The organism is Microbacterium timonense, assembly GCF_900292075.1.
GTDB classification, from domain to species: Bacteria; Actinomycetota; Actinomycetes; order Actinomycetales; family Microbacteriaceae; genus Microbacterium; species Microbacterium timonense.
This window is the reverse complement of record NZ_OLMV01000003.1, coordinates 344,137-681,516: the sequence shown is the minus strand read 5'-3', so window position 1 is coordinate 681,516 and position 337,380 is coordinate 344,137. Positions and strand designations below refer to the sequence as shown.

304 protein-coding genes, 3 tRNA genes and 2 pseudogenes are annotated in these 337,380 nt (G+C 69.9%); 151 read left to right on the top strand and 158 right to left on the bottom strand.

Annotated features, from left to right (window positions below; genetic code table 11):
- Positions 1–92 precede the first annotated feature (92 nt).
- The 5 genes from C9992_RS12375 to C9992_RS12355 form a co-directional block, all read right to left on the bottom strand.
- The gene (locus C9992_RS12375; RefSeq protein WP_106815865.1) at positions 93–2,624 is read right to left on the bottom strand and encodes a transglutaminase-like domain-containing protein; all 2,532 of its coding nucleotides are present in this window, start codon (positions 2,622–2,624) and stop codon (positions 93–95) included.
- Positions 2,621–3,883 carry a DUF58 domain-containing protein gene (locus C9992_RS12370; RefSeq protein WP_106815864.1) on the bottom strand — a complete coding sequence of 421 codons (1,263 nt, stop codon included), beginning with the start codon at positions 3,881–3,883 and terminating at the stop codon, positions 2,621–2,623. The genes C9992_RS12375 and C9992_RS12370 overlap by 4 nt, the downstream gene beginning before the upstream one ends.
- Positions 3,883–4,854, bottom strand: coding sequence for an AAA family ATPase (locus C9992_RS12365; protein ID WP_106815863.1), 972 nt, complete (start codon positions 4,852–4,854; stop codon positions 3,883–3,885). The genes C9992_RS12370 and C9992_RS12365 overlap by 1 nt, the downstream gene beginning before the upstream one ends.
- A 46-nt stretch (positions 4,855–4,900) precedes the next feature.
- Positions 4,901–10,957 carry an Ig-like domain-containing protein gene (locus C9992_RS12360; RefSeq protein ID WP_106815862.1) on the bottom strand — a complete coding sequence of 2,019 codons (6,057 nt, stop codon included), beginning with the start codon at positions 10,955–10,957 and terminating at the stop codon, positions 4,901–4,903.
- A 213-nt stretch (positions 10,958–11,170) separates the two neighbouring features.
- A complete protein-coding gene (locus C9992_RS12355; RefSeq protein ID WP_146145326.1) occupies positions 11,171–14,932 on the bottom strand; it encodes a DUF7507 domain-containing protein in 3,762 nt (1,253 codons plus the stop codon).
- Between the two features lie 263 nt (positions 14,933–15,195).
- Here C9992_RS12355 and C9992_RS12350 point away from each other — a divergent pair, with 263 nt between their 5' ends.
- Positions 15,196–15,453 (top strand): hypothetical protein, encoded by a 258-nt coding sequence (locus C9992_RS12350; RefSeq protein ID WP_146145325.1) that lies wholly within the window; start codon positions 15,196–15,198, stop codon positions 15,451–15,453.
- A 10-nt stretch (positions 15,454–15,463) separates the two neighbouring features.
- On the opposite strand, the gene C9992_RS12345 is transcribed toward C9992_RS12350, so the two are convergent.
- From C9992_RS12345 to C9992_RS12315, 7 genes are all read right to left on the bottom strand, one after another.
- Positions 15,464–18,763 (bottom strand): DUF7507 domain-containing protein, encoded by a 3,300-nt coding sequence (locus C9992_RS12345; protein ID WP_106815859.1) that lies wholly within the window; start codon positions 18,761–18,763, stop codon positions 15,464–15,466.
- Positions 18,764–18,950: 187 nt separating this feature from the next.
- The gene (locus tag C9992_RS12340; RefSeq protein ID WP_106815858.1) at positions 18,951–21,353 is read right to left on the bottom strand and encodes an ATP-binding cassette domain-containing protein; all 2,403 of its coding nucleotides are present in this window, start codon (positions 21,351–21,353) and stop codon (positions 18,951–18,953) included.
- A gap of 297 nt (positions 21,354–21,650) precedes the next feature.
- Positions 21,651–23,894: an LLM class flavin-dependent oxidoreductase gene (locus tag C9992_RS12335; protein ID WP_106815857.1), complete on the bottom strand. Its 2,244-nt coding sequence runs from the start codon at positions 23,892–23,894 to the stop codon at positions 21,651–21,653.
- Between the two features lie 9 nt (positions 23,895–23,903).
- On the bottom strand, positions 23,904–24,500 hold the full coding sequence (locus C9992_RS12330; protein WP_106815856.1) for a TetR/AcrR family transcriptional regulator: 597 nt from the start codon (positions 24,498–24,500) through the stop codon (positions 23,904–23,906).
- A gap of 505 nt (positions 24,501–25,005) precedes the next feature.
- Positions 25,006–25,434 carry a TA system VapC family ribonuclease toxin gene (locus C9992_RS12325; protein ID WP_106815855.1) on the bottom strand — a complete coding sequence of 143 codons (429 nt, stop codon included), beginning with the start codon at positions 25,432–25,434 and terminating at the stop codon, positions 25,006–25,008.
- Positions 25,431–25,661, bottom strand: a complete 231-nt coding sequence (locus tag C9992_RS12320; protein WP_106815854.1) for a CopG family transcriptional regulator — start codon at positions 25,659–25,661, stop codon at positions 25,431–25,433. The genes C9992_RS12325 and C9992_RS12320 overlap by 4 nt, the downstream gene beginning before the upstream one ends.
- A 78-nt stretch (positions 25,662–25,739) precedes the next feature.
- Positions 25,740–26,312: a DNA-3-methyladenine glycosylase I gene (locus C9992_RS12315; RefSeq protein ID WP_106815853.1), complete on the bottom strand. Its 573-nt coding sequence runs from the start codon at positions 26,310–26,312 to the stop codon at positions 25,740–25,742.
- A gap of 94 nt (positions 26,313–26,406) precedes the next feature.
- Between C9992_RS12315 and C9992_RS12310 the strand changes: the two genes are divergently transcribed.
- Together C9992_RS12310 and C9992_RS12305 are read left to right on the top strand one after the other, a co-directional pair.
- Positions 26,407–26,955, top strand: coding sequence for a type 1 glutamine amidotransferase domain-containing protein (locus tag C9992_RS12310; protein ID WP_106815852.1), 549 nt, complete (start codon positions 26,407–26,409; stop codon positions 26,953–26,955).
- 229 nt (positions 26,956–27,184) lie between these two features.
- Positions 27,185–27,577 (top strand): glucose-6-phosphate dehydrogenase, encoded by a 393-nt coding sequence (locus C9992_RS12305; RefSeq protein ID WP_106815851.1) that lies wholly within the window; start codon positions 27,185–27,187, stop codon positions 27,575–27,577.
- Positions 27,578–27,787: 210 nt separating this feature from the next.
- On the opposite strand, the gene C9992_RS12300 is transcribed toward C9992_RS12305, so the two are convergent.
- Positions 27,788–29,893, bottom strand: a complete 2,106-nt coding sequence (locus C9992_RS12300) for an acyl-CoA dehydrogenase family protein (RefSeq protein ID WP_106815939.1) — start codon at positions 29,891–29,893, stop codon at positions 27,788–27,790.
- Positions 29,894–30,062: 169 nt separating this feature from the next.
- On the opposite strand from C9992_RS12300, the gene C9992_RS17970 reads away from it, so the two are divergent.
- A complete protein-coding gene (locus C9992_RS17970) occupies positions 30,063–31,337 on the top strand; it encodes a GNAT family N-acetyltransferase (RefSeq protein WP_160150881.1) in 1,275 nt (424 codons plus the stop codon).
- A gap of 61 nt (positions 31,338–31,398) precedes the next feature.
- Here the strand turns inward: C9992_RS17970 and C9992_RS12285 are convergent, their stop codons facing one another.
- From C9992_RS12285 to C9992_RS12240, 10 genes are all read right to left on the bottom strand, one after another.
- Positions 31,399–33,105, bottom strand: a complete 1,707-nt coding sequence (locus C9992_RS12285) for a formate--tetrahydrofolate ligase (protein WP_106815849.1) — start codon at positions 33,103–33,105, stop codon at positions 31,399–31,401.
- Between the two features lie 299 nt (positions 33,106–33,404).
- Positions 33,405–34,439 (bottom strand): hypothetical protein, encoded by a 1,035-nt coding sequence (locus C9992_RS12280; RefSeq protein ID WP_106815848.1) that lies wholly within the window; start codon positions 34,437–34,439, stop codon positions 33,405–33,407.
- Positions 34,440–34,588: 149 nt separating this feature from the next.
- On the bottom strand, positions 34,589–35,629 hold the full coding sequence (locus C9992_RS12275) for an NAD(P)-dependent alcohol dehydrogenase (RefSeq protein WP_106815847.1): 1,041 nt from the start codon (positions 35,627–35,629) through the stop codon (positions 34,589–34,591).
- Between the two features lie 24 nt (positions 35,630–35,653).
- On the bottom strand, positions 35,654–37,645 hold the full coding sequence (gene recQ, locus C9992_RS12270; RefSeq protein ID WP_200826323.1) for a DNA helicase RecQ: 1,992 nt from the start codon (positions 37,643–37,645) through the stop codon (positions 35,654–35,656).
- A gap of 131 nt (positions 37,646–37,776) precedes the next feature.
- Positions 37,777–38,799: a class I mannose-6-phosphate isomerase gene (locus tag C9992_RS12265; RefSeq protein ID WP_106815845.1), complete on the bottom strand. Its 1,023-nt coding sequence runs from the start codon at positions 38,797–38,799 to the stop codon at positions 37,777–37,779.
- Entirely contained in the window at positions 38,796–40,037 is a 1,242-nt protein-coding gene (locus C9992_RS12260) for an ADP-dependent glucokinase/phosphofructokinase (protein WP_106815844.1), read from the bottom strand. Before C9992_RS12260 ends, C9992_RS12265 begins: the two co-directional genes overlap by 4 nt.
- A 28-nt stretch (positions 40,038–40,065) precedes the next feature.
- Positions 40,066–40,929 carry a ketose-bisphosphate aldolase gene (locus tag C9992_RS12255; RefSeq protein WP_106815843.1) on the bottom strand — a complete coding sequence of 288 codons (864 nt, stop codon included), beginning with the start codon at positions 40,927–40,929 and terminating at the stop codon, positions 40,066–40,068.
- A gap of 36 nt (positions 40,930–40,965) precedes the next feature.
- Positions 40,966–41,811 (bottom strand): carbohydrate ABC transporter permease, encoded by an 846-nt coding sequence (locus C9992_RS12250; protein ID WP_106815842.1) that lies wholly within the window; start codon positions 41,809–41,811, stop codon positions 40,966–40,968.
- Between the two features lies 1 nt (position 41,812).
- Entirely contained in the window at positions 41,813–42,736 is a 924-nt protein-coding gene (locus tag C9992_RS12245) for a carbohydrate ABC transporter permease (protein ID WP_106815841.1), read from the bottom strand.
- Between the two features lie 74 nt (positions 42,737–42,810).
- The gene (locus C9992_RS12240; RefSeq protein ID WP_106815840.1) at positions 42,811–44,103 is read right to left on the bottom strand and encodes an ABC transporter substrate-binding protein; all 1,293 of its coding nucleotides are present in this window, start codon (positions 44,101–44,103) and stop codon (positions 42,811–42,813) included.
- A 225-nt stretch (positions 44,104–44,328) separates the two neighbouring features.
- Between C9992_RS12240 and C9992_RS12235 the strand changes: the two genes are divergently transcribed.
- Entirely contained in the window at positions 44,329–45,141 is an 813-nt protein-coding gene (locus C9992_RS12235; protein WP_106815839.1) for a DeoR/GlpR family DNA-binding transcription regulator, read from the top strand.
- A 7-nt stretch (positions 45,142–45,148) separates the two neighbouring features.
- Here C9992_RS12235 and C9992_RS12230 read toward each other — a convergent pair whose 3' ends face one another.
- Positions 45,149–45,685 carry a DUF1697 domain-containing protein gene (locus C9992_RS12230; protein WP_106815838.1) on the bottom strand — a complete coding sequence of 179 codons (537 nt, stop codon included), beginning with the start codon at positions 45,683–45,685 and terminating at the stop codon, positions 45,149–45,151.
- 135 nt (positions 45,686–45,820) lie between these two features.
- Complete coding sequence (locus tag C9992_RS12225) at positions 45,821–48,502, bottom strand: DEAD/DEAH box helicase (RefSeq protein ID WP_407662242.1); 2,682 nt, start codon at positions 48,500–48,502, stop codon at positions 45,821–45,823.
- Between the two features lie 159 nt (positions 48,503–48,661).
- Here C9992_RS12225 and C9992_RS12220 point away from each other — a divergent pair, with 159 nt between their 5' ends.
- Entirely contained in the window at positions 48,662–49,009 is a 348-nt protein-coding gene (locus C9992_RS12220; protein ID WP_106815837.1) for a GNAT family N-acetyltransferase, read from the top strand.
- A gap of 7 nt (positions 49,010–49,016) precedes the next feature.
- Positions 49,017–50,045 (top strand): pirin family protein, encoded by a 1,029-nt coding sequence (locus C9992_RS12215; RefSeq protein ID WP_106815836.1) that lies wholly within the window; start codon positions 49,017–49,019, stop codon positions 50,043–50,045.
- Positions 50,046–50,161: 116 nt separating this feature from the next.
- Here C9992_RS12215 and C9992_RS12210 read toward each other — a convergent pair whose 3' ends face one another.
- On the bottom strand, positions 50,162–53,734 hold the full coding sequence (locus tag C9992_RS12210) for a S8 family serine peptidase (protein WP_106815835.1): 3,573 nt from the start codon (positions 53,732–53,734) through the stop codon (positions 50,162–50,164).
- Between the two features lie 141 nt (positions 53,735–53,875).
- Here C9992_RS12210 and C9992_RS12205 point away from each other — a divergent pair, with 141 nt between their 5' ends.
- The 4 genes from C9992_RS12205 to C9992_RS12190 all read left to right on the top strand — a co-directional run bounded on the left by C9992_RS12205 (position 53,876) and on the right by C9992_RS12190 (position 58,149).
- Complete coding sequence (locus C9992_RS12205) at positions 53,876–54,427, top strand: ECF transporter S component (RefSeq protein ID WP_106815834.1); 552 nt, start codon at positions 53,876–53,878, stop codon at positions 54,425–54,427.
- A 78-nt stretch (positions 54,428–54,505) separates the two neighbouring features.
- Positions 54,506–56,401 (top strand): ABC transporter ATP-binding protein, encoded by a 1,896-nt coding sequence (locus C9992_RS12200; RefSeq protein WP_106815833.1) that lies wholly within the window; start codon positions 54,506–54,508, stop codon positions 56,399–56,401.
- Between the two features lie 44 nt (positions 56,402–56,445).
- Positions 56,446–57,249 carry an energy-coupling factor transporter transmembrane component T gene (locus C9992_RS12195; protein ID WP_106815937.1) on the top strand — a complete coding sequence of 268 codons (804 nt, stop codon included), beginning with the start codon at positions 56,446–56,448 and terminating at the stop codon, positions 57,247–57,249.
- A gap of 24 nt (positions 57,250–57,273) precedes the next feature.
- Positions 57,274–58,149: a siderophore-interacting protein gene (locus tag C9992_RS12190; protein ID WP_106815832.1), complete on the top strand. Its 876-nt coding sequence runs from the start codon at positions 57,274–57,276 to the stop codon at positions 58,147–58,149.
- A 90-nt stretch (positions 58,150–58,239) separates the two neighbouring features.
- Here the strand turns inward: C9992_RS12190 and C9992_RS12185 are convergent, their stop codons facing one another.
- The gene (locus tag C9992_RS12185; RefSeq protein ID WP_106815831.1) at positions 58,240–59,403 is read right to left on the bottom strand and encodes an acyl-CoA dehydrogenase family protein; all 1,164 of its coding nucleotides are present in this window, start codon (positions 59,401–59,403) and stop codon (positions 58,240–58,242) included.
- A gap of 127 nt (positions 59,404–59,530) precedes the next feature.
- The gene (locus C9992_RS12180; RefSeq protein ID WP_235008212.1) at positions 59,531–60,739 is read right to left on the bottom strand and encodes a M15 family metallopeptidase; all 1,209 of its coding nucleotides are present in this window, start codon (positions 60,737–60,739) and stop codon (positions 59,531–59,533) included.
- A gap of 120 nt (positions 60,740–60,859) precedes the next feature.
- Between C9992_RS12180 and C9992_RS12175 the strand changes: the two genes are divergently transcribed.
- Positions 60,860–61,987, top strand: coding sequence for an Rv2578c family radical SAM protein (locus C9992_RS12175; RefSeq protein ID WP_200826308.1), 1,128 nt, complete (start codon positions 60,860–60,862; stop codon positions 61,985–61,987).
- A gap of 47 nt (positions 61,988–62,034) precedes the next feature.
- Here C9992_RS12175 and C9992_RS12170 read toward each other — a convergent pair whose 3' ends face one another.
- A complete protein-coding gene (locus C9992_RS12170; protein WP_160150880.1) occupies positions 62,035–62,967 on the bottom strand; it encodes an alpha/beta hydrolase in 933 nt (310 codons plus the stop codon).
- A gap of 79 nt (positions 62,968–63,046) precedes the next feature.
- On the opposite strand from C9992_RS12170, the gene C9992_RS12165 reads away from it, so the two are divergent.
- Positions 63,047–63,709: a TetR/AcrR family transcriptional regulator gene (locus C9992_RS12165; protein WP_106815830.1), complete on the top strand. Its 663-nt coding sequence runs from the start codon at positions 63,047–63,049 to the stop codon at positions 63,707–63,709.
- 26 nt (positions 63,710–63,735) lie between these two features.
- On the opposite strand, the gene C9992_RS12160 is transcribed toward C9992_RS12165, so the two are convergent.
- Positions 63,736–65,322, bottom strand: coding sequence for a DEAD/DEAH box helicase (locus C9992_RS12160; protein ID WP_106815829.1), 1,587 nt, complete (start codon positions 65,320–65,322; stop codon positions 63,736–63,738).
- A gap of 266 nt (positions 65,323–65,588) precedes the next feature.
- Here C9992_RS12160 and C9992_RS18575 point away from each other — a divergent pair.
- Together C9992_RS18575 and C9992_RS12150 are read left to right on the top strand one after the other, a co-directional pair.
- A pseudogene (locus C9992_RS18575) lies at positions 65,589–66,233 on the top strand (DUF998 domain-containing protein); the annotation flags it as partial.
- Positions 66,234–66,367: 134 nt separating this feature from the next.
- Positions 66,368–66,988, top strand: a complete 621-nt coding sequence (locus tag C9992_RS12150) for an antibiotic biosynthesis monooxygenase (protein ID WP_235008210.1) — start codon at positions 66,368–66,370, stop codon at positions 66,986–66,988.
- A gap of 17 nt (positions 66,989–67,005) precedes the next feature.
- On the opposite strand, the gene C9992_RS12145 is transcribed toward C9992_RS12150, so the two are convergent.
- Positions 67,006–67,863 (bottom strand): hypothetical protein, encoded by an 858-nt coding sequence (locus tag C9992_RS12145; protein WP_106815827.1) that lies wholly within the window; start codon positions 67,861–67,863, stop codon positions 67,006–67,008.
- A 67-nt stretch (positions 67,864–67,930) separates the two neighbouring features.
- Between C9992_RS12145 and C9992_RS12140 the strand changes: the two genes are divergently transcribed.
- From C9992_RS12140 to C9992_RS12120, 5 genes are all read left to right on the top strand, one after another.
- Positions 67,931–68,269, top strand: a complete 339-nt coding sequence (locus C9992_RS12140) for an ArsR/SmtB family transcription factor (protein ID WP_106815826.1) — start codon at positions 67,931–67,933, stop codon at positions 68,267–68,269.
- 1 nt (position 68,270) lies between these two features.
- The gene (locus C9992_RS12135; RefSeq protein ID WP_106815825.1) at positions 68,271–68,918 is read left to right on the top strand and encodes a dihydrofolate reductase family protein; all 648 of its coding nucleotides are present in this window, start codon (positions 68,271–68,273) and stop codon (positions 68,916–68,918) included.
- A gap of 10 nt (positions 68,919–68,928) precedes the next feature.
- Complete coding sequence (locus C9992_RS12130) at positions 68,929–69,402, top strand: SRPBCC domain-containing protein (RefSeq protein WP_106815824.1); 474 nt, start codon at positions 68,929–68,931, stop codon at positions 69,400–69,402.
- A gap of 9 nt (positions 69,403–69,411) precedes the next feature.
- Positions 69,412–69,651, top strand: a complete 240-nt coding sequence (locus C9992_RS12125; RefSeq protein WP_106815823.1) for a PLDc N-terminal domain-containing protein — start codon at positions 69,412–69,414, stop codon at positions 69,649–69,651.
- Between the two features lie 89 nt (positions 69,652–69,740).
- Entirely contained in the window at positions 69,741–70,205 is a 465-nt protein-coding gene (locus tag C9992_RS12120; RefSeq protein ID WP_200826307.1) for a GNAT family N-acetyltransferase, read from the top strand.
- A 672-nt stretch (positions 70,206–70,877) separates the two neighbouring features.
- On the opposite strand, the pseudogene C9992_RS12115 reads toward C9992_RS12120, so the two are convergent.
- From C9992_RS12115 to C9992_RS12090, 6 genes and pseudogenes are all read right to left on the bottom strand, one after another.
- Positions 70,878–74,042 (bottom strand): annotated as a pseudogene (locus tag C9992_RS12115) (efflux RND transporter permease subunit); the annotation flags it as partial.
- 155 nt (positions 74,043–74,197) lie between these two features.
- Positions 74,198–74,572, bottom strand: a complete 375-nt coding sequence (crcB, locus tag C9992_RS12110) for a fluoride efflux transporter CrcB (protein ID WP_106815821.1) — start codon at positions 74,570–74,572, stop codon at positions 74,198–74,200.
- Complete coding sequence (locus C9992_RS12105; protein ID WP_106815820.1) at positions 74,569–74,982, bottom strand: fluoride efflux transporter FluC; 414 nt, start codon at positions 74,980–74,982, stop codon at positions 74,569–74,571. Before C9992_RS12105 ends, crcB begins: the two co-directional genes overlap by 4 nt.
- Positions 74,983–75,038: 56 nt before the next feature.
- Positions 75,039–76,007, bottom strand: coding sequence for a DNA topoisomerase IB (locus C9992_RS12100; protein ID WP_106815819.1), 969 nt, complete (start codon positions 76,005–76,007; stop codon positions 75,039–75,041).
- Positions 76,008–76,062: 55 nt separating this feature from the next.
- On the bottom strand, positions 76,063–76,329 hold the full coding sequence (locus tag C9992_RS12095; RefSeq protein WP_106815818.1) for a DUF7218 family protein: 267 nt from the start codon (positions 76,327–76,329) through the stop codon (positions 76,063–76,065).
- A 42-nt stretch (positions 76,330–76,371) separates the two neighbouring features.
- The gene (locus C9992_RS12090; protein ID WP_106815933.1) at positions 76,372–77,259 is read right to left on the bottom strand and encodes an SDR family oxidoreductase; all 888 of its coding nucleotides are present in this window, start codon (positions 77,257–77,259) and stop codon (positions 76,372–76,374) included.
- A 232-nt stretch (positions 77,260–77,491) separates the two neighbouring features.
- Here C9992_RS12090 and C9992_RS18245 point away from each other — a divergent pair, with 232 nt between their 5' ends.
- Positions 77,492–77,656 (top strand): hypothetical protein, encoded by a 165-nt coding sequence (locus C9992_RS18245; protein ID WP_200826306.1) that lies wholly within the window; start codon positions 77,492–77,494, stop codon positions 77,654–77,656.
- A gap of 82 nt (positions 77,657–77,738) precedes the next feature.
- Here C9992_RS18245 and C9992_RS12085 read toward each other — a convergent pair whose 3' ends face one another.
- Positions 77,739–78,515: a MerR family transcriptional regulator gene (locus C9992_RS12085; RefSeq protein ID WP_106815817.1), complete on the bottom strand. Its 777-nt coding sequence runs from the start codon at positions 78,513–78,515 to the stop codon at positions 77,739–77,741.
- A 173-nt stretch (positions 78,516–78,688) separates the two neighbouring features.
- On the opposite strand from C9992_RS12085, the gene C9992_RS12080 reads away from it, so the two are divergent.
- Together C9992_RS12080 and C9992_RS12075 are read left to right on the top strand one after the other, a co-directional pair.
- Complete coding sequence (locus tag C9992_RS12080) at positions 78,689–79,618, top strand: DUF4097 family beta strand repeat-containing protein (protein WP_106815816.1); 930 nt, start codon at positions 78,689–78,691, stop codon at positions 79,616–79,618.
- A complete protein-coding gene (locus C9992_RS12075; RefSeq protein ID WP_106815815.1) occupies positions 79,618–80,226 on the top strand; it encodes a PadR family transcriptional regulator in 609 nt (202 codons plus the stop codon). The genes C9992_RS12080 and C9992_RS12075 overlap by 1 nt, the downstream gene beginning before the upstream one ends.
- Before the next feature lie 94 nt (positions 80,227–80,320).
- Here C9992_RS12075 and C9992_RS12070 read toward each other — a convergent pair whose 3' ends face one another.
- The gene (locus tag C9992_RS12070) at positions 80,321–80,860 is read right to left on the bottom strand and encodes a universal stress protein (protein ID WP_106815814.1); all 540 of its coding nucleotides are present in this window, start codon (positions 80,858–80,860) and stop codon (positions 80,321–80,323) included.
- A 169-nt stretch (positions 80,861–81,029) separates the two neighbouring features.
- Here C9992_RS12070 and C9992_RS12065 point away from each other — a divergent pair, with 169 nt between their 5' ends.
- Entirely contained in the window at positions 81,030–81,227 is a 198-nt protein-coding gene (locus C9992_RS12065; protein WP_106815813.1) for a DUF3073 domain-containing protein, read from the top strand.
- Positions 81,228–81,333: 106 nt separating this feature from the next.
- On the opposite strand, the gene C9992_RS12060 is transcribed toward C9992_RS12065, so the two are convergent.
- The 3 genes from C9992_RS12060 to purM all read right to left on the bottom strand — a co-directional run bounded on the left by C9992_RS12060 (position 81,334) and on the right by purM (position 85,408).
- Positions 81,334–82,599, bottom strand: a complete 1,266-nt coding sequence (locus C9992_RS12060) for an MFS transporter (RefSeq protein WP_106815812.1) — start codon at positions 82,597–82,599, stop codon at positions 81,334–81,336.
- A gap of 165 nt (positions 82,600–82,764) precedes the next feature.
- Positions 82,765–84,225 (bottom strand): amidophosphoribosyltransferase, encoded by a 1,461-nt coding sequence (purF, locus tag C9992_RS12055; protein ID WP_106815811.1) that lies wholly within the window; start codon positions 84,223–84,225, stop codon positions 82,765–82,767.
- Between the two features lie 34 nt (positions 84,226–84,259).
- On the bottom strand, positions 84,260–85,408 hold the full coding sequence (purM, locus tag C9992_RS12050) for a phosphoribosylformylglycinamidine cyclo-ligase (RefSeq protein ID WP_268807190.1): 1,149 nt from the start codon (positions 85,406–85,408) through the stop codon (positions 84,260–84,262).
- A gap of 164 nt (positions 85,409–85,572) precedes the next feature.
- On the opposite strand from purM, the gene C9992_RS12045 reads away from it, so the two are divergent.
- Complete coding sequence (locus C9992_RS12045; RefSeq protein WP_106815809.1) at positions 85,573–86,184, top strand: zinc-binding alcohol dehydrogenase; 612 nt, start codon at positions 85,573–85,575, stop codon at positions 86,182–86,184.
- A 62-nt stretch (positions 86,185–86,246) separates the two neighbouring features.
- On the opposite strand, the gene C9992_RS12040 is transcribed toward C9992_RS12045, so the two are convergent.
- Together C9992_RS12040 and C9992_RS12035 are read right to left on the bottom strand one after the other, a co-directional pair.
- Positions 86,247–86,600: an Asp23/Gls24 family envelope stress response protein gene (locus C9992_RS12040; protein WP_106815808.1), complete on the bottom strand. Its 354-nt coding sequence runs from the start codon at positions 86,598–86,600 to the stop codon at positions 86,247–86,249.
- A gap of 41 nt (positions 86,601–86,641) precedes the next feature.
- Positions 86,642–87,010 carry a sterol carrier family protein gene (locus C9992_RS12035; RefSeq protein WP_106815807.1) on the bottom strand — a complete coding sequence of 123 codons (369 nt, stop codon included), beginning with the start codon at positions 87,008–87,010 and terminating at the stop codon, positions 86,642–86,644.
- Between the two features lie 138 nt (positions 87,011–87,148).
- Here C9992_RS12035 and purD point away from each other — a divergent pair, with 138 nt between their 5' ends.
- The 3 genes from purD (at position 87,149) to lhgO (ending at position 90,520) form a co-directional block, all read left to right on the top strand.
- Positions 87,149–88,423: a phosphoribosylamine--glycine ligase gene (gene purD / locus C9992_RS12030; RefSeq protein WP_106815806.1), complete on the top strand. Its 1,275-nt coding sequence runs from the start codon at positions 87,149–87,151 to the stop codon at positions 88,421–88,423.
- Between the two features lie 152 nt (positions 88,424–88,575).
- Positions 88,576–89,097, top strand: coding sequence for a hypothetical protein (locus C9992_RS12025; protein ID WP_106815805.1), 522 nt, complete (start codon positions 88,576–88,578; stop codon positions 89,095–89,097).
- A gap of 103 nt (positions 89,098–89,200) precedes the next feature.
- On the top strand, positions 89,201–90,520 hold the full coding sequence (lhgO, locus tag C9992_RS12020) for an L-2-hydroxyglutarate oxidase (protein WP_106815804.1): 1,320 nt from the start codon (positions 89,201–89,203) through the stop codon (positions 90,518–90,520).
- Positions 90,521–90,538: 18 nt separating this feature from the next.
- Here lhgO and C9992_RS18240 read toward each other — a convergent pair whose 3' ends face one another.
- The 3 genes from C9992_RS18240 to C9992_RS12010 form a co-directional block, all read right to left on the bottom strand.
- Positions 90,539–90,697 carry a hypothetical protein gene (locus C9992_RS18240; protein WP_200826305.1) on the bottom strand — a complete coding sequence of 53 codons (159 nt, stop codon included), beginning with the start codon at positions 90,695–90,697 and terminating at the stop codon, positions 90,539–90,541.
- A 90-nt stretch (positions 90,698–90,787) separates the two neighbouring features.
- Positions 90,788–92,434 (bottom strand): DHA2 family efflux MFS transporter permease subunit, encoded by a 1,647-nt coding sequence (locus C9992_RS12015; protein ID WP_106815803.1) that lies wholly within the window; start codon positions 92,432–92,434, stop codon positions 90,788–90,790.
- Positions 92,431–93,051, bottom strand: a complete 621-nt coding sequence (locus C9992_RS12010; protein WP_106815802.1) for a PadR family transcriptional regulator — start codon at positions 93,049–93,051, stop codon at positions 92,431–92,433. The genes C9992_RS12015 and C9992_RS12010 overlap by 4 nt, the downstream gene beginning before the upstream one ends.
- 134 nt (positions 93,052–93,185) lie before the next feature.
- Between C9992_RS12010 and C9992_RS12005 the strand changes: the two genes are divergently transcribed.
- The 4 genes from C9992_RS12005 to C9992_RS11990 all read left to right on the top strand — a co-directional run bounded on the left by C9992_RS12005 (position 93,186) and on the right by C9992_RS11990 (position 97,101).
- Positions 93,186–93,524 (top strand): MmcQ/YjbR family DNA-binding protein, encoded by a 339-nt coding sequence (locus C9992_RS12005; RefSeq protein ID WP_106815932.1) that lies wholly within the window; start codon positions 93,186–93,188, stop codon positions 93,522–93,524.
- Positions 93,525–93,600: 76 nt separating this feature from the next.
- Positions 93,601–94,572 (top strand): phosphoribosylaminoimidazolesuccinocarboxamide synthase, encoded by a 972-nt coding sequence (locus C9992_RS12000; protein ID WP_106815801.1) that lies wholly within the window; start codon positions 93,601–93,603, stop codon positions 94,570–94,572.
- A 115-nt stretch (positions 94,573–94,687) separates the two neighbouring features.
- The gene (locus C9992_RS11995) at positions 94,688–96,034 is read left to right on the top strand and encodes a uracil-xanthine permease family protein (protein ID WP_106815800.1); all 1,347 of its coding nucleotides are present in this window, start codon (positions 94,688–94,690) and stop codon (positions 96,032–96,034) included.
- A 179-nt stretch (positions 96,035–96,213) separates the two neighbouring features.
- Positions 96,214–97,101, top strand: a complete 888-nt coding sequence (locus tag C9992_RS11990; RefSeq protein ID WP_106815799.1) for a VOC family protein — start codon at positions 96,214–96,216, stop codon at positions 97,099–97,101.
- Between the two features lie 238 nt (positions 97,102–97,339).
- Here the strand turns inward: C9992_RS11990 and C9992_RS11985 are convergent, their stop codons facing one another.
- From C9992_RS11985 to C9992_RS11965, 5 genes are all read right to left on the bottom strand, one after another.
- Positions 97,340–98,353, bottom strand: coding sequence for a LacI family DNA-binding transcriptional regulator (locus C9992_RS11985; RefSeq protein WP_106815798.1), 1,014 nt, complete (start codon positions 98,351–98,353; stop codon positions 97,340–97,342).
- Positions 98,354–98,431: 78 nt separating this feature from the next.
- On the bottom strand, positions 98,432–99,904 hold the full coding sequence (locus C9992_RS11980; protein WP_106815797.1) for a glycoside hydrolase family 1 protein: 1,473 nt from the start codon (positions 99,902–99,904) through the stop codon (positions 98,432–98,434).
- A gap of 65 nt (positions 99,905–99,969) precedes the next feature.
- Complete coding sequence (locus tag C9992_RS11975) at positions 99,970–100,884, bottom strand: carbohydrate ABC transporter permease (protein WP_106815796.1); 915 nt, start codon at positions 100,882–100,884, stop codon at positions 99,970–99,972.
- Positions 100,881–101,909: a carbohydrate ABC transporter permease gene (locus C9992_RS11970; protein ID WP_106815795.1), complete on the bottom strand. Its 1,029-nt coding sequence runs from the start codon at positions 101,907–101,909 to the stop codon at positions 100,881–100,883. Before C9992_RS11970 ends, C9992_RS11975 begins: the two co-directional genes overlap by 4 nt.
- Positions 101,910–102,045: 136 nt before the next feature.
- Complete coding sequence (locus tag C9992_RS11965) at positions 102,046–103,317, bottom strand: ABC transporter substrate-binding protein (RefSeq protein ID WP_106815794.1); 1,272 nt, start codon at positions 103,315–103,317, stop codon at positions 102,046–102,048.
- A 317-nt stretch (positions 103,318–103,634) separates the two neighbouring features.
- Here C9992_RS11965 and purS point away from each other — a divergent pair, with 317 nt between their 5' ends.
- Both purS and purQ read left to right on the top strand, forming a co-directional pair.
- Positions 103,635–103,883, top strand: a complete 249-nt coding sequence (purS, locus tag C9992_RS11960; RefSeq protein WP_106815793.1) for a phosphoribosylformylglycinamidine synthase subunit PurS — start codon at positions 103,635–103,637, stop codon at positions 103,881–103,883.
- On the top strand, positions 103,880–104,587 hold the full coding sequence (gene purQ, locus C9992_RS11955) for a phosphoribosylformylglycinamidine synthase subunit PurQ (protein ID WP_106815792.1): 708 nt from the start codon (positions 103,880–103,882) through the stop codon (positions 104,585–104,587). The genes purS and purQ overlap by 4 nt, the downstream gene beginning before the upstream one ends.
- Before the next feature lie 153 nt (positions 104,588–104,740).
- On the opposite strand, the gene C9992_RS11950 is transcribed toward purQ, so the two are convergent.
- Entirely contained in the window at positions 104,741–105,172 is a 432-nt protein-coding gene (locus C9992_RS11950) for a DUF1761 domain-containing protein (protein WP_106815791.1), read from the bottom strand.
- Between the two features lie 106 nt (positions 105,173–105,278).
- Here C9992_RS11950 and C9992_RS11945 point away from each other — a divergent pair, with 106 nt between their 5' ends.
- The gene (locus tag C9992_RS11945; RefSeq protein ID WP_200826304.1) at positions 105,279–106,211 is read left to right on the top strand and encodes a 2-hydroxyacid dehydrogenase; all 933 of its coding nucleotides are present in this window, start codon (positions 105,279–105,281) and stop codon (positions 106,209–106,211) included.
- A 150-nt stretch (positions 106,212–106,361) separates the two neighbouring features.
- Positions 106,362–107,024 (top strand): organomercurial lyase, encoded by a 663-nt coding sequence (merB, locus tag C9992_RS11940; protein ID WP_106815790.1) that lies wholly within the window; start codon positions 106,362–106,364, stop codon positions 107,022–107,024.
- A 30-nt stretch (positions 107,025–107,054) separates the two neighbouring features.
- On the opposite strand, the gene C9992_RS11935 is transcribed toward merB, so the two are convergent.
- The gene (locus C9992_RS11935; protein WP_106815789.1) at positions 107,055–107,573 is read right to left on the bottom strand and encodes an adenine phosphoribosyltransferase; all 519 of its coding nucleotides are present in this window, start codon (positions 107,571–107,573) and stop codon (positions 107,055–107,057) included.
- Between the two features lie 174 nt (positions 107,574–107,747).
- On the opposite strand from C9992_RS11935, the gene C9992_RS11930 reads away from it, so the two are divergent.
- The 5 genes from C9992_RS11930 (at position 107,748) to gap (ending at position 113,954) form a co-directional block, all read left to right on the top strand.
- Positions 107,748–109,430: a glycoside hydrolase family 13 protein gene (locus C9992_RS11930; protein WP_106815788.1), complete on the top strand. Its 1,683-nt coding sequence runs from the start codon at positions 107,748–107,750 to the stop codon at positions 109,428–109,430.
- 48 nt (positions 109,431–109,478) lie between these two features.
- The gene (locus C9992_RS11925) at positions 109,479–110,498 is read left to right on the top strand and encodes a LacI family DNA-binding transcriptional regulator (RefSeq protein ID WP_106815787.1); all 1,020 of its coding nucleotides are present in this window, start codon (positions 109,479–109,481) and stop codon (positions 110,496–110,498) included.
- A gap of 97 nt (positions 110,499–110,595) precedes the next feature.
- Complete coding sequence (locus C9992_RS11920; protein WP_106815786.1) at positions 110,596–111,846, top strand: amidohydrolase; 1,251 nt, start codon at positions 110,596–110,598, stop codon at positions 111,844–111,846.
- 51 nt (positions 111,847–111,897) lie between these two features.
- Positions 111,898–112,851: a GlxA family transcriptional regulator gene (locus C9992_RS11915; RefSeq protein ID WP_106815785.1), complete on the top strand. Its 954-nt coding sequence runs from the start codon at positions 111,898–111,900 to the stop codon at positions 112,849–112,851.
- 104 nt (positions 112,852–112,955) lie between these two features.
- Complete coding sequence (gene gap, locus C9992_RS11910) at positions 112,956–113,954, top strand: type I glyceraldehyde-3-phosphate dehydrogenase (RefSeq protein ID WP_106815784.1); 999 nt, start codon at positions 112,956–112,958, stop codon at positions 113,952–113,954.
- 47 nt (positions 113,955–114,001) lie between these two features.
- Here gap and C9992_RS11905 read toward each other — a convergent pair whose 3' ends face one another.
- The gene (locus tag C9992_RS11905; protein ID WP_106815783.1) at positions 114,002–115,099 is read right to left on the bottom strand and encodes a VanZ family protein; all 1,098 of its coding nucleotides are present in this window, start codon (positions 115,097–115,099) and stop codon (positions 114,002–114,004) included.
- 224 nt (positions 115,100–115,323) lie between these two features.
- Here C9992_RS11905 and C9992_RS11900 point away from each other — a divergent pair, with 224 nt between their 5' ends.
- The 9 genes from C9992_RS11900 (at position 115,324) to C9992_RS11855 (ending at position 127,536) form a co-directional block, all read left to right on the top strand.
- Positions 115,324–117,450 carry an APC family permease gene (locus C9992_RS11900; protein WP_235008208.1) on the top strand — a complete coding sequence of 709 codons (2,127 nt, stop codon included), beginning with the start codon at positions 115,324–115,326 and terminating at the stop codon, positions 117,448–117,450.
- Positions 117,451–117,514: 64 nt separating this feature from the next.
- Complete coding sequence (locus tag C9992_RS11895; RefSeq protein WP_106815781.1) at positions 117,515–118,813, top strand: SufS family cysteine desulfurase; 1,299 nt, start codon at positions 117,515–117,517, stop codon at positions 118,811–118,813.
- Positions 118,810–119,268, top strand: a complete 459-nt coding sequence (sufU, locus tag C9992_RS11890) for a Fe-S cluster assembly sulfur transfer protein SufU (RefSeq protein WP_106815780.1) — start codon at positions 118,810–118,812, stop codon at positions 119,266–119,268. The genes C9992_RS11895 and sufU overlap by 4 nt, the downstream gene beginning before the upstream one ends.
- Before the next feature lie 431 nt (positions 119,269–119,699).
- A complete protein-coding gene (locus C9992_RS11880; RefSeq protein ID WP_106815778.1) occupies positions 119,700–119,789 on the top strand; it encodes a potassium-transporting ATPase subunit F in 90 nt (29 codons plus the stop codon).
- Positions 119,789–121,471, top strand: a complete 1,683-nt coding sequence (gene kdpA / locus C9992_RS11875) for a potassium-transporting ATPase subunit KdpA (RefSeq protein ID WP_106815777.1) — start codon at positions 119,789–119,791, stop codon at positions 121,469–121,471. Before C9992_RS11880 ends, kdpA begins: the two co-directional genes overlap by 1 nt.
- Positions 121,472–121,474: 3 nt before the next feature.
- On the top strand, positions 121,475–123,685 hold the full coding sequence (kdpB, locus tag C9992_RS11870) for a potassium-transporting ATPase subunit KdpB (protein WP_235008207.1): 2,211 nt from the start codon (positions 121,475–121,477) through the stop codon (positions 123,683–123,685).
- A gap of 14 nt (positions 123,686–123,699) precedes the next feature.
- Positions 123,700–124,341 carry a potassium-transporting ATPase subunit KdpC gene (kdpC, locus tag C9992_RS11865; protein WP_106815930.1) on the top strand — a complete coding sequence of 214 codons (642 nt, stop codon included), beginning with the start codon at positions 123,700–123,702 and terminating at the stop codon, positions 124,339–124,341.
- A 4-nt stretch (positions 124,342–124,345) separates the two neighbouring features.
- Positions 124,346–126,856, top strand: a complete 2,511-nt coding sequence (locus C9992_RS11860; RefSeq protein ID WP_106815776.1) for a DUF4118 domain-containing protein — start codon at positions 124,346–124,348, stop codon at positions 126,854–126,856.
- A complete protein-coding gene (locus C9992_RS11855; RefSeq protein ID WP_106815775.1) occupies positions 126,853–127,536 on the top strand; it encodes a response regulator in 684 nt (227 codons plus the stop codon). The genes C9992_RS11860 and C9992_RS11855 overlap by 4 nt, the downstream gene beginning before the upstream one ends.
- Before the next feature lie 37 nt (positions 127,537–127,573).
- Here C9992_RS11855 and C9992_RS11850 read toward each other — a convergent pair whose 3' ends face one another.
- The 3 genes from C9992_RS11850 to C9992_RS11840 form a co-directional block, all read right to left on the bottom strand.
- On the bottom strand, positions 127,574–128,476 hold the full coding sequence (locus C9992_RS11850; RefSeq protein WP_106815774.1) for a TerC family protein: 903 nt from the start codon (positions 128,474–128,476) through the stop codon (positions 127,574–127,576).
- A 136-nt stretch (positions 128,477–128,612) separates the two neighbouring features.
- Positions 128,613–129,593 carry an SRPBCC family protein gene (locus tag C9992_RS11845; RefSeq protein ID WP_106815773.1) on the bottom strand — a complete coding sequence of 327 codons (981 nt, stop codon included), beginning with the start codon at positions 129,591–129,593 and terminating at the stop codon, positions 128,613–128,615.
- A 1-nt stretch (position 129,594) separates the two neighbouring features.
- Complete coding sequence (locus C9992_RS11840; protein WP_106815772.1) at positions 129,595–130,011, bottom strand: ArsR/SmtB family transcription factor; 417 nt, start codon at positions 130,009–130,011, stop codon at positions 129,595–129,597.
- Between the two features lie 248 nt (positions 130,012–130,259).
- On the opposite strand from C9992_RS11840, the gene purL reads away from it, so the two are divergent.
- From purL to C9992_RS11825, 4 genes are all read left to right on the top strand, one after another.
- Complete coding sequence (purL, locus tag C9992_RS11835; RefSeq protein ID WP_106815771.1) at positions 130,260–132,596, top strand: phosphoribosylformylglycinamidine synthase subunit PurL; 2,337 nt, start codon at positions 130,260–130,262, stop codon at positions 132,594–132,596.
- 217 nt (positions 132,597–132,813) lie between these two features.
- Entirely contained in the window at positions 132,814–132,951 is a 138-nt protein-coding gene (locus tag C9992_RS18235) for a hypothetical protein (RefSeq protein WP_200826303.1), read from the top strand.
- Positions 132,952–133,040: 89 nt separating this feature from the next.
- Positions 133,041–133,838: a hypothetical protein gene (locus C9992_RS11830; RefSeq protein ID WP_106815770.1), complete on the top strand. Its 798-nt coding sequence runs from the start codon at positions 133,041–133,043 to the stop codon at positions 133,836–133,838.
- A gap of 39 nt (positions 133,839–133,877) precedes the next feature.
- Positions 133,878–134,870 carry a hypothetical protein gene (locus tag C9992_RS11825; RefSeq protein ID WP_235008206.1) on the top strand — a complete coding sequence of 331 codons (993 nt, stop codon included), beginning with the start codon at positions 133,878–133,880 and terminating at the stop codon, positions 134,868–134,870.
- A gap of 34 nt (positions 134,871–134,904) precedes the next feature.
- Here the strand turns inward: C9992_RS11825 and C9992_RS11820 are convergent, their stop codons facing one another.
- The 3 genes from C9992_RS11820 to C9992_RS11810 are packed head-to-tail and all read right to left on the bottom strand — an operon-like array spanning position 134,905 to position 138,164.
- Positions 134,905–135,810: a glycine betaine ABC transporter substrate-binding protein gene (locus tag C9992_RS11820; protein WP_106815769.1), complete on the bottom strand. Its 906-nt coding sequence runs from the start codon at positions 135,808–135,810 to the stop codon at positions 134,905–134,907.
- An 18-nt stretch (positions 135,811–135,828) separates the two neighbouring features.
- A complete protein-coding gene (locus C9992_RS11815) occupies positions 135,829–136,806 on the bottom strand; it encodes an ABC transporter permease (RefSeq protein WP_106815768.1) in 978 nt (325 codons plus the stop codon).
- Positions 136,803–138,164, bottom strand: a complete 1,362-nt coding sequence (locus C9992_RS11810) for a quaternary amine ABC transporter ATP-binding protein (protein ID WP_235008205.1) — start codon at positions 138,162–138,164, stop codon at positions 136,803–136,805. Before C9992_RS11810 ends, C9992_RS11815 begins: the two co-directional genes overlap by 4 nt.
- Positions 138,165–138,506: 342 nt before the next feature.
- Between C9992_RS11810 and C9992_RS11805 the strand changes: the two genes are divergently transcribed.
- From C9992_RS11805 to C9992_RS11795, 3 genes are read left to right on the top strand one after another with little or no spacing between them, the layout of a single operon-like run.
- Complete coding sequence (locus C9992_RS11805; RefSeq protein ID WP_106815928.1) at positions 138,507–138,899, top strand: GntR family transcriptional regulator; 393 nt, start codon at positions 138,507–138,509, stop codon at positions 138,897–138,899.
- Entirely contained in the window at positions 138,896–139,843 is a 948-nt protein-coding gene (locus C9992_RS11800; protein ID WP_106815767.1) for an ABC transporter ATP-binding protein, read from the top strand. Before C9992_RS11805 ends, C9992_RS11800 begins: the two co-directional genes overlap by 4 nt.
- On the top strand, positions 139,840–140,535 hold the full coding sequence (locus tag C9992_RS11795; protein ID WP_106815766.1) for a hypothetical protein: 696 nt from the start codon (positions 139,840–139,842) through the stop codon (positions 140,533–140,535). Before C9992_RS11800 ends, C9992_RS11795 begins: the two co-directional genes overlap by 4 nt.
- A gap of 102 nt (positions 140,536–140,637) precedes the next feature.
- On the opposite strand, the gene C9992_RS11790 is transcribed toward C9992_RS11795, so the two are convergent.
- A complete protein-coding gene (locus tag C9992_RS11790) occupies positions 140,638–140,931 on the bottom strand; it encodes a chorismate mutase (RefSeq protein WP_106815765.1) in 294 nt (97 codons plus the stop codon).
- Positions 140,932–141,065: 134 nt separating this feature from the next.
- On the opposite strand from C9992_RS11790, the gene C9992_RS11785 reads away from it, so the two are divergent.
- The 3 genes from C9992_RS11785 to C9992_RS11775 all read left to right on the top strand — a co-directional run bounded on the left by C9992_RS11785 (position 141,066) and on the right by C9992_RS11775 (position 145,145).
- Positions 141,066–142,271, top strand: a complete 1,206-nt coding sequence (locus C9992_RS11785; protein ID WP_106815764.1) for an AI-2E family transporter — start codon at positions 141,066–141,068, stop codon at positions 142,269–142,271.
- Positions 142,272–142,340: 69 nt separating this feature from the next.
- Entirely contained in the window at positions 142,341–143,948 is a 1,608-nt protein-coding gene (locus tag C9992_RS18540; RefSeq protein ID WP_106815763.1) for a LuxR C-terminal-related transcriptional regulator, read from the top strand.
- Positions 143,949–144,044: 96 nt separating this feature from the next.
- Positions 144,045–145,145 (top strand): flavin-containing monooxygenase, encoded by a 1,101-nt coding sequence (locus C9992_RS11775; protein ID WP_160150879.1) that lies wholly within the window; start codon positions 144,045–144,047, stop codon positions 145,143–145,145.
- A gap of 25 nt (positions 145,146–145,170) precedes the next feature.
- On the opposite strand, the gene C9992_RS11770 is transcribed toward C9992_RS11775, so the two are convergent.
- The 9 genes from C9992_RS11770 to C9992_RS11730 form a co-directional block, all read right to left on the bottom strand.
- Entirely contained in the window at positions 145,171–146,037 is an 867-nt protein-coding gene (locus C9992_RS11770; protein ID WP_106815761.1) for a ComEA family DNA-binding protein, read from the bottom strand.
- A complete protein-coding gene (locus tag C9992_RS11765) occupies positions 146,034–146,561 on the bottom strand; it encodes a hypothetical protein (protein ID WP_106815760.1) in 528 nt (175 codons plus the stop codon). The genes C9992_RS11770 and C9992_RS11765 overlap by 4 nt, the downstream gene beginning before the upstream one ends.
- Positions 146,558–147,328, bottom strand: a complete 771-nt coding sequence (locus tag C9992_RS11760) for a 4Fe-4S single cluster domain-containing protein (protein WP_235008204.1) — start codon at positions 147,326–147,328, stop codon at positions 146,558–146,560. The genes C9992_RS11765 and C9992_RS11760 overlap by 4 nt, the downstream gene beginning before the upstream one ends.
- Positions 147,325–147,540 (bottom strand): DUF2997 domain-containing protein, encoded by a 216-nt coding sequence (locus C9992_RS11755; RefSeq protein WP_106815759.1) that lies wholly within the window; start codon positions 147,538–147,540, stop codon positions 147,325–147,327. The genes C9992_RS11760 and C9992_RS11755 overlap by 4 nt, the downstream gene beginning before the upstream one ends.
- Positions 147,541–147,551: 11 nt before the next feature.
- Positions 147,552–149,174 (bottom strand): AAA family ATPase, encoded by a 1,623-nt coding sequence (locus tag C9992_RS11750; RefSeq protein ID WP_106815758.1) that lies wholly within the window; start codon positions 149,172–149,174, stop codon positions 147,552–147,554.
- Positions 149,175–149,202: 28 nt separating this feature from the next.
- On the bottom strand, positions 149,203–150,003 hold the full coding sequence (locus C9992_RS11745) for a hypothetical protein (RefSeq protein WP_106815757.1): 801 nt from the start codon (positions 150,001–150,003) through the stop codon (positions 149,203–149,205).
- Positions 150,003–150,830, bottom strand: a complete 828-nt coding sequence (locus tag C9992_RS11740) for a hypothetical protein (RefSeq protein WP_106815756.1) — start codon at positions 150,828–150,830, stop codon at positions 150,003–150,005. Before C9992_RS11740 ends, C9992_RS11745 begins: the two co-directional genes overlap by 1 nt.
- Before the next feature lie 120 nt (positions 150,831–150,950).
- A complete protein-coding gene (locus C9992_RS11735; RefSeq protein ID WP_106815755.1) occupies positions 150,951–152,183 on the bottom strand; it encodes a lactonase family protein in 1,233 nt (410 codons plus the stop codon).
- A gap of 286 nt (positions 152,184–152,469) precedes the next feature.
- Positions 152,470–153,756, bottom strand: coding sequence for an adenylosuccinate synthase (locus C9992_RS11730; RefSeq protein WP_106815754.1), 1,287 nt, complete (start codon positions 153,754–153,756; stop codon positions 152,470–152,472).
- Positions 153,757–154,044: 288 nt separating this feature from the next.
- Here C9992_RS11730 and C9992_RS11725 point away from each other — a divergent pair, with 288 nt between their 5' ends.
- Positions 154,045–154,665: a M23 family metallopeptidase gene (locus tag C9992_RS11725; protein ID WP_106815753.1), complete on the top strand. Its 621-nt coding sequence runs from the start codon at positions 154,045–154,047 to the stop codon at positions 154,663–154,665.
- A gap of 145 nt (positions 154,666–154,810) precedes the next feature.
- Here the strand turns inward: C9992_RS11725 and C9992_RS11720 are convergent, their stop codons facing one another.
- Positions 154,811–155,278 (bottom strand): DUF6194 family protein, encoded by a 468-nt coding sequence (locus C9992_RS11720; protein ID WP_106815752.1) that lies wholly within the window; start codon positions 155,276–155,278, stop codon positions 154,811–154,813.
- A 44-nt stretch (positions 155,279–155,322) separates the two neighbouring features.
- Here C9992_RS11720 and C9992_RS11715 point away from each other — a divergent pair, with 44 nt between their 5' ends.
- The 4 genes from C9992_RS11715 to C9992_RS11700 all read left to right on the top strand — a co-directional run bounded on the left by C9992_RS11715 (position 155,323) and on the right by C9992_RS11700 (position 158,937).
- Complete coding sequence (locus tag C9992_RS11715; RefSeq protein ID WP_106815751.1) at positions 155,323–156,060, top strand: MerR family transcriptional regulator; 738 nt, start codon at positions 155,323–155,325, stop codon at positions 156,058–156,060.
- A 184-nt stretch (positions 156,061–156,244) separates the two neighbouring features.
- A complete protein-coding gene (locus C9992_RS11710; protein WP_106815750.1) occupies positions 156,245–156,985 on the top strand; it encodes a Pr6Pr family membrane protein in 741 nt (246 codons plus the stop codon).
- An 87-nt stretch (positions 156,986–157,072) separates the two neighbouring features.
- Positions 157,073–158,515 carry an argininosuccinate synthase gene (argG, locus tag C9992_RS11705; RefSeq protein WP_106815749.1) on the top strand — a complete coding sequence of 481 codons (1,443 nt, stop codon included), beginning with the start codon at positions 157,073–157,075 and terminating at the stop codon, positions 158,513–158,515.
- Between the two features lie 131 nt (positions 158,516–158,646).
- Positions 158,647–158,937, top strand: a complete 291-nt coding sequence (locus C9992_RS11700) for a hypothetical protein (protein ID WP_200826302.1) — start codon at positions 158,647–158,649, stop codon at positions 158,935–158,937.
- A 62-nt stretch (positions 158,938–158,999) separates the two neighbouring features.
- On the opposite strand, the gene C9992_RS11695 is transcribed toward C9992_RS11700, so the two are convergent.
- Both C9992_RS11695 and C9992_RS11690 read right to left on the bottom strand, forming a co-directional pair.
- Positions 159,000–159,641, bottom strand: a complete 642-nt coding sequence (locus tag C9992_RS11695) for a class I SAM-dependent methyltransferase (RefSeq protein WP_106815748.1) — start codon at positions 159,639–159,641, stop codon at positions 159,000–159,002.
- Positions 159,641–160,279, bottom strand: a complete 639-nt coding sequence (locus tag C9992_RS11690; RefSeq protein WP_200826301.1) for a TetR/AcrR family transcriptional regulator — start codon at positions 160,277–160,279, stop codon at positions 159,641–159,643. The genes C9992_RS11695 and C9992_RS11690 overlap by 1 nt, the downstream gene beginning before the upstream one ends.
- A 70-nt stretch (positions 160,280–160,349) precedes the next feature.
- On the opposite strand from C9992_RS11690, the gene C9992_RS11685 reads away from it, so the two are divergent.
- The 5 genes from C9992_RS11685 to C9992_RS11665 all read left to right on the top strand — a co-directional run bounded on the left by C9992_RS11685 (position 160,350) and on the right by C9992_RS11665 (position 167,941).
- Positions 160,350–161,846, top strand: coding sequence for a DHA2 family efflux MFS transporter permease subunit (locus C9992_RS11685; protein ID WP_106815747.1), 1,497 nt, complete (start codon positions 160,350–160,352; stop codon positions 161,844–161,846).
- Between the two features lie 40 nt (positions 161,847–161,886).
- Positions 161,887–162,531 (top strand): TetR/AcrR family transcriptional regulator, encoded by a 645-nt coding sequence (locus C9992_RS11680; RefSeq protein ID WP_106815746.1) that lies wholly within the window; start codon positions 161,887–161,889, stop codon positions 162,529–162,531.
- The gene (locus C9992_RS11675) at positions 162,528–163,352 is read left to right on the top strand and encodes a hypothetical protein (protein WP_200826300.1); all 825 of its coding nucleotides are present in this window, start codon (positions 162,528–162,530) and stop codon (positions 163,350–163,352) included. The genes C9992_RS11680 and C9992_RS11675 overlap by 4 nt, the downstream gene beginning before the upstream one ends.
- Positions 163,349–165,160, top strand: coding sequence for a YhgE/Pip domain-containing protein (locus C9992_RS11670; RefSeq protein WP_106815745.1), 1,812 nt, complete (start codon positions 163,349–163,351; stop codon positions 165,158–165,160). Before C9992_RS11675 ends, C9992_RS11670 begins: the two co-directional genes overlap by 4 nt.
- Positions 165,161–165,310: 150 nt before the next feature.
- A complete protein-coding gene (locus C9992_RS11665; protein ID WP_106815744.1) occupies positions 165,311–167,941 on the top strand; it encodes a penicillin acylase family protein in 2,631 nt (876 codons plus the stop codon).
- A 25-nt stretch (positions 167,942–167,966) separates the two neighbouring features.
- Here C9992_RS11665 and C9992_RS11660 read toward each other — a convergent pair whose 3' ends face one another.
- On the bottom strand, positions 167,967–168,494 hold the full coding sequence (locus tag C9992_RS11660; RefSeq protein ID WP_106815743.1) for a cytochrome C5: 528 nt from the start codon (positions 168,492–168,494) through the stop codon (positions 167,967–167,969).
- 102 nt (positions 168,495–168,596) lie between these two features.
- Here C9992_RS11660 and C9992_RS11655 point away from each other — a divergent pair, with 102 nt between their 5' ends.
- Positions 168,597–169,064: an SRPBCC family protein gene (locus tag C9992_RS11655; RefSeq protein ID WP_106815742.1), complete on the top strand. Its 468-nt coding sequence runs from the start codon at positions 168,597–168,599 to the stop codon at positions 169,062–169,064.
- Entirely contained in the window at positions 169,061–169,852 is a 792-nt protein-coding gene (locus tag C9992_RS11650; protein WP_106815741.1) for an SRPBCC domain-containing protein, read from the top strand. Before C9992_RS11655 ends, C9992_RS11650 begins: the two co-directional genes overlap by 4 nt.
- A 31-nt stretch (positions 169,853–169,883) precedes the next feature.
- On the opposite strand, the gene C9992_RS11645 is transcribed toward C9992_RS11650, so the two are convergent.
- Together C9992_RS11645 and C9992_RS11640 are read right to left on the bottom strand one after the other, a co-directional pair.
- Complete coding sequence (locus C9992_RS11645) at positions 169,884–170,078, bottom strand: hypothetical protein (protein ID WP_106815740.1); 195 nt, start codon at positions 170,076–170,078, stop codon at positions 169,884–169,886.
- 17 nt (positions 170,079–170,095) lie between these two features.
- A complete protein-coding gene (locus C9992_RS11640) occupies positions 170,096–170,539 on the bottom strand; it encodes a VOC family protein (RefSeq protein WP_106815739.1) in 444 nt (147 codons plus the stop codon).
- 92 nt (positions 170,540–170,631) lie between these two features.
- Here C9992_RS11640 and C9992_RS11635 point away from each other — a divergent pair, with 92 nt between their 5' ends.
- Entirely contained in the window at positions 170,632–171,222 is a 591-nt protein-coding gene (locus tag C9992_RS11635) for a CGNR zinc finger domain-containing protein (RefSeq protein ID WP_235008202.1), read from the top strand.
- Between the two features lie 4 nt (positions 171,223–171,226).
- On the opposite strand, the gene C9992_RS11630 is transcribed toward C9992_RS11635, so the two are convergent.
- The gene (locus C9992_RS11630; protein WP_106815738.1) at positions 171,227–171,913 is read right to left on the bottom strand and encodes a TetR/AcrR family transcriptional regulator; all 687 of its coding nucleotides are present in this window, start codon (positions 171,911–171,913) and stop codon (positions 171,227–171,229) included.
- Between the two features lie 58 nt (positions 171,914–171,971).
- On the opposite strand from C9992_RS11630, the gene C9992_RS11625 reads away from it, so the two are divergent.
- Positions 171,972–172,829 carry an SDR family NAD(P)-dependent oxidoreductase gene (locus C9992_RS11625; RefSeq protein WP_106815737.1) on the top strand — a complete coding sequence of 286 codons (858 nt, stop codon included), beginning with the start codon at positions 171,972–171,974 and terminating at the stop codon, positions 172,827–172,829.
- A 531-nt stretch (positions 172,830–173,360) separates the two neighbouring features.
- Here the strand turns inward: C9992_RS11625 and C9992_RS11620 are convergent.
- On the bottom strand, positions 173,361–175,094 hold the full coding sequence (locus C9992_RS11620) for an L-aspartate oxidase (protein ID WP_106815736.1): 1,734 nt from the start codon (positions 175,092–175,094) through the stop codon (positions 173,361–173,363).
- A gap of 76 nt (positions 175,095–175,170) precedes the next feature.
- Here C9992_RS11620 and C9992_RS11615 point away from each other — a divergent pair, with 76 nt between their 5' ends.
- Entirely contained in the window at positions 175,171–176,103 is a 933-nt protein-coding gene (locus C9992_RS11615; RefSeq protein WP_200826299.1) for a LysR family transcriptional regulator, read from the top strand.
- A 176-nt stretch (positions 176,104–176,279) separates the two neighbouring features.
- Positions 176,280–177,230 (top strand): patatin-like phospholipase family protein, encoded by a 951-nt coding sequence (locus C9992_RS11610; RefSeq protein WP_106815734.1) that lies wholly within the window; start codon positions 176,280–176,282, stop codon positions 177,228–177,230.
- Between the two features lie 13 nt (positions 177,231–177,243).
- On the opposite strand, the gene C9992_RS11605 is transcribed toward C9992_RS11610, so the two are convergent.
- Together C9992_RS11605 and C9992_RS11600 are read right to left on the bottom strand one after the other, a co-directional pair.
- Positions 177,244–178,161, bottom strand: a complete 918-nt coding sequence (locus C9992_RS11605; RefSeq protein WP_235008201.1) for an ROK family protein — start codon at positions 178,159–178,161, stop codon at positions 177,244–177,246.
- Between the two features lie 111 nt (positions 178,162–178,272).
- Positions 178,273–178,926, bottom strand: a complete 654-nt coding sequence (locus tag C9992_RS11600; protein ID WP_106815732.1) for a DedA family protein — start codon at positions 178,924–178,926, stop codon at positions 178,273–178,275.
- Between the two features lie 108 nt (positions 178,927–179,034).
- Between C9992_RS11600 and C9992_RS11595 the strand changes: the two genes are divergently transcribed.
- The gene (locus C9992_RS11595) at positions 179,035–180,435 is read left to right on the top strand and encodes a sensor histidine kinase (protein WP_106815731.1); all 1,401 of its coding nucleotides are present in this window, start codon (positions 179,035–179,037) and stop codon (positions 180,433–180,435) included.
- Positions 180,432–181,088, top strand: coding sequence for a response regulator transcription factor (locus tag C9992_RS11590; protein WP_106815730.1), 657 nt, complete (start codon positions 180,432–180,434; stop codon positions 181,086–181,088). Before C9992_RS11595 ends, C9992_RS11590 begins: the two co-directional genes overlap by 4 nt.
- 28 nt (positions 181,089–181,116) lie before the next feature.
- Here C9992_RS11590 and C9992_RS11585 read toward each other — a convergent pair whose 3' ends face one another.
- Complete coding sequence (locus tag C9992_RS11585; protein ID WP_106815729.1) at positions 181,117–181,974, bottom strand: sigma-70 family RNA polymerase sigma factor; 858 nt, start codon at positions 181,972–181,974, stop codon at positions 181,117–181,119.
- Between the two features lie 90 nt (positions 181,975–182,064).
- Between C9992_RS11585 and C9992_RS11580 the strand changes: the two genes are divergently transcribed.
- Together C9992_RS11580 and C9992_RS18090 are read left to right on the top strand one after the other, a co-directional pair.
- Positions 182,065–182,886 (top strand): SDR family oxidoreductase, encoded by an 822-nt coding sequence (locus tag C9992_RS11580; protein ID WP_106815728.1) that lies wholly within the window; start codon positions 182,065–182,067, stop codon positions 182,884–182,886.
- A gap of 88 nt (positions 182,887–182,974) precedes the next feature.
- Complete coding sequence (locus C9992_RS18090; RefSeq protein ID WP_160150878.1) at positions 182,975–183,139, top strand: hypothetical protein; 165 nt, start codon at positions 182,975–182,977, stop codon at positions 183,137–183,139.
- Between the two features lie 11 nt (positions 183,140–183,150).
- Here the strand turns inward: C9992_RS18090 and C9992_RS11575 are convergent, their stop codons facing one another.
- The gene (locus C9992_RS11575; protein ID WP_106815727.1) at positions 183,151–183,546 is read right to left on the bottom strand and encodes a ChaB family protein; all 396 of its coding nucleotides are present in this window, start codon (positions 183,544–183,546) and stop codon (positions 183,151–183,153) included.
- A 117-nt stretch (positions 183,547–183,663) separates the two neighbouring features.
- Here C9992_RS11575 and C9992_RS18230 point away from each other — a divergent pair, with 117 nt between their 5' ends.
- From C9992_RS18230 to C9992_RS11565, 3 genes are all read left to right on the top strand, one after another.
- Complete coding sequence (locus C9992_RS18230) at positions 183,664–183,804, top strand: hypothetical protein (RefSeq protein WP_200826297.1); 141 nt, start codon at positions 183,664–183,666, stop codon at positions 183,802–183,804.
- A gap of 61 nt (positions 183,805–183,865) precedes the next feature.
- The gene (locus C9992_RS11570) at positions 183,866–184,678 is read left to right on the top strand and encodes an alpha/beta fold hydrolase (RefSeq protein ID WP_106815726.1); all 813 of its coding nucleotides are present in this window, start codon (positions 183,866–183,868) and stop codon (positions 184,676–184,678) included.
- Positions 184,668–185,126, top strand: coding sequence for a GbsR/MarR family transcriptional regulator (locus C9992_RS11565; protein WP_106815725.1), 459 nt, complete (start codon positions 184,668–184,670; stop codon positions 185,124–185,126). The genes C9992_RS11570 and C9992_RS11565 overlap by 11 nt, the downstream gene beginning before the upstream one ends.
- A gap of 52 nt (positions 185,127–185,178) precedes the next feature.
- Here C9992_RS11565 and C9992_RS11560 read toward each other — a convergent pair whose 3' ends face one another.
- Entirely contained in the window at positions 185,179–185,766 is a 588-nt protein-coding gene (locus tag C9992_RS11560) for a GNAT family N-acetyltransferase (protein ID WP_106815724.1), read from the bottom strand.
- Positions 185,767–185,981: 215 nt separating this feature from the next.
- Between C9992_RS11560 and C9992_RS11555 the strand changes: the two genes are divergently transcribed.
- Positions 185,982–186,467, top strand: a complete 486-nt coding sequence (locus C9992_RS11555; RefSeq protein WP_106815723.1) for a hypothetical protein — start codon at positions 185,982–185,984, stop codon at positions 186,465–186,467.
- Between the two features lie 27 nt (positions 186,468–186,494).
- Here the strand turns inward: C9992_RS11555 and C9992_RS11550 are convergent, their stop codons facing one another.
- A complete protein-coding gene (locus tag C9992_RS11550) occupies positions 186,495–186,881 on the bottom strand; it encodes a MerR family transcriptional regulator (protein WP_106815722.1) in 387 nt (128 codons plus the stop codon).
- Positions 186,882–186,935: 54 nt separating this feature from the next.
- Between C9992_RS11550 and C9992_RS11545 the strand changes: the two genes are divergently transcribed.
- Positions 186,936–188,153 (top strand): MFS transporter, encoded by a 1,218-nt coding sequence (locus tag C9992_RS11545; protein WP_106815721.1) that lies wholly within the window; start codon positions 186,936–186,938, stop codon positions 188,151–188,153.
- 72 nt (positions 188,154–188,225) lie between these two features.
- Here the strand turns inward: C9992_RS11545 and C9992_RS11540 are convergent, their stop codons facing one another.
- Both C9992_RS11540 and C9992_RS11535 read right to left on the bottom strand, forming a co-directional pair.
- Positions 188,226–188,432 (bottom strand): hypothetical protein, encoded by a 207-nt coding sequence (locus tag C9992_RS11540; RefSeq protein WP_106815923.1) that lies wholly within the window; start codon positions 188,430–188,432, stop codon positions 188,226–188,228.
- 166 nt (positions 188,433–188,598) lie between these two features.
- Entirely contained in the window at positions 188,599–189,033 is a 435-nt protein-coding gene (locus C9992_RS11535) for a hypothetical protein (protein WP_106815720.1), read from the bottom strand.
- A 202-nt stretch (positions 189,034–189,235) separates the two neighbouring features.
- Here C9992_RS11535 and C9992_RS11530 point away from each other — a divergent pair, with 202 nt between their 5' ends.
- Both C9992_RS11530 and C9992_RS11525 read left to right on the top strand, forming a co-directional pair.
- Entirely contained in the window at positions 189,236–189,598 is a 363-nt protein-coding gene (locus C9992_RS11530; RefSeq protein WP_106815719.1) for a hypothetical protein, read from the top strand.
- Positions 189,599–189,655: 57 nt separating this feature from the next.
- Positions 189,656–190,165: a methyltransferase family protein gene (locus C9992_RS11525; protein ID WP_106815718.1), complete on the top strand. Its 510-nt coding sequence runs from the start codon at positions 189,656–189,658 to the stop codon at positions 190,163–190,165.
- A gap of 33 nt (positions 190,166–190,198) precedes the next feature.
- On the opposite strand, the gene C9992_RS11520 is transcribed toward C9992_RS11525, so the two are convergent.
- The 4 genes from C9992_RS11520 to C9992_RS11510 all read right to left on the bottom strand — a co-directional run bounded on the left by C9992_RS11520 (position 190,199) and on the right by C9992_RS11510 (position 192,953).
- Positions 190,199–191,737, bottom strand: coding sequence for a glycosyltransferase (locus tag C9992_RS11520; protein ID WP_146145323.1), 1,539 nt, complete (start codon positions 191,735–191,737; stop codon positions 190,199–190,201).
- 93 nt (positions 191,738–191,830) lie between these two features.
- Complete coding sequence (locus C9992_RS11515) at positions 191,831–192,058, bottom strand: nucleotide-binding protein (protein WP_106815716.1); 228 nt, start codon at positions 192,056–192,058, stop codon at positions 191,831–191,833.
- Positions 192,059–192,112: 54 nt separating this feature from the next.
- On the bottom strand, positions 192,113–192,283 hold the full coding sequence (locus C9992_RS18225) for a hypothetical protein (RefSeq protein WP_200826296.1): 171 nt from the start codon (positions 192,281–192,283) through the stop codon (positions 192,113–192,115).
- Positions 192,284–192,383: 100 nt separating this feature from the next.
- On the bottom strand, positions 192,384–192,953 hold the full coding sequence (locus tag C9992_RS11510) for a TetR/AcrR family transcriptional regulator (protein WP_106815715.1): 570 nt from the start codon (positions 192,951–192,953) through the stop codon (positions 192,384–192,386).
- Between the two features lie 51 nt (positions 192,954–193,004).
- Between C9992_RS11510 and C9992_RS11505 the strand changes: the two genes are divergently transcribed.
- Positions 193,005–193,589, top strand: coding sequence for a dihydrofolate reductase family protein (locus C9992_RS11505; RefSeq protein ID WP_106815714.1), 585 nt, complete (start codon positions 193,005–193,007; stop codon positions 193,587–193,589).
- Between the two features lie 151 nt (positions 193,590–193,740).
- Entirely contained in the window at positions 193,741–194,238 is a 498-nt protein-coding gene (locus C9992_RS11500; protein WP_106815922.1) for a nucleoside deaminase, read from the top strand.
- Between the two features lie 17 nt (positions 194,239–194,255).
- Here the strand turns inward: C9992_RS11500 and C9992_RS11495 are convergent, their stop codons facing one another.
- From C9992_RS11495 to C9992_RS11485, 3 genes are all read right to left on the bottom strand, one after another.
- A complete protein-coding gene (locus tag C9992_RS11495) occupies positions 194,256–194,837 on the bottom strand; it encodes a dihydrofolate reductase family protein (protein ID WP_106815713.1) in 582 nt (193 codons plus the stop codon).
- 61 nt (positions 194,838–194,898) lie between these two features.
- Positions 194,899–195,738 carry a helix-turn-helix domain-containing protein gene (locus C9992_RS11490; RefSeq protein ID WP_200826294.1) on the bottom strand — a complete coding sequence of 280 codons (840 nt, stop codon included), beginning with the start codon at positions 195,736–195,738 and terminating at the stop codon, positions 194,899–194,901.
- Between the two features lie 37 nt (positions 195,739–195,775).
- Positions 195,776–196,399 (bottom strand): TetR/AcrR family transcriptional regulator, encoded by a 624-nt coding sequence (locus tag C9992_RS11485; RefSeq protein WP_106815712.1) that lies wholly within the window; start codon positions 196,397–196,399, stop codon positions 195,776–195,778.
- 123 nt (positions 196,400–196,522) lie between these two features.
- Between C9992_RS11485 and C9992_RS11480 the strand changes: the two genes are divergently transcribed.
- On the top strand, positions 196,523–197,173 hold the full coding sequence (locus tag C9992_RS11480; RefSeq protein ID WP_235008200.1) for a DUF998 domain-containing protein: 651 nt from the start codon (positions 196,523–196,525) through the stop codon (positions 197,171–197,173).
- A gap of 187 nt (positions 197,174–197,360) precedes the next feature.
- Complete coding sequence (locus C9992_RS11475) at positions 197,361–199,367, top strand: ATP-dependent helicase (protein WP_160150877.1); 2,007 nt, start codon at positions 197,361–197,363, stop codon at positions 199,365–199,367.
- 116 nt (positions 199,368–199,483) lie between these two features.
- Here the strand turns inward: C9992_RS11475 and C9992_RS11470 are convergent, their stop codons facing one another.
- Positions 199,484–200,503, bottom strand: coding sequence for an aldo/keto reductase (locus tag C9992_RS11470; protein ID WP_106815709.1), 1,020 nt, complete (start codon positions 200,501–200,503; stop codon positions 199,484–199,486).
- A 163-nt stretch (positions 200,504–200,666) separates the two neighbouring features.
- Here C9992_RS11470 and C9992_RS11465 point away from each other — a divergent pair, with 163 nt between their 5' ends.
- Positions 200,667–201,206 (top strand): TetR/AcrR family transcriptional regulator, encoded by a 540-nt coding sequence (locus C9992_RS11465; protein WP_235008199.1) that lies wholly within the window; start codon positions 200,667–200,669, stop codon positions 201,204–201,206.
- 85 nt (positions 201,207–201,291) lie between these two features.
- On the opposite strand, the gene C9992_RS11460 is transcribed toward C9992_RS11465, so the two are convergent.
- Positions 201,292–201,777, bottom strand: a complete 486-nt coding sequence (locus C9992_RS11460) for a LysM peptidoglycan-binding domain-containing protein (RefSeq protein WP_106815707.1) — start codon at positions 201,775–201,777, stop codon at positions 201,292–201,294.
- A gap of 1,539 nt (positions 201,778–203,316) precedes the next feature.
- On the opposite strand from C9992_RS11460, the gene C9992_RS11455 reads away from it, so the two are divergent.
- A complete protein-coding gene (locus C9992_RS11455; protein ID WP_146145322.1) occupies positions 203,317–203,787 on the top strand; it encodes a hypothetical protein in 471 nt (156 codons plus the stop codon).
- An 81-nt stretch (positions 203,788–203,868) separates the two neighbouring features.
- Here the strand turns inward: C9992_RS11455 and C9992_RS11450 are convergent, their stop codons facing one another.
- Entirely contained in the window at positions 203,869–204,438 is a 570-nt protein-coding gene (locus C9992_RS11450; RefSeq protein WP_106815705.1) for a dihydrofolate reductase family protein, read from the bottom strand.
- Positions 204,439–204,830: 392 nt separating this feature from the next.
- Here C9992_RS11450 and C9992_RS11445 point away from each other — a divergent pair, with 392 nt between their 5' ends.
- Positions 204,831–205,037 (top strand): PLDc N-terminal domain-containing protein, encoded by a 207-nt coding sequence (locus C9992_RS11445; protein ID WP_160150876.1) that lies wholly within the window; start codon positions 204,831–204,833, stop codon positions 205,035–205,037.
- A 183-nt stretch (positions 205,038–205,220) separates the two neighbouring features.
- Here C9992_RS11445 and C9992_RS11440 read toward each other — a convergent pair whose 3' ends face one another.
- Together C9992_RS11440 and C9992_RS11435 are read right to left on the bottom strand one after the other, a co-directional pair.
- Complete coding sequence (locus tag C9992_RS11440) at positions 205,221–205,823, bottom strand: nucleoside/nucleotide kinase family protein (protein WP_106815703.1); 603 nt, start codon at positions 205,821–205,823, stop codon at positions 205,221–205,223.
- Positions 205,820–208,264, bottom strand: coding sequence for a glycoside hydrolase family 2 protein (locus C9992_RS11435; RefSeq protein WP_106815702.1), 2,445 nt, complete (start codon positions 208,262–208,264; stop codon positions 205,820–205,822). The genes C9992_RS11440 and C9992_RS11435 overlap by 4 nt, the downstream gene beginning before the upstream one ends.
- 242 nt (positions 208,265–208,506) lie before the next feature.
- Between C9992_RS11435 and C9992_RS11430 the strand changes: the two genes are divergently transcribed.
- The 4 genes from C9992_RS11430 (at position 208,507) to C9992_RS11415 (ending at position 212,264) form a co-directional block, all read left to right on the top strand.
- Positions 208,507–209,103 (top strand): dihydrofolate reductase family protein, encoded by a 597-nt coding sequence (locus tag C9992_RS11430; RefSeq protein WP_106815701.1) that lies wholly within the window; start codon positions 208,507–208,509, stop codon positions 209,101–209,103.
- 39 nt (positions 209,104–209,142) lie between these two features.
- Positions 209,143–209,472: a YciI family protein gene (locus C9992_RS11425; RefSeq protein ID WP_106815700.1), complete on the top strand. Its 330-nt coding sequence runs from the start codon at positions 209,143–209,145 to the stop codon at positions 209,470–209,472.
- A gap of 53 nt (positions 209,473–209,525) precedes the next feature.
- Positions 209,526–210,698 (top strand): RNA polymerase sigma factor, encoded by a 1,173-nt coding sequence (locus C9992_RS11420; protein WP_235008198.1) that lies wholly within the window; start codon positions 209,526–209,528, stop codon positions 210,696–210,698.
- A gap of 114 nt (positions 210,699–210,812) precedes the next feature.
- Complete coding sequence (locus tag C9992_RS11415) at positions 210,813–212,264, top strand: lipase family protein (protein ID WP_160150875.1); 1,452 nt, start codon at positions 210,813–210,815, stop codon at positions 212,262–212,264.
- A gap of 3 nt (positions 212,265–212,267) precedes the next feature.
- On the opposite strand, the gene C9992_RS11410 is transcribed toward C9992_RS11415, so the two are convergent.
- The 4 genes from C9992_RS11410 to C9992_RS11395 are packed head-to-tail and all read right to left on the bottom strand — an operon-like array spanning position 212,268 to position 217,209.
- Positions 212,268–214,064, bottom strand: a complete 1,797-nt coding sequence (locus C9992_RS11410) for a DUF5605 domain-containing protein (protein WP_200826293.1) — start codon at positions 214,062–214,064, stop codon at positions 212,268–212,270.
- 6 nt (positions 214,065–214,070) lie between these two features.
- Complete coding sequence (locus tag C9992_RS11405; protein ID WP_106815697.1) at positions 214,071–214,964, bottom strand: carbohydrate ABC transporter permease; 894 nt, start codon at positions 214,962–214,964, stop codon at positions 214,071–214,073.
- Positions 214,961–215,881, bottom strand: a complete 921-nt coding sequence (locus tag C9992_RS11400; protein ID WP_106815696.1) for a carbohydrate ABC transporter permease — start codon at positions 215,879–215,881, stop codon at positions 214,961–214,963. The genes C9992_RS11405 and C9992_RS11400 overlap by 4 nt, the downstream gene beginning before the upstream one ends.
- A 59-nt stretch (positions 215,882–215,940) precedes the next feature.
- On the bottom strand, positions 215,941–217,209 hold the full coding sequence (locus C9992_RS11395) for an ABC transporter substrate-binding protein (RefSeq protein ID WP_160150874.1): 1,269 nt from the start codon (positions 217,207–217,209) through the stop codon (positions 215,941–215,943).
- Between the two features lie 222 nt (positions 217,210–217,431).
- Here C9992_RS11395 and C9992_RS11390 point away from each other — a divergent pair, with 222 nt between their 5' ends.
- Positions 217,432–218,487 carry a LacI family DNA-binding transcriptional regulator gene (locus C9992_RS11390; protein WP_106815694.1) on the top strand — a complete coding sequence of 352 codons (1,056 nt, stop codon included), beginning with the start codon at positions 217,432–217,434 and terminating at the stop codon, positions 218,485–218,487.
- Positions 218,488–218,493: 6 nt separating this feature from the next.
- Here the strand turns inward: C9992_RS11390 and C9992_RS11385 are convergent, their stop codons facing one another.
- The 3 genes from C9992_RS11385 to C9992_RS11375 all read right to left on the bottom strand — a co-directional run bounded on the left by C9992_RS11385 (position 218,494) and on the right by C9992_RS11375 (position 220,926).
- Positions 218,494–218,799: an EthD family reductase gene (locus C9992_RS11385; RefSeq protein ID WP_106815693.1), complete on the bottom strand. Its 306-nt coding sequence runs from the start codon at positions 218,797–218,799 to the stop codon at positions 218,494–218,496.
- 103 nt (positions 218,800–218,902) lie between these two features.
- A complete protein-coding gene (locus C9992_RS11380; protein WP_106815692.1) occupies positions 218,903–220,369 on the bottom strand; it encodes a dihydrolipoyl dehydrogenase family protein in 1,467 nt (488 codons plus the stop codon).
- Positions 220,366–220,926: a DUF308 domain-containing protein gene (locus tag C9992_RS11375; RefSeq protein ID WP_106815691.1), complete on the bottom strand. Its 561-nt coding sequence runs from the start codon at positions 220,924–220,926 to the stop codon at positions 220,366–220,368. The genes C9992_RS11380 and C9992_RS11375 overlap by 4 nt, the downstream gene beginning before the upstream one ends.
- A 112-nt stretch (positions 220,927–221,038) precedes the next feature.
- Between C9992_RS11375 and C9992_RS11370 the strand changes: the two genes are divergently transcribed.
- The 4 genes from C9992_RS11370 to C9992_RS11355 are packed head-to-tail and all read left to right on the top strand — an operon-like array spanning position 221,039 to position 223,999.
- Positions 221,039–221,659 (top strand): TetR/AcrR family transcriptional regulator, encoded by a 621-nt coding sequence (locus C9992_RS11370; RefSeq protein WP_106815690.1) that lies wholly within the window; start codon positions 221,039–221,041, stop codon positions 221,657–221,659.
- Between the two features lie 43 nt (positions 221,660–221,702).
- A complete protein-coding gene (locus tag C9992_RS11365; RefSeq protein WP_235008197.1) occupies positions 221,703–222,275 on the top strand; it encodes a TetR/AcrR family transcriptional regulator in 573 nt (190 codons plus the stop codon).
- Between the two features lie 26 nt (positions 222,276–222,301).
- On the top strand, positions 222,302–223,660 hold the full coding sequence (locus C9992_RS11360; RefSeq protein WP_106815688.1) for an MFS transporter: 1,359 nt from the start codon (positions 222,302–222,304) through the stop codon (positions 223,658–223,660).
- A 36-nt stretch (positions 223,661–223,696) separates the two neighbouring features.
- The gene (locus C9992_RS11355) at positions 223,697–223,999 is read left to right on the top strand and encodes a hypothetical protein (protein ID WP_146145321.1); all 303 of its coding nucleotides are present in this window, start codon (positions 223,697–223,699) and stop codon (positions 223,997–223,999) included.
- 30 nt (positions 224,000–224,029) lie between these two features.
- Here the strand turns inward: C9992_RS11355 and C9992_RS11350 are convergent, their stop codons facing one another.
- From C9992_RS11350 to C9992_RS11320, 7 genes are all read right to left on the bottom strand, one after another.
- A complete protein-coding gene (locus tag C9992_RS11350; RefSeq protein ID WP_106815686.1) occupies positions 224,030–224,755 on the bottom strand; it encodes an alpha/beta fold hydrolase in 726 nt (241 codons plus the stop codon).
- 347 nt (positions 224,756–225,102) lie between these two features.
- On the bottom strand, positions 225,103–225,459 hold the full coding sequence (gene mnhG, locus C9992_RS11345) for a monovalent cation/H(+) antiporter subunit G (protein WP_106815685.1): 357 nt from the start codon (positions 225,457–225,459) through the stop codon (positions 225,103–225,105).
- On the bottom strand, positions 225,456–225,722 hold the full coding sequence (locus tag C9992_RS11340; protein ID WP_106815684.1) for a monovalent cation/H+ antiporter complex subunit F: 267 nt from the start codon (positions 225,720–225,722) through the stop codon (positions 225,456–225,458). The genes mnhG and C9992_RS11340 overlap by 4 nt, the downstream gene beginning before the upstream one ends.
- Positions 225,719–226,447 (bottom strand): Na+/H+ antiporter subunit E, encoded by a 729-nt coding sequence (locus C9992_RS11335; RefSeq protein ID WP_106815683.1) that lies wholly within the window; start codon positions 226,445–226,447, stop codon positions 225,719–225,721. Before C9992_RS11335 ends, C9992_RS11340 begins: the two co-directional genes overlap by 4 nt.
- Positions 226,444–228,027: a Na+/H+ antiporter subunit D gene (locus C9992_RS11330; RefSeq protein ID WP_106815682.1), complete on the bottom strand. Its 1,584-nt coding sequence runs from the start codon at positions 228,025–228,027 to the stop codon at positions 226,444–226,446. The genes C9992_RS11335 and C9992_RS11330 overlap by 4 nt, the downstream gene beginning before the upstream one ends.
- Positions 228,024–228,641 carry a Na(+)/H(+) antiporter subunit C gene (locus C9992_RS11325; RefSeq protein ID WP_106815681.1) on the bottom strand — a complete coding sequence of 206 codons (618 nt, stop codon included), beginning with the start codon at positions 228,639–228,641 and terminating at the stop codon, positions 228,024–228,026. The genes C9992_RS11330 and C9992_RS11325 overlap by 4 nt, the downstream gene beginning before the upstream one ends.
- Positions 228,638–231,592: a Na+/H+ antiporter subunit A gene (locus C9992_RS11320; RefSeq protein WP_106815680.1), complete on the bottom strand. Its 2,955-nt coding sequence runs from the start codon at positions 231,590–231,592 to the stop codon at positions 228,638–228,640. The genes C9992_RS11325 and C9992_RS11320 overlap by 4 nt, the downstream gene beginning before the upstream one ends.
- A 140-nt stretch (positions 231,593–231,732) precedes the next feature.
- On the opposite strand from C9992_RS11320, the gene C9992_RS11315 reads away from it, so the two are divergent.
- Positions 231,733–233,379, top strand: a complete 1,647-nt coding sequence (locus C9992_RS11315; protein ID WP_200826317.1) for a hypothetical protein — start codon at positions 231,733–231,735, stop codon at positions 233,377–233,379.
- 87 nt (positions 233,380–233,466) lie between these two features.
- Here the strand turns inward: C9992_RS11315 and C9992_RS11310 are convergent, their stop codons facing one another.
- Positions 233,467–233,961, bottom strand: a complete 495-nt coding sequence (locus tag C9992_RS11310) for a Fur family transcriptional regulator (RefSeq protein ID WP_160150873.1) — start codon at positions 233,959–233,961, stop codon at positions 233,467–233,469.
- Between the two features lie 138 nt (positions 233,962–234,099).
- Between C9992_RS11310 and C9992_RS11305 the strand changes: the two genes are divergently transcribed.
- From C9992_RS11305 to C9992_RS11295, 3 genes are read left to right on the top strand one after another with little or no spacing between them, the layout of a single operon-like run.
- Positions 234,100–235,209, top strand: a complete 1,110-nt coding sequence (locus C9992_RS11305) for a FecCD family ABC transporter permease (protein ID WP_235008196.1) — start codon at positions 234,100–234,102, stop codon at positions 235,207–235,209.
- A 19-nt stretch (positions 235,210–235,228) separates the two neighbouring features.
- Positions 235,229–236,260 (top strand): ABC transporter substrate-binding protein, encoded by a 1,032-nt coding sequence (locus C9992_RS11300; RefSeq protein WP_106815677.1) that lies wholly within the window; start codon positions 235,229–235,231, stop codon positions 236,258–236,260.
- The gene (locus tag C9992_RS11295; protein WP_106815676.1) at positions 236,257–237,150 is read left to right on the top strand and encodes an ABC transporter ATP-binding protein; all 894 of its coding nucleotides are present in this window, start codon (positions 236,257–236,259) and stop codon (positions 237,148–237,150) included. The genes C9992_RS11300 and C9992_RS11295 overlap by 4 nt, the downstream gene beginning before the upstream one ends.
- On the opposite strand, the gene C9992_RS11290 is transcribed toward C9992_RS11295, so the two are convergent.
- The 9 genes from C9992_RS11290 to C9992_RS11250 all read right to left on the bottom strand — a co-directional run bounded on the left by C9992_RS11290 (position 237,080) and on the right by C9992_RS11250 (position 247,485).
- On the bottom strand, positions 237,080–237,988 hold the full coding sequence (locus tag C9992_RS11290) for an urea transporter (RefSeq protein WP_106815675.1): 909 nt from the start codon (positions 237,986–237,988) through the stop codon (positions 237,080–237,082). The genes C9992_RS11295 and C9992_RS11290 overlap by 71 nt on opposite strands.
- Positions 237,989–238,018: 30 nt before the next feature.
- Positions 238,019–239,050: an urease accessory protein UreD gene (locus C9992_RS11285; RefSeq protein ID WP_200826292.1), complete on the bottom strand. Its 1,032-nt coding sequence runs from the start codon at positions 239,048–239,050 to the stop codon at positions 238,019–238,021.
- Entirely contained in the window at positions 239,047–239,682 is a 636-nt protein-coding gene (ureG, locus tag C9992_RS11280; RefSeq protein ID WP_106815674.1) for an urease accessory protein UreG, read from the bottom strand. Before ureG ends, C9992_RS11285 begins: the two co-directional genes overlap by 4 nt.
- A 43-nt stretch (positions 239,683–239,725) precedes the next feature.
- Positions 239,726–240,445, bottom strand: coding sequence for an urease accessory protein UreF (locus C9992_RS11275; protein ID WP_106815673.1), 720 nt, complete (start codon positions 240,443–240,445; stop codon positions 239,726–239,728).
- 3 nt (positions 240,446–240,448) lie between these two features.
- Entirely contained in the window at positions 240,449–242,173 is a 1,725-nt protein-coding gene (ureC, locus tag C9992_RS11270) for an urease subunit alpha (RefSeq protein ID WP_106815672.1), read from the bottom strand.
- Position 242,174: 1 nt separating this feature from the next.
- The gene (locus C9992_RS18495) at positions 242,175–242,645 is read right to left on the bottom strand and encodes an urease subunit beta (protein WP_106815671.1); all 471 of its coding nucleotides are present in this window, start codon (positions 242,643–242,645) and stop codon (positions 242,175–242,177) included.
- A gap of 25 nt (positions 242,646–242,670) precedes the next feature.
- Positions 242,671–243,570 (bottom strand): PLP-dependent aminotransferase family protein, encoded by a 900-nt coding sequence (locus tag C9992_RS11260; RefSeq protein ID WP_106815670.1) that lies wholly within the window; start codon positions 243,568–243,570, stop codon positions 242,671–242,673.
- A 4-nt stretch (positions 243,571–243,574) separates the two neighbouring features.
- Positions 243,575–243,880 carry an urease subunit gamma gene (locus C9992_RS11255; RefSeq protein WP_106815669.1) on the bottom strand — a complete coding sequence of 102 codons (306 nt, stop codon included), beginning with the start codon at positions 243,878–243,880 and terminating at the stop codon, positions 243,575–243,577.
- A 116-nt stretch (positions 243,881–243,996) separates the two neighbouring features.
- Positions 243,997–247,485, bottom strand: coding sequence for an FUSC family protein (locus C9992_RS11250; RefSeq protein WP_106815668.1), 3,489 nt, complete (start codon positions 247,483–247,485; stop codon positions 243,997–243,999).
- A gap of 88 nt (positions 247,486–247,573) precedes the next feature.
- Here C9992_RS11250 and C9992_RS11245 point away from each other — a divergent pair, with 88 nt between their 5' ends.
- Complete coding sequence (locus C9992_RS11245; RefSeq protein ID WP_106815667.1) at positions 247,574–248,287, top strand: Pr6Pr family membrane protein; 714 nt, start codon at positions 247,574–247,576, stop codon at positions 248,285–248,287.
- A gap of 41 nt (positions 248,288–248,328) precedes the next feature.
- Here the strand turns inward: C9992_RS11245 and C9992_RS11240 are convergent, their stop codons facing one another.
- On the bottom strand, positions 248,329–249,390 hold the full coding sequence (locus C9992_RS11240; RefSeq protein ID WP_106815666.1) for a LacI family DNA-binding transcriptional regulator: 1,062 nt from the start codon (positions 249,388–249,390) through the stop codon (positions 248,329–248,331).
- A 95-nt stretch (positions 249,391–249,485) separates the two neighbouring features.
- Here C9992_RS11240 and C9992_RS11235 point away from each other — a divergent pair, with 95 nt between their 5' ends.
- Entirely contained in the window at positions 249,486–250,718 is a 1,233-nt protein-coding gene (locus C9992_RS11235; RefSeq protein ID WP_106815665.1) for an MFS transporter, read from the top strand.
- A gap of 12 nt (positions 250,719–250,730) precedes the next feature.
- Here the strand turns inward: C9992_RS11235 and C9992_RS11230 are convergent, their stop codons facing one another.
- Together C9992_RS11230 and C9992_RS11225 are read right to left on the bottom strand one after the other, a co-directional pair.
- A complete protein-coding gene (locus tag C9992_RS11230) occupies positions 250,731–251,369 on the bottom strand; it encodes a response regulator (protein ID WP_106815664.1) in 639 nt (212 codons plus the stop codon).
- Positions 251,366–252,568: a sensor histidine kinase gene (locus C9992_RS11225; protein WP_106815663.1), complete on the bottom strand. Its 1,203-nt coding sequence runs from the start codon at positions 252,566–252,568 to the stop codon at positions 251,366–251,368. Before C9992_RS11225 ends, C9992_RS11230 begins: the two co-directional genes overlap by 4 nt.
- Positions 252,569–252,686: 118 nt before the next feature.
- Between C9992_RS11225 and C9992_RS11220 the strand changes: the two genes are divergently transcribed.
- From C9992_RS11220 to C9992_RS11210, 3 genes are all read left to right on the top strand, one after another.
- A complete protein-coding gene (locus tag C9992_RS11220) occupies positions 252,687–253,595 on the top strand; it encodes a GAP family protein (protein WP_106815662.1) in 909 nt (302 codons plus the stop codon).
- Between the two features lie 112 nt (positions 253,596–253,707).
- A complete protein-coding gene (sigJ, locus tag C9992_RS11215) occupies positions 253,708–254,643 on the top strand; it encodes an RNA polymerase sigma factor SigJ (protein WP_106815661.1) in 936 nt (311 codons plus the stop codon).
- Between the two features lie 119 nt (positions 254,644–254,762).
- Positions 254,763–255,233, top strand: a complete 471-nt coding sequence (locus C9992_RS11210) for a hypothetical protein (RefSeq protein WP_235008195.1) — start codon at positions 254,763–254,765, stop codon at positions 255,231–255,233.
- A gap of 113 nt (positions 255,234–255,346) precedes the next feature.
- On the opposite strand, the gene C9992_RS11205 is transcribed toward C9992_RS11210, so the two are convergent.
- Complete coding sequence (locus C9992_RS11205; RefSeq protein ID WP_106815660.1) at positions 255,347–256,084, bottom strand: SDR family oxidoreductase; 738 nt, start codon at positions 256,082–256,084, stop codon at positions 255,347–255,349.
- Between the two features lie 135 nt (positions 256,085–256,219).
- On the opposite strand from C9992_RS11205, the gene C9992_RS11200 reads away from it, so the two are divergent.
- Positions 256,220–256,531 carry a DUF7882 family protein gene (locus tag C9992_RS11200; RefSeq protein WP_106815916.1) on the top strand — a complete coding sequence of 104 codons (312 nt, stop codon included), beginning with the start codon at positions 256,220–256,222 and terminating at the stop codon, positions 256,529–256,531.
- Between the two features lie 410 nt (positions 256,532–256,941).
- On the opposite strand, the gene C9992_RS11195 is transcribed toward C9992_RS11200, so the two are convergent.
- Positions 256,942–258,555, bottom strand: a complete 1,614-nt coding sequence (locus tag C9992_RS11195; RefSeq protein ID WP_235008194.1) for a MinD/ParA family ATP-binding protein — start codon at positions 258,553–258,555, stop codon at positions 256,942–256,944.
- Positions 258,556–258,766: 211 nt separating this feature from the next.
- On the opposite strand from C9992_RS11195, the gene nucS reads away from it, so the two are divergent.
- Positions 258,767–259,462, top strand: coding sequence for an endonuclease NucS (nucS, locus tag C9992_RS11190; RefSeq protein WP_106815659.1), 696 nt, complete (start codon positions 258,767–258,769; stop codon positions 259,460–259,462).
- Between the two features lie 426 nt (positions 259,463–259,888).
- Here nucS and C9992_RS11185 read toward each other — a convergent pair whose 3' ends face one another.
- Entirely contained in the window at positions 259,889–262,252 is a 2,364-nt protein-coding gene (locus tag C9992_RS11185) for an LbetaH domain-containing protein (RefSeq protein WP_146145320.1), read from the bottom strand.
- A 118-nt stretch (positions 262,253–262,370) separates the two neighbouring features.
- Between C9992_RS11185 and C9992_RS11180 the strand changes: the two genes are divergently transcribed.
- The 6 genes from C9992_RS11180 (at position 262,371) to C9992_RS11155 (ending at position 272,451) form a co-directional block, all read left to right on the top strand.
- On the top strand, positions 262,371–264,155 hold the full coding sequence (locus C9992_RS11180) for a LuxR C-terminal-related transcriptional regulator (protein ID WP_106815657.1): 1,785 nt from the start codon (positions 262,371–262,373) through the stop codon (positions 264,153–264,155).
- Positions 264,156–264,651: 496 nt separating this feature from the next.
- Entirely contained in the window at positions 264,652–267,579 is a 2,928-nt protein-coding gene (locus C9992_RS11175) for a glycosyl hydrolase (protein ID WP_106815656.1), read from the top strand.
- A gap of 72 nt (positions 267,580–267,651) precedes the next feature.
- A complete protein-coding gene (locus tag C9992_RS11170) occupies positions 267,652–268,170 on the top strand; it encodes a MarR family winged helix-turn-helix transcriptional regulator (RefSeq protein ID WP_106815655.1) in 519 nt (172 codons plus the stop codon).
- 9 nt (positions 268,171–268,179) lie between these two features.
- Positions 268,180–268,953, top strand: a complete 774-nt coding sequence (locus tag C9992_RS11165) for an HAD hydrolase-like protein (protein WP_106815654.1) — start codon at positions 268,180–268,182, stop codon at positions 268,951–268,953.
- Positions 268,946–270,277, top strand: a complete 1,332-nt coding sequence (locus tag C9992_RS11160; protein ID WP_235008193.1) for a hypothetical protein — start codon at positions 268,946–268,948, stop codon at positions 270,275–270,277. Before C9992_RS11165 ends, C9992_RS11160 begins: the two co-directional genes overlap by 8 nt.
- Positions 270,278–270,375: 98 nt before the next feature.
- The gene (locus tag C9992_RS11155; RefSeq protein WP_235008192.1) at positions 270,376–272,451 is read left to right on the top strand and encodes a bifunctional lysylphosphatidylglycerol flippase/synthetase MprF; all 2,076 of its coding nucleotides are present in this window, start codon (positions 270,376–270,378) and stop codon (positions 272,449–272,451) included.
- Between the two features lie 87 nt (positions 272,452–272,538).
- Here the strand turns inward: C9992_RS11155 and C9992_RS11150 are convergent, their stop codons facing one another.
- On the bottom strand, positions 272,539–272,745 hold the full coding sequence (locus C9992_RS11150; RefSeq protein WP_106815653.1) for a cold-shock protein: 207 nt from the start codon (positions 272,743–272,745) through the stop codon (positions 272,539–272,541).
- A 370-nt stretch (positions 272,746–273,115) separates the two neighbouring features.
- Here C9992_RS11150 and C9992_RS11145 point away from each other — a divergent pair, with 370 nt between their 5' ends.
- Positions 273,116–273,754: a GntR family transcriptional regulator gene (locus tag C9992_RS11145; RefSeq protein ID WP_106815652.1), complete on the top strand. Its 639-nt coding sequence runs from the start codon at positions 273,116–273,118 to the stop codon at positions 273,752–273,754.
- A gap of 52 nt (positions 273,755–273,806) precedes the next feature.
- Positions 273,807–274,307 carry a GNAT family N-acetyltransferase gene (locus C9992_RS11140; RefSeq protein ID WP_106815913.1) on the top strand — a complete coding sequence of 167 codons (501 nt, stop codon included), beginning with the start codon at positions 273,807–273,809 and terminating at the stop codon, positions 274,305–274,307.
- Between the two features lie 53 nt (positions 274,308–274,360).
- Here C9992_RS11140 and C9992_RS11135 read toward each other — a convergent pair whose 3' ends face one another.
- The 6 genes from C9992_RS11135 to C9992_RS11110 all read right to left on the bottom strand — a co-directional run bounded on the left by C9992_RS11135 (position 274,361) and on the right by C9992_RS11110 (position 282,662).
- Positions 274,361–274,843 carry a winged helix-turn-helix transcriptional regulator gene (locus tag C9992_RS11135; RefSeq protein ID WP_106815651.1) on the bottom strand — a complete coding sequence of 161 codons (483 nt, stop codon included), beginning with the start codon at positions 274,841–274,843 and terminating at the stop codon, positions 274,361–274,363.
- Entirely contained in the window at positions 274,840–276,096 is a 1,257-nt protein-coding gene (locus C9992_RS11130) for an MFS transporter (RefSeq protein WP_106815650.1), read from the bottom strand. The genes C9992_RS11135 and C9992_RS11130 overlap by 4 nt, the downstream gene beginning before the upstream one ends.
- A 123-nt stretch (positions 276,097–276,219) precedes the next feature.
- The gene (locus tag C9992_RS11125) at positions 276,220–276,648 is read right to left on the bottom strand and encodes a pyridoxamine 5'-phosphate oxidase family protein (RefSeq protein WP_235008191.1); all 429 of its coding nucleotides are present in this window, start codon (positions 276,646–276,648) and stop codon (positions 276,220–276,222) included.
- A gap of 134 nt (positions 276,649–276,782) precedes the next feature.
- Entirely contained in the window at positions 276,783–281,219 is a 4,437-nt protein-coding gene (locus C9992_RS11120; protein ID WP_160150872.1) for a S8 family serine peptidase, read from the bottom strand.
- Between the two features lie 142 nt (positions 281,220–281,361).
- On the bottom strand, positions 281,362–282,387 hold the full coding sequence (locus C9992_RS11115) for a helix-turn-helix domain-containing protein (RefSeq protein ID WP_106815648.1): 1,026 nt from the start codon (positions 282,385–282,387) through the stop codon (positions 281,362–281,364).
- 191 nt (positions 282,388–282,578) lie between these two features.
- Positions 282,579–282,662 (bottom strand) — tRNA-Leu (locus C9992_RS11110).
- 120 nt (positions 282,663–282,782) lie between these two features.
- Between C9992_RS11110 and C9992_RS11105 the strand changes: the two genes are divergently transcribed.
- From C9992_RS11105 to pknB, 8 genes are all read left to right on the top strand, one after another.
- The gene (locus C9992_RS11105) at positions 282,783–284,006 is read left to right on the top strand and encodes an alpha/beta hydrolase (RefSeq protein WP_235008190.1); all 1,224 of its coding nucleotides are present in this window, start codon (positions 282,783–282,785) and stop codon (positions 284,004–284,006) included.
- 166 nt (positions 284,007–284,172) lie between these two features.
- Positions 284,173–284,928, top strand: coding sequence for an FhaA domain-containing protein (locus C9992_RS11100; protein WP_106815646.1), 756 nt, complete (start codon positions 284,173–284,175; stop codon positions 284,926–284,928).
- Positions 284,925–285,467: an FHA domain-containing protein FhaB/FipA gene (locus tag C9992_RS11095; protein ID WP_106815645.1), complete on the top strand. Its 543-nt coding sequence runs from the start codon at positions 284,925–284,927 to the stop codon at positions 285,465–285,467. Before C9992_RS11100 ends, C9992_RS11095 begins: the two co-directional genes overlap by 4 nt.
- A gap of 18 nt (positions 285,468–285,485) precedes the next feature.
- Complete coding sequence (locus tag C9992_RS11090) at positions 285,486–286,724, top strand: PP2C family protein-serine/threonine phosphatase (RefSeq protein WP_106815644.1); 1,239 nt, start codon at positions 285,486–285,488, stop codon at positions 286,722–286,724.
- A complete protein-coding gene (locus C9992_RS11085; RefSeq protein ID WP_106815643.1) occupies positions 286,721–288,115 on the top strand; it encodes an FtsW/RodA/SpoVE family cell cycle protein in 1,395 nt (464 codons plus the stop codon). Before C9992_RS11090 ends, C9992_RS11085 begins: the two co-directional genes overlap by 4 nt.
- Before the next feature lie 115 nt (positions 288,116–288,230).
- Positions 288,231–289,691: a peptidoglycan D,D-transpeptidase FtsI family protein gene (locus C9992_RS11080; protein ID WP_106815911.1), complete on the top strand. Its 1,461-nt coding sequence runs from the start codon at positions 288,231–288,233 to the stop codon at positions 289,689–289,691.
- Positions 289,688–291,400, top strand: coding sequence for a serine/threonine protein kinase (locus C9992_RS11075; protein WP_106815642.1), 1,713 nt, complete (start codon positions 289,688–289,690; stop codon positions 291,398–291,400). The genes C9992_RS11080 and C9992_RS11075 overlap by 4 nt, the downstream gene beginning before the upstream one ends.
- A 99-nt stretch (positions 291,401–291,499) precedes the next feature.
- Positions 291,500–293,194, top strand: a complete 1,695-nt coding sequence (gene pknB / locus C9992_RS11070) for a Stk1 family PASTA domain-containing Ser/Thr kinase (RefSeq protein ID WP_106815910.1) — start codon at positions 291,500–291,502, stop codon at positions 293,192–293,194.
- 60 nt (positions 293,195–293,254) lie between these two features.
- Here pknB and C9992_RS11065 read toward each other — a convergent pair whose 3' ends face one another.
- Genes C9992_RS11065 through C9992_RS11055 form a run of 3 tightly spaced genes read right to left on the bottom strand, consistent with a single transcriptional unit; the run spans position 293,255 to position 294,863 of the window.
- Entirely contained in the window at positions 293,255–293,896 is a 642-nt protein-coding gene (locus C9992_RS11065; RefSeq protein ID WP_106815641.1) for an anthranilate synthase component II, read from the bottom strand.
- Positions 293,893–294,078: a hypothetical protein gene (locus tag C9992_RS11060; protein WP_106815640.1), complete on the bottom strand. Its 186-nt coding sequence runs from the start codon at positions 294,076–294,078 to the stop codon at positions 293,893–293,895. The genes C9992_RS11065 and C9992_RS11060 overlap by 4 nt, the downstream gene beginning before the upstream one ends.
- Entirely contained in the window at positions 294,078–294,863 is a 786-nt protein-coding gene (locus C9992_RS11055) for a class E sortase (protein ID WP_106815639.1), read from the bottom strand. Before C9992_RS11055 ends, C9992_RS11060 begins: the two co-directional genes overlap by 1 nt.
- A gap of 55 nt (positions 294,864–294,918) precedes the next feature.
- On the opposite strand from C9992_RS11055, the gene C9992_RS11050 reads away from it, so the two are divergent.
- Positions 294,919–295,158, top strand: a complete 240-nt coding sequence (locus C9992_RS11050) for a cell division protein CrgA (RefSeq protein WP_106815638.1) — start codon at positions 294,919–294,921, stop codon at positions 295,156–295,158.
- A gap of 184 nt (positions 295,159–295,342) precedes the next feature.
- On the opposite strand, the gene C9992_RS11045 is transcribed toward C9992_RS11050, so the two are convergent.
- A complete protein-coding gene (locus C9992_RS11045; protein ID WP_106815637.1) occupies positions 295,343–296,239 on the bottom strand; it encodes a rhomboid family intramembrane serine protease in 897 nt (298 codons plus the stop codon).
- A 21-nt stretch (positions 296,240–296,260) separates the two neighbouring features.
- Entirely contained in the window at positions 296,261–296,833 is a 573-nt protein-coding gene (locus C9992_RS11040) for a peptidylprolyl isomerase (RefSeq protein WP_106815636.1), read from the bottom strand.
- A 95-nt stretch (positions 296,834–296,928) separates the two neighbouring features.
- Between C9992_RS11040 and C9992_RS11035 the strand changes: the two genes are divergently transcribed.
- Together C9992_RS11035 and C9992_RS11030 are read left to right on the top strand one after the other, a co-directional pair.
- The gene (locus tag C9992_RS11035; RefSeq protein ID WP_106815635.1) at positions 296,929–297,444 is read left to right on the top strand and encodes a DNA helicase; all 516 of its coding nucleotides are present in this window, start codon (positions 296,929–296,931) and stop codon (positions 297,442–297,444) included.
- The gene (locus tag C9992_RS11030; RefSeq protein WP_106815634.1) at positions 297,437–297,934 is read left to right on the top strand and encodes an aminoacyl-tRNA deacylase; all 498 of its coding nucleotides are present in this window, start codon (positions 297,437–297,439) and stop codon (positions 297,932–297,934) included. The genes C9992_RS11035 and C9992_RS11030 overlap by 8 nt, the downstream gene beginning before the upstream one ends.
- A gap of 14 nt (positions 297,935–297,948) precedes the next feature.
- Here C9992_RS11030 and C9992_RS11025 read toward each other — a convergent pair whose 3' ends face one another.
- Entirely contained in the window at positions 297,949–298,383 is a 435-nt protein-coding gene (locus C9992_RS11025) for an NUDIX hydrolase (RefSeq protein ID WP_106815633.1), read from the bottom strand.
- Positions 298,384–298,461: 78 nt separating this feature from the next.
- Between C9992_RS11025 and C9992_RS11020 the strand changes: the two genes are divergently transcribed.
- Positions 298,462–299,346 carry a helix-turn-helix domain-containing protein gene (locus C9992_RS11020; protein ID WP_106815632.1) on the top strand — a complete coding sequence of 295 codons (885 nt, stop codon included), beginning with the start codon at positions 298,462–298,464 and terminating at the stop codon, positions 299,344–299,346.
- Positions 299,347–299,391: 45 nt separating this feature from the next.
- Here C9992_RS11020 and C9992_RS11015 read toward each other — a convergent pair whose 3' ends face one another.
- The 3 genes from C9992_RS11015 to C9992_RS11005 all read right to left on the bottom strand — a co-directional run bounded on the left by C9992_RS11015 (position 299,392) and on the right by C9992_RS11005 (position 300,888).
- On the bottom strand, positions 299,392–300,597 hold the full coding sequence (locus C9992_RS11015; protein WP_160150871.1) for an MFS transporter: 1,206 nt from the start codon (positions 300,595–300,597) through the stop codon (positions 299,392–299,394).
- A 133-nt stretch (positions 300,598–300,730) separates the two neighbouring features.
- Positions 300,731–300,803 (bottom strand) — tRNA-Ala (locus C9992_RS11010).
- An 11-nt stretch (positions 300,804–300,814) separates the two neighbouring features.
- Positions 300,815–300,888, bottom strand: a tRNA-Ile gene (locus C9992_RS11005).
- A 74-nt stretch (positions 300,889–300,962) separates the two neighbouring features.
- Between C9992_RS11005 and C9992_RS11000 the strand changes: the two genes are divergently transcribed.
- Entirely contained in the window at positions 300,963–301,688 is a 726-nt protein-coding gene (locus C9992_RS11000) for a VIT1/CCC1 transporter family protein (RefSeq protein ID WP_407662238.1), read from the top strand.
- 65 nt (positions 301,689–301,753) lie between these two features.
- On the opposite strand, the gene C9992_RS10995 is transcribed toward C9992_RS11000, so the two are convergent.
- From C9992_RS10995 to dnaA, 7 genes are all read right to left on the bottom strand, one after another.
- The gene (locus C9992_RS10995) at positions 301,754–302,158 is read right to left on the bottom strand and encodes a DUF3566 domain-containing protein (RefSeq protein WP_106815629.1); all 405 of its coding nucleotides are present in this window, start codon (positions 302,156–302,158) and stop codon (positions 301,754–301,756) included.
- Positions 302,155–304,785, bottom strand: coding sequence for a DNA gyrase subunit A (gene gyrA / locus C9992_RS10990; protein ID WP_106815628.1), 2,631 nt, complete (start codon positions 304,783–304,785; stop codon positions 302,155–302,157). The genes C9992_RS10995 and gyrA overlap by 4 nt, the downstream gene beginning before the upstream one ends.
- A 99-nt stretch (positions 304,786–304,884) precedes the next feature.
- A complete protein-coding gene (gene gyrB / locus C9992_RS10985; RefSeq protein ID WP_106815627.1) occupies positions 304,885–306,915 on the bottom strand; it encodes a DNA topoisomerase (ATP-hydrolyzing) subunit B in 2,031 nt (676 codons plus the stop codon).
- Positions 306,916–307,038: 123 nt separating this feature from the next.
- Positions 307,039–307,563, bottom strand: a complete 525-nt coding sequence (locus C9992_RS10980) for a DUF721 domain-containing protein (RefSeq protein ID WP_106815626.1) — start codon at positions 307,561–307,563, stop codon at positions 307,039–307,041.
- The gene (recF, locus tag C9992_RS10975; protein WP_106815625.1) at positions 307,556–308,770 is read right to left on the bottom strand and encodes a DNA replication/repair protein RecF; all 1,215 of its coding nucleotides are present in this window, start codon (positions 308,768–308,770) and stop codon (positions 307,556–307,558) included. Before recF ends, C9992_RS10980 begins: the two co-directional genes overlap by 8 nt.
- Positions 308,771–308,883: 113 nt before the next feature.
- Positions 308,884–310,038, bottom strand: a complete 1,155-nt coding sequence (gene dnaN / locus C9992_RS10970) for a DNA polymerase III subunit beta (RefSeq protein WP_106815624.1) — start codon at positions 310,036–310,038, stop codon at positions 308,884–308,886.
- Positions 310,039–310,529: 491 nt separating this feature from the next.
- On the bottom strand, positions 310,530–311,966 hold the full coding sequence (gene dnaA, locus C9992_RS10965) for a chromosomal replication initiator protein DnaA (RefSeq protein WP_106815623.1): 1,437 nt from the start codon (positions 311,964–311,966) through the stop codon (positions 310,530–310,532).
- Between the two features lie 307 nt (positions 311,967–312,273).
- Here dnaA and rpmH point away from each other — a divergent pair, with 307 nt between their 5' ends.
- The 8 genes from rpmH to C9992_RS10920 all read left to right on the top strand — a co-directional run bounded on the left by rpmH (position 312,274) and on the right by C9992_RS10920 (position 319,244).
- Positions 312,274–312,411, top strand: coding sequence for a 50S ribosomal protein L34 (rpmH, locus tag C9992_RS10960; RefSeq protein ID WP_022879826.1), 138 nt, complete (start codon positions 312,274–312,276; stop codon positions 312,409–312,411).
- 8 nt (positions 312,412–312,419) lie between these two features.
- A complete protein-coding gene (gene rnpA / locus C9992_RS10955) occupies positions 312,420–312,755 on the top strand; it encodes a ribonuclease P protein component (RefSeq protein ID WP_106815622.1) in 336 nt (111 codons plus the stop codon).
- A complete protein-coding gene (gene yidD / locus C9992_RS10950; protein WP_106815621.1) occupies positions 312,752–313,108 on the top strand; it encodes a membrane protein insertion efficiency factor YidD in 357 nt (118 codons plus the stop codon). The genes rnpA and yidD overlap by 4 nt, the downstream gene beginning before the upstream one ends.
- 8 nt (positions 313,109–313,116) lie before the next feature.
- Entirely contained in the window at positions 313,117–314,259 is a 1,143-nt protein-coding gene (gene yidC, locus C9992_RS10945) for a membrane protein insertase YidC (protein ID WP_106815620.1), read from the top strand.
- Between the two features lie 31 nt (positions 314,260–314,290).
- A complete protein-coding gene (locus C9992_RS10940; RefSeq protein WP_106815619.1) occupies positions 314,291–314,812 on the top strand; it encodes a Jag family protein in 522 nt (173 codons plus the stop codon).
- Positions 314,813–314,839: 27 nt separating this feature from the next.
- Positions 314,840–315,481, top strand: coding sequence for a 16S rRNA (guanine(527)-N(7))-methyltransferase RsmG (gene rsmG / locus C9992_RS10935; protein WP_106815618.1), 642 nt, complete (start codon positions 314,840–314,842; stop codon positions 315,479–315,481).
- A gap of 1,886 nt (positions 315,482–317,367) precedes the next feature.
- A complete protein-coding gene (locus tag C9992_RS10925) occupies positions 317,368–318,297 on the top strand; it encodes a ParA family protein (RefSeq protein ID WP_106815909.1) in 930 nt (309 codons plus the stop codon).
- Complete coding sequence (locus C9992_RS10920; RefSeq protein WP_106815616.1) at positions 318,297–319,244, top strand: ParB/RepB/Spo0J family partition protein; 948 nt, start codon at positions 318,297–318,299, stop codon at positions 319,242–319,244. The genes C9992_RS10925 and C9992_RS10920 overlap by 1 nt, the downstream gene beginning before the upstream one ends.
- Positions 319,245–319,300: 56 nt before the next feature.
- Here the strand turns inward: C9992_RS10920 and C9992_RS10915 are convergent, their stop codons facing one another.
- Complete coding sequence (locus C9992_RS10915; RefSeq protein WP_106815615.1) at positions 319,301–320,572, bottom strand: RNA polymerase sigma factor; 1,272 nt, start codon at positions 320,570–320,572, stop codon at positions 319,301–319,303.
- A gap of 57 nt (positions 320,573–320,629) precedes the next feature.
- On the opposite strand from C9992_RS10915, the gene C9992_RS10910 reads away from it, so the two are divergent.
- Positions 320,630–320,977, top strand: a complete 348-nt coding sequence (locus C9992_RS10910) for a tryptophan synthase subunit alpha (RefSeq protein ID WP_106815614.1) — start codon at positions 320,630–320,632, stop codon at positions 320,975–320,977.
- Positions 320,978–320,986: 9 nt separating this feature from the next.
- On the opposite strand, the gene C9992_RS10905 is transcribed toward C9992_RS10910, so the two are convergent.
- The 5 genes from C9992_RS10905 to C9992_RS10885 form a co-directional block, all read right to left on the bottom strand.
- Entirely contained in the window at positions 320,987–321,403 is a 417-nt protein-coding gene (locus C9992_RS10905; protein WP_106815613.1) for a YciI family protein, read from the bottom strand.
- Between the two features lie 208 nt (positions 321,404–321,611).
- Entirely contained in the window at positions 321,612–321,935 is a 324-nt protein-coding gene (trxA, locus tag C9992_RS10900) for a thioredoxin (protein WP_045301944.1), read from the bottom strand.
- 98 nt (positions 321,936–322,033) lie between these two features.
- Positions 322,034–323,020 carry a thioredoxin-disulfide reductase gene (trxB, locus tag C9992_RS10895; RefSeq protein WP_106815612.1) on the bottom strand — a complete coding sequence of 329 codons (987 nt, stop codon included), beginning with the start codon at positions 323,018–323,020 and terminating at the stop codon, positions 322,034–322,036.
- Between the two features lie 151 nt (positions 323,021–323,171).
- Positions 323,172–324,785: a murein biosynthesis integral membrane protein MurJ gene (murJ, locus tag C9992_RS10890; protein ID WP_106815611.1), complete on the bottom strand. Its 1,614-nt coding sequence runs from the start codon at positions 324,783–324,785 to the stop codon at positions 323,172–323,174.
- Entirely contained in the window at positions 324,782–326,992 is a 2,211-nt protein-coding gene (locus C9992_RS10885) for a DUF6049 family protein (RefSeq protein ID WP_160150870.1), read from the bottom strand. Before C9992_RS10885 ends, murJ begins: the two co-directional genes overlap by 4 nt.
- 116 nt (positions 326,993–327,108) lie before the next feature.
- Here C9992_RS10885 and C9992_RS10880 point away from each other — a divergent pair, with 116 nt between their 5' ends.
- The 7 genes from C9992_RS10880 (at position 327,109) to C9992_RS10850 (ending at position 337,332) form a co-directional block, all read left to right on the top strand.
- Positions 327,109–328,629, top strand: a complete 1,521-nt coding sequence (locus tag C9992_RS10880; RefSeq protein WP_106815609.1) for a DUF7059 domain-containing protein — start codon at positions 327,109–327,111, stop codon at positions 328,627–328,629.
- Positions 328,630–328,802: 173 nt separating this feature from the next.
- Positions 328,803–330,269, top strand: coding sequence for a CCA tRNA nucleotidyltransferase (locus C9992_RS10875; RefSeq protein ID WP_106815608.1), 1,467 nt, complete (start codon positions 328,803–328,805; stop codon positions 330,267–330,269).
- A gap of 182 nt (positions 330,270–330,451) precedes the next feature.
- On the top strand, positions 330,452–332,083 hold the full coding sequence (locus C9992_RS10870; protein ID WP_106815607.1) for an ABC transporter substrate-binding protein: 1,632 nt from the start codon (positions 330,452–330,454) through the stop codon (positions 332,081–332,083).
- Positions 332,084–332,169: 86 nt separating this feature from the next.
- Positions 332,170–333,258, top strand: a complete 1,089-nt coding sequence (locus C9992_RS10865; protein ID WP_106815606.1) for an ABC transporter permease — start codon at positions 332,170–332,172, stop codon at positions 333,256–333,258.
- Position 333,259: 1 nt separating this feature from the next.
- The gene (locus C9992_RS10860) at positions 333,260–334,252 is read left to right on the top strand and encodes an ABC transporter permease (RefSeq protein WP_106815605.1); all 993 of its coding nucleotides are present in this window, start codon (positions 333,260–333,262) and stop codon (positions 334,250–334,252) included.
- Positions 334,252–335,922, top strand: coding sequence for an ABC transporter ATP-binding protein (locus C9992_RS10855; RefSeq protein ID WP_106815604.1), 1,671 nt, complete (start codon positions 334,252–334,254; stop codon positions 335,920–335,922). The genes C9992_RS10860 and C9992_RS10855 overlap by 1 nt, the downstream gene beginning before the upstream one ends.
- 57 nt (positions 335,923–335,979) lie before the next feature.
- Positions 335,980–337,332: a sigma-54-dependent transcriptional regulator family protein gene (locus C9992_RS10850; RefSeq protein WP_106815603.1), complete on the top strand. Its 1,353-nt coding sequence runs from the start codon at positions 335,980–335,982 to the stop codon at positions 337,330–337,332.
- Positions 337,333–337,380: the final 48 nt, after the last annotated feature.

Here is a 337,380-nt window from a genome sequence, read left to right as displayed (position 1 = left end):
CTCTCTTATCGTGCTGGCTCACTCTTCTTTGTTATTTTTTTATGTTGCTCCGCCCCCCCCGCAGATCCCGCCTCTGCATATCGTCTGCAGCGTCAGATGTGTATAAGGGACCGCTCCTGTGCGGGGGGTGCGGGGGGTTCACCGGAGGTACGACGGCTGCGACGCGATGCTGGTGCGGCCGGAGCCGACTCGGCCGAGTCTGCGCCCGGCCGAGGCGTCGCCGGCGCACGACGGGGTGATCGGGCGTTGCGCGGCGGCCGAGGGGGGCGCGCGACCCGGGGCGGCAGCGCGAAACGGGTGCCGTCGAGGAGGGAGCGGATGCTCAGGCGGGCACCGAGCCGCTGCCAGAACGACCGGTCGCGGCCCAGACCGCCGACGATCTCGTCGACCTCGGCCCAGAAACTCTCGATGTCGTGCGGCGTGGGTTCGGTCGGGCCGAAGACCTCCAGATCGGCACGGGATGCGAGCGTCGCGACTCGCGGCTCGGCGAACGCCGCCGTGAGGATGCCGGCATCCTCCTGTCGCGTGGCACCCGGCCGCACCGGCGCGCCGAAGTCGGACGCGCGGTCGACGAGCTCATCCCATCCGCCGCTGATGCGGTCGGCGGCACGCTCGGCCTCGCGCCGCTTACGCCGGCGCGCGGCCTTGAGAGCGCCGATGACGACGAACGGAGCGAGCAGCACCGCCAGCACGCCCAGCGCTCCGGCGCCGATGGAGACGATCGTCCACAGCAGTCCCGCGCCGAAACCGTCCTCATCGTCCGAGCCACGGTCGTCGGCCACCGTCGGCGGCAGGTCGACCGGCTCCTGGGGCGGAGGCGGCGGCTGCAGCACCTGCGGCTTGGGATCGGCCTTGGGCTTGGTGGTCTGGTCGCTGGGAACCTGGTCCTCGGGCGGCGTCGGGTCGAACGGCACCCAGCCGGCGTCGTCGAACGCCACCTCGACCCACGCGTGCAGCGTGTCGCCGGTCGCGGTGAAGACGGGCGCTGCGGCCTCGTCCTCGTCGGGGTAGAAGCCCATCACCACGCGCGCCGGGATGCCGATCTCGCGAGCCAGGAGCGCCATGGCGGTCGCGTACTGCTCGTCATCGCCCACCATCTGCTCGGAGCCGAGGAGGGTCGAGATGCGCTCGGCACCGTGTCCGGCGCGGGAGAGCGGCTGACCGGCCAGGCCGTGGCTGAAGTATCCGCCCTCCGAGAGCATCTGCTGCAGCGCACGGACCTGCTCGATCGGCGTCTCGGCTTCGGCGACGGTCTTCGACGCGATGTCGGCCAAGGTCTCGGGCACCCCGTGCTGCTTGGGGAGCTTCAGCGGCGCGAACGCGGAATCGGCGAGCTGCTCGTCGCTGGGCACGTCGGGGATCACGGCCTCCAGCGTGTACGCGTCGCCCTTCTCGAGGCCGGCCGTCACGACGCCGGTCTCGGTCGCCTCGTTGTAGTGCGCGGTGCGCCGCAGGTCGTCGGCGCGGTCTCCGTCGAAGGTGACGCTGCGGACGGCGCCGGCATCCGGCATCCACACGCCCTCCAGCGCGTCGATCTCGACGTGCACGGTCGCCGGCGTGCCGTCCGCATCGGTCGACATGATGGCGCGCGCGGGGGCGAAGGCGCTGGAAGACCCGGCTCCGTCGTCCGAGACGTTGTAGACCGTGCCGTTGTAGGCGTCCATGGTGGCCAGACGGATCCGCGCCCCCTCGGGAAGGCCGCTCGCGGTGAACAGGGCGTCGTCGGGGTGGTCGCGCACGAGGGCGCGGAAGGACTGCAGAGGGCTGGGGAACTCGCGGATGTCGAACGGCGGGATCACCACGTCACGCAGCACGTAGCGGGGCGAAGACGGTGCGGCGAAGCCGCTCGTCAGCACGCCCACGATGGCCGCGACCGCGATCACGCCGGCGCCCATGAGCACTCGCCGGGTACCTGCGCCGCGGCGGGCGGTGCCCTCGCCGACCGAGATCGCCGCCGCCTGCGGCTCCCACGCCTGGCGCACCGCGAGCCACACCACCGCGACCAGCCCGAAGACGATGCCCTGCATCACCGGAACGGCAGGCTGGGAGGTGCCGAGGGCGATCTCGACCGCCAGGAACCCGGCGGCCGGCAGCAGCGCCCAGGCGGCGCTGCGCAGTCGCAGCGCGAGCGACGTCGTCAGCACGGCGGCGACCAGGGTGAGCAGGAACGGGACGATGAGGTGCCCGTCGTCGGTCGCGACCGGCGCGATCGTGGTGAGCAGCTGCTTCCACGAGAGCACCGCGCCCAGGGCCAGCTGCCGAAGCGTCTCGAGCGTCGGCACGAACCCCAGCACGGCCGTGTGCGGCAACGCGAGCGCACCGCCGAACAGGAAGTAGGTCACAACGGTGGCGGCGGTCAGCAACAGGATGCCCCAGCCCAGCAGGCGCCCGAGCACACCGAGTGCCATGCCGAGGGCGAGCGCTCCCAGCCCGGCGACGAGATACCGGGGACCGTCGAACGTGGGCCAGAAGCCGATGATCGCGATGAGCAGCAGGACGGCGACAGCGGTGAGGTCCAGGATCCAGCGGCGGGTCGGCAGCGAGCCCCCGCGCGCGACACGGGATGGCGCTGCCGAGGGCGCTGACGATGCACGCCGGCGCGCGGAGCCGGTGGGCGCGGTCATGCGAGCACCTTGCGCAGCGCGTTCGGCAGCTGTTCGAGCGCGCCGAGGGTCACCACATCTGCGTCACCGATGCGCCGGAGCGACGGCGGCGTGTCGGCGGATGCCGCAACCACCGCGAGGGCCCGAGCGCCGAACGGCAGGCGGCTGCACGCCGTGCGCAGCTCGTTCGCGTCGACGCGGCTGCCGCAGACCAGCACGACGACGCTCGCGGCGGGGAGCGTCGCGGCGACGGCTCCGGCCAGCTCGACCACGGAGCCGGCACGCGGCTTGGAGTGACCGAGCGCCGACAGGGCGTCGAGGTACTGCTTGCCCGTCGCCGAGGGCAGGGCACGGCCCTGCACGCGCACCTCGACGCGGTGCGAGTCGCGCAGCGCCCGCAGGCCGAGTGAGCCCGCGGCCGAGATGGCCAGCTCGAACTCGTCGTCGTCGCGGTAGTCCGAGGGGCTCGTGGACAGCCCGATGACGAAGTGCGACCGGCGCGTCTCTTCGTACTGCCGGACCATCATGTGGCCGGTGCGGGCGGTCGACTTCCAGTGCACGTGGCGCAGGTCGTCTCCCGGCTGGTACTCGCGCAGGGCGTGGAACGACACGTCGTCGGGCGAGAGATCGGTGGCCGGAAGCCCTTCCAGATCGCGCAGGAACCCCAGCGACTGCCCGCTGAAGAGCACGGTGCGGGGGTGGACGAACAGGTCGACCGGCTCGTCGCGACGGTGCACCCGCTCGAACAGTCCCAGCGGGTCGCCGCGCACCACGCTGACCGGTCCCACTTTGACCACCGCGCGGCGCGAGGTGGGGATCGCGAAGAGCTCCTCCGCCGCCTCGCCGGCGGCCAGACGCTGCACGTCGAAGACACCGCGGCCGGCCCCGACGGGAAGCACGACACGCGAGGGCAGGATGGCGCGGGTGCCGGTGTTGGCGAGGGTGAGGGCGCCGACGGCCCGCTCGCCCACGACCACACGGGTGCGGTTGAGATCCAGCGACACGTCGTACGCGGTGCGGCCGATGAGGAACAGCAGGCAGAGCGCGAGCACCGCCGCCACGACGACCGCGGCGACCGTCAGCTCCCACCAGCCGAGCGAGCGGCCCGCGATCCACAGCACGATCGCCACCGCGATGAGCACCCAGGCCATCGGACGCACGACACCGAAGACGCGTCCGAGCACCTCGCCGGCACGGCGCAGCACGGCCACTGCCAGCTGTCCGTACCAGGCGCGGCGGTCTTCGGCCGCCGCCGGCTGCCCGAGCGTCTCGGCGGTCATCAGGCGGCGGACCTCGCCTGCGGGGCGGCGACGGACTCGAGCACGCGCGCGATGACGGTCTCGGGAGTGGTGCCGGCGAACTCCGCCTCGGGGTCGAGCACGATGCGGTGCGTCCACACCGGTGCAGCGAGCGCCTTGACGTCGTCGGGGAGCACGAAGTGCCGGCCCTGCGCCGCGGCGTAGACCTTGGCGACGCGGATCATCGCGAGAGATCCGCGGACCGAGACCCCCAGGCGGGTCGCCGAGTCTTCACGGGTCGCCTCGGCCAGCTGCGCGGTGAAGCGCAGCACGGCGGGGTCGACGTGCACGGTGGCGGCGAGGTCGGCCATGTCGGCCACCGCGCCCGTCGTGATGATCGCCGGGAGATGCGCCGACGGGTTGCGGTCGGCGGCACCGGCGAGGATCCGCTCGGCCACCGCGAGGTCGGGGTAGCCGATCGAGGTCTTCACGAGGAAGCGGTCGAGCTGGGCCTCGGGCAGCTTGTACGTTCCCGCCTGCTCGATCGGGTTCTGCGTCGCGATGACCAGGAACGGACGACCGACCTCGTGCGCGACGCCATCGACCGTCACACGCGACTCCTCCATGACCTCCAGAAGCGCGGACTGGGTCTTCGGCGAAGCGCGGTTGATCTCGTCGGCCAGCACGATCGAGGCGAAGACCGGACCGCGGTGGAACTCGAATCGGTGCGAGGTCTGGTCGTAGATCGTGACACCCGTGACGTCGGACGGGAGCAGATCGGGCGTGAACTGGATGCGGCTGCTCGTGCCCTGCACCGTGGCCGCGAGAGCCTTGGCGAGGCTCGTCTTGCCCGTGCCCGGGGCGTCCTCCAGCAGCACATGGCCCTCGGCGAGCATGGCCGACAGCACCAGCGCCACGACCTCGCGCTTGCCCATCAGCGCCTGATCGACGTTGTCGACCAACCGGGCGAAGGTGCCCTGGAACCACGCCGCCTGTTCGGGGCTCATCGTCATATTCGTCTCGTTCTCTCGTTGCGATTCGTGTGCGGAAGCGTCGCTGCTATGGCCAGACGTACGACTCGGACATCCCCCAGCCGTGGATCTCGGCCGCCACGGTGTGCCCGGGGAAGCCGTACCAGCACGACAGGTCGATGAAGCCGTTGCTCGGGACGTCGTAGCTGTTCGGCGACGTGCCGGGCATGAGGCGGCCGTCCTCGATGCAGCCGATCGTGTACCTGCCGCCCGGGAAGTTCTCGACGTTCAGGCGGAACTTGTAGCACTGCGTGTTGCAGCCGCTGACCGGGGCACCACGGCTGACCCATGCCCGCGCCTTCGGCTTGTCCACCGTCGTCGCCGCATCCGACACGATCGGGCTCCATTGACCGGCGGCATCCTGAGCGCGCGCCTCGATCGTGTGCCGCTCGCTGTACCCGTAGCTGTTGGTGCGCGAACCGTTGTTCGCCACGTTCTGCCAGCCACCGCCGTCGATACGGATCTGCATCTGGGTGATGTCGCGTCCGTTGGCGCTCGGGGCGCTCCACGAGAAGGTGATGTCGGTGCCACTGCGCGACGCCGAGACGCTGGGATTACGCACAGGACCATAGGGGACCGCGTCGTTCGATGGTGCCGATTCCGGACCGGTGTACCGCACCCCGTCCATCGCGGTGTACGCCCGCAGGCGCACCGTGTAGTGGGTGCCGTTGCTGAGGCCGCCGATCGTGCTGCCGTTGAAGGCCTGCCAGTTTGCGCCGTTGACCGAGTACTCGTACTTCAGCTCGCCCGCCGTGGCGCCGTTGCCCGCTGCCGGGGTGTACGTCACGTGGATCATGTTGTCGCCGCTGGGGGTGGACGCGACGACGTTCTGCGGCGCACCCGGGACACCGAACGCGCGCCGTGGCGCCGAGGGCGCTCCCCACGCACTCCAGCCGGCCTTGTTGGTGGCGCGGACGCGGAACGTGTAGTCGCTCGTCGAGGTCCTCACGTTGATGGCCTGGGTCGTCTGAGTCCCCGGGATGCCGGTGATCGTGTTCACCACCGATGAGCCCTGCAGCACCTGCACCTCGTAGCCCGAGACGGCGTCGCCGTTGTTCGCCGGCGCACTCCACACCACTTGCAGCTGCGCCTGGTCGCCCACCGGGTCCAGACGGTTCACCGCGGGCGCGGCGGGCGCCTCCGGCGCGCGGGCGGGGATCTCGCTCACCGACCACGGGCTCCAGCTCGACGGCTCGGGCGCACGGTTGAGCGCCTGCACCCGGACCTGGTACGCGACGCCGTTCTGCAGCCCTTCCCACACCATCGAGTTGCCCGTGACGTCGGTCATCTGACCGATACCCGACGACGGGGCCGGCGAGATCTCGAGGTTGTACCTGTCGACCGGCGACCCCGGGGTCGACGGCGTCACCCATGAGACAGTGAGACTCTGGTCGCCGAAGGCCAGCGTGGGGGCGGCAGGGGTGTCGGGCCGCGCGTCGGGACGTGCGGTCTCGGACGGCGCCGACGGGTCCGACGCACCCACCCGGTTCTCGGCGACGACGGTGAAGTTGTACTCGACGTTGTTCGTCAGCCCGTCGAGCGTGCAGGTCGTGGCGAGGCACTCCTTCTCGTAGTTGCCCGCTGTCGACGACACCACATACCGCTCGATCTCGGCGCCGTTGTTCGCCGGCGGCGTCCACGACAGCACGACGGTGCGGTCCTGCACGCTGGAGACGATCGGGGTTCCCGGGGCGTCCGGCTTGCCCTGCACGGTCAGGCGTATGCGGCCCTCCACCTCGCGATCGGGGTCGCCGGTGGCATCCTGCACGCGATAGCGAACCACCATGGTGCCGAAGAACTTCGCGTTCGGGGTGACCTTGACCTGGTCGCCTGACACGGCGGCGTCGCCTTCACCGGTCTCGAGCACCGCCGTGGTGACCTTCAGCGGCTTACCGGGGAACGGGTTCACGTCGTTGCTGAGAACGGGCACCGAGATGGTCTTGCCCTGGTGGGCCTCGGGCACGACGTCGTCGTTGGCGGTCGCGAGCTCACGGGTGGAAGCGATCACGCGGATGTTGACGGTACCCTCGATCGGCTCGGTCGTGCCGTCGGTGATGCGCAGTCGGAGTGTGGCGGCGGTGCCCTTCTTCGTCTCGGCGGCCGCGCTCACCCGCAGCTGGTCGCCCTCCACGTCTGCCGTCATGCCGTCGGGTGACCCGCCCACGATCTCGTAGCGGATGCGGTCGGCGTCCTCGGGGTCGGGGTCGGTGGTGAGCCCGCCGAGGTCGAGGGTCGTCGGATCCTCGCCGGGCGCGACATCCACCTGTCCGTTCACGAACGTCGGCTGCTGGTTCTCAGGCGGCAGCACCGTGATCGGGAGGGTGAGAGTCGCCTTGCGTCCTTCCGGATCGTCGGGGCCGGTGCCGTCGGTGACCTCGAAGGTGAGGGCGTCGGGGCCGAAGTAGCCCTGCGCCGACGTGTAGACGAGCGTCGTCTGATCCTTGATCAGCGACGCCCCGTCGCTGTGGGCGGCCGTGACCTTCGCGGCCTCCGTGACGACGACCTTTCCGCCGCCCGCCGCGCGCACGTACTTCGAGAGCGGGAGTTCGACGGTCTCACCGCTCTTGACCTCGACCGGCTTGGTCGAGATGAGGGTCGGCGGCAGCGAAGAGAGCGCGGGGACGTGGATGAACGCGGATGCCGTGTATCCGTCGCGGTCGGTGATCGTGTAGGTCACGAGCCGATCGGTGTCGCCCAGGGTCACGCGCACCTTGCCGTCGGCGAGCACGCGGGAGGCGGAGTCGGCGACCTTCAGCTCCAGGTCGTCCACCGTGCCGTCGGGGTCCTCGTCGTTGGCGAGGACCTCGAGATCGACGACGCCGTTGTCGACATCGGCGGCACGGACGAAGTCGTCGCGCGCGATCGGACGCTGCAGCGGCACATCGTCGGCGACGGTGATCTGCAGCACGGCCTTCGCCTCGGCGCCCCGGGCGTCGCGGATCGTGTACTGCAGCGAGGTCTCCACCGGCCCCGACGGCGAGGTCACGACCACCCGGTTGCCGTCCACCTTGGCCTTGAGACCGGCCACGTCGGGCAGGATGAGCCCGTTCTTGACGATCCCGAACTCGTCCCCGTCGGGGTCGGAGTCGTTGGCGAGCACCGGCACAGCGACCGAGCGGTTCGGTCGCATGACGACGGAGTCCTTGACGGCGTACGGGGCCTGGTTCACGCCCTCGGGCGGCGCGATGCCGACGCGGATCGTCGCCGTCGCCTCGGCGCCGAGGCGGTCGCGCACGCGATACGTGAAGGTGTCGACGCCGGCCGTGTCGTCGAACGCCTCGTAGACGAGGTAGTCGGAGCCGGTCTCGGTGATGCGCCCCTTGCCCGGCGACGAGGCGAGACCGACCAGCTGAACGGAGTCGCCGTCGGCGTCGATGCCGTCCAGCGGCACGGCGATACGCACCCGGCTGCCGCCGAGGACGCGCGCGGTCAGATCGCGAGGGCGCGGCGCGGCGTTCGTCTCGGGGTTCGCCGGAAGCACCTGGATCGTGATGTAGCCGGCATCCTTCTGACCCGTGCTGTCGACGACCTCGTACGTCGCGTACACCGTGCCCGGTTCGTCCGACGCCTTGAAGCGCACGGTGTCCTGCGAGACGAAGATTTCGCCCTTTTCGGGGTCGATGAGAGGCGGCACCAGGTCGGGCGCGACGTGGATCGTGTCGCCGTTGGGGTGGTAGTCGTTGTCGAGCACCGGGATCGTGACGACGTCGCCCGCGCGCACGACCACCTGATCGTCGTTGGCGACCGGCGGACGGAGCTGCGGCGGCGCCGGAATCGGGATGACGATGACGTCGCCCTCGGCCGATTGGGATCCGTTGGAGATCCGGTAACTGATGCGCACCTGCTCCGACAGGGCCGCCTGGTCGCTGATGCGCAGGGTCTCGTGGTTGAGCACCGCGACGGCGATGCCTGAGTTCGGCTCGACCGTCACCGACTGCACGACGAGGATGCCGCCGGACGGGTCCGAGTCGTTCGTCAGCACGTTGACGAGCACTTCGCCGCCGCTGGGCAGCAGCGCCACATCGCGCACGGCCACGGGCGGAAGATCCGTCTCACCCTCGGGGATCACGTCGACGCGGACGATCCCCGGGATGCCGGCGGTGCCGGCGGCGACCATGTACTGCACGTAGTAGGTGCCCGGAGAGGCGGAACGGAAGGTGAAGGTCTTGTTGGCGTAGTCGGGGACGATGTCGGCGCCGTCGACCGGGTCGACCCGCGCCAGGCGCAGCGGCTCGCGCCCCGCACCCACGTCGTTCGCCAGCGGGGCGACGGTGGCGGTCTGTCCCGTGCGCACCGCGATGTAGTCGGCGTTGGTGATGGGGTCGATCGATCCCACGGGGCGCACGTCGAAGCGCACCGTTCCGACGGCGACGTCGGAACCGTCCGAGACCGTGATCTCGACATCCTTGCGGCCTTGCGTGCCGCCGACGGCGCGATACGTGATGCGGCCGTCCGATGTGAAGTCCGCCTCGTCACCCTCGGCGGGAGTGACCGACCCCAGGAACACGTCGTCGCCGTCGGGGTCGATCCAGTCGGGCAGCACGCTGTAGGTGATGGTGCCGCCCGCCTCGACGGCGATCGTCGTGACGCGCTTCTGCGTGGGCGCCGCGTTGACGTCCCAGCCGTGCACGGCCAGCGAGACGCGCGCGGTGTCGGTCCCGCCTCGGCCATCGGAGACTTCGTAAGTGAAGGATGCCGCGCCTTCGGCATCCTCGGGCACGGCGATCTGCAGCGACCGGCCGTTGTCGATGGACTGCACCTCGCCGATCGAGGGGCCGCCGTCGAGCACGCGCGTGGTCAGCACGTCGCCGTCGGGATCGCTGTCGTTGTCGAGGATGGGGAGGATCGTGGTGCGACCGGGGCGGACGCCGAGGTCGTCGTCGTTGGCGTCGGGCGGCGTGTTGATCTCGGATCGCTCGGGCAGGACCGTCTCGGTGGTCTCCTCCGTCGTCTCCTCGTCCTCCTGGGTCTCACCCTCTGGCGGCGTGAGCTCGTCCCAGTTGTCGACGCGCTGAAGGTCTTCCGCGGCCATCCACGTTCCGCCGCCCACCACGTCGTTGAGCACCACGACATCGCGGTTGACGCGGAACTTCAGCAGAGACGTGGGGTCGATGCCGTCGATGTCGGTGGTCAGGTCGTCGCGGTCGCCCGCACAGTCCCGCACGAACCGTCCCGAACCGCTCCAGGCTCCGTACGCGCACCCGTCGAGCCACACCGGCTCCGCCGGGGATCCCTCGCCGCCGGCCTTGACGGAACTCGGCTGGGATCCGTCGAACGGCACGCGCACGAGGGCGCCGGGCGTCGACACCGACACGGCGTCGGCGGCCGCGGAGGGCTGCTGCAGCACCGCGCTGCGCCCACCGTCGACCTTCGTCTCGTGACCGTCGACGATGACGGTGCCGTCGGAGGCGTCCAGAACGGCGGCCCTGTCACCGACCGCGGTCACCGTCAGCTCCGCGGCATCGTCGATCCCGGGCAGACCGCTGCGGGCCGGGTCCTCGGGTGTGCCGTCCTCGCCGAGGCGGACGGTGACGAGCTCGCCGGTCTCGGCGGAGACCGCATGCACCACGCCGTCGACCCCGACGGCGACATCCGCGTCCTTGCCGACGTTGACCGTGGGATCGGTCCCCTCGATCTGGAAGGAGCCGACCGCGGCGGCGGGCACGACCCACAGGTCGCCTGCCGTACGGTCGAGGATCGCGACGGTCGAGCCGCCCAGCGCGACCTTCCCGTCGGCGGGAACGCTAGCGGCGCCCGACAGCGCGACCATCGCGGGGTCGACGACGCTCACCGATGACGTGGTGTCGTCGACGACGAGGATCGTGCTGCCGGACTGCAGGATGTCGTAGTCGTCGCTGGTCGTGCGAAGCGCGCCGTCCAGCACCTGCGACTCGTGGTTGAAGTGCCCGACGAGGAGGTTGGACTGCTTGGTCACCCACACGCCGCCGTCGTGCAGGTCGACCTCCGTGGTGGGAAGCCCCTGGTAGACGAAAGCCAGCGTCGTGATGGTGACGGCGGCGGCGGTCACGGCACCGGCCGACGCGAGCGCACGCGGACGCGAGCGAAGCCACGCGAACGACCTCATGGTACCTGGGGCCTCCTCCGGGTCTCTGCGGCATCGTGGGTCTGCGCCGGACGCGAAGAACGCCGGGCGCGCGCGGGGGGTCGTTTCAGCCTAACCCGACGATCCGAAGTCCCCGGCATGCGATTTCCCTCGGCGAGACTATCCGCGCGCACCGCCGACGGCCCATGGGGAGATTCCCCCATGGGCCGTCGAATCGGGTCGGATGCCGTCACGCTACGAGACGCGCCGCCTCCTCAGGCGCAGGAGCACCAGCGCAAGCCCGCCGGCGAGGAGCGTCGCGCCTGCCGCGACCACGCCCCACGCGATCCCACCGCCGGTGGCGGCCATCTCGCCGGCGGGGAGGTCGAAGACATCGTCGACGCGCGCCGTCGACGGGCCGGACTCGACTGCGCTTCCGTCCCCGGAGGTGGCCCGCGCCGTGGCGGTGTTGACCAGCGGCTCGCCCGTCAGATCCCCCTCCACCACGGTGTAGGCCGCGGTGCACACCGTGACCTCACCCGGCAGCAGCGTGCTGCTCGGGCACACAGGGGCTGTCAGCATCCCCACTCCGGTGAACGAGCCCTCCACGACCGTGAGATCGGTCAGGGTCGCGTTGCCGGTGTTCGTCACCCTGAAGGTGTAGTCCACCACCTGGCCGATCGCGGTGATGCTCCCGGTCTCGGTCGCTTTCACCAGGGCGAGAGCGGGGTCGGCGATCTGCGGGATCGTGACCTCCGAACTCGGCGACCGCGGCGGTGGGGTGGGACCAGGAGGATCGGCCGTGGCGGTGGCGGCGTTGGTCACCGAACCGGCGTCGATGTCTTCCTGGGTGAGCGTGTACTGCGTCTCGCAGACGACCTGCGCATCTGGTGCCAGCGATGCGGCTCCCGCCTCGCACGTCGGCGCCGGCAGCGTCCCGGTGCCGGAGAACTCGCCCTCATCGACCGTCACATCCTCCAGCGTCACATTGCCCGTGTTCGTCACGACGAAGGAGTACGTGATCACCTGTCCGGCGGCGAAGTCGACCTCACCGCTCGGTGACGCGGACTTCACCAGGCTGAGGGCGGGCGCCGGCTCGATGGTCACCGTCGCCGAGGAGGGATCCGAGATCGGGGCGGCGATCCCGGTCGGCGCAGTGGCGGACGCGGTCGCCGTGTTGCCGATGGATCCGGCGTCCACGTCCGCCTGTGTCACCGTGTACGTGGCGTTGCAGGTCACCGTCTCCTGCGGCGCGAGCACCGCCGGGGGACAGGTCACGACCGGCGCCGTGCCGGATCCCGTGAACGCGGTCTCCGTGACCGTCGGGTTCGCGAGGTCCACCGTGCCGGTGTTCGTGATCAGGAAGGCGTAGGTCACCACGTCGCCGGCCGAGGTGACGGTGCCCGAGATCACCGACTTCTGCAGCGAGATGTCGGCGGCCGAAAGGGTCTGCACCTCTGCGGCGTCGGGCAGTGAGACCACCTCGGTCGCCGTGCCGCTGCGGATGCCGGTGGCGACAGCGGTGTTCGTGACCGCGCCGACGTTCACGTCCGCCTGCGTGAGCGTATAGGTCGCCTCACACGTCGTCGAGGCGCCCGCGCCGAGCGCGGCATCGTCGCAAACGATCGCGCTGAGCGAGCCGGTGCCCGAGAACGCCGTCTCATCGATCCCGATCTGGCCGACCGTGACGTTGCCCGTGTTCGTCACCTCGAACGAGTAGGTGACGACATCGCCGGCCACCCCCTCACCGGCGACCTCGGCGGTCTTGTCGATCGAGAGCGACGGCCCGGCCGGGATCGTCACCGTGGCCGACGAGACCTGCGAGACGGGATTCGGGCCGCTGGGCGCGGCGGCGGAGGCCGTGGCGGTGTTCGTCACCGTCCCGGCATCCACATCCGCCTGGGTGAGCGGGTAGGTCGCCGTGCATGTCACGGTCGCACCCGGGATGAAGGCGCCGGAGGGGCACACCGGCGCGGGTCGCGCTCCCGTCCCCGAGAACGCGGTCTCGGTGACGCTCGGAGCACTGAGGGAGACGTTGCCGGTGTTGGTGATGTCGAACTCGTAGCTGATCACGTCGCCGGGACGGGTGGCGACGGTCGGCGTCGCTCGCTTGGTCAGGGTGATCGACGCCTCCGGGTCGACCGGGATCCGGATCTCGGACCGGCTCGTGACCGGGTCGGGGTCGCCGACCGGTTCGCCCGTCGCGACGGCGGCGTTCTCGAGGCCGCCGGCGTCGGCATCCGCCAGCGTCAGCGTGTACGTCGCGGTGCAGGTCGCCTCCGTGTTGGGCGCGAGGGTGCCGAACCCGGGCGGGCAGCTGATCGCGCTCAGCGTGCCGGTGCCCGAGAACTCGGTGTCGGTGATCGTGATGTTCTCGATCGGCACGTTGCCGGTGTTGCGCACGACAAAGCTGTAGGTGATGACCTGGCCTTCGCGATAGGCCGCGGCGTCCGACGGCGACGCCGACTTCGTGAGCGTCAGGGCGGGGGCCGGGGCCACCGTCGGCGTGCTCGTGGAAGAACTGTTGGAGGTGACCGTCGCGGGCGACCCGAGCGGGTGCGCCGTCGCGGTCGCGGTGTTGTTCACCGCACCCGTCGTCACGTCGGCGGCCGTGATGACATACGGGGCATCCGCGGTGCACGTCGTGCTCGCGGTGGGTGCGACGGTGACGGCGGGACAGGTCACCGAGCCGGCTTTCGGGTCGCTGACGGCGACCGACTCGACCGTCGTCTGCCCCGTGTTCGTGACGGTGAAGGAGTAGTCGACCGTGTCGCCGGCATCCGTGATGCCGTTGCCGTTGACGTCCACCGGCGTGCCGGCGGTCTTCTGGAGGGCGATGGCGCTCACCTTCGCGGCGTTTGTCACCGTGCACGTGATGTCGTCGCCCGCCGACGGCACCACCGTCTGGGTGAGACCTGGCCCAGAGGGGAGCACCGTCGTGCTCCCGGTGGCGGCGTTCAGGCACGACCACGTGGGGTTGTAGTTCGCCAGGTTCGTCGGCGAACCGGCCGCTGCGGTCTCGGCGACGGTGTAGGTGCCGCCGGGAGCGACGACGAGCGCGCCGGTCGACGCGGTGGCGGAGGTGCCGGTGGTTCCCTGCCCGACGACGACCCCCGAGAAGTTCGTCGCCGTCACCTGGAACGCGTCGGCCGGCGCGATGCGGCTGCTCACCTGCTTCACGACGGTGAGCTTGGCGGTCTGCACGCCGATCGCGATCGCCGAACGAGCCGACGTGACCCAGGTGGTCGCGAACGTCGTCGGCGAATCAGCAGCCACGAGCAGCGCGGTGGACTTGCCTCCGGCCTCCGTGGTTCCTCCAAATCCTGTGCCCGCGCAAGAGACGGATGTCGTGCCGAGGCCGACAGGCGACTTGCAACCCCACCCGCCGTTGGGTGCAAGTCGTTCGATCTCGTTCAGCGGCTTGTCAGAGCTCCAGCGGAAGCTCTCATTGATGACGTTGTCTTCGGCGTCGGCGGCGACGAACGAGTATCCACCGACGGGATTGCCTTGGGCATCCCTCACCTGGATGTTCTCGAACGTGATCGTCGCGGCCTTGTTGCCGGCAGGCGAGCCGAGGCTGTACAGCGCGTGCAACCCGGGGATCCCGCGGTACGCGTCCGTTCCGAAGGCGAACCGTGTCTCGAGCGGCGCAGCGCGCTTTTCGAAGCTCATCGGGGCGTAGCTCGCGACGTCCGTGACCCTCACCGTGAAGTCGGCGACGAGGCCACCGTCAAGCGCGATCTGCATCTCTTGACCCGCGGGCGTGCGCGCCTCAGCCGCATCGAACGCAGTGAAGTCGAACCAGCAGATCGTCGATGCGAACTTGCCGTTGTTGGGTTGGTTGGCCGCGTAACCGCAACCCTCAGAAGCCGCGGAGGCCGGCTCCGACGGCGCGACGCTCAGACCGAGAGTCAGGCCCGCTGCGGTGAGGGTTGCCGCCAGGAGCCCGGCCAACGTCCGCCGGACCTTCCCCGTCGCTCCCGATGTCGGCACGCCGCCGTGATCGCGCTGCCTCATGCGCACCCCTCTCCCGCCGCCGATCAGCGGCATCCCCCATTCCCGCAGGACGACTCCCGCCGGATTTCGGGCACCAGATCGAGGTATACCGCCTTTCGCGCCGTTCGAACGCTTTTTCACCCGGTGGATCACCCGGCGTGTCGGGAGCCCGGCTTCTGCGCCACGCCGACCGGCGCTAGCACCTTTCCTGCCGTGAGGGCAAGGGTCCGCCCGTTGTCGGTGGGGCGATGTTCACTGGTGTCACGCTCATCGAGGAGGCAACGATGCACATCACCATCCCCCAGGCAATGCAGACAGACCGCCTGGAGCTGGTGCCGGTGCCGGAAGACGGCCTGGTGATCACCGACACCGCCTTCGCGCACGACGACCCGCGGTGTCTCATCGGGTACGTCGAGGAGAGCGGGGGGCTTCTCGAGGTCGTCTGGGTGCAGGCGCCCATCGCGACCGAGTTCTACTCGACCACAGCCGACGTCATGGCCGCCGCGGCGGCGCGGTGCATCGATGTGACCCGCGCCGCCTGATCCGCCGCCGTCACACGGTGCCGCGTGCTCCCCGCGTCCGCCGGCGGTTCCACAGGAGTGCCGCCGCTCCGATCAGCAATGCAGCGAGCGCGCCACCCGCGAGAGCCCACGGAACCTGTCCGCCGGTGCTGGGGAGCTGGCCGCCCGCCGGGGCTCCCCCCGGTGCAGGCGGCTGCACGGGTTCGTCGACCTCCGCCGGCACCGTAACGGTGTCCTCGGGTGACTGGACGCCGGTCGTCCCGTCGGCGAGCGTGCCGCGTGCGAGGGCGGTGTTCACGATCTCGCCGGCGGCGACATCCTCGGCCGTGACGGTGTACGGCTGGGCGCTGACGGTGGCGGGCACGGCGGGAGGCAGGAGGTCCAGCGCCTCAGGCACGAGACCGCCGAGCATCGGGTCGTCCACCGCCACGTCGAACAGCGTGACGTTTCCGGTGTTGAGCAGCGTGAACGAGTAGACGATCGTCTCGCCGGCATCCGCGGCGCCGTTCGCATTCGCGTCGTCGAGCGCCGCGGCCTTTTCGAGCGTGATACCAGGCGCGAACGGGGGACCCTCGATGAACTCCTCATCGGGAACGGAGACCACCTCGGGGCCGCCGGGCACGTTGCCTCGCGCGACGGCCACGTTGGTCACACCGCCGGCGTCCACATCGGCCTGCGTCACCGTGTACGGCGCCGACGTGATCGTGGTGTCGGTGCCCGGTGCGAGGGTCACGCCGCTGCTCGCCAGCTCGGGGAAGCGCTCATCGATGACCACCACGTTGGTCAGGGTGGTGTTGCCGGTATTCATCACGTCGAAGCCGTAGGTGATCGTCTCGCCGGCGTCGGCGAACCCGTTGCCGTTCGCGTCGTCGAGCGACCCGGTCTTGAGGATTTCGAGCCCCGGTGCGGGGTCGGCCGTCGGGAGCGTCACGGAGTCCGGAGCGGATCGGACGGGCACGTCACCGCCCGGAGACGCGTAGATTCCCGCCGCGGTGGCGGTGTTGCGAATCTCGCCGGCATCCAGATCGGACTGCACGACCGTGTAGTCCCCGGTGAACGTGGCGGTCCCGTCGGCAGCGATGTCGGCGGAAGCCGGCGAAAGCGGTCCGGTGAGGTGCGGATCCTCGATGGCGACGTCGACGAGGTCGACGGTCCCGACGTTGCGAACCTCGAAGGTGTAACGCACGGTGTCGCCGGGGGTGATCTCGCCGTCATTGTCCGCGTCGGTCAGCAGGGCGCCGGTCTTGTCGAGCGTGAGCCGCGGGTCGGGGTCGGGCGTCAGCACGACCTCGGTGTCGGGCGGGGACTGCACCGGCCCGGTCGGACTCGTGCCGTTGGCCACAGCGGTGTTCGTGATGGCGCCCACGTTGACGTCGGCCTGGACGACGGTGTACGGCGCCGCCGTGAAGGTCTGCGTCGCTCCCGGGGCGAGCGTGACCGATGCCGGCGTGATGCCCGTGACCACCGGGTCGTCGACGCTCACGCCGCTGATCGTGACGTTGCCGGTGTTGGTCACGACGAAGGTGTAGTCGATCGTCTCGCCGACATCCGCGCGACCGTTGGAGTTCGCGTCATCGAGCTGCGACTGCTTGTCGATCGTGAGGGCGGGCGCCCGGTCCGGGCCGAGCAGGATCTCGGAATCGGGGGGCGTCTGAACCTGCTCCCCCAGCGGCGAGACACCGGTCGCGGATGCCGTGTTGACGATCTGGCCGGCGTCGACGTCGGCCTGCGTCACCGCGTAGGGCGCGGCCGTGAACTGCACCTGCTGGCCGACCCCGAGGTCGGCCGAGGCCGGGGCGATGCCCGACACGCGCGGGTCGGTAACGGTGACACCCGACAGCGCCGAGTTGCCGGTGTTGCGCACGAGGAAGCTGTAGTCGACGGTCTCGCCGGCATCCGCACGGCCGTTCCCGTTCGCGTCGATGAGCTGCGCCTGCTTGTCGAGCGTCATCGCGGGGCTGCAGGGAGGCTCGATCGCCACCTCCGCGCCCGCCGTCGCCTGGTAATACGACCAGTTCTCGATGGAACGTATGTCTCCCCAACTGAAACGCCACCCGTGGGCGCCATCACCATCAGGCAGATCGGTCGTGTCGAACCCGGCGCGTCCGTCGACCCCGTCGAACGGCTCGTTCGCCTGCCGGTTGACGTAGTCCAGGTTGCGGTCGTCCCAGTACAGCAGGGGCGCCGGCGCGCTGATGCCCGTCGTGCGCCCGGTGAGGCGGATGCCGGCCGCGGTCGCGGCGGCGTTGCCCAGCTGCTCGACGTCCTCCAGCACGAGGTGCATCTCGCCCACGCGGTCGACCACGACGCGCGCGTTCATGGGCTGGCAGACGCCGATCGGAGCGCCCTGCCCGTCGAGGCCGTCGAACGGCACGGTGACGGCGCCAGGCGGGCTCCCCCACGGGATGACGCGGTCGACGTCGTCGCTGTAGTCGCCGTCGCCGTTCGTGTCGATCTGGACGGTGTATCCGCCGTTGACACCGGCGAGATCGAAGGTGATGTCGCCCGCGCGGGTCAGCGGGGAGGCGGTCGCGAACTGCAGGTTCGTCGCCGCCGGGGCGACGACCTGCGGGCGGACCCACATCTCGCCCGTTGCGGAGGGCGCGGTGGCGGGAAGATCGGCCGCCGGCTCCTCGAGGAAGAGAAGGAAGTCGTCGCCACAGGCGGTGCTGTAATCGACGCCCGCTTCGAGAGGCACTCCGTTGGCGTTTGTCGTCGTGCCTTCGGCCGAACGATAGATCGGCGTGCAGGTACCCGCCTCGACCAGGCCGAAGCCGTTCGAGCGCAGGGCGGAGCCGATGCCGCCGTAGTTGATGAGCGAGACCTCGTAGAGGTAGCCCTCGCGAGTGGCGATCCAGTACCACTGCGTGCCGGCGCCTGCCTGGTACTGCTCGAACTTCGTGACCCAGGTGCGGCCCGTCACCTCCTGGGCGCCGGCGTCACGAACCCGGATGTCGTAGCTGTACCGGGCGGAGGAACCGCCGGGCAGGAACTCGGTCGTCCAGACTCCGGCAGTGAGCGAAGAGAGACCGGTGTCGGTGCACGCCGTCTGGGATGGAGCACCCGCCGCGACGGTGCACGAGAAGGCCTCGTTTCCGGCAGGGTCGACCACTGAGACCGTGGCGGCCGCGCCGCTCCCCTTGGTTATGGCGACATCCAACGTGTCACCTGCGCCCACGTAGGTGTAGAAGACCTGGCGGGCATACAGCTCGCTCCCACCAGCCGGGTTCGTGACCGCGGTCGCGGTCGCTCCCCCCGCACTCACGAGCCCGACGGCGAGCGCCGCCGCGAGCAGACCAGACAGGACGCGATGACGCGACTTCAGACTCACAGAAGGCTCCCCCGATAATCGGCAGGTACGGCTCGACGCCATCCCCGCCCACGCCCGCCGGCGAGACCGATTCCAGCCGCCAGAGCGCACCATCATCGTTTCTAGCGGAGAAACGTGCCCGGTGACCGGAATTCACCCCACGCATCACCCGGTCCGGAGCGGGCCGCTGAGGCGTAGCGCGCTGGGGTCAGGAGCTCACCGGCGACAATGCGGGCGCCCCGACATAGGCGCGCAGGTGCTGCGCGGTGAGCGTATCCGCTCCCGCCACGAGATCCGCCGGGGTGCCCTCGAACACGATCCGGCCGCCGTCGTGCCCGGCGCCGGGGCCGATGTCGATGATCCAGTCCGCGTGCGCCATGACGGCCTGGTGGTGCTCGATCACGATGACGCTGTTGCCCGCTTCGACCAGGCGATCCAGCATCCCGAGCATGTGGTCGACATCGGCGAGATGGAGGCCCGTCGTGGGCTCATCGAGCACGTAGATCGCGCCCTTCTTCGCCATCGAGATCGCCAGCTTGAGCCGCTGACGCTCACCGCCCGACAGCGTGTTCAGCGCCTGGCCGAGGGTGAGGTAGCCGAGACCGACGTCGATCATGCGCGCCAGCGTGGTGTGCGCCGGTCCCTTCGTGAAGAACGACGCCGCCTCGGCGGCCGACATCGCGAGCACCTCGGCGATGTTCTTCCCGTCGAGCCGGTACTCCAGCACCTCGTCGCTGAAGCCGGTGCCCTCGCAGAGCTCGCACAGCGTCTCGACGGTCTGCGTGAATCCGAGATTCGTGATGATCACCCCGAGCCCCCGGCAGGCCGGGCACGCGCCCTCGGAGTTCGCGCTGAACAGTGCGGGCTTGACGCCGTTGGCCTTGGCGAACGCCGAGCGGACGGTGTCGAGGATGCCGGTGTACGTGGCGGGACTCGAGCGCCGGTTGCCCTTGATCGGCGACTGGTCGACCACCACGACGTCGTCGAAGGCGGGCACGTTGCCATGGATGAGCGACGACTTGCCCGAACCTGCCACGCCGGTGACGACGGTGAGCACACCGAGCGGGATGTCGACGTCGACGTCCTTCAGGTTGTGCTGCCTCGCGCCACGGATCTGGAGGGCGCCCTGCGGCGAGCGCGTCGACTCCTTGAGCCGCGCGCGGTCGTCGAGGTGGCGACCAGTGATCGTCCCGGAGCTGCGCAGGCCTGCCACGTCTCCTTCGTACTGCACCTGGCCGCCGGCCCGGCCGGCATCCGGGCCGAGGTCGACGATGTGGTCGGCGATCTCGATCACCTCGGGCTTGTGCTCCACGACGAGCACGGTGTTGCCCTTGTCTCGCAGCTGCCGCAGGAGCCGGTTCATCCGCTCGATGTCGTGCGGGTGCAGGCCGGCGGTCGGCTCGTCGAACACGTATGTGATGTCGGTGAGCGGCGAGCCGAGGTGCCGGATCATCTTGGTGCGCTGGGCTTCACCGCCCGAGAGCGTGCCGGAGGCGCGATCCAGCGAGAGGTAGCCGAGACCGATGTCGATGAACGACGCGATCGTCTGCCGCAGGCCCGCCATGAGCGGTGCGACCTCCGGGTCGTCGACCGTGTCGAGCCACACGGCGAGATCCGTGATCTGCATGGCTGCGGCATCCGCGATGCTGATGCCCTTGATCTTCGACGACCGCGCACCCTCGTTCAGCCGCGTGCCGCCGCAATCGGGGCAGGGCAGGAACTTCACGGCGCGGTCCACGAACGCCCGGATGTGGGGCTGCAGCGAGTCGCGGTCCTTCTGGAGCATGGACTTGGTGATCTTTGGCACCAGGCCCTCATAGGTCATGTTGATGCCCGCGATCTTGACCTTCGTCTGCTCCTTGTAGAGGAAGTCCGCGAGCTCCTGCTCGGTGTAGTCCTGGATCGGCTTGGCGGGGTCGACGAAGCCGGACTCGGTGAACCCCTTCACCATCCATCCGTCGGGGTTGTAGCCGGGAATCGTGATGGCGCCGTCCTGCAACGACTTCGTCCTGTCGAACAGCTCGTCGAGGTCGACGTCGCTGACCTCGCCGAGGCCCTCGCAGCGCGGGCACATGCCGCCGGTGATCTCGAACGACCGGCGCTCCTTGACCTTCTGGCCGCCCTTCTCGAACGTGACGGCGCCCGCACCCGAGACGGACGGGATGTTGAAGGAGAAGGCCTGCGGCGAGCCGACGTGCGGCTGGCCGATGCGGCTGAACAGCAGCCGCAGCATCGCGTGGGCGTCGGTCGCGGTGCCGACCGTCGAACGCGCGTTGGAGCCCATGCGCTCCTGGTCGACGATGATCGCCGGGCTGATGTTCTCGAGCGCGTCGACCTCGGGCCGGCTCAGCTGACCCATGAACTGCTGCACGAACGTCGGATACGTCTCGTTGATGAGGCGCTGCGACTCGTTCGCGATGGTGCCGAACACCAGCGACGACTTGCCCGAGCCGCTGACCCCGGTGAACACCGTCAGCCGGCGCTTGGGGATCTCGACGGAGACGTTCTTGAGGTTGTTCTCGCGCGCTCCGACGACACGGATCATCTCGTGCGAGTCGGCGATGTGGGCGCCGGATGAAGGGGTGCTTGACGTCTCGGATGCCTCGGCCATGGGGTCCTCTCGATCGAAGGCGACGCTACATTGTGCCGACGATCGCGGACACCCAGCTTCCTGAATCCTGCTCGATCTCCGACCCTGCGCTGTTCCTCCACCCAGTCCCCCCGCCCCCGGCAATGCATGTCCCACTTTCGTGCGTATACCGGTCGTCGTGCGCGCGAAAGTGGGACATGAACGCTGGAGATCGGGACACGCGGCGGGGACCTTCCCCGGAGGACGCGGCGGGGGACCTTCCCGCGGGAGGAGGCGGGGAAGACCACCCCCGGGAGGAGAGAGGACGGATGCCGCGGCTCAGGCCGCGTCGGATTGCACCGGCTCGACCGCGAAGTTGTCGCGGAACACGCACGTCGGGTCGTACGCCGCCTTGATCGCACGCAGGCGCGCGAGCGTCGCGGGCGGGAAGGCCTCGGCGATGCGCTCAGGGCGCTCCGACGAGTCGAAGCTCAGGTACATGCCGGCGACGTGGTCGGCGAGAGTGCGCCACTGCTCGTCAAGGCGATCGGCGCGTGAGCCGAGAGCCACGACGGAGAAGGCCGCCGAGCGGTGGGAGTACGCCGTGGCGTCTTCGGCCACGTCGGCGACGGCGCCGCCGACCGCGCGCAGCTGGAAGAACGGCACCGCGCCGGACTCCAGCATCCGGGCCGCCGCGGCAGCGAATGCGGGGGTGACGTGTGCGAGCAGTCCCGAGCGCGAGTGCGGTTCGCCGGCACCGTGCTGCGGGCCGAGGTCGGCGTTGGCCATGACCTGCGCGTACGTGGTCAGCTGCACCGACTGCTGTACGAGCGGAGCGAGCTCGGCGAAGGGCTGCAGGCGGGCGATGATCGTGTCGGGGTCGTCCGAATCGACGATGCCGTACAGCTGCACGATCTGCGGCTGGCCCGGTCGAGGAGCGCCGGTCAGCAGGAACATGGTCATGTCGCGCGGCGACGACTCCATGACGCGGCCGTAACCCTCCAGGAACTCCGCGACGTCGTCGACCTGGAAGGCCAGCTGCGCATGACCCACCTGCCCCACCTCGTCGACCTCGAACTCGAACGCCGTGACGATGCCGACATTGGCGCCGGCTCCGCGGACCGCCCAGAACAGGTCGGGGTGGTTCGCAGCATCCGTCCGCACGATCGAGCCGTCGGCGAGCACCACCTCGGCGGCGCGCAGGTGGTCGATGGTCAGGCCGTGCTCCCGCGCGAGGAACCCGATGCCGCCCGCGGTCGCCAGGCCGCCCACGCCCACGCCGCCGTAGTCGCCGGACGTCAGCGCCCACCCGTGCTCGCCGAGCGTCGCCGCGACGTGCGCCCACCGGGCACCGGGTCCGATGCGCACGAGGCGGCGCTCGGTGTCGAGCACTTCGATCTCGTTCAGCCGCCGCAGGTCGATGACGATGCCGCCGTCGTTCGTACTGCGGCCGCTGATGCCGTGGCCGCCGCTGCGGACCGAAAGCGGAAGCTCAGGATGCCGCCGCGCGAAGCCGATCGCCGCGGCGACCTGCTCGGCCGACGCCGGCTGCAGCACGAGGCCGGGAGACCCTCCTCGCATGTAGGTGGCGCGCACGTCGCCGTACTCGAAGTCGCCCGGCTCGATCGCATGCAGTCCCGCGGGCACATCGTCGTAGGCGATGCCGTCGCGGCGCGCCGCCAGCGCGGCCGCCGACCTCACCGGACCTTCGCTGACACCCCGCGCGGCGCGCTCGGCGGTGACGAGCTCTCGCACCGCAGGCGCGATGTCCTCACCGAAGCGCTGCAGCAGGTTGGGGTCATCGCCGGCGAGGATGAACGTGCCGATGCCGTCTTCCAGTGCGAGGCGCGCCAGGCGCTCGGCGAACTCCCGGGGATCGGCCGCGAGCTGACCGACATTCAGCAGCCGGCGGATCTCACGCGGATCGCGTCCGACGGACTGTGCCGCCTCGTCGATCGTGGCGTTGCCCTTGGCGAGATCTCCCGGCTGGAGGTAGGCCAGTGACGGCAGCCAGCCGTCGCCCTTGCGGCCGGTGAGGGCCAGCATGCGCGGCTTGTAGGCCCCGATGTGGAGCGGGATCTCGTGCGCCGGTCGGGGGCCCCGCTTGGCGCCGTGCACGCGGTGGTAGCGACCGTCGGTGAAGACGCCTCCGCGCTGGTCGGTGCGCCAGAGCTCGCGCATGAGGTCGATCGCCTCTTCGAGCGCCGTCACCGCCTGGCCGGGTGTCAGCCGGGTGCCGCCCATCGCCTCGATCGCGTCCCAGAATCCGCCCGCGCCGAGACCCAGCTCGAAACGACCGCCCGAGAGCAGGTCGATGCTCGCGGCGGCGCGCGCGACGACGGCCGGCGGCCGCAGCGGGACGTTGAGCACGTTCGGCGAGATGCGGATCGTGTCAGTACGCGCGGCGACGAACGTCATGAGCGTCCAGGTGTCGAGGAACGCCGGCTGATACGGGTGGTCCTGGAAGGTCACGAGATCCAGCCCGGATGCCTCGGCGACCTGCGACAGGATCACCGGCGCCTCGGGGCTCGCGGCGGTGGGTGTGATGAACGCGCCGAACTCGAGCGCGTGTCCGTAGTCCATGGTTTCCTTTCAGCCGCGCGCCGACATCATGCCGGCGCCGGTGGGCGGTTCAGAGGGTTCGTCGGGGCGCATGCCCGCGAGAAGGATGTCCAACAGCAGGTCGCGATCGGCGGGGCTCCCCAGTCGCACGGCGTGCTCGATTCCGCAGATCAGCCGCTGCAGCTGACCCGGTGTGACGTCGTCGCGCACCACGCCGTCACGCTGCGCGCGAGAGAGCACGGCGGCGTAGCCGGCGAAGACCTTTCCGCGCGCCGCGGCACATTCGTTGTGCAGCCCGGGGTCGGACTGCGCCATGTCGGTGAGGACGGCTTCCAACCCGCCGTCCTCGAGCTGGAGCGCGAGGGCGTCGCCCAGGAACCGGCGGAACGCCTGGCGCGCATCGGGCTCGGCGACCGCCCGATCGGCGGCGTCGCCCAGTCGCACCAGCGTGTCGACGCTGAGCGCCTCGACGAGTGCCCTGACGGTCGGGAAGTGGCGATACACCGTGCCGATCCCGACGCCCGCGTCCCGCGCGATGTCGTTCAGGCGGAGTGCGCGCACATCATGCCGTCGCGCGGTCTCGAGGATGCGCTCACGACTGCGCACGGCATCGGCCCGCGGTGACATGCCCTCAGCCTACACCCGAAACGGATGAACTATCCGTTTTCAGCTGCGCCCCGGCATCCGTCGCAGTCGTTTCTCGTGTGTTAGAGGCCCGTGCCCGCCTGCCCCGTCATCCCTCGCAGTCGTTTCTCGTGGGTTTGGGCGCTGTGCGTCTGCCTGGGTTCGGGGCGGTGCCGTTGACCTGGGTTTGGGGCGCAGTCCGTCCGGTCGGGGCGCGACTCGTGCGCCCCAATCGCACGCCGCGCGCCCCAAACCCGAGATGCCAGCCCGCTGACCGGGGTTTGGGGCGCAGTGCGTCTGCCTGGGATTGGGGCGCGGTCCGTTGACTGGCGCTTGGGGCGCAGTCCGTCCGGTCGGGGCGCGACTCGTGCGCCCCAATCGCACGCCGCGCGCCCCAAACCCGAGATGCCGACCTGCGGGATCGGGGCGACCTCCCGGCCCCGTACCCGCCCCGGCTGGCGAGGTTCGGGGCATGTGGGCTGGGGGTCCCGGGGCGGGGGTCGGTGCGTCAGGGAATCTGGAACACGACGGTCGCGCCCGAAGGAACGACCGAGGTGACGATGCGGGTGTCGAACGTAGCCAGCTGCGCGTCGTTCGAAGCGGCCAGATGAAGCAGGTAGGTGTCGGTGACCTGCGAACTGGCCAGCAGGCGCTCGGTGTGCACCGAGCTGTCGAGAAGGCTCACCGTGTCGGGCAGGAACACGTGATCGGGTCGCGCTGCGAGGCTCGCGAGACTCGCCATCACGACGGGCGCCGGCTGGGTGTTCGGGTACTTCGGGTGGCTGACGACGCGCACAACGCCGTTCTGCACGAGGGGGCAGGTGTGCCAGGCCTCGCCGCCGCGAGCGGCGAACCACCGGTGCGCCCGATCGTGGTGGACGTGCAGCGGATCGATCAGCGCGACGATCGCGTTGACGTCGAGCAGGTGCCGGGTCACGGTGCGTCGTCCCGCAGCTCATCGACGTCGTCGAGGCTCGCACGGCCCGCGTCGGGCGGCGACGGCAGCAGCACGATGCCGTTCCGGGTGCCGCCGTGTCGCTGCCGCTCGGTGAGCGTCGCCCGGGCGAGCTGCGACAGCGCCTCCCCCAGGGTGAGTCCGCGCGCGTCGGCGAACTGCTTCGCCGCCGCGAGCACGTCGTCGTCGATCGTCACCGTGGTGCGCATGCATCGATCATCACGCATCACGCATCAGGCGTCAACGGCTGCCGCCCGCGTCGCGCGAGCCAGGAGGTGAAGGCTCGATCAACCGGCGCGCCAGCAGCCGTCGACGTGGTCATCCACCATGCCGGCCGACTGCATGAGCGCGTACATGGTCGTCGGGCCGACGAAGCGGAATCCCCGCTTGCGCAGCGCCTTGCTCAGCGCATCCGACGCGGGGCTCGTGGCCGGAACCTCCGCGAACGAGCCTGGACGACGGTGGGATGCCGGGGCGAACGACCACATGAAGGTGTCGAGTTCACCGGGCTCCATGTCGAGGACGAGCCGGGCGTTGGAGATGGTGGCCTCGATCTTCGCGCGATTGCGGATGATCCCGGCATCTGTCATCAGGCGCGCCACGTCGTCCTCACCGAAGGCGGCCACCGCCTCGGGCTCGAACCCGGCGAAGACCTCGCGAAAGCGCGGGCGCTTGCGCAGGATCGTGATCCAGGAAAGCCCCGCCTGGAACCCCTCCAGACTCATCTTCTCGAAGAGGGCCCGGTCGCCGTGCAGCGCGACGCCCCATTCCTCGTCGTGATAGCGGGTGTACTCGGGGTCGTCGCCGACCCACGCGCAACGCGCGCGGCCGTCGGCGCCGAGGCGGACGTCGTGACTCACCGCGCCAGCCTAGAGCGGGGGACCGACGCGGCGGCACGGCGGTCGAGCTGTCAAACCCCTGCGGGGCGCGCGGCGCCGCACGTACCGTGGCGGCATGACTGATCTCAGCGGCAAGAAGATCGCGTTCCTCGCGACCGATGGATACGAAGACAGCGAGCTGACCTCACCGTGGGAGGCCGTCACCTCGGCAGGCGCCACCGCGGTGATGGTCGCTCCCTCCGACGACGAGATCGAGGGCAAGAACGGCCATCGCCAGACCGTGGACGTCGCGGTGTCGGAGGCGGATGCCGCGCAGTTCGACGCTCTCGTCCTGCCGGGCGGCGTGGTCAACGCCGACCATCTGCGCATGGATGCCGACGCCGTCGCGTTCGGCCGCAGCTTCTTCGAGCAGCACAAGCCCGTCGGCGTCATCTGCCACGGTGGCTGGCTGCTGGTCGAGGCCGGTGTCGTGAACGGTCGGACGCTCACGAGCTACCCGAGCCTGAAGACCGACCTGCGCAACGCCGGGGCGAACTGGGTGGACGAGGAGGTCGTGGTCGACCACGGGCTGGTGTCGAGCCGCACCCCCGACGATCTCCCTGCCTTCAACGCCAAGGTGCTCGAAGAGGTGGCCGAGGGCGCACACGCGGCCCAGACGGCCTGACCCACGACCCCCGACCCCGACCCACGACCCCGACCCGCGACCTGCCGACTCGCGCGGCCGGCCTGCCGAGGACGCGCGGCCGGCCTGCCCAGGACCGGCGGCCGGCCGCGACTCGATGGTCGCGGCATCCGTCCCTTCACGACGCCGTCGCCGGCTCGATTCCCCGACGCCGCTCGCGTCGCTTACCGTGGAATGTCGGGCTGTGCACCGGCACCTGGGAGGGAACAGCATGAGGATCGTCGCGTCGTCGGATTGGCGGGACGCCGTCCCGTTCGAGAGCCCGGTGCTGGTGGCCGACGTCGTGCCCGGTGAGCCGACGCGCTGCTTCGCGTGCGGCCCGGACGCCGAGCCGCTTCCCCGCACCGAGCTGTGGGCGTTCAAGCACCGGCATCCGAAGAACCATGACGGGTACGTGCGCTTCTACTGCGCGGCGCACGTGCCGAAGGTGGAGCGACGGATGCCGGCGGCACCCGCGACCGCAGCGCGCAGCGCCTCACGACCCGCCGCCGAGCGCAGAGCACCGAAGCCCGTCGTCCCCGAGCGCCAGCGCGCGACGTGCCCGAACTGCTTCGTCGAGGTCTCGGCCACCGGGGAATGCGGCATGTGCGGCTGGAGCGCCTGAGGCGGCTCGACGAATGAGGGAGGGGACCGCGTACCCGATCCGCGGTCCCCTGAGAAGACGCCGCTTCGCCGCGCACGAAGCCCGATGGCGCAGCGACGCGGAAGCTGCCTTCATATGGGTCATGTCCGGCAGCGTCGGATTCCTGACACCAATCGCATCATCGTTACCGTTTCGTGACCTGGATGCCGCGGCCGCCGCGGCACCGACCGCTCACCGCTTCTTGAGGGACTTCTCCGACACCGGCGCCTCCCCCGACGCAGCGAGGGCTCGGTAGTACTCGCGGGCCTCGTCCTGTCGCGTGCGCTCGGCGCCCGAGGCGATCGGGGCTCGCACGTGCTCCGGCGCGAAGCCGTACGCGTCGACGAGATCCTGGGCGTGCGGCCGCAGCCGTGCCGCGAGGCGGTCGATGTAGCGGGTGACGGATGCCGCCCTCTGCGTCGACAGGCGTCCGTTGATGAGGTACCACGCGAGGTGCTTCTCGATGAGGTGCATCCCGAAGAGGTCGCGCAGCCAGGTCAGCACCTGCTTCGTCCCCTCGTCCGAGATGCGGTTCACGCCATCGGTGAACGCCTCCCACTGCAGCAGTTCGCCGTGCGCACGGGCGGCCTCGATCAGCTCCGCCTGATGGCTGTTGAACAGCGCCGCGGCCTCCGCCGGCGAGAGCTTGGACGCCGGACGCAGCGCGGCGGCCACATCGGCCACCATCTGCTGCACGCGACCGCCGAGCAACTCGTGCTGCTGGTCCTCGCGAAGGCCCAGCTCGACCGAGCGGGCCGTGGAGCCGAAGTCGGCGACGGCCTGGCCGAGCTGACGCAGTCCCGCGCCGTGGAAGAGCTTGCCCGCCGTCTGCCCGACCGCGAAGCGCGCCAGCTTCGCGGCATCCGCTCCCTTGAACTGCTTGGCGTAGTCGGCGAGCAGCCGTTTGCCGACCAGCTGCAGCAGGACGTTGTTGTCACCCTCGAAGGTGACGTAGACGTCGAGGTCCTGGTGCAGGCCCACCATGCGGTTCTCGGCGAGGAAGCCCGAGCCGCCGCAGGCCTCACGGGCCTCCTGGATCGTCTGGAGCGCGTTCCACGTCGACAGCGGCTTGAGCGCCGCGGCGAGGGTCTCGAGGTCTTCGCGTTCGTCGGGGGTGTCGTTGCGACCCGAGAAGACGCCGTCGAACTTCTTCAGCAGCTCGTCGTGACTGAAGAACTGCGCGTAGTTCTGGGCCAGCAGCGGCAGGAGGCGCCGCTGGTGCTTGCCGTAGTCCAGCAGCACGACCTCCTCGGTGCCCGCGCCCGAGTCGAACTGGCGGCGCTGGTTCGCGTAGGTGAGGGCGATGTGCAGGGCCAGAGCGGTGCCCGTCGTCGCGGCGCCGTCCAACGACACGCGGCCCTGCACGAGCGCGCCCAGCATCGTGAAGAACCGGCGTCCGGGCGACGGGATGTCAGAGGTGTACGAGCCGTCGGCCGCCACCTGGCCGTAGCGGTCGAGCAGATTGAAGCGCGGCACGCGCACGTGGTCGAAGGCGAGTCGGCCGTTGTCGATGCCGTTGAGGCCGCCCTTGACACCGTCGTCCTCGCTCGTGACGCCCGGCAGCATGTTGCCCTCGTCGTCGCGGATCGGCACGAAGAAGCAGTGCACGCCGTAGTTGACGCCGCCGGTGATCAGCTGGGCGAACACGGTCGCGGCCTTGCCGTGCAGGGCGGCGTTGCCGAGGTAGTCCTTGTAGGCGCCGCGGAACGGCGTGTGGATCACGAACTCCTCGGCCTCGGGGTCGTACGTGGCGGTCGTGCCGATCGCGGCGACGTCGGATCCGTGGCCGGTCTCGGTCATCGCGAAAGCGCCCGGCAGGCTCATGTCGATCACGCCCGGCAGCCACGCGTCGTGGTGCTTCTCGGTGCCGAGCTGGAAGATGGCGGATCCGAACAGGCCCCACTGCACGCCCGACTTGATCTGCAGACTCGGGTCGGCCAGCACGAGCTCTTGGAAGCCGGCCAGGTTCGCGCCGTTGTCGTTCAGGCCGCCGAACTTCTCGGGGACCCCGCGCCGCGACCCGCCGTGCTCGACCAGCAGGTGCAGCTGGGTGAGCACGCGCTCACGGTGCTCCGGCATCGACTGCCCGTCGATGCGCCAGAAGGCGGGATCCTTGATCATCTCGCGGGCCTCGCGGCGGGTGTCGCCCCAGGTTCCCAGCAGCAGATCGGTCACCGCCGCGACGTCGATGCGGGGTTCGGATGCCTCCGCCGCAGTGTGCGGAGCGGTCGGCGCCCCTCCGGCGGGTGTGCGCTTGTGGACGGCAGGCTTCTTCGTGCGGACGGCGGCGTCGGCCATGTGCATCACCTCTCGGTGCGATGGACAGCGGGAGAATTCGCTTTCGACCGTAGAACTCCCACAAGCGCGACTCAAAGCGGCTGGCGGAATCCCACAAGCCGAGTGCCCGACAGGGGCAGCCCGCGTTGTGCAGCGCGCACAGCCGAACCCCACGGCCGAGAATGGGCGCATGACCGATCCAGTCGTGGCCCTCGGGGAGTGGGGGCCGGACGACCTTCCGCTGCTCGAGCGCGCCAACACGCCGGAGATGACCAGACACCTGGGTGGCCCCGAGACCCCCGCCGAACTCGAGGAGCGCCATCGCCGCTACCTGCGGCTGATGGGCAGCGGGGAGGCGGCGATGTACCGGATCGAGGTCGACGGCGCTCCGGTGGGCGGCATCGGGTACTGGCAGGTCGACCACGAGGGCACCCCGGCATGGGAGACCGGCTGGCATGTCTATCCGGAGTGGCAGGGCCGCGGGCTGGCCGGGCAGGCGCTGCGCCTGATCACGCACATGGTTGCTTCGCGAGGCGACCGGGACCTGCTGGTCGCGTACCCGGGTGTCGACAACCCGGCCTCCAACGCGCTGTGCCGCCGCACCGGGTTCGCGCACCAGCGGACGGGGTCGGCGCCGTGGCGGGGCGGCGAGCTCGCCTTCAACGTGTGGGTGCTCGACGTGTCGCCCCTGGACCTGGGCGGCCGTGCGCCCGACCTCGACGAGCGTTTCGGGGAGGGCGTGCTCGACGAGACCGTGTGGTGGCCGTACTACCTGCCGCACTGGTCGTCGCGCGATCGCACGGCCGCCCGCTATTCCATCGCGCCCGACGCGCTCGAGTTGACGATCGGCGCGGAGACGGCACCCTGGTCGCTCGAGTTCGACGGCGACGTGCGCGTCTCACACCTGCAGACCGGTCAGTACTCCGGCGAGCGCGGCAGCACAGTCGGCCAGCACCGGTTCCGCGACGGCCTGGTGGTGCGCGAGATGCAGCCGGAGCGTCGGCTGCATCTGCCGAGGTTCGGCGTCATCGAGGTCCGAATGGCCGCGATCCGCCACCCGGATGCGATGGTGGCGTTCTGGCCCATCGGCTTCGAGGACACCCCCGAACACAGCGGCGAACTGTGCATCGCCGAGATCTTCGGCAGCGAGATGGACGACGGCGGCGGCTGGGTGGGTGTCGGCATCAAGCGGCAACACGACCCGCGGCTGAGCGACGACTTCGAGAAGATCCGCGTCGACGGCGATCTGACGGACATGCACGACTACGCAGTGGAGTGGACCGCGGACGCGGTGTCGTTCTTCATCGACCACCGCTGGGTCAAGACGGTCCGTCAGAGCCTCGAGTACCAGGTGCAGCTCATGCTCGACGTCTTCGAGCTGCCCCGCGCCGACGGCACGCGCGATGTCGACGCGCTTCCGCACACGCTGCGCGTCGAGCGGGTCCGCACGTTCCCGCCCGCCTGAGGGCGGCGTTCGCCGCCTGGCAGCGCCGGCGCGGCGGGCATGGCGAGGAAGGGCATCGCGCTCAGAAGAGTCCGACGATGCGACCGTCCTCGTCGACGTCGATGCTGTTCGCCGCCGGAACCGCCGGAAGCCCGGGCATCGTCATGATGTCGCCGCAGATCATCACGATGAACCGTGCGCCGGCGGCCAGCCGAACTTCCCGGATGTCGACGACGTGCCCGGTCGGCGCGCCGCGCAGCTTGGGGTCGGTGGAGAACGAGTACTGCGTCTTGGCGACGCACACCGGATAGGTGCCGTACCCCTCGTCCTGAAGCCGGCGGATCTGCGCGCGCACGACGGTCGACGCGGTGACCTCCGACGCACCGTAGATGCGGGTGGCGATCGCGGTGATCTTCTCCCAGAGTGTCGCGTCGTCCGGGTACGTGAACCGCAGTCCTCCCCCGGGTTCCTGACCCTGCCGGAGGGTGGCCGGTGGCTCCGTGCACAGCCGGACGACCTCGCGCGCGAGGTCTTCCGCGCCGGCGCCGCCCTCGGCGAAGTGCCGGGCGACGACTGCGGGGACCCCGGCGGCCTCCGACGCGGCCACAAGCGCCGCGACCTCGGCATCCGTGTCCTCCGCGCGGTGGTTGATGGCGACGACGGCCGGGAGTCCCCACGTCTCCCGCAGGGTCGTGAGGTGACGCACGAGGTTCGCGGTGCCGCGCTGCAAAGCGCCCACGTCTTCGCGGGGGAGGTCGGCCACCGCGACGCCGCCGTGGTACTTCATCGCCCGCACCGTGGCGACGACCACCGCGACGTCCGGCCGCAGCCCTGTGGTGCGGCAGAGGATGTCGATGAACTTCTCGGCGCCGAGGTCTGCACCGAAGCCCGCCTCGGTGACGACGTAGTCCGCCAGACGCAGGGCCGAATCCGTCGCCAGATACGAGTTGCACCCGTGCGCGATGTTGGCGAAGGGGCCGCCGTGGACGAAAGCCGGCGTGTGCTCGAGCGTCTGCACGAGATTGGGAGCGAGCGCGTCGCGCAGAACGGCGGCCATCGCACCGTGCGCGTGCAGGTCGCGGGCGCGAATGGGCATGCGGTCCCGCGTGTACGCGACGACGATCTCACCCAGTCGCTCCTTCAGATCCGCAAGGCTCGTCGCGAGGCAGAAGATCGCCATCACCTCGCTCGCGACGACGATGTCGAAGCCACCCTCGCGGGGGTAGCCGTTGGCCGGGCCGCCGAGGCCGATGACGGTGTCGCGCAGGGCGCGGTCATTAACGTCGAGCACGCGACGCCAGGTCACCCGTCGCACGTCGATGCCGAGCTCGTTGCCGTGATGGATGTGGTTGTCGATGAGCGCTGCGAGAAGGTTGGTGGCGACCGCGATCGCGGCGAAGTCGCCCGTGAAGTGCAGGTTGATGTCTTCCATCGGCACCACCTGCGCGTATCCGCCGCCGGCGGCACCGCCCTTCATTCCGAACACCGGTCCGAGCGCCGGTTCACGCAGGCAGATCATCGCGCGCTTACCGATGCGACTGAGCGCGTCACCCAGGCCCACCGTGGTCGTCGTCTTGCCCTCGCCGGCGGGGGTCGGCGACACCGCCGTCATGAGCACGAGGCGTCCGCGGGGGCGACCCTGCAGCGCGCGCAGGTACGACAGCGACACCTTCGCCTTGTGCCGGCCGTACGGCACGAGCTCTTCGTCGGGGATGCCGAGGCCCTCGGCGATCCGGGTGATCGGCCACAGGTCGGCCCGCTGTGCGATCTCGATGTTGCTCGTGGCCACGCTCGCTCCCTGTCGCGGGCCTCGTCGCCCGCTGGCGTCAGCCTATGCGGGACGACCGTTCCCGTCTCGGACCCTCACCGGCCGCCGGCAGACGGATAGGCGGATGCCGAATGCACGACCTCCCGTCTCGGACCCCCACCGGCCGCCGGCAGACGGAGGGGCGGATGCCGAATGCACGACCTCCCGTCGAGCGCACGACCTCTTCGCGCTCTTTCCTCGTGCGTTCGGCGACATCCCGTGCACTCGGTGCGGCCGGCTCACCGTCCGAGGACGGCCGGTACCGCGGCGACGGCCCGTGATCACAGGACGGCCAGGACTGCGGCGGCGACGGCCTCCGGTCCGTACCCGCCGACGAGAAGACGGTTCGGACCGTCGACGACGAGGATCTCGACACCGCGCGCACCACCTGAGTACTCGTAGACCAGACGGTACGCGGCGTCCGCGCCGGCGATGCTGATCGTCTCCACGTTGTGCGCCTCCAACTGAGCGGCCGAGGGAGCGCCGACGCCCGACTGCAGCTGCAGCTCGGTGATGCGACTGCTGTTCTCCGTCAGGTCGTACCAGGGGCACCACTGCGCAACGCCGGCAGCCGTCAGCACCTCCCATACGGGGCCGTCGGGCACGTTGTCACCCGGAAAGCCCGGTTGGGGCGCGGTGATCCCGGCACCGGAGGCGGCAGCGGATGCGATCTTCTCGCACGCGGGCAGCGTCCACCAATCCGCTGCAGGACTCACCGGCACCCCCGAGTAGACAGACGGGGCATGGCCGAGCACCGATTGGATCAGACCGTCCACGGCGGCGGTCATCACGGATGCCTCCTCAGCCGACGGGTCCAGATCGTTCTCGTTGACCCGCGCCGTCTCGGCGAGAACCCACATGTCTGAGCGGACCTCGCCGCGACCGCAGTATCCCCACCCGTAGCAGCCGAACTGGGCGCGTTCGGCAGCCACGTCGTCGGGCACATGCATACGCGGAATCACTGCGACGCTGAGGTACTCGACGGGTGCGCCTTCGGCCCACCAGGTGCAGGCCAGCCCGCCGAGCCGCGCAAGCGAGCCTGCGACGTCGGGCATGAGTCCGCCGATGTTGTCGGGCGAGCTGGTCACCGGCTGTACGCCATGGAAGATTTGAGCCGCAAGATCGGCGGTGAGAACGCCCGAGCAGTCGCCGTCGAAGGGAACCCGCGCTTGCGGCGGTTCGGGGGTCGGTGTCGCCTCTGACGCCGGCGCGGCGACTCCCTCGCTGGCTGTCGGGGTCGGGACGGATGTCGCGGCGCATCCGGCCAGAACGAGAGCGGCCGCGATGAGCGCGGGGGCGAGGCGACGCAGCGTCATGACGACACCGTACTGAACGCAGCGGGGCCCGTCCCGTCGGCTGCATAACGGATAGAGAACAGATTCATGCCGTTGTCGGCATGAATCTGGCGGGCTCCTCTGGCCGATGGCGGCCCAACCAGTCACCGTCGGTTCTCAGAAAGCAGAACTCACGCTGCGGGTTCGCCGACGGGGACCCCCTGCGGGTAGACCACCGCCTTCAAGGAGTCGGGGACCCGGGAAGCCAGCGTGAGGGCGTCGACTGTCTCCTCCAGCGCGAAACGGTGCGTGACCAACGACGCGACGTCCACGCGCCCTGAGGAGACGAGGGAGATGGCGGTGGGCCAGGTGTGCGCGTAGCGGTTGACGAGCGCGAGAGAGATCTCCTTGACGTTCAGGCGCGACAGCGGGAGCGAGACGTCCTGCTTCGGCATGCCGACCATCGCCGCGCGGCCCCCGTTGCGGAGCCGCCACAGCCCCTGCGCCAGCACGCCTGGGGCACCGGAGCATTCGAGCAGGACGTCGGCATCCTCGTGACCGGGCCCCTCGTCGACGGTGCCGCTCCGCTCGACCTCGAAGCCGAGCTCGCGGGCCTTCGCGAGACGGAACTCCGACACGTCGCTCACGACCACCGACGAAGCGCCGAGCGCCCGTGCGACCTGGGCCGCCAGCATCCCGACCGGACCGGCTCCCGAAACGAGCACACGATCTCCGGGCCGCAGGTCGGCGCGGCGGCAGGCCCAGATCCCGACGGAGAGCGGCTCGCACAGCGCCGCCTCTTCGTACGACATGCCCGACGGCACCACGAACAGGTTCCGCTCGTCGAACGCGACGCGCTGCACGAGCGCGCCGTCGTACGGCGGGGTGGCGAGGAACGCCAGACGCGAGCACAGGTGATAGCGCCCTGCCAGGCAGTCCTCGCAGTCGCGACACGGCGTGCCCGGCTCGATAGCCACCCGGTCGCCCACGCTCACCCTGGTCACCGCGTCGCCGACAGCGACCACCCGTCCTGAGACTTCATGGCCGAGGATAAGGGGCCCGTCGACGACCCAGTCCCCGATGCGGCCGCGGGTGAAGTACGCCGTATCAGACCCGCACACCCCCACCGCCTCGATGGCGACGACCGCCTCGCGCGGCCCCGGCGACGGCTCGGGCACGTCCCGGATCTCTATACGCCCGAGTTCCGGCATGACAGCTGCGAGATTGCTCATCGGTTCCCTCCTGCAGCCATGGTGTCAGGCCGCGCGGCGGATGACGTCGAGCACGGCCTCGCCGTACGCCTCGCGTTTCTTCGCTCCGATGCCCGAGACGCCGTCGAGGTCTGCGAGGCTCTCCGGCCGCCGCTCGGCGAGGGCGCGCAAGGTTGCGTCGCCGAAGACGATGTATGCCGGCACGCCGAGTTCCTTTGCGACACTCGCACGCCAGGCGCGCAGCGCCTCGAACAGTCCGACATCTCCCGGGGCCAGGGTCTCGGGCGCGTTGCCCTTGCGCACGCGCGCGACACCACCCGATCGCCCCATGACGTCACGGCGCAGCGGCACAGGCGTCTGCCCGCGCAGAACCCCCGTCGCCGGTTCACCGAGCGACAGTGTGCCGTACTCGCCGCGGGCAACGAGGATGCCGCGCGCCAGCAGCTGCCGGATCACGCTGCGCCAGTCCTGCTCGCTGAGGTCGGCGCCGAGCCCGTAGGTCGACAGCTGGTCGTGCCCCTGCTGTCGGATGCGGTCGGTCGAGGCACCCCGGAGGATGTCGATGAGGTGACCCGCGCCGAAAGCCTGGCCGCGTTCGCGTTGCAGACGCACGATCGTGGAGAGCAGCTTCTGTGCCGGGATGAGCCCGTCCCACGTGTCGGGCGCCTCCAGGCAGGTGTCGCAGTTGCCACACGGACCGGAGTCCTCGCCGAAGTACGCCAGCAGGTTCTGCCGCCGGCATCCGACCGTCTCGCACAGGGCCAGCATGGCGTCGAGGTGCTGACCGAGCCGCATCTTGAACGCCCGATCACCGGGCGACTGGTCGATCAGCCGGCGCTGCTGCACGACGTCGCCGAGTCCGTACGCCATCCAGGCGACGGATGCCTCGCCGTCACGTCCTGCCCGGCCCGTCTCCTGGTAGTAGCCCTCGACCGACTTCGGCAGGTCGATGTGGGCGACGAAACGCACGTCGGGTTTGTCGATTCCCATTCCGAAGGCGATCGTCGCGACCATCACGACGCCGTCTTCCCGCAGGAACCTCGACTGGTTCGCCGCGCGCGTCTCGGCGGGCAGCCCCGCGTGATACGGCAGCGCATCGATGCCCTGCGCCGACAGGAACTCCGCCGTCTGCTCGACCGACTTGCGACTGAGCGCGTAGACGATGCCGGATGCCGGACCGGTCGTCGAGCGAGCTTGCGCGTCGACATGGCGGATGAAGGCCACCAACTGCCGGCGGGGGTCGGACTTGACCTCGATCCGGTACTGGATGTTGGGGCGGTCGAAGCTGGAGACGAAGTGACGGGCGTTCGGAAGGTGCAGCCGCTCGGTCATCTCGCGGTGCGTGGCCGGCGTTGCCGTCGCCGTGAGCGCCAGGCGAGGAACCCCCGGGAACCTCTCGGCGAGCGCGCCGAGGGCGAGGTAGTCGGGCCGGAAGTCGTGACCCCACTGGGAGACGCAGTGGGCCTCGTCTATCGCGATGACGCTGAGCGTGCCTCGCGCGAGGAACCGCAGCGTCGCCTGCGTGTTCAGGCGTTCGGGAGCGACGTACAGCAGGTCGAGCTCGCCCGCGAGATACGCGCGCTCCACGGCCGCCCGCTCGGCCGGCGCCTGGGTCGAATTGAGGTACGCGGCACGCACGCCGTTGGCCACGAGCGCGTCGACCTGATCGTGCATGAGGGCGATGAGAGGGCTCACGACGAGCCCCGTGCCGGGCCGCACGAGTGCCGGCACCTGGTAGCAGACGCTCTTGCCCCCGCCGGTCGGCATCAGCACGACGGCGTCACCGCCGCCGATGACGTGCTCGACGATCGCGGCCTGCTCCCCCCGGAACGCGTCGTAGCCGTACACCTCGCGCAGCACGGTGCGGGCCTCGAGTCCTGTGAAGTCGCGGCGCGGCCCAGCGTTCGTCAACGCGCCGGCCGCACTCGGAGCCGGGTCGAAGGCCGATGACCCTTCGCCGTGCGCGGGGGCCGAGAAGTATGGATCGGGGAAGGGCGGGTCATCGTCGGGCGGCGGGGCGTCCGCGTCGGCCCACATGAGGTCGGCGTAGGGGTCGCCCTGCGGATCGGTCACCCGCCCCAGGGTAGCCCGGGCATCCGACGGCATGTCCGCCAGGGACCGAAGTCGTGGGATCACGCCTGCTGGCGGGTGGTGTGGAGGAGGCGCCGTCAGCGAGGCAGAGGTGGGCGGCACACGAGCAGCTCACCGGCGCCGGTGACGCGCACCACGCCTGCCGCGTGGGGCAGCACGACCGTCGAGCCGCGGACGAGCCGGCTCACCCCGACGCCCCCGCCTGCGTCGGGGACGCTGTTTCCGTGCGCTGCCGCGTCCACTTCACCGTCGAGCACGACCCCGATCGCGAAGCCCGGGTCGAGCTCGGCCGAACCGTCCACCCTCACGTGCTCGAGACGGAAGAACGCCTCGGCCGCCGACGGCAGCAGCGGCCCGTCCCCACCGGCCCGATGAACGAGCCCCGCGATCTCCGCCGCCGAACGCGCGCGGTGCTCGACCGCCCCGAGGGCGGTATCGAAGCCGACGCCGAGATGTCCCTTCGCCGGGCCGTCGATGGCGAACCCGTGCCATTCGGCGAGGATCGAGAGGTCCTCCGGCTCCTGTAGTTCGACGAGAAGAATCCCCTCGCCGATGGCGTGGAGCACGCCCGCGGGTACGTACACGACGTCACCCGGACCGACCTCGAGACGGTGCATGGCACCGAGCAGCGACGCGACGTCCTGGCGCGCGACGATGTCGTCGAGTTCGGCGCGTTCCAGATCGCGGGCGAGCCCCAGATGCACCTCGCCCGGGGTGAGGACGTACCAGGCCTCGGTCTTGCCGTGCGCGGTGCCGAGGTGAGCGGCCGCCCATGCCCCGTCGGGATGGGCGTGCACGGGAAGCCGCTGGCCCGCATCGAGGAGCTTCACCAGGAGCATCGGGTCGGCGCCGAACGAAGCGACGTGCGCGGGTCCGAGCCACCACCGCGGTTCGGCGGCGATCGCATCGGCGAGGAGTGTTCCGTCGGGGAGCGTCGTCTGGCCAGCGGGCGCCTCTCCGTTCACCGGCGTGACCGAGCCGACCCAGTCCTCAGGCTCGTACTCGGCGGCGGGCGGCTCACCACGGAAGTCGGTGATGCGCCGGCCGCCGCGGTAGAAGCGGGCGGCCGGCCGGTTCGACGGCAGGACCAGCACAGTCATCGGGAGTTCCCTTTCGCCAGAACGGATGCCCCGGCATCCGTCCGACGCTCATCCGGTGTCGCGAGCGCCGCGATGAATCCGCCCACGAACGTGTCGCCCAGGCCGATGGTCGTCGGTGAGGCGACATTCAGATCGTAGGCCGGCACGCACGACGCACCACCTGCGAACCGGCTCTCGATCTCGTTCGCGAACACGACGGCCGCCGCTTGCCGGGCAATCCGACGGGTCGCCGCGTACTCGTCCCGCGTCAGTCCGTCACCGACGCGGAATCGCGTGCCGGCCATGGTCACCGCGCCTTCCAGCGCGGCCCGCCACCGCCCGGAGTCGCGTCCCACCGCGACCGCCCAGTGCTTGGTGTGCACCACGAGGGTGGGGGCCGGGATCAACTCCGTCGCTCGGCGCAGCGCCCGCTCGGCGGCATCCGGGTCCAGCAGGTCGAACGCTCCACCGAGATAGCCGAACAGCTCATCTTCGTTGAGGCCATACACATCGACCACGGCCGCCATCGCGTCCCGAACGCGAAGTCCATGGGCGACATCATGGGAACCGGCGTCCTCGAAGACCGCCACCGCGCCGGCGGACCGTCCCCGGATGGCCTCCACGACGGTCGCGAGCCGGTCATCGAGGATCTCGGCATCCTGAATGGTGTTGAACCCGGACGCGAGGAACACCCGCGCCTTCGCGACCATCCGGGGCAGCTCAGGAGCGATGACGAGCTCCCGGTTCGGCAGGTCGTTGACGAAGATGAGCCGGTTGGGGTGCGGCGCGACGAGCTGTGCATCGGGGAGACGGACGACCGCACCCGCCGGGTACTGCACGATCACGTGAGGCTCGGTGGAGTCCGCCTTCGCGCTCGACACCCACGAAACCTCGGGCGGCAGCAGGGTCCGAACCGTATCGTCGATGCTCACCAGGTGCACGGTGCTGCCCACCCCGAGCCGTGCCATCGCCAGAGCCGCGCGCACGCACGTTCCACCGAGGGTCTTCGCGTACCGGAACCGCGAGGCGAAGCGCTCGAGCACGGGGACGGAAGACACGAACCGCTCTCCGCCGCGGCCATCGCGCAGGAGGGCCAGCACGGTGATCACCAGGCTCCGCTCGTCGTCGACCGGGATCGACGCGTCAAGATCGCCGGAGCGGATGCCGTGCTCGAGAGCGAGCGCTTCGAGCACGGCCGGATCCCACGCGATCTCGTAGTCGACGGTGCCGCCGAGGCCGAGCACCAGTTGCGAGGTCACACTCCGAATCCTTCCGTTGCGATGCGAGTCAGTACAGGGACGCCTTGCCGGCGGCTCCGAACAGGTTGATCTTCTCGGCCGCGGTCACCTTCATCGCCGCGATCGGCTCCGGCTGGATGGCGTTGGGCTCCCGCAGCCGCTCGTCGGTGCCGAGCACCTCGCGCATGCGATTGTGGTACGAGACCTTGATATCGCTGGAGATGTTGATCTTGTTGATGCCGAGATCGACGGCGCGACGGAGCTCGCTGTCGGGGTTGGCCGAGCCCCCGTGCAGCACGAGCGGGATGCCGACAGCGGCCTTGATCTCCTGCAGCAGGTCGTGGCGCAGCTCGGGGTTCTTGTCAGCGGGATACAGGCCGTGCGAGGTGCCGATGGCGATGGCGAGGCTGTCGACACCCGTCTCCCGGACGAAACGCACGGCGTCGTCGACGTTGGTGTAGATGATCTCCTCGGCTCCCGACTCGCCGTAGCTGTCGTTGGCTCCGATGGTGCCGAGTTCACCCTCGACCTGCACCCCGACGACGTGGGCGGCCTCGACCACCTTGCGCGTCAGAGCGACGTTCTCGTCGAAAGGCTTGAGCGACGCGTCGATCATGACGGAGGTGAATCCCGCCTGGATGGCCGTGATGATCTGCTCGTACGTGCCGCCGTGATCCCAGTGGATCGCGACGGGAACGTTCGAGCGATGAGCGCGGGCATGCATCGCGGGGATGAGGTCGGTGGTGATGTGCCGCACCTCGTCGGGATGGATGGCGATGATCACCGGGGCGTTCAGCTCTTCGCTGATGTCCATCACCCCGTTGAACATCGCCCAGTCGCTGATGTTGAAGGCCGGGATCGCGAAGTTGTTGTCGTTCGCGACGTCGAGGATGGACTTGCCGGTGTAGAGCACGGGTTTTTCCCTTTCGATGGTGGTGTGGGGCGCGCGTCAGCTCTTGACAGACCCGGAGGTCAGCCCGCTGATGAAGTAGCGCTGGAAGAAGAGGAACAGGACGAGGACTGGAATCGACCCGAGGATGCTCATCGCCATGATCTCGTTCCACTCGTAGGAGTGCTGACCCATGAGCAGCTGGATGCCGATCGGCACCGTGCGCATGTCAACGGTGCGCGTGAGGGTGAGCGCGAAGAGATACTCGTTCCACGCGATCATGAACGTGTAGACGCCGACCGAGACGATTCCAGGGACCGAGATCGGCACGAGCACGCGCCAGAGGGCTGTGAAGGAACCCGCGCCGTCCACGCGCACGGCCTCATCGAGCTCACGCGGGAGCGTGTTGAAGTAGCCGGTCATCATGATGATCGCGTACGGCAGCGTGAACACCATGTAGGTGAAGATCAGCCCGGGATAGGTGTTGTACAGCCCCAGCAGCACGACGAGCCCGAAGTACGGGATGAGCAGCGTGATGGGCGGCACGGCCTGCACGCTGACGATGACGACGTTGAGGATCCGCTTGCCTCGGAATTCGAACCGACTGAAGGCGTACGCCGCCTGGACGGCGACGAACAGAGTCAGCAGCGTTACCGAGCCCGCGACGATGTAGCTGTTGAGGAAGAAGCGCAGCTTCTCGGGGTCGGTGAAGATCGCCAGGTAGGCGTCGAACGAGAAGCTGTCGGTGAGCAGGCGCGGGGGTAGCTCGAAGATCTCGGTGTTCGACTTGAACGAGCTCGCCAGCATCCACAGCACCGGGGCAGCCGCGAAGATGGCGCCGAGCACCAGCCCGACGATCACGCCCGCGCGCATCGTGCGGCGGCGCGCTCTCACTGTCATCGCCATGTCAGTCCCTCGCCTTCTGGTGGCGCACATAGAAGAAGGCCATGACCATCGACATGAGCAGCACGAGCACCGCACTGGTCGATGCGAGAGCGAAGTCGTACTTGCTGAACGCGAGCTTGTACGTGTAGGTGCTGAGCATCTCGGTGACGTTGATCGGGCCGCCTCCGGTCGTCATCCAGATGAGCGCGAACTGTTGCGAGGTCCAGATGAGATCGAGCAGCACCAGGCTCACGATGATCGGACGCAGCTGCGGGATGGTGACGTTGAAGAAGCGCTGAATGCCGCTGGCTCCGTCGACGCGCGCCGCCTCGTGCAGTTCGGCTGGGATGCCTTGCAGGCCCGCCAGCAGGCTCACCATGAAGAAGGGGTACCCGGCCCAGATGTTGATGAACGTCACCGAGCCGAGAGCGAGCTCAGGTGAGGCGAGCCACTCGACGTCCGTGTTCAGCAGATAGTTGATGACGCCGTTCGGCGCGAGAAGCATGCGCCACAGCACCGCGATGACCGCGGCGGTGAACAGCCAGGGCAGGATGTACAGCGCGCGGAAGATGGCCCTCGGCACGCGTCCGATCAGTTCGCTGTTGAGCAGCATCGCGAAGGTCAGCCCGAGGACGAGGTGGGCGACGACGCTCGTGATCGTGAAGATGAGCGTGTTCGAGATCGCACCCAGGAAGCCGCTGTCGGTGAGGATCGTCAGATAGTTCTGGATCCCGACGAACTCGGGGCTCTTGTTCAGGATGACGTTGTCCATGAACGAGTAGCCCACGACCATGACGATCGGGACGATCATCAGGACGAGCAGGAGGATGAGTGTCGGGGCGAGGAATCCGTAGGACTCCAGCGTCTTGGTCCGGTGCCGTCGCCGTCGGCCCTGCTCCGGACCGGCCACGATCGTCACCGTGTCGGGTGCGATCACTGGTTGCATGGGTGAGCTCTTTCTGGTCGGGTGCCACGCCGCGGCCGTTGACGGCGTGGCACCCGGTCTGATGGGGCGGGTTCTCAGAACTCCGCTTCCCAGGCCGCCTGCGTGTTCTCGAGCATGTCGTCGACGTTCTGCTTGCCGTCCAGGAGTGCCTGGAACTGCTCGCCGAACTGACGCATGAGCTCTTCCGCGACTGGAAGACCGGTGAACTCGTTGGCCGGGTAGCCCGCCTGGTAGATCTCGAACGCCGTCGTGAACAGCTCGTCCTTGCCCTCGAGGTCGGGTGCAGAATTCACGTTCCCGGGGAACGCGTTCGCGATGGTCGACAGCTCCGAGTTCACGTCGGCGCTCATGAGGTACTCGATGAGCTTGAACGCTGCGTCCTTATGGTCGGAGTTCTCGGCGACGCCGATGCCCCACGAGGCGTACGGGATGCCTCGCTCGCCGTCATAGCCGTCTTCGGCGGGGATCGCCGAGATCGAGAACTGCAGGTCGGGGTTGGTCTCGCGGATGAGGTTGATGTGCGAGAGCGAGTCGATCATCATGCCGACGCGGCCGTTCGTGAACTCCTCCACCTTGTCCTGCTCCTTCATCGTGAAGGAGCCGGATGCGATGACACCGTCATCCCACAAGCCCTGGATGTACTCGACGACTCCCCGGACGTCGTCGTTCGTGACGTCGGGTTGTCCATCGGCGAGCATCGTGCCGCCGGACGCCCATGCCCACGACATCACGTCGTTCTGCACTCCGTTGGGCGCCTCGAGTGACAGGGGCAGTGCCCACCCGGCGGCGGTACCGCCCGCGGTGATCGCCTTGGCAGCCTCCTCGAACTCAGTGCGCGTGCTCGGCGGCGCGTCGATGCCGGCATCGGCCAGAAGTGCGTCGTTCGTGAAGAGCGGGTAGACGAAGTTGACGACGGGGATCATGTATGTCGCGCCGTCGACTTGGATCTGGCTGGCCAGTTCGCTGTCGTCGTAGTCCGCCTCGGCCATGAGGGCCGTGAGGTCGGCGATGACACCCTGGCTCGCGAAGTCGTTGACCCACGCGCCGTCGAGACCGACGACGTCGGGCATGGTCCCGGAGGCAGCACCCGCGAACAGCTGCTCCTTGGTGGATGCATACGGGCCGCTCACAAGCTCGACGGTGATGCCCGGATTCTCTTCCTCGAAACCGTCGATCAGCTCGCGGAACGCCCCGTCGGGGAGCTCGGGTTCCCACCACTGGGCGAACTCGATGGTGACATCGCCCGTATCGGCCGCGTCATCGCCGCCGGATGCCGAACAGCCGGCGACCGCCAGCACGCCAACCGTAGCCAACGCCGTCGCGGCGAGCTTCGCCCCGCGGCGACGTCCGAGAGCATCGTTGCTCATGATTCTCCTCTTCCGATATCTGCCGCTTTACGCGTTTCTTTGCAGTTTGATGCGACATCGTGATGGTAGACCGATTGCCGTCAGTCGGTCAAGCAGACGAGATCGTTTCGTGATCTTGCAGCTCAGCGCCGGGTTGCGCGCCCGCGTGAGCCATGATTGCGGGTTTCCGCTGTTTTATGCGGTGCATGAGGTGATCCGGACGCAGGTGTGTGCTAGGAATTCATCATGGCCAACGATGTGTCGACTTCGGAGCGGTCGCGACGCCTCCCCGCCGGCCGCCGGGCTGCGCTGCTCGAGCACCTCAGCTCGAAGGGGCAGCTGACGGTCGGTGAGATCGCGGAGCAGTTCAGTGTGTCGATCGACACGATCCGACGAGACCTCGATCAGCTGGACGCGGAGGGACTTCTCATCCGCACCCACGGCGGCGCGGTGAGTGTCGCCTCTGTCCCTCGCAGCGACCGTGGGCTGGACGTCCGCCTACGGATGCAGACCGCGGAGAAGGAGGCGATCGCACAGCTCGCCGCCGGTCTCGTGGTCGACGGTTCGGTGCTCATGCTCAACGGCGGTACGACGACGCTCGCCGTCGCTCGCGCGCTGCGCGACCACCGCCAGCTCACAGTGGCCACCAACAACCTCCGCATTCCTGCGGAAGTGCCGGTGAAGGCGCTGCGCGATCTCTACGTTTTCGGCGGCTCCGTGCGTACCGTCGGTCAGACGACCACCGGGCCGGTGAGCTTCCAGCTGACGCCTGGCGGTGAACAGCTCGCGGTGCAGGCGGACCTCGCGATCATCGCCGTCGGGGCCGTCTCGACGACGGGCTACTCTACGAGCAACCTGGGCGACGCCGCGATGATGGCCGAGATGATGGCGCACGCCTCGAAGGTCGCGATCCTCGCGGACTCGAGCAAGTTCGGGCGTCGCTTGTTCGCGCAGATCGCGGAACTTGGGCGCGCCGACTGGTTCGTCACGGACGCCCCTCCGCCCGCCGACCTCGCGGCGGCCCTCGCGTCCGCCGAAGTCGAGGTGCTGACACCCTGACGCGTCGTCATGCCCATTTCCTGGCGAGGGTCGTCACGACGTTGGCGTTCCGGTTGGTGGCGACACCGAGGAGCTTCGCGGCGCCGAGCGGATCGACGGTGCCCGTCTGGTATCCCGGCCCGAGCAGTGCATGCGCCGCCCGCCCGCGCACCACCATGCCGCCCGCCTCCGTGGTGAGCGCCTCGATGCGGGCGATCGTGTCGGCAGGCAGCTCGTCCTTCAGCAGGTAGACATAGTGCCGCTCGAGATCCGGGCGGTCGGCGCTCAGCCGCTCGGCATCCCGTGCGATCTCGACCAGCTCCGCCGGCGTGAACACGATGGTGGGCACGTCGAATCCGCGATCGGCGGCGAACGCCGTCTCGAGGGCCGCGTCGATCTTCGCGCGCGAACGCATCGGCGTGGAGAACCGCACGTTGCCGGTGTTGATGTGCGTCTCGACGTCCGTGAACCCGATGGCCTCGACGGCCCGGCGGATGTCGTCCTTGGGGAACTTGCGGCTGGGGCCGAGGTTGATCGCCCGCAGGAACGCGACGTACGTGGGCATATTGCCATCATCGCGGATGCAGCGCGCCGCTGCCCGTCTCATCCGGTCCGCGTCAAACGGGCGGGCTCGATCGGGTGATTCTGTGCGCTCCGGCGCCGAAAAGCGCGATCCGGCCCGGCGCTTTGACGCGGCGACCTAGAGCCGGACGACTTGCGTGACGCGCACGACGGCGGCGCCGGCCTCCTCGGACGCGGCCAGGTCGACCTCACCCCGGATGCGCCAGTCGTGGTGGCCGGCCGGGTCGTCGATGGTCTGCTCGACACGCCAGACGCCGGTCGCGGCATCCTGCTCGTCGATGCTCACCAATCTCGGCGAGCGCGCCGGTCCGCCGGTGAGGATCTCGTCGTGCTCGTCGAAGTAGGCGTCCAGCGCGGCGGGCCAGTCGACGTCGGGATCGAGCTCGACGAGCTCGTCGTCGCGCTGGAGGGCCGCCAGCTGCACCCGGCGGAACAGCTCGTTGCGCACCAGGACGCCGAACGCCCGGCGGTTCGTGAGCACCGACGGCGGTGCCGGGGGAACGACGGGGGCGGCCGGGTCTTCGGCCGGATTGACGAGGGCCTCCCACTCGTCGACCAGGCTCGAGTCCACCTGACGCACGACCTCGCCGAGCCAGGCCACAAGGTCGTGGAGATCCTCGGTCTGCGCTTCGGGCGGGACCGTCTGCCGGATGGCGCGGTACGCGTCCGAGAGGTACCGCAGCACAAGGCCCTCGCTGCGGGCCAGTTGGTAGAACGAGATCAGCTCCGAGAACGACAGCGCGCGCTCGAACATGTCGCGCACGACCGACTTCGGTGACAGCTCGAAGTCGCGCACCCACGGCTGGCTCGACGCGAACACTTCGTAGGCCTGGCTCAGCAGCTCCTCGAGCGGCTTCGGGTACGTCACCTCTTCGAGCAGCGCCATGCGCTCGTCGTAGTCCAGCCCGTCCTGCTTCATCGCCGCGACCGCCTCGCCGCGGGCCTTGAACTCCTGCTGCGCCAGGATCGGCCGCGGGTCGTCGAGGGTCGCCTCGATGACACTGACGACGTCGAGCGCGTAGTGGCCCGTCCCGACGCGGGTGGCAGAACTCCTCACATCCGGCCCCATTCCGCCTGCTTCGGGCCGGTCTGAGCCGAACTCGCGCGTACCTGAGGAGTTCTGGTCGCCGGTTCGCCCGCCGTCGACGGGCGTCGAGCCCGTCGCAGGGTCCAGCAGCTCGATGGCGGCCAGCGCGAAGGGCGAGAGCGGCTGGTTGAGCGCGAAGTTCGGCTGCAGATCGACCGTCAGGCGGATGCGGTTCGGGATGCCGGCGGCCGCGGCATCCGCGGAATCGCCGCGGTCGACCTCTACGACACCCGCGGTGACGAGCGTGCGGAAGATCGCGAGGGCACGGCGGGCCAGGTCGTAGCGCCGGGCCGGCGGCTCGTGGTTGTCGAACACGAGCGAGCGGATGTTCCCGAACACGTCTCCGCCGCGGGCGATGACGTTGATGAGCATCGCGGCGGTGAGCTTCAGCTGGGGCACGAGGGGCTCGGGCTGCGCGTCGACGAGCCGCTCGAACGAGCCGAGTCCCCAGTTGACGACCCCGGTGGGCGCCTTCTTGCGCACGATCTTCTTGCGCTTGGCGGGATCGTCGCCCGCCTTGCGCAGCGCCGCCTCGTTCTCGATCTCCCATTCGGGCGCCATCACCACGACCGTGCCCGACGTGTCGTACCCTGCGCGGCCGGCACGACCCGAGATCTGGTGGAACTCGCGTGCGGTCAGCTGCCGCATCTTCGTGCCGTCGAACTTCGACAGCGCCGTGATGAGCACGGTGCGGATCGGAACGTTGATGCCGACGCCGAGGGTGTCGGTGCCGCAGATCACGCGAAGCAGCCCCCGTTGGGCGAGCGTCTCCACGAGGCGCCGATAGCGCGGCAGCATGCCGGCATGATGCACGCCGATCCCGGCACGCACGTAGCGCGACAACGTGCGACCGAAGGCCGTCGTGAACCGGAATCCGCCGATCGCATCCGCGATCGCGTCCCGCTGCTCCCTGCTGACGATCCGCACGGATGACAGCGCCTGTGCCCGCTCCATCGCGGCCGCCTGCGAGAAGTGCACGATGTACACCGGCGCTTCGCCGGTCTGCAGCAGCTCTTCGACCGTCTCGTGCACGGGCGTGCGGGCGTAGGAGAAGTGCAGCGGCACGGGCCGCTCGACGCCGGTGATCCGCGCCACCGTGCGCCCGGTGCGCCGCTCCAGGTCCTCGGCGATGGATGTGACGTCGCCGAGGGTCGCCGACATGAGCACGAACTGCGCGCGCGGCAGCTGCAGCAGCGGCACCTGCCAGGCCCACCCGCGTTCGGGGTCGCCGTAGTAGTGGAACTCGTCCATGACGACCTGATCGACGGCTGCATCCGCGCCCTGACGGAGTGCGAGGTTCGCGAGGATCTCGGCGGTGCAGCACACGATGGGAGCGTCGGGGTTCACCGAGGAATCGCCGGTCACCATGCCCACGTTCGCGGCGCCGAAGATGTCGACCAGGGCGAAGAACTTCTCGCTCACGAGTGCTTTGATCGGCGCGGTGTAGTAGCTGCGCCCGCCCCGGGCGACGCAGGCGGCGTGCGCGGCGACCGCGACGAGCGACTTGCCGGTTCCGGTGGGGGTGGACAGGATCACGTTCGAGCCCGAGACGATCTCGATGACGGCCTCGTCCTGCGCTGCGTACAGCGAGAAGCCCTGATCGGCTGCCCACTCGACGAACGCGTCGTAGAGGGCGTCGGCGTCGGGAGCGCCGGCTGCGCCCTGCGGCTGCCGCGCGGCGCCGGCCGCGGCGATCGTGTCGAGGAGCGTCACCGTCCGAGTCTGCCAGGTCGCAGGCACCAGGACGGCTGCGCCGGCGGGAGCCGACGCAGCCCGCGCCGCGGCATCCGTCGGGTACCGGTGCGGGTGCGTGGCTGGTGGCGGAACACGCGTGGACGCGCCTACGTTGGAGACGACATCGAAAGGATGCCGATGCCTGACACCACGAACGACAGCACGGCCGCGCAGCCCACCGCCGAGGAGATCACTGTCCGCCGCAATGACGACGACGGCCGGTACGAGGTGTGGGTGGGCGACGTGCTGGCTGGATTCACCGAGTTCTCCGCCGACGCACGTGGGCGGCTCCGCTTCCCCCACACGGTCGTGGACCCGGCATTCCGGGGACGCGGCCTCGCGCAGAAGGTGGTCTCCGAGGCGATGGCCGACGAGGCGCGCCGGGGCGACACGATCGTTCCACTGTGCCCCGTGGTCAGCAAGTACCTGCGCGAGAACGAGGTCCCCGGCCTGCAGGTCGCGTGGCCCTCCCGCGCCACAGCGTGAGCTTGTCATGACCCGCCTGGACGCCGACGAAGCCGTCGCCACCGAGTCCGCCGTCGAGTGCCCGGGACCCCGGGCGCTGCTGCTGGAGACACGCGAAGTGCCGCTGGGCGGCGTGCGCGCGATGTCGGTGCACCGCTCACTCCCGCAGCGGGATCTGCCGCTCGTAGGCGCCTGGTGCTTCCTGGATCGGTTCGGCCCCCAGAGCACGCGCATGCGCGTCGAGCCGCACCCGCACATCGGGCTGCAGACCGTCACGTGGCCGTACCTCGGCGATGTGCGTCACCGCGATTCCGTCGGCAGCGACGTGGTCGTGCGCCGCGGCGCACTGAACCTCATGACCAGTGGCGCGGGCATCTCGCACTCGGAGTACTCGGTGGGAGAGGATGCCGCACCCCTGGACGCCCTGCAGCTCTGGATCGCCCTGCCCGAGTCCCGCCGGCACGGCGGTCCGGCGTTCGAGCAGCACGCGGAGCTTCCGCAGCTCGAGCTCACCGCGATCAGCGGACCGTCCGGGTCTGCGACGGTGGTGCTGGGTGAGCTCGACGGGATCGCGTCCCCGGCGACGGTGCACACCCCGATCGTGGGCGCCGAGCTGCGGCTGCCGCCCGGTTCGACCGTGCGCGTGCCGCTCGCCCCGGCCTGGGAGCACGCCCTCGTCGCCGTCCAGGGCGAGGTCGAGGTCGCCGGGGTACCCGACGAGCGGGAGGCCGCAGCATCCGCGCGCAAGGGCGAGGCCGAGGCGGTCGTCATGCTCGACACCTCGCACCTTCTCTACCTGGGCACGCACCGCGACGAGGTCGTCATCTCGAGCGCCGGCGGTGCGACCCTGTTCCTCCTCGGCGGCGAGCCCTTCGAGGATGACGTCGTGATGTGGTGGAACTTCGTCGGCCGTACCCACGAGGAGATCGTCGAGGCGCGAGAGGCCTGGGAGGCCGGCTCCGACCGATTCGGTCACGTCGTCGACCACGGCGCCGAGCGCATCCCCGCCCCGCCGCTCCCGGCGGTCCGCCTGACCCGCCGCCGGCGCCGCCTGTAGCGGCGAGGGCTGGGCCGGCGCCATCGCGTCGACGGCCAGCCGACCACGGCTGCACCGAGAGAGCATGCAAGAGGCGCCCGGGCCGGAGCCCGGGCGCCTCTCGATCCGTCAGCCGATCACTTGAGCACGATGAACGCCGACGCGCCGAACGACGACTCGACGGTGTCGCTGCCCGGGTAGACGACGGTCACGATGTGAAGCCCGCGCTGCTGCTTGGGCAGCTGGATCGTGACGGCGCCATCCACGAGGGTGCCCTTGTACGGCTTGGTGCCGACGCGCACCGTGACATCACCGGTCGCCGCCGGCCCCCCGGAGGGAGTGACGGCGACGGTCACCGCGAAGTCGGTCGACCGCGTCCCGGTGTAGTGGTTGAGCGAGACCGACGTCTTCGACGTCGCCTTGACGAAGACGGCAGCACTGTCGGCGACGCCGGTGTTGACGTTGCCCTCCTGTGTGGCCGTCACCCGCACCGACAACGACGTGCCGGCGTCAGCCGCCGCGACCTTGTAGGTCTTCGCCGTCGCGCCCTCGATCGGCGTGCCGTCGCGCAGCCACTGGTACGCGAGGGTCACCGTCTTGGGCTCCCACTTCCCGGGGTTCGCCGTGAGGGTCTTGCCGACCTTCGGAGATCCCGTCACCGTCGGAGCCGCCTTCGCGACCGGAGCCGCGGGACCGGCGTCGACGCTGAGCACCGTGCGCACGTCGGAGTCGCCGTAGCGCACGACGCCGAAGTAGCGGGTGCCTGCGGTCAGGCCCGACCACGACAGGGCGAAGCTCGTCGGAGTGCTCTCGGTCACCGGCAGCGGGTTGGGTGCCGCCGTGAACGCCCCCTCGCCGCCGGCTCCCACGACCGCGGTCGTGAGGTCCCACGTCATGGGGTTCGGGGTCGAGTACAGGTGCGCCTCGATCATGTAGGTACCCGGGGTCGGGTCGTCGAGGGACACGGATTCGTCCGCCGCGCCGCTGGCCGACTGGAACTTCTCGTAGTACCGCAGGTCGGTGGGGCTCACCACGCGGTAGACGAAGAGGTCGAGGTCGCTGCCGGCGTCGTCCGAGGAGTCCAGGTCGAAGCGCGCCAGCGTCGACCCCTCCGGAACGTCCACGAGGTAGTACGAGTACCCGTCCTCATCGCCCGAGGTCTCGTTGCCGGAGTGTCCGGGCACCTCCACCGCGTTGCCGTAGATCTCCTCCGTCTGCAGCACGGCCGGGGCCAGTCCGCTGAGGTTCAGCGGCAGCTCGCCGGTGACGCCCGGCGTGATCTCGACCGTCGTGCTGCCGGTGATGCCGGCGCCCGACACGTCGGCCGGGGCATCCGCCGTCACGGGATAGATCGCGATCGGCGAGCGCACCGTGGTCGGGCCGTTCCAGGTGAGGAAGCCGGTCGCCCACTGCTCGGGGGCGGCGGTGGTCTTGGTGAAGGTCACCGTGAAGGTGCCCTTCTCCCCCGCCGCCAGCGTCAGCGACGCCGGGGAGACCGTCACGTCGACGCCCGGCACGGAGGCCTGCGCCGTGTACGTGCCTGCCGTCGTGGCTCGAACCGTGCGGGTGACCGTCTGCGGACCCGACAGGGAGCCGATGGCAATGGACGCGAGGTTCAGGTCGCTGCCGTCGATCGGGTCCACGCCGAAGTCGTAGAGGTTCTTGCCCTGCAGGTACTGCGCCCACTGCAGCGCGCCGTTGTCGTAGATCAGGCCCGGCTCGAAGAACCGGGTCGGGTCGACGTGCCCGGCGCCCTGGGCGAACGGGTCGGTGTTGGGCGAGCCGTCCTCGTTGACCGTGTCGTAGGCGGTGGTCATCATCGCCGACTTGATCTCACCGGGGGTCGCCAGCGGGCGCTCACCCAGGTAGAGCGCGGCAAGGCCCGCGATGTGGGGCGACGACATCGACGTGCCCGACTTGAAGCCGAAGGTCGGATCCTCTCCGGCCGCGTTGTGCGTGGCGGCGAGGATCGCGACGCCGGGCGCCGAGATGTCGGGCTTGAGGATGTCGCTGCCGTCGGCGAGCATCGGTCCGCGGCTGGAGAACCCTGCGACGACGGGGGTGGGCGTCTCCACGCCGGTGATGTTCTCGCTGTGCAGCGTCGCGGTCGCGCCCGGCGTCTTGACGTACGCCAGCAGCTCGTCCCGGTGGTCGCTCTGGATGTGCACGGTCGGGACGGAGTGGAAGTCGTTGTCGAGCGAGCCCGGAGTGACGTTCACCAGGATCATGCCGACACCGCCGGCCTCGTCCACCGCCTGCGACTTCTCGACCCGCGCGTTGGTGCCGCGATCGCACACCACGATCTTGTCGGTGACGACGGCCGGGTCCAGCGTGCCGAGGAAGCACAGCGCCGCCTCATCGGGCGACTTGCCCGCCAGCACCGCGTCGCGCGCGTACACGACCGGCGCGGTCACGGTCTCGCCGAACGGCACGCTCACCGACGCGCCGGCAGCCAGCCAGCCGTCGCCCAGCTCGACCGTTCCCTCATAGGTGGGGATCGTGGATGCCGCGACCGTGGTGTACCACGGCGAGGCGTGGTCGGCGGTCGAAGCACCCGGGCCGTCGTTGCCCGCGCTGACCGAGACGAAGATGCCGGCCGCGGCGGCGTTGAAGAACGCGGCATCCTCGGTCGCGAACGTGCTCGTCGCGGCGCCGCCGCCGATCGAGTAGTTGATGACGTCCACGCCGTCGGCGGCGGCCGCGTCGATCGCCGACATCAGGTCGCTGAGGGCGCAGATGTCGTCGTCGGTGACGAGCGGATCAGGACCGACGAAGCACGCCTTGTACATCGCGACCTTGGCGGCGGGAGCCACACCAGAGATCGATCCGAAGTCGACCCCTTCGACCGTCGCGGGCACCGCGTGGTTGCCGGCCGCGGTGCTCGCGGTGTGCGAGCCGTGACCGTCGGCGTCACGCGGCGAGAGGAAGTCCGGCTCGAAATCGAAGCCCGCTGCCGCTGCGCCCTCGCTGAAGTACTTGGCGCCGACGAGCTTGGTGGAGTACGCCGACGCGTCCCACTCCTCACCGGTCACGCGGTCGCTCTTGAAGAGGTTGCCGTCGGCCTTCTGGAACACGACGGTGTTGCCCTGGAGGTAGGGCTCGGCTCCCGGTGTCGTACCCAGCGGGTCGCCTGCGAACGAGGGGTTCTCCGGGGCGATCCCGGTGTCGACGACACCGACGACGACACCGGCACCGGCCTGTCCGACTCCGCCGACCGCGTTCCAGACGCCGTTGTCGCCCTCGAGCCCGAGGTACTGGGTGGACGGCACCGCGTCGGGGTGCAGCACCTCGTCGGGGACGACCGCCTTGACCCCCTTGGACCCCGCGAGCTTCTGCGCCTGGGCCGCCGTGAGGTTGGCGGTGAACGCGTTCAGCGTGACGGTGAGATTGCCGTCCGGCTCGACGCCGGCCTGGGCCGCGACATCCTGCTGTCGATCCTCGAGGAAGCTGGAGTAGCGCTGGACCTCGCGGGAGGAGGCGTCGAGCTTCTTACCTTCTTGCGGCTGCGTGGGCGCGAGGCCGGCCTCGCCGCCGTCGTAGGTCGCCGCGGGCGCCTCGTCCAGGAGGACGATGTAGCGCCCAGCGGAGAGGTCTATCGGGATGGGGGTTGTCACCTCCTCCGGCGTCGCGCCGAAACTGGCGGTTGCGGTGCCGGTGAACAGTGCGGCGAGTGTGACGACCGCGGCTGCTCTGACGGAGGGTCTACCCATAACCTGCCTCCAGGGGTGTTGTGAGGAGAGTGCCGCGCCACATCGTTGGGGCGCAGCAAGCTCCAACGTAACTCTCAGGTGAATCTCAGAAAATGAGAGGTCTGTGAGAAACGTGAGATCGCACCCCAGTACGCTGGGCAGGTGGCTGAACGATCCCGACTGTCCACGAGCGTTCTGCTCACGTGCGCTGCGATCGGCGTCGCGACGGGTGTTCTGCAAGCCGGCGCCGGGGCGGTCAGCGGCGTCGTCTCGGCGTTCGTGCCCATCATCTACGGGCTCGTGCTCGGAGTCCATGTGCTTCCGGGCGTCATCGCGCAGGAGCTGCTGCGCCGGCCGTGGGTGGCGATCATCACGCACCTCATCGCTGCGCTGGTGGCCAGCGCCATCGTGCCGCTGTGGATCGGCCGTTATGTCTGCACCGCCTTGCTCATCGGCGGTCTGCAGGAGCTGATCGCCGCCGTCTCGCGGTACCGCCGCTGGGACGCGTGGCGCTTCTACCTCTCGGCGGTCATCGTCGGCGTCGTCATCGCCGCCGCGATCTGGTTCGCCGCCGACCTCGAGAAGTTCGCACTGTGGGCACGGATCGTCTACATCGCCCTGTTCGTCCTCGGCCCGGTCGCGTGGACAGCGGTGGGACTCGGAATCGGCACCGCCCTCCGCCGGGCCGGCGTGGCACGTCGCAGCCGGCGCTGAGGCATCCCCCGCCGCTCTGTTGGTGAGGAGGGGGAGGAAGGCTAAGTTAGGGAAGGCTAAGTTTCCCTCGACGATCGGATGCCTGTGTCCTCTGCGGTGCCGCTGCTGCGGGTGCGTGGGCTCGGTGTCTCGTACGAGGGCGAGCCGCCCGCCGCGACGGCGCCGCCGGGGCCGGCCGGGAGCGCGGAGAGCCCTTCCGGGAGCGTCGGGCCGGTCTCGTTCGAGGTCGCGCGGGGCGAGGTCGTGCTGCTGCTGGGCCCGAGCGGATCAGGCAAGTCGACGCTGACGCTGACCCTCAACGGCCTGATCCCCCACGCGGTTCCCGCAGCGATCACCGGGGTCGTCGAGGTCGATGGGCTCGATACGCGGGCCACCACCGTCGCCGAGCTCAGCACGCGGGTGGGCATGGTCTTCCAGGACCCCGACGCGCAGCTGGTGACGGGAACGGTCTTCGATGAGGTCGCGTTCGGGCCCGAGAATCTGCGGATGCCGGTGGCCGAGGTGCTCGAGCGCACCGAGCGCGCCCTGCGGCGCGTGGGCCTGTGGGAACGGCGCGCGGAGAACCCCGACCGGCTGTCCGGCGGCGGGAGGCAGCGATTGGCGATCGCCTGCGCACTCGCGATGGGCTCGCCGCTGCTGGTGCTCGACGAGCCGACCGCGAACCTCGATCCCGCGGGCATCGAGGAGGTCTACGAGGCGCTGGCCGACATCGTGCGCGCCGGCGACCGCGCCATCCTGCTCGTCGAACACAACCTCGACGCGGCCGTCGGCTTCGTCGACCGCGTCGTGGTGCTCGACCAGCACGGCCGGCTCGCCGCTGACGGCACCGTCGACGACGTGCTGCGCGGCCGTGCGCAGGAGCTCCACGACATGGGAGTGTGGCTGCCGGTGTCGTCGATCGCCGCGCTGCGGCTTCGCCGTGCCGGCTTCGCGCTGGATCCGCTGCCGCTGACTCCCCCCGAACTGCGCGACGCGCTGGATGCCGAGCCCGGTCCGTCGACGACCTCGGTGACCGGGCCGACCGCGGCGGACGACCCTGCGACGAGCTCAGCCACCCGGCCGGGCACGACGGGCGCCTCAGGCTCCGCGCGGCGGATCGCGGCCGGTGTCGAAGCGTCCCGGGATCCGCTCATCTCGGTGCGAGGCCTGACCCTTCGCCGCGGACGGACGGAGGTGCTGCACGGGATCGATCTCGACGTTCCCCGCGGCGCCTTCGTGGCGGTGGTGGGCGCGAACGGTGCAGGGAAGACGACCCTCATCCAGGCGATGGCGGGTGTCATCACGCCCCCGAAGCGCACCGTGCGGGTCGACGGCGTCGACGTCGCACGCACCGATTCGCGGACCCTGAGCTCGCGGATCGGGTTCGTGTTCCAGAACCCCGAGCACCAGTTCATCGCGCACAGCGTCTACGACGAGATCGCGCATGGCCTGCGTCGCCAGCACCTGCCCGAGGAGGAGGTGCGATCACGCGTGGACGCTCTCCTGCAGCGGTTCGAACTGGCGGGCAAGGCCGACAGTCACCCCTTCCTGTTGTCGGGCGGACAGAAGCGTCGGCTCTCGGTGGGCACAGCGCTCGTCGCGGGCGCGCCCGTCCTGGTCCTCGACGAGCCGACGTTCGGCCAGGACCGCGCCCGTGCCGACGAGCTGCTCGCACTCCTGTCGGAGTTGAACGCCGAAGGCGTGACCATCGTGGTGGTCACGCACGACATGCAGCTGGTGACCGACTACGCCGACCGCACCGTCGTGATGGCCGACGGGGGCGTGCTCGCCGACGGGCCCACATCGACCGTGTTCGCCGACGACGGGCTGATCGCGCGCGCCGGCCTGCGCCCGCCTCCCCTCCGGCGCGCCCTTCATGGGGTGCGGCGGCATCCGGAGCTCTCCCGCATCGCCCGCCTGGCCGACCTCCCGGGCGGCACGGCGCCCGCACCTCAGGCGGCGAGCGAACCGCCGACGGCGGGAGCACGATCGTGACCGACACCGGGCCGCTCACCGCCGCCACGGCGGTGCATACGCCGATGGACCCGTACGCACAGCGGGCGGCCACATCGCCTGTCCGCTTCCTGTACGGCCTCAACCCGCTCGCCAAGCTCGCGGCACCGCTGCCGGTGATGGCGCTGCTCATCTTCGTTCGGGATGCCGCGACCCCCGCGGCCTTCCTGCTGCTGGCGTACGCCGTGCTTCTGGTGGGCGTCGGCTTCACGCGGAGACTGGTCGCGGTGCTGTTCCTGGCGCTCCCGATCGGGGCTGTCGCGATCGGCTTCGGCTTCGCGCTCTGGACCGATGCGGCCCGGGTCGACCAGTCGGTGATCGTGTGGCAGGTCGGCGGGTGGACGATGTACGGCGGCGCCATCGAGGTGGGCGTCGCCACGGGGCTCCGGCTGTCGGCCATCGTCGCACTCACCCTGATCGCGGGCCTGTCCACCACGGGACCGGACCTCGTGCGCGCCGGCGTGCAGCAGCTGCGTGTGCCGTACCGCATCGGCTACACCGCCCTGGCCGCCTTCCGCTTCGTGCCGCGTTTCGGATACGAGCTCGATGTCATCCGGCAGGCGCATCGCGTGCGGGGGGCGCACGGCGGACGCGGCCCGCTCGCCGCCGTGGCGCGGTGGTTCGGCTACATCGTCCCCCTGATGGCGGGGGCCATTCGTCATGCGGAACGCGTCGCCCTCGCGATGGATGCCCGTGCGTTCGGGGCGTACGCGGACCGCACGGAACGCCATCTGGTGCCCTGGCGGGTGCGCGACAGCGTGTTCGTCGTGGCCTTCTGGGCGGTCTCGGCAGCCCTCTTCGCCGCACTCTTCCCCTGGGGCCTCGCATAGGCTCCCCGACCATCCGGAGGACGCATGGCCCAGGCCAGTCGACTCGTCAAGCCCGAGACGCAGCAACTCGTCCATCTCACGGTGCTACGCACCGAACGCCTCTCACCACACTGGATGCGTGTCACGCTCGGTGGTGGTGAGGTCGAACGATTCCGGCCCATGGGCTATGACCAGTGGTTCCGGATCTTCCTTCCGCTCGGCGGCGACGAAGGCCTCGAGCGGCTGCCCGCGAAGGCCAACAAGCTGTTCGGCTACCTGAAGTACCTCCGCATCCCCGACGGCGTCCGCCCCGTGATGCGCAACTACACGCTGCGCGCCTTCCGGCCCGCGACCGCGAACACCGGTGCCGAGATCGACGTCGACTTCGTGCTCCACGGCTCCGTCGCCGACGGCACGGCCGGACCGGCGTCGCGCTGGGCCGAGACGTGCACGCCGGGTGAGAGCGTCGTGATCATCGACGAGGGGCTCGCGTTCAATCCCGAGCGCGGCGTGGACCGCGTGGTCCTGGTCGCGGATGAGACGGGCCTTCCCGCGGTCGCCGGCATCTGCGCCGCCCTTCCCGCCGGCGCGTCCGGTCTGGCCATCGTCGAGGTGCCTTCGGCCGGCGACGCCCTCGAGTTCCCCCACCCCGCTGGGGTCACGGTGAGGTGGATCGTCCGCGAGCACGGCGTGAAGCCCGGAACGCCCGCGCTGCAGGCGCTGAAGGACGCAGCCCTGCCGGATGCCCCGTTCCATGCGTACCTCGTGGGTGAGCAGGCCCTGCCCACCGACGGACGACGGCACCTCGTCGGCGAGCGCGGTCTTGCGAAGGACCTCGTGAGCTTCTGCGGCTACTGGCGAACCGGTGCGGCATCCCCCGCGCCGAAATCTCAGCGCCTCGCCGCGGAGGCCCGCTCGTAACCCTCAGTAGTGCAGGGGCCTTTCCCGCCGGCACTCGATGCGGCGACCCATCGCGTCAGAGTGCGCGCGGGTCGCGGCATCCGTCGGGAGTCAGCGCTTGCCGACGATCTGACGCGAGACGATGTCGCGCATGATCTCGTTCGTGCCGCCGTAGATGCGGTGCACACGCGCGTCGAGGAAGGCGCGCGCGATGGGGTACTCGGTGATGTAGCCGTAGCCGCCGTGCAGCTGCACGCCGGTGTCGAGCAGCTCCCACTCCCGCTCGGTCGCCCAGAACTTGACCTTCGCAGCCTCTTCGGCGGTGAGCTTCTCGTCCTTGTAGAGCATCATCGCGCGGTCGATGTACGCCCACATGACGTCGACGGTCGTCGCCATGTCGGCGAGCTTGAATCGGGTGTTCTGGAAGTCGGCGATGGACTGGCCGAAGGCCTCGCGGCTCAGCGTGTAGTCGCGCGTCCAGACGAATGCGGCCTCGCCGGCGGCGGCCGCGGCCACGCCGATCGAGAGTCGCTCGAGCGGCAGGTTCATCATGAGCTGGATGAAGCCGAGGCCCTCCTTGCCGCCGATGAGGTTCTCTTCGGGGACGAAGACGTCGCTGAAGGAGAGCTCGGCGGTGTCCCAGCCGTGGAAGCCCATCTTCTCGAGCTTCTTGCCGTGGTCAAAGCCGGCCATGCCGTTCTCGAGGATGAGAAGGCTGAAGGCATCCGGGCGGTTGCCTTCGCCGGTCTTGACGAACGTGACGACCATGTCGGCGGTCTTGCCCGACGAGATGAACGTCTTGGCGCCGTTGACGACGTAGCCGCCCTCCACCCGCTTCGCGGTGGTCTTGATGCCGCGCAGGTCGCTGCCCGCGCCCGGCTCGGTCATCGCGAGGGCGCCGAGGATCTCGCCGCTGGCCATGCCGGGCAGCCACTTCTCCTTCTGCTCCTGCGTGCCCATGTGCACGATGTAGGGCACGGCCAGATCATCCTGGATGCCGAGAGCGCCGGCCAGCGACCCGAGACCGGCGCCGATGGTCTCTTCGAGCACGACGGAGCGGAACCGGTAGTCCTGCAGCATGCCTGCACCGCCGAACTCCTCCGGCACCGACAGACCGATGATGCCCGCCTCGCCCGCCGCGCGCATCGTGGCCCGGTCGATCTCGCCGTCCTGGTCCCACTGCTTGCGCTTCTCGTCGGAGGCGTAGCGCTTGATGAACTCCTTGACGACGTCGCGGAACGCTTCGTGGTCCTCGTCGTAGATATCCCGCTCCATGGCAGGCGAAACCTCTCTCTTCGTCGAGCTGCGTCGAGCCTGCGGTCCGTGCGGCCGCGGCATGGATCGATCCTACGCCTCGTCGGCGACATCCAGTCTCACGATCGCTGGGATTCAGTTCCGCGGGTCAGCCGACGTAGGCGGGCGCCGGCGGCAGGGCGAAGAACTCCTCCAACGAGGTCCACCCGCCGTCGTGATAGGCCTTGGCCAGCTCCGGTCCGACATAGCGGAGGTGCCAGGGCTCCGGCAGGTAGCCGGTGACCGGAGTGGCGCCCTCGACGTAGCGGACGATCCAGCCGTGCTCCCAGGCGTGCGCGGCGATCCACTGCCCCTGAGGTGAGCCGGCCAGCTCGTCGAGGGTGCCGCATGCGCCGGCACACGCCACCACGTCGGCACTCAGCCCCAGCTGGTGCTCGCTGTATCCCGGCCGCGCGCTCACCTGGTCGGCCCCCTCACCGCGTTCGGAGTGGTGCCGTCCGTACGTCTCCTGCTGCGTCTCGTACGAGCGGAACCCGCTCTCGAGGGCGATCTCACCCGCCCCCGCGCTCTGCGCCGCGGCAGCCAGCGAGGCGAGGGCGGATGCGGCGTCCGTGCGCAACGCGCCGCCCTCGAGGTTGCGCACTCCCGGCGGAGAGAGCAGGCCGGCGGGTCGATAGTCGATCGGGTTCGCGGGCCGAACCTTGTCGATGACGGTCCAGGTGCGGGCCGAGTCGCCGAGGTCGATGCACGGGGCCCGTCCGTCCACGACGGCAGCCCGGAAGGCCTCTCCGCCGCCCGCGGCGATGATCACCGCCTCGTCGTCGCCGGCCTGCAGTGCCGCGCTGATCTCCGGGATGGTGCAGATGTCGGCCGACGGCGGGGACTGCTCCATCTGCGGAACGGGGAGCTGCTCGATCGTGGGCGGCTGCGCGCGCAGTGAGAGCGCGGCGTCGGCGCCGCCGTCCGACGCAGCCGGAAGCATCATGGCGGTCATCGCCGCCGATCCCATGAGCAGCACCGCCCCCACTCCGAGTCCCGCGATCACCGCGATCCGCCGGGTCACCCGTCGCGGACCGGCATGGTGCGGCGCCGGAGTCTGCTCGTCCGCATCCAGCAGCTGGGCGGCGCGCGCTGCCCGTCGCGTGGCTGCGGACGGACGAGCCGTCCCGGTGACCGGTGGCGGCGTCGGCGAAAGCACCGGCGAAAGCGGCGCGGTGGAGAGCGGACCCGACGGGGTCACGGCGGGGACGGATGCCGTTGCGCGCGCACGCCTCTCGGCCTCTTCGCGCATCGCTCGGGCGGCACGACGAGTCTCGGGGGCGGCTCGGGGGGTCGCGAGCCCGCCAGGCTCGGTCACGCAAGCCATTGTGACCCGCGCCGAGGGCATTCCGCCAGGCGAACGGCATCCATCAGGCGATGTTCTATACCCGCCGTCCGTTGTCTTGACTTAAGTTCGAAGCTTTGTTCTCATGGAGTCATGCGATGGCAGGGTCAGGAGCTGGGAGTGGCGGATGCCGGGGCCCTGCCGGGACTCGAGCAGCTGAACGGACTGGTGCGCTCGGTCACCACGCCCGAGTTCGCCGGCGTGACGTTCCACGAGGTGCTCTGCAAGTCCGCCCTCAACCACGTCCCGAGCGCGTCCGCCATGCCGTTCGACTGGACCGTGAACCCCTATCGGGGCTGCAGTCATGCATGCGTGTACTGTTTCGCCCGGGGCACGCACGAGTACCTCGAGCTCGACGCGGGGCGCGATTTCGACACCCAGGTGGTGGTGAAGGTCAACGTGGCCGAGGTGCTCCAGAAGGAGCTGCGCCGCGGCACCTGGCAGCACCAGCCGGTCATGCTCGGCACGAACACCGACCCTTATCAGCGCGCCGAGGGCCGCTATAAGCTCATGCCCGGCATCGTCTCGGCTCTGACCGAGTCGGGTACACCCTTCTCCATCCTCACCAAGGGGACTCTGCTGCGGCGTGACCTGCCCCTGCTGACGGATGCCGCGGCGCAGGTGCACGTGACCCTCGCGATGTCGATCGCCGTGTTCGACGACGAGCTCCAGCACCTCGTCGAGCCCGGGACGCCGACCGCCAGCGCCCGTCTCGAGACGGTTCGAGCCGCGACGGAGGCCGGCTTCCGCGTGACGGTGTTCCTCATGCCCATCGTTCCGCACCTCACCGACTCGATCTCCGCCATCGACCACGCGCTCACCCGCATCAAGCAGGCGGGTGCCGTACGGGTCGTCTACGGCGCGCTCCACCTGCGCCCGGGCGCCAAACAGTGGTTCATGCAATGGCTCGCGGAGCGCCACCCGGAACTGGTCTCGTCGTACTGCGGGCTGTACCCGGGGGTGACGGCGAACGCACCCAAGGCGTACCGGGCGTGGCTGGCCAAGCGGGTGCGGCCGCTGCTGCGCGTGCACGGACTCGACGGCAGCGCCGAGGACGAGAACCCGCGTGGCGCCCCCGTATCGGGACTGGCCGATCGGGCGGATGCGCGCAGCGCGCCGATCGTGGTGACCTCGCGCGGTCGGGCGGCAGCGGCGTGGCGAGAGGGTCTCGCCGGCCGCACCGGGGTCGCCGCACCCGAGGCGGTCGACCGGCTCTTCTGATTCCCCCGTCGGCACGAGTCGGAGGCGGGACGCAGACCGGCTGCGCCTCAACGCGGAGCGGCGACCGGCTCGCCTCGGGACACCGGTACATCCGCGGCCTCGAGAGCAGGCGGGCGAGGCCCCGACCCGATCTCCGCGGGGCTCACATGGTCGAGCACGGCATCAAGCACCTCGTCCGCTCCTAGGATGCGGTTGTGGCCCAGGCCGTTGGTCGACAGCAGCCGCCCGCCGGGGTTCGCGTGCGCGATCCGGGCCGCTTCTGAGAACGGCACGACACGGTCACCGACATCGTGGGCCACGAGGAGCGGGGTCCCCGCCGGAAGTGGCCTGCGAACGCTCGACAGCCAGGCGAACGGGTCGGCCTCGCCGGGGAAGTAGCGCCGCGCGAATCGCTCGCGCACCTGTGCTGCCACGGTGTCGGAGTAGCCGAGCATCCCCTGGAACTGCGTGAGCAGAAGATCCGCGTCGGCGGGAGCGGCGATGGTCACGACGCGACGCGCTGCGGTGCCTCCGGCGACACCGACGAGGGCGGCCAGGCCCCCGAAGGAGTGCCCGACGATGGCGTGGAAGTCGCCGTGGCGCTCCTGCAGACGGCCGAACACCGAGAGCCAGTCCACCAGGTATGTCCGGTGGCCTGCCGACCCGCCATGGGCGGGCGCATCGAACGCGACGACGCGGTGACCCTCCGACACCAGCTCCCGGACCAGGCGGGAGAACTGGCTCGCCCTGCCGTCCCAGCCGTGAGCGAGGACGACGACGCGCGACCCGCGCCCCCACTCGTACGTATCGACGTCCACGCCGCGGCCGTCGACGCCTGGGATGTGCACGTTCCCGCGCCGCGCACGCGACATGGTCGGCTCATCATCCGCGTGGACGGGCCGAGGTCGCGCGACATGCGCGAACAGCGGCAGGGCGAGCGCCGCCGCCCGTCGCGGCGAGACCACCGCTGCGGCGTTGACGGCGGACCGAGCAGTAACCATCACAGCATCCATGACTTCTCCATCGATGTACGAACGATCGTACGTATGAATACGAACGATCGTACGGTAACCTGTCTGTGTGGCACAAGCACCAACTGACGGCCGGCGCGTGCGGGGCGATGAATCCCGTCGCATCGTGCTGGCGCACGCCGTCGACACCGCGACCGTCGACGGCTTGGACGGTCTCACGATCGGCCGGCTGGCGGATGCCTCGGGCTACAGCAAGAGCGGCATCGCGACGCTCTTCGGCTCCAAGGAGCAGCTGCAGCTGGCGGTCGTGTCGGCAGCACGAGACGTCTTCATCGAGCGTGTCGTCGCGCCGGCCCGCGCTGGCACGCCACGCGGCCTCGAGCGCGTGTGCGCCCTTCTCGAGCACTGGCTGGCCTACTCCCGCGACCGTGTCTTCCGCGGCGGCTGCTTCTTCGCCGCCACCTCGGTGGAGTTCGATGCCAAACCAGGCGTCGTGCGCGACGCGATCACGGCCGCATCGAGCGAATGGGAGGACTACCTCACCGTCAGCCTCGAGCACGCGATGGCCGCCGGAGAGCTTCCGCTGCTCGACGAGGCACGACAGTTGACGTTCGAGATGGTCTCGTTCCTGGAGGCCGCGAACACCCGCTCCCTCCTGCACGGGAGCGCCGAACCGTACCGCCGGGCGGAGGTCGCGCTGCGCTCGCGGCTGCTGGCGCTCGGCGCCGACCCCGAACGAGTGGCGACGATCGGACGCGGTCCGGAGGACTGACCGGTCGCTGCCGGTGACGCCCTGCGCTACTGACGCGCGAGCTCGTCGAGCACAGCGTCTCCGGGACGAGCCTCGACGAACGGCGCCTCGATGTCAGCGCGCTCGAGCAGCTCGGCGAGGCGCTCGCGACGAGCGCGTGTCACGAGGGTCACGACCGTACCGGGCCGGCCGGCGCGGCCGGTCCGGCCCGCCCGATGCAGGTACGCCTTGAACTCGTCGGGAGGGTCGGCCTGGATCACGAGGTCGATGTCGTCGACGTGAATGCCTCGCGCCGCGACATCCGTCGCGACGAGGACGTCGATGCGGCCCGACGTCAGCCGTTCCAGATTGCGGGAACGGCGCGCCTGATCCAGGTCGCCGTGAAGCGCCAGCGCGCGGATGCCTGCCTCATCGAACTGCTCGGCGAGCATCTCGGCATACGCTCTCGTGCGAGTGAACACGAGCGCCTTGGCGCCGCCGCCCGCGAGCGTCCGCAGGATCTCGCGCTTGTCACGGTGGTCCACGACGAGCACCCGGTGGTCGATCGTCCCCGAGCGCTGGGTCTCACCGGCCACCTCGAACACGACGGGCTCCGAGAGGAACTCGCGCACGAGCGCGGTCACCTGCGCATCGAGCGTCGCCGAGAACAGCAGGCGCTGCGCGTCCCGCGGCGTGCGGCGCATGATCCGCTGCACGGGTTCCAGGAAGCCGAGCTCGCACATGTGGTCGGCCTCGTCGAGCACCACGACGCGCACGTGCGACAGATCGAGTGCGCGCGACTCGGTGAGGTCTTCGATCCGCCCGGGGGTGCCGATGACGATGTCGACGCCTTTCTTGAGTGCACCCAACTGGCGCGCGTGCGGGACGCCGCCGTAGATCTGCGTGGTGAACAGGCCGACGCTGCGGGCGAGGGGCTGGATGGTGGCGTCGATCTGCAGGGCGAGTTCGCGTGTCGGGGCGAGGATCAGCGCCCGCGGCGGGCGGCCGATCTGCCGCTTCTGCCCCGCCTGCGACCGCAGCACGCTCTCGACGAGCGGGGCGCCGAAGGCGATCGTCTTGCCCGAGCCGGTGCGTCCTCGTGCCAGGACATCGCGGCCCTCGATGATCGCCGGGATCGTGGCGGCCTGAATGGGGAACGGATGCCGCGCGCCGAGTTCGCCGAGAGTCTTGACGATGTTCTGACCGAGCCCGAGGGTCGCGAACGTCGTGTCGGCCGCGACGGATGTCGCGACCGGCTCGGCGGCGAGCCGGTCAGGCACGTCATCCGGCCGCGACCGCGGCCGGATGTCGCGAGTGTGCGTCCGGATCGCGCGCGCTTCGTCACGGCCCGCTCGCTCCTGCTCCGTCCACCGGCGCTTGGGTCCGCCGGCATCGACCGCGCCGCGAGGTGCGGCCGAGCGCGCCCCGCCGCGCCCCGCAGAGACGTCGGCGTCCGAGGCCGTCGGGCTCGGACGATGACCGCGATGGCCGGGACTGCGACTGCCCGCCTTGCCCGCAGAGGACTCGCCTGGTCGCCGCTTGCGATCCCCGTCCTCGGTGTCGCGCGAGCTGCCGGAAGCCCGGTATCTGGGGTTGTAGCGAGGGTCGAAGTTCTTCGGGGCGCGACCGCCGCCGGGCTTCTTGTTCTTGGGCATCCGGCTCCTCCCGCGCGCCGGTGCCGTGGCGCGAGGCGACACGGCGCGAATCGCCGGCACGACCAGCGTAACGCCGTGGCCGAGACGGTTCGGTGAACCGAAAAAAACCTGGGCGAGCGTTCTCCAGGTTTGGCACGATACTGTTACGCTATGCGGCTTGCCGCTGAACTGGGGATTATGTCGTAAATATTTGCCGACGATCCCGGGGCTGGGATCTGGGGGATGTCGGCACCGGCGTACGTCGAACAAGACCGAACGTGAGCCGAATGACTCCCGCGACCCTCGCCGACGTAACCACCCGTCCTGCCACACCGGTGCCCGCCGACCCGGTGACTTCGACCGCGCCCGGGGCGCCTCGCACCCTCATCGTCCCCGCCACGCGCACGGTCGCGACGCTTGCCGAGACCGAGCCGGCGCGCCCCGCATCGGTGCCCGCCATCGCCCACGGCATCGGCCGTCTGGCGGTGCTCTCGCTGCCCGTCGGCGTGCTGCTGGCCGTGCTCACCACGCAGGACGGCACCTGGTGGCAACACCATTTCTCACAGCTGGGCACCTACTCCGACTTCTCCGGTCGCACGTTCAACACCATCGTGATGTTCTCGGGCTTCTTCCTGGCGGCATACGGTGTGCTCATCGCGGTGGCGCTGCCCTCCGGCATCCATCGTCGCGCCTCGCGCGCGTTCCGCGGGTCTCTCACGTCCGCAGGTCTGCACTTGACCGCGGTGGGTCTCGTCCCCATCCCGGTGAGCGCGGTCATGCACGACATCATCGCCAGCGGCCTGGGGCTGTCGTTCCTGGCGACGGTCGCGACCGGCCTCGCGATCCCCGGCCGCAGTCGGCGGTTCCGCCGGGCGACCGCGTTCTGCGTCGCCCTGCTGGCGGTGGGCATGGTCGTGTTGACCGCGGGTCTCATCACCCTCGCGCTCTTCGAGTTCGTCGCGTTCGTGACGATGGGCATCTGGCTGCTCTCGCTCCCTCGCGTCCTGGCGCACGCGCCTGCGGCCCGGCACGAAGAGGCACCGGTGCGGACCGGAGAATGGATGCCATGGCAGAACCCGTGGCCCACCCCATCACCGTCGCGATCGAGCGTCGCATCGATCCTTCCCGCACCGTCGAAGCCACGAGCTGGATGCAGGCGGGCACTGATCTCGCGACGGGCTGCGACGGCTTCCTGGGATCGGGGTGGGTCCGCGCGGGCGAAGGCAGCGACCTCTGGTACATGCTCTACCGCTTCCGTGACATCCCTACGCTCGAGGCGTGGGAGGACTCACCGCAGCGGGCCTGGTGGCTCGATTCCGGACGCGCCTTCGCGCGCGAGGTCCGCGTCGAGCGCCGCACCGGCATCGAGGGCTGGTTCGACGCTCCGTTCGCCGTCCGCATCGAATCGAGGCACGCGGATCATCCCGCGGCACCGGCCACCGGTCCGGTCCAGCAGCCCATCCCGTCGGCCCCGCCCCGCTGGAAGCAGGCGGTCACGATCTGGCTCGGGTTCTTCCCGACGAACCTCCTCGCGTCGTGGCTCCTCGGCTTCGTCCCCGGGTTCGCGGAGTGGCCACTGGTAGCGCGGGTCCTGCTGTCAACGGTGCTGCTCACTCCCGTCATGACCTACGCCGTACTGCCGTGGGTCACCCGGATGCTGCGACCCTGGCTTCAGCGGTCCGCGTGAGCGACGGAGGCGGCCGTTCAGGACCGCGCTGACCGCGTGTCGAGGTACACGCCGATCCGCTCGCCGTCGTAGACGAACTGGAGCGCGTTGCCGTCGCCGAAGCGCGAGCTCAGCGCTTCCGGCGCGTCGCTGCCGATCTCGAACTGCACGACGGCGGGAAATCCGCCGGCGCGACATCCCCCGTAGAGGTTTCCCTGGTACGACCACGTGTTCGAGTCGGAGTCCTCCTCGGGAAGCTGCTCGGTGGCCATGACGGCGAGGCAATCGCGGCCGTAGCCGGCGAAGCCGCTGGCGGTCTGGAAGAGCGTCAAGCCGTAGAACTCGAACACGTCGGAGCTGGGACCCGCGCCCATCCAGCCGGCCGGGACGGTGGCCAGGGGATCGGGCTCGAGGGTCGCGATCTGCGGCGCGCCACTGGAGACCGGGACCGGGGGCATGCGCATCACGGCGTAGGTGCCTCCGGCAGCCAGCGCTGCCGCGGCGAGCACAGACAGAGCCCAGAGAACCCCGGTGGGTGAAACCCGTCGCGTTCGGCGACGCCGTGCGGCATCCGCGGGGGCCGTCCCCTCGTCACCGCCCTGCGGCTCCGTCTCCGAGCCCGTGGTCCCCTGGTTGCTCTCAGCGCCGCCCTTCGCAAACCCTGGCAGCCGCGCGGAATCGCCGTCCTGCGACGAGGGCGGCTCGGCGTCCGGCGCCGGTTCCCACTCTGGCCCGCTGGCGTCGTCAGGCTGCGGCCGGCTCGGCACCGGCCCTGCGTGCAGCGTCTCCAGCTCATGGAGCCGGCGCAATGCGACCGGGTCCTGGTCGATGTCGGCATCGGGGCCGTACGCGCGAGCCCGCAGTTCGCGCAGTTCGTCGAGGGCGGCGGTGTCCATCTCGAGCATCGTCTCATGGACGCGGCCGCGGTTGACGCCTGGCGGCTTAAGCGGAATAGTTAGGCACGTGCCTAACTATTCCGCCGAGGTCGACGCGGTGCTCCGCGCCCTCGCGGATCCCACTCGCCGGGCGGTCATCGAGCGCTTGGCGAAGTCCCCGGCCGTCGTCTCCGAGCTCGCGGCGCCGTTCGCGATGGCGCTGCCCTCGTTCCTCCAGCACCTCCGCGTGCTCGAGGATGCCCGGCTGATCACGTCGAGCAAGCACGGCCGTGTGCGCACGGTGACGCTGCGGCCGGGCGGTCTGGACGTGCTTCATCTCTGGCTCGGGGAGCAGCGAACCCCGGCCGAACGGCAGGCCGACCGCCTCGGCATCCATCTGTCCCGCGCAACATCCAAGGAGTCCTAGCATGACCCGCGTCCGCGTCGACCTGTTCTCGTCCCTCGACGGATACACCGCCGCCCCCGACCCGTCGGCCGACAACCCCATGGGCGAGGACTGGGGTCCGCTCACCGCGGCGTACGCCGCCACCCGGACGTTCCGGGAGAAGGTTCTCGGCGACACGAGCGGCGCGGGAACGACCGGCATCGACGACGCGTACGCCTCGAGGTTCTTCTCGGGCACCGGGGCCGAGATCCTCGGGGCCGCCATGTTCGGTCTGCACGCGTTCCCCGACGACCCCGACTGGAAGGGCTGGTGGGGCGACCGGCCTCCCTTCGGCTACCCCGTCTACGTGCTCACGCACTCGGCTCCGCGGCCCTCCATCGAGATGGCGGGCGGCACGATCTTCCATTTCCGCAGCGGCGCGATCGAGGACGTCCTCGCCGAGGCGACCACCGCTGCGGCCGGGCTCGACGTCCGTGTCGGCGGCGGCGTGCGCACCGCCCAGGAGTTCCTGCACGCCGGACTCGTCGACGACCTGCACGTCGCCGTCGCGCCGATCATCCTCACCCGCGGCAACCGCGTGTGGGACGGACTTCGGGGTCTGGAGCACACCCACGATGTGACGACGGAAGTCGCCGAGAGCGGCACCATCCACGTCACCTTCACCCGTTAGGAGCTGCGCCATGACGATCGAGCATCGCATCGCCCACGCCGGCTTCACCCTGACGCGCGACTATCCCGTGCCCGTCGAGAAGGTGTGGCGCGCGTTCGCCGACGAGAACGAGAAGCGCAGCTGGTTCGGCGACGGTGACGCGTTCGAGCCCCGCGAGTGGGTGTTCGACTTCCGCGTCGGAGGCCGCGACATCGACGAGGCGCAGTTCCACGGCGGTCCGCTGTCGCGATACGAGGCGGTGTATACCGACATCGTCGAGAACGTCCGCATCGTCACGACGTACGACATGTGGCTCGACGGAATCCACATGTCGACATCGCTGGCGTCGTTCGAGTTCGAACCGATCCCCGAGGGGACGCGGCTGACGCACACCGAGCACGGCGCCTTCTTCGACCGCTTCTGGACCGACGCGCCCCGGCGCGAAGAGGGCTCGCGTGGCCTGCTCGAGGCACTGGGCCGCCATCTCGGCTCAGCACCGTCGTAGGTTGGAACCATGACCGACGTGCACAACCCACTGCTGCCCACCGGCTACGACGTCACGTGGTCGATGCTCACCGCGGTCGCGATCGCTTTGACCGTACTGGCGCTCATCCTTCTCGCCCGTTCGGCGCGGAGGCTGACGCCGTCCCAGGGGTTGCTGTGGACCCTGGTCGTGCTGCTGGTTCCCGTGCTCGGCCCCATCGCCTGGCTGACGATCGGCCGCCGCACAGCCCCCGCCGACGAGAACGGCTGACACCGCCCGGCCCCGCACCATGCCCACGTGCCGGCGCCGTGCAGTGGACCGCGTGCCCCCGCGCGTACCCGCGGGGGCAGAATGGCCATGTGACGAGCGGGGACCAGCTATCTGTCCGCGAGATTCAGCCGGGTGATGCGTCACTGCTCACGGATGCGTCCCCCTCGTGGGGGAGCATCGTACGACCGCTCCTGGCGGCGCGCGAGGCAACCACCGGGACCACGCTCATCGGGTTCGCGGGTGCTCTCCCGGTCGGTCTGGTCGAGCTCGTGTGGACGGATCCGGTCGAACTGCGGAACCTCCACGTCCTGCCGCCATACCGCGGCCGCGGCTACGGAACCCAGCTCCTTCTCGCGGCTGAGCGGACAGTCTCGCGGGCTCGGGTCTTGCGCCTCGCCGTCGGTCTCGACAACCTGGAAGCCCGCCGCCTTTATGAACGACTGGGATACCGCGCGACCGGCGAACAACAGACGGTGACCTACACGTATGTCGACAGCGCCGGCGTGGAACGACGGGCTACCGAGACGAGCGAATTCCTCATCAAACTTCTCTGACATCGGGGAGGATCAGCCCGCCCTCCGACCTGCCCTCGAGGGTGGGTCGCACTACGCCTCGAGGCGACCGTCGGGCGTGTCGGGTTCGGCCTCGGCGGCCCCGGCCGGCGCCTCGGGTTCAGCCGCGGCCGTCTCGGCGGGCACGTTCGCTTCCTGACCCGGTTCAGCCACGACTGCCGCATCCGGTTCGGCGGGATTCTGCGTCTCCCCGCCGTGCTCACGCTCGGAGCGAGCTTCGCCCTCACCATGTCCTGGTCGAGAGCTGCCATCGCCCACGACCTCGTCGGGCGCGCTCACGTCTGGCGACTCTGCCTCCCTCGATGCCACGTCCTCTGATCCCACAGACGCCACCTCCTCGGAAGCGGTCGCTTCCGAAGCGACCGCCTGGGCGTCCGCGGCGACATCGGTGCTCGCGTCGGTGACAGCACCAGGCGCCGCGTCGGGCGCGGCTTCGGCGACAGCCGGCTCAGCGACGGCCCCCGCCGGAGCGGGCTCGGAGGCGGAGACCTCGACGTCGGGGCCCTCCTCGATCGCGGGGACGGCGACGTCGGCGCTCGCGACGGCGATGGAACCGGTGGCGGCCTCCCGCTGCCGCCGCGCACGCCGCGTCTCGAACACCGGGACCGACCCGCCCGCCGCGACGCCGGCACCGGCGCCCGCACCGACGAGCACGCCCGCGGCCTCGGCATCCGTCCCGCCGCGCGGACCATCGGCGCCAGCGCCGCCGGAACCGCCGGGTCCGTCGTTGTCGTCACCCCCGTGGCGACGTGCGGTGCGGCGCTCCTTCGCCCCCTCCACGAGGTTGTAGAGGGTCGGGAGCACCAGCAGCGTCAGCACCGTCGACGACACCAGACCGCCGATGACGACGATGGCCAGCGGCTGCGAGATGAATCCGCCCTGTCCGGTGATGCCGAGCGCCATGGGCGTCAGCGCGAAGATCGTCGCCAGTGCCGTCATGAGAATCGGACGGAGTCGGCGCGAGCCGCCCGCGACCGTGGCGTCGTGCGCCGACAGGCCCTTCTCGCGGTACTGGTTCACGAGGTCCACGAGCACGATCGCGTTTGTCACCACGATGCCGATGAGCATCAGCACGCCGATGAGCGACGCGACACCGAGCGGCACGCCCGTGACGATCTGCAGCAGGATCGCGCCGGTCGCGGCGAACGGCACCGAGACCAGCAGCAGCAGCGGCTGACGCAGCGACTTGAAGGTGGCCACCATCACGATGTAGACGATGAGGATCGCGGCCAGCAGCGCCAGGCCCAGCTGCGAGAACGCGTCCTGCTGCTGTGTGACGACCCCGCCGAGGGCGGCGTCGGCTGCCGCGGGCAGGTCGGCGTCGGCGAGCGCCGTCGTGACCGAAGCCGTGGCGGTCTGCAGATCGTCGGTCGACGGGGTCACCGTGACCGTGGACGTGCGCTGCCCGCCCTCCGTGGTGATCGAGGTCGGGCCTTCACTCTCCTCGACGGTCGCGACCTGCTCGAGCGGGATCGGGCCGGTGGCGCTCGGCACCTGCAGCCGGCGCAGGTCGTCGATCGACGCCGGCGTCTCGGACGCCGCGAGGTAGACGGTGAGGGCCGTGTCGTCGATCTCGACCGTGCCGATCGACTGCGGCTGCATCGTGTTCGACACCAGCGCGCCGACCGCGACCTCCGAGAGGCCGAGCTCCGCGGCCTTGTCACGGTCCACGGTCACGGCGATGTACGGCAGCGAGGCCGACAGATTGCTCGTCACCTGGCCCACGCCGTCGGCTCCCTCGACGGCCGAGATGACAGCATCCGTCGCGTCCTGCAGTGTCGACGAGTCCGGTGCCGTGACGTCGATGGCGATGTCGGTCGAGCCGAACCCGCCGCCACCCGCAGCCACCGAGATCTCGCCCGCGTCGTCGAGGTCGGCGACCGCCTTCTGCACCTCTTCCCGGAGGGCCACCTGGTCGGCCCCGGGGTCGGTGGTGATCGAGTAAGTGATGCCGCTGCCGCCGCCCGAGAAGGCGTCGCGCAGAGCCGAGCCGCTCGAGCCGATCGAGACCTGCACGGTCTCGATGCCGTCGATACCGAGGAGCACCTCCTCGACCTGCTCCGCCGCGGCGCTCTCGGCCTCGAGGGAAGGCGCCGGGCCGATGTCCTGGGTCATCGTGAACGTGTTCTGGCCGGAGTCGCCGAGGAAGTTCGTCTTCATGAACGGCGCCGCGGCGATCGTGCCGACGAGCACGAGCACGGCGAGCACCAGGGTGATCCACGAGTGCTTGAGCGTCCAGCGGAGGATCGGCAGATACGACCTCTGCAGGCGGCTCGGCGGCGCGGCTGCGTCCTCCGGATCGACCGCGACGCCCTCGGCATCCAGGATCGGCTTGCCGGGCTTGAGGAACCAGTACGCGAGCACCGGCACGATCGTGAGCGCCACGAACAGCGATGCGGTCATGGCGATGGTCACGGTCATCGCGAACGGGCGGAACAGCTCGCCCGTGACGTCGCCGACGAACGCGATCGGCAGGAACACCGCGACGGTCACGATCGTCGACGCGGTGATGGCCGAGGCCACCTCGCGCACCGCCCGGCGGATGGAGGCGCCCTTGTCGGCGTCGCCGACGTAATGCCTCTTGATGTTCTCGATCACGACGATGGAGTCGTCGACCACGCGCCCGATCGCGATCGTGATCGCGCCGAGGGTCAGGATGTTCAGCGAGTAGCCGAACGCCTGCAGTCCGATGAACGTGATGAGGATGCTGGTCGGGATCGAGATCGCCGCGACCAGGGTCGAGCGGACCGACAGCAGGAAGATGAAGATCACGATCACCGCGAAGACGAGGCCGAGCAGCCCCTCCTTCGCGAGGGTGTCGATCGACTCCTGGATGTAGGGCGCCTGGTCGAACACGACCTTGAACTCGGCGCCGTCGAGCTTCTTCTCCAGCTCCGGCAGCACCTCGAGCACCCCGCGCGACACGTCGACCGTGTTGGCCGCGGGCAGCTTCGTCACCGCGATCGTGAGCGCCGGCTCTCCGTTGACGCGCGAGATCGTCGTGACGGGGTCGGCCTCTTCGACGACGGTGGCGACATCCCCGATGCTCTTCGGACCGGTGATGAACTGGTCGGCGGTCGACGGCACCAGGGGCAGCGCCGCGATCTCGTCGACCGACGAGATCTTCGCGCCGGTCTGCACCGTGAGCGTCTCGTCGCCCTCGGTGATCTCACCGCCCGGGAACAGCACGCCGTTCTGGTCGAGTGCGTCACGGATCGCCTGCTGGGTGTATCCCGCCTCGGCCAGCGCCGCCTGGTCCGGGGTGATCGTGACCCGTTGGCCCACTCCGCCGACGATCTCCGCGGCGTTGACGCCCGCGACATCCTCGAGATCCGGGATGACCGATGCCTCGAGCTGCGCCTGGATCGTCGCCTCGTCGTCGTAGCCGGTGACCGCCAGCTGGATCACCGGGAAGTCATCGATGCTCGCGGAGATGACGTTCGGGTCGACGCCGTCGGGCAACTGACTCTTGATGCGGTTGATGGCCTGCGTCATCTTCTGCTCGGCCGTCGCGAGATCGGTGCCGTAGGTGAAGGACGCCTGCACGATCGAGGCGTTCGTCGTGCTCGTCGCGGTCGTCGACTCGAGCCCCGGAATGCCCTGGACCGCGGTCTCGATCGGCACCGACACGTCGTTGCTGACCACCTCGGGCGAGGCGCCCGGATACGTCGAGACGACGATCAGCGCCGGGAACTCGATCGAGGGGATGAGCTCCTGTTTGAGGTTGGTCAGCGCAAGCCCGCCGAAGATGGCGGCGACGATCGTGATGAGCGCGATGAGCGCGCGGTTCTTGAGACTCAGGACGGCGAGGTTGGACACGGATGCCTTCGCTGGGTGAAGTGTGGCAAGGGGCGGTCTCGGTCCCCCGCTTCGCGCGGAGAGGCGCGACCCGGCGGTGAACCCGCACGATACGGAGATGTATCGATGTCAGTATTTCATGCGGTTCTCATGTGAACCGCCTGAGCGCGGGCACCTCACCCGGCCGTGAGCGCGCCACCCAGCAGCAGCCCGACACCGGCCGCGGCGGCGGCGGCCACGAGCGTTCCGAACAGGTTGAGCACGGCATCCCGCCGGCGACGGCGCTGAGCGAGGAGCACGGTCTCGACGGAGACGGTGCTGAAGGTCGTATACCCGCCCAAGAGGCCGAGCCCGAGCGTCATCGACCACTCCGGCGCCACCGCCGCGCCCAGGCCCGTCAGCAGGCCCAGCGCGAAGGAGCCCGACACGTTGACGACGAAGATGCCCCAGGGAAAGCGCGCCCCGCGCGGCGTGACGAGGCGATCCACGAGGTAGCGCAGCCCCGCCCCGGCGCCGCCGGCGAGCGCGGCCGCCAGCAGCCACCGGGTCACTGGGCGTCCTCCACTGCCTCGACCTCGCCGGGCACGTCGGCGATGCGGCGTCCGAGGAAGAGGCCGGCGATGGCTCCGGCGACGCCCGCGAGGACGGATGCCGCCGCCAGCCCGGCGGCGAGCCACGGCGTTGCCGCCCACCCGGCGAGCGCCACCGCGAATGCGCTGTATGTCGTGAAGCCGCCCATCACTCCGGTGCCGAGGAACGACCGGGTGAGCGGGTGCCGGTCGGCGAGCCAGCCCACGATGACGCCGAGCAGGAGCGACCCGACCGCGTTGATCGCGAGCGTGACCCACGGCACGACGGCCGGATCGGTGATCGGCATCACGATCAGCCCGCGAGCGAGCACGCCCACCGCACCCCCGGCGATCGTGAGCCCCAGCACGCGCGGATCGACGGGCTGGGCCATGCGTTCACGCTACTCCGGGCTGCGATTCGCCGAGGAAGCGGCGCCGCCTGCGGCCTTCAGCGGCCGGGCAGCAGCAGGGCGCGAATGGCGGACTCGGGGGTCTTCGACAGGTCGAGCAGATGGCCGTCGCGGTAGCGCGCGAACACGCGCGGGTCGATGTACGAGCCGCGGGCGACCGAGGGGGTGTTGCCGAGCGCTTCGGCGGTCGCCCGGACGGCCAGGACCTCGGCGCGCTTGAGATCGGTCTTGGTGTCGACGGTGCCGATGCGTGCCAGCGCGTCGGCGGCCAGGATGGTGCCGCGCAGGGTGCGGAAGTCCTTCGCGGTGAACCGGCCACCCGTCAGGGCCCGGACGTAGGCGTTGACCTCGGCGGGCGTGAGCGGAACACGTCGGCGGCCGCGGTCCCACGCGAGCAGCGGCGATCGCGGGCGGCCCGCTGCCAGCAGCTCGATCGCGGCGGCGAGCTCGGCGTCGTCGATCTGCAGCAGCTGACGCTTGCCGCTCTTGCCGGGAAAGGCGAAGGTGATGACGGATGCCTCGACCGCGGCATCCCGTCGCTGCAGGGTGGTCAGGCCGCGACTGCCGTGCGCGGCGAGGTAACGTTCGGACCCGATGCGCGGGGCGGCGTCGTCGAGCAGCCGGAAAGCGACGGCGAGCACCCGTTCGCGGTCGAGGGCCTCTCGTCGCAACGACGTCGTGACACGCGCTCGCGCGCGCGGGAGCGCTTCGGCGAGCGCGAGGGCGCGGGCGAACTTGCCGCGGTCGCGTCCGGCCGTCCAATCGGGGTGATAGATGTACTGGCGCCGCCCGGCGTCGTCGGTACCCACCGCCTGGATGTGCCCGTCCGCGCGCTCGCTGATCCAGACGTCCTGCCATGCCGGCGGGATCACCAGCTTGTGGATGCGCTCCAGGTGCCGCTGCGCCGGCGTGCGGCCCCTCGCATCGAGATAGCGGAACCCGGATCCCGACCTCACCCGGCGGATGCCGGGATCGACGAAAGGCCGCACGCGCGCGAGTCTCGGCATCCCCCACTCCCTTCGAGAAGCCCGGATGCCGGGTCCGCGGTCGCCGACGGCGGCGTCAGTGGTTGCGGATCATCGAGATGAGCTCGGACTTCTTCTTGCCCGAGTATCCCGTGATGCCGAGCTCCTTCGCACGTTTGCGCAGCTCGGGCACGGTGCGGTCGTCGTAGTCCTTGGCCTGGCCACCCTGCTTGCCGACGTTCTTGCGGCCGCGGCTGGCTGCCGCGTTCGAGATGCGCGCGGCCTTCTCCTTGGAGGCTCCGTCCTCGCGGAGCTCCTCGTACATCTCGCGGTCCTTCAGGTTCGACCCGCGTCGCCCTGGCATGGCATCCTCCTTCTCTCCTGTCGCGCCGGGAAGGCGCAGACGTCACAGTCCCTTCCCGCCGGTGACCGGCAGGATCGCACCCGACGTGTACGACGCGTGCTCACTCGCCAGGTACACGTAGGCGCCGGCGAGCTCCGCCGGCTGCCCCGCGCGCCCCAGCGGCGTGTCCTTGCCGAACGATGCGAGGCGCTCGGCGTCCCAGCCCGTCGCGGGGATGAGGGGCGTCCAGATCGGCCCGGGGGCGACCCCGTTCACCCGGATGCCCTTCGGGCCCAGCTCCTGCGCGAGCGCCTTGACGAACGCCACATGGGCGGCCTTGGTCATCGCGTAGTCGATGAGGCCCGGCGAGGGGTTGAAGGCCTGGACCGACGTGGTGACGATGATCGAGGAACCTGGCTTCAGGTGGGGGATGGCCGCTCGCGCCGTGAACATCGGCGCGTACAGATTGGTGCGGAAGACGCGGTCGAGCTCCTCGGTTTCGAGGTTCTCCAGACCGTTGCGGTCCTTCTGATAGGCCGCGTTCAGCACGAGGACGTCGAGGCCCCCGAGCTCGCTCACGGTGCGCTCGACGATCTCGGCGCAGAACGCCTCGTCTCGCAGGTCGCCGGCCAGCGGAAGCGCTCGAGTGCCCGCCTCGCTCACCCAGCGCGCCGTCTCGTCCGCGTCCTCCTGCTCCTCCGGCAGGTAGCTCAGAGCGACGTCGGCGCCTTCCCGCGCGAACGCGATCGCGACCGCTCTTCCGATGCCCGAGTCGGCGCCCGTGATGAGGGCGCGTCGCTCCGTGAGGCGGGACGCCCCGCGATAGCTGCGCTCACCGTGGTCGGGTTCCGGACGCGTCTCGTCGGTGAGTCCGGGCTGCTCCTGGTCCTGATCGGGAAAGCCCTCCGTGCGGTGCGCGGTCGTCGGGTCCTGGGGCTCGGATGTGCTCATGACGCGACCGTATGACGGAGCCCCGGCCGAGACATGGGGGTTGACCATCACGGTGAGTTGCCCTAGATCGGCCGGGCGCGCCCTCCGTCTTTCGCCCGTGCCCGCGGCGCTATCACCGCCGAAGGACGGTCGTCAACCCCCTGGGACGGCGGCACCACGGGTGCCACTGTCGATGCATGCCCCCGGGCATCCGATGCATCCCGTGCATCGGCGACGCAGAAGGAGATGCTCCATGAACCTCGCCCTGATCATCATCATCGTCGTCGCGATCATCCTTGCGATCGTCGGCGGCCTCAATTCGGCGCTGAGTTGGCTGCTGTGGGTCGCGATCATCGTCGGCGTCATCGCGCTGATCGCGTTCCTGTTCAGGGTGATCAGCGGAAACCGCAACACCTGATCGCCGACAGCCGGATCAGACGACGGATGCCGCGTCCCGTGTGGGACGCGGCATCCTCGCTGTCGGGGATCACCCGGACGCGCTAGAGATTGGCCTCCGCGTAGATGCGGAGCGTGTCGCGGACGAACTCGGCGCCCTGCGTGCCGCCCTGGCTGGTCGCGTAGTTCGCACCGAAGCGCGGATCAGCCACGTACATCTCACCGAGACCGAGGACGTACGCCTTCACGTCGCCACCGGGCACGGCCGCGGGCGTTCCCGGGATGCCGGTGAGCCACTCCACGTGACGCTCGGCCAGCGCCTGCGCTTCGTCGGACTCGGGCGCGATCCCGGACTCCGCCGCGGCGATCCAGTCGCGGCCCAGGTCCGAGACGCGTTGCTGCCACGCCGCCTTCTCCTCGGCGGTCATGGACCGCCACCAGCGGTCGCTGTCGGCGTACGCCTTCTTGCCCCAGCGCTGCTCGACCTCGTCCTTGTACTTCGTGTGGTCGAAGCCGTCGAACATGTTCTCTGCCATCAGTCGTTCACCTCCTCTCATCGCACTGATCGTGGACTCGACCGACGCGATCTGCCGCTCCAGACGGTCCTGCTCCTGCCGCAGCCACGCCAGATGCGCCTCGAGCGCCGGCACCTCCTCGCTCTCGCGCTCGATGACCTCGGCGATCTGCGGCAGCCTCAGCCCGAGCTCGCGCAGCAGCAGAATGCGCTGCAGGCGCACGAGCGCGGCCTGGTCGTAGTACCGGTACCCGTTGTGACCGGTGCTCGACGGCGGCAGCAGTCCGATGTCGTCGTAATGGCGCAGCGTCCGGCTCGTGGTGCCCGCAAGCTTCGAGATCTGCTGGATGGACCATTGCTCGGCCATGACGACCTCCTTCCTGTGTTCGTCGTCGCTGACCACGCTATAGGTTGACGCAACGTAAAGGTCAAGCGATCTTTCGAAGAAGTTCTTGACGAAGTCGCGATATATCGTGTTACCCTTCCATTACGCGATATATCGCGATGAAGACCACCCCGAGAAATACAGGAGAAGCAGTCATGACCCTGGAGAAGTGGATCATCCACCCGGGCGAGACACGCGTCATCGACATCGAGACCGTGCGCACCCTCAAGATCGGCCTCGTGGGCGGTCAGGTCGATGTGATCGCCCACGACGAGCCCGGCATCCGGATCGAAGTGCACGAGGTGACCATCAAGGACCTGCGCATCGAGGTCACCGACGATCACGTCGAGATCGACCATCCGCAGTTGCGGTGGGACAACTTCCTCGAGGTGTTCCGCAACTTCACCGCCACCGGCCCCAAGGCCGAGATCAGCGTCGCCGTACCGCGCGAGGTCGCCCTCACCCTGGGTGTCGTGAGCGCCAATGCGCTGGTGGCCGGTCTGAACGCCGGCGCCTCGCTCAACACCGTCTCGGGCGACATCATCGTCGACGGGCTCAACGGCGACCTGTCGGTCAACGCCGTCTCCGGAGACGTCCAGGTGCGCGGTCTCGTCGGTGGGCTGAACGCCAACAGCGTGTCGGGCGACGTCGCGGCGACCGGCACGCTCCGCAAGGCGACCATCGACACCGTCTCGGGCGCGATGCTCGTGGACTCGGCCGGCGACATCCTCTCGGTCGGCCTCAACACCGTCAGCGGCAACGCCACGGTGCGTCTGGACGAGGGCTACCCCGCCAACTTCGTCATCCGCAGCGTCAGCGGCCGCGTCCAGGTGGACGGCGTCGTGCGCTCGGGCACCGGCACCGGCCCCACGACGAACTACTCCGGGTCGGTGGGCGAACTGAGCGGCAGCTTCGCCGACGTGCGGGCGCACAGCGTCTCGGGCGATGTCACCGTGCTGCGACGTGCCGCCGAGACCGTGCCGGATGCCGCATCCTCGGTCAGCGGCGCCCCGGCCGATGCTCCCGGCATCGATCAGACGCCAGCCGGTGAGGCGGCGTCCGGCTTCGACGGAGGCGAGCTGTGATGGCTCCGGTCTTCTCGCACGGCGACCTGCGCCTGTACCTGCTGAACCTGCTCGATGAGGGGCCGCGTCACGGCTACGACATCATGCAGGCCCTGTCCGATCGCACCGGGGGCACCTACACCCCGAGCGCCGGCACCATCTATCCCCGGCTGGCCAAGCTTGAAGAGGAGGGTCTCGTGACCAAGACTGTCGAGGGCCGCAAGACGGTCTACGAGATCACCGAGGCCGGCCACGCCGAGGTGCAGTCGCGAGCCGGTGAGCTCGAGGGCATCGAGGCGGGTCTCGCCGACTCGGTGCGACTGATCGCCGAAGAGGTGCGTGGAAGTGTGCGCGAAGCGATGAAGAGTCTGCGCGCCGACCTGGCCGCGGCGTCCCGCGAAGAGCGCGAGTCGACGCGCCAGCAGGCACGCGAGGACGACCCCCGCGTGCGCAGCCGCGAGCAGCTGCAGCGGCTGGACGTGCTCGTCAACACGTTCCGCGCGAACCTGCGCAGCGACGCCCGCACCCACGTCGCCCGCGGCGGCGAACTGGCGGCGGCGGTCGTCGACCAGGTGGCCACGGAGCTCGACCGGGTCGCGCGCGACGTGACGCGCGCCCTCCGCGGCTGACGCTCCCCGGCCCGTTCCGCCTCCCGGCGGGGCGGGCCGGGTCGTCGGTCGGCGAGTGTGCGGGCTGTGGCCCCAGGTCTCTGCGTCTGCTCGCTCAGGCCGGCCAGATCTCCTCGTCGTCCGGGACCGGCTCACCCAACGGCACGACGAGGATCGGGCGGTGCTGACGATGAGCCAGCCGCACGCCGACGGAGCCGGTGAAGAACTCGCGCACCGACTCACCGAAGCCCCGTTTGCGCGTCCCCACCACCAGCAGCCGGGCATCGACCTGCTCGGCGAAGTGCTTGATCGCCATCGCGGGGTCGCCGACGAGCTGACGCACCGTCCAGTCGACGCCTGCTTCGGCGAGGACGGATGCCGCGGCATCCTGCACCTTCGTGAGCTCTCCCTCGCCCGCTGCGATGTTGAGATCGATGGGCGCTGAGTGCACATACCCGTCGGGGTCTTCGTAGGTGACGAAGCGCGTGACGTCGACGTGCACGACCGCCAGGGGAGCGCCGAGAAGCTTCGCGTAGCGAGCAGCCTCCTTCAGCACACGCGGCGACTGGTCGGGGATGACGCCGGCCACGACCGCGCCGCGCAGGCTCTCGTCGCTCGCCGCGCCGCTGTCCGGCTCGGATGCCTCATCGGTCATATGCCCGCACTCCTTGCGCACCGGTGGGGTCGGAGCCGCCGGGGTGCGGGGGCTCCGTGTTATCCTGAATGCTACTCTTACCGGTTCGAAGCCGGATTCGTGAATGCCCGGGTTTGCGCGGCTCAGAGCCCGCAGAAATAGCCCGCGACTCTAAATGAGGGGGTCTCGCATGGGGCGTGGCCGTCAGAAGGCGAAGCACACCAAGATCGCTCGCGAGCTGAAGTACGACACGTACAACGTGAACTACTCCGCACTCGAGCGCGAGCTCGGCCACCCGTCGAACGACGACGAGTACGTCGACAAGTGGGCGGATCAGTACAACGACGAAGACGAGGACGAGACCTCGCCCGTCTCGTCACAGGCCTAGGCCTCGACCCGTCGCGCCGGCCCGGCTCAGCCGGGATTTCGGCGACCGCCGGTTGCGCGCGGGCTCTGCCGGGCGCGAGGCCGGGTGGACGCCGCTCGACGGGGCGTCACCACGCGCCGTGGCGACGCTCCCAGTCGTCCTCGATCGTGTGCGGTCGGGCCGCCACGACGCCGGCGGGAATCGCCGCGGCGACGACGATCGCCAGGATGATCAGCGGCGCCGTCCACGAGTCGGTCGCGTCGTGCAGCAGCCCGATGCCCACCGGGAACAGCGCGGCGATCGCATAGCCGCCGCTCTGCACGAATCCGCTGAGCGCCACGGCGCCCTCGTGCGTCCGGGTGCGCAGGCCCAGCAGCACCAGCACCAGGGGGAACAGCAGCGGCGCGAGCCCCACCAATCCCACCCAGAGCCACGGCGCCACCGTGGGGACGAACAGCAGACCGGCCAGTCCGACGAGCCCGGTCGTCACCGCGATGCCGAACAGCAGGCGCGTCGCGTTCCGGCGCGTCACGAGCAGCGGCACGACGAGGGATGCCGGAAGCCCCATGAACCCGAACAGCGACAGCAGGGCCCCGGCCGTCACCGGCGCGACGCCGGCGATGTCGACCAGCATCTTCGGCATCCACGCGAACGACGTGTAGGCGACGGTGCTCGACACCGCGAACGAGATGAGGAGCGCCCAGGCGAGCGGCAGACGCCACATCCGCCCGAAGGCGCGGGGGCTGGCCTGCTCGACCTCGTCGTCGGCTCCGGGCGAGGTGCGCGCGGCTCGGTCCGCGCGGGCGTCGGCGGCACGGCGGACCGCCAATCCGATCCACGGCACCATGGCCACCAGGGCGAAGACGGCCCACAGGCCGAGAGAGAAGTGCCAGTCCGCGGCATCCGCCACGGGCACCGCGATGAGCGGCGGTACGAACGTCGCGACGGACATGGTCGTCGAGAACACCGTGGTCATGAGCCCGATGCGATCGGGGAAGTAGCGCTTCACCAGCGGCGGCAGCAGGATGTTGCCGGTGCCGACGGCGGCGAACACCAGCGCTGTTCCGGCGAGCAGCAGTCCTGAGTTGGGCGCCAGGCTGCGCGCGACGAGGCCGACCGTCACGACCGTCATCGCGGCGACGGCGAGCCTCTCGAGGCCGAACCGGCGCTCGAGGGCGGGCGTGAGCAGGCCGAAGATCGCGAAGCACACCGGCGGCGCGGTGCCGATGAGGCCGACCACCGCTGCGGGAAGCTCGAAGTCGGCGGCGATGTGGTCGAACAGCGGCGACAACGAGGCGACGGCCGACCGCAGCGAGAACGCGAACAGCACGATGCCGAGAAGGGCGAGGGTGCGTCCCTGCCAGAGCGGACGGGCAGGGGGCGACGACTTCACTCGTACCACCCTATGGCCGCCGAGCGACGCCCCGGCGCATGCGACCCGGTCCCCGCCCACCGCGCTCTGGCGCCGGGCTTCAGGTGGCGCAACACGCCGCAACGCCCGCCGCGACACCGCGTGTCGTGACACCCGAACGGGCACGCGTCGTCGTCGGGGCGCGCGTCAGCTCTCCTGGGAGCCCTCCACCCATGCGAGGTACTCCTCGGTGACGGTGCCGGTGATGTAGCGTCCGTCGAAGCAGCTCATGTCGAGGTCCTCGATGTCGGATCCCTCGAGGATCGCGGCCTTCAGGTCCTCGACCTCCTGGTACACGACGAAGTCGGCGCCGAGCTCCTCGGCGATCTCGGGGATCGTGCGACCGTGCGCGACCAGCTCGTGACGCGACGGCATGTTGATGCCGTACACGTGCGGGTAGCGCACCGGCGGCGCGGCGGAGGCGAACGTCACGCTCTTGGCCCCGGCATCCCGGGCCATCTGGATGATCTCCTTCGACGTCGTGCCGCGCACGATGGAGTCGTCGATGAGCAGCACGTTCTTGCCCTTGAACTCGCTCGACATGGCGTTGAGCTTCTGTCGCACGCTCTTCTTGCGCACCGCCTGGCCCGGCATGATGAAGGTGCGACCGACGTAGCGGTTCTTGTAGAAGCCCTCGCGGTACTCGATGCCCAGCTTGCGGGCCACCTGCATCGCAGCGGGGCGCGAAGAGTCCGGGATCGGCATCACGACGTCGATGGCCTCACGCGGCGTGTGCTTGGCGATGGTCTCGGCCAGTCGGTCGCCCATGCGCAGCCGCGCCTCGTACACCGAGATGCCGTTCATGACGGAGTCGGGGCGCGCCAGGTACACGTACTCGAACGAGCACGGCACGAGCTTCGCATCGGCCGCGCACTGGCGGGTGTGCAGGTTGCCCTCGAGGTCGATGAAGACCGCTTCGCCCGGATCGACGTCGCGCACGATCTCGAACTCGCCGTTCTCGAGCACGAGCGACTCGCTCGTCACGACCCACTCGTAGTGCCCGTCTTCGTGCTTGCGCGTGCCGAGGATGAGGGGACGGATGCCGAACGGGTCGCGGAACGCCAGCAGACCGTACCCGGCGATCAGGGCGATGGCGGCGTACGACCCCTCGACCCGCTCATGCACCCGGCTGACCGCCTGGAAGACCTGGTCGGGATCGAGCTCGAGTCCCGAGATCGACGCCTGCAGCTCGTTGGCGAGCACGTTGACGAGCAGCTCGGTGTCGGAGCTCGTGTTGAGGTGACGGCGATCCTTGTGGAAGAGCTCCTGCGTCAGCTCGCGCGTGTTGGTGAGGTTGCCGTTGTGCACGAGGACGATGCCGTACGGGGCGTTCACGTAGAACGGCTGCGCTTCCTCCTCGTTGGATGCCGTCCCCTTCGTGGCGTAGCGCACGTGGCCGAGGCCGATCTCGCCGAGGAGCGCGCGCATGTCGCGCGTGCGGAACGACTCCCGCACCTGGCCCTTGACCTTGTGCATGTGCACGACGCCGTTGCGCTCGGCGGTCGAGATGCCGGTGGAGTCCTGACCGCGATGCTGCAGGAGGAGGAGCGAGTCGTAGATCTCCTGGTTGACCGACCCGCGGCCCACCATCCCGACGATTCCGCACATGGGTGTTGCTTGCCTTCGTTCGTCCGTGCCGGGCTCAGCGAGCCGTCTGGTCTGCGTACGCGCCGACGAGACGCACCGCGCCGCCGTCGACGCCCTTGGCGCCCTGCTCCCAGTCGCCGTCGGGGCGCGCTCCTTCGCGCACCACTCCGACCTGCCAGGTGTCGATGCCGCCGCGGGAGAGAGCGGATGCCGCGGCCGCCGCCTTCTCGGGAGCCATGACCACCAGGAAGCCGACGCCGAGGTTCCAGGTGCCCTCCGTGGACGGCAGGTCGAGGTCGCCGAGCTCGGCGAGGACGCGGAACACCGGCGGCGGCGACCACGTCGACCGGTCGACCTCCGCCCAGGTGCCCTGCGGCAGCACGCGCGCGAGGTTCGCCGCGATGCCGCCACCGGTGACATGGCTGAGCGCGTGGATGCGGTCGCCCTGGTCGGCGATGAGCTGCAGGAGGGGCTTGGTGTACAGCCGGGTGGGCTCGAGGAGGGCCTCGCCCCAGGTCGTTCCCAGATCTGCCGCATTGTCGCCGTACTGCACTCCGGCGCCCGCGACGATGTGCCGCACGAGCGAGTAGCCGTTGGAGTGCAGGCCCGAGCTGGCGAGGGCGAGCACCACGTCGCCGTCGCGGACGCGGTCCGCGCCCAGCACGCGGTCGGCCTCCACGACGCCGGTGGCGGCGCCGGCCACGTCGTAGTCGTTGACGCCGAGCAGGCCGGGGTGCTCCGCCGTTTCGCCGCCGATGAGGGCGGTCCCGGTCTCGGCGCACCCGGCGGCGATCCCACGGACGATGTCGGCGATGCGTTCGGGGAACACCTTGCCGCATGCGATGTAGTCCGTCATGAAGAGCGGCTTGGCACCCACCACGACGATGTCGTCGACGACCATGCCGACGAGGTCCTGACCGATGGTGTCATGCTTGTCGATGGCCTGCGCGATGGCGACCTTCGTGCCCACGCCGTCGGTGCTGGTCGCGAGCAGGGGCTTGTCGTAGGCCTTGAGCGCCCCGGCGTCGAAGAGCCCGGCGAACCCGCCCACACCGCCCAGCACCTCGGGCCCGTGCGTGCGGCGGACGGCCGACTTCATCAGCTCCACGGCGAGGTCGCCCGCAGCGGTGTCGACGCCGGCAGCGGTGTACGGGTTCACGGGGTTTCCGGTACGGGAAGGGGCATCGCGTTCGGATGAGGCCACGACGACCAGCCTACCGGCGGCCCACCTGGGCGGATGCCCGATGTCCCGCCCCTGCGAAGGGCGTTGCGGTCGCAGGAGGGGCGGGTGCGGCATCCAGCCCAATCGCGCGCATCGGCCGCCGTGTGCCGGGCGCGACGTCGACGGCCGGAACTAGAATGACGGGTATGGGCGGCGCCGGTGCTCCGGAGTGGCTGATCCGCGAAGACGCTGGTCAGCCGGTGCTTCTCGCCCTCTATCTGCGCCAGGTGCTCGGCATCCGCTCTCCGGAGGAGCTTCCGCACTTGCGCGGCATCGCGCCCCGGGCGAACGACCGCTCCGAGGAGGCGCAGGCGGCCCTGGAGCGACAGTGGCGCGAGTACTGGGCCATGACGGTCGAGCCGCAGGCGCACCCGTCGCCGGTCCCACTGGAGCTGGTGGACGGCTTCGACATGATGCTCGCGCTGCCCGTGGAGGGGTGCGATGAGCTGCGCCACGCGTTCGTCCCGCACGCGCGTGAGGCCATGGCGTTCGCCCAGTCGGCCGCGGAGCGTTACCGCCGCGAGGCGTCGCACAGCACCGGCACGGTGTATCGGGCGTACGCGGGCGCCATCGCCGAGCACGAGCGCCAGGTCGGCCGGCGGGCGCATTCGTTCGAGCTCAATGTGCAGGTGCTGCCCTTGACGCAGCGGGGCGTGTGGTGGATCGGGTCGCTCACCATCGCGGTCACCGACGGTCTGCGCGGGGATGTCGCGGCCTTCGACGCGGCGATCCACCCGATCATCGCCGAACTGGCGTAAGCCGCCGCGCGGGATCGCGTGGATGTGCCGTCACACGCGTGCGGCGTACCGGGGCGCGCTGCTCAGTGACCGGGTCCGTGCCCGTTCGTGCCCGGCTCGGGGTCGACGTGGACCGACGAGTGGTCGACGGTCACCTCGTGGGTGCGACGGCGCGACCGCCGATCCAGGATGAGCGCGAGGATGCCGCCCAACGCGATGCCGATCGGCGCGCACAGCAGCAGCAGGAATCCGAACACCTGACCCTGCGAATACTCCAGGCCCGTGTTGGGGCTGGGCTCGGCGGTGCCGTTGAACGCGAAGGTGAGGATCATCGCGACGAGGATGCCGAGAGCGGCCCCCGCGATCAGGAACACCGAGATCTTCGGTGCACGGCGCATCCGCACGTTCTCGATCCGGTCCTGGCTGTGCTCGGGCATGCGTCCATTGTCCCACTCGCCCGGGACCCGTGGTGGGTTGCTCAGGGGCGCAGGGGCAGCAGGTGCGAGATGTCGGCACGCGTACCCGAGGCGCTGATGCGGCCCGCGGTGGCGGCATCCGTCCACTTCTGCGCACCGGTCGCCAGTGCGATCCATGTCGCAGGGTCCGTCTCGACGACGTTGGGCGGCGTGCCTCTGGTGTGCCGCGGCCCCTCGACGACCTGCACCGCACCGAACGGCGGTACCCGCACCTCGACCGAGTTTCCGGGCGCCTTCTCGGCGAGGAGCTGCAACAGGTACCGCACGGCGGTCGCGTTGGCGGTGCGGGAGGGCGGGATGGAGGCCGCAGCCGCCGCTGCGACCGCGTCCAGCGCGGCGCGGCCATCCTCGGTCGAGATCTTGCGAGCCACTCCTCCACGCTACGCGTCAAAGCGTCGGGCTCGATCCGCAATATCGGCACCGGCAGAGGCCGCAGACGACGATCGAGCCCGACGCTTTCACGCCGGAAGCGCCCGAAGCCGCCGAAAGGCCGCCGGTAGGCTGGGCCCGTGAAGATCCTGGTCCTCGGCTCGGGCGCGCGAGAGCACGCCATCATCCTCGCGCTGCGGTCGGAGGAGGCCGAGCACGAGATCTTCGCGGCCCCCGGGAACGCGGGCATCGGGCAGGACGCTCAGCTGGTCGCCCTGGATGCCAACGACCCGGTCGCCGTCACGGACTTCGCGATCGAGAACGACATCGCACTCGTCGTCATCGGCCCGGAGGCGCCGCTCGTCGCGGGGGTCGCCGACGCCGTGCGGGAGCGCGGCATCCCGACCTTCGGACCCGGCAAGGCGGCCGCGCAGCTCGAGGGGTCCAAGACGTTCGCCAAGCGGATCATGGATGCCGCGGGCGTGCCCACCGGACGCGCAGTCCGGGCGCACACGCGAGCCGAGGTCGAGGCGGCGTTCGACGAGCTCGGTGCTCCGCACGTGGTCAAGGCGGACGGGCTCGCCGCCGGGAAGGGCGTCATCGTGACGTCCGATCGCGAAGCGGCCCTCGCCCACGCCGACGAGTACCTGCCCTCGGGCGCGGTGCTCATCGAGGAGTTCCTCGCGGGACCCGAGGTGTCGCTCTTCTTCCTCAGCGACGGCGACCACGTGCTTCCCCTCAGCCCGGCTCAGGACTACAAGCGTCTGCTCGACGGCGACGCCGGCCCCAACACGGGCGGCATGGGCGCATACTCGCCGCTCCCGTGGCTGGACGGCAGGTTCGGCAGCGAGCAGGAGTTCGTCGATCTGGTCACGCGTGACATCGCCGAGCCGGTCATCCGCCAGCTGGATGCCGAGGGCACGCCGTTCATCGGGCTGCTCTACGCGGGGCTGATCCTGACCGACTCGGGGGTGAAGGTCATCGAGTTCAACGCTCGCTTCGGCGATCCCGAGACGCAGGTGGTGCTTCCTCGCCTGGTCGACCCGCTGTCGGAGCTGCTGCTGGCCGCGGCATCCGGCCACCTCGAAGACCACCCTCGGCCGGCGTTCGCCGATGATGTCGCGGTGACCGTGGTGCTCGCGAGCGAGGGGTATCCGGCGGCGCCCGTGACCGGCCGGCCGCTGACGGGGCTGCGCGAAGCCGCGTCGGTGCCAGGGGTGCACCTCGCCCACGCCGCGACCGCCGAGTCCGACGGCGGCCTGGTCGCCACGGGTGGGCGCGTGCTCAATGTCGTCGGCGTCGCCACGACCTTCGCCGACGCCCGCGGCCGGGTCTACCGCGCGCTCGGAGAGATCGGGCTCGAGGGTTCCCAACACCGCACGGATATCGCCGCCCGCGTCGCCGAAGGACTCTGACGGCGCCGACCGCCCGAGGTCCTGGCACTCGCCGCGAGGACGGGATGCCGCGACCCGACGTCACCCGAAAAGGGGACAGCGCACGCCCCGCCGCGTCGGTTAGGTTCTGAGGACGCAGCGACGGCGCTCTCGCGCCGGAAGGGGACGGAATCGTGAACCGCCGTACCTCTCTCGTCACCGTCATCCTCGCGATGGCCATCGCCACGCTCAGCGCGTGCGGGACAACCGCGCCGGGCACGAGTCGCACGTCCGGCATGACGCCGACCCCGACGCCCACCGCCGCCTGCCCCGAGCAGCCGGGTGTCGAGTTGCCGCCGGAGTGCGCACCCTACGACCCCGACGCCGCGATGGCGCAGAACGACCTCTACCGCCAGCGCATCGAGATGGACGAGGCGTCCAAGGCGGCCGGCGCCGCCCTCTTGGCCGATGCGACGGCGGCACTGCAGTCGCTGCAGGCCGGCGGCGGATCCGTCACCGGTGAGAGCGTGCGCGCCGCCCTCGAGCAGGCCGGAGCGGCGGACGTGCAGATCCGTGAGGGGGCGGGCGACGTGCTGTTCGGCGCCGCCGCGCCGGGAGGCGGCTGCGTGTACGGCGACATCGACGGCCCGACCGGCGTCCTCACGATCGACCTCGGCGGGATCATCATGGACGGCGGCTGCCTGCCGGCGCAGTGAGCCGCGCCGGCGACCCCGCGCCCGGGGTCGTCGCGCGCACGTTGCCGGCTCTCCCGACGGCGCTTCTACACTCGGGTGAGGACAGCGGCGGTGAGGACGCAGTATGGGGAAGACCGGAATCGTCGGCGGGGGGATCGTCGGGGTGGCGCTGGCGCGTGCGCTGAGCGCGCGCGGCGATGAGGTGACGGTGCTGGAGAAGGAGTCGCGGCTCGCGCAGCACCAGACGGGCCACAACTCGGGTGTGGTGCACGCCGGCCTGTACTACAAGCCGGGGTCGCTGAAGGCGACGCTGTGCGCGGCGGGGCGGGTGTCGATCCGGGAGTTCTGTGAGGAGAAGGGGCTGCCCTACCGGGAGGTGGGCAAGCTCGTCGTCGCGGTGGACGAGACCGAGCTGCCGGCGCTTGCCGAGATCGAGCGGCGGTCGCTGGAGAACGGGGTGCCGGATCTGGCGCGCGTCGACGATCCGGCGCGGATGCGGGAGATCGAGCCGCACGTCGCCGGGGTCGCGGCGGTGCATTCCCCGCACACCGCCGTCGTCGACTACGCGTCGATCACCGAGGCGATGGCGCAGGACGTGCGTGCCGCGGGCGGGCACATCCGGCTGGGTCACGAGGTGACCGCGATGGCGGTGGAGAACGGCCGGGTGCGGGTGGTCACGCCGGTGTCGGAGGACGTGTTCGACCGGGTGATCGTGTGCGCCGGGCTGCAATCTGACGTGGTGGCGCGGTTGGTGGGAGCTGACCCGTCGCCGAAGATCCTGCCGTTCCGGGGCGAGTACTGGGAGCTCGCGCCCGAGCGCACCGGCCTGGTGAAGGGGATGATCTACCCGGTGCCCGACCCCCGGTTCCCGTTCCTGGGTGTGCACTTCACCCGTGGCGTGTACGACAACGTGCACGTCGGTCCCAACGCCGTACCGGCGCTCGCGCGGCAGGGGTACACGTGGCTGCAGTGGTCGGCGAAGGACACGATCGAGTCGCTGCGGTGGCCGGGCGCCTGGCCGCTGGCCAAGCAGCACTGGCGGATGGGCGTGGACGAGATCTCGGGGTCGCTGATCAAGCCGCTGTACTACCGCAAGGCCCGCCGCTTCATCCCGGAGCTGCGCTCCTCCGACCTGACCCACAAGTCCGCTGCCGGCGTGCGCGCCCAGGCGTGGGGCCGCGCCGGCGAGCTCCTCGACGACTTCGCCGTCGACCAGGTCGGACCCGTCACGCTTCTGCGCAACGCCCCCTCACCGGCCGCGACAAGTTCCCTCGCGATCGCCGATTACGTCATCGAGCACTACCTCACAGCGCCGCGCGACCTCAGCGCGCCGCGCACCACGGCGCCGAGCCCAGACAGCAACGTCGGCGCCGCGGCTGGGGCCACGCGCGGCGCCGACGTCCAGAGGTCGACCCGGGAGGATGAGGTCTCGGAGCGCCTCTGAGACCCGAGCTTGGGGGACTCAGGTCTGGCGTCGAATGAATCGCATCAGCCAGGCGATCACGGCGATGATGATGATCACCAGGCCGATCCACAGCAGGAACTTCGCCGCCTCGATGAAGACACCGAACAGCAGCAGCACGATTCCGATGATGAGCAGGATCACTGCGAGGGCTGTCATGGAGGCTATATTCGAGGCGTCGCCCGCCGATGGCCAACCGCTTGACACGGCTCGCGCCGACCGCTAGTCATCTCCCGAAGTGGCGGACCTTCAGTCCCCGGCGGCCGCCGCGTGGGCGGCATGCCAGTCCTCGGTCGACGAGGCCTGGGGGCGCCGCAGGAACAGCACAGCGACGACGCCGATGATCAGCACCGCGGCGGACAGCAGCACCGACTGCGCCATGGCCGTGGCGAACGGCGCGGCGACGACCTCAGGCAGTGCGCCCGCACCGAAGCTGCCACCCGAGGCATCCGCCGCCCCGGGGATGTTCGCCTCGATGCGGCTCTGCATGAACACGGCGATGGCGGCCGAGCCGAGCACGGAGCCGATCGTGCGCGTGGTGTTGTAGATGCCGGCCCCGGCGCCCGCCTGCCTCGGCGGCAGGTTGCGCGTCGCGGTGGTGGCCAGCGGTCCCCACATGCCGGCGTTTCCGACGCCCATGATGAAGGACGGAATGAGGTACACCCAGATCGGTGTGTCGAGGTTCATCAATACCGAGTACAGGACCAGCGATCCGGCGACGAGGAGCAGCCCAGGGACGAGGAGCACCCGCGGATCGGTGCGGTCCAGCCAGCGACCGGCGAGCGGCGAGAGCACGCCGGCGGCGACGGCCATCGGCACCAGCAGCAGGGCGGACTCGGTGGGCGTCAGCCCGCGCGCCAGCTGCAGGAAGAACATCAGCGGCAGCGACATGCTGGTGACGGTGAATCCCACCGTCGCTATCCCGATGTTGGCGATGGAGAAGTTGCGGTCTCGGAACAGCGCGAGCGGCACCAGGGCCTCGCTCTTCGTCTTCGCCTGCTGCCAGATGAACAGCCCCATCACCACGACACCGGCGATGATCAGCCCCCACACGCTGATCGGCCCCCAGATGACGCCCCAGTCGTAGGTCTCTCCCTCTTGCAGACCGAACACGATGAGGAAGAGGCCGGCGGCGCTGAGGAACACCCCGACGAGGTCGAACCGGTGCGGATGCGTCTCGAGCCGCGGCACCAGGATCCACGCGAGCACGAAGCCCACGATCCCGACCGGGATGTTGACGAAGAAAATCCACTCCCACCCGAGGCCGTCCACGAGCAGGCCGCCCGCGAGCGGACCGACCAGCATCGCGACACCCGAGGTGGCACCCCACAGCCCCATCGCCGCCCCACGCTGGTTCGGCGGGAAGGTGCGCGTGATGATCGCCATCGTCTGCGGTGTCATGAGGGCTGCGCCGAGTCCCTGCACGGCCCGGAAGGCGATGAGCGCGCCGAGCGTCGGCGACAGACCGCACCCGAGCGAGGCGAGCGTGAAGACCGCCAGCCCACCGAGGTACATGTATTTGGGCCCGAATCGGTCGCCCAGGCGACCGGTGATGAGAAGCGGCACCGCGTACGCGAGCAGATACGCCGACGTGACCCACACCACGTTGTCGAGGTTGTTCGTGTCGGGGTCCAGCGCCGCCTTGATGGCGGGGTTGGCCACCGAGACGATCGTCGTGTCGACGAGGATCATGAAGAACCCGATGACGAGCGCCCACAGCGCCGGCCACGGGCTGCGGGGCTTGTGCCCGGAGGCGTATGCGCCGGTCGGCGGCTGCGCGGCCGTGGCGCGAGCGCTGCCACCGATCGCTGGGCTCCCACTCCCGGTCGCTGAGCTCCCACTCCCGGTCGCTAAGCTCCCACTCCCGGTCGCTGAGCTTGTCGAAGCGTCGGTCATTGCCGTGCTGCCTTTCTCTGGGCGAGGTAACGTTCGGACGGGGCCTCGTGCGGACCCCACGCGAGTTCCGGATGCTCGATGCGAGGCAGCGTCGCGTCCATCCACGCGACCTCGGCCTCCACGAGCGCACCTTCGCGCCCGAGTTCGATGAGGTACTGCTCGGGCACGCCCTCCGCGAGCGCGTGGCGTCGGCCGTCGATGAGCGATCGACGCATGTCGGCGAGAGCCGCACGGCGGGCGCGAAGCAGCTCCAGCGCCTCGGCACGCTCGAGGTTGTGCACTTCGGCGAGCGCGACACGGAACTCGGCGGGGCGATCGACGCGCGGCAGCTCCCGCCGCACCCATTCGACGACCGCGGCGGCCCCGGCATCCGTCACGGTGTAGGTGGTGCGCTCCGGGCGGTTGCCCTCGCGATCGACGCCCACCTCGGCGACCAGCCCCGAACGCTCCAGCCGCGCGACCGTGTGGTAGACCGTGCCGTTCGTGATCGTGACGAGCCGGTCGTCGCGGCGCAGATGCATGAGCCGGATCATCTCGTACGGGTGCATGTCGCCTTCGCTGAGCAGCGCGAGCACCATCACCCCGAGTGGGGTGAGGCGGGCGACGGCGTCGGTCACGACGATCCCTCCATGTCGATTAGTCCAGATGGACTATACGCTGTTCCGGCTCGCACCGCGAGGAGGAAGTGCACGCGATGGATCCGATCGCGCCGACCTCGCGCGATGTCGGCGGCGCCCCGTACCCTGTGGCCATGACGGATGCTGCGGCCCAGGAGCGCGCGCACGCGATCTTCGACCCGATCGCGGCCGAGTATCTGGCGCGCCCCGGCGTCGACATCGGCCCGATGTTCGGCAGCGAGGGCCTGCGCATCCGTGGCAAGGTGTTCGCCTTCGTGGGCTATCGCGGCTCCTTGGTCGTCAAGGTCCCGGCGGATCGTGCGGACGAGCTGGCCTCGGCGGGTACAGGTGAGCGCATGCAGACGCGCGGGCGCACGATGCGCGAATGGGTCCTCGTCGGTCCCGACCGCGCCGATGCATGGGCGCCCCTGATCGCCGACGCCTTCGCGTTCGTCGACGAGATCACGCCCTGACGCGAGTCCGCGCACGTCAGCCCGCAGCGCGCGCCCGCGGCCCGAGCCCACCCGCCCTGGCGGCGATAATGAACGGGTGACGGCTTCCCCCACTCCCCCGCTCGAGCTCCCCGGCTGGCGCCACGTCTACTCGGGCAAGGTACGCGACCTCTACGTCCCCGAGCACGCCACCGAGGGTTCGGCACCCGAGCGCATGCTCGTCGTGGCGAGCGATCGCGTCAGCGCCTTCGACCACGTGCTGTCTCCCGGCATCCCCGGCAAGGGCGAGCTGCTGACGACCCTCAGCCTGTGGTGGTTCGACCAGCTGGCCGGCGCCGACGGCGGTCGCAGCATCCCGAACCACCTCGCGGCGTCGCACACGCTCACCCTCGGGGCCGACGGCGAGCCGAATACCCGCGACGATCTGCAGGACCTCATTCCGAATGCCGTCGTCGGGCGCGCGATGGTGGTCAAGAGCCTCGACATGCAGCCCATCGAATGCGTCGTGCGTGGCTACCTCACCGGGTCCGGCTGGGAGGAGTATCGCGCCAGCGGCACGGTGTGCGGCATCCCGCTTCCGGAGGGACTGTCCAACGGCGACCGGCTGCCGGAGCCGATCTACACGCCCGCCTACAAGGCGCCGCTCGGCGAGCACGACGAGAACATCTCGTTCGAGCGCACCGTCGAGCTGGTCGGCGCCGAGCGCGCGGCCGCGCTGCGCGACCTGTCGCTGGAGATCTACCGCCGCGCGGCGGCGACGGCCGAGTCTCACGGCGTCATCCTGGCCGACACCAAGTTCGAGTTCGGGCTCGACGAGAACGGCGTGCTGACGCTGGCCGACGAGGTGCTGACCAGCGACTCGTCGCGGTACTGGGATGCCGAGGCCTGGGCGTCGGGAACCAGTCCCGAACAGCGCATGGCGAGCTTCGACAAGCAGATCGTGCGCGACTGGCTGGCCGCCAACTGGCCCGCTCCGCGCGAGGGCGAGCCCCCGGCCCTCCCCGCCGACGTGATCGAACGGACCACCGCCCGCTACCGTGAGCTGTTGGAGCGGCTGACCGCCGCCTGACCCGCGCAGCGGCATCCCGCGTGCTCCTCCGGACGAGGCCGTCGTCGTGCGCACGGCGCCGCCCGCAGCGCCGCTAATGTGAGCGCAGCAGATCTCCCGAGCGCAAGGAGCGCCCATGCCACTGTGGACCCTTCACGGCAACGGCCGGACCGTCGAGCCCGGGAAGGTGGTGAAGCCCGACGAGCGCCTGAACTGGCCCGCGACGGTCGCGGTGGGGGCGCAGCACGTCGTCGCGATGTTCGGCGCGACGTTCCTGGTGCCGGCGATCACCGGCTTCCCCGTCTCGACCACTCTCCTCTTCTCGGGCATCGGCACGCTGCTGTTCCTGCTCATCACCAAGAACCGGCTCCCCAGCTACCTCGGCTCTTCGTTCGCGTTCATCGCGCCGGTCACCGCCGCCACCGCCTCGCAGGGCATGGGATCGGCCCTGGCCGGCATCGTGGCGGTGGGCGTGCTGCTTGCGATCGTCGGCTTCATCGTGCAGTTCGCGGGCCTCGGCTGGATCGAGAAGCTGATGCCGCCGGTCGTCGCCGGCGCCATCGTCGCGCTCATCGGCTTCAACCTGGCGCCGGTGGCCTGGACGAACTACCAGCAGGCCCCCATCACCGCGACGATCACCCTCGTCGCGGTCGTGCTGTTCAGCGTGCTGTTCCGCGGCTTCCTCGGGCGCATCTCGATCTTCCTCGGCGTCATCGTCGGTTACATCATCGCGCTGATCCGCGGTGAGGTGGACTTCACGGCAGTGAACGAGCTCGCCGCCGACGGCCAGTGGGTCGGCCTTCCGACCTTCCAGTTCCCGACGTTCGGGCACGCGGGCACGTGGAGCGTGATCGCGATGTTCCTGCCGGTCGTGCTCGTGCTGATCGCCGAGAACGTCGGACACGTGCGCGGCGTCGCGACGATGACCGAGGCATCCGTCAACAAGTACACCGGCCGTGCGCTGATCGCCGACGGCGCGGCGACCGTCCTGGCGGGAACGTTCGGCGGATCGGGCACGACGACCTACGGCGAGAACATCGGTGTGATGGCGGCGACCCGCGTGTACTCGACGGCGGCGTACTGGGTCGCCGGGCTCTTCGCGATCCTGCTCTCGCTCTCACCCGTGGTCGGCGCGGTCTTCAACTCGATCCCGGCCGGCGTGCTCGGCGGGGTGACCACCGCGCTGTACGGTCTCATCGGCATCATCGGCATCAAGATCTGGGTCGACAACCGCGTGGACTTCTCCCGCCCGGTGAACCAGTACACCGCCGCGGTGTCGCTCGTGATCGCGATCGCGGGCTTCACGATGGTATGGGGCGACTTCCAGCTGGGCGCGATCGTGATCGGCGCTGCCGCGGCGCTGCTGATCTACCACCTCGGCAACCTCATCGCCCGCTGGCGCAAGACCGGTGCCGACGACGGCGGTCCGATCCCCGCAGTGGGTCAGCTCGGCGGCGACCCGCAGGACGTCGAAGCGCGCTGACCCGCCCCCTGCTGCGGCGATCCTCGCGTTTGGGGCGCGCTGCGTGCGTTCGGGGCGCGCGGGTTGCGCCCCAAACGGACGGAGTGCGCCCCAAACCCGGGTCGACCTCGGACCCGGTCGGGAGAGGGGGGCGGATGCGGAGTGGAATGCGGGCGGGATGCCGGGGGTTGAACATTCACATGAATGAAGCTGTCGCGACGGCGGACCGCCTCGCCGCCGACACCTCGATGGGCGCGGTGACCCTGCTGGTCGGAGATCTGGACGCCATGTCGGCGTTCTACCGCGACGTCATCACCTTGCAGGTGCTCTCGGTCGGCGTCGACGAGGTCGTGCTCGGCCGCGCCGGCCGCCCCATCGTCGTGCTGACGCACGAGCCCACACTGCGGCATGCGGTGCCCGGCGCCGCCGGACTCTTCCACACCGCGATCCTGTTCGAGACGCAGGAGGCGCTCGCGGCGGCGCTGTACAGCGTGGCCCGCCATGCCCCGCAGACGTTCACCGGATCCGCCGATCACCTGGTGAGCCAGGCGTTCTACCTCACCGACCCCGAGGGCAACGGCGTCGAGCTGTACTGGGACCGTGCGCGCTCGGAGTGGTCATGGACCCATGGGTCCGTAGAGATGGCGACGCTGTACCTCGATCCGAACGCGTTCCTCGCCGAGCACCTGACCGAGCGGGCCGCGGGCGGGGGCACCGCCCAGGAGGCGGCATCCGTCGGTCATGTGCATCTGTCGGTGGGCGACGTCGCCACGGCGCGCGCCTTCTACGTCGACGCGCTCGGCTTCGACCAGACGGCGGCGCTCGGCGATCAGGCGCTGTTCGTCAGCGCGGGCGGCTACCACCACCACATGGCGATGAACGTCTGGAACTCCCGCGGCGCGGGGCCGCGCATGCCCGCGCTGGGCCTCGGCCGCGTCGATCTCGCGCTGCCCGACGCCGACGCACTGGGAGAGCTCGGCGAGCGTCTGCGGCATCACGGTTTCGAGGTGCGCGACGACGGGCGCACCGTGTCGTTCGACGACCCCTGGCGCAACCTGCTGCACGCCACCGTTCCGGGACGCGGCTGACACGGGAGGATGCCGCCCGCCGGCGCCCGCGCGGCGGGCTAGCCCGACGCCGACGCGGCGGCCCCACCGACGCCCGGCGGGCTCACCGGCGTCCGCGCGGCGGGGCTCAGCGACGCCGCGGGTTTACCGACGCGGCGGCCCCACCGGCGCCCCGGCGAGCTCGCCGGCGCCCGCCCGGCGGGCTCACCCGAGCGCCCGCCCGGCGGGCTCACCCGAGCGTCCGCCCGTCGGGGCCCGCTCACACGGAGTCGCGGATGACCAGCTCGGTCTCGAGGATCGTGACGTGACGCGGATGCCGGCCCGCGAGCAGGTCGAGCAGCACGGTCGCCATGCGCTCCCCCTGCGCGAACGACGGCTGGCGCACCGTCGTGAGCTGCGGCGTGACCGAGGTCGCCACCGGTGAATCGTCGAAGCCGATCACCGCGATGTCTTCGGGCACCCGGATGCCGGCGGCCGCGAGCTCGGTCAGGGCGCCGCGGGCCATGAGGTCGCTCGCCACGAAGATCGCGTCGGGGTTCGCGCCCGAGGCGAGCATCCGGCGCATGGCGTCGGCGCCGCCGTCGGCGGTGAAGTTGCCGTCCTCGACAGCGATCTCGTCGAGGTTCCACGCCGACAGCGCGTCGCGGTACCCGCGGAGGCGGTCGATGCCGGCGGGCATGTCGCGCGGGCCGGTGATCGTGGCGATGCGGCGGCGGTCGTTCTCGATGAGGTACACCGTCGCGTCGTACGCCCCCCTCACGTTGTCGACGTCGACGTAGTAGTCCCGCTCCCGCTCGCGCACCGGACGGCCGCCGTAGACGACCGGCACGACGCTCGCGATGCGGTCGATGAATGTGTCGCTCGTGTGGTGCGAGACGACGATCGCACCGTCGACGGCCCCGCTGCGCACGTAGCTCGTCGTTTTGTCACCGGGATCGTCGCTGGCGATGAAGAGGTTGAGCACGTAGTCGGAGCGACTCAGCCGTGAGTTGATGCCCGACACGATCGCCGCGAAGAACGGGTCGCCGAAGAACCTCGTGGTGTCCTCGGGGACGATGAGGGCCACCGCGTGCGTCTTCTGACTGGCCAGCGAGCGTGCCGCGCGGTTCGGGACGTAGTTGAGCTCGGCGATCGCGCGCGTCACGGATTCGAGCGCTTCGGGGCTGACCGCCGTCGAGCCGTTGACCACGCGCGACACCGTCGATCGCGAGACCCCCGCCGCGGCGGCGACCTCTTCGATCGTGACGGCGTGTCGCGTGACGTCGGTGCTCATTCTGTCCCTCCTCCCGGATGCTATGGCACGCAGCCGACCTCGAGGCGCTTCCGGCCGCTGCTGTTACGGGAGTCCCACTCAGGGCGTGGCGACCGCCGCGCGGGCAGGCGCGAGGTCGAGGGCACGCGCCTGGGTGATGCGCCGGTACTCCAGCGCGCTGTCCTTCGGGGTGCGCTCCTGCGTTTCGTAGTCCACCCGCACGATGCCGAACCGCTTCTCGTAGCCCCAAGCCCACTCGAAGTTGTCCAGCAGCGACCAGTAGAAGTAGCCGCGGACGTCCACACCCGCGTCGGCGGCATCCAGGATCGCGCCGAGATGCCCGCGCAGGAACTCCACGCGATCGGCGTCGTGCACGCGCTTCGCCCCGTCCTCGATCACGAGCTCGTCATCGTAGGCCGCGCCGTTCTCAGTCACGTACAGGACGGTGCCGGCCGGACGGGCGTACTCGTCCCAAACCCGCTGCAGCAGCGTCGTGAGCGCCTCGGGCTGCACCTCCCACTGCATCGGGGTGCGGGGAAGCCCGCGCTCGTGCCAGTAGATCCCCTCGTGGGAGGGGAACGGCGACCGGCCCGGCCGATCCGTCGGCGCGTCTCCGCCGATGGGAGGGACGACGGGCTCGTGACCGCCCACGTACTCGCCGTGGTAGTAGTTCACACCGAGCGTGTCGATCGGGGTCGAGATGGCATCGAGGTCGCCCGGACGGACGGCGGCCTCCCATGCCGCAGTGGCCGCGGCATCCACCTTCCGGATGTCTTCGACGATGTCGGCCGGGTACTGACCGCGGAAGATCGGGGCGAGGAACCACCTGTTGAACTGGCCGTCGATGCGGCGCGCAGCGTCGGCGTCGGCGGGGTCGGCGGCGTCGACCGGGTCGGCGACGGTGAGGTTGAGCGTGATGCCCAGCTGCAGCGACTCGTCCCGCGCGCGCAGCTCGCGCACGGTCTGGCCATGGCCGAGCAGCAGGTGGTGCGAGGCGAGCATCCCTTCCTCGACGCTGTAATGCCCGGGGGCGTGAAGGCCCGCGGTGTAGCTGAGGAACGACGAGCACCACGGTTCGTTGAGGGTCGTCCAGACGTTCACGCGGTCGCCGAGGGCGTCGTGCATCGTCAGCGCGTACTCGGTGAACCGGTCGGCGGTGTCGCGATTTGCCCAGCCGCCCTGCTCTTGCAGCGCCTGGGGCAGGTCCCAGTGGTAGAGCGTGAGCCACGGAAGGATGCCGGCGCCCAGCAGTTCGTCGACCAGCCGCCGGTAGAAGTCGAGCCCGAGCGGGTTGACGGTGCGGCCGTCCGGCTGCACCCGCGCCCATGACGTCGAGAAGCGGTAGGTCTGCAGGCCGAGGTCCTTCATGAGGGCGACGTCGTCGCGGTACCGGTGGTAGTGGTCGCACGCGACATCGCCGTTGTCGCCGTTGATGACGGCGCCGGGCACCCGGCAGAACGCATCCCAGATCGAGTCGCGGCGGCCGTCCTCGTGGGCGGCCCCCTCGATCTGGAAGGCGGCGGTCGCCGCACCGAACAGGAAGCCCTGAGGGAAGGCGCGCGGGGTCGTCATGAGGGGAGGTTCCTCTCTGGAAGCGTTGATTTCAGGATGTCGGGAGCCGGTCGAGGGCGGAAGGGCTAGCCCTTGACGGCGCCGGCCATGATGCCGCTCACGAGCTGCCGGCCGGTGAAGGCGAACAGGATCAGCAGCGGGATCGTGGCCAGCAGCACGCCGGCCAGCACGACCGAGTAGTCGACGAAGTAGTTGGACTGCAGCAGCGACAGCGCGACGGGGAGCGTCGGATTCTGCCGGTCGAGGACGATGAACGGCCAGAAGAACTGGTTCCAGGCGCCCACGAACGTGAACAGGAACAGCATCGCCGCGGCGGGGCGCGCCGCCGTGACGCCGATCGTCCAGAACGTGCGGATCATGGACGCACCATCCACGCGCGCTGCCTCGATCAGCTCATCCGGGACCGTCTGCTGTAGGTACTGCGTCATCCAGAACACGCCGAACGCGCTGGTCAGGGCGGGGATGATGATCGCGCCGATCTGGCCGGTCCAGCCGAGGTCGGAGAACAGCAGGTACAGCGGCACGACGCCGAGCTGCATCGGCACGGCCATGGTCGCGACGACGAACGCCAGCAGCCACTTCCCGCCCGGGAAACGGAGCTTGGCGAACGCCCATCCGGCGAGCGTCGAGAAGAAGACGACGGATGCCGCGATCACGGTCGAGCTCCAGATCGAGTTCCACAGTGCCGGCCAGAAGTTCACGGCCGGGTCGTTCATGACCGCGAGCGCGTTGCTGATGAAGTTGCCGCCGGGCAGCCACGACATGTTCGGATCGTTGATCGTCGAGGAGTCGCCCGAGCCGATGAGGAACGACCAGTAGAAGGGGAAGATCGCCGAGATCACGACCACGGCAAGGCCCGCGTACACCCAGAAGCCGGCGCGCACGCCGCGGATCTTGGTGGTGCGGCGGTTACGGCGATTCGCGTCGTTCGGGATGTTCTCCTCGACGACGGCGAGCGGCGGAGTGCTGATGGCGCTCACTTCTGGACTCCCTTCCGGCGGCGGCGAGGTGTGAGGACGCCGCGACCGCCCTCGTCGCGCACGAGGCGACGCGTGATGGCGAGGTTGATGAGGCCGATCGCGAGGATGATGATGAACAGGATCCACGCCAGCGCCGCGGCCCGGCCGAAGTTGAACTCGCCCCAGCCGATGTTGTAGAGGTACAGCGTGATCGTGAGCCACTGGTTGGCCGCGCCGCCACGACCGAAAGTGTCGAACATGCGCGGCTCGTCGAAGATCTGGAGCCCGCCGATCGTCGAGGTGATGATGACGAAGATCAGCGTCGGCTTGAGCGACGGGAGCGTGATGCTCCAGAACTGGCGGAACGGTCCGGCGCCGTCGACGGTCGCCGCCTCGTAGTAGTCACGCGGCACCGCCTGCATGGCGGCGAGCAGGATGAGGGCGTTGTAACCGGTCCAGCGGAAGTTGACCATCGTGGCGATGGCGACGTGGCTCCAGAACGGGTCCTTGTGCCACGCGATCGGGTTGAGCCCGATGCTCGTCAGGAAGTTGTTCACGAGACCGTGGTTGTCGCCGAACATGTTGCTGAAGATGAGGGCGACGGCCACCGGTGCCATCACGTACGGGAGCAGCACGCTCATCCGCCAGAACGTCTTGGCGCGGATGTTGCGGTCGAGCATGGCGGCGATGAACATCGCCAGGATGATCTGCGGCACCGACGACAGCAGGAAGATGCTGAACGTGTTGCGCAGCGCGGTCCAGAAGTCCGGCTGGGACAGGATCCAGATGTACTGGTCGAGCCCGACGAAGGTGCCGGAGTTGCGGATCAGGTCCCATTCCTGGAACGAGATCACCGCGGTGTACACGATCGGGAAGAGGCCGGTGATCGCGAACAGGATGAAGAACGGCGAGATGTAGAGGTAGGGCGAGACCTTCAGGTCCCACCGGCTGAGTTTCTGGGAGAAGGACAGGACGCGCGGCTGGCGTTCGGTGCCCGGCCGGTCGGCCGGCCCGGATGCCGTGGGGCGGGTTGCGGTCGAGGTCACCGGTCGCTCCGATTCGGGTGTGCGGGAGGGGCAAGGACGGCGGAGCACGCGCGGGCCCGGGGGGCGAACCCGCGCGCACTCCGCTCCTGTTGCGGGGCCGGGTCCCGGCGAGGAGACCCGGCCCCGGATCAGCCGATCAGAACGACTCGACCTCGGCGACGTACGTGTTCCACGACGTCTCGGCATCCTCGACACCGTCGAAGACGCGGGTGATGGCGTCCTGGAGCGCGGTGTTGTACTTGAAGTAGTCCGCGCTCTTGTACGGAGTGACATCGATCGCCTCGGATCGCTCGGCGAAGATCTGACCGGTCGGGGCGTTGTTGAAGTACTCGTTCGTCGAGTCGACGATCGACGACGCGCTCTGGGCATCGACAGCACTGGGGAAGGCGCCCACGTTGACGAACGTCTTCTCCTGCTGCTCGGGGGCGGTCAGCCAGTCGGCCAGCTTGAGAGCCTCTTCGACGTTCTTGCCGTTCGCCGGCACGGTCAGGTAAGAACCGCCCCAGTTGCCGCCGCCGTTCGGGAACGCGTTCGCGATCTCCCAGCCGGTGACGTCGGGCGCGTTGCCCGAGATGATGCCGAGCATCCACGGCGGGCACAGCATCGCCGCGAACTCGCCGTTGGCCATCGACGCGTTCCAGTCGTCAGACCACTGTCCCGAGTAGGCGGAGTTCGGGATGCCGCGCTCGACGACGAGCTTGTAGGCCGCCTCGAGCTCGGGGTTGGTCGTCGCGACCACGGTGCCGTCGGGCTCGTCGTAGGGGAACTCGATCTGGTTGACGATGCCCTGGAACGCGGAGTTCGCGGCGTCGATCATCGGCTTGCCGGTCGCAGCCTTGTACTGGTCGGCCAGGTCGAAGAAGGCGTTCCAGTCGCCGTCGATCGCCGCGGCGACCTCGTCGGGGGTCGCCGGCAGGCCGGCGGCGGCGAACAGGTCGGCGCGGTAGCAGACGGCCTGCGGGCCGATGTCGGTGCCGAAGCCGACGAGGCGTCCGTCACCGTCGGTCGCCGCCTCCTCCTTCCAGTCCACCCAGCGGCCCTTGGCGCTGTCGGGAACCTCGGCGAGCAGGTCGGAGTACTGCATGGCCTCGGCGAACCAGTCGACCTCGACCGCCTCGATGTCGGCGAGGCCTTCCTTGCCGAGCTTCGAGAAGAAGTTCGCGCGGGCGTCGTCGGTGATCGCGGCCTTGTTGTGCACGATCTTGATGTTCGGGTTCTCGTCCATGTACTCCTGCAGGAGCTCATCGTCGTACCCGAAGTCGTTGAACGTGGCCAGGGTCAGCGTGATCTCGCCGTCCTCGCCACTGGCGTTGTCGTTGCCGCCGCCGGCGCAGCCGGCGAGGACGATGGCCGAAGCCGAGAATGCGGCGACTGCCACCGCGCTTCTGCGGAAGGCGCGTGCGTTCACTGTCACTCCTTTGTGTTGTCAGGGTGGTGTTGCAGGACCGGCCGGGACGAGTGCCGTGGCCGTGGAGGGTGTCCGTGGGAGCGGTCCCATCGGACGAGACGTCACGCTACGGGAGCGCTCCCACGAAGTCAAGGGAGCGCTCCCACGGTTTGGTCACGGTTGCGTCACGGCCGATTCCGGGCAGCGTCGTTACGCAGGATGCCGCGGCCCGTAGACTGGATGCGACCCCTGCTCGCGACATCCGGCGCTCCGACTCCCCGCTGCGCTCGTCGCCCCACGACCGACAGTCGCGGCCTCCGGCCGCCAGGAGGATCCAGATGCCCACCATCGTCGTCGACGTCATGCCCAAGGCCGAACTGCTCGACCCGCAGGGGAAGGCCGTCTCGGGCGCCTTCGCGCGGCTGGGCGTGAGCGACTTCAGCGGCGTGCGCATCGGCAAGCGCTTCGAGCTGACCGTCGACGGCGACGTCACCGACGAGGTGCTCGCCGAGGCGCGGCGCGTCGCCGACGAGATCCTGTCGAACTCGGTCATCGAGGACGTCGTCGGCGTCGAGGTGGTGGAATGACCGCCCGCGTCGGAGTCATCACCTTTCCCGGGTCGCTCGACGACCGCGACGCGCAGCGCGCGATCCGCGTCGCCGGCGCAGAGCCGGTCGCCCTCTGGCACGGCTCGCACGACCTGGAGGGCGTCGACGCGCTCGTGCTGCCGGGCGGCTTCAGCTACGGCGACTATCTGCGCGCCGGAGCGATCGCCGCGCTCGCCCCGATCATGGCGGAGGTGAAGGATGCCGCAGCTCACGGCATGCCGATCCTCGGCATCTGCAACGGTTTCCAGATGCTGGTCGAGGCGCACCTGCTGCCCGGCGGCCTGATCCGCAACGCGCACCAGCAGTTCATCCGCCGCGACCAGCGCCTGCGCGTGGAGAACAACGACACCGCCTGGACGAGCGACTTCGCCGCCGGCCAGGAGATCGTCATCCCGCTGAAGAACGCGGACGGCGGCTACATCGCGTCGGAGGCGGAGCTCGACCGCCTCGAGGGCGAGGGTCTCGTCGCCTTCCGCTACATCGGCGTGAACCCCAACGGGTCGCTCCGCGACATCGCCGGCATCACCAACGAGCGCGGCAACGTCGTGGGGCTCATGCCGCACCCCGAGCACGCGGTCGAGCCGGGCTTCGGCCCCGACACGAGCGCCGCGATGCGCTCGGGGGTCGACGGCCTGTCGTTCTTCACGTCGGCCGTCGCCGCCGTGGTCGCCCAAGCCGCCTGACGCCCGATCCCCGCCGCGCCCGTCCCGGGCGCTGAGCTTGCCGCCTGGCGGTCTGCCCGAACTCCTCTGAAATGTCGCGGCTGCCGCTCGAACCCGTGCTCCGGCCCCGCAGATCGGCGAATCTTGAGGAGTTCGGGTCGCTCGAAGGGTCCGTCAGACCGTGCCGGCGGGCGGCCAGACGCCGATGATGAGCGCCATGATGACGATGGTCACCAGCTCGTGCGCGATGTTGAGCACCGTCAGTGATGTGGGCCGCCCTTCGAAGGCGTCGTGCGTGATGAACCGGGCGGCGGTGAATCCCGCCCACAGGATCACGCCGGTGCCCAGCGCCGCCCACAGGTAGCTGCCGCCGTAGAAGTGCCAGGCGATCGACGTCGCACCGGCGAGCACCCACGCCGTCACGAAGCTCACGATGACGGTGGTGATGATCGGCAGCACCGCGCTTGCTCCGGGCCGGTCCATGTCGACCTTCGCCAGGCTCGCCCACCGCGTGCCGAACACCTTGCGCGCGTACCAGATGGAGCCGACGATCATGCTCGAGGCCGTCGCCAGCAGCACCGCCCAATAGTTGATCTCGGGAACCATGGCCGCCTCCTTGCTCGCCGCACCGCAGGGCTGCGGTGCCCTCTGGACGCGAGCGTAGCGCCGGCCCGTCACGCCGACCACGCACCCCGCCGGTAGCGTGGACCACGTGAGCAGTGGCATCCGCAATCTCGTCATCAGTGTCCCGACCGAGCAACTCGCCGCCGACCTCGGCGACCTCCCCGAGGGCGTCGAGCTCGTGGTGTGGCCGATGGATGCCGACGCCCCGCGCGACCGGTTCGACATGGTGGTGCCGCCCTACATGTCGATGGCGCGCGTGCTGGAGCGGCTGAACGGCATCGACGTCGGCCTCGTGCAGGGCCAGTCGATCGGCTACGACGGCGTCGCCGACATCCTGCCCGACGGTCTTCCGTTCGCCAACGCCGCGTCGGTGCACGAGACCTCGACCGCAGAGCTCGCCGTCGCCCTGACCCTCACGGCACAGCGCCACCTCGACGCATTCGCCGTCGACACCGCGGCCGGGCAATGGGCCCCGGTCTTCGCCGAGAGCCTCGCCGACCGGCGGGTGCTGCTGCTCGGCTACGGCGGCGTCGGGAAGGCGGTGGCCGCGCGGTTGGAGCCCTTCGAGGTCGAGCTGACCGCCGTAGCCTCGCGAGCTCGCGAGGAAGACGGCGTAGCCGTGCACGGCATCGACGAGCTGCCGGAGCTTCTTCCGCGTGCCGAGATCGTGATCCTCACCCTTCCGGGCGGCGAAGCGACCCGGGGCATGGTGGACGACGCGTTCCTGTCAGCCCTGCCGGACGGCGCTCTCGTGGTGAACGTGGGCCGCGGCACACTCGTCGACACCGATGCGCTCGTCGGCCACGTGCGCCGTGGTCGCATCCGGGCAGCCCTCGACGTGACCGACCCCGAGCCGCTGCCCGAGGGGCACCCGCTGTGGGGTCTTCCCGGCGTGCTGATCTCGCCGCATGTCGGCGGGGCATCCACGGCGATGCGGCCTCGCATCGCGAAGCTCGTGCGCACCCAGATCCAACGCCTCGCCGCCGGCGAGCCCCCGCTGAACGTTGTGCTGGGCGGCTGACGCGGCAGAGAGGAGACGCGCTCGGCCCGGGCGGCTGGCGGCAGCCTTCTCTTCGTCGCCGGACTGCGGTATGACCGAGGAAGAACCGTGACGTCACGGCGGATTGCGACTCCGGTTTCCTCGACGACGTCACCAGGATGGGGAGACGCGATGGCCGACGCTGAGACGTTACGCCTTCGGATCTACCGGCAGCTGGCCGACGAGGGTCGCGTAGACCGCCTCGGCATCCTTGCCGCGGACATCGGGGAGGACGAGCGCACGACAGCCGCGTTGCTCGGAGAGCTCGAGCGCAATCGCCACGTGGTGCTGGACGAGCGGGGAGAGATCGAGCTGGCGCACCCGTTCGCGACCCGGGACTTCGGGTTCTCGGTCAAGAGCGACCGGACGCTGTGGTGGGGCGGGTGCGCGTGGGACTCCTTCGCGATTCCACACCTCGTCCCCGGCGCATCGCCCTCGCTTATCGCCACGACGTGTCCCTCGTGCGGGACCGCCCACGCCTGGGTGGTCGACAGCGGGAACCCGCCCGCGGGTGAACAGGTCGCGCACTTCCTCGTGCCGATGGCGCACGTGTGGGACGACGTGGTCCACACGTGCGAGAACCAGCGGATCTTCTGCAGCGAGGCCTGCGTGGACGAGTGGCTGGAGCGGTCAACGTCGCCCCGTGGCGACGTCTTCGACCTCGCCACCCTGTGGCGGCTCGCGTCGCACTGGTATTCCGGTCGTCTCGAACCGGGCTATCGGCGGCGGGAGCCGACGGCGGCCGCGGCGTACTTCCGGGATGCCGGCCTCACGGGTCCGTTCTGGGGGCTGTGATCGGCACGCTCACGACTTTCTGATGGCGCGTCAGGCGGTGAATACCGTGTGGACGTCGCCGACGAGTTCCCGTCCCCCCAACGCCGACAGCTCCATCAGCACCGCGGTACCGACCACCGTGCCGCCGAGGGTGCCGACGAGCTCGTGGGCGGCGACGAGTGTCCCGCCCGTGGCGAGCACGTCGTCGACGAGCAGGACGCGGGTGCCGTCGACGATGTCGTCGTGCGCCTCGATCGTCGCGGTGCCGTATTCCAGGGCGTACGTGACGGATGCCGCTGGCCGCGGCAGCTTGCCCGCCTTCCGGATCGGCACCAGCCCCGCGCCGCCCTCCAGGGCCGCCGCGCCCGCCAGCAGGAACCCGCGCGCCTCCACACCGGCGACGACATCGAACGACCCCTTGAACGGGGCGATCATCGCGTGGACGACCGTGCGGAGCGCACGGGCATCCGCCAGCAGCGGCGTGATGTCGCGGAACAGCACGCCCGGTTCGGGGTAGTCGGGGATGGTGCGGATGAGGGACTCGGCGCGCCGCAGGGCTTCGGAAAGCACCCGCCCACCCTACGCCGCTCGCCGCGCCCCCGCCCGGACCGTCGAACGGATGCCAACATGCGGGGGTCTGCCGAGATGAGGACGCTTCCTCGGCATCTGCCCCTCATTTCGGCGCATGTCCTCATTTCGGTCCGGCCGAGCGGAAAGTGTAAGCGCTTGCAGTACACTGGCCCGATGACTTCCGCACAGACTGCTGAGCGCACGGACGCGTTCCTCGCCCCGATCGGAGGCGAGTGGTGGCGCACCGCCGTGATCTATCAGATCTACCCCCGGTCGTTCGCCGACGCATCCGGCGACGGCATCGGCGATCTTCCCGGCATCACCGCGCACCTCGACGACCTGCAGCAGCTGGGCATCGACGCCATCTGGCTGAGCCCCTTCCAGCGGTCGCCGCAGAAGGACGCCGGCTACGACGTCAGCGACTACTGCGACGTCGACCCGCTCTTCGGCACGCTGGCCGACTTCGACTCGATGCTCGCCGCCGCCCATGACCGCGGCATCCGGGTCATCGTCGACCTCGTACCGAACCACTCGTCGGACCAGCACGAGTGGTTCCGGCAGGCGCTCGCCTCCGCTCCGGGCAGCCGTGAACGTGCGCGCTACATGTTCCGGGACGGCAACGGCGCCCACGGCGAGCTGCCGCCGAACAACTGGGAGTCCGTCTTCGGCGGTCCCGCCTGGACGCGGGTGATCGAGGCCGACGGCCGACCGGGCCAGTGGTACCTGCACCTGTTCGACTCGTCGCAGCCGGACTTCGACTGGTCGAATGAGGAGGTGCGCGAGGAGTTCCGCCGCATCCTCCGCTTCTGGCTGGACCGCGGTGTCGACGGCTTCCGCGTGGACGTGGCGCACGGCCTGATCAAGGCCGAGGGCCTGCCCGACTACATCCCCGACCCCGAAGCCGGGTCGATGGGCGGCGAAGAGGAGAACGTCCCCTACTGGGGACAGGATGCCGTGCACGAGGTCTACCGGGACTGGCGCAAGATCCTCGAGGCTTACGACGGCGACCGTGCGCTGGCCGCCGAGGCGTGGCTTCCCACCGCGGAGCGGACAGCCCAGTGGGTGCGCTCGGACGAGATGCACCAGGCGTTCAACTTCCCCTACCTGCAGACCGAGTGGAATGCCGCGGACCTCCGTGAGGTCATCGACGTCTCGCTGCGGGCGTTCCCGGGTGTGGGCGCACCGAGCACCTGGGTGCTGTCGAACCACGACGTGGTGCGCCACGCGTCTCGCCTCGCGCTGACGGCCGAGAACCCGCAGGGCCACGGCATCGGTCCGGACTCGCCCGGGCAGCCGATCCCCGAGGTGGGGCTGGCGCGTGCGCGGGCCGCCACGACGCTCATGCTCGCGCTGCCCGGCTCGGCGTACCTCTACCAGGGCGAGGAGCTGGGTCTGCCGGAGGTCATCGACATCCCCGGCGACGCGCGGCAGGATCCGACATGGTTCCGCACCCACGGCGAGCGCTACGGCCGCGACGGGTGCCGGGTGCCGATCCCGTGGAACGCGGATGCCCCGGCTTATGGCTTCAACGCCACGGGCGCCTCCTGGCTGCCGCAGCCGGCCGAGTGGGCGGCGCTCGCGCGGGACCGCCAGGTCGGCGTCGAAGGGTCGACGCTGGAGCTGTACCGCACCCTGCTCGCAGAACGCCGCGCGCGCGGGCTGGGCGCCGGATCGCTGGAGTGGGTCGACGGGTACCCCGATGAGGTCGTCGCATTCCGCAACGGGAATGTGACCGTGGTCGCCAACACGGGCTCCACGGCGGTCTCGGTTCCGGACGGTATCGTGATCGCGGCGAGCGGCCCGCTCGTGGACGGCCGCCTCCCCGCCGACACGACCGTGTGGGTCGCCGGCGACTGAGCCCCGGCCGGCGGCGGGAGCCGCCCCGACGAAAGCACAGGTGACGACGTGGTCAGCATCGACGAGGTCGCCCGCGCTGCGGGCGTGTCGACCGCGACCGTGTCGCGCGCGCTGAGCGGCCGCGGCCACGTGTCGGCGGCGGCGAAGGCGAAGGTGGAGGCTGCCGCGAAGAGCCTGGGGTATGTCGTCTCGGCGTCGGCGTCGAGTCTCGCGTCGGGCCGCACCCGCAACATCGGCGTGCTCGTGCCGTTCCTCGACCGGTGGTTCTTCTCCACGGTGCTCAGCGGCATCGCATCGGCGCTCATGCGGCGCGGCTACGACATCACGCTGTACAGCCTGACGGCCGACCGCGCCGAACGCCACGACATCTTCGACACCTTCCTGCGCCGTCAGCGCGTGGACGGCGTCATCGCGATCTCGCTCGAACTGGGAGAAGAGGAGACCGAGCGCCTCGTCGAACTCGACCTGCCGGTCATCGCCATCGGCGGGCCGAACCCTCGGCTCACGACCCTCACCGTCGACGACATCGCCGTGGCACGACTCGCGACCGAGCATCTGCTGGCGCTCGGTCACCGGGAGATCGCCCACATCGGCGCGAGTCCCGAGTTCGACATCGACTTCCACATCCCGACACAGCGGCGGCAGGGATTCGAGCAGGCTCTCGCGGATGCCGGCATCCCGGTCCGACCCGCGCTCTACGAGCCCGCCGACTTCACGATCGAGGGCGGTTTCCGCGCCGCGAAGCAGCTGCTGGGCAAGCCCGGGGGACGGCCGACGGCGATCTTCGCGGCATCCGATGAGATGGCGATCGGCGCTTTGCTGGCCGCGCGGGACCTGGGCTACCGCGTGCCGGAGGACCTCTCGGTCATCGGGATCGACGGTCACGAGCTGGGCGAGTTCTTCCGGCTCACGACCGTCGACCAGTTCCCGCTGGGGCAGGGCGAGCGAGCCGCCGACGCGATCCTGCAGGCGCTGGAGTCCGTGGATGCCGACGCCCCCGCGCACCGGCCGGGTGAGCTGCCGTTCGAGCTCATCGTGCGCGGTTCGACCGCCCGCCTTCCCGGCTGACCGCCGAGGTGTGCGGGAACCTCCGGGATCTCGATACGGTTCGTACCTCCGCCACTCGATCGGCGGGGACCTGGGGGTCATGGATAGGCTCGTGCGCATGACGATCGACCTCGAAGCCCTCTACAGGGATCTGCACCGGCATCCGGAGCTGTCGTTCCAGGAGACGCGGACGGCGGGCGTCATCACGCGGCACCTGAGCGAGCTGGGCATCGAGTTCGAAGAGGGGATCGGGCGCACCGGCGTCGTCGCGGTCATCCGCAACCCTTCGACACACTCAGGAGAGTCTGGTCAGGGTCCTGTCGTGTGGCTGCGCGCCGACATGGACGCGCTGCCGGTTCCCGAGCAGACCGGGCTGGACTACGCCAGCACCGCACGAGGCATCGATCCCGCCGGCAACGATGTGCCCGTCATGCACGCGTGCGGACACGACATGCACGTGACGGCGCTGCTGGGAGCCCTCGAGCGCCTCGTCGCCACGACCGACGAGTGGTCCGGCACCGTGGTCGCCGTGTTCCAGCCGGCGGAGGAGTACGGCGCCGGATCGCAGGCAATGATCGCCGACGGGGTGCTCGACCGGTTCCCGAAGCCCGAGATCGTGCTCGGCCAGCACGTCACCCCGCTCCCGGCCGGCACGATCGGCGTGCGCAGCGGCACGCAGATGGCCGCCTCCGACGGGCTCACGGTCACCCTCCTCGGTCGCGGCGGCCACGGCTCGCGGCCTCACTCCACCATCGACCCGGTCGTGATGGCCGCCGCGACGGTGATGCGCCTGCAGACGATCGTCTCGCGCGAGGTCGACCCGCGCGATGTCGCCGTGGTGACGGTCGGCTCGATCCACGCCGGGCTCAAGAACAACATCATCCCCGCCGAGGCGAAGCTCGAACTGAGCCTGCGCTACCCCGACGACGAGGCGCGAGCGCGCGTGCTCGACAAGGTCGAGCGGATCGTGCGGGCCGAGGCGCAGGCGTCTGGTGCCGAGGAGGCGCCCGTCATCGTCACCGACCACACGCTGCCGCCGACCATCAACGACGTGCACGCGACCGCGCGACTGGTCCTCGCCTTCGACGCCGCGTTCGGCGACGGCACCGTGATCGACCCCGGCATGTTCACCGGCAGCGAGGACGTGTCGTGGTTCGCTCGGGAGGCCGGCGTGCCGCTCGTGTTCTGGTTCTGGGGCGGCGTGGATCCCGTCGCGTTCGCCGAGGCGACGGCCGCGGGCACGGTGGAGCGCGACATCCCCACCAACCACTCGCCGTTCTTCGCGCCGGTCATCCAGCCCACCCTCGGTCGTGGCGTCGACGCGCTCGTCGTGGCCGCTCGCGAGTTCCTCGGCGCACGGGCGGCGTAGGACGCGGCGGCGGCGACCGGCCCAGGTCACCGCGCGGATACCCTGAGTGCCGTGTCACAGTCCAGCGGGCGGGTCGCGGTCCTCGTTCTCGACGGCGCGAAGCCGCTGGACGTCGGCATCCCGGCCCAAGTGTTCACGACCCGTCCGAGCATGCCCTATGAGGTGCGCGTGTGCAGTGTCGCCCCCGGTCCGGTCGCGGGCGGCGACGGCCTCTCGTATGTCGTCGCCCACGGGCTGGAAGCGCTCGAATGGGCGGACCTCGTGTTCATCCCCGGTTACCGCCTGCCCGACAAGCGGGACCCGCCGCGGGAGGTGATCGCACCGCTCATCGCCGCGCATGAGCGCGGCGCGCGGCTTGCGGCGATCTCGACCGGCGCGTTCGCCCTCGCCCAGACGGGTCTGCTCGACGGCAGGCGAGCCACGACGCACTGGCACTACACCCGCGCACTGGCGGAGAAGCACCCGCTCGTCCGCGTCGACGAGAACGTGCTGTTCGTGGACGAGGGCAGCGTGCTGACATCGGCCGGCGCCGCGTCGGGCATCGACCTCTGCCTGCACATCCTGCGCCGCGACCTCGGCGTTGCGGCGTCCAACTACGCGGCGCGGCGACTGGTCGCGGCGCCGTACCGCAGCGGGGGCCAGGCGCAGTACGTGCCGAGGAGCGTGCCGGAGCCGCTCGGCGAGCGATTCGCCGCCACGCGCGAGTGGGCTCTGCACCGCCTGGGCGATCCGCTCACGCTCGAGGCGCTCGCGCGGCACGCCGCGGTGTCGCCCCGGACGTTCTCACGCCGATTCGTCGACGACACCGGGTACACCCCCATGCAATGGGTGATGCGCGCCCGCATCGACGTCGCGCGCGAGCTCCTGGAGCGATCCGAGCGCAGCGTCGAGCAGATCGCCGCGGATGTCGGGCTCGGGACCGGCGCGAACCTGCGCCTTCACTTCCAGCGGATCCTCGGAACGACGCCCAGCGAGTATCGCCGCACGTTCGGCCACAGCCGGTAGCGGTGGCGCCGGTCGATGGCGTGATCCTTGCGAACCATGGCGCTCTCGCCGCTGTCGTGGGCGACCCGCGCGAACGAGTCTGGTGAGGACCCGAAAGGACAACCATGACCCGCATCGCCATCAACGGATTCGGACGCATCGGGCGCAATGTGCTGCGCGCGCTGCTCGAACGCGACTCCTCACTGGAGGTGGTCGCCGTCAACGACCTGGCCGAGCCCCTCGCGCTCGCACGCCTCCTCGCGTGCGACTCGACGGCCGGCCGACTCGGCCGGCCCGTGTCTGCGGAAGGCGACGACCTCGTCGTGGACGGCCGGCGCATCCGCGTCCTGGCCGAGCGCGTTCCGGCACAGCTCCCCTGGGCCGAGCTCGGGGTGGACGTCGTGCTCGAGGCCACCGGCCGCTTCACCGCGGCCACCGACGCCCGTGCCCACCTCGAGGCCGGGGCCCGCAAGGTGCTCGTGTCGGCGCCCTCCGACGGCGCCGATGTGACCCTCGCCTACGGCGTCAACACGGACGCGTACGACCCGGCCCGCCACACGATCGTCTCCAACGCGTCGTGCACGACGAACGCGCTCGCGCCGCTCGCGGCCGTGCTCGACGACCTCGCCGGCATCGAGCACGGATTCATGACGACGGTGCACGCGTACACGCAGGAGCAGAACCTGCAGGACGGCCCTCATCGCGACGCCCGGCGCGCGCGGGCGGCCGCGGTGAACATCGTGCCCACGACCACGGGGGCCGCGAAGGCCATCGGCCTGGTGCTCCCGCGCCTGGACGGCCGGCTCGCCGGCGACTCGATCCGCGTGCCGGTGCCGGTCGGCTCGATCGTCGAGCTCAACACGACGGTGGAGCGCGAGGTCACCCGCGACGAGGTTCTCGCAGCGTATCGCCAAGCCGCCGCAGGGCCGCTCGCCGGCATCCTCGAGTACTCCGACGACCCGCTGGTCTCGTCGGACATCGTGGGCGTTCCGGCCTCCTCGATCTTCGACTCCGCACTCACCCGCGTCGACGGCCGTCACGTCAAGGTCGTCGCCTGGTACGACAACGAGTGGGGCTTCTCGAACCGCGTGGTCGACACCCTGGAGCTGCTGGCGCGGAGCTGATGCTGCGGAAGGGACGGATGCCGTGGGCCGCGGCATCCGTCCCCTCCTCATGTCCCGGCGGCGGGCGCGGAGCCGGGTGACGAGGCACCCGGCTGCTCCATCTCTCGGGCGTCGACGAGCCGCTGACCTGAGACGAGGCCGGGAAGCCCCCGATGCCCGCCTGTGGTGAACACGAGCACGAGTGACACGGCCGCGAACACGGCGGCGACGAAGGCCCACGCCCCCGGCAGGACGCTCAGCACGAGGTAGCCGCCGATGCCCCCGACGAAACGGAGCACGCGAGCAAGCCCCACCGGGAGCTGGCCGCCCGTGAAACGCAGCTGCACGGCGTGGTCGCCGACCGTGGCACCGGAGGCGGTCGTGACGACGAGCCACACGACGACGGGGACGGCGGCGCCGACGACTTCGGCGGCGGACCCGTCACGCACCGCCGCATCGGCTCCGAGCAGCGAGAGCGACAGCTGCACCGCCACGATGACCGACAGGCCCAGCACCCACGCGGCGAGCGCGTCACAGAACATGCCGAGCAGTCGGCGCCCGCGGGTCACCGGCTGCGGGCGGTCGGCGTCGGGCAGCTTCGGCGAGCCCCGATGCCGACGCGGAACCACCAGCCCCAGCAGGGACCCCAGCACGGCCCCGAGCGCATTGGTGAGCATGTCGACCACGTCGAACACCCGGTACCCACACGGATAGAGCCCCCACACGCCGGTGAGCTGGGTGAGCTCCACGAAGCCGGACAGGGCGACTCCCACCACGGCAGCGACCGCCACGCCGCGCCCGCCCAGGACGCGCAGGAAGAACCCCAGCGGCACGAACAGCAGCACGTTGAGCAGCAGCTGCAGCACCGCCGGGTCGACGGCCGGGTTTCCGCCCCGCGAGACGGCCACGCGCACGTCGTCGGCAAGGGTGGTGACATCGAGGTTGACGCCCGCGCAGCGGATCGCGTCGGGGTCGGGCAGCGGCAGCAGCGTGTACGTCCAGATCGCCATCGCCGAGACGAGTGCCGCACCCCACAGGAGGAATCGCCCGATGCCGAAGCCGCCGCGGCGGCGATAGCTCAGTGCCACGAACGGCACGAACAGCAGCACCCCGACCACCAGCCCGAGGGTGATGGCGACCACGGCGAGGATGAGCTGGTCCTCCACGGTCCGAGTCTCGCAGAGCCCGAGGCTCACGGAGTGGGCGCGGCATCCGCGAGGCCTCAGCGCCGGGTTGCCGAGAGGGCGCAGAGATTCCGTGAGGCTCGGATGCCGCGATTCCGCGCGGCCCGCGGGCGCGCGGGCCCGTGAACGCGGGAACCGTATGGATTCCGTGAGGATGCCCGTTCGGACGGAGCCCGGCGCCCCGCACGCGGGTAGCCTTGCCCGCCGTGACGAACGAAAGCCGCGAGCAGTCGGTGGACGAGCCGCCGATCGCCAAGCGCCTCATCCTGGGCGACCCACTGGCGTCGACGGACTCCGACGAGCACCTGCTGCCGAAGAAGCGGGCGCTGCCGATCTTCGCGTCCGACGCGCTGTCGTCGGTGGCCTACGCGCCGCAGGAGCTGCTGCTCATCCTCCTCACCGGAGGCCTGGCCTTCCTCGCCTTCGCGCCGTGGGTGGCGGTCGCGGTGGTCGTGCTGCTCATCGTCGTTGTCATCAGCTACCGGCAGCTCATCAAGGCCTACCCGTCGGGGGGCGGCGATTACGAGGTGGCCCGCAAGAACCTCGGCGAGGTGCCCGGCGTGATCGTCGCCGCCGCACTGCTCGTGGACTACGTGCTGACGGTGTCGGTCTCGGTCGCGTCCGGCGTCGACAACATCATCTCGGCGCTGCCCGGCCTGAACCCGTTCCGCGTCGAACTCGCGGTCGGCTTCGTCATCCTCATCGTCATCGTGAACCTTCGGGGCGTCCGCGAGGCTTCGACGGCCTTCGCGATCCCGACGTACATCTTCATCGGCTCGGTCGCCGTCATGATCGTCGTCGGCCTCTTCGAGACGGTCACGGGGAACGCCCCGGTGGCCTCGAGCGCGCAGTACGCCGTCGAGGCGCAGAACATCACGCAGGCGGCGGTGATTCTGCTGATCCTGCGTGCGTTCTCGAGCGGCTGTTCGGCGTTGACGGGGGTCGAGGCGGTCTCCAACGGTGTGCAGGCGTTCCGCCAGCCGAAGGTGCGCAACGCCCAGACGACGCTCGCGCTGATGGGCGGCATCGCGATCCTGCTGTTCTCGGGCCTGACCGCCCTCGCCCTCGTCTCAGGCGTGCACTACGCCGAGAACCCGTGCGACCTCATCGGCTTCGACTGTGCGAACAACCCGCAGCCGAGCCTCATGGCGCAGGTCTCGTCGGCGGTGTTCGGCATGAACTCGATCCCGTTCTTCATCATCCAGGCGGCGACGGCGGTGGTGCTGCTGCTGGCGGCCAACACGGCCTTCAACGGCTTCCCGCTGCTGGGCGCCGTGCTGGCACGCGACGGCTACGCGCCGAAGGCGCTCAACACGCGCGGCGACCGCCTCGTGTACTCGAACGGCATGATCATCCTGGGCCTGGTCGCGATCGGCGTGCTGGTGATCTATCAGGCGAACCTGACGAACCTGATCCAGCTGTACATCATCGGCGTCTTCGTCTCGTTCACGCTGGGACAGATCGGCATGATCCGCCACTGGACCCGCGGACTGCGTGCCCTGCGCGACCTTCCGGTCGACCACCGCAACAGCAGGTCGGCGCGCGTGGAGGCCTTCGGGCTTCGCAAGGGACTCGTCATCAACTCGCTCGGAGCCACGATGACGGCATCCGTCCTGGTCATCGTGACGATCACGAAGTTCACGCACGGCGCATGGCTGGTCTTCCTCGCCATTCCGGTGCTGTCGTTCCTCATGGTCGGCGTGAACCGGTACTACCGCGACGTGGAGCACGAGATCGCCATGGATGACCGCATCCACTTCGGCTCGTCGGGCGACGTGGCGCTGATCCTCGTGAACAAGCTGCAGAAGCCCGTCGTGAAGGCGGTCGACTACGCTCTGGCCGCCAAGCACGACAAGACGTTCGCGGTGCACATCGCCGTGACGAAGGAGGATGCCGCCGCCCTCGAGGCGGAGTGGCGCGCGCACCGCATGCCGATCCCGCTGAAGATCATCGAGTCGCCGTACCGCATGTACGCCAGCCCGATCGCGGAGTTCATCAAGCGGTACCGCCAGCAGCACGGCCCGGCCGTCGTCACGGTCTACCTGCCGCAGTACATCGTGGGTCACTGGTGGGAGTCGCTTCTGCACAACCGTCGCGCCCGCCGCATCGCGCAGCAGCTCATGCTCGTTCACGGTGTCTCGATCACGCTCGTGCCGTGGCTGCTCGATTCGTCCGAGCTCATCTACGGCCGCCGTTCGCGCGCCCTCCCCGGCGATGACCGAGCCGGACGCGGGGCGGCGCCCGAGGTGCACCGTGTCGGTCGCCGTGCGATCCGCCCGGCCGGCCCGCCGGCCCCGGCCGACGCGTCGTCGGAACAGCCCCGCGTGGGCTGAGGATCCCTCAGCCGGTGGCGCATGCACCGGCGCCGGGGCGCGGCATCCCGCGTAGCCTTGAAGGGTGAGCTCACCCGCACCTGCCCTCTCGCCGGCCCCGCTGGATGCCGCAGCGATCCGCACGGACTTCCCGCTCCTCGGCGAGCGCGTGAACGGCCAGCGCCTGGTGTATCTGGACTCCGGCGCGACCAGCCAGAAGCCGCAGGCGGTGATCGACGCCGAGGTCGACTTCCTCACCCGCACGAACTCTGCAGTGCACCGGGGTGCCCACACGCTCGCCGCCGAAGCCACCGAGCTCTTCGAGGACGCCCGCGCCACCGTCGCCGGCTTCGTCGGCGCGCAGCCGGAGCAACTGGTGTGGACCAGCGGTGCCACGGCGGGCCTCAACCTCGTCGCCTACGCCATCGGCAACGCCTCACTCGGCCGGGGAGCGCCCGACAGCGCGCGCTTCGCCCTGCGGCCGGGTGACGAGATCGTCGTGACCGAGGCCGAGCACCACGCCAACCTCATCCCCTGGCAGGAGCTGGCGGCGCGCACCGGCGCCGTGCTGCGTCACATCCCCGTGCATGATGACGGCTCGGTGGACCTGAATGCCGCGGCCGCCGTCATCGGCGAGCGCACCCGCATCGTCGCCTTCACGCACGTCTCGAACGTGCTGGGCATCGTCAACCCCGTAGACCAGCTGGTGGATCTCGCCCGGTCGGCCGGGGCCGTCACCGTGCTGGATGCCTGTCAGTCGGCGCCGCACCTTCCACTGGACCTCCCCGCGCTCGGCGTCGACCTCGCCGTGTTCTCAGGCCATAAAATGCTCGGGCCGTACGGCGTCGGCGGGCTCTACGGGCGCTCCGACGTGCTCGAGGCGCTGCCGCCGTTCCTCACCGGCGGATCGATGATCACGACCGTGACCCTCGATGAGGCGTCGTACCTTCCCCCGCCGCAGCGGTTCGAAGCAGGCACCCAGCCGGTGTCGCAGGCGATCGGTCTCGCTGCCGCGGTGCGCTATCTCGACGGCCTCGGCATGCCGGCGGTGCACGCGCACGAGAAGGCGCTGGAGGCGCGGATGGCCGAGGGCCTGCGCGCCATCCCGGGTGTGCGGCTGCTCGGGGACGCCGCGGGCGCGGAGCGCGTGGGGCTGTGGGCGTTCGACGTCGAGGGGGTGCACGCGCACGACGTGGGCCAGTTCCTCGACGCCCGCGGAGTCGCCGTGCGCGTGGGTCATCACTGCGCGCAGCCGCTGCACCGCCGATTCGGTCTCACCGCCTCGGTGCGGGCGTCGACGTCGGTCTACAACACCACCGACGACGTCGACGTGTTCCTCGACGCCCTGTCCGGCGTGCGCGCGTTCTTCGGGGCGGGCGCATGAGCGGGCTCGAGTCCCTGTACCAGGAGCTGATCCTCGACCACTCGAAGCGCCCGCACGGCAAGGGCCTCGCCGAGGCGCATCCCGGTGCGCGCACCGCCACCTCGCACCAGCGCAACCCGATCTGCGGCGACGAGATCACCCTCGAGGTCCGCGTCTCGGACGACGGCGCGACGGTCGAGGCCGTGACGTGGGACGGCGCGGGCTGCTCGATCTCGCAGGCGTCGGCCTCCATGCTCTCGGCGCTCATCGAGGAGGAGGACGGGATGCCGCGGGCTGAGGCATCCACCCTCATCGAGGGATTCCGTGAAGCGCTCCGCTCCCGCGGCGAGATCCCCCTCGACGAGGAGGTCTTCGGCGACGCCGCGGCTCTGTCGGGCGTCTCGAAGTTCACCGCGCGGGTGAAGTGCGCCATGCTCGCGTGGGTCGCCTTCGAGGACGGGCTCGCCCGGGCCTGATTCCCAGGCCGGCGGCATCCGTTCCCCACCCCCACCCCCCACTCCCGGGTTTTGGGGCGCACCGCGTACGTTCGGGGCGCGCAAGAAGCGCCCCAAACGTAAGAAACGCGCCCCAAACCCGAGCCGAAGACACCCACGACCCGGTCGTTGAGCGAGCGCAGCGAGACGAAACGCCCGACCACCGGGCACGGCTCGGCGGCGTCAGCGCTTCGTGAGCATGCGCGCCGGGGCGCGTTCGGATTCCGTGAGGACCGCTGATGCAGCATCCGTGCCCGTGTTGCATCGGATGCGCGCCCGCCGAGCGGCGGGCGACCGGGCGACGGGCCCGGCTCGCACACACCGGGAGTCCTCGTGCTCGATGTCATCTACCTCGCCCTGACGCTCGCGCTCTTCGCGCTCGTCGGACTCGTCGCGAAGGGAGTCGAGAAGCTGTGATCGTCTTCTCACTCCTCGCCGCTGCCCTCGGCCTCGCCGCGATCGGCTATCTCGTCGTCGCTCTCGTGAAGCCGGAGAAGTTCTGATGGATGCCGCAACGATCTGGACCGGCATCCTCCAGATCGCCACCGTTGTGCTGATCCTGGCGCTCCTCTACCGACCTCTCGGCGACTGGATCGCGCGCATCTACACCGCCGGCAAGGACTGGCGCGTCGAACGCGGCATGTACCGTCTCGTCGGCGTCGACCCGAAGTCCGAGCAGACGTGGCAGGCGTACCTGCGAGGCGTGCTGGTGTTCTCGGCCGTCGGTGTGCTGTTCGTCTACGCTCTGCAGCGATTCCAGGCGGTCCTCCCCTACTCGCTCGGACTACCCGCCGTGCCGGAGGGTCTCGCCTTCAACACCGCCGCGTCGTTCGTCACCAACACCAACTGGCAGTCCTACTCGCCTGAGCTCACGATGGGCTACACCGTGCAACTCGCCGGACTCGCCGTGCAGAACTTCGTCTCGGCCGCGGTGGGCATCGCCGTCGCCGTCGCGCTGGTGCGCGGCTTCGCCCTGCGCGGGTCGGCGACGATCGGCAACTTCTGGGTGGACCTCACCCGCGGCATCACACGGCTGCTCCTGCCTCTTGCCGTCGTGTCGGCGATCGCGCTGATCGTCGCCGGTGTCGTGCAGAACTTCAACGGGTTCACGGAGGTCGGCACCCTCACCGGGGGCACGCAGATCCTCCCCGGCGGCCCGGTCGCCTCCCAGGAGGCCATCAAGGAGCTCGGCACGAACGGCGGCGGGTTCTTCAACGCCAACTCCGCGCACCCGTTCGAGAACCCCACTGCCTGGTCGAACGTGCTCGAGATCCTGCTGCTTCTCGCGATCCCGGTCGCATTGCCGCGCGCCTTCGGCCGGATGGTCGGCGACAACCGGCAGGGCTACGCGATCCTCGCCGTCATGGGCACGATCGCCGTGCTGTCGATCACCGCCGTCACGTGGCTCGAGTCCCTCGGATTGGGCACTGCCCCCCAGCTCGCCGGCGCGGCGATGGAAGGCAAGGAACAGCGCTTCGGCATCTGGGGATCCACACTGTTCGCCGGCGCGACGACGCTCACCAGCACCGGCGCCGTGAACTCGATGCACGAGTCGTATACCGCGCTGGGCGGCATGATCCCCATGATCAACATGATGCTCGGCGAGATCGCGCCGGGCGGCGTCGGCTCCGGCCTGTACGGCATGCTCGTGCTCGCCGTCATCGCGGTGTTCGTGGGCGGGCTCCTCGTCGGTCGCACCCCGGAGTACCTCGGCAAGAAGATCGGGCCGACGCAGATCAAGCTCGCGAGCCTCTACATCCTCGTGACGCCGGCCCTGGTGCTTGCGGGCGTGGCGCTGAGCTTCGGCATCCCGCCGATCCGCGCCGACATGGAGTCCACGTCGATCTGGAACCCGGGCGTCCACGGCCTCAGCGAAGTCCTGTACGCCTTCACGTCGGCCGCGAACAACAACGGCTCCGCGTTCGCCGGCCTCACCGCGAACACCCCGTGGCTCAACACGGCGCTCGGCGTCGCGATGCTGCTCGGCCGGTTCATCCCGATCGTCCTGGTGCTCGCACTGGCCGGCTCGCTCGCCGCCCAGACGCCCGTCCCCTCGACGGCCGGCACCCTGCCTACCTACCGCCCGCAGTTCGTCGGCCTGCTCGCCGTCGTCGCCGTCGTCATCACGGCACTCACCTATTTCCCCGTTCTCACGCTGGGTCCCCTGGCGGAAGGGCTCGTCTGAATCATGAACAACATCACCCAAGACGTTTCGTCTCGCTCCGCTCGCTCAACGACCGAGGGGGTACCGGTCGTCGAGCGAGGCGGCGGAGCGACCGAGACGAAACGACCGAACCCTTCGTCCCGCGCCTTCAGCGGCGCCCAGCTCGCCCAGGCGCTCCCCGGCGCGCTGCGCAAGCTCAACCCTGCCGCGCTGTGGCGCAACCCCGTCATGTTCCTGGTGTGGGTGGGAGCAGCACTCACCACCGTGATCGCGATCGCCGAGCCGTTCCTCGGCGGCGCCGAGGAGTCCGGCGGCACCCCTGTGCCGTTCGGCTTCACGTGGGGCATCGCCCTGTGGCTGTGGCTCACCGTGCTGTTCGCGAACCTCGCCGAGTCGGTGGCCGAGGGCCGCGGCAAGGCGCAGGCCGCGTCGCTGCGCAAGACCCGCACCTCGACCATGGCGCGTCGTGCCACCGCGTACGACGGAGTCACGGATGCTGCGGCCGAGCGGGCCGAGACGGTCGAGGTCGCCTCGTCCGAGCTGAAGCTCGGAGATGTCGTCATCGTGACAGCCGGCGACCTCATCCCCGGCGACGGCGACATCGTGTCGGGCATCGCTACGGTCGACGAGTCCGCGATCACCGGCGAGTCCGCCCCCGTGGTGCGGGAGTCCGGCGGCGACCGCTCCGCCGTCACCGGCGGCACCCGCGTGCTGTCGGACCGCATCGTGGTGCGCATCACCTCCAAGCCGGGCGAGACGTTCGTCGACCGCATGATCGCCCTCGTCGAGGGCGCCGCGCGCCAGAAGACGCCCAACGAGATCGCGCTGAACATCCTGCTCGCCAGCCTGTCGATCGTCTTCGTCATCGTCGTGCTGACGCTCAACCCGATCGCGTCGTACGCGGCGTCGCCGGTGAGCGTCCCGGTGCTGATCGCGCTCCTCGTCTGCCTCATCCCGACGACGATCGGGGCGCTGCTGTCGGCGATCGGCATCGCGGGCATGGACCGCCTCGTACAGCGCAACGTGCTCGCGATGTCGGGCCGTGCCGTCGAGGCTGCGGGCGATGTCACGACTCTGCTGCTCGACAAGACAGGCACGATCACGTACGGCAACCGCCGCGCCTCGGACTTCGTCACGATGCCCGGCGTCGGCGACGACGAGCTCGCGCGGGCGGCCGCGCTGTCCTCGCTCGCCGACCCGACCCCCGAGGGCGTCTCGGTCGTCGAACTGGCCGCCGTCCGCGGCATCCGCGTCACCGAACCCGGGGGTTCCACCGTCGTACCGTTCACTGCGCAGACCCGCATGAGCGGCGTCGACCTCGCGGACGGCACGCAGGTGCGAAAGGGCGCCGGGTCTGCCGTGCTGGCATGGCTGGAGGCATCCGGATCCCCGGTCTCGACGTCGACGCGCGCTCAGCTGACGAGCGAGACCGACGCCATCGCGCAGTCCGGCGGCACGCCGCTCGTCGTCGCGGCGCTCGACCCCGCCGGCGAGGGCCGGGTGCTGGGAGTGATCCACCTGAAGGACATCGTCAAGGACGGGCTGCGCGACCGATTCGACGAGTTGCGCTCGATGGGCATCCGCACGGTCATGATCACCGGCGACAACCCCCTCACGGCCGCGGCGATCGCGAAGGAGGCGGGGGTGGACGACTACCTCGCCGAGGCCACCCCCGAAGACAAGCTCGCGCTGATCCGCAAGGAGCAGGGAGGCGGCAACCTCGTCGCGATGACCGGCGACGGGACCAACGACGCGCCCGCACTCGCGCAGGCCGACGTCGGCGTGGCGATGAACACGGGAACGTCGGCCGCGAAGGAGGCCGGCAACATGGTCGACCTGGACAGCGACCCGACGAAGCTCATCGACATCGTGCGCATCGGCAAGCAGCTGCTCATCACGCGCGGCGCGCTCACCACCTTCTCCCTGGCCAACGACATCGCCAAGTACTTCGCAATCATCCCGGCGATGTTCATGGGCGTGTTCCCGGGCCTCGCGGCCCTGAACGTCATGCAGCTGTCGTCGCCCGCGTCCGCGGTCACGAGCGCGATCATCTTCAACGCGATCATCATCGTGATCCTCATCCCGCTCGCCCTGCGCGGCGTGGAGTACCGCCCGGCGAGCGCCTCACAGATCCTCAGCCGCAACCTGCTCGTCTACGGGCTCGGCGGCGTGATCGCCCCCTTCATCGGCATCAAGCTCATCGACCTCGTCGTGAGCCTCATCCCGGGCTTCTGAGCCCGACAAGGAGAATCCCCGTGTCCACTCGCACCACCCTCCGCACGACGGGCGTCGCTCTGCGCGCCATGCTGGTGTTCACCCTCGTCCTCGGTGTCGGCTACACGCTGCTGGTCACCGGCATCGGCCAGCTCGCTGTGCCGTGGCAGGCGAACGGGTCTGTCGTGCACAACGCCGAGGGAGAAACCGTGGGGTCGGCTCTCATCGGGCAGTCCTTCACTTCGACGGGGCTCAGTACAAGCACAGATGCCGACGGCAATGCGCTTCCCGAGTACTTTCAGTCACGGCCCTCGGCCGCCGGCGACGGCTATGACGGCGGTGCGTCGAGCGGCTCGAACTGGGGTCCCGAGAACCCCGACCTCATCTCGGCGATCCAGGAGCGCAAGACCGCGATCGCCGAGCTCGAGGACGTGGACCCCTCACAGGTGCCCGCCGATGCCGTGACGGCGTCGGGCTCGGGCCTGGACCCGCACATCAGCCCGGCCTACGCGCTGCTTCAGGTTCCTCGTGTGGCCGCGGCGCGCGGACTCGACGAGTCCGCGGTGCGCGACCTCGTCGAGGCGCACATCCAGCAGCGCGACCTCGGCTACCTCGGCGAGCCCCGCGTGAACGTCGTCGAGCTCAATCTCGCCCTCGACGAGGGAGTCGTAGGGTGAGCACGTGAAGCGCGGCAAGCTGCGGGTGCTGCTCGGGGCGGCGCCCGGCGTCGGCAAGACGTACGAGATGCTCGAAGAGGGCCGCCGTCTGTCGGCCGAAGGGCGAGACGTCGTCATCGCGGTCGTCGAGACGCACGGGCGGGCCGCGACGGCGGCTCTCACCGATGGGCTGCCCGTGGTGCCGCGCACCGTGGTGTCACACCGCGGCGTCGAGCTCACCGACATGGATCTGGAAGGCGTGCTGGAGCGGCATCCCGATATCGCGCTCGTCGACGAGCTCGCCCACACCAACGCCCCCGGTCTCCGTCACGCCAAGCGCTGGCAGGACGTCGCCGACCTGCTCGATGCCGGCATCGACGTCATCACGACGGTGAACGTGCAGCACATCGAGTCGCTCGGTGGGGTGGTCGAGAAGATCACCGGGGTCGCGCAGCGCGAGACCGTTCCGGATGCCGTGGTGCGCGCCGCCGACCAGGTCGAGGTCGTCGACCTGTCGCCGCAGTCGCTGCGTGATCGCCTGTCGGCCGGCCTCGTCTACCCCGCCGAGCGGATCGACGCGGCGCTGTCGAACTACTTCCGCCTCGGCAACCTCACCGCGCTGCGTGAACTCGCGCTGCTGTGGCTCGCCGACGAGGTCGACAGCGCACTCAAGTCGTACCGCGCCGAGCACGGCATCGAGGGCGCCTGGCAGGCGCGGGAGCGCGTGGTCATCGCCCTCACCGGCGGACCGGAGGGCGAGACGCTGCTGCGCCGGGGCGCGCGCATCGCCGCCCGCTCTGCCGGCGGCGAGCTGCTCGCGGTGCACGTGTCGAGCCAGGACGGCCTGCGCTCCGGCGATCCGGGCGCACTCGCATCGCAGCGGGCGCTGGTCGAGTCGCTCGGGGGCACCTACCACCAGGTCGTCGGCGACGACATCCCGCGCGCCCTGGTGGAGTTCGCCCGGTCGGTGAACGCGACGCAGCTCGTGATCGGCGTCAGCCGGCGCGGCCGTCTCGCCGCTGCCGTCACCGGCCCGGGCATCGGCGCGACGGTGATCCGCGAGTCCGGCGACATCGACGTGCACATCGTGACGCACGCGGCGGCCGGTGGCCGCCTTCCGCTGCCGCGTCTGACAGGGGGCGCACTGAGCCTCAAGCGTCGCCTCCTCGGCTTCGTGCTGGCCCTGGTGGGCGGACCGCTGCTGACGTGGCTGCTCGTGTCGATCCGGACGGACGAGACCATCACGAGCGATGTGCTGGCGTATCAGCTCCTAGTCGTGCTGGTCGCGCTCGTCGGCGGCATCTGGCCGGCCGTCTTCGCGGCCGTCATGTCGGGGCTCACGCTCAACTTCTTCTTCGTGCCGCCCTTCTACACCGTGACCGTCGCGGACGCGCGGAACGTGTGGGCCCTCGTGCTGTACGTCGTCATCGCCGTGCTGGTGAGCTTCATCGTCGACCGCGCCGCACGGGCGGCTCGTGCCGCACGTCGTGCGGAGTCCGAGGCGGAGCTTCTCGCCAATGTCGCCGGCAGCGTGCTGCGGGGGGACTCCGCCGTTCCCGCCCTGATCAGCCGCACCCGCGAGTCCCTGGGCCTCGCGGGCGTGCGGCTGGTCGACGCCGACGGCTCCGTCCTCGCCACCGACGGCGAGCCGGTGCGCGATGGCAGGCACGACGTCGTGACGGTCGCCCGTCGGAACGGCGGGCCACCGGCGATGCTCGAACTGCACGGGCACGTGCTCGACGCGTCCGCCCGACGGCTGGTCGACGCGGTCGCGGCCCAGTTGTCGGCGGCGCTCGAGCACACCGATCTCGCCGCCACGGCGCGCGAGGCGGGCGTGCTCGCCGAGACCGACCAAGTGCGCAGCGCGCTCCTGTCAGCGGTGAGCCACGACCTGCGGCGACCGCTGGCCGCCGCCGTCGCTGCGGTCGGCGGCCTGCGCGCCGCCGGACCGAACCTGTCCGCCGAGGACCGGCAGGAGCTCGTGGCGACGGCCGACGAGTCCCTCGCGACGCTGTCGGCGCTCGTCACCGACCTGCTGGACGTCAGCCGCGTGCAGGCGGGCGTGCTCGCCGTCTCGTTGCGGCCCACCGACAGCGCGGGCACCGTGCTCGCGGCGCTCGATGAACTCGGCGCCGGACCCGACCGTTTCGAGCTGGCACTGGATCCCGACCTGCCTCCTGTGCAGGCGGACCCCGTGCTGCTGCAGCGCGTCCTGGTGAACGTGCTGGCCAACGCCGCCCGCCATTCACCGCCGGACGCGCGCGTGCGGGTCTCGACGAGCCGGCTGGGGCGGACCGCCGAGATCCGTGTCGTCGACCACGGCAGCGGCATCTCGCCCGAGCGCCGGGACGAGATGTTCGTCCCCTTCCAGAGGCTGGGCGACACCGACAACACGACCGGTCTCGGCCTCGGCCTCGCGCTGTCGAAGGGGTTCACCGAGGGCATGGGCGGTACGCTCGCCCCCGAGGACACCCCTGGCGGCGGCCTCACGATGGTCATCGCGCTGCCGGTGGCCGAGGAGGAGGCATCCCGGTGAAGGTGCTCATCGCCGACGACGATCCGCAACTGGTCCGCGCCCTGCGCATCACCCTCGCTGCGCACGGGTATGAGGTCATCGCCGCACCCGACGGCGCCGCGGCCATCGCCCTGGCCGCGAAGCAGCATCCCGATATCGTCATGGTGGATCTCGGGATGCCGCGCCTGGACGGCGTTCAGGTCATCCAGGCGCTGCGAGGCTGGAGCACCGCGCCCATCATCGTGGTGTCGGGCCGCACCGGCTCGGCCGACAAGGTGGAGGCTCTGGATGCCGGCGCTGACGACTACGTCACCAAGCCGTTCCAGATCGACGAGCTGCTGGCACGGCTTCGCGCTCTCTCACGGCGGGCTGGTGCAGCGCCCGGCACACCGGTCGTCTCCTTCGGAGACGTCGTCGTCGACCTGTCGACCAAGACGGTGACCCGATCGGGCGAGCGCGTGCACCTCACGCCGACGGAGTGGCGCATCCTCGAGTTCCTCGCGCGCAACGCGGGCGCCCTGGTCACCCGCCAGGCGCTGCTGAAAGACATCTGGGGCACCGAGCAGGTGGCCGACACCGGCTACCTGCGCCTCTACATGTCGCAGCTGCGCAAGAAGCTGGAGGCCGATCCCGGGCACCCGACGCACCTGCTCACCGAGTCGGGGATGGGCTACCGCCTGGTCACCGACCCGCCATCCTGAACCGCCCCGCGGGCGGGCGCCGCGTCGGCCGCCGGGCTCAGCCCAGTCCCTGGCGTTCGTCGTCCGCACCGGGCTCGGCATCCCCCGCCACCGGCTTGGACGAGAGCCGCACCGAGCCCGCGTGCGGGTCCTTCGACAGGGCGGCGGCCACGGCGACCGACTCGTCGACATCCGGATACTGCGGGCGCAGCACGACGGGCCTGCGGTTGCGTGCTTCGCGCTTGGCCTTGCGCGAGGCGGCGAGGAGGTTCAGCGCCTCGACGAAGATCGCGAACGCCATCGGACCGTAGATGAACGCCTTGTCGATGTGGAAGCCGAAACCCTCGGCCACCAGGAACACCCCGATCAGCAGGAGGAACGACAGCGCGAGCATCTTGACTGTCGGGTGCTGGTTGACGAACGCGAAGATGAAGCGCGACGCGAAGAGCATGATGCCGAACGACAGCACGACGACCGTGATGATCACCACGAGGTTCTCGGTCATGCCGACGGCCGTGATGACCGAGTCGAGCGAGAACACCAGGTCCAGCAGCAGGATCTGCACGATGACCGATCCGAAGGTCACGCTCTTGCGACCGCCGGGGCCGTGGCCTTCCTCTGCGCCCTCGAGCTTGTGGTGGATCTCGGTGACCGCCTTGTAGACGAGGAACAGGCCGCCGGCGATGAGGATGAGGTCCTTCCACGAGAAGCCCATCTCGCCGATGAAGAAGACGTCCTCCTTGAGCGTGATGATCCAGCCGGCGAAGAGGACCAGCAGGACGCGCATCAGCATGGCGAGAGTGAGGCCGAGGTTGCGGGCCTTGGCCTGCTGCTCCTTCGGGAGCTTGGACGCGAGGATCGAGATGAAGATGACGTTGTCGACCCCGAGAACGATCTCCAGGACGAACAGCGTCAGGAACACGGCGATCAGATCGGGCGTGAAGGCGAAGGAGAAGTCCACGCGACCACCCTACGGTGACGGATGCCGCACCCCAGAGCCCGGTCGTTGAGCGAGCGAAGCGAGACGAAACGCCCCCGATCGGCCAGGGACGTTTCGTCTCGCTCGTTCCTCGCTCGCTCAACGAGCGGGGAGTGGTTCAGACGCCGGCGAGCACGCCCTCGAGCCGGGCGTAGCTGGTCTCCATGCCCTCGGTCATGCCGGTGGCGAGCACCATGTCTCGCGTCTGCATGTCGGGGTACTCGATGAGGAGCGTGATGAGGGTGGCGCCGTCCTCCTCGTAGAGGTTGAGATCGTTGAGCGTCGACGGGTAGTCGGTGTCGGTCATGTGCTCGGTCGTGACGGCCCGGCGCGGCGCCTCCGACAGCAACGTCTCGCCGTCGAAGCCGAACGGCTCGCCCGGGGTGCCGTCGACCGGCTCCCACGCATAGCGGTAGCGACCCCCGACCGTCGGGTCCACCTCGCACACCGTCATCCGCCACCCGTCGGGGCCGAGCATCCATCGCTTCAGCAGCTCGGGCTCCTGGTGTGCGCGCCAGACGAGGTCGATCGGCCCGTCGATGAGACGCGTGATGCGCACGTGCGTGTCGTCGAGGATCTCGGTCCGCGTGCCTTTGCCGGCCGCGTAGTCGCGAAGGCTCTGCAGCACGGCGTCGAGCTGGTTCACGGCCATCGTCGCACCCTCCACGGCGCCCATCGCCACGACCTGCTCCAGGGCTTCGGCCGACGAGAAGTGCGTGACGTTGCGCAGCCGCGATCCGTCTTCGGTCTGCTCGAAGCTGAAGACCATGCGCGACTCGGGCATCTCGGCGATCGGCGTGCCCGTCTCGTCGGCGAACGCGTCGATGAGCTCGAAACCTCGCTGCGGGTCGATGCTCAGGAACTCCCACGACCCGTAAGACTTCTCACCACGCGGACTGGTCATGCCGTAGACGGCACGACCGCCGGGCGCGAAGTCGAAGGTCGTGAACGTGGCGGGCCACCCGGGAGGGCCCCAGAAGCGCTCGAGCTGCCGCGGATTGGTGAAGGCATCCCACAGCCGCTCGACCGGCGCCGCGAACTCGGCGGTGAGCGTCATGGTGAGGGCTTCGGGGTCGGTGGTGACATCGGTGACGGGCATCTCATGCTCCTTGGGTATCGGTTCTGTCGGTATCGGTTCGGTGGGTGGTGTCTCCGGAGGCTCCCGAGGCGGGGGTTCCGGGGGCGGGCTCGGCGAGCAGCGCGTCGAGCCGATCGATGCGGGAGCGCCAGAGCTCCTCGTACCGGGCGAGCAGCGCGCGGGCTCGGGCGATCATCGCCGGGTCCGCTCGAACGAGCCGCTCACGGCCCTCGGCGCGCTTGACGATGAGGTGCGCTGCCTCGAGGACAGCGACGTGCTTCTGCACCGCCGCGAACGACATGTCGTACTCGCGGGCGAGAGCCGACACCGACTGCTCCCGCTCGATCGTGCGACGCAGGATGTCGCGCCTCGTGGCCGTCGCCAGCGCGTGGAACACGCGGTCGATCTCGTCATCGCTGAGCTCAATTCCTACAACCATTTGGTTGTACGTTAGCCCTGGCGGCGGCATCCGTCAACCCTTTTCTCGGGTCTCAGCTCGCGAGTCGATACATCCCGACCGAGTCGACGCATTAGGTCCGCCCGAAACATGTCGACTCGCGCCGAACATGTCGACTCGCGGGGCGGCAGCGACTCGCGTCGGGCGGGATGCGGCGGCGACGAGGGGATGCCGCGGCCGAACTAGACTGGTCGGGTCCGGCATCCCCCGAATTCCTGGAGTTGAGCCGCGTGACCACGCCTGCTTCGACCGCTGTCGCCGACACCGTCGAGAACGCCACCGCCACTCCCGAGAAGGAGCAGCCGTATGCGGCGCTCGGTCTCAAGGACGACGAGTACGCGCGCATCCGCGAGATCCTCGGTCGCCGCCCCACCTCGGGCGAGCTGGCGATGTATTCGGTGATGTGGTCGGAGCACTGCTCGTACAAGTCGTCGAAGATCTACCTGCGCAAGTTCGGCGAGAAGGTCTCGGACGAGATGCGCGAGCGGCTCATGGTCGGCATGGGTCAGAACGCCGGCGTCGTCGACATCGGCGAGGGGTGGGCGGTCACCTTCAAGGTCGAGTCGCACAACCACCCGAGCTACATCGAGCCGTTCCAGGGCGCCGCGACCGGCGTCGGCGGCATCGTGCGCGACATCATCTCGATGGGCGCACGCCCCGTCGCGGTCATGGACCAGCTGCGCTTCGGCGCCATCGACAACCCCGACACTGCCCGGGTCGTACACGGCGTCGTCTCGGGCATCAGCTTCTACGGCAACTGCCTGGGTCTGCCCAACATCGGCGGCGAGACCGTGTTCGACGCGGTCTACCAGGGCAACCCGCTCGTCAACGCGCTCGCGGTCGGCGTCCTCCGCCACGAAGACCTCAAACTCGCCAACGCGTCGGGCGCCGGCAACAAGGTCGTGCTCTTCGGCGCCCGCACCGGCGGCGACGGCATCGGCGGGGCATCCATCCTCGCCTCCGACACGTTCGCCGACGGCGGCCCGACCAAGCGGCCCGCCGTGCAGGTGGGCGACCCGTTCGCCGAGAAGGTGCTCATCGAGTGCTGCCTCGAGCTGTACCAGGGCGAGCTCGTCGAGGCCATCCAGGACCTCGGCGCCGCCGGCATCTCGTGCGCGACGTCGGAGCTCGCTGCCAACGGCGGCTCGGGTATGCGCGTCGACCTCGAGAAGGTGCTGCTGCGCGACCCCACGCTCACGCCGGAGGAGATCCTCATGAGCGAGAGCCAGGAGCGGATGATGGCGATCGTCGCCCCCGAGAAGCTCGACGCGTTCCTCGAGGTCACCTCGAAGTGGGAGGTCGAGACGTCGGTGCTCGGCGAGGTCACCGGCGACGGTCGCTTGCAGATCTTCTGGCACGGCGAGCAGATCGTCGACGTCGACCCTTCGACGGTCGCCGTCGACGGCCCCGTGTACGAACGGCCGGTGGCCTATCCCACGTGGATCGACGCGCTGCGCGAGGACTCGGCATCGGCTCTGCCCCGGTCGAACGACGCGGACACCCTGCGCTCGCAGTTCACACAGCTGGTCGCGAGCCCGAACCTCGCCGACACGTCGTGGGTGACCAACCAGTACGACTACTACGTCATGGGCAACACCGCGCTGTCGTTCCCCGACGACGCCGGCATGATCCGGGTGGACGAGCACTCCGGCCTCGGCTTCGCGATCGCCACCGACTGCAACGGCCGCTACTGCCAGCTCGACCCCTACCAGGGTGCGAAGCTCGCGCTGGCCGAGGCGTACCGCAACGTCGCCGTCACCGGCGCGGAGCCGACCGCCGTGACCGACTGCCTCAACTTCGGTTCTCCGGAGAACCCCGAGGTCATGTGGCAGTTCTCGCAGGCGGTGGACGGCTTGTCGGACGGATGCCTCGAGCTCGGCGTTCCCGTCACCGGAGGCAACGTCTCGTTCTACAACCAGACCGGCGACCAGCCGATCTTCCCGACGCCCGTGGTCGGCGTGCTGGGAATCATCGACGACGTCGCCCGCCGCATCCCGTCGGGTTGGCAGGACGCGGGCGAGAACATCTACCTGCTCGGCGTCACCGCGACCGAGCTCTCGGGCTCGCAGTGGGCCGGGACGATCCATGGCCACCTCGGCGGACGCCCGCCGGCGGTCGACCTCGCGAACGAGAAGAAGCTCGCCGAGCTGCTGCACGCGGCCGGCCAGCAGTCGCTGGTGTCGTCGGCGCACGACCTGTCGTCCGGGGGCCTCGCGCAGGCGCTCGCCGAGGCGGTCATGCGATTCGGTGTCGGCGCGCGGGTGTGGCTCGACGAGATCATCGAGCGCGACGGAGTGGATGCCGCCACCGCCCTCTTCTCGGAATCCACGGGCCGCGTCATCGTGTCGGTGCCGCGCGAGGACGACGTGAAGTTCCGCGGTCTCTGCGAGGGGCGCGGGTACCCGGTGCTGCGCATCGGTGTCACGGATGTGGCGGCTGACGGCGACGACCCGGCGCTCGAGGTGCAGGGTCTGTTCACGGTGCCGCTCGCGGAGCTGCGCGACCTCTCGACGTCGACCCTGCCGGCCGCCTTCGGCCCGACGGTGTCGGAGCCCGCCGCGTACTGAGCGCCGCAGCATCCCGTCGTCGCCGCTGCCCTGGGTCTTGCCTCGGATTTGGGGCGCGCCCCGTGCGTTCGGGTTTGGGGCGCGCCCCAGCATCCCGTCGTCACCGCTGCCCTGGGTCTTGCCTCGGGTTTGGGGCGCGCCGCGTGCGTTCGGGGCGCGCTTCTCACGCCCCGAACGGAGCTGATGCGCCCCGAATGCCCGCAAGTAGGATGGGTCCATGGCGGCGGACGAGGACGAGTACAGCGGTTTCAACGACAGCCGGCAGCGGCGCGTCAAGATCATCGCCTGGGTGACGATCGTCGCCCTCATCCTCGTCGGCGGGGGCGCCACGGTCTTCGCGCTGCTGTTCGGCTGACGCACGGCGCAGCGCCGAAGCTGCGGTTGCGACGGGTATCAGCAGACTCCCGGCGACAACCGCGCTATATCGCGATTACCATGTCAAGGGTGGAGCCCATCCTCCTCATCGTGTCGAGCTGGTGGTGGCTGGCTCCGGCCGCCGCGGGCGCCGGAGCGGCAACCTATGCCGGCCTCACCACTCGCAGCCGGCGAGCCCGTCGGCTGGAGCTCGACGCTGCGCGCCACGAGGAGTCGCAAACATATCGCGCGCTCGTCGCGGCGAAGGCACGCGTGCGCTCGGCGCAGGCGGACGTCCTCACCGCCAAGTCCCGGCCGACGCTTCCCGGCGCCGTCGACGCGCGACGGGAGCTGCAAGCCGCACGGCAGGCGGAGAAGGTCGCGTCGCTGGCGCTGCGGGCCAGCCGCTCCCGCGTCAAGGCCGGGTACGCGCAGTACCGGGCGACCTCCTCGCGCGACCCGCTGCCGATCGACCGGCTGTACGCCTCCCACGACGCCGTCAACGCACGGTGGCTCGCGTACGAGACGGATGTCGAGAAGGCGCTGGCGTACCCGCAGATGACCGATCCGCGGCATCCGGCCACGGTCGCGTTCTTCCAGGCCCAGCGCGAAGCGCTCATCAAGCGCCCGACACTGCGGGACCGCGTCACCCCGCAGCAGTACGTGGAGTACCGCGTCGCCGTCCGCGACCTCGAGATGGCCTTCGACGAAGCTGAGCGGCGCGCCGGCGTACCGCGCGCCCCTCAATCCGCACCCGGCGCGACCGCCGCCGCGGGGTTGACCGCCGCGGCCGCCGTCATCTCTGAACTGGCCGACCGGCTGCCGTCGCTGATCGCGCGGCTTCCACAGCCCCGCAACGGCCAGCCGCCCGCTGGCAGGGTGCCCTGAGCCCCACACGGGGTCCGGCCCGACGGTTAGCATGACAGGGTGGACCAGTTCTGGACCGTCGTCGGCAGCTACTGGTGGGTCGTCTTCCCACTCATGGGCGTGCTCGGCGCGGCCGGCAACGCCTGGGAGCGAGGTGCGCGCCGCCGGCATCAGCGGCGCCTCGAGGTCATGCATGCGAAGGCCGAACTGAAGGCCGCCCAGGCTGCCGCTCGCGGGAAAGCGGTGCCGGCGGCATCCCTTCCCGCCTTCACCGGTCAGACCGCGGTCCCGGAACAGGCCACGACCCCGCGCGAGACGCAGGCCACCCAGCTCGAGCGGCTGTTCGCGACCCATGACTCCGTCACCTCGCGGTGGTTGGAGTACGAGCTCGACGTCGCCAAGATCATCGCGTTCCCGGCCATGAGCGACGGCCGTCAGCCGCTGACCGCCGCCTTCCTGCGCGCCAAGCGCATCGCGGACGGGCTTCGGCCGGCCTCATCCAAGGCACGGCTGACCAAGGAGCAGCTCGCCGAGTACCGCAACGCCGTCGCGGACTTCGAGGTCGCGTTCGACGTGGCCGAGCGGGATGCCCGGCGGCTGCGCGACTCCAGCTTCACCGAGGTGGAGCGCAAACGGCTCGACACGGCGAAGAAGCTTCTGACGGTCGCGATCGACGAGGCGGCGACTCCCGCCGAGCGACAGCTCGCCTACCGCCGCGTGCGCGAGGAGCTCGACGGGCTCATCTCGATCTCGGACGAGGCCATCGAAGTGCTCGAGAAGAAGGTGATGCTCGAGCTCGGACCGACCTCGGCTGCCGGCGAGAAGGATGCCGCATCCGCCGCGCCTGACGACGCTCCGGTGGCCGGCTCGGCCGACAGCGGGGCCTCCACCCAGGTACGCGCGACGGCTGAGCCGGAGCCCGCGGCCGAGCCTGTTCCCGCGCCTCCTCGCCGCCCGAGCACGACGCCCCCTGCACCCGCGACGTGGCCGGTTCCGGCTCGCGGCACGGGAGACGCGCCGGGCCGCGTCACGCACCCCAAGCCGCACCGCTGAGTTCCGGGGGACCCCAGGGTCTCGATTCGTTTCGCTACTCGACCGGCGGGGGTCGGTGAGTGAGCCGGGCGACCCAGTCGCGGTTGTCGGCCATCCACTTCTCGACGACGGGTCCGTAGTCATCGCCGTCGTACTGGCCGAACATGGCATCCTCGAGCGAGTACAGCAGCTCGTTGTCCATCCGGAACGCCTGCAACCAGGTGGCCACCTCCGGGAACTCCTCGGCGAAGCCGGCCGATGTCACGGTGTGGATGCCCTCCGCATCGCCGAGCAGACCCTGCGGGTCCTCGAGGTCCTTGAGCGGGAAGGCGTTGTACGCCCAGTGCGGCCGCCACAGCGTGACGGCGACATCCCGCCCCGCCTCGGTCGCCACCTGCAGCTCGGTCAGCATCGCGGGAGTCGACGAGGTGACCAGCTCCATACCGTCCAGCCCGTACCCCGGGACGACCGCATTCTGCGTCACCGTGACGAGCCCCGAGCCGGACTCGATGCCCACGATCCGGTTGCCGAACACTTCGGCGTTCGCCGCGAGCTCGGTGAGGGAGTCGATGGGCGCGTCCTCGTTCACAGCGATCGTGAGCTTCGCCTCGTCGTTCCACGCGCCGAGGTCCACGAGGTCGTCGCCGTACGTCTGCATGTACTCCGCGTGGGTGAGCGGCAGCCAGGTGTCCAGCGTGAGGTCGTAGTCGCCCTTGGCGATCCCGGTGTACGCGGCCGCCGGGTCGGCGTAGGCGAGTTCGACAGAGTACCCCTCCTCCTCGAGCACTGCCTTCCACAGCTCGGACGCGGCGATGCCTTCGTCCCAGCCGTTGAAGACGGCGATCGTGAGACGGCCTTCGTCGGCGCTGCCCGCGCCGGCCTGCACCACGGCACCGTTCACAAGGAGTGCCACGGTGCCGGTCAGGGCGAGAACTGCGGCGATCATGCGCTGTTTCTTCATGTCCGATCCTCCTCCGGCTCAGGCGTGCAGGGTCTCGCGGGCGCGTGCCGCGGGAGAGTCTTGCGCGGATGCCGAAGCCCCTCGTGGTGGGGCCGCCTCCGCGTCGGCACGGCTCGCATCCTCGACGGCGGCGGCCGCGGCATCCGTCTGTTTCCGTGGCGTGCGCGCGCGGGGCGCAGAGAAGCCGGCCGTCACCCGGTCGAGGATCATCGCGAGGATGACGACGGACAGTCCCGCCTCAACGCCGAGTCCGATGTCGATGCGGCTGAGGCTCTGCACGACCTGGCCGCCCAGACCGCCGGCACCGACCATGCCCGCGATGACGACCATCGACAGGCTCAGCATGATCACCTGGTTCACGCCCGCCATGATGCTCGGCAGGGCGAGCGGCAGCTGGATCTGGCGCAGGATGCGACCGGGCGAGGCGCCGAACGCATGCCCCGCCTCGACGATCTCCGCATCGACGCCGCGAATGCCGAGCTCGGTGAGTCGTACGCCCGGCGCCAGCGCGAAGGCGATGGTGGCGACCATGCCCGGCACGGGGCCGACGCCGAAGATCAGCATCGCCGGGATGAGATACACGAACGCCGGCATCGTCTGCAGGAAGTCCAGCACCGGGCGCAGCACCGCTGAGACGCGGTCGTTGCGGGCCGACCAGATGCCCAACGGCACCGCGATCGCGACGGCGACGAGGGCCGCCAGCAGCACAAGGGCGAGGGAGTCCATGGCGTTCGCCCACTGCCCGACGGCGACGATGACGAGGAGGCCCGCGGCGCTCCCCACGGCGAGCGCGAGCCCCTTCGACCAGTATGCGAAGGCGGCGACCAGCACGATCACGGCCCAGAAGGGCGGGGTCGACAGCGATGCGTCCAGCCAGTCGTACAAGCTGTGGAAGAGCACGGCGACCGCGTCGAAGAAGCCGCCCAGCATGTCGATGAGCCACCGCACCCCGGTCTCGACGACGTCGCCGAGCGGAAGACGGAACAGATCGTTCACCGTGCGCCTCCCGGGGTGAGGTGTCGCGATGCGCTCACACCGACCTGTGTCGGAGGACCGGACCTCGCCGCCACGGCGCCCGGTGTGGACGGCTGTTCCACGACCGCCAGGGTGTCGGAGATCTCGCTGGCGGGCACGCTGGCGGGCAGGTCGATGACGGGGTTCTCGCGGGTCACGGGCGGCACGTTGCCGAGGGCGGCGAGGAGCGTCACGCGCGGAATGGTGCCCACAAGGCGCCCGGCGTCGTCAAGGACGGCGACCGGGACGGGACTTTCCACCGAACGCTCGACGACGTCGGTCAGCGGGTCGTCGAGATGCACGACCGGATGGGTGCGACGCACGAGGGTGCGCAGGTCGGTGCGCCCGTCTTTGACCGCGCGGATGACCGCCCGATCGGTCACGGTGCCGAGGAACCTGCGATTCTCGATCACCGCGACCGCACCCACCTGGAGGTCGCGCATGACGCGCAGCGCCCCTCGGACCCCGGCGCTCACCGGAGTCGTTGCCACCGGCGGCGCCATCACCGAACCCGCGGTGAGTACGCGAGCACGGTCGACGTCCTGCACGAACTGGGCCACGTAGTCGTTGGCGGGATCGGTGAGGATCTCCTCCGGCGTGCCGTTCTGCACGATCCGCCCGTCGCGCATCACCGCGATGCGGTCGCCGAGGAACATCGCCTCGTTGAGATCGTGGGTGATGAACACGATCGTGCGCCCGAGTTCCCGCTGGAGCTCCACCAACTGCTCCTGCATCTCACGGCGGATCAGGGGGTCGAGCGCCGAGAACGCCTCGTCCATCAGCAGGATGTCGGTGCCCGCGGTGAGCGCGCGCGCCAGCCCGACGCGTTGGCGCATCCCACCCGAGAGCTCGTCAGGCATCGCATCGGCGCGGTCACCGAGCCCCACGCGATCCAGGATCGCCCGTGCCCGCGCCCGGCGCTCGTCGCGACCTACTCCCTGGATCTCCAGCGCGTACGCGGCGTTGTCGAGCACGGACAGATGTGGCAGCAGCGCGAAGTGCTGGAACACCATCGAGATGGACCGTCGACGGATGCCGCGAAGCGTCTTCGCAGAGCCTCGGGTCACGCTCTGTCCCTGCACGAGCACCTCGCCCGCCGTCGGCGGAAGCAGGCCGTTGAGCATGCGGATGACGGTGGACTTGCCGGAGCCGGACAGCCCCATGATCACGAAGATCTCACCGGGTTGAACGGTGAAGCTCGCGTCGATGACGGCGGCCGACGCCGTATCGGCGACCTCGACACGCGTCGCGCCGGCTCGCAGACGCCGCACGACGTCGCGGGGATTGCGTCCGAAGACCTTGAACAGGTTCTTCGCCTCGATGGCAGGACGAAGCGTCACAGTGCACCTCGGCAGCTTCCGTGCAGGAGCTGCAGCGGTTGCGCCCGGGTGGCGGCCGCGCGGGCAGCGGATGTCGGATCCGCGCTGCAGCCGCCGACCATACGCCCGCCGGTCTGGCATCACCCAGGGACGCCACCGGCGGTCGCGGACTGGTCGGGAACGGCCCCGTGAGGGGCCTGATCCAGGGTTTCACGCGGTCTCCAAGCGTCGCAAATTGGACACGGTGGTGCCGTCTCGCTACTTCGCGCACGCGCGATAACACGCGCACGGCGCGAGCCGGTTGACGTCGAGCCGGTTCTGTGGTTACTTAGTGGAGTAAGTAACCGATAAAGCGGGGTGGACGTGATCGAAGAAGGCCGAGCGCTGTTCCTCCAGATCGCCGAGAGCGTGGAGGACTCCATCGTCGACGGGTCGCTTCCCGAAGAGACGCAGGCACCCTCGACCAATGAGCTGGCCTCGTTCTACCGCATCAATCCCGCAACAGCGGCGAAGGGAGTCGCCATGCTCGTCGAGAAGGGCGTGCTGTACAAGCGGCGCGGCATCGGGATGTTCGTGGCGCCGGGGGCGCGGGACCGGCTGCTCGCAGAGCGTCGCAGCGTCTTCGCCGACCGCTTCGTCGAACCGCTCCTGATCGAGGCCCGCAAGCTCGGCCTCGACACGGAAGACCTCGCAGCGCTCATCCGCGACCGCGCCGCCGCGCATGTCGCCACCTCCACGGAAGGGAACGCACGATGACGACCGGGACACCCGTCATCGAGGTGAAGAACCTCACCAAGCGCTACCGCGACACTCTCGCGGTCGACGACGTGAGCTTCACCATCGAGAAGGACACGATCTACGGGCTGCTGGGCCGCAACGGCGCCGGCAAGACCACGGTGATGTCGATCCTCACCGCCCAGAACTTCGCCACCCGCGGCGACGTGCGGGTGTTCGGCATGGACCCGTACGAGAACGCCAAGGCGCTCTCGCGCATGTGCTTCGTGCGCGAGAGCCAGAAGTATCCCGACGACGCGCTGCCGCGACACGCCTTCGAGACGGCCCGGCTCTTCTTCCCGAACTGGGATCAGGAGCTCGCGGACCGGCTCATCGCCGAGTTCCAACTGCCGCTCAAGCGCCGGATCAAGAAGCTCTCGCGTGGCCAGCTGTCGGCGGTCGGAGTCATCATCGGCCTCGCGTCCCGCGCCGAGATCACGTTCTTCGACGAGCCCTACCTCGGACTGGATGCCGTCGCCCGCCAGATCTTCTACGACCGGCTCCTGGAGGACTATGCCGAGCACCCGCGCACGGTGATCCTCTCGAGCCACCTCATCGACGAGGTCTCGAACCTCATCGAGCGGGTGCTCGTGATCGACCGTGGCCGGATCGTCATGGACGAGTCGACGGAGGCCGTGCGCGACCGCGCCGCGAACATCGTCGGCGACAGCGCCGCGGTGGACGCGTTCGTCGCGGGGCGCGAGGTGCTCCACCGCGAGAGCCTCGGGCACGTCTCATCCGTCACGGTGCTGGGCGCCCTGACGGCCGATGACCGCGCTCGCCTGGCAGCCGCCGGACTGGACGTGGCGCCTGTGTCGCTGCAGCAGCTGATCGTCCGCAGCACCCAGCACTCGGCGGAGACCGCGGGCGCGGCATCCGCCACCGCATCCGCCACCACCGACCTCGATGAAGGAGCACTGCGATGAACCGCACGGTCAGCGTCGTCCGCATGCAGCTGATCAACCGCCAGACCTACATCTGGGTGCCGCTGATGGTCCTCGGCGGCGCGCTGCTGGTCACCCTCGCGATCTACGCGATCCTCATGAACTCGGGGGTCGGTGGCCCGATGTACGGCGGTGGGGCGCAGGCGCCGCTGTGGTACTTCGGCGTCGTCGGCATCCAGGCGCTCACCCTCACATTCCCGTTCTCGCAGGCGATGAGCGTGACGCGCCGCGAGTTCTACCTCGGCACCCTCCTGACCGCGGTGATGACCGGGGCGATCCTCGCCCTGATCTTCGTCGCGGGCGGCCTGATTGAAGAGGCCACGGGCGGCTGGGGCATGAACGGGTACTTCTTCTATCTGCCGTGGATCTGGGAGGCGGGCGCGCTCGGCGCCGGGATCTTCTTCTTCACGGTGACCATGCTGTTCTTCGTCGTCGGCTTCTGGGCGGCGACGATCTACAAGCGATTCGGCTCGGTCGTGCTCACCAGCGTGCTCGTCGGCATCGCGGCCCTGCTCGTCCTCGCGATGTTCTGGATCGGCCAGATGCAGGCGTGGCTGGAGGTGTTCTCGTGGATCGGCAGCCAGGGCGCGCTCGGACTCGCCCTCTGGGGGCTGCTGCTGGCCGTGGTCCTCGCCGGCATCTCGTACCTGACGCTGCGGCGCGCGGTGCCCTGACCGGCGCCCCTCCGGGTCGTCGGCTTCCGGCCCGGATGCGGAGAGGATGCCTCGGCCCGCGCACATGCGGGGGCCGAGGCATCCGTCGTTCCCGCGTACACGTCAGCGGCTGTCGGCGGCTTCCTCGTGGTGACGGATGACCTCGGCGACGACGAAGTTGAACCACTTCTCGGCGAAGGCCGGGTCGAGGTCGGCCTCTTCGGCGAGCGTCCGCAGGCGGGCGACCTGCTGCTCCTCACGAGCCGGGTCGGACGGCGGCATGCCGTGCTCGGCCTTCAGATGACCGACCTGCTTCGTCGCCTTGAAGCGCTCCGCGAGCAGGTACACCAGCGCGGCGTCGATGTTGTCGATGCTGCTGCGCAGCCGCCTCAGCGTCGCCGTGGGGTCTTCGGTCATGGGGGTCCTCCTCGCCCCTCGACGATACCGGCTCGTCCGCCCGCCTCCCGGCGCGTGACGCGACGTCACGCGATCAGCGTGAAGTTGCGGTAGGGCCCTCGTGTGGGCCGACGGCACAGCCCTAGAGTGTGACCATGACCGACGCTTCGCCTTCTCTCGGCGCCACCGACGCCGAGGCCGCTGAGCCCCTCTCCGTCGACGGGACCGCGGGAACGGACGCCCAGCGGGCGCAGCGAGATTCCGAGGTGGACCAGCCGGTCTTCACCGGAGAGGCACCCCCCGGCAAGACCTTCTGGGCCAACCTCAACAGCCCCTTCCGGCTCGGACTGGTGCTGACGCTCGGCGCATTGGCGGCCGTGGCGCTCGGGCTGGCGTTCTGGAACCTCTCGACCATCATCATCTACGTCGTCTTCGCGCTCTTCGTCGCGCTCGGCCTGGATCCCGTCGTGCGCTGGTTCGGCCGGCACAACGTCTCACGGCCGTGGGCCATCGTGATCGTGTACGCCGCATTCGCACTGGTGTTGATCGGTGTGATGCTGCTGGTGGTCCCCACGCTCGTGAGACAGGTCGGGCAGTTCTTCAGCGACCTGCCGCAGACCGTCGACGAGTTCCAGAAGTCCGACTTCTACGCGTGGCTGAGTTCGACGTTCGGCGCACAGGTCGGCGACATGACCGATCAGGTCGAGAAGTTCCTGACGAACCCGGCCAACATCGCCGCGATCGGCGGCGGGGTCCTGAACTTCGCCGTCGGTGTCGGCACGGCGATCTCGGGGCTCATCATCGTGCTCGTGCTGAGCCTGTACTTCCTCGCCGGACTGCCCGCGATGAAGGTCGCGTTCATCCGCTTCGCACCGGCCCGCAACCGGCGCAAGGCCGGCGCGATGACCGACCAGATCACCGACTCGATCGGCGCCTACCTGATGGGCATGGTGGTGCTGGCCTTCTGCAACTCGGTCGTGGCGTTCCTGCTGCACCTCTTCCTCGGCCTGCCGTTCCCGGCGCTGATGGGTGTGCTGGCGTTCCTCATCACGCTGATCCCGCTGATCGGTTCGGTGCTGTACTGGATCACGGCGACGACGATCGCGCTGTTCACCGGGTGGGTGCCGGCACTGATCTTCGCGATCATCTACCTCATCTACATGCAGCTCGAGGCGTACGTGCTCACCCCGCGGGTCATGAACAAGGCGATCTCGGTGCCCGGCGCCCTCGTGGTGATCGGCGCGATGGTCGGCGGCACACTGCTGGGGCTGCTCGGCGCTCTCGTCGCCATCCCCGTGACGGCGTCGATCCTGCTCATCATCAAGCAGGTCTTCATCCCCCGCCAGGACGCCAAGATCTGACGCCCGCGCCCCGGGATCCGGAGCGGCGGCGGCCTTGTCGGCGAGGTCGGACGCGCCCATACTGTGCGCATGGCGATCCGCGACCCCGATGTCGTGGACTGGACGGGCCGGTTCGACGAGCTCGCCGCCCGCGAGGCCGCGTTGGCCGGCGACGAGCTGGAGGAGTTCGGCCAAGCGGCGTGGTTCGTGGGTCGCGATGACGTCTCGCTCCGCGCGTGGGAACGGGCGCACCTGCGCTATCTCGACGACGGCGACCTCTCGTCGGCGGTGAGGTGCGTGTTCTGGCTGGGCTTCACCCTGAGCGAGCGGGGTGACCCCATCCGCGCCGGCGCATGGATGGGACGGTTGATGGAACTGTGCGCCCGCGACGACGCCACGCCCGCAACCGATGCGGCCCGTGCGCTGTGCGTCGCCGTACGGGCGACGGCGCGGGGGGATGCCGAGGCATCCGTCACGCTCTTCCAGACCGCCGTCGAGCAGGCGGATGCCGCCGGCGACGCCGACACGCTGGCCCTCGCGACCATGGGCCTCGGTCGCGCGCTGCTGCGCGCCGGTCGGCCGGAGGAGGCCTTCGCCGAGCTCGACCAGGTCATGCTTCTCATCGCAGACGGACGCGCCAGCGATCGCGCCGCCGGGCCCGCATACTGCGCGGTGATCGCGAGCCTGCTCGGTCGCGGCGATATCGAGCGCGCCCGGATCTGGACCCGGGAGCTCGGCGACTGGTGCGACTCGCAGCACGGGCTCGAGCCGTTCCGCGGTGAATGCACCCTCCATCGCGCCACGGTGCTCCAGCTCGGCGGCGAGTGGGAGGCGGCCGCCTCGGCGACCGCGCAGGTGTGCGCCACCGAGAAGCGCGCCGAGACCCTCGCGAACGCCTGGTACCGCGCCGCTGACCTGCACCGTGTCGCCGGTCGCGCGGCAGCCGCCCGCGATGCCCTGCGAAGGGCCGCCGCACTGGGCCGCGACCCGCAGCCGGAGCTCGCGCTTGTGCACCGCGACACCGGAGAACTGGCGGCAGCGTGGGCAGGGCTGCAAGCGGCTCGGGCGACGGCCGTCGAGCCCGGCCTGCGGGCCGAAGTGCTGGCCGCCGCCGTCCGCATCGCCCTGGACCGTGCGGACCTGCCCGCCGCCGACGCGGCCGCCCGCGAGTTGGAGCGCTGCGCGGCCGCGTTCGATTCGCTCTACCTTCGCGCCCTCTGCTCCCGGGCCGTCGGTGAGGTGGCACTGGCAGGCGGAAGAGCCCAGGAGGCTCTCGCCGCGCTGCGCACCTCGTGGGCCGCGTGGCGCCGCCTGGATGCCCCGTACGAGGCGGCTCTCACCCGCATCTCCATCGGTGTGGCGATCCGCGACATCGGCGATGCGGAGGGTGCTGAGCTCGAGTTCGACGCGGCGCGCGGAGTGCTGGAGGGGCTGGGCGCCATCCCTGCGCTCATGCGGCTGGAGCACATCGCGGCGGCCGCTGCGGCCAGTCCCGGACCGGGCCTCAGCCGCCGGGAGCGCGAGGTGCTCTCCCTCGTCGCGCGCGGCTGGTCGAACCGGCGCATCGCGGAGCACCTGTTCCTCAGCGAGCGCACCGTCGCCCGTCACGTCGGCAACATCCTGGCGAAGCTCGGGGCGCCCAGCCGTTCGGCCGCGACGGCGTACGCGTTCGAACACGGCCTCACTGCGGCTTCCTGACGCGCCCATGGCGCCGGTCCGCCCCGCTCCAATTGGTCATTTCTGCCGATGTCCGGCGGATTCCGCCCTCCTAGCGTGAGCGTCGGGAGGTCAATCATGGACACGACAACACGCGACACCGTCATCATCGGCGCAGGAGCAGCGGGCCTTCACACCGCACGGCTGCTGGCCGCCCACGGCGTCGACTTCGAGATCATCGACGCCCACGACCGGGTGGGTGACACCTGGCGCGAGCGCTACCGCTCGCTGCGGCTGTTCACGCCGCGGCGGTGGGCGGAGCTGCCGGGGACGAGGCTGGGCATCGGCTACTTCGAGTTCCCCACCGGCATCGGCTTCGCCGAGTATCTGGAGACGTGCGCTGCGGCGATCGGAGCGCCGATGCGGCTCTCGACGCGGGTCGAAAGGCTGACGGCGCGCCCGGACGGACGCTTCCATCTGCAGCTGTCGACAGGCGACGAGATCATCGCGACGCAGGTCGTGGTGGCTGCCGGCGCTCATCACCGCGCGATCCTGCCGCCGTTCGCCGCCCACCTGAATCCGGCCATCCGCGCCCTCCACTCACTCGAGTACCACGGGCCGGAGGATCTCGCCCCCGGTGCCGTGCTCGTGGTCGGTGCGGCGAACTCGGGAACCGACATCGCGCTCGAGGCCGCAGCATCCGGACACGAGACGGTGCTCGCCGGCCGCCACCCCGGCCAGGTGCCGGCGCGGATCGACACCCCCATCGGCAACCTGATGAGCAGCATCTTCATCCGCCGGCTGCGGGCGCTCACTCTCGACACCGAGCGCGGACGCCGATTCGCCGCTGCCCACCGTGGCCACGGTGTCAACCTCGTCCGCAACCACCTGGCCGACCTGCGCAGGGCCGGTGTCAGGCAGGCCGGGCGGGTGGCCGGCGTGGAGGATGGGCTCCCCGTTCTGGAGAGTGGGGAGAAGGTGGATGCCGCGACCGTCGTCTGGTGCACGGGCTCACTGCCCGACCTGCAGTGGATCGACATCCCCGACGTCTTCGACGAGCGCGGCGCCGTCGCTCACGAACGCGGTGTCGTGGCACGGGTGCCGGGTCTCGCATTCGTCGGGCTGCCGTTCCAGTACTCCGTCGCCTCGCCCACGCTGATGGGCATGGAACGGGATGCCGCGTACGTGGTGTCCCGGTTGCTCCAGCCCGCTCCCGCTGCCTACGCCCCGGTCGAGTAGCGGGGGACAGCAAACCGCCGGGGGGTCAGTAGTCGACGCGGCGGCCGAAGCGACGGGCGCCGCGCGGGCGCGGGGAGCACGTGGCCAGCCGGCGCAGGCGCACGATCTCGTGCGGCTGCAGGCCGACACTCTCTCCGAAGTCCTCGACCGAGGTGAACCCGCCCTGCGCCTCGCGCTCCTTGACCGCGCGTCGCGCGCGAGAGCGCGTCATTCCCGGGAGCTTCTCGAGCTCCGACGCACCGGCGGTGTTGACGTCGATCGGCTCCGGCGTGAGGTCCGCCGCGAGCAGATCGTCGGTCGAATACCCCACCGCCGACGCGAGCTCGGCCGCCTCCCCGGTTGGCGATTTCGAAGAGGAAGGGGCCGCGGCATCCGTCGTCTTCGTCTTGCCGGCCGCGGCCGTCGCGCCGCGCGCGCGCTTCGCCTCGGCCGCCCTCGCTGCCGCGGCCGCCTTGCGCCGGGCACTGCGCGAAGGACGTGACGGAGCCTTCGTCGTCGTGGCGGAGGTGGTTGCCGCCGCCCGATGCCACGTCGTCTCGCGCGTGCGCGACGCGGTCGTGGTGCCGCCCCCGCGCTCCGTGCGCCGCTGCCACATCGCACGCAGCCAGCCCGGGTTGACCATGAGGGCGACCAGCATCCCCGCGAGGTAGACGATCGCGCGCACCAGCGGCTGCCACTGACCCCAGAGCTCCAGGCTCGCCAGGATCGCAGCGGCGCCCCACACCACCCCGAGGATGATGAGCCGCCGACTGCGCGACGCGACGCCGATGATCGAGAAGCCCAGCCAGGTGAGGGTCGGACCGGGCACCACCGTCAGCAGCATCCACGAGCTCATCCCGAGCATCCACCCGATGCTCGGAGCGTCCGTGGCGGCGGCCTTCGAGCCGCTCATGCGTAGTCCTTCACATCGAGCACCATCGTGACGGTGTCGTCCTCGTCACGGGTCTCCGACACCAGCTCGAACCCCGCGGACGCCGCGCGCTCGCGGATCCGCGCCGCCACGGCCTCCTGCACGCGCAGCGCATACGCCGCGTCCAGGCGTTCGACCATCGCGCCCGCTTCGGCCTCGGAGAGCTCGAGCCCGTCGGCACGCTGGAAATGCGCCGCCCAGACTCCCTCCGGCGACCGCGTCATGGTCAGCTCGACGCCGTCGATCTCGGCCGAGAGCCCATCGCCGTGCCGCACAACGGCGGTGGCACCGATGTCCTGCAGCGCGTCGGCGAGCAGGTCCGGGTCCTTCATGCGCGTGCGCACCGAGACCGGGCGGGGCCCCTCGCCTTCGGCGACGTCGACCTCGGGAGTGCGGTCCTCGTCACGGGCGCCGCCGGTCTGTGTGAGGGCCCCGATGCCGCCCGTCGCCGTGATGGCGGTGACGGCGGCGAGCGCCGCGGGGATCAGGATCAGCGACACGCTCATCGCGCGACCTCCACTTCGGTTCGTCCGAGTGCGCGGGCTGCCACCTGCGCGGGGCTGTCGATGCGCGGGCCGAGGTCGTCCAGCAGCGCGGCGAGCGCGGCATCCGTCGCCCACCCGTTGACCTCGACTCCGCCTCCGCGCGTGATGCGCACCTCCAGCCGATCGGCGCCGCCCGCTCCGGCGATCCGGCGCACCTCGTCGGCGTAGCGGTCTGTCAGCGCGCGGACGCCCTGGTTGCGCGAACCCACCCAGGGGCGCGAGAGGTCGGGCAGATCGCGGAGGTACGGCCCGTCGCAGAGCAGGTCGGTCGACGCGAGCAGTGCCCCGATGTCGTCCCGACCGGCCTCGGCCCAGGCCGCGAGCCGATCCAGCGGGTAGCCCGTGAACGTCATCACGCTCAGGCCCGCGGCGCGGAACGCGCGGGCGACGGATGCCGCAGCTCCCGCCTGGTCGAAGGGCTCGCCGCCGAGCAGGGTCACCCCCTCGGCACCCGCCGCGTGGGCCTGGGCCACCCACTCCTCGGCGATCTCTGCTGTGCACGACACGACGCCGCCACGATCCGCCCACAGCTGCGGATTGAAGCACTCGGGGCATCGCACGGCGCAGCCCTGCAGCCAGACGGCGGCGCGGACGCCCGGTCCCTCGGCCTCCGTCGCGGCGAGGAACCGCGACCAGCGCAGTGTTTGCGCGGACCGGCTCCCGGGCGCGACGGTGGCCAGGAGCGAGCCGTCGCCGCCGACTCCGGCCGACTCCGCGAGCGGGATCACCGCAGGCCGTCCGTCTGCTCTGCCTCCACCGCAGTGGGCTCCTCCACCGCGGTCGCCGTGTAGTCCTGGGTGAACTGAGACGAGACGGTCTCGGCATCCAGCAGCGCCTCGAGCGCTTCGATGTGGTCGAGGCACTCCGGTCCGTGCATGCCGATGGTCTCGGCATCCACCGTTCCGTCGGGGCGCAGGCGCACCACCAGCTGCTTGGCCATGGTCCTCCGTCTCAGTAGTCCACCGTGCGTCCGCCGCGCCGTGACGACAGAGCGCCTTCGGTGACCGCACCGGTGAGCTCGGCGGCATCCAGATCCTCGGCGCCGGTCGCGCGCACGGCCCGCTCGGTCGCCCACGCGCGGATGCGCTGCACCTCCTCGGCCTGGGTCACCGCCAGCGGGATCATCGTATCGACCACCTGTCGCACAACCTCGGTCGTGACCTCGCCGCCGACCGCGAATCCCTCGTACAGCGCCGAGACGACGGACTGCTCGATCTCGGCGCCGGAGTGGTTCTCACTGGCCGCGACGAGTGCGGCCACCGCCGCGTCGTCCGAGGCGACCGCCCCGAGCCCGTTGGCGTCGGTCGCACGCGAGCGCAGCTGGAGGCGCCAGATGGCCTCGCGCTCGTGCGCGGTGGGCAGATCCACGAAGAAGATCTCGTCGAAGCGCCCCTTGCGCAGGAACTCCGGCGGCAGCGCGTCGATGTTGTTCGCCGTCGCGACGACGAAGACCGGATGCCGCTTCTCCTGCATCCAGGTGAGGAAAGTGCCGAAGACCCGGGCGGTCGTGCCCGAATCTCCCTGTCCTGTCGTGTTCGAGAAGCCCTTCTCGATCTCGTCGACCCACAGCACGCACGGTGCGACCGCCTCGGCCGTGGCGATCGCGGTGCGCAGGTTCTGCTCGCTGGAGCCGACGAGGCCCGAGAAGATGCGCCCGATGTCCAGTCGCAGCAGGGGCAGGCCCCACGATGCCGCGGTGGCTTTCGCCGTGAGCGACTTTCCACATCCGGGCACGCCGGTGATCAGCACGCCCTTCGGCGCAGGCAGGCCGTACTCGCGGGCGCTGCCGAGCCAGGCGCCGTCGCGACGCGACAGCCAGCGCTTGAGGTTGTTCAGGCCTCCGACGTCGTCGAGGTCGATCTCGGCCTGCACGAACTCCAGCACGCCCGACTTGCGCACCACCTGGCGCTTCTCGTCCAGCACCACCGCGACATCCTGTGCCGACAGGCGCCCGTCGTTCACCATCGCGCGCGCGAACGCGTTCTCGGCCTCAGCCATCGACAGGCCGAGGGCCGCGTGCACGAGCTGATCGCGGGCGGTGTCGTCGGCATCCACTCGGATCCGTCCGTCGCCGGACGCGTTGTTCTCGATCATCGTCTCGAGCAGCTCGCGAATCTCGGCCGCCGTGGGCAGCGGGAAGTCGAGCAGATGCGTGACCTCTTCGAGCTCGGGCGGGATCACGCGCACGGGCGCGGTGATGACGAGGGTGCGCGAGACGTCTCCGTGGCGGAACTCCAGAGCCGTCTCGCGCACGGTGCGCACGAGGGCGGGGTCTCCGGCGCGGTGCTCGCCGCCGAAGTAGGCGTGCAGGTCGCAGAACACGAAGACGCTCGGAGTGTCGACGCCCGCGATGTGCTGGAGCGCACGGGCGGGGTTCACCGTGTTGGCGACGGACTTGCCGTCGGGGCCGATGAGCCCGAGCGCCGCGGTCCAGGTCCACAGTGCACGCGGATGACGCTGGGTCGCGGCCGCGTCGGAGATCGCGCTGATGGCGCGCACCTCTTCACCGGTCTCGATGTACAGCAGCGGCAGGCGCGCCTTGAACGCCTCGGTGAGCGTGTCGGCGAACGTCACGTCAGCTCCTTCCGGGTGGGATGCCGCGTCATGGCGTCGGCGTGGGTGTCGGGATGGTCGTGGGGGTGGGGTCGGCCGCCGGCGTGTCCAGCGCGATCGTCCACGTGCCGTCGCCGGTGTCGGACTCGACCTGGAAGACGACGCGGTCCGTCGGCTTCCACGACGCGCGGACGTCGACGTCGTCGGCGTCGTTGACGAGCAGGTCCCACCCGCCCACCGTGACGGCCGACACGGCGAACAGTCCGCTGCCGGTGTGCTGGAACCGGCCGCTGAGCGCTTCGCCCTCGTACAGGAGCACGGCGTTGCCCTGGCCGGTGACGGTCTCGCCCATCGGCCGCACTTCCGGCGTGGTGACGGTGGCGGTCCAGTCGGTCAGTGACGGGCCGAACCACAGCAGGCCGTCCTGCGCACCGGGCAGCACCAGCACCTGGCCGTCCGCGTACAGCGAGCCGAGGTAGCCGGGGTACTGCCAGGCCTCGGAGTCGACGTCGAACTCCACGCCCTGCTGCTGGTACACCGAGACCCAGTCCGCTTTGTCGACGCCCTCGGCGTTTTCGAACATCAGCATCTCGGCGTCGCCCTCGAGCCGGAGGAACCCGCCCTCGGCGGTGCCGCGCAGCATCCCGTCGACGATCCGGTACTCCTGCGGGTCGTCGACGAGCCAGGGCCAGTCGTCCTCCCCCTCGGCAGGGTCACCGACGTAGACATCACCGGTGCGCGGGTTGACCACCACCTGCGGGAACACCAGGAAGGCGATCACCGCGATGATGATCGTGCCGAAGATCCACGTCAGCGCCGAGAAGCGCCGGATGCGCTCGACCCCCGCCATCACGGCACCTCTGCCGTCGGCTCGGCGACGCCGGGGCCGAGGGTGGTCTCGGGCGACGCGGCGGGCGCCGGGGATGCCGCGGTGTCGGCGAAGGCGATGCTCCAGCCCGCGTCGTCCCAGGCATCCACCACGAAGACCACGAGCTCGCTGTCGTCCCAGGCGATCGAGCGGTCGGTGGGGTCGTACTCGCTGAAGACCTCGGTGATGCCGGTCCGGGTGACCGCCTCGATGGTCACCCCTCCCTCGCCGCGCGTGCTGACGCGGGCGGTGGTGGCATCGCCGTCCAGCACGAACGCGGCCGGCCCGAAGCCGCTCACGGTGCCCGACTTGTGCTCGAGCGCCGGGGTGCTGATGCGCAGGCGCCACCGCTCGTCGCTGAAGCCGTCGATCCACAGCTCCACGTCGGACTGCGGCACGATGACCCATTGGCCGTCGGTCGCCAGGTACGAGTCGAACTCGACCGGTCCGTCGTAGCGGCCGCTCACCACGATCTCGCCGTCGGGCCCGGTGACGCTGACCCCGCCGACGTACGTGTCGTCGAGCTCGGTGATCAGCAGCGGCTGGGCCGGGTCGAGTCCCTGCAGCGGGATCATCGCGCCATCGACCCCGCTGTAGACTCCGCCGCCTTCGTCGTCGGCGAGGATCGGCGTGGGATTGAGCCACGGCTCGTACGCGTACTCGTCGGGGATCGACACGTCGTCACCGACCTCGGTCAGCACGGTGACCGCGATGACGATGAGCGCGACGAGCCCGAAGACCCAGACGAAGGCGTTGAACGCGAACAGACGGTTCCGAGCTGCGCCGCTCAGCGTCGTGTTCGAGCTCATTCCCGCCAATACCCCCCGAACAGGCTATCCAACCGGACGCGGCCGCCCGGACCGACCCGGGGATCTCTCGACGGCTCGTGCCTGGCTTCCCGACCGGCGAAGCCTTCGACCGGCCGCGGCTCAGCGCGCGGGCAGCAGGCAGGTGGGCGATGGGGTCGCCGCGCGGTGACGCACGCGACCCGGCACGCCGGTGCGCACGTCGAGCGTGAGCGATGCCACTTCGTCGGACCGCTGCCCCGCGACGAGCACGATGTCGCGGACCACGAGATGGTGCCGGGGCCAGTCGACACCGGCGTCGACGAGGGCGACCGGTGTGATGGATTCGCCTGCTCCACGCACGCGCAGGGTGGCGATCGTGTTGCTGCCCCGGACGCCGGCGTAGAGGAACTCGCCGTCGCGCGAGGGGGCGAGTTCGGCGCCGCTGTCACCGGGAAGCGTACCGGCGCCCAGCGGCGTCCCCGAGACCACGCGCCACGTCGCCGGGCCCGACCCGCTCGCCGGGGCTGAGGCCGCGAGCACGAACAGCTCGCACGACAGTTCGGTGACGACATAGAGGTGGCCGCTCGGATGCCACACCATATGGCGGGGCCCGCTGCCCTTCGGCAGGGCCACGTCCTGCACCGGCCTGAGACCGGTGCCGCCATCGCGCCAGAACCGTACGAGGTCCAGTCCCAGGTCGGTCGTCGCGATCAGGCCACCGGGAAGGAAGACCGCCTGGTGCGCGCGCGACGGTCGGGCGTCCGGCCCCTCCGCGGAGGTCGTGGTCTCGTCGGCGGATGCGGCTTCCTCGAGATCGTGGCCGGGCACAAGGTGCGCGTACTCGGGGCCGGCGGCTTCGCGCAGCGCTCGCGCGGCCGCGGCGAGCCCATCCAGCGCGACCGCTCCCCCCGCGCGCTGGCCGCCCGCGTCGGGCCCATGGGGATCGGCGGCGGACGGAGCCAGGACCGGCGTCGACGGCCGGCCCGCGGCATCCAGGTCCATGCGGACCACGCGCCCGTCACCCCAGCAGCTCGCGACGAGGAACGTGCCGTCGGGTGCCACGGCCACATGGCACACCGCTTCGCCCGCGGCGACCGGCTCGCCGAGGGGTACGAACGAGGCCTCACCGGTGCGGCGGAACGCCTGAACCTGCCCGCTGTTCTCCAGCGCGGCGTAGACCACGTCGCCCGATGCGAGGCTCGCCGACCCGGGGTGGGCCGTCAGCCACGAGGGGGAGTCCGTGGTGGCGACCTCACCGGCGAACGCCAGCGGGCCGCCCGCCGAGGCCTCGTCGGCGGCGCCGGCGAGCAGCATCCCGAGTCCGGTCGCGTTGCCGTCCATATCGGCGGTGTAGCCGCCCAGCCAGAACCTCATCGGACTCCACCCCCGTCATGGCGTTTCGTCTCGCTGCGCTCGCTCAACGACCGGGATGCTCGGCGTTCGTTGAGCGAAGGAGCGAACCGCCGGCCACCCCGGTCGTTGAGCGAGGAAGCGAACCGCCGGCCACCCCGGTCGTCGAGCGAGGAAGCGAACCGCCGGCCACCCCGGTCGTTGAGCGAGGAAGCGAACTGCCGCCCACCCCGGTCGTTGAGCGAGCGAGCGACGCGCCGGCCACCCCGGTCGTTGAGCGAGGGAGCGAAGCGACCGAGACGAAACGCCATCAGTCGACGAGGTCGTGGCGCACGATCACCGCGTCACGCGCCGCACCGACGCCGATCACCGAGATGCGGGTGCCGCTCATCTGCTCGAGCGCGAGGACGTAGTTCTGCGCCTCGACGGGGAGCTCGTCGAACGTGCGCGCGCCCGAGATGTCCTGCTTCCAGCCGGGGAAGTACTCGAGGATGGGCCGGGCGTGGTGGAAGTCCGACTGGTTGACGGGCACCTCGTCGAACCGCTCGCCGTCGACGTCGTACGCGACGCACACCGGGATCTCGTCGAGCCCGGTGAGGATGTCGAGCTTGGTCAGCACGAGGTCGGTGATGCCGTTGATGCGGGTGGCGTAGCGCGTGATGGGCGCGTCGTACCAGCCGACGCGACGCGGACGCCCCGTCGTGGTGCCGAATTCGAAGCCGCGCGAGCGCAGCCACTCGCCCTGCTCGTCGAAGAGCTCCGTCGGGAACGGGCCCGAACCGACCCGCGTGGTGTACGCCTTGACGATGCCGACGATGCGGTCGAGCCGGTTGGGGCCGACCCCGGACCCGGTGGCTGCCCCGCCGGCGGTCGCCGACGATGACGTGACGAACGGATACGTGCCGTGGTCGACGTCGAGCATCGTCGCCTGTCCGCCTTCGAAGACCACGACGTCGCCCGCGTCGAGCGCGTCGTTCAGCAGGAGCGCGGTGTCCGCCACGAGCGGCCGCAGCCGGTCGGCGTACGACAGGAGGTCCTCGACGATCTCGTCGCACGTGATCGCGCGGCGGTTGAAGACCTTCACCAGCAGGTGGTTCTTCTGGTCGAGGGCCCCCTCGACCTTCTGGCGCAGGATGTTCTCGTCGAACAGGTCCTGCACGCGGATCCCGACGCGGTTGATCTTGTCGGCGTAGGCCGGGCCGATGCCGCGGCCGGTGGTACCGATCTGGCGCTTGCCGAGGAAGCGCTCGGTGACCTTGTCGAGGGTGCGGTGGTAGTGCGTGATGAGGTGCGCGTTCGCGCTCACCCGCAGTCGCGATGTGTCGACGCCGCGCGCGTGCAGCGCCTCGAGCTCGGCGAACAGCACCTCGAGGTCGACCACCACTCCGTTGCCGATGACGGCGTTCACGCCCGGAGAGAGGATGCCGGAGGGCAGCAGATGCAGCGCATACTTCTCGTCGCCGATCACCACGGTGTGGCCGGCGTTGTTCCCGCCGTTGAACTTGACCACCCAGTCGGTGCGCTCGCCGAGGAGGTCGGTGGCCTTGCCCTTGCCCTCGTCTCCCCACTGGACTCCGACGATCACGATGCCTGGCATGGGCTACTCCCCCGTTATCGGACGGTTACACCCCATCCTATCCGGTGCCCTCTCGCGCCCTCCGGGCCGGATGGCGATGCACGTCGATCGATCACCGGCCGTTCAGGTGTCACGACACGCGGCTACCCCGCGCGCGATACCGCGTGTCGCGACACCTGAACGGCACGGGGGCACCGGCATGTCGGGGGGGTGCATCCGCGGCCCGCTCGGCGACGCCGGGCCCGGCCGCTTGCAGCGGCGGGCGCCGCGATGCGACGATCACGACGTCGAGAGCCGGAGGGATGCCGCATGGTCGCCGTCATGGATCTCGAGTACCCCTTCGCGGGCCCTTGGATCGTCCGGAACAGTCCCGCGAATCGCGTGCCGAGTCACGGCACTCGCCTCTTCGCCTCGTCGTACGCCATCGACTTCGTGCCGGTCGACGCAAGCGGGCGCAGTGCGGCGTTCTCGGTCGCCTCGCTGCTGCGGCCCGAAGCGCCGCAGCGCTTCACGGGCTTCGGGCGCCCTGTGCTCGCGCCGGCAGAGGGCGTCGTCGTCGCTGTCGGCGACGGGCATCCTGACCATCCCGCGTACCGCGGGTTCCCCTCGCTCGGGTACGCGCTCACTCAGCGACGCCGAGCCGAGCGAGGCTGGTCGAACCTGGCCGGCAACCATATCCTCCTTGAGTCCGCTGGCGTCTTCGTCGCGCTCTGTCACTTGCAGCGGGGAAGCATCACCGTGAAACCCGGGGATCGCGTCGCTCCTCACGACGCCGTGGCGCGTTGCGGCAACTCGGGCAACAGCACCGAACCGCACCTGCATGTGCAGGCGATCGACGACCCGCACATCGCCCGCGCACGCGCCGTGCCGATGCGGTTCGGTGGTCACGTTCCCCGCAACGGCGAAGTCGTCGGTCGCGCAGCTCATTGATCGCACGACGTCCGCGCGGGGCGGGGTTCCGGCGCAAGGTCGCGTGCGCACGCCGGGCCCGCTGCTCGGCTGACCCGGCGTTCAGGTGTCGCGACACGCGGTTACCCCGCGCCCGACACGGCGTGTCGCGACACCCGAAGCTCGGTCAGCGGGCGCGGCGCTCGACCCGGCGGCGGTCGGCCTGGTGGGCGAGGCGCAGCTCCTCGAGTACGCGCGGCTTGGTGCGCGGGCCGGGATTGACGACTGCGACCCACCCTTGGGCGGCGTACAGGGGGTGCGGCAGGATGACGTCGACCTCGCTGAAGTCGCGGTCGTCGAGGTGAGCCGCGCCGGGCGGAAACCCGAGGAGCGCCTCGAATCGCGCCCCACCCACGTGGATGTTGACGCGCCACCGGTCGGGCGCCTCCAATCGAGACAGGACATCGTCGGGGTAGTCCTTGGTGACGATCGTGGCGTACGGCTGCCGGTTGTTCGGCACGGTCCCGTCGGGCGAGAAGTAGAAGAAGTGGTCGCCCCAGGCGATCTCAGGGAACTCGCTGCCCCGCTCCGGCGCGAGCTCCAGCACTCCGGGCAGACCACGCAGCATCGTCACGATCTGTTCCATACTCGTCATGGTTCGAGTGTGACCTTCAAGTGCTTATGGAGGGTGGTTGCCGCATGGCCGGAGCAGAGGCCTCACCGCCCTACTCGACCGCCGCCGTTGCACGACTGGCCGGGTACTCGGTTCAGCAGGTACGCGACCTCGAGCAGCTGGGGGTCATCCCCCCGGCGACCCGGCGGGCGAACGGCTACCGGTCGTTCGGCGCCGAGCACGTGCTGGCGCTGCGTGCTTACCGGGCGCTGGCCGCGGCAGTGGGCCCCGTGCAAGCGCGCGCCACCCTCCGCGACGCTCGCACCTTGCCGGCAGATGAGGCGCTCGCGCGGGTCGGCGCCCTGCACGTCGGTCTGGCCCGCGCGCGCGACGACACCCTCGCCGCTCTGCGAGCACTCGACGCCATCTCGCGAGAAGCCGCCGGCGAAGCGACGCCGGCTCCCGATGACGCGATGGGGATCACCGAGCTGGCGACGGCGCTCGGTGTGCGCTCGTCGACCCTCCGGTTCTGGGAGCAGGAAGGACTGCTTTTCCCGGAGCGGATCACCCACCTCCACGTCCGCCACTACCCGCCCGAAGTGGTGCGCCAGGCCCGCATCATCGCCGCGCTGCGCGCCGCGGGGTACCGCGTGCCCGACGTCCGGGCCGCGATGGAGTCCCTGCGCGGTCTGAGCGACTCACGCGTCGCGCGCGAAGCGCTGCAGACCCGTCTCGACGACATCGCATCCCGCTGGCTCGCCCTGCTGCGCGCCGGCGCCGACGTCGCCGAGCTCGTCGCGCCCGGATCCGCGGCATCCACCTGACGAGCCCGGCGTTCAGGTGTCACAACACGCGGCAACGCCCGCCACGACACCGCGTGTCGCGACACCCGAAGCGCAAGACGACAGCGCGCGATGGTGCCCCCAGCGAACCGACCACCCCGGCCGAACGCGGCGCGCCAGGGCCACAAGCCGACGCTCGACGGCCGCCCGCCGCTAGGGTGACCGCATGGGCTCCCCGACGTGGACGCGGGTCTGGTACGCGGCGCGCGCCGCGATGGCGGTGCTCCTTGCCGCGGCGATCATCCGCCAGCTGGCCGCGTCGATCGGGACGGCGATCGAGCTCGACCGTGACCTCGCCACCACGATCGCCAACTTCTTCAGCTTCTTCACCATCCTCTCCAACACCGCCGCAGCGGTCGTACTGCTGTCGGCGGCGGTCTGGTTCGTGACACGGGGGCGCGGAAAGGATGCCGAGCCCGCGGGCCTCGCGGTGGCGCTCGCGTGCGTGAGCACCTACATGGTGATCACGGGCATCGTCTACAACCTGCTGCTGCGCAGCATCCAGCTGCCGCAGGGGAGCGAGCCGGTGTGGTGGTCCAACGAGGTGCTGCACCTGATCGGACCGCTCTTCCTGCTCGTCGACGTCTTCGTCGGTCCGCTGCGCCGCGCGCTGCCGTGGCGGGCGCTCTGGGCCGTCGTCGCGTTCCCGATCGTCTGGGTGATCTACACGATGCTCCGCGGCCCGCTCGTCACGAACCCGGTGAGCGGCGAGCCGTTCTGGTACCCCTATCCGTTCCTGAACCCGAACGCTCCGGGCGGCTGGGGGTCGGTGCTGGTCTACGTCGTGGGCATCGCCGTGGCGATCCTCGCCGTCGGGCTGCTCGTGGTGTGGGTCGGACGCCGGCGAGGGTGGATACCGGATGCCGCGGCATCCGTCACCGCCACCGACACCGCCGCCACGGCCTGACACGGGACGGCCCGCGCCCACCCACGGCGCTCGCGGCCCCGACATCACGCCGGGAAGCCCCGGCGGCGCTCACTAAACTGGGGAGCTATGTCGAAGGTCCTCCAGTCCCTGCCCGTCGGCGAGCGCGTCGGCATCGCCTTCTCGGGGGGCCTTGACACCTCCGTCGCCGTTGCGTGGATGCGCGACAAGGGTGCGATCCCGTGCACCTACACCGGCGACCTCGGTCAGCCCGATGAGGACGACATCGCCGCGATCCCGGACCGCGCACTGACCTACGGCGCCGAGATCTCGCGTCTGGTCGATTGCAAGCCGGCGCTCGTCGAGGAGGGCTTCGGCGCTCTCGCGTGCGGCGCGTTCCACATCCGCTCGGGCGGGCGCACGTACTTCAACACCACCCCGATCGGCCGCGCGGTGACCGGCACGCTGCTGGTGCGCGCCATGAAGGAGGACGGCGTCGACATCTGGGGCGACGGTTCCACCTATAAGGGCAACGACATCGAGCGGTTCTATCGCTACGGCCTGCTCGCCAACCCGGCGCTGCGCATCTACAAGCCGTGGCTCGACGCCGATTTCGTGACGGAGCTCGGCGGCCGCAAAGAGATGAGTGAGTGGCTCGTCGAGCACGGGTTCCCGTACCGCGACTCCGCGGAGAAGGCGTACTCCACCGACGCGAACATCTGGGGCGCGACCCACGAGGCGAAGACCCTGGAGCACCTGAACGTCTCTCTCGAGACCGTCGAGCCCATCATGGGCGTGCGGTTCTGGGATCCTGCCGTCGAGATCGAGACCGAGGACGTCACCGTCACCTTCGAGGCCGGCCGCCCGGTGGCGCTCAACGGCGTCGAGTTCGCCGATCCGGTCGAGCTCGTCTTCGAGGCGAACCGCGTCGGCGGCCGCCATGGCCTGGGCATGAGCGACCAGATCGAGAACCGCATCATTGAGGCGAAGTCGCGCGGCATCTACGAGGCGCCGGGCATGGCGCTGCTGTTCATCGCGTACGAGCGCCTGGTCAACGGCATCCTGAACGAAGACACCCTCGCCACGTACCACGAGCAGGGTCGCCGCCTGGGCCGCCTGATGTACGAAGGCCGCTGGCTCGAGCCGCAGTCGCTCATGCTGCGCGAGTCGATCCAGAAGTGGGTGGGTTCGACGATCACCGGTTCCGTGACGCTGCGGCTGCGGCGCGGCGAGGACTACACGATCCTCGACACCACCGCCCCGCGCCTGTCGTACCACCCCGACAAGCTGTCGATGGAGCGCGTCGGCGACGCCGCATTCGGCCCCACCGACCGCATCGGCCAGCTCACGATGCGCAATCTCGACATCGCCGACTCGCGCGTGCGCCTGGAGTACTACGCGTCGCAGGGGCTCATCGGTGGTGCGACCGGCGAACTCGTCGGGCACCTGACACAGGGCGAGGCCGGCGAGATCACCGAGCGCGCCGAGGAGTTCACCGCCGCGGAGGAAGAGCTCGCCGAGGCGACGGATGCCGCTTCCGAGGCCGCGGCGTTCGACGCCGGCACCGACTGATCGTCGCGGGCCGCCCCTCGATCGCGACGGGTGCGTGACGTCCCTCCCGCGTCCCCGCGTGGGAGCCGACTGTGAGGCGCTGTGGATGACCCGGCCAGCTTCTGTCCAGGTGACGCCGGAACACTGACGACATGATGAGGATCGGGAACAGCCCCAGCCAGTTGACCGAGACCGAGCTGCGCGTGCGGGCGGTGCTCAACGAATGGGACCCGATCGGAGTGCGTGACGGCGCGGACAACGGACCCGTCGATGAGTACGACGACCTCATCCAGCCGATCATCGACGCCGCCTCGTCCGGCGCCTCGAGCGCCGAGCTCGCCGCCGGCCTGCAGAACGTGCTGACCACCGACTACGGGCTGCCGTCGCCGGGCAGCTGCGAGGGTGTGTCGACCACGCTGCTCAACGTGCTCGCGACGGACTGAGCACGACAGGGCCGCTGCGCTCCGGCAACGCGTCATGGTGGCGCGCGGCGTCCCCGAGGCGTTCAGCGACGATGAGCAAGCCCGTCCGCCGTGCGGACCCTCTCCGCGCGGACGATGACGTCGTGCAGTGACCTGCGGGTGCCGCCGGGCGTGGTCACGGTCCGTTCGCGAACTTCGGCGGTGCGGACGGCCCACTCCGCCGGGTCGAGACTCGCTCGCACCTGCTCCGGTCGCGTCACCGCGTTGGCCGGATGGCGATGGCCGCCGCGACTGTGCGCGTCAGCTTGATGATGGCCGACGATCAGGAGCGTCCCGCCGGGCGCGACCCATCCGCTGATCCGCTTGTAGAAGGCGTCCTGGGGCATCGCCGGGTGCGCGTAGAACGTCGTCACGAGGTCGAATAGATGGCCGGGCTCCCACTCGGTCAGATCCGCCTGAACCCACCGCACGACGCCTGAGCCCGCATCCGGACGGCTCGCGGCACGGAGGACGGCGTGCGCGGAAAGGTCCACTGCGGTGACGTCCCACCCATGGTCGGCGAGCCAGGCGGCCTCGGCACCTTCGCCGCTGCCGGCGTCCAGCGCCGTTCCCGGGCGCGCGTGGGCGAGCTCCGCACTCAGCGCCGGGTGGGCCGGAGGCGCGTCGTGACCTCGAGCAGCCGTCCAGTGATTCTCCCAGAACGCTCTGTCGAACTCCGCTGCCATCACGCGTTCGTCCCGTTCGCGCGGGCCAGGGCGGTCAGAACACGCCGATAGACGTCCTTCAACGCCGGCGGCGACGACATCGGGGTTTGGTCGGCGCGGCGAACCCACTCGTCGAAAGTGAGGCGCATCCCGAGAGCGAAGCTCTCGGCAACGGCGTGAGCGTCCAGCGTGTCGAGTCCGGGGCGGCCGCTGAGGGCGGCCGCGATGTGCTGAGTGAGGCGCGCATCGCGTTCGAGACCCGCCGCCAGCAGAGGGGGATTGTCTCGCATCAGACGCCGCACCCGAAGGAACCGCTCGCGGCCTTCCGGATCGCCATCGAACACTTCCGTCATCGTCTCCCACGAAGTCTGCAGCTGCTGCAGCGGGTGCGGGTCGGAGATCCTCTCCGCCGCGTCGATCAGCTCCGCCTCCAGGCCGGCATCGTCCACGAGGACGGCGGCTTCCTTGGTGGCGCAGTGCCGGAAGAACGTAGTTCGCGAGATGCCGGCGGCCGCGGCGATGTCGTCGATCGTCGTCGTTGAAAAGCCGTCGCGCTCGAACAGGTCGACAGCAGTGGCGGCGATGACGCGCGCCAACTCCCGCCGACGCCGTTCTCGCAGGTCTGGCGGTCGCGCCGGGGTTGCGGAATGCGAGCTCACCGGGTTAGGTTAGCACGTCGTACCGAAGCGGTACTCAGTACCGATACAACGCTTAGTTCCAAGGAGAGACATGGTCACCACTCCCGCTCCCATCGCCGCAAAGGCTCCGCCCTTGCGCACCGGCCGCGCAATCGCGGTTCTTCTGGTGTCGGCGTTCGTCGTCGTCCTCAACGAGACGGCGATGGGTGTCTCCATTCCTGAGGTCATGGCGGATTTCGACGTCTCAGCCGCGTCGGCTCAGTGGCTCACGACGGCGTTCATGCTGACGATGGCGGTGGTGATTCCGGTGACCGGCGTGCTGCTGCAGCGCCACTCCCTGCGGCGGAACTTCTTCACCGCGATGGGCCTGTTCGCGCTGGGCACCGCGATCGCCGCATCCGCCTCCGTCTTCGAGGTGCTTCTCGCCGCCCGGATCGTGCAGGCGCTCGGCACCGCCGTCATGCTTCCGCTGCTGTTCACGACCGTGATGCAGCTGGTCGCGCCGGAACGCCGCGGGGGCACGATGGGGCTGGTCACCATCGTGACGGCGGCTGCGCCCGCGCTCGGACCGACTGCGGCGGGCGCGATCGTGTCTTCCCTCGGCTGGCGGTGGGTGTTCATCATCGTCCTTCCCATCGCCGCGATCGCGATCGTCGCCGGTGCCCTCTGGCTGCGCAACGTGACGCCGACGGGCGCCGCCCGATTCGATCCTCTGTCTGTGCTGCTGTCGGCGGTCGGGTTCTCCGGCCTCATTTACGGGCTTGCCGGAATCGGGGAGCAGCACGCGCCGGACGGTGGCCTGGCGTCGTGGATCCCGATCGCACTGGGCGTGATCGCGCTGCTGGGACTGGTGCTGCGTCAGCTCGCGCTTCGCGACACCGATCGCGTACTGCTGGATGTGCGCGTGTTCGCCGGCCGCCTTTTCACCATGTCGACCAGCACCATCGTGATCGTGTCGATCTCGCTGTTCGGCTCGCTGATCCTGCTGCCGCTCTACATCCAGCAGGTGCTCGGAGAACCGGCGTACGTCGCCGGCCTCATGTTGTTGCCCGGGGGCGTGATCTCCAGTGTGCTGGCGCCGTTCGTCGGCCTGGCGTACGACAAGGTCGGCCCGCGAACACTGGTCTTCCCTGGGGCAGTTCTCGTGACCGCCGCGATGGTCGCGTTCTCCACCCTCGGCACGCAGACACCCGTGGGGCTGGTGATCGCGATGCACGTAGTGCTCAGCATCGGCGCCGCGATGATGATGACGCCGTTGATGACGACCGCGCTCGGCGCGGTCACAGCCAAGCTGTACCCGCACGCCAGCGCGATCGTCAACACCCTTCAGCAGGTGTCCGGCGCCGCGGGAACCGCTCTGTTCGTCACTCTCTTCACCCTCGCCGCGACCGCGAGCGGCAGCAGCAGCCCTCTCGCCGCGCTGGCCCAGGGAGTGGACACCGCGTTCGGTGTCGGCGCCGCGCTCAGCGCCGCAGGCATCGTCCTGTCCCTCTTCCTGCGCAAGCCCAGAGTCGTCGGCGCCGCCGACGCACGGCCCTCGGGCACCGGTGGCGAGATGGTGATGCAGGGAGACGATTCACAACCCTGACGAAGTTGCACACATCTGTGCAACTTCGTACGATGGAGGCATGGCTTCCGTACCTGATGCGGCCCGTCGCCCGCGGCGGGACGCCCTGCAGAACCGCGCGGGGATCATCGCGGCGGCGCACGTCGCGCTGGCGCATGATCCCCGCGCGTCGGTGGACGCGATCGCCCGACAGGCCGGATTGTCGCGTCGGGCCCTCTACGGCCACTTCGACGACCGCGACGCGCTGATCCGCGAGCTGGTCGCTGAGGGAGCGCAGAGGTTCAACGCCGTCGCCGCCGGGATCGACGACCCCGACCCGCGCGTGGCGCTTGCGCGCCTGGCAGCTCGGCTCTGGCGCGAGGCGGCGCACGTGCAGGTGCTGGCCGCCATCGCCCTGGACGACGCTCACCTGGAGGAGACCGCGGCGGCGCTCGCACCGCTGCGGCGCGCGGTGGTCCGGATCGTCCGGGAAGGACAGGACGGCGAGGTGCTCCGGACCGATGTGGCCGCCCCCACGCTCGCCCGTCTCGTGGAAGAGACCGCGCGCACGGTCATCACCCGGGTCGACGCGTCGTCGCCCGACGCGCAGGGTCTCGCCGTGCGGGCCGTCCTCAGCATCGCCGGGCTGTCGTGGCGCGAGACGGCTGACGTGCTCGACGCGCACCCCGACCTGCTCACCGGCGCGGACGAGGCGGCGAGCGAATGAAGGTCGAGCTGGATGCCGCGGGCAAGGGTCGCCGGGAACACGCCCTGCCGGTCACGTCGGCCTCGTACGAGTCGGGTCGCGTCAGCCTCGTGACAGCCGAGACCGCGCAGCGGCCCACCGTCCTGGGGCTCATCGCCTCGGGACGCATGCGGCCCGACACCGGGCGGGTGCTGATCGACGGCGAGGTCTCGGCCTCCATGCTTCGGCGACGCGTCGCGCTCGTCGATGCGCCCGACGTCTCCGAGCCCGAGCCGAACGTCACCCTCGCGGGCGTGGCAGCCGAAGAGCTGATGTTCGCCGGGCGGCGATCCGACCCGCTGGCGGTGCGCCGCTGGCTCACCGAGAATCGTCTCGCGGATGCCGCGTCGCTGCCGGTTGCGAACGTCGAGCCTGGCGAGCGCATCCGGGCGCTGTGCGAGCTGGCCGTGCTGCGGCAGGGCGTCGACGGGCTCGTCCTGGTCTCGCCGGATCGGCACGGTGGTGAGCCGGGCGCGTGGTGGCGCACGGCGCGGGACTTCGCCGAGCGGGGGTTCGCGGTGCTCGTGATCGCCGGGGAGGCGTCGCGATCGGCGCTGGGTGGTTCGCCGGCAGCGGGACGAGCGCGGGAAGAGGGGCGCAAGGCGGTGGGGGAAGCTCGAGGCGTTTCGTCTCGCTCCGCTCGCTCAACGACCGGGAAAGGCGCATCCGCTCGCTCAACGACCGGGAAAGGCGCATCCGCTCGCTCAACGACCGGGAAAGGCGCATCCGCTCGCTCAACGACCGGGAACCGGGGGCCGCGGCTGCGGCGGATGACGACGCGGACGAGAGGCGGCCGGGTATGAAGGTCCCGCAGATGGTCCTCGCAGAGCTCCGCCGCCTGACGTCGACCCGCATGTCCCTCATCGCCCTCATCGCGCTGATGGCGGTGCCCATCCTCTACGGCGGGCTCTACCTGTGGGCGAACCGCGACCCGTACGGCCAGCTCGACCAGGTGCCGGTCGCCCTCATCGTGGCCGACACCGGCGCGGAGCTGAACGGTACCGAGCGCAACCTCGGCGACGAGGTGGCGCAGCAGCTCATCGAGGACGGCTCTTTCGATTGGCACCGGACGACGGCCGCCGAGGCGGATGCGGGGCTGGACGAGGGTTTGTACGACTTCGCCGTCGAACTGCCGGCCGATTTCACGGCATCCATCGCGTCCATCACCACGGCGCAGCCGCGCACCGCCGACATCGTGCTGCACACGAGCGACGCCAACAACTACCTCGCCTCCACCATCGGAACGCAGGCCGTCGAGCGCATCCAGGCGAGCGTCACCCGGAAGGTGGTCGCCGAGGCCGGGCTGACGATGCTCGACGCCCTCGACACCATCCGCGTGCAGCTGACGGATGCTGCGGCAGGGGCTTCGCAGCTGGCCGACGGGCTCGCGCAGGCCGGTGACGGCGCGGCGCAGTTGACCGACGGCGCCGCTCAGCTCGCCGACGGCACGGCGCAGCTGCGTGACGGTGCCACGCAGCTCGCCGACGGCGCCGACCAGGTGGCGGCGGGGACCGCGCAACTGGATGCCGTCGCCGACCGGGTGGGCGCGGCATCCGCGGGAGCCATCGCCTCCCTGCCGCAGGCGCGCACCGATCTTGGGGCGCGGCTGGCCGCGGCCGGGCTCGACCAATCGCAGATCGACGAGGTCCTGACGGCACTGGATCCGGTCGGCGAGCAGCTCGCGGCGGTGGACCAGCGCGTGCAGGGGGCGGTCTCGCAGATCGATCAGCTCGACGAGGGTGCCCACCAAGTCGCGGCCGGTGCTGCCGCGGTCTCGGCCGGAGCGGCGACGGCCGCCGACGGCGCGTCGCAGCTGCACACGGGCGCCGCATCACTCGACTCCGGGCTGACCCGGCTCGAGGACGGCGCCACCCAGCTGCGCGACGGGCTTGCCGCCGGCGCCGCCCAGCTGCCGTCGTTCGACGCGGCGACGCGTCAGGCGCAGGCCGACACGCTCGCGGCCCCCGTCGAGACCGAGCGCTCATCGCTGACCCAGGCGCAGAACTACGGCGCGGGGCTGGCGCCCTTCTTCGCGGCGCTGGCCGGGTGGATCGGCATCTACGCGCTCTTCCTGATCGTCAAGCCGGTCTCCAAGCGCGCAGTGACCGCCCTGCATTCGCCGATCCGCATCACGCTCGCCGGATGGGCCACGCCCGCGCTCCTGGGTGGCGTGCAGATGGTGGGACTGTTCGGCGTGCTCGCCCTGGCGCTCGGCTTCTCGTTCGCGCACCCGCTCGCGACGCTCGGCATCCTGCTCCTCGCCAGCGCCACGTATGCGGCGATCGTGCTCGCGCTGAACGTGTGGCTCGGGTCCGTAGGACAGTTCCTCGGTCTCGTGCTGATGGTGTTGCAGCTCGTCACCGCGGGCGGCACCTTCCCGTGGCAGACGCTGCCGGCACCGCTCGCGGCGTTGCATCACGTGCTGCCGATGGGCTACGTGGTCGACGCCATGCGACAGGTCATGTACGGCGGGACCGTCGACCGGGTGTGGCTCGATCTCGCCGTGCTGGCGACCTGGCTCGTCGGCGCAGGCATCGTCGCGGCGATCGGCGTGACCCGCATGACGCACTTCCGCACGCTGCGGGACCTGCAGCCGAGCGTCATCGGCTGATCCGCCGGCGGCAAAAGCGAACGCGATTCGGCGCCGACGGTCAGTCGGGGCTAGCATGCGAGGCGGTGCCCCTGCGACCCGAACGCGGCGGCACCGGGTTTCGCGTCGCCCGACACCGCGTTTCTCCGTCCCCGCCCGGAAGGACCTTCAATGTCGAAGCCAGACCCGTCCGCCAACGGCGCCGACGAAGCCGCACCGCGCCGCTCCGTGGGGCGGACGATCGGCATCGCGTTGTTCAGCGTCGTGGCCGGCATCGTGGTGCTGGCGCTGATCGGAGTCGGCTTCGTCACCTATACCGCCCAGCGCTCGTTCCCCCAGCTGAACGGCGAGGTCCAGGTCCCGGGGCTCGAGGACGAGGTCACCGTGCAGCGCGACGTGCTCGGCATCCCCACCATCACGGCGGAATCGTCGCACGACCTGTTCTTCGCGCAGGGTTATGTCCATGCGCAGGACCGCTTCTGGGAGATGGACTTCCGGCGGCATGTGACGAGCGGGCGGCTGTCGGAGTTGTTCGGAGAGTCGCAGCTCGGGACGGACAAGTTCCTGCGCACGCTGGGCTGGCACGACATCGCCGAGCAGGAGGTCGATGCGCTCGACGAGACCGATCGCGGCTACTACGAGGCCTACGCCGACGGCGTCAACGCGTACCTCGCCGACCACCAGGGGGCCGACGCCTCGTTCGAGTACGCGGTGCTCGGCCTGCAGAACGCGGACTACGAGATCGAGCCGTGGACACCGGCGGATTCGGTGGCCTGGCTCAAGGCGATGGCCTGGGATCTGCGCAGCAACATCGAGTCCGAGACGGAGCGCGCCGTGATCGCCCCGGACTTCAGTCAGGCCGAGATCGACGAGCTGTACCCTGGCTACCCGTTCGACCGGAACCCGGTGATCGTGCCCAAGATCTCGTCGGTGCCCGCGCTCGGCACGGCGCCCGACGACGGTTCCGGGGAGGGATCCGGCGACGCGGAGGCCGATGCCGGCGGCACCGACACGTCCGCCATCGAGTGGACCGAGGTCGACGACGTGATCGAGGCCGTCGGTGAGCTCGTGGGCGATGCGGGCGAGGGCATCGGCTCCAACTCCTGGGTGGTCTCGGGCAACCTGACCGAGAGCGGGATGCCGCTCCTCGCGAACGATCCGCACCTCGGCGCGTCGCTGCCCAGTGTCTGGCACCAGATCCAGCTGCGCTGCGCGACCGTCACGGACGACTGCCCGTTCGACGTCGCGGGGTTCAGCTTCTCAGGCCTTCCCGGTGTCATCATCGGCCACAACGACCGCATCGCGTGGGGCCTGACCAACCTCACCACCGACGTCACCGACCTGTATCTGGAGAAGATCGACGGCGACTCGTACTGGTACGACGGCGCGCTGGTGCCACTCGAGACCCGCACCGAGACGTTCAAGGTCGCCGGTGGCGAGGATGTCGAGCTGGAGGTGCGATCGACGGTCAACGGGCCGATCGTCTCGGGCCTGACCGACGACTTCACCGCGATCGCGAACGATCCCTTCACGGGCACGGCAGGGACGGTCGTCGAACCCTCCGCGGCACCGGAAGGGGACTACGCGGTCAGCCTGCGGTGGACGGCTCTGGAACCTGGGACCACGGCATCCGCGATCTTCGCACTGAACACCGCCGATGACTTCGACGACTTCCGCCGAGCCGCGTCGCTCTTCGACGTACCGGCGCAGAACCTCGTCTACGCCGACGTCGACGGGAACATCGGGTATCAGACGCCCGGCCGCCTTCCCATCCGCGGGGCGGGAGACGGATCGATGCCGCAGCCCGGCTGGGACTCGGCCTACGCATGGCAGGGGTACATTCCCTTCGAAGAACTGCCGGTGTCGTACAACCCCGCCGAGGGCTACATCGTCACGGCGAACAACGCGATCGTCGGCCAGGACTACACGTATCAGCTCACGCGGGACTGGGACTACGGGTGGCGCGCTGCGCGGATCGACGAGCTGATCCAGCGCGCCGTCGCGAAAGGCCCCGTCACCGCCGCCGACCTCAACGCCATCCAGGCCGACAACTACTCCTTCATCGGCATGCGGCTCACCGCGGCGTACGCGGATGTGAGCACCGGGGACGACGACACGGATGCCGCTCTCGAGCTCCTGCAGCAATGGGATGCGCAGAACAGCGCCGACTCGGCAGCCGCCGCCTACGCGAACGTGCTGTGGGACACCCTCGCCCGGAACGTGTTCGTGGAGGGACGCGACCACCCCGCTCCGATGAGCGGCCAGGGCCGTCTGTTCCTCGTGCTCGATTCGCTGCTGGATGACGGGGACTCCCCGTGGTGGAGCAACGAGGAACTGGGTGTCTCGGGCAGGTCCGACATGCTGGAACGCTCCGCGATCGATGCGTACAAGCGCCTCGCCGACGCCCAGGGCGACAACCCGGCCCGCTGGAACTGGGGGAGCCTGCACGCGCTGCCCTTGCGCAGCGGCACATTCGGCGAGTCCGGCATCGCCCCGATCGAGTGGCTGTTCAACCGCGGCCCGTTCCCGGTCGGCGGCGGCTCGTCGGTCGTGAACGCGACCGGCTGGGACCTCGGTCAGAGCTTCGCGACGATCACGGTGCCGTCGATGAGGATGATCGTGGACCTCTCGGACTTCGACGCGTCAGGCTGGAACCAGCTGACCGGAGAGAGCGGCCACGCGTTCCACACGAACTACATCGACCAGGTCGAGTCGTGGCAGAAGGCCGAGCTGACCCCGTGGGCCTACTCGAAGAAGGCCGTCGACGCAGCCACGACCGACACGCTCGTGCTCACACCCTGACGTCTCCCGCGAGCCCGCGCGGGCGTCAGCCCTGACCGGGGCCGCTGATGTGGTCGAGCAGGTCGTCCAGCGAACCGAATTCCATCGTCAGCACACCGTCGTCCTCGGTGACTTCGACGTTCTCGATCTCGAACTCCTGGTCGAGCTGCACGAGGATCCTCGAGTCGGGGAACTGCCGCGGCGCGGCGAACGAGAGGAGCACCGCGTCGGCGAAGACCACGACGGACTTGGCTTCCATGTCGGCGCGCAGATCGGCGCGTTCGGTCACGTCGTCGTCCGCCACCGCGTCTTCGATCTCGGTCGCGGCGCTGTCGACGATCGCCTCCCACCGTCGCTCGCTCATCGAGAGAACGCGCGAGACGGCGTCGACGAGGGCGTCCACATCGGGATCGGCGACGTCCTCCAGCTCGGGATCGACGTTCACGTTCACATCGGCGCCCGCGCCGTCCAGCCGCGCCCGACTGTGCACGATGCCGTCTTCCGCGACCGGGTCATCGAGAAGGCCGCTCTGCGAGAGGCGATGCAGGAGGGAATCGAGGGCAGATGCGGCCATGCGCTCATTCTGACACCCGGGAACCAGGCGACGGCGGGCGCCGATCTCAGAGGCGCCGAAAGAACCTTGACACATTCGTCTAGACGAATATATTGTGTTCGCATGACCGAGATCATCGAACGCACCGTCACCGCCAGCCCCGAACGCGTCTGGGAGCTGTGGACCACTCCTGAAGGCATCTCATCCTGGTGGGCTCCCGACGGCTTCCGCACCGACGTCACCACCCTCGACCTCCACCCCGGCGGGGAGCTCACGTACACGATGACGGCGGTCGCCCCCGAGCAGATCGCCTTCATGGAGCAGTACGGGATGCCGCTGAGCACCGTATCCCGCAAGTTCTTCACCGAAATCGACCAGCCACACCGGCTCGCATACCGCTCCGTCGTCGATTTCGTGCCGGATCACGAGGTGTACGAGCAACTGACGACCGTCGAGCTGTCGCCCTCGTCGGAGGGGACCCGCATCGTCATGCACGTCGAGCCCCTGCATGACGAGGTGTGGACGCAGCGCCTTCTGGCCGGCCGGGCGAATGAGCTCGACAACCTGGCCGCACTCGTTGCCGCAGTATGAGTCGCGTGGATGTCCAGCCCGCACTCGCTGCAATCGCCGAGCCGACCCGCTTCCGGATCGTCGAGCTGTTGTCGGCAGGCGCCTGCACGGTCGGTGAGGTCGCAGCGGGAATCGGCGCGCTGCAACCGCAGACCACGAAGCACATCCAGACGCTCGAGGTCGCCGGCGTCATCCGCGTCCACAAGCTGGGTCGCCGGCGGGTCGCCCGCCTGAACCGCGAGACCATGGCGGGCTTGTCGTCGTTCTTCGCGAACCTGGGAGTTCCGGAACCCGACGACGCTGCGCTCGAGGACTACGAGGCGGCCATCGTCCGCGAGAGTGCGACGGCTCCGCCGGCCGCCGATGCACGTGCGCTCACATTCGAGCGTCGGCTGCGATCGTCGGCGGCAGACGTCTGGGCCGCGTGGACGGAGCCGCGCCGCGCCGCGCGCTGGTGGGCTCCACGCCATTTCGCCGTCGAGGCGCTCGACCTCGCACCCCACGAAGGTGCGCCGATCCGCTACGTGCTTCGGGAACCGGACGGCACGCGATACGAGTCCGCCGGCCGTGTGGTCGAAGCGGTCGCGACGACACGACTCGTGTTCGAGCTCGCCCCGATCGATGCCGGCGGAGTGGCGCTGTTCGCCGCCCGGCACACCGTGACGCTGACCGCCGAGGACGCCGGCACCGTCTTGACCCTGCGGATCGACGTGTCCGACGTGCGCGGCGACGCCGCGGCGGCGGTCGCCGGCCTCGAGCCCGGATGGAGTCAGCTGCTGGACGCGCTCGAGGAGCTGCTCGCGCACTGACCACGGCATCCGTCGACGCCACCGCCGCTGCTCAGTCGGCCCGGGCGATGACGTAGCCGCCGGCTGCGAGGAACTGCGTCATGTAGGCGGCGTACCAGGTGGGCCAGTTCTCGTCGTACACCGATGCGAGCTGGTCACGTTCGTACTCGCCGTGCGCTGCGGCCGTCCGGGCGAGCAGTTCGCGCAGGAAGGTCTCGGTGTCGGGGATGGGTGCCGGGTTCGACATGGATGGGCGCTCCGGGATCAGCGGCCGGGCGCCCGCGTCACGACCTGCTGAAGGATCCACTCGTTGCCGTCGGGGTCGGCGAACGACGCGTACGTGCCGTAGCTGTCGGCATCCGGGTGCGCACCGGCGACGCGGTTCTCAGAGCCTGCCCAGTGGAAGATGCCGTCGGCGTCGTGCCACAGCCCGCTGACCTCCGCGCCGCGTGCGACGAGCTCCTCGCGCGCTGCGGCGATGTCGTGCGTGATGAGGTGCAGTCCGCGGGTCGAGCCGGGCTCAGCCGTCGTGAGGTGGTCGCCGAAGATGATGGATGCCTCGGACCCGGGCGGTGTCACCTGCACGACGCGCAGTCCGCGCTCGGAGCGGAAGTCGGCGTCGAGACGGAAGCCGAGCCCTTCGTAGAACGCCTTCGAACGATCGACGTCCGAGACGGGGATGACGACGACTTCGAGCTTCAGGTCCATGGTGTTCTCCTTCTTCGATCTCGACCAGTGCGTCACCGGTCTGAACGGTGACAAGCGTGCCATCATTCCCGTTACCTGTCAAAATGGTGACGATGGAGCTCGCCACGCTGATCACCCGTCAGAATGGTGATGTGATTCACGCCTTCCCCTGCGGCACCCTCCCGCTCGACTTCGTGGGCACCCTCCGTGCGCGGCGCAACGAGACGCCCACCGAGAAGCTCGCGTCGCCTGCCGACCTCGACGCCTGGTTCGTGGAATCGGGGCTCGTTCCCCGCGCCGAGGCATCCGTCGCGTCGGATCTGGATGCCGCGACCGAGCTGCGCGAGGCGATCTATGCCCTGGTGTGGGCGCGCCTGCACGATCGCAGGCTCCCGGCCCGCGACATGGCCATCGTCAATGAGGCCGCCGCGGCTGCGCCGCTGACCACGACCCTCACCGCGGATGGCTGGATGCGCTCGGGAACACCGCGTCAGGCGCTTTCGCACCTCGCCCGCGAGGCGATCGAGATCGTCGGCGGTGAGCAGGCCGCGCTGCTGCGCGAGTGCGGTCGCCCCGAGTGCACCCAGGTCTACCTCGACACCTCGCGCGGCCACCGGCGCGAGTGGTGCTCGATGGCGACATGCGGCAGCCGCATGAAGGCGAAGGCGTATCGCGAGCGCCGGAAGGCCGGCACGGCCGCCTGAGCCCTTACGTCGCGGCCGGCGCCGGCGAGGTGTAACCGGCGAGCATCGCCGCGACGGTGCGGCGCAGCCGCGGCCCGATGTCGAAGAGGGCGTGACTCAACCGCTCGTCGCTGCGGTACAGCTCCGCGATCTCGGGTCCGGGCGTCGCGATCTGCCAGAAGGCTCCCGCCATCGCGGTCATCGCCGCGATCACGTCGACACCCTGCTCCGCCGTCAATGACGGCAGGCACCGTCGCATCGCGTCGACGATCGCGTCGACCTGCGCCCGCGTCACGAGCTTGTACCTGCGCACAGCGTCGACCGAGACGTTCCGCTCGAGGTTGAGAGGTGCCTGCGCGAGCAGGTCGCAGAACATCGCGCGTGGCGAGAGCGTGCCCGCGAGGATGTCGGCGACCGCCTGAGGGTTGTGCGGCGCCTCAGCGGCCAGGCGGGCGACGACCTCGGCTGACCACGACACCCACTCGTCCGCGCCGATCCGCAGGAAGATCTCCTCCCGCGTCTCGAAATAGCGCAGCATGGCGGACTTGTGCATGCCCACGGCAGCAGCGATGTCGGTGAGTGTCACATCGCGCACCCTTCCACGACGCGCGAGCTCTCGGGCTGCATCGAGGATGCCGGCTTCGCGCCGCTCCTTCGCCTCGCGGCTTCGGGCGCGCTGGAACGCGGGTTCTGCAACGTCGCGCGCGTCCATGCCTCCATCATAAGTCAACCGAGTTGCGTTATTAACGCAACCGTGTTTCACTAATGGCATGTCATCAACGTGGTTCATCACCGGCTCATCTCGCGGCTTCGGGCGTGCTCTCGCTCGCACGGCACTCGCGCACGGCCATCGCGTCGCCGCGACCGCGCGGCGCCCCGAGGATCTCGACGACCTCGTGGCCGAGTTCGGCGACCGGGTACTGCCCCTTCGCCTCGACGTCACCGACTCGTCTTCGGTTGCGGCGGCGGTGTCCGCGGCGCACGAGGAGTTCGGTCGCCTCGACGTCGTGGTCAACAACGCCGGCTATGCCAACGTCGCTCCGGTCGAGACGGGCGACGATGTCGACTTCCGCCGGCAGTTCGAGACCAACTTCTGGGGTGTGTACAACGTCTCGAAGGCGGTCGTGCCGATCCTGCGCTCCCAGGGCAGCGGCCTGATCATCCAGTTCTCCTCGATCGGCGGGCGCGTGGGAGGCTCCGCCGGCATCGCCTCGTACCAGGCGGCGAAGTTCGCGATCGACGGCTTCAGCCGCGTGCTGCGCGCGGAGACCGAGGGCTTCGGCATCCGGATCCTCGTCGTCGAGCCGAGCGGTTTCCGCACCGATTGGGCGGGCAGCTCCATGTCCGTCGCGCCCATGCCCGCCGAGTACGCCGCCCTGGCCGAGCGCTATGCGCACTCGGACGACCCCTCGTCGCCGCTGGCGGCCGGCGACCCGGAGCGGGCTGCGGAGATCCTGGTGGGTTTGGCATCGAGCACGAGCCTGCCGCACAACCTCGCCCTCGGCACCAACGCGGCGAACCTCGCCATCGACTTCGGTCGTCGACAGCTCGAGAGCGATCTGGCGTGGGCCGACGTCAGCCGGTCCGCCGACTTCGGCGCCGAGTTCCCCGTGCCCTTCCCGGAGTAAAGGCATTCGTCCGGGCCCCGTGCTTCGTTCCGTCGTGAGGTGTCGAACGCCGGGCCCAGGCGCAGGAGCCTCCTTCAGGTGTCACGACACGCCGTATCGGCGGCCGCGTAACCGCGTGTCGTGACACCCGAACACCGGGCCCCGGGCGGGGCCCCGTGGGGCTTCGCCCGCGCGCCCTCCGACCCCTCGGCTCCCGGCATCCCACCTCCCCTTCGGGCCCAGGCGCACGAGCCTCCTTCAGGTGTCACGACACGCCGTATCGGCGGCCGCGTAACCGCGTGTCGTGACACCCGAAGACCGCGCTCCGGCCCGTGCGCACTCTCCGCCCCCTCGGCTCCCGGCATCCCACCTCCCCTTCAGGTGTCGCGACACGCCGCATCGCCCGGCACGTAACCGCGTGTCGTGGCACCCGAACACCAGGCCCAGGCGAACGAGCCTCCTTCAGGTGTCACGACACGCCGTATCGACCGCGACGTAACGGCGTGTCGTGACACCCGAACACCGGGCTCCCGCCCGAGCCCACCCTGCGGGCTACTCGACGAGCTTGCCGGCGACGGAGACCTCGTGCATGAGCGCGGCGATCTCGGCGGGGATCGGCGGGATCTGCTCGCGCACGACGCCGGTGCGGGGCGACCACACGAGGTTCACCTGCAACTCGGGATCGAGGTCGGGGTAGTCGCTGCGGTTGTGGCATCCGCGGGTCTCACGCCGCTCGAGCGCCGCCTCGAGCGTCGCGCGGGCGGCGAGCGCCGACGACTTGAGGTCGAAGGCGTGCGCCAGGTCGTGGTACCCGGCGATGTCGGGGTGTACGCCGATGTCGGCCATGCGCGCCTCGATCTCGTCGAGCTCGGCCAGGCCGGTGCGCAGCCCCTCCTCGTCGCGCACCACGCCGGCGTACTCGGTCATGACATCGCGGATCGCCCGCTGCAGCGCGCGCACGTTCTCGGTTCCGGATGCCGCGAGCAGATCCGCGATCTCGGCGCGCGCCGTGTCGACCGCCGCGGCCGAGCGCGTCTGCGCGGGCAGGGCGGCGGAGTACGCGGCGGCTGCCCGACCGACGATGCGTCCGAAGACCAGCAGCTCGATGAGCGAGTTGCCACCCAGCCGGTTGGCGCCGTGGAGACCGGAGGATGCCTCGCCGATGGCGTACAGGCCCGGCACATCGGTGGAGTGGTCCGACGAGTTCACCCAGACGCCTCCCATCGAGTAGTGGGCGGTGGGCGCGATCTCGATGGGCTCCTTCGTGATGTCGAGCATCTGCAGCTCGAGCATCGTCTGGTACACGCGCGGCAGGCGGGTCATGATGACCTCGCGCGGCAGGTGCGACACGTCGAGCCAGACGCCGCCGTTCGGGGTTCCGCGGCCCTCCTTGATCTCGGTGTAGCAGGCGAGGGCGACCCGGTCGCGGGTCGACAGCTCCAGCCGCTCGGGGTCGTACTTGTGCATGAACCGCTCGCCGAGCCCGTTGCGGAGGATCCCGCCTTCGCCGCGCGCCGCCTCCGAGATGAGGGTGCCGGCGGCGTTCTCGGGCTCGATGATGCCGCTGGGGTGGAACTGCACGAGCTCCGGGTCGCGCAGCCGGCCCCCGGCCTCGACGGCGAGACGGAACGAGTCGCCGGTGTTCTCGTCGCGCCGCGACGACGTGCGTCGCCAGATGCGGTTGTGACCACCGGCGGCGAGGATGACGGCATCCGCGTGGATCAGGTAGCGCGTGCCGTCTTCGAGGTCGAACCCGTACGCGCCGAAGACAGCGCCGTCCTCGTTCACGAGGATGCGGGTCACGTACACGGTGTCGAGGATCGGCACCTCCAGCTGGGCGGCGCGGTTGACGAGGGTGCGCTGGATCTCAAGGCCCGTGTAGTCGCCGGCGAACGCGGTGCGCCGGTAGGTGTGCGCGCCGAAGAACCGCTGCGAGATGCGGCCGTCCTCCTCGCGCGCGAACGGCATGCCGTAGCGTTCGAGGTCGTCGATCCCCTGCGCCGCCCCCTTCGTGACGATCTCGACGGTCTCGGGGTTGGCGAGCAGGTAGCTCTCCTTGAGCGTGTCGGCCGCGTGCTGCTGCCACGTGTCGTCGGCATCCATGGTGCCCAGGGCGGCGTTGATCCCGCCGGCGGCGAGGGACGTGTGCGCGTCGGACTTGGGTCGCTTGCCGAGTGCCAGCACGTCGACTCCCGCCTCGGCGAGTTCGATGGCGGCGCGAAGGCCCGATCCCCCCGTGCCGATCACGAGGACGGTCGTGGACAGCTGACGTTCTGAAGTACTCACACTTCGACGCTAGGCATCCGCTTTCAATTACTCCAATGCATATTTCGGGTCAAATCCATAGACATAGGCTATGGACATGAACCTCGAACAGTTGACGGCGTTCGTCGAGGTCGCGCAGGTGGGCAACTTCACGCGGGCGGCCAAGCGCCTGCATCTGGCTCAACCGTCTCTGAGCAGGCAGATTACGACGCTCGAACATGATCTCGGCGCCGAGCTCTTCCACCGGGCACGCTCCGGGAGCACCCTGACCGTGGCGGGCGAGTCGCTGCTTCCCCTCGCCAGGCGCATGCTCGCCGACGCCGCGTCGGTGCGCCGCGAACTGGCCGAGCTGGCCGGGCTCCAGCGCGGACGGGTGCGGCTCGGTGCGACCCCGACGCTGTGCATCAGCCTGGTGGCCGAGGTCTTCACGGCGTTCCACGCGGCCCACTCCGGCGTCGAGCTGCACATTTCGGAGCACGGGTCCCGACGCCTGCTCGAAGAGCTCGCCGCCGGCGAGCTGGATCTGGCGTTGATCACGGCCTCGCACGGCACCTCGACCGAGCGGTTCGCGGTGCGTCGGCTGCTCGTCGAAGAGCTGGTGGTGATCTCGTCCAGCGCCGCGCCGCCGGTCATCGACGGCGACACGATCGGCCTCAGCGAGGTGGCCGCGCTGCCGCAGGTCGTCTTCAGCCCCAGCTACGACCTGCGCGCGACCACCGACGCCGCCTTCCGTGCCGCCGGCCTCACCCCCACGGCCGTGGTCGAAGGGGCGGAGATGGATGCCGTGCTCCGCTTCGTCGAGCGAGGGCTCGGTGTCGCGATCGTGCCGGCGATGGTGCTGATCGAGCGGCCGGGACTGCGCGCCGTGCGGTTGCGGGAGCCGACGCTCACCCGCACGATCAGTGTCGCCCGCATCGGCGACATGGCACCGACGCGAGCAGTGGAGGTGATGCAGCAGACGATCGCCCGCACGGCCACCGAGTTGGCCGACCGCGCCGGCGCGACCATGCGGCCTGCTCGTCCGCGATGAGCCGATTGCCGCGCGCGACGCGGACTGCTAGCGTTTCCGGCGGTCGTGATCCATCGACAGGAGGTGAGACCCATGAACGCAGTATCCGCGATGGGTGCTCCCCTGCCGACACGAACGTGTCGCTGAGGTAGTCGCGACTGGGAGCCCCGACAGGCACAGCCCGAAAGGCGACTCCCATGAACACAACTCCTTCCTCCCACTCGTCCAGCGCGACCCGCGCTCTCGTGCTCGCCGGCGCCGGCGCCGCCGGCAACGCCTGGCAGCTGGGCCTCATCGCCGGGCTCGCCGAGGCCGGCGTCGACCTCACCGAGGCGGACCTCATCATCGGCACCTCTGCCGGCTCGACCGTCGCGGCGCAGGTCACCAGCGGGATGCCGCCGGCAGAGCTCTTCGCCGCGATCCGCTCCGAGCCGGTCGGGCCTCATGGCCCACGACCCGGTAGCCCACCGCCGAACGGCTGGCAGCGGAACGGCTCGGGGCCGGCGGCGAGCACGCGCCCCCAGCTCTCGGGACCCCAGTACATGAACTGGTCGGACGAGATCATCGCGACCGCTACGGATGCCGCCGACATGCGCCGTCGGATCGCCGCCGCGGCCCTCGAGCGCGACGAGTCGGGTGGGGCGGCCGGGGCGCGCTGGCGCGAGGTCGTGAGCGCACGGCTCCCCCGCAACCGCTGGCCGCGCCGGCGTGTGCTGATCCCCGCCCTCGACGCACGGACCGGCGACCCGGTCGTGTTCGATCGCGACAGCGGTGTGGAGCTGGTGGATGCCGTGGCGGCGAGCACGTCGGCGATGATCCCGTATCCGATCGGTGACAACCGGTATCTGAACGGGGGCTACCGGCGCAGCTCGAACGCGGACCTGGCGACCGGCTGCGCGCGGGTCGTCGTGCTCGAGCCGTTCGGCGGCCGATCCCGGACGCCCCGGGAGTGGGGCATGGACCTCGAGACCCAGGTCGCGGAGCTGCGCGCCGGCGGCAGCCGGGTGCGGACGATCTTCCCGGATGCCGGAGCAGGCGACGTCTTCAACGCGAACGCGCTGGACCCGTCTACGCGTCGACCGGCCGCCGAGGGGGGATACGCCCAGGCGCACGCTCTCGCGGACGACCTGGCTGAGTTCTGGGGGTGATCAGGGCTGCCGCTCAGCGCGGCCCGTCGCCCCCGTGCACGAGGAAGGCGGCACCGAGGAGCGGCGCCTGCCCGTCGAGCGGCGAGGGAAGCACCTCGACGTCGGCCACATGCGGCAGCGGCGCGTGACGGCGCACGCTCTCGCGGACGATGTCGAAGTAGTCCGGGGCGACGTTGACGAACCCGCCCGCGATCACGGCCACCTCCAGATCCAGGAGGGCGGCCGTGCTCGCGATCCCTTCGCCGACCGCGGTCGCCGACCGGCGGACGGCGTCGCGAGCAACCTGGTCACCGGCCGCGTACGAGGTCGCGAGCTCTTCGCCGGTCGTGCCGGCCCAGCCTCGGGATCGGGCCCACGCGACCGTCGACGGCCCCGACGCGAGCGCCTCGAGGGTGCCGTCGAGCACGTGCTCGCCCGGCTCGCGCAGGCGGATCTGCCCGATGTGGCCGGCGTTGCCTGTGCGCCCGGAAGCGACGCGGCCATCGACGAGGAGGCCGCCGCCGACTCCGGTCGAGACGACCATCGCGAGGGCCTTGCGGGCACCCTTGGCTGCCCCCAACCAGTGCTCCGCCATGACGAGGCACGCCCCGTCCAGCGCGAGGTGCACCGGCACGCCGGGAACCACCTCGCGCAAGATCTCGACGACTTCGAGCTCGGCGCCGTTCGGCAGGTTCAGCGGCGACGTCGTGCCCTTCGTGGTGTCGACGGGCCCGGCAGAGCCGGCACCGACCCCGATCACGACGACTCCGGGGGCGCTTGCCACCGCCGCCGCGGCGGCATCCCGGATCGCGGCCGTCAGCGCGTCGCGTGACGCCTCCCGACCGGTGGGCCGGCGATGCCGTGTGCCCTCCAGCACGCGACCCGCGTCATCGATCAGGGCGGCTTCCACCTTCGTTCCGCCGATGTCGACGGCGAGCGCTGCGTGCGGCATCCGGTGCATCCTCATTTCAGCGAGCGGTTCCGACATCCACGCTACCGGCGGCGGCGGTTCGTCCCGGTCCACGGATCCTCGCCCGTGAGCGGAGCGCCCGCGCGCCACGTTTCAGACCCGGGTCCGGTGTTCCACCGGGCCCTCGACCATTGCGGGCGCGCTCCCGCGCGCAAGGAGACGCCGGATGACGACATCCACCACCATTCCCACCAGCGCCGCGACCACGATCGCCAGCACGATCGCCAGGAGCGGCTGGTCGTGCAGCCACTGGCCCGCCACGATGCCGAAGATCGCCGAGTAGGCCGCCCACGCGATGCCCGCCGCGATCGACAGCGGCAGGAAGCGGCGCAGCGGATACCCGGTGGCGCCGGCGGTCATGTTCACCGCGATGCGGCCGACCGGGATGTACCGCGCCGCGAAGATGAGCAGGGCACCCCGCCGGTCGAGGCCGCGACGGGCCCAGTCGACGGCCGCGGTGACGCGCTTCGTGCGCATCCAGCGGAACCTCGTGACGCCGACCGCGCGCCCGAGCTGGTACGCGATGTTGTCGCCGGCGATCGCGCCGGCCGCGGCGACCGAGATGAGCAGCAGCAGGTTGGGTTGACCGGTCGCGACCGAGACAGTGGCGGCGCCGACGACGACGGTCTCGCTCGGCACGGGAGGGAAGAACCCGTCGATCAGGCACACCGCGAACACCACGAGGTACACCCACGGCGACGCCGCGAGGTCGGTCACGAGGGTCGTCAGCAGGGTCAGGAAGTCCATGTTCGCGACGCTACGAGCCGGGTGGGTGATGCCACATCGCACCGTGGTGTGGTGTTGACCTGACTTTCGTCAGTCTTGCGATGCAGTCCCGGTTCCTACGATGGAGGGATGCTGCGACCGCGGGGGACGACGCGACCGTGGTCGACGACGCTCGGCGTCGTGCTGCTCATCGCTGCGACGGCGACCGCGCTGCCCCTCGCGCGATGGGGTGACTCCGCGCTCGTGCTGATCATCCTCCCCTCGGTGTTCGCCGCCTATCTGGCGGGTCGACGGATGCCGTCGCTCGTCGCCGCGGTGATCGCGATCGTCGGCGTGCTCGCCGTCTCGCTCCCGGTGTCGGTGCTGTCTCCGGGTGGGGCGCCGCTCGGCGACTGGATGACGAGCGTCCTCATCGCCCTCCTCATCGTGGTCGCGCCGTGGTGGATCGGCCGGTACCGACTGCTGCGGGCGGAGCAGCGGGAGTCCGACACCGCCATCCTGGCCGAGCGCGCACAGGCCGCCGAGCGGGCGCGCATCGCCGACGACCTGCACGACACGATCGGCCATGAGCTGGCGCTCATCGCGGTGCAGGCGGGGGCGCTCGAGCTGGGCCGCGACCTGAGCCCGGAGCAGCAGGAGCAGTTCCGCGAGCTGCGGCGAGCGGCGGTGCGGGCCAGCAGCCGGCTGCGCGACGTCGTGCAGATGACCCGGGCCGAAGGCGAGCCCAGTCGCCTCGACCCCGTCGGCGGCGAAGGCCTCGACGCCCTCGTCACCGGTGCCCGCGAGGCCGGCATGAGTGTCGCGGCAGACGTGGATGCGGCCGTGCTCGCCGAGAGCCATCCGCTCGTCACCGAGCTCGTCATCCGCACCGTTCGCGAGGGACTGACGAACGCGGCGCGTCATGCGCCCGGCGCGGCGGTGCACGTCGAGGTGAGCCGGGACGGCGTAGACGGCATCGCCGCGGCGATATGGTCGGCCGCCTCGACCGAGAGCGGTACGACGGGCGGTGGTCACGGCATCCCCAGTCTCCGCCACCGAGCGGAGCTGCTGGGCGGGTCGATCGAGGCACACCCCACCGACGACGGCGCTTTCGAGCTCCGGTTGCATGCACCGCTGCGTCCCGAGACGGCGGGCCCGTCGGTGGGCGGCGCCGCCGACCCCGCATTGCGCTCCAACGCTCAGGCCACCAGGCGACGCGTGCTGCAGGCGGCGGTGGTGCCGGCGACGATCGTCGCGCTCGCTCTCGGCGGCTTCGGCGTCGTTCAGGCGATCACGGTCGCGGAGACCGCGATCTCGTCCGACGTGTACGACGGCATCGAGCTCGGCGACACCCGCGCCGCGCTCCACGGGGTGCTTCCCGCCGGGATCCCACGACCGGCACCGATCGTCAACGAGCCGCCGCTGCCTGCCGGTGCGAAGTGCGAGTATTTCGCCGCCCGCGACGGATGGCTGCACTTCACCGATGCGACGTACCGGCTCTGCTTCGCGGGCGGCGTGCTGGTCGAGAAGACCCTGCTGGAGGCGTCGTGATCCGGGTGCTCATCGCCGACGACGAGGCCATGATGCGGGCGGGTGTGCGCGCCATCCTCGAGTCGGATCCCGACATCGAGGTCGTTTTCGAGGCCGCCGACGGTCGCCAAGCGATCGACGGCACGCAGCGTCACCGCCCCGACGTGGCCGTGCTCGACATCCGGATGCCGGTACTCGACGGCCTCACCGCCGCAACAGAGATCACCGCGACCGTCCCCGGTACCCGCGTGGTGATGCTCACCACGTTCGGCGAGGACGACTACATCGAACGGGCCCTCGGTGGCGGCGCACTCGGATTCCTTCTCAAGGCGGCGGACCCGCGGGAGCTGATCGCCGGCGTGCGAGCGGTCTCGGAAGGCGGCGCCTACCTCTCACCTGAGATCGCCCGTCGCGTCATCGCGCCGTACCGCTCCGGCGACCGCGCTCGTGGAGCCGACGCTCGGCACGCGGTCGCGGAGCTGACCGACAGAGAGCGCGAGGTGCTCGCGCTGCTCGGTGCGGGCGCCTCGAACGCGGAGATCGGCGCGCACCTGCACCTCGTCGAGGGGACCGTGAAGGGCTATGTCAGTGCCATCCTCGTGAAGCTCGACGTGCGGAACCGCGTCGAGGCCGCGGTGCTCGCGCACCGGGCCGGGATCGTCGCGCCCGACTGACCGGCCGGGCCAGAACGGCTGGCGCGGCTCATACGATCTCGACATCGGCCAGACGCAGCGGGTCGGCCAGCACCTCCAGCGCCGTGATGCGATCCGCTTCGTCGAATCGGAAGCGCATGAGCGACACCACCCGGCCGTGCAGCACCGCGGCGACACCGGGTCGCCCGTCGATCAGCACGGGTGTCGAGTGGGCTGCCAAGCGCGCGGACAGAACGGCCTGCGCCGCGATCTCACCGGCACCGTGGAGCACCTGGTGGCTTGCGCCGTAGTCGGCACGCAGGGTCGCGTCGTCGTGGAGCAGTCCGAGCAGCGCATCGAAGTCACCTGACTGCGCGGCGACGAGCCACGCCTGCACGAGAGCGCGACCGCGTCGGCGGTCGGCGCGTTCGGGGACGGACGCCTCGCGCAGCCGCCGCCGGGCGCGGGAGGCGAGCTGGCGAGCGGCCGCCGGGCTGCGCTCCAGCACCTGCGCGACCTCGTCGAAGGGCTGTCCGAAGACGTCGTGCAGCACGAACGCGATCCGCTCGAGCGGACTGAGCGTGTCGAGGACGACCAGCAACGCGACGTTGACGCGATCGGACTGCGACACGAGCTCGGCCGGGTCGAGCCCGATGTCGACGGGTTCATCGCGCCACGGCTCGACCTGCCACGACTGCTCGCGGGTCTTCCGCGGCGATCGCAGCATGTCCAGGCTCACCCGCGACACCACCGTCGTGCACCAGGCGTCGAAGTTCTCGATGCTCGTGGCATCCACTCCCGCCAGCCGCAGCCAGGTCTCCTGCACCGCATCCTCGGCGTCCGCCTCCGATCCGAGCAAGCGGGTGGCGATTGCGCGCAGGCGCGGCCGGGCCGTTTCGAATCGTGCGGCGATCTCTTCCGCGGTCATGTCACATCTCCTCCGTGTCGTTCGTCGTGATGTCGACGGATGCCACGGACCGAATGTGACGGCCGGGGCGCAGATGAAAGGACGACAGCCATGAACACTCCCATTCTCGTCACCGGTGGTACCGGAACGATCGGCCGACACGTGGTCCCCCTGCTTCGCGCGGCCGGTGCCGACGTCCGCGTTCTCAGCCGCCACCCTCGAGCGTCCGCCGATGGCGTCGAGCACGTGGCGGGAGACACGGTCAAGGGCGAGGGACTGGATGCCGCGTTGACAGGCGTCGAAACGGTGCTTCACCTGGCCGGTGGTGCGAAGGGCGACGACGTCGCCGCACGAAACCTGGTGGCCGCTGCCCGCGAGGCGGGCGTGCGCCACCTCGTGTTGATCTCGGTGGTCGGAGCCGACCGGATGCCGATCGGGTACTTCCGTATGAAGCACGCCGCGGAGCAGGAGATCGCGGGCGGCGGCATCCCGTTCAGCATCCTTCGTGTCGCGCAGCTGCACGACTTCGTACTTCCGGTCGTGCGGACGATGGCACGGATGCCGCTGGCACCGGCGCCGCGCGGCCTGCGTTTCGAGCCCGTCGCGGTCGAAGAGGTCGCCGCGCGCCTCGCTGCCATCACGCTCGCCGAGCCGGCGGGGCTCGTTCCCGACCTCGCCGGACCCGAGGTGCTCGACGTCGCCGACATGATCCGCGTATACAGCGCGACGCAGGGAAGGACGCGGCGTCTCATGCGGTTCGGCATCCCGGGCGCGGTCGGGCGCGCGTATCGCGAGGGTCGCAATCTCGCCGACGCCGCTGCCGTGCGCGGCACCATGACGTGGCAAGCGTTCTTGGATGCGAACGCGACGGCTGCTGCCTCAGCGCAACCTCGCCCGAACGCCGAGGCCCGGGTGTCGACGTCGGGCCGATGATGCGCGATCCGAGGTCACCCGCGTCGGTGCGACGATCCTTGAGGCGGCATGCGTGGACAACCGGCCGCGGGCGGGCGATGCTGTACCGATGACGAAGCGCAGCTCACGGACGGCGCGCACGATCGCCGTTGTCGGTGGGCTCCTGGCGCGGGTCTTCACCGTGACTCTCGCCGTGCTGATGCCACCCGGGCAGGCGGGGCACCTCACACCGCCGGAGGTTCCCCGCCCTCGGCGCGAGGACTATCGCCCGTAGCGCCGCGACCGTCAGCGCTCCTCGTCGAGACTCTTGCGGCTCTCGCGGGCGTTCGCCTTCTGAATCGCTTCGACGAGTTCGTCCTTCGTCATGCGGGTCCGTCCACGCACGTCCAGTCGCTTGGCGACGTCGAGCAAGTGCGCCTTCGTCGCGTTGGCGTTGACACCACCGGCGGTCTCGCCGTCCCGACTCAGGGCGCCCTCGTCCGACGGCCCTCGCTCCTCCTTCTTCTCCCAGTGGTCGCCGACCTTCTCGTACTGGTGCTTCAGGGCGGAGAAGGCCGTCCGGTGGGCACGCTCGCCCTCGCCGTACGTCTCGACGGCGGCGTCGTGCGTCGCCATCCAGATCTCCTGCGCGTGCTGCGGCGACCGCTTGATCGTCGCCGGAAGTTCCTCGCGAGCCGGCATGGGGCGCTCCTCTCGAACAGTCCTGTGCCGAGGCTACGCCTGCGGTCGCGAGCGGTGCAGTACGCGCATCGGCCGACGGCGCTGGGTTGGGCGCGGTGAGGTGCCTAGGCTGACACCATGAGCGAGCCCGCCGTCGATCCGCGGAGCTGCCCCACCTGCGGCGACCCCCTGTCGTTCGAGATCCTCGACGACGAGCGCTTTCTCGTGGCATGGTCGTGCGTGAACTGCGGCCTGATCCGCACCACGGAGCCGGTGTGAGTCCGGGGTCAGACGAAGCGGTCGGCCGAAGAGACCCGCACGGATGTGGCATATTCAGTAAATGGTGAATCTACCCGAGCATGTCAGCCTTCCGGGATGCGTCGTACGCTACGCCGACAATGGTGGTAGTGCGCAGCCCTCCGTGCTCTTCTTGCACGGCGCGGGTGCCGACCACGTGATGTTCGAGACGCAGCGCCGAGCGCTGGCGGAAGCGGGCTTCCGCACCGTCGTGGTCGATCTGCGAGCGCACGGCGCATCACGGCCCAACACGACCCCGCTCTCGGCGGACCTCTTCGTTCAAGACATCGAGGCGTTGATCGCGCATTCGGGGTTGTCTCGCCCAGCACTCGTGGGGCACTCGCTGGGCGGCAATCTGGCTCAGCGTCTCGTGCAACGAGCGCCGGATCGCTACTCCGCCCTGGCGGTGCTCGACGCCACCTGGAACACCGGCCCGTTGTCGACCTGGGAACGGTGGGCACTCACCATCGCCGCACCGGTCTTGCGTCTTATTCCCCGCTCCCGCCTCCCGCGAGTGATGGCCGACGCCTCCGCCGTGACCGCCCCCGCACGTGCTGATCTCGTGCGAGCCTTCTCCGCTCTCTCCAAGGAGGAGTTCCTCGCCGTGTGGCGAGCCACCACCCAATTCGTCGCACCCGACCCCAGCTATCGCACCCCTGTCCCTCTGCTGCTGGTTCGCGGCGAGAAGGACCGGACGGGCAACATCGCTCGGGCCATGCCGCGCTGGGCCACCGCAGAGAAGGTGACCGAAATCGTCGTGCCTGGAGCCGGGCATGTCATCACCCAGGACGCGCCGGATGCCGTCGCCCAGGTGCTTCGCGACTTTCTCACGCGGGTGGTGGATCGTGCCGAATGATGCTGCCGAGCGTTTCGCTGACTCGCTGGCCGACCTCCTGGCCACTTGGCACTTGCCGCGGGCCACAGGCAAGGTGTACGCGGTGCTTCTCCTCGACGAGCAGGCCACCACGCTCCAGTCGCTGCGTGAGAGGACCGGTCTGAGCACGGGCCAGGTCAGCACTTCGATCCGGGAGCTGACGAGTTGGGGACTGGCGCACACGTGGACCGGGGAAGGCACCCGACGCATTTACGTCGAGGCCACGTCCGGACTGGAGGTCCTGCTCGAGGCATCACACCGGCGCGCCCGGCTCTTCATCGACGCACTGCGCGCCGGCGAAGACCTTCTGTCGCCGGCCTCGGCCGCACGCGAACGACTGAGCGACATCGTGACGCTTTTCGATGGCTACGTCGACGCCGGCGAGCAGATCCTCGCAGGGCGCAGGAAATCGGGCGCGCCGAGCGCGTGATTCCGCGGCGGACCGGCCAGAGCGGTCTCTCCAAAGGTCCTGGGAGCGGGGGTCAGGCGTGGGCGGGTGCGACCGTCTTGCGCATCACCGTCTTGCTCTTGCCGATGTGGCGCTCGAACGTGAAGCCCGCTTTCTCGAACATCGCTCGCGTGCCGTTATGAAGGAACGACGCCGACGTCCTCTTGCCCTCGGGAAGCTCGTTGGGGAACGACACCACCTCACCGCCGCCAGCCTGCGCTATGAGCTCGAGCGCACCGTCGAGCGCCTCCCGCGCTACGCCGGACCGGCGGTGATCGCGATCGACGAAGAAGCAGGTGATGCGCCAGGGGGCCGGCCTCGTCTCCCCCGCGTCGTACTCCTTGCGGTGGTAGATCCCCGGCAGCTCGAGCGGGGTTCCGTACTCGCACCAGGCGATGGCGTCGTCACCGTCGAAGACGAGCGCAGCATGGGCGACGTCCTCCTCGACGAGACGCCTCTTGAACGTCGCTCGGTCGTGCTCGCTCTTGACAGTGTGCTCCGTATCGCCGTGGAAGTAGGAGCAGTAGCACCCGCCCCACACGCCGTTGTGCTTCTCGGCGAGCGCGAGCCACGCCGGAAAGGTCGCGGGAGTGAGCGGTTTGATCACGTGTGCAGCGGTCATTCGGTCACGTCCGGGTCGCCATGCCGACTCCGATCGCCCATGACTGCCTCCTCGCGTCGATGGCGCCAGTCTGCTGCGAGATCGCGACGTCGACAAGATCACTATGAGAAGCGGATGCCGACGACCGGTCGATCACCGGCACACCCAGCGGACGGGCACCCATCGACGACGCGGTCGGGTGGGCGTACGCTGACGGTCATCGGTCAGGAGGGATCGTGAAGCGGCGCCACGAACAGCACGCGATCAGTGACGACGAGCAGATCGCACGATACGCGCACGTGCTCGGCAACATCCCCACGAGCGTGGCCGACAAGGCGTACGCCGCCGCCTTCGCCCGACTCTCCGTCGCGCAGCGCGAGGAGATCGTCGACCGGCTCCGCGAGCAGCTTCCGGTCGCGCCGGAGGAACCGGCATCCATCGACCCGTACGCGTTCGCCACGCTCATGCGAGACCTGCACGCGCGCTATGCCCTGACCGACGTGCCTGGCGCCGCGGCGCTGGCGACAGCGTTCGTCACGAGTCCTCCCGTCGTGGCGTACTTCACCACGGGCGCGGGCTCGGTGAGCATCGATCATCAACCGCCTTGGTTGCACGATCTGGCCGGGCACGAGACCGCCCCCATCGACGGCGGCCGGGCACATCACCGCCCCGGCACCAAAGGCGACGAGTGGTACGGGGCCTGGACGATCGGCGGTGAATAGCGCCCGGTCGCCGCACCGGCCCGCGTCTCAGGGAGAAGCGGCTGCGGGCGCCCGCTCGGGGTAGCCACTCGTCGCGAGCCAGGCCCGCATGGTGTCGCGGCTGCGACTGAGACACCGGATGCGGTCTTCGACGCCCGCGAGCTCGTCGGCGACCTCCTGCGCCACGGTTCTCGTGCAGTCAGCAGCCGTCTCTGTGCCGCGGACGCCCTCCATGTCGAAGAGCATCCGGATCAGCCTCGTCGTCATGCCGGCCGTGACCAGTCCTCGAATCCGAAAGACCGTCTCCACGTCCGCTTCCGCGTACTCGCGGTAGCCGTTCGTGGAGCGCGTCGACGCCAGCAGCCCCTGCTCCTCGTAGTACCGAAGAAGTCGCGTGGCGACGCCCGTGCGCTGCGCCAGCTCCCCGATCCTCATCCCCGCCTCATCCGACTTGACCTTCACATTGATGTGAATGTCTAGCTTGCCGGTATGGCCTCATCGACCGCAACAGGCAAGGCAGGATCGTCGACGCACCACCGGACGTGGCTGCTTCTCGTGGCACTCGGTTTGACCCTGTTCGCGTCCGTCAGCACGGAGCTCTTGCCGCCCGCGCTGATTCTCGGAATGTCGAGCACGCTGGGAGTCGACGCTGCAGCGATCGGCACCCTGGTGACCGTGTGGGCCTTGACGATCGTGATCGGCACCGTGCCGGCGCTGCGGGTGACGCGATGGATTCCTCGCAAGGCGTTGCTGATCGCGTCGCTGTTCGTCTTCGCGGGCGCGACGTTGGTGGTCGCCTTGGTCCCACTGTTCCCCGTCGTGGTGGCAGCGCGCATGGTGTCAGCTGTCGCGGCTGCCGTGTCGTGGTCGGTGGTGTTCGCCTACGTGCCCCGGCTCGTTCCAGCCGAGCGCCTGGGTCGGGCCATGGCCGTGGTCCTCGGCGGCGGCACGCTCGCTTCGGTCCTCGGTGTGCCCATCGGCGCGGCCCTCGCTACAGCGGGCACCTGGCAGTGGGCGTTCGTGGGTGCCGCAGCCCTCCTGGCTCTGTCCGCCGTCATCCTGGCTCGCGGGCTCCCCCGTCTTGCCGCCGCGGCCGACGGATCGCGGCCCGGCGGGACTCTCGATCGCTCCGCGATCCCCGTCGGCGTGCTGCTCGGTGCCGGCGCCCTGCTGCTCACCGGATACATGACCCTGTACGCCTACATCGTCCCGGTGCTGGGTGCGGCCGGAATCGAGCCGGTGCACGTCAGTGCGGTGCTCCTCTCGGCCGGAATCGCCGGCGCCGGCGCACTGTTGCTGGGCGGCGCTTTCAGCGACCGCTTCCCGGTCGCCTCCCTCCTCGCGGTGGTCGCCGCCGTCGTGCTCGGTGCGGGGCTGCTCGCGGTCGCTCCTGACTTTCCTGTCGCACCGGCGGTGGCAACGGCCGGCACGGTCGCACTCGGTTTCGGTATCGGCGGGCTCCCGCCCGTGTTCCAGGCGCGAGTGGCGCGGACGGCGTCACCCACCTTCCGGGATCTCGCGACCAGCCTGTTCGCCGTGGTGCTCAACATGGGCATCGCTGCCGGGTCCGCTCTGGGGGCGGTTCTCGTCGGCGACGGGCAACTCGGCTCTCTGGGGACGGTGGCGACGGTGCTCTCCTTCGCTGCTTTCCTCGCCTTCGCGTTGACTCTGGCCCTGCTTCGGCGTCGAACCCATGAGACGCCCTGAGGATGGATGATGCCGTTGGCTCCAGCGCGCGTGACGCGGCCCGGCTAGCCGGGCCCCGGCCCTGCGGTCTGGTCAGGCCCCGCTCGTCGGCGGCTTGTCGAGGCCGTGCCGCCCCGGGCTGTCGGGTTCGGCGGCCGTCGCGGGACTCACCGGCGAGGAACCGGTGGGGTCGTCGGTGCCGGGGTAGTGCGGCTCTTCGATCTCTATCGCCTTGTCGCGCTCCTCCAGCGGCGGCAGGTGGTCGAGGGGTTGCTTGATGTCGTCTGGGTGGTGGCTCATGGATCGAGACTTGCGCTGCACCGCCGGCTCGGAGAGGGGGTTGCCATCCCCGAGCCGTCGTGCTCCGTCGAGGGCGGCAACCGCGCCCTACGGCGCGAGTCGGTCCGACGCGGGTGTCGCGCAGAGCGCGTGACGCGGCATCCGCCTGCCGATCAGGCAACTCGGACTAGAGCGGGATCACGATGTCCGCCTCGTGATTGCCCCCGCATTGCTCCGTGCCGTCGATGCGGACCCATTCGACCTCGACGGCGCCCTGGGCGATCGTGGTCCCGGCGGCGTCGATGACGCGGAATCCCATCTCGGGCGGAGAGTTGAGCAGCGTGGCGCTCCAGCCAGCCTCGCTGTCACCTTCCAGTCCGAAGATGCCAGTCGCGACCGACGGCGCTGTCGAGCCCACCTCGACCGGCATCTCGACGGGACCCGGCATGCAGTCCGCGCCGCTGCACAGCTCCAGGTGCAGGTCGGGCGCCGGCACGTCGAGCTGAATGAATGCAACGCTGCTGTATCCGACTGCCGCGCAGGCGAACGGGGGAATCGAGCCGCACGAAGCCAGAGCGAGGAGTCCCGTCCCGAGCGCACCTGCCGCCAAGATCTTCCGCATGGGAGCCAGTCTCGTCGGTGAGCCGTTGAGCAACGTGGATCGTTACCAGCGCGCAACTCCAGCCCTGCGCACCCCGTGGATATCGGGGGCCAGCGGAAGAGCGCGTGACGCGGCATCCCTCTCCGAATGCTCGCGCTGACCGGCGCTTCTCACTACTGTGGGGCCGGGCGCGGTCGCGCCATCCGATCAGAAGGAGCAATGCATGGCTCAGCGCCCGCTCGGCGTCACCCTCGTCGCCATCATCGCGTGGATCTCCGGCTTCCTCCAGAGCCTCGCCTCGATCATCATCATCATCACGACCGGCTTCATCACGTGGCCGGCCATCCTCGGCTGGATCAGCCTGGTCATCGGTCTCGTCACGCTCTTCGTGGGCATCGGCCTGTGGCGCGGCAACCCGACCGCGCGCATCATCGCGACGATCGTTTTCATCGCGAACATCGTGGTCGAGGTGCTCGGCATGTTCAACGGCGAGACACTGTGGTCGGCGCTCACCGGCTCGATCCTGTCGATCATCGGCCTGATCCTGCTGTACACCCGACGGGCGCGCGAGTACTTCGGCTCGTGACGCAGCCTCGCAGCGACGCTCTGTTCGAGTCTCGCCGTCGGAGCTAATCTGGCGCGCGTGACCAACTCCGCGTCGCTCGCACGCGCCTGGATCGGGACGATCGTGTTCCTGCTCCTCGCGCCGGGAATTGTCGCGGGGCTCATCCCGTGGCTCATCACGGGATGGCGGTGGCACGACTGGGGCGACGCAGCGTGGATCGTCGTGCCCATCGCGTGGATCGCCATCGCGCTCGGCGTGGGATTCCTCCTCTACGCGTTCGCCCTGTTCGCGGTGCACCGCGGAACGCCGGCACCTGTCACGCCGACCCAGACGCTTGTCGTCACCGGCGTGTACCGCTTCGTCCGCAACCCGATGTACCTCGCGGTGCTCGCGATCATCCTCGGACAAGCGCTGCTGTTCGGCAGCTGGTGGCTCGTGCTCTATGCGGGCGTCGCGCTCGCGGCGGTCGTCACGTTCGTGAAGGGCTACGAGGAACCGACCCTCACGCGCACCTACGGCGAGCAGTACCTCGAATATCGCCGGAACGTTCCGGGGTGGTGGCCGCGGCTCACCCCGTGGCGCGAATGAACCGCGGCGCGGCGCGGAAGTCAGGTGTCGGCGTCACGGTCGAACGAGCGCCGACGACAGCCAACGAAGAACGGATGCTGCCGGGCGCAGTGTGAGGGCGGGCGCGGCGCGGAGGCGCGGCCAGCGCCGCACAAGGGCTCGGGCGGCCGGGCTCTGCTGAAGCGCCCGCCGCAGCAGCGCGAGCTCCAGGGCGGTCGCCCATTGGGCGCACACGGCTTCGTCGGTGAACCCCCGTGTCGCTCGGATCGCTCGGGTGCGGAGGCGTCGCCGACGCCACTCCGGCAGTGCGACGAATTCCGTGATCGCGTCGGCGAGGCCCTCGACGTTACCGGCGGAGACGAGGTAGCCGTTGCGGCGGTGGCGAATGATCTCCGCGGGGCCGTAGTCGATGTCGTAGGCGATGGGAACGCAGCCCGCAGCCATCGCTTCGACGAGAGCCAGGGGAAACCCCTCGGAGTGCGCCGTGAACAATGCGAACGAGGCATCCCGCAACTTCTTGCGGGCGTGCGGAACGTGACCGTGCAATCGGATGTCGGCGTCGTCGCGGATGCTCCGTGCAAGAGCCGCGCGGCTTTCACCGTCACCATAGACGTCGAGACTGATCGCGGCGGCGCTGCGGGTGCTCGCCATGCGGACGGCGGCGATGGCGTGTGAGACGCGCTTGCGCCTCGTAAGCGACGCGATGACGATGCCTCTCGCGGCGGCTCGTGCTCCCGGGTCACGGGCGTGGCCACCGGGGTGCGGGTTCGACACGACGGTGATGAGCGCTGATGGCCCCACATCTTGCCGGAGGTCGCGTGCCTGCGCGCGACTGAGCACGGCCACGACGTCGAACTGGTCGGCCCGTTCGAGCGCGGCACGGCGTGACGCCTTGACCACGCCGGCGGCGTCACGGTGTGCGCCGTGGACGAGGTGCGCAGTGACGACGTGCCGACGCCGGTATTCCGCCATGAAGGCAGCCGTCGTCTTGCTGTCGACGATGAAGAAGCTCTGCCGCTCGGCGGTGAGCGCATCGAGCCAGTCCGTGTACAGGTGCCAGGCGCGACGCCACGAGCGCACCGGACGTCCCTGGCCGTCGTACAGAACGAGGCGTCGCCCGCCAGGCTCGCCCCGTCGCCGGACGTCGCGCCGGTCGGTGAGCAGAAGCGACCCGTCGCGGCGGAAGTGATCTACCTGCAGCACTCGTCCGTGGGCGTCATGATGCAGCCGCGACATCACCGCGCCCGCCCGCACCCGCGCGGTGGTCTCGGCATCCGTCCGAAGAGCGGCATCTGCCGCAGGCGCGGGGCTCGAAGCCTTCGATCGGGGCAGTTCGTTCTCGCGCAACCAGTCGTACAGATTGATGATGCGGATGCCGCGACTCAGCGTGCCATCGCCTCGCAGGCGCTCCTCGAGGTCGGGGTAGTCGGGCCGAGTGTCGAATGTGAGCACGTCGACGGGTGTCGCGCACACCTCGTCGAACGCGCGAGACCGCCGGAACATCGCCTCGGTCATCCCGCCGAAGTCATCGGGGATCGACCACGTCACGGCGAAGTGCCGCCCGGCTGGGAGGCGTGGGCGTCTCGATCTCACCTGTCCATTGTGGACAAGCAGGTCCCCGTGCTTTGAGGGCTTGACGGCTGCGCAGACCGCGCCCACCCGACGCCGTCGGAGTCGGCGGGCCTTCTACCAGCCGGCCACGCGGTAGTTGGCCGCGACGGCGGCAAGGTTGCGCAGGCCGAGGCGCACCTTGAAGGGGTCATCGGCCGGTGCCGGCCAGGCAAGGCTCAAGAAGTCGAAGTCGACGAGCGCGTGCGGTGAGCGCTGCTCGGCGAGCACCGCCCCCAAGGCCTGCAGCGTCGTCGACTTGCCCACACCGGTGGTGCCGTTGATGACGACGGTGGTGACACTCACACACCCACCCCACCACAGCCGAGGGTGCCGTCTGGGAGTGGAACGGCAGGTCTGTCAGCTCTCCGCGTGCCGGAGCCCAGCAGGGGTGAAGTACTTCACTTCACCGTCGTCGTCCTCGACGCCGAACACCCACTTGCCGGAGGGTGTGGGACGGACGTCGATGACGGTGCCTCGTGCGTGGGGCGTGAGGACGTGGTCTCCGGGTTTGAAAGCGGTATCGGTCATGGCTTGCAGGCTAGATCTCATCCGCCGCGCGACGCCTCCACCCTGAGGGGGAATTCACCGAGGGCGCATCGCCTCGTCCCTAACACGCAGCCGATTCTCGCTACCGGCTGCCAGACGACCCGAGGAGTTCGACGAAGGCTTGGAGCTTCTCGTCGAGGTACGCCGGGAGCGGCCGATCAGTTCGGTATGCACCCCAGAGGACCGCGCCTTGCCAGAAGGCGGCGAGCGCGTACCCGGCGCCGGTCGCGCCGGCACCCCGCGCCAGCCGTTCATCCAGCGCGGCCACCAGCTGCTCCTCCCACGCCACGCCGCGGGCGCGCAACGCGGGATCCCGCACATCTTCGCGCAGCAGAAGCAGCCCGTCGGCGTAGGAGTCGGCATCGCCGAAATCCTGCGAGAGGGCGAGCAGCAGTTCCACGGCGCCGGCCGGAGTCAGTGGAGTCGTCTCGGCGAGCTCCCCCGTCCGCGCTTGGAGCTGATCCCACGCGTGCAGCAATGCGCGGCGCGTGAGCACCTGCTTGTTCGAGAACCGTTGGACGAGCGTCGGCGCGGAGAGTCCGCATCGCGCCGCGAGTGCTGAGAACGTCAGCCCGCGCACGCCGGATTCCTGCAGAATCGCCAGCGCGAAGTCAAGCACCTGCTGATCTGACTGGGACTTGATGCGCGTCACCCTCCGATCTTATAAACTAACGCTCGTTCATATATGACTCTGGGAGGGCCGATGACGTTCGCAGAGACCGTCGAGCATGGCGGCAGCGCAAGCCCACACGGTGCGACGACTTTCCACGCGTTCCTCGGATGCAGCCTTGATGGCTTCATCGCCGGGCCGCACGGCGAGCTCGATTGGCTGCTGCAGTTCGACGAGCGTCTGGGCGAGACCGGCTACGACGACTTCTTCGCCTCCGTCGACGTGCTCGCCATGGGCCGGGCGACGTTCGAGACGATGCGGGACTCCGATCCAGAGTTCTACCGCGGCAAGCCGATCCACGTCCTCTCGGCCACCATGCCGGCCGGTGCCCAACCGGCGATGGGTCGATCCTCCGTGACGGTGCATCCCGACATCGCCGGCCTGCGAGAGGCGCTTGCGACTGCGGGCGTGCGCCGCGCGTACGTAGACGGCGGCCGAACCGTGCAGGCGTTCATCGCGGAAGGCCTTCTCGCCGACATCATCATCACGCGCGTGCCGATCCTCATCGGCGACGGCATCCCCCTCTTCGGCGCTGTGCCCGCCCCGGTGTATCCCACGCTGGTGGACACGCGACAGATCGCCGCCGGCGCGGTGCAGTCGACGTACCGGTTCGGCTGAGGTCGGGCCGCTCCGTCGGGTTAAGGTGGCCGAGCTGATCGACGCTCGTGCGTCTACCGTGAAGGGCAACGACGCGAGCGGATGCCGTCACCTCGGGCGGAACGGCGGCGGTGCGCTGTCGCGAGAAGCGTTCACGGATGGGATGACGACGATGAGCAGTGAGATCTCCAGCGCCGACGAGCACCACCTGCGGCGATGCGTCGAGCTCGCGAAGCAGGCACTCGAGAACGGCGACGACCCGTTCGGCTCTGTGCTCGTGGACGCAGACGGCGTCGTGCTGGCCGAGGAGATGAATCGCGAGAAGTCCGACCGGGATCCGACCGCGCACCCTGAGCTCGCCCTGGTGCGGTGGGCGATCGCCCACCTCACGCCGGAGCAGAGGGCGACATCGACCGTGTACACATCGGGCGAGCATTGCCCGATGTGCGCAGCCGCACACGGATGGGCCGGGCTGGGGCGCATCGTCGCCGCAGCCTCGGCGGAACAGCTCGCCGGATGGCGGACGTCGTGGGGGTTGCCCGCCGGACCGGTGGCGCCGCTCCCGATCCGGGGAGTGGTGCCGCACGCCGTCGTGAGCGCGCCCGTCGCGCCCTTCGACGCCGAGATGCGTGAGGTGCACCGGCGAGCGGCGACACAAGCGCAGCGATAGCGGGTCGCTCGAGTGCGCTAGCGCCGTACCCGATAGCGCAGGTGGAGTACCCGGTCGCCCCGAACGACGACATCCGGGTCTTCCAGCAGGTGCTGTGCATCCACGGACCCGAAGTAGCGTTTACCGCAGCCGAGCACCACGGGTGCGACATCCATGCGTACCTCGTCGACGAGCCCTGCCGCGAGGACCTGCCCGCCGACATCGCCGGCGGCGACCTCGACGGTGCGGTCGCCCGCGAGCTCCTGAGCCTTGGTCACGGCCGCCTCGATGCTCCCGACAAAGTGGAACGGGGCGGTGGGGTCCCAGCCTTCGGGCGCCGGCCGGTGTGTCACGACGACGACGTGATCGATCCCGCTGGGAGGCTTCCCGTCCCAGCCATCGGTGATGTCGAAGACATGGCGACCGGCGATCGTCACTCCGATCTGGTCCCAGTACGGCCGGATGTGATCGTAGGACGCTTGCGAGACGTTGAGCGCGCCACTGTCGTCGAGCGGCACGTCGCCGCTGACCAGCCATTCGAACAGGGCACCGGGGTCGTCGTTCTCAGCCGCGATGAAGCCGTCCACCGAGACAGACGCGTTCATGACCACTTTTCCCATGGTTCCCTCCTCCGTGTGAGGTCCAGTCTCCTGTGGGGTCAGTGGTCGCTCTTGTAAGAAATCAATCGGCCGGCAGTGGCCATCCCTCCAGCGCATGTTCTGGATGCTCGCGGAGGAAGCGTCGCCGGACCTCGACGTATCGCGTCGGTGTGAGCCCGGTGAACTCCCGGAACTCGTGGACGAAGTGGGCCTGGTCGAAGTAGCCGGCGGCGGCGGCAACGTCTCCCCAATCGATGGGGGCCGATACGTCGATCGCCAGCACGGTGAACGTGAACCGGTAGCTGCGCGCCAACCGCTTCGGCGTGACACCGACGACTTCCTTGAACCGCTTGGCCACATACGTGCTGCTCGCGCGCGCTGCAACGCCGAGGTCATTGATCGGGACAGCCCCGCCAGTCTCCGCGATGGCGATGCTCAGGTGGCGAACGAGGTCGAGGCCGTCAACCGGGCGCAGGCGCCGTACGAGTTCGTCCTCCAGCATCCTGAGCATGTCGTGAGGCGCATCGGCCGTCGTCAATCGGTGTCGCAATTCGGCGGCAGCGCGTTGACCCCAGATGTGCTCCACTGTCGCTGGGCGGTCGCACAACTCCGCTGCGGCCATCGGCAGGAAGGGTGCCAGTCCCCAGGGTTTGAAGTGGACGCCCACCGACCGTGTGGGGGTCGGGTAGCCGAACTCCCACGCCCTGGTGGGCGTGGCGACCACACAGCCGTCGGCGTAGTGCACCGCTTCTGCGGCGGTGGCCGTGCGGATGAGGAACGGCGCTCCGAGGTTCACGATGAGCAGTGGTGCGGGCGCTGCCGGCAGCATCAACCGGGAGTAAGGCGGCGTGCCCTCCAAGTAGTAGATGTCGTCGATCAGCCCGTCCAACGGCGGACCAGGCACCCTCGACACGTAATCCACACCGACATCATCGCCGACGCCGCAACTCGCGGGCCCATCACTTGCGGCCGTACGCGGCGAGGAACACGCGCGCGCCTTCGCGCGCCTTCGCCCGCACCTGAGCCGGACCCGCGATCGTGGTGCCGAACATGCCGCGGTCCATCTCTGCTCCCATGACCAGGAAGGCGAAGTGCTCCGCTGCGAGCGTGGGCGCAGCGACGGCGAGCAGTCCGCGATCCGTCAGCCGAGCGAATGCGCTCGCGAAAGCATGCAGAATCATGTCCGGTGCTCGCTCGCGGTATTGCGCGACGAGGTCCGGGAACCGGGCTGCTTCACCGACGAGCAGCCGGCGCAGCGGGAGCACCGGCCCGAGCAGGACGTCCTCCGCGAGTTTTTCGGCCAGTCGCGGGAGCTCCAGGTCCACGTCCTGCAGCGCGTCGATGGCTTCCGCAAGCAGCATCGCGAACCGCTCGGCGGTGGCGATCGACCGGCCGATGGTTGCACGGAAGAGGGCATCCTTGTCGCCGTAGATGTTATAGACCGTCCGCTTGGCGACCCCGGCCCGCTCCGCGACGATCTCCACGCTCACTCCGTCGTAGCCGAACTCCAGGAACGCGTCGATCGCGGCATCCAGGATCAGGACGCGGGACCGAGCGACCCGTGGGTCTTCCGGTCGAGCCATCGCGCACTCCTCTTGCGGCCACCTTCGTGAGCATTTATTATACCCGCCGGTGCACTATTGCACTGACAAGTGCAGGAGTTGATCATGTCGACAGAAGCAGCAGGTTTCGACCGAGGAGCCGCCGTGACGCGCAGCCTCTTGGGCTGGGGTGTGGTGGCCGGTCCGTTCTACGTGGTGGTCGCGCTGGTGCTCGCGCTGACACGCCCCGGGTTCCAGTTAAGCGAGCACGCACTGTCGCTTCTCATGCTCGGTGAGTGGGGTTGGATGCAACGCCTCAATCTCATTCTCACCGCCTTCATGGTGCTCGCGGCGGCGTGGGGCTTCTTCCGCGCGATCCGCAACGGGCGGGGGCTCGCAATCGCCGTGCTCGTCGGGGTGTACGGCATCTGTCTCATCCTGAGCGCGATCTTCCCGCCGGACCCGGTCGCAGGGTTCCCACCGGGATCCGGGGGAGGTACCGCTTCCCTGAGCGGAATCCTCCACCTCGTCTTCGGCGCGCTGGGCTTCGCCGCGTTGGCAGCGGCCGCGTTCGCCTACGCCGGCTGGTGCCGCAGCATCGGCGCACGGCCGCGCGCCGGATGGGCGATCACACTGGGCGTGCTCGTCTTGCTGGGCTTCTTCGGGGGCGCCGCCTTCGCGACCATCCCACTCGGAGTGCTCCTGCTCTGGATCGCGGTGCTCGCCGGCTGGCTGTGGCTCGCCCTCGCCTCGATTCACGTGTACGCATGGTCACCGCATCCTGTGCGCGTCCAGCAAGCAGCCGCGACCGGGTGATACGCACCCACATCCGCCGAGAAGCAGACGCTGTCGTCATGATGTCGAACCGTTGGCCGGCCATCGTCAGGGTGGGAGCCCCGCGCCCCTCGTTCCGGTAGGCCCGACCACACAGATCCGCTCGTACAACTCCGCAAACTCGATATCGGGGCGCCGGATGTCGGGGGGCGTCGTTACCGTCACCTCCGTGGCAGTAGGTGATGCGCTTGCGGGGCTGGATTCCGCGCAACTCGAGGCGGTTGAGCACGGTGATGGGCCCCTCGTGGTCGCGGCGGGGGCCGGCACCGGGAAGACGCGCGTGCTCACCGCACGGGTGGCGCGACTGCTGGAGGCGGGGGTTGCACCCGAACGGATCCTGCTGCTGACGTTCACCCGGCGTGCGGCATCCGCGATGCTCTCTCGCGCTGCGGTGATGTGCGGCGACGCGCAGGCTGCGCAGCGCATCGCCGGTGGCACCTTCCATGCCGTCGCGCACCGTATCGTCGCTGAGCACGCACAGCATCTGGGGCTGGAGGACGTGACGGTCATCGACCCCGACGACGTCGTCGACCTGCTCGACCTGCTGCGCGCGGAGCACGGGCTCGATGGCACCGAGGTGCGCCTGCCCACGACCCGCACGATCGCGGACATCGCCTCCCGCGCAATCAACACCGCAACCCCGGTCCGCGCCGTCATCGAGGAGCAGTTTCCCTGGGCGCTCGAGCAGGCCGACCAGGTCGCGGGCCTGTTGCGCCATTACCGTGCCCGCAAGCGGGAGCGCGGTCTGCTGGACCTGGATGATCTGCTCGTCGCCTGGCGGGCGCTGGTGCTCGATCCCGGTGTGGGAGCGCGGCTGCGGGCACGTTGGGACTGGGTGTTGGTCGACGAGTACCAGGACGTCAACCAGCTTCAGGTCGACATCGTGCGCGGGCTGCGTCCCGACGGCCGCGGACTGACGGTCGTCGGCGACGACGCGCAGGCCATCTACGCATTCCGGGGTGCGAGCGCCGGTCATTTGCTCGATCTGATCGAGGCGTACCCCGACGCCACCCTGGTGCGCCTGGAACGCAACTTCCGTTCCACGCAAGAGATCCTCGACCTCGCGAACCAGGTACGACCGGGCGAGCTGCGTCTGCGGCTGGTCGCTGACCGTCCGCAGCCGGGCGCTCGGCCGACGCTGGTGAGTTGCCGCAACGCCGACGACGAGGCCCGCACGGTCGCGGACCGCATCCTCGCCGCGCACCTGGATGGCACGCCACTGCGTTCGCAGGCCGTGCTCATGCGAACCGGGTCGCACAGCGCGCAGCTGGAGGTCGAGCTCAAGGTGCGGGGCATCCCGTTCCACAAATACGGCGGGATCGGCTACTTGGAGACCTCGCATGTGCGCGATCTGCTGGCCAGCTTCCGGGTGGTGCTCAATCCGGCAGATGAAGTGTCGTGGTATCGCCTGCTCACCCGGCACCGCGCGATCGGCAAGGCCAGTGCGCGGGGACTGGCCGGGATCCTCGCCGACGGCGGTGTCGACCGCGCGGCCGACGCGGTCGCGGCGGCACCAGCGAAGGCGCGCACCGGGCTCGCGTCGACCCTGTCGCTGCTCGGCGCCGTGGACGCCACGACTGCCGTACCCGAGCTGGTCGAGGCATGCCGAGGTGCGGTGGATCCGCTGCTGCGTGCTCACTACCCGGATTGGAACCGTCGGGTGACCGAGGTCGACGGCATCGCGCAGGCCGCCGCTCGGCAGAGCGACCTCCGCACGTTCGTCAGCGAGCAGGCGATCGACCCGGTGAATGTCGCCGGCGACTGGGCGAAGCAGCCACATCTCGACGAGGACTGGCTGACCCTGTCGACGATCCACTCCGCGAAGGGTCTCGAGTGGGACGCGGTGCACCTCCTGCGGGCGAACGACGGCGCGATGCCCTCCGATATGGCACTCACCTCGTCGGCCGGCCTGGCCGAGGAGCAGCGCCTCGTCTACGTCGCGCTCACCCGCGCCCGCGACTCCCTCGACGTGTACGTGCCCTCGCAGCTGCCCACGCACCCCACCGCGTTCCTGGCCAAGCACGTGGCCGCCAAGCCCAGCAGGTTCCTGACCGAGTCCGCACGCGCTCTCATGGATCCGATCGGCACCGCCGCCGTCACCCCCGAACCCGCGATCGAACGAACCGTCGCGGCGGCACGCATACGCACGGACGCGTTCGACGAGCTGTTCGCGTGACCTCCATCGGTCGGTCGCGCGGCATGCGCACCTACCCGCCCGCCCCCACGAGCAGCGATGTGGCTGTCCTCCGGCCGGTGGAGCGCAGCCGTGGTGGGGCCGAATCGCGCCGGGCGCTACGCCGCGGCTCTCTCCTCCAGAGGTCGGCGCCGCAGTGATGCGGAGACGATCGCAGGGGTGCTGTACTCCTGGTCCATCCGGCCGACGCCTGTGCCGGGCGGGACGATGGCGTCGATCCGGTCCATCAGGTCGTCGGACAGGGAGACATCGACTGCGGCGAGCAGGTCATCGAGTTGCTCCATCGTGCGTGGGCCGATCAGCGCCGCGGTCACGCCGGGGTGGGCGACGACGAACGCGAGCGCCATGTGGGTGAGCGACATGCCTGCCTCGTGGGCCAGGGAGATGAACTCCTCGACGGCGTCGATGCGGCGTTCGTCTCGCAGGGCGGCGAACAGGCGCGTGCGGCGCAGGTCGGTCTCCTGGCCGCGGCGGACTCGTCCAGTGAGCATTCCGCTGGCGAGCGGGCTCCAGATGACCGTGCCCATGCCGTATCGCTGGGCGACCGGCAGTACCTCGCGTTCGATGGTGCGGTCGAGCAGGGAGTAGTGCGGCTGCTCTGTGCGGAATCGCTCGAGCCCGCGCCGTTCGGCGACCCACTGTGCCTCGACGATCTCCGATGCCGGCATATCGGATGATCCGATCGCGCGCACTTTGCCGCTGCGCACGAGGTCGCTCAAGGCCGAGAGGGTCTCCTCGATGTCGGTCTCCGGGTCGGGCCGGTGCATCTGGTAGAGGTCGAGGTGGTCGGTCTGCAGCCGTCGCAATGAATTCTCGACCGCGGTCATGATCCAGCGGCGCGAGCCCCCTTGATGATTCACGTCGTCGCCGATCGGGCGCGCGAACTTCGAGGCGAGGACGACGTCGTCGCGTCGTCCCTTGAGCGCACGGCCGAGCATCTCCTCGGAGTCGCCGTACGCGTCGGCCGTATCCACGAAATTGATGCCGGCGTCGAGAGCGCGTGCGACCATCCGGTTCACCTCGTCCTGATCACTGTTGCCGAACGAGCTGAACATCATCGCGCCCAGCGCGAAGGGCGAGACGTGGATGCCGGTGCGGCCGAGCGGTCGATACTTCATTGCTTCCTCCATGGGACGAGATCCGTGCGAGCCGGTATGCTCCTGTAAGCGGAACGGTCGTCCGCAACTATACGGAACGAGGTTCCGTTTGTCACGTCTGAGGATCCGAATGAGTGCGCATGAGACGCCCACGGGCGCAGTCCGACGCAAGCGAGCGGATGCGGTGCGCAACACCGAGACAGTGCTCGAGGCCGCCAAAGCGGTGTTCGCGGAATCGGGCGTCGACGCCCCGATGCGCGAAATCGCCGCCCGGGCGGGAGTCGGCGTCGGCACGATCTACCGCAACTATCCGCAGCGTTCGGACCTGATCGTCGCCGTCTTCCGTCGCGAACTCGATGCCACCGCCGCTGAGGCGGATCGCCTGTTGTCCCAGTATCCGCCCGCACAAGCGCTCCGCTCGTGGGCTCGGAGTCTCGCTCGTTTTGTCGCGACCAAGCGCGGCTTCGCAAGCGCGCTCCACTCGGGCGACCCCGCCTACCAGCCGTTGCCGGCGCAGTTCCTCGGGGTCCTCGCGCCCAAGGTCCAGGCCATTTTGGATGCCGGTGCCGCGGATGGAACCATCCGTGGCGACATCCGGGCCGACGACCTCATCCGGGCTCTCAGCCGTCTCGCCGACGACCCCGCCGGCCCGGATGACCGCGCCACAGGAATGACCGACGTCTTGCTCGACGGATTGATCGTGGTGGCGCCGCGGAATAGCTAGATGGCGTGAGCGGCGACCCAGGTTGCGGCATACGGGGTCGTCAGCGCCGTCCCTTCTTCCGTGCGCATGCTGACCAGGTCGGCCATTACCCGTTGACCCTGAGGACCTGGCCGGGATGGATCATGCCCTGTCGGACCCCGCTCGCGAGGTAGAGCGTGATGTAGTCGACGCAGAACCGCTCGCCGATGCTCGCGCCCGTGTCGCCTTCGGCGACCGTGTAGGTATCGACCCCGCCGTCCTCCGTGAAAGTGACGGTGCCAGATGCGTATTCGGTTGCGCCGCGGTCAGGGCGCGGCGGCTTGACGCCGTTGTAATACCGGCCGACGGTCACAAAGTCGTCGCAGCCGATCGCCCAAGCGGCGGCCTGCTTCGGGTCGCGCGGAGTCGGCTCGGGGGTCGGTTCGCCGACCGACTCGACGACGGGCTCCGTCGACGGTTCGGGCGTTGGACCGAGATTGCTCACGTCTGACGCGCTCCACTCAATGGATCCCACAACAGTCGCTGCAAGAACGGCGAGGCCGCCGAGGACCAGGACGACGACCGCCACGGTGATCTTGCCCGCGAGGTTCATATCGGCCAGCCTTGCATAGGACCAGCAATCGAGACTGTCGACCGCTACCGGTCCATCACCGCGCGTCGCACCTTTCCGCCCGGCTTTCGAGTCGCGGGCTCAGTCTCTGACGCTCCCACGTAGGAGGTCCTCCGCCGAACCGCCGGACCGTATGGCAGTCCGTCAACGAACCGTCGGAGGGGCTGGTAGCACCAACGAATGCTCGATAATGTCTGGGCATGGGCCGCCTGGTGATCCGAAGGACACTGATCGCTGTGGCCCTTCTTGGGTTCGTGGTGCTGTGGGCGTCGATCGCACTCGACTGGTCGATTGCACGATGGATCGTCCTACTTGGGTACGCGTTGCTCGCCGTTGGTGTTGCCTTCGGTCTCCTCCGACGAGGGCGACAGCCGCGCAACTCCGCGTCCGAGCTATCGGCCTCCGACGCGTACTCGGATCTTCAGTTAGGGCGCGGCCCGATCACGCACTACCCGCGGGATGAAGCAAGCACGCTTCAGATTGGTGACCCTCCGCCAGACCGCTAGGCGCAGCCGCTGTGCCGCTTGTCGGTCCGCTGGCGCGCGGCGAGAGATGACCCGAGTGGGGTCTCCGACCGTGCCGCAGCAACCGTGAAACCCCCAGGCCCGGGCCGGCTCGGACGGGCAGCCACCCTCGCCGTCTGCGGCTAGGGCGCGCCCTTACCGGGTAGACGCGCCTTGGGCGGGCTCAACACAGGAGGGTCAGGTTTGGGTGAGTGAGGCGGGATCACAACACGCCCGTCAGCAAGATTGGATGCCGGTCCTTGGCTGGGCACCTCGGGAGCCCTGGCCTGTTGGGCTCGGCGCGCCATGATCGCCGCGAAGCAGCCGATGAGCGCCCCGCCGACGATGAGCGCAGATGGCAGCGGGGACGGACCGACCGAGTCGCGGGCGCCGGTGTCGGTCGCGACGAAGGTGCACTCGAGTCCGAGCGGAATCAGAGACCAAGACCCCTCGGCGATGATGGACTCGGGGTGGTGGCCCGCGCCTAAATCGGGCATGTACCTCGAGTCGACCAGGCACGAATATTCGGCGCCGTTCCGCGTAGCTGAGACAACTGGCCCGCTCACCGAACTCACGCCGGCGATGACCAGAGCGATCCCGAGAACGACCGTCGCGACCATCAGCGGATTGGTGTTGCGTCGCCGCGCCATCGGCCCATCATCACACCGAATCCTCTTGCGAGCTACTGGGCTCACGCGTCCGCAGGGCGGTCCCCATGCGGACAGTGCGCGTCGAGGAGGTGCCAGCGGGCGGGCATACCCGAAGACACCGATCCCTCGGCAGCGCTGCGGGGTTCGCGGCTTCGACTACCACTCGGATCAAGGTCGGGATCCCGGTGATCAGAGAGGCGACCGACGATGGGATGAGGCACGTCCTAGCCGGCGCCACCGCCGGTGATGTGGGAGCCAGGATAGTCTGGGCGCCGAGAGTCGCCATTCCATCCGTCCGCCGAGTTGGGGACGAACTCCGGGAGCAAACCCTCGTGCCGGAGCGTCTCGTCGACGCGTGAGGATACTGCGTGCAAATGAAACGTCGGGTTGTAGCAGTGGGCGCGGTGGTCGCTTTGGTGATCTGTATAGGCGTCGCTGTCGCCCTCTGGCTGAACCCAGGCGCAGATGGTCCCGCTGATCAATACGTCTTTCCGATCAGATGGACTCCCGCGCTGGACCCTGAAAGCACGATCTCCCCCGACTCCGAGATCGCACTGCTGGAGAATGGTGCCGCGACGCTCAAGGATGTCGCTATCGCGGTCACGGAAACCAATGACGATGGGCGCCCATGCCTGTCCACCACCGACGTGTTGTTCTCGGGTCGCGGCCAGTGGACGGCGACAATCGATGGAACATTGCGGATCGAGACCTCCGACGGCACCATCGTGCTCCTAGCTGAACCCGCACGTTTTGGAGGCGTCGACTGGCAATCGTTGTACCAGGAGGTCTGCGGCACTGATGCCCGGGTGTACGGAGTCCGAACCGCGATGCGCCCATGACGTGAAACGAGTCTTGTCAGTTGTGATGCCCCGGGGAAGGAGCGTCGCAAAGCGGTGTGCCTCGGCACATCGTCTCCGTCGTCAGTACCGGACACGGAAGCGCAGGTGGGTTACCCCGCCCTCGCCCGACAGGACTCTGATCCTTTCGAGCGCCCGACAAGGAAAGTTCGAGCCCTCGAACAATCGGCGCCCGGCCCCGAGAAGCACGGGGACGAGGTGGATCTCGACCTGATCGAGCAGGCCCGCAGCGATCGCGCGCTGCGCCGTGGCGGCGCCGTGCACCAGCACGTCCTTGTCACCGGCGGCGCGTGCCGCGTCCCGGAAGGCAGTCGCGATGTCGTTCGTGTAAGTGACGAGTGGCATCGAACTCACCCACACCGGAACCGGCCGGCGGCTGAGCACCCAGATCGGCACCCCGTCGTGGTGATCCCCCTGCCAGCCTTGGGCGGGTTCGAACGTGCCGCGGCCCGCCACAACTGCGCCGGTAGACATGAACTCGTCGACGATCTGCTCGTTCACACCGCCCTCGGGCGGGAACACCCAGTCGTGTAGTCTGCCGCCGCCGTCGCCGAGCCCGTTGTCATCGGCCTCGTTCGGCCCGGCGATGTAGCCGTCGAGCGACATGGACATGTACAGCACGGTGTGACCCATTCCGACTCCACTTCGCGTCAGTGACAGATTGTCCTCCGGTCGGCGCCGCTGCGAAACGGGGCGGGGCGACCGCGGGAACGTGCCTTCAGAAGATGTGTGCTTCGCAGCTGGCGAGGAACGCGATCCGGCGTCGCCGGAGCTGGCGGTAGTCAGTGGCGCGGGAGACGAGGTCGGTGCGGAGCTCGTTCGTCACCTCAGTGTGCCGATCGCTTGCGGCGCAGGACGATGGCCTTCTTCAAGGGACGGGCCTTCCAAGGGCTCGGCCTCGCAACAACCCCGTCGTATACAAGGTAGCGCGTGGAGAAATGGCACGGTCACCAGCCCATTCCACGTGCGTGCAGACTGACGCGATGCGGCGTCTACGCCCACGGCACTATGGCACACTGACGCCTGTGCTTGAAAATATTGGCGGATTGCACCTGCTCATCCTTGCCGTTGTTTGGATCGTCCCCTTCGTCATCACCGTCGTCAGCATCGCACGAAATCGGGTTGCTTCGGGAACAGCCAAGGCGGTCTGGGTTCTCATAGCATTGCTGTTCCCGTGGCTCGGCCTGATCCTGTGGTTCACGATCGGTCGAAAGCCGGCCTCGGCGCGGTAAACGACCACCGCCGGATTCGCATCGAGCCGAACCGACCAGTCAGCGACGTGGCTCACCGTGCGGACGTCGGTCGCTCAGCGGGCGGGTGGGATGGCGTAAAGCCACGCCCCGGTGATGTGCATGTTTTCCCACCACACGCTTTCGATCGGCGTTCGACGCCGGCTCTTCAGCGGACGCAGGCGTTCAAATGAGATCGACCGGATTTAAGACGACGTGGGCGAGTTGCTGCGGGCCCACGCGTCGCTCGTACTCGAATCCCTCGGGAATCCATTTGGTATCCCAGAGGGCAATCTCAGCTGCGCTGTCGCCCTGACCGCGATTCCGCGCCTTGGCTCGTTCACCCGCGCGCTCAGGATCGAGGTCGATCCAGACGGGAAGATCGATCAGCGACAATGTCTCCGGTCGAAGGATCCGGATCCCCTCGATGATGAGCGCGACGGGCATCGGTTCGTCGATGAGCTTTTCATGGCCGTCGTACGAACGGGCTCGGTAGCGCAAGCGCGATTCGGCCCCGGTTCTCACTCGACGGAGCAGATCGAAAATCGCTGGCCAGTCCTGAAGTTCGAACAGTGCAGCCCGCCGAGTGTCGACGGCGGCATACAGCCTGTCAGTGGGTACGACCTGCCGCGGACCGATCCCGAGGTCACCAGCGAGCCGAAGCGCCAGCGTGGACTTGCCGGACCCGCCGTGACCGCCGATCGCGACAATAGGCGGACGATCGCTCCCGGCGATCAACCTGCGGGTACGCCGAAGCAGCTCGCGGTAGCCGTGCCCGGCCTCGCTCACACCGTCACCGCGGTCACCGGCACCAGGTCGTTCGCCGACCGCACAACCAGCGGCCCGGTGAACGCCCCCGGCTCCATTCCCGTCGGAGCGGTCACCCTGAACACCGCCTCCTCCCCAGGCAGCAGCGTCACCATGCCGCGGTCGACGCGGGCGGCGGCATCCGCTCGATCCACCAGCAGCGTCACGTCCTTCGCGAGCGAGGTCGCTCGCACCCGCACCTCGTATCCACCCTCGGCCGCCGAAGCCGACGCGACCACCGGCGAGGGCGAAAGTCGAAGCGCTGGGTCCTCGTCGAAGTACCAGAACGCGCGCTCGCCCGTCGACATCTCGGCGACGACGAACTCCCCCGTCGGGTCGTCCGACGACACGTCCAGCGCCAGCGACACCGCTGAACGCGCAGGCACGGAGGCCGAGGCATCCGTCGCCGTCTGCTCCTCGCCGTCGAACGTGAGCACCCGCACCGACACCGAGGCCTGCCACGGCGAGTCCGAGTCGTTGTGCAGCACGAGCGCCAGGCCGCCGTCGCGGGGCTGGATGGTCGCGAGGCGGTCGGCGTAGACGTCGCGCAGGGCGTACCAGAGCGGCTTGCGGATGCCGTGGCCGTCGACGGCGGCCCACGAGATCACGGGCCAGCAGTCGTTGAGCTGCCACACGATCGCGCCCTGGTTGAGCGGGTGCAGCGAGCGGAAGTGCTCGATGCCGAAGCGCACCGCGCGGGCCTGGTTCAGCTGCGTCGCCCAGTGCCAGTCGTCGATCGACTGCGGCTCGGCGATGTGCGCGCCGAGGCCGCGCTCGAGCTTGCCGTTGCCGTCGGTAGCCTTCTGGTGCACGAGCATGAGCGGGCCGTACGGGTCGGCGGGCTCGTCGTGCACGACCGAGAACAGCGTCGACCACGCCGGCGGACCCTGGAAGCCGAACTCCGAGACGAACCGCGGCCGGTAGGTGCGGTAGACGTCGTAGTCGACCTGGTTCCAGACGTCCCAGATGTGCACGGTGCCGTGCTTCGGGTCGTTCGGGTGCACGAACCTGCTGAACCCGTAGGGGCTGCCGGCCGAATAGGGAGTCGTCGAGGCGAGCTCGCCGATGACGCGCGGGAACAGGTCGAGGTAGTAGCCCTCGCCCCACGTCGCGCCCTTCAGCCGCGGCCGCCAGCCCCAGTCGACCCAGCCCCAGATGTTCTCGTTGCCGCCGTTCCACACCACCAGGCTCGGGTGCGAAGACAGGCGCGTGACGTTGTCGCGGGCCTCGGCCTCGAACTCGTTCCACAGCTCGGCATCCTCGCTGTACGCGGCGCACGCCAGCAGAAAGTCCTGCCACACCAGCACGCCGCGCTCGTCGGCGAGCTCGTAGAAGTCCTCGGACTCGTAGATGCCCCCGCCCCACACCCGCAGCATGTTCATGCCCGACTCCTCGGCGTCGGCGAACCGGTCGGCCAGCCGCCCGCGCGTGATGCGCGAGAAGAAGGTGTCTTCGGGGATCCAGTTCGCCCCGCGGATGTAGATGGGCTTGCCGTTGACGATCACCGTGAACGGGCTGCCGTCGGCATCGGCCTCGACATCGATCTCGGCGGTGCGGAAGCCGATGCGCCCGCTCCACTCCGCCTCACCCGCCTGCACCGTCAGTTCGTACAGCGGCTGCGCGCCATGCCCGCGCGGCCACCACAGCTCCGCGTCGCTCGCGGTGATCGGCAGCACGACAGAGGACGTGCCGACGGATGCCGCGACCGCCGCGCGCTCGCCCGCCACCTGTGCGACCACCTCGACGTCGGCAGCCCCTTCGCTCCACTCGAGGTCGACGTGCACGTCGACGCGGCGGGCGTCGCCGTCGATGCCCACGACCGGACGGACGGCGGCGATGCGCACGCCGCTCCAGCTCTCGATGCCGATGCGGCGCCAGATGCCGCTCGTCACCAGGGCGGGCCCCCAGTCCCAGCCGAAGTTGCACGCCGTCTTGCGGATCGCGTTGTACGGGTACACGTACCCGTGCGGGCGCTCCCCCAGCACGGCCTCGCGCTCCTCGGCAAAGGCGATAGGCGAGCGGAACGTCACCTCGAGCCGGTTGCCCTCGGGGCGCAGCAGCGCCCCCACCGGCCACCGGTAGGAACGGTGCTGGTTGGCGGTCTTCGCGATCTCGACGCCGTTGAGCACGACGCGGGCAACAGTGTCGAGCCCGTCGGCGACGAGGTCATGGTTCTGCGCGCCGTCGGCGGGCGCGTCGAAGGTCAGCTCGTACGTCCAGTCGCACCGTCCGATCCACGACAGCAGCGACTCGTTGTCGTCCACGTACGGGTCGGGGATGAGCCCGGCCGCGAGCAGGTCGGTGTGCACCACGCCGGGAACGATCGCCGGGACCGGCTCGGCGGCGACGGCAGCGAACACGGGAGGGATGTCGCCACCGCTGTGCCGCAGCGTCCAGCCGTCGTGAAGCTCACGGAAAGTCATGTCTTAGGACTATCAGGGCGGTGGACGTTTCGTCTCGCTTCGCTCGCTCAACGAACGGGGAGGACGACCGGGGACGCTTCGTCTCGCTTCGCTCCCTCAACGGGCGGGGAGGGTGGGGACGTTCGACTCGGTTTGCTCGCTCAACGGGCGGGGGTGGGAGAGATTATCGCGGGCGCTGTCGAAATGGGGGCGCCGGGTTCGTAGCAAGGGTGAAAGCAGGAATCACTGGAACGGAGCACATCATGAGCACGACCTTCACCGTCAACTTCTTCTGCACCCTCGACGGCTACGGCATGGGCCACGGCTGGCCGGGCTACTGGGGCAAGGAGGGTCCCGAGCTTCGTGCCGACCTCGAGCGCACCTACGCCGAGGAGCAGGTGCTGGTGTACGGGGCTACGACATTCCGCGAGTTCCGCTCGTTCGTGAAGGACTACGACGAGCCGTACTACGACAGCCTCAACGCCCACCCCAAGCTCGTGTTCTCCCGCACGCTGGAGGAGCCGCTGGGCTGGGAGAACTCGAGCGTCATCCGCGAAGACGCCGTCACCGCGATCGAGCGGCTCAAGCGCACCACCGATGTACCCATGCGCTCGCACGGCAGCATCTCGCTGAACCGCGCGCTGCTCGCGGCCGGTCTCGTCGACCGCCTCGAGGTGACGATCTTCCCCGCGGTCACCGGTCGCGCCGGCGACGCGGCGCTCCTGCACGGCGGAGCCGAGCTGGATCTCGACCTCATCGAGTCGACCGTGCTCGACGGGCAGACGCAGAAGCTCGTCTACGCCCCGCGCCTGCACGTCGGGATTCCCGAGGGCGTCGGTCCGAAGCGGCGGGACGCCTGAGGGCTGTCGGGCGTCGTACGGGAACGGAAGGATACGAGCATGCAGTACTTGGTCAACGTCATCGACAGCCGCAGCAACTCGGGCACCGACGAGGAGATGGTCGCGATCGACGCGTTCAACGACAAGCTCCGCGCCGGCGGGCATTGGGTGTTCGCCGCCGGGCTGGCCGACCCCACCGTGTCGACGGTCATCGACGGCCGCGGCGATGAGCCGGTGCTCACCGACGGCCCCTTCGTCGAGGCCAAGGAGTGGGCGGCGGGCTTCTGGATCATCGAAGCGCCCGACCTCGACGTCGCCATCCAGCTCATGACCGACGGCTCGAGGGCCTGCAACCGGCGGCTCGAGGTGCGGCCGCTGCTGCAAGGGTGAGCGATCCTCGGGAGGCCCTGACCCGTGCACACCGGAACGAGTGGGCGCGGGTCGTGGCCACGCTCGCAAAGCGTTTCGGCAACCTCGACATCGCCGAGGATGCCGCGGCCGAGGCCTTCGCCGCGGCATCCGAGCGATGGCCGGTGGACGGCATCCCCGCGAACCCCGGCGCCTGGCTCACGACGGCCGCGACCCGCAAGGCGATCGATGTGATGAGGCGGGAGAGCATCCGAGACGCGAGGCACAGGGAGGCGCTGCTCGTGTACGACGCAGACCCCGAGCCGCTGGGCGTGATCGACGACGACCGGTTGCGGCTCCTGTTCATCTGCTGCCACCCGGCGCTGGCGATGGAGGCGCGGGTGGCGCTCACACTCCGGCTCGTCGGAGGCCTGAGTGTTCCCGAGATCGCCCGCGCGTTCCTCGTGCAAGACACGACCATGGGCGCCCGCATCACCCGGGCCAAGGCGAAGATCACGGCCGCCGGCATCCCGTATCGGATGCCTGATGCCGATGACCTGCCGCGCCGCGTATCGGGCGTGCTGGCGGTGCTTTTCCTCGTCTTCAACGAGGGCTACCTCGCGTCGGGACCCGACACGGCACCGGTGCGCGCGGAGCTGACCGGCGAAGCCATCCGACTGGCGCGCCTGCTGCACCAGCTGCTGCCCCGCGACGGCGAGGTGACCGGCGTGCTCGCGCTGATGCTGCTCATCGAGGCCCGGCGCGCCGCGCGCGTCTCGGGGGCGGGCGAACTGGTGCCGTTGAGCGACCAAGACCGCACGCGATGGGATGCCGCGCTCATCGCCGAGGGTCACGCCCTGGTCCGCGAGCGCCTGGCATCGGGCGAGGCGCCGGGCCGCTACCAGCTGCTCGCGGCGATCAACGCGGTCCACACCGACGGCGACGCGCCGGACTGGACGCAGATCGTCGCCCTGTACGACCACATGGTTCGGCTCGACCCTTCGCCGGTCGTGCGGCTGAACCGGGCGATCGCGGTCGCCGAGTGCGACGGGCCCGACCTCGGGCTCGCGCTCGTGGACGCGCTGGAGCCCGAGCTGCGCGGCTATCACCCATACCACGCCGCCCGCGCTCAGCTGCTGCACCGGCTCGGGCGCGACGCGGAGGCGCGGGACGCCTACGACGCGGCCATCCGGCTCGCCGGCAATACCGCGGAGGTCGCGTACCTGACACGGCGCCGCGACGAGTACCTCGGTCCGCCGGTCGAGTAGCGAGCTCGCGAGCATGCCGAGACCGGGCACCCGTCGGCCGGACGTGTGTCCGCTACGGCGCGTCGCGCGCGAAATCGATACCGTCAGGCCTTCGCGTGCCCTAGGTTCAGAGCCGTGCGAAATTTCGGGGGAAAGCGCCGTCCGTCCATCGTCGACTCAACTGCGACCGATCCGCTGACGCGGGAAGGGTGGGTACGGCGCCGGCTGCGGCACGCGGCCGCACCGGTCGCAGTCACCGCCACCGCCCTGCTCATCGCCGGCTGTTCGTTCGCGCCCGCGTCGAGCACCGAGCCGAGCGGGGAGCCGTCGGCCGCGACGACGACCACGAGCACCGTCGACGGCCAGTTCGCGATCCCGGAGTTCTACGAGCCGCCGTCGCCGCTGCCCGACAAGGAGCACGGCACGCTGCTGCGCTCCGAAGAGGTGCCGGCCCCGGAGGGTGCCCGCGCCTGGCGGATCCTGTACCTGTCGGAGACGCACGACGGGACGCCGGTCGCGACATCCGGCATCGTCGTCGCCCCGAAGGGCGAGGCGCCGGACGGGGGTCGCAAGGTCGTGGCGTGGGCGCACGGCACCGAGGGCGGCGGCCGCAACTGCGCGCCGTCGCTGGCCGCGGAGCCCGCCGTGGACCTCGTCGACTACTTCACGTACACGAGCCCGTTCCAGCAGGACGTCGGCATCCCGGCGCTGACCGAGTTCCTCGACGCGGGCTACGTGGTGGTCGCCACGGACTACCAGGGCCTCGGCACGCCCGGCGTTCAGCAGTACACCGTGCTGGATTCCGAGGCGAACAACGTCTGGGACTCGGTCAAGGCGGCGCAGCAGATCGACGAGACCGAGGCGAGTGACGACATGGTCGTGCTCGGCTGGTCGCAGGGCGGCGGTGCGTCGGTCTGGATGGGGCAGAACACCGACTACGGCAAGCCCCTCAATCTGCTCGGCACGGCGGCGCTCGCGCCGGCCGCAGACAACGGCCCGCAGTTCGCCCGCCAGGTTCCGGAGGGTCCGCAGGATGCCACGTCACCTGCGCACGCGGTGGCGCTGCAGCTCAACGTGTTCCGCGGGTTCCTCGCCGCCTATCCCGAGCTCGACGCATCGGGAGTTGTGACGAAGGCCGGTGAGGAGGCACTCGCGGGAGCCGGTGTGCAGTGCGTCAATCACCTCGCCTACGTCATCAACTCGAACCTGACGGACTACGCGTCGCTGCTGCAGCCGAGCATCCCGTCCGACTGGCAGAAGCGCCTGGATGAGAACACCGCCGGCTACTCGGCGCCGACCGCGCCGGTGCTCGTGATGCAGGGCACCGCCGACACGGTCGTGAACCCGAACGGCACCAGCCAGTACTACGAGCGGGCGTGCGGATTCGGGATGCCGGTGCAGTACACGATCTACTCCGGTGCGACCCATCAGACCATCCCTCGCTACGCCAAGGGCGAGTACGTCTCGTGGATCGCCGACCGCTTCGCCGGCGCCGAGGCGCCGACGACCTGCGGTCCCGAGGGAAGCACGCAGACGCCGCCCCCGCCGATCCCGACCCCTTCCCCGGTCGCGACGCCCGCGCCGTAGCGCTCACCGCCGCGGGGGGTTCTGTCCGCCGTCGGAGTCGGCATCGATGGCTTGAAAGCGGAGCGCCATGTAGGGGCGACCGGGAAGCTCGATCGTGAACCGACCGCGTACCGGTTCCGGAAGCCGCTCGATCGTCATGTTCCACGTGTCGATCACGTCCACGGTGTATGCGACGTCCGGATCCCATAGGAAGCGGCGGAACCGGGGCTGGTTGAAGCCGTAATAGAAGAGCATGTACCGCCCCGGGATGCCTGCGCTGGGGATGTCCCAGTCATGCGCGACCGGCTCGAGAGCGGCCGGGGCATCCTCCATCACCCGCCGCAGCAGGGCGATGCGGTCGGGGCTCGAACCGACCAGCTCCCCGCCCTTCGACCACCACAGCTCGTCGTTCTCACGTAGGTACGTCTCGCCGTGACCGACGTAGCCGCCGCGCACCGCGCCCTCCCAGAACCGGCGCACCATCTCCTGTCCGGTGATGTTGCCCCATCCCTGGTCGATGTCGCCCTCGTACGCGCACTCGTCGATCACCACCGGCTTGCCCCAGGCATCTCGCCACTCGTCGGTCATCTCGGCCGTCTTGTAGATGTCGCGTCGCTGCACACTGGCGTGAGTGATCCACTCGCGCCCGTAGTCGTAGAACTCGAAGCAGTTGTGGATCGAGATGAGATGGCGAGTCGGGTCGTTCTCGCGCACGATGCCCGCGAATCGCTCCCAGTCCGCCTCGGTCTTGGTGGGCATCAGGTCGTACTCGTTCGCCAGCGACCACCAGACGTTGGCGAAGCCGGCGAGCCTCGCAACGGCATAGCGCAGGTACCGGTCGTCGGCGACGGCACCCATGTCGGCGAAACCCCACCGGTCGTACGGGTGGAAGAGGATGACGTCGGCCTCGATGCCGAGGCGTCCGAGCTCCGTGATGCGCTGTTCCAGGTGCGCCCAGTACCTGGGGTCGAACCGCTGGAGGTCGAAGCCTCCCTCGGGGCTCCCGACGAACGGGTACACCTCGGGCTCGTTCTCGTTGAAGGCGTACGACTTCGGGAAGACGCACATGCGGATCTTGTTGAACGGCGAGCCGGCCAGCGCGGCCAGGGTGCGCTGCTCGAGCGCATCGCCTTGGTGCGTCCAGGCGTACGCCGTCGTGCCGACGGGCACGAAGCGCCGTCCATCGGCCGACGCGAAGTGGAAGCGGTCGTGCACGCGCACCGGTCCGCGGCCCGCGGCGGTGGCATCGACGTCGAAGACTCCCCAGATGCCGTTCAACGTGCGGGCGTTGCTCTCGCTCTCGAACCGGTGCTCGCCGGCGTGCTCGACGAGGTACCGGGCGCGATAGACGCCGTCACCGTCGTAGAAGCCCGGCACGTCCACTCGGCCCCGGGGCGTGTCGATGTGCACCACGAGATCGACCTCGACGAAGGGATTCCCGTGCTGCGGGCCGTTGAACTCGATCTCGAGCCGCTCGAACCGGCGCAGCCGGCGCTGATGACGCATGCTCGCAGAGCCCGGCACGCCGTCGACGTCGTACTCCGCGCTGACCTGGTGTGCGGCTTCTCGCGGCGGTGACGGCGAATTGCCCGGGATCGGCAGCGACGACAACTCGTCCAGCAGCGCGTCGACCGCACCCGGCTCGCGCAGCGCCGGCGAGGTCCGCGCGACCAGACGCACGGGGTGACCGCCCAGTTGCAGGCGTGTAGAGAGGTCCCCGAGCTCGGGCATGTGCCGTTCGAGCACGGCGCGCGCGCCGGCATCCTTCAGCAGTGCGCCGAGGGTCTCGTCACCGGTGTAGGTGATGGCGGTGGGGGGCATCGAGGATTATCCCTTCACGGAACCGGCGAACGCACCGGATACGAAGTAGCGCTGGAACAGCAGGTAGACGATCACGACGGGGATCACCGACATCAGCGTGAACGCGTTGATCGGCCCGTACGAGCTGGTGTACTGCGACTGGAACCCCTGGATCGCCAGCGGCACGGTCCAGGCATCCGAACTCTGCAGCAGCACGAGCGCCATGCCGTACTCGTTCCATGTCGCCACGAAGTCGAGGATGAACAGCGCTGCAAGCGCAGGACCCGACAGCGGCAGGATGATCTGCCAGAACAGGCGGAAGTACGACGCGCCGTCCATTCGCGCACTCTCGTCCAGCTCTTCGGGGATCTGACGGAAGAAGCCGTAGAGGATGAAGATCTGGTACGGGATGCCGAACCCGATGTACGGCAGGATGACGCCGATGTGGGTGTTCAGCAGCCCGAGCGAGTTGATCACCTGGAACAGCGGAGCGATCGCCACCTGGATGGGGACCATCGCACCGATCGCCATCGCCGCCAGCAGGAGCCTGCTGCGACGGAACCGGATGCGCGCGATCGCGAAGGCGGCGGCGGCCGAGATCAACAGACCCACCGGAACCTTGACGATCGCGATGATCAAACTGTTGAGGCCGACGCCCAGGAGGTTGCCTGTCTCGAGCGCTTCGGCGTAGTTGCCGAAGTCGGGGTTCAGCGGCGGCAGGAAGACTGGCGTGCCGATGGCATCCGCCTCGGTCTTCAACGAGGTGAAGACGATGAACACGAGCGGCAGCATCCAGATGATCAGCGAGATCAGCAGGGCGATCCAGAGGCCGATCCGGATGTAGTCCCTGCCTCGGGAGGGCCGCCGGGGCGCGGCATCCTCGTCCGTTCGCCGCGAGACCGGTGCGAGGGCGACAGTCATGAGTCCTCCTGTCGGGCCGTCCATGCCAGATAGGGCAGCACGACGGCGAGAGTGACGACGAGCAGTACGGTCGCCACCGCGTTGCCCGGGCCGTACTCGTGGTTGGTGATGGACTGCTGGTACGACCACAGCGCGAGCACCTGGGTCATCTGCGCCGGGCCACCACCGGTCATGCCCACGATGAGGTCGAACACCTTGATCGCGCCGATGAAGGTGAGCACGAAGACGATCACCATGGTGGGACGGAGGGCGGGCAGCGTGACGTTGCGGAACACCTGCCAGCTGTTGGCGCCGTCGATCCTCGCGGCGTCGATGTGGTCCTTCTGCACCGACTGCAGGCCGGCGAGGAACAGCACCATGTTGGTGCCCACGCTCTGCCAGACGAACGCGATGAAGACCGAGTAGAGGGCGATGTTCTGATCGCCGAGCCATTGGATGTCGGCGAGCCACGGCCAGCCCAGCGCCTCACCGATGCTGGCGCCGATGCCGTAATTGGGGTTGTAGATCCACCGCCACATGTTGGCCACGGCGATCGACGCGAGCACTCCGGGGATGTAGAAGACGGAGCGGAACAGGTTCCGCCCGAACAGCGGGCGGTTCAGCGCGAGGGCCAGGAGCAGGCTGATCGTCAGGGGGATGATCAACGACAGGACGATCCAGATCACCGTGTTGCGGAATGCCGTCCAGAAGACCGGGTCCTGCGTGAAGATTCGCACGTAGTTGTCGAAGCCGACGAACTCCTGGGGCGCGCCGACGAACCCGGTCCAGTCGAAGAACGACAGCCGCACCGACTCGATCATCGGGCCGACGACGAAGAACAGGTAGGCGACAAGAGCTGGGGCCAGGAACGGCAGCGCCACGAGGAAGCGTGATCGCCGTCGCGCGCGACGCGGTGGGGCTGGGGTGGTGGTGGTCATGCGGCTCTCCAGAGCGCGACGGTGTGCCGGCGGAGGCAGGAGCCTCCGCCGGCACCGCGTCACTGGTTGTCGATGAACTTCTGCATCTCGCTCCCCGCCTCAGAGGGGTCGAGCTGATCGGTCGCGACGAGGTTCTGAATGCGCCAGTACTCCGTCGTCATGGCCAGGGACATGCCCTGGTCGTTGAAGTAGTACAGGCCGGTCGCCTCGTCGAACAGCGGGTTCCACTGCTGGTCGAGGCTGTCCTGGGTGGACGGGTCGACGGTGACGGCGGTGTTGACCGGCCGGGCACCGACGAGCTCGAGGTTGATCTTCTGCGGCTCCTCGCTGGTCAGGTAGTCGAGGAACAGGGCGGCCTCGTCGGGATGTTTCGTCCCGGCAGAGACGTAGACGTTCGAGGTGTCGCCGTAGAGCTCACCCGTTCCGGTGGGGAACAGGAACACGCCGATCGTGCTGGTGTCGACGTCGTTGGATCGCAGGACATTGTCGAACCAGTTGCCTTCGATCACCATCGCGGCGTCGCCCGAGAAGAAGAGAGCGTTCGCCTCGGAGTCGCTCATGCTCGCCCAGCCGTCGACGAGGTACTCCTGGGTCCACGTGTGGAACTCGTCGAATGCGGCCTCCACGCAGGGCTCGGACGACCAGTCGGCCTCGGCGGTGATGAGCTCGCGGAACGTGTCGGAGCCGCACTCCGTCATCAGGATGTTGTCGAGCAGCCGCATCAGGTGCCAGTTGACAGTGCCACCGAACTCGATCGGCGTGATGCCCGCAGCCACCAGCTTGTCCGCGGCCTCGACGAGCTCGTCGTACGTCGTGGGCGGCGCGGTGATCCCTGCCTGTGCGAACAGGTCCTTGTTGTAGAAGACGGCGGCACCGGCTTGGCCGTTGGGTACGCCGTCGTAGCCGCCGTACTGCGTGACGCTGGCCATACCCACGTCGCTGAAGCGGTCCTCCCAGCCATACTTCTCGTAGTACTTCTCGAGGTCGAGGCTCGCGCCGCCCTGGACGTACTCGCCTCCGATTCCCGGGCCGGCCCATGACCAGTACACATCCGGGGCGGCCGAGGTGCCGAGCGACGTGCGCAACGCCTCCTTGTGGCCGTCGGTGGATCGCTCCTCCACCTCGATCTTGATGTCGGGGTGCTCTTTCTCGAACCCTGCGAGCGTCTCCTCCCAGGCCTGCTTCGAGGCATCGTTGGTGTCAGCCAGCTTCCAGTAGGTGAGTGTGACCTGACCGTCGGCCGCTTCGCCGCCGGCGCTGCATGCGCCCAGCCCGGTCGCCAGCAGGGCCGCGCCCGCCACGGCCACCGCCTTTCGCTTCCATCGCATCATTGCGTCCTTTCACTGCAGTGTGAGCTTCTCCGCGATCGCCTGCGACGCGGCTCCGACCGGTGTCGGCCGCACCTATGTTAGCGTTTGCATACCGGCCGTCAAGTGCAAGGTTTGCGGAGCGCCCTTTGATGACATGCCTTGACCGGCCTGTCTCCTTCGCGTGCGCTTCACGTCTGGAATCGATAACATCGGGTCCAGAGCATCGCCGAGGAGGCCACCATGCCACCAGCAGCCCGCCGGGGCACCGCCGCCGGTCGCCCGACCCTCAATGACGTAGGGCGCCTGGCCGGCGTATCGGCACAGACCGTGTCGCGGTTCCTGACGGGGGCGTCCTACGTCGGGGCTGACGCCGGCGAGCGCATCCAGCAGGCGATCGACGCGCTGGGCTATCGCCCGAACCGCCTGGCCCGCGGACTTCAGAACGGCCGCTCCGACACGGTCGGCGTCCTCACGTCCGCTCCGCTGAATTACGGCGCAGCCGAGACGCTGGCCGGGCTCAGCGCCGGCGCGCACGCCGCCGACGTCACGTTGATCACGGCGCACCTGGACGTGAACGACTCACAGCCCGCCGACGCGAAACGCATCCTCGAGCGGTTTCTGTCGATGCGCGTCGACGGGGTCGTCATCACCGCTCGCATCGACGGCCTCGAGTCGCTGCTGCAGCAGACGGTGCGCGACGAGGTGCCGATCGTCGCTGTGACCGGGCGCCCGGTCCCCGGTACCGGGACGGCGGGCGCCGACTCGTACGCCGCCGGACGGTTGGTCATGGACCATCTGCTGGAGCTCGGCCACTCCCGCATCGCGTTCCTCGCGGGACCCCGCGACAGCGCCGAGTCGCAAGAGCGGGAACGCGCCTACTACGACGCGATGGCCACCGCGGGCGGGACGGTGCTGCCGGTCATCGTCGGCGGCGATTGGACCGGCGCCGCCGGGTACGAGGCCGGCCTGAGGGCTGATTTCGCATCTTTCACCGCGGTCTTCGCCGCGGACGACGAACTGGCGCTCGGCTTCTCGGCGGCGGCGCGCAGTCGCGGCTACTCCGCACCGGGCGATTTCTCGCTGGTTGGGATCGACGACATGCCCGAGGCGCGGTACTTCGCTCCCCCTCTCACGACCGCTCGCATGGACTTCGCAGCCCTCGGACGGCGCGCGTTCGAGGCGTTGCACGAGGTGGTGCGAACGGGCGAGGGCGCGGCGCACGTGGTGGTCACTCCCGAGTTGATCGTGCGGGAATCGACGGCTGCGCCCTCCCCGCACGCGACTCCCGCAGCGTAGCCCGCGTCAGTCGGTCTTGATGTCGGAGAACAGCCCGGTGAAGGGCGTGCCGGTGCTCAGAACCCGTTCGAAGAAGGCACCGGCGATCGGACTCGCCACCGCCGCGGATGCCGCCTCGTAGCTGTCGAAGTACAGATCGAGCGTGCGGTGAGCCGGGGTCAGCGTGCCGTCCTCCTTGGGCCAGACCTTGGCCTCTTCGACACGACGCAGGTCGGGCAGCTGTCGTGCGAGCTCGGCGATCTCGGGGTAGACCGTCTCGAACGCGGACGGGTCGGCGGGGTTGTCGAAGATGAGGGTGATCTTGGTGGGCATGGGTGGTTCGCTTTCGTTCAAATGGTGGGAAGTGGAAGTGGTGTGGAGGCAGAAGCTGCCGGAGGTGGGAGTCGGTGATCCCGCGGAGCCCCCTGCGAGAGCGTCAGCTGACCGTGAGGAGGTCCCTTCCCTCCGATGCCGTCGCAATGACCGCTTCGGGCCGCCCGTACGTCTCGAGCAGTCGCAGCCAGATCTCACTGATCGTGGGATACGACGGCACCGCGTGCCAGAGTCGCTCGATCGGCACCTCGCCCACGATCGCGATGGTCGCTGAGTGCAGAAGCTCGGCGACGTCTTGACCGACGAAGGTCGCACCGACCACGATCTGCCGGTCCTCGTCGACGACGAGCTTGGCGCGCCCGCTGTACCCGTCGGCGTGGAGCTTGGCGCCGCTGACCCAGCCGAGGTCGTACTCGACCGCGCGCACATTCAGGCCGACGGCCCGAGCGCGCGCCTCGGTCAGACCCACGCTGGCCACCTCGGGGTCGGTGAAGACCACGTGGGGGACCGCACGGTGGTCGGCCGTTGCGGCGTGCCATCCCCATGACCCGTCACTCAGCGTGGTGCCCTGCAGCCGCGCCGCGATCGCCTCACCGGCGGCACGCGCTTGGTACTTGCCCTGGTGTGTGAGCAGGGCGCGACCGTTGACGTCACCGACGCCGTAGAGCCAGTCGGTGCCTACCACCAGCATGGTGTCGTCGACGGTGAGGGCGGCGCCTGGCGTGAGACCCACGGTTTCGAGGCCGACGTCGCTCGTGTTCGGTCGCCGACCGGTGGAGACGAGGATCTCTTCCGCCTGCAGCACGGTGCCATCGGCGAGCTGCACGCTGACGACGCCGTTCGTGTCGCGGTCCACGCGCGCGGGCGTCGCGCCGAGGCGCACGTCCACTCCCTCCGCAGCCAGTGACGCCGCGAGGTACTCGCCGACGAACGGTTCCTCCTGCTCGAGCAGCGCACCCCGGGAGAGCAACGTCACGTGCGATCCCAGCGAGGAGAACGCGAGAGCGAGCTCGGTACCGGCCACGCCACCGCCGACGACGACGAGCCGCGGCGGAACGTGATCGGCGGACGTCGCCTCTCGCGTTCCCCACGGGTTCGCAGCATCCAGTCCCGGAACCGGCGGCAGGAACGGAACAGAGCCGGTCGCCAGCGCCACGGCCTTCGCCGTGAAGGTGCGGTCGCCGACGCTCACCCGGTGGGGGCCGGCGAGCCGCGCATGCCCGCGGATCAGGTCGATGCCGGCGGATTCCAGCCAGGCGACCTGTCCGTCATCCTTCCACTGGTCGGTGAAGGCGGAGCGCCGGGCCAGTACGGCGTCGGCGTCGATCCGTCCGCCGAGCGCCTCGCGGGCCCCGCCGACGCGCTGGGCGGCACGCAGCGCGTGACCGCTGCGCAACAGCGCCTTCGACGGCATGCACGCCCAGTACGAGCATTCGCCGCCGACGAGTTCGGATTCGACGATCGCGGCGCGGATGCCGCGCTTGGTGGCGTAGTCCGCGACGTTCTCGCCGACGGGTCCGGCGCCGACGACGATCAGGTCGTAGTCGTAACGCGAGTCGAGGTCGTTCATGATGCCTTCCGCTGGAGGATGCTGAGCCGGATGCCGGCGACGAGGAAGAAGATGCCGCCGAGGATCGCGTAGCCGCCGACGCCCACGACGACAGTTCCGCCCTGCAGGCCCTGCGTGGCGAACGCGGCGCCGGCGAGCACGGAGATCGCGCCGCTGATCATGAGCGGCACCTGACCGCCCGAGCTGCGGCGCAGGATTGCGGCGATCAGCTGCGCAAGACCTGACACGATCGCCCACACTCCCCAGGCGACGAGCACTGCGGCGGCGGAGATGGTCGAAGCCCACCCCAGCGCGATCGCTGCCAGCACGCTCAGGACCACATTGCCGAGCTCGGCCGGTCGGGGTCCGCGTGCCTGCCCTTCGGCGCGGATCTGGAGGAACACCGCGCCCGCGTCGACGAGCGGGTACAGCACCAGCAGGACGGTCAGCAGCGGGTTCGGCGCGGGAGCAGTCAGGAACAGCACCACCGCCCAGATGACGGCGAAGGCGGCGCGGGTCAAGTAGATCCGTCTCAGGGCGGTGCCGAGTCCCGGTTTGGAAGTGGTGGACGTGGTCATGTGGAAGTCCTTCGATTGGTCATTGCGATGTAGAGTTACTAGTACGTCTACGTGGAGGACTCTAGACTACACATGCCCGATCGGACAACATCGACGCGAGAGGACGGCGTCCATGGCTGCTGAGGCGACACCTTCCCCGCGACGCGGATCCGGGTCCGAGACGCGGGCCCGCATCCTGGCTGCAGCCAGCGACCTCTTCTACGCACACGGCATCCGCGCCGTCAGTGCCGACCGCATCATCGACCAGGTCGGCATCACGAAAGTGACGTTCTACCGCCACTTCCGCAGCAAGGCCGATCTGGTCGTCGCGTATCTCACCGAGCAGGCGGATGCCGAGCGGGGCTGGATGCAGAGCATCCACCGCGCCGACGATCCGGTCGGTACGCTGCGGGCTCTCGCGACGGGCATCGGAGAGGCGAGCTGTCGCCCTGGATTCCGCGGGTGCGCGTTCATCAACGCGGCGGCGGAGTTCTCTGACGCCGACGACCCCGTCCGGATCGCCGTGGACGCGCACCGCTCCTGGATGTTCGACTACTTCGCCGGAATCGCGGCCGAGAGTGGAGCCGAGGATGCGCAGGCTGCTGCGCGCCAGCTCATGCTGCTGCGGGACGGCGGCATGGTGAGCGGCTACCTCGGCGAGCCGACCGCGGTCGCCGAATCACTCGGGGCGGCGTTCACCTCCATCGTCGCGACGCCGTCGCCGCCGCGCGAGGGTGCCGTGGCATCCCCCTGAGCAGGGTGCTTCATTAGTAGTTATTAACCAGTAACATAGCGGTGTGCGCAGCCGTATGAGTGGCGTCGAGCGACGCTCGCAGGTGTTGGAGTTCGCCGCAGAGGAGTTCGCCGCGCACGGCTTGCACGGGGCCTCGACCGAAGCGATCGCCCGGGCCGCCGGCATCACGCAGGCGTACGTCTTCCGAATGTTCCGCACCAAGAAGGCGCTGTTCCTCGAGCTGGTGCGCGCTGCATTCGACCGGCTCACGGACGCCATGCGAGATGCCGCCGCAGGCAAGACCGGGCTCGATGCGCTCTCAGCGATGGGGCGCCAGTACTACGAGTTGCTGGAAGACCGGACCTCGCTGCTGCTGCAGTTGCAGGGGTTCGCGGCGTGCGGCGATGTGGAAGTCAGGGATGCCGTGCGCGCCAGCTTCTCTGCGATGTGGGAGGTGGTCGCGCAGGCGACCGAGCTCGAGCCCATCACGGTGAAGTCGTTCCTGGGGTTCGGGATGCTACTGAACGCCGGCGCCGCGCTGAGTGTCGATGATGTGACCGAGGCGTGGGCTGAGGGACTCCGGACTCCGATCAGCGCCGGGCTGTTCGCACACATCACCGCGGAGACGAACCGCTGAGCGAGACGGCGACCAGCACCGCGCCCGTGCGGGGCCTCGGCCCGGCGCTCGTCACGGTCGCGTTCCTCGGCGCGGTCATCGGCGGCGTCGGCGCCCCTCTTATCACCTCGGTCGCCCTGGATCTCGACGTGCCGCTGGAGTCCGCCCAATGGACCCTCACCATCACATTGTTCGCGGGCGCGGTCTCCGCGCCCGTCCTCGGTCGGCTCGGCACCGGCCCTCACCGCCGGGCCGCGATCCTGATCACCCTTGCTCTGGTTGCGGGCGGCGGCCTGCTTACCGCCATCCCGCTGCCCTTCGGAATGCTGCTGATCGGACGTGCGCTCCAGGGTCTCGGGCTCGGGACGATCGCGTTGCTCATGAGCGTCGCACGCGACCATCTGCCCGCCGACCGCGCGCACGTCACGATCGGGACCGTCTCTGTCGCGGGGACGGTGGGAATCGGGGTTGCGTACCCGCTCATGGGTCTGATCGACCAGGTCGTCGGCTTGCGCGCCGCCTATACGGTCGGGTTCCTGCTCTCCGCTGCGGCGGTCCTTCTCGCCTGGCGCGTCCTCCCGGCGGACCAGCCCCGCCCGAGTGCGCGGATCGACGTTCCGGGCGCCATCCTCCTCGGCATCGGAATCCTCGGCGTACTCGTGGCGGTAGCCCAACCGTCGGTCTGGGACCTTCCCTGGGCCGGGGCGACGATCCTGGTCGTCGCTGTCCTCGCCTTGAGCGCCTGGGTATGGCTGGAGCTGCGGGTGCCTGCAGCACTGGTCGACCTCAGGCTCCTCGCGGCCGGCGGCGTCCTGCGTGCGAACGTGGCCATGCTCACCGCGGGAATCGGCATGTACCTGCTCTTCTCACTCCTCACCCGGTATGTTCAGACGCCCGCCGACGCCGGGTACGGCTTCGGGCTCCCTGAAGTGCTTGCAGGCGCCGCGCTCATCCCGTTCTCTGTGCTCGGCTTCATCGCCGGCCGCCTCACCAACTGGCTGAGCGGGCTCGTGTCCGCCCGATGGACCTTCGTGATCTACACCGCGTGCGTCATCACCGCCGCGGTCCTCTTCGCTGTCGTTCCAGACTCGCTCCTCACGACTCTCGGGTCGATGGCCATCCTCGGGTTCGGGGTCGGCGGGGCGTCCGCGATCATGCCCAGACTGGTACTCGACGGCGTGCCCCAGCACGAGACATCCAGCGTCCTGTCGATCAATCAGATCGTCCGCACGGTGGGGTTCAGCATCGGCAGCGCCGTGGCGGGGTTCCTCCTCGCCACAGCGACGCCGAACGGAGAGGTTCTGCCACAAGAGCAGGGCTACACGGACGCCGCTCTGTGGGTCATCCCGCTGCTCGCGCTCAGTTCCTGCGCCATCCTGGCGGGTGGCCGGCGGGCACGACACTGACCTGTCGTCTCATCGGACACGCGCGTACTGGGCCCGGTGGACACCCTTCTGCCGCTGACGGCGAGCTCTGGCCTTTCGTCCGCGCCGATCTCCTGCGAGACTCGCCGCATGGTGTCACGGCGGCGCTATGTGGTGATCGCGGCACGCACGCTGGTGTGTGTTCTGCTGCTCGCCGGTGCGTGCCTGACCATCGCGGGCATCATCACCGGCTCTGCCGTCGCGACGACGAACGGCACCCTTCTCTTTGTCGGCGTCGCGCTGCTTGTCGGTGTCGTGTACGCCGCCGTGTTCCTGCGAGACGATCAGGTCACTCGACGCGCGGCCCGTCGACCGCATTGACCGGTGCGGAAATGGGCGCGTCGGCCGAGATCAGATTGCCGCGACGGCGGCGCGGATCGCGTCGAGCGTGACCTGCGGGTGCGAGATCATCGACACGTGCGAGGCCTCCACCTCGGCCACCGTCGAGCCCGCGCGCTCGGCCATGCGACGTTTCGTGTCGATCGGAATGACCCTGTCTTCGGTGCCCAGCACCGCCCAGCTCGGAATCGACTTCCACGCCGCGGGGCCCGATGGGGTGACGTTCGCGACGATGGATGCCGGGCGCTGTGTCGCGGCGATGAGCCACCGGTCACGCTCGGGCAGGTCCTGTGCGAACGACGTGTGCACGACCTCGGGCTTCAGCCACGCATCGGCGGCGCCCTCGGGCGCGCCGGGATATCCGGCCAGATCGAGCACGGTCGTGGGGTCCGCCACAGCGAGCGCCGAACCCGATCCCTCGAGGATGCCGAGGACGGTCTCGCCCTCATCCGGGATGAACGCGTCGATGTAGACGAGTGCGCGGACATCGCCGGACAGACCGGCGTTGGTGATGACCGCGCCACCGTACGAATGGCCGACGAGCACCACGGCACCCGACGTGCGGTGAGTGAGGAAGGAGGCGATGTACGCGGCATCGCTCGTCAGGCCCCGGAGTTCGTTCGGCGGAGCGAGCACGGTGTAGCCGTCCGACTGAAGGGACGGGATGACGGCGTTCCAACTCGAGGAGTCGGCCCAGGCGCCGTGGACGAGGACGATGGTGGGCGTGCTATCTGGCATTGCGGCTTCCAATCACAAGGCGCCGCCGCGACGGGCGACGCTGCCGGCGAGGGGTGCGTCCAGGTGCCCGACGCAATGGTCACGATAGGGCCGCGAAGTCCGGCGCGCCAGGGGGGTGCCCGGTTCGTCCGGTGGGGCGGGGCCGCGTTTCGTCTCGCTTCGCTCGCTCAACGACCGGGAGGGCGATAGCGCAGGCGCGTTTCGGCTCGCTTCGCTCGCTCAACGACCGGGGGGCGAGAGCGAGGGGGCGTTTCGTCTCGCTGCGCTCGCTCAACGACCGAGGGGCGAGAGCGCAGGCGCGTTTCGTCTCGCTGCGCTCGCTCAACGACCGGAGGGGGGCGGCGGGGTCAGCCGCCGGCGGCTGGAGGGGTGCGCTTGGACTCGGCCAACTCATCGACATGAAGGCCGGTCTCGTCGATCGTGCCGTTGCGGTAGGCCTGACGGCCGACCATATGCGCCGACAGCGGCGCGGTCGCCAGCTGGATGAGCACGACGGGCACGAGGAAAGCCACGACCGGCCACGACCGCAGCGACAGCGCGATGGCGAGGCAGATCAGGATGAGCCCGAGAACCTGCGGCTTGGTGGCCGCGTGCAGCCGGCTCGGCACGTCGCGGAACCGCAGCACGCCGATCGCGGCGGTCAAGCACAGCAGGGCACCGAGCAGGATGAGGATGAGGGCGGCGATGTCGAGCGCGACGTTCATTGGTCCTGATCCCTTCTCGCGACGAACCGCGCGATCGAGATCGAGCCGAACACGCCGACGGCCGCGATGATCAGCAGCACCGGCAACGTGCGGGTGTGATGGTTGATCGCCATCTCGGCACCGAGCACGCACATCACCTCGGTGAGGAGCACGTCGGATGCCACGGCCCGGTCGAGGATCGACGGGCCGATCACGATGCGCCACAGGGTGATCAGCGCGGCGACCGCGAAGACGACGTAGATGACGATCAGGAGCACGTTCATGGGGTGCCTCCGGGCGTTTCGTCTCGCTTCGCTCGCTCAACGACCGGGGGCTTCGGTTGCCCGGCGACCGGGGGCTTCGCTCGCTCAACGACCGGGGGCTTCGGTTGCTCAACGACCGGGGGCTTCGGTTGCTCAACGACCGGGGGACGGCGGCGAGCCGCGGCATCCTCGCGAATCGTCTGCAACTGGGCGCGCGAACCCACGGCGCGGACGATGCGCTCCTCCCAGTGATAGACGCTCGCGCGCTGCTTCTCGACGTCGGCGTCGTTTCGCACCCCGATGATGTGCAGGTACAAGATGCGGCGATCGCGGTCCGTCTCGACGATCAGTGAGCCAGGGATGAGGGATGCCGTGACGGCGGTGTGCGTCATGATCAGGTCGTCATCGGTGCGCAGCGGCACCGCGATGATCGCGGTCCCCGGCTGCCGCCGGAAGTCCAGCACCTGCCACGCGACGGTGAGGGAACCGCGAACGACGGCGAAGATGAACTCCACGACGAAGACGAAGCCCCACCAGAGGTTGACGCGGCCCGACAGCTCAACCGGAGGCAGTCGGAAGATCCGGGTCACGACGAGGGCGGCGATGAGCCCGGTGAGGAAGGCGAGCCACGTGAATTGGCCCCACAGCAACATCCACAGCGCGATGAGCCAGACGAAGAACGGCAGCTGGCGCCACACGATCACCGCCGCGCGCCGGGCGCGGTTCACGCGGATGTCGCCGCTCACGGCGCCTTCTCCGTTCCCTGGGCGTCATCGACGAGCTGCGTGAGCGAGACCGGCTGCAGCAGCGCCTCACCGATGCGGGTGCAGACGTCGTAGAGCGGTCCGGCGAAGACCGTCAGCGCCACCGTCACCGCGACCATGCCCGTCGTGGCCGCCGTCATGATCTTCGGGATGGCACGGCGCTCGGTCTCGACGGCCGCGGCGGGTGCCGACCCGAGGTATGAGATGCGCGCCTCGGTCTCGGCCGAATCCTCGTCCTCGCGCCAGAAGGAGAGGTTCCACGCGCGCATGAGCGCGTACAGGGTGAGCAGGCTCGTCACGATGCCGCCCACGATCAGCACCATCATGACCGGGGTGCCCACCTGCGCTGCAGCGTCGAAGAGCGCGAACTTGCCGATGAACCCGGAGAAGGGCGGCAGCCCCCCGAGGTTGATCGCCGGGATGAAGTAGAGCACCGCGATCACCGGGGCCGCCTTCATCAGCCCCTTGACGCGCAGGATCGAGGTCGAACCGGCGCGGCGCTCCACCAGCCCGACCGCCAGGAAGAGCGTCGTCTGCACCACGATGTGGTGGACCATGTAGTAGATCGTCGCTCCGATCGCGGCGGGCGTCGCGATCGCGAGCCCGAAGATCATGTAGCCGATATGGCTGACGAGCGTGAACGACAGGATGCGTTTGAGCTCGGCCTGCGCGACCGCGCCGAGCACCCCCACGATCATCGTCGCCAACGCCACCCACATGAGCAGCTGGTTGACGTCGTTGTCGAGGAAGAGCTCGGTCTCGGTGCGGATGATCGCGTAGACGCCGACCTTGGTCAGCAGGCCCGCGAACACCGCCGTGACCGGCGCGGGCGCGGTGGGGTACGAGTCCGGCAGCCAGAACGAGAGCGGGAAGACGGCGGCTTTGATGCTGAACGCGAGCAGCAGCATGAGGTGCAGGATCAGCTGGGTCTGCTGCGGCAGCTCCCCCATGCGCTCGGAGACCTGCACCATGTTGACCGTGCCGAGCGCGCCGTAGATCATGGCGATCGACGCGAGGAACAGGATCGACGAGACCAGCGACACCACGATGTAGACGACGCCGGTGCGGATGCGCGACTCGGTCGAGCCGAGCGTGATCAGCACATACGACGCAACCAGGAGGATCTCGAACCCGACGTACAGGTTGAAGAGGTCGCCGGCGATGAACGCGTTGAAGATCCCGGCGCCCAGGATCAGGTACGACGGGTGGAAGATCGAGACCGGGGTGTCGTCGTCGCCGTCTGCGGCGCCCTGCCCGATCGAGAAGAGAAGGACGGCCAGCAGCACCACGCTCGACACCACGACGAGCAGCGCCGACAGCCGGTCGACGTACAGGACGATGCCGAACGGGATCGGCCACCCGCCCACCGACACGGCGATGGGCTTGTCTCCGACGTCGACGACGTAGAGCAGGATGGCGGCGATCACGAGCACCGCGGTCAGCGTGACCACCGAGACGCCGACCTGCGTCTTGCGGTGCCGGCCGGCGATGAGCGCGATCGCTGCTCCCAGCAGCGGCAGCGTGACGAGCAGGGGAACGAGCGCCGGTGCGATCTGGATCATGCGCCGTCACCTCCGTCACGTCGGTCCGCGGCATCCGGGTCGCCTTTGCCGGCGGCATCCGTATCGCGCGCGGCGTCGGTGACGCGCCGGGCCGGACGGTCGACCGGGGCATCGTCGCGCAGACCGGCGAAGTCGCGCGCACCGAGGATCATGATCGGCGCCGTGTCCGTGCCGACGAAGTCCGTCGTGGCGTCGTCGTCGGTGTGCTCGATCTCGGTCTCTTCGTCCATCGTGTCTTCGTCCGCGGGGCCGCGCTCGCGCACCTCGATGTCGGCCTCGTCATCCGACACCGTGTCGGCCTGGCCGAGCTGCCACGAGCGATAGATCAGAGCGAGGAGGAAGGCCGAGACGGCGAACGTGATGACGATGGCGGTGAGGGTGAGCGCCTGCGGCAGTGGGTCGGACATCCCGTCGGTTCCGCCCTCGCCGGTCGCGTCGCCGAAGAACGGGGCGACACCGGGCGCCCCCATGACGATGAGCAGCAGCAGATTCGTGGCATTGCCCAGCAGCAGGAACCCGATGAGCACGCGGGTGAGACTGCGCTCGAGCATGGCGTAGACGCCGCACGCGAAGAGCACGGCCATGACGATGATGAGGACGAACGAGACGCTCATGACACGTCCACCCTCGGTGTCGCGTTCGGCTGCCCGGCCTCTCGCTGGGCCTGCGCCTGGCGGTCCACCTCGGCACCCAGGCTGCGCAGCACGTCGAGCACCAGGCCGATCACCACGAGATACACGCCCACGTCGAACAGCGTGGAGGTGACGAACTCACCGTGGCCGATCACCGGCAGGTCCCACTCGAAGAACGTGCTCGTCAGCGGTGCCGCCCCGAAGAACAGCGGCACGATGGCGCAGGCGACCGCGATCGTCATGCCGGCGCCCAGGAGCCGGCCGGCGTCGGTCGGCGCCGCCGCGCCCAGCTCGTACCGGCCGCCCGCGACGTACCGCATGACCAGCGCCATGCCCGCGACGAGCCCCCCGGCGAACCCGCCCCCGGGCAGGTTGTGGCCGGCGAAGAGGAGGTAAAGCGACACGATGATGATGGTGTGGAAGAGGATCCGCACGATCACCTCGAGCATGATCGAGCGGTTCTCGGGTCGCACCCGCTGACCGCCGATGAGCCAGGCCATGCGTCCCGAGCCGCGCACGTCGCCGTGCTGCTTGAGTCCGTCGGACGTCTCGACGAGGGGCCGTCGCGCGCGCGTCGCACCTGCCGGGAGGGGGGCGATGAAGCGTGACAGCGTGTCGGCACGGTGGGTGACGAACACGAGCGATGCCACGCCCGTCGCCGCGAGGATCAGCACCGACAGCTCGCCCATGGTGTCCCAGCCGCGCAGGTCGACGAGGGCCACATTCACCACATTCTTGCCGTGGCCGAGCTCGTATGCCAATTCGGGAAAACGCTCCGAGATCGGCTTCTCCACGCGCGCGCTCGTGGCGACCATCGCGACGAGCGCCATCGTGATGCCGACGGCGCCGCCGAGCACGGCCCGCGCTACGGGCCACACCGAGGCGTTGTGCTCGCCGAGCCGGGACGGGATGCGCCGCAGCACGAGCGCGAACGCCACCAGCGTGACGGTCTCGACGAGGATCTGCGTCAGCGCCAGGTCCGGCGCGCCGCTCGTCGCGAAGAGCAGCACCATGCCGAGGCCCGTGACCGAGACCAGCACCACGCCCGTGTAGCGCTTGCGGGCACGGATGGCGATGAGGCCCGCGGCGATCATCAGCGGCGCGACGAACAGCTGCATGGGGGTCTGGTAGGCGTCGAGCTGACTGCGCCACTCGTCGCTGGCGATGAGCGCCGTCGCCTCGGCGGCGACGAACACCACGAAGATCGTGCCGACGTAGACGGGCAGTGAGCCGCGCTGGGTGAGACTCGTGGTCACCACCGACAGGCGGGCGATCACCCGCAGCGTGCCGTTGTAGGCATCGGCGGCGGTGAAGGGCAGCAGACGCTTCGCGGGTCGCCACGTGCGCGTGAGCCAGAACACCAGCACGCCGAGGACGATCGTCGCCAGCGAGATCCAGAGCGCCGGTTCGAGACCGTGCCAGAGGGCGAGGTGCGCCGAATGCTCGGGCGGGGCGATACCCGGCGTGGCGACCGGAGCCTCGTCGGCGTACGGCGCGAACACCTTGTCGAGCCACGGCGCGAAGACGCCGGCGACGACCGTGAGGGTCGACAGCACGATCGGCGCCACGAGGAACCCGATCGGCGGGTCGGGCCATTCCGTATCGGGCATACGCTCGCCCGCAGCGGTGCGCTTGATTGCGAACGCACCCCACAGGAACCGGATGCCGTAGGCCGCCGTGAGCACGGAACCCATGGCGATCCCCACCAGTGCGACGGCCCCCCACACCGAGCCACCCAGCGCCTCATACCAGAGCGCGGCGAGCGCGCCCTCTTTGGCCACGAAGCCGATGGTGGGGATGATGCCGACCATCGAGGCGACCGCGATGATCGAGAAGGTCATCATCACCGGGGCCTGGCGCCCCACCCCCGACAGCTCGGTCAGGTCGCGGGTGGAGAGCTGGCGGTCGATGACGCCGACCACGAGGAACAGGGCCGACTTGAAGAGCGCATGGCTCAGCAGCAGCGCGAGGCCTGCGAGCGCGGCATCCCGCGTCCCGAATCCGAGCACGACCGTCAGCATGCCGAGCTGGCTCACGGTGCCGAAGGCGAGCACGCGCTTCAGGTCGGTCTCACGCAACGCCTGGAATCCGCCGAGGAGCATCGTGAAGACGCCGAGGGCGATGACGATCGGACGCCACGGTGGCGCGATCGCGAACACCGGGGCGAGGCGCGCGATGAGGTAGATGCCCGCCTTCACCATCGCCGCCGCGTGCAGGTAGGCGCTCACCGGCGTGGGCGCTGCCATGGCACCGGGAAGCCAGAAGTGGAAGGGGAAGATGGCCGACTTGCTCAGCGCACCGACGAGGATCATGACCAGAGCAGCGTCGACGACGGGACCGGCCGGGGCTTCGGAGAGGATCTCCGAGATGCTCGAGGTGCCCGCGTCGACGACCAGCAGCACAACACCGATGAGCATGACCAGGCCGCCGAGCGTCGTGACCAGCAGCGCCTGCAGAGCCGCGCGGCGGCTGGATGCGCGTTTGTTGTAGTACCCGATGAGGAGGTACGAGAGCACGCTCGTGACCTCCCAGAACATCACGAGCACGACGAGATCGTCGGTGAGGACGAGCCCGTACATCGCGCCGGCGAACGCGAGCAGCACGGCGGCGAACTGCCCGAGGTTGTCGGTCTTCCCGCGGAAGTACCAGCGGCAGTAGATCATCACGAGGGCGCCGACGCCGGTGACGACGAGTGTCATGAGCCACGACAGCGTGTCCATGCGCATCGAGAGGTCGATGCCCAGCGGCGGGATCCAGGCGTATGACTCGAAGGGAATATCGCCGGACGCGACGTTCGGCGTGAGGACGGCGGCCTGGACGAACCCGGCGATCGGGAGGATCGCGGCGACGTAGAACGCCCGCGCGCCGATGCGTCCCACGAGCCACGGCAGCAGCAGTGGAACCACCGCGAACGCGCCGAGCACGAGGAGCATTCGGGCCTCCTCGGGGTCGTCAGCCTGCGCGGGTCGAGACGGGCCGCGGGGCTCTGGCGATCGGGGTGTCGGAATCCATCCTACCGGCGCGCCTTCGCCCGGGATGCCGCCGGCGGGCGTCGTGCGAGAGTGAAGGGGTGATGGGGGATGTCGTGCGGGGCGGGGCGCCTGCCCCGGTGCCCCGGTGGACGCGCGAGCTGCTGGGCGTCGCCGCCGCGATCGGAATCGGGCTGGCCGTGGTGGCCGCCGTCTCCTCCTCGCCCCGCTCGGAGCTGCTGTTCCGCGACGGCGACTCGCTCGTCACGACGCTGATCGTCCACTCGATCGCCGCCGGTCAGCCGCAGGACTGGGCGCTGTCGTCAGTGCTCTTCCTCCCCGAAACGGCCGTCCTGTGGCTGCTGTCGCTGCTCGGGCTCGGGGTGAACAGCACGCTGGTGCTGGCCGGCATCGTGAACATCGTCGCGCTCTATGGCGCGCTGCGTCTCGCGGCGGGATCGCCCGCTCGAGGTCGCGCACCCATCGCCGGTGCCCTGACGGCGCTGACGACGTACGCGCTGCTCGCGGCATCCGAGTGGTCCCCCTCGCGGGATGCCCTCGAACTCGCGTCGCTTCTCACGACCACGACGTACTACAGCGCGACCGTTCTCGGCACGGTGCTCGTGGTGGGTATCGCCCGCCGTGCCCTCGACGCCGGCGGGGTTGTCGGCGGCGCACGCACGGGCGATTCAGGGGTCACGACACGCGGTAACGGCGGCCCGGAAACGGCAGAGAGTGACACCCGAACGCCCGGGGCCTCGGGGCTGGGAACGAACGGCGTGCCGTGGGGCTGGGTGGCGGGGATGGGCCTGGTGGCCGCGGCATCCGTCGTCACGAATCCGCTGTTCGCCGCATGGGCGACGGTGCCCCTCGTGCTCGTGCTCGGCCTCGCGGGGTGGCGGGCACGGTGGCTGGCGGGCGGGCTCGTGGCGGGTACGATCATCGGCTTCGTGGGACGGATGCCGCTGGCCCGGCTCATCGCGAACACCGGCGCCGGCTATGCCGACCCGACGCAGTGGCTCGCGTCACTCGACTACTACGGCGCGCTTCTCGCAGAGCGCTGGAACGCGCCGTGGGGAGCGGCATCCGTCATCGCCGTCGTGGTGCTGTGGGGCTGGTGCCTGGCCGCCACCGTGCTGCTCGCGCATCGGCGCGACGTGGGCGCCGCGGTCGTCGCTGCCTGCGGGTGGGTGATGCCTGTCGTGGTGGTGCTCGGTGCCCTCGCCCTGGGAACGCACGCGGCGCGCTATGTGCAGCCGGCCGTCTTCGCACCGCTGCTCGGCCTCGTCATCGTGCCGATGCTGGTGCCGCGGCTGCCCGTGTTCCGGTTCGGTGTCGCGGCCGTCGCCACGCTCGCGGTGCTGGCGGCCGCCCTCGGTCTCGGCATCCCGCGCATCGCGGCCGCGGCGGACGCGCCCGATGCCGACCTGCGCTGCGTGGTCGATTGGGCCGAGCGGTCGGGCCGCATCGGCGGCGGCCAGTTCTGGACGGTGCGGCTGCCCAAGGCGCATCTCGCCGATCCGCGCGGACTCGTGCAGGTAGACCACCGTCTGCGCGGGTACGCCTGGCTCGTCGACCGCGACGACTTCACCGCGGGCGAGCTGTCGTTCCTGGTGATGGACGCGCAGTCACCCGCCTTCGAGCTGCCGGCGGGCGTGGCGATGGCGGATGCCGACCTCGTCGCCTGCGGCCGCTACACCATCGCCGACTTCGGCGAGCGCCGGCTTCCCATCGGTCCGTTGCGTTCCTGAACCAGGGGGCTTGGACCGTGCGGCGGGCAGGGTTGCCCGGAGCGCCGGAGTCGCGATTGCCCGGAGCGCCGGAGTCGCGCAGCGTCGCTAGGCGGCCGGCGGGAGGAGTGAGGCGCAATCGGCGCACAGGCCGACGAGGGTGCTGCGCTCGATCTGCAGGCGGAAGCCGCTGTCGACGCGCAGCTGCTCGACCGCGTCCGCGAACGCGTCGGCGTGGAGCACGACGATCGCCCCGCACCGCGTGCAGTGGCCGTGCAGGTGCTCGGCGCCCTCGGCCGTCGCCGCGAGGTGGTAGCGCGTCGCCCCGCCCGCGACATGCCGGTGCGCCACGACGCCCGCGCCGGCCAGCATGTCGAGCGTGCGGTAGACCGTGGCACGGTGCACGTCATCTCCGCCGACGAGCGCCGCGACCTCGTCGGCGGTGAGGAGGTCCGCCCGCCCCGCGAGCGCCTCGATCACCGCGCGCCGGGGCGCGGTCACCCGGGCGCCGCGCTCCCGCAGCAGCGCGACGGCCGCGCGCACCGCCTCCCCCGCCGCGTGGGCGTGCAGATCGTCGTGATCGTGGCGCCCGCTCGTGGTCATGGCACTCATCGTGCCACCCGCACGCATCGAGGCGAACTCCGCCGGGCCACAGGCCCGCGGATCGAGCGAAATGTCTCCCGCCGCCCTCCCCAGATGCGATACCGTCGCAACTACGGCGCCGATCCGGGGGGAGCTGCCGTGACGTCCACGACCGAGGGTGCCGCGACGGCGACCGCCGGCTCGGCCGCGCCCGTCGCACGCGCTGCGCGGCACGCGCGGCGCCGTGCCGCCGCGTGGACCGGCGCGCTGACCGTCGCACTCCTCGCCTCCATGGCGATCACGGTCGGGATCGGGCCGGTGCCGATCGCGCCGGGCACGGTCGTTCAGGTGGTGCTCGACCACCTCTTCGGCCTTCCCGCTTCCGTCACGCAGACCCCGGCCGATGACGCGATCGTATGGAACGTGCGTGTGCCTCGCGTGCTGCTCGGCGTCGGCGTCGGCGCGGGCCTGGCGATGTGCGGGGCGGCGCTGCAGGCGATGACCCGCAACGCCCTGGCCGACCCGTACGTCCTCGGCATCTCGGGCGGCGCCTCGACGGGGGCAGCGGGGGCCATCCTGTTCGGACTCGGCGCGGGGTTCGGCGCGTACGCCCTTCCGGCGAGCGCCTTCGTGGGCGCGCTGGCCGCATCGCTCCTCGTCTTCTTCATCGCGCGCTCCGGTGGCGGCGTGACGTCCCTGCGCCTGCTGCTGTCGGGCGTGGCTGTCGGGTATGCGCTTTCGGCGGCGACGAGCTTCCTCATCTTCGCGTCGGATTCGGCCGAGGGTTCGCGGTCGGTGATGTTCTGGCTGCTCGGGTCTCTCGCACTCGCCCGCTGGGACGCGGTGCTCGCCATCGTCCTCGTGGTCGTGGTGGCGACGTTCGCCCTGCTCCTCGTCAGCGGCCGCAACCTCGACGCGATCGCCGCAGGCGACGAGACGGCGCACACCCTCGGCGTATCGCCCGATCGCGCCCGGGTGGGCCTGCTCGTTCTGGTGTCGCTGTGTACCGGTGCGGTCGTCGCGGCCGCCGGCGCCATCGGGTTCGTCGGGCTGGTGATCCCCCACCTCGCGCGTCGCCTCGTCGGCTCGGTCCATGCCCGCATGCTGCCGGTGACCGCACTCCTCGGCTCGCTCTTCCTGGTGTGGGCCGACGCGCTCGCCCGCACGATCATGCAGCCGCGCGAGCTGCCCATCGGCATCCTGACGGCGCTCGTCGGAGCGCCCTTCCTGCTCATCCTCGTCCGCCGCATGTACGCCCGGCACCGCTGAACCCAGGAGAACGCCCCTCGTGAACGCCGTCCGCCACTCGTCCGTCACCGCCCTCATCCTCGCCGCCCTCGCCTGCACCGGATGCGCGGGCACGGCGAATGCCGGTGAGCAGGCACCCCCGGCATCCGGGGCATCCACCAGCTATCCGCTCACGGTGACCAACTGCGGCGAGCCGGTCGTGTTCGACGCCCCACCGCAACAGGTGATGCTGCTCGAGAGCGCGCCGGTGACGATCCTCGACGGGCTGGGGGTGCTCGACCGTGTCGTCGCGCGGGCCGGCTCCTTCCCCTCGGAGTACTACGACGCCGACCTCGCGCAGCGGATCGACGACATCCCGGTGCTCTCCGACGACATCGATGCCTCGGGCCACCTCACCATGTCGGCCGAAGTCGTGCTCGCATACGAGCCCGATCTGGCCCTCGGCCTACCGCAGGGCATCACGCGGGAGGCGTTGCGCGACGGCGGCGCCGCGACCCTGATCCAGCCCGTGTACTGTCCGAACGGCGTGGGCGACACCTCGTTCGACACCCTCTACGAGCAGATCGAGACCTACGGGCGGATCTTCGACCGCAACCGCCAGGCCGCGGACCTCATCGATGACCTGCAGGCCCGCGTGAGGGCGGTGCAGGACGCGACGGCGGATGCCCCGGCCCGCACGGCTGCGGTGCTGTACCCGTCGGTCGGGGGCGGCCCGTTGTACGCGTACGGCCGCGCGTCGATGGCGCAGCCGCAGCTGGAGGCGGCGGGGTTCGAGAATGTCTTCGCCGACACCGCCGACCGCGTGTTCGAGGTGAGCATCGAGGAGCTCATCGCGCGGGATCCCGACGTGCTGATCCTCCTCTACCAGCCCGATGCCCAGCACGCGGGTGACACCGCGGGCGAGGAGAAGGTGGTGCTCGCCGAACTCGCAAACCTGCCCGGCGCCGAGGCACTGCGCGCGTATCGGGACGGCGACGTGATGGCACAGCTGTTCAACTTCACCGAGCCCCCCACTCCGCTCTCGGTCACGGGCCTGGAGCACATCGTCGAACGCTTCGGGGACGGGTCGTGATCGCGGCGGAGGGCGTCAGCCACAGCTTCGGCGGTGCCGACGTGCTCCGCTCCGTCGCCCTCGAGGCGCACCCCGGTGAGGTCGTCGGCCTGATCGGCCCCAACGGCAGCGGCAAGACCACCCTGCTGCGCACGCTCTACCGGGCCCTCACGCCGGCGGAGGGCGACATCACGGTCGACGAGGCACCCATCGGGTCCTTTCGCCCTCGGCAGCTCGCGCGCTCGCTCGCGGTCGTGGCCCAGGAACCGCCCGGGGAGCTTCCGCTCTCGGTCGCCGACGTGGTGATGCTCGGCCGAAGCCCGCACCTCGGACCGCTGCAGCGCGTCACCCGTGGTGATGTCGACATCGCCGCTGACGCGCTGCGCCGGGTCGGAGCCGAGCATCTGGCCGGCCGTGAGCTTGATGAGCTCTCGGGCGGCGAGCGCCAGCGGGTGCTCATCGCCCGGGCGCTGGCCCAGCAGGCGACGCACCTGCTGATGGACGAGCCGACCAATCACCTCGACATCCACTTCCAGCACGAGGTGCTGGCTCTGGTGCGCGAGCTCGCCGTCACGACGATCGTGGTGCTCCACGACCTGAACCTCGCCGCGCGGTACTGCGACCGCGTGGTGCTGCTCAGTCGCGGGCAGGTCGTCGCGGCGGGGAGGGTCGAGGAGGTGCTGGACCCCGTCGTGCTCGAGCCCGTCTACGGGATCGGAGTGGAGCAGGTGCACGCGGGTGACGGCCGGCTGCAGCTGCTCTTCCGGAGCCCGCGTCACACGACGCGGCAGACCCATGACCACGACGGCGGTGCGGAGGCCGCCGATCACGAGGTGCGCGTCAGCCCCGGACGTAGAACGCGACGACGAGGGCGACCCACGTCGTCAGGATGTACGGCCACGTGTACGTGATGATGCCGGCGCGGTGCATCAGCAGCGTGACGACCGCGGTCACCGCCACCCACGGCAGCGCGTACAGCCACGATGCCGGCGAGCTCTTGAGAAAGGTGACGGCCAGCGCGACGGCGGTGAGCACGCCGGAGTAGTTCGCGAGCCCGTTGGCGATCTCGCTCCAGGGCTCCGCCATCGCCACCGCCACGATCGACCCCACGACGCTGCCCATGACGGCGGCCAGGCCCACGCGCCAGCTCGCCACGAAGAGGGCCAGGAGGATCACCGCCCCGCTGACCGGATTGTCGATCAGCACCACCTGCGACACGTTGGTGAGGATCGACAGCAGGAACGCCGGCAGCGGGTCGTCAGGGAGCCGGGATGCCGCGGCCGGCGCGGCGAGACTCGCCGTGGCGAGCGTGATCACGGTGGCGACGATGACGAACGGTGCCGTCGTGTACGGCAGCCGATAGCGCGTGAGCGCAGTGCGTGTGAACAGGGCGTCGACGAGGCGCGTGACCGGCCCCGTCGCGAGTCCCCCGGCGAACGCCAGGACGTACGACCACCACGCGTCGCCTCCCAGCGCCGCGAACACCGCCGCACCCACGAGGGTGCCGCAGAAGGACTGCATGCCGGTGACGATGTCACCGCCGGTGTAGCCGACCGCCCGGCCGCCCAGCATCCCGCCGATCGCGCCGAGCAGTGCGAGCACCGTTATCCGCCAGTCCGCGACAACGAACGCGACGAGCACGAGGAGGCCGCTGACGAGGTTCTGCTGGAAGTAGATCTGCGACGATCCCCGCACCAGGCCGAACGTCCACGTCCGCCATCCCGTCCGTGTCGCGGTGACCGCGCTCATCTGCTCCCTCTCGCTTCGTCGCGCTCTGCGCTATTTGCGGATCACCGGTGCCGGCCGCCCGGTGATGAGCTCGTGCATCGCGGCAGCCGCGGCCGTCGCCACCGCCGTCGAGGTCACGGTGTCGTCGCCGACATGGCGCAGCCACGCCCCGGCGTCGTGCGGAAGCACGCTCACCCCGGCCCGCGCCGCCGGATCCGGCACCGCGGCCAGGGTGCGCTCGACCACCGCGTGCAGGGCGTCGGCGACCTCTCGGGCGGGCACGAGCGGCGTCAGCACGTACAGGCTCGAGACGATGTCGCGGCCGCCCAGCACGCCAGGACCGGCGACCCGTCCGCCCCGCGGCACCAGCCGCACCCGATCGAATGCGACCGGCGTGCCCTCGGGCCTGGGGTGCCGGATCTCGAGATCGCTGGCGAGCGCCGCGTAGGCGTGCCGCTCCCCGCGGCTCAGCCGTCCGGCGTAGATCGTCTCTCCGAGGATCAGGGTCGACTTCGGGTGCAGAGTCACCGCTGTGCGCTGGTAGAACCGGGCATCGGTGTACGGGATCAGCGGGTCGGGCAGGTATTCGACATACGCGCCCTCGGCAATGTCGAGATGGACCAGCGAGGTCGCGTAGCCCGACGCCATCCGGTACACCTTGGTGTGCGCCTGCGTCGTGAGGTGGGCGGACGTGCCGGCGCCGAACACGAGGTCGGTGCGATGCCGGTCGTTGTGAAGGATGCCGCCACCCGTCGTCATCAGGTAGGTGTACGGCATGTCGGGCCGCGCCGGGTTGTAGTACAGGGGCCGCATGATCTGCAGCGGCGACTTCTGGAAGTGGCGCACCAGCTCGGTGCGCTGAGCATCGCCCGCGCCGCGCAGCGCGAACTCCAGTTCGAGGACCCCGACCTTGCCCGGGCTGCCGACGGGCAGCGTGTGCGGGTCGGTGCCGTATCGCGCGACTTCGACCGGCACCCTCGCGGGCTCGAAGTGCGCAGGCTGCAGCCGCGGTCCCCCGTACAGCGGACGATCCGCCGCGGCGGGGGCCGCGGCATCCGCCACGGGCGCGGCGAGCGTGCTCACGCGACCAGCTCGCCCTTCGAGGCGTGCCACACCGCCATGATCGTCTCGAACAGCTGCTGCACGCCGGTGCCGTCGAGCGAGTTGGTCAGCACGACGGGCCGGTCACCGCGCACGGCGTGCGCGTCGCGCTCCATGACAGCGAGGTCGGTGCGCACGTACTGGGCGATGTCGATCTTGTTGATGACGAGGATGTCGCTCTCGGTGATGCCCGGTCCGCGCTTGCGCGGCATCTTCTCACCCTCTGAGGTGTCGAGCACGAAGACGAACACGTCCGCCAGCGACGGCGAGAAGGTGAGCGTCAGGTTGTCGCCGCCGGACTCGTAGATGAGGGTGTCGATGTCGGGGAAGCGCTCGAGCATCTCCTCCCCCGCGGCGAGGTTCATCGTCGGATCGTCGCGCACGGCCGTGTGCGGGCACGCACCGGTCTCGACGCCGACCACGCGCTCGGGATCCAGGATGCCGGCGAGCTCACGTCGCACGTGATGCGCATCCTCCTGCGTATAGATGTCGTTCGTGATCACACCGGGCGTGCGCCCGGCGGCCAGGAAGATCGGCACGAGCGCCTCGGTGAGTGCCGTCTTCCCCGACCCGACGGGTCCGCCGATGCCGACCCGCAGCACGTTGTCGCCCATGCGGATGATTCCTCTCGTCTGTGCCGGCGGCTGCCGGCGGGTGTCAACTGGTGAACAGGCGCGCCTCGGCGCGCTCGTGACGGGCCGACATGATGTCGGCGACGGGCACGAAGCCCCCGATGTCGTGCACCGGCCGGGCGACCGCGTCGGCGGTGACGGTCTCGATCACCGGCTGCGCGCGGCGCAGCAGCACCTGCGCACCCCGGTGGTCGGTGAGCCGCAGGCGCAGCGCGGCGCCTACGAAGCTCACGGTGAAGGCGAAGAGATCCGACGCCACCGCTTCGGCCACCGGCACGCCCGTGGCCGCGTAGCAGACCGCGGTGACGACCGGCTGACACCCCGGCGCCTGCTTGGCCTTCACCCGCTGCGCCCATGTCGCGATGTCGGCGTCGCCGGGGCTCCCCGTGAACGCCTCGCCGGCGATGTCGGCGAGCTGGCGTCCGCTGCGCGTACTGGCGACCCGCAGCTCGGCGTTGAGCTTCGACGCGAAGAGGGTCGCGTCGACGGCGGCCACGGCATCCCAGTCGCGAGCGGACGCCGCGTCATGCGCGCGGGCCAGCGCCGTGGCGTCACCCGGGCCGATGCTCGCCGTCAGCAGGTCCTCGAGGACGGCGAACACGCTGCCGCGGTCGACGAGCCCTTCCTGATGGAAGCCCTCCAGGCCGTGCGACATCGTGTAGAACCCGCTCGGGAACGCCGAATCGCTCAGCTGCAGGCTCACCAGCAGCCGGGCGACCGGCGAATCCGTGTGCGGTCCGCTCATGCGTCAGACCAGGAAGAACAGCTGCGTCAGCGGCAGCGTCTGGGCCGGGTCGATGTGCGCCGGTTCCCCGTCCACCGTCACCTGGTACGTCTCGGGGTCGACGTCGATCACCGGCGCGGCGTTGTTGCGCACCATGTCATCCTTGCCGATGGAGCGGGTGCCGGTCACCGGCAGGATGCGGCTCTTCAGCCCGAGCTGCTCGGGAACACCCTTCTCGATCGATACCTTCGAGACGAAGGTGGCGCGCGTCTGGTGCAGTGTCTGACCGAGCGCGCCGAACATCGGGCGGAAGTACACCGGCTGCGGCGTGGGCAGCGACGCGTTCGGGTCGCCCATGAGCGCCCAGTTGATGAGGCCTCCCTTGATCACCATCTTGGGCTTGGCGGCGAAGGTGTCGATGGGCCACAGCACGATGTCGGCGAGCTTGCCCGGCTCGAGCGAGCCGACGTAGTCCGAGATGCCGTGGGCGATCGCCGGGTTGATCGTCACCTTCGCGAGGTACCGCAGCACCCGGAAGTTGTCGTTGCCCTCGGCGTCTTCGGGCAGCTTGCCGCGCTTGTCCTTGCAGTGGTGGGCCGTCTGGAACGCGCGCGTCACCGATTCCCCGATGCGTCCCATGGCCTGCGAGTCCGACGAGAACATCGAGATGATGCCGAGGTCATGCAGCACCGTCTCGGCCGAGATGGTCTCCGCCCGCACACGCGAGTCGGCGAACGCGACATCCTCCGGGCTGTCGTACGACAGGTGGTGGCACACCATCACCATGTCGAGCAGCTCGTCGATGGAGTTGACCGTGTACGGCAGCGTGGGGTTCGTCGACGAGGGCAGCACGTTGCTCTGCCCGGCCATCTTGATGATGTCGGGTGCGTGGCCGCCGCCGGCGCCCTCCGTGTGGAAGGTGTGGATGGTGCGGCCGTCGATGGCCGAGATGGTGTCCTCGACGAAGCCGGCCTCGTTGAGGCTGTCGGTGTGGATCGCGACCTGCACGTCGTACTCGTCCGCCACGCTCAGCGCCTGGCTGAGGGCCGCCGGCGTGCTGCCCCAGTCCTCGTGGACCTTCAAGCCGCCCGCGCCCGCCTCGATCTGCTCGATGAGCGCCTGCGGCAGGGAGCCGTTGCCCTTGCCGTGGATGCCGACGTTGACCGGCAGCTCGTCCCAGGCCTGCAGCATCCGGTAGATGTTCCAGGCGCCGGGCGTGCAGGTGGTGCCGTTCGTGCCGTCGGTGGGACCGGTGCCGCCGCCGAAGAGCGTCGTGATGCCGTTGGAGAGGGCGGCATAGGCCTGCTGCGGGGAGATGAAGTGCACGTGCGGGTCCATGGCGCCGGCGGTCGCGATGAGGTGCTCGCCGGCGATCACCTCGGTGCCGGGCCCGACGACGAGCTTGGGGTCCACGCCGTGCTGCGTCTGCGGGTTGCCGGACTTGCCGATGCCGACGATGAGGCCGTCTTTGACGCCGATGTCGCCCTTCACGATGCCGATCACGGGATCCATGACGACGGCGTTGGTGATGACGAGGTCGAGCGCGCCCTGCGTCTGGCTCGCGAGCGGATCGGCGCCCATGCCGTCGCGCGCGGACTTGCCGCCGCCGTAGACGATCTCGTCACCGTAGCTGACGGCGGCGAAGTCCTTCTCGATCTCGATGACGAGGTTGGTGTCGGCCAGCTGCACCTTGTCGCCGACCGTCGGACCGAACAGGTCGGTGTACTGCTTGCGAGGGATGACGGCCATCTCAGTTGCTGCCCTTCTGCGTGTCGGACCCGGCGGGCGTGTCGGAGGGGGTCGGCGTGTCGGAGGTCGGCGTGGCGGCCGGTGCGCCCGCGGCGGGCTCACCGTCCTGGAAGCCGCGTTCGGCGAGGCGGCGGAGCGCCGCCGTCTTCGTCTGCGCCGCGTCGAGGCTGCCGTTGACCAGGCCGTTGAAGCCGACCACGCGGCGTGCGCCGGCGAACGCGACGAGCGTGATCTCCTTCGTCTCGCCGGGCTCGAACCGCACCCCGGTGCCGGCGGGGATGTCCATGTGCATGCCCCACGCCTTCTCGCGCTCGAACCTCATCGCGGCATTCACCTCGAAGAAGTGGAAGTGCGAGCCGACCTGCACCGGGCGATCCCCCGTGTTCGTGACGCGCAGCGTCACGGACGGACGGCCGGCGTTGATCTCGATGCTCTCGTCGCGGTGAAGATACTTCGGCTTCCTGCTGACCATGGTGTTCCTTCCTCCGGCTGCCGTCTCAGTGTTCGGGCGCCAGCGCGGCGTCCTCGTGCGCGTGGGCATGGGCGCCGTCGTGCGCGTGGGCGTGGACGGTGCCGTCGGCGTGGGTGTGCGTGTGGCTGTGGCTGTGGCTGTGCGGGTGGGAGTGGCCATGCGGCTGCGAGTGGGTGCCCTGGCTCTCCTCGAAGGCGTGGGAGTGGGCGTAGCCGTGGCCGTGGTCGGCGTCCAGGCCGACGTCGATGCCGTCATACCCGGCCGCGAGCGCGGCGAGCGCGTCGCGCACGCGGGTGCGCACCACGCGCGCAACGGCGGAGGCGCTCATGAGCGGACCCAGGTCGTCGGCATCCGTCGTCGGCAGGCTCGGTGCGAAACCGGCGGGGACCACGGCGACGCGTGCCGCTCCGAGCACCCGCTGCCGCCGCACCGCGCGCGCGAGCTCGTCGGCGTCATCGGCGATCGCGACGGCGACCTCGGGCAATGCGCCGTGCGCGGCCACCAGGTAGGCGAGACGGTGCAGCTCGGCCTCGTCGAAGACGTTCGAGTGCGGTGCGACGACCACGAGGGTCGTGTCGGGGTCGACGGCCCGCGCGCGGTTCGCCGCCGTACGCAGCCAGGCGACGAGGTGATCGGGCTGCCCGAACGTGGCCGCGAGCGCCAGCCGATCGGGGTGCCGCGGCGCGAGCCACTTGAGCGTCTTGGCGGTGTCGGCCACCATCGTGGGGTTCCGGCCGAAAGACATCGGCAGCACGACGACGGTGTCGCCCTCATCGAGGAACCCCGACACCAGGTTGTGCAGCCCTCGGCCGGAGGAGGCCACGCTCACGTTCTCGGCGACGTCGTCGAAGCGCACGAGGTCGGCGCCGTCGGCGCTCTCGTGTCCGCCGACGAGGATGACTCGCACGGCGGAGCCGGCGGGCACGGACTCAGCCGCCGATCGGATCGTGGCAGGAGACGAGCTTGGTCCCGTCGGGGAACGTCGCCTCCACCTGCAGGAGCGTGATGCGCTCGCGCACGCCGGCCATGCATTCGTCGACGGTCACGACCGTCTTGCCGAGCTCCATGCATTCGGCGACCGTCTTGCCGTCGCGTGCGCCCTCGAGGATGGCTTCGGTCACCAGCGCCTGCGCCTCGCTCACGTTGAGCTTCGTCCCGCGGTCCCGGCGACGCCGAGCGAGCTCCGCGACCTGATACACCAGCAGCTTGTCGATCTCCCGTGGAGACAGATCCATGCGAACTCCCGCGTCCTGGGGTCAGCTCCCGGCCCCCCGGCATCGGGACCCCAACGGTCATACTGGCACGGTGCGTCCATGCCGTGCGACGCATCCGGCGAGATTTTCCGATTCGGTCACCTGCGGTCGTGTCGCGCAGCGGTCGCCGGACGCGCGGAGGGCTCGCGGCCGACCGCCGCGTCCTGGATCGTCGAAGCGACCTCGACGGCAGGCTGACCGGCGGAGCGACCGGCGCTCATCGCCTGGACCGTTCCCGGCTTGATCGCGTCGACGAGCGCGAGCAGCGCCTGGTTCAACCGGATGATGCGCAGCGTCAGCGTGCGGGCAGCGTCCGACGACGCCGGGCTGGAGTTCGCGGCGAGCTCCTCCGGTGGGTGGATGCGGCGCGGCAGTGCCCCCGCGAGCACCGACGCGGCTGCGGCGAAGTTGTCGGCGGTCGCGAGGTCGAGGCGCCGCAGCGCGGCATCCGGCAGGCCGGCGGCCCCACCGTCGGCACGATCAGCCGCGATGCGTCGCACGTCGTAGGCGATCGAGAGCAGAGCGGTCAGCTGCGCCTCGATGCCGTCGCGACGCAGAGATCCCGGGTTGCTGAGGAGAGGCCGCGCGAGGGATTCGGTCGCGGTGAGACGGCGTGTCAGCTCCTGCTGATCGTCCGACCGGCCGTTGTCGGCGGAATCCGTGGCCGGTGCGGTGGTCGTGAGCGCCGCATGCGCCACGACGCCCGCCTGCTGCACGAGGTCGGCCATCGCCTCGCGCACCTTGGCGCGCGTACGGGTGGGCAGGATGAGCGCCGACACGGCCACGGCGACGAGCGCGCCGATCGCGGTCTCGATGATGCGCACCTGCACGGTCTCGACGCTCAGCGTTCCGAGCACGTCGTACATGGTGGCCAGCAGCAGCGTCTGCCAGAACGACGCCCACGCGGAGGCGACAGGGCGCAGGAAGGCGATGAAGAACACGCTCACCGCCAGCAGCGGGAACGCGACGGCGGGGCTGTGATCGGCCAGGGTGGCAAGCCCGAAGGCGATGGCGGCGCCGCACAACGTGGCGATGATGCGCTGCGCGGCCTTCAGGCGGGTCTCGCCGTCGGAGCCGCTGATCACCGAGAAGGCGGGCATCGCCGCCCAGTACTGGTGGCTGGTCGAGACGAAACTCCCGAGCAGGAGAGCGAGCCCCGTCGACAGGCCGGCCTGCAGACCCTGGCGCGCGGACGCGCGTGCCGTGTCGGCGTCCGTGACCGCCTCCGTGCTCGCCTGGCCGTGCGAGCCGGTGGGAATCCTGCCTGCGGTCGTGCCCGCGGTCGACGAGCCGGCGAGCGCAGCAAGGCCTTCCGGCCGATCGGCGGTCGCGCGGCTGACGCGCAGCCGGTCGGCCGCTTCGCTGAGCTCGAGGACCGCGGCAGAGAGTCGGCGCGCATCGGTCGGGATGCCGGGGGGCGGCGATTCCGACGCGTCGAGGCGCGATCCGCCGGCTGACGCCGTGGCGTCGAGGCGGCTGCGGGCATCGAGGAGTTCGGCGGCCACGCGCGCGCGCTGCGTCATCGTGAGGCCGGTCGCCTCGGCGATCGGCAGCAGCGACACCAGGTTGTCGGCTGCCAGCTGCAGGTCGAACACCCGCACGCGCAGGTCCCGCGCCCGTGCGGGAGCCGGTGCCGCGGCATCCGTCCCATCCAGCAGCCCGCCGACGGTGGCGGCCGTCGCCTGGATCGCCCGCTGCTGTCGCCGCAGGGTGCGCAGGCGACGCGGGTCGGCGCGGGCGCTGGAGACGACGTCGACGAGCGTCTCGAGCAGGAAGGCCACGCGCTCCGTCATCGCCGCGACGGCGCCGTCGATCTGCCGCTGCAGTGACGGCCCGGGAATCAGGTTGGCCCCCCAGCCGCACAGCAGTCCCACGCCGGCGGCGAAGAGCGCGGCGGGCATGGCGGCCAGGTCGAGGTCGAGCATGAGCGCGAAGTAGTACGCGATGAAACCGAGCTGCCCGAGGCCGCCCGCGCGCGGCCCGAATCTGCGCAGCCACACCGCCACGGCAGCGACGACCGCCATCGCGACGCCCGCCGCGATGTGGTCGCGGGGCAGCACCGAGCCGAGCGCGACGCCGAACGCCGTCGGCACGACTGCGATGAGTCCGACCCAGCGGTGCACACCGGCCGGCGCGCCGATGGCCGCCGGCGACGCGAACAGCGCGATGAGGCCGGCGAGCACCGCCCCGTCCACCACCCGTCCGCCCGTCGCCAGGGCGAGGCCGCCGACGACGCCGATCGCGACGAGCACTCCCGCGATCGTGCGGCCGGCGCTGGCCAGTCGCACGCCGCCGGGGTCGATCACGAGACTCTGGCGGCGCAGCCACGGGACCCGCGGGCGAGGGGCGGCGGACGCGAGCGTCGTCGCCTGCACGGTGAGCGACTCGTCGACCGGGAGCAGCTCGTACCCGTCGTCCGGCCCGTCGACGGGGAGGCCCTCGGGAGTGCTGGCGATCCGCCGGTAGATCGGCTGGTAGTCGAGGTCGCGGCTGACCGCCGCCAGCACGACCTGGGTCGGCACCTCGAACGGCAGCCACTCGGTGTAGCGGCGGTACGCGTCGTCGCGGTCGATGCGCGCGTCCGAGCGCGTGAGGGCGGCCATGCGACGGTCGATCGTGAGGAAGCGCACCACCCAGGAATCCACGCCCTGCGTGGGCCCGGGGGCCTGATACGCGTCGACCGCGGCGGCGAATTCCTGCGCGGTGACCGGGGTCGGAACCACGCCGGGCGGCCACCGCAGCGCGCGCTCCAGGCGCACGCGGAAGTCCTCGAACGCGTCGGTCAGACGCAGCAGGGCAGGCTCGCGGGACGGGTCGCTGCCCGTGGGGAGCCCCCACCGCAGCGCGCCGATCACTCCCGCCGTCATATACAGCGAGAACGGCAATGCGAACTGGTCGCGTCCGCTCTGGAAGTAGTAGGCGGCACGGTTCTGCGCCAGGCCGTGCCCGTAGGCGTTCAACGCGTCGAGGATCGAACCGAGCTGGCCGTCCAGACCCCGGGATGCACCGCCGGGGAAGAACGGCGCGAGCGAGTCGATCGGGTCGGTGATCCCGCGGCCGGCGCGGAAGAAGTTCGCCGACAGCGACTGCAGCGACTGGATCACGCCGTACACGCTGCTGAGGAACGTGATGATGAACGACAGCATCACGACGCTCATCATCGCCTCGGCGACGGTGACGATGTTGAGCACCGCGGCGGCCGGCCCGATGTTGTCGACGCCGACGGTCGAGAACTGGCCGAGGCTCAGGTAGAACGCGCCGAGGAAGTCCGGCTGAACGCCGGTCGAGGTGACCAGGGCCCCGCTCATGCCCAAGGCGCCCAGGTAGATGAACGCGAAGCCGAAGACGATTCCGGCGACCCACCACAGGATGGTGACGACGATGAGGATGCCGGTCACCTGACGCAGCACCAGGGGCCGCCAGCGGCGGCCGACCCGGCGCGTCACGGCCCGCAGCAGCAGCCATTGCGCGCGGATGATCCGGTCGACGACGAGACCGGCCTCGTCGTAGTTCAGCACCGCGAGGAACGCGTCCAGCAGCGTGACGAGGAGCAGCAGCACCCCCACGACGACCCAGACGACGTCCATGCGGCATACATTATCGGCCAGTTGCTGTCGCACCGGCTGGTCGCCCCACTAGCATGTGCCGGGGCGCATACGACCGGGGGGCCACGCCATGAGCGCGACGATCGCGATTTCTGAGAACACCGACACGCGGGTGCGAGTGGCGAGGATCTGGTACGGCGGGATCGCCGTCGTGGTCGCCATCGCCCTCATCATCCAGATCATCCTGATCTTCACCGGCGGACAGGACGCCAACTCGGGAGCCAACGCGACCGGGCCGGTAGGAACCCGCCTGGTGCGCCTGTTCAGCTTCTTCACGATCCAGAGCAACCTGTTCGTGCTCGGCACGTCGATCGCCCTGGCGCTGAACATCTTCCGCGACGGCAAGCTGTGGCGCGTGCTGCGGTTCGACGCGCTGCTGGGCATCATCATCACGGGCCTGGTGTACGAGACGATCCTCGCGCCGCTCGTGCACCTCGAGGGCTGGGCCTTCGTCGCGACCATCGGCTTCCACTACATCTCGCCGTGGGCCACGCTCGTCGGCTGGCTGCTGTTCGGTCCGCGCCCGCGTGCCACGTGGGCCACGACCGCATGGGCGTTCGTCTGGCCGCTGCTGTGGCTGATCTACACGTTCGTCCACGGCGCGGTCACCGGGTGGTACCCGTACCCGTTCCTCGACGTGAACACCATCGGCTTCGCGGACTCGGTGCGCAACTCCGCCGTCGTGCTCGCCATCGGCGTGGTGATCGCGATCGTGCTGACGCTGCTGGACCACCACATGCCGTCGCTGGTGCGCGACCGCCGCCCCCAGCCGCCGATCGAGTAGCGAGCGCCGGCGAGCATTCGAGATCCCCGACGGGCAGGGAATCAGGCCGGGGCGGGGGCGGTGGTGTTGCCCTCGCGGAAGGTGCAGGTGAAGCGGATCGATGCCGCCGGCGTGCCCTCGAGCATCGCCGCGACGGCGGTGCCCGCGGCACGGCCCTTGTCGGTCGCCGGCTGCACCAGCGTGGTGAGCTCGTACGGCGCGAGCCCGTCGACGACGATGCCGTCGAACCCGGTCACGCTGACATCCTCCGGCACCCGCAGACCCGCTTCTTCGGCGGCCCGGATGACACCGGCGGCGAGCAGATCGCTCTGGGCGATGACGGCGGTGGGGCGGCGCTCGGGGTCGGCGAAGATCTCGCGACCGGCCGCGAGCCCCTCGTCGATGAAGCTGCCGGCGGCTCCGTAGGCCACGGCATCCGGGAAGACGTCCAGGGCACCGGCCAGGCGCTCGCGTGTCACGTCGACGGCGATCGCGGTGTCATCGCGCAGCCAGCCGCGCTCCCAGCCGGCACGCGCCGGGAGGGTGACCACGGCGACGTCACGGTGGCCCAGCGCGCGCAGATGACTGGCGGCCTGGCGCTGGGCCTCGCGGTTGTCGAGCCCGATGCGCGGCACATCGTCGCCGGCATCCCCCTCGATGACCACCACCGGGATGCCGCGTGCCTTCACGGCGGCCAGCGACTCGCGCAGGAACCCGCTGCAGCCCACGAGCACCGCGGCATCCAGCGTCGCTGTCGTGAGCGAGGGCCCGGTGCCCGTCGGCTCGTGGTCGCGCAGGAGCAGCAGGCCCGCGCCCAGAGGGGCGACGGCATCGGCGAGGCCGTCCATCATGAGCGTCTTGACCGGGTCGAGGAACGCGGTGCGCAGGTGCTCCTCGAAGACGACGCCGACGATGCCGGACCGGCCGCGGCGCAGTGACGCGGCGCGCGGGTCGGGACCGGTGTAGCCCAGTTCGGCGGCCGCGTCGAGCACCCGCTGGCGCGTGGCATCCGATACCGGAGTCTTGCCGCTGAAGACCACCGACGCGGTCGACGGCGAGACGCCTGCCTCGCGGGCGACGTCCGAGATCGTGGCACGGCGCGTGCCGGGGTCCTGAGGGCTCATGTCGCGGCGCTCCTTATCGTGATGATGGTAGCCGGGCGGCATGCGTCCGTCGAATCGATTCGAGATTCACCGAATCGATTCGGTACAGTGGCCCGATGGACACCGCGCTCACCCGCCGACAGCTGGTCGCCTGGCGCACCGCGATCTTCGTCATCTTCTTCGTGACGGGGCTCGGCTTCGCCACATGGGCGTCTCGCGTGCCGTCGGTGAAGGTGAACCTGGGCGTCAACGACTTCCAGATCGGCCTGCTGCTGTTCGCCTCAGGCGCGGCGTCGATCATCGGGCTCTCGCTCGCGAACGTCCTCCTCGCTCGCTGGGGCGCCCGCCGCGGCCTGCTCTTCAGCCTGGCGACGTACGCCGTCGGCATCGTGGCGGTCGGCTTCGGGGCGCACTTCACTTTGTCGTTCGCGCTGACGGCGATCGGCCTGGCCATCATGGGCCTGGGTATGGGCGCCACGGACGTCATGATGAACGTCGAGGGTGCGGCGATCGAGCAGGCCACGGGCAAGACGATCATGCCCCTGTTCCACGCGCTGTTCAGCCTGGGCACCGTCGCCGGCGCCGGCGTCGGGGTCGCGATGGCGGCGTGGGGCGTCGGTGTCGCGCCGCACCTGTGGATCATGGGCTGCCTGGTCGTGGTGTGCGGCGCCTTCGCGGTGGCCTTCGTGCCGCTGCGCGAGGTGAACGAGGACCCGACGGGTGCGGGCGCCCCGACGCGGCGGGAGAAGTTCGCGGCGGCGGTCGCGGTGTGGCGGGACCCGCGCACCTACGCGATCGGCGCGATCATGCTCGGCATGGCCTTCGCCGAGGGCGGCGCGAACGACTGGCTGCCCCTGGCCGTCGTCGACGGGCACGACGGGTCCGAGGCGCAGGGCGCGATCGCCCTCACCGTGTTCTCGGTCGCCATGACGGCGGGCCGCGCGCTCGGCGGACCGATCGTGGACCGGTTCGGTCGCGTCTGGACCCTCCGCATCCTGGCGATCCTCGCCGGCAGCGGACTGGTGATCTTCATCCTGGCGCCGTCGATGTCCGCCGCCCTCATCGGTGTCGCCCTGTGGGGCCTGGGCGCGTCGCTCGGCTTCCCGGTGGGCATGTCGGCCGCGGCCGACGACCCCGCCAAAGCCGCGGCATCCGTGAGCGCGGCCGCCACCATCGGCTACGTCGCGTTCCTGTGCGGCCCGCCCATCCTCGGCTGGATCAGCCACGAGATCGGTCTGCTGCCGACCCTGTGGATCCTGGTCGGGCTCATCGCCCTGTCGGGCTTCGCGTCTGGTGCCGCCAAGCCCATCGCCGGCTCGAAGGTGGGCGCCGGGCACGCCCACCACTGACGTCTCGGCGGCTCAAGCCTCGCCGACCACGAGCGCCACCGCGTGCGCGCGGCTGCGAGCGCCGAGTTTGGCGAGCACGTTCGAGACGTGGGTCTTCACGGTGGCGACCGAGATCCCCAACGCGTCGGAGATCTGCTGATTGGACTGTCCGGCGCGCATCGCGTCGAGCACCTCCCGCTCGCGGTCGGTGAGCAGATCCACTCCCGGCACCGGTTCCCCGCCGCCAGAATCCACGCTGCGAGGGATGAGCGCGAGCGCGCGCCGCGTCACGCGCGGATCGAGCACCCCCTCACCGCCCGCGACCCGGCGCACGGCGTCGACGAGGGTCGCGGCATCCGTCGTCTTCAAGAGGAACCCGGCGGCACCGGCACGCAGCGCGCCGTCGACCAGCTCGTCCTCGTCGAAGCTCGTCAAGACGAGCACCTGCGCCGAGCCGGCCGCCACGATCTCGCGCGTGGCGGTGACGCCGTCGACACCCGGCATGCGCAAATCCATCAGCACGACGTCCGGCCGCAGCGACGCCGCGTTGCGCACGGCCACCGCACCATCGGACGCCTCGCCCACGACGTCCACCCCGTGCGCCTCCAGCATGATCCGCAGCCCCTCACGGATCGCGCCGTGATCGTCGGCGAGCACCACGCGCGGCGTCATGCGGCCGCCCCCACGGGGATCGTCGCCCGGACCGACCAGCCCGCGTCGGTGGGTCCTGCCTCGAGCTGCCCGCCGAGTGCGCGGGCGCGCTCCCGCAGCAGTTCCAGCCCCCAGCCGTTGCCACGGATGGGCGGTCGGGTCAGGGCGCTGCCGCCGCGCGAGTCCACCCGCACGCGCACATCGCCGCCGTCGACGCTGTCGAGCACGACGTCCACCTCGGCGCCGGCCGCGTGGCGCACGCAATTGGCGAGGGACTCCTGCACGATGCGGATGACGGCTTGATCGACGGGCGACGGGATGCCGCGGGGCAGCGAGTCGTCGAGGCGCACATGCAGTCCGTGGCGGCGGGCGTCGTCGACGAGTCCGGGAAGGGCATCGCGCCCGGGCGCGGCGACGGCGGCATCGCCGGTGCGCAGCACCGCGATCATCGACCGCAGCGCCTGGTGCGCCTCCAGGCTCGAGTCCCGCACCGCCCGCAGGGCCTCGCGGTCACGGCCGGGCGCGGCATCCAGCGACAGCGCGGCTTCCGCGCGGATGGCGATGGCGGCGACATGCCCCGCGACGAGGTCGTGCAGCTCCCGCGCCATCTGCTCGCGTTCGCGTTGCACCGCCTCGGCGCGATCGCGCTCCGCCAGGCGCTCGGCGTCTTCGGCCCGCGCCCGATGCAGCGCCACCAGCTCGTGCGCCTGCGCGACGGAGGTCGCGTACCAGTAGTCCATGCCGGCCAGCGCGCCCAGCTGCAGCGTCACGAGGACGGCGATGCGGATGTCATCTGCCGCAGCGAACGCGGCGACACCGACGCCGATGACCGCGACCGCGATCCCGGCCAGGATGCGCCGGCGCCCGGCGGGGCCGGCGGCCAGCGTCGCGGCGTAGAGCAGGTCGAGCACGACGACGAGCGTCACGATGCCGCCCACGGTGAGCAGGTCGATCGCCAGCAGCACGAGAGAGGCGGTGAGCAGCGCGAGCGGGGCCCGGGGGCGCAGCAGCACGAGTGCGCTGGCGGGGAGCGCGAGCGCGAGCGACCACCACGGCGAGAGCGGTTGGGGCAGCACCGAGAACAACGTCCACAGCCCGACCAGTCCCAGGGCGGCCAGCACCACGGCGAGCGTGGCGAAACCGAGCGCGTCCGCGAGCGGCCGGTGCGCGCGCACCCAGGCGACGACGGACGGCCCAGCCCTGCGCACGGTCGCCCTCATGCTCCTCATGCAACCACGGAGCAGCGGCCGAGGCATCCGTCGAAGGAGGGAGGGCGGCCGCAGCGAACTGGTCCTTCCGCCCGATCCGCGCGCGCACCCAGCGCGCGAGGGTGTGGGCATGGAACTTCTCACCGACGCGCCGCTCGCGCTCACCCTCGGTGTGCTGGCGCTCTTGGACGGCCTGAGCGTCGGCACGCTCCTCATCCCTCTGTTCCTGCTGCTGGCTCCCGGTCGTGTGCGCGTGGGGCGGGTGCTGTTCTACCTCGTGGCCATCGCCGTCTTCTACCTGGTCGTCGGCATCCTCTTCACGCTGGGGCTCGTGAACCTCGTCGACGTCGCGCAGGAGTTCCTGTCATCGACGACAGGGCAGGTGGTGCGCCTGCTGGTGGGCGCCGCTCTTCTCGTCGCCTCGTTCTTCATCGGCGGTTCGGGATCGAAGGCGGCCGCCGTTCCCGCGAACAGTGCGCACAGCCATCCGGCGACGCGCGATGGATCGTCGCTGGAGCGCGGCGACGCGGCGCGAGGGACCGGGATGCCGGCGGTCGCTGCATCCGGGTCCGCCGCCGGCGGTGTCGGCGACCACGGTGCGCCGGGTGCGGGGGCGGGGAACGAGCGAGGGAGGCCGACTCGCCTGACGCGCTGGCGCGACCGGCTGCTCGCCCCGGAGGCCTCGGGGGCCGCCGTCGTGGCGGTCGCGATCGGCGCCGGTCTGGTCGAGGTCGCCACGATGCTCCCCTACCTCGTCGCGATGGGGATGCTCGCCGAGGCTCCGATCGGCATGCCGCTGCGCGTCGCGGCTCTCGCCGCCTACTGCGCGGTCATGGTGCTTCCCGCGATCGTGCTGCTGGTGCTGCGCCTGGTCGCCGCACCGCTGATCGACCGCCCGCTCAGGCGCCTGGCGGACTGGATGGAGCGCACGGGCCGCGAGAACACGGCGTGGATCGTCGGCATCGTCGGATTCCTGGTGGCGCGTGGCGCCGCGACGGAGCTCGGCCTGTTCACGCAGCTGGACCGGCTCTTCGGCTGATGTACGGCCGGACCCTTCGGCCTCACATCTGACTGCGTGGCGTCGTCAGATGTAGAGGAGAGTGAGATCGCGGGTGCCGATGCCGCCCCGAGGCCGAGAAGGAGTTCGCGAGATGCCTGATCACATTCGCTCCGACACCGAGCCGGAGGGCGCACACGCTGACGTGATCGGTGAGCGGCGCCGTCTGGTGTCGCTGGCGTACCGCATGACGGGCACGCTCGCGGATGCCGAGGACGTGGTCCAGGAGACCTACATCCGCTGGTACCGGCTCACCGAGACGGAGCGGGACGAGATCCGCGAGCCCGCAGCATGGCTCACGCGCGTCGCAAGCCGGGTCGCTCTGGACGTTCTCGGATCTGCGCGGGCACGGCGTGAACAGCAGATCGGTCAGTGGCTGCCCGAGCCCGTTCCGGCCGATCTGTTCCGCGGTACGGCGGCCACGCCCGCGAGCCTGGCTCGAGGCAGTCAGGATCCGCTGGACCGCCTGACGCTCGACGATGCCGTGAGCACGGCGCTGCTGGTCGTGCTGGAGTCGATGACTCCGGCCGAGCGGGTCGTCTTCGTGCTCCACGACGTGTTCGGCACTCCTTTCGACGACATCGCCGAGCTCGTCGGCAGGTCTCCGGCGGCCGCGCGTCAGCTGGCGACATCCGCCCGCCGACACATCAGGGACCGACGGACCGCCGTGGTCCCCGCCGAGAGACACGATGAGGTGGTCCGGGCCTTCCTCGCAGCTTCGGAGGGCGGCGACATGCGACGGCTGATGCAGACGCTGGCACCGGATGTGGAACTGCGGGCCGACGGCGGTGGAGTCGTCAGCGTGGCACCGAATGTTGTCGTCGGCGCCGATCGCGTGGCGCGCGTGATGATGGGGATGCTGCGGAAGCACCCCCGGCTGGTGTTCGAGGAGCGACGCACAGCGGATGGGCTGGGTTATGCGCTCGTTCTCGACGGGCGGCTCTTCGGCGTCGCCAGCTTCCATGTGGAAGCACAGCACATCACCGACCTCTGGCTCGTTCTCGACCCGGGCAAGCTCGGAGGGTGGTGACCGAGCCGCTCACGTGACGGCACGCCATCACAAATCGCGGGCCTGCGTCGTCGACTCCTCAGGGGCGCACCTCGCGCGACAGACGTCGCGGGCGCCGCCGACGAAGGAGCAGCGGAACCATGACGAACGTGACGAACCCGGGAATCAGTTCCTCGACGCGGCTCGACACCGAACGGCGCCTGAGCCGGGTGCAGGTCGTCGCCCTGATCGGGTCCATCGTCATCGCCGCCGTGGTCGGCACGTGGGCCTACTTCTTCCCTCGCGAGTTCTACGATCACTTCCCCGCGATCCTCGGAGAGTGGATCTCGCAGGACGGCCCCTACAACGAGCACCTCATCCGTGATCACGGCGCACAGTACCTCGCGCTCGGTCTCGCGAGCGTCTTCGGTCTGTTGTGGCCCACGCAGCTCGGGTGCCGCCTCCTCGGTGTGGCCTGGACCGCGTTCGGCGTGCTGCACTTCCTCTACCACGTCACTCACCTGGCGCATATGTCGGTGTTCGATCAGGTGAGCCAGGTGATCGTGCTGGCGATCGCCGTGCTGTTGGGCGTCGGTCTCTTCATCCCGCCGCGACGCCGACGGGTGCCGTGAGCCGGCTGCCGTGAGCCGGGGGCAGGAGGTGTGGAGCCGTCGGCCCGTCCCACCGCGGTGTGCGTGGCGGGGGACGGACCGCGGCGGCACTGGTTGGAGCCGGGCCCGATGGCTCAGCCGGCGACGGGGATGCCGCGGATGGGGTAGAGCACGCTGCCGACGCGGTACTCGCCATGAGGAACCATCGCGTCCACAGCACTGTCACCGTCGACGGAGACCACCTCCCGCGGATCCCCGGATGCGGCCAGCGTCGCCCGGAGCAGGTCGTCCATACGGAACCGCTCGGGCCCGGCGATCTCGATCTCGCCCAGTGGTCCTCCGTTCAGTGTCACCTCCGCCAACAGCGCGACGAGCTCATCGAGCTCGACGGGCTGGATGAGATCCCTGGGCGCCAGGACCTTGCCGTCGACGGTGTGCTGGTCGGCCAGGACGGGGATGTACCCGTGGAACTGGGTCGAACGCACGATCGTGTACGGAAGGGAGCCGGCCTTCACGGCACGCTCCTGTGCGACCTTTCCGAGGTAGTAGCCGATCTCGGATGCGTCGCCCTCCCCCACGCCGACGATGGAGAGGAGGACGTGGTGTCGCACACCCGCGCGCTCTCCTTCCGCCGTCAGCATCCGCGTCGTGCCCTCGAAGAAGCTGACAGCTCCTTCCTCGTCGAAACGACCGGTGTTGAGGACGTTGACGATGGTGTCGACGCCGCTGAGGACCTCCTGCACTCGCGTTCCCTCGATGTAGTCGACCCCATCGGCCAGACCGCCCGGCACCACCTCCACCCCGCGGGACTCCAGCAGCTCCGCTACCCTCGAGCCGACTCGCCCACGTCCACCAGCGATTAGCACCTTCACGTCGATTGCTCCTTTCGAGGCGGTGAGTCCGTCCTCGAAGGAGTGACGACGCACCGAGCCGAGATGTGAGGTTCTGAGCGGTTCGGCAGGGATGGTGCAGGCCTTGGGCGTCGCATGCGGGCGTATCGTGTCTGCGTGGGCACGATCTATTACGCGGGTGCGGCGATCCACATCGAGGATCGCGCGCTCGCGCATCTCAAAGCCGTCATCTCCACGAAGCTGCGTCGCCACGAGAGCTTCACCGTCTCGTGGCGTCACCCGGACGGCGAGCCGGTCGGTCGCAGCACGATCTGGCTGCACCCGTCCATCCCGCTGCGATTCCAGTTCGACGACCCGGAGCCGACGGTGCTCGATCGTCGCTGGATCGAGAGCATGGCGCAGTCGGCGCACTCCACCGGCGGCATCGTGATCGTGCCGCAGCCCGCGGACGAAGCCATCGCTTCGTAAGTCCGCGATCGGGGTCCGCGACCGCGAGTCCGCCGCGTGGGAGCGCCGGACGCCCGTCTGCACCGAAAGATGAAGCCCCGCCGGCTGGGGTCCGACGGGGCTGCGCCGGACTCGCCTCGCGGTCCGGTCGGTCCGCGGCCTGGGGTGCCGCGTCGACGCTGGTGTGGCACATGCTCCCGACAACCGCGTCGGGTGCTGCGTCAAGACGTCTGATCAAAGTTGTAGCACGTCCGACGCGATCGCCGCCAAAGATCACCCACCGCATCACCCGCCGACCTGATCCCGGCCGTCGATACGAGGCCGGCAGCGCGACTCATCGGCCTCGGCGCTTACTGAAGCGCTCGAGCAGGGGTGGAGGAATTCCCCAGAGATCGGAGGGCTGGGCGATGCGCCGACGGCCGGCGGGCGTCTCAGAGGCGATCGGCAACCGTGGCGGCGACCGTCAGCCAGGCGTCGCGGGTCTCGGGCGACAGCGCGTCGAAGTCGATCGGCCCGCCGTCGACCAGCGACGGGTCGAACGGCGCGTTGACGACCGCCGAGGTCACCTGCTCGAAGTGGCGCGACAGCCGCGTCTCGAGGCGGCGGTCGGGCCGGGACGAGGGCGCGGTGAGCACCGTCACGGCCTCGTCGATCTTGGCGCCGAAGCCCTTCTCGCGAAGCCCGTCCAGCAGCCACGCCGCGCTGGCGGCCGTGTCTTCGCGAACCGTGGAGACGATCACGAGCTGATCGGCGGCCGCCACAGCCGCCACCCAGTTGGACGCGCGCATGTTGTTGCCCGTGTCGACGATCATGAGGCGGTAATAGCGGCGCAGGAGCGCGTGCAGCCGGTCGAACGCGGCGGAGTCGATCGTCGACGAGGCCGCGGCATCCTCATCCGAGGCCAGCACGTCGAAGCGGGCGTCGACCTGCGTGCGCACGTAGGTGTCGAGGGCTGCCAGGCTCGAGGCGTCGGCGCCCGTGAAGCGGTCGAGGTCTTCGAGGAGGTCGACCGCGGTGCGGTGATGCGGGGCGTTCTGCGCCCGCCAGCCGAGGGTGCCGCGGGTCTCGTTGTTGTCCCATGCGAGCGTCGCGCCACCGCGGAGCGTGCCGAACGTCGCCGCCAGCAGCAGCGTGCTGGTGGTCTTGTGCGCGCCGCCCTTGGGGTTGAGCACCACGATGGTGCGAGGCGCGTCCAGGCGACGCTGCACGCGCTTCTCGCGATCCAGCCGCGAGCGCTCGACACGACCCGGCGCCGGCGAAATGAGCCCGCCGGTGGCCCGGCGCACGGCGCCCTGCCACCCGATCGTCGCGCGAGGACGGCCGCTGCCGCTGCGGGAGTCGAGAAGGTCCTGCACGGTCGGCTTCGACTGCGCGCGCGACTCGGCGACCGCCGGAGCGGCCGAACGGGATGCGGCGGGCGCGGCCGTCGTCGGTGCTGCCGTGGGAGCCGGCGCGGATGCCGAGGCTGCCGGCTCGGCGAAGCCGGGCGCCGGGGCGAAGCTGGGCGCCGCGGCGGGCGGGGAGGTCGTCTGGGCCGCGGGCACGGGCAGGGTCGTGGGGGTGCGGGCCTCGAACGGCGCCGACACCGCGGAAGCCGCGGCATCCGTCGTCGTCGCGCTGGAGGCGACCTGGGCGGGCGCGATCGTCGCCGGCACCGGCTCTGCGGGAGCGCCGACCGTCGGCGCCGGGGCTATCGGCGTCGCGACGGGGGTCTCGGCGAGGCGCGGTTCGGTCGCCACCGTGGCCGTCGGGCCTGACTGCGGCGCGGCCGAAGCGGGCGCGGGATCAGGGGTGACGGCATCCAGCGACTCGGCGTAGGTGCCGTCGGGGTGGACGATGAGCGGCCAGCGCGACGACCCCTCGACCAGCGTCGCCCGTGCAGGCTCTCCGGCCGAGGCGGCCAGCAGCCGGATCTCCTCGACGACGCGGTCCCGCAGCGCCCTGCTGTCGGGGGCGATGACCTCTTCCACATCGGTGCCGACGTGGACCTCTGCCATGGTGCTGGACAGGATGTGGACGGTCGCTTCGGGCAGGCGTGCGTTCATCGGTTCTTCCTCCGGGGGGCGGCGCTTCGGGCTGGCTGGACCCGAGCCGACGGCGGGTGCCGCACGAGCGGCGGGTGCAGGGCTGGGCGAGCAGCAGCCGGACGGCGAGCGCCGGCCGGTGCCGCACGTGAACCGTGCAGGAATACGGTAGCCGACGGGCCCGGGCTCGCACCGGCGCCGTGCCGCACAGGACGGCGGTTAGGCTCTTCGGGTGCGTCTCGTCATCGCCCGTTGCTCCGTGGACTACACCGGGCGGCTCAACGCCCATCTGCCGCTCGCGACGCGTCTGCTCGTACACAAGGGTGACGGCTCGCTGCTGGTGCACTCGGACGGCGGTTCGTACAAGCCGCTCAACTGGATGAGCCCGCCGTGCCGGCTGGACGTCGAGATCCCGGATGCCGAATCCGCCGCGGCGGGAGTGCTCGAGCACTGGCGCGTGACGCACGCGAAGTCGGGCGACTCTCTGCTCGTGCGCATCTACGAGGTGCTGCACGACTCGTCGCACGAGCTCGGCATCGACCCCGGCCTGCAGAAGGACGGCGTGGAGGCCGACCTCCAGCGCCTGCTCGCCGAACAGGTCGACGTCATCGGCGACGGGCTCACGCTCGTGCGGCGCGAGTACCCGACCGCGATCGGCCCGGTGGACCTGTTGCTGCGCGATCCCGCCGGCGGCACGATCGCGGTCGAGGTGAAGCGCCGCGGCGACATCGACGGCGTCGAGCAGCTCACGCGCTACCTGGAGCTGCTCGGCCGCGACCCGCATCTGGCCCCGGTCACCGGTGTGTTCGCGGCCCAGGAGATCAAGCCCCAGGCCAAGGTGCTCGCCGCGGACCGCGGCATCCGCTGCGTCACCCTCGACTACGAGGGCATGAAGGGCATCGAGTCCGGCGCTCCGCGCCTGTTCTAGGCATCCGCTTCCCTCTCCCGAGGCGGCGACCACCCGCACCCCCGCGTTCCTGCCCGCGAGACTTCAACCGGGCCCTGCGCGCGGCCCGCTGCCCCACGTGCCCGCGCCTTGCCCGCGGCCCGCTGCCCGCGAGACTTCAACCGGGCGCCGAGACTTCGGCCTGAAACCGGAGTCTCGGCGCTCCACTGAAGTTTCGCGGGCTTGAGGCTCCGACGGCCTGACGTGCCCGGCCCCGCCCTTGCCCGACGTGCCCGCGCCTTGCCCGCGGCCCGCTGCGCGCGGCCCGTTGCCCGCGAGACTCCAACTGGGCGCCGAGACTTCGGCCTGCAACCGGAGTCTCGGCGCTCCAGTGGAGTCTCGCGGGCGACGGGGCAGAGCGGGACAGCGGCAGCGGGCGCGAGGGCCCGACGGGTCGGCGGCTGTTCGTCAGGCCCGGCGGCGCGACCTCAGGGCCAGGAGTGCACCGGCGGCGATGACGGATGCCGCGGCCAGCGCGGATCCGAAGAGCCAGCCGGAGTCGGATCCCGACGAAGCCAGCACACCGCTTCCGGTTCCGCCACCACCGGTGGGCGGGGTGACCGGCGCGTCCTGACCGGGAACCGACACCACGCGGAGGATCACATCGTTGCCGTCCCACACGACGTCGAAGGTCGTGCCGTTGGCGGTCGTCTGCGTCGTGGGGAGCGGATCGCCGCCGCCCGTCGTGGTGAGCACGACGAACTCGTCGCCCACCGCGGGCTGGAAGCCGCCGGTCAGCGACACCGACCACTGCACGTCGCCGAGGTCCTGGCTGAGCGCCGCGAGCCGATCCGATGCCGAGCAGGGGTCGGGCCCGCCGATCTCGATCACGAAGGTGCCGCTTCCGGAGACGCTGCCCTCGCTCGCGAGGCACCCGGGTGAGGTGCCGGGCGAGATCGTCCCGCCGTCGATGATGATCGCGCCGAGCGTGCCTGTGCCGCCGAGCGTGCCGAACACCGTCGTCTCGGTGAACGGCATCCAGCCGTTCGCGATCACGGTGCCCGCTTCCACGGCCAGTCGCGAGTCCACGGCGGACTGCGTCCACGTGCCGCCGAGCTGCAAGGTGCCGGATCCCTCGTGGTAGAGCTGCCCGTCGCCGAGCAGGTCGCCGTCGTACACCGTGGTCGCGGAGCCCGCGATCGTCAGCCCGGAGTCGACGTCGACGATGTGCACCCGCCCCGTGGGCCCGGCGAGCGACCCGATGCGCTCGTTGTCGTTGATGACCAGCAGGCCCGCGTCCCCCTCGAGAGTGACCGCGGACGTGTCGGCGATCTGGTCGTGCAGGTCGTCGGGCGCGGTCTTCGCGGTCGTGACGGCGGCATCGACGATGCGGAAGTCACCCGGGATGGCGAGGTCACGATTCAGCTGGACGGCGCCGGAGAGAGCGACGGTCGTCCCGGTGTACGCACTCGATCCGTCCTCGTCGAAGATGATCGGGGCATCGGCGCCCGCACTGGAGAGCGTGACCGTGCTGTCATCGAGCCCCGTGAGGTCCTGGACGACGAAGCTCGAGGCGGCGGCGCGAGTCTGGATGGCGACGCCACCGCTGAACTCGGCGTGGGTCAGGGTGAGGGATGCCCCGGATGCCAAGGTGGCGACGGCCGACGCCCCCACGAGCTCGATGTCTTCGGCGATCGTGATGACCGAATTGGTGCCGAGCGTCGCTCCCTCCTCGACGAGGGTGCCGCCGGGCGCGGGGTTGGGCCCCAGGGCGAAGGCGTCGTCGGCGATGATCGCCGACCCGGTGCCCGACGCGATCGTCCGGCCGTTGTGGTTGAGCTGTTCTTCCTCGATCAGGATGCTGCCCGGGATGCCGTCGGAACCCACGCGCAGGCTGCCGTCCAAGAAGCTCGAGAGCTGGGCGAACAGCGGCACGGCCGCCGCGCCGTGGATCGTGAGCTCGTGGTCATCGATCGCCACGCCACCGCTGAAGAGCAGCGGGGTGGCATCCGCGCCACCCCGCACAGCGGCAGGTCCTGCGAGCTGGACCGGGGCCTGAAGGTCCACCGCGTGTCCTGCCGCGTCGAGGGAGTAGCCCGAGCCCGGCCCGACGACGACGGCCCGCGCGAACTCGGTGTCGGCGGTGAACTCCAGGCCGGCGGCATCCGTGATCGTCACCTCACCGGCCGGACCGCCGCACTCCACACCGCCGCAGCGCACGCGCGCCGCCCCGGCGAGATCGAGAGCGCCCGGATAGAAGAGCCCGCGCGCCTCGAGCACGCCGTCGCCGACGATCCGCAGCTGCTCGCCCGAGCCGGTGAGCCGCGCGTCGAGCGTCGCGCCGCCCGAGAGCTGCAACGTGGCCACGGTCGCCAGCTCCTGGTCGAACTCGATCGACCACGGGATCGGGACGGTCAGCGGTGCGGCGATGTCGTGGACGGTTTCACCCGCAGCGACCGGAAGGAGCACGTTCACCTGGAGCGTGGTCGGCCCGTGCACGACCAGCCCTTCCGTGCGCAGCTGGGCGCCACTGACCGAGTAGCCTCCGACGCCGAACTCGACTCCGGCGAACGACACGCCGTCCAGGTCGTTCGTCGTGGCGGTCGGGACCGCGTCGGCCCCGAAGCGCAGCAGGTCGGCGTCGCCGGGCGCCGCATCGGCGCAGTTCGCCCAGTTGGCGGCGTTGGACCACAGGCCGTCACCCCCGGCCCCGGTCCAGTCACAGGTCAATCCGGCGGCCGAGGCGGGCGGCGCGGCACACAGAGCGACCACCAGCACCCCTCCGGCGGCGAGGGCGGCAGCTGTCTTGCGGGCAGGAGTCGTCGAAGTCACCCGCTCGAAGGTACGGATGCCGCGGGCCGGCCGGTATGGGGGTTCCTACGGATTCCTGGTCGCGTGGCGCAGCCTTCTCCTACGCTGATGCCGACAAGAGGGTCACCGAGGGAGAGTCGTGACGCACGCATCCAACGCCGCACCGCCGCGCGCGCCGATGGCAGCGCGGCAGACGGGTGCCACGCTGTGGGACCTCGCGGACGGTCCGTTCGGGGACGAGCTCGCGGCGTCGGCCGATCCTCGCGACCGCATCCGCCTTGCCCGCTACGAACAGCTCGCGGGCTATGAACGGCGCGCCCACGAACGGCTCGCAACCGCGCTGGCGGCGACGACGGACGAGGACGTGCGACGAGAGGCTCGCGGCCAGCAGCTGGCCGGGGCCGCGTTCGAACCGCGCCTCGAGGAGGTCGACTGGGCGGCGCTGGACTGGCCGACCGGCGACGACCTGACGGCGCTGCGGATCAAGCTGGCCATCTCGTATGCGGTTCTCATGGAGGACGGCGTCGAACCGGCCGGCGGCTGGCGTTCGGCACCGACGGAGGCCGATTGGGAGCGCCAGGTCGCGCGGGTGCACGAGGTGCGCGAGGGCTTCCTTCGCGCGTTCGCCGACGCGGACGCCGACACCGTGCTCGACGGACTCGATCTTGTCGTGCTGGTGCCGCTTCTCGTGCTGACGCACTCGATGCAGGACGAGTCGCTGGCGGACGCACGCCTGGTCAGCGACCTCGCCGATCGCACCGGCATCCACGCCCTCGTGCCGTTCGCGGACTATCTGCTCGGAGTATCGCTGACCGCCGCGGCGCAGGTCGCCGAGGCGACGGATCCGCTGCAGCGTGCCGCCGAAGGCTTCGCGACCGCGCCCAATCTGGGGTGGTGGATGACCGTGCGGGGCACGCAGTACGTGCTGTCGGTCATGACCGACATCGCTCCGCCGCGCGATGTGGATCTGCTGGAGCGGGAACTGCTCTCGGGTACCTGGCGTGACGGCCGCCGGTCACTCGGTCACGGCGTCATCGCGTCGCTCGCTCTCATGCTGGCGGGCCACGGCGACCTCGAGGCCGCCCGTCGCATCGCGCTGTCGGAGGGCGACATCGACGAGCTGCAGGTCGGCAGCAGCAACCGGTGCTGGCTGGTCGAGGTCATCTTCGAGGCGGCGCTTGCCGATGGCGAGCTGGACGTCTGTGAGCGGATGCTGCGGATCGTCGAGCACATGATGCCCTCGCCGTGGCAGCGCGCGACCTTGCAGCGCATGCGCACGCGGTGGGGGCCGGGGTCCCCGGAGCCCGCCGCCGAGACGCCGGAGATCCCCGGCAGCATCGACTCCGAGATCCTGCGGACGCGGTGGGTATCGCTGGCCAGGGCGGTCGAGCGGGGCCACCGCACGTCGGCGTATCGCGAGCTGGCCGCCCTCGACGAGTTCGCCGCGCAGTCGCAGGCCTCGGCCTTCCGTGTGCGCGCCGTGCAGCTCTTCCGCCCTGATCGGGATGCTGCCGGCGCCGTGCTCTCGACTCGTCAGCTCGAGGTGGCCACCCTTGCCGCCGCGGGTTTCACGAACCGTGAGATCTCGCGCGAGCTCTTCCTCGGCATCCGCACCGTCGAGGGGTACGTATCGGAGGCGCTCAAGAGACTCGGCCTGGCGCGGCGCGAGGAGTTGACGACCGTTGTGCTTCCGGTCGACGTCCGCGCTCCCACGACCGGGGAAACGGTGCGTTTGACGCTGCGGCAGGGTCAGGTCGCCGCTCTCGTGGCCGCGGGTGCCGGCAACGCCGAGATCGCCGCGGCGCTCGGGCTCAGCGAGAGGACCGTCGAGAAGCACATGGCCGTCATCAAGGAGCGCACGGGCGTCTCGACCCGCACCGCGCTTGCCAAGCTCTTCCGCACCGCCGTCGCCCCCGCCGTCTGACCGCTTCGGCTGTCTGGGCTTCCGGTCCTTGCCCTTGCTCTTCGGTCTAACCGCGACCGCCCTGAGGCGCCTCACCGGGCCGAAGACCGTGAGACTTCATCCGAGCGCCGAAACTCCAACCCGCAACCGAAGTCTCGGCGCTCCACTGAAGTCTCGCGGGCGGGCACCGGCGGCCGGACGGTCCTCGGCAGGGCCTCCGCCGCTGGCCCGCCTTCGCTTCGAACTCCGACCGCGACCGCCCCGGCACCGCGCCCCTGACCGCGACCGCCCGGAGCCGCGCCGAAGACCGCGAGACTTCAACCGAGCGCCGAAACTCCAACCCGCAACCGAAGTCTCGGCGCTCCACTGAAGTCTCGCGGGTGTCCGCGCAGAGCACCCCGCGCGCACAACGCCCCGCCCGCCAACACCGCCGAGCTCCGCAGCCAGGGCTTGTGTCGCGTCGCGGCGACAGTACATACTGTCGCGAAGACACTTCTACCAGATGGGATGCCGCGCGATGACGCTCGACGACTTCCGGCGTGAGATCGCCGACCCCGCCATCGAGTTCCGGCCCGAGCTGCGCTGGTGGCTCGCGGAGGGACTGCACACCGATGCCACACTCCGGCGTGAGATCGAGGACGCGCACCGTCTGGGGTTCGGGGGCATGGAGTTCCTGGCGATGGACGAGGGCGACATCGACCACTCCCGCTACGGGTGGGGCTCGGAGGAGTGGGTGCACGACTCGCAGGTCGTGGTCGAAGAGACGACGCGCCGCGGCATGTCGGTGAGCTTCACCTCGGGCACGAACTGGTCCAACGCGAACCTGCCGACGATCGACCCGGACCAGCGCGCCGCCGCGCAAGAGCTCGACGTCGTGCACGAGACGCTCACGGCCGGACAGCGCCGGACGGGGGCGCTGCCGCGCATCGACCTCGATGCGCCGATCGCGCAGACCACCCTCCCCGGTCACCGCGGCACGATCACCGAGCAGCACCTCGTCGCCGTCGTCGCGGCGCGCCTCGAGGGCGACGGACAGCTGGATGCGGCATCCGTCGTCGATCTCACGCCCGAGGTCCGCGACGAATCCCTCGACTGGACCGCCCCGGACACGGGCGAGTGGCGCCTGTTCGCGTACTGGATGCACGGCACCGGCCAGACCGCGTCGCCGTCCGCGAGCATCAACTACACCGTCAACTACCTCGACCGGGAGGGCGTGGACGCCGTCATCGCGTACTGGGACGACGTCGTCCTCACGCCCGCCCTCCGTGCCGAGATCGCCCGCAACCCGCGCGCCCAGATGTACATGGACTCGCTCGAGCTGTCGACGTATGGCGCCGGCGGCATGTTCTGGGGCTACACCGTCGCCGACGAGTTCCGCGCCCGTCGCGGCTACGACATCGTGCCGTGGCTGCCGTTCCTCACGCGCGACGCGCCCTTCATGGCGGTCTCGACCGTGTACCACCACCAGCCCGCCAGCGAGACCGATCGGCTCACGGTCGAGAAGGTGCGCTTCGACTACGTGCGCACCCTCACCGACCTCTACATCGAGAACATGCTGCGTCCGTTCGCCGAGTTCCTGCACCGGGTGGGCATGACGCTGCGCGCCGAGATCAGCTACGGCCTGCCCTTCGAGCTGACCCGGCCCGGACCCGAAGTCGACGGCATCGAGACGGAGTCGCTGGAGTTCGGCGCGCAGATCGACGCGTACCGGCTCCTGGCCGGGCCCGCGCACCTGTTCGGCAGGCAGTACTCGTCCGAGACAGGCGCGACCACGCGCAACCACATGCTCGACCACCGCTTCTACGACCAGATCATCGCGACCCAGCTGGCCGCCGGGATCACCAAGACGGTGCTGCACGGCTGGGCGAGCCCGGCAGGCGCCGAAGGCGTGACCGAGTGGCCGGGTCACGAAGGCATGTGGCCCATGTTCTCGGAGCGATTCGACACCCGCCAGCCCGGGTCGGAGTTCTATCCGCTGTGGACCGCGGCCGTCGGACGGCTGCAGTACGCGCTGCGTCGCGGTCGTCCGCGCATCGATGTCGGCATCCTCCGCACCGACCACTTCACCGACAACCTCATCGGCATGGCGCTGATCGGTCCGAACGGCGAGCGCATCCCCGACGAGGTCGCCTACGGCTCGATGTGGATGCGCGACCGGCAGAACCACTGGTGGCAGGACCTCGGCATGCAGGACGCCGGCATCACCTACGAATTCTTCGACGGCTCACTGCTGCTGCGCGACGACGTCACGTTCGACGGTGACGCCGTGCAGCCAGGCGGCCCCGGCTACCGCGCGCTCATCGTGTACCAGAGCACCCTCGACGCCGACGTGGCGACGCACCTGCTGGAGTGGGTGCGGCGCGGGTTGCGGCTCGTGATCGTCGACGGCGCTCGCGAGGTGGAGTCGCTCATGGCGGGGCGTCACCGCACGCACGAGCGGGCGGCTTCCGCCACTCCCGGCCTGGACGGACGCGACGACGAGCTCGCCGCGATCATGACGGAGCTGCGCGGGATGCCGGGGGTGCGCGTCGCCGGGCCTTCCGGGGTCGTGTCCGCGCTCGACGAGCTGGGCGCGGGCGGCCGGGCACGCTTCGTCGCAGACGACCCTCACGTGCTCACCCACCTCCGCGAGGACGGCGACCTCACGGTGCTGTACGCGTACCACTTCCTCTACGAGACCGACGAGATGGCGACCGTGCAGGTGAGCCTCGAGGGCGCGGGTGCGGTCCACCGGCTGGACGCGTGGAGCGGTGACGTGCGCCCGCACCGCGGTGCGCGCAGGGACGGCGACCGCACCGTCATCGAGCTCACGCTGGCTCCGGGTGAGACGACGATCGTCGTGCTGGACCGGTCGACGGATGCCGCGGACTCGGCGCCCCCCTCGCGCACCGAGGTGGCGAGCGCGGACGTGTGGCGGCTGGCCGTGGAGAGCTGGGACGCCGGAGAGCCCGAGGTGCTCACCGAGGACCGCGGACTCGGGTACGTCTCGCGCGAGGTGCGGCCCACGACCGAGGTGACCCGCATGGACGCCGGCGAGGTGGAACTCGCGCCGTGGTCGCAGCTGACCGCCGTCGGACCCGAAGTCTCGGGAGTGGGCGAATACACTGCGACACTGACGGTGCCTGAGGTGCGTGCCGGCGAGCGCTACGTGCTCGAGCTCGGTTCCGTGTGCGGCGGACTGGGTCACGTGCGCATCGGCGACGGTCCCGCGCGAGGGTTCGACACCGCGCACCCGGTTGTCGACGTGAGCGGCGACATCCGTCCCGGCGAGAACGTCGTGCGAGTGCGGGTGTCGAGCTCGCTCAACAACCGCCTCCGCGCACGCGGCTACTATGAGCGCGTCCCCGACATCGGTGCGCAGCTGACCGGCGAGGAACGCACGCAGCAGGCCGTCGTCCGCGACTACGGCCTGCTCGGCCCGGTGCGACTCGTCCGCGAGGACTGAACTGCCGGTCCGCACGCCGCTCCCGGCACACCGGTTCGGGCAGCGAGAACACCACGGCAGGAACGAGGAACCATGGCCCGAGGCGACGTCGACCCCGACGCCTCCGCCGACCTGAGCCCGGTGGTCGCGCAGGATCCGCTCGACCTCCGCCTCTCGCTCGCCTCGATCGTGCACTGGGCCGACAGCACCGGGGTGCGCCGCGATGTCATGGCGAAGGTGGCGTTCCCCGTCGACGACATGGGGATGTTCCTCGTCGTGAACCAGCTCAGCTACAACGGCGCGATGCGCCCGGTGGACCTGTCGCTGGCGCTCGGGATGACGCCCACCAACATGAGCAAGATCGTGGGCCGGCTGGAGCGGGCGGGACTGGCCATCCGGGTCCCGGCGCCTGATGACGCCCGTGGCGTGCTCGTCGCGCTCACCGGCGACGGTCGCCGGATCGGCGAGCGCATCATGGCGACGGCGGAGGCGAATCTTCGCGACGTCCTCACAGACTGGTCTGCTGACGAGATCGACCAGCTGCGGCGGATGATGGCGCGGCTGGCGCGCGTGCACCGGTCCGTCTCGGAGCGGCGGGCCGGCTCCGCATAGGCTGGTGGAATGCCGAGCAGATCTCCGTGGACATGCGTGCTGTGGGACGTCGACGGAACGATCGTCGACGCATCCGACGGCATCCTGCGACGCCTGACCATCTGCCTCGAGCACTTCGGCAAGCAGCCGCCCACGCGTGCGGAGCTCGTGCATTGGATCGGGCCGCCGATGTACGACTCGTTCCAGGCCAACGTCGGCATGTCGCCGGAGCAGGCGACCGAGGCCGTCACCTTCTATCGCGGCCTCAACAAGCTCGACGGCTACGCGAGCGGCGCCAAGCTCTTCCCCGGTGTCGGTGAGCTCATCGTCGACATCGCGGCAGCCGGCATCCCCCAGGCGACGGCGAGCTCGAAGCCCGAGGTGCAGGTGGCCGCGCTCATGGACCACTTCGACCTCTCGACATCGCTGACGGCCATCGTCGGCGCGACCCCCGACGAGCGCACCCTCAGCGCCAAGGCCGACATCGTGGCGGAGGCCCTGCGCAGGCTCAGCGCCGCAGGCGCAGACATCAGCCGGCCGGTGCTCGTAGGCGACCGCCACCACGATGTCGAAGGGGGTGCCGCGCGCGGCGTGCCCGTGATCTTCGTGCGATGGGGCTTCAGCTGGCCGCACGAGTCCGAAGGCGCACAGGCGGTCGTCGACGACGTCGACCAGCTGCGGGCGCTGCTGCTCTTCGGCGATCCGGCCCAGACTCCGCCCGACGGCACCGTCCGAGCCGCCCCGGCGCACGACGCAGCGGGAGAGACCCCGACGGACGACGCCGTCAGAGCCGCCCATGCCTGAGCTCGCCACCGCGATCCTGGGGTGGCTGGTGCCGGCCCTGGTCGTGTTCGGCGTCGCGGCGATCGCCCTCGCCGTGATCGTCTGGGCCGTCCGCCGCGCACGGCGCTCACCGCGCGCGCGTGCCGCGGCCGAGCACGCGCGGGCGCGCGCCGGCGCCACGCTCGTGCGCCTGGACGACGAGGTGGGCGAGCTCGACCTGGAGGTCGCGCTGTCGGGCGCCCTGTACGGCGGAGACGCGCCGGTGTCGCTGCGGCGAGCGCGGCTGACCGCGCAGCACGTGCGCGACGCGGCGTTCGAGGAGTACCGCGCGATCAGCGACCCGGCCGTGCTTCCCGACGAGATCCGCCGCGTGTCGGCACGCATCGAGCGACGCGCCGGTGAAGCCCTCGCCGCCGTCGCGGCCGCCCGCCGCGAGCACGGCGACTGGGTGCGTGCGAACGTCTCGGCCGCCGAGCAGGTCGAGGCCGCCCGCCGCAGGCTCACCGACCTGCGCGCGTCGATGGGCGACCCGGCCGCGCTCGTCGCCGAGCTGTCGGCGCGCTTCGCCGAGGACGAATGGCGGGATGCCTCGCGCGCCGCGCACGCCGCGCTCTCAGAGGTGGCCGAGGCCCAGCACCTTCTCGACCAGGCGGCCGCGCACGCCGGCGACCCTTCCCTCACCGCCCTTCCCGACCTCGCGGCCGCCGAGCGGACCCTGCGCCAGGCCGAATCCGATGCACGCACGCTGGAAGAGACGCATCGCCTGGTCATGCAGGCGGCGCAGGCGGTTCCGGGCGAGATCGCGGCGGCGCGTACCGCCCTGCGGCAGGCGACGGTGACGCGCGAGCACTTGGAGCCGGCCGACGCCGAACGCCTGGGTGCGGAGCTCCGCGCCGTCGACGACGAGCTGAATCGCATCGAAGAGGATGCCGTGCGCCACCCCACCCGGACCGTGGACGCGATCGCCCGCCTGCGTGGGCGGCTCGACCTGGCCCTGGGCGACGCCCGCACCGCGCAGCAGCGCCTGCGCGGCGCACGCACGGCGCTGCCCGGGACGCTGGCCGCTGCGCGCGGCGCGATCGCCCAGGCCGAGGCATCCGTCGTCCATGCGCGTGCCGGCGCCGACGCGCGGTCGCGCCTGCTGTCGGCGCAGCGCGAGCTCGCGCACGCCCGCCAGGCGCAGGACCCGGTGAGCGCGCTGGATGCCGCCCGCCGCGCGCTGCGCGACGCCGAGGACGCCAAGGCCCTCGCCGACTTCGCCCGTCTCTCCGCCGCGCGGACCGGGGAGCGAGGACCCGCCCCCGCCGATCCGGGGAGCGAGAACGGATTCCCGCCGAGCGAGTAGCGCGGAACGAACGGTGGTGGCGCTCGCGCGCTACTCGACGGCCGGGGGCGCCCGCGCTACTCGACGGGCGGAACGGAGCCACCGCTAGGGTGGGCGGCATGAGCGACGGGGCGACTCAGGAACGACAGCGCGTGCTCGCCGGCGCGGCGCGCATGCCGGCCACCCTCACGATGGTCGCGCTGGTCCTCGTGGTCGGCGTGATCTGGCAGGGGTTGTGGCATCCGTTCGAGGACTCGCCCCTCTTCGACGCGGTCGCGTACGGACTGCCGGCCTTCGAGGCGGGACGGTGGTGGACGCCGGTCACGGGCACGTTCTTCGTGAACCACCCGTGGGTGTACCTGTTCACGATCCCGAGCTTCGTCGGGATGGCATACCTCGAGTGGCGGCGCGGCAGCCGCGTCGCGCTGGCGTACTACTGGGTCGGCCAGCTGTTCGCGATCTTCGCGACGGCGCTGCTCCTGTGGGGCGCATCACAGCTGCCGTGGGAATGGGCGCAAGCGCAGGCAGCGGCCCTCGACGTCGGCGCGTCGGGCGGCACGATGGCCTGCATCGCCGCGGCCGTCGGCCTGTTGCGCACGCCGTGGCGGGTGCGAGCGTGGCTGGTCCTCCTGGGCACGGTGTTCGTCGCCATGGTGTTCTGGGGGACCCTCGCCGACCTCGAGCACCTGCTCGCCGTGCTGCTGGTGCTGTTCGTGGACCGCTCGCTGCGCATCCAGCGCACGACGGTGCGCGAGCAGCGGCTCATCGCGTTCATCGCGGTGCTGGTGCTCGGCGCGATCGAGGTCGTCACGATCCTCGTGCCGACCAACGGGCCGTTCGGCCCCACCGAGCCGGTGTCGGGCGGGTTCATCGACTTCGCCATCGACGTGGTCGTCATCATCCTCGTCGCTGACGGACTGCGGCGAGGTCGACGGTGGGCCTGGGTCGTCGCCCTTGCGCTGGCGGTGTTCAACGTGCTGTCGGGGATCGCCGTCGCCGTCCTCATCGTGCTCGTCAGCGAGGCGAAGGTCGAGGCGACGATCGACGGCGACACCGAGCTGGCGCTGGCGAGCGGACTGCTCTGGCTGCTGATGCTCGTGTACCTGATCTGGGTTCGTCGCGCCTTCCGCGCGCGACGCCGTTCGCGTATCGGCCGGCAGCCGGCGCCCGGCGTGGACGACGTCACACGCATGCTCCACGCCCACGGCGGCGGCACGCTGTCGTGGATGACGACGTGGGAGGGCAACAGCTACGCGCGCACGGCCGACGGGATCGTCGCCTACCAGCGGAGGGCCGGCGTGGCCCTGGCCCTCGCCGACCCGCTGGGCCCGGCAGACACGCGCGCGGCATCCGTCCAGGAGTTCATCGACGACGCGGAACATGCGGGTCTGATCCCCTGCTTCTTCAGTGCCGACGAGGCGACTCGCGCCGCCGTGCCGTCGACGTGGCACAGTCTCGTCGTCGCCGATGACACCATCGTCGACCTGCCGGGCCTCGAGTTCACCGGCAAGCGCTGGAATTCGGTGCGCTCATCGCTCAACCGCGCCGGGCGCGAGAGCATGACCTTCCGCATGACCCGGCTCAAGGACGAGTCGTGGGGAGTGCAGCAGCAGCTGCGCGCGATCTCGGAGATGTGGGTGGGCGACAAGGGTCTTCCCGAGATGGGCTTCACGCTCGGCACGCTGGTGGAGGCCGAGGACCCCGAGGTGCGTCTCGCCCTGGCGATCGCCCCCAACGGAGACGTCGACGGGTTCCTGTCGTGGCTGCCGATCTACGGCGGCGGGGGCGCGATCAGAGGCTGGACGCTCGATCTCATGCGGCGTCGCGAAGGCGGCTTCGGCCCCGTCATGGAGTTCCTCATCGGCTCGTCCGCGAAACTCTTCTCGGACGAGGGCGCCGAGATCATGTCGCTGTCGGGCGCGCCCCTCGCTCACGACTACCCGCCCGACGCGGGCATGATCGCGACCCTCAGCGACAAACTGGCCGAAGCGCTCGAGCCGGTCTACGGCTTCGGGTCACTGCACCGCTTCAAAGAGAAGTTCCACCCGCGCTACGAGACGCTGTACCTGCTGTATCGAGACGAGACCGACCTGACGCGCATCGGCGGCGCGCTGACGCGGGCATTCCTCCCCGATGCGACGCTGCGCCAGTTCGCCGGCGCGGGCATGGAACTGGTGCGGGGCGACCGCGGCTGAGCGCCGCGGGCATGCCGAAGCCGCGGCATCCACGTTCTGATGATCGGGATGCCGCGGCTCGTGGCCGCGTGAAGCGACCTGCCCGCGTCAGAGCGGGCGGATGTTCTCTGCCTGAAGTCCCTTGGGTCCCTGCGCGATCTCGAACTCGACGCGCTGGTTCTCCTCGAGGGAGCGGTAGCCGTTGGACTGGATGGCGCTGTAGTGGGCGAAGACGTCGGCGCCGCCTTCATCGGGAGCGATGAAGCCGAAGCCCTTCTCCGAGTTGAACCACTTTACGGTGCCCTGCGTGCTCATTACTTGCCGTTCTTCGGTGATCTCGTCGCGATTGCGGCGATTGCCTCAAACGTAGTGAAGACGCGCGCGCACGGCGATACCCATATCGGATGGTGACACAAACGTTGCACTTCGGGGTTGCGAGCGCGCGGTCCCATCGTCCGCCCGGGCTGAGCGATGCTCGAAGCCCGGGCGTCGACGGATCCCCCCGGATAGGCCACGCCGTAGCGTGGACAGGCCAATGGTACCGATATATCAGCGTCAGGGCGAGTGTCGGATCCGGCCGAATCCGCCGTGATCAGCGCGTGGAAAAGGGCTGCCGGAGCCCGTCCCCGCGGACCGGCTTCCAGGCCTATGCAGCTGAATCGTCCGGCGTACACTGGTGCCACCCATGACTGCCCCCTTCGTTCCGCTCGAGCCGCGGGGCGCCGTCCTCGGAGACGAGGTGTACGAGCGCCTGGGCGAAGCCATCCTCGACGGCCGGCTGGCGCCCGGCGCGCGGCTGCGCGACCACGAGCTCGCGGAATGGCTGGGCGTCTCGCGCACGCCGGTGCGAGAGGCGCTGCAGCGACTGGAGCGTGCGGGACTGGTCGAGGTTTCGCCCCACCGCTACACGCGCGTCTCTCTGCCCAACGACAAGGCGGAGGCCGACACGTTCGAGCTGGTCGCCTACAACATGGGCATCGCGGTGCGCATGGCGACGGCCCGCTGCGACGACGACACGCTGACAGAGGCGCTGGAGCGGCTCGACGAGGTGATCGCCGCATCCCGCGCCGACGACTGCGACGGACTGGCCCAGACGAGCCACGCGTTCTTCCGCGTGGTGACCAAGGCCTCGGGCAATGTCGCGCTCGTGCAGTTCGTGCGGGAGTACGCCATCGCCATCCGGCGCAACCTCTCCGGCTGGCAGCCCTTCATCGAGTGCCCGTTGGGACGCACTGCCGCCTACGAGCAGTTCCGCGAGGCCTTCGCCCGCCGCGACGGGCAGCGGGCCGAAGAGGTGCTGCGCGGCATCCACGGCTTCGCGTGATCGACCGGCGCACGGCTTCTGGATGTCGGATGCCGGGGCTAGCGTGGTGCGCGTGAACCACATCGAGTTGCGCGCCCTGGACGACGACGACCTCGATGCCATCTTCGAGATGATGCGTGACCGCGAGGCGGTCGCGATGGCGGCCTTCACCGCCGAAGATCCCGACGACCGCGCGGCGTTCGACGCGTGGATCGCGCGCCAGCGCGCCGCGGACGACGTCCTGTCGTTCGTCGTCACCGAGAACGGCGGGTTCGCCGGCACCGCGGCCACCTTCACCGTCGACGGCGATCGCGAGGTCACCTACTGGATCGCGCGCCACGCGTGGGGCCGGGGAGTGGCCACGGCGGCGCTGCGCCTGCTCATCTCGCGCGAGCCGACGCGCCCGCTGTTCGCGCGCGCGGCCGCACACAATGCGGCGTCCATCGCCGTGCTCGAGAAGGTGGGCTTCACCGAGGTGTCACGCAACGTCGATTACGCCCCGGGAGTGGGTCGCGAGATCGAAGAGATCGTGTTCACGCTGGTTCCGGCGCTCGACGGCCTCGGCGGCGGCTGAGCGGTCGCCTCCGGAGCCGAGTCAGCGCGTACGCATTCTCGCCGATTCGACTGTCACCGCCAGGCGGCGTACCGGTCGGCCGGGCCGCCGGGGACCGGTTCGAACACGACCTCATCGTCGTCGACGGCGCGCCCGTCGGCGTCCACGAACGCCACAGCGAGGTCTTCGCCTGTCGCGGTGTCGCGACGAATCACCGTCGGACCGCCCGGCCGCGGGACGTGCGCGTCGCCCCATTGCTGCAGCGCGCCCAGCACGACCTTGAGATCGCGTCCGCTCGGCGTCAGGTGATACGAGTAGCGCGTCCGCGCGCCCTCTTCCTGATAGCTGCGCTTCTCGAGGATGCCGGCATCCACCAGGGACGCCAGTCGCGAGGTGAGCACGTTCGGTGCGATGCCCAGCAGGGCGGCGAAGTCGCCGAACCGGGTGATGCCGTTGTGGGCCTCTCGCAGGATCAGAAAGGACCAGCGATCGCCGACGGCCTCCAGCGTGCGCGCGATCGAGCAGTTCGGCTGTGCGCGCGTCTTCCGGTTCGTCATGGCGTCCGGGCCTCCCTCCTCATCGACCGACTGAGGATCGTCCCCAGCACCAATACCAGCACAGCCAGCGCCGAGATGGCGCCTGCTCCCACGGCGAGGGCGGTGCCGAGCCCGGCGGCCGTGGCCACCGCACCGAGGCCGAGGGCGACGGCCCCCTGGATCACATACGCGACGAGGTAGACCGCTGCGATGGTCCCCCCGCGGTGGTGAGCGGGCGCGTGCGTGGCGATCAGCCCGAGACCGCCCGAGAACAGCAGGCCGTACCCGGCGCCGGAGAACACGGTCGTGACCATGAACAGCGGCAGCGAGTGCAACTGCGCCGCCGCCTCCAGCAGCACCAGATCCGCCATCGTGATCACCGCACCGGTGAGCACGAGCACCCTGGGCGCGATGCGGCGGGTCACGATGGCCGTGATGCCGATGATCACCGACATGATCGCGAGCACCACTCCCGTCACGAAGACGTCCTGCGAGCCGATGAGGTCCTGCGCGATATCGGCGCCCAGCGCCAGGAACACCGATCCGAAGGCGTACGCGGCCGTCACCGAGGCGGCGGATGCCGCGTAGAGCAGGCGGATGCCGCGGGGGATGGTGATGGGGCGCGGCCGCCACCGGCCCTGAGCGACGTTGGCGGGGGTTCGGGGCAGGAGGAAGACCAGCACGAGCACCACGCCGACGACCCCGAGGAGCACCCAGAAGTCCAGATACAGAGGCAGCGGCGCGTACTGGATCAGGCCCCCGCCGATGATCGTCGCGAGCGACAGCCCCACCGCCGTGGCTGCCGTGGTCGTGGACGACGCGCGGCCCTCCTGGCCCTTGCGGCTGAACTCCACAGCCGCCGCCGTCGCGGGCGCGAGCGCGAGCCCGACTCCGGCGCCGACGAGCGCCCGCCCCGCGAACACCCAGCCGACCGATGGCGCCAGGGCGAACAGCAGGACGCCGAGGAACATGCCGGCGACGCCGATGAGCATGGCGTTGCGACGGCCGATGTAGTCCGACACCTGGCCGAACACGAGCAGGAAGACCACGAGCGTGATGGGGTAGATCGCGAAGATGGCCGTGGTCGCGGTGGCGGTGAGATGCCACGTGCTCGCGTAGAGCGGATACGTCGTCGTCGGCGCGGCGCTGGTCCAGAGCGAGATGCCGGCGACCGCGGCGGCCGTCCAGAACCGTGCGCGGGGCGGCAGCGTGATGCGCGCGCGGCGCGATGCCACGGCTTCCGGGACGAGGGGCACGGCTGCGGTCTGGGTCATGGCATCTCCCTGAGTTGTTCACTGCAAGTCAGCAGTCTCACTTGTGAACAGCAACTCAGGTCGCGGGTATTCCGGATCCGGCGATTCCGGTTTCCCGGGCGCCGGCGTGTGCGCCGGCCCGATCTACTCGGAGTGGTCGCGCGACCAGCTCACCTCGGGCTGAATGACGTACGAAACCAGCCCCGTTCGCAGGGGGTACGCATCGCCGGTGTACTCCCGGGATATCCGGTCGACGATCGGCAGGGCATCGGCTCCTTCGATGCGACGGACGGCCCGGCCGCGCACGAAGGCCATGTCCAGGGCGTTGGCCGGGTCGGTGACGGACAGCGCGGCTCGCGGATCGGCGAGCAGGTTCTTGTCCTTCCGGGAACCGGTCTCCATGAAAACCGCGATCCCGTTCTCGTGAACGCTCGCCCAGACGGGGACGGAGTGCGGAGCCCCGTCAGGCATCAGTGTCGCCAGATGGACGATCGCAGCGTTCTCGAAGTAGCGGCGCACCTCGCTCCAGTTCTTGCTCACGAACGGCCCCAACCGCCGGTCCACCCTTCTCATTCCGCTCCGCGTTCGCGGTCAGCCACGAGACCCGCCTCGCCTTGCCATCCCCGGTTTGTGCGAAGAACACGCCGTTTCGATCGCCCTCGTAGCGGCGTGTCCTCCGCACAAACCGCAGGAGGGGGCCCGAGCGGTCAGGCGCGGCGCCGACGCACGCGGACGAGGATCACACCCGTGGCCAGTGCCAGAGCGGCGATCAAGGCGAGCAGCGCGACGCCGCCCGCGCCGGTCGCGGCAAGGTCTCCGGGGTCGGCGCCGCCCGCGGCGGGCTGGCCGCCACCCGAACCAGGCCCACCGGAACCGGGCCCGCCGGAGCCGGGACCACCTGAGCCGGGATCACCCGTCCCCGGGTCGCCCGGGTCCACGACCGGCTGCAGATCGGCCAGCTGTACCGCCGTGGCGTAGACCACCCGGTGCGCGGAGATGTGGATGTCGGGCGTGAGCACCTCGTACTTGGCTCGCACCCAGAACGGTTCACCCTCCGCGGCCGCGAAGGTCCTGGTCGCCACCGGTCCGGGTTCCGTCACGCGGTCGTGCGGAACCTGCTCCGCGTAGAACCGATCGCCGTAGATGTCGGAGCCATACCCCGCGGAGAGGTCGAACCCGCCGCTGTAGGCCGGGTACCGGTTGTTCACGGTGAGGATGATCCCCTCGGCCGCCCGGCTGGACCCGTCGAGGGCGGGGTCCGAGGCGACCACCCAGAAGTCGTGCGACACCTCCGTCTTCGGGGCGCACCGCTCGGAGCCGGTGTTTGCGTACGAGCCCGCCACCGCTCCGTCGATGATCACGTCGATTCCCGTGATGCCGGTGAGATCGAAGGTCGCGGTCACGACCGGCTTGTCGATCCACACCGATCCGAACACCAGCGGCCCCGCGCAGGTCTTCGACCTGATCGTCGCCTGCGTCACCGCGCCGGCGGCGTTGTCGTACACGAGGTCGACCGCGTTCTCGTCGTCGGGGTTCCGGGTGAGCGTCAAGATGCTCGGTGCCGACTCCTCCACGGCGAACGCCCGCTCGCGCACCATCACCGGACCGTCGTCCCCGTCCGCCCAGGCGCGCACCACGTAGTCACCGGGTACCAGACGCACCGGCGCCGTCCGCGCCGAGTCCACCTCGAACATCGGGTCGCTGTAGACATCGAGATCCTCTCGAAGCACCTCCGTACCACCGGCGCTGGTCATCGCGACGTGGACGACTCCCTCGCCGCCGAACATGACCTCCCCCGAGACCTCGGCCCCGCCATCCGCGAGGTATTCGATGTTCTCGAAGACGTCATGCACCAGCAGCCGTGTGGCGACGAGCTCGCCCGACAGCTCGACATCCTCCACCGTCATCGTGACGGTGTGGGTGCCCTCAGCGGCATCCTCCGGAAGCGTCACCCGCCGCGCCGCAGTGCCGTCATCGCCGCTGATGCCCGCAGTGACAGGGACGCCGTCGAGTGCGATCTCGTAAGCGGTGCGCGTCGGCAGGCCGGCGGCGGACACAGTGAACGTCCGCCCGGGGCGCACGAAATGCGGAGCGACGTCGATCGACGGTTCCGAAGCGGCCGGGGGAACCTCACCCGGCGTCGTCACGTACACGTCGGTGGTTGCGCCGGTCGCACCGTAGGCGACCCGCCCGAAGTAGCGCGAACCGGGAGCCAGGTCCGTCCACGAGAGGGCGGCCGTGGAGGTCTCCCCCATGCGCATCGACATCACCGAGGGGTCGATGCGCGGCTGCCCCTCGTCGGGATCGCCCCCGAGCAGATAGCTCGTCAGCTCGTAGCCGAGGTCGCCGTCGCCGGAGAAGAACGAGACGTCGAGCACGTACTCGCCGGGCTCGAGGTCGACACGCACGATCGTCTCGTCGGCTCGAGGAGAAGTCGCCTCGCCGAGATACAGCAGACCGCCGAAATCATCGACCTTGTACAGCGCGAGGTCGAGATCGCTCCGCGTATCGGTGCCGACGAGCTCGAATCGGGCCGAGGACGTGCCCTCGGGAACGCGGACGACGTGGCGGTCGGGTGCGCCTCCCGCGACACCGGATCCGCGGACGACGCGCCCGGCGACGAGGCCCGACACCGTGAGAGGCACGTCCATCGTCTCGCCGGCATCCACCGCGAGCTGGAGCGAGCCGTCGATGCCCTCCCCGGTCACCGACCGGGGCACGGCGATGACGCTCGGACGAACCGCGAGCGGCACCACTGCGGCGTCACCGTCGGATCCGGTCCACAGCAGCGTGCCGGTCGTGAACTCATCGAGGGGCGCGTCGACGCGACGGAAGGTGATGGTGAACGACTTCTCTTCACCGGCCGCCCCGAACTCGAGACGCTCGGGACTCACGGTCACGTCGACCCCCGGCATCCTCACCTCCTCGGCGGTATACGTGCCCGCCCGCGTGGCGGTGACGGTGCGCGTGACGGTCTGCACCCCGGGGAGGCTGCCGACGGCCACCGAAGCGAGGTTGAGGTCCGACGGGTCGAGCGGCTCGAGGCCGAGGTCGGCAGCGCCGATCGCCTGGATGTAGCGGTTCCAGTCGTCGATCCCGTTGAGGAACAGGATGCCGGGGTCGAGGAAGCGCGCCGGCTCGACGTGCCCCGAGCCCTCGCCGAGCGGGTCGGTGAACTTCGAGCCGTCGGGGCGGAGCGTGTGCGAGGCCGTGGTCATGAGCGCCGACTTGATCTCGGCGGGCGCAGCCTGCGGGTGCGCGCCGAGGTAGAGGGCCGCGAGCCCGGCCACGTGCGGGGAAGCCATCGACGTGCCCGAGAGCAGCTCGAACGTCGGCTCCTCACCCTCGGCGTTGCGGCCGTCGGCGAGAATGGCGACCCCGGGCGCCGTGATGTCGGGCTTGAGCAGGTCGCCGCCATCGGCCAGCACCGGCCCGCGCGACGAGAATCCCGCGAGCTGCGGCGTGACCGGGGAGGGGGCGCCGCTGGTGTTGCCGTCTTCGAAGACGGCCGTCGCTCCGCCGGTGGCGGCATAGGCCTTCACCGCTTCATAGGCGTCGGCATCCAGGTGGATCGTCGGCACCGCATGAACGTCGAGATCGATGGAGTTGGCGGTGGGGTTGACGAGCACCATCGCGATGCCGCCGGCGCGTGCCACCTCGGCCGACTTGGCGACGCGGTCCACCACGCCCCGCTCGCACAGGACGATCGCGCCCGCCGCCTTGGCCGGATCCAGCGTGTCGGGGCCGCACAGCTGCGGGTCGGCCGCACCTGCGGCGGCGACGCTGCTCGCCGACACGAACGGGCCGCTCACCCCCGCGGTCTCGGCGATGGATCCGCCCGCGTAGGCGTGACCGTCGCCGGTGCGGACGGTCGCCTCGTAACTCGGGATGGTGCTGGCGGCGACGGTGGTGATCCACGGTGCGGCGTTGTCGACGGTGGAGGCGCTCGGTCCGTCGTTGCCGGCCGACGCGGCGACGAAGATGCCCGCGGCCGCAGCACCGAGGAACGCCTGGTCGGTGAGGGACACGGTGCTGACCGCGCCGCCCGATCCGATGGAGTAGTTGATGACGTCCACGCCGTCGGCCACCGCGGCATCGATCGCCGCGAGCAGGTCGCCCGTCATGCAGCCGTCGTCGAACGGGGTCGAACCGGTCCAGCAGGCCTTGTAGACGGCGACCTTGGCAGCGGGCGCGACGCCCGAGATCTCGCCGAGGTCCCTTCCGGCGACTGCCGCCGGGACGCCGGCGTTGCCGGCGGCCGTGCTCGCGGTGTGCGATCCGTGCCCGTTGCCGTCGCGCGGCGAGACGACCTCGCCGCGGTCCGTGCCGATGTAGTCGGCGCCGTAGCTGTCCACGAAGTAGCGGGCGCCGATCAGCTTGGTGGTGCAGTCATCGGCAGCGAAGGCCACACCCGTCTGGCACACACCGCGGAACTGATTGCCGTCGCCCTTGTCGAAGACGACGGCGTCGCCATCGCGATACGGCGCCTGTCCGGGCGCCGAGCCGAGGGCGTCGCCGGCGAACGAGGGGTTCTCGGGTGCGACCCCGGAGTCGATGATCCCGACGACCACACCTTCGCCCGCGGCATCCACGCCCCCGAGACGTGCCCAGACGCCGTCGTCGCCGCTGAGTCCGATGAAGTCCGTCGACGGAGTCGCTGCCTGCAGATGCAGGAGCTCGTCCTTCACAACCGAAGCGACGCGCGGATCGGCGGCGAGGTCGGCGGCCTGCTGAGCGCTCAGCGTGCTCGTGAACCCGTTCGTGGCGAGCGTGTACGAGGTGACGATGCTCGCGCCGGCGTCGGCGGCCACCGCCTCCTGCTGCGCGACGAGGTGATCCGCGTACGCCACCACGGCCTTCGAGCGCGCGTTCAGGTCGTCGCCCGGCTTGGGCTGCGTGCCGCGGTACGACGAGACACCGCCCCGGTACGTCGCGGCCGCGGCATCCCGGAGCGTGACGATATACCGCCCGTCTTCGTACTCGGATGCGTCGACCGTCGCCGCCGGGCCGGCGACGGCGCCGTGGGCCGGTGCAGCCGCGGCAGCCGGTGCGGTGGGAAGGAGCGCCGTCGCGAGAGCGGTCAGCAGCACCAGGACGGTGGACAGGGCGGTCGTGCGGAGCGGCGCGCGAGTGGAAGCGGTCACGGTGGTCCTCGAAGGATGCGGCTCGATCCCGAGCGGATCGGACTGGTCCTCATTCTGGGAGGGCGCGTTCCGGCGACGGTGGCCGAATGAGGACACTGTCCTCTACCGGCCAGATGTTGAAACCCGTGCGTTACATCGGCGGTCAGATCCAGCCGCGGCGCGCGGACTCCACGCCCGCCTGAAAGCGATTGCTCGCCCCGAGAGCGACCATGAGCTCCTGACTGCGCCGCCGCAGTGTCCGTACCGAGATGCCGAGGCGGCGCGCGATCGCGTCATCCTTCATGCCGACCGCCATCAGCGTCAGGATCGAGAGGTCTTCGGGAGAGGGCGCATCGGACTGCGTCGAGGGGTAGCGCCGCGTCGTCTCGGGCAGGGCGCGCCCGGGTGCGGCGGCGGCGAGGGGGACGGCCCTGGCCCACTCGTACTCGAAGAGGGTGCGCAGCGCCGCGACCAGCGGCAGCGCGTGGGTCACGAGCGCGACGATGCGCCCGGGCTCGAGGCTCAATGAGACGAGCGCGACGCGCCCGTCGACCACCACCAGCTTGACGGGCAGCTCGTCCGTGATGCGGGCCTGCTCGCCCTGCTCGGCGAGCTCTCCCACCTCCTCCCATGTGGCGCCCTCGTCGAAGCTCGAGACGGTGTAGATCGCGCGCCACTGGACGCCTCGCGCGAGAACCGCCGATTCGAAGGGATCGAAGGATGCCGCGACATACGGCGGTCGGTCGAACGCCAGGAACTCGCGCTCGGCCTGGTGCTGGAGCCGGGCGTACCAGCCGGCGACGGCATCCGGATCCGTCACGAAGAGGCTCTGCGGCACGTCCGCCGAGGAGGCGGCCGCCGCGTCGAAGTGATCGGCGAGCACGGGGATCGCCTCGCGCAGTCGCAGCGTCTGCTCGCTGAGCCGTTCGGCGAGCGCGCGCACGGCGAAGCGCGGGTCGACCGCCGAATACTCGGGGTCCGCCGACTCCAGCCGAGTCACGAGTCCCGCCGACCGCAGCCCCTCGAGCCGCTCGAGCGTCGTCGCCTCGTCGAGCCCGGCCTTCGCGGCTACCTCGCGGGCCGGAGTGCGCCCCGCCATGAGGACGGCGAGGTAGACCGCTTCGCTCTCACGATCGACACCCGGCAGGTCCAGTGATTCACCGCCCTGGGCGCCGCCCCGGCCACTCATGCTGCCGAGCCTAGCCGCCGCCTCCCGATCCGTTTGTGCGGAGGACACGCCGTTTCGGCCGCCTCCACAACGGCGTGTTCTCCGCACAAACCGCCCGAGGCGGCGCCCCGGGGGGAGGGAGGCGAGGGGATCGCTCGAGGAATGACGAAGCCGGCCCGAGGATGTGACCTCGGGCCGGCTACGTGTCGCTGTGCGCGAGGGGGGAGTTGAACCCCCACGCCCTTTCGGGCACTGGCACCTGAAGCCAGCGCGTCTGCCTATTCCGCCACTCGCGCGAGCCGCGGCATCCGGAGATCCCGCGAAACTCAACTTCCCGAGGATATCACGCGCACCGCCGACCTCCGAACCTGGCCACGACGGCCGTCCCGGCCGCAGCCGACGAGACGGACCGGATCGTGGAAGGCCGTCTCGCCGACACGACCGCGTACCGCTTCGTCGTGCCGTCGGACTGGAACGGCACCGTCTTCGTCGACCTCGACTTCGCAGGCGGGCCGGTCTCGGCCGCGCAACAGGAGCTCATCGATCGCGGCTACGCGTACGGCGGCACCACGAGGAACGTCACCGGCTGGAATCTCAGCGGTGCCGTCGAGAACCAGATCGAGGCGCTGGATGCCTTCGCCGACGCCGTCGGCGAGCCCGAGCGTGCGATCGCGACGGGCACGTCGATGGGCGGGATGATCGCCGCCGCGACGGGGGAGCTGCACCCCGACCGCATCGACGGCGTGCTGGCCGGATGCGGCGGCCTCTCGGGAACGGTGTCGCAGTGGAACCAGAAGCTCGACACCGTCTTCGTGCTGGCCCGGCTGCTCGACCCGGCGGGCGTGCTGCCGGTGGAGAACGTGCCCGCCGACATCGAGGGCGCGCGCAGCGCGTGGCTCACGCGGCTCGCCGACGCGCAGCAGACGCCCGAGGGACGGGCACGCATCGCACTGGCCGCCGCGATCGGGCAGCTGCCGGCGTGGTCGCAGAGCATCGCGGACCCCGACCCGCGAGATCCTGCGGCCTATCAGGCGGCCTGGTACGGCGCGCTGGCCGGTGACCCGCTCCCGTACATCGGACAGGCGATGAGCAGCCGCTACACCAGCACCCTCGTGTTCGGCGGCATGCCGTCGTGGAACACCGGCATCGACTACGCCGAGCAGCTGCGCAAGGCCTCGCCCGAGTCCCGCCGCGTCGTCGCGGAGCTGTACCAGCGGGCGGGACTGTCGCTGGATGCCGATCTCGCCACCGTGAACGCCGCCGACCGCGTCGAGGCCGATCCCGACGCCGTCGCGCGGTTCGCCGCGTCGTACGAGTTCACCGGCGACATCTCCGTTCCCACGGTGACCCTCAACAACGTGGGCGACCAGATCTCGACGGTCGCGCAGCAGCAGGAGTACGAGGAGCGCGTCACGCGCGCCGGCAACGCGTCGCTGCTGCGGCAGACCTACGTCGCCTCGGCGGGCCACTGCAACTTCACGGCGGCCGAGACGCTCGCCGCGACACAGCTGCTGCTGGATCGCCTCGACACGGGTCGATGGGGCAGCGCCAACGCCGTGCACCTGAACCGCGCCGCCGAGGCGCTGGACCTGGGCGACGCGCGCTTCCTGACGTTCCACCCGGATCGGTTCAACCGCTGACCCTCCGGCGCCCGGCTCCCGCATCCCGTGGGGCCGGGCGCCGCTGCGTCCACGCGGAAGACCGACTCGCGGACGTCCGGCGAAGCGACCTCCGGGACCGGATCCATGACGGGTACAGCCTGTGCAATTAGCATGTAGCAACCGGCACCCCCTCAAGAGGAGCTCCGTGGGACTACTTGACAGCTTCGAGAAAGGTCTCGAACGCGCGGTGAACAGCGCGTTCGCGAAGACCTTCCGCAGCGGCATCCAGCCTGTCGAGATCGCATCGGCCCTGCGCAGCGAGCTCGACAAGAAGGCCGCCGTGGTCAGCCGCGACCGCATCCTCGCGCCGAACACCTTCACGGTGTCGCTGTCGCCCTCCGACGACGACCGGATGTCGGCACTGGGCGATGCCCTCGTCCACGAGCTCGACACCCTCGTGCACAAGCACGCGAAGGCGCAGGGCTACTCCTTCGCCGGACCGGTGTCGATCTCGCTGCGACGCGACGACCAGCTCTCCACCGGCACGCTGCACGTGGAGTCCACGACCGCGCAGGGCGGACGCGTCGCGTGGCGCGGCGTCGTCGACGTCGAGGGGCGCCGCATCCCGCTGACGAAGTCGCGCACCGTGATCGGGCGCGGCAGCGACGCCGACATCACCGTCGCCGACTCCGGCACCAGCCGCAAGCACGTGGAGATCCTCTGGGACGGCGAGCGCGCGATGGTCCGCGACCTGGGCTCCACCAACGGCACCCTTCTGGACGGCAGCAAGGTCACCGAGGCCGCTCTCCCGCCCGACTCCACCGTGCGGATCGGCCGGACCGACATCGTGTTCCGCGTCGTCGCACAGGCCGCACCCGCGCGGCCCCCGGCATCCGTCGACGATGCCACGCGCATGTTCGACGCCGCCTACGATCCGCGGGAGAGGGGTCCGCTGGCATGAGCGAGCTCACCCTGCTGCTGCTGCGCATCGGGTTCCTGGTGCTGCTGTGGGCGTTCGTCTTCGCGGTCGTGTACTCGCTGCGTGCGGACCTCTTCGGCGTGAAGGTTCGACGGATGCCGGATGCCGGTGCCGCGGCCGTCGCGCCGGCACCGGCCGCCGCCGGCGCCGCGCCCTCGGCGGTGACGGCGCCCGTCTCGCCGGTCTCGTCCGGCGCCGCGTCCTCGGCCGGAGGACGCGCGACGACGGCCACGGTCTCGCGCATCGTGATCACGAGCGGACCCAAAGCCGGTCTGGAGCTTCCGCTGGGCAACGAGCCGCTCACCATCGGCCGCTCCAGCGAGTCGGGCCTCGTCGTCCGCGACGACTACACGTCGAGCCACCACGCGCGCCTCGTGCTGTGGGGCGACCAGTGGATGATCCAGGACCTGGACTCCACGAACGGCACCTGGCACGACGGCGCGCGCGTGACCACCCCCGTCCCCGTGAACATCGGCGCTCCCATCAAGGTCGGCGCGACGACGTTCGAGCTGCGGAAGTAGCGGGCGGACCCCTCGCACATGGTCTTCCAGGGCTCGAGCGCCGCCATCTCGCACACCGGCAAGGTGCGCTCCAACAACCAGGACTCCGGCTACGCCGGCTCCAACCTCTTCGTCGTGGCCGACGGCATGGGCGGTCACGCCGGCGGTGACGTGGCCTCCAGCCTCGCGATCTCGCGCCTGGAGGCGCTGGACCGGCCGTACGAGTCGACGGCGGAGGCGGAGCGGGCACTGCGCGATGCGATCTCGGATGCCGCGGTCGACCTCGTCGACACCGTGAACCTCCGCCCGGAGCTGGCGGGCATGGGCACCACCGTGAGCGCCCTCATCATGGTGGACGACTACGCCGTCATCGCCCACATCGGCGACTCGCGCATCTACCTCTACCGCGACGGCACCCTGACGCAGATCACCACCGACCACACCTTCGTCCAGCGCCTCGTCGACTCCGGCCGCATCACGCCGGAGGAGGCCCGCTACCACCCGCGCCGGTCGGTTCTGATGCGCGTGCTCGGCGACATGGACACCGACCCCGAGCTCGACACGTTCATCATGCCGACGCAGCCGGGCGATCGCTGGCTGCTCTGCTCGGACGGACTGTCGGGCGTGGTGGACGACGCCCACACCGCCAAGGCCCTCGGGCTCGGGCTCGCGCCCGGGCGCACCGCCGACAGCCTCCTCAAGCAGGCACTGGACGGCGGGGCTCCCGACAACGTCACGATCGTCATCGTCGACGTCGGCGGGCAGCATCCGGTCTTCTCGGGAACCCCGACGATCGTCGGCTCGGCGTCCAACCCCGTCGGCGTCGAGGTGCCCGCGGCCGCGCCGCGCCGCTCGAGCTGGCTGCATCCCAACCGGCAGGCGGCCAACGAGCCCACCCACTTCGAGCCGGCCGCCGAGTTCCTCGAGGAGCTCATCGAAGAGGACCGGCGCCGCGCACGCCGACGGCGGCTGGGATGGATCGCGGGCGTCGCACTGGTGCTGGCACTGCTGGCCGGCGCCGCATGGATCGGCTACCAGTGGACGCAGACCCGCTACTTCGTCGGCGCCGACGAGGACACCGTGGTCATCTACCAGGGGGTGCAGCAGAACATCGGGCCGATCTCGCTGTCGACGCCGTTCGAAGACACCGGCATCCCCCTCGACTCGCTGTCGGACTTCGCCCGCGCCACGGTGCAGGGCACCATCTCGGCGAGCTCTCTCTCAGACGCACGCCGTATCGTCGCCGACATCAGCGATCTTGCGGGAGGGAGCGGATGAGCGCGTCCACGACCACGGCCGCCGGCGCGGTGTCGGCCGACACCGCCGTGGTGCGGGCACTGCGCCGCATCCGCGTGCCGCAGACCCAGCGCAACCGTGAACTGGCGCTGCTCATCTTCGCGTTCGTCATCAACGGATCGGCGATCGCGCTCGTGCAGCTGGGCGCCTCGGGTGCGATCGACTGGACCTTCCTGGTGTACTGCGGCGGGCTGACCGCGCTCGTGATCGCCCTGCACATCCTGCTGCGGCTGCGCGCTCGGGATGCCGACCCCTTCGTGGTGCCGATCGCGACGCTGCTCACGGGGCTGGGTCTGGCGATGATCTATCGCCTGGACCTGTACCGGGAGCGGCACGGCTGGGACGCGTTCTCGACCAGGCAGCTGGCGTGGGCGGCGATCGCCGTGGTGGCAGGCATCCTCGTCGTGATGTTCCTCAAGAACTACCGTGTGCTGTTCCGGTACACCTACATCTTCGGGTTCGTCGGCATCGTGCTGCTGATCCTGCCCGTGATCCCCGGCCTCAGCGCCGGCGGCAACGCGGACGTGTGGGTGGACCTCGGGTTCTTCACCTTCCAGCCGGGGGAGCTCGCCAAGCTCGCACTGGGCATCTTCTTCGCCGGCTACCTGGTGCGCACCCGCGAGAGCCTCACCTCGACCGGCACGCGGTTCCTCGGTCTGACCTGGCCCCGCGCCCGCGAACTCGGGCCGCTGCTGGTGATCTGGCTCATCTCGCTGGGCATCATCGTGCTGCAGCGCGACCTCGGCACCGGCGTGCTGATCTTCGGCATGTTCGTCGCGATGCTCTACGTCGCCACGGGCAAGACGAGCTGGGTGCTGATCGGTGTCGTGCTCGCGGTCTCGGGGGCCTTCCTCGCCTCGCGCGTGCTGCCCTACGTCGGGGCGCGTTTCACCAACTGGCTCGACGCGTTCAACCCCGACCTCATGGACAACTCGAGCTTCCAGCTGGTCAACGGCATCTTCGGCATGGCCAACGGCGGCCTCATCGGCACGGGACTGGGCCAGGGCCGCCCGTACCTCACGCCGGTGGCCGAGAGCGACTACATCCTGCCCGCCCTCGGTGAAGAGCTCGGCCTCATCGGCGTGTTCGCGATCCTGTGCCTGTACATGGTCTTCACGAGCCGCGGCATCCGCATCGGGCTGGCCGGTCAGGACGACTTCGGCAAGCTGCTGGCCACCGGCCTGTCGTTCACCATCGCGCTGCAGGTGTTCATCATGGTCGGAGGCGTCACCCGCCTCATCCCGCTGACCGGTCTGACGACGCCGTTCCTCGCGGCCGGTGGGTCCTCGCTTGTGGCGAACTGGATCATCGTGGCGCTGCTGCTGCGGATCTCCGATGCCGTCCGCAGCCGACCTCGGGTGGTGATCGGCTGATGCGTTTCGCGAGCGGGGAGATCTCGTCGCTGCTCCGGTCGTTGAGCGAGCGAAGCGAGACCCGGTCGTTGAGCGAGCGAAGCGAGACGAAACGCGGCGTGGGGGGGTGCGACTGGTGACCAAAGAACTCAGGCGCCTCAGCATCCTGATGCTGATCATGTTCCTCGCCCTGTTCGCCTCGACGAGCTGGATCCAGGTGATCCAGTCCGACGAGCTGGCCGCCAACCCGGCGAACCGGCGGTCGCTGTACGACTCGTACGAGGTGCAGCGCGGCTCGATCATCGCCAGCGGGTCGGCCATCGCGTCCTCCGTCCCGTCGAACGACCTGTACAGCTGGCAGCGCGTGTACACGGATGCCCCGATGTGGGCGCCCGTCACCGGCTACATCAATCCCGTGCTCAACTCGGCGACGAACATGGAGCAGGCGATGAACCAGGAGCTCAGCGGCACCGCCGGGTCGCAGTTCCTGTCGCGCATCGAGCGGATCTTCACGGGTCAGCCGCCGCGCGGATCGAACGTGGTGCTGTCGCTGGATGCCGACATCCAGCGGGCGGCGTTCGAGGCGCTGGGTGACCTGCAGGGCGGGATCATCGCCATCGAGCCGTCCACGGGCCGCGTCCTGGCCCTGGTGACGAGCCCCAGCTACGACACCAACATCCTCGCCGGGCACAACGCCAACGAGGTGAACGCCGCGTACGACGCGCTGCTCGCCGACCCCGGCAAACCGCTGTCGGACCGAGCGATCGGGGGCGACCTCAACCCGCCGGGATCGACGTTCAAGCTCGTCGTCGCCTCGGCCGCCCTCGCCTCGGGGGAGTACACGCCGCAGTCGACGCTGCCGAACCCGGCGACCTACCAGCTGCCGCAGTCCAGCAGCATCGTGCACAACGCCAGCGGCGGCACATGCGGCCCGGGCGAGACCGTCACGATCGCCGACGCGCTGCGGCTGAGCTGCAACATCCCGTTCGCCGAGCTCGCGGTGGAGCTCGGCGACACGGCGATCCGCGAAGAGGCGGAGAAGTACGGCTTCAACAGGTCGTTCGAGCTGCCGCTCCTCTCGACGGCGTCCGGCTACCCGCGCACCATCCAGGACGACGCGCAGACCGCGCTCAGCGGCTTCGGTCAGGGGCAGGTGACCGCCACGCCGCTGCAGATGGCCATGGTGTCCGCAGGCATCGCCAACGGCGGGATGGTGATGAACCCGCGCATGGTCGATCGCGTGATCGGACCCGATCTCTCGGTGCAGCAGACCTTCGACGACACCGAGTTCGGACGGGCGCTGGATGCCGACCTGGCCGACGAGCTGGTGGCGATGATGGTCGCCAATGTCAGTGATGGCGCGGCCTCGGGTGCAAGAATAGACGGGGTCGACGTGGCCGGAAAGACGGGAACTGCGGAGAACACGGGCAACGAGCCATACACGCTCTGGTTCACCGGGTTCGCACCCGCCGACAACCCCGAGGTCGCCGTCGCCGTGGTCGTCGAAGACGGCGGCGGGCAAGGACAGTCGGGCAGCGGTAACACGATCGCCGCTCCCATCGCGAAGAAGGTCATGGAGGCGGTGCTGGGCAGATGAGACCGACGCAAGGCGTGACCTTCGGCGGCCGATATGAACTCGATTCGCGTATCGCGATCGGCGGCATGGGCGAGGTCTGGGAGGCGACCGACCACGTCATCGGACGCACCGTCGCCATCAAGATCCTCAAAGACGAGTACATGGGCGACCCTGGTTTCCTGGAGCGCTTCCGCGCCGAGGCCCGCCACGCGGCGCTGGTCAACCACGAGGGCATCGCCAGCGTGTTCGACTACGGCGAAGAGAACGGCAGCGCGTTCCTGGTGATGGAGCTGGTGCCCGGCGAGGCGCTGTCGACGATCCTCGAACGCGACGGGTCGCTCTCCACCGACAAGACGCTCGACATCGTCGCGCAGACGGCCGCGGCGCTGCAGGCCGCCCACGCTGCGGGCCTCGTGCACCGCGACATCAAGCCCGGCAACCTGCTCATCACCCCCGACGGCCGCGTCAAGATCACCGACTTCGGCATCGCGCGCATCGCCGACCAGGTCCCGCTGACCGCCACCGGGCAGGTCATGGGAACGGTCCAGTACCTCTCGCCCGAGCAGGCGTCGGGTCACCCGGCGTCGCCGGCGACCGACATCTACTCGCTCGGCATCGTGGCGTACGAGTGCCTGGCCGGCAAGCGCCCCTTCACCGGCGAGTCGCAGGTCGCCATCGCGATGGCGCAGATCAACGAGCAGCCTCCGCCGCTGCCGGCGACGGTCGCCGTCCCCGTGCAGAACCTCGTGATGGCGATGATCGCCAAGAAGCCCGAGGACCGGCCGGCCTCCGCCGCCGCGGTCGCACGCGCGGCCTCGGCGCTGCGCCGCGGCGACCTGACCGCCGCCGCCGCGGCTGTTCCCGCGATCGCCGCCGGCGCTGCGGGCGCCGAGGCGGCGACACAGCTGCTGACGGCAGGCTCCGACACCTCGGCGGCGACGCGCCTCATGCCGGCCCCCGGCGAGGAGCCCGTCGAAGAGACGCCGCAGAAGAAGAAGCGCAGTCCGTGGACGTGGCCGCTCATCGCGCTCATCGCCCTGCTGCTGCTCGTGCTGATCGGCACGATCTGGGCCGTGGTCGCCAACCAGCCCGACGCGAACCCGACGCCCTCGCGCTCGGTCACGCAGTCGGCGAGCTCCACGCCGAAGAACACGCCCACGCCCACCTCGACCACCGCGAACGTCGTGGCCGCCGACTACCTCGGCAAGGACTGCGACACCGCCTCGGCGGCGCTGGACGCCCTGGGACTGGGCGCGAGCTGCTCCGAAGGCAACGCGGCGCCCGACGAGGCGAGCGAGGGCAAGGTCTACGCCGTCAACCCGCAGGGCAACGTGCCCAAGGGCACGATCATCGACCTGACGGTGTATGCCGGCCAGGTTCCGATGACGCAGCCGGGCGCACCCACGCTGCCGGGAACGGTCGACGCGGCCTCGACGACCCAGGTGCAGTGGCCGGGCTACAGCTGCCCGTCGGGCACGGGGAGCGTCAGCGCCTACAACCTGACCGCCACCAACGGCGTCTTCCCCGCGACGGGCCAGTCCACGGCCGCGTTCGGGCCCAGCGACCGCGCCGGTGAGATCCAGGTGACCGGTGCGGGCGGGCAGGCACTGATCGTCACATACACCGTGACCTGCACCGGCGGCACCGCCGGCGAGCGCACCAGCGGCGCCTCACCCGAGGCGAGCGCCCAGATCCAGGCCTCCAACCCGACGCCGACACCGACGCCGTAGGCGGTCTTGCCGCCCGGCGGAAGACGTCTCGGGCGGACTGCGTGAGTGTGGTTCGCCGGGGCTCGGATAGTCTGGCTGGAGTCCACGCAGGGAGTGAACGTGACAGCTGAGCCACGCGTGCTTTCGGGGCGCTATCGCATCGACGAGCCCATCGGGCGCGGTGGGATGGCAAGCGTCTACCGAGGGTACGATCTGACGCTCGGCCGCCAGGTGGCCATCAAGATCCTCGACCGCGAGCTGGCCGACGACAACGCGTTCCGCACCCGGTTCCGGCTGGAGGCGCAGGCGGCTTCCCGTATGGCGCACCCGACGATCGTGCGCGTGTACGACGCGGGGGAGGATTCCCGCACCGCACCCGACGGCTCGGTGCGCCCGGTGCCGTTCATCGTCATGGAGCTCGTGAAGGGCCGGCTGCTCAAGGACGTCATCGCCGACGGGCCGGTCCCGGTGCCTGACGCCATCCGCTACGTAGACGGCATCCTCGAGGCGCTGGAGTACTCGCACCGTGCCGGCGTCGTCCACCGCGACATCAAGCCCGGCAACGTGATGATCACCGACGCCGGTCAGGTGAAGGTGATGGACTTCGGCATCGCGCGCGCCGTGTCCGACAGCTCGTCCACGGTCGCCGAGACCACGCAGATCCTCGGCACCGCGGCGTACTTCTCTCCCGAGCAGGCCAAGGGCGAGCCCGTCGATGCCCGGGCCGACCTGTACTCGACGGGCGTCGTGCTCTACGAGCTGCTCACCGGACGCCAGCCCTTCCGGGGCGAGTCCCCGGTCGCCGTCGCCTACCAGCACGTCAGCGAGGCGCCGGTGCCGCCGTCCGAGGTGAACGAGACGGTGCCGCGCGCCCTCGACACCGTCGCGCTGCGTGCCCTGGCCAAAGACCCGTTCCAGCGCTATCAGGATGCCGCGGGCTTCCGTGAGGCGCTGGACGCGACGATCGACGGCCGCCAGCCGTCGAAGCGCCAGGTGGGCGCGCTGACCAGCGAGCTGTACGGCCCGAACCCGCGCCAGGCGGCGGAGACCGCGCGATCGCTGCGGCAGCTGAGCACCGACACGACCATGAAGCGGACGCAGGCCGGTCCACCGGTCGCGTGGATCTGGGCCGGTGTCGCGCTTCTGGCGGTGCTGCTCATCTCACTGCTCTTCTGGGTGCTGACCATCCAGCCGCGCGATGATCTCCCGGGCAACGTCCGCGTCGTGCCGGATGTCGTCGGCATGACATACGACCGTGCCAACGACGAGCTGGCAGGGCACGACCTGCTCGCCTTCCGCGTCGACGAGGAGAGCACCGACGTCGCCCCCGGCAACGTCATCCGCACCGATCCTGAGGCGGGCACCTCGGTGGAGCCCGAGCAGCAGGTGAAGGTCTACGTCTCGACGGGCCAGGAGATGTCCACCGTGCCGACCCTCACGGGACTCGGGCAGGATGCCGCGACCGCCGCGATCGCCGACGCCGGGCTGCAACTGGGGACCATCACCCCGCAGAACGACAACGATCTCGCGGCCGGCACGGTCATCTCGAGCGACCCGGCCGACGGCGCGAGCGTCCCGGCGGGCTCCACGGTGAACCTCGTCGTCGCCTCCGGCCGCGTGGCCATCGACGACGTCCGCGGCTACACCCTCGATGCCGCCACCCGCGAGCTGCAGGAGGTCGGGCTGACCGTCCTGCCGCAGGAGGACGCGACCTGCACGGCAGCGAACCCCCCGACCGTGACGGCGCAATCACTGCCGCCCGGCGACGTGCCGGTGCACTCCGAGATCACACTCACGTACTGCACCGGTCCCTAGCCGGCCGCACCGACGCTCGGCTCGGCAAAGGGCTCCTGGTCCGGGATCCGGCGTCGGGAGCTACCGTCGAGGGCTGAGCGTCGCGCCGCGGACTGCGGCATCCGGATACCCCACCGAGGCCAGCCAGTTGCCGAGCAGACGATGCCCGCCCTCGGTGAGCACGCTCTCGGGGTGGAACTGCACCCCGACGATCGGCAGCTCGCGGTGCGCGACCCCCATGATGACGCCGCTCGCCGTCCGCCCCGTGACGACCAGTTCGGCGGGGACGGTCTCGGGCATGATGGCCAGCGAGTGGTAGCGCGTCGCGACGAACGGGTCGGGCAGGCCCGCATACAGCGGCGAACCGTCGTGGTGCACGAGCGAGGTCATCCCGTGCATGAGCTCGGGCGCGTGACCGACCGTCGCGCCGAACGCCTCGCCGATCGCCTGATGGCCGAGGCACACGCCCAGAAGCGGCACGCCGGCATCTGCGGCGGCCCGCACGATGTCCACCGACGCACCCGCGTGGGCCGGCGTGCCGGGGCCCGGTGAGACGAGCACCCCAGGCCTGCCGGCGATCGCGCGCGCGGGGTCGGTGATGGCGTCCGCCTCGATCATCTCGGTGTCTGCGCCGAGCTCGTGGAGATACCCCACCAGGGTGTGGACGAAGCTGTCGTGGTTGTCGACGACCAGGAGCGGCGCCGACGGGGGAGGGGCGCTCACGACACCGGGATGCCGGGTGCCGCGGGCAAGGTGACGGTGACCTCCTGCGGGTTGACGAACTGGCTCACCCACGGGAACACGTAGAAGAGCAGGCCGTACAGGACCGCCCCGATCAGCACGAGGAGGATGAGCACCCGCACCCACCAGGGGCCGGGGAGGACTCGCCAGAGGGCCGCGTACATCAGGTCACCGCCTGGAGGGATGCTGGAGGACCCGCCTCGCGCGGGGTGAAGGACTCGAACACGCCGTACGCCACGATCCGCTCGGTCATCGCGTACATCGGGCTGCAGCTGGTCATGGTGATGTAGGCGGTGCCCGCCGGGACATCCATGGCCTGCGGCACCGGGAGGAGCACCTCCACCTCGTTCGGGGTGACGTACTCCAGCGTGCGGAAGCGGTAGGTGTACCAGCCGTCCTGCGTCTCGACCACGATCGCGTCGCCGACGTGCAGGTCGGCGATGCGGTTGAAGGGCTTGCCCCAGGTGGTGCGATGCGCGGCCAGCGCGAAGTTCCCCGCCTCGCCGGGCATCTTGGTGCCGGGGTAGTGACCGATGCCGATCGGATCGAGCGTGCGGGCACGGGAGACGCCGCCGGCCATGGGCACGGCGTAGTCGGAGCCGAAGCGCGGGATGCGCATGACCGCGAACTGCTCGCCGTCGCCCGGTTCGGCCAGGACCGGGGGCGGCGCCGTCTCGGGCTCGCCCGCCGGCGCGGGCTCGGGTGTGGGTGCCGCCGCGTGGGTCTGCTCCCATTCCTGCTGCCACTGCTGTGACAACTCGGTCCCGGTGGCGTTGCGTTCGGCGCCGTAGATGAGGTCGCCGACCCACAGCTGCCACACGACGTACAGCAGGACGATGACGCCGGCGGTGATGAGCAGTTCCCCGATGACGCCTACGACGGACGTGCGGCGGCGCGGCGGCCGTCGTCGATGCACGGCGCGCCCCAGGTCCGTCACCGCTTCCTCCACAGGGGGAGTCTAATCAGCACGGGCTGGAGTCCGCCTGGCAGTTAGACTCTTGTGCATGGCACGACCCGGCAAAGACGACGACTCGCTCGTCGAGCGCGCAGAAGGCGAGGCCGCACCCAATCCGGTGTGGTTCAAGCCGATCATGATCGGACTGATGCTCATCGGTCTGCTGTGGATCCTCGTCTTCTACCTGAGCGGCATGGCGTTCCCGATCCCCGACATCGGCGCATGGAACCTCGTCATCGGCTTCGGCATCGCGTTCATCGGCTTCCTGATGACGACGCGCTGGCGCTGACGAACAATCTCAGCGAGATGCCCCGGTCTACGACGACCGGGGCTTTTCCGTGCCCGGAGTGCATGCGGACCGCAGATCGAGGTTGTTAACAACCCTGTTAACAGGTGTGAATTACACAGGTGTGATTCTCCCCACCTGTGGATGAACCTGTGGATAACCTCGGTCGCGAAGCGAAAGGCCGAGGTCACCAGTACAGCGCCGGCGGAACCAGCAGCAGCGCAAGCAGCCCGACGGTCAGCGCGATCAGCAGCCCGACCTGCAGCCCGCGCTGACGGGCCGCTCTGGTGCGCGCGAAGATGAGCCCGACCAGCGCGCCCACGAGGAGTCCGCCGACATGGCCCTGCCATGAGATGCCGCCGCTGCCGAGGAACAGCGGCAGGAACGTCAGCACGAGATTGATGCCGAGCACCAGCGCGATGCCGGTGATGTTGGCGCCGATGTGCCGGCCGATGACGAGCAGGGCGCCGAACAATCCGTAGATCGCGCCCGACGCGCCGACGACGGGTGTGCCGAACCCGAGCAGCACGATCGCGACCGAGCCGCCCAGGCCGCTGATGAGGTACAGCGCCAGGAAGCGGGAGTGCCCGAGCAGTGGCTCCAGGCTGCGACCCAGCATCCACAGCGCCAGCATGTTGAGTGCGACGTGCCAGATGCCGCCCGCGTCGTGGACCAGGAGGACCGTGAGCAGCCGCCAGGGCTGGAACACGCCCAGGAGGTCGGGGTAGAGCGCCGGCGCGTACATCGCCAGCTGAGTCGTGAGGGAGGCGCCGAACCCGGGGATGAGCTGCAGCAGGAAGACGAACGCGGTGATGCCGATGATGGCGTACGTCACCACCGGGCGGCCGGCGGACGCCGTGACCGCTCGCGGACGTGACCACCGACGCTCGGCCTTGCGCTGCGCCGGCGACTGCGCCTTCTGCTGATCGCGCAGGCACTCCGGGCAGATGACCCCGACCGCGGCCGGGGTCTGGCACTCGGGGCATATCGTGCGCAGGCACCGCTGGCAGAGCACGAAGCTCTGGCGGTCAGGATGCCGGTAGCAGAAGTTGTCGCTGTTGCGGCGGAAGTCGTCGGTGGTCACGCGGCGAGGTGGGGTTGCGACTCAGACCGCGACGACGTCGATCGACTCGATGACGACGGGCTCGACGGGGCGATCGCCGGCCGCGGTGGGAACCTCGCTGATGGTGTCGACGACCGACTTCGAGTCGTCGTCGGCCACCTCGCCGAAGATCGTGTGCTTGCCCTGCAGCCACTCGGGACCGCGGCCGCCCTGGCCGGGGACCGTGATGAAGAACTGCGATCCGTTGGTGCCCTCCGGCTGACCGGTGATCGCGTTGCGCCGGAGGCCCGCGTTGGCCATCGCGAGCTTGTACGGCTCGGTGAAGGTGAGCTCGCCGTTGATCTCGTCGTTGAACGTGTAGCCCGGGCCGCCCACGCCCTGACCCAGCGGGTCGCCGCCCTGGATCATGAAGCCCGAGATGATGCGGTGGAAGATGACGTCCTTGTAGAGCGGGCCTTCACCGGGCTTGCCGGTCGCCGGGTGCGTCCACTCCTGGGAGCCGTCGGCGAGACCGATGAAGTTCTGCACGGTGCGCGGCGCGTGGTCGCCGAACAGGTTGACGACGATGTCGCCGTAGTTGGTGTGGATGGTGGCAACTGCTGTGTGAAGCGGCATTTCTACATTGTCTCAGAGTTCCCTGCAACCCCTCCCGTCTCAGCGGTGGTCTGGCAAGATGGGGAGACCGACATCCCCACGACAGGGAGGGCACCGTGAGCGTCAGCCGCAAGCGCAAGAAGGAACTTCACAAGCTTCAAAAGCAGGCGAGCAACCTGTGGGAGGCCCAGCAGGTGCTGGTCGGCGAAGCCGCCACCGTCGCGCGCGAGGCCGGTCGCCAGCTCGGGCACTACGGACGCGAGCAGGTCAAGCCGCAGGTGCAGGCCGGCTACAACAGGTACGCCGCGCCCTACGTCGACAAGGGCAAGAAGGTCGTGAACGGCACCATCATCCCGGCCGCCGGCGCCGTCGTCGGCTCCGCGCTGTCGGTGTGGGATGCCGCCAACGAGCAGCGTTCGCGGATCGCCGACGGCCGCGGGCTGTCACTGCCGAGCGCCTGGTCGAAGCCCGCGCCGGTTCCGGTGAAGAAGGGGATCGGCGCCGGCGGCGTCATCGCCATCATCCTCGGGGTCGCTGCCGCGGTCGGCGTCCTCTACGCCGCGTGGCAGACGCTGCGCGCGGACGACGAACTGTGGGTCGCCGACGACCCGCTGCGCGCGCCGGATGCCTGAGCCGGCGACGAGCGAAGGACTCCGCGGGACGGAACGCGTGCGGGAGGCAGCAGCCGACCGCGGGCTGTCGATCGAGATCCGTGAGCGTCCGGCGGCCAACAGCTTGCCGGAAGCGGCCGCGATCCTCGGCATCCCTCCGTCGGGGATCGTCAAGACGCTGGTCGTCAAGCGCAGCGACGGCACTTATCTGTTCGCGCTCATCCCGGGAGACCGGGCGATCTCCTGGCCGAAGCTTCGCGCCGTCGTCGGGGTGAACAAGCTGCAGCTCCCGGACCCCGAACGCGCCCTTGCCGCCACGGGGTACGAGCGCGGCACCATCGTGCCGCTCGGGAGCACCCACGACTGGCCCGTCTACGCCGACTCCGCGATCGTCGGCCGGCGCATCGCGATGGGAGCGGGCGCCCACGGGTACAGCCTGTTCGTCGAGGCCGACGACCTCATCGCCGCCTACGGGGCGACGGTGGCCGACATCTCGCAGCCGCTCGGCTGACGGCATCCCGCCGCTCACGCCGCGGGCGGCGCCAGCCCCGCCATCTCGAGGGCGATGTCGACGAGCTTGACGCGCTGGAGCGTCGGCACGTCAGCGAGCGGGAACCAGTCCGCACGATCCGTCGATCCGTTCCTCTCGTTGCGCAGGCGGCCGCCCGTGACACGGGCGCGGTAGACGATGCGCAAGGTGTGCAGCGGCACGGCCGCCTCGGTCAGGCGGCGCCCCGCCGGAATCACGCGCGAATGGATGCCGAGGAGCGGTCCGATCGACACACGGTAGCCCGTCTCCTCCCGGACTTCACGGCGGGCCGCGCGCTCAGGGTCCTCGCCGGCTTCGAGCCCGCCGCCGGGCATCGTCCAGGCCGCGCGACGCCCCTCGTTCCAGTGGGCGAGCAGAATGCGGTCGTCTTCGTCGACGATCACCGCGTACGCCGCGACGCGCAGGTCCATGCTTCAGCCTAACCGCGCCGCCGCTCGGCAACGACGGCGAATCGGAATAGGGCGCACGGCGAAGGGGTTCGCGCTCATATGGAGTCGACCATCGCCGTGCCCGGACGTGCGCATCCCGCCGCCGACGGCGCGACCCTCGAGGGCCTGCTCACGGCGATCGACGTGCGCATCCGCCGCCAGCGGCGCGTCGAGCTCGCGGGCGGGAACGTGCTCGCGCTCGAGCCGGGTGTCCTGTCCTTCGTGTTCGTGATGAGCGGTCGGCTGCACGCCGGGCTCACGGGTGAGCGGCCGGAATCGATCGAGCGCGGCGGGCTCCTGCTGTCCAGCGGTCGGCGCGGGGGTGCGTTGGTGGCCGACGGCGACGTCCGGCTGGTCCTGTCGGAACTCCAACTGGCCGACGACGCCGCGCACATCGGCGTGCTGCTCCCTGACGTCCTCGCGATCCGCGACTTCGCCGGTCTCGAGCCGGCGGCGGCGGCGCTCCTCCCGCACCTGGGCGTGGAGGGCGCAGACGCGTGCCTGGGGCGCAGCGGGGATCACGTCATCTGCCGCATGATGGCGGGTACCGTCCTCGCCTCGGCCATCCGGGCGTGGGCCAGCCACTGCGCGCCTCCGGGCTGGCCCGCCGGTGCGATCGATCCGTTCCTGGACCGTGTCGTCGCCGCCATCCGCGCCGAACCCGGCCGCGATTGGACGGTCGAGGAGCTGGCATCCCTCAGCGCGATGTCACGGTCGGTGTTCGCCGAGCGGTTCCGCAGCATCTTCGGGCGCTCGCCCGTCGGCTACGTCACCGCGGTGCGCATGGGCGCCGCACAGGACCTGCTTGTCCGCGGGCACAGCGTGAGCACCGTGGCGCGCGAACTGGGATACTCGTCCGACGAGGGCTTCAGCCGAGCCTTCCGCCGCCACACCGGTGCGACGCCATCGGCCTGGCGCGCGGCGAACCACCGCGTCCCCGCCTGAGCCCATCAGGGGCCCGGGACGGCGGTGGCTGCGGCATCCGCTCGGCTAGCGCCGCCTGCCCGCACGGTTCGAGAGGCCGAACAGCACCGCGCCGGCGACCAGAGTGACGGCTCCGGTGAGATACACCGTGACGATGCCGGGACCGTCGACCAGCAGGCCGCCCACCGCTGCCGCCAGCATGATGGCGGCCTGGAAGCCGACCACGACGATGCTGCCGCCTGCTTCCAGCCGGTCGGGCATCCGGTGGCCCACCCAGGTGTTCACGATGAGCAGCCACGACGCGAAGAAGAACCCCCACACGAACGCGGCCGCGCCCACCAGCAGCGGTGAGCCGTTGGCGACGATGACGGTGAGCGCCGTGAGGGCCATCGCGATGGGCGACACGACAGCGAACAGGCGGTACGTGCGGTCGATGATCAGGCCGATGAGGATGTTGCCCGCGAAACCGCCGATCCCGAAGACGGCGAGGAGCACGATGACGACTCCGGCATCGACGGTGTGCCCGCCGTCGTGCACCCGGTCCAGCGCGATGCGGATATACGTGAACGCGAGGAAGTGCCCGAGCACCACGAGGACGTGGCCCACGGCACCCAGGGCGATGCCGGGACGCCGCAGTGCGCCCACGAGCGTCGAGAGCGAGGCCGAGCTCTCGGCGGGAACGCGTGGGAGCAGCACCCGCAGCGCGACCGCGAGAAGGGCGGTCGCGGCGGCGGCGATGACGAAGACCGCACGCCAGTCGAGCACCTCGCTGAGCATCACTCCGATGGGCACTCCGGCCACCGTCGCCAGCGACGTGCCGGCGGCGGTGAACATCACGGCGCGACCGAGGCGTTCGGGCCCCGCGATGCGCGCCGCGACCGTGATCGACATCGCCCAGAACCCCGAGAGCGCTGCTCCCAGCAGCACGCGGCCGATCAGCAGCAGCGGCAGGTTCGGCGCGACCGCGACCAGCGCGTTGGAGACGGTCGCCCCGGCGGCCATCCACACCAGCAGTGAGCGGCGGTCCAACCGCGGCAGAACGATGCCGATCGTGGGCGCGACGATCAGGCCGGCGAGGGCCGTCACGGTCACCATCTGCCCCGCCTGACCCGCCGTCACGCCGATGTCGTCGGCGATGTCGGTGAGCACACCGCCAGGGAGGAACTCGGCCGTCACGAGCAGGAAGCTCATCGCCATCATCGCGATCAGCGCGCCGTAGCGCAGTCGCGGCACTGGTGGCGAGATCACGGGCTGGGAAGCGGTACTCGTCATGTCTCCACCCTGCGGCGCTCGCGATCCCGGCGCCCGATCGTGCGTCCGAGGCATCCGATCGTTCGTCCGGGCGACGGTGTTCGCTCCCGGAAACGGAAAGAGCCGGCCTGGGAGGCCGGCTCGTTCTGCGACGTGGAGCCTAGGAGATTCGAACTCCTGACATCCTGCTTGCAAAGCAGGCGCTCTACCAACTGAGCTAAGGCCCCGGGGCTTGGTGTGGGGCTACCAGGACTTGAACCTGGGACCTCTTCATTATCAGTGAAGCGCTCTAACCGCCTGAGCTATAGCCCCGTTGTCTGCGACGCTTGCGCCCCGCAACCTCCAAGACTTTACCCGACGGAGCCTGATTTGACGAATTCGACTGGTTGACTGGTGGGGTGACCGCGTCACCCCACCCGCACGAGCCTCACGTCGTCGGTCTCGGTCAGCGCCTGAACTGGCTGCGCGCCGGTGTTCTGGGCGCCAACGACGGCATCGTGTCGGTCGCCGCGCTCGTCGTCGGCGTCGCCGGCGCCACCACCGACACCGGCGCGCTGTTCCTGGCGGGCATCGCCGGCCTCGTCGGCGGGGCCATCTCGATGGCCCTCGGCGAGTACGTGTCGGTGAGCAGCCAGCGGGACTCGGAGCGCGCGCTGATCGCCAAAGAGCGCGGCGAGCTGCACGACATGCCCGACCAGGAGCTCGAGGAGCTGACGCAGCTGTACCGCGACCGCGGACTCTCGGACGAGACCGCGCGGCAGGTCGCCCGGGAGCTCACCGCCCACGACGCGCTGGCGGCGCACCTCGAGGTGGAACTGCACATCGACCAGGACGACCTCGTCAATCCCTGGCACGCCGCGCTCTCGTCAGCGGTGTCGTTCACGCTGGGCGCCCTGCTGCCGCTGCTCGCGATCCTGCTCCCGCCACCGCAATGGCGTGTTCCCGTCACCTTCGCGGCCGTGCTCATCGCGCTGGCGGCCACCGGCACGGTCTCCGCCGCACTCGGCGGAGCTCCGCGTGCGCGTGCGGCCACGCGGCTGGTGATCGGCGGTGCGCTCGCCCTCGCCGCCACGTGGCTGATCGGCACCCTGCTGGGCACCACGATCGTCTGACCTCGGCACAGCACGAAGCGCCGGCATCCGGATCGCTCCTGGATGCCGGCGCTCAGCCGTGCGTGTCAGTTGGAGGTGAAGCCGACCAGCAGACCACCGGTCACCTTCACGGCGAGGTTGTAGATCCCGGCGATGACGGCGCCCAGGACGGTGACGACGACGAGGTTGAGGATCGCCACGACGGCCGAGAAGGCCAGCACCTGCGGGAAGCTCACGAAGTTCGACAGAAGGATGCTGCCGTCGGAGAAGCTGGAGAACAGCTCGTCGGCCTTGCCGATCAGCCCCGTCGTCTGGACCACCAGGTAGACCATGACGAACGCGACGACCGTCACGACCGCGATCGCGATCGCCGCCAGGAACGACAGCTTCACCGCGGACCAGAAGTCCACGTACACCAGCCGCAGGCGCACCTGCTTGGCGCTGGTCTTGTGGCTGGACTTCTTGGCGAGCTTGTCGGCTACCGTGCTCATGCGTCAGTGCTCTCTTCGGGGGTCTCGGGCGAGGCGGCCGGCCCCTCAGGGGCCGGTGCGGGCGGTGCCTGGTCGGCACCGTCAGCGGCTGCATCCTCGGATTCTTCGGCCAGGCCCCGTTCGCCGTTGCGCGCGATCGCGAGGATGCGATCGTCGTCGCCGGATCGGGCGAAAACGACACCCATCGTGTCTCGACCCTTGGCGGGGACCTCGGCCACGGCAGAGCGTACCACCTTGCCGCTGGCAAGAACCACCAAGACCTCGTCGTCCTCCGAGACGATCAGACCGCCCGCGAGATCGCCGCGATCCTCGCTGAGCTTGGCCACCTTGATGCCCAATCCGCCGCGGTTCTGCACGCGGTACTGGTCGACCGCGGTGCGCTTCGCGTAGCCGCCTTCGGTGACGACGAAGACGTAGCCGTCGTCGGTGGCGACGGATGCCGAGAGCAGGCTGTCACCGGGGCGGAAGTCCATGCCCTTCACGCCGGAGGTCGACCGGCCCATCGGGCGCAGCGCCGAGTCGGTCGCCGAGAAGCGCAGCGACATCCCGTGGCGGCTGATGAGCAGGATGTCGTCGCCCTCGTCGACCAGCAGCGCACTGACCACTTCGTCGTCGGGCCCGGCCTCGGCGTCGTCGCCCTCGTCGGGCGTCTGACCGCGCAGCTTGATCGCGATGATGCCGCCCTGGCGGTTGGTGTCGTACTCGGTGAGGCGCGTCTTCTTGACCAGTCCGCTGCGAGTGGCGAGCACCAGATACGTCGCCACCGAGTAATCCCGGATGTCGAGGATCTGCGCGATCTCCTCGTCAGGCTGGAGCGCGAGCAGGTTCGCCACGTGCTGGCCCTTGGCATCACGGCCGGCCTCGGGCACCTCGTACGCCTTCGCCCGGTACACGCGGCCCTTGTTCGTGAAGAACAGCAGCCAGTGGTGGGTTGTCGTGACGAAGAAGTGCTCGACGACGTCGTCGGCGCGCAGCTGCGCGCCCTTGACCCCCTTGCCGCCGCGGTGCTGCTGACGGTAGTTGTCGCTGCGGGTGCGCTTGATGTACCCGTCGCGCGTGACCGAGACGACCATCTCCTCTTCGGGGATGAGGTCTTCCATCGACATATCGCCGTCGAAGCCGTGGAGGATGTGGGTGCGCCGCTCGTCGCCGAACTTCTCGACGATCGCCGTCAGCTCCTCGCGCACGATGTCGCGCTGACGCTGCGGTGTGGCGAGGATCTCCTTGTAATCGGCGATCTGACGCTCGAGCTCGGCGGCCTCGTCGATGATCTTCTGACGCTCCAGCGCGGCGAGGCGACGCAGCTGCATCTGCAGGATCGCGTCGGCCTGCAGCTCGTCGATGTCGAGCAGCTGCTGCAGACCCTCGTTCGCCTCCTGCACCGTCGGCGACCGGCGGATGAGGGCGATCACCTCGTCCAGCGCATCCAGCGCCTTCAGGTAGCCACGCAGGATGTGCATGCGCTCTTCGGCCTTGCGCAGACGGAACGTCGTGCGCCGGACGATGACGTCGATCTGGTGGTCCACCCACAGCGCGATGAACCCGTCGAGCGACAGCGTGCGCGGCACGCCGTCGACGATGGCGAGCATGTTCGCGCCGAAGTTCTCCTGCAGCTGGGTGTGCTTGTACAGGTTGTTCAGGACGACCTTGGCGACGGCATCCCGCTTCAGCACCACCACGAGGCGCTGACCGGTGCGGTCGGAGGTCTCGTCGCGGATGTCGGCGATGCCGGTGATCTTGCCGTCGCGCGCCAGGTCGCCGATCTTCACGGCGAGGTTGTCGGGGTTGACCTGGTAGGGCAGCTCGGTGATGACCAGGCACGTGCGGCCCTGGATCTCTTCGATCGCGACGACGGCGCGCATCGTGATCGACCCGCGGCCGGTGCGATACGCCTCCCGGATGCCCTTGGTGCCGAGGATCTGCGCGCCGGTCGGGAAGTCCGGGCCGGGGATGCGCTCCATCAGCGCGTCGAGGAGCTCCTCGCGCGAGGCATCCGGGTGCTCGAGCGCCCACAGCGCACCGGAAGCCACCTCACGCAGGTTGTGCGGTGGGATGTTGGTGGCCATGCCGACCGCGATGCCGACCGAGCCGTTGACGAGGAGGTTGGGGAACCGCGACGGCAGGACGGTCGGCTCCTGCGTCTGACCGTCGTAGTTGTCGGTGAAGTCGACGGTCTCCTCTTCGATGTCGCGCACCATCTCGAGCGCGAGCTGGGCCATCTTGGTCTCGGTGTACCGGGGTGCCGCCGCACCCATGTTCCCGGGCGAGCCGAAGTTGCCCTGACCCTGGGCCAGCGGGTAGCGCAGCGACCAGGGCTGCACGAGGCGGACGAGGGCGTCGTAGATCGCCGTGTCACCGTGCGGGTGGTACTGACCCATGACCTCGCCGACGACACGCGCGCACTTCGAGAACGACTTGTCGGGGCGGAAGCCGCCGTCGTACATGCCGTAGATCACGCGCCGGTGCACCGGCTTCAGTCCGTCGCGGACGTCGGGGAGCGCACGGCCGATGATGACCGCCATCGCGTAGTCCAGGTAGCTGCGCTGCATCTCCAGCTGCAGGTCGACCTGGTCGATGCGGCCGTGCTCGTGCTCGGCGTTCAAGTCGGGACGTTCTTCGTCAGCCATGTGTTCTTCGATTCTTCGTTGCGTTTCGAGATCGTCTTACGGCGTTTCGACTCGCTGCGCTCGCTCAACGATCGGGGCAGCTCGCTTCGCTCGCCTGTGCTAAATATCGAGGAAGCGGACGTCCTTGGCGTTGCGCTGGATGAACGTGCGGCGGGACTCGACGTCTTCGCCCATCAGCACGGAGAAGATCTCGTCGGCCGCGGCCGCGTCGTCGATGGTCACCTGGCGGAGCGTCCGCGTGCGGTGGTCCATCGTGGTCTCCCACAGTTCCTTGGCGTTCATCTCGCCGAGACCCTTGTAGCGCTGGATGCCGGAATCCTTGGGGATCCGCTTGCCGCCTGCGAGCCCGTCGGCCAGCAGCGCATCGCGCTCCTTGTCGGAGTACACGTACTCGTGGGCGGCGTTCGTCCACTTCAGGCGATACAGGGGCGGCATCGCGAGGTAGACGAACCCCGCCTCGATGAGCCCGCGCATGTAGCGGAACAGCATGGTCAGCAGCAGCGTGGTGATGTGCTGGCCGTCGACGTCGGCATCGGCCATCAGCACGATCTTGTGGTAGCGGGCCTTGTCGATGTCGAAGTCCTCGCCGATGCCCGTGCCGAAGGCCTGGATCATCGCCTGGACCTCCTTGTTGGCCAGCGCCTTGTCGAGCCGCGCGCGCTCGACGTTGAGGATCTTGCCGCGCAGAGCCAGGATCGCCTGCGTGTGCGGGTCGCGCCCGGACACCGCCGAGCCGCCCGCGGAGTCGCCCTCGACGAGGAAGATCTCGCTGATCGACGGGTCCTTGCTGGTGCAGTCCTTGAGCTTGTCGGGCATCGCGGCCGACTCGAAGACGCTCTTGCGTCGCGCCGTCTCGCGGGCCTTGCGCGCCGCCATCCGCGCGGTGGCGGCATCGATCGCCTTCGTGATGACGCGCTTGGCCTGCACCGGGTTGCGGTCGAGCCAGTCGGCGAGCTGGTCGCCGACCACCTTCTGCACGAACGCCTTCGCCTCGGTGTTGCCGAGCTTCGTCTTGGTCTGACCCTCGAACTGGGGCTCGGACAGCTTGACCGAGATCACGGCGGTCAGACCCTCGCGGATGTCGTCGCCGGTGAGGTTGTCGTCCTTCTCCTTGAGCAGGTTCTTCTCTCGGGCGTACCGGTTCACGAGTGTCGTGAGCGCCGCGCGGAAGCCCTCTTCGTGAGTGCCGCCCTCGTGGGTGTTGATGGTGTTGGCGAAGGTGAAGACGTTCTCGGTGTACGACGTCGTCCACTGCATCGCCAGCTCGAGCGAGATGTGCCGCACGGTGTCTTCGGACTCGATCTCGATGATCTCGTCGTTGACCACCTCGGCGTGACGCACCTTGTTGAGGTACTCGACGTAGTCGACGAGCCCGCGCTCGTAGTAGAAGTCGTCGGACGGCTGGCGATCCTCCGACCCGTTCTCGCCGTCGGCGACGTAGGCGGACTCGGGGCGTTCGTCGGCGAGGGTGATGCGCAGGCCCTTGTTGAGGAAGGCCGTCTGCTGGAAGCGGGTGCGCAGCGTCTCGTAGTCGAAGTGCACCGACTCGAAGATGGTGTCGTCGGGCCAGAACTCGATCGTCGTCCCGGTCTCTTCGGTCGCTTCCTGCTGCGCCAGCGGAGCGAGCGGGTGTCCGCCGTCGCGGTACGACTGCCGCCACGCGTGCCCCTCGCGCTTGACCTCCACCTCGAGCCGTGTCGACAGCGCGTTGACGACGGACGAGCCGACGCCGTGCAAGCCGCCCGACACCGCGTACCCGCCGCCGCCGAACTTGCCGCCCGCGTGCAGCACGGTCAGGACGACCTCGACCGTGGACTTGCCTTCGGTGGGGTGGGTGGCCACGGGGATGCCTCGCCCGTTGTCGACGACGCGGATGCCGCCGTCGGCGAGGATCGTGACGTTGATGGTGTCGCAGAAGCCGGCGAGCGCCTCGTCGACGGAGTTGTCGACGATCTCGTAGACCAGGTGGTGCAGACCCCGCTCACCGGTCGAGCCGATGTACATGCCGGGGCGCTTGCGCACCGCCTCGAGGCCCTCGAGCACCTGGATGGCGTCTGCCCCGTAGTCGTTGGGAGCCTGATCTCGCGTTTCGGGTTCCTCGGAAACGTTATCGGGGGTGTCTGACGTCATCTTCGCGAGGGCTCCAAAAATCCTTCGACGGGGGCTCCTCCAGTCTACCGGGTAACGAGGCGATCACAGCGCTCTACGGCCCTGTGACGCGTCGAAAATGATTCCGACGACTCCTGACGTGCCTCAACCGTAGGTATCGCGCGGGCCGCGCCCTGGAATCGTTCTAGGACCCCATTTCCAGGAGGGGACGTCCGGCCCGATGAAGCGCACTGCGTCGACGCCCGCTTCCGGGAAGCGCCGGATGATCTCCGAGAGGATGTGCGCGCGCATGAGCTGGAGCTGCTTCGCCCACGCCGTCGAGTCGGCTTGCACCGTGAGCGTCCCCTCCGAGAACGCGACCGGGCGTGTGTGCCGGGCGGTGTCCTCACCGGCGACCTCGGCCCACGCCAGCACGACGTCTTCGCGGGCCAGCTGCGGGTTCCAGCCGGCCTCGCGAGTGAGATCCGACAGCACGTCGCCCACGCCGCGCGGGTCGCGGCCCGCTGTGAACGGCACGTTGACGTCGTCCTCGGTGCGCCGGCGCCGCCGACGGTACGAGCGCGCCGACGGCTCGAGTCCGCGAAGGCGCAGGTACGTCGCGATGGTCTCCGGCAGCCCGGTGCCGTGCGAGGCGCCGGCCGCGGACCCATCGGCAGCGGGATCAGGCATCCGTCGCCTCCGGGGCGGCCGGGTCCAGGATGCGGCCGGCCTCGACGCGCACCATGCGCGCGCGCAGGCCGTCGGGCACGTCGCCCTCGACGGCGGCGGTGACGATGACCTGCTCGTAGTCCGCCGCGAGTCCGGCCAGGCGTGCGCGACGCTCGGTGTCCAGCTCGGCGAACACGTCGTCGAGGATGAGCACCGGGTCGCCCAGCCGGGAGTCCGCACGCAGCAGCTCCGCCGACGCGAGGCGCAGAGAGAGCGCGACCGACCACGATTCGCCGTGCGAGGCGTACCCCTTCACCGGCAGCCCCCGGATGCGCAGCAGCAGGTCGTCGCGATGGGGGCCGACCAGTGTGAGCCCACGCTCCAGTTCGGCGGCACGTTTGGCGGCGAGCGCCTGGCGGAACATGTCGGCGATGCGGGCCGTCGACGATTCCGTGCCCTCGACGCGCGCATCCGCGGCGACCGGGAGGGATGCCGCCACCTGCGCGTCGCCGTCCTCCCCCGTCTCGGCGCCCGCGATCGACAGCGCCCATTCGATCTCGGGATCGTGATCGGCACCCGCGATGGCGGTATAGGCGTCGGCCAGCGGAGCCGCCAGGTCGGAGGCGAGCGCGAGCCGCGCGGCGATCAGCTGCGTTCCGAGGGCGATGAGCTTGTCGTCCCACACGTCGAGCGTCGACAGGGCGTCACCACGGATGCCGCGTGCCTTCGCCGATTTCAGCAGGGCCGTGCGCTGTTTCAGGACGCGATCGTAGTCACCGATCACACCGGCCATGCGCGGGGACCGCTGGATGAGCAGCTGGTCGGCGAACCGCCGACGCCCCGACGGGTCGCCGCGCACGATCTGCAGGTCTTCCGGAGCGAAGAGCACGACCTGTGCATAGCGGGGCAGCTCCGCGGGCTTGACCTGGGACCCGTTCACGCGCGCCTTGTTGGCGCCCTGGCGATTGACCTGCGCTTCCAGCTGCACGCGTCGCTCGCCGTGCGCCAGACGCGCGCGGATGATCGCGGCATCCGCCCCGTCACGCACCATCGGCGCATCGTTGGAGACACGATGGGAGCCGAGCGTGGCGAAGAACCCGATCGCTTCGGCGAGGTTCGTCTTGCCCTGACCGTTGCGGCCGACGAAGACATTCGGTCCGGGCCCGAGCTCGACGTCGGCGGCCGCATAGTTGCGGAAGTCGACGAGGCTCAGGTGCTCCACGATCACCGGACAAGCCTAATGATCGGCGCCGACGCCTGCTCCGGTCGTTGAGCGAGCGGGGACGCTTCGTCTCGCCGGCGCTCGCTCAGTGTCCGACTCCCGAGACGGAGCGCGTCGCGTCACCGCAGGAGGAGGTTGGGCTGCAGCAGGTACCGGAACGAGTCCGACCCGGCCCTGTCGACCGAGGTCTGGGGGGTGATGAGCACCGGGCTCAGCTTGTTGGCGTTCTCGCTCGAGGTGAACGTGATGCGCACGAACTCGCTCTTCACGGCGCCGAGCGACTCGAGCAGGTACTGCGGATTGAGGCCCAGGGTCACTTCGTCGCCGCCCAGCAGTGTGGCATCGACGGACTCGGTGGCGCGCGCCTGCTCGGTGCCCGAGGCATCCATCGACACGCTGTCGGCGGTGAAGGTGAACCGCAGCGGCGCCGAGCGGTCGAGCACCAGCGACACTCGGCGCACGGCCTCGGCGAGCTCCGCGGTGTTCACCACTGCGTGGTGCTCGGTCTGCTCGGGGAACAGGCGCCGAACCGGGGGGAAGTTGCCCTTGATCAGCAGCGACGTGACGGTCTTGTTGCCGGCGGTGAACGCGATGATCTCGCGGTCGCCCGAACCGGAGAACGCGATCGATATGTCGCCGCCGTGCGCGAAGGTCTTGCCGACCTCGGTCAGCGTGCGGGCGGGAACGAGCGCCGTCGTGCCCTCTTCGGTCGCCGCGCTGCCGCCGTCCCACGGGATCTCGCGCAGCGCGACCCGGTAACGGTCGGTGGCGACGAGGCTGAGATTCGTTCCGGACACCTCGAGCTGCACACCCGTCAGCACCGGAGTGACATCGTCGCGGGAGGCGGCGAAGGCGACCTGCGCGATCGCGGTGGCGAAGTCGTCGGCGGGTACGAGACCGGAGTCGCCGGTGACCTCCGGGATCGCCGGGTACTCCTGCACCGGCATGGATGCGAGCGTGAACCGGGCCGACCCGCACGTCAGCAGGATGCCGCCGTCGTCATCGACCGCGATCTCGATGGGAGCGTTCGGCAGACGGCTGGCGATGTCGGACAGCAGGCGGCCGTGCACGAGGATCGTGCCCGGCTCGTCGACGGTCGCCTCGATCGTGGTGCGCGCCGAAGCCTCGTAGTCGAATGCGGCGAGCGAGAGTCCTTCTTCGGATGCCTCGATCAGCACGCCCGCGAGGATCGGCTGGGGGTTCCGCTGCGGCAGGAGCTTGACGACGAACGATACGGCTTCGCTGAACACATCGCGATTGACGTGGAACTTCACGAACGCTCCCTCTGCAGCGGACCCGCAGGCTGCGGGCTCGGGGTTCTCATGCTAGTGCCAGCCTCGGAGATTGCCAGTCCCGGTTCACCGACCGACTCGCCCGCCGATCCGTCCACCGCAAAGGTGATCGGACGAGTTCTTCATGATGGATTTCTTGTCATGGTGTTAACAGCTGTGGAAACTGTGGACAACTGACGCGATCGCAGTCGGCACACCGAAACCACACGCGTGTGAGTTGTGGAACGGCTGCGGATGCGCTTGCGGACGCGGAACGGGTCGGCCGCCGGCATCCGTCATTCATCCACAGGCTTCCCCGCGTCGCCCACAGTCGTTTCCGCAGCCTGCGAGAGTTATCCACAGGTTTTCCACACTGTGCAGAACCGGAATAATGGCGTGGCTCGGGACCGCTGTCAAGAACTTCTTTCGGCATATGTGCGAATGGGCCCGCGTGTCGTCACACGCGGGCCCATCGGGCGGTGCAGCAGCAGCCGTCAGCGGCCGTTTCGACCCAGCTGCGCCGTGATCTCGGTGACCTGGTTGTAGATCGAGCGGCGCTCTTTCATGAGCTCACTGATCTTCTTGTACGCGTACATGACGGTGGTGTGGTCGCGGTTGCCGAATAGCTGGCCGATCTTCGGCAGCGACAGGCTCGTGCGCTCGCGGCACAGGTACATGGCGATCTGCCGAGCCGTGGCGACCGACTGCGAGCGGCTGGAGCCGTACAGGTCGTCGACGGTCAGCTTGAAGTACTGTGCGGTCGCACTGATGATGTCCGTCGGCGAGATGACGTTGGCGTCATCCTGGTCGACGATGTCTCGCAGCACGGTCTGCGCCAGCGACATGTCGAGCGTCGACCGGTTGAGGCTGGCGAACGCCGAGACGCGGATGAGCGCGCCCTCGAGCTCGCGGATGTTCGACGAGACGACGGTCGCGATGTACTCGAGCACCTCGTCGGGGATGTGCAGCCGCTCGGACTGGGCCTTCTTGCGCAGGATCGCGATGCGCGTCTCGAGGTCGGGCGCCTGCACGTCGGTGATGAGGCCCCATTCGAACCGGCTGCGCATGCGGTCCTCGAAGCCGGTCAGGTGCTTGGGCGGCACGTCGCTCGTGATCACGACCTGCTTGTCGTGGTCGTGGAGCTGGTTGAACGTGTGGAAGAACGCCTCCTGCGTCTCGGCGCGGCCCTGCAGGAACTGGATGTCGTCGATGAGCAGGATGTCGACATCCCGATACCGCGCCTGGAATGCCGAACCCCGGTTGTTGGCGATGGAGTTGATGAAGTCGTTCGTGAACTCCTCGCTGGACACGTACCGCACCCGGATGCCCGCGTAGAGGCTGAGGGCGTAGTCGCCGATCGCGTGGAGGAGGTGCGTCTTCCCGAGGCCGGAGTCGCCGTAGATGAACAGCGGGTTGTACGCCTTGGCCGGCGCCTCGGCCACCGCGACCGCGGCGGCATGCGCGAAGCGGTTGGACTGTCCGATGACGAAGTTGTCGAACGTGTACTTCGGGTTGAGCCGGGTGTCGCTGCGCGAGACGGATGCCACGTCCGCCGGTTCGTCCAGCGGCGGACGCCCGACCGGCGACACCGTCGGGGCGACAGGCGCCGGCGCGGAGGCGAGCGGGGTGGGCGCGGACATGTGGGCGTCGGCGAGGTCGGGGTTGACCACGACCCGGAATGTGGAGGCCGGGTTCTGGTCGTCTTGGGCCACTCGCGTGAGTGCTTCGAGGATGGGTGCCCGCATGCGCTTGGTGAACTGCGCAGCCGTCAGATCGTTGGGCACGTCGAGGTAGAGCGTTCCGCCCATCACACCCTGCGGCACCGCGAGGTTGATGAAGCCGTGAAGCTGCGGAGTGATGCGATCGTCACGCACGAGTTCGTCGAGAACGGCGGTCCAGACAGGAACATCTGGAACTTCGTGCGGTGACATGGCCCCCCCGGGATGTTGATGATTCCACCGGATGCCGCGGAAACGTCGGCCCGAGCCTGTGGATAACTGCCGGAGCCACGCTAGTCAGGAGGCGTCGCGTGAGCAAACTCCACTGTAGATCGGGCCTGCGTGTCGGTGCCAGGGTGGAGGAGGAGCCGGTGGATAATGACACGTTCTGCGCCCGGTTTGAGTTCTCCGGCGTCTCGACGTAGCCTTAATCGGTTGACTTATGCCCTCGCGGCAGTCGCCCCTGTACACACGTCCCCGGTCTCGAGCGTCCCGGTGACACCTGATCGGAAGTAGTCCCATGAGCAAGCGCACCTTCCAGCCCAACAACCGTCGCCGCGCCAAGAAGCACGGCTTCCGTGCCCGCATGCGTACGCGTGCCGGCCGCGCCATCCTCTCGGCTCGCCGCGCCAAGGGGCGCACCGAGCTCTCGGCCTGAGCCGAGCGGTGCTCGCGAGGCCGAACCGACTCACCCGCGGAGCGGAGTACAAGGCCGTTGTCCGTCGGGGTCGTCGGTGTGCCGGAGCGCATACCGTGATCTATGTCAGCCGCGTCGTGACCGATGGTCCGGCGCGGTTCGGCTTCATCGTGAGCCGTCAGGTGGGCGGCGCTGTCGTGCGCAACACCGTCCGTCGCCGGCTCAAGGCGCTGTGCTTCGAGTCGTTGGATGCCGTCGCGCCCGGCAGTGACGTCGTGATCCGCGCTCTGCCGAGCGCAGCATCCGCGTCGTTCGCCGAACTGCGCACTGACGTCACGAGATGTCTCGCGCGGAGGACGACATGAGCGTGCTCCCGGCCTACGCGCTCGGCGACGCGCGGTTCGAGGCATCCGATCTCCTGCGCAGCGTGCCGCTGCTCCCCCGCAACGCAGTGCTCGCGTTCCTCCACGGCTACCGCACGACGATCTCGCACACCTACGGCGACGTCTGCAAGTACTACCCGTCGTGCTCGGCCTATGCCGTCGGCGCGGTGCAGCAGCACGGCGCACTCGTCGGCTCGGCCCTGACCGCGGCCCGGATCGCACGCTGCCATCCCTGGGCGGTCGGCGGCGTCGATGACGTGCCGCCTCGCAAGAACTTCCGGCATGCGCTGACCCGCCACGGGTTCGTCGTGCCCGGCCCCACCGGAAAGGACTGATCCACCGCATGGATCTCTTGTTGGCCTCGACCCCCTCGCCTTCGCCAGCCGCGTCGGGCGGTGGCTTCGATCTGTTCGGGATCATCCTGTGGCCGCTGAAGTGGCTGGTCGAGGCGGTGCTGGTCTTCTGGCACTGGTTCTTCACCGCGATCGGGATGGCGCCGGCTGACGGCATCACGTGGGTCCTGTCGATCGTGGGCCTTGTGATCGTGGTGCGCGCGGCGCTGATTCCGCTCTTCGTGCGGCAGATCAAGAGCCAGCGCAAGATGATGGAAATCGCTCCTGAACTGCGAAAAGTTCAAGAGAAGTACAAGGGCAAGCGGGATCAGCTCTCTCGTGAGGCGATGAGCCGCGAGACGATGGCGCTGTACAAGAAGCACGGCACGACGCCGGTGTCGAGCTGCCTGCCCCTGCTGGTGCAGATGCCCGTGTTCTTCGCCCTGTACAGCGTGCTCAACGGCGTGCAGACGATCAAGAACGACCCGAATCACACCGGCGTGGGTCTGCTCACCAACGAGCTCATGACCGAGTTCTACAACGCGAAGCTGTTCGGCGTCGCGTCGCTGCACGAGACACTCATCCAGGCGTTCCAGACCGGCAACACGGCGGCGATCATCATCCTGATCACCCTGGTCGTGCTGATGATCGCGTCGCAGTTCTTCACGCAGCTGCAGATCATCTCGAAGAACCTCTCCCCCGAGGCCAAGACCGGCCAGGCGTATCAGATGCAGCGCATCATGCTGTACATCCTCCCGCTGGGCTTCATCTTCTCCGGCGTCTTCTTCCCGCTCGGTGTGGTCATCTACTGGTTCGTGTCGAACCTGTGGACCATGGGTCAGCAGTTCCTCGTCATCCGTGAGATGCCGACGCCCGGCTCGGAGGCCGCCAAGGCGCGCGAGGAGCGCCTCGCCCGTCGCGGCAAGGCGATCGATGCATCGGGCAAGGTCGTGCCGATGGAGAAGTACCTCGCCGAGCAGCAGCGCCTCTACGAAGAGGCCGAGCGCGCGAAGGCGACGGCACCGAAGCGTCAGCAGCCCGTGAGCAAGCAGCGCGCCAAGAAGCAGGCGCAGAAGCAGCAGGGCTCCAAGCCCGCTGGGCAGTCATCCGGCGAGCCCGACTCGCGCCCGTCGGGTGCCGGCTCCCCTTCCTGATTCCCTCCCACCCCTGCACCGAGGACACGTCATGACCACGTCGCCCGCGTTCGCCGCCGACCCCTCCCCGCGCGAGGATCGCACTCCCGCCACCGTCGCTCAGCTCGAGGAGGAAGGTGACATCGCGGCGGACTTCATCGAGGGCCTGCTCGACATCGCCGACATCGATGGCGACCTCGACCTCGACGTGCGGGCCGGCCGCGCGTACGTATCGGTGGAGGCTCCTGCCGGCGGGTCGGTGGCGCTCATCGCCGCTCCCGACACCGTGCAGGCGCTCCAGGAGCTGACCCGCATCGCCGTGCAGAACCGCACCGGGCGGTTCTCCCGTCTGATCCTCGACATCGGCGGATCGCGGGACGCGCGCCAGCACGAGCTGACGGTCCTCGTCGACCGCGCGATCGCTCGCCTGGACGACGGCGCCTCGCAGGCCTCGCTTCCGGCGATGTCGAGCTACGAACGCAAGGTCGTCCATGACATCGTCGCCGAGCGCGGGTTCGTTTCGGAATCGTACGGCGAGGGCGCCGACCGGCACACCGTCATCCGTCGCGCGTGAGCGCATGTTTCACGTGAAACATCTCCGATGAGCGCCGATTCGCCGATCGTCGAGATCGAGCCGGAGCCCGCTGCCGCTGCGAAGATCTTCGGCGATCGCATCGAGGTGGCACGCCGGTTCGCCGACGCCCTGGGGCGGCACGGTGAGGAGCGTGGGCTGATCGGTCCGCTGGAGCCGCCTCGGCTGTGGTCCCGTCACATCCTCAACAGCGCCGTGATCGCACCGCTGTTCACCGGTCGCGTCGGCGACGTCGGCTCGGGCGCGGGTCTTCCCGGGCTCGTGCTGGCGATCGCCCGGCCGGACGTCGAGTGGATTCTCATCGAGCCGATGGAGCGCAGGGTGGCGTGGCTGTCGGAGCAGGTCGCTGCCCTCGGGCTGGACAATGTCGAGGTGCTGCGCGCACGCGCCGAGGATTGGAAGCGTGGACCGGTGCTGGATGCTGTCACCGCCCGCGCCGTCAGCGCTCTGCGTACGCTCGTGCCCATCACCGCTCCCCTGGTGCGCGACGGCGGCGAGCTGATTCTCCTCAAGGGCACGAGCGCCGCGAACGAGATCGAGGCGGCAGAGAAGCAGCTGCGCAAGTTCAAGCTGACGAATGCTCGTGTCGAGGTCGTCGGCGAGGGCCTCCTCGAGGAGCCCTCGCGCGTCATCCGCGCAACCGTCCGCTGATTTCCCCGTCGGCTCCTGCCCGCCGGTTGCAGCGAGGGGACAAGCGCATCGCGAGACCGCCGCCAAGAACCTCTCCGGTCCCGCCCAGCGCATCGCCTCCTCCCGCGCATCGCACAACGAGATCCCTCTCCCCAGATGTGCCGACGATGCTCCCGTTCGCGGCGCTGGTCTCGATGCTTGGCGGTGTGGCGACGTCTTCGAGTGCGCAGACTGGCCGCTGTTTGTCGGAAGCATGCGTGACCTGGAAGAGAGGCTCGCACGGCATCAGAACGGCGATGGCCCTTCTCACCCCAATCCCGCCTTGGCCTGCGACTCGTTCACGAGAAGTTGGATCATGCCCCTCGTAACGAAGCCGCGCCGGCCCACTGTTTCACGTGAAACATCGATGCCCCAGATCAACGCCTCCCCGTCGGCTGAGTAGCGACGAAGGAGCGTATCGAGACCCCTTGTCACCGCGCCTGTGATCGCGTTGAAGCTCGCGGCCCCTTGCGGGCTGACTCTCGTCTCGATCAAGCGCCGCTTTCCTCCCGGTCGAGGAGCGACGAAGGAACGTATCGAAGCCCCCTGGCCTAGCTACATCTCGCCTCCGACGTGAAGTCCGCGAGCAGCACGACCGAGAGCGAAAAGCAGTCGATCGGCGTTGCGCAGGGGTGAGCCCCCCAGCCGCCGCAGCAGGAAGAGGCTCATCCAATCCATCCGGGGGCCCGCGGCCAGACGGGCCGCCGGCTTGCAGTGTCATCGGAGTGCGACGCTCCTGCCCGGTCGCCGAACGTTTCACGTGAAACGACGCGTTGACGGGACGGGCGTGCTGGTGCGCCTCGCGTCGCGACACCGATCGCGATGCTTGGCGCGATGGCTACATCCTCGAGTGCGCAGACTGATCGGCGTTTGTCGGACGCGCGCGTGACTTGGAAGAGAAGGCTCGCACCGCATCCGAACGGCGAGGGCGCTTCAAACCCAATCCCGCCTTACGGTGCACCCGATCTCCCTCGAGCAGTTCGATTGTGTGGACGACGCAAATCGGCGCGAGAAGCAGGTTCAGGGCTGGCGTCGGGCGAGGCGTCCGGCACTCGCTCAGGAGAAGGTGGATCAACGGCCCACCCTCGCCAACAAGTTGCGCCTGCCACCGTTTCACGTGAAACATCGATGCTGCATCTCGCCCCTCCCTGCCGGCGGCGTAGCGACGAAGGAACGTATCGAAACCCCCAGGCCTAGCTACATCTCGCCTCCGGCTTGAAGGCAGAGAGCAGCACAACCGATAGCGAGAAGTTCGTCGATCGGCGTTGCGCAGGGGTGAACCTCCGCCTCCGTCGCCGCAGCAAGAGGCTCATCAAATCCATCCGGGACGGCCGCGGCCAGACGAGCCGCCGGCTCGCCGCGTTATCGGCTGCCCATCGACAAGTCGTCGATGAACTCGTCGGACGGGTGTCTGACCTCTGCGTCTCAAGACCGGCGGCATCAATGAGCCTTCCCCACGCTTATCACGCGCGGCGGCCAGCGGCATCGGGCCGTGGCCTCGGCACCAGCGTGGCGAGCGATGATGATACGGATCGAGCAGGCGAGGTACGAGCCGCATCGAGATCCGCCCAGCGGTCACTGGCGCGCGTCGCGATACGCGCCTTGTCGCTACTCAACCCGCGGGCGGGGGCGGTTCGCATGTTTCACGTGAAACATTTCGGCGATTGGTTGAGGAAAGCGGTCTCGATACGCTCCTTCGTCGCAACACGACCGGCGGGTGCCGGCGGTCGCGCGTTCACGCGAAATGCTTCGGCGCTGCGGCTCGCCACTCGACCGGCGGAAAGGGCTTGTGGGAACGGGGGGTGGGGGTAGGGCGGGATAGAGTGGAAGGCGTTGTTCACCGGCTCGCGAAAGGGAGAGTGTTTCACGTGAAACAGCCCGACGAGACCGAAGCTCCGGCATCCTTCTCGTTCGATGACTCACCGATCGCCCGGGAACTCGCAGACCTCTCTGCGCGCAGAAAGGCGCTCGAACACGCGACCGTCCAGCTGACTGGTCGCACCCGTGTGCTGACGATCTCGAACCAAAAGGGCGGCGTCGGTAAGACGACGACCACCGTCAATCTCGCGGCAGCCCTCGCCGACCGCGGCGCCCGCGTTCTGGTCATCGATCTCGATCCTCAGGGGAACGCCTCCACCGCACTAGGTGTGCCGCACACGGCCGAGACGCCGAGCGTGTACGACGTGCTCATCGATGAGTTCCCCCTCGCCGACATCGTGCAGGTGAGCCCCGAGTCCCCCAATCTGCTGTGCGCTCCGAGCACCATCCACCTCGCCGGCGCGGAGATCGAGCTGGTTTCGCAGGTCGCGCGCGAGCATCGTCTGCGCACCGCTGTCGAGGACTACCTGGAGGGCCTCGAAGAGCGCATCGACTTCATCCTCATCGACTGTCCTCCGTCGCTCGGTCTTCTCACCATCAACGCTTTCACGGCCGCTGGTGAGCTGCTCATCCCGATCCAGTGCGAGTACTACGCCCTCGAAGGGCTGAGCCAGCTGCTCGGCACGGTCCGGATGATCCAGAAGCATCTCAACCCTCAGCTGCACCTCTCGACGATCATCCTCACCATGTACGACGGCCGCACGCGCCTCGCGCAGCAGGTCGCGGACGAGGTGCGCGCCCACTTCCCCCAGGAAGTGCTCGAGACCGTCATCCCGCGCTCGGTGCGCGTGTCGGAAGCGCCGAGCTTCGGGCAGACGGTCATCGCCTACGACGGTCAGTCCGCGGGCGCCATCGCATACCGCGAGGCGGCCGTGGAAATCATCCGGCGCGACAGCGCCACGAAGGAAGGGAACGCCTGATGGCAGCGAAGCGCACCGGACTCGGGCGCGGAATCGGCGCACTCATCCCCACGAACGAGCAGGCCGACGAACGCCCCTCCGACGTGTTCTTCCCGCGGCCCGTCGCCGTTGAGGAACCGCAGGACGATCTTCTCGAGGTTCCTGGCGCCCGCCTCGCCCACATCGACCCTCACGACATCGTGCCCAACCCGCGGCAGCCGCGGACGAACTTCGATCCGGAGCACTTCGCCGAACTGGTGCACAGCGTCCGCGAGTTCGGAGTGCTGCAGCCGGTCGTCGTACGCACCAACGACAAGGGTCAGTACGAGCTGATCATGGGCGAGCGGCGCACGCGCGCCGCCCGCGAAGCCGGCTTGACGTCGATCCCGGCGATCGTGCGCGACACCGCGGACGAGCACCTCCTCCGCGACGCGCTCCTCGAGAACCTCCACCGTTCCGAGCTGAACCCGCTCGAGGAGGCTTCCGCGTACCAGCAGCTCCTCGAGGACTTCGGCATCACACAGGAAGAGCTTGCGACACGCATCGGCCGCTCACGCCCGCAGATCAGCAACACCATCCGCCTGCTGAAACTCCCCGTGCCGGTGCAGCAGCGGGTGGCCGCCGGCGTGCTGACGGCCGGCCACGCTCGCGCGATCCTCTCGCTCGAGGACCCCGCGTCCATGCAGCGCCTCGCCGACAAGATCGTGAACGAGGACCTCTCGGTGCGCGCCGCCGAAGCGGCGGCGAAGCTTCCGGATGCCTCCCCCACGCGCGCTGCGAAGCCGCAGGCCGGATCGCGTCGGGCTCACCTGGACGAGGTCGCCGAAAGGCTCGGCGATCGCCTCAACACGCGGGTGAAGATCTCGCTGACGGCCAAGAAAGGCCAGATCAACATCGATTTCGCGAGCATTCAGGATCTGAATCGGATCCTCGAGGAGCTCGGGGAGACGGGGTACGGGGCAGCCTGACCGGGGTACCTGCGGCTGTGGTCGAGCTTGCAGGATCTCGCTGCGCTCGTTCCTCGCTAGTCGATCGGCGAGCCAGTCAGGGCGGCGGCCCGGCGACGCAGGAGCGCGGCCTCGGCCTCGTTGCCGGGAAGCGCGGCGGCTTCGAGAAACGCGGCCGCCGCGGCATCCGGTCGGCCGACTCGCTCGAGAAGTTCCGCCCGCACCGCTGACAGGGGTCGGAAGCCCTTGAGCTCGGTTTCGAGCTCGTCCACCACGGCCAGTGCCGCCTCCGGGCCCCGCACCATCGAGAGCGCGACCGCGCGGTTCAGGCGCACCACGGCGGACGGCGCCAGGGTCTCCAGAGCGTCATAGAGCGCGAGGATGCGGTTCCAATCGGTGGCCGCGAACGTCGGCGCCACCGCGTGGCACTGCGCGATCGCCGCCTGCAGCCCGTAGTAGCCGAGGCCCCTGCCGGCGGCATCCGCTCTGGCCCGTGCCTCCAGGCCGCGCGAGATCGCCGACCGGTCCCACCGGCGCCGATCCTGGTCCTCCAGCGTCACCGGCAGACCGTCGTCGTCCACGCGGGCCGCGAAGCGGGACGACTGGAACTCCATCAACGCGATCAGCGACCAGATCTCGGGCTCGCGGGGCATGAGCGCCGCCAACTGCCGTCCGAGGCGTACCGCTTCGCGGGCGACATCGGGGCGGAGCGCCCCCTCCCCCTCGGCCGACGCGTAACCCTCGGTGAAGAGCAGGTAGATCACCTGCAGCACGCTGGCAAGACGGGCGGGGCGCTCTGCGCGATCGGGCACCTCGAAGGGAACGCCCTCCCTCGCGAGCGACCGCTTGGCCCGCACGATACGCTGCTGCACCGTCGGCACGGTCATGAGCAGCGCACGAGCGATCTGCTCGGTGGTCAGACCGGCAACGGTGCGCAGGGTGAGCGCAAGGCGCGCCTGCGCCGGCAGCACGGGATGGCACGCCACGAAGACGAGTCGCAGCACGTCGTCGTCGATCCGGTCGGGGTCGGCCTCGTCGGGGACCGAGTCTCGGGTCTCCGCCTCCAGCACCTCGGTTGCGAACATCGGCTCGCGCTGGGCGAACCGTTCCCGCCGGCGCCAGCCGTCGATCGCCCGTCGCTTGGCCACAGACATCAGCCACGCCCCGGGACTGCTCGGGATGCCGCTTCCCGGCCACGTCGCGAGCGCCTCGACGAGCGCCTCCTGGGCGAGATCCTCGGCCCAGGCGAAGTCACCGGTGTGACGGGTCAGTGCCGCCACGATGCGCGCCGACTCCTCGCGCCAGACCGCCTCGACCGCCCGGCGAGCGTGTCCATCCTCGGAGGTCATGCTGTCAGCGTAAGCGGGTCGGGCCCCGACGTCGGAATCGCGGCGTACCCTTGACGGGTGGCAGACGACGAACAGACCCCGCGCCGGCGCGCGAGCCTGGAGCTGCTTCGTGCCGAAGCCACGGACGAGCTCTCGGTGCTCATCACCGAGCGACTCCGGGCCGGTGAAGACCCCTGGGACTTCATGGATGACCTCCCCACGGTCGACGAGCTCGTGGTCTTCATGCTCCGCGCCGAGAACATCGCAGCCAACGGCGGTGCCCGCCCGAATGCGAGCCGGCACTACCGCGTGCTGCGCCAGATCGCGCTCGACTATCCTCCGCTCACGAGCGCCGTCTGGCGGCTGCTCGGAGACGCCAACACGCACCGTCGCTGGGATGCCACGGTGCGTGCCGACGCGAGCTGAGCGCGAGGTTCAGGAGTTGGCCGCCCGCCACTCCCGCTCCTTGGCGACCCATTCGTCGTTCTGGTCGAAGTCGCTGAGCTCGTTGACGCGCCGGACCTCCAGCGCCGTACCGGGGCCCAACGGGCACTTGCGCGCCCAGTGCTCGGCCTCCTCGCGGGAGGCGACCTCGAGGATCCAGAAGCCGGTGAACACCTCGCGCGCCTCCGCGAACGGACCGTCGGTCACGGCCGGGGGCGTCGAGTCGAAGTCCACACGGAACCCCTCGGACGCTTCCGAGAGCCCCTCGGCACTGAGGAAGACGCCGGCCTTCTGCAGTTCCTCGTTGTAAGCGCCCATGGCGGCGTACGCCTCGGCCATGTCGGTCGTCGTGGGGTCGAATGCGGCAGCCGCCGCGGCATCCACCTGCATGATGAGCATGTAACGCATCGGTTTCCCTTTCGTCGGGGCGTCTCGCCCTTCAGGGCCGCTCTGACCCTTCACCCTGTGCGTCGAACGAGATCCGCCCAGATCGACATCCCTCGCGAACATTCGTGCGCCCCGGTCGCATGCCGCAACGGCAATGAAACGAAAAGCCCGATGAAACCGCGAAACCCCGCCGGACGAGCCGGCGGGGTTTCGCAAGACTGCGGGGGCGTCAGCCGATGTATGCCGCGAGGTCCTGCTCGAGAGCGAACTTCGGCTTGGCGCCGATGATCGTCGTCTCGACCGCTCCCTTGTTGAAGACCTTCATCGCGGGGATCGACGTGATCTGGTACTTCATCGCGAGGTCGGGGTTCTCATCGACGTTGAGCTTCAGGATCGTGATCTTGTCGGGGTGCTCGGACTGGATCTGGTCCAGAACGGGCGACACCATGCGACACGGTCCGCACCACTCGGCCCAGAAGTCCACCAGCACCGGTCCCTCGGCCTGAAGCACGTCCTGCTCGAACGTGGCGGACGTGGTCGCCTTGGCGGTCATCTGTCTTCTCCTTCTGTGGAAGTCTCTCGGTGGTGTCAACAGCGCGGTTCGCGGGATTGTTCCCGGGCGTGTCGCACCTTCGGCTCGGTCGGGACGACTCAGACCGCGGTGACCTCGGGGAGGCCGTCGATCTCGGCGGCATCCGGTGCCGGCTCTCCCGCCTCGCCCAGACCGGCGAGGTAGTGCTCGAGGTCGAGGGCCGCGACCGTCCCGCTGCCGGCGGCCGTGACAGCCTGCCGGTACGTGGGGTCGATGACGTCGCCCGCGGCGAAGACTCCAGGAACGGAGGTGCGGGACGAGCGTCCGTCGACCCAGACCGTGCCCTCCGGCGTGAGATCGAGCTTGCCGTGCACGAGGTGGGTGCGCGGGTCGTACCCGATCGCCACGAAGACGCCGTCGAGCGCCAGCTCGCGGGTCGAGCCGTCGACCGTGTCCTTCAGGACCACACCGTTGACGGCGTCGTCGCCCAGGATGTCGACGACCTCGGCGTTCCAGATGAACTCGATCTTCTCGTTCTTGAACGCGCGCTCCTGCATGATCTTCGATGCACGCAGCTCGTCACGGCGGTGGATGATGTACACCTTCGACGCGAACTTGGTGAGGAAGGTGGCCTCCTCCATGGCCGAGTCGCCGCCGCCGACGACCGCGATCACGCGCTCACGGAAGAAGAACCCGTCACAGGTCGCGCAGTAAGACACGCCGCGGCCGGAGAGGCGCGATTCGCCGTCGATGCCGATCTTCCGCGGGGCGGAGCCGGTCGCGAAGATGACGGAGTCCGCCTCGTGCGTGGCGCCGCTGCCGAGCGTCACCTTCTTGACCGGGCCGTCGACATCCAGTCCGACGACGTCGTCGTAGAGCACCTCGGCGCCGAAGCGCTCGGCCTGCTCCTGCATCTTGGCCATGAGGTCGGGACCCATGATCGCCTCGGGGAACCCGGGGAAGTTCTCGACCTCGGTGGTGTTCATCAGCTCGCCGCCGGCCTCGACCGAGCTCGCGACGACGAGCGGGTTGAGGTTGGCGCGGGCGGCGTAGATGGCCGCCGTGTACCCCGCGGGCCCCGATCCGATGATGATGACCTGACGCACGTGCGCACCTTTCCTTCGTGAAGCCTCGGAAGCGTCGCGCGAGCGACTCGAAGGCTCCGGATGCTTCAACACATGGTAACCGCGTGGCATTCCGCCTCACGGCTCCACGCGGGTGGCCGCGGACCCCGTGACCTCGCGCGTGCGTTCCTGTTCAGCGTCGCCCGGGGACGAACCTGCGCACCAGTCCTGTCGCCGCCGCGAGTTCAGGCGCGCGCAGCAGCGCAAGGAACCCGGCGTACACCGCGAGCACGACGATGCCGATGATCGCCGCGCCGACAGCGCCCAGCACCTTGTCGGAGACCGTCCACCCGTCGACGCCACCGAGGAGCTGGAACGTGAGCCAACCGGCCCCGGCAGCGGGGACGGCGGCCAGCGCGAAGCGCCCGAGAGCCAGCAGCCACGAAGCGGTCCTGATACCACCGAGCCGGCGATGAAGCAGCCACGTCGCGATCACGACTTGTACGACGCTCGAGACGGACTGCCCGAGCGCGACGGCAGCCGTCAGATGATCGATGGGCAGGATGCCGGAGTCGAAGGCCCACAGCGCCGCCAGCGCCGTGAGCACGACCAGAGCGCACTGCACGATCGTGAACAGGAACGGCGTCCGCGTGTCGTCGTACGCATAGAAGCTGCGTTGCACGACGAACAGCACGGCCAGCGGGATGAGACTGACCAGGTAGCACAGCAGCACGCCGGCTGCGCCGATCGCCTCGGCGGGACTCCCCGTGAAGATGCGGGACGCCGGCACGGCCGCCACGGCGAGCGCGGCCGTCGCACCGACGACGAACAGCCCGAGGATGCGGATGCTGCGACCGATGTCGTCGCGCACCTCCTCGTCGCGTCCGGAGACGGCGTGTTCGCTGAGGCGGGTGAAGTACGGGGTCCCGATCGAGAGGACGATGATCGAGTACGGCAGCATGAACAGCAGCCATGCGTTCCCCGCCACGAACACGCCCGGGTGACCCTTGGGGACCTGCGACATCACCTGTGATTGCACGATCCCCGCAAGCTGCCCCGCCAGCACCATCAGGAATGTCCAGCCGGCGAGCTTCCCGATCTGGCCGAGGCCCACGCCGCGCCATACGAAGTCCGGGCGGATATGGAGCCCCGTGCGCCGCCAGAAGACGAACAGGATCGCGGTCTGGATCACGATGCCGAGCGTCGCCGTACCCGCGAGCACCGCGACCATGACCGGAGTCCACACCGTGGACTTGCCCGCCGGACCGAAGAGCCAGATGAACGCGAGGAAGCCGGCGATGGAGACCAGGTTGTTCACGATGGGGGCCCACGTGTACGGTCCGTACACGCGCCGCGCGTTCAACGATTCGCCGACGAGCGCGAACATCCCGTAGAAGAGGATCTGCGGCAGGCACCAGTAGGCGAACGCGGTGGCCAGTGCCTGCTGCTGCGGCGGGAACCCCGGTGCATACAGCGCGACCAGCCACGGGGCGGCCAGCGTGGCGACGACCGTCGTGGCCAGCAGCACCACCGTGCCGAGTGTGAACAGCTTCGAGACGAAGGCGCGCCCGCCGTCGTCGTGGGCGGCGGCCTTCACGATCTGGGGCACCACGACGGCGCTGAGAAGGCCCGTGGAGATGATCGCGTAGATGTTGTTGGGGAGCTGGTTGGCGACGGCGAACGCGTTTCCGCCGGCCGTCACCGCCCCGACGGCCGATACCAGGACGACCGATCGCAGGAACCCGGTCAGCCGCGAGACGATCGTCCCGGCACCGATGAGAACGCTGGCGCGACCGATCCCGCTCATCGCTGCTCGCTTCCGGTCGTGTCCCGATCGCCGTCGCCGCCGCGGTCCGAACGATCGTCGCTGCCGGCATCGTCAGCCGGGGTCGCGGCATCCGTTCCCCGTCGCCGGCGACGCATGCGCAGCACCGTCCGCACGACGCCGACGATCAGCAGTGCCCCGACCAGCACCGCCAGGGCGACGATGCCGACCGCCTCCCAGTCCGCCCAGACGTTCACATCGACCGTCTCGGGCTGCCCGATGGCGACGAAGGCGGGACTGCGCAGCTGCAGCGTCAGCGTGACATCGCCGCGGCCGACGCGCGCCTGCACCGGCACCTCGACGCGTGTGTTGCTCTCGGGCGTCGCCACGACGGGCGTCTCGCCCTGCACATCCAGCCGCAGATTGTCGCGCGTCGTGTACAGCACCAGGTTGACCGGGTAGGGCAGATCGTTGCGCACCCAGAAGCGCAGCGCCGCACTGGAGCCGTAGAGGTCACTGGGGCTGGTGGGCAGCAGCGCCACCGACCCGAGCGTCGCTGCCGTCTGATCACGGTGAGCGGCCAGCGCCGCGGGCCACGTGTCGTCGTCGATCCACGCGACACCCAGAAGCTGCAGGATCTCGGCCCGCTCGGGCCCGGTGAGCAGCGTCGGGTCGTCGAGGATGGTCGCGAACCGCGCGAGCTCGGCCTCCTGGCCCATGAGAGTGGATGCCGCGTCGACGCGTTCGGGCGGCTCGCTGACGTCGGCGAGCTTCACCTCGGCGGCCTCGCTCGCCGCGATGGCGGCCAGCGTGCGCGGCAGCACGTTGGGTGCGCTGAACGCGGCGGAGATCGCCGCGCCCAGCTCGACGCGGGTGCGCCCGTCGCCGCGCCCCACCGTCACGAGCAGCGGCCCCTGGGCGTCGGCGGTGGCGAACGACAGGTACGCGGTGGCGGCTGTCAGCGGATTGCCGCGCAGCCATGACTCCTCGCTCCGGGACGCCCGGTCCAGGGCGTCGGAGACGTCGCTGTCGTACACGAGCACGCCGGCATCGCCCCCCCGGCCGTGCGCCGGAACGGTGCGGCCGGCGGCCCCCGCCTCGGTGGTCGCGGACGGCACGAGGGTGACCGGCGGGGTGCCGTCGGCCGGGAGGCCGGCCAGCTGCGTGACGACGTCCGCGTCCGCGGTGCCGTCGGCGGGCCAGTAGACGCCGTTGCGCGTGGCCGGCCCGACCGCGAGCAGCTGCTCGGTCGTGGGGAGGACCGTCTGGGGGGCGGAGGTCGGCGTGGGTGTCGGGGTGGGCTCGGGAGTCGCGGACTCGAAATCCGACGGCTCCATGTAGGCGGTGAACGACGTGGGCTGCAGCGGCCGCGGCACGCCCGCCTGCAGCTGCGCGGTGACGTCGGCGTCGCCGAACTGCAGCGCGAAGCGCGAGTTCTGCATGGTCTCGAGCCGGGCGAGCCATTCCACGGCGGATTCCGGCGCGGACGCTCCGAGCACGCGGATGGCCGCCGGGATGGCGGGATCGACGGCGAGGATGGCCGAGGTGCCGGTGACGCTGTCGAGCTGATTGGTCAGGTCGCCGTCGGGTGCCGTGAGGGCGGCCAGCTCGTCGGAGGTCAGCAGACCCGCCGCCCGCGGGCCGGCGGTGATCGGCACCACGACCCCCAGTCCCACATCGGTGACGTCGTCGGCCGGCACGATCATCGCGCTCGTGGACCTGACGGTCCCGCTCTCACCCTCATAGGTAGCTTCGAGCGGATAGACCCCGGGGGCTCGACCCTGGAGCGCGGGGTCATCCGCGGGGACCGTCATGCCGCGCACTTGGAACGCGCCGGCGGCGACCGCGTCGAACACGGCGCTCGCCACCGGCTGCATGCCGGCCGCCTCGGCGGTCCCGCCGAGCCACTCCCCGAGATCCTCCCGGTCCGCGATGGGATCGGTTCCCAGTGACAGCGTGACGGTGGTGCCGGGGAGGTCGGCCGCGGTGCCGTTCTGCACCGAGATCGACACGTTCAGCGCGTCGCCCGGCCGGACGATGCCGTTGGACAGCGGTGAGAGCGTGAACAGCGTGGTGCCCGGCGGCACCGCGGGCGTCTGCGTGGGCGAGGGGGTGGGCGACGGCTCCGGTGCCGCCACCGCCGCACCGGGCACGAGCAGCCCGACCAGCACCGCGACGGCCGCCAGAGCTGCGGTCGCCAGACGCGCTGTGCGGCGCGGGGGACGCCGCAGGGCTCGCGGTGGGGTCACGATCATCCTGTCGGGGGTTCGCTCCTGTGCGATGTCCTGACCGCACGATCGTCTGCGATTCTACGGTCCGCTCCTCTGAGCCCGCCGGACGCCGGGCCGCACGGTTGAATGGTGAGGTGCTGCCCGAACCCGATCCCACCGTGTGCCAGAGCCTCACCGCGGACCTCCGCGACGCCGGCTACACCGCCGAGGCACTGCGTGACGCGTGGGGCGCCGCAGCCGACGACGCCATCGCACGCGGGCTGCGTTCGCCGGCCTCGCGCGCGCTCTCGGACCGCGGCGACGCGCTCGCCGTGCTGGGCCGGCTTCTGGTGCTCGGCATGCCGCAACCCGCCGCAGCCGTGGACCGCGCCCTCGTGCGCACCGGCGCGTCAGGACTCGTGCGGCTGGGACTTGCCGCCGCCGAAGGCGGCGCGGTACGACCCCTCGCGGTCGTTCGTCCGCAGTCGTATGCCGACGCGACCGGATCGGGGCAGTGGTGGGTCGCCAGCGACCTCGACGAGGCGGCCCTGGGCGGGCCGCTTCCCGAAGACCACGTGCTCGGCGTCGGGGGAGCCTCGCTGACACTTGCCGGACTCCAGCTTCCGACACCCGCCGCCACGGGCCTGGACATCGGCGCCGGCTGCGGCATCCAGGCGCTGCGGGCCCGGGCACACGTCGGGCACGTCGTCGCGACCGACATCTCGCCGCGCGCGCTGGCCTTCACGAGGCTCAACGCGCTGCTCAACGGTGTCGACGGCATCGAGGTGCGGCGGGGCAGCCTCTTCGAGCCGGTGGCGGGCGGGACCTTCGACAGGATCGTGTCGAACCCGCCGTTCGTCATCACTCCCCGCGCGGTCGGCGTCCCCGCCTACGAGTACCGTGACGGCGGCATGGTGGGCGACGACCTCGTCGCCGCCTTCGTCACGGGGGTGGGTGCGCACCTGGCACCCGGCGGTGTCGCGCAGCTCCTCGGCAACTGGGAGACGCGGGACGGCCGCGCGGGCCTCGAGCGCGTGCGGGAGTGGGTCGAGGCATCCCCGGTGCCGCTGGACGCCTGGGTCGTGGAGCGCGAGCGCTTGGATCCGCTGTCGTACGCGGAGCTGTGGGTGAGGGACGGCGGCACCCTGCCGGGAACGCCGGGCTTCGCGCGTCTCGTCGACGCCTGGCTTGACGACTTCGGCGCTCGCGGCGTGAGCGAGATCGGGTTCGGCTACCTCCTGCTGCGACGCCCTGCCGACGGGGCGCCGACGCTGTCGCGCTACGAGATCCTGCACACCGCGTTCGCGGGCGACAATCTCGGGGCGCATCTGGCCGCCGCCCTCGTCGCGCACGACAGGCTCGCGGGCCTGGACGACGCCGGGCTGGCGGCATCCGTCCTCACCGTGGCTCCCGACGTCACCGAGGCCCGGCACCACCTGCCGGGGGCGGAGGATCCCACCGTCATCGAACTGCGGCAGGGCGGTGGCTTCGGCCGCGCGCTGAGCGTGGATCCGGGCCTGGCGGCCCTCGTCGGCGCGTGCGACGGCGACCTGCCCGTCGGGGCGCTGGCGGACGCGATCGCCGAGCTCCTGGGAGTGGACGCCGCCGCCCTGCGGGCGGACCTGCTGCCGCGCGTACGCGAGCTGGTGTTCACCGGCTTCCTCGCCCTCGCGTGACCTGTTGCCGGGCGGTCGGCAGCAAGGGGCGTGAAACGGCCGGGCTGAATCGGCCCGGTCGGGGTCCGAGCGATGGATTCGAGGCGATCGAGCCCGTCGCTTTGACCGCATCGTGAGCGCGCAGGAGGGCGATGGCGGAGGGCGGGCGACACCGCCTCGATAGGCTGGAGCCCATGCTCAACATGGCCGAGGGCATCGCGCGCCTCGGCGCGCTCGCCGAGTCCCGCGTCGTCTCCACGCTCGCCCGCGCCTTCGCCGACGCCGGCTTCGACCTGGCGATCGTGGGCGGTCCCGTGCGGGACGCACTGCTCGGTCGCGCCACGAACGACCTCGACTTCACCACCGACGCGCGGCCCGACGACATCCTGCGCATCGTCACGCCGATCAGCTCCGCCCAGTGGGACATCGGGCGGGCGTTCGGCACCATCGGCGCGCGCGTGCGCGGCGCTCAGGTCGAGATCACCACGTACCGCGCAGACAGCTACGACGGCATCACCCGCAAACCGACGGTGGAGTTCGGCGACACGATCGAGGGCGACCTCGTGCGCCGGGACTTCACGGTCAACGCGATGGCGCTGCGCGTTCCCGGTCAGACGCTGGTGGACCCCACCGGGGGTGTGGAGGACCTCGTGCGCGGGATCCTCCGCACACCGGCGGACCCGGCGGTGAGCTTCGGCGACGACCCGCTGCGCATGCTGCGCGCCGCGCGGTTCGCCTCGCAGCTCGGGTTCGGGGTCGACCCGGCGACGGAGGCGGCGATGGCGGAGCTCCGCCAGACGCTCGAGATCGTCAGCCCCGAGCGCATCCAGGCCGAGCTCGTGAAGATGCTCGCCACCGACGATCCGGTGCGCGGCATCCGGCTCCTGGTCGAGACGGGCCTCATGAACGAGTTCCTCCCCGAGATCCCGGCGCTCCAGCTCGAGGTGGACGAGCATCATCACCACAAAGACGTCTACGAGCACTCGCTCACGGTGCTGCGCCAGGCGATCGATCTCGAGAAGACACGCAACCCGGGATCGGCGCCGGACGTGCCGCTGCGGCTGGCAGCACTGCTGCACGACATCGGCAAGCCGTCGACCCGCCGGCTCGAACCCGGCGGCGGCGTGACCTTCTACCATCACGACATCAAGGGCGCGCGCCTGGCCCGCAAGCGCCTGCAGGCGCTGCGGTTCGACTCCGCCACGATCGCCTCGGTCACCCGCCTCATCGAGCTGCACCTGCGCTTCTTCGGGTACTCGGAGGGCGCCTGGACCGACTCTGCCGTGCGCCGCTACGTGCGGGATGCCGACGCCGAGCTGGAACGTCTCCACATCCTCACGCGCGCCGACGTCACCACCCGCAATGTGCGCAAGGCCAGCCGGCTCGCGAGCGCCTACGACGACATCGAACGCCGGATCGCGGAGCTGGCCGCGCAGGAGGAGCTGGACTCGATCCGCCCCGAGCTCAACGGCAACCGCATCCAGGAGGTGCTCGGCATCGGCCCGGGCCGTGAGGTGGGCGAGGCGTACCGGTTCCTGCTCGACCTGCGGCTGGACCAGGGGGTGCTCGGCGAAGAGGAGGCCGAACGACGTCTTCGGGAGTGGTGGGAGAGCCGCCGCGACGGGGGCAGCACGCGCGCGTCGACGAGTACCTCCGATTGAGCACTCCGCCCTGCGGGAGCGGTCCCCAGAGCGCAGGATGCGGCATCCAGAGCCACGATCCATGGGTTTCAGTCTGGTTACGAATCGTTCACTGGATTGCTCTCTGGACCTGCGGGGGTCAAGATAGCCTGCGAGCCGCGACCACCTGACGCGGCCGACACCACTCACGCAGAGGTAGCACTATGTCACTGCACAACAGCACGCGCGCGCGTGTCGGCCTCGCCATCGGGGCCTTCGGCGCCTCGGCGCTCCTCCTCGCCGGCTGCGCCGGCGGTGGCGGCGGCGACGCCGACGGCGGCAACTCGGACGAGCCCATCATCGTCGGCACCACGGATAAGGTCACCACCCTCGACCCGGCGGGTTCGTACGACAACGGTTCGCTCGCGGTGCAGACGCAGGTGTTCCCGTACCTGCTCAACACCGACTACAACAGCAACGAGGTCGTGCCCGACCTGGCAGAGTCGGCGGAGTTCACCTCGCCGACGGAGTACACGGTCACCCTTCCCGAGGGCCTGAAGTGGGCCAACGGCAACGACCTGACCTCGTCGGACGTCAAGTTCTCGTTCGACCGCAACATCAAGATCGCCGACCCGAACGGCGCCTCGAGCCTGCTCTACAACCTCGACAGCGTCGAGACGCCCGACGAGACGACCGTGGTGTTCCACCTGAAGTCGCCCAACGACCAGGTCTTCCCCTTCATCCTCACGAGCTTCCCCGGTGCCATCGTCGATGACGAGGTCTTCTCGGCTGACGAGCTCACGCCCGACCAGGACATCGTCGACGCCAACGCGTTCGGCGGTCCGTACTCGATCACGTCGTGGGACTTCAACAAGACCGTCGAGTTCACGCCGAACGAGAACTACCAGGGCCTGCTCGACGCGCCGGTCAACAGCACCGTCGTGCTCAGCTACTACGCCGAGTCGTCGAACCTCAAGCTCGCCGTGCAGGAGGGCGACATCGACGTGGCGTACCGCAGCCTGTCGGCCACCGACGTCGACGACCTCACCGGCAACGACGACGTCCAGGTCATCAACGGCCCCGGCGGCGAGATCCGCTACATCGTCTTCAACTTCAACACGCAGCCGTACGGCGCCACGACCCCTGAGGCCGACCCGGCCAAGGCGCTTGCGGTCCGCCAGGCCGTGGCCGACCTGATCGACCGCGACGCGCTGTCGGAGCAGGTGTACAAGGGCACCTACACCCCGCTGTACTCGTTCGTCCCCGAAGGCTTCGCCGGTGCCACCGAGGCGCTCAAGCCGCTGTACGGTGACGGCAACGGCGGTCCCGACGCCGAGAAGGCCAAGGCTCGCCTGGAGGCGGCCGGCGTCGAGACGCCCGTCGCGCTCAGCCTGCAGTACAGCCCGGACCACTACGGCCCGTCGTCGGGTGACGAGTACGCCATGATCAAGTCGCAGCTCGAGGAGAGCGGCCTGTTCAGCGTCGACCTCAAGTCGACCGAGTGGGTGCAGTACTCCGAGGACCGCACGTCGGACGTCTACCCCGCGTACCAGCTCGGCTGGTTCCCGGACTACTCCGACGCCGACAACTACCTGACCCCGTTCTTCCTGACGGACAACTTCCTGGGCAACCACTTCAGCGACCCGCAGACCGAGGAGCTCATCCTCCAGCAGGCCGTGGAGACCGACCCCGAGAAGCGCACGCAGGAGATCGAGGACATCCAGGCGCGCGTGGCCGAGCTGCTCTCGACCGTGCCGCTCCTGCAGGGTGCCCAGGTCGCCGTGGCCGGCACGGACGTGGACGGCGTCATCCTCGACGCCTCGTTCAAGTTCCGCTTCGCACCACTGACCAAGTAGCAGTCGGATGACCGATGGGGCGGCCCGTGCACCGGGCCGCCCCATCGCCGTAGGCCGCACCGGCGGCACTCACAGTTAGGCCCCTCATGACGAGCGACGTCGCCGTTCCCGTCGATCAGCCGCCAGCGATGCTGGCTCGCCGCAGACCCGCCTCGGGCGGCACCCTGGGACGGTACCTGCTGGTGCGCTTCCTGCTGATCTTCCCGACCGTGCTCATCCTGGTGACGCTGGTCTTCTTCCTCATCCGGCTGACCGGCGACCCGATCACCGCCGCCTTGGGCGGACGCCTCCCCGCCGACCAGCTGCAGGAGCGCATCCACGAGGCCGGTTACGACCGGCCGATCATCGTGCAGTACCTCGAGTACATCGCGCAGGTGTTCACCGGGAACTTCGGCACCACGATCACCGACCGCCAGCCGGTCACCGAAGTCATCCTCACTTACGGCGCCGCGACCTTCGAGCTGGTCTTCTTCGCCCTCATCATCGCGTTCATCGTCGGCATCCCCCTCGGCATGGTGGCCGCGGCCAAGCGCGACAAGGCGACGGATGCCGGTCTCCGCGTCAGCGCCATCCTCTTCTACGCCACGCCGGTGTTCTTCTCCGGCCTGGTCGCGAAGCTCGTGTTCTCGGTGTGGCTGGGCTGGTTCCCGGTGAGCGGGCGCGCGAGCGTGCGCACCGAGCTGGCTCTCACGCGCGAGGGCGGCACCGGCTTCTACCTCATCGACGCCATCGCGTCCGGAAACCCCGCCTACGTGCAGGACGTGCTGCTGCACGCCTTCCTGCCGTCGATGGTGCTGGGCCTGCTGACGGCCGGCATCTTCCTGCGGCTGGTCCGAACCAACGTGATCGGCACGCACAACATGCCGTACATCGACGCAGCGCGCTCGCGCGGTGTCAGCGAGTACCGCCTCGTGCGCCGCCACGCCTACAAGCCCGCCCTCATCCCGATCGTGACCGTGATCGGCCTGCAGATCGCACTGCTGCTCGGCGGCGCCGTGCTCACCGAGACGACCTTCGAGTGGCAGGGCATCGGGTTCCAGCTCGCCGAGTACCTGAAGGCGCGGGACTTCGTCGCGATTCAGGGCATCGTCGCCATGATCGCGATCCTCGTCGCGGTGACGAACTTCATCGTGGACGTGATAGCGGCGTTCCTCGACCCGAGGGTGAGGTACTGAGATGGCCAGGCGCCGCATCGTCGACCGGATCCCGGTCGTTCACCAGCTCCGCCAGAGCGTCGGACTCCAGCGCGGCATGCTCGTGGCCGGACTCATCCTCACCGCACTGTTCGTCATCTTCGCGGTCTTCGCGCCGTGGCTCGCACCGTACAGCTACAACCAGCTGCGCGGTCCGGACGGCAACTTCGGCTCCACCCAGCCGCCGAGCCCGCAGCATCTGCTGGGCACGACGGTGGGCGGCTACGACGTCCTCTCCCGCACCATCTGGGGCGCACAGACCGCGATCCTCGTCGTCATCGTCGCACTCGCGCTCTCGGTCGTCGTCGGCATCCTGCTCGGTCTGGTCTCGGGCTACCTCGGCGGCTGGGTCGATCGCACCCTCGTCGTGATCGCGGACGCGATCTACGCCTTCCCGACGCTGCTGCTGGCGATCGTCGTCGCCATCGCCATCAGCGGCGGCCAGTCCGGTCTGTGGCCCGGGATCATGGCGGCGGCCGTGTCGATCACGGTCGTCTTCGTGCCTCAGTACTTCCGAGTCGTGCGCGCCGAGGTCGTGCGCATCAAGGCCGAGGCCTTCATCGAGTCGGCCAAGGTGATCGGTGCGCCGACCTCGCGCATCATGTTCGTCCACGTGCTGCGCAACGCCACCCGCACGCTGCCGCTCATCGTCACGCTCAACGCCTCCGAGGCGATCGCGACGCTCGCGGCGCTGGGCTTCCTCGGTTTCGGCATCGAACCATCGGCCGCCGCCGAGTGGGGCTATGACCTGCAGCGGTCGATCAGCGACGTCGCGGCGGGCATCTGGTGGACGGCGATCCCGCCGGGTGTGGCGATCGTGCTCACGATCCTGGGCATGACGCTCATCGGCGAGAGCCTCAACGACCTGGCCGACCCACGTCTGCGGGCTCGCCGACGCGCGGCCGATCAGACGCCGGCGGATGCCGTGGCGGCGAGCCAGCCGGCATCCCGCGAGTTCATGGGAGAGGTGGAGTGATGGCCTCGGTGACCGGCGCCTCCGATGACCTCGCGGTCGACATCCGCGACCTGACGGTGACCTTCGCCAGCGACGGCGGCGATGTGCACGCCGTGCGCGGTGTGACCCTCGACCTGCGCCGGGGGGAGGTGCTGGCGATCGTCGGCGAGTCCGGAAGCGGCAAGACGGTGACCGCGCGCACCATCCTCGGACTGCTGCCCGAGACGGCGGTCATGAACGGGGCCGTCGTGCTGGACGGCACCGAGGTCGTGGGCCTCGACAAGAAGGAGCTCCGCCGGGTGCGGGGCTCGAAGGCCGCGATGATCTTCCAGGAGCCGTCGACGGCGCTCAACCCCGTCTACACCGTGGGCTGGCAGCTGGCCGAGGGCCTGCGGGCACACGGCAAGTACAGCAAGGCCGAGGCGAAGGCCCGCGCGATCGAGATGCTCGAGCGCGTCGGCATCCCCGAGCCGCAGCGCCGCGTCGACGACTACCCGCACCAGTTCTCGGGTGGGCAGAAGCAGCGCATCGTGATCGCCATGGCGCTCGCCCTGGAGCCGACCGTCATCATCGCCGACGAGCCGACCACGGCGCTCGACGTCACCGTGCAGGCCGAGATCCTCGACCTGCTGCGGAGGCTGCGCGACGAGGACGGCACCGCCATCGCGCTGATCACGCACAACATGGGCGTGGTGGCCGACCTCGCCGACCGCGTCGCGGTGATGTACAACGGCGAGATCGTCGAGACCGCGACGGCGCGCGACCTATTCGCCGCGCCCCGGCACGAGTACACGCGCAAGCTCCTTGCGGCGGTGCCGCGCCTGCAGATCGCCGACCGGCAGGCTCCGGAATCAGCCGAGGCCCAGGAACCGGTCGTCAAGGCCGAGAACCTCGTCATCGAATACGGAGGCCGGTTCGGACGCGCGCCCTTCCGCGCCGTCGACCAGGTGAGCTTCTCGATCGCACCGGGGGAAGTTCTGGGGCTGGTCGGCGAGAGCGGGTCGGGCAAGACGACGATCGGTCGCGCGATCGCGGGCCTCACGCCCGTGGCCGGGGGTTCGCTGCGCGTGCTCGGCACCGAGATGCTGGGGGTGAAGGAGCGCGAGTTCCGCCGCCGGCGCCACGAACTCGGGTTCGTGTTCCAAGACCCGGCGACGAGCTTCAACCCGCTGCTGACCATCGCACGCAACGTCGCCGAGCCGCTGGTCGTGCACGGCACCGCTCGCGACGCGGCGTCGGTCCGCGCGAAGGTCGACGAGCTGCTCGAGGCGGTGCAGCTTCCGAAGGCGTACGGGGAGCGCTACCCGCACGAGCTCTCGGGCGGCCAGCGCCAGCGGGCCTCGCTCGCCCGCGCGTTGGCGCTGGATCCGAAGCTGCTCATCGCCGACGAGCCCACGAGCGCACTGGATGTCTCGGTGCAGGCGCGCGTGCTGGAGCTGTTCGGCGAGCTGCAGTCCAGGTTCGGCTTCGCGACGCTGTTCATCACGCACGACCTGGCCGTCGTCGACATGCTGGCCCATCACATCGTGGTGCTGCACCACGGCACGATCGCCGAGGCGGGGCCCACCGCCCGTGTGCTCGGCGCGCCGCAGGACCCGTACACGCAGCGCCTCATCGCCTCGTTGCCGGTGCCCGATCCGGTGGAGCAGGCCGCGCGGCGCGCGGTGTGGGAGTCGACCCGGTCGCTCTAGCGGTCCCCCGCACGCCTACACTGGACCCACGCTCCACCGACGTCGATCGGAGCCGCCGTGTCGTCACCCTGGTCGCAGCGGCGTGAGGTGTCGCCCGAGACCTCGCGTCTGCTGATCGAGCGTGCCCACGACGAGCTCGTCGCAGGCAACGACGCGGACGAGCGCCTGCGCGACGTGCGATCCCTGGTGCGGGAGTCGTGGCGGCGGTCGCTCGAGAGCCTGGTGGGAGCCGAGGGTCTTCCGCCGCTGGACCTCACCGCCGACGAGCTCGAGGCGTACCGGCGGGCGCACCCGCTCGCGGGGGTCATCGACATGGTGCGAGGTCTGCTGCTGCCGGGCGAGGCATCCGAGTCCGGTGTCGTCGTGGCGGTCGGCGATGCGGCCGGCCGGCTGCTGTGGGTCGAGGGCGATCGCACGGTGCGGCGGCTCACCGGTGACATGGGCTTCGTCGAAGGCGCGAACTGGTCAGAACGCGCGGTCGGCACGGCGGCGCCCGGCACGGCGATCGCGCTGGATCGGTCGGTGCAGATCGCCGGCGCCGAGCATTTCAACCGTCTCGTGCAGCCATGGTCGTGCACGGCCGCTCCGGTGCACGACCCCGAGACGCGCCGTATCGTCGGCGTCATCGACGTGACCGGTGGTGTGGAGGCCGTGACTCCGCAGGCGCAGTTGCTCGTGGATGCCACGGCCCGGGCCATCGAGGGAGAGCTGTTGGTGGCACGGCTGCGCGCGCGAGCAGACCCCGCCCCGTCACGCCGGGCCGGCAGGCATCGTGCCGCGGCGACCCGGGCGACGCTGCGGGTGCTGGGCCGCGACCGCGCGCTGCTCGAGGTGGCCGGCGACGACGGTGAGACCGTCTCGGAACTGGGGCCTCGTCACGCGGAGCTGCTGCTCATGCTCGCCGTTCACCGCCAGGGGTTGTCGGCCGAGCGCCTCGGTGAGCTCGTCTACGGCGAACAGGCGGCCACCGCGAACGCCGTGACCCTGCGCGCCGAGATGGTGCGTCTTCGCAAGGCGCTCGCGACAGCGGCACCGGCTCTCGTGCCCCAGTCGCGGCCCTACCGGCTCGGTGCGGAACTCGAGACGGACGCCCACCAGGTGCTGTCGCTCCTGGACCGCGGTGCCCACCGCGTCGCGCTCGCCGCGTATCGCGGCGACGTGCTGCCCGACTCCGTGGCGCCCGGCGTGGAGGAGTTCCGCGAGACGGTGCGGGTCGCCCTGCGCGAGGCGCTCATGGCCGAGGCGTCCGTCGACGTGCTGCTCGCATTCGCCGACACCGACGGCGCCGCCGCCGACGCCGAGCTGCTGCGCCTGTGCCTGTCGATGCTTCCGGCCCGCTCGCCGCGACGAGCGGGCCTCGTGGCGCGCATCGAGAGGCTCGAGGCGGACGCCCGCGAACCCGGTCGTTGAGCGAGCGAGGGACGAGCGAGACGAAACGCGACCCGCCCGGCGAGGGCG

Excerpts from the sequence above, each read along its gene's own strand:
- C9992_RS11405 (WP_106815697.1), bottom strand. The coding sequence starts at position 214,964 with ATGACTGTCGCCCTCGCACCGGTCTCGCGGCGAACGGACGAGGATGCC.
- C9992_RS11255 (WP_106815669.1), bottom strand. The coding sequence starts at position 243,880 with ATGGATCTGTCTCCACGGGAGATCGACAAGCTGCTGGTGTATCAGGTC.
- C9992_RS11800 (WP_106815767.1), top strand. The coding sequence starts at position 138,896 with ATGACGACCGGGACACCCGTCATCGAGGTGAAGAACCTCACCAAGCGC.
- C9992_RS11695 (WP_106815748.1), bottom strand. The coding sequence starts at position 159,641 with ATGGCAGCGGAGTTCGACAGAGCGTTCTGGGAGAATCACTGGACGGCT.
- C9992_RS11095 (WP_106815645.1), top strand. The coding sequence starts at position 284,925 with ATGAGCGAGCTCACCCTGCTGCTGCTGCGCATCGGGTTCCTGGTGCTG.
- C9992_RS11990 (WP_106815799.1), top strand. The coding sequence starts at position 96,214 with ATGAATGAAGCTGTCGCGACGGCGGACCGCCTCGCCGCCGACACCTCG.
- C9992_RS11580 (WP_106815728.1), top strand. The coding sequence starts at position 182,065 with ATGAACACTCCCATTCTCGTCACCGGTGGTACCGGAACGATCGGCCGA.
- C9992_RS11235 (WP_106815665.1), top strand. The coding sequence starts at position 249,486 with ATGGACACCGCGCTCACCCGCCGACAGCTGGTCGCCTGGCGCACCGCG.
- C9992_RS11340 (WP_106815684.1), bottom strand. The coding sequence starts at position 225,722 with ATGAACGTGCTCCTGATCGTCATCTACGTCGTCTTCGCGGTCGCCGCG.
- purQ (WP_106815792.1), top strand. The coding sequence starts at position 103,880 with ATGACCGCCCGCGTCGGAGTCATCACCTTTCCCGGGTCGCTCGACGAC.
- C9992_RS17970 (WP_160150881.1), top strand. The coding sequence starts at position 30,063 with ATGACCGATCCAGTCGTGGCCCTCGGGGAGTGGGGGCCGGACGACCTT.
- C9992_RS12125 (WP_106815823.1), top strand. The coding sequence starts at position 69,412 with ATGACCGACGTGCACAACCCACTGCTGCCCACCGGCTACGACGTCACG.
- C9992_RS12185 (WP_106815831.1), bottom strand. The coding sequence starts at position 59,403 with ATGGAGCGGGATATCTACGACGAGGACCACGAAGCGTTCCGCGACGTC.
- C9992_RS12245 (WP_106815841.1), bottom strand. The coding sequence starts at position 42,736 with ATGCAACCAGTGATCGCACCCGACACGGTGACGATCGTGGCCGGTCCG.
- C9992_RS11715 (WP_106815751.1), top strand. The coding sequence starts at position 155,323 with ATGGCCGGAGCAGAGGCCTCACCGCCCTACTCGACCGCCGCCGTTGCA.
- C9992_RS12080 (WP_106815816.1), top strand. The coding sequence starts at position 78,689 with ATGACCCTGGAGAAGTGGATCATCCACCCGGGCGAGACACGCGTCATC.
- C9992_RS12175 (WP_200826308.1), top strand. The coding sequence starts at position 60,860 with ATGCGATGGCAGGGTCAGGAGCTGGGAGTGGCGGATGCCGGGGCCCTG.
- C9992_RS11115 (WP_106815648.1), bottom strand. The coding sequence starts at position 282,387 with ATGAGTGGCCGGGGCGGCGCCCAGGGCGGTGAATCACTGGACCTGCCG.
- ureC (WP_106815672.1), bottom strand. The coding sequence starts at position 242,173 with ATGGCCGTCATCCCTCGCAAGCAGTACACCGACCTGTTCGGTCCGACG.
- C9992_RS11950 (WP_106815791.1), bottom strand. The coding sequence starts at position 105,172 with ATGGTTCCCGAGATCAACTATTGGGCGGTGCTGCTGGCGACGGCCTCG.
- C9992_RS11450 (WP_106815705.1), bottom strand. The coding sequence starts at position 204,438 with ATGGGTCACACCGTGCTGTACATGTCCATGTCGCTCGACGGCTACATC.
- C9992_RS18495 (WP_106815671.1), bottom strand. The coding sequence starts at position 242,645 with ATGGTCAGCAGGAAGCCGAAGTATCTTCACCGCGACGAGAGCATCGAG.
- C9992_RS11665 (WP_106815744.1), top strand. The coding sequence starts at position 165,311 with ATGTCGAAGCCAGACCCGTCCGCCAACGGCGCCGACGAAGCCGCACCG.
- C9992_RS11600 (WP_106815732.1), bottom strand. The coding sequence starts at position 178,926 with ATGGACTTCCTGACCCTGCTGACGACCCTCGTGACCGACCTCGCGGCG.
- C9992_RS11040 (WP_106815636.1), bottom strand. The coding sequence starts at position 296,833 with ATGCCGCTTCACACAGCAGTTGCCACCATCCACACCAACTACGGCGAC.
- C9992_RS11550 (WP_106815722.1), bottom strand. The coding sequence starts at position 186,881 with ATGAGGATCGGGGAGCTGGCGCAGCGCACGGGCGTCGCCACGCGACTT.
- argG (WP_106815749.1), top strand. The coding sequence starts at position 157,073 with ATGTCGAAGGTCCTCCAGTCCCTGCCCGTCGGCGAGCGCGTCGGCATC.
- sigJ (WP_106815661.1), top strand. The coding sequence starts at position 253,708 with ATGCCTGATCACATTCGCTCCGACACCGAGCCGGAGGGCGCACACGCT.
- C9992_RS11615 (WP_200826299.1), top strand. The coding sequence starts at position 175,171 with ATGAACCTCGAACAGTTGACGGCGTTCGTCGAGGTCGCGCAGGTGGGC.
- C9992_RS11755 (WP_106815759.1), bottom strand. The coding sequence starts at position 147,540 with ATGGCCAAGCAGCTGGTGGTGCGCCTGCGCCCCGACGGAACGGTGGAT.
- C9992_RS11020 (WP_106815632.1), top strand. The coding sequence starts at position 298,462 with ATGGAGTCGACCATCGCCGTGCCCGGACGTGCGCATCCCGCCGCCGAC.
- C9992_RS11635 (WP_235008202.1), top strand. The coding sequence starts at position 170,632 with ATGGAGCTCGCCACGCTGATCACCCGTCAGAATGGTGATGTGATTCAC.
- murJ (WP_106815611.1), bottom strand. The coding sequence starts at position 324,785 with ATGAGCGGGATCGGTCGCGCCAGCGTTCTCATCGGTGCCGGGACGATC.
- C9992_RS12220 (WP_106815837.1), top strand. The coding sequence starts at position 48,662 with ATGCCTGACACCACGAACGACAGCACGGCCGCGCAGCCCACCGCCGAG.
- C9992_RS12235 (WP_106815839.1), top strand. The coding sequence starts at position 44,329 with ATGGCCAACGATGTGTCGACTTCGGAGCGGTCGCGACGCCTCCCCGCC.
- sufU (WP_106815780.1), top strand. The coding sequence starts at position 118,810 with ATGAGCGGGCTCGAGTCCCTGTACCAGGAGCTGATCCTCGACCACTCG.
- C9992_RS11785 (WP_106815764.1), top strand. The coding sequence starts at position 141,066 with ATGACCGACGCTTCGCCTTCTCTCGGCGCCACCGACGCCGAGGCCGCT.
- purS (WP_106815793.1), top strand. The coding sequence starts at position 103,635 with ATGCCCACCATCGTCGTCGACGTCATGCCCAAGGCCGAACTGCTCGAC.
- C9992_RS10995 (WP_106815629.1), bottom strand. The coding sequence starts at position 302,158 with ATGAGCACGGTAGCCGACAAGCTCGCCAAGAAGTCCAGCCACAAGACC.
- purF (WP_106815811.1), bottom strand. The coding sequence starts at position 84,225 with ATGTGCGGAATCGTCGGGATGGTGGGCCGCGGGTCGGTCAACCAGGAG.
- C9992_RS11775 (WP_160150879.1), top strand. The coding sequence starts at position 144,045 with ATGGACACGACAACACGCGACACCGTCATCATCGGCGCAGGAGCAGCG.
- C9992_RS11315 (WP_200826317.1), top strand. The coding sequence starts at position 231,733 with ATGGGGGATGTCGTGCGGGGCGGGGCGCCTGCCCCGGTGCCCCGGTGG.
- C9992_RS11820 (WP_106815769.1), bottom strand. The coding sequence starts at position 135,810 with ATGAAGAAACAGCGCATGATCGCCGCAGTTCTCGCCCTGACCGGCACC.
- C9992_RS11540 (WP_106815923.1), bottom strand. The coding sequence starts at position 188,432 with ATGAGCCACCACCCAGACGACATCAAGCAACCCCTCGACCACCTGCCG.
- C9992_RS10915 (WP_106815615.1), bottom strand. The coding sequence starts at position 320,572 with ATGACCTCCGAGGATGGACACGCTCGCCGGGCGGTCGAGGCGGTCTGG.
- C9992_RS12250 (WP_106815842.1), bottom strand. The coding sequence starts at position 41,811 with ATGGCGATGACAGTGAGAGCGCGCCGCCGCACGATGCGCGCGGGCGTG.
- C9992_RS12150 (WP_235008210.1), top strand. The coding sequence starts at position 66,368 with ATGGCAGAACCCGTGGCCCACCCCATCACCGTCGCGATCGAGCGTCGC.
- C9992_RS11500 (WP_106815922.1), top strand. The coding sequence starts at position 193,741 with ATGAGCAGTGAGATCTCCAGCGCCGACGAGCACCACCTGCGGCGATGC.
- C9992_RS12240 (WP_106815840.1), bottom strand. The coding sequence starts at position 44,103 with ATGAGCAACGATGCTCTCGGACGTCGCCGCGGGGCGAAGCTCGCCGCG.
- C9992_RS11075 (WP_106815642.1), top strand. The coding sequence starts at position 289,688 with ATGAGACCGACGCAAGGCGTGACCTTCGGCGGCCGATATGAACTCGAT.
- C9992_RS12310 (WP_106815852.1), top strand. The coding sequence starts at position 26,407 with ATGACTGATCTCAGCGGCAAGAAGATCGCGTTCCTCGCGACCGATGGA.
- C9992_RS11930 (WP_106815788.1), top strand. The coding sequence starts at position 107,748 with ATGACTTCCGCACAGACTGCTGAGCGCACGGACGCGTTCCTCGCCCCG.
- C9992_RS11720 (WP_106815752.1), bottom strand. The coding sequence starts at position 155,278 with ATGACGAGTATGGAACAGATCGTGACGATGCTGCGTGGTCTGCCCGGA.
- C9992_RS11470 (WP_106815709.1), bottom strand. The coding sequence starts at position 200,503 with ATGAAGTATCGACCGCTCGGCCGCACCGGCATCCACGTCTCGCCCTTC.
- trxA (WP_045301944.1), bottom strand. The coding sequence starts at position 321,935 with ATGACCGCCAAGGCGACCACGTCCGCCACGTTCGAGCAGGACGTGCTT.
- C9992_RS11085 (WP_106815643.1), top strand. The coding sequence starts at position 286,721 with ATGAGCGCGTCCACGACCACGGCCGCCGGCGCGGTGTCGGCCGACACC.
- C9992_RS11125 (WP_235008191.1), bottom strand. The coding sequence starts at position 276,648 with ATGAGAAGGGTGGACCGGCGGTTGGGGCCGTTCGTGAGCAAGAACTGG.
- C9992_RS11790 (WP_106815765.1), bottom strand. The coding sequence starts at position 140,931 with ATGACCGAAGACCCCACGGCGACGCTGAGGCGGCTGCGCAGCAGCATC.
- C9992_RS10905 (WP_106815613.1), bottom strand. The coding sequence starts at position 321,403 with ATGCGTTACATGCTCATCATGCAGGTGGATGCCGCGGCGGCTGCCGCA.
- C9992_RS11650 (WP_106815741.1), top strand. The coding sequence starts at position 169,061 with ATGAGTCGCGTGGATGTCCAGCCCGCACTCGCTGCAATCGCCGAGCCG.
- C9992_RS18090 (WP_160150878.1), top strand. The coding sequence starts at position 182,975 with ATGACGAAGCGCAGCTCACGGACGGCGCGCACGATCGCCGTTGTCGGT.
- yidD (WP_106815621.1), top strand. The coding sequence starts at position 312,752 with ATGAGCGTGCTCCCGGCCTACGCGCTCGGCGACGCGCGGTTCGAGGCA.
- C9992_RS11740 (WP_106815756.1), bottom strand. The coding sequence starts at position 150,830 with ATGAGCTCGAACACGACGCTGAGCGGCGCAGCTCGGAACCGTCTGTTC.
- C9992_RS11025 (WP_106815633.1), bottom strand. The coding sequence starts at position 298,383 with ATGGACCTGCGCGTCGCGGCGTACGCGGTGATCGTCGACGAAGACGAC.
- C9992_RS12085 (WP_106815817.1), bottom strand. The coding sequence starts at position 78,515 with ATGGCCGAGCAATGGTCCATCCAGCAGATCTCGAAGCTTGCGGGCACC.
- C9992_RS12200 (WP_106815833.1), top strand. The coding sequence starts at position 54,506 with ATGCCTGTGTCCTCTGCGGTGCCGCTGCTGCGGGTGCGTGGGCTCGGT.
- C9992_RS11195 (WP_235008194.1), bottom strand. The coding sequence starts at position 258,555 with ATGAACGCACGCCTGCCCGAAGCGACCGTCCACATCCTGTCCAGCACC.
- C9992_RS11585 (WP_106815729.1), bottom strand. The coding sequence starts at position 181,974 with ATGACCGCGGAAGAGATCGCCGCACGATTCGAAACGGCCCGGCCGCGC.
- C9992_RS12045 (WP_106815809.1), top strand. The coding sequence starts at position 85,573 with ATGGGCGGCGCCGGTGCTCCGGAGTGGCTGATCCGCGAAGACGCTGGT.
- C9992_RS11630 (WP_106815738.1), bottom strand. The coding sequence starts at position 171,913 with ATGGACGCGCGCGACGTTGCAGAACCCGCGTTCCAGCGCGCCCGAAGC.
- C9992_RS11995 (WP_106815800.1), top strand. The coding sequence starts at position 94,688 with ATGCCACTGTGGACCCTTCACGGCAACGGCCGGACCGTCGAGCCCGGG.
- C9992_RS12070 (WP_106815814.1), bottom strand. The coding sequence starts at position 80,860 with ATGACCGATGAGGCATCCGAGCCGGACAGCGGCGCGGCGAGCGACGAG.
- C9992_RS12230 (WP_106815838.1), bottom strand. The coding sequence starts at position 45,685 with ATGCCCACGTACGTCGCGTTCCTGCGGGCGATCAACCTCGGCCCCAGC.
- gyrA (WP_106815628.1), bottom strand. The coding sequence starts at position 304,785 with ATGGCTGACGAAGAACGTCCCGACTTGAACGCCGAGCACGAGCACGGC.
- C9992_RS12195 (WP_106815937.1), top strand. The coding sequence starts at position 56,446 with ATGGACCCGTACGCACAGCGGGCGGCCACATCGCCTGTCCGCTTCCTG.
- C9992_RS11765 (WP_106815760.1), bottom strand. The coding sequence starts at position 146,561 with ATGAGCGTGTCGCTGATCCTGATCCCCGCGGCGCTCGCCGCCGTCACC.
- C9992_RS11920 (WP_106815786.1), top strand. The coding sequence starts at position 110,596 with ATGACGATCGACCTCGAAGCCCTCTACAGGGATCTGCACCGGCATCCG.
- C9992_RS11245 (WP_106815667.1), top strand. The coding sequence starts at position 247,574 with ATGAGCGCGACGATCGCGATTTCTGAGAACACCGACACGCGGGTGCGA.
- C9992_RS11980 (WP_106815797.1), bottom strand. The coding sequence starts at position 99,904 with ATGACGACCCCGCGCGCCTTCCCTCAGGGCTTCCTGTTCGGTGCGGCG.
- C9992_RS11605 (WP_235008201.1), bottom strand. The coding sequence starts at position 178,161 with ATGCCGCACGCAGCGCTCGCCGTCGACATCGGCGGAACGAAGGTGGAA.
- C9992_RS11175 (WP_106815656.1), top strand. The coding sequence starts at position 264,652 with ATGACGCTCGACGACTTCCGGCGTGAGATCGCCGACCCCGCCATCGAG.
- C9992_RS18240 (WP_200826305.1), bottom strand. The coding sequence starts at position 90,697 with ATGACAGCCCTCGCAGTGATCCTGCTCATCATCGGAATCGTGCTGCTG.
- C9992_RS11220 (WP_106815662.1), top strand. The coding sequence starts at position 252,687 with ATGGAACTTCTCACCGACGCGCCGCTCGCGCTCACCCTCGGTGTGCTG.
- C9992_RS11410 (WP_200826293.1), bottom strand. The coding sequence starts at position 214,064 with ATGCCCCCCACCGCCATCACCTACACCGGTGACGAGACCCTCGGCGCA.
- C9992_RS11225 (WP_106815663.1), bottom strand. The coding sequence starts at position 252,568 with ATGAGGGCGACCGTGCGCAGGGCTGGGCCGTCCGTCGTCGCCTGGGTG.
- C9992_RS11015 (WP_160150871.1), bottom strand. The coding sequence starts at position 300,597 with ATGACGAGTACCGCTTCCCAGCCCGTGATCTCGCCACCAGTGCCGCGA.
- C9992_RS12015 (WP_106815803.1), bottom strand. The coding sequence starts at position 92,434 with ATGACCGACGCTTCGACAAGCTCAGCGACCGGGAGTGGGAGCTTAGCG.
- C9992_RS11375 (WP_106815691.1), bottom strand. The coding sequence starts at position 220,926 with ATGACCACGTCCACCACTTCCAAACCGGGACTCGGCACCGCCCTGAGA.
- C9992_RS11985 (WP_106815798.1), bottom strand. The coding sequence starts at position 98,353 with ATGAGCACCGACGTCACGCGACACGCCGTCACGATCGAAGAGGTCGCC.
- C9992_RS12065 (WP_106815813.1), top strand. The coding sequence starts at position 81,030 with ATGGGGCGTGGCCGTCAGAAGGCGAAGCACACCAAGATCGCTCGCGAG.
- C9992_RS11155 (WP_235008192.1), top strand. The coding sequence starts at position 270,376 with ATGAGCGACGGGGCGACTCAGGAACGACAGCGCGTGCTCGCCGGCGCG.
- C9992_RS11735 (WP_106815755.1), bottom strand. The coding sequence starts at position 152,183 with ATGAGGTTCTGGCTGGGCGGCTACACCGCCGATATGGACGGCAACGCG.
- C9992_RS12300 (WP_106815939.1), bottom strand. The coding sequence starts at position 29,893 with ATGGCCGACGCCGCCGTCCGCACGAAGAAGCCTGCCGTCCACAAGCGC.
- C9992_RS12135 (WP_106815825.1), top strand. The coding sequence starts at position 68,271 with ATGACCCGCGTCCGCGTCGACCTGTTCTCGTCCCTCGACGGATACACC.
- C9992_RS12160 (WP_106815829.1), bottom strand. The coding sequence starts at position 65,322 with ATGCCCAAGAACAAGAAGCCCGGCGGCGGTCGCGCCCCGAAGAACTTC.
- C9992_RS11385 (WP_106815693.1), bottom strand. The coding sequence starts at position 218,799 with ATGCCCACCAAGATCACCCTCATCTTCGACAACCCCGCCGACCCGTCC.
- C9992_RS12375 (WP_106815865.1), bottom strand. The coding sequence starts at position 2,624 with ATGACCGCGCCCACCGGCTCCGCGCGCCGGCGTGCATCGTCAGCGCCC.
- C9992_RS12005 (WP_106815932.1), top strand. The coding sequence starts at position 93,186 with ATGACGGATGCTGCGGCCCAGGAGCGCGCGCACGCGATCTTCGACCCG.
- C9992_RS11400 (WP_106815696.1), bottom strand. The coding sequence starts at position 215,881 with ATGACCACCACCACCCCAGCCCCACCGCGTCGCGCGCGACGGCGATCA.
- C9992_RS10860 (WP_106815605.1), top strand. The coding sequence starts at position 333,260 with ATGGCCAGGCGCCGCATCGTCGACCGGATCCCGGTCGTTCACCAGCTC.
- C9992_RS11290 (WP_106815675.1), bottom strand. The coding sequence starts at position 237,988 with ATGAGCGCGGTCACCGCGACACGGACGGGATGGCGGACGTGGACGTTC.
- C9992_RS12040 (WP_106815808.1), bottom strand. The coding sequence starts at position 86,600 with ATGCCCGAGCACAGCCAGGACCGGATCGAGAACGTGCGGATGCGCCGT.
- C9992_RS12105 (WP_106815820.1), bottom strand. The coding sequence starts at position 74,982 with ATGGCCCAGCCCGTCGATCCGCGCGTGCTGGGGCTCACGATCGCCGGG.
- rpmH (WP_022879826.1), top strand. The coding sequence starts at position 312,274 with ATGAGCAAGCGCACCTTCCAGCCCAACAACCGTCGCCGCGCCAAGAAG.
- C9992_RS18225 (WP_200826296.1), bottom strand. The coding sequence starts at position 192,283 with ATGACCGATACCGCTTTCAAACCCGGAGACCACGTCCTCACGCCCCAC.
- C9992_RS12075 (WP_106815815.1), top strand. The coding sequence starts at position 79,618 with ATGGCTCCGGTCTTCTCGCACGGCGACCTGCGCCTGTACCTGCTGAAC.
- C9992_RS12320 (WP_106815854.1), bottom strand. The coding sequence starts at position 25,661 with ATGCGCACCACGGTGACGATCGACGACGACGTGCTCGCGGCGGCGAAG.
- gyrB (WP_106815627.1), bottom strand. The coding sequence starts at position 306,915 with ATGACGTCAGACACCCCCGATAACGTTTCCGAGGAACCCGAAACGCGA.
- C9992_RS12305 (WP_106815851.1), top strand. The coding sequence starts at position 27,185 with ATGAGGATCGTCGCGTCGTCGGATTGGCGGGACGCCGTCCCGTTCGAG.
- merB (WP_106815790.1), top strand. The coding sequence starts at position 106,362 with ATGGCCGACGCTGAGACGTTACGCCTTCGGATCTACCGGCAGCTGGCC.
- C9992_RS11370 (WP_106815690.1), top strand. The coding sequence starts at position 221,039 with ATGGCTGCTGAGGCGACACCTTCCCCGCGACGCGGATCCGGGTCCGAG.
- C9992_RS11310 (WP_160150873.1), bottom strand. The coding sequence starts at position 233,961 with ATGACCACGAGCGGGCGCCACGATCACGACGATCTGCACGCCCACGCG.
- C9992_RS10920 (WP_106815616.1), top strand. The coding sequence starts at position 318,297 with ATGGCAGCGAAGCGCACCGGACTCGGGCGCGGAATCGGCGCACTCATC.
- C9992_RS11135 (WP_106815651.1), bottom strand. The coding sequence starts at position 274,843 with ATGACGAACCGGAAGACGCGCGCACAGCCGAACTGCTCGATCGCGCGC.
- C9992_RS11655 (WP_106815742.1), top strand. The coding sequence starts at position 168,597 with ATGACCGAGATCATCGAACGCACCGTCACCGCCAGCCCCGAACGCGTC.
- C9992_RS10855 (WP_106815604.1), top strand. The coding sequence starts at position 334,252 with ATGGCCTCGGTGACCGGCGCCTCCGATGACCTCGCGGTCGACATCCGC.
- C9992_RS10875 (WP_106815608.1), top strand. The coding sequence starts at position 328,803 with ATGCTCAACATGGCCGAGGGCATCGCGCGCCTCGGCGCGCTCGCCGAG.
- C9992_RS11545 (WP_106815721.1), top strand. The coding sequence starts at position 186,936 with ATGGCCTCATCGACCGCAACAGGCAAGGCAGGATCGTCGACGCACCAC.
- kdpB (WP_235008207.1), top strand. The coding sequence starts at position 121,475 with ATGAACAACATCACCCAAGACGTTTCGTCTCGCTCCGCTCGCTCAACG.
- C9992_RS11725 (WP_106815753.1), top strand. The coding sequence starts at position 154,045 with ATGGTCGCCGTCATGGATCTCGAGTACCCCTTCGCGGGCCCTTGGATC.
- C9992_RS11395 (WP_160150874.1), bottom strand. The coding sequence starts at position 217,209 with ATGCGATGGAAGCGAAAGGCGGTGGCCGTGGCGGGCGCGGCCCTGCTG.
- C9992_RS11640 (WP_106815739.1), bottom strand. The coding sequence starts at position 170,539 with ATGGACCTGAAGCTCGAAGTCGTCGTCATCCCCGTCTCGGACGTCGAT.
- C9992_RS11275 (WP_106815673.1), bottom strand. The coding sequence starts at position 240,445 with ATGAGCGGACCGCACACGGATTCGCCGGTCGCCCGGCTGCTGGTGAGC.
- C9992_RS11165 (WP_106815654.1), top strand. The coding sequence starts at position 268,180 with ATGCCGAGCAGATCTCCGTGGACATGCGTGCTGTGGGACGTCGACGGA.
- C9992_RS18230 (WP_200826297.1), top strand. The coding sequence starts at position 183,664 with ATGAGCGAGCCCGCCGTCGATCCGCGGAGCTGCCCCACCTGCGGCGAC.
- C9992_RS10865 (WP_106815606.1), top strand. The coding sequence starts at position 332,170 with ATGACGAGCGACGTCGCCGTTCCCGTCGATCAGCCGCCAGCGATGCTG.
- C9992_RS12090 (WP_106815933.1), bottom strand. The coding sequence starts at position 77,259 with ATGAGCACATCCGAGCCCCAGGACCCGACGACCGCGCACCGCACGGAG.
- ureG (WP_106815674.1), bottom strand. The coding sequence starts at position 239,682 with ATGGGCGACAACGTGCTGCGGGTCGGCATCGGCGGACCCGTCGGGTCG.
- C9992_RS11745 (WP_106815757.1), bottom strand. The coding sequence starts at position 150,003 with ATGGCGGGGGTCGAGCGCATCCGGCGCTTCTCGGCGCTGACGTGGATC.
- C9992_RS12365 (WP_106815863.1), bottom strand. The coding sequence starts at position 4,854 with ATGACGATGAGCCCCGAACAGGCGGCGTGGTTCCAGGGCACCTTCGCC.
- C9992_RS11090 (WP_106815644.1), top strand. The coding sequence starts at position 285,486 with ATGGTCTTCCAGGGCTCGAGCGCCGCCATCTCGCACACCGGCAAGGTG.
- C9992_RS11670 (WP_106815745.1), top strand. The coding sequence starts at position 163,349 with ATGAAGGTCCCGCAGATGGTCCTCGCAGAGCTCCGCCGCCTGACGTCG.
- C9992_RS11250 (WP_106815668.1), bottom strand. The coding sequence starts at position 247,485 with ATGGACGTCGTCTGGGTCGTCGTGGGGGTGCTGCTGCTCCTCGTCACG.
- C9992_RS12370 (WP_106815864.1), bottom strand. The coding sequence starts at position 3,883 with ATGACCGCCGAGACGCTCGGGCAGCCGGCGGCGGCCGAAGACCGCCGC.
- C9992_RS11530 (WP_106815719.1), top strand. The coding sequence starts at position 189,236 with ATGGCTCAGCGCCCGCTCGGCGTCACCCTCGTCGCCATCATCGCGTGG.
- gap (WP_106815784.1), top strand. The coding sequence starts at position 112,956 with ATGACCCGCATCGCCATCAACGGATTCGGACGCATCGGGCGCAATGTG.
- C9992_RS11610 (WP_106815734.1), top strand. The coding sequence starts at position 176,280 with ATGAACACAACTCCTTCCTCCCACTCGTCCAGCGCGACCCGCGCTCTC.
- C9992_RS11350 (WP_106815686.1), bottom strand. The coding sequence starts at position 224,755 with ATGCCAGATAGCACGCCCACCATCGTCCTCGTCCACGGCGCCTGGGCC.
- lhgO (WP_106815804.1), top strand. The coding sequence starts at position 89,201 with ATGGGGAAGACCGGAATCGTCGGCGGGGGGATCGTCGGGGTGGCGCTG.
- C9992_RS11770 (WP_106815761.1), bottom strand. The coding sequence starts at position 146,037 with ATGAGCGGCTCGAAGGCCGCCGCCACGGACGCTCCGAGCATCGGGTGG.
- C9992_RS11625 (WP_106815737.1), top strand. The coding sequence starts at position 171,972 with ATGTCATCAACGTGGTTCATCACCGGCTCATCTCGCGGCTTCGGGCGT.
- C9992_RS12360 (WP_106815862.1), bottom strand. The coding sequence starts at position 10,957 with ATGAGGTCGTTCGCGTGGCTTCGCTCGCGTCCGCGTGCGCTCGCGTCG.
- C9992_RS11435 (WP_106815702.1), bottom strand. The coding sequence starts at position 208,264 with ATGACTTTCCGTGAGCTTCACGACGGCTGGACGCTGCGGCACAGCGGT.
- C9992_RS10980 (WP_106815626.1), bottom strand. The coding sequence starts at position 307,563 with ATGCCTGATCCCGCTGCCGATGGGTCCGCGGCCGGCGCCTCGCACGGC.
- C9992_RS11680 (WP_106815746.1), top strand. The coding sequence starts at position 161,887 with ATGGCTTCCGTACCTGATGCGGCCCGTCGCCCGCGGCGGGACGCCCTG.
- recQ (WP_200826323.1), bottom strand. The coding sequence starts at position 37,645 with ATGTGGGCCGACGCGGACGCCCCGCCGCCCGACGATGACCCGCCCTTC.
- C9992_RS18540 (WP_106815763.1), top strand. The coding sequence starts at position 142,341 with ATGGCGATCCGCGACCCCGATGTCGTGGACTGGACGGGCCGGTTCGAC.
- C9992_RS12280 (WP_106815848.1), bottom strand. The coding sequence starts at position 34,439 with ATGACGCTGCGTCGCCTCGCCCCCGCGCTCATCGCGGCCGCTCTCGTT.
- C9992_RS11840 (WP_106815772.1), bottom strand. The coding sequence starts at position 130,011 with ATGGTTGTAGGAATTGAGCTCAGCGATGACGAGATCGACCGCGTGTTC.
- C9992_RS12145 (WP_106815827.1), bottom strand. The coding sequence starts at position 67,863 with ATGGACACCGCCGCCCTCGACGAACTGCGCGAACTGCGGGCTCGCGCG.
- C9992_RS12215 (WP_106815836.1), top strand. The coding sequence starts at position 49,017 with ATGACCCGCCTGGACGCCGACGAAGCCGTCGCCACCGAGTCCGCCGTC.
- C9992_RS11210 (WP_235008195.1), top strand. The coding sequence starts at position 254,763 with ATGACGAACGTGACGAACCCGGGAATCAGTTCCTCGACGCGGCTCGAC.
- C9992_RS11645 (WP_106815740.1), bottom strand. The coding sequence starts at position 170,078 with ATGTCGAACCCGGCACCCATCCCCGACACCGAGACCTTCCTGCGCGAA.
- C9992_RS11320 (WP_106815680.1), bottom strand. The coding sequence starts at position 231,592 with ATGCTCCTCGTGCTCGGCGCGTTCGCGGTGGTTCCACTGCTGCTGCCG.
- C9992_RS11845 (WP_106815773.1), bottom strand. The coding sequence starts at position 129,593 with ATGCCCGTCACCGATGTCACCACCGACCCCGAAGCCCTCACCATGACG.
- C9992_RS12335 (WP_106815857.1), bottom strand. The coding sequence starts at position 23,894 with ATGGACTACGGACACGCGCTCGAGTTCGGCGCGTTCATCACACCCACC.
- C9992_RS11660 (WP_106815743.1), bottom strand. The coding sequence starts at position 168,494 with ATGGCCGCATCTGCCCTCGATTCCCTCCTGCATCGCCTCTCGCAGAGC.
- C9992_RS10940 (WP_106815619.1), top strand. The coding sequence starts at position 314,291 with ATGACCACGTCGCCCGCGTTCGCCGCCGACCCCTCCCCGCGCGAGGAT.
- C9992_RS12350 (WP_146145325.1), top strand. The coding sequence starts at position 15,196 with ATGCACATCACCATCCCCCAGGCAATGCAGACAGACCGCCTGGAGCTG.
- C9992_RS11430 (WP_106815701.1), top strand. The coding sequence starts at position 208,507 with ATGAGCACGACCTTCACCGTCAACTTCTTCTGCACCCTCGACGGCTAC.
- C9992_RS18245 (WP_200826306.1), top strand. The coding sequence starts at position 77,492 with ATGAACCTCGCCCTGATCATCATCATCGTCGTCGCGATCATCCTTGCG.
- C9992_RS11505 (WP_106815714.1), top strand. The coding sequence starts at position 193,005 with ATGACGTTCGCAGAGACCGTCGAGCATGGCGGCAGCGCAAGCCCACAC.
- C9992_RS11330 (WP_106815682.1), bottom strand. The coding sequence starts at position 228,027 with ATGATCCAGATCGCACCGGCGCTCGTTCCCCTGCTCGTCACGCTGCCG.
- mnhG (WP_106815685.1), bottom strand. The coding sequence starts at position 225,459 with ATGAACGTCGCGCTCGACATCGCCGCCCTCATCCTCATCCTGCTCGGT.
- C9992_RS11460 (WP_106815707.1), bottom strand. The coding sequence starts at position 201,777 with ATGAACCTCGCGGGCAAGATCACCGTGGCGGTCGTCGTCCTGGTCCTC.
- C9992_RS11425 (WP_106815700.1), top strand. The coding sequence starts at position 209,143 with ATGCAGTACTTGGTCAACGTCATCGACAGCCGCAGCAACTCGGGCACC.
- C9992_RS11700 (WP_200826302.1), top strand. The coding sequence starts at position 158,647 with ATGATGAGGATCGGGAACAGCCCCAGCCAGTTGACCGAGACCGAGCTG.
- C9992_RS18235 (WP_200826303.1), top strand. The coding sequence starts at position 132,814 with ATGGCGGCGGACGAGGACGAGTACAGCGGTTTCAACGACAGCCGGCAG.
- C9992_RS11795 (WP_106815766.1), top strand. The coding sequence starts at position 139,840 with ATGAACCGCACGGTCAGCGTCGTCCGCATGCAGCTGATCAACCGCCAG.
- C9992_RS11575 (WP_106815727.1), bottom strand. The coding sequence starts at position 183,546 with ATGCCGGCTCGCGAGGAACTTCCGGCGACGATCAAGCGGTCGCCGCAG.
- kdpA (WP_106815777.1), top strand. The coding sequence starts at position 119,789 with ATGGATGCCGCAACGATCTGGACCGGCATCCTCCAGATCGCCACCGTT.
- C9992_RS12130 (WP_106815824.1), top strand. The coding sequence starts at position 68,929 with ATGACGATCGAGCATCGCATCGCCCACGCCGGCTTCACCCTGACGCGC.
- C9992_RS11495 (WP_106815713.1), bottom strand. The coding sequence starts at position 194,837 with ATGGGAAAAGTGGTCATGAACGCGTCTGTCTCGGTGGACGGCTTCATC.
- C9992_RS12170 (WP_160150880.1), bottom strand. The coding sequence starts at position 62,967 with ATGGTTACTGCTCGGTCCGCCGTCAACGCCGCAGCGGTGGTCTCGCCG.
- C9992_RS11050 (WP_106815638.1), top strand. The coding sequence starts at position 294,919 with ATGGCACGACCCGGCAAAGACGACGACTCGCTCGTCGAGCGCGCAGAA.
- C9992_RS11130 (WP_106815650.1), bottom strand. The coding sequence starts at position 276,096 with ATGACCCAGACCGCAGCCGTGCCCCTCGTCCCGGAAGCCGTGGCATCG.
- C9992_RS11560 (WP_106815724.1), bottom strand. The coding sequence starts at position 185,766 with ATGACCGCTGCACACGTGATCAAACCGCTCACTCCCGCGACCTTTCCG.
- C9992_RS11380 (WP_106815692.1), bottom strand. The coding sequence starts at position 220,369 with ATGAACGACCTCGACTCGCGTTACGACTACGACCTGATCGTCGTCGGC.
- C9992_RS11535 (WP_106815720.1), bottom strand. The coding sequence starts at position 189,033 with ATGCGGAAGATCTTGGCGGCAGGTGCGCTCGGGACGGGACTCCTCGCT.
- C9992_RS11230 (WP_106815664.1), bottom strand. The coding sequence starts at position 251,369 with ATGACGCCGCGCGTGGTGCTCGCCGACGATCACGGCGCGATCCGTGAG.
- C9992_RS12355 (WP_146145326.1), bottom strand. The coding sequence starts at position 14,932 with ATGAGGCAGCGCGATCACGGCGGCGTGCCGACATCGGGAGCGACGGGG.
- C9992_RS12210 (WP_106815835.1), bottom strand. The coding sequence starts at position 53,734 with ATGGGTAGACCCTCCGTCAGAGCAGCCGCGGTCGTCACACTCGCCGCA.
- C9992_RS11160 (WP_235008193.1), top strand. The coding sequence starts at position 268,946 with ATGCCTGAGCTCGCCACCGCGATCCTGGGGTGGCTGGTGCCGGCCCTG.
- C9992_RS12275 (WP_106815847.1), bottom strand. The coding sequence starts at position 35,629 with ATGAGCAATCTCGCAGCTGTCATGCCGGAACTCGGGCGTATAGAGATC.
- C9992_RS12330 (WP_106815856.1), bottom strand. The coding sequence starts at position 24,500 with ATGTCACCGCGGGCCGATGCCGTGCGCAGTCGTGAGCGCATCCTCGAG.
- C9992_RS12100 (WP_106815819.1), bottom strand. The coding sequence starts at position 76,007 with ATGCCGAGACTCGCGCGCGTGCGGCCTTTCGTCGATCCCGGCATCCGC.
- C9992_RS11145 (WP_106815652.1), top strand. The coding sequence starts at position 273,116 with ATGACTGCCCCCTTCGTTCCGCTCGAGCCGCGGGGCGCCGTCCTCGGA.
- rsmG (WP_106815618.1), top strand. The coding sequence starts at position 314,840 with ATGAGCGCCGATTCGCCGATCGTCGAGATCGAGCCGGAGCCCGCTGCC.
- C9992_RS12190 (WP_106815832.1), top strand. The coding sequence starts at position 57,274 with ATGGCCCAGGCCAGTCGACTCGTCAAGCCCGAGACGCAGCAACTCGTC.
- C9992_RS11030 (WP_106815634.1), top strand. The coding sequence starts at position 297,437 with ATGCCTGAGCCGGCGACGAGCGAAGGACTCCGCGGGACGGAACGCGTG.
- C9992_RS11240 (WP_106815666.1), bottom strand. The coding sequence starts at position 249,390 with ATGAGCCCTCAGGACCCCGGCACGCGCCGTGCCACGATCTCGGACGTC.
- C9992_RS12095 (WP_106815818.1), bottom strand. The coding sequence starts at position 76,329 with ATGCCAGGGCGACGCGGGTCGAACCTGAAGGACCGCGAGATGTACGAG.
- C9992_RS10870 (WP_106815607.1), top strand. The coding sequence starts at position 330,452 with ATGTCACTGCACAACAGCACGCGCGCGCGTGTCGGCCTCGCCATCGGG.
- C9992_RS11485 (WP_106815712.1), bottom strand. The coding sequence starts at position 196,399 with ATGGCTCGACCGGAAGACCCACGGGTCGCTCGGTCCCGCGTCCTGATC.
- C9992_RS12265 (WP_106815845.1), bottom strand. The coding sequence starts at position 38,799 with ATGACTGTGCTGGTCCTGCCGTCGAACCGGCCGGCCGCCCGCTTCTAC.
- C9992_RS11325 (WP_106815681.1), bottom strand. The coding sequence starts at position 228,641 with ATGAGCGTCTCGTTCGTCCTCATCATCGTCATGGCCGTGCTCTTCGCG.
- yidC (WP_106815620.1), top strand. The coding sequence starts at position 313,117 with ATGGATCTCTTGTTGGCCTCGACCCCCTCGCCTTCGCCAGCCGCGTCG.
- C9992_RS11710 (WP_106815750.1), top strand. The coding sequence starts at position 156,245 with ATGGGCTCCCCGACGTGGACGCGGGTCTGGTACGCGGCGCGCGCCGCG.
- C9992_RS11390 (WP_106815694.1), top strand. The coding sequence starts at position 217,432 with ATGCCACCAGCAGCCCGCCGGGGCACCGCCGCCGGTCGCCCGACCCTC.
- C9992_RS11570 (WP_106815726.1), top strand. The coding sequence starts at position 183,866 with ATGGTGAATCTACCCGAGCATGTCAGCCTTCCGGGATGCGTCGTACGC.
- C9992_RS11675 (WP_200826300.1), top strand. The coding sequence starts at position 162,528 with ATGAAGGTCGAGCTGGATGCCGCGGGCAAGGGTCGCCGGGAACACGCC.
- C9992_RS11685 (WP_106815747.1), top strand. The coding sequence starts at position 160,350 with ATGGTCACCACTCCCGCTCCCATCGCCGCAAAGGCTCCGCCCTTGCGC.
- C9992_RS11595 (WP_106815731.1), top strand. The coding sequence starts at position 179,035 with ATGCTGCGACCGCGGGGGACGACGCGACCGTGGTCGACGACGCTCGGC.
- C9992_RS11730 (WP_106815754.1), bottom strand. The coding sequence starts at position 153,756 with ATGCCAGGCATCGTGATCGTCGGAGTCCAGTGGGGAGACGAGGGCAAG.
- C9992_RS11150 (WP_106815653.1), bottom strand. The coding sequence starts at position 272,745 with ATGAGCACGCAGGGCACCGTAAAGTGGTTCAACTCGGAGAAGGGCTTC.
- C9992_RS11060 (WP_106815640.1), bottom strand. The coding sequence starts at position 294,078 with ATGTACGCGGCCCTCTGGCGAGTCCTCCCCGGCCCCTGGTGGGTGCGG.
- C9992_RS12340 (WP_106815858.1), bottom strand. The coding sequence starts at position 21,353 with ATGGCCGAGGCATCCGAGACGTCAAGCACCCCTTCATCCGGCGCCCAC.
- dnaA (WP_106815623.1), bottom strand. The coding sequence starts at position 311,966 with ATGTCACCGCACGAAGTTCCAGATGTTCCTGTCTGGACCGCCGTTCTC.
- C9992_RS11170 (WP_106815655.1), top strand. The coding sequence starts at position 267,652 with ATGGCCCGAGGCGACGTCGACCCCGACGCCTCCGCCGACCTGAGCCCG.